At 28.4% G+C, this 461,373-nt stretch carries 419 protein-coding genes, 1 tRNA gene, 1 other RNA gene, 1 pseudogene, 5 riboswitches and 3 other annotated features (2 of these 430 cut by a window edge); of the genes and pseudogenes, 346 read left to right on the top strand and 76 right to left on the bottom strand.

What is annotated here, in order from left to right:
* The 5 genes from addA to ytvI form a co-directional block, all read left to right on the top strand.
* On the top strand, positions 1-270 hold the final stretch of the coding sequence (gene addA / locus TEGL_RS17195; RefSeq protein WP_018591710.1) for a helicase-exonuclease AddAB subunit AddA. 3,516 nt of this gene lie to the left of the window's left edge; only the last 270 of its 3,786 coding nucleotides appear in the window; its start codon lies off the left edge, out of view; its stop codon occupies positions 268-270.
* An 18-nt stretch (positions 271-288) separates the two neighbouring features.
* Positions 289-1,500 carry an exonuclease SbcCD subunit D gene (locus TEGL_RS17190; protein ID WP_018591709.1) on the top strand — a complete coding sequence of 404 codons (1,212 nt, stop codon included), beginning with the start codon at positions 289-291 and terminating at the stop codon, positions 1,498-1,500.
* A complete protein-coding gene (locus TEGL_RS17185; protein WP_018591708.1) occupies positions 1,487-5,017 on the top strand; it encodes an SbcC/MukB-like Walker B domain-containing protein in 3,531 nt (1,176 codons plus the stop codon). The genes TEGL_RS17190 and TEGL_RS17185 overlap by 14 nt, the downstream gene beginning before the upstream one ends.
* A 495-nt stretch (positions 5,018-5,512) precedes the next feature.
* On the top strand, positions 5,513-6,766 hold the full coding sequence (locus tag TEGL_RS17180) for an HlyC/CorC family transporter (RefSeq protein WP_033316525.1): 1,254 nt from the start codon (positions 5,513-5,515) through the stop codon (positions 6,764-6,766).
* A gap of 106 nt (positions 6,767-6,872) precedes the next feature.
* Complete coding sequence (gene ytvI / locus TEGL_RS17175; RefSeq protein WP_018591706.1) at positions 6,873-7,940, top strand: sporulation integral membrane protein YtvI; 1,068 nt, start codon at positions 6,873-6,875, stop codon at positions 7,938-7,940.
* Between the two features lie 45 nt (positions 7,941-7,985).
* Here the strand turns inward: ytvI and yfcE are convergent, their stop codons facing one another.
* Both yfcE and TEGL_RS17165 read right to left on the bottom strand, forming a co-directional pair.
* Positions 7,986-8,588 (bottom strand): phosphodiesterase, encoded by a 603-nt coding sequence (gene yfcE / locus TEGL_RS17170; RefSeq protein ID WP_018591705.1) that lies wholly within the window; start codon positions 8,586-8,588, stop codon positions 7,986-7,988.
* Between the two features lie 18 nt (positions 8,589-8,606).
* The gene (locus TEGL_RS17165) at positions 8,607-9,407 is read right to left on the bottom strand and encodes an NAD(+)/NADH kinase (protein ID WP_018591704.1); all 801 of its coding nucleotides are present in this window, start codon (positions 9,405-9,407) and stop codon (positions 8,607-8,609) included.
* A gap of 231 nt (positions 9,408-9,638) precedes the next feature.
* Between TEGL_RS17165 and TEGL_RS17160 the strand changes: the two genes are divergently transcribed.
* The 9 genes from TEGL_RS17160 (at position 9,639) to TEGL_RS17120 (ending at position 18,325) form a co-directional block, all read left to right on the top strand.
* The gene (locus TEGL_RS17160) at positions 9,639-10,136 is read left to right on the top strand and encodes a YbaK/EbsC family protein (RefSeq protein WP_018591703.1); all 498 of its coding nucleotides are present in this window, start codon (positions 9,639-9,641) and stop codon (positions 10,134-10,136) included.
* A 114-nt stretch (positions 10,137-10,250) separates the two neighbouring features.
* Entirely contained in the window at positions 10,251-11,156 is a 906-nt protein-coding gene (locus TEGL_RS17155) for an RluA family pseudouridine synthase (protein WP_018591702.1), read from the top strand.
* A gap of 23 nt (positions 11,157-11,179) precedes the next feature.
* Positions 11,180-12,193 carry a nucleoid-associated protein gene (locus TEGL_RS17150; RefSeq protein WP_018591701.1) on the top strand — a complete coding sequence of 338 codons (1,014 nt, stop codon included), beginning with the start codon at positions 11,180-11,182 and terminating at the stop codon, positions 12,191-12,193.
* Positions 12,194-12,262: 69 nt separating this feature from the next.
* Positions 12,263-12,438, top strand: a riboswitch (cobalamin riboswitch).
* A 122-nt stretch (positions 12,439-12,560) separates the two neighbouring features.
* Positions 12,561-13,469, top strand: coding sequence for an ABC transporter substrate-binding protein (locus TEGL_RS17145; protein ID WP_018591700.1), 909 nt, complete (start codon positions 12,561-12,563; stop codon positions 13,467-13,469).
* A complete protein-coding gene (locus TEGL_RS17140) occupies positions 13,453-14,475 on the top strand; it encodes a FecCD family ABC transporter permease (RefSeq protein ID WP_018591699.1) in 1,023 nt (340 codons plus the stop codon). Before TEGL_RS17145 ends, TEGL_RS17140 begins: the two co-directional genes overlap by 17 nt.
* 6 nt (positions 14,476-14,481) lie before the next feature.
* The gene (locus tag TEGL_RS17135) at positions 14,482-15,237 is read left to right on the top strand and encodes an ABC transporter ATP-binding protein (RefSeq protein WP_018591698.1); all 756 of its coding nucleotides are present in this window, start codon (positions 14,482-14,484) and stop codon (positions 15,235-15,237) included.
* 78 nt (positions 15,238-15,315) lie between these two features.
* A riboswitch (cobalamin riboswitch) is annotated at positions 15,316-15,496 on the top strand.
* A 146-nt stretch (positions 15,497-15,642) separates the two neighbouring features.
* A complete protein-coding gene (locus tag TEGL_RS17130; RefSeq protein WP_018591697.1) occupies positions 15,643-16,551 on the top strand; it encodes an ABC transporter substrate-binding protein in 909 nt (302 codons plus the stop codon).
* The gene (locus tag TEGL_RS17125; RefSeq protein ID WP_026255155.1) at positions 16,541-17,563 is read left to right on the top strand and encodes a FecCD family ABC transporter permease; all 1,023 of its coding nucleotides are present in this window, start codon (positions 16,541-16,543) and stop codon (positions 17,561-17,563) included. The genes TEGL_RS17130 and TEGL_RS17125 overlap by 11 nt, the downstream gene beginning before the upstream one ends.
* A 6-nt stretch (positions 17,564-17,569) precedes the next feature.
* Entirely contained in the window at positions 17,570-18,325 is a 756-nt protein-coding gene (locus TEGL_RS17120) for an ABC transporter ATP-binding protein (RefSeq protein WP_018591695.1), read from the top strand.
* 42 nt (positions 18,326-18,367) lie between these two features.
* Here TEGL_RS17120 and acpP read toward each other — a convergent pair whose 3' ends face one another.
* Positions 18,368-18,592 carry an acyl carrier protein gene (gene acpP, locus TEGL_RS17115; protein ID WP_018591694.1) on the bottom strand — a complete coding sequence of 75 codons (225 nt, stop codon included), beginning with the start codon at positions 18,590-18,592 and terminating at the stop codon, positions 18,368-18,370.
* 142 nt (positions 18,593-18,734) lie between these two features.
* On the opposite strand from acpP, the gene TEGL_RS17110 reads away from it, so the two are divergent.
* The 7 genes from TEGL_RS17110 to TEGL_RS17080 all read left to right on the top strand — a co-directional run bounded on the left by TEGL_RS17110 (position 18,735) and on the right by TEGL_RS17080 (position 24,715).
* Positions 18,735-19,178: a hypothetical protein gene (locus tag TEGL_RS17110; RefSeq protein ID WP_018591693.1), complete on the top strand. Its 444-nt coding sequence runs from the start codon at positions 18,735-18,737 to the stop codon at positions 19,176-19,178.
* Between the two features lie 34 nt (positions 19,179-19,212).
* Positions 19,213-19,419: a hypothetical protein gene (locus TEGL_RS17105; RefSeq protein WP_018591692.1), complete on the top strand. Its 207-nt coding sequence runs from the start codon at positions 19,213-19,215 to the stop codon at positions 19,417-19,419.
* Between the two features lie 592 nt (positions 19,420-20,011).
* The gene (locus tag TEGL_RS17100; protein WP_338460364.1) at positions 20,012-20,728 is read left to right on the top strand and encodes a GDSL-type esterase/lipase family protein; all 717 of its coding nucleotides are present in this window, start codon (positions 20,012-20,014) and stop codon (positions 20,726-20,728) included.
* Positions 20,729-20,742: 14 nt separating this feature from the next.
* Complete coding sequence (locus TEGL_RS17095) at positions 20,743-21,216, top strand: DUF4358 domain-containing protein (protein ID WP_018591690.1); 474 nt, start codon at positions 20,743-20,745, stop codon at positions 21,214-21,216.
* Positions 21,217-21,238: 22 nt separating this feature from the next.
* Positions 21,239-22,645: an MBOAT family O-acyltransferase gene (locus TEGL_RS17090; protein WP_018591689.1), complete on the top strand. Its 1,407-nt coding sequence runs from the start codon at positions 21,239-21,241 to the stop codon at positions 22,643-22,645.
* 19 nt (positions 22,646-22,664) lie between these two features.
* Positions 22,665-23,828, top strand: a complete 1,164-nt coding sequence (locus tag TEGL_RS17085; protein WP_018591688.1) for a DHHW family protein — start codon at positions 22,665-22,667, stop codon at positions 23,826-23,828.
* Between the two features lie 170 nt (positions 23,829-23,998).
* Positions 23,999-24,715, top strand: a complete 717-nt coding sequence (locus tag TEGL_RS17080) for a hypothetical protein (RefSeq protein WP_018591687.1) — start codon at positions 23,999-24,001, stop codon at positions 24,713-24,715.
* Between the two features lie 73 nt (positions 24,716-24,788).
* Here the strand turns inward: TEGL_RS17080 and TEGL_RS17075 are convergent, their stop codons facing one another.
* Positions 24,789-25,676 (bottom strand): NAD-dependent epimerase/dehydratase family protein, encoded by an 888-nt coding sequence (locus TEGL_RS17075; RefSeq protein WP_018591686.1) that lies wholly within the window; start codon positions 25,674-25,676, stop codon positions 24,789-24,791.
* A 215-nt stretch (positions 25,677-25,891) separates the two neighbouring features.
* Here TEGL_RS17075 and rfbF point away from each other — a divergent pair, with 215 nt between their 5' ends.
* The 9 genes from rfbF (at position 25,892) to TEGL_RS17030 (ending at position 37,428) form a co-directional block, all read left to right on the top strand.
* Entirely contained in the window at positions 25,892-26,662 is a 771-nt protein-coding gene (gene rfbF / locus TEGL_RS17070) for a glucose-1-phosphate cytidylyltransferase (RefSeq protein WP_018591685.1), read from the top strand.
* Positions 26,663-26,692: 30 nt separating this feature from the next.
* The gene (gene rfbG / locus TEGL_RS17065) at positions 26,693-27,793 is read left to right on the top strand and encodes a CDP-glucose 4,6-dehydratase (protein WP_018591684.1); all 1,101 of its coding nucleotides are present in this window, start codon (positions 26,693-26,695) and stop codon (positions 27,791-27,793) included.
* 213 nt (positions 27,794-28,006) lie between these two features.
* Positions 28,007-30,571, top strand: a complete 2,565-nt coding sequence (locus tag TEGL_RS17060; RefSeq protein ID WP_018591683.1) for a glycosyltransferase — start codon at positions 28,007-28,009, stop codon at positions 30,569-30,571.
* A gap of 74 nt (positions 30,572-30,645) precedes the next feature.
* Positions 30,646-31,758, top strand: a complete 1,113-nt coding sequence (gene wecB / locus TEGL_RS17055) for a non-hydrolyzing UDP-N-acetylglucosamine 2-epimerase (RefSeq protein ID WP_018591682.1) — start codon at positions 30,646-30,648, stop codon at positions 31,756-31,758.
* A gap of 119 nt (positions 31,759-31,877) precedes the next feature.
* Positions 31,878-33,512: a CgeB family protein gene (locus TEGL_RS17050; protein ID WP_026255154.1), complete on the top strand. Its 1,635-nt coding sequence runs from the start codon at positions 31,878-31,880 to the stop codon at positions 33,510-33,512.
* A gap of 9 nt (positions 33,513-33,521) precedes the next feature.
* On the top strand, positions 33,522-34,460 hold the full coding sequence (locus TEGL_RS17045) for a glycosyltransferase family 2 protein (protein WP_018591680.1): 939 nt from the start codon (positions 33,522-33,524) through the stop codon (positions 34,458-34,460).
* A 6-nt stretch (positions 34,461-34,466) separates the two neighbouring features.
* Positions 34,467-36,107, top strand: coding sequence for a heparinase II/III domain-containing protein (locus TEGL_RS17040; RefSeq protein ID WP_018591679.1), 1,641 nt, complete (start codon positions 34,467-34,469; stop codon positions 36,105-36,107).
* Positions 36,108-36,236: 129 nt separating this feature from the next.
* Positions 36,237-36,776 (top strand): hypothetical protein, encoded by a 540-nt coding sequence (locus TEGL_RS17035; protein WP_018591678.1) that lies wholly within the window; start codon positions 36,237-36,239, stop codon positions 36,774-36,776.
* A gap of 25 nt (positions 36,777-36,801) precedes the next feature.
* Positions 36,802-37,428, top strand: a complete 627-nt coding sequence (locus TEGL_RS17030) for a hypothetical protein (RefSeq protein WP_018591677.1) — start codon at positions 36,802-36,804, stop codon at positions 37,426-37,428.
* 68 nt (positions 37,429-37,496) lie between these two features.
* Here the strand turns inward: TEGL_RS17030 and TEGL_RS17025 are convergent, their stop codons facing one another.
* Positions 37,497-39,509, bottom strand: a complete 2,013-nt coding sequence (locus TEGL_RS17025) for a CgeB family protein (protein ID WP_018591676.1) — start codon at positions 39,507-39,509, stop codon at positions 37,497-37,499.
* Positions 39,510-39,632: 123 nt separating this feature from the next.
* On the opposite strand from TEGL_RS17025, the gene TEGL_RS17020 reads away from it, so the two are divergent.
* The 3 genes from TEGL_RS17020 to TEGL_RS17010 all read left to right on the top strand — a co-directional run bounded on the left by TEGL_RS17020 (position 39,633) and on the right by TEGL_RS17010 (position 41,832).
* Complete coding sequence (locus TEGL_RS17020; RefSeq protein ID WP_018591675.1) at positions 39,633-40,166, top strand: hypothetical protein; 534 nt, start codon at positions 39,633-39,635, stop codon at positions 40,164-40,166.
* 14 nt (positions 40,167-40,180) lie between these two features.
* Positions 40,181-41,437: a nucleotide sugar dehydrogenase gene (locus TEGL_RS17015; RefSeq protein WP_018591674.1), complete on the top strand. Its 1,257-nt coding sequence runs from the start codon at positions 40,181-40,183 to the stop codon at positions 41,435-41,437.
* Positions 41,438-41,619: 182 nt separating this feature from the next.
* The gene (locus TEGL_RS17010) at positions 41,620-41,832 is read left to right on the top strand and encodes a hypothetical protein (protein ID WP_018591673.1); all 213 of its coding nucleotides are present in this window, start codon (positions 41,620-41,622) and stop codon (positions 41,830-41,832) included.
* A 55-nt stretch (positions 41,833-41,887) separates the two neighbouring features.
* On the opposite strand, the gene TEGL_RS17005 is transcribed toward TEGL_RS17010, so the two are convergent.
* On the bottom strand, positions 41,888-42,277 hold the full coding sequence (locus tag TEGL_RS17005; protein ID WP_018591672.1) for a rhodanese-like domain-containing protein: 390 nt from the start codon (positions 42,275-42,277) through the stop codon (positions 41,888-41,890).
* 235 nt (positions 42,278-42,512) lie between these two features.
* Here TEGL_RS17005 and TEGL_RS17000 point away from each other — a divergent pair, with 235 nt between their 5' ends.
* The 6 genes from TEGL_RS17000 (at position 42,513) to TEGL_RS16975 (ending at position 47,393) form a co-directional block, all read left to right on the top strand.
* Positions 42,513-42,743 carry a hypothetical protein gene (locus tag TEGL_RS17000; protein ID WP_018591671.1) on the top strand — a complete coding sequence of 77 codons (231 nt, stop codon included), beginning with the start codon at positions 42,513-42,515 and terminating at the stop codon, positions 42,741-42,743.
* 229 nt (positions 42,744-42,972) lie between these two features.
* A complete protein-coding gene (locus TEGL_RS16995; protein WP_018591670.1) occupies positions 42,973-43,149 on the top strand; it encodes a hypothetical protein in 177 nt (58 codons plus the stop codon).
* 41 nt (positions 43,150-43,190) lie between these two features.
* A complete protein-coding gene (locus tag TEGL_RS16990) occupies positions 43,191-43,385 on the top strand; it encodes a hypothetical protein (RefSeq protein ID WP_018591669.1) in 195 nt (64 codons plus the stop codon).
* A gap of 217 nt (positions 43,386-43,602) precedes the next feature.
* Positions 43,603-44,802 (top strand): methionine gamma-lyase, encoded by a 1,200-nt coding sequence (gene megL, locus TEGL_RS16985; RefSeq protein WP_018591668.1) that lies wholly within the window; start codon positions 43,603-43,605, stop codon positions 44,800-44,802.
* A 227-nt stretch (positions 44,803-45,029) separates the two neighbouring features.
* Entirely contained in the window at positions 45,030-46,274 is a 1,245-nt protein-coding gene (locus tag TEGL_RS16980) for an NAD(P)-dependent oxidoreductase (protein ID WP_018591667.1), read from the top strand.
* Between the two features lie 360 nt (positions 46,275-46,634).
* A complete protein-coding gene (locus TEGL_RS16975) occupies positions 46,635-47,393 on the top strand; it encodes an SH3 domain-containing protein (protein ID WP_018591666.1) in 759 nt (252 codons plus the stop codon).
* A 53-nt stretch (positions 47,394-47,446) separates the two neighbouring features.
* Here TEGL_RS16975 and TEGL_RS16970 read toward each other — a convergent pair whose 3' ends face one another.
* Genes TEGL_RS16970 through TEGL_RS16955 form a run of 4 tightly spaced genes read right to left on the bottom strand, consistent with a single transcriptional unit; the run spans position 47,447 to position 48,675 of the window.
* Positions 47,447-47,737 (bottom strand): hypothetical protein, encoded by a 291-nt coding sequence (locus tag TEGL_RS16970; RefSeq protein WP_018591665.1) that lies wholly within the window; start codon positions 47,735-47,737, stop codon positions 47,447-47,449.
* Positions 47,738-47,750: 13 nt separating this feature from the next.
* Complete coding sequence (locus tag TEGL_RS16965; RefSeq protein ID WP_018591664.1) at positions 47,751-48,056, bottom strand: hypothetical protein; 306 nt, start codon at positions 48,054-48,056, stop codon at positions 47,751-47,753.
* A gap of 54 nt (positions 48,057-48,110) precedes the next feature.
* Positions 48,111-48,317, bottom strand: a complete 207-nt coding sequence (locus TEGL_RS16960) for a hypothetical protein (RefSeq protein ID WP_018591663.1) — start codon at positions 48,315-48,317, stop codon at positions 48,111-48,113.
* 43 nt (positions 48,318-48,360) lie between these two features.
* On the bottom strand, positions 48,361-48,675 hold the full coding sequence (locus TEGL_RS16955; RefSeq protein ID WP_018591662.1) for a hypothetical protein: 315 nt from the start codon (positions 48,673-48,675) through the stop codon (positions 48,361-48,363).
* Between the two features lie 255 nt (positions 48,676-48,930).
* Here TEGL_RS16955 and TEGL_RS16950 point away from each other — a divergent pair, with 255 nt between their 5' ends.
* From TEGL_RS16950 to TEGL_RS16935, 4 genes are all read left to right on the top strand, one after another.
* Positions 48,931-49,599 (top strand): response regulator transcription factor, encoded by a 669-nt coding sequence (locus TEGL_RS16950; RefSeq protein ID WP_018591661.1) that lies wholly within the window; start codon positions 48,931-48,933, stop codon positions 49,597-49,599.
* Positions 49,596-50,624 (top strand): sensor histidine kinase, encoded by a 1,029-nt coding sequence (locus tag TEGL_RS16945; protein ID WP_018591660.1) that lies wholly within the window; start codon positions 49,596-49,598, stop codon positions 50,622-50,624. Before TEGL_RS16950 ends, TEGL_RS16945 begins: the two co-directional genes overlap by 4 nt.
* Before the next feature lie 112 nt (positions 50,625-50,736).
* On the top strand, positions 50,737-51,504 hold the full coding sequence (locus TEGL_RS16940) for an ABC transporter ATP-binding protein (protein ID WP_018591659.1): 768 nt from the start codon (positions 50,737-50,739) through the stop codon (positions 51,502-51,504).
* Positions 51,494-53,584 carry an FtsX-like permease family protein gene (locus TEGL_RS16935; RefSeq protein WP_018591658.1) on the top strand — a complete coding sequence of 697 codons (2,091 nt, stop codon included), beginning with the start codon at positions 51,494-51,496 and terminating at the stop codon, positions 53,582-53,584. The genes TEGL_RS16940 and TEGL_RS16935 overlap by 11 nt, the downstream gene beginning before the upstream one ends.
* Positions 53,585-53,686: 102 nt before the next feature.
* Here TEGL_RS16935 and TEGL_RS16930 read toward each other — a convergent pair whose 3' ends face one another.
* From TEGL_RS16930 to TEGL_RS16910, 5 genes are read right to left on the bottom strand one after another with little or no spacing between them, the layout of a single operon-like run.
* The gene (locus TEGL_RS16930) at positions 53,687-54,427 is read right to left on the bottom strand and encodes a TatD family hydrolase (RefSeq protein WP_018591657.1); all 741 of its coding nucleotides are present in this window, start codon (positions 54,425-54,427) and stop codon (positions 53,687-53,689) included.
* Positions 54,428-55,147 carry an ABC transporter ATP-binding protein gene (locus TEGL_RS16925; RefSeq protein ID WP_033316548.1) on the bottom strand — a complete coding sequence of 240 codons (720 nt, stop codon included), beginning with the start codon at positions 55,145-55,147 and terminating at the stop codon, positions 54,428-54,430.
* On the bottom strand, positions 55,128-56,138 hold the full coding sequence (locus TEGL_RS16920) for an ABC transporter substrate-binding protein (RefSeq protein WP_018591655.1): 1,011 nt from the start codon (positions 56,136-56,138) through the stop codon (positions 55,128-55,130). The genes TEGL_RS16925 and TEGL_RS16920 overlap by 20 nt, the downstream gene beginning before the upstream one ends.
* Position 56,139: 1 nt before the next feature.
* The gene (locus TEGL_RS16915; RefSeq protein WP_018591654.1) at positions 56,140-56,916 is read right to left on the bottom strand and encodes an ABC transporter permease; all 777 of its coding nucleotides are present in this window, start codon (positions 56,914-56,916) and stop codon (positions 56,140-56,142) included.
* Entirely contained in the window at positions 56,888-57,178 is a 291-nt protein-coding gene (locus TEGL_RS16910) for an MTH1187 family thiamine-binding protein (RefSeq protein ID WP_018591653.1), read from the bottom strand. Before TEGL_RS16910 ends, TEGL_RS16915 begins: the two co-directional genes overlap by 29 nt.
* Positions 57,179-57,283: 105 nt before the next feature.
* Positions 57,284-57,380, bottom strand: a riboswitch (TPP riboswitch).
* Positions 57,381-57,515: 135 nt separating this feature from the next.
* Between TEGL_RS16910 and ggt the strand changes: the two genes are divergently transcribed.
* The 13 genes from ggt (at position 57,516) to TEGL_RS16845 (ending at position 79,755) form a co-directional block, all read left to right on the top strand.
* Positions 57,516-59,129 carry a gamma-glutamyltransferase gene (gene ggt / locus TEGL_RS16905; protein ID WP_018591652.1) on the top strand — a complete coding sequence of 538 codons (1,614 nt, stop codon included), beginning with the start codon at positions 57,516-57,518 and terminating at the stop codon, positions 59,127-59,129.
* 148 nt (positions 59,130-59,277) lie between these two features.
* Positions 59,278-61,269 (top strand): sigma-54 interaction domain-containing protein, encoded by a 1,992-nt coding sequence (locus TEGL_RS16900; protein WP_018591651.1) that lies wholly within the window; start codon positions 59,278-59,280, stop codon positions 61,267-61,269.
* Between the two features lie 264 nt (positions 61,270-61,533).
* A complete protein-coding gene (gene nhaC / locus TEGL_RS16895; protein WP_018591650.1) occupies positions 61,534-62,967 on the top strand; it encodes a Na+/H+ antiporter NhaC in 1,434 nt (477 codons plus the stop codon).
* An 18-nt stretch (positions 62,968-62,985) separates the two neighbouring features.
* Complete coding sequence (gene iadA, locus TEGL_RS16890) at positions 62,986-64,134, top strand: beta-aspartyl-peptidase (RefSeq protein WP_018591649.1); 1,149 nt, start codon at positions 62,986-62,988, stop codon at positions 64,132-64,134.
* 117 nt (positions 64,135-64,251) lie between these two features.
* A complete protein-coding gene (locus TEGL_RS16885; protein ID WP_018591648.1) occupies positions 64,252-64,554 on the top strand; it encodes a hypothetical protein in 303 nt (100 codons plus the stop codon).
* A gap of 211 nt (positions 64,555-64,765) precedes the next feature.
* A complete protein-coding gene (locus TEGL_RS16880; protein WP_018591647.1) occupies positions 64,766-65,344 on the top strand; it encodes a beta-class carbonic anhydrase in 579 nt (192 codons plus the stop codon).
* A gap of 118 nt (positions 65,345-65,462) precedes the next feature.
* A complete protein-coding gene (locus tag TEGL_RS16875; RefSeq protein ID WP_018591646.1) occupies positions 65,463-66,842 on the top strand; it encodes a glycosyltransferase in 1,380 nt (459 codons plus the stop codon).
* A gap of 786 nt (positions 66,843-67,628) precedes the next feature.
* A complete protein-coding gene (locus TEGL_RS16870) occupies positions 67,629-68,264 on the top strand; it encodes a J domain-containing protein (RefSeq protein ID WP_154650659.1) in 636 nt (211 codons plus the stop codon).
* Positions 68,252-68,467, top strand: a complete 216-nt coding sequence (locus tag TEGL_RS16865) for an HI0074 family nucleotidyltransferase substrate-binding subunit (RefSeq protein ID WP_018591644.1) — start codon at positions 68,252-68,254, stop codon at positions 68,465-68,467. Before TEGL_RS16870 ends, TEGL_RS16865 begins: the two co-directional genes overlap by 13 nt.
* A 456-nt stretch (positions 68,468-68,923) precedes the next feature.
* Positions 68,924-71,314 carry a DNA phosphorothioation-dependent restriction protein DptF gene (gene dptF, locus TEGL_RS16860; RefSeq protein ID WP_018591643.1) on the top strand — a complete coding sequence of 797 codons (2,391 nt, stop codon included), beginning with the start codon at positions 68,924-68,926 and terminating at the stop codon, positions 71,312-71,314.
* Between the two features lie 2 nt (positions 71,315-71,316).
* A complete protein-coding gene (dptG, locus tag TEGL_RS16855; RefSeq protein ID WP_018591642.1) occupies positions 71,317-72,711 on the top strand; it encodes a DNA phosphorothioation-dependent restriction protein DptG in 1,395 nt (464 codons plus the stop codon).
* Positions 72,692-77,842: a DNA phosphorothioation-dependent restriction protein DptH gene (gene dptH, locus TEGL_RS16850; protein ID WP_018591641.1), complete on the top strand. Its 5,151-nt coding sequence runs from the start codon at positions 72,692-72,694 to the stop codon at positions 77,840-77,842. Before dptG ends, dptH begins: the two co-directional genes overlap by 20 nt.
* 98 nt (positions 77,843-77,940) lie before the next feature.
* Complete coding sequence (locus TEGL_RS16845; RefSeq protein WP_018591640.1) at positions 77,941-79,755, top strand: DUF262 domain-containing protein; 1,815 nt, start codon at positions 77,941-77,943, stop codon at positions 79,753-79,755.
* A 39-nt stretch (positions 79,756-79,794) separates the two neighbouring features.
* On the opposite strand, the gene TEGL_RS16840 is transcribed toward TEGL_RS16845, so the two are convergent.
* From TEGL_RS16840 to dndC, 3 genes are read right to left on the bottom strand one after another with little or no spacing between them, the layout of a single operon-like run.
* Positions 79,795-80,178 carry a DndE family protein gene (locus tag TEGL_RS16840; RefSeq protein WP_018591639.1) on the bottom strand — a complete coding sequence of 128 codons (384 nt, stop codon included), beginning with the start codon at positions 80,176-80,178 and terminating at the stop codon, positions 79,795-79,797.
* Positions 80,179-80,180: 2 nt separating this feature from the next.
* Complete coding sequence (gene dndD, locus TEGL_RS16835; protein ID WP_018591638.1) at positions 80,181-82,340, bottom strand: DNA sulfur modification protein DndD; 2,160 nt, start codon at positions 82,338-82,340, stop codon at positions 80,181-80,183.
* Positions 82,330-83,793: a DNA phosphorothioation system sulfurtransferase DndC gene (dndC, locus tag TEGL_RS16830; protein WP_018591637.1), complete on the bottom strand. Its 1,464-nt coding sequence runs from the start codon at positions 83,791-83,793 to the stop codon at positions 82,330-82,332. The genes dndD and dndC overlap by 11 nt, the downstream gene beginning before the upstream one ends.
* A gap of 383 nt (positions 83,794-84,176) precedes the next feature.
* On the opposite strand from dndC, the gene TEGL_RS16825 reads away from it, so the two are divergent.
* The 3 genes from TEGL_RS16825 (at position 84,177) to TEGL_RS16815 (ending at position 88,540) form a co-directional block, all read left to right on the top strand.
* Positions 84,177-84,443, top strand: coding sequence for an LPD28 domain-containing protein (locus tag TEGL_RS16825; protein ID WP_018591636.1), 267 nt, complete (start codon positions 84,177-84,179; stop codon positions 84,441-84,443).
* A gap of 214 nt (positions 84,444-84,657) precedes the next feature.
* Positions 84,658-85,257 carry a GNAT family N-acetyltransferase gene (locus TEGL_RS16820; RefSeq protein ID WP_018591635.1) on the top strand — a complete coding sequence of 200 codons (600 nt, stop codon included), beginning with the start codon at positions 84,658-84,660 and terminating at the stop codon, positions 85,255-85,257.
* 472 nt (positions 85,258-85,729) lie between these two features.
* The gene (locus TEGL_RS16815; protein ID WP_018591634.1) at positions 85,730-88,540 is read left to right on the top strand and encodes a DEAD/DEAH box helicase; all 2,811 of its coding nucleotides are present in this window, start codon (positions 85,730-85,732) and stop codon (positions 88,538-88,540) included.
* Positions 88,541-88,568: 28 nt separating this feature from the next.
* On the opposite strand, the gene TEGL_RS16810 is transcribed toward TEGL_RS16815, so the two are convergent.
* Complete coding sequence (locus TEGL_RS16810; RefSeq protein ID WP_018591633.1) at positions 88,569-88,961, bottom strand: (deoxy)nucleoside triphosphate pyrophosphohydrolase; 393 nt, start codon at positions 88,959-88,961, stop codon at positions 88,569-88,571.
* Between the two features lie 169 nt (positions 88,962-89,130).
* Here TEGL_RS16810 and TEGL_RS16805 point away from each other — a divergent pair, with 169 nt between their 5' ends.
* The 26 genes from TEGL_RS16805 (at position 89,131) to mmsB (ending at position 119,726) form a co-directional block, all read left to right on the top strand.
* Positions 89,131-93,174 (top strand): hemoblobin-interacting domain-containing protein, encoded by a 4,044-nt coding sequence (locus TEGL_RS16805; protein ID WP_018591632.1) that lies wholly within the window; start codon positions 89,131-89,133, stop codon positions 93,172-93,174.
* A gap of 63 nt (positions 93,175-93,237) precedes the next feature.
* Positions 93,238-94,275: an FAD:protein FMN transferase gene (locus TEGL_RS16800; RefSeq protein WP_018591631.1), complete on the top strand. Its 1,038-nt coding sequence runs from the start codon at positions 93,238-93,240 to the stop codon at positions 94,273-94,275.
* 371 nt (positions 94,276-94,646) lie between these two features.
* The gene (locus tag TEGL_RS16795) at positions 94,647-95,315 is read left to right on the top strand and encodes a hypothetical protein (protein WP_018591630.1); all 669 of its coding nucleotides are present in this window, start codon (positions 94,647-94,649) and stop codon (positions 95,313-95,315) included.
* Between the two features lie 53 nt (positions 95,316-95,368).
* Positions 95,369-95,671, top strand: a complete 303-nt coding sequence (locus TEGL_RS16790; protein ID WP_018591629.1) for a hypothetical protein — start codon at positions 95,369-95,371, stop codon at positions 95,669-95,671.
* A 70-nt stretch (positions 95,672-95,741) separates the two neighbouring features.
* Positions 95,742-98,438 (top strand): M20/M25/M40 family metallo-hydrolase, encoded by a 2,697-nt coding sequence (locus tag TEGL_RS16785; RefSeq protein WP_018591628.1) that lies wholly within the window; start codon positions 95,742-95,744, stop codon positions 98,436-98,438.
* A gap of 155 nt (positions 98,439-98,593) precedes the next feature.
* Positions 98,594-99,790 (top strand): cytochrome c biogenesis protein/redoxin, encoded by a 1,197-nt coding sequence (locus TEGL_RS16780; protein WP_018591627.1) that lies wholly within the window; start codon positions 98,594-98,596, stop codon positions 99,788-99,790.
* 220 nt (positions 99,791-100,010) lie between these two features.
* Positions 100,011-100,763, top strand: a complete 753-nt coding sequence (locus TEGL_RS16775; protein WP_018591626.1) for a GntR family transcriptional regulator — start codon at positions 100,011-100,013, stop codon at positions 100,761-100,763.
* 24 nt (positions 100,764-100,787) lie between these two features.
* A complete protein-coding gene (locus TEGL_RS16770; RefSeq protein ID WP_018591625.1) occupies positions 100,788-101,201 on the top strand; it encodes a PTS sugar transporter subunit IIA in 414 nt (137 codons plus the stop codon).
* Entirely contained in the window at positions 101,202-101,948 is a 747-nt protein-coding gene (locus tag TEGL_RS16765; protein ID WP_018591624.1) for a BtpA/SgcQ family protein, read from the top strand.
* Positions 101,948-102,418 carry a PTS sugar transporter subunit IIB gene (locus TEGL_RS16760; protein WP_018591623.1) on the top strand — a complete coding sequence of 157 codons (471 nt, stop codon included), beginning with the start codon at positions 101,948-101,950 and terminating at the stop codon, positions 102,416-102,418. Before TEGL_RS16765 ends, TEGL_RS16760 begins: the two co-directional genes overlap by 1 nt.
* Positions 102,419-102,441: 23 nt before the next feature.
* Positions 102,442-103,203: a PTS mannose/fructose/sorbose/N-acetylgalactosamine transporter subunit IIC gene (locus TEGL_RS16755; RefSeq protein ID WP_018591622.1), complete on the top strand. Its 762-nt coding sequence runs from the start codon at positions 102,442-102,444 to the stop codon at positions 103,201-103,203.
* Positions 103,187-104,029 (top strand): PTS system mannose/fructose/sorbose family transporter subunit IID, encoded by an 843-nt coding sequence (locus TEGL_RS16750; RefSeq protein ID WP_018591621.1) that lies wholly within the window; start codon positions 103,187-103,189, stop codon positions 104,027-104,029. The genes TEGL_RS16755 and TEGL_RS16750 overlap by 17 nt, the downstream gene beginning before the upstream one ends.
* A 175-nt stretch (positions 104,030-104,204) precedes the next feature.
* Positions 104,205-104,642 (top strand): PaaI family thioesterase, encoded by a 438-nt coding sequence (locus TEGL_RS16745; RefSeq protein WP_018591620.1) that lies wholly within the window; start codon positions 104,205-104,207, stop codon positions 104,640-104,642.
* 183 nt (positions 104,643-104,825) lie between these two features.
* Complete coding sequence (locus TEGL_RS16740; protein ID WP_020573096.1) at positions 104,826-106,184, top strand: protein kinase domain-containing protein; 1,359 nt, start codon at positions 104,826-104,828, stop codon at positions 106,182-106,184.
* 54 nt (positions 106,185-106,238) lie between these two features.
* Positions 106,239-106,610 (top strand): HIT family protein, encoded by a 372-nt coding sequence (locus TEGL_RS16735; protein WP_018591619.1) that lies wholly within the window; start codon positions 106,239-106,241, stop codon positions 106,608-106,610.
* Positions 106,611-107,061: 451 nt separating this feature from the next.
* Positions 107,062-107,931 (top strand): polysaccharide deacetylase family protein, encoded by an 870-nt coding sequence (locus TEGL_RS16730; protein ID WP_018591618.1) that lies wholly within the window; start codon positions 107,062-107,064, stop codon positions 107,929-107,931.
* A gap of 348 nt (positions 107,932-108,279) precedes the next feature.
* Positions 108,280-108,786 carry an RNA polymerase sigma factor gene (locus TEGL_RS16725; protein WP_018591617.1) on the top strand — a complete coding sequence of 169 codons (507 nt, stop codon included), beginning with the start codon at positions 108,280-108,282 and terminating at the stop codon, positions 108,784-108,786.
* 5 nt (positions 108,787-108,791) lie between these two features.
* Positions 108,792-109,649, top strand: coding sequence for an anti-sigma-V factor rsiV (locus TEGL_RS16720; protein ID WP_018591616.1), 858 nt, complete (start codon positions 108,792-108,794; stop codon positions 109,647-109,649).
* Between the two features lie 288 nt (positions 109,650-109,937).
* Positions 109,938-110,819 carry a polysaccharide deacetylase family protein gene (locus TEGL_RS16715; protein ID WP_018591615.1) on the top strand — a complete coding sequence of 294 codons (882 nt, stop codon included), beginning with the start codon at positions 109,938-109,940 and terminating at the stop codon, positions 110,817-110,819.
* Positions 110,820-111,023: 204 nt separating this feature from the next.
* Positions 111,024-111,896, top strand: coding sequence for a C39 family peptidase (locus TEGL_RS16710; RefSeq protein ID WP_018591614.1), 873 nt, complete (start codon positions 111,024-111,026; stop codon positions 111,894-111,896).
* 153 nt (positions 111,897-112,049) lie between these two features.
* Complete coding sequence (locus tag TEGL_RS16705) at positions 112,050-112,994, top strand: L-lactate dehydrogenase (RefSeq protein WP_018591613.1); 945 nt, start codon at positions 112,050-112,052, stop codon at positions 112,992-112,994.
* A gap of 73 nt (positions 112,995-113,067) precedes the next feature.
* Positions 113,068-114,378, top strand: a complete 1,311-nt coding sequence (locus TEGL_RS16700; RefSeq protein ID WP_018591612.1) for an SH3 domain-containing protein — start codon at positions 113,068-113,070, stop codon at positions 114,376-114,378.
* A gap of 286 nt (positions 114,379-114,664) precedes the next feature.
* Positions 114,665-115,717, top strand: a complete 1,053-nt coding sequence (locus TEGL_RS16695; protein ID WP_018591611.1) for an aldose epimerase family protein — start codon at positions 114,665-114,667, stop codon at positions 115,715-115,717.
* Between the two features lie 111 nt (positions 115,718-115,828).
* Positions 115,829-116,914, top strand: coding sequence for a multiple monosaccharide ABC transporter substrate-binding protein (gene chvE, locus TEGL_RS16690; RefSeq protein WP_018591610.1), 1,086 nt, complete (start codon positions 115,829-115,831; stop codon positions 116,912-116,914).
* Positions 116,915-116,998: 84 nt separating this feature from the next.
* On the top strand, positions 116,999-118,537 hold the full coding sequence (mmsA, locus tag TEGL_RS16685) for a multiple monosaccharide ABC transporter ATP-binding protein (protein ID WP_018591609.1): 1,539 nt from the start codon (positions 116,999-117,001) through the stop codon (positions 118,535-118,537).
* A 4-nt stretch (positions 118,538-118,541) separates the two neighbouring features.
* Entirely contained in the window at positions 118,542-119,726 is a 1,185-nt protein-coding gene (gene mmsB, locus TEGL_RS16680; RefSeq protein WP_018591608.1) for a multiple monosaccharide ABC transporter permease, read from the top strand.
* Between the two features lie 10 nt (positions 119,727-119,736).
* Here mmsB and TEGL_RS16675 read toward each other — a convergent pair whose 3' ends face one another.
* Entirely contained in the window at positions 119,737-120,894 is a 1,158-nt protein-coding gene (locus TEGL_RS16675; RefSeq protein WP_018591607.1) for an ROK family transcriptional regulator, read from the bottom strand.
* 184 nt (positions 120,895-121,078) lie between these two features.
* Between TEGL_RS16675 and xylA the strand changes: the two genes are divergently transcribed.
* The 9 genes from xylA (at position 121,079) to TEGL_RS16630 (ending at position 131,312) form a co-directional block, all read left to right on the top strand.
* Complete coding sequence (gene xylA, locus TEGL_RS16670; RefSeq protein ID WP_018591606.1) at positions 121,079-122,419, top strand: xylose isomerase; 1,341 nt, start codon at positions 121,079-121,081, stop codon at positions 122,417-122,419.
* A 156-nt stretch (positions 122,420-122,575) separates the two neighbouring features.
* Positions 122,576-124,045 (top strand): xylulokinase, encoded by a 1,470-nt coding sequence (gene xylB, locus TEGL_RS16665; protein ID WP_018591605.1) that lies wholly within the window; start codon positions 122,576-122,578, stop codon positions 124,043-124,045.
* Positions 124,046-124,237: 192 nt separating this feature from the next.
* The gene (locus tag TEGL_RS16660; RefSeq protein ID WP_018591604.1) at positions 124,238-125,788 is read left to right on the top strand and encodes a nitrite/sulfite reductase; all 1,551 of its coding nucleotides are present in this window, start codon (positions 124,238-124,240) and stop codon (positions 125,786-125,788) included.
* 185 nt (positions 125,789-125,973) lie between these two features.
* Entirely contained in the window at positions 125,974-126,360 is a 387-nt protein-coding gene (locus TEGL_RS16655; RefSeq protein ID WP_018591603.1) for a MerR family transcriptional regulator, read from the top strand.
* A 137-nt stretch (positions 126,361-126,497) separates the two neighbouring features.
* Complete coding sequence (locus tag TEGL_RS16650; RefSeq protein WP_018591602.1) at positions 126,498-127,625, top strand: aldo/keto reductase; 1,128 nt, start codon at positions 126,498-126,500, stop codon at positions 127,623-127,625.
* Between the two features lie 67 nt (positions 127,626-127,692).
* Positions 127,693-129,015: a nickel pincer cofactor biosynthesis protein LarC gene (larC, locus tag TEGL_RS16645; RefSeq protein ID WP_018591601.1), complete on the top strand. Its 1,323-nt coding sequence runs from the start codon at positions 127,693-127,695 to the stop codon at positions 129,013-129,015.
* Between the two features lie 510 nt (positions 129,016-129,525).
* Positions 129,526-130,047 carry a hypothetical protein gene (locus tag TEGL_RS16640; RefSeq protein WP_018591600.1) on the top strand — a complete coding sequence of 174 codons (522 nt, stop codon included), beginning with the start codon at positions 129,526-129,528 and terminating at the stop codon, positions 130,045-130,047.
* A 178-nt stretch (positions 130,048-130,225) separates the two neighbouring features.
* Positions 130,226-130,546, top strand: a complete 321-nt coding sequence (locus TEGL_RS16635) for a PadR family transcriptional regulator (protein WP_018591599.1) — start codon at positions 130,226-130,228, stop codon at positions 130,544-130,546.
* 13 nt (positions 130,547-130,559) lie between these two features.
* Positions 130,560-131,312, top strand: a complete 753-nt coding sequence (locus TEGL_RS16630) for a hypothetical protein (RefSeq protein WP_018591598.1) — start codon at positions 130,560-130,562, stop codon at positions 131,310-131,312.
* A gap of 50 nt (positions 131,313-131,362) precedes the next feature.
* Here the strand turns inward: TEGL_RS16630 and TEGL_RS16625 are convergent, their stop codons facing one another.
* A complete protein-coding gene (locus TEGL_RS16625) occupies positions 131,363-133,282 on the bottom strand; it encodes an FUSC family protein (protein ID WP_018591597.1) in 1,920 nt (639 codons plus the stop codon).
* Between the two features lie 245 nt (positions 133,283-133,527).
* On the opposite strand from TEGL_RS16625, the gene TEGL_RS16620 reads away from it, so the two are divergent.
* The 7 genes from TEGL_RS16620 (at position 133,528) to TEGL_RS16590 (ending at position 142,308) form a co-directional block, all read left to right on the top strand.
* Positions 133,528-134,544 (top strand): LacI family DNA-binding transcriptional regulator, encoded by a 1,017-nt coding sequence (locus tag TEGL_RS16620; protein ID WP_018591596.1) that lies wholly within the window; start codon positions 133,528-133,530, stop codon positions 134,542-134,544.
* A 289-nt stretch (positions 134,545-134,833) separates the two neighbouring features.
* Positions 134,834-136,417: a histidine ammonia-lyase gene (gene hutH, locus TEGL_RS16615; RefSeq protein ID WP_018591595.1), complete on the top strand. Its 1,584-nt coding sequence runs from the start codon at positions 134,834-134,836 to the stop codon at positions 136,415-136,417.
* Positions 136,418-136,494: 77 nt separating this feature from the next.
* Positions 136,495-138,537: a urocanate hydratase gene (locus TEGL_RS16610; protein WP_018591594.1), complete on the top strand. Its 2,043-nt coding sequence runs from the start codon at positions 136,495-136,497 to the stop codon at positions 138,535-138,537.
* Positions 138,538-138,688: 151 nt separating this feature from the next.
* Positions 138,689-139,564, top strand: a complete 876-nt coding sequence (gene ftcD / locus TEGL_RS16605; RefSeq protein ID WP_018591593.1) for a glutamate formimidoyltransferase — start codon at positions 138,689-138,691, stop codon at positions 139,562-139,564.
* 24 nt (positions 139,565-139,588) lie between these two features.
* Positions 139,589-140,854, top strand: coding sequence for an imidazolonepropionase (hutI, locus tag TEGL_RS16600; RefSeq protein WP_018591592.1), 1,266 nt, complete (start codon positions 139,589-139,591; stop codon positions 140,852-140,854).
* Positions 140,855-140,900: 46 nt separating this feature from the next.
* Positions 140,901-141,542 carry a cyclodeaminase/cyclohydrolase family protein gene (locus TEGL_RS16595; RefSeq protein WP_018591591.1) on the top strand — a complete coding sequence of 214 codons (642 nt, stop codon included), beginning with the start codon at positions 140,901-140,903 and terminating at the stop codon, positions 141,540-141,542.
* A gap of 151 nt (positions 141,543-141,693) precedes the next feature.
* Entirely contained in the window at positions 141,694-142,308 is a 615-nt protein-coding gene (locus TEGL_RS16590) for a hypothetical protein (protein WP_018591590.1), read from the top strand.
* 52 nt (positions 142,309-142,360) lie between these two features.
* Here TEGL_RS16590 and TEGL_RS16585 read toward each other — a convergent pair whose 3' ends face one another.
* The 3 genes from TEGL_RS16585 to TEGL_RS16575 form a co-directional block, all read right to left on the bottom strand.
* Positions 142,361-142,765, bottom strand: a complete 405-nt coding sequence (locus TEGL_RS16585; RefSeq protein WP_018591589.1) for a hypothetical protein — start codon at positions 142,763-142,765, stop codon at positions 142,361-142,363.
* A 234-nt stretch (positions 142,766-142,999) separates the two neighbouring features.
* Entirely contained in the window at positions 143,000-143,539 is a 540-nt protein-coding gene (locus tag TEGL_RS16580) for a biotin transporter BioY (protein ID WP_018591588.1), read from the bottom strand.
* 124 nt (positions 143,540-143,663) lie between these two features.
* Positions 143,664-144,455: a zinc dependent phospholipase C family protein gene (locus TEGL_RS16575; RefSeq protein WP_018591587.1), complete on the bottom strand. Its 792-nt coding sequence runs from the start codon at positions 144,453-144,455 to the stop codon at positions 143,664-143,666.
* 263 nt (positions 144,456-144,718) lie between these two features.
* On the opposite strand from TEGL_RS16575, the gene TEGL_RS16570 reads away from it, so the two are divergent.
* Together TEGL_RS16570 and ssrS are read left to right on the top strand one after the other, a co-directional pair.
* Entirely contained in the window at positions 144,719-145,636 is a 918-nt protein-coding gene (locus tag TEGL_RS16570) for a hypothetical protein (RefSeq protein WP_018591586.1), read from the top strand.
* A 151-nt stretch (positions 145,637-145,787) separates the two neighbouring features.
* Positions 145,788-145,972: non-coding RNA, 6S RNA (gene ssrS, locus TEGL_RS16565), on the top strand.
* Between the two features lie 54 nt (positions 145,973-146,026).
* On the opposite strand, the gene TEGL_RS16560 is transcribed toward ssrS, so the two are convergent.
* Positions 146,027-147,043: a hypothetical protein gene (locus TEGL_RS16560; RefSeq protein ID WP_018591585.1), complete on the bottom strand. Its 1,017-nt coding sequence runs from the start codon at positions 147,041-147,043 to the stop codon at positions 146,027-146,029.
* A 176-nt stretch (positions 147,044-147,219) separates the two neighbouring features.
* On the opposite strand from TEGL_RS16560, the gene TEGL_RS16555 reads away from it, so the two are divergent.
* Complete coding sequence (locus tag TEGL_RS16555; RefSeq protein WP_018591584.1) at positions 147,220-148,428, top strand: hypothetical protein; 1,209 nt, start codon at positions 147,220-147,222, stop codon at positions 148,426-148,428.
* 141 nt (positions 148,429-148,569) lie between these two features.
* Here TEGL_RS16555 and TEGL_RS16550 read toward each other — a convergent pair whose 3' ends face one another.
* The 3 genes from TEGL_RS16550 to TEGL_RS16540 are packed head-to-tail and all read right to left on the bottom strand — an operon-like array spanning position 148,570 to position 151,401.
* Positions 148,570-149,217 carry a hypothetical protein gene (locus tag TEGL_RS16550; RefSeq protein WP_018591583.1) on the bottom strand — a complete coding sequence of 216 codons (648 nt, stop codon included), beginning with the start codon at positions 149,215-149,217 and terminating at the stop codon, positions 148,570-148,572.
* Positions 149,218-149,234: 17 nt separating this feature from the next.
* Positions 149,235-150,554: a polysaccharide biosynthesis protein gene (locus TEGL_RS16545; RefSeq protein WP_018591582.1), complete on the bottom strand. Its 1,320-nt coding sequence runs from the start codon at positions 150,552-150,554 to the stop codon at positions 149,235-149,237.
* Between the two features lie 52 nt (positions 150,555-150,606).
* Positions 150,607-151,401 carry a histidinol-phosphatase HisJ family protein gene (locus TEGL_RS16540; RefSeq protein ID WP_018591581.1) on the bottom strand — a complete coding sequence of 265 codons (795 nt, stop codon included), beginning with the start codon at positions 151,399-151,401 and terminating at the stop codon, positions 150,607-150,609.
* A gap of 102 nt (positions 151,402-151,503) precedes the next feature.
* Here TEGL_RS16540 and TEGL_RS16535 point away from each other — a divergent pair, with 102 nt between their 5' ends.
* The 11 genes from TEGL_RS16535 to TEGL_RS16485 all read left to right on the top strand — a co-directional run bounded on the left by TEGL_RS16535 (position 151,504) and on the right by TEGL_RS16485 (position 162,592).
* Positions 151,504-152,925, top strand: coding sequence for a PLP-dependent aminotransferase family protein (locus TEGL_RS16535; protein WP_018591580.1), 1,422 nt, complete (start codon positions 151,504-151,506; stop codon positions 152,923-152,925).
* A gap of 25 nt (positions 152,926-152,950) precedes the next feature.
* Positions 152,951-153,163, top strand: a complete 213-nt coding sequence (locus TEGL_RS16530; RefSeq protein ID WP_018591579.1) for a DUF896 domain-containing protein — start codon at positions 152,951-152,953, stop codon at positions 153,161-153,163.
* Positions 153,164-153,195: 32 nt separating this feature from the next.
* Positions 153,196-154,590, top strand: a complete 1,395-nt coding sequence (locus TEGL_RS16525) for an aminopeptidase (protein WP_018591578.1) — start codon at positions 153,196-153,198, stop codon at positions 154,588-154,590.
* 361 nt (positions 154,591-154,951) lie between these two features.
* A complete protein-coding gene (locus tag TEGL_RS16520) occupies positions 154,952-155,686 on the top strand; it encodes a hypothetical protein (RefSeq protein WP_018591577.1) in 735 nt (244 codons plus the stop codon).
* A gap of 77 nt (positions 155,687-155,763) precedes the next feature.
* Positions 155,764-156,573 carry a metallophosphoesterase gene (locus TEGL_RS16515; RefSeq protein ID WP_018591576.1) on the top strand — a complete coding sequence of 270 codons (810 nt, stop codon included), beginning with the start codon at positions 155,764-155,766 and terminating at the stop codon, positions 156,571-156,573.
* Positions 156,574-156,745: 172 nt separating this feature from the next.
* Positions 156,746-157,567 carry an alpha/beta hydrolase gene (locus TEGL_RS16510; RefSeq protein ID WP_018591575.1) on the top strand — a complete coding sequence of 274 codons (822 nt, stop codon included), beginning with the start codon at positions 156,746-156,748 and terminating at the stop codon, positions 157,565-157,567.
* A 189-nt stretch (positions 157,568-157,756) separates the two neighbouring features.
* Positions 157,757-158,632: a pyridoxal 5'-phosphate synthase lyase subunit PdxS gene (gene pdxS, locus TEGL_RS16505; RefSeq protein WP_018591574.1), complete on the top strand. Its 876-nt coding sequence runs from the start codon at positions 157,757-157,759 to the stop codon at positions 158,630-158,632.
* Between the two features lies 1 nt (position 158,633).
* Positions 158,634-159,209, top strand: coding sequence for a pyridoxal 5'-phosphate synthase glutaminase subunit PdxT (gene pdxT / locus TEGL_RS16500; protein WP_018591573.1), 576 nt, complete (start codon positions 158,634-158,636; stop codon positions 159,207-159,209).
* Positions 159,210-159,418: 209 nt separating this feature from the next.
* The gene (locus TEGL_RS16495) at positions 159,419-161,440 is read left to right on the top strand and encodes a methyl-accepting chemotaxis protein (protein WP_018591572.1); all 2,022 of its coding nucleotides are present in this window, start codon (positions 159,419-159,421) and stop codon (positions 161,438-161,440) included.
* A 140-nt stretch (positions 161,441-161,580) separates the two neighbouring features.
* Positions 161,581-161,838: a phage holin family protein gene (locus TEGL_RS16490; protein WP_018591571.1), complete on the top strand. Its 258-nt coding sequence runs from the start codon at positions 161,581-161,583 to the stop codon at positions 161,836-161,838.
* Between the two features lie 25 nt (positions 161,839-161,863).
* Complete coding sequence (locus TEGL_RS16485; RefSeq protein ID WP_154650658.1) at positions 161,864-162,592, top strand: DUF1848 family protein; 729 nt, start codon at positions 161,864-161,866, stop codon at positions 162,590-162,592.
* 48 nt (positions 162,593-162,640) lie between these two features.
* Here TEGL_RS16485 and TEGL_RS16480 read toward each other — a convergent pair.
* A tRNA-Leu gene (locus TEGL_RS16480) sits at positions 162,641-162,726 on the bottom strand.
* A gap of 272 nt (positions 162,727-162,998) precedes the next feature.
* Here TEGL_RS16480 and polA point away from each other — a divergent pair.
* The 7 genes from polA to TEGL_RS16445 all read left to right on the top strand — a co-directional run bounded on the left by polA (position 162,999) and on the right by TEGL_RS16445 (position 170,632).
* A complete protein-coding gene (gene polA, locus TEGL_RS16475; RefSeq protein ID WP_018591569.1) occupies positions 162,999-165,653 on the top strand; it encodes a DNA polymerase I in 2,655 nt (884 codons plus the stop codon).
* 8 nt (positions 165,654-165,661) lie between these two features.
* Complete coding sequence (coaE, locus tag TEGL_RS16470; protein WP_018591568.1) at positions 165,662-166,264, top strand: dephospho-CoA kinase; 603 nt, start codon at positions 165,662-165,664, stop codon at positions 166,262-166,264.
* A complete protein-coding gene (locus TEGL_RS16465; RefSeq protein WP_018591567.1) occupies positions 166,257-166,814 on the top strand; it encodes a lytic transglycosylase domain-containing protein in 558 nt (185 codons plus the stop codon). The genes coaE and TEGL_RS16465 overlap by 8 nt, the downstream gene beginning before the upstream one ends.
* Entirely contained in the window at positions 166,814-168,493 is a 1,680-nt protein-coding gene (locus TEGL_RS16460; protein ID WP_018591566.1) for an ABC transporter substrate-binding protein, read from the top strand. Before TEGL_RS16465 ends, TEGL_RS16460 begins: the two co-directional genes overlap by 1 nt.
* Positions 168,494-168,519: 26 nt before the next feature.
* A complete protein-coding gene (locus TEGL_RS16455) occupies positions 168,520-168,732 on the top strand; it encodes a heavy-metal-associated domain-containing protein (RefSeq protein WP_018591565.1) in 213 nt (70 codons plus the stop codon).
* 165 nt (positions 168,733-168,897) lie between these two features.
* Positions 168,898-169,926: a branched-chain amino acid aminotransferase gene (locus tag TEGL_RS16450; RefSeq protein ID WP_018591564.1), complete on the top strand. Its 1,029-nt coding sequence runs from the start codon at positions 168,898-168,900 to the stop codon at positions 169,924-169,926.
* Between the two features lie 298 nt (positions 169,927-170,224).
* A complete protein-coding gene (locus TEGL_RS16445) occupies positions 170,225-170,632 on the top strand; it encodes a bacteriohemerythrin (protein WP_018591563.1) in 408 nt (135 codons plus the stop codon).
* 137 nt (positions 170,633-170,769) lie between these two features.
* Here the strand turns inward: TEGL_RS16445 and alr are convergent, their stop codons facing one another.
* Positions 170,770-171,924, bottom strand: coding sequence for an alanine racemase (gene alr, locus TEGL_RS16440; protein ID WP_018591562.1), 1,155 nt, complete (start codon positions 171,922-171,924; stop codon positions 170,770-170,772).
* 211 nt (positions 171,925-172,135) lie between these two features.
* On the opposite strand from alr, the gene TEGL_RS16435 reads away from it, so the two are divergent.
* From TEGL_RS16435 to mgsA, 27 genes are all read left to right on the top strand, one after another.
* Complete coding sequence (locus TEGL_RS16435; protein ID WP_018591561.1) at positions 172,136-172,690, top strand: helix-turn-helix domain-containing protein; 555 nt, start codon at positions 172,136-172,138, stop codon at positions 172,688-172,690.
* A gap of 160 nt (positions 172,691-172,850) precedes the next feature.
* Positions 172,851-173,567: a LytR/AlgR family response regulator transcription factor gene (locus TEGL_RS16430; RefSeq protein WP_018591560.1), complete on the top strand. Its 717-nt coding sequence runs from the start codon at positions 172,851-172,853 to the stop codon at positions 173,565-173,567.
* Positions 173,567-174,877: an ATP-binding protein gene (locus tag TEGL_RS16425; protein WP_018591559.1), complete on the top strand. Its 1,311-nt coding sequence runs from the start codon at positions 173,567-173,569 to the stop codon at positions 174,875-174,877. Before TEGL_RS16430 ends, TEGL_RS16425 begins: the two co-directional genes overlap by 1 nt.
* A gap of 19 nt (positions 174,878-174,896) precedes the next feature.
* On the top strand, positions 174,897-175,616 hold the full coding sequence (locus tag TEGL_RS16420) for a YhfC family intramembrane metalloprotease (protein ID WP_018591558.1): 720 nt from the start codon (positions 174,897-174,899) through the stop codon (positions 175,614-175,616).
* 1 nt (position 175,617) lies between these two features.
* Positions 175,618-176,010 carry a DUF3887 domain-containing protein gene (locus TEGL_RS16415; RefSeq protein WP_018591557.1) on the top strand — a complete coding sequence of 131 codons (393 nt, stop codon included), beginning with the start codon at positions 175,618-175,620 and terminating at the stop codon, positions 176,008-176,010.
* Between the two features lie 319 nt (positions 176,011-176,329).
* On the top strand, positions 176,330-176,938 hold the full coding sequence (locus TEGL_RS16410) for a hypothetical protein (RefSeq protein ID WP_018591556.1): 609 nt from the start codon (positions 176,330-176,332) through the stop codon (positions 176,936-176,938).
* Between the two features lie 74 nt (positions 176,939-177,012).
* Positions 177,013-177,765: an endonuclease/exonuclease/phosphatase family protein gene (locus TEGL_RS16405; RefSeq protein WP_330360107.1), complete on the top strand. Its 753-nt coding sequence runs from the start codon at positions 177,013-177,015 to the stop codon at positions 177,763-177,765.
* A gap of 89 nt (positions 177,766-177,854) precedes the next feature.
* The gene (locus TEGL_RS16400) at positions 177,855-178,226 is read left to right on the top strand and encodes a VOC family protein (protein ID WP_018591554.1); all 372 of its coding nucleotides are present in this window, start codon (positions 177,855-177,857) and stop codon (positions 178,224-178,226) included.
* Between the two features lie 26 nt (positions 178,227-178,252).
* Entirely contained in the window at positions 178,253-179,587 is a 1,335-nt protein-coding gene (locus TEGL_RS16395) for an SH3 domain-containing protein (protein WP_018591553.1), read from the top strand.
* A 138-nt stretch (positions 179,588-179,725) separates the two neighbouring features.
* Positions 179,726-180,640, top strand: coding sequence for a hypothetical protein (locus TEGL_RS16390; RefSeq protein WP_018591552.1), 915 nt, complete (start codon positions 179,726-179,728; stop codon positions 180,638-180,640).
* Between the two features lie 238 nt (positions 180,641-180,878).
* Positions 180,879-182,219, top strand: a complete 1,341-nt coding sequence (gene rsxC, locus TEGL_RS16385) for an electron transport complex subunit RsxC (protein WP_018591551.1) — start codon at positions 180,879-180,881, stop codon at positions 182,217-182,219.
* An 18-nt stretch (positions 182,220-182,237) separates the two neighbouring features.
* On the top strand, positions 182,238-183,224 hold the full coding sequence (locus tag TEGL_RS16380; RefSeq protein WP_018591550.1) for an RnfABCDGE type electron transport complex subunit D: 987 nt from the start codon (positions 182,238-182,240) through the stop codon (positions 183,222-183,224).
* Complete coding sequence (locus TEGL_RS16375) at positions 183,217-183,783, top strand: RnfABCDGE type electron transport complex subunit G (protein ID WP_018591549.1); 567 nt, start codon at positions 183,217-183,219, stop codon at positions 183,781-183,783. Before TEGL_RS16380 ends, TEGL_RS16375 begins: the two co-directional genes overlap by 8 nt.
* Before the next feature lie 17 nt (positions 183,784-183,800).
* On the top strand, positions 183,801-184,394 hold the full coding sequence (rsxE, locus tag TEGL_RS16370) for an electron transport complex subunit RsxE (RefSeq protein ID WP_018591548.1): 594 nt from the start codon (positions 183,801-183,803) through the stop codon (positions 184,392-184,394).
* 16 nt (positions 184,395-184,410) lie between these two features.
* Entirely contained in the window at positions 184,411-184,989 is a 579-nt protein-coding gene (rsxA, locus tag TEGL_RS16365) for an electron transport complex subunit RsxA (RefSeq protein WP_018591547.1), read from the top strand.
* 16 nt (positions 184,990-185,005) lie between these two features.
* Positions 185,006-186,004, top strand: coding sequence for an RnfABCDGE type electron transport complex subunit B (locus TEGL_RS16360; RefSeq protein WP_018591546.1), 999 nt, complete (start codon positions 185,006-185,008; stop codon positions 186,002-186,004).
* 242 nt (positions 186,005-186,246) lie between these two features.
* Positions 186,247-186,831 carry a Maf family protein gene (locus TEGL_RS16355; RefSeq protein ID WP_018591545.1) on the top strand — a complete coding sequence of 195 codons (585 nt, stop codon included), beginning with the start codon at positions 186,247-186,249 and terminating at the stop codon, positions 186,829-186,831.
* Positions 186,832-186,860: 29 nt separating this feature from the next.
* Positions 186,861-187,532, top strand: a complete 672-nt coding sequence (radC, locus tag TEGL_RS16350) for a RadC family protein (protein ID WP_018591544.1) — start codon at positions 186,861-186,863, stop codon at positions 187,530-187,532.
* Positions 187,533-187,561: 29 nt separating this feature from the next.
* Positions 187,562-188,629 carry a rod shape-determining protein gene (locus TEGL_RS16345; protein ID WP_026255142.1) on the top strand — a complete coding sequence of 356 codons (1,068 nt, stop codon included), beginning with the start codon at positions 187,562-187,564 and terminating at the stop codon, positions 188,627-188,629.
* An 8-nt stretch (positions 188,630-188,637) separates the two neighbouring features.
* A complete protein-coding gene (gene mreC / locus TEGL_RS16340) occupies positions 188,638-189,534 on the top strand; it encodes a rod shape-determining protein MreC (RefSeq protein ID WP_242827316.1) in 897 nt (298 codons plus the stop codon).
* Positions 189,535-189,548: 14 nt separating this feature from the next.
* Positions 189,549-190,037, top strand: coding sequence for a rod shape-determining protein MreD (mreD, locus tag TEGL_RS16335; RefSeq protein WP_018591541.1), 489 nt, complete (start codon positions 189,549-189,551; stop codon positions 190,035-190,037).
* 11 nt (positions 190,038-190,048) lie between these two features.
* Positions 190,049-193,093, top strand: coding sequence for a penicillin-binding transpeptidase domain-containing protein (locus TEGL_RS16330; protein WP_018591540.1), 3,045 nt, complete (start codon positions 190,049-190,051; stop codon positions 193,091-193,093).
* Between the two features lie 61 nt (positions 193,094-193,154).
* Positions 193,155-193,862 (top strand): septum site-determining protein MinC, encoded by a 708-nt coding sequence (locus TEGL_RS16325; protein WP_018591539.1) that lies wholly within the window; start codon positions 193,155-193,157, stop codon positions 193,860-193,862.
* Between the two features lie 4 nt (positions 193,863-193,866).
* Positions 193,867-194,664 (top strand): septum site-determining protein MinD, encoded by a 798-nt coding sequence (gene minD, locus TEGL_RS16320; protein WP_018591538.1) that lies wholly within the window; start codon positions 193,867-193,869, stop codon positions 194,662-194,664.
* Between the two features lie 15 nt (positions 194,665-194,679).
* Positions 194,680-194,964, top strand: coding sequence for a cell division topological specificity factor MinE (gene minE, locus TEGL_RS16315; RefSeq protein WP_018591537.1), 285 nt, complete (start codon positions 194,680-194,682; stop codon positions 194,962-194,964).
* A gap of 96 nt (positions 194,965-195,060) precedes the next feature.
* On the top strand, positions 195,061-196,179 hold the full coding sequence (rodA, locus tag TEGL_RS16310; protein WP_018591536.1) for a rod shape-determining protein RodA: 1,119 nt from the start codon (positions 195,061-195,063) through the stop codon (positions 196,177-196,179).
* A gap of 30 nt (positions 196,180-196,209) precedes the next feature.
* Positions 196,210-196,623: a methylglyoxal synthase gene (gene mgsA / locus TEGL_RS16305; protein WP_026255140.1), complete on the top strand. Its 414-nt coding sequence runs from the start codon at positions 196,210-196,212 to the stop codon at positions 196,621-196,623.
* Between the two features lie 60 nt (positions 196,624-196,683).
* Here the strand turns inward: mgsA and TEGL_RS16300 are convergent, their stop codons facing one another.
* Positions 196,684-197,877 (bottom strand): FprA family A-type flavoprotein, encoded by a 1,194-nt coding sequence (locus TEGL_RS16300; protein ID WP_018591534.1) that lies wholly within the window; start codon positions 197,875-197,877, stop codon positions 196,684-196,686.
* Positions 197,878-198,250: 373 nt separating this feature from the next.
* On the opposite strand from TEGL_RS16300, the gene TEGL_RS16295 reads away from it, so the two are divergent.
* The 12 genes from TEGL_RS16295 (at position 198,251) to TEGL_RS16240 (ending at position 208,476) form a co-directional block, all read left to right on the top strand.
* A complete protein-coding gene (locus tag TEGL_RS16295) occupies positions 198,251-200,095 on the top strand; it encodes a TIGR03960 family B12-binding radical SAM protein (RefSeq protein ID WP_018591533.1) in 1,845 nt (614 codons plus the stop codon).
* Between the two features lie 2 nt (positions 200,096-200,097).
* Positions 200,098-200,796 (top strand): TIGR03936 family radical SAM-associated protein, encoded by a 699-nt coding sequence (locus TEGL_RS16290; RefSeq protein ID WP_026255139.1) that lies wholly within the window; start codon positions 200,098-200,100, stop codon positions 200,794-200,796.
* An 11-nt stretch (positions 200,797-200,807) separates the two neighbouring features.
* Positions 200,808-202,211, top strand: coding sequence for an Rne/Rng family ribonuclease (locus TEGL_RS16285; protein WP_018591531.1), 1,404 nt, complete (start codon positions 200,808-200,810; stop codon positions 202,209-202,211).
* A 118-nt stretch (positions 202,212-202,329) separates the two neighbouring features.
* Positions 202,330-202,644: a 50S ribosomal protein L21 gene (rplU, locus tag TEGL_RS16280; protein ID WP_018591530.1), complete on the top strand. Its 315-nt coding sequence runs from the start codon at positions 202,330-202,332 to the stop codon at positions 202,642-202,644.
* Between the two features lie 15 nt (positions 202,645-202,659).
* A complete protein-coding gene (locus tag TEGL_RS16275; RefSeq protein ID WP_018591529.1) occupies positions 202,660-202,980 on the top strand; it encodes a ribosomal-processing cysteine protease Prp in 321 nt (106 codons plus the stop codon).
* Positions 202,981-202,993: 13 nt separating this feature from the next.
* Entirely contained in the window at positions 202,994-203,284 is a 291-nt protein-coding gene (rpmA, locus tag TEGL_RS16270) for a 50S ribosomal protein L27 (protein WP_018591528.1), read from the top strand.
* 88 nt (positions 203,285-203,372) lie between these two features.
* Positions 203,373-204,650: a GTPase ObgE gene (gene obgE / locus TEGL_RS16265; RefSeq protein WP_018591527.1), complete on the top strand. Its 1,278-nt coding sequence runs from the start codon at positions 203,373-203,375 to the stop codon at positions 204,648-204,650.
* Positions 204,651-204,675: 25 nt separating this feature from the next.
* Positions 204,676-205,047, top strand: a complete 372-nt coding sequence (locus TEGL_RS16260; RefSeq protein ID WP_018591526.1) for a YhbY family RNA-binding protein — start codon at positions 204,676-204,678, stop codon at positions 205,045-205,047.
* A 307-nt stretch (positions 205,048-205,354) separates the two neighbouring features.
* Positions 205,355-206,419, top strand: coding sequence for an ABC transporter substrate-binding protein (locus TEGL_RS16255; protein ID WP_018591525.1), 1,065 nt, complete (start codon positions 205,355-205,357; stop codon positions 206,417-206,419).
* Between the two features lie 161 nt (positions 206,420-206,580).
* Entirely contained in the window at positions 206,581-207,063 is a 483-nt protein-coding gene (locus TEGL_RS16250) for a DUF2975 domain-containing protein (protein ID WP_018591524.1), read from the top strand.
* 9 nt (positions 207,064-207,072) lie between these two features.
* Positions 207,073-207,288, top strand: a complete 216-nt coding sequence (locus TEGL_RS16245) for a helix-turn-helix domain-containing protein (protein WP_018591523.1) — start codon at positions 207,073-207,075, stop codon at positions 207,286-207,288.
* Positions 207,289-207,303: 15 nt separating this feature from the next.
* Positions 207,304-208,476, top strand: coding sequence for a S41 family peptidase (locus TEGL_RS16240; protein ID WP_018591522.1), 1,173 nt, complete (start codon positions 207,304-207,306; stop codon positions 208,474-208,476).
* A gap of 30 nt (positions 208,477-208,506) precedes the next feature.
* On the opposite strand, the gene TEGL_RS16235 is transcribed toward TEGL_RS16240, so the two are convergent.
* Both TEGL_RS16235 and recX read right to left on the bottom strand, forming a co-directional pair.
* Positions 208,507-209,427 carry a ribonuclease Z gene (locus TEGL_RS16235; protein WP_018591521.1) on the bottom strand — a complete coding sequence of 307 codons (921 nt, stop codon included), beginning with the start codon at positions 209,425-209,427 and terminating at the stop codon, positions 208,507-208,509.
* Between the two features lie 236 nt (positions 209,428-209,663).
* Positions 209,664-210,305, bottom strand: a complete 642-nt coding sequence (recX, locus tag TEGL_RS16230) for a recombination regulator RecX (RefSeq protein WP_018591520.1) — start codon at positions 210,303-210,305, stop codon at positions 209,664-209,666.
* A 236-nt stretch (positions 210,306-210,541) separates the two neighbouring features.
* Here recX and nadD point away from each other — a divergent pair, with 236 nt between their 5' ends.
* The 8 genes from nadD (at position 210,542) to argH (ending at position 219,360) form a co-directional block, all read left to right on the top strand.
* The gene (gene nadD, locus TEGL_RS16225; protein WP_018591519.1) at positions 210,542-211,231 is read left to right on the top strand and encodes a nicotinate-nucleotide adenylyltransferase; all 690 of its coding nucleotides are present in this window, start codon (positions 210,542-210,544) and stop codon (positions 211,229-211,231) included.
* Positions 211,232-211,816, top strand: a complete 585-nt coding sequence (gene yqeK, locus TEGL_RS16220; protein WP_018591518.1) for a bis(5'-nucleosyl)-tetraphosphatase (symmetrical) YqeK — start codon at positions 211,232-211,234, stop codon at positions 211,814-211,816.
* Positions 211,817-211,966: 150 nt separating this feature from the next.
* Entirely contained in the window at positions 211,967-212,317 is a 351-nt protein-coding gene (rsfS, locus tag TEGL_RS16215) for a ribosome silencing factor (RefSeq protein WP_026255137.1), read from the top strand.
* A 36-nt stretch (positions 212,318-212,353) separates the two neighbouring features.
* Positions 212,354-212,543 (top strand) — a binding site (T-box leader).
* Between the two features lie 114 nt (positions 212,544-212,657).
* Positions 212,658-215,078: a leucine--tRNA ligase gene (gene leuS, locus TEGL_RS16210; RefSeq protein ID WP_018591516.1), complete on the top strand. Its 2,421-nt coding sequence runs from the start codon at positions 212,658-212,660 to the stop codon at positions 215,076-215,078.
* A 179-nt stretch (positions 215,079-215,257) separates the two neighbouring features.
* The gene (locus tag TEGL_RS16205; RefSeq protein ID WP_018591515.1) at positions 215,258-215,641 is read left to right on the top strand and encodes a RidA family protein; all 384 of its coding nucleotides are present in this window, start codon (positions 215,258-215,260) and stop codon (positions 215,639-215,641) included.
* Positions 215,642-215,749: 108 nt separating this feature from the next.
* Positions 215,750-217,015, top strand: a complete 1,266-nt coding sequence (locus tag TEGL_RS16200) for a cation:proton antiporter (RefSeq protein ID WP_018591514.1) — start codon at positions 215,750-215,752, stop codon at positions 217,013-217,015.
* Positions 217,016-217,131: 116 nt separating this feature from the next.
* Positions 217,132-217,971 carry a Cof-type HAD-IIB family hydrolase gene (locus TEGL_RS16195; RefSeq protein WP_018591513.1) on the top strand — a complete coding sequence of 280 codons (840 nt, stop codon included), beginning with the start codon at positions 217,132-217,134 and terminating at the stop codon, positions 217,969-217,971.
* 72 nt (positions 217,972-218,043) lie between these two features.
* Positions 218,044-219,360, top strand: coding sequence for an argininosuccinate lyase (argH, locus tag TEGL_RS16190; protein WP_018591512.1), 1,317 nt, complete (start codon positions 218,044-218,046; stop codon positions 219,358-219,360).
* Positions 219,361-219,389: 29 nt separating this feature from the next.
* Here argH and TEGL_RS16185 read toward each other — a convergent pair whose 3' ends face one another.
* Positions 219,390-220,691 carry a D-alanyl-D-alanine carboxypeptidase family protein gene (locus tag TEGL_RS16185; RefSeq protein WP_018591511.1) on the bottom strand — a complete coding sequence of 434 codons (1,302 nt, stop codon included), beginning with the start codon at positions 220,689-220,691 and terminating at the stop codon, positions 219,390-219,392.
* 79 nt (positions 220,692-220,770) lie between these two features.
* On the opposite strand from TEGL_RS16185, the gene TEGL_RS16180 reads away from it, so the two are divergent.
* The gene (locus tag TEGL_RS16180) at positions 220,771-221,400 is read left to right on the top strand and encodes a helix-hairpin-helix domain-containing protein (protein WP_018591510.1); all 630 of its coding nucleotides are present in this window, start codon (positions 220,771-220,773) and stop codon (positions 221,398-221,400) included.
* 71 nt (positions 221,401-221,471) lie between these two features.
* On the opposite strand, the gene TEGL_RS16175 is transcribed toward TEGL_RS16180, so the two are convergent.
* Positions 221,472-222,521 carry an FAD:protein FMN transferase gene (locus TEGL_RS16175; protein WP_018591509.1) on the bottom strand — a complete coding sequence of 350 codons (1,050 nt, stop codon included), beginning with the start codon at positions 222,519-222,521 and terminating at the stop codon, positions 221,472-221,474.
* A 96-nt stretch (positions 222,522-222,617) separates the two neighbouring features.
* On the opposite strand from TEGL_RS16175, the gene TEGL_RS16170 reads away from it, so the two are divergent.
* From TEGL_RS16170 to TEGL_RS16110, 13 genes are all read left to right on the top strand, one after another.
* A complete protein-coding gene (locus TEGL_RS16170; RefSeq protein WP_018591508.1) occupies positions 222,618-222,995 on the top strand; it encodes a NusG domain II-containing protein in 378 nt (125 codons plus the stop codon).
* Between the two features lie 15 nt (positions 222,996-223,010).
* Positions 223,011-223,685, top strand: a complete 675-nt coding sequence (locus TEGL_RS16165) for a uracil-DNA glycosylase (RefSeq protein WP_018591507.1) — start codon at positions 223,011-223,013, stop codon at positions 223,683-223,685.
* Positions 223,686-223,753: 68 nt separating this feature from the next.
* Entirely contained in the window at positions 223,754-224,068 is a 315-nt protein-coding gene (locus tag TEGL_RS16160) for a rhodanese-like domain-containing protein (protein WP_018591506.1), read from the top strand.
* 193 nt (positions 224,069-224,261) lie between these two features.
* Positions 224,262-225,074 (top strand): 3D domain-containing protein, encoded by an 813-nt coding sequence (locus TEGL_RS16155; RefSeq protein WP_018591505.1) that lies wholly within the window; start codon positions 224,262-224,264, stop codon positions 225,072-225,074.
* A 546-nt stretch (positions 225,075-225,620) separates the two neighbouring features.
* Positions 225,621-227,099 (top strand): aminotransferase class I/II-fold pyridoxal phosphate-dependent enzyme, encoded by a 1,479-nt coding sequence (locus TEGL_RS16150; protein WP_018591504.1) that lies wholly within the window; start codon positions 225,621-225,623, stop codon positions 227,097-227,099.
* A 19-nt stretch (positions 227,100-227,118) separates the two neighbouring features.
* Positions 227,119-227,532, top strand: coding sequence for an adenosylmethionine decarboxylase (gene speD, locus TEGL_RS16145; RefSeq protein WP_018591503.1), 414 nt, complete (start codon positions 227,119-227,121; stop codon positions 227,530-227,532).
* Between the two features lie 151 nt (positions 227,533-227,683).
* Positions 227,684-228,535, top strand: a complete 852-nt coding sequence (speE, locus tag TEGL_RS16140; RefSeq protein ID WP_018591502.1) for a polyamine aminopropyltransferase — start codon at positions 227,684-227,686, stop codon at positions 228,533-228,535.
* Positions 228,525-229,439, top strand: a complete 915-nt coding sequence (speB, locus tag TEGL_RS16135; RefSeq protein ID WP_018591501.1) for an agmatinase — start codon at positions 228,525-228,527, stop codon at positions 229,437-229,439. Before speE ends, speB begins: the two co-directional genes overlap by 11 nt.
* A 13-nt stretch (positions 229,440-229,452) precedes the next feature.
* Complete coding sequence (gene metK / locus TEGL_RS16130; RefSeq protein ID WP_018591500.1) at positions 229,453-230,646, top strand: methionine adenosyltransferase; 1,194 nt, start codon at positions 229,453-229,455, stop codon at positions 230,644-230,646.
* A 210-nt stretch (positions 230,647-230,856) separates the two neighbouring features.
* Complete coding sequence (locus TEGL_RS16125; RefSeq protein WP_018591499.1) at positions 230,857-231,561, top strand: tRNA threonylcarbamoyladenosine dehydratase; 705 nt, start codon at positions 230,857-230,859, stop codon at positions 231,559-231,561.
* Between the two features lie 214 nt (positions 231,562-231,775).
* Positions 231,776-232,489 carry a response regulator transcription factor gene (locus tag TEGL_RS16120; RefSeq protein ID WP_018591498.1) on the top strand — a complete coding sequence of 238 codons (714 nt, stop codon included), beginning with the start codon at positions 231,776-231,778 and terminating at the stop codon, positions 232,487-232,489.
* Positions 232,449-233,492, top strand: coding sequence for a hypothetical protein (locus tag TEGL_RS16115; RefSeq protein ID WP_018591497.1), 1,044 nt, complete (start codon positions 232,449-232,451; stop codon positions 233,490-233,492). Before TEGL_RS16120 ends, TEGL_RS16115 begins: the two co-directional genes overlap by 41 nt.
* Positions 233,493-234,884, top strand: a complete 1,392-nt coding sequence (locus tag TEGL_RS16110; RefSeq protein ID WP_018591496.1) for a sensor histidine kinase — start codon at positions 233,493-233,495, stop codon at positions 234,882-234,884.
* A gap of 44 nt (positions 234,885-234,928) precedes the next feature.
* On the opposite strand, the gene TEGL_RS16105 is transcribed toward TEGL_RS16110, so the two are convergent.
* Positions 234,929-235,741, bottom strand: a complete 813-nt coding sequence (locus TEGL_RS16105) for a ComEC/Rec2 family competence protein (RefSeq protein WP_018591495.1) — start codon at positions 235,739-235,741, stop codon at positions 234,929-234,931.
* Between the two features lie 329 nt (positions 235,742-236,070).
* Here TEGL_RS16105 and TEGL_RS16100 point away from each other — a divergent pair, with 329 nt between their 5' ends.
* The 5 genes and pseudogenes from TEGL_RS16100 to holA all read left to right on the top strand — a co-directional run bounded on the left by TEGL_RS16100 (position 236,071) and on the right by holA (position 241,954).
* Positions 236,071-236,976: a DUF2156 domain-containing protein gene (locus TEGL_RS16100; RefSeq protein ID WP_018591494.1), complete on the top strand. Its 906-nt coding sequence runs from the start codon at positions 236,071-236,073 to the stop codon at positions 236,974-236,976.
* Between the two features lie 5 nt (positions 236,977-236,981).
* The gene (locus TEGL_RS16095; protein WP_018591493.1) at positions 236,982-238,139 is read left to right on the top strand and encodes a GNAT family N-acetyltransferase; all 1,158 of its coding nucleotides are present in this window, start codon (positions 236,982-236,984) and stop codon (positions 238,137-238,139) included.
* 244 nt (positions 238,140-238,383) lie between these two features.
* A pseudogene (locus TEGL_RS16090) lies at positions 238,384-239,513 on the top strand (PLP-dependent aminotransferase family protein).
* A gap of 163 nt (positions 239,514-239,676) precedes the next feature.
* Complete coding sequence (locus tag TEGL_RS16085) at positions 239,677-240,942, top strand: ComEC/Rec2 family competence protein (protein WP_018591490.1); 1,266 nt, start codon at positions 239,677-239,679, stop codon at positions 240,940-240,942.
* On the top strand, positions 240,911-241,954 hold the full coding sequence (gene holA / locus TEGL_RS16080; RefSeq protein ID WP_018591489.1) for a DNA polymerase III subunit delta: 1,044 nt from the start codon (positions 240,911-240,913) through the stop codon (positions 241,952-241,954). The genes TEGL_RS16085 and holA overlap by 32 nt, the downstream gene beginning before the upstream one ends.
* A 126-nt stretch (positions 241,955-242,080) precedes the next feature.
* On the opposite strand, the gene rpsT is transcribed toward holA, so the two are convergent.
* Complete coding sequence (gene rpsT / locus TEGL_RS16075) at positions 242,081-242,347, bottom strand: 30S ribosomal protein S20 (RefSeq protein WP_018591488.1); 267 nt, start codon at positions 242,345-242,347, stop codon at positions 242,081-242,083.
* Positions 242,348-242,620: 273 nt separating this feature from the next.
* On the opposite strand from rpsT, the gene gpr reads away from it, so the two are divergent.
* The 41 genes from gpr to ppdK all read left to right on the top strand — a co-directional run bounded on the left by gpr (position 242,621) and on the right by ppdK (position 285,921).
* Entirely contained in the window at positions 242,621-243,574 is a 954-nt protein-coding gene (gene gpr / locus TEGL_RS16070) for a GPR endopeptidase (RefSeq protein WP_018591487.1), read from the top strand.
* A 15-nt stretch (positions 243,575-243,589) separates the two neighbouring features.
* Positions 243,590-244,561: a stage II sporulation protein P gene (spoIIP, locus tag TEGL_RS16065; protein ID WP_018591486.1), complete on the top strand. Its 972-nt coding sequence runs from the start codon at positions 243,590-243,592 to the stop codon at positions 244,559-244,561.
* Between the two features lie 14 nt (positions 244,562-244,575).
* Positions 244,576-244,770: a hypothetical protein gene (locus TEGL_RS16060; RefSeq protein ID WP_018591485.1), complete on the top strand. Its 195-nt coding sequence runs from the start codon at positions 244,576-244,578 to the stop codon at positions 244,768-244,770.
* 183 nt (positions 244,771-244,953) lie between these two features.
* Positions 244,954-246,756, top strand: coding sequence for a translation elongation factor 4 (gene lepA / locus TEGL_RS16055; RefSeq protein WP_018591484.1), 1,803 nt, complete (start codon positions 244,954-244,956; stop codon positions 246,754-246,756).
* A gap of 746 nt (positions 246,757-247,502) precedes the next feature.
* Positions 247,503-248,777 carry a poly-gamma-glutamate synthase PgsB gene (gene pgsB, locus TEGL_RS16050; protein ID WP_018591483.1) on the top strand — a complete coding sequence of 425 codons (1,275 nt, stop codon included), beginning with the start codon at positions 247,503-247,505 and terminating at the stop codon, positions 248,775-248,777.
* A gap of 38 nt (positions 248,778-248,815) precedes the next feature.
* Positions 248,816-249,244, top strand: coding sequence for a poly-gamma-glutamate biosynthesis protein PgsC (gene pgsC, locus TEGL_RS16045; RefSeq protein WP_278244912.1), 429 nt, complete (start codon positions 248,816-248,818; stop codon positions 249,242-249,244).
* Positions 249,245-249,254: 10 nt separating this feature from the next.
* Positions 249,255-250,514 (top strand): CapA family protein, encoded by a 1,260-nt coding sequence (locus tag TEGL_RS16040; RefSeq protein WP_018591481.1) that lies wholly within the window; start codon positions 249,255-249,257, stop codon positions 250,512-250,514.
* A 122-nt stretch (positions 250,515-250,636) separates the two neighbouring features.
* Entirely contained in the window at positions 250,637-252,262 is a 1,626-nt protein-coding gene (locus tag TEGL_RS16035; protein WP_018591480.1) for a gamma-glutamyltransferase, read from the top strand.
* A gap of 146 nt (positions 252,263-252,408) precedes the next feature.
* Entirely contained in the window at positions 252,409-253,533 is a 1,125-nt protein-coding gene (gene hemW / locus TEGL_RS16030; RefSeq protein ID WP_018591479.1) for a radical SAM family heme chaperone HemW, read from the top strand.
* A 115-nt stretch (positions 253,534-253,648) separates the two neighbouring features.
* On the top strand, positions 253,649-254,680 hold the full coding sequence (hrcA, locus tag TEGL_RS16025; RefSeq protein ID WP_018591478.1) for a heat-inducible transcriptional repressor HrcA: 1,032 nt from the start codon (positions 253,649-253,651) through the stop codon (positions 254,678-254,680).
* 17 nt (positions 254,681-254,697) lie between these two features.
* Positions 254,698-255,297 carry a nucleotide exchange factor GrpE gene (gene grpE, locus TEGL_RS16020; RefSeq protein WP_018591477.1) on the top strand — a complete coding sequence of 200 codons (600 nt, stop codon included), beginning with the start codon at positions 254,698-254,700 and terminating at the stop codon, positions 255,295-255,297.
* 57 nt (positions 255,298-255,354) lie between these two features.
* Positions 255,355-257,184, top strand: a complete 1,830-nt coding sequence (gene dnaK, locus TEGL_RS16015) for a molecular chaperone DnaK (protein ID WP_018591476.1) — start codon at positions 255,355-255,357, stop codon at positions 257,182-257,184.
* Between the two features lie 132 nt (positions 257,185-257,316).
* Entirely contained in the window at positions 257,317-258,477 is a 1,161-nt protein-coding gene (gene dnaJ / locus TEGL_RS16010; protein WP_018591475.1) for a molecular chaperone DnaJ, read from the top strand.
* A 179-nt stretch (positions 258,478-258,656) separates the two neighbouring features.
* Positions 258,657-258,928 (top strand) — a binding site (T-box leader).
* Between the two features lie 139 nt (positions 258,929-259,067).
* Complete coding sequence (gene trpE, locus TEGL_RS16005) at positions 259,068-260,510, top strand: anthranilate synthase component I (RefSeq protein ID WP_033316532.1); 1,443 nt, start codon at positions 259,068-259,070, stop codon at positions 260,508-260,510.
* A 12-nt stretch (positions 260,511-260,522) separates the two neighbouring features.
* A complete protein-coding gene (locus tag TEGL_RS16000; RefSeq protein ID WP_018591473.1) occupies positions 260,523-261,122 on the top strand; it encodes an anthranilate synthase component II in 600 nt (199 codons plus the stop codon).
* Complete coding sequence (gene trpD, locus TEGL_RS15995; protein WP_018591472.1) at positions 261,115-262,146, top strand: anthranilate phosphoribosyltransferase; 1,032 nt, start codon at positions 261,115-261,117, stop codon at positions 262,144-262,146. The genes TEGL_RS16000 and trpD overlap by 8 nt, the downstream gene beginning before the upstream one ends.
* The gene (gene trpC / locus TEGL_RS15990) at positions 262,133-262,921 is read left to right on the top strand and encodes an indole-3-glycerol phosphate synthase TrpC (RefSeq protein ID WP_018591471.1); all 789 of its coding nucleotides are present in this window, start codon (positions 262,133-262,135) and stop codon (positions 262,919-262,921) included. The genes trpD and trpC overlap by 14 nt, the downstream gene beginning before the upstream one ends.
* A complete protein-coding gene (locus tag TEGL_RS15985) occupies positions 262,914-263,513 on the top strand; it encodes a phosphoribosylanthranilate isomerase (RefSeq protein ID WP_018591470.1) in 600 nt (199 codons plus the stop codon). Before trpC ends, TEGL_RS15985 begins: the two co-directional genes overlap by 8 nt.
* Complete coding sequence (gene trpB, locus TEGL_RS15980; protein WP_018591469.1) at positions 263,506-264,690, top strand: tryptophan synthase subunit beta; 1,185 nt, start codon at positions 263,506-263,508, stop codon at positions 264,688-264,690. The genes TEGL_RS15985 and trpB overlap by 8 nt, the downstream gene beginning before the upstream one ends.
* Positions 264,683-265,453, top strand: a complete 771-nt coding sequence (trpA, locus tag TEGL_RS15975; RefSeq protein WP_018591468.1) for a tryptophan synthase subunit alpha — start codon at positions 264,683-264,685, stop codon at positions 265,451-265,453. Before trpB ends, trpA begins: the two co-directional genes overlap by 8 nt.
* A gap of 224 nt (positions 265,454-265,677) precedes the next feature.
* Positions 265,678-266,619, top strand: coding sequence for a 50S ribosomal protein L11 methyltransferase (gene prmA / locus TEGL_RS15970; protein WP_018591467.1), 942 nt, complete (start codon positions 265,678-265,680; stop codon positions 266,617-266,619).
* An 8-nt stretch (positions 266,620-266,627) separates the two neighbouring features.
* The gene (locus tag TEGL_RS15965) at positions 266,628-267,380 is read left to right on the top strand and encodes a 16S rRNA (uracil(1498)-N(3))-methyltransferase (RefSeq protein ID WP_018591466.1); all 753 of its coding nucleotides are present in this window, start codon (positions 266,628-266,630) and stop codon (positions 267,378-267,380) included.
* A complete protein-coding gene (mtaB, locus tag TEGL_RS15960) occupies positions 267,380-268,687 on the top strand; it encodes a tRNA (N(6)-L-threonylcarbamoyladenosine(37)-C(2))-methylthiotransferase MtaB (protein ID WP_018591465.1) in 1,308 nt (435 codons plus the stop codon). Before TEGL_RS15965 ends, mtaB begins: the two co-directional genes overlap by 1 nt.
* A 45-nt stretch (positions 268,688-268,732) precedes the next feature.
* Positions 268,733-269,083: a histidine triad nucleotide-binding protein gene (locus TEGL_RS15955; RefSeq protein WP_018591464.1), complete on the top strand. Its 351-nt coding sequence runs from the start codon at positions 268,733-268,735 to the stop codon at positions 269,081-269,083.
* 159 nt (positions 269,084-269,242) lie between these two features.
* Positions 269,243-269,422 carry a 30S ribosomal protein S21 gene (rpsU, locus tag TEGL_RS15950; RefSeq protein ID WP_002844447.1) on the top strand — a complete coding sequence of 60 codons (180 nt, stop codon included), beginning with the start codon at positions 269,243-269,245 and terminating at the stop codon, positions 269,420-269,422.
* A gap of 26 nt (positions 269,423-269,448) precedes the next feature.
* Positions 269,449-269,892, top strand: coding sequence for a GatB/YqeY domain-containing protein (locus tag TEGL_RS15945; protein WP_018591463.1), 444 nt, complete (start codon positions 269,449-269,451; stop codon positions 269,890-269,892).
* A 129-nt stretch (positions 269,893-270,021) separates the two neighbouring features.
* The gene (locus TEGL_RS15940; RefSeq protein WP_018591462.1) at positions 270,022-270,519 is read left to right on the top strand and encodes a TspO/MBR family protein; all 498 of its coding nucleotides are present in this window, start codon (positions 270,022-270,024) and stop codon (positions 270,517-270,519) included.
* Between the two features lie 117 nt (positions 270,520-270,636).
* Positions 270,637-270,870 carry a YabP/YqfC family sporulation protein gene (locus tag TEGL_RS15935; protein ID WP_018591461.1) on the top strand — a complete coding sequence of 78 codons (234 nt, stop codon included), beginning with the start codon at positions 270,637-270,639 and terminating at the stop codon, positions 270,868-270,870.
* Between the two features lie 12 nt (positions 270,871-270,882).
* On the top strand, positions 270,883-272,172 hold the full coding sequence (locus tag TEGL_RS15930) for a sporulation protein YqfD (RefSeq protein ID WP_018591460.1): 1,290 nt from the start codon (positions 270,883-270,885) through the stop codon (positions 272,170-272,172).
* Between the two features lie 34 nt (positions 272,173-272,206).
* Positions 272,207-273,220, top strand: a complete 1,014-nt coding sequence (locus TEGL_RS15925; RefSeq protein ID WP_018591459.1) for a PhoH family protein — start codon at positions 272,207-272,209, stop codon at positions 273,218-273,220.
* Between the two features lie 22 nt (positions 273,221-273,242).
* Positions 273,243-273,704, top strand: a complete 462-nt coding sequence (gene ybeY / locus TEGL_RS15920) for an rRNA maturation RNase YbeY (protein WP_018591458.1) — start codon at positions 273,243-273,245, stop codon at positions 273,702-273,704.
* A 5-nt stretch (positions 273,705-273,709) separates the two neighbouring features.
* Positions 273,710-274,432, top strand: coding sequence for a diacylglycerol kinase (locus TEGL_RS15915; protein ID WP_018591457.1), 723 nt, complete (start codon positions 273,710-273,712; stop codon positions 274,430-274,432).
* Positions 274,433-274,560: 128 nt separating this feature from the next.
* Positions 274,561-275,451 carry a GTPase Era gene (gene era / locus TEGL_RS15910; RefSeq protein ID WP_018591456.1) on the top strand — a complete coding sequence of 297 codons (891 nt, stop codon included), beginning with the start codon at positions 274,561-274,563 and terminating at the stop codon, positions 275,449-275,451.
* A gap of 11 nt (positions 275,452-275,462) precedes the next feature.
* Positions 275,463-276,836: a magnesium transporter gene (gene mgtE, locus TEGL_RS15905; RefSeq protein ID WP_018591455.1), complete on the top strand. Its 1,374-nt coding sequence runs from the start codon at positions 275,463-275,465 to the stop codon at positions 276,834-276,836.
* Between the two features lie 199 nt (positions 276,837-277,035).
* Entirely contained in the window at positions 277,036-277,797 is a 762-nt protein-coding gene (gene recO, locus TEGL_RS15900) for a DNA repair protein RecO (protein ID WP_018591453.1), read from the top strand.
* A complete protein-coding gene (locus tag TEGL_RS15895; protein ID WP_018591452.1) occupies positions 277,798-278,400 on the top strand; it encodes a DUF4342 domain-containing protein in 603 nt (200 codons plus the stop codon). It abuts the gene before it with no gap.
* A gap of 142 nt (positions 278,401-278,542) precedes the next feature.
* Positions 278,543-279,421, top strand: coding sequence for a glycine--tRNA ligase subunit alpha (glyQ, locus tag TEGL_RS15890; RefSeq protein ID WP_018591451.1), 879 nt, complete (start codon positions 278,543-278,545; stop codon positions 279,419-279,421).
* Entirely contained in the window at positions 279,421-281,487 is a 2,067-nt protein-coding gene (gene glyS, locus TEGL_RS15885) for a glycine--tRNA ligase subunit beta (protein ID WP_018591450.1), read from the top strand. Before glyQ ends, glyS begins: the two co-directional genes overlap by 1 nt.
* Positions 281,488-281,761: 274 nt before the next feature.
* Positions 281,762-282,391, top strand: coding sequence for a helix-turn-helix transcriptional regulator (locus TEGL_RS15880; RefSeq protein ID WP_018591449.1), 630 nt, complete (start codon positions 281,762-281,764; stop codon positions 282,389-282,391).
* 10 nt (positions 282,392-282,401) lie between these two features.
* Positions 282,402-283,241, top strand: coding sequence for a pyruvate, water dikinase regulatory protein (locus TEGL_RS15875; protein WP_018591448.1), 840 nt, complete (start codon positions 282,402-282,404; stop codon positions 283,239-283,241).
* 49 nt (positions 283,242-283,290) lie between these two features.
* On the top strand, positions 283,291-285,921 hold the full coding sequence (gene ppdK, locus TEGL_RS15870; RefSeq protein ID WP_018591447.1) for a pyruvate, phosphate dikinase: 2,631 nt from the start codon (positions 283,291-283,293) through the stop codon (positions 285,919-285,921).
* Positions 285,922-285,985: 64 nt separating this feature from the next.
* Here the strand turns inward: ppdK and TEGL_RS15865 are convergent, their stop codons facing one another.
* The 6 genes from TEGL_RS15865 to TEGL_RS15840 all read right to left on the bottom strand — a co-directional run bounded on the left by TEGL_RS15865 (position 285,986) and on the right by TEGL_RS15840 (position 295,483).
* Complete coding sequence (locus TEGL_RS15865) at positions 285,986-286,681, bottom strand: response regulator (protein WP_018591446.1); 696 nt, start codon at positions 286,679-286,681, stop codon at positions 285,986-285,988.
* Complete coding sequence (locus TEGL_RS15860; protein ID WP_018591445.1) at positions 286,674-289,370, bottom strand: sensor histidine kinase; 2,697 nt, start codon at positions 289,368-289,370, stop codon at positions 286,674-286,676. Before TEGL_RS15860 ends, TEGL_RS15865 begins: the two co-directional genes overlap by 8 nt.
* 218 nt (positions 289,371-289,588) lie before the next feature.
* Positions 289,589-290,185 (bottom strand): potassium-transporting ATPase subunit KdpC, encoded by a 597-nt coding sequence (gene kdpC / locus TEGL_RS15855; protein ID WP_018591444.1) that lies wholly within the window; start codon positions 290,183-290,185, stop codon positions 289,589-289,591.
* Between the two features lie 20 nt (positions 290,186-290,205).
* Positions 290,206-292,236, bottom strand: coding sequence for a potassium-transporting ATPase subunit KdpB (kdpB, locus tag TEGL_RS15850; RefSeq protein WP_051082152.1), 2,031 nt, complete (start codon positions 292,234-292,236; stop codon positions 290,206-290,208).
* Positions 292,237-292,288: 52 nt separating this feature from the next.
* Positions 292,289-294,106, bottom strand: coding sequence for a potassium-transporting ATPase subunit KdpA (kdpA, locus tag TEGL_RS15845; protein ID WP_018591442.1), 1,818 nt, complete (start codon positions 294,104-294,106; stop codon positions 292,289-292,291).
* A 297-nt stretch (positions 294,107-294,403) separates the two neighbouring features.
* The gene (locus TEGL_RS15840) at positions 294,404-295,483 is read right to left on the bottom strand and encodes a M24 family metallopeptidase (RefSeq protein WP_018591440.1); all 1,080 of its coding nucleotides are present in this window, start codon (positions 295,481-295,483) and stop codon (positions 294,404-294,406) included.
* A 408-nt stretch (positions 295,484-295,891) separates the two neighbouring features.
* On the opposite strand from TEGL_RS15840, the gene TEGL_RS15835 reads away from it, so the two are divergent.
* The 3 genes from TEGL_RS15835 to pepT all read left to right on the top strand — a co-directional run bounded on the left by TEGL_RS15835 (position 295,892) and on the right by pepT (position 300,586).
* Complete coding sequence (locus TEGL_RS15835; protein ID WP_018591439.1) at positions 295,892-297,685, top strand: aminopeptidase P family protein; 1,794 nt, start codon at positions 295,892-295,894, stop codon at positions 297,683-297,685.
* Positions 297,686-297,879: 194 nt separating this feature from the next.
* Positions 297,880-299,259 carry a peptide MFS transporter gene (locus TEGL_RS15830; protein ID WP_018591438.1) on the top strand — a complete coding sequence of 460 codons (1,380 nt, stop codon included), beginning with the start codon at positions 297,880-297,882 and terminating at the stop codon, positions 299,257-299,259.
* A gap of 109 nt (positions 299,260-299,368) precedes the next feature.
* A complete protein-coding gene (pepT, locus tag TEGL_RS15825) occupies positions 299,369-300,586 on the top strand; it encodes a peptidase T (protein ID WP_018591437.1) in 1,218 nt (405 codons plus the stop codon).
* A gap of 64 nt (positions 300,587-300,650) precedes the next feature.
* Here the strand turns inward: pepT and TEGL_RS15820 are convergent, their stop codons facing one another.
* Positions 300,651-302,840, bottom strand: coding sequence for a type IA DNA topoisomerase (locus TEGL_RS15820; RefSeq protein WP_018591436.1), 2,190 nt, complete (start codon positions 302,838-302,840; stop codon positions 300,651-300,653).
* 164 nt (positions 302,841-303,004) lie between these two features.
* Here TEGL_RS15820 and TEGL_RS15815 point away from each other — a divergent pair, with 164 nt between their 5' ends.
* The 10 genes from TEGL_RS15815 (at position 303,005) to TEGL_RS15770 (ending at position 313,288) form a co-directional block, all read left to right on the top strand.
* On the top strand, positions 303,005-303,439 hold the full coding sequence (locus TEGL_RS15815) for a dUTP diphosphatase (RefSeq protein WP_018591435.1): 435 nt from the start codon (positions 303,005-303,007) through the stop codon (positions 303,437-303,439).
* A gap of 248 nt (positions 303,440-303,687) precedes the next feature.
* Positions 303,688-304,965 (top strand): SH3 domain-containing protein, encoded by a 1,278-nt coding sequence (locus TEGL_RS15810; RefSeq protein ID WP_018591434.1) that lies wholly within the window; start codon positions 303,688-303,690, stop codon positions 304,963-304,965.
* Positions 304,966-305,133: 168 nt separating this feature from the next.
* Complete coding sequence (locus tag TEGL_RS15805) at positions 305,134-305,955, top strand: C40 family peptidase (RefSeq protein ID WP_018591433.1); 822 nt, start codon at positions 305,134-305,136, stop codon at positions 305,953-305,955.
* Positions 305,956-306,097: 142 nt separating this feature from the next.
* Positions 306,098-307,852, top strand: a complete 1,755-nt coding sequence (locus tag TEGL_RS15800) for an Eco57I restriction-modification methylase domain-containing protein (protein WP_018591432.1) — start codon at positions 306,098-306,100, stop codon at positions 307,850-307,852.
* A gap of 58 nt (positions 307,853-307,910) precedes the next feature.
* On the top strand, positions 307,911-308,255 hold the full coding sequence (locus TEGL_RS15795; RefSeq protein ID WP_018591431.1) for a hypothetical protein: 345 nt from the start codon (positions 307,911-307,913) through the stop codon (positions 308,253-308,255).
* A 1-nt stretch (position 308,256) separates the two neighbouring features.
* A complete protein-coding gene (locus tag TEGL_RS15790; protein WP_018591430.1) occupies positions 308,257-309,507 on the top strand; it encodes a patatin-like phospholipase family protein in 1,251 nt (416 codons plus the stop codon).
* 45 nt (positions 309,508-309,552) lie between these two features.
* Entirely contained in the window at positions 309,553-309,813 is a 261-nt protein-coding gene (locus TEGL_RS15785) for an HPr family phosphocarrier protein (RefSeq protein ID WP_018591429.1), read from the top strand.
* A gap of 68 nt (positions 309,814-309,881) precedes the next feature.
* Positions 309,882-311,591 carry a phosphoenolpyruvate--protein phosphotransferase gene (gene ptsP / locus TEGL_RS15780; protein ID WP_018591428.1) on the top strand — a complete coding sequence of 570 codons (1,710 nt, stop codon included), beginning with the start codon at positions 309,882-309,884 and terminating at the stop codon, positions 311,589-311,591.
* A 79-nt stretch (positions 311,592-311,670) separates the two neighbouring features.
* Complete coding sequence (locus TEGL_RS15775) at positions 311,671-312,537, top strand: aldose 1-epimerase family protein (RefSeq protein WP_018591427.1); 867 nt, start codon at positions 311,671-311,673, stop codon at positions 312,535-312,537.
* A gap of 73 nt (positions 312,538-312,610) precedes the next feature.
* Entirely contained in the window at positions 312,611-313,288 is a 678-nt protein-coding gene (locus TEGL_RS15770) for an NAD(P)/FAD-dependent oxidoreductase (protein WP_018591426.1), read from the top strand.
* Positions 313,289-313,340: 52 nt separating this feature from the next.
* Here TEGL_RS15770 and srtB read toward each other — a convergent pair whose 3' ends face one another.
* Entirely contained in the window at positions 313,341-314,036 is a 696-nt protein-coding gene (gene srtB, locus TEGL_RS15765) for a class B sortase (RefSeq protein ID WP_018591425.1), read from the bottom strand.
* A gap of 153 nt (positions 314,037-314,189) precedes the next feature.
* On the opposite strand from srtB, the gene TEGL_RS15760 reads away from it, so the two are divergent.
* The 4 genes from TEGL_RS15760 to TEGL_RS15745 all read left to right on the top strand — a co-directional run bounded on the left by TEGL_RS15760 (position 314,190) and on the right by TEGL_RS15745 (position 316,962).
* Positions 314,190-314,858, top strand: a complete 669-nt coding sequence (locus TEGL_RS15760; RefSeq protein WP_018591424.1) for a CPBP family intramembrane glutamic endopeptidase — start codon at positions 314,190-314,192, stop codon at positions 314,856-314,858.
* A gap of 86 nt (positions 314,859-314,944) precedes the next feature.
* On the top strand, positions 314,945-315,583 hold the full coding sequence (locus tag TEGL_RS15755; RefSeq protein ID WP_018591423.1) for a tetratricopeptide repeat protein: 639 nt from the start codon (positions 314,945-314,947) through the stop codon (positions 315,581-315,583).
* A 91-nt stretch (positions 315,584-315,674) separates the two neighbouring features.
* Entirely contained in the window at positions 315,675-316,319 is a 645-nt protein-coding gene (locus TEGL_RS15750; RefSeq protein ID WP_018591422.1) for an HAD family hydrolase, read from the top strand.
* Positions 316,320-316,365: 46 nt separating this feature from the next.
* The gene (locus TEGL_RS15745) at positions 316,366-316,962 is read left to right on the top strand and encodes an AAA family ATPase (protein WP_018591421.1); all 597 of its coding nucleotides are present in this window, start codon (positions 316,366-316,368) and stop codon (positions 316,960-316,962) included.
* Between the two features lie 83 nt (positions 316,963-317,045).
* Here TEGL_RS15745 and TEGL_RS15740 read toward each other — a convergent pair whose 3' ends face one another.
* Positions 317,046-317,684: an HAD family hydrolase gene (locus TEGL_RS15740; protein WP_018591420.1), complete on the bottom strand. Its 639-nt coding sequence runs from the start codon at positions 317,682-317,684 to the stop codon at positions 317,046-317,048.
* Between the two features lie 212 nt (positions 317,685-317,896).
* Between TEGL_RS15740 and TEGL_RS15735 the strand changes: the two genes are divergently transcribed.
* The 8 genes from TEGL_RS15735 to TEGL_RS15700 all read left to right on the top strand — a co-directional run bounded on the left by TEGL_RS15735 (position 317,897) and on the right by TEGL_RS15700 (position 325,913).
* On the top strand, positions 317,897-319,981 hold the full coding sequence (locus tag TEGL_RS15735) for a BglG family transcription antiterminator (RefSeq protein ID WP_018591419.1): 2,085 nt from the start codon (positions 317,897-317,899) through the stop codon (positions 319,979-319,981).
* A 13-nt stretch (positions 319,982-319,994) separates the two neighbouring features.
* A complete protein-coding gene (locus tag TEGL_RS15730) occupies positions 319,995-320,459 on the top strand; it encodes a PTS sugar transporter subunit IIA (RefSeq protein ID WP_018591418.1) in 465 nt (154 codons plus the stop codon).
* 2 nt (positions 320,460-320,461) lie between these two features.
* Positions 320,462-320,743, top strand: coding sequence for a PTS galactitol transporter subunit IIB (gene gatB, locus TEGL_RS15725; protein WP_018591417.1), 282 nt, complete (start codon positions 320,462-320,464; stop codon positions 320,741-320,743).
* 35 nt (positions 320,744-320,778) lie between these two features.
* A complete protein-coding gene (locus TEGL_RS15720; protein ID WP_018591416.1) occupies positions 320,779-322,140 on the top strand; it encodes a PTS galactitol transporter subunit IIC in 1,362 nt (453 codons plus the stop codon).
* A 115-nt stretch (positions 322,141-322,255) separates the two neighbouring features.
* Positions 322,256-323,104: a class II fructose-1,6-bisphosphate aldolase gene (fba, locus tag TEGL_RS15715; RefSeq protein ID WP_018591415.1), complete on the top strand. Its 849-nt coding sequence runs from the start codon at positions 322,256-322,258 to the stop codon at positions 323,102-323,104.
* Between the two features lie 18 nt (positions 323,105-323,122).
* On the top strand, positions 323,123-324,175 hold the full coding sequence (locus TEGL_RS15710; RefSeq protein ID WP_018591414.1) for a galactitol-1-phosphate 5-dehydrogenase: 1,053 nt from the start codon (positions 323,123-323,125) through the stop codon (positions 324,173-324,175).
* Positions 324,176-324,188: 13 nt separating this feature from the next.
* On the top strand, positions 324,189-325,121 hold the full coding sequence (gene pfkB, locus TEGL_RS15705; RefSeq protein WP_018591413.1) for a 1-phosphofructokinase: 933 nt from the start codon (positions 324,189-324,191) through the stop codon (positions 325,119-325,121).
* Between the two features lie 156 nt (positions 325,122-325,277).
* The gene (locus TEGL_RS15700) at positions 325,278-325,913 is read left to right on the top strand and encodes a hypothetical protein (RefSeq protein ID WP_018591412.1); all 636 of its coding nucleotides are present in this window, start codon (positions 325,278-325,280) and stop codon (positions 325,911-325,913) included.
* Between the two features lie 49 nt (positions 325,914-325,962).
* On the opposite strand, the gene TEGL_RS15695 is transcribed toward TEGL_RS15700, so the two are convergent.
* Positions 325,963-326,913, bottom strand: coding sequence for a sulfite exporter TauE/SafE family protein (locus TEGL_RS15695; RefSeq protein ID WP_018591411.1), 951 nt, complete (start codon positions 326,911-326,913; stop codon positions 325,963-325,965).
* A gap of 156 nt (positions 326,914-327,069) precedes the next feature.
* Between TEGL_RS15695 and TEGL_RS15690 the strand changes: the two genes are divergently transcribed.
* The 3 genes from TEGL_RS15690 (at position 327,070) to TEGL_RS15680 (ending at position 331,411) form a co-directional block, all read left to right on the top strand.
* On the top strand, positions 327,070-327,738 hold the full coding sequence (locus TEGL_RS15690) for a response regulator transcription factor (RefSeq protein ID WP_018591410.1): 669 nt from the start codon (positions 327,070-327,072) through the stop codon (positions 327,736-327,738).
* Positions 327,728-328,831: a sensor histidine kinase gene (locus tag TEGL_RS15685; protein WP_018591409.1), complete on the top strand. Its 1,104-nt coding sequence runs from the start codon at positions 327,728-327,730 to the stop codon at positions 328,829-328,831. The genes TEGL_RS15690 and TEGL_RS15685 overlap by 11 nt, the downstream gene beginning before the upstream one ends.
* Positions 328,832-328,927: 96 nt before the next feature.
* A complete protein-coding gene (locus TEGL_RS15680; RefSeq protein WP_018591408.1) occupies positions 328,928-331,411 on the top strand; it encodes a heavy metal translocating P-type ATPase in 2,484 nt (827 codons plus the stop codon).
* Between the two features lie 42 nt (positions 331,412-331,453).
* Here the strand turns inward: TEGL_RS15680 and TEGL_RS15675 are convergent, their stop codons facing one another.
* Entirely contained in the window at positions 331,454-331,789 is a 336-nt protein-coding gene (locus TEGL_RS15675; RefSeq protein WP_018591407.1) for a hypothetical protein, read from the bottom strand.
* Positions 331,790-331,931: 142 nt separating this feature from the next.
* Between TEGL_RS15675 and TEGL_RS15670 the strand changes: the two genes are divergently transcribed.
* The 3 genes from TEGL_RS15670 to TEGL_RS15660 all read left to right on the top strand — a co-directional run bounded on the left by TEGL_RS15670 (position 331,932) and on the right by TEGL_RS15660 (position 333,422).
* Positions 331,932-332,339: a VOC family protein gene (locus TEGL_RS15670; protein ID WP_018591406.1), complete on the top strand. Its 408-nt coding sequence runs from the start codon at positions 331,932-331,934 to the stop codon at positions 332,337-332,339.
* A gap of 87 nt (positions 332,340-332,426) precedes the next feature.
* Positions 332,427-332,987 carry a hypothetical protein gene (locus TEGL_RS15665; protein ID WP_018591405.1) on the top strand — a complete coding sequence of 187 codons (561 nt, stop codon included), beginning with the start codon at positions 332,427-332,429 and terminating at the stop codon, positions 332,985-332,987.
* Positions 332,988-333,008: 21 nt separating this feature from the next.
* Positions 333,009-333,422 carry a MarR family transcriptional regulator gene (locus TEGL_RS15660; protein ID WP_018591404.1) on the top strand — a complete coding sequence of 138 codons (414 nt, stop codon included), beginning with the start codon at positions 333,009-333,011 and terminating at the stop codon, positions 333,420-333,422.
* A 75-nt stretch (positions 333,423-333,497) separates the two neighbouring features.
* Here the strand turns inward: TEGL_RS15660 and TEGL_RS15655 are convergent, their stop codons facing one another.
* From TEGL_RS15655 to TEGL_RS15635, 5 genes are all read right to left on the bottom strand, one after another.
* A complete protein-coding gene (locus TEGL_RS15655) occupies positions 333,498-333,815 on the bottom strand; it encodes a DUF1540 domain-containing protein (RefSeq protein ID WP_018591403.1) in 318 nt (105 codons plus the stop codon).
* A 10-nt stretch (positions 333,816-333,825) separates the two neighbouring features.
* Positions 333,826-334,371: an NADH peroxidase gene (locus tag TEGL_RS15650; protein ID WP_018591402.1), complete on the bottom strand. Its 546-nt coding sequence runs from the start codon at positions 334,369-334,371 to the stop codon at positions 333,826-333,828.
* Positions 334,372-334,571: 200 nt separating this feature from the next.
* Complete coding sequence (locus TEGL_RS15645) at positions 334,572-335,123, bottom strand: helix-turn-helix domain-containing protein (protein ID WP_018591401.1); 552 nt, start codon at positions 335,121-335,123, stop codon at positions 334,572-334,574.
* A gap of 133 nt (positions 335,124-335,256) precedes the next feature.
* Positions 335,257-335,571, bottom strand: coding sequence for a hypothetical protein (locus TEGL_RS15640; protein ID WP_018591400.1), 315 nt, complete (start codon positions 335,569-335,571; stop codon positions 335,257-335,259).
* A gap of 159 nt (positions 335,572-335,730) precedes the next feature.
* Positions 335,731-336,090 carry a hypothetical protein gene (locus tag TEGL_RS15635; protein ID WP_018591399.1) on the bottom strand — a complete coding sequence of 120 codons (360 nt, stop codon included), beginning with the start codon at positions 336,088-336,090 and terminating at the stop codon, positions 335,731-335,733.
* A 354-nt stretch (positions 336,091-336,444) separates the two neighbouring features.
* Here TEGL_RS15635 and TEGL_RS15630 point away from each other — a divergent pair, with 354 nt between their 5' ends.
* The 30 genes from TEGL_RS15630 to TEGL_RS15485 all read left to right on the top strand — a co-directional run bounded on the left by TEGL_RS15630 (position 336,445) and on the right by TEGL_RS15485 (position 364,822).
* Positions 336,445-337,344, top strand: coding sequence for a phosphate ABC transporter substrate-binding protein (locus TEGL_RS15630; protein ID WP_018591398.1), 900 nt, complete (start codon positions 336,445-336,447; stop codon positions 337,342-337,344).
* Positions 337,345-337,452: 108 nt separating this feature from the next.
* The gene (gene pstC / locus TEGL_RS15625; RefSeq protein WP_018591397.1) at positions 337,453-338,319 is read left to right on the top strand and encodes a phosphate ABC transporter permease subunit PstC; all 867 of its coding nucleotides are present in this window, start codon (positions 337,453-337,455) and stop codon (positions 338,317-338,319) included.
* 3 nt (positions 338,320-338,322) lie between these two features.
* A complete protein-coding gene (locus TEGL_RS15620) occupies positions 338,323-339,168 on the top strand; it encodes a PstA family ABC transporter permease (RefSeq protein WP_018591396.1) in 846 nt (281 codons plus the stop codon).
* Entirely contained in the window at positions 339,150-339,899 is a 750-nt protein-coding gene (locus tag TEGL_RS15615) for a phosphate ABC transporter ATP-binding protein (RefSeq protein WP_018591395.1), read from the top strand. The genes TEGL_RS15620 and TEGL_RS15615 overlap by 19 nt, the downstream gene beginning before the upstream one ends.
* Before the next feature lie 24 nt (positions 339,900-339,923).
* A complete protein-coding gene (locus tag TEGL_RS15610) occupies positions 339,924-340,394 on the top strand; it encodes an HAD family hydrolase (RefSeq protein ID WP_018591394.1) in 471 nt (156 codons plus the stop codon).
* Positions 340,395-340,471: 77 nt separating this feature from the next.
* Positions 340,472-340,660, top strand: a complete 189-nt coding sequence (locus tag TEGL_RS15605; RefSeq protein WP_018591393.1) for a hypothetical protein — start codon at positions 340,472-340,474, stop codon at positions 340,658-340,660.
* Between the two features lie 52 nt (positions 340,661-340,712).
* Positions 340,713-341,690: an SPFH domain-containing protein gene (locus TEGL_RS15600; RefSeq protein WP_018591392.1), complete on the top strand. Its 978-nt coding sequence runs from the start codon at positions 340,713-340,715 to the stop codon at positions 341,688-341,690.
* A gap of 145 nt (positions 341,691-341,835) precedes the next feature.
* Positions 341,836-342,303: a DUF1648 domain-containing protein gene (locus tag TEGL_RS15595; RefSeq protein ID WP_018591391.1), complete on the top strand. Its 468-nt coding sequence runs from the start codon at positions 341,836-341,838 to the stop codon at positions 342,301-342,303.
* A 587-nt stretch (positions 342,304-342,890) separates the two neighbouring features.
* Positions 342,891-344,255: an MATE family efflux transporter gene (locus TEGL_RS15590; protein ID WP_018591389.1), complete on the top strand. Its 1,365-nt coding sequence runs from the start codon at positions 342,891-342,893 to the stop codon at positions 344,253-344,255.
* 94 nt (positions 344,256-344,349) lie between these two features.
* Positions 344,350-345,342, top strand: a complete 993-nt coding sequence (locus TEGL_RS15585) for a hypothetical protein (protein WP_018591388.1) — start codon at positions 344,350-344,352, stop codon at positions 345,340-345,342.
* A 123-nt stretch (positions 345,343-345,465) separates the two neighbouring features.
* Positions 345,466-345,594, top strand: a complete 129-nt coding sequence (locus TEGL_RS15580; RefSeq protein ID WP_018591387.1) for a hypothetical protein — start codon at positions 345,466-345,468, stop codon at positions 345,592-345,594.
* A 220-nt stretch (positions 345,595-345,814) separates the two neighbouring features.
* A complete protein-coding gene (locus TEGL_RS15575) occupies positions 345,815-347,911 on the top strand; it encodes a DEAD/DEAH box helicase (RefSeq protein ID WP_018591386.1) in 2,097 nt (698 codons plus the stop codon).
* A gap of 321 nt (positions 347,912-348,232) precedes the next feature.
* The gene (locus TEGL_RS15570) at positions 348,233-348,847 is read left to right on the top strand and encodes a DUF4397 domain-containing protein (RefSeq protein WP_018591385.1); all 615 of its coding nucleotides are present in this window, start codon (positions 348,233-348,235) and stop codon (positions 348,845-348,847) included.
* Positions 348,848-348,993: 146 nt separating this feature from the next.
* Positions 348,994-349,869: a DegV family protein gene (locus tag TEGL_RS15565; RefSeq protein ID WP_018591384.1), complete on the top strand. Its 876-nt coding sequence runs from the start codon at positions 348,994-348,996 to the stop codon at positions 349,867-349,869.
* A gap of 125 nt (positions 349,870-349,994) precedes the next feature.
* On the top strand, positions 349,995-350,525 hold the full coding sequence (locus tag TEGL_RS15560) for a hypothetical protein (RefSeq protein WP_018591383.1): 531 nt from the start codon (positions 349,995-349,997) through the stop codon (positions 350,523-350,525).
* 176 nt (positions 350,526-350,701) lie between these two features.
* The gene (locus tag TEGL_RS15555; RefSeq protein WP_018591382.1) at positions 350,702-351,457 is read left to right on the top strand and encodes an acyl-[acyl-carrier-protein] thioesterase; all 756 of its coding nucleotides are present in this window, start codon (positions 350,702-350,704) and stop codon (positions 351,455-351,457) included.
* Between the two features lie 11 nt (positions 351,458-351,468).
* Positions 351,469-351,906 carry a MarR family winged helix-turn-helix transcriptional regulator gene (locus TEGL_RS15550; protein ID WP_018591381.1) on the top strand — a complete coding sequence of 146 codons (438 nt, stop codon included), beginning with the start codon at positions 351,469-351,471 and terminating at the stop codon, positions 351,904-351,906.
* 22 nt (positions 351,907-351,928) lie between these two features.
* Positions 351,929-352,774 carry a DegV family protein gene (locus TEGL_RS15545; protein ID WP_018591380.1) on the top strand — a complete coding sequence of 282 codons (846 nt, stop codon included), beginning with the start codon at positions 351,929-351,931 and terminating at the stop codon, positions 352,772-352,774.
* Positions 352,775-352,876: 102 nt separating this feature from the next.
* Positions 352,877-353,392, top strand: coding sequence for a hypothetical protein (locus TEGL_RS15540; protein ID WP_018591379.1), 516 nt, complete (start codon positions 352,877-352,879; stop codon positions 353,390-353,392).
* A gap of 123 nt (positions 353,393-353,515) precedes the next feature.
* Positions 353,516-354,307, top strand: coding sequence for a DUF3298 and DUF4163 domain-containing protein (locus TEGL_RS15535; protein WP_018591378.1), 792 nt, complete (start codon positions 353,516-353,518; stop codon positions 354,305-354,307).
* Between the two features lie 80 nt (positions 354,308-354,387).
* Entirely contained in the window at positions 354,388-354,753 is a 366-nt protein-coding gene (locus TEGL_RS15530; protein WP_018591377.1) for a BlaI/MecI/CopY family transcriptional regulator, read from the top strand.
* Positions 354,754-354,767: 14 nt separating this feature from the next.
* Positions 354,768-356,936: a M56 family metallopeptidase gene (locus tag TEGL_RS15525; RefSeq protein WP_018591376.1), complete on the top strand. Its 2,169-nt coding sequence runs from the start codon at positions 354,768-354,770 to the stop codon at positions 356,934-356,936.
* 31 nt (positions 356,937-356,967) lie between these two features.
* A complete protein-coding gene (locus TEGL_RS15520) occupies positions 356,968-357,345 on the top strand; it encodes a hypothetical protein (RefSeq protein ID WP_018591375.1) in 378 nt (125 codons plus the stop codon).
* Positions 357,346-357,367: 22 nt separating this feature from the next.
* Positions 357,368-357,859: a hypothetical protein gene (locus TEGL_RS15515; protein ID WP_018591374.1), complete on the top strand. Its 492-nt coding sequence runs from the start codon at positions 357,368-357,370 to the stop codon at positions 357,857-357,859.
* Between the two features lie 314 nt (positions 357,860-358,173).
* The gene (locus TEGL_RS15510) at positions 358,174-360,591 is read left to right on the top strand and encodes an FtsX-like permease family protein (protein WP_018591373.1); all 2,418 of its coding nucleotides are present in this window, start codon (positions 358,174-358,176) and stop codon (positions 360,589-360,591) included.
* A gap of 2 nt (positions 360,592-360,593) precedes the next feature.
* Positions 360,594-361,316: an ABC transporter ATP-binding protein gene (locus TEGL_RS15505; RefSeq protein WP_018591372.1), complete on the top strand. Its 723-nt coding sequence runs from the start codon at positions 360,594-360,596 to the stop codon at positions 361,314-361,316.
* A gap of 188 nt (positions 361,317-361,504) precedes the next feature.
* On the top strand, positions 361,505-361,831 hold the full coding sequence (locus tag TEGL_RS15500) for a PadR family transcriptional regulator (protein WP_018591371.1): 327 nt from the start codon (positions 361,505-361,507) through the stop codon (positions 361,829-361,831).
* Positions 361,832-361,850: 19 nt separating this feature from the next.
* Entirely contained in the window at positions 361,851-362,396 is a 546-nt protein-coding gene (locus TEGL_RS15495) for a DUF2812 domain-containing protein (RefSeq protein WP_018591370.1), read from the top strand.
* Positions 362,397-362,678: 282 nt separating this feature from the next.
* The gene (locus TEGL_RS15490) at positions 362,679-363,635 is read left to right on the top strand and encodes a carbohydrate kinase family protein (protein ID WP_018591369.1); all 957 of its coding nucleotides are present in this window, start codon (positions 362,679-362,681) and stop codon (positions 363,633-363,635) included.
* A gap of 146 nt (positions 363,636-363,781) precedes the next feature.
* Positions 363,782-364,822, top strand: coding sequence for an HD domain-containing phosphohydrolase (locus tag TEGL_RS15485; RefSeq protein WP_018591368.1), 1,041 nt, complete (start codon positions 363,782-363,784; stop codon positions 364,820-364,822).
* Between the two features lie 53 nt (positions 364,823-364,875).
* Here the strand turns inward: TEGL_RS15485 and TEGL_RS19840 are convergent, their stop codons facing one another.
* Positions 364,876-365,568 carry a DUF1648 domain-containing protein gene (locus TEGL_RS19840; RefSeq protein ID WP_416389621.1) on the bottom strand — a complete coding sequence of 231 codons (693 nt, stop codon included), beginning with the start codon at positions 365,566-365,568 and terminating at the stop codon, positions 364,876-364,878.
* Between the two features lie 201 nt (positions 365,569-365,769).
* Between TEGL_RS19840 and TEGL_RS15480 the strand changes: the two genes are divergently transcribed.
* The 3 genes from TEGL_RS15480 to TEGL_RS15470 all read left to right on the top strand — a co-directional run bounded on the left by TEGL_RS15480 (position 365,770) and on the right by TEGL_RS15470 (position 368,122).
* Positions 365,770-366,612 (top strand): alpha/beta hydrolase family protein, encoded by an 843-nt coding sequence (locus TEGL_RS15480; protein WP_018591366.1) that lies wholly within the window; start codon positions 365,770-365,772, stop codon positions 366,610-366,612.
* A gap of 21 nt (positions 366,613-366,633) precedes the next feature.
* A complete protein-coding gene (locus tag TEGL_RS15475) occupies positions 366,634-367,545 on the top strand; it encodes a DMT family transporter (protein WP_018591365.1) in 912 nt (303 codons plus the stop codon).
* Positions 367,546-367,612: 67 nt separating this feature from the next.
* Positions 367,613-368,122 carry a hypothetical protein gene (locus TEGL_RS15470; protein WP_018591364.1) on the top strand — a complete coding sequence of 170 codons (510 nt, stop codon included), beginning with the start codon at positions 367,613-367,615 and terminating at the stop codon, positions 368,120-368,122.
* Between the two features lie 36 nt (positions 368,123-368,158).
* Here the strand turns inward: TEGL_RS15470 and TEGL_RS15465 are convergent, their stop codons facing one another.
* From TEGL_RS15465 to TEGL_RS15445, 5 genes are all read right to left on the bottom strand, one after another.
* Positions 368,159-368,803, bottom strand: coding sequence for an HD domain-containing protein (locus tag TEGL_RS15465; protein ID WP_018591363.1), 645 nt, complete (start codon positions 368,801-368,803; stop codon positions 368,159-368,161).
* 168 nt (positions 368,804-368,971) lie between these two features.
* Positions 368,972-371,509, bottom strand: a complete 2,538-nt coding sequence (locus TEGL_RS15460; RefSeq protein ID WP_027626964.1) for a hypothetical protein — start codon at positions 371,507-371,509, stop codon at positions 368,972-368,974.
* 20 nt (positions 371,510-371,529) lie between these two features.
* Positions 371,530-373,623: an efflux RND transporter permease subunit gene (locus TEGL_RS15455; protein ID WP_018589980.1), complete on the bottom strand. Its 2,094-nt coding sequence runs from the start codon at positions 373,621-373,623 to the stop codon at positions 371,530-371,532.
* A 148-nt stretch (positions 373,624-373,771) separates the two neighbouring features.
* Complete coding sequence (locus tag TEGL_RS15450) at positions 373,772-374,446, bottom strand: TetR/AcrR family transcriptional regulator (RefSeq protein ID WP_018589979.1); 675 nt, start codon at positions 374,444-374,446, stop codon at positions 373,772-373,774.
* Positions 374,447-374,603: 157 nt separating this feature from the next.
* Positions 374,604-375,113 carry a ferritin gene (locus TEGL_RS15445; RefSeq protein ID WP_018589978.1) on the bottom strand — a complete coding sequence of 170 codons (510 nt, stop codon included), beginning with the start codon at positions 375,111-375,113 and terminating at the stop codon, positions 374,604-374,606.
* A gap of 201 nt (positions 375,114-375,314) precedes the next feature.
* Here TEGL_RS15445 and TEGL_RS15440 point away from each other — a divergent pair, with 201 nt between their 5' ends.
* The 13 genes from TEGL_RS15440 (at position 375,315) to TEGL_RS15380 (ending at position 393,138) form a co-directional block, all read left to right on the top strand.
* Positions 375,315-375,977, top strand: a complete 663-nt coding sequence (locus TEGL_RS15440; RefSeq protein WP_018589977.1) for a B3/B4 domain-containing protein — start codon at positions 375,315-375,317, stop codon at positions 375,975-375,977.
* Between the two features lie 68 nt (positions 375,978-376,045).
* Entirely contained in the window at positions 376,046-376,690 is a 645-nt protein-coding gene (locus TEGL_RS15435; protein ID WP_161618791.1) for a pentapeptide repeat-containing protein, read from the top strand.
* Between the two features lie 106 nt (positions 376,691-376,796).
* Entirely contained in the window at positions 376,797-377,207 is a 411-nt protein-coding gene (locus TEGL_RS15430) for a YkvA family protein (protein ID WP_018589975.1), read from the top strand.
* 338 nt (positions 377,208-377,545) lie between these two features.
* Complete coding sequence (locus TEGL_RS15425) at positions 377,546-378,328, top strand: Cof-type HAD-IIB family hydrolase (RefSeq protein ID WP_018589974.1); 783 nt, start codon at positions 377,546-377,548, stop codon at positions 378,326-378,328.
* Positions 378,329-378,558: 230 nt separating this feature from the next.
* Positions 378,559-379,170 (top strand): response regulator transcription factor, encoded by a 612-nt coding sequence (locus TEGL_RS15420; RefSeq protein ID WP_018589973.1) that lies wholly within the window; start codon positions 378,559-378,561, stop codon positions 379,168-379,170.
* A 168-nt stretch (positions 379,171-379,338) separates the two neighbouring features.
* The gene (locus TEGL_RS15415; protein WP_018589972.1) at positions 379,339-383,820 is read left to right on the top strand and encodes an Ig-like domain-containing protein; all 4,482 of its coding nucleotides are present in this window, start codon (positions 379,339-379,341) and stop codon (positions 383,818-383,820) included.
* 182 nt (positions 383,821-384,002) lie between these two features.
* Complete coding sequence (locus TEGL_RS15410; RefSeq protein ID WP_018589971.1) at positions 384,003-385,814, top strand: DUF4430 domain-containing protein; 1,812 nt, start codon at positions 384,003-384,005, stop codon at positions 385,812-385,814.
* A 253-nt stretch (positions 385,815-386,067) separates the two neighbouring features.
* A complete protein-coding gene (locus TEGL_RS15405) occupies positions 386,068-387,822 on the top strand; it encodes a hypothetical protein (RefSeq protein ID WP_018589970.1) in 1,755 nt (584 codons plus the stop codon).
* On the top strand, positions 387,823-388,464 hold the full coding sequence (locus TEGL_RS15400) for a cohesin domain-containing protein (RefSeq protein ID WP_018589969.1): 642 nt from the start codon (positions 387,823-387,825) through the stop codon (positions 388,462-388,464).
* Positions 388,465-388,485: 21 nt separating this feature from the next.
* Entirely contained in the window at positions 388,486-389,718 is a 1,233-nt protein-coding gene (locus TEGL_RS15395; protein ID WP_018589968.1) for a DUF4430 domain-containing protein, read from the top strand.
* Entirely contained in the window at positions 389,715-390,605 is an 891-nt protein-coding gene (locus TEGL_RS15390; protein ID WP_018589967.1) for an energy-coupling factor transporter transmembrane component T, read from the top strand. The genes TEGL_RS15395 and TEGL_RS15390 overlap by 4 nt, the downstream gene beginning before the upstream one ends.
* A complete protein-coding gene (locus TEGL_RS15385; protein ID WP_018589966.1) occupies positions 390,578-392,278 on the top strand; it encodes an ABC transporter ATP-binding protein in 1,701 nt (566 codons plus the stop codon). Before TEGL_RS15390 ends, TEGL_RS15385 begins: the two co-directional genes overlap by 28 nt.
* On the top strand, positions 392,236-393,138 hold the full coding sequence (locus tag TEGL_RS15380; protein ID WP_018589965.1) for an ECF transporter S component: 903 nt from the start codon (positions 392,236-392,238) through the stop codon (positions 393,136-393,138). Before TEGL_RS15385 ends, TEGL_RS15380 begins: the two co-directional genes overlap by 43 nt.
* A gap of 80 nt (positions 393,139-393,218) precedes the next feature.
* On the opposite strand, the gene TEGL_RS15375 is transcribed toward TEGL_RS15380, so the two are convergent.
* On the bottom strand, positions 393,219-394,154 hold the full coding sequence (locus TEGL_RS15375; protein WP_018589964.1) for a substrate-binding domain-containing protein: 936 nt from the start codon (positions 394,152-394,154) through the stop codon (positions 393,219-393,221).
* Positions 394,155-394,321: 167 nt separating this feature from the next.
* Between TEGL_RS15375 and modA the strand changes: the two genes are divergently transcribed.
* The 4 genes from modA (at position 394,322) to TEGL_RS15355 (ending at position 399,052) form a co-directional block, all read left to right on the top strand.
* On the top strand, positions 394,322-395,131 hold the full coding sequence (gene modA / locus TEGL_RS15370; protein WP_018589963.1) for a molybdate ABC transporter substrate-binding protein: 810 nt from the start codon (positions 394,322-394,324) through the stop codon (positions 395,129-395,131).
* 23 nt (positions 395,132-395,154) lie between these two features.
* Positions 395,155-395,835 carry a molybdate ABC transporter permease subunit gene (gene modB / locus TEGL_RS15365; protein WP_018589962.1) on the top strand — a complete coding sequence of 227 codons (681 nt, stop codon included), beginning with the start codon at positions 395,155-395,157 and terminating at the stop codon, positions 395,833-395,835.
* A gap of 3 nt (positions 395,836-395,838) precedes the next feature.
* On the top strand, positions 395,839-396,897 hold the full coding sequence (locus TEGL_RS15360) for a sulfate/molybdate ABC transporter ATP-binding protein (protein ID WP_026255042.1): 1,059 nt from the start codon (positions 395,839-395,841) through the stop codon (positions 396,895-396,897).
* A 250-nt stretch (positions 396,898-397,147) separates the two neighbouring features.
* Complete coding sequence (locus TEGL_RS15355; protein WP_018589960.1) at positions 397,148-399,052, top strand: endonuclease MutS2; 1,905 nt, start codon at positions 397,148-397,150, stop codon at positions 399,050-399,052.
* A 43-nt stretch (positions 399,053-399,095) separates the two neighbouring features.
* Here TEGL_RS15355 and TEGL_RS15350 read toward each other — a convergent pair whose 3' ends face one another.
* On the bottom strand, positions 399,096-399,614 hold the full coding sequence (locus tag TEGL_RS15350) for a fascin domain-containing protein (protein ID WP_018589959.1): 519 nt from the start codon (positions 399,612-399,614) through the stop codon (positions 399,096-399,098).
* 255 nt (positions 399,615-399,869) lie between these two features.
* Between TEGL_RS15350 and TEGL_RS15345 the strand changes: the two genes are divergently transcribed.
* Both TEGL_RS15345 and TEGL_RS15340 read left to right on the top strand, forming a co-directional pair.
* Positions 399,870-400,028, top strand: coding sequence for a zinc-ribbon domain-containing protein (locus tag TEGL_RS15345; protein ID WP_018589958.1), 159 nt, complete (start codon positions 399,870-399,872; stop codon positions 400,026-400,028).
* A gap of 249 nt (positions 400,029-400,277) precedes the next feature.
* Positions 400,278-401,540, top strand: coding sequence for a cation:proton antiporter (locus tag TEGL_RS15340; RefSeq protein WP_026255040.1), 1,263 nt, complete (start codon positions 400,278-400,280; stop codon positions 401,538-401,540).
* A 47-nt stretch (positions 401,541-401,587) separates the two neighbouring features.
* On the opposite strand, the gene ilvN is transcribed toward TEGL_RS15340, so the two are convergent.
* On the bottom strand, positions 401,588-401,812 hold the full coding sequence (gene ilvN, locus TEGL_RS15335) for an acetolactate synthase small subunit (protein WP_026255039.1): 225 nt from the start codon (positions 401,810-401,812) through the stop codon (positions 401,588-401,590).
* Positions 401,813-402,510: 698 nt separating this feature from the next.
* On the opposite strand from ilvN, the gene TEGL_RS15330 reads away from it, so the two are divergent.
* Positions 402,511-403,317 (top strand): hypothetical protein, encoded by an 807-nt coding sequence (locus TEGL_RS15330; protein WP_018589956.1) that lies wholly within the window; start codon positions 402,511-402,513, stop codon positions 403,315-403,317.
* 37 nt (positions 403,318-403,354) lie between these two features.
* Here the strand turns inward: TEGL_RS15330 and rbsB are convergent, their stop codons facing one another.
* Genes rbsB through rbsK form a run of 5 tightly spaced genes read right to left on the bottom strand, consistent with a single transcriptional unit; the run spans position 403,355 to position 408,033 of the window.
* Positions 403,355-404,257, bottom strand: coding sequence for a ribose ABC transporter substrate-binding protein RbsB (rbsB, locus tag TEGL_RS15325; RefSeq protein WP_018589955.1), 903 nt, complete (start codon positions 404,255-404,257; stop codon positions 403,355-403,357).
* A 12-nt stretch (positions 404,258-404,269) separates the two neighbouring features.
* Positions 404,270-405,238, bottom strand: a complete 969-nt coding sequence (gene rbsC / locus TEGL_RS15320; protein ID WP_018589954.1) for a ribose ABC transporter permease — start codon at positions 405,236-405,238, stop codon at positions 404,270-404,272.
* A complete protein-coding gene (gene rbsA / locus TEGL_RS15315) occupies positions 405,210-406,733 on the bottom strand; it encodes a ribose ABC transporter ATP-binding protein RbsA (RefSeq protein WP_018589953.1) in 1,524 nt (507 codons plus the stop codon). The genes rbsC and rbsA overlap by 29 nt, the downstream gene beginning before the upstream one ends.
* Positions 406,733-407,122, bottom strand: a complete 390-nt coding sequence (rbsD, locus tag TEGL_RS15310; RefSeq protein WP_018589952.1) for a D-ribose pyranase — start codon at positions 407,120-407,122, stop codon at positions 406,733-406,735. Before rbsD ends, rbsA begins: the two co-directional genes overlap by 1 nt.
* Before the next feature lie 2 nt (positions 407,123-407,124).
* Entirely contained in the window at positions 407,125-408,033 is a 909-nt protein-coding gene (gene rbsK / locus TEGL_RS15305; protein ID WP_018589951.1) for a ribokinase, read from the bottom strand.
* Positions 408,034-408,269: 236 nt separating this feature from the next.
* Here rbsK and TEGL_RS15300 point away from each other — a divergent pair, with 236 nt between their 5' ends.
* Positions 408,270-408,950, top strand: a complete 681-nt coding sequence (locus tag TEGL_RS15300; protein ID WP_018589950.1) for an LPXTG cell wall anchor domain-containing protein — start codon at positions 408,270-408,272, stop codon at positions 408,948-408,950.
* 51 nt (positions 408,951-409,001) lie between these two features.
* Here TEGL_RS15300 and TEGL_RS15295 read toward each other — a convergent pair whose 3' ends face one another.
* Positions 409,002-410,546, bottom strand: a complete 1,545-nt coding sequence (locus TEGL_RS15295; protein ID WP_018589949.1) for a leucine-rich repeat domain-containing protein — start codon at positions 410,544-410,546, stop codon at positions 409,002-409,004.
* A gap of 139 nt (positions 410,547-410,685) precedes the next feature.
* Here TEGL_RS15295 and TEGL_RS15290 point away from each other — a divergent pair, with 139 nt between their 5' ends.
* Positions 410,686-411,267: a hypothetical protein gene (locus TEGL_RS15290; protein WP_018589948.1), complete on the top strand. Its 582-nt coding sequence runs from the start codon at positions 410,686-410,688 to the stop codon at positions 411,265-411,267.
* Positions 411,268-411,631: 364 nt separating this feature from the next.
* On the top strand, positions 411,632-412,903 hold the full coding sequence (locus TEGL_RS15285) for a dicarboxylate/amino acid:cation symporter (protein ID WP_018589947.1): 1,272 nt from the start codon (positions 411,632-411,634) through the stop codon (positions 412,901-412,903).
* A 100-nt stretch (positions 412,904-413,003) separates the two neighbouring features.
* Here TEGL_RS15285 and TEGL_RS15280 read toward each other — a convergent pair whose 3' ends face one another.
* Positions 413,004-413,264 carry a hypothetical protein gene (locus tag TEGL_RS15280; protein WP_018589946.1) on the bottom strand — a complete coding sequence of 87 codons (261 nt, stop codon included), beginning with the start codon at positions 413,262-413,264 and terminating at the stop codon, positions 413,004-413,006.
* Positions 413,265-413,285: 21 nt separating this feature from the next.
* Positions 413,286-414,548: a Y-family DNA polymerase gene (locus TEGL_RS15275; protein WP_416389616.1), complete on the bottom strand. Its 1,263-nt coding sequence runs from the start codon at positions 414,546-414,548 to the stop codon at positions 413,286-413,288.
* Between the two features lie 372 nt (positions 414,549-414,920).
* Here TEGL_RS15275 and TEGL_RS15270 point away from each other — a divergent pair, with 372 nt between their 5' ends.
* Together TEGL_RS15270 and TEGL_RS15265 are read left to right on the top strand one after the other, a co-directional pair.
* Positions 414,921-415,430: a TVP38/TMEM64 family protein gene (locus TEGL_RS15270; protein ID WP_018589944.1), complete on the top strand. Its 510-nt coding sequence runs from the start codon at positions 414,921-414,923 to the stop codon at positions 415,428-415,430.
* A gap of 32 nt (positions 415,431-415,462) precedes the next feature.
* On the top strand, positions 415,463-415,981 hold the full coding sequence (locus TEGL_RS15265; protein WP_018589943.1) for a GNAT family N-acetyltransferase: 519 nt from the start codon (positions 415,463-415,465) through the stop codon (positions 415,979-415,981).
* 116 nt (positions 415,982-416,097) lie between these two features.
* Positions 416,098-416,183: riboswitch (cyclic di-GMP riboswitch) on the top strand.
* A gap of 291 nt (positions 416,184-416,474) precedes the next feature.
* Here the strand turns inward: TEGL_RS15265 and TEGL_RS15260 are convergent.
* On the bottom strand, positions 416,475-417,101 hold the full coding sequence (locus TEGL_RS15260) for a peptidylprolyl isomerase (RefSeq protein ID WP_018589942.1): 627 nt from the start codon (positions 417,099-417,101) through the stop codon (positions 416,475-416,477).
* Between the two features lie 550 nt (positions 417,102-417,651).
* Between TEGL_RS15260 and TEGL_RS15255 the strand changes: the two genes are divergently transcribed.
* A complete protein-coding gene (locus tag TEGL_RS15255; protein ID WP_018589941.1) occupies positions 417,652-419,004 on the top strand; it encodes an MATE family efflux transporter in 1,353 nt (450 codons plus the stop codon).
* A 29-nt stretch (positions 419,005-419,033) separates the two neighbouring features.
* Here the strand turns inward: TEGL_RS15255 and TEGL_RS15250 are convergent, their stop codons facing one another.
* Positions 419,034-420,812 (bottom strand): GH25 family lysozyme, encoded by a 1,779-nt coding sequence (locus tag TEGL_RS15250; protein ID WP_018589940.1) that lies wholly within the window; start codon positions 420,810-420,812, stop codon positions 419,034-419,036.
* A gap of 181 nt (positions 420,813-420,993) precedes the next feature.
* On the opposite strand from TEGL_RS15250, the gene ade reads away from it, so the two are divergent.
* The 12 genes from ade (at position 420,994) to TEGL_RS15190 (ending at position 433,909) form a co-directional block, all read left to right on the top strand.
* Entirely contained in the window at positions 420,994-422,733 is a 1,740-nt protein-coding gene (gene ade, locus TEGL_RS15245; RefSeq protein ID WP_018589939.1) for an adenine deaminase, read from the top strand.
* A gap of 298 nt (positions 422,734-423,031) precedes the next feature.
* Positions 423,032-424,348 (top strand): amidohydrolase, encoded by a 1,317-nt coding sequence (locus TEGL_RS15240; protein WP_018589938.1) that lies wholly within the window; start codon positions 423,032-423,034, stop codon positions 424,346-424,348.
* Positions 424,349-424,351: 3 nt separating this feature from the next.
* The gene (locus tag TEGL_RS15235; RefSeq protein WP_018589937.1) at positions 424,352-425,464 is read left to right on the top strand and encodes a BMP family ABC transporter substrate-binding protein; all 1,113 of its coding nucleotides are present in this window, start codon (positions 424,352-424,354) and stop codon (positions 425,462-425,464) included.
* 76 nt (positions 425,465-425,540) lie between these two features.
* A complete protein-coding gene (locus TEGL_RS15230; protein WP_018589936.1) occupies positions 425,541-427,094 on the top strand; it encodes an ABC transporter ATP-binding protein in 1,554 nt (517 codons plus the stop codon).
* Positions 427,087-428,175, top strand: coding sequence for an ABC transporter permease (locus TEGL_RS15225; protein ID WP_018589935.1), 1,089 nt, complete (start codon positions 427,087-427,089; stop codon positions 428,173-428,175). The genes TEGL_RS15230 and TEGL_RS15225 overlap by 8 nt, the downstream gene beginning before the upstream one ends.
* Entirely contained in the window at positions 428,175-429,092 is a 918-nt protein-coding gene (locus TEGL_RS15220; protein ID WP_018589934.1) for an ABC transporter permease, read from the top strand. The genes TEGL_RS15225 and TEGL_RS15220 overlap by 1 nt, the downstream gene beginning before the upstream one ends.
* Before the next feature lie 107 nt (positions 429,093-429,199).
* Complete coding sequence (locus TEGL_RS15215; RefSeq protein WP_018589933.1) at positions 429,200-429,595, top strand: VOC family protein; 396 nt, start codon at positions 429,200-429,202, stop codon at positions 429,593-429,595.
* Between the two features lie 320 nt (positions 429,596-429,915).
* The gene (locus TEGL_RS15210) at positions 429,916-430,701 is read left to right on the top strand and encodes an amino acid ABC transporter substrate-binding protein (protein ID WP_018589932.1); all 786 of its coding nucleotides are present in this window, start codon (positions 429,916-429,918) and stop codon (positions 430,699-430,701) included.
* 40 nt (positions 430,702-430,741) lie between these two features.
* A complete protein-coding gene (locus tag TEGL_RS15205) occupies positions 430,742-431,353 on the top strand; it encodes an amino acid ABC transporter permease (RefSeq protein ID WP_018589931.1) in 612 nt (203 codons plus the stop codon).
* A gap of 18 nt (positions 431,354-431,371) precedes the next feature.
* On the top strand, positions 431,372-432,004 hold the full coding sequence (locus TEGL_RS15200) for an amino acid ABC transporter ATP-binding protein (RefSeq protein ID WP_018589930.1): 633 nt from the start codon (positions 431,372-431,374) through the stop codon (positions 432,002-432,004).
* A gap of 94 nt (positions 432,005-432,098) precedes the next feature.
* Positions 432,099-432,204, top strand: a riboswitch (SAM riboswitch).
* 123 nt (positions 432,205-432,327) lie between these two features.
* On the top strand, positions 432,328-433,134 hold the full coding sequence (locus TEGL_RS15195) for a MetQ/NlpA family ABC transporter substrate-binding protein (RefSeq protein WP_018589928.1): 807 nt from the start codon (positions 432,328-432,330) through the stop codon (positions 433,132-433,134).
* Between the two features lie 151 nt (positions 433,135-433,285).
* Positions 433,286-433,909, top strand: coding sequence for a PH domain-containing protein (locus TEGL_RS15190; RefSeq protein WP_018589927.1), 624 nt, complete (start codon positions 433,286-433,288; stop codon positions 433,907-433,909).
* Between the two features lie 83 nt (positions 433,910-433,992).
* On the opposite strand, the gene TEGL_RS15185 is transcribed toward TEGL_RS15190, so the two are convergent.
* Together TEGL_RS15185 and yidA are read right to left on the bottom strand one after the other, a co-directional pair.
* Positions 433,993-435,789 (bottom strand): sensor domain-containing diguanylate cyclase/phosphohydrolase, encoded by a 1,797-nt coding sequence (locus TEGL_RS15185; RefSeq protein ID WP_018589926.1) that lies wholly within the window; start codon positions 435,787-435,789, stop codon positions 433,993-433,995.
* A 132-nt stretch (positions 435,790-435,921) separates the two neighbouring features.
* Positions 435,922-436,740 carry a sugar-phosphatase gene (yidA, locus tag TEGL_RS15180; RefSeq protein ID WP_018589925.1) on the bottom strand — a complete coding sequence of 273 codons (819 nt, stop codon included), beginning with the start codon at positions 436,738-436,740 and terminating at the stop codon, positions 435,922-435,924.
* Between the two features lie 448 nt (positions 436,741-437,188).
* Here yidA and adhE (TEGL_RS15175) point away from each other — a divergent pair, with 448 nt between their 5' ends.
* The 9 genes from adhE (TEGL_RS15175) to TEGL_RS15135 all read left to right on the top strand — a co-directional run bounded on the left by adhE (TEGL_RS15175) (position 437,189) and on the right by TEGL_RS15135 (position 452,260).
* On the top strand, positions 437,189-439,834 hold the full coding sequence (adhE, locus tag TEGL_RS15175; protein WP_018589924.1) for a bifunctional acetaldehyde-CoA/alcohol dehydrogenase: 2,646 nt from the start codon (positions 437,189-437,191) through the stop codon (positions 439,832-439,834).
* Between the two features lie 278 nt (positions 439,835-440,112).
* Positions 440,113-441,762, top strand: coding sequence for a potassium/proton antiporter (locus TEGL_RS15170; protein ID WP_018589923.1), 1,650 nt, complete (start codon positions 440,113-440,115; stop codon positions 441,760-441,762).
* Positions 441,763-441,820: 58 nt separating this feature from the next.
* On the top strand, positions 441,821-442,450 hold the full coding sequence (locus TEGL_RS15165) for an HD domain-containing protein (RefSeq protein ID WP_051149958.1): 630 nt from the start codon (positions 441,821-441,823) through the stop codon (positions 442,448-442,450).
* Positions 442,451-442,749: 299 nt separating this feature from the next.
* Positions 442,750-444,006: a serine hydroxymethyltransferase gene (glyA, locus tag TEGL_RS15160; RefSeq protein WP_018589921.1), complete on the top strand. Its 1,257-nt coding sequence runs from the start codon at positions 442,750-442,752 to the stop codon at positions 444,004-444,006.
* A 289-nt stretch (positions 444,007-444,295) separates the two neighbouring features.
* Positions 444,296-444,841 carry a helix-turn-helix domain-containing protein gene (locus TEGL_RS15155; RefSeq protein WP_018589920.1) on the top strand — a complete coding sequence of 182 codons (546 nt, stop codon included), beginning with the start codon at positions 444,296-444,298 and terminating at the stop codon, positions 444,839-444,841.
* A gap of 228 nt (positions 444,842-445,069) precedes the next feature.
* Positions 445,070-447,682: a bifunctional acetaldehyde-CoA/alcohol dehydrogenase gene (gene adhE / locus TEGL_RS15150; RefSeq protein WP_018589919.1), complete on the top strand. Its 2,613-nt coding sequence runs from the start codon at positions 445,070-445,072 to the stop codon at positions 447,680-447,682.
* Positions 447,683-447,785: 103 nt separating this feature from the next.
* Positions 447,786-448,034: a binding site (T-box leader), on the top strand.
* Positions 448,035-448,100: 66 nt separating this feature from the next.
* The gene (gene asnA, locus TEGL_RS15145; protein WP_018589918.1) at positions 448,101-449,105 is read left to right on the top strand and encodes an aspartate--ammonia ligase; all 1,005 of its coding nucleotides are present in this window, start codon (positions 448,101-448,103) and stop codon (positions 449,103-449,105) included.
* A gap of 311 nt (positions 449,106-449,416) precedes the next feature.
* The gene (locus TEGL_RS15140) at positions 449,417-450,538 is read left to right on the top strand and encodes a GGDEF domain-containing protein (protein WP_018589917.1); all 1,122 of its coding nucleotides are present in this window, start codon (positions 449,417-449,419) and stop codon (positions 450,536-450,538) included.
* Positions 450,539-450,571: 33 nt separating this feature from the next.
* A complete protein-coding gene (locus TEGL_RS15135) occupies positions 450,572-452,260 on the top strand; it encodes an ABC transporter ATP-binding protein (protein ID WP_018589916.1) in 1,689 nt (562 codons plus the stop codon).
* Between the two features lie 54 nt (positions 452,261-452,314).
* On the opposite strand, the gene TEGL_RS15130 is transcribed toward TEGL_RS15135, so the two are convergent.
* Positions 452,315-452,773, bottom strand: coding sequence for a hypothetical protein (locus TEGL_RS15130; RefSeq protein ID WP_018589915.1), 459 nt, complete (start codon positions 452,771-452,773; stop codon positions 452,315-452,317).
* Positions 452,774-452,970: 197 nt separating this feature from the next.
* On the opposite strand from TEGL_RS15130, the gene TEGL_RS15125 reads away from it, so the two are divergent.
* On the top strand, positions 452,971-455,304 hold the full coding sequence (locus TEGL_RS15125; protein WP_018589914.1) for an ATP-dependent DNA helicase: 2,334 nt from the start codon (positions 452,971-452,973) through the stop codon (positions 455,302-455,304).
* Between the two features lie 51 nt (positions 455,305-455,355).
* Here TEGL_RS15125 and TEGL_RS15120 read toward each other — a convergent pair whose 3' ends face one another.
* Positions 455,356-455,826: a hypothetical protein gene (locus tag TEGL_RS15120; RefSeq protein ID WP_018589913.1), complete on the bottom strand. Its 471-nt coding sequence runs from the start codon at positions 455,824-455,826 to the stop codon at positions 455,356-455,358.
* Between the two features lie 245 nt (positions 455,827-456,071).
* Between TEGL_RS15120 and TEGL_RS15115 the strand changes: the two genes are divergently transcribed.
* The 5 genes from TEGL_RS15115 to nikB form a co-directional block, all read left to right on the top strand.
* A complete protein-coding gene (locus TEGL_RS15115; protein ID WP_018589912.1) occupies positions 456,072-456,965 on the top strand; it encodes an SPL family radical SAM protein in 894 nt (297 codons plus the stop codon).
* Positions 456,966-457,028: 63 nt separating this feature from the next.
* Positions 457,029-457,307, top strand: a complete 279-nt coding sequence (locus TEGL_RS15110) for a hypothetical protein (protein ID WP_018589911.1) — start codon at positions 457,029-457,031, stop codon at positions 457,305-457,307.
* Between the two features lie 328 nt (positions 457,308-457,635).
* Complete coding sequence (sstT, locus tag TEGL_RS15105; protein ID WP_018589910.1) at positions 457,636-458,862, top strand: serine/threonine transporter SstT; 1,227 nt, start codon at positions 457,636-457,638, stop codon at positions 458,860-458,862.
* A 354-nt stretch (positions 458,863-459,216) separates the two neighbouring features.
* Positions 459,217-460,806 (top strand): nickel ABC transporter substrate-binding protein, encoded by a 1,590-nt coding sequence (nikA, locus tag TEGL_RS15100; RefSeq protein WP_018589909.1) that lies wholly within the window; start codon positions 459,217-459,219, stop codon positions 460,804-460,806.
* Positions 460,807-460,910: 104 nt separating this feature from the next.
* Positions 460,911-461,373, top strand: the 5' end (the start) of a protein-coding gene (gene nikB, locus TEGL_RS15095; protein WP_018589908.1) for a nickel ABC transporter permease. 470 nt of this gene lie beyond the right edge of the window; the window shows 463 of its 933 coding nt (coding positions 1-463); its start codon is at positions 460,911-460,913; its stop codon lies beyond the right edge, outside the window.

Here is a 461,373-nt window from a genome sequence, read left to right as displayed (position 1 = left end):
AATGAAGATATTCAAAATAATAGGGCAACCTATGAAGAGGAGAGTCTAATGCTTAGAGGTATAATTGACTTATACTTTGAGGAAGAAGATGAAATAGTAATATTAGACTATAAAACAGACTATATAGATGAAGATAACAAACAAGATGTAATAAATAGATATGAAAAACAGTTAGACTTATATGCAGAGGCTTTAAATAAGCTTACGGGTAAAAAAGTTAAAGAAAAGTATTTATATCTATTTAATATAGATGAAGAAATTAAATTATAAAAAATTAAAGGAGGAGCCATGAAATTTATTCATACATCAGATTGGCATATAGGTAAAAATTTGGAAGGCCATTCAAGATTAGAGGAACAAGAAAAGTTCTGCAACGATTTTATAAAAATTGTTGAAGAAAACAACATAGATATGGTTATTATTGCTGGAGATGTGTATGATACTTCAAATCCTCCAGCCGGGGCAGAAACCTTATTTTATAAAACAGTTAGTAGATTAGCTGATGATGGAAATAGATGTGTACTAATTATAGCAGGTAATCATGATAATCCAGAAAGATTATCTGCTGTATCACCTCTTGCAAAAGAGCAAGGAATTATAATTTTAGGATATCCATTAAGCAGTGCAACTGAGGAAAAATATAAAGGTTATGAAATAGTGAAAGCCAGTGAGGGATGTTTAAAATTAAACATTAAGGGAGAGAAAGTAACTGTAATTACATTGCCTTATCCAAGTGAGAAAAGATTAAATGATGCAATGAAAGATGTGGAGAGTGAAGAAGAACTACAAAGAACATACTCTAACAAAATAGGTGATATCTTCAGAAATTTAGAAGAAAACTTTGAAGAAGATAGCATAAACATAGCTGTATCTCATTTATTTGTATGTGGAGGTGATCCATCTGACTCAGAAAGACAAATACAACTAGGAGGAAGTCTTGTAGTTGATAAGCGTGATTTACCACAAAAATCTCAATATACTGCTTTAGGACATTTACATAAGCCACAAAAAGCATCTGAAAGATTAAATGTATATTATTCAGGATCACCACTACAATATAGCGTAAAAGAGAGAATTTATGCTAAAGGAGCAAATATAGTAGAAATACATGCAAATGAAGAACCTTCAATAGAAACTATATACTTTAATAATTATAAGCCTATTGAGGTTTTCAAATGTGATGGCATAGAAGAAGCTTTAAAAGTATGCGAAGAAAATAAAGACAGAGACATATGGTCTTACTTTGAAATAAAAACAGATGAAGTTATAAGTCAAGAACATATAAAGAAAATGAAATCTTATTTAAGAGATATTATTGAGATAAAACCAATTATTACCTCTGAATATGAGGCGGAAGAAATCGACTTAAAGGAAAAATCTATGGCCCAATTATTTAGCGATTTTTACAAATTCAAAGAAAAATGTGAGCCAAGGGGAGAGCTTATGGACTTATTCTTAAACATAGTAAGCGAAGAGGGTGAAGACGATGAGACCAATTAAATTAGAACTAACGGGGTTAAATAGTTATACTGATAAGCAAACCATAGATTTTGAAAAGCTAACATCAAGAGGATTGTTTGGTATTTTTGGTAATACGGGAAGTGGTAAATCTACTATATTAGATGCCATAACTATAGCTTTGTATGGAGATATTTCTAGAGATACTACTGATTATATAAATTCTAGCTGTGAAAAAGCAATTGTAAATTATGAATTTGAGATAGGAAGTAAAAATAACAGAAAAAGATATTTTGTTGAAAGAACTATAAAAAATACACCAGCAGGAGGTACTAAAACTTCCAGGGTGCTTTTAGGAGAAATAAAAGACAACGAAGATATAAACGTACTTGCTGACAAGGTTGGAGAAGTAAAAAGTAAAATTCAAGATATTATAGGATTAACTTCTGATGATTTTACAAGATCTGTAGTTTTACCTCAAGGTAAGTTTAGTGAGTTTTTAAAACTACAAGATAGAGATAGAAGAAAAATGCTTGAAAGAATATTTAATCTTGAAAAATATGGTGAAAAGCTTTCAACTAAGGTTAAGATAAGAAGAAATACGTCAAAAGAAGATTTAACCAGTTTAAATGGTAAACTTAGTCAACATGAAGGGATTACAGAAGAATTATACGAGGAAATTAAAGAAGAACTTTTACAAGCTAAGAATCTAGAAAAAATTAAAAATGAAGACTTATTAAAAGCTGAAAAAGAATTTGAAGAAAATAAAATAATATTCGAAGATCAAAAATCTTTACAAAAACATATAGATAGAAAATTACAAATAGATTTAAAAGAAAAAGAAATTAATATAAAAAGAGAAGCAATTGAAAGAAGTGAAAGAGGAGAAACTATTATTCCTCATATAAATGACATAAAAATATTAGAAAAAGATATATATGAAAACTCTAATGAAGTTGAAAAATTAGAAGGAATTATAATTAATATTAAAAAAGAAATAGATTTATTATCCATTCGATATGAAGAAGCAAAGAAAGCTAAAAATGAAAAGATACCTTTATTAATTGAAGAAAAAAGTAAACTTCAAAGAGGAATAGATTTAGAAGAGAAAATAGAAGTTTTAAATAATGATATTAAAGAGTTAAAAAAAGAAATTGATATAGATAATAAGGAAAAAGAAGGTTTAGAAAAACTAATAATTGATTTACAAAATCAAGTTGATAATAAATATAAAAAAATTCAATACAATAATAAAAATATTGAATCTTTAAGTATAAGTACAGAGTTAAAAGAAAATATATTTGAAGCTTATAATAAAGAAGAAGATTTAAAAAAATTAAGTGTGGAAAAAGAAGAAAATAATAAATTATTAAAAGATGTAAGTAAAAGAATAGAAGATTTGAAGTTTAAAAATATTGATGTGGAAAAGAATAAATCATCAGTAAATGAAAAACTAAAAAAACTTTTAGATCATCAGGAAACTTTAAATAGAAATTGTCCTGGAGATAACAAGATAGTATCAAGTGAAAAAGAATATCTACATAATTTAAAATCAAGATTGGAAAATACAAAGGATTATGAAAAACAAATTAATTCTATTAAAGATGATTTAAACAAGAATGAAAAAAGTAAATTTGAAAATCAAAGATATTTAAATGAATGTAGTGAAAAATTACAAAGAATAAATAAAACTATAGAAGATTTAAAAGAGGAACAAGAAAGCCTAATATATAAAAATATGGCAGCTTATTTAAGAGAAGAATTAAAAGAAAACGAACCTTGTCCTGTTTGTGGATCTACTCATCATGAAAAAATTTATGTTAACGCCAATTTAGAAGAAGCCAAACTAATTGAAGAGAAAATTAAAAAATTAGAAGAGGAGTACAATAAAGAAAAACAAAATTATGATGAACTAGCTTTGAAGAATACAGAAATTAATTCATTTGAAAGTATAAAAAGAAAAACTTTAAGCGAGTTATCAGTGAAATTAGGAGACTATAATTCTTCTTCATTGGAAAAAGAAATAGAAATAAAACAAAAGGAACTAAAAATACTAGAAGAAAAAGTATTATCTTGGGAAGAAGATAAAAACAAGACAGTTGAAGAAACATACAAGATAAAAGATTTAAAATATGATGTGGAAAAAGAAGAAGTTAAAATAAAGGAAAATTTAAATTTAGATAGGAAATTAAGTACTGAATTAAAAGAAAAAATGGATAACTTAAATAAAAAGTATGATAATCTTAATTTAGAATACTTAGGATTAAAATCTAAAGTTAAATTTAATGATTTAGGATCTAAGGTAAAAGAAATTGGAGAAAATGAAAAGAAAATTGAAAAGTTAAATAAGGAAATGTCGATTCTAAATAAAGAAAAAGAAACTTTAGATAAGGAACTTAAGGAAAAAGACAGCTTATTTAATGAGATCGACAAGAAACTTTCTAATTTGATTCAACTTAGAGATACTAAATATAAAGAATTAAAAAACAAAGAAGAAGAGTTGAACAAAATAGCTAAGGGTGTTTCACCAGCAAAACTATTAGAATCTACTATAAAAAATATTGATAGAATAGCAAATAATGAAAAGGAACTACATGAAGAGTTAGTTAATAAGAAACATGATTTTGATGAAAATACAAAATTAAAAAGTAGTAAAGATGGTATTTTATCTCAGGCTAAAAAACACTTAGAAAGTAAAAATCAAACATTAACAACATTATTAATAGACAATAAATTTGACTGCGTTAATTCTGTGGAAAAATCTATTTTACCAAGAGAAGAAAAAGATAAATACAAAGGTGAAATAGAATATTTTGATGAAGAGACTAAATACTTAATAGTAAAAATATCTGATTTAAATAAAAAATTAAAAGGAAGAAATATAAAAGCTGAAGACTTTGAAAATCTTCATATCTCAATTAATTCATTAAAAAATGAGATAGCTAATTTAAGAAAAAATATTGGTTCAAAGGAAAATGAGCTTAAAAATATTGAAAAATCTTTATTATCAATAAAAGAATTAACTAAAGAAGTTAAAAAAGTTGAACATGAATTATCTTTATTAGATGAAATAAATAAATTAATAATGGGAAATAAGTTTGTAGAATATGTTGCAACGAATCAACTTAAATATATTGCATTAGAAGCATCAAAAAGATTAGGTTCTATAACTAGAGGTAGATATGCACTAGAAATAGATGAAAATCTAAACTTTATAATGAGAGATAATATGAATGGTGGACAAAGAAGAAGTGTTGATTCACTATCAGGAGGAGAGACATTCTTAACATCATTGTCTTTAGCGCTTGCATTATCATCTCAAATACAATTAAAAGGAAGTAGTCCTTTGGAGTTCTTCTTCTTAGACGAAGGTTTTGGATCTTTAGATGTAGAATTACTAGATGTAGTTATGGAGTCCTTAGAAAATCTTCATAATGATCAACTAAGTATAGGTATAATTTCACATGTGGAGGAGCTAAAAAATAGAGTACCAGTAAAACTATTGGTTAGTCCATGTGATGTAGGCAAAGGATCTAGAGTGAAAATAGAATATAGTTAGATTAAAGCCGGCCTTAAAGGGTCGGTTTTTTCATATTAAAAAAAGGAGGCACCTACTGGGGGAATAGTAGATGCCTTAAAAAATATATACTTATTAGGGGGAGAGATATATAATTTCCGCTCTCATATATAATTCTTTCCGTTTTTTAGAATTTTATACATTTTTTTACGAAGCTCAGAAATAAATATCAACAAAGGAGTAACAACAAAATATTATTGTTGTAAGAAAGACTCTGTATTAGCCTTTCTTAATTTTAATATATGTAAATATTCATAAAATGACACAAAATGATAAAAAAAACTTTTTTTTTCAGGATAATTTTTTAAAAGTATTTTTCTTATTGATTTATTTATTATAAGTTTAAATTAATAAGGGACAAAATGGATATAATATTTACAATGGCGCTTTAATAAAATTAATTAATTTAAAATGATGTTAAATTATGCTATAATACTTAATAATATAAAATATATATATGTAGGAGAGTGGTAAAGGTTGGATAGCTCGACCGGTAGTTTGGTTCAAATAGTTTTATTAGTAATTTTATTAATAGGGTCAGGATTTTTCTCTGCATCTGAGACAGCATTAATGTCGCTTAGCAGAATAAAAATAAGACATATGGAAGAAGATGGAGTTAGAGGAGCAAAATTAGTAGGTTCTTTAATAGAGAATTCTAATAGATTGCTTACATCCATATTAATAGGAAATAACATAGTTAATATAGCAGCAACATCTATATCTACTTCATTATTTATAAGTATATGGGGAACACAAGGTGTGGCAGCAGCAACAGCATTGATGACTGTATTAGTATTAGTTTTTGGAGAAATAACACCCAAAACTATATCGGCTAGTACTCCTGAAAAAGTAGCATTAATGGTTGCAAAACCAATTAAATTTTTTATGATAATATTAAAGCCAGTAGTAGCAGTATTTAATGTTATTACAAAAATAATATTTAAACTTCTTGGCGTAGATGATCATGGTGTAAGACCATTTATTACAGAAGAAGAGTTAAAAACCATGGTGAATGTAAGTCATGAAGAAGGTTTATTAGAAATGGAAGAAAGAGAAATAATCAATAATGTTTTTGAATTTGGTGATATGCAAGCAAAAGAAGCTATGGTTCAAAGACTAGACATTGTAGCTATTGATGCAGAAGATAGTTATGAAGAAATAATTGAATTATTTAAAACAGAAAAGTTAAGTAGAATGCCTGTATATGAAGAGACAATTGACGATATTATAGGTATATTAAATATAAAAGATGTAATATTCTTAAATGATGAAGAAATAGCTAATTTTGATATAAAACAATATATTAGAGATCCTTTCTTTACTTATGAATTTAAGAAAATTACGCAACTTCTTGAAGAAATGAAAAAAGACAAAAGTCAAATGGCCATTGTAGTAGATGAATATGGCGGTACAGCAGGTTTAATAACAATAGAAGATTTAGTAGAAGTTATAGTCGGAGACATAGAAGATGAATTTGACGAGGAAGAAGATGAAATAGAAGTAATTAGTTCTAATGAGTTCCTTGTTGAAGGAAGTACTAAAATTAGCGACGTAAATGAAGTTTTAAATATTAACTTAGAATCTGATGAATTTGACTCTATAGGAGGATATATTATAGGATATATCAAACACATACCAGAAGAAAATGAACTTATAGAAGTAGATAGAGTTAAATTTAATATAGAGTCAGTAGACAAAAACAGAATAAAGAAAATCAGAATAATGTTATAGCAAATAAAGCACTGTTTTAAACAGTGTTTTATTTGTATTTTAAAATAAGACGAGTTTTGTATATAAAGATTATATTGAGCATATAATCAAGATAGAGAAGGGAATGATGTGTGTGTCTGTACTAAATAGATCCTTTTTATATAAGTTAAAAAATAATGTAATATTTTTTGTTATATATTTACTACTATTTTTATTAGTTGTAAAAACTTTTGGATATATAGCTCCGTTCTTTATAGCAGGTTTGTTAGCGGTTATTATAAACCCTATATCTGAAAAGTTAAAAAGAAAATTTAAAGTAAATAAAGGAATATCAACTTTGTTTTTAAGTTTATTAGGTGTTGGATTAGTTATATTCTTAGCTTCATTTTTACTAGTCAAAGGAAGCCAACAGTTAGTTTCATTTTTAAATAACATAGATAGCAATAGCTATTCATATTTGGGAACAATGATAAATGATTGGGTAAGCAACCTAGATAAATATGTGAACTATTTTCAGGGAATATCTAACAACAGTATAGACATTCAAAGTTTAGTAGCAAACTATGGGAAGAACCTTGCGGATATAGCTAAGACAATGTTAGCCAAGATAATAGATTTAGCAACATCTCTTCCCACAGTAGTACTTATAATAATAACATTATTTATGTCTACATATTTTATAGCTAAAGATTTTGATAAAATAGAGAATTCTTTTTTAAATATTTTTACAGATGACACAAAAGTAAAAGTACGTAGGGTAAAAAATGAAATAATGTCTTCAATAAAAGGGTACATAAAAGCATATACAATTTTAATGAGTATTACATTTTTAGTTATATGGATAAGTTTCTCAATATTTAAGATTCCTTATGGATTACCTTTGGCCATAATAGGCGCTTTACTAGATTTAATACCTTTCTTAGGTATAATTGTAATATTTGTTCCAGTTATAATTTATTACTTTGTTATAGAAAACTATTTTATTTCTATAGGAATAGCAATAGTATTTATAGGATTATCAATACTTAGACAAATATTAGAGCCAAAGTTAGTATCTGTAAATGTTGGAATAAGTCCATTGCTTACAATAATAGCAATATTTGTGGGTATACAAGTAGCAGGAATATTAGGAATAATATTCTTCTTAGGGTTATTAGTTATGCATGATATATTAGAAAAAGTAGATATACTATAAGAAAAGGCTAACTGAAAAGTTAGCCTTTTTTATTAATTATAATTTTTATTTGCAATCACATCCGTCTTCGCAATCACAATTATCAATTTCAATTATTTCTTTTGTATTTATATCTATTAGATTAATTTCTAATTCAAATTCATCTTCAATATTGTCATCATTTAATATTTCTATTGTTGCTACAGAATGTGTACCATCTTTTGGTATAGCAGTACTACCAGGATTTAGAATTATAATATCTCTATCTACAGATAATTCTTTTACGTGAGTATGACCTTGAATAAGTATATCTACACCTAATTCTCTAGCTTTATTTATTATATCTTCTCTTGATGATTGATATCCATGATCCATAAGTACACTAATATTGTCTATTTTTTTATGTACAAAAGGAGATTCAATTGGATGATTTATAACCATTTGATCTACATCAGCATCACAGTTACCTCTAACTATTGTAATATTATCTAGTTTATTTACTATTTCTATTACAGCTTTCGGGTTATATCCTTCAGGAAGATCATTTCTAGGACCGTGGTATAATACATCACCAAGATGAAGTAATATGTCACAGTCTGACAATGTATCCAATGCTTTTTCTAAATAAGGTAAACTTCCATGAGTGTCACTAAGTACTCCAATTTTCATATTCTTTCCTCCTATAATTTATAAGAATTTCTCACACACCCTACTCCAGAACTCATAATTTGATGTTCTAAGGAGCTTGATTTTTCTATCTGATATGGAAAGACTTATATTATCTATTTCATTAAAATTATACTCTAAACCATCTACCACGACTAGGGTAGAATTTTCAAACTCACATTCCGGAGATACATTAACAACGGAATCATGTGAACATATAATGCTTGATGTGAAACATCTATAGGCATTTGTGTTTATTGGTGATATGGGTGCAACTTGAATAACGTTTAAACTTGTGTCAACAATGCTACCACCTACGGCATAATTATAAGCAGTAGAACCAGCAGATGTTGATATTATTAAACCATCTCCACTAAAGTTTTGTACACGCTTATTGTTTATATCTAATTTTAGATGAATAGTTCTAGATTTATCCCCCTTAACAACAGCTTCATTTATGCCAAAAATATTAAAACAGCCATGGCTAGTGGAAACTTTAGTTTGAAGAAGAGGCAACTCTTGAGTTACATAATCTTCTTGCAAATAAGATTGAATAAAAGCATCTATATCCTTTGGAGTTATATCTGGAAAAAAACCTAAATGGCCAGTATTAATTCCTACTAAAGGTATGCTTGGAATATTATAATCTCGAATAGTTTGTAAAAAGCAGCCATCTCCACCTATAGATATTATTAATTCTGCTTTAGGATTATATTCATAGTCAACGTCAAATCCAACTTTAATTAATTTTTTATGTAAGATATCTCTAGTATCAAGAGATTTTTGTACTTTATTAGAATTTATTGTTATGATTCTCCCCATTGTTCCACCTCATTTATAAGTTGTATTATATCAAATATATGTAAATTTAGGAAATATTCTTTGTTATATAAAAACATGTTGTAATGTAAATATTTATACAAAAATAGATAAAAACCTCTATTTATTTTAATAATTTCAAAAATAGGGAATTTTCTTCTTTAAATAACTTTATATGATATACTTATTTTGGGAATAATTATAAGGAAATGCTGTAAATGGAGGTGTAAAATTATGTCGGTAGAAAAAGTTAGAGAATTTTTAAAAGAGTATAATAAAGATAATGATATTATGGAGCATGAGTTATCTTCAGCAACAGTTGAATTGGCAGCAGAGGCAGTGGGAGTTATTCCTGCTAGAATTGCAAAGACACTTTCCTTCAAAAATAAAGAAGGTGACAATGCCATATTAATTGTAACAGCTGGTGATGCTAAAATTGACAATAAGAAATTTAAAAGTGAATTTGGACATAAAGCTAAAATGTTGACACCAGAGGAAGTATTAGAATACATAGGCCATGGTATAGGCGGTGTATGTCCGTTTGCCATTAAAAATGATCAAGTAAAAGTATACTTAGATCTTTCCATGAAGAGGTTTGATACAATTTTCCCAGCAGCAGGAAGTAGCAATTCATCTATAGAATTAACTTGTGATGAGCTAGAAAGATTTTCTCATTCAGAGAAGTGGATAGATGTTTGCAAAGGATATGAAGAAATGGAAGAAGTGAAATAAATTTTATTAAATATTTAAAATCACACAAATTATGGTGTGATTTTTTTCTTTTACTTATATAAATATATGAAATTATGGTAAGATAAATAATATTAAATAAAAGTAGGTGAATACATGTTTAGAAAAGAAGATCAAAAATATAATGTTATTTCATACATAAATGAAGATGAAAATTTAACTTTAAAAGAAGTATTGTTGGATAAGCTAAACTTTTCAGTAAGATCATTATCAAAAATGAAAAGATATAAAACTGTAAAAGTAAATAATAAATATGTTAGGCCAGCAGATAAAATAAACAAAGGTGATTTAATTGAAGTCAAAATTGATGAAGATATGGCAGATTTTAAGCCACAAGATTTAAAGTTACCTATTTTATATGATGATTTTGATATAATAATGTTAAATAAACCACCATTTATGGTAGTTCATCCAACAAAGAGTCACTTCGAAAATACTATTGCCAATGGTGTGACACATTATGTTTTGGGAAAAAATGAAAATGTAAAAATAAGATTTGTAAATAGACTTGATATGAACACATCAGGCTTAGTTATTGTGGCGAAAAATCCTTATGCTCAATTTGTTTTATCCTCAGATATGAAAGAAGATAAAGTTGAGAAAATGTATATAGCTGTAGTAAAAGGTGTGGTTAAAGAAGATTTTGGTACTATAAATGAGCCAATATATAGACCTACTGATGATAGTATAAAGAGGATTGTTCATGAAGATGGACAGCCATCAGTAACACATTTTGAAGTATTACAAAGATTAAATGATGCTACAGTTTTAAAACTAAAACTAGAAACAGGAAGAACACATCAAATACGAGTTCACCTAAATCACATAGGTCATGGAATAATAGGTGATGAGTTATATGGGCATGTGGATGAAAAATTAATTAATAGACAAGCTTTACATGCTTTCAGTTTAAAGTTAAAGCAACCAAGAACTAGAGAAGATTTAGAGTTTAAGGCACCACTTCCAAAAGATATGGAAGAATTAATAGAAAAATTAAAATAAAAAATTCATGGAGGTTATTAGATATGGTTATACATAAGTATATTATTCATGTTCTTGATAGAAATAGTGAAAGCCCAATATTAAACGATTTTGAAGGAAAAAACAATATAGAGGTAGATAAGTTTTTCGAAAAAATAATTAATAGAGCAATAAAAGATGACGATTTAAGAAAGGCAGTATTTAAGGATTATAATGATAATATAATAAAAAATTGTTGTGAGCAAATAATCTACGATGATGACACTTTCGTCCATAATTCAAAAGAAATAGCTTCTTATTTATTTGATATAATGAAAAAATATGAAGATATAGACTCATGTGACTTGGCAATGTGTTTATATAGTGTGAAAGATGAAAAATATGTGGGAATAGTAAAATTAGATTATAAGAAACTATACACTCACTCTATAGAATTATTAGATGAAAAATTCAACATACAAATAATAAGTAATGAAATAGGGATTCCAGATACAGGAAGACAAAAACAATGTGCATTAGTTGGAATTAATGGAATAAATGATGAATTCCACTTAAGATTATTAGACAAAGATTCAGAAAAAGAAGAAGATCCAGAAAAAAAATCTAGATTTATAACTGAATTTTTAAATGCGGAGAAAGTTACAGATGATAAGTTTAATACAAAAACTTTTAAAACTACTGCAGACAACTGGATAACAAATGCCATGGGTAATAATATTAAAAAAGCAGAAGATGTTAGAAGTTTATTAAACTACACTTTAAAGGAAAAAGAAGAAGTAGATATAGAACAATTTGTGGAAAAATCAATAGATGATGACAATTTAAAAGAAAGTTTCAAAGAGTTAATGGTTGACAGGGGAATTGAAACTAATTTTAATATAGACAAAAAATGGGTTGAGAAAAAACTTAAAAAAAGAAGCATAAAAACAGACAATGGATTTGATATAAAAGGAAATCTTGTGGATTTTGAAGATCCTATGAAATATAGTGTTAGACAAAATGAAGATGGCACAGTTGATATAATAATAAAAAATGTAAGTTTCTATGAAGAAAAATAATTAAAATATTAATATTAGTTTTTAAACTTATAAAAACTAACTTTGAATATGCTACAATATATTCAGAAACAATTTTATATAAATTTAGGTTCTTAAAGATTAATAGGGAAAGAGGTGAAATTCCTCTACAGCCCCCGTTACTGTAATGTGGACGAAACTCAAAATACCACTGTGATTAAAACCATGGGAAGGTGAGGAGTAGGTTGATACTAAGTCAGGAAACCTGCCTAAATTAAAAAGTAAATTTCTTCGGGGTGAAGGAAGTATCTTAAAAGACATGTGATGATGTCAAAATATAGATATAGGAGCCTAGCCTTATGGTTAGGCTTTTTTTTAATTCTAAACTTATATGTATGGGGGAAAACTTATGAAGAAAAAATTATTACCATTGTTATTATGCTTAATAATGCTTTTTGCAGTAGCATGTAGTAACAATAAAGAGAAGACTGTGACAGACAGAGAAGGAAATGAAGTTAATATACCGACGAATATTGAAAAAATTGTATCTACAGCACCTTCCAATACAGAAATATTAGCAGGCTTAGGTGTGGGAGATAAAATTGTGTGCATGGACACATATTCAGAAGGTATAGAAGGTGTAAATAAAGATGCAAAGAAAATGGATTTTACTTCGCCAGATGCAGAGGCAATAATTGAATTAGATCCAGATATTGTTATAGCTTCAGGTTATAATAAAGCAGGGTCTTCAGATGATCCATTCAAATCCCTTAGTGATGTGGGAATACCTGTAGTTTACATACCTAGCAGTGATAGTATAGATGGAATTTACAAAGATATAGAGTTTATTTCTTCTATAGTTGATAAAAAAGATAAAGGTGAAGAAATAGTTTCTAATATGAAAGGTGAAATAGAAGAAATAGCTAAGGTTGGAAAAACTATAAAAGATAAAAAGAAAGTATATGTTGAAATAGGTCCAGCACCTAGTTTATATAGTATTGGAAACTCAACATTTTTAAATGAAATGATTGAACTTATAGGAGCAGAAAATATATTTAAAGATCAAAAATCATGGATATCGCCTAGTGAAGAGTCTGTAATAGATGCCAATCCAGATGTAATTTTAACTACAGTTAATTATGTGAAAAATCCAGAAAAAGAAATAAAATCTCGTGATGGATGGGAAAATATTAAGGCTATAAAAAATAATGAAGTTTATTATATAGATGCTGATTCATCTTCTCGCCCAACTCAAAATATAATAAAAGCTTTAAAGGAAATGGCTAAAGCCGTATACCCAGATGAATATAACAAATAGAAAAAAAATAGCCGTAAGTATAATTTCATTACTTGCAATTATTTGGTTAGGAACATCTATAGGAAGCTCAGATATAAGTATATTTGATACACTGTCCATAATAGGTAATAAAATGTTAAATTTACCTTTATCAGAAAATGTTACACCAAAACATATTTCTATAATATGGAACCTTAGATTACCAAGAGTATTATTAGCATTTTTAGTTGGAGGTTGTTTAGCAACTAGTGGAGCAGTAGTTCAATCTATACTAAAAAATGAATTGGCATCACCATATACCTTAGGTGTATCTTCAGGAGCTTCTTTGGGAGCTGGACTTATAATAGTTACAGGAATATCAATACCATTAATAGGTGGATTTACATTACCATTTATAGGATTTATTTTTGGATTAATTACTATGTTTTCTGTGATTGTATTTTCAACAAAAATAGATAAGACTATGTCAAATAATACAGTGGTTCTTGTAGGTATGGTTTTATCTTTATTTGTAAATGCATTATTAACTACTTTGACGGCGTTTTTTAGTAATGATTTAAAAAGTATAGCTCTTTGGCAAATGGGTAGTTTTGCAATGAGAGGATGGACTTACGTTGGATTAATATTGCCATTTTTCTTAGTTGGAATGTTAGGTGTATTTAAGTATACAAAAGAGATGGATATTCTTACATTTGGAGAAGAACAAGCCAAGGCCGTAGGTGTGGACACATATAAGGTGAAGAGAAAATTATTTGTTTACTGTGCAATATTAACAGGTGGGTCTGTAGCACTTAGTGGAACGATTGGATTTGTAGATTTAATTGCTCCTCATGTAGTAAGAAAGGCTTTTGGTTCAAATCATAAATATGTTATACCCATGTCATTTTTATTTGGAGGAGGTCTAATGGTAATAGCAGACTTAATATCCAGAACATTGTTTGCGCCAATAGAACTTCCGGTGGGAGCAGTTACAGCTTTAATAGGCGCACCATTTTTTGCCTATGTATATTTTAAAAAAGGAAGTTGATATTAAATGTTAGAAGTTAAAAATCTTTATTGTGGTTATGATGGAAAAGATATAATTAAGAATATCAGTTTTAATGTAAAAAATGGAGAAAACCTATGTATAGTTGGTCCTAATGGTTGTGGCAAAAGTACATTATTAAAATCTATAGCTAATATTATTGATTATAAAGGAAGTATAAAAATAGATAATAAAGAATCATTTATGCTTAGTAGAGTGGAATTAGCAAAAAAGGTTGGGCTTATGAGCCAAATATCTCAATTATACTTTCCCTATACTGTTTATGATACTGTATCCCTGGGAAGATACGCATATTCAAAGGGAGCTTTTTCAAAACTTTCTTATGAAGATAAACAAATAATTGTAGATAGTATGAATAAAGTAGGCGTATACGATCTTAAAGATAAGATGATTACAGAATTATCAGGAGGACAATTACAAAGAGTATTTTTAGCCAGAGTATTTGCACAAGATCCAGATATAATTTTACTAGATGAACCAACAAATCATCTTGATTTTAAAAATCAAATAGATCTTTTGGAAAACCTTAATGAATGGGTAAAAAATAACAATAAAATTGTAATAGGTGTTCTGCATGATTTAAATCTAGTACAATATTTTGCAGACAAAGTTCTTATGATTAAAGATGGGGAAGAAGTTTCTTACGGAACTCCAGAAAATGTTTTAAAAGATAAATTGCTAAATGATATTTATGGAATGGATATAAAGAATTTTATGGTGAATATTTTGCAAAAATGGGCTTAACTTAAAAAAATAAAACTATATAAAATAAAAAAAATTGAATAAATTACAGGATATGTTATAATTATAAAATGAAAAATTGAATACATGAGATTTTAAGGTTCTATTTGCAATAGATTAAAAGGGAAAGAGGTGTGATTCCTCTACAGCCCCCGTTACTGTAATGTAGACGAAACTCATTAAGCCACTGTGGTATAACCATGGGAAGGTGAGGAGTAGAATGAAGCTAAGTCAGGAGACCTGCCTAAAATCATAAAGTAGTTTCTTCGGGGTGAAGAAAATATTACATTATGAAACATTATGTTTTGATTTTTAATATAACAAAGCATTTATGTTTAAAATCTATGTATATATTTGCCTAACCTTTTGGTTAGGCTTTTTTTATGACAATTTATAGGAGGAAAAGACATGAAGAAAAAATTATTAGCAATTATAACAAGTTTTGTATTAATGCTTGCTGTAGGATGTAACAGCAACAAAGAGATAACTGTAACTGACAGAGAAGGACGTGAAGTTAAAGTACCAACTAAATTGGAAAAAATAATAACAACAGCACCATCTAATACAGAAGTTTTAGTAGGCCTTGGTATAGCAGACAAATTAGTTGCAGTAGATAAGTATTCGGAAGGAATAGAAGGATTGAATAAAGATATTCCTAAAATGGATATGAATAAACCAGATGCGGAAGCAATAATAGCGCTAGAGCCAGATATAATAATAGCATCAGGATATAACAAAATAGGTTCTGCAGAAGATCCATACAAAGCAATAGTGGAGGCTGGTATACCAGTAGTTTATATACCAAGTAGTGATAGTATAGAAGGAATATACAAAGATATAGAGTTTATAGCATCCTTAGTAAATGAAGAGAAAAAAGGTGAAGAGATAATCACTGATATGAAAGCAAAAATATCTAAGTATGAAGAGTTAGGTAAAACTATTAAAGATAAAAAGAAAGTATACTTTGAAATAGGTCCAGCACCGAATCTATTTACTTTTGGTCACAGTACATTTTTAAATGAGATGATTGAAGTAATAGGAGCAGAAAATGTGTTTAAAAATGAGAAAAGTTGGTTTGCTCCAACAGAAGAAGCAATATTAGATGCTAACCCAGATGTAATATTAACAAACGTTAATTATGTAAAAAATCCAACAAAAGAAATATCATCACGCAATGGATGGGAAAATATAAAAGCAATTAAAAATGGAGATGTTTACTATATAGATTCAAACTCATCCGCTCGTGGAAACCAAAATATAATAAAAGCTTTAGATGAAATGGCTAAGGCTATATATCCAGATGTATATGGAAAATAAAAATAGAAAGAAAATATTATTAAGTGTATTAATTGCATTTTTTATTATAAGTATGGGAGCTTCCAATGGAAGTTCCCATATTAGCATTTTAGATACTATATCAATTATATTAAATAAAATTTTTAATTTACCACTTAATGAAAGCATAACATCTCCACAAATATCTATAGTTTGGAAAATAAGATTACCAAGGGTATTATTAGCATTTATAGTTGGAGGATGTCTAGCTGTAAGTGGTGCTGTAATTCAGTCCGTATTAAAAAATGAGCTGGCATCGCCATATACATTAGGTGTATCTTCAGGAGCGTCTCTTGGTGCAGGATTAGTAATAGTTTCAGGTATATCAATACCATTTGTACAAGGATTTACTCTACCTTTAGTAGGATTTATTTCGGGCTTAGCTACTGTATTTATAGTTATAACTTTTGCATCTAAAATAGATAAAACAATGTCAAATAATACAATTATTTTAGCAGGAATGGTATTTTCTTTATTTGTAAATGCTTTGTTAACCACATTGATAGCATTTTTTACTGAGGATTTAGAAAGTATTACGCTATGGCAGATGGGTAGTTTTGCCATGAAGGGCTGGTCATATGTTGTTCTTATTACACCTTTCTTTATTATAGGAATGTTAGGAGTTCTTAGATTTACAAAGGAAATGGATATACTTACTTTTGGGGAAGAACAAGCTAAATTAGTTGGAGTTGATACACAAAAAGTGAAAACAAAGTTATTTGTGTATTGTGCTATTTTGACTGGTGGTTCAGTAGCCTTAAGTGGAATCATAGGATTTGTTGATTTAATTGCACCTCATATTGTAAGAAAAATATTTGGTTCAAATCATAAATATGTGGTTCCTATGTCATTTCTATTCGGTGGATGTTTAATGGTTGTAACGGACTTAATAGCCAGAACTGTATTTTCACCAATGGAATTACCTGTTGGGGCAGTAACAGCTTTAATAGGAGCACCATTCTTTGCTCATATATATTTTAAAAAAGCTAGGTGATATTAAATGTTAGAAGTAGAAAATCTATATACAGGATATGATAAAAAAGAAATAATTAAAAATATTAATTTTAAAGTAAAAAGAGGCGAAAATCTTTGTATTGTGGGACCAAATGGATGTGGTAAGACTACACTTCTAAAATCCATCGCCAATATTATTGAATACAAGGGTAATGTAAAAATAGATGGGAAAGAAGTAAGTGAGATTAGCAGATTGGAGTTGGCTAAAAAGATAGGTCTGATGAGTCAAATAACTCAACTATATTTTCCTTATACTGTTTATGATACTGTATCACTAGGAAGATACGCATACTCAAAAGGGGCATTTGCAAGATTATCTTCCAAAGATAGTGAAATAATAGTTGATAGTATGAAAAAAGTTGGCATATATGAATTAAAAGATAAAATGATTAATGAATTATCAGGCGGACAACTTCAAAGAGTTTTTTTAGCAAGAGTATTTGCTCAAAATCCAGATGTAATTTTACTTGATGAGCCCACTAATCACTTAGATTTTAAGCATCAGATAGAATTACTAGATAATTTAAATGATTGGTTAAAAAATAATAATAAAATAGTTGTTGGTGTATTACATGATCTAAATTTGGTTCAGTATTTTGCTGATAAAGTGCTTATACTTAAAGATGGAAAAGAAGTTGATTATGGACTACCTGAAGAAGTATTTAATGGATCTACGTTAAATAAAGTTTATGGAATAGATATAAAATATTTCATGAAAAATATTTTACAAAAATGGGCTTAGACATACATAAAAGGGATGTTCAATGAACATCCCTTTTATGTATTAATGATTTTCTATATATCCTACTATATCACCTATAGTTTTGAAGTTCTCAGCGTCTTCGTCTGGTATTTCTATATCAAACTCTTCTTCTAAAGCCATTATAACTTCAACAGCATCTAAAGAATCAGCATCTAGATCTTCTTTAAGAGATGTTTCCATAGATAATCCATCCTTACCATCTAAACCTAGTTGTTCAACTATTATATCTCTAATTTTTTCAAACATTGTAACCTCCAACATAATTTAAAATTTAATTGTAGTTTAATATAATATGGTCAATTTTTCAATATATAATCAAAAAAAGTCCTAAAGTTTTAAAATAATGAATATAAATTTAATATAGATAATAACTTTAGGAGGAAGAGTAATGAAAAACATAGGATTATTATTATCGTCAATTACAGCTTTTTTTATAATACTTGGTTGTCTATTTTATAACTCATTGCTTATAGATATGAATAAAATAAAAGATTATGTTACTGAGAGCAATGTTATTTTGCAAGAGGTGATGGAAAATCAGGGTAAAGTTGATAATAAAAAAGGGGAATATATATCTAGATTAATGAAGATAAAAAAGGGAATGGAAAATTCACATACTTCTTTTTTATTTGACAAATATAAAGTAATCAAAACTTCAGCGATAGAATTACTAATAGATGTGATAAGTGAATATAATGAAGAAGATAAAGAAGAATGCTTAAAATTAGTATTTAAAGCAAATAATGAAAGCCAAGATGAGCTAAATACGCTTATGAATAAAAACTTTATTGAAGTAACTTATTTGTGCTTGAAAACATATATTAGTATATAGTAAGATAACCGTTTGACTTTAAGGGGGGAGTGACATGGCGAAGTTAGAGGATACTTTATCAAGATTTTTTGGCGGGGACGATTGCGGATTTAATGGAGGACTATTGATAGTAATAGCTATTGTATTTTTACTTTTAGCTACGAACATATTTGATGATATATTTGACGATGACAGTATATGGATCTGGATAATTTTAATAATATTGCTATTATTTAATTTTGATGATAATTGTTGTTGTTAGTTAAAAGAAAAAAATAAACCCCTTTTAGATATAACTAAATTCATATCTAAAAGGGGTTATTTTTTTATTGCAAGGAATTATAAATCATTTTATTTGTGGATAATTCATGTAGTTTATATTAATAAAAGTTTTAAAAAAAATGAAATTTTAAATATCAAATTTGTAATAAAAAGTATGTTGAATGAGCATATTCTTTGCTTTATACTAAAGGTGACTACAGAGTCATATATGAAAATATAAACCGTGATAAGAATGTATTTAATATTAATTATTAAATACAAAATATATGACTTATAAAAAAAGAATAACATTAGTTTTATTTATAAATAGGTTTAGACTAAAGAATTATAAAGATAATACTTTAGATTAAGACGCTTAAGGAAAAATATTTCACATCTAATTATATATTTTGCCTTTGTAGAAAAAAGTATTATTTTGTATATTTTACCTATTAATAATTGTTTTTTAAATATTATTATAATGTTATAATAATATTTAATAAGAAAACTAAGTTAACAGCGAGGGGGGAGTTATTATTAAAAAGAGAGTATGGGCAATTTCAACAATATCACTAGTAGCCGTAATAGGGTTAGTGAATCTTAGTGACAGTATGGATGTCCTTAATAAGCAGAAAAAGATAGAACAGGCACAAGTTGACAAAGGAATTGAAATAGTAAAAGAATTAGAAAAAAAAGATGTATTACAATCAGAAAAAAAAATTAACCTTGTACAATCTAGTTTGCAAGGAGTTAACATAAATCAAGAAAATAGTAATGAAAAAGTTAATCTTATAGATAAATTTTCAAACTCAGTTATACTGGGAGATTCGAGAGCAGAATCCATATTATATTATGGAATTTTAAACAATTCACTAGTAGTTGCTTATAAAGGAAGGAATCTTATAAGTGCACAAAAAGAAGGAGATATAAATAAAGCTATTAATTTGGCTCCAACAAACATCTTCTTAACTTATGGATTAAATGATGTACAGGTATATGGCAATTCTTCTGATTTTATAAATGAATATAAAAAAGTAATAAAAGATATTCAAATTAAATTACCAAATACAAAAATTTATGTAAACTCAATATTTGAAGTTAATAATAAAGCAATGAGCAAATCTCCCGAATTAAAAAATGTCTCAGCATTTAATGCGGCTATCATGAACATGTGTAATGAGCTAGGAGTTACTTACATAGATGGTTCATCAATAGTGGATGAAAGTTCATATGAGATTGATGGAATACATTTCAAGCCTGGATTTAATAAAAAATGGGTTGAGTTGTTAGTACAAAGGGCTAATTTGTAAGGGAGGAGACAGATATGAAGATTAATTTAAAAAAGAAGTTGCTAATGGCAACTCTATTAATAACCACTGTAATTGCAGTTGGTTGCGGAGTTAATGATGATAAAAGTGTGGATCAAATAGAAAGCCAAATGCAACAAGAAGTAAAGTTTGACAAAATGAAAAAAGGAGATAGCAAATCTCTAAAACGTTTTTATAAATTAAATGCCAATGACTACGATGGTGTAGCTTTATATACACCAGAGTCAACAATGGATGTAAGTGAAGTATTAATAGTGAAGGTAAAAGACAAATCTCAAATTGAATCCTTAGAAGATAGTATTGAGTCAAGGGTTAAATATCAACTACAAAGTTTTTCTGGATATGGTCCAGAGCAAAGTGCTTTAGTTGATAATTATGAATTAAAATCAAAGGGAAACTTTGTGTTTTTTGCTATCTCTGAAAATGCACAGCAAATAAAAGAAGCATTTTTAAATAGTATTAAGCAGTAGCATTTCAGAGGAGGCGATTAAAATGGTATTCAGTAGTATAGTTTTTTTATTCACATTTTTACCAATTTCACTTTTAATTTATTATATTTCACCAAGAAAATTTAAAAATGCAGTATTATTGCTAACAAGTTTAGTATTTTATGCATGGGGGGAACCTGTGTACATATTCCTTATGATAGGAACGATTATATTTGATTACATTATGGCACTTAAAATAAATAAGTATAAAAGAAATAGAAATAAAGCAAAGCAATTTTTTATATTTACACTCTTAGTGAATGTGGGGATTTTAGTATTCTTTAAATATGTAGGATTTATAATAGGAAATTTTAATAGTATTTTCTCAATTAATATTCCTTTTAATGAATTGGCTTTACCAGTGGGAATATCATTCTACACATTCCAAGTATTATCTTATATTGTAGATGTGTATTTAGGAAAAGTTAATGTGCAAAGAAGCCTCATTTCTTTTGGGGCTTATGTTACTATGTTCCCACAACTAGTGGCAGGACCTATAGTTCAATATGAAACTATAGAAGAGCAATTAAATTATAGAGAAGAATCTCTTGAAAAGTTTGGAGAAGGTGTGGAACGTTTTATTCAAGGCTTAGGAAAGAAAGTACTGCTTGCTAATAATATAGGGATTATATGGACAACAATAAGTGCCATGAATCTTGGCAGTATGTCAGTATTAACAGCTTGGATAGGAATAATAGCTTATACATTACAAATATACTTTGACTTTAGTGGTTATTCAGATATGGCCATAGGTTTAGGTAAGATGTTTGGGTTTGATTTTATAGAAAACTTTAACTTCCCATATATTTCGACAAGTGTAACTGAATTTTGGAGAAGATGGCATATATCTTTAGGCTCTTGGTTTAGAGAATATATTTATATACCTTTAGGGGGGAATAGAGTTAGTTTTGGAACACAAATAAGAAATATATTTGCCGTATGGTTTTTAACAGGACTTTGGCATGGAGCAAGTTGGAACTTTATAGTATGGGGATTATATTACGGTGTAATTCTTTTATTAGAAAAAATGGTATTTGAAAATATATTAAAAAAAGTACCAATATTTATAAAACATATTTATACCATGTTATTAGTTATGATAGGATGGGTATTCTTTGCCAGTCCAAACTTATCTTATGCTATGGAATATTTAAAAGCAATGTTTGGGCTTGGAAATCATGTGCTTATGGATAGTGCAGGAATTTACTATTTATATACAAACGCAATAATGTTTGTGATTTTAGCAATATGCTCTACACCTATTATAAAAAATATTTTAGATAGAATAATTGTAAAATCAAAGTCAGTATATATTAATGCGTCTTTAATAACATATATGGTAATTCTATTTTTAGCTACGGCTTATTTAGTAAATGAAACTTATAATCCGTTCCTATACTTTAGATTCTAGGAAAGGACGTGATTAAAACATGAACAGAAAAGATAAAAATAAACAAAGACAATATTATAAAACTTCAGCATTATTATTTGTACTTTTTCTAGTATTATTTGTTGGGGCTAATGTAATAACAAAAGATAAAACTTTTTCAAAAACAGAAAATAGAATGTTGGCAGGAAAGCCAAAGTTTTCAGTTGATAAATTATTAGAAGGAAGATTTACTTCTAAGTTTGAAGATTATGTGGTGGACCAATTTATAGGAAGAGACTTCTTTACAAATGTAAAGATAAACATGGATAAATTAGTAGGCAAAAAAGAATCCAATGGAGTTTTCCTAGGAGAAGATGGGTACTTAGTAGAGAACTTTACTAAGCCTAATGAGAAAGCAGTGAAAGAGAATCTACAAGCTATAAATAATTTTTCTACTAGATACAAAAATATAAAACAATATATGTTAATCTCTCCAACGGCAGTAAGCATTTTGAAGGACAAGCTTCCTATGGATGCACCAGTGATAGATCAAGAAGCTTATTTACAGTCTTACAAAGATAAGTTGCCACAAAGCGTGTCATTTGTAGATAACTATAAAACTATGCATGACCATAGAAATGAATATATTTACTATAAAACAGATCATCACTGGACATCTTTAGGAGCATTTTATTCATACAAAGAATTAGAAAAAGCCATGAACCTTAAAGAAATGCCAGATGACTATTATACACAACAAATGGTTTCTAATAACTTCTATGGAGCATTATCATCAAAGAGTGGATATCATGTGAAAGAAGGAGATAAGGTAAATGTTTATTTACCTACAAAAGGAGATTCGCAGAATGTGGTAGTAGATTATGCTGAAGAACAAGAAAGAACAGCTACACTTTATAGTAGTGAAGCACTGGAGCAAAAAGATAAATATGAAGTTTTCCTTAAAGGAAATCATCCTTTAGTAAAAATAAAAACAGATACTACTAATAATAAGACTTTATTAATATTTAAAGATTCTTATGCTAATAGCTTTATACCATTTTTAGTTAAAGACTTTAGTAAAATAATAATAGTTGACCCAAGATACTACTACGAAGATATAGATAGTTTGATGCAACAAGAAAATGTAAATGAAGTACTTTATTTATACAATGCCAATACATTCTTCAATGATACATCACTATCACCAGTGTTAAATAATGAATAATATAAATCCCTTGAGATTAATTTATCTCAGGGGATTTTTAGTACTGAGAAGAGTAGAACTTATATAGTAACCATAAGAAGATGTTGGAATATTATATAGAGATACAAATGGCAAGTAATATAATTATTATTGTATAAAAATAGAAAGAAGTTATTAAGGAGAAGGTTATTATGAATAAAAAAGTAATAGTTCAAATACTTTTAAATACAAGGTTCGACATAAATTCTCAGTGGGGTAAAATATCTCTTACAAAAGAGTGGATAGATTATAGAATTGATATTTTTATGAAATACACAGCTAAAAGCCTTATCAATCAAAGTAATCAAGATTTTATTACCATAGTTAGATACTGGGATTCAAGTGAAGATTTAGTTTTAGATGCACTTTCAAAGTACAAACCCCTTCCAAATAATATTTTATTTAAAAAAGATAGTGAAGCAGATGAAATTATCAATGATTATATAAAAGATAGTGACATTTTTTATATTGTGCGTATAGATTCTGATGATATGTACGCCCCTGATTTTATGGGGAAGTTAAATGAAATGAATTATTATGATGGATTGCAATGCATTATTTGTCAAGATGGATATGTATATGATGTTTTGAATGATAGATTAGCAATGTGGCATTATTTTTCTCCTCCATTTTATACTTTTGTTTACAAAACTTTAGACTATTTAAGTGGAGAAAGATATGTTTTAGAAGGTGGCCATTGTGGTGCCATAAAGTTAAATCATGAAATATTATCAGGATTAAATTTTGTTTTTCTAGTTCATGAAAAAAATATTTCATCTAGGTTTGATAATAGACCTGATAAGAAAATAATAGAAAGTGAAGAAAAGGAAATTATTTTAAAAGAGTTAATGATTCCAAGAAGGAAATAATTTTATATACTAGATTTAGACCTATAAAAATACTATGGATTTATCTAAACTAGATCCATAGTATTTTATTTAATTATTTATAAATCTTTTTTACACCTTCTTGCAAAGTAACTTTGCTATTCCAACCTGGTAGGGGTGTGTAATCACTCCAAGGAATAAAATTTTCTCTAAATCTATAATGTTTATATCCCCATTTAATATTTAAACTAACTTTATTTTCCTCTTCAAAAATAGAAACTAACTCTCTTAAGGTTACAACCTGTTTGCTAGAAACGCCGTAACACTGATTATTTTCAAAAAAATTTTTAGTGAAAAGCTCAAAGGCATATATATATGCATCAACTACGTCATCAATATATACTAAATCTATTTTTTGATATCCTAAAGTCATTTCTAAGGGGAGATTATTTATGGCAGCGTGATTTATTACACTTAACAATCTCTTTCCAAAATCCTTTTTACCATAAACATTAAATAAGGTTAAAGTAATTGATTGAAATTTATATGCTTCTACATAGTATTTTAAAATATCTTCAAATGCTTTTTTTGTGGCAGCATATAAACAAGATGGGTTATATTTCTCATTGCTATAATGTTGCAAACAAGTTCCTGTATTTATTATTTTTTTCATGCCAGATACTTTCATAGCTTCTAGTATCTGAGTTGAAAACTTAATATTACTATCTATTAATGAATTTATATCATTAGGTTTATGTTCAATAATAGTTAAACCAGCAATATGAAATACTCCATCAGCTTTTGTTTGAATAAAAAAATTTATCATATTATCCAAGTTGTCATCAAAATAAAAAATTTCAATTTTATCCATAATATCATTTAATAATTGCATGTTGCTATTTTCCCTGCATATAATAGCAACTTTATGATTTCTATTTAATAACTCTTTGCAAAGATGGCTACCAATAAATCCTGTTGCACCTGTAACTATAAATTTAGACATAAAAAATACTCCCTTCTTCTTAGGATAAATGTTTTACTTCTTATTCATAGTATTATCTCAGTTAAAAATATATGACATGATAAAAATTTGTAGATAAATATATAAAATTAGGACTTTTAGTAACATTTTTTATTTCAAAAAATAAGTTATATTAGAAGAATAAAATAGAAATATTGTATTTTGTTGTTCAGTACCTAAAATTAGGAGTGAAGTATATGAAAGTTGTAATTTTAGCAGGTGGATTTGGTACTAGATTAGGAGAAGAAACATCTACTATTCCTAAACCTTTGGTAACTATAGGTGAAATGCCTATCTTATGGCATATAATGAAAATTTATTCTTATTATGGATTTAATGATTTTATAATTTGCTTGGGATATAAAGGAAATAAAATAAAAGAATTTTTTTCAAATTTATATATGTATGAATCAGATATAACATTTGATTATATTAGTGGAGTTGAAACTATAATTCATGGAAAATCAAAAAATCCATGGAAGGTAACTTTGGTAGATACAGGAATTAATAGTATGACAGGTGGTCGATTAAAAAGAATAGCAGGCTTAATAGGCGAAGATGACTTTATGTTTACCTATGGTGATGGATTGTCAGATATAAATATAAGTGAATTAATAAAATCCCATAAAGAAAGCAATAAAATAGCAACTCTTACAGCTGTTAAACCAGTTAATAGATTTGGATCGTTAGTATTACATGAAAATGCTATAAAAGAATTTAGGGAAAAAGTCACAGAAGAAGATGAATGGATTAATGGCGGATTTTTTGTGACAAATTATAAAATATTTGATTATATACACAGTGATGATTGTATTTTAGAGCAAGAACCACTTAAAAACTTAGCAAAAGAAAATCAATTAAATGCATATAAACACAATGGATTTTGGCAATGTATGGATATATTGAAAGAAAAAAATTATTTAAATGATTTATGGAATTCCAACAAGGCACCATGGAAGATTTGGTAAATTTAATATAAATTAAAAGTAGGTGATTCTATGAAAAGTGAATTCTGGAGTAATAAAACAGTCCTAGTTACTGGTCATACAGGATTTAAAGGTTCTTGGCTTTGTATATATTTATTGGAGCTAGGTGCAAATGTTATTGGTTATTCTTTAGAACCAAAACATGAAAAGGACAACTATGTATTGTGTAACTTAAAAAATAAAATAACTGATATAAAAGGTGATATTAGAGATATTGATAAATTAGAAGGTGTATTTAAAAAATATAGTCCAGATGTGGTTTTTCATTTAGCTGCTCAGCCCTTAGTTATAGATTCATATTTAAAGCCCTTTGACACATATAGCACAAATGTGATGGGTACATTAAATGTTTTACAATGTATAAAAAATATTAATAAAAAAGCAGTTGGGATAATGATTACTACAGATAAGTGTTATGAAAATAAAGAACAAATTTGGGGATATAGAGAAGATGATACCTTAGGAGGGTATGATATGTATAGCTCATCGAAGGCGTGTTGTGAGCTACTTATAAATTCATTTAGAAATTCTTTTTTTAATGAAGATGACTATTATATGCATGAGAAAGAAATAAGTTCAGTGAGAGCAGGTAATGTAATAGGAGGAGGGGATTGGTCAGAAAATAGAATTGTACCAGACTGTATAAAAGCCTATGAAGACCATATTCAGGTTATAATAAGAAATCCCAAAAGTATTCGACCTTGGCAGCATGTAATTGAGCCTTTGGATGGATATATATTATTGGCTGAAAAGATGTATGAAAATCCTCTTGATTACTCTGGAGCATACAACTTTGGGCCAGAAATAAATGAAATAATTACTGTTGATAAAATAACTAATAAAATTTCAAATCTTCTAAGTAAAGAAAATTTATTAAGTATAAATTCAAAGCAATCATTTCATGAAGGTGGAAGATTATTCTTAGATATTTCAAAAGCAAAGTTCCAATTAGGTTGGAGTCCAGTTTTAAGCTTAGACGAAATGTTAGATTTTACAATATCTTGGTATTTAAATTATAAAAGCCAAGATGTATATAATATTTGCAAAAATCAAATTGAAGAATATGTAAGACGAAAAAGTTTTAAGTATAAGAAGGAAAGAATTAATAAATAAGGCGTAAGTTGATTGTGATAAGAGAATTATATAACTTTATATAATTCTCTTATTTTATTACTAATTAATACTTTTGAACATATATAACACAAAATTTTTATAATATGACAAAATATCTTCAAATGTAACAGATTTATATTTTTTACATAATATTTAATAGATAATAATGTAGCCTATTATCTACTAAATCATCTTGAGAGAGGAGAATATTAGATGACATATGATAATCAACAATCTTTTAAAGATTATAAAGACAAAAATTATAATAAAGAATTAAATAATAAATTAATGAAATTAATTAAAGATATACCGACCAGTAATGGCAGCAGATATTTCGAAAAGATAGATAAAAATATTGCAATTATTACAGATGAATTTATGTATAACTATTACAAGGACTCTGTAAATTTAATTTACGTTAACTACTTTAAATATAAAGAAATAATTGAAAATAATAATATAGATATGTTTATGTTTGTAACTTGTTGGTCAGGCATAGAAGATAATGATTGGCGAGGTGGAAAAGCCAATGGAGTTTTAAAAGAAGAAAGAGTATATGAGGTGATTGAATTATGTAAGTTAAAAGGAATTCCTACTATATTTCAAAGTATAGAAGATCCAAGTAACTATGACGTATTTATAAATATTGCGAAAAAATGTGATTATATATTTACAACAGATAGTAATAAAATGAATGATTATAAAAATGACTGCAATAATAAAAATGTTTATTTAACTAAATTTGGAATTAATCCTCTACTTCATAATCCTATAGGTATGAAAAATAAAGAGAGGCTAAATGAAATACTTTTTGCAGGAAGTTGGATGAAGAGATATCCTCATAGAGGTGAGGATATGAAGAAAATATTTGATGGAGTATTATCTTCAGGTAAAAAATTAGATATTATAGATAGGAATTTTCATCTAAATAAAGAGAATTATTTTTATCCCCAAAAATATATTCCATATACATCACCAGCTGTTAATCATGAAGATTTGCAAAAAATACACAAATTATATGATTGGATTATAAATTTAAACAGTATAAAATATAGCCCAACCATGTGTGCTATGAGATGCTATGAAGCCCAAGGTCTTGGAAACTGTATATTGTCCAACTATAGTATTGCAGTTAATGACAACAATCCTAATATATTTATAATTCACAATGAGTCAGAAGTTGAACATATTTTAAATGGATTTAGTGAAGAAGAAATTTACAAGCATCAAGTATATGGTATAAGAAATGTGATGTCAGATCAATGTGTATTTGACAGAATATCATTTATTGTACAAACAGTTGATCCAAGTTTACGTGGAAATACAAAAAAGAAAGTTTTAGTAGTATCAAACAAAATAACATCTAATATAGTTAGTATGTTTGATAATCAAGTATTTGAGGAAAAATATTTGGTAGAAGAAGAAGAGGCAAAAAAACTATATAATCAATATGATTTTATTACATTTTTCAAAGAAGATTACTATTATGAAGAGTATTATTTGCAGGATATGATTAATGGTTTTAAATATACGGATAGTGATTATGTAACTAAGGATAGTTATTATAGCAACAAAGATATAGTAGCTGGAATAGAGCACAATTACGTTAGCAAAATGAAGGATAAGTATAAATCGATTTTTGATGCAAAAGCTTTTTCTTTTGATTTTTTACTTTCATTAAATAAAGGTATAACATTAGAAAATGGATATTCCATAGACCATTTTGAGTTAAATATGGAAAATTATGAAATCAAAACTTTAAAGGTAAAGAAATTATATAAGAATATAAAAAATTTATTTGACGGTGAAATAAAAACTAACAAAAAATATAAATTTTCAGTTATTGTAGCTGTATACAATAATGGAAAGCATTTACTAAATAAATGTTTTAATAGTTTAAGAAGAAGTAGTATGTTTAATGAAATGGAAATAATTTTAGTTGATGATGGATCTAATGATAAAGATACTTTTGCAATAGTAGAACGTTTAAATAGAGAATATGAAAATGTAAAAGTATATAAATTTCCTCAAGGTGGCAGTGGAAGTCCTTCTAGACCTAGAAATATGGGAGTCATAATGGCAAGTACAGACTTTGTTACTTTTTTAGATCCAGACAATGAAGCTGTAAATGATGGATATGCAAAATTATATAAGGAAATAAATGATTCTGACTATGATATGTTGGTAGGGAATGTACTAAAGGCTTCTGATGCAGAGAACATTATGAACTATTGTGAAGCAAAAACAATTGAAAATACAAAAGAACATGTTATAGATAGTAAATTTGCTGTTATCAGCATTCAAGGAACTTTAATTCGAAAAAGTCTTATTGTAAATAATAATTTAAAAATGGTAGATGGAGCCATCGGAGAAGATACTCTTTATTTTATTGAATTAATGTTAAATTCTAAAAAAGTAAAAGTAATAGACGAAATGATTCATATTTATTATGCGGCATTATCCACATCTGAAACTAACAATATAAATGAAAATTTCTTTAGAAAATCTCTTTTATTGGAAAGAGAAATGTCAAATAAGCTGGAGACATATGGTTTAAAAGATATATATATGGATATAAAATTTGATTATTTCTATAGATACTGGTATATGAAGAAATTACAAATAGCAGATAAAAATCAAGTAAAAGAAATTACAAATATTATGCTAGAGATTATTGATTTATATGATTATTCTAAGGTCAAAGATCAATATATTAAAAACTTTTTAGAATACGCTAGAAGTAAAAAATATGAAGAAATAGAAAGAATTTATTTTTAGTTATATTATAGAAGAAAATATATTGCTATAATATCCTATTATTAAAAATGAGTAAAAATAAAGAGGGGATTGATATGAAGAAAATAAAAGTTTTAACTATTTTTGGAACAAGACCAGAAGCAATAAAAATGGCTCCACTATTAAAAGAACTTATGAAAAATCAGCATATAGAAAGTATTGTATGCGTTACAGCTCAACACAGACAAATGTTAGATCAAGTCTTAGAGGCTTTTCAAATAACCCCACAATACGATTTGAATGTAATGAAGGAAAATCAGACATTAGTAGATATAACTAGCAAAGCTTTAGTTGAAATAGATAAGATAATTAAAGAAGTAAAGCCAGATTTAGTTTTAGTTCATGGAGATACAACAACGACTATGAGTGGGAGCTTGGCAGCTTTTTATAATCAAGTAAAATTAGGTCATGTGGAAGCTGGCCTTAGAACAAATAATAAATACTCTCCTTTTCCAGAAGAAATTAATAGAAAAATAACTGGGGTTTTGGCAGATATGCACTTTGCTCCAACACCTATGTCAAAGGACAATTTAATGAGAGAAGGGATAGATGAAAATAAAATATTTGTAACAGGAAATACTGCAATAGATGCATTGAAAACTACTATTTTGCCAAACTACAGTAATGATTTACTAAGAAAAATAGGTGATGACAAGATTATATTGCTAACAGCTCATAGACGTGAAAACATAGGTGAAAATATGGAAAATATGTTTAATTCTATAAAAAGAATAGTGAATGAATTTGAAGATGTGCAAGTTATTTATCCTGTTCACTTAAATCCAAAAGTAATAGAAATCGCAAAGAGAATATTAGATGGGAATAATAGAATTCACTTAATAGAACCATTGGAAGTGATTGATTTTCATAATTTTATTAACGAATCTTATTTAATTTTAACAGACAGCGGAGGAATACAGGAAGAAGCTCCACATCTAGGAAAACCAGTACTTGTGATTAGAGATACTACAGAAAGACCAGAGGGAATAATGGCTGGAACTTTGAAGCTGACAGGAGTAAAAGAAGAAAGTATTTATAATAGTATAAAAGAGCTTTTGCTAAATGAAGACTTATATAATGCTATGTCAAAGGCATCAAATCCTTATGGAGATGGAAATGCAAGTAAATATATTGTAGATTTTATTTTAAAAAACTTTAATATTTATTAATCCTTTAGCTGAACTATTTACAAAAGAATATCATATCTTAATAAGAAAATAATTTGTTATATTTTTGGATTAATTAAAGAAAGGAGTTTAATGTTGCGTTAAGGCACATTAATATGAATATGGATGAGAATAAAACAACAATATATGATAAAAAAGGTTATAAAACAATGAAAGATATTAAAATAGCATGTATATTTGATGTTTTCACTTATGCATGCTTTAAAGATATATGTAATTTTATAAAAATAAGACCAGACAATTGGAAAGAAATTTTTGAAAAAGAAAATCCAGATTTTTTTATGATAGAATCTGTGTGGAAAGGCAATGATGGTACATGGATGAGTGGAAGAAATTTGGTAAGAAATGAAGATCTAAAAGAAGTGATACTTTGGTGTAATAATAACAATATACCAACGGTGTTTTGGAACAAAGAAGATCCTGCCAACTTTAATGAATTCATACATGTGGCAAAACTATTTGACTATATATTTACTTCTGATGAAAATACTGTTAATGAGTATAAAAAATATGTAAATCACGATAATATATATCCCCTAATGTTTGCAGCAAATCCAATTATACACAATCCCATAAAAATAATAGATAAGAGAATAGAGAAATGTTGCTTTGCAGGAACATTTTACAGAGATGAATATAAAGAAAGGGGAGAAAGAATAAAGCTTTTATTAGATGCATCCTTAAAATCATGGGGAGTGGATATTTATGATAGAACTTTAAATCTTGGTATTGATAAATATGCATTTCCAGATGATTATAAGCAATATGTGAAAGGAACATTAACTCAAGATGAAATCCAACTAGCCAATAAGGGATACAAAGTAATGCTAAATGTAAATATTGTTGATGATTCACCTACAATGTTTGCGAGAAGGGTATTTGAAGGTTTGGCTTCTTATACACCTGTTGTAAGTACTAAATCCATAGGAGTTAAAGAAGTATTTGAAGGACTAGTAGTAGCTAGTGATGATGAAAAAGAGCTTTATGAAGAAATGGTTAAATTGAATGAAAAAGAATACTATGAGAAAAAAGCACTTCAAGGAATGAGATTAGTATTAAATAATCACACATCTACAAATAGAATGGTTTATATTTTAAAAAAATTAAATATTAAGTATTACGATACTATTCCTGATGTGGCTCTAATATGTGAAGTATATAATAAAGAAGGATATATTAAAGCAAAATCAATATTTGAAAGACAAATTTATAGAGATAAAAAACTTTTTATTATAATTAAAGATGAAAATATAAATATTGAAATAGATAAAGATAAGGAAAATATTTATATAATTAATAAAAACATATTGGATAATAAAGATGAATTTATAAAACTTTTAAATTGTGATTATATTTCTGTAATAAATTTAAATAATTATTATGGGGCTTACTATATAAATGATTTAATTAATGCCACATTATATAGTGATGCAGAGATTATTGGTAAGAAATCTTTTTATAGCCATTGCAAATATAAACTGCTAAACAAAGATAGTATAAGTATTCAAAACGAGAACGAAGATTTTCAGTATGTGAGTTCCTTAGATTTAGACAAGTCAATTTTTAAAACGAGCATTTTAAAAGACAAAAATATAAATAGCATAGAAGAGATTATAAATAGCGATAAAATTGATTTATTTAGATTTGGATGCAGATATTTATCCATAGACAAATTTAACTTTATAGAAAATGGAAGTGAGGTAGATGAGAAAATAAGAAGAAAAATAGATATTTAGGTGATTGAGATGAAAAAATATCAAATATCTGTTATTGTACCAATTTATAATAATGGACAGTATTTAAAAGACAGATGTATGAAAAGTCTTATGAAAAGCAGTATATTTAATGATATGGAAATATTATTTATAGATGATGGATCAACAGATGATGAAACCATAAAAATTATAAAGGAATTAGAAATAGAACATGACAATGTTAAGACTTATTATTTTCCAAGAGGAGGTAGTGGCAATGCATCTAGACCTAGAAATAAGGGGGCTGAACTTGCCACTTGTGATTATATAACATACCTGGATCCAGATAATGAAGCTGTAAATGATGGATATTACAAATTATACAAACAATTGGAGAATTGTGATTTTGATATTATATTAGGAAACTATGAGTTTGTGGAAGGTTCTAGTAAAAAGATATCAAATTACTATAATATTTGTGAATATTATAATTTTGATTGTAGAGAAATAACAAATACAAAAGATCTTATTATAAAAAATAATTTTAGTGTGAATAGTATTCAAGCTATGTTAGTTAAAAAATCTATAATACTAAATAATAATGTGACTATGGAAGGAATAGGTGAAGACACTGTATTTTTCTATGAAGTCATGTTGTTATCACGTAAAGTAAAGGTAATAAATGAAGTTATACATTTATATTACAAAGATAGAGACGGCTCATTAACAAATAGTATTAATAATGAATACTTTGATGGTCATTTCATGTCTCAAAAAAGAAAGAAAAAAATATTTGAAAATTTTGGGATTTTGGAATCTTATTTAAATACAAAGCAAGAATATCATTTTAAGCACTATTTATATAATAAGATGCTTCAGGCAAATGAAAAAAAATATGGGGAGAAAATATTATATGAGATATATGATATTTACGAAGGAAGATGGAATGTAAAAGACAAAGATTTAAGAAGATTTTTTGAGAGAAGGTAGAGTATAATGATTTTTAAAAAGTTTGATGAAAATTCCATAGTAAGACTGGCACCATTGAATAATAATAGCGTAGATATAGCAAATAAGGCGCTTAAGAATGAAATATTTTTACTAAGTGGGTTACAATCTATTAATTTTGATAAGGGCATAGATTGGGATTATAAGCATGAAATTAACCTGGATACCTATTCTTTGTATTTGCATACATTGGATAGTGTAGGCTACTTATCCAGTGCTTATGAAATTACTAAGGATAAAAAATATATTGAAAAAGCAAATAGTATTATGGCATCTTGGATTGATTATGTAAAAAATGAAAAAATAAATAAAATGGTTTGGTACGATCATACAACAGCTTTTAGATCACAAAATATTTTACATTTTTATTTAATTGCAAAAGATATTATTTTTTTAGATAGTGAAGTTTATGAAAATCTAATTATGAAACACATAAATTACCTATATGATGATAAGAACTATAAATCATATAATCATGGAATGATGTTGGACAAAGCACTTCTTTCTTGTGCATCTGTAATAGAAGGCAAATCAGCAGAAATGTTACAATCAAAGGCTTTAAATAGGTTAAAAGATAACTTTTATAATAATTTTTCATATAAAGGAGTACATTTGGAAAACTCCATGTTTTATCATTCTTTTGTTAAAGGCATGTATGAAGAAATTGAAAAATTCTTAAATACAATAGGATTATCTCTAGGAAGTAATATATTAATAAAATTAAAAAAAGCAAATAATTACTTTAATTATGCAGTCAAGCCAAATGGGGAGCTACCAGCCATAGGAGATAATGGAAAGATGGAAATAGGAAATAAGGATAAATTTTATGAAGACTTTTTTGATTATGAAGCAGGCATAGCTTATCTTCAATATGAAAATAAAGAAAATCCTATAAATTCGACTTGGCTATCCTTTATATGTGGCTATTCTTCAACAATCCATAAACATTACGATGATCTATCATTTACGTTATATTATGGAGGAAAAGATATATTTGTGGACTCTGGCCATTTTGGGTATGGAGATACTAAAGAGCGAAGATATCTTACAAGTCAGAAGGCTCACAATACATTTTTGATAGAAAATGAAAGTTATGCATTAGTAGAAAAAGAAGATAGCTTTAAAAAAATAAAGATAACAGATTTTGTAACAAATAAATACTACTCTATGGTGAAGGGAAAAAATACTTCATATAATGATACAAAGTTATATCGAACATTAATCTTATTTAAACCAAATATCATATTTATTTATGATAAGGGTGTAAGTAAATCAGAAAAAGAATATACTCAATTATATAATGTGGCACCTAAAAACAATGTAACACAACTTGATAGTAGAACATGCATAATCAATGATAATGTTGAAATTATACAAATAAATAATGAATTCACTTCCAAATACTATAGTTCAAATAAAGAAGAGCCAGTAGCTGTTATATGCGAAAAATCAGAAACCTTAACAAATACATGTCAAATCACCTTTAAGAAAAAATCTCAAAATATAAATATACTAACTTTGATTTCCCTAGATAATAGTAAAAAAAATATTGAAAATTTAAAGTTTGATGAGAAAAATGAAATATTATATTTAATCATAAATGAAATAAATTACAGCATAGCTCTATAATTTCTAATTATATTAAAATCCTTATTTAGTAAAAAAAGTGTCAAATAATAGCGTAATTTCATAGTATATAAAAGAGATAAGGATCTTACAAAAGATTTGTCTCATTATAAGAGTATTGGAGGAAAGAAAATGGCAGATATAAAATGTACTGATAATTTAATATTAAATTTTTCAGCATCTTATGTAGTACCAGCAACATTTGATTTAGTTGATGCTACAAAGTTTTCTATAGCAGTATCTACTGATGGATTAATAGTTTATAAAGATATTGTAGACTATCCAGTTTCGGAAATAGTAGGACCATGTCAAACTAAAGTAAATAATGTAAATGTAAAACTTGGACAGGTTAAAGTCTCTGGTGTTTTAGTTTATAGAGTAGCTGGGCACGGTATTAAATCAGATCCATTAATAATACCCGTAGAATTACAGGATAAAGTGAATATTGGTGGAAATATATGGTCCAGTGCTGATGGATTTGTGGAAGTAAGAGATGGAGAAAACGATTATATGACAGTAGCATTTGTTTTACCTGATGAAGATATAGATCCGGGGCTATTAACTGTTACCTTAAAATCATTAAAACTAGGCTCAACTTATGAGGAAGAACAATCTAAAAATAAAGTTGTTACTTTATTAGGAGAGTTTAAATTAGCTTATGGGCTAGTTTAATTCTAAATAGAAAGGACTAGCTGATATGTTTGAACTATTTAAAAATTTATTTTCAAATAAAATGGGCCAAGAAGATTCAAGTTTAGAAACTACAGAGGTAAATGAATTAGAGGTAGATGAAGGCACTAAAGTGCCAAAGTATATTTTAAAGGAGGATGCTAAAATAATGAGTATACCATGTGATTACCAAAATGTTTTACCACAATCATTATTAAAGATAGATAAAACTCTTATAACTAATCCTGACAATGTTGCAGTATATATAAACTTAGGTCATTTAGATTCAATTGATACAATTGAAGAAGGTGTTATAGATTATCCTGAAGTTCAAAATCCATGTGGTGAAGGTACTATAACTGGGCAAGCATACCTAGAAAAAGTTATATTAGTTGGAGGTGTTAACTACTCTGTTTTATTATTTGATACAGTAACTAAGACAAAAATATATGCTGGAGAAATTCAATATAAGACAGCATATTCACTTCTAACAGTATTACCACTAGGTGTGGAACCAAAAATTGATACATCATTAGTTAAACCAGTATTTTTTACTAAATTAACTAGATTACAAGATTTAGAAGGCGTAGATTATTATTTATATACAGTTGATGGAACAGTTGAATTAGATTATGAGGGTGTAATAACACCATAATATTATAATAATTTAATAATATTAAAAAAATAAATTTATAAGCTATGTCTTTTTGAGACATAGCTTATTTATATAGAGATAAAATCTATATATTTACTTCTATTATTTCTATCGTCTACTATGTTTCTTATAAAATTATACTCATCATCAGAATAAATAACTAAATCACTACTACAAACATAATCACAAGAAAAGTTATCATTATACAAGGTCAAATATAATAAATAATCTTTATGACAGAATAAAGTATCCTTATAAACCTTTTTTACATAAGAATCTTTATAAGAGCAAATAGCTATTTCAAAATGATTATAATCTATTTCATATACTTGGCACTTTCCAATAATAGAGGCATTAGTATAAGATAGAATATTTACATAATCACGAAGATAGTTTGGACCGTAGTAGTTTTTTGAGTAGAATAAAGCATAGTGAGAAACATTATGTTCTAAACTATGAATATAATTGATAATATGACAAATATCTTTTTCTTCAGAATAAAAATTATAGTATAAATTATTTATATCTAACAAATCTATGCAAGAGTTTATATTTATATTTCTATTGATTATAAGGTAAGTATAAGTAGGAGTATATTCTTGATTTAAAATTATCTCTGCTATATTTTCTATATGTGAAATGTCTTCTATTATACAGATTAATCCAATGTTTGTAGGTATAGGTTTGTTATAGTTTATATTTAAAATATTAAAAATTTCCATAAATCTATTTTTATAAGTATGATTTTCAAGTATATATCTTTGAGATTTTTTACTTTGTTTTTCATAAAGACTTGGATTGCTAAGGATTTTGTCCAGATAGTCCATAGTATTATCTTTATTTTTTGAAATAAGAACATAATCGCTGAAATTATCGCTAATACATTTTGAATAAGAAGTTAAAAGTAAAGTCTTACAAGCTAAAATTTCATAGACTCTACGAGATACCATATAGGAGCTATTTTGCACTGAGTTTACATTTAAGAAAACATTGTAATTTTTATAAGCTTCCACCATATATTTGTAATCAAGCTTTCCTACAATATTATTTAAATACTCCTGTGGCCAATATTTTTCTATAAATTCTAACATTTCCCTTTGATGAAAATTTCTATCATAAATATGAAGACCATATTTTAGGGCAGGTTTAACGATATATTCAAAATCATTGAATCGATCCTTGTGTATATCGTTATACCATCCACCAGCAAATGCAATTTCACCAAGTTTGTATTTATTTTTATTAATTGAGTTATGAATTTTAGGTTGTGCCGCAAAGGATAAAGGATATATATTATTGTGATTGCAAGCTTCTATTTGATAGGGAATTATATTTTCATCTGATACAAAGATATAGTCAAAAACAGAACTGGATTTTTCAAAGTAAGAAAAGTTGACTAGCCCTTCCTTATTAAAAAATACAGTAGGTATACTATTATCTTTACAGTAATTTATCAGGCTATACAAAGTTTCATCCAAATTTTCTTCACATGCTACTTTTTTTATCCACGTTTTACAAATGCCATACCAAGCAGACTCGACTAATAATAAATCTGGATGAAAATCTTTTATTTGTTTCTCCCAAGTCATGGATTTTAGTTGAAGAAGATTGCAATCATAAGAAAAACAGTCGTAAGAAAATTCATCTAAGATGCAAGCTATTTTTACATTAAAAGTGGGAATAATAACAGTTTTATCATATAAATCAGAATCAATTTTATCCATAAATTCTTTTACCATATTAGAGACTTCATAAGTATTTTCATTAAATAAAATAGGTTCTTCCAAAACTTTCAAGGTGAAAATAGTATCTTCTTTTAAATTAATATCTATTTCAACTTTATCTATATTTTTGTTTCTAAATTTATAAGATTTATTTATATTTAATAAGACTTCTTCACACTCATCGTTTTCTTTGAAAAGTTTTATATTAATTGAGGATAAATTTTTTTCGCTCATACCATTAAACAGAATAGTGTATTCTTTGAAGAGACTTATATTTTCTATTTTGTGATGGGCAATAAAATTTCCATTTTTATTTGTGTAGGTAAAAATATTTTTATTAACAGTTTTAAACTTCATAATACACCTCTCTTATAAATATGCTAAATATTGACAAAATATAGTAACTAATACCAAAAACCTTCATATTATACTAATAGGGATTGAGATACCCTCTAAACCTAATTAAAAGGAGGATTATTAATGAATTGCGTTGATAATGTAACGTTGCCTTTTAGTGCAACTATAAATGTACCTGAAGGTTTTTTATATAATGACGAAAATCAACTTTCTGTAGCAGTATCTACTGATGATTTAAATATATATGTAGTAGAAGAGTCATTTATTACAAATGATATAGTAAATCCATGTACAGGACAAACTGTTAAAGGAATAAAAGTTTATATAAATGAAATAAGAATGAGTGGAACATTGATATTTAGAATGGCGCTGAATGCTTTAGTTAGTAGTTATAACTTTATGTTAGGAAGCCAAACTAATGTAAATAATGATGGGTGGTCATCAACAGATGGTCGTGTACAGATTAAAGTAGCAGATGAAGGTGTGATGAAAGATTATATAATTCTTGGATATGAAGATGCACAAAATCAAGATTCTATTCCAACTAAAGAAGACATTTCAGTTGTTCTTGAAAGTTACAATGTAATTGAACATACTATAGGAGATCAAACTGTACTAGAGTTAGCAGGAGAATTTTCATTTAAAGTAGCTGCATAAAGGGGGTAATATATATGACTAGAGATATATGCATTATAGGACTTGGATATATAGGACTTCCAACAGCAACAATGTTTTCTTTATATGGTCATAATGTGGTAGGAGTGGATATAAACCAAGAGGTAGTGGATAGGCTAAATGATGGTAAGATAATTATTAAAGAGCCTAACCTGGAGAGTCTGGTAAACTATGTAGTCGATCAAGGCAAATTGGTGGGAAGTATTACTCCAAGAGAGGCAGATGTGTTTATAATAGCAGTGCCAACACCAATAAAAGAAGATAAAAGTGCGGATATGAGGTATGTTATTTCTGCAGTTAAATCTATTGTAAAATATTTAAGAAAAGGTAATATAGTAGTTTTAGAATCAACATCTCCCGTGGGTACTACAGAAGAAGTTGTGAAACCTATAATAGAAGAAAGTGGGCTTCAAGTAGGTAGTGATATATTACTTGGATACTCGCCAGAGAGAGTAATACCAGGAAAAATAATTTATGAATTGGAAAAAAACGATAGGATCATAGGTGGAATAAATGAAGAGTCTGCAAAAGAAATTGAAAAAATATATAAAACTATTGTGGATGGAAATATATATTTAACTGATTGTAAAACTGCAGAAATTTGTAAGTTAATGGAGAATACCTATAGAGACGTAAATATAGCCCTATCAAATGAATTATTATTAATTTGTGATAATTTAGGTATAAATGTATGGAAAGTAATAGAATATAGCAATAAACATCCTAGGGTAAATTTACACATGCCAGGTCCTGGAGTGGGAGGACATTGTTTAGCTGTAGACCCATGGTTTATTGTTGAGAAGGAGCCAAATGTTTCTAAAATAATAAAATCTTCAAGACAATTAAATGATTTCATGCCAACTTATGTGTATGAGTCAGTTGAAAATATTTTAAAGGAAAATAAAGACAAAATTGTGACTATTCTAGGAATAACATATAAGGCTAATATTGATGATATTAGAGAAAGTCCTATATTAAAATTAATAGATTTATTGATTCAAAATAATTATACAGTTAAAGTATTTGATCCTTTTGTTAAAGAGTTTTATTTAAATAATAATGATATTGTTTCAGCTTGTCACAATAGCGATTTATTAATTCTGGGTGTAAATCATGATTATTTCAAAGATCTTCCTTTGAATACAATAAAAAAAGAAATGAGAGGAAATATAATACTTGATACTAGAAATTATTTAAATAAAGAAGAAATAGAGAAAAATGGCTTCGTATATAAGCTTTTAGGATGTAAATAAAATAAAAAGACTACTTCTTAAAGAAGTAGCCTTTTTTTGTTTATATATTATTAAAAACTAAAATACATTAATTTTGCAAAATTAATATTTTGGCGAAAAACTGTAACAAAATAGCCAATAAAATCATATTTTAAAGTAAATAAGCAAGAAGCTTATTAAATATCAAAAAAGGAGAAGATATTATGTCAGAAAATACAAATCTTTCTAGATTCTTTGGTGGTTTTGATTGTGGATGTTTTGGAGGATGGTTACTACCAATAATAGTTATATTTTTAATATTTATGGTGGGAGACGATTTACTAGAGTTCATATTCTGTGAAGACTCAGCAATAATATGGATTATATTAATAGTAATGTTACTATTCTTCCTACAAGAAGATGACTGCTGTTGCTAATTAAGCAAAAAGCTATGAAGAGGAAATTTATATTTCCAATTCATAGCTTTAATTTTTAGATAAAACACTCATTTGATTTAATGGAAGCTACTCCACCATCTAGAACTTTTGCATCTATACCAAGATACTTTGCGTATGCCCATAGAGTAGGGCTTCTAAGCCTTCCTTTTGAACAGGCAATAACAATTTTTGATTTTCTGTTATTAGATATATTTAATAAATCTAATTTTATTTTTTTTATATTTTTTAACAAACCATAGATTATTACTATTTCCGCAATAATTAAATATTTGTGAATAAAATCATATTGGATTCTATTAATAATGGGCACGTTGTATTGTAATTTTTTATCAGAATTATATTGATCTTCAGTCCTTACATCTATTGTAATTTCATCAGTAATATCTTTGTATTTAATTAGATATTTTTTAAAAAATATTCTCATAAATTTATCTAATGTTAGTATCTTAATCCCTCCAAGCTAAAGTTTGTTTTAAGTATTTTATCACATATATGATTTGTTTCATATGCAAATTTAAAGAGAATTTTAACTTTTTAAGATTATAGGGAACACTTTTATTTTTAAATCATATTATATAATAGAAGAGTTTTGCCAATTATCAACTGAAGTACTTACATAAGCTAGGTAATCTCTTTTATGGTAAAGGGAGGTAATTACAATGAATAGTAGTTTGACTAGAATGTTTGAGAGTTTGGGAGGAACAGGCTGGTGGATAATAGTCCTATTCTTTTTATTTTTAGCTTTTCAAGAATGCTGGGCTGAGATCTGTATAACAGACTGGATCCCATTCTTAATTTTGCTACTAATTGTTTGCTCTTGTGGTATTGGTGATAATGATTGTGGTTGTGGCTGTATGGAAAATAATTTGGACTATAATTGCAATTGCTAATTAAAGAGTAAAAGTAATACCTAGTTTAAGGTGGCTGCTGCATAGATATAATAAGGATCTTTTGCAGTAGTCCATCATAAATTAAAAGTGTTAATAAAAAGATAAAAATTTTTATTAAGTCAAAGATAAAAAATATTATCACAAATAATTAAATTTGCATATTATATGTTAAGAGCGAGAGCTCGAGAAATATAATAAAAATATATATATCAACAGGAGGTATACAACAATGTTAGACAGATTATTTGGAGATGAAGGATTCTTTGGAGCAGGAGCTTGGTGGATAATAGTATTATTCTTCTTATTCTTAGCATTTGGTGAAAGCTGGGTAGACATAGATATAATGGCTTGGATACCATTCTTAATCATACTATTAATACTTTGCAGCTGTGGGGACTGCTTCTAGACTAATCACTAATAAATCATAATAAGTAGGGGGACAAAATAATGTTAGATAGACTATTTGGTGGCTGTGGATGCGGCGAAGGAATGTTTGGAGGATGGTGGATAATAGTACTATTCTTCTTATTCTTAGCATTTGGTGAAAGCTGGGTAGACATAGATATCTGTGCTTGGATACCATTCTTAATATTATTATTAATAACAGTTAGCTGTGGCGGCTTACTAGGCGATGAATGCTAATTTAATCCAATTCACAATTAAACTTAAGAGATAAATAAGCAAGGATTAGCGTTAGCTTATATTTATATAAGCTAGCGCTAATTTTTTGTGAATAAAATAGCATAATTATTAAGATTCAGTTGTACGAAAATGTATAAAGAAATATAATTAAGATAAGTACATAATAATTAATCTTATCATAATAAAATTTTAGTGATTAAATTAGGGGGTACTTCTTATGAACAATGATTCATTAAAAAAAATGGGCTTTGCAACTAAGGCAATTCACGCAGGAACTACAGAAAACACACCAGGAACATTGGCAACTCCAATCTATCAAACATCAACATTTTATTTTGACTCTGCCGAGCAGGGTGGTAAGAGATTTGCAGGAGAAGAAGGCGGATATATCTATTCTAGACTAGGAAATCCAACAACAAAAGTATTAGAAGATAAGATAGCAATGCTAGAAGGTGGTCAGGCAGCAGCTGCCATGTCTTCAGGAATGGGAGCCATATCTTCAGCTTTATGGACTCTTTTGAAAGCAGGAGATCATGTGGTAGCATCAAACACTTTATACGGATGCACTTTTGCACTACTTAATCATGGATTAACAAGATATGGTGTAGAAGTTGATTTTGTTGATGTTACAGATCCGGAAAATGTTAGAAAAGCAATGAAGAAAAACACAAAGGTAGTTTATCTAGAAACTCCAGCAAATCCAACTATGCTAATTACAGATGTAGAGGCAGTAAGTAAGATTGCTCATGAAGTAGAGGGATGCCAGGTTATGGTAGACAACACTTTCTGTTCACCTTATTTACAAAGACCACTTGAACTTGGAGCGGACATAGTGGTTCACTCTGCAACAAAATATATAAATGGACATGGTGATGTTATAGCAGGTATAGTTGTTGGTAGAGAAGACTATATAACTCAAGTTAAAATGTTTGGTATAAAAGATATGACAGGAAGTGTGTTAAGTCCCAACGATGCTTTTTTAATGATAAGAGGAATGAAAACACTTCAAATAAGAATGGATAGACATTGTTCCAATGCTATGGAAGTTGCAAAATTCTTAGAATCACACCCTGCAGTAGAAAAAGTTTACTATCCAGGACTTGAAAGTTTTGAAGGTCATGAATTAGCTAAAAAGCAAATGAGTCAGTTCGGAGGAATAATGGCATTTGAAGTAAAAGGTGGAGTAGAAGCTGGTAAGAAATTAATGAACAGTCTTCATCTTTGTATATTGGCAGTAAGTTTGGGAGATGCAGAGACTCTAGTGGAACATGCAGCATCTATGACACATTCGCCATATTCTAAGGAAGAAAGAGAAGCAGCAGGAATAAGTGATGGTTTAGTTAGGATTTCTGTTGGTTTGGAAGATGTAAAAGACATTATAGATGATTTAAAACAAGGTCTAGATCAACTGTTATAAGTTTATTGGATTTTGACTAATATTTAAAAGAAGAAAGCTACCCAGAGGTAATTTTGGGTAGCTTTTACTATTGTACATAAGCGTTTTAGTTAAAATAATATGGGTATTTTAATATATATGTGAAAAAGAGGGTATTTATTATTTTTATTTTTTGCAAAATAGGAATAATACAAGTAAAATAAATAGGTAGAAGTTTTACATACACAAAATTCATCAGGAGGATGGTTATGAGAAAAATAGACATAAATGAACTGCAAGAGGAAGTAAGCAGATGTTTACATTGCAAAAAGCCAAGATGTAAGGCAAATTGTCCTGTAGAAACGCCAATTCCAGAAATAATAGAGCTTTATAAAACTGGAAAAATGGAAGAAGCTGGACGAATATTATTTGAGAATAATCCTTTATCAGCAGTGTGTGGAGTTATATGCCCTCATGAAGATCAATGTTTAGGAAATTGTATTAAAGGAATAAAGGATAAGCCAGTGAAGTTTCATGAGCTAGAAACTCATATATCTAGTGAATATTTAAAAAATGCAAAATTTACACAACACAAAAAACTAGAAGATAGAATAGCAATAGTAGGTTCAGGACCTGCAGGAATTACTTTAGCATTTAACTTAGCTAAAAGAGGATACAAAATTACTATATTTGAGAAAAATGAAGCCATAGGTGGAGTACTTAGATATGGAATACCTGATTTTAGATTATCAAGAGAAGTATTAGACAATATAGAAAAAAGACTTTTAGACTTAAATGTGAAAATTAGATACAATGCCTTAGTTGGTCCAGTTTTAACTATAGACAAATTGTTAGAAGATGGATATAAGGCAATATTTATAGGTACTGGAGTATGGAATCCAAAACCACTTAGAATAAAAGGTGAAAGCCTAGGTGATGTTCACTATGCTATTAACTACCTAAAATCTCCAAAGTCATTTAGATTAGGTGACAAAGTTATAATTATAGGAGCTGGAAATGTGGCAATGGATGCAGCAAGAACTGCAAAGTACTATGGCGCAAAAGAGGTCACTGTTGTTTATAGAAAAGATTTTGAACATATGACAGCTACAAATGCAGAAATAGAAGATGCAAAAGAAGAAGGAGTTAAATTTGAATTATTCAAATCTCCTGTGGAAATAGTAGACGAAGGTGTTGTATTTGTTGATACAAAGTTTGTTGAGGAAGATGGAAAAACTAAAATGGTCAATGTGGAAAATTCAGAAAAGCTAATGGAAGCTGATTCTGTAATAATTGCTGTTAGCCAAAGTCCAAAAAACAATATTGTTTCAAACACAGAAAATCTAGAAACAAATAGACATGGTTTACTTGTTATAGATGATATTGGACACACAACAAAAGAAGGTGTTTTTGCATCTGGAGATGTGGTTACAGGAGCAAGAACAGTAGTGGAAGCTGTGGCTCATGGTAAAAAAGTTGCTGATTCTATTGATGAATACTGTAGACAAAAATAATTAAATATATAGATAAAATAGCTAGATTGAAATATGAAATATTTCGGTCTAGCTATTTATAATTTTGATACAAAAAATGCAAATTATATACTAATTAAAAGGTTACAAAACGGTAAAAATGATTTTTTTTTTGTAAAAAAACATTATCTAGTGAATACCTTGAAAACACTGGTGTTTAACTGTGGGAAATAAGGACGTTTATTCAATGATGTTACTTGTTTGTAAATTTTTTACTGGAAAACTCTTTAAAAAGTTACAGAAATGTAATATAATACATATATAAAGTTACAGAGAAAACAGAGACGAAAATAATTTTTAATGTGAAATAGAGTCCTGAAAATTAATATAGGGGGAAGATGTATGTTTAAGAAAACTTTAAAAGCGACAGCACTTTTATCGTCATTAGCGATAATGGTAGGTATGGCTAAGCCTATAAATGTTGATGCAGCGACTACTTATGTAATGTCAACAGGAAGTGTAAATGTTAGAACTGGAGCATCAACTAAATATAAATCAATAGATAAACTTAAAAAAGGTAAAGTAGTAAAAGTATTATCGTCAAAAAGCGGATGGTACAAAGTACAATTATCTGGCAACAAAACTGGATGGTCTAGCAAAAAATACTTAACAACTACAAATGCTACAGTAAAATCTACTGTAAACGTGAGAAGTGGAGCGTCAAAAAAGCACAAAGTTGTAGATAAACTTAGCAAGGGAGAAAAGGTAAAAGTATTATCTTCTTCAGGTGATTGGCATAGAGTACAATTTGATGGAAATGAAACTGGATGGTCTCACGAGGACTATATAAATAAAACGAGTTCATCAAATTCGTCAGGATCATCAATGAATGTTGCAAGAAAACTTACTGTTAAATCTTATGCATATACAGGAGGAGGATACACAGCAACAGGAACAAAAGCAAAGTATGGAACATTAGCTGTAGATCCAAAGGTAATTCCTTATGGAACTAAAGTTTACATAAAAGAATTAGATAAAGTTTTCACTGCTGAAGATTGTGGTGGTGGAATAAAAGGAAATAAAGTAGATATATATATGAACACAGAATCTGCTTGCAGAAACTGGGGAGTTAGAACAATAACATTACAAATATTAAAATAGATAAAAAGAGTAAGGTATGTAGCCTTACTCTTTTTACGTGAATTTCATAAAAATCATGCTTCCTCATTGTAGACTATATTTATAACATAGTCCCAACATGTATTTTTCAAAGCAAATATAAATTGACCATTTCTATCAGTAAATGTGAAAGATAGTGGAATTGTTTCATTAGTTTTTGAATCAATGTAGGATAAAACAGCAGTGGCACCATCTACAGGCCTATGATTACTAAATAAAACAGTACCTATAACTACGGATCCCATCTGTCTTTTTAACACAGACACTTTGCTAACTAACTCGCCTTGATTAATTTTTACATCCATAGTATCTTTAAAAGTTCCCATATACAATTCTCCATTAAATCAGATTATTTGGGGCGTAAACAATTATTCTATATTTTTTATTCTTTTTTAAGACTAGAGAAAATCCAAAATATCCTTCCTCATTTGTATAGACAATACTTTTATCTATGATTTGATCTTCTTGGCTACTATACTCCTGCAAAACAACGGCACATCCCTTAATAACTTTACCTTCCTTATTTGAAACAGTACCAATTATTACTGAATTTATCTCTTTTTCTAAAACAAACATTTTACTTATTAAGACGTTATTTTTAATTTCATTTTTTTTTATTGTGCAAGTTATTACTTTATAACTCATAGCAACTCCTATTGCCATGGGTTAGGCTATAAAAGCCTAATCCATGATTTTTAATTATTCTATTTCATTATTTGAGGAGTCTGTGGTAAGTGAAGTTGGATTATTTTCTGTATCATAATCAATTTGAATATTAAAAGAAATCTCGCCTTTATTATCAATATTATTTAAAGAAAATGAATTTTTACTTTTTTCACCATTTATACTTAATTCCTTTATACCAACTTTAGTATATTCTTTTCCATCAATTATTTTTGTTTCCATAGACCTAAGCTACCTCCATGTTATTAATCTTAACTAGAAGTTATTAAGACAATGTGTTTGGAGTATAAACATCTAGTTTATAAGTTGTTCCAGAAGCTGTGCTGAATGCATAAGGAATACCAAATTTACCGTTTGTATCAGTATAAGCAATGGCAACATTTTTAGAAGCAGCTGGAGTAGTAGTTATTTCTACTAGCACCACAGCTGCACCTGCAATAGCAACACTACCATCTACAACAGCACCACTAGCTAAAGAATAAGTTTCATCAGCTAATGTTGGAGTGGATGCAATAATCACACCAGCACTTCCTGTTGCAGGAGCTGTAACAGATATTTCAGCCATTTTATAAATAGCCATAAGATCACCCTTTTTAATATAAATTAATAGATTTATCAATCTACTAATTTATATTATTAATTAAGGCTACTAAAAGTTACATAAAAAGACAGAAATAAAAAATATATTTTCATATTCTATACAAGATGAGATAGAATTAAGATGTAAATTAAGAGAAAATTAAATACAGTTATTAATAGTATTATAGGGTACTTTATTTTTAACAAAATAAGAAGTAATATATTAGTATAAAAATTTAAAGGGGGGATATTAAATATGTTTAATATAATGATAATAGACGACAATGAACAATTACAAAATGAACTGGGGAACATGTTATTTAATAATGGTTATTTAGTAACAAAGATAAAAGAATTTAATAATATATCTTCCCAAGTGGAAAATAATAATCCAGATTTAATATTATTAGATATAAACTTGCCAAATGAAGATGGATTTAAAATTTGTACAGAAATAAGAAGCTTTTCAAAGGTGCCAATCATATTTATTACAAGTAGAGATACAAATGTGGATGAACTTATGGGAATTACTCTAGGTGGAGATGACTTTATAATAAAGCCATATAACACTCAAATACTTTTAGCTAGAATATCTTCATTATTAAAAAGAGCTTATCCTAATGATAAATCCATGGATATTATTGAATATAAGGGGTTAAAACTTAACATATTATCAAGTACTTTAGAACATGATGGAAAGACTGTTGAACTTACTAAAAATGAATTGAAGATTTTGCACTATTTACTTAATAACAAAGGAAAGATAGTATCTAGAGTGGATATTATGGAATATTTATGGGATAGTTCTTTATTTGTAAATGATAATACTTTGACTGTTAATATAACAAGAATAAGAAATAAGATAGAAGAAATTGGTCTAAGTGATTTTATAAAAACTAAAAGAGGCCAGGGATATATAATATGAGTTTAAAAGAATACTTAAAAAGTAAAATTAGTGTAATATTCATAAATCTTATCTCATTAATAACACTTGTAGTTTTCTTATTTAGTATTGGAAATACTTTTGAAAGTATAAAGGTTATTGTGATTTCATGGATTATAGTACTTATATTGTTTTTTACTTTTGAATATAAAGAGAGAAATGTTTATTTTAATGAAGTTCTAAAATCAACAGAAAATCTAGATAAGAAATATTTAATTAGTGAGATTATAGATATACCTCCATATGTGGATGCTGTTCCCTATTATTATTTATTAAAAAAATCTAGCAAGTCTATGAGGGAAGAAATTAATAAAATACAAAAACAACGTAAAGATTATAAAGAATACATAGAGCAGTGGATACATGAAGTTAAAACGCCCATATCATCCATTAAATTAATAGAAGAAAACAACAAAACCTCTACCTCTAGGGCTGTACTACAACAGTTAGAAAATATAGATGCTTATGTTGAGCAAGCTTTGTTTTATGCAAGAAGTGAAGATGTGGAAAAAGATTACCTTATTAAAGAAATATCTTTAGAGGAATGTGTAAATAGGGTTATTATAAAAAATAAGCAACTATTGATATTAAATAGTATAGATATTGAAACTAAAGATATAAATAAGAATATTTATTGTGACAGTAAATGGTTAGAGTTTATAATAAATCAAATCCTAGTTAACTCTGCAAAATACAGAAAAAATGAATCGCCAATTATAAAAATATACGCAGAGGATATTAAAAATGGAACCCAACTAATTATAGAAGATAATGGTATAGGAATACCAGATGATGAAATAAATCGTGTATTTGAAAAAGGATTTACAGGTAATAAAGGACGAGTAAATAGTAAATCAACAGGAATTGGATTATATTTATGTAAGAAACTATGTGATAAGCTGGGACTATTAATATGCATAAATTCTGAAGAAAATAAATATACAAAAGTTATTATTACCTTTCCAAAGGGAAGCTTTTGTAAATTTGAAAAAAAGGATCTTATTTAAGTTCCTTTTTTTATGCCATAGAGCATTAGGTGACAACATCGTAACGTTAAAGTAACATTACATCGAATCAACTAATAACAAAATAAGGTAAGATAAAGGGGAGGTGATATTGATGAGTGAAATACTAAAAATAGAAAACATAGAAAAATATTATGGTAATAAAGGAAATATAGTTAAGGCAATAGATGATATAAGCTTTAACGTGGAAAGGGGAGAATTTATAGGGGTTATGGGACCATCTGGTTCCGGAAAGACAACATTGTTAAATACCATTGCTACTATAGATGAAGTTAGCTCTGGTCATATTTATTTAGATAAGCAAGATCTAACAGAAATAACTCCAAAGAATATAGCAAAGTTTAGAAGAGAAAATTTAGGATTTATTTTTCAAGATTTTAACTTATTAGATACTTTAACTATACATGAGAATATTGCACTGGCCCTTACAATTAATAGGACTAAAAAAACAGAGATAGATGAAAAAGTTCTAAATGTGGCAAAAGAGTTGGGTATTGAAGATTTACTTTCAAAATATCCTTATGAAGTGTCTGGTGGGCAAAAACAAAGAACTGCTTGTGCAAGAGCATTAATAACAAATCCAAAGATTATTTTAGCTGATGAGCCAACAGGTGCACTAGATTCCAGGTCGGCACAAATGCTTATAGAGATGATTTCGAACATGAATAAAGAATTAGGAGCTACAATATTAATGGTAACTCATGATTCATTTACAGCAAGCTATTGTGATAGGATTTTATTTATTAATGATGGAAAGATTTTTACTGAGCTAATAAAAGGTAAAAATACTCGTAAGCAATTTTTCAATCAAATATTAGATGTGGTTGCATTGTTAGGTGGTGACGTTAGGGATGTACGTTAAATTAGCACTGGAAAATGCAAAGAAATCAATTAAAGACTACTTAATATATTTTATAACTATAACCATATGTGTAAGTTTATTTTATGCTTTTATGTCTTTATCAAGTTCAAGCTATGAACTTATAACAGAGAAGTCCTATAAATTTGAGGTTTTAAAAGCAATATTAAAATATTCAACTTATGTAATAACAGGAGTATTAATAATTCTAGTTGGTTATGTAAATAAATATATGATGAAAAGAAGACAAAGAGAATTTGCTACATATATATTACTTGGCAGTGAACAAAAAAGTGTGGCTTTAATGTTTTTTATTGAAACATTAATAGTTGGTGTAATGGCTATAATGTGTGGAATATGTATAGGGACTCTGTTTTCACAAGTAGTAACTGCCATAGTTTTAACTACAGCAAAACAAGAAGTAGTATTTAACTTTAGGCTGTATATGGATACTGTTGTTATAACTTTTATATTTTTCATATCCATGTTTTGTATAATTGGAGTTTATAATATTAGAGTTTTAAAAAAATTAAAGCTGATTAATATGATGAATGTGGAGAAGAAAACAGAGTTTCAATTTAAAAGAAGTGGTAAGTTTTATGCAATAGTTTTTGGATTGTCAGTAATTTTATATAGTGTGGGAGGATACTGTACTTATAAACTTATTAACAATAATGGCTACTCAGCTGTGGATTATAGAAATGGATTTATTTTTCAAGTGATATCCTTAGCAAGTTTTATAGTAGCTACATACTTACTGTTTTACTCTATAGCATATATCATAATTTTTATAAAAGAGAGATGTATTAATTTTAAATACGAAAATACAAATCTTTTTTTAATAGGAGCAATAGTATCAAAAATAAAAACAGCGCCAATATTAATGGCTACCATTTGTATAACATTTCTAGGAGCAGCCATTAGTTTTATGTTAACTCTTGTAATGAGTCAATGGAGTTTAGGTTATTTGGATTATAGAGTACCTTTTGATATAGATGTGAGAAATGAGTATAGCTATAGATTTGGTGAAAACACAAGTTTAGAGGATATTAAGGACATACCTAAAATAAATTATGAGGAAGTTATAAAATATTTAAACGACAATGATTATGGTGTTGAAGAGTACTGTCAGGTGGAAAAATACTTTTTGAATAAAGAAGATTTTTATATAAGAGATGTAGACAATATACCTATAGTTGTAGTGAAATTAAGTGATTTTAATAAACTAAGAAGTATGTTAGGTTATAAGGAAATTAAGCTAAGAGATAATGAATTTACTACTCAGTGGCAAAAAATCATAAAGGAAGATGATATAAAAAAATCCATAAAAGAAAATTCAATTATAAATATAGATGGAAAAAATTTAAATATCAGTGACACTGGATATTATACTGAATCTATTGGAGAGGGAATTTATAATATTTACTCAGATCACATTATAGTATTGCCAGACAAGTTATGTGAAAATCTAACTCTTGCAAGTACTAATTTATTAGTTAATACAAAGAAGGAAGTAGATTTTGAGAAAATCATAGAGTTTAAAGGTAAATATATATACGATTGGTTTAAAAGTAATAATGAGAATTTAACTAAAAAATATAATAATAAAAATGGAGATATAAGTGAATATTTAATTGAAACTAGAGTGAGAGCTTTTGAAACTAATAATATATTAAATTCAACTTTAGCCATGAGGATTTTAGGAATATATTTAGGCACAGTTTTACTTATGATTAGTTTAACAGTCCTTGCTCTTCAGCAACTTTCTGACTCTATAGAACATAGAAGTAGGTTCAATGTACTTAAAAAGTTGGGAGTGGAAGAGGATGATATTAATAAAATAATTTTAAAACAAATATCCATATATTTTGTAATTCCCATATTTATAGCTTTAATTGGTTTTGTAATATTTATATCTAATTATTATATTTTAAATTCGGAAATAATTAATTCTTATATAGGTGATAAAGCCTTTGTAATTAACATTGTAATAGCCATGATTTTAATGATATTCATATATGTGTGCTATTTTGCAGGTACTTATTACACTTTTAAAAGAAATATAAAGTCTAAAGAATATTAAAATATATAATTCTAAGACAATAAACAAATACAAATATTAAAAAAGTATGCAAGTTGATAGTTTTAATCAACTTACATACTTTATTTTTATATAAACATTAATCTACTTAAATATAATATTGTAATTGTGTTCAATATGATGTTTTAATTCATCCATAGAGATATCTTTTGTATTACATATGCCATCGTATACATTGATAATCTCACTAGGCATACCATAAACTCCAGTAACCCATTCCAAAGCAGTAGGACCATCTGTTTCTGCTAGAATAAGATCAACAGGGACTAGCCTGGCAATTTCTTGGCTTTTTTGTGAAGTATTTATATCTACGCTTAAAGTGAAATAAGATTTAGCATCTATAAATTTATTTAAGGTAGATAAATCTCCGCTATACCAGTGAATTATGGATTTTTCCAACATATTTTCTTCATGTAAAATATTATAAATTAATTCTTCTGCACCTTTAGTATGGATGTTTAAGAATTTATCATAAGTTTTAGATTTTTTTACAAAATGTTTAAAAACTTCAACCTGAGGCTCATAAGTTGACTTATCCTCCACCCAGTGAAAATCCAGACCGACTTCACCTATGATTTTGCTACTTTTTATGTAGTTATCATAGATATCTAGGTTGGTGACTACATTAGTAACTTTCCAAGGATGTATACCAAAAGTAGGTATAATATTGGAACAAACTTTAGAAAAGCCAAGATTTTTCTTATAGCTTTTTTCATCCATAGCACAGGAGATTACTTTTATATTGTTTTTATTTATATCATCATAAACCTTTTGCAATTCATGGTCTTTGTAGAAATCTATATGACTGTGAAAATCTATATACATTTATAAATAACCTAAGATTTCTTTCTTAAGTTTAGCTATGTTTTCTAGATTATCTTTACTGTAGATACGTTTGTCTACAAAAACTTCTTTATTAACTACAGCAGGTTTATTTGATAAAATATAAATTCTGTCTGACAAAATTATTGCCTCGTCAATATCGTGAGTAATAAGCAATATGGTAGACTTAATTTCCTTCTTTATGTCCAGTAGCCAATTTTGCATGGAAGCTCTTGTAATGGAATCTAATGCTCCAAAAGGTTCATCTAAAAGCATAATATCGCTGGAATTAACAAAGGTTCTCATAAAGTTCACCCTTTGCCTCATACCACCAGAAAGTTCATGAGGATATTTATTTTCGTAACCTTCTAAACCAAAAGTGGAGAAGTAAGGTTTAACTGTTTCTTGACTTTTTTTCTTTTTTTCACCTTTTAAGATTAAGGGAAGAGAAACATTATCCATTATGTTTTTGTAAGGGAGTAGAAGATCTTTTTGGTACATATAGCTGAAACGACCATTAATATCTACTTCACCAGAATCACTAGTTGTTAAGTTGGAAAGTATGTTGAAAATAGTACTTTTACCACAACCACTAGGACCTATAATGGAAACAATCTCTTCATCATAAACATGTAAATCAATATCTTTTAAAATAAGCTTATCTTTGTATTTTTTTGATAAATTACTAATAATAATTTTTTTATTAGTTTGGTAAGAATTCATTTGTATATGCATCACTTGCTTTCATATCCTTGTTTATTAATTTATATTCTTTCATGAAATCAGTGTAATTATTCCAAACACTATCTTTCATTTCGCCCCATTTAGAAGCGTCATCTATATATTTATCAGCTAAATACTTTTGACTTTCAATAGCTAAGTCTTCGTTTATTTCAGGAGCATGTTTTAATAATATTTTTGCACTTTCTTCAGGATTTTTAACACAATCTTGGTATCCTTTGCTTGTTGCAGCTAAAAACTTCTTAGCAAGGTCTGGATTTTCATTTATTATTTTTTCACTAGTTATTAAAAGAGGAGTATAGTAGTCTAATCTTTTGTCTAAATCCTTAGTAGCTACAAAGTTTATATCTTCCCCACGAAGCTTTGCCTCTACACCTGTCCAACCTTCGAAAATATTAGCTATATCTATGTCACCTTTAGTAGCTGTGAAGAAATCATCTTTTCCTATATCTACTATTTTGATTTTGCTAAAATCAGCACCGTTGTTAGTCATAATTGCATTTAAAGTAGCTTTTTCTGATTCTGATCCCCATCCACCGTAAGTTTTGTTTTCAAAATCTTTTACAGTTTTAATTTTTTTGTTTGCTGGAGATGCAAACCCAGAAGTATTGTGTTGAATAATTGTAGCTATAGATTTTATTGGAAGTGGGTCTTCACTAGTTTTTGCATAAGTAACATCTTCTTGATAACTTACACCAAAATCAGCTTTTCCTGTGGCAACTATAGTAGTAGCAGTACCATCAGATGGTTGAATTATTTCCACATCTAAACCTTGTTCTTTGTAATATCCTTTATCTAAAGCAACATATAATCCTGTATGGTTAGTATTTGGAGTCCAGTCAAGAACTACAGTAACCTTTTGTAAATCTGAGTTTCCTTCTTTTTTTTCAGTACTTTTCTTTGAGCAACCTGTCACTAAACCTATAGTAAGTAGTGCAGCTGTCATTAATGATATGCTTTTTTTAAACTTCATTTTATTCTCCTTTGTACTTGTGTTTTAATATTATTTTCTTCAAAATATTTATACCCATTACAAATATTAAACTAAAGATTATTACTAAAATTGTAGATGCAAATACTTTGTCCAAAGCATATGCACTTTTTGCTCTTACCATATAAACACCAAGCCCTACACTTCCACCAAGCCACTCAGCAACTGTTGCAGCAACAAAGGCATAAGTAGCTGAAATTTTTAAGCCTGTAAATAAGCTTTCCAAAGACATGGGAAGTTTTAAATGAATAAATGTATTTAGTTTGCTGGCATCCATAGTTTTGAATAAATTTATATAGTCTTTATCTATATTTTCCATACCATCCACAAAATTTATTAATATGGGGAAGAAACAAGTAGTCATTACCATGATTATTTTTGGTAATGAATCAAATCCAAACCATATTATAAGTAGTGGAGCTATGGTTATTGTTGGTATCATTTGAGATACTAGCATTATAGGATAGAAACATTTCTTTATAAATGGAACAAAGTCCATAATTGTACCTATTGCTAATGCCAATAATATGGAATAAATAAATCCTAAAACAGATTCATTTAAAGTAACTAAAGCATGCATTTGCAAGTTTGCAAAATCTGTGCTAAAAACTTTTATTATTTTGCTTGGTGCAGGCATAATATATTGAGGTATATCATTACTTACCACAATAAACTGCCATAATAATAAAATACTTACAAACGTTATAAGTGGATAAATATAATTTTTAATCTTATCTGTGATTTCTAAGTTTGTTCTCAATTGTTAGGCCTCCAGCTTTCTCGTCAACCCTAGCAACTGTGATGACTCTTTCACATCCTAGTTGAAAGGGTATTTTGTGCATTACTTTTATTAAATCAAAAACTTCATCAAATTCCCCTTCAAATGTTGTACTCATGGCACCGATTTCATACTTAAGACCACTTTCCTTTACTTTTTCGATGCAAGCATCTACTACTTTGTACATTTCCTCCTCACCTGTATAAGGTCTAAGAGGCATTACTGCCACGTCTGCTATAACCATTATTATTCCTCCTTTTTATAATTACATATATAAATACATAAAAAAATGCTATACCCGTAGGCATAGCATATATAATCAAATTTAATCCCTGATACTCTTTATGAGAAATAAAGTATATAGCTTTCCTACGCTGGTATTATCCAGATCAGGTACAAGGGTCGGCAAAACCTCTCAGCCAATAAAGGCACCCCTAGCAAATATTTACTTTTAACTTCATTATAGTTTATTTAAAAAGATTGTCAACAGTCAATTTAAGGATAAAACCATATAGTTCATTGTTATATAATATACAATATATATATGTAGTAAATTAATATTATAACTGGGGGGGAAAAATATGAATTTAACTTCAATTAATAATAAATATAATTCCATAAGAAATATAGTTTATGGAAAAAATGGAGCAGTGGCAACATCAACGCCAATTGCAGCTCAGGCTGGTTTGGAAATTTTGAAAAAGGGTGGCAATGCAGTAGATGCAGCCATAGCTACGGCAGCTTGTCTTACTGTTGTTGAGCCTACAGGATGTGGAATTGGTGGGGATGCTTATGCATTAGTATGGATAGAAGAAGAAAAGAAGCTTTATGGATTAAATTCCAGCGGATTTGCACCGGAGAAAATGAAGTTGGAAGAATATGAGGGGATGGAATCTATGCCTAAGTATGGATTTGGTGCTGTGACAGTTCCTGGAATACCTGCTGCATGGGGAGAACTTAATGAAAAATACGGAAAGTTAAGTTTATTAGAATGTTTGAAAAGTGCCATAGAATATGCTAGAAATGGCTATGCTGTGGGACAAACTGTATCAAATTTATGGCAGAAAGTTTATGATGAATACGAAGAAAACTTACAGGGGGAAGAGTATAAGTACTGGTTTGAAACTTTTGGTAAATTAGGAAGAGCTCCTAAGGCTGGAGAAATTTTCAGGTGTGAAGACATGGCAGAAACTCTTGAGGAAATAGGAAGAAGCAACGGTGAAAGTTTCTATAGAGGAAGTTTGGCAGATGAAATAGATGAGTTCTCTAGAAAGTACAATGGATTTATTAGAAAAAGTGATCTGGAGAAATTTTATCCTCAGTGGATGGAGCCAATTAGCACAGAGTACAAAGGATATGAGGTTTTTGAAATACCACCAAATGGTCATGGAATAACAGTGCTTATGGCTTTAAATATATTAAAGGGGCTTAATTTGCATAGTGATAAAGAACATGTAGATAATTACCATAAAATTATAGAAAGTTTAAAACTTGCCTTTGCTGATAGCAAAACTTATGTAACAGATATAAAAGAAATGGAAGTAAAGGTTGAAGAATTACTAAATGAAGATTATGCAAAGAAAAGAAGAAGCTTAATAGGAGATAAGGCTATTGAACCTATATGTGGAGATCCTTATTCACCAGGAACAGTATATTTGTGTAGCGGTGACAAAGATGGAAATATGGTGTCATACATACAAAGCAATTACACAGAATTTGGATCAGGATTAGTAGTTCCAAGTACAGGAATAGCCCTTCATAATAGGGGAAACAACTTTAGTTTAGATAAAAATCATGTTAATGTGGTAAAACCATTTAAAAAGCCATACCACACAATTATACCAGGATTTTTATGCAAGGATAATGAAGCTGTAGGGGCATTTGGTGTAATGGGTGCATTTATGCAACCTCAAGGACAGTTGCAAGTTCTTACTAATTTGATTGATTTTAATATGAATCCTCAAGAAGCATTAGATGCGCCTCGTTGGCAATGGATTAAAAACAAAGACATTGAAGTTGAAAGTGATATGAATGAAGCAATTGTACAAGGACTTATGGAAAAAGGTCATCATATTAAAGTTATGGAAGACTTCACAAATATGGGTAAGGGACAGATTATATTAAAAAATATTGAAGCTGGGTCTTATGTTTGCGCCACAGAAAAAAGATGTGATGGTCATGTGGCTATTTGGTAATTGTTTTGTGCTAAATTGTAAATAGAGTTACCTTATGATTTGGGTAGCTCTTTTTTATTACTAGGAATTTCATATTTGTCATAAAATCTAAAAATGTTATACTTAAACATATATAATAGGAAGTTACCATATAAATTTGGGGGACATTATGAAAAAAATTTATATAATATCAATGAGTGAGTATACTGGATTTAGTATAAAGCAGCAGTTAGAAATAATATTTGAAAAAGAATTTTATATAGAATGTTTAAATTTAAATAACTATAAAGAAAAATACTTAGATTGTGATTTATTGATTTTTTCTGGTGAAGAAGTAAAAGATATTTGTGATCATATACTTAATGACAATATAAATTATATAGTTTCAAAAAGAGTAATAAAGCATGATTATATTGATGAAATTTTAAGTATTCCTAGAGGGACAGATGTACTTTTAGTAAATGATGCAAAGAGTTCTTGTGAAGAAGTTATTAGACAGTTAAAGAGTCAGGGACTTAATCATATAAATTATCACCAATATTACCCAGGAATTAAGTCTTATAAAAATTTAGAAATTGCAATAACACCTGGTGAAGCTCATTTAGTACCTGACGAAGTCTCTAATATCATAGATATAAAATCAAGACATCTAGATGTATCCACATTAATTGAAATATTAATAAGATTAAACTGCATGGACAAATATGGAAGCATGGTGTCATCTTATTTTTATAGAGATATGATAAATGTATCAACAAAATATATAAAAAAATCTCAAGAATCAACTAGGTTAAAAGATTTATTAACTAATTTACTAGATAATCAAAAGAACGGAATTATTTATACTAATATAAAAAACAAAGTTGTTGTTTTAAATGAAGAAGCCTTAAGATTATTAGGTGTTAAGAAAAATCACGTGTTATCTAAGGATATTTATGAAACTTTTCCATCATTAAAAGAAGATATTATTAATATAAACAACAAGGAAATTTTAGTTTCAAAAGAAAAAATAGAAGATAATAACATATACACAGGTAATATGATTATTCTTAATGAAGTTAAACATATTCATAAAATTGATGAGGAAGTAAGAAGAAGAGAAAAAATAAGAGAAAATCAAGCAAAGTATACTTTTGAAGATATGGTAGGTAATTGTAGCTCCATAGTGAAAAATATTAAACTGGCTAAAAAAGTAGCAAAAACAAACTCAACTGTATTAATCCAAGGGGAAACAGGTACAGGAAAAGAGGTACTAGCACAAGCTATACACAATGAATCTGAAAGATGTGACTATCCTTTTATTGCCATAAATTTTGCTGCAATACCAGAAAATCTAATAGAAAGTGAACTTTTTGGATATGAAGATGGAGCCTTTACTGGAGCTAGAAAAGGTGGAAAAGAAGGTTTATTTAAAAAGGCACACAAAGGAACCATATTTTTAGATGAAATAGGAGACGCATCTTTATATTTACAGTCTAGGTTGCTTAGAGTACTTCAAGAAAGGGAGATAACTCCTGTTGGTAGTACGGAAACTATTCCAATAGACATTAGAGTTATAGCAGCAACAAATAAAGAGCTGTTGCACGAAGTGAAACTTAAAAATTTTAGAGAAGACTTATACTATAGATTAAATGTTATGCCAATGTATTCTATACCTTTGAGAGAGAGAAGAACAGATATAAAATTATTACTACAATATTATTTGTTTAAAATTACTAATGAGGAAAATTTAGAAGAATTTTTTACAAAAGAAGCTATTGAAATATTAATTAAATATAATTGGCCTGGAAATATAAGAGAGCTTGTTAATGTGGTAGAGTATGTATCCACTATAAAGGAAAATAAAATAAAAATAGATAGCACATATTTGCCTAAGTATATTATTGAAAATTGTGATTCTAGTGATTTACTTGCTGAAATAAAAGAAGAAGAATTATTAAATGAAAAAGAAAAGTGGGTATTGGAAAAAATCCATAAGTATGAAGGAATTGGTAGAAGAACATTATCTTTATTGTCGAAAGAAGAAGGTATTTATTTAGGTGAAGGAAAAATCAGAACTATAATGACTAAACTAAAAAATCAAGAATATATAGAAATTAATAAAGGATTAAAAGGTACAAAAATATTAAAAAAGGGATTGGAAATTGTAGAAAAGGGATAATAAAAAGAATAAAAGGGATAAAAAGGGATGGTTGCTTTCAAAACTATCCCTTTTTCTTTTTAATATTATAATAAGACATATTTAATATTAAAGTAATAAACATAATATAACCTTAAATAAAAATTCAGAAAATTCTACACACCTTATGTTTTAAAGTAGAAAGAAGGTTTTCTAGGAATGAAAAACTTGGCACGATAATTGCTAACCTTATATAATAGTGAATTTAATTAAATTTTAAATATTTATGGAGAAGGTGAATTAATTATGAAAGAGATGCAAAAGAAAAAACCAACTTTGGCTCAAGCATTGACACCAATAATTTTTATGGTGGTGGCATTAGCATTAGGTTATGGGGTTTTTAAAATAAAGGCAGAACCTATAATAATATGTTCAGCATTTATTGCAGGAATAATAGCCCTTAAATTGGGATACAAATGGGACGATATGCAAAAGGCAATAGTTGAAAAAATAGCAAGTGCACTTCCAGCCACATTGATTTTATGGAGTGTGGGTCTATTAATAGGAGCATTAATGTTCTCTGGAGCAGTTCCAATGATAATATATTACGGAGTTCAAATGATAAATCCTAAGTTTATATTAGTTACAGCATTTTTATCATCAGCAATACTTGCAATAGTAACAGGTACATCTTGGGGTGCAGCTGGTACTATAGGAGTGGCAATGATGGGAATTGCAGGAGGACTGGGAATATCTTTATCAGCAACAGCAGGAGCTGTAGTTTCAGGAGCCTTCTTTGGAGATAAATTATCACCACTTTCAGATACAACAAACTTAGCGCCTATGGCTGCAGGAAGTGAGTTATACGAACATATAAAACACATGCTTTACACAACTGTTCCAGCTGCATTATTAGCAATGATTGTATATTTATTTGTTGGGTTTAGCGCATCAGGTGATTTAGTAAGACCTGAATCAGTTCAATTAATGATGGATCAGTTAGACACAATGTTTAACTTTAACATAGTATTACTTTTACCATTTGTATTAGTAATTTTAGGCTCAGTAAAAAAATGGCCAACAATACCTACAATGTTAGGAACAAGTTTATTAACAATAGTTTTAGGAGCAGCAGTGCAAGGATTTAATATAGTAGATGGTTTTACATCTTTAATATCAGGATTTGATATAACAATGACTGGATTTACAGGTACTGCTACAGAAGAAGTTATTAAACTTATAAACAGAGGTGGAGTTGCATCAGTAACAAGCACTACAGTTCTTATATTCTGTGCTATGGGATTTGCAGGAATAGTGAGCGTTTCTGGAATGTTAGATGTGGTTTTAGATTTATTAATGTCAAAAGTAAAATCAACAGCAGGAATAATAATATCTACAATAGTATCATGTTTTACAGTTGCCTTTGTAACAGGTAGTTCATATTTATCAATACTTGTGCCAGGGGAGTTATTTAAAGATGTTTATCCTAAGAAAAATCTACATCCTAAAAACCTATCTAGAACACTAGAAGATTCAGGAACAGTTTTAGTTCCGCTAATACCATGGTCAGCAGCAGGGGCATATATGACTGCAACCCTGGGAGTAGATACACTACAATACTTACCATGGGCAATACTTAACTACTCAGGAATAGTATTTGCAATTATATTTGCTATTACAGGATTTGGTATAGCTAAATTAGACAAAAATGAAACTAAAGACGATAAGAATGTTGTTTAAATAAGGAGTATAAAATTTATGATATTAATAAAAAATGTGGAATTATATTCACCAGAGTATAAGGGAAAAAAAGACGTTTTTGTAAGTGGTGGAAAAATCTCTTTAATAGAAGATAATATAAATTTTGAAAATGAAAAAATAAAAATAATAGATGGTAGTGGAAAAAAACTTACACCAGGTTTTATAGATCAACATGTTCATATAACTGGTGGAGGTGGTGAAGGTAGTTTTAAAACTAGAGCACCAGAAATAACTTTAAGCAAACTAACTAGTGGTGGAATAACAACAGTAGTAGGGCTTTTGGGAACAGATGGAACTACTAGAAGTGTTGAAAACTTAGTATCAAAAGCAAAGGCATTAAAGGAAGAAGGAATAACAGTTTTTGCTCACACAGGTTCTTATGAATACCCCTCTGTAACAATTACAGGTTCTGTAAAAAAAGATATATGTTTTATAGATGAAATAATAGGAGTAAAATTAGCTCTATCAGACCATAGAGCACCAAATGTAAGTAACTTGGAGTTACAAAGAGTAGCTTCTGATGCTAGAGTTGCAGGGATGTTAAGTGGAAAAGCAGGCATAGTAGTACTTCATATGGGAGATGGAAAAAAAGGTCTTCAACAAGTGAGAGAAATTTTAGAAGAAACGGAAATTCCAATGAAAACCATAAGACCTACTCATGTAAACAGAAGAGAAGAATTGTTAGAAGAAGCTTTTGATTATGCAAAAGCAGGAGGAAAAATTGATTTAACTTGTGGAATAAAAGACCACTTTACTCCAGGAAAATGCATAAAAATGGCATTGGATAAAAATGTACCAAGGGAAAACATAACAATAAGTTCTGATGGATATGGAAGTTGGTCAAGATATGATGAAGCAGGAAATCTTGTAAAGATGGGAGTTTCTAGTGTTTCTAGCTTACACAAAGAGTTTAAATCTATGGTTAACGAGTTAAAATTCAATATAGAAGATGCCCTAACTTATGTCACTTCTAATGTGGCAAAGGGGCTTGAAGTTTATCCTAGAAAAGGATGTGTTGAAGAAGGATCTGATGCAGACTTATTATTATTAGATGAAAACTTAGATATAGATACTGTTGTTGCGGGTGGAAAGCTTATGATAGAGAATAAGGAAATCTTAGTTTATGGATCATATGAGCAAATATAACTTTGAAAAAGAGAATCTTTTGATTCTCTTTTTTATTAAAAATAATTATTTACTTAATTTCTTCTTATGATAAAATATATTAGTTAAAACTGAAAAATTAATTATAGGAGAGAGAACATGAGATCAAGATTTGAAGGCGGACTTCTAGGCCTTATAGGAGTTAATATATTAGCATGGGCTGTAACATTCTTTACACTTGGAATAGCTACACCTTGGGCTATGTGCATAAAGTACAGATGGGAAGCTAAACACACAGTGATTGAAGGAAGAAGACTTAAATTCATAGGTAGTGGAGGAAGTTTATTTTTACATTATATAAAATGGTTAATACTTACTATTATTACTTTAGGAATATATGGATTCTGGCTTTATATAAAAATGTTACAATGGAAAACAGAAAATACTGTTTTTGAAGATTAATATGTATGATGTAAGGGTATTACAATTTGTAATGCCTTTTTATATTACAAGGAAATTATATTATTTGTTTAATTGTAGAAAAACAGCAGAATATAAGCTATAATATTACGAAAATTATATAATTATGAATGTAAATCTTGTCCTTTAAAAAGAGCTCCAGAGTTAACAATAAAAAGCATAGGCAAGATGTATTCCATAGGAGGATAATATTATGATAACAAGTCGTGGAAAGTTAGATGAAATATTGAAATACAATGAAAAATTTGTGGAAAACAAAGAATATAAACAATATGAAACTTCAAGTAGACCTGATAAAAAGGTTGTAATACTATCATGTATGGACACTAGATTGACAGATTTGTTACCAAAGTCCATGAATCTTAGAAATGGAGATGCAAAAATAGTGAAAAATGCTGGAGCAGCAATAATGCATCCATTTGGAAGTATTATGAGAAGTATAGTAGTAGCTATATACGAATTTGATGTGGAAGAGGTATTGGTAGTAGGCCACCATGGATGTGGTATGTGTAATTTAGACACAGATGATTTATTAAATAAAGTATTAGATAGAGGTATACCTAGTGAAACTATAGACACACTTTCAAATGCAGGAATAAATGTGAAGGGATGGTTGCATGGATTTGAATCAGTGGAACAGTCTATAGAAGATAGTGTAAGTCTTATTAAAAATCATCCTTTAGTGCCAGACGACATTATTATACATGGATTAGTAATTTCTCCTGAAACAGGTAAAATAGATGTGGTAGTAGATGGTTACGACAATATCTAAAATCAATATAAAGGCTCAGAAGTGTCTTTTTTACTGGTAAAAGATACATTATAAATACTAAAAATTATATGTTATTATTGTATAGTTAATTTAGACATAAGGGGGAAATTAATATAACATGGAAAATAATATTAAGCTCTCGGAAATAGTTAAAGAAGATGAAAAAAAAGACGAAGAGTCAACTAAAACAAGATTATATATACCTATTAAATATAAATTTATTATAAGTTTAGTCATAAGTATATTATGGGTAATTTTTTCCTACTATGTATCTAGACAATGGATTTTGGACTTATCTGAGGTAACTTCCTCAGTTTTTTTAGCAGTATTTATTATAGCAGGAATAGCCTATATACCAGGATTTATGAATGCATTTTTAGTATCAAGCTTACTCTTAGATAAACAGCCTAAGTTTAAGGTAACTTATCCTGAAGATGAAGTAACTATTTTGGTAGCTGCCTACAATGAAGAGACTGGAATTTTTAACACATTGAAATATATAAAAAATCAAGAATACAAGGGTAAAATTCATACCATAGTAATAAACAATAATTCCAATGATAACACATGTGCTGAAGTGGAAAGAGCAAAGAAAGAGATGAACATGGATGTTTTATTGTTGCATGAAAATACTCCAGGAAAGTTCAACGCTCTAAATCATGGATTAAAATATGTAAAAACTAAGTATGTAATTACACTTGATGCAGATACTCTTATTCATAATAAGGCAGTAAACTACTTGATTTCTAGAGCTAATTCAGCACCAAATGATGTTTGCGCCGTTGCAGGTTCCATGTTAGTAAGAAATAGTAGAGAAAATTTGCTAGCAAAAATACAAGAATGGGACTATTTTTTAAGTATTGCATCTATTAAGAGAATGCAAGGATTGTACCAAGGGACACTAGTTGCCCAAGGTGCATTTTCATTATACAAAACATCTGTAGTACAAAATGTAGATGGTTGGTCTGATGCAATAGGAGAAGATATTGTTTTAACTTGGAAAATATTAAAACAAGGTTATAGGGTTTATTTTGAACCTCATGCAGTGGCATTTACAGACGTTCCGACAAAACTATCTCACTTTGCCAAGCAACGTTCTCGTTGGGCAAGGGGTATGATAGAAGGGTTGAGAGAAGTAAAACCATGGCAACAACCTTCTATATATTATAAGTTTTTGACAGGCATAGATTTGTTTATACCATATATGGATCTTAGCTATACATTCTTCTGGATACCAGGGGTAATATTAGCAGTGTTCTACCAAAAATATTATATAGTAGGACCGATGATGTTATTGGTATTTCCTTTAACATTGGTTAGTTTTTATATTTTATATTATTACCAAGCTCACGTTGTATTTAAAAACTTAAATCTTAAAGTAAGAAAAAATACTCTAGGATTCTTTATATTTATACTTTTCTACCAAATAGTAATGTCACCTGTTTCTTTATATGGTTATGTTCAGGAATTAATAGGTGCAAAAAGAGTATGGAAGTAGAATAAAGTTTAGGATATTTTTAAGGTCGTCACATTTTTATGATGGCCTTTTTTAGTTGAAAAGTGATAAAAAAAATGTGGAAAAATAATGGAGAAAAAAATATTAATAAATCATAAAAATTTAAAATACTATATTAATAATGTAAATTTTTTATTTATGCTTAAAAAATATAAATGAGCTAACTCATGGAAAAAATTCTATTTATGTTTTTGTAACATGATGAAACGCTATGTAACATTTTTGAAACACCATGTAACCCTATGTAATAAATATGAAGCAAAAATGTAACGCTAGATATAGATATAGATATAGAGTAAGAGTAAGAGTAAGATATAGAATTAGATACAGACACAGATTTTAGCTAAAAAAGATTCTCCAGGCGAGTATGTGATTAATTTTAAAAAATTATGAAAAATTAATAGACTTTTTGAAAAAGTTGATTATAATTAACTTAAAAATAAAATTTGAATTTTGGATAATTATTCCAAAATGCCGTTGATACATGGAAAAGGCTAAATAGTTATTTTTCCAACTTGAGGAGCACCGAATATGTTGCCCCAAAGAAATTAAAATAAACCCAAAGGATGTGATGAATTGTATTGTGTTGTTCAAGAACTTGAGAGAAAAGCTTCCAGCAAAGGGAAGAGCAAGGGATTAGTAGTGAATGCTTGTAAAATCAATAACCAGGAATTTTACTCCTACACTCATTCCCAGGAAAAATTTCAACGATCAGTGAAAACAGCATACAAAGTCACATTGCACAGCAGCTACAGGGAAAACAACAAGGTGAAAAAGAGACAATATAGCATTTGCACCATTGGGTATTACGATTTCGTAGATTATGGGTACTACGATTTTGTGGTGGATAAAATAAATAATTTATCCCAAGAATTAAACATGACAGGTGAGGAAATTTATAGCTTGGTATGTTGCAAATTAAACCCTCTGCAAGAAAAAATAAACCAGGAATACAAAGATACTGAGGAGTATAAGTGTTCTATGGAGGTGGAGGAAATTTTGCGAAAATACAGAAAAGCTAAGACAGAGTTTGAAGATAAATACGGAGCAGGAAATTTTGATTATTGCTACGACGTATTTCTAAATTTGAGAAATGCAGAAAACCTAAAGAAAATAAAGCAGATCTATGCAAAACAAGATTACTTTACAGGTAGTTACCAAAGAAAAAATTATAGTAACTACAAAGACAATTCTAAGAAAAGTAGCTACCAAGAAAAATGTGGTAGTAACTACAAAGACAGCTCAATGAATAATTCCGATTACGGTGAAGATGATAAGAAAATATTGAAAAAAATGTATAAGACTTTGGCTAGAAATTTTCATCCTGATAAAAACCATAATAGTGATGAAAGTGTGAGAGCTATGCAGATAATCAATGATTTGAAGGAGCTATGGCAATTATAAGGGGTTTTAGACCAAGAAGTACTATAAGATGTGCATTTAAACATAAATTAATAAGTGATGGAGATATATGGATAGAAATGATGTTACATAGAAACAGAACATCTCACATGTATGATGAAACTACAGCTCTTAATATTGTGAAATTAGTAAAAGAAAAATACGTATTTGAGTTTAAAAAATTAAAAGATTTCCTTGAAAGCTAGAACTTTGGGGAGATGTATTGATATATATAAAATCATATATTTTTTTTAAGGCCGTTACATTTTTGTTACGGCCATTTTTTTATGTGAGTAGAGGAGTATATTTCCTTTAAAATATCGACATTAAATGACAAATAATATATGAAACTTATGATATATTATTTATTGAAAATAAGGGGTACACGAATTTGTGTAAGCCTTTAAATGCGAAATATAAATATTTATAGGAGTGTATTAAGCTTTGTGTATAAATTATTAGAGTACTTAGAAGTATATGGAAATTTTCTATTTTCTAAAATATATTTTATTTCGTGTAAATGGATCTCAAACAAATAATTACAATTTATAATATTATTATAGGATGAAAATTAGTCTATATAGAATAAACATATAAATAATTTATGTTTACTTAACATTTTAGATAGAGAACAGATTAATTTATGGGGGGAACAAAAGAGAGTGAATAGTAACATGTACGAGTTATTAAATAAAAATTATAGTGAATTGTATAATCTTTGTAATGAGATAAATGATTCCATATTTACGTCACCACACAGTGTGATTGTAAAAGCTAGGATATTTGCTGAACAAATAAGTAAAGACATAGCAAAATTAGAGAATATGCCAAAACTAGATAATTTAAGTTTGGCAGATAGATTAACAAACTTAAGATATAATGAAATACTTGATAAAGAAATTAATGATTATTTTTATGAAATTAGAAAAATTGGTAATAAAGCAGCGCATGAAGATGTTGAAGACGAATTACTATTAGCTTTGCAAGTGCATAGAAATGTTTACAAAATAACAGGTTGGTTTATAGAAACATATGTAGATTATACTTTTAAAACACCTATTTATAAAAGTCCAAAACCATCACATAATGTAAATTTAAATGAAAAAGAAAATAATACTATAATGTCTAAGTTTATTGAAAAAATAGGTAAATTAGAAAATATATTAAATATTAATAACAAAGGTATTAAAGTTGAACACATGACAGAAAAAGTTGATTGTGAAAATGATGCAGATGCACCGAATCAAGAAGAAAAAAATAACGATGATAAAGAAAGAGAAAGTAATAATTTAGAAAAAGTATCAGAAAGTATATGTTTGATTCAGGAACTAAGTAAGTTAAAAGAGTCTTCAAAAGAAGCAGTTGAAGGATTAAATGTATTTACAGATTTTAAAATGTATATGCATGTTGATAGAAATGTTCAAAGAGAATTAGAAGATATAATTTTAGAAGCGCATAAACAGGATAATTCACAGTTAATTTTAGTATGTGGTAGTGTTGGAGATGGTAAGTCTCACATTATTTCATATTTTAAAAATAAATATCCAGAAATAATAGCTAAATTTACATTGCATAATGATGCTACAGAAAGTTTAGAACCAGATAAAACATCAATGGATACTCTAAACGATTTACTAGAAAACTTTACGGATAAAAAAATAGAAATTAGTAATGAAAAATTAATATTAGCAATAAATTTAGGAACGTTAAATAACTTTATTGACTCAAAATATGGGGAAAGATTCACAAAGCTAAAAGCATTTGTAAATGAAAATAAGATATTAGAGAAAAGTATTGTGGATAATAAATTTGATGCAGATAGAAATATACAATTTATTAACTTTAGTGATTACAGCTTGTATACGTTAAAAGATGAAAGGATAGAGTCAGAATATATTAAATCATTAATAAAAAAAATTACAGATAAATCAGAAATGAATGATTTCTATAAATCATATCAAAAAAACTGTATTAGATGTGAAAATAATCAGAAATGTCCCATAAAAGCTAATTATGAGTTAATGGCTGAACATAAAACTCAAGAGGCAATAGTAGATTTATTAGTTCAATGTATTATAAAAAATAAAATAATCATATCTACAAGGGCATTATTAAACTTTATATATGATTTATTAATAAATAGAACACATATAGATGTACATGACCCAATGTTTAAGGATAAAATAGGTAGGCTTAAAGATTTAGAATATATAAACTCATTAACACCAAATATGATTTTTGAACAGAATGAGTTATCATTTATATTTAAATCATTAAGTACACTAGATCCTCTTAACGTTAGAAATAGAGAAGTAGATGACTTTATTATTAAATTCAATAACTCAACAAATATAATGGAGTTTTTTAAAGAGTATATAGATTATCCAAAGGGATATTTAGATAATTTAAATAAAGATAAAATGGAAGAGAAAATAAATAGAAATACAAAAAAAGAAGTGTTAAAACTATTTATTAGAAGTTATTACTTATGTGGAAAAGGAGAATTATTCGATCTTAGAGATGAAGTATATAATAACTTTATTGAATATTTATATCACTGGAATAAAGGAGATAAACCTAGGTTAAAGGATCTATATTCAGAAGTAAAAGATGGAGTATTAAAATGGAACGGAGAAGCTGATAAAAACTTTATCAACATATTTATAGGAAAGAGCCAGATTAAATATAAGACAAGTGAATATTTAGAATTAAAGGCTGATACGGGTAATCTGCCATCTAATAATGAAAGTAAATTAGAAAAATTCTTAACAACAATTGAAATAAAATATAAAAGTGATAAGGCGAATGTAAGTTATGGAATAGATATAGATTTTCCGTTATATGAGTTGCTGATAAGAGTTGGTAATGGTTATAGACCTAACAAAAAAGATAAAAACCAATTTATAAAATTCATTGAATTTATGAATAAGATTGAATCATCAGGATCTCAAAACAAAGAATTAATATTTACAGAAAAAAATAGAGATAACAATAAAAAGTTCAAATTAGAATATGATGATGAATTTGAAATATATAGATTTATGGAGATTTAGCTATGGGAGAAATAAATAATTTTAATATAGATTTAAATGGAATCAAAGAAACCTTTAAGATTTCAGAAGATAAAAAAGGTTTAACTCATAAGCAAGGTAACAGATATAAATTACTACCATATGTAGCAAATGAAAAGACTCTAGTTAATGAGTTTGCAGGAGTAGTAGGTGCATTTTCAAGAATTATATCTAACAAGGAATTAAAAGGCAAATTTGAAGTAGAACTTTTCATTGAAGAGGTTGCTGATCAAATTGGTGAATATGAAGGAGATATGAGTAGAGAATCGTTTAAAAGCATAGTTAGAACTATGTTTATTGATAATGGAAATTTAATTGATTTTGATATAAAAACTATTAATTACTTGTCATCAACCTCAGCAGACCAAAAGATAGCATTATTTTTATACTCGGTATTATTTTGTGATGATTTAAAAGAAGATGTAAGTCTACATTATGATAGAGATGTTGACAATATACTTTACAATATAGTATTAAAAGCATTACCAGAACTAAAGGATAAGAACATACCTATAGGAGAATATAAATGTTACTTACCTTTTGTACGAGATCAATTTATAAAGGATTTTAAATTTTTAATATCCAAGGAAGAATTATATAAAGATTCATTAAAACGACTATTAGAATACTACTATGTTTTTTATGTATCACAGCTTGTTATGAAACTTGATGCATTTGAAAAGGCAGACTTAAGTAAGCCAGATCCTCTATATTATACATTAGACTGGGAACGTACGTCTAAAACTAGAACAGCTTACCAATTTGGTTGGGAGAAGATAAAAAATGATTTGAATTCTTTATTTTCTCATGCAGTTACATTAGAAATGTTAAATCATAATGATACTGATGAACAATTAAATTATATGGATTTGGCTAAGATTTTTAATGAAGAAGATGGATTAGAAATAGCTAAACAGATAAGTTCTGTTATTGAATTATATAAAAATCAAATTGATGACGTAAAGTGGAATGAATTTAAAATTAAAGATAGAGAGTATGATGTAGAAGGTTTTAATTCGGTATATGAATTATTTGATACGATAAGATATCAGTTTGAAAACTCTAATACAAGGTATAGAGCTAATGAAGCTTATAGGAACTGGTTTATGAGATTTGTTCAAAAGAATTTTGCTAAAAGAAGAGGTCAATTAGGATATAACTTAAATATCACGGAAGACGATATAATTTTAATGACTAAAATATGTATAAATGATAATGAAAAATTAAAGTTAAATAAATTATTTGAGGAATTTGAACTAAGAGGTCTATTCTTTGATAGGGATTCAAAGATGAAAATAGTTCAATTGTACGAAAAATTAAATTTACTAGAAAAAAAATCGGATAGTGGGGATGCTCAATATGTCAAATCAGTTTTATAGTTATTTATCTGAAAGGATAATAGAATTTTTTCAACAAAATCCTTTAACTCCTGGTTCAAAGTATAATATTCAGTTTGAGACAGAAGATCAAGTTAGGAATTTGTATGAGAAGCTAAAAGATAATATTTTATATAGAGAATATGAATATAAGGATTTAAATGGAGAGGTAAAATATAAATCTTATCAATTAGATTTTAATGGAATAGGATTAATAATATCTTCTACAATGGATAATGTTCAACCAGATTTTCTTACTAGGTTAAGAAATATGGTTGGCCTAGAAGATGGATATGAAAATAAGGCAATATTATTTATTCATAATACAACACTAGACAGTATTATAGGAGGAACAGAATCCTTTGCAAAAGGTGGTATGCCTTTTCATATAGATTCTATTCAAAAAGATATAAAGAAAAAATTAACAGGAGATTCATTTAGTGAGGTAGATAAGTCAGTAATTGAATCTGACTTAGAGAGAAAAAAGAATGCCTTATTTGGAGACAATAATTCAGTATTTGAGTATGAAGATGTACTTGATATTTTAAATAAAGGATATATTCCAAGGGAACAGTATAAAGACTTTGGTTTATTTTATGATGAGAAGTTAAATGAATTAACAGGAAAAGAATTAAAAAAGAGATTAAAAGACAATGCATTATATTTTACTAGAGTTGATGAAATACACAACTATGGTAATCCAGAGACACAATTAGAAAAGTATTTTGATGATAATGGAATATCTAAATTAAAAAATAAAGACTGGATGGAAGTAGAGTATAAAATAGTTGAAAAATCTGTTGAAAATAAGAAAAATACAAAGCCTCTCGAATATCTTTCAGGTTCAGAAGAATGGGATAAGGAAGAAGGACCATCTAAGGCAAAATCAAGAGTAAGAAATATAATTGTATTTAATGAAAGTGGAAAAGAAGAAATTGATTTAGAGTTTTCATTTGATGATTACTTAAAAAACGAATTTATTCAAAAACCAGAAGGAGAAGTTTCTGTAAAGGCATCAGGGTATAAATTAAAAGTTACAATTAAGGATGTAGAAGGAAAATCTAATTTTTACAAAGTTGTATATAAAGCAGATAACTTGAAATTTGAGTTTAAGATTGCAATGTTTAGATGCAGTCCTAAATATTTTGAATCTATAAAATCTAAGTACTCCTTAGTAATTAAGAAAAAAGAAAAGTATATTTCAATTAATACGAATGATTCAGAAATTGTATTTAATGAGTTCAACCAAGGAAACACTATTTATGAAATAGATTCAAATAATGATGTAATAAATATATCTAATGACGAAAAATTAACTGTTAAAATAAGCGATAAGTTTGAATATATAAATGATAATGATTTAGTTAGATTTGACCTAAGAATAGGTAATGAGTTAGTACCGCTAGGTATGGTTGGTACTAATGAAAAGAGCGTATCAATTGAAGGCTTTAAGGTCTGGAAGTTAAAAAGAGAAAAAAGTTGTGACTTTAGAATAGCCGGAGATAACAAATTACAACACGGAACGAAAGAATATTTTGCAAGAGATGAATTTAGAAAAACTTTAGCCATTGAAAAGCAACTTTTAGAATTAGAAGGCTTATGTTTTATTGAAGACAAGGAAGGCATACAAAGTATAGATTTAGAAATTAACTCCAGTGTAGAAAATGCTTATAGAAAGATAATAGATTATTATAATTTATCTAGAAAACTTCCTAGTTTAGCTTATTTAAATTCTGATTTGAAAAATTTATATAGTAATTTTTTAAAAGAATATATTGATGCATTGAACAAGATTGAAGAGGGATCTTATCTTACAAAATCAGAAAAGAACTTATTTAGATTAGGAACTATAAAAAGAGAAATAGAAGATAGAGAACTTATATTTACTTCTCTTCATCCATTGAATATAGCTTATCAACTTCATTTAAATGATTGTATAGATACAGAGGAAATGACAGATGATGTACTTAAAAAATTTACATCAACTTATCTTCTCCCATATATAATTGATGAAGATGAGAGACTATTTATACCAATGGAACAAATGCATTCTCCAGAATGGAAGTACTACGTAGATGAAAATTTACCAAGATATAAAAGTTCTAGGGATTTTGTTTCAAAATTAGTAAATGAGAAAATAGAAGAGTTTGTAGGGCATTTTAAATATATGTTTGATATGGGCAACAATGCTCCCATAAAAATTAATTTAATAAATACAGGTGATAGTAAAGAAATATTGCAAGGTATATTTAAGTACTATGTGAAGCAATTAAAAAACAGTCAAAGTAATGAAATATTGCCGATTGATTTATTTATATATTCAGATAGAAATATAACAAATGCATTTGAAGAAGTAGCATTTAATGAAAATATAGAGTCATTAAAAGAAATATATAACCTAGATCTAAGTGTAGACAGTATGTCAGAAGAAGATGTACTAAACTTATACAGAGAAAAGGTACATTTTTATTCTAAGAATATTGAAGATGGTGTTGAATATGCACATATAACGTTCTTTGAGATGAATGATAACGCTAAGAAAATTACATCAAATATGGATGATATACCATCTGGAGTTATATTAAATGGAAATATATCTGGGGTACCTTCAGTGTTTTTAGGAGATTCGTATAGGACCGGATTTGGAACTAAGTTTACAAATACACAAAGCAAATTAATGAATATGGCAATAAGACTAAATGCATTAAATGCAGCATCTTCAGGAGAACCATTTAATAGTAACCAATGCAAAGCTATATCTATACAGAATAATGGCAAAAGTATATTAGAAAATATTTATGATGCAAGTCACTGGATAACTTTTATAGACCCTAAAGTTGATTTAAACTTCTTTAAAAATGATCCAGATGCAAAGGATCTCTTAATAATTCACTACAGTGATCAATATACAACAGCTGGTGGATATGACGCAATAACAGTTACTAGAAAGTCCGGTCCATATCAAAGGGTTATTGAAGAATTTTTAAGTAAGAATGGTGTAGAAAATGCTAATGAATATTCACCAGCAGTTATAAATATGTTTAATGCTGTCAATGGAGATTGGTTACTGAGACTTTTATCAAGTAAATCACATTTTCCTAAAGAAAAAATTAGTATATTGTCAGCTATCAAGCTAGGTCTTGCTCAATTTAAAAATGAGAATATCATTTGGGTACCTATATCTCTTGAAGAAATATTAAGGGTATCTGGTGGAGCAGGATTAAAGCAAAGTGAAGGATTTTTCTCAGCTAAAAACTTAGGTTTTGAAGGTGGAGTCACTAGTGATGATATCTTATTTGTTGGTATAGAAAATAATAGCGATAGGGTATTTGTTCACTATTATCCAGTGGAAGTGAAGATCGGTATAAATGATAATTCTTATATACAAAAAGGTATGGAACAAGCTAAAGCTACTAAGAGTATCTTTGAAAAAACACTATTACCTGATGAAAATGGAGATATAAGTAACACTCAAAAGGTATATAGAAACTTTTTAATGCAACTAGTTATAGCCAGTGCAGAAAAATTATGCTTATATAATGTTTGTAATGATCAAAACTGGAGTGAAATAACTAGTACAGATTTAAGAAGAAAGTTACTTAATGAAGAGTATGAGATAACTACATCCCTAGAAGAAGTACTAGGAAAAGCGGCTGTTATATCTTTTAAAAAGGGCATGGGATATAGTCATATAGGAGTAGAAGATGGAGTTATGATTGTAGAAATGTCTGAAGATGATGGTGTAAACTTTATAACTAAGAGTGTAAGCGAAATAGCTGAGAATTTAGACAAAGTTAAATTTGAAGGTACGAATGGTCAGGACCTAGATAATATTCCTAAAACAGTATATGATCATGGTACAGGAGAAATAGGTGGGGCAGTAGAGTTAGCTGTGCCAAATGATCCTCCAACAGAAGTTATAGATGATGGGCATGTAGTAGAAGGTGGAAGTGAAGGATATGGAAATACAAATCCAGATGCTTCATCAAGAAGTATGGATATTTTATTTGGTATTAATCAGAAAAATAATAAAAAAGTTTACTGGGAACCAAACGATACTAATAAAGTGCTTCATACAAATACAGGTATAATAGGTACTATGGGAACTGGAAAAACTCAGTTTACAAAATCATTAGTTACTCAGTTATATAGAGAATCAAAAAATAATGTAGATGGACATAAATTAGGAATATTAATCTTTGACTATAAAGGCGATTACAATAAATCAAAAGAAGATTTTATTGAAGCAACAGGTGCCAATGTATATGAATTATATCATTTACCATTCAATCCATTATCAGTAATAACAGCTAAAAACTCTAAGCCTATGTTACCACTTCATACAGCAAATAGCTTAAAGGTAACTTTAGCAAAAGCATTTGGTTTAGGTATTAAGCAAGAAACTTTACTTAGAGATTTAATAATGGATGCTTATGAAAGTAAAGGTATAATAAAGAATAAACCTGATACTTGGGATAAACCAGCACCAACATTGAAAGATGTATATGATTTATATGTTAATAGAGAGGATTTAAAAGAAGATAGTTTATATGCAGCATTTAGTAATTTAATAGACTTTGAAATTTTTGAGCCAGATGGAAATGAAACTAAAAGTTTATTTGATTTAGTAGACGGTGTAACAGTTATTGATTTATCAGGATATGATCCAGATATACAAAACTTAGTAGTAGCAATTACACTAGATTTATTCTATTCACAAATGCAAGCTCATGGACATTCTAGAATAGATGGTAATATGAGACAATTAAATAAAATGATTTTAGTTGATGAAGCTGATAACTTCTTAAGTAAAGACTTTGAGACACTGAAGAAAATACTTAAAGAAGGTAGAGAGTTTGGCGTAGGTACAATACTTTCAACTCAGTTACTAAGTCATTTCTCTACAGGTGAAAATAAATACTCGGACTATGTTTTAACTTGGATAGTTCATAATGTGGCAGAGATTAGCTTGAAGGATGCTAAATATATATTCAATTTACAAGAAAAGTCAGAACAAGAGCATATTTGTAATAAGATTAAAGGTTTAAATAAACATTATAGCTTAGTTAAGATGGGGGATAGTGATAGAGCTATATTTATGAAAGATAAGGCATTTTGGGAGTTAATAAAATAGTAAATTAAAAATTACTATTATTTATGTTACAAATATTTACAATAATGAATAATAATGGAATAATATAGTAAAAAGGTATAATTGGGAGGATAAATTTATTGAGTTTTTTATTTGAAAATTGGAATGTAGGTTCATTATTGACCAATAACAAGAGAATATTAAAAATACCTAGATATCAAAGAGATTATTCGTGGGAAAAAAAAGAAGTATCAGAGTTTATAAATGATATTTTAAAAGGATTAAAAATTGTTGATAGCAAAGTTAAAACAAGTGATTATTTTTTTGGAACAGCATTATTAGCAGGAAATAATGAAGAACAAGGCGGAGAACTTGAAGTTATTGATGGTCAACAAAGAATAACAACAATGACAATATTATTATCAGCTTTAGCTAAAACATTTTATGAAATACCAGAAAAAAAATTGGGAGATAAAGTATGGGAATATGTTATGGCAGAGGATGATGATGGAGATATATATAATATATTGTCTACAGATACAAAAGGTGACTTTTTTGAATATCTAATCCAAATGAAAGGTAAGTGTAAAAAAAATCCCGTAGATGAGGAGCAAGAAAGAATATTATTGGCATATGATGAATTTAGATCTATATTATCTGAAGAAAATCTTAAAAAAAGATTAGAAAAGATACATAAGAGTGAAAGTTTTAGAGATATAGAATATGTTGAGTTATTAAAAGGAATAAGGCATCAATTGATAGGAAGTAAAATAATATGTATTATTGTAACTGACAGAAAAGATTCAAATACAATATTCGAAATATTAAACGGAAGAGGCAAGAAATTAGATTCTATAGACATAATTAAAAATACAATCTTTAAAGAGTTGAATACTGTGAATCCTACAGATCATGCGTATAATGTATGGTGTAATATAAAAGATAATTTACTTCATGAAGATAGTGCTGTTGAATTTCCAGTATTTTTTAATCATTATTGGAAATCAAAATATAAGAATAGTAGTGAAAATGAAATTTATTCTGATTTTATAAATCTAGTTAATAAGTCTGGATACAAAGACTTTATAGAAGATATGGAGTATATGTCTAAAATTTATATGAAACTATTGTTTCCGGCTAGACAACATTATGGTAATAAACAACAGTATGATTATATAGTAGAACACTTAGAGTACTTTAATAATACATTAGACGTTTCTCAAGTAAGGATAGCATTACTATCATTATTTAGCTGTAGATTTACATATAAATATATTGAAGTTCATAAAAAATCTATGTTTGTAGAAAACGAAAAAGGCATATTAAGTGGAAAGAAATTTAAAGAGATATTAACTTATTTACATCAATTTCATTTTGTATATATAGGATTATGTGGAAAAAGAGGTTCTGCGCTTACAAATAAATTTACTAATTTTTCGAAGTGTTTATTTAATTCAAAGACGAAAGATGAAGTAAATAAAGCGATAGATAATCTAAAACAAGAATTGGATAGTATATACCCATCTTATTCAGAATTTGAAGAGGCTTTCATAAAATTAGAGTTTAGGGAAAAGAGTGTTAAAAGGAAAACAAACAAAGTTAAAAAAAATAATATGCTTTCAAAGTATGTTTTATATAATATTGAAAAATATTACTCAGATGAGGATGTACAAAAGAGAAATGGATCTGTAGAACATATATTACCTGAGAATAAAGAAGATGAAAATACCTTTAACATAGGGAATTTAATTCTACTTGAAAATTATATAAATTCAAAAATAGGTGATGATGAATTTAGCAAAAAAATAGATGCATATGATGAATCTGATTATAAGTTTATAAATAAATTTATAGAAGAATACAAATCTGTTAAAGAATTCAATAAAAATAAAATAGAAGAAAGAGCTAAAAAATTAGCAAAAGTATTTTACGAAGATGTATTAAAAAGAAAATAATTAAAAGCCTCTACTTAAAATATTTAAGTAGAGGCTTTTTTATATACTAATATCATTTTGTATTATCTGATTAATAAAATGTTCCATGTTACTAGAATAATTATATCGATTCTTCAACATAACAGCACCACGATCAATATGAAGTTTAGCATGAGTAGGGAAGTACTCATCGTCAGTAAGATGCTTGCCGGCATGTTGTTCTATCAGAGTTTTAAATAATAAATCATATTGAGCTGTAATAGTTTGTCTATTAAGTTCAAGGCCATTATTATCAAGACTCTTATAATTTTCAATTGGTTCATTATTAGTTAGAGACATTGAAATAGCTAGCTTAGATAAAGCAAATGGTTTTAAGTTCATTCGACTACCTAACTCTTCAAATATCTCTTTTGTTTCTAATGAAGTTTTAAGTCTAAATCCCATAATTACACCTCAAAAAAGTATCCTTTACTTTGTATTGTTTTTCTATTTTTATCATCATATTCGATTAGATATTCACCGTTTAATTTTGGTTTGATTTCTCTATACGACTTCTCATCAATTTCTGTATTTGTAGATAGTATAATAACTTGATTACTAATACTAGATAAATATTCACTAGTAATATTATTTCTATGAGTTTCATCTATCCTAGCATAAGGAGTATCTATAATAAATGGTATTTCTATATCGGATGACTTAATTAAAGCCCAATATAGACAAAGTATATAGATTTGTTTTTCTCCACTAGAGAATCCGTTAATATCAATTTTTGTTCTCAAATCTAGGAATGAAGATTGAGTATTATTTTTTATAGCAGATGATAGATCAGTTTTATTTTCAACATTATATATTTCAAATAAATCTTGGAAGAATAGCTTACCTAATTTTTTCTCCATTTCATCATAGCCTATGTTACTAATTAAATTTTCTATTTCTAAAGAAGAGTACATTTTATTTATATATAACGAAACATTAAATTTACTATCTACATTAATAAAGTCAATGAAATTATCTTTTTGTATAATTTTTTTGAATATAGTCATAAAATTATTTTGAATTTCTTTAATCTTATTATCTGTTAAAGTTGATACAATATCATCTAACATAAGAATAAGATTATCAGACATATCAATAATTTTATTAGCTTGAAGAAGTTCAGTATACTTAGCTTTAGACTTATCTCTTTCAGTATTCATAGCATCAATTTTATTAGTTAAAAGTTCAAATTTACTATTTAGTATATTTTTGTTTTCACTTAATTTAGCTATTTGAGTAGTTAAATCTGATAGAGAATCTAAATATACATTTAAGGAGTTGTCCTCTAAGCTAGCATTTAGTTTTTGCCTTATTTCTGCTAACTCATTAGCAATATTCCTAAGTTCATCAAATAAATCTAGAGTACTTTTGTTATCTGTAGATAAAATTGTTTTTATCAGACTAGATAAAGTGCTATTTTCCTCACTGGATAAATTATATATAGTTTCTAAATGGTCACCATATCCATCAGGCTTAATATCTTCTACTAAAGAATCAGAAACAGTTACAGCAACTGAATCTAATACAGAATCATCAATTTTTCCTAAAAGAATATTTTTTATATATTTCATATTAAGTTTATCTTTTAAATGATTATATAGTAAACTTTCATTTTCTGTTTTTAATTGTTTTTCAAGATTTAGTAGGTTATTTTTAACAATTAAAAAAGGAAGCATTTCATTACAGAAATCTTTTATATTCTGATTAATAAAACTTCTTCTTGATTCAAGTTGAACAATTCGAGCATTAAAAGAGTCTCTTTCTTCAGCTAAAAGTCCACCTTTTTTTCTGAAATCATTGTTTAATTTAACTTGGTCTTGTTGTAAATCTTCTAATTCATTTGAAAGATTTTGAAGATCGTTACTTAGTATTTCTTCCTCAGTACATAATTGACGAAGTTTATCTTCTAAGTTTAGATAATTTTCTTTTGCTATTTCAATTTCGTCACTAGAGTTTTTGCTACTTCTGTTATTTGAGATGATTGTATTCTTTAATACTTCAAAAGTATCAAAATTACATAGAGATAACAGAGATTCTTTTAAATGAACATTAGAGTTTTTACCTATGAAAAACTCAGATAAATGTTCACCATCAAAGAAGAAAAATTCAAATATCTTAGGTGATATTATTGACGTAATATAATTTTCAAAGTAATTTAACTCTTCTTCATCTAAAGGAGAAGTAGAGTGGTTTTTATAAACATAGAATTTCTCATTCAATTTTTTATCTTCATAAGTCCATTCTCTTGATAATGTATAAGTATTTTTTTCTGTATTCTCAGTTAATTCAATATCTATAGATACAAATGCATCAACACTATCATTTTTTAATGAATTATTATTTATATTTGATTTAATTTTAGAAATATATGAAGAATTAAATCCTTGATATTTATATGCAATAGGTCCATAAATACACACCTTAATAGCTTCAAATATTGTTGATTTACCTGCGCCGTTTTTACCACCAACAAGAATAATATTTTTATCATTAGTAGTAGTAAAATCAAATACAGTTTCTTCTTCATAAGATCTAAAGTTTTTTAATACAAGTTTATTAATCTTCATAATTTAGCTCCTTGCTACTTTCTGCTTCGATCTTTTCTACTATATCTTGATGTAGCCATTGTTGATTTAATATTTTATTAACTGAGTTCTTTAATTTAGTATTGTTGCTAAAATGTTTAAATTTATTAGAGTCAATTAATAATTTACTAAATAAGTCAGTATCTACTTTATACTCACTGCATTTTTGATTTACTATATCAAGAGTAGAAGGATCAAACATAGGCTTTTTATATTCTGACCATGGAAGTTCTTTTCCTATTACTTCTTTGTAAATTTTTAAAAGAGTAGCAGATGTTAAGTCTTCTTCATCATCCCATATATCATTTATTGCTTTAAGTTCATCTAATGTTATTAACTCAAGTTCAGGATAAAACTTTTGCATTTCAATTTGAGTTTCTAATAATTTTATTAAAATCTTTTGTCTTGCTTCAAAAGTAAAAGGTCCCATCATTATCCTTCCATCTCTTTTTATAACAGCACCATTTCTTTTATGCATTTTTCTATTTTCAGGAATATCTCTGTTTTCTAATATCCATTTTCTGAACTCAACAAGTGGTTTTAGTTCATCATGTCCAGATTCTATAAATCCGTTTAAAGATTTGTCTTCTTTAACTACAGTACAAATCCAACATCCAAATCTACTATTACCACAACTACTTTTTGCAGTTGACTCATCAGCTATAAATGGACATTCTCCAGAATCACCAGTACCTTTAAGGTATAAGTTAAATAACTCCATAGTATCTGTTCCCCAACAAGTAGCTGGATGGTCAAATATATCATCAGGAGTAGGAACTGTATTTTCGTTAGAGTTAACTAAAACGTCCCAAACATCAGCAGTAGTAAAATCAACTATAGGTGTATAAACATATGCTAATTTGTTTTTACTTCTTAATGTTTTATGAGGTGTTAAAAGATAACCATCGATTTCTCTTTTTTCTATTCTCGCTTTTCTTGCAATACTTTCATCTTTACGTACACCAAGTATTACAACAACGTCTTCTTTTTCTAATTGTTTTTTTATAAAGTCATTAGAAGGCTTAATTTTAAGTCTTTCTGTACACCATCTATATTGTATAGATTTTGGCGTTGGGTATCCTTTACCGATTATATTAGACCAGTAAGTATTAGTTGATTCAGGTTGAACAACTGTAGCCTCAACTGGTAAATCTAATTCCTTAGCACTTTCATTTATTTTTTTTATATTATAATTTAAAAAGTTTAGGATAACTGGATTTTCTATTAATGTATCTGACGATACGATATAAACTGGTTTAATTCTTTTTTCTTTAGGAAGTCTCATTAACATCCTAAATGTTAACTCTGTGCAAACTGTACTATCTTTTCCACCACTATAACCTATAATCCAAGGTCTATTATCATTAAGATATACGGCTTGCATTTCGTCGTATATACTTTCTATTGAATTTTCATCTAAAAAATTAGCAGCCATATATTCAAATCCTTTCTGTTTTTTTAGAAAATAATCCTTTTTTATAAAAATGGATCACTTATCATTATAGCACATTTTTTGACTTATATCATGATTAGATGACTTTATTTATGTGGAATTATTATGATAATATTATCTATGAAGAACATATTTAAGAATAATGTATTTGGAGTATTAAAGATAGAATGATAGAGTAGATTGAATTTTATGCGATATTAAGTGATTTTATAAATTTAGAATGAAATAGAGTATCTTTAAAATTTGATAATACTATGATTTATAGGGATGCTTGTAAAATTAAAAAATTATAAGATTTAGTATATAAAGACACAGAAAGAAATGAGGTATATAATTTATATATTAGCATTTAAGGAGAATTTAATATGCAACCAGTAAATTTTAAAGACATAGAATTTGAACCCATTACCATATGTGGAATAGAAGGACCATTTACTAGTCTAAGAGTTGACAAATATACAATATCAGAAGGGTACAATAAATACTCCATAAGACACAGTGACGAAGGAGACCAATGGTTTTGCACACTAGAAAAATTCGTGTTGGCAAATCATTGTGGTGATTTTATAACAAAAGAAGATATACATATCAACCACTGTATTTATATAGAAGAGAATTACAGTTTTAAATAACATCATAATAATTTTCAAATAAGTTCACATGTGATATAGTGGTTGATAAGAGGCTTCAAAGTGCAACATACAAGAGTGTATCAAAAAAATATCACTCTGAAATCATATTTTACAATACAAATAACAAGAAAAAATGTATTTTACCATACAATTGAAATCAAAAATAACAAAAACACAATAAGGAGTTGGAACTATTTTATATACAGAAAAGGATTTGAGCATATCCAGAAGAGGAATCTCAAAAATACTAGCAAAAGAATTTTATGATGACACACTATACACTTACATACTGCAAAACAACAAAACAAGATTAAAAGCACTGGGAAAATTTTTTTATTGCTACACAAATATGTACCCAACAGGAACCATAGTATCACCATCAAAAGATGCCCAGGCCATAGGATACATATTTTACAATAAGCACAATATAAAAAAATCAACCCAACTATATAACTTAATAAAATATTCAACAAAGCTTATATCAATGATGAAGCATATATCAATAAAAGAATTTATAAGATTTGGAAAAGCCATATACAACAATTCATCAGCATGGATAGACGAATTTGTAAAAGGTGAATTTATACACATAGACCTAATAGTTGTGGATGAAAAATACAGAAATAAAGGATTAGCTAAGGAAATAATAAAAAGTGTTTTTGAAGAGGCAGACAAAGAAAATATAGTGGTCACACTGGAAACACAAAATCTTACCAATGTTCATATATATAAACATTTTGGTTTTGAAGTAGTAAAGAAGCAACAATATGAAAAGTTAACACAATATTGTATGATAAGAAAACCTAATAATTAGAGAATCAACTGCAATGATGTACTTTAGAATCATATATTAGATTAAATAATACGGCAATATTAATAGAGCGAATATCTAAAAGTGTAAAGAAAAAAAGATGGCAACGCCATCTTTTAATAACATAATTCATACTCGGGGAAAGTAGAATATTATGTAAATTATAATTCTTATGATAAAACAAAGTTACTTTTTCTAAGGGTTAAAAAACAAAAAGTCAGAAGGTATAAGCCTTCTGACTTTTTTATATTTTCATAATATAGTTATCATTTATAATTAAATAGTAAAACATTTCCATATAATTGTAAAGCGTTTTTTAAAAAATAAAATCTAGCTTATAAACTGTTATCTGAGTATTTACTATATAAGAAATAAATGAAATAATTACTAATGAAAATCCATAGGACTAAGGTCTATGGATTATTTTTTTATGATATAATTCAAGCATATACTTACAAAAATCAGGGGGAAATTAATGCAACAAACAAATGAGCTAATAATAAATTCAAAACACAACAACTTGCTAAACGAACTGAAGAAAAGCTTAAAAGAATGTAAATCATTTTATTTCTCTGTAGCATTTATAAACTACAGTGGTTTACAACTTTTATTAGATACATTAAAAGAAGTAGAAGAAAAAAAGGTAAAAGGAAAAATAATAACTACAACTTATTTGAACTTTACAGAACCAAAAGCATTGGAAAGAATGCAAGAATTCGAAAATATAGATATGAAAATATTCATAGCAGACAATAAAGTAGGTTTTCATACAAAGGTATATATTTTTGAAAACGAAAATGACTACAAAATAATAATAGGATCATCAAATCTAACTCAAAGCGCATTAAAAAGCAATGTGGAGTGGAATGTAAAAGTTCTTTCCAAAGAAGGAGCTCCATTTATTGAACATGTACTGAAAGAGTACAACAATCTATGGGATATGAGTTCTGAGTTAAATGATGAAGTTCTACAAAGATATATGTTGTTTTTAAATGAAATCAAAAGGACAGAAGTAAGAAGACAAATGGTTTTTGAAAATTTAAAACCTATAAGTCCTAATAAAATGCAAAAAAGAGCCATGGAAAACTTAGAAAGACTTAGAGCTCATGGAGAAAATAAGGCTTTGGTTATTGCAGCTACTGGAACGGGAAAAACTTATATGTCAGCCTTTGATGTAATGCAATATAAGCCTAAGACTATGCTATTTATAGTTCATAGAGAAGAAATTTTAAAGAAAGCTAAAGACACTTTTGAGAAATTATTTAAGAATAGAAATATAAAAACTGGTCTGTTTACAGGTAATGCAAAGGATAGAGAAGCTAATTATTTATTTGCTACTATTCAAACTATGAACAGGTATTATGAGGAATTTGATAAAAATTATTTTGATTATATTATAATTGATGAGGCTCATCATGGTGCCAGTGATTCTTATTTAAATGTGTTAGGTCATTTTGAACCAAAATTTACTTTAGGAATGACTGCCACACCGGAAAGATGTGACAGCCTTAGCGTATTTGAGTTATTTGACAACAATGTGGCTCTAGAAGTTAGGCTACATGAGGCTTTGGATGAAGACTTGGTTATACCATTCCATTATTTCGGCGTTACGGATATAGAAGGAGTGGATTTGGAAGATGTTAATTTAGATGATAAATCACAGTTGGCACAGCGTCTAATGATAAATAGAAGAGTTGATTTTATTATAGAAAAAATGAATTTCTACGGCCATGATGGAAACTTTAGAAAGCTGTTAGGTTTCTGTGTAAATATAGAACATGCTAAATATATGGCTGAAGAATTTAATAAAAGAGGAATTAACAGTGTGGCTCTAAGTGGTGAGGATACTGTTGCTAAAAGAGATGAATATATAAAAAGATTAGAAAGTGATAAAGATGATTTACAAGTTATTTTTACAGTGGATATTTTCAATGAAGGAGTTGATATACCTTCTGTAAATACTGTTTTAATGTTAAGACCTACTAATTCACCTATTATTTTTATTCAACAACTGGGTAGAGGTCTTAGAAAAAGTGGCAGCAAAGAGTTTTTAACAGTGCTTGACTTTATAGGAAATCACAACAAAACTTTTTTAATAGCCATAGCGTTAAATGGAGCTAGATATTATGACAAGGATAGTTTAAAGGTGGCTGTGGCTACTGATTTTGCTGATGTGCCAGGATGTACTCATATTCAAATAGATCAAATATCAAAAGATAGAATTTTGGAGCAAATTGATAAAGAAAACTTTAGAGATTTGAAATATTTAAGAGAAGAATATAATCAGTTTAAGATTTTATGTGGTGGAAAAATTCCATATATGTTACTTGATTATGTAAAATATGACGGTGCGCCAGATCCTGTCAAGTTTATTGATAAAGAAGGAACTTATTTAGGATTTGTGGCAAAAACAGAGAAGGATGATGAATTAAAAGAATTATTATTAAATGAGGATTTCGAAAAAATCTTAAAAGAACTTAACACAAGTTTACCTTTAAAAAGAATAAATGAATTTGTCATATTAAAATATTTGTTAAATCACAACAGTATTTCTCTGGAAATAGCTAAAAATGAGATTTTAAAATATATAAATAATATGGATGAGGATAGTGTAAAACATGCTTTTGAATGTTTAAATCATCAGTACTGGGATTCTGTAATGATTAGGCAAAAAATGAAGTTAATAGAGTATAAAGAAGATACTTTATATAGAACTGACAGATTTGAAGCTATAATAAACAAGAAAGAATACAAAAAATATATGGAAGATGCTATTAATTACGGTATTTTCAGATATGAAAAAGAATTCCAAGAAGAGTACTATGGTGTGCCATTCTTAAAGTTATATGAGCAGTATAAAATGGTGGATTTAGCTTTATTGTCTAATTACAGAAAGATACACTCTTCATTTAGAGGAAGTGGACTTTTATCAAATGGTAAGGAATATTTCTTGTTTATAGATCTTCACAAAGAAGAAGGAATAGAAGAGAGAATCAACTATAAGGACAAGTTTTTAAGTGAAAACTACTTCCAATGGCAAAGTCCAAACGCAACTAAGCAAGATTCAGACAGAGGAAAGAACATAATTTTCAACAAAGATAGAAATGTAAATTTACATTTATTTGTGAGAAAATACAAAGAAATAGATAAAAAGGCTCAACCTTATATTTATATTGGAAAAGGTGACACAGTAGAGTATGAAGGAGAAAAGCCTATTACAGTAAAATTAAAACTTCAAAATGAAGTTCCTACAAAAATTTATAGAGAGTTTGTTGAAAAGATTTAGATAGAAAAAATAGAGGGCATTTTGTCCTCTATTTTTTTATAAGATTTTCCACAATAGGCACATCAGCAGGAGCCCACACTAAGGAATTTAGATTTTCTTTTTTTAGATAAACCAGCTTAGAATGTTCTCTAGCAACAGGAGTGCCTTCCACTAATTTACACTTAATCCCTATAAGATTTACTATAACTTTTTCATATTCATGAGTATTCTCGTCAAACTCATCAACAGCTTTTACTGTACAGCTTAACTCTTCTTGGATTTCTCTTTCTATAGCTTCAAATAAAGATTCTCCTTCTTCAACTTTTCCACCAGGAAACTCCCATTGGTTGGGAAGAGTCATTTCTGGAGATCTAAGTGCACATAATATTTCCTTATTTTCGTTTTCTATTATGGCAGCAACCACTTTAATTGTCTTTTTCAAAATATCACCTCATACAATAAGATACCATAAATAAGATAAATTTAAAATGTACTAAAAAGCATGAAGAACAAAAATAATTGAAAATAATTATCATTTTCATTGACAAGGAAAATAACTAGACTTAGAATATATGTTGTAAGGAATATTATGGTAAAGGAGAGAGCTAAATATGCATAAAAAAGTAAGAAGCTTGGTACTAGCTTCATTAATCACAGTTAGTTCAACAGGCCAAGTGTTAGCATTATCAAATAGGGAAGTTAGCACAGATACTAGTTCTAAACAAATTAATAAGGTTGTTGTAAAGGATAATGAAAATGATAACAAACTTATTGATGAAGAAAATACAAAAATAGTTAATGTGGAGGGCACAAGCTATACTGTAGTAGATTTAAAACAAGGAAACTTAAGTAATACAGAATTTAAACTTAATGATCAAAAAATAACACCAACACCAGTTACAGATGATGGAAGTATAGTTAAATTTGAAGTTAATCCAACTGAAATTGCTAAGGTTGATGTAATCCAAGGTGATGTTACGGATAGCATAATACTAAATAGTAAGGGCAAAAAATTTACAAAAGTAATAAATAATGAAGCTCCAGATAAAGTACTTGTATCAGGTCCTTTAGATATTTTTGAATATCACCAAACTAATTACGATAAAAATGGAAATGTAAGAACTTTACCATCAAAAACTACATTTAATGTGGTTAATGAAGGTCAGCCAGAAATAGATAAAACTATACCTGCTTTGACTTCTAAAAGAACAAAGCTGGGAGAAGATATTGTAATTAATGTAGATACTGATTTTACTGAATATAAAAATTGGCAAAAAAATATTTATAGTGTGGAAAAAGTATATGAAGGAACAAATACTTCGGCAAAATTACAGTATTCAATAGAAAATGGAAAAGTAATAATAGATGGAAACTCAAGTGCGATTGAGGGTAGAAATGCAATTCATAAAATAAAAATAAAATCTAAAGGATTTAATGATGCCTACGTAAATATTGAAACAATAAAAAAGGCTGGCAAATTACAATTATCTGGTGATTTTAATTTTTGGGCAAATAACGATTTGTTATTTGAACTAGTTGGCTTTAATTATGGAGCAACAAACCCTATATATAAAGTTTTATTAGATGGAAAGGTATTACATGGCGATTGTGTAGATTATCATGTTGTATCCAATCTTGTTAGATTAGAAAATAAAGCTTTATCAAAATTAACAAAAGGAAAGCATACTATAACAATCAAGGCTCATGGATATGAAGATTATACTAGAAACTTTTACTTAGAAGAAGCTCCAAAAGGCAGTAGTAATCCAACTTTAGGTACTAAAGAAGCAAAGTCAGAAAATAGTTCTACAGTAGAATCAAAAGTTACTAATAAATTAGCTGCTAAGTCTAAGCCTACATTTGATGTACTATCAAGTGCAAGTGGTGGAGGCGGAGGCGGATCCACTAGTGAGGGCGGAGCTACAGGATATATTAGAGCAAATTTAGTTTATGATTTTGATTTATTGGCAAATGCCTTTATTTTAAGAAATATAGGAATGTCAACAAAGTACTCTACATCAGTATTGTCTTATTGGAATGCAATGACAAAAGATGCCATATTGACAAAGGGATCTCAAAAGGTGGTAGATTATCAAAACTATAAAAATGCATTAAATGAAGCTTATGAAAGTGATTATTTTACATTTAAAGATTACTATAATAAGTTGGCGGAAAGTGACTATGTAAATAAACCATACTCTGTTAAACATATATTAGAAGATGGTTTGCTCGGAGATGTTAAAAGCTATTCAGAAGAAAATTTAAAAGTAGCACCAAATTTAAAAGTAATCAAATCAGATGGAAATATAATATTATCATATGAAAATAATGAGGAATACACTAAAAATATAGAAAATATAAGAGTAGGAATGACTATCTTAAATAAATCATCCTATGACATATTAGACGGCAAAATAACAATCAAAGATACAAGTAAATTTGCAAAAGGAAGCAATGAAATATCTGTATTAGCCAATGGATACAAAACAAATAAAACAAGTATAGATTTATCACAAGGTGTAGAAACTCTAGTACCTAAAAAAGATGCAGATAACAATATAACAATAGAACTAAAGAATGATTATAAAAATGCTATAAAGGGATTAACTATAAACGGAAAATCCTCATTCAATAATACTCAACTAGGTGGAGACAATGGTGATTATTACTTTATAGACAATACATTAGTATTAAAAAATAAACTATTTAAAGGTAAGGAAGATAAACAACAGACTTTAGCCATAAAAGCTAATGGTTATGAAGATTCTATAACTATATTTACACCAAGTGAATTAAAAACTGTAGATGCAAAGAAGATGGAGATACCATCTTTTGTGAAACTAAACAATAAGAACTCTTATAAACCAAATGAAAGAGTAATTATAGATGTGGAACAAGCTATGAACTCCAACTATAAAAAAGCTATAACTAGTGTATTAGTAGATAATAAGGAAGTTGATTATAAAACGTGTTCAGACGAGTTTTATAGTATAGAACTTTCTGGAGAAAACTTTAGAAAGGCTAAATCTTATAACATAGTTATAAAAGCTAATAATTACAAAGATTATGAAGTAAAACTAGAAGTTAAAGGAGACAATACATCAGTACCTGATATAGAAGTGGAAAAAGATCTTTGGGGAGATTATGCTTTTACAGCAAAAGATGCAGAGTATATTTTTAATATAACGAATGTGTTGGTAAATGATAAAGAATTAGAAGAAGCTAGCAGCTCATTTGCAAGTGAAGGTTTTTATAAAAATGGAAATAAGATAACAATATTATCAACATTAGATGGAGGTAGTAAGGTAGTATTTAAATCTAATGGATATGAAGATTACACTTATAATACTCCATTACTATCAGTAGAAAAAATAAATGTGTCAAAGGACTCAGATGGATATCACAAATTTTCTAATTCTCAGTATAATTGGACAGATAATGTTCAAGTTTATCTAAATGGAAAACTACTTAAAAAAGATGAAGGTTATAAATCAAGTTATGGAGTAGTTACTATTTTACAAAATTTAAAAGAAGGCGATAAATTAAGTATCAAATCTAAGGGCTATGAAGAATATAATTATTCAGTAGAATCATTTGAGAATAAAGTAAAAGCTGAATATAACTCATATAGCCATAGATATTCATTTAATTCAGCTGATGATAATTGGAAAAATAAAATTACATCAGTAAAAATAAATGGGAATGAAATAGAAAAAAGCACAGATCTTTCACCGACAAAAGGATATAAATTAAACTACTCAGGAGGAATAGACATATATGAATCTTTAGAAAATGGTGATAAATTAGAAATAAAAGCAGATGGGTACAAAGACTATATTTATGAAAATACTAAAATAACAGCCAAAGATGTAGAAATAAAAGTTGATGACAAATTCAATGCAATGAATGGAATAAGTGCAATTGATAGTGATGGAAGTGATATAACTGACAAAATTAAAGTAGTAGAAAATACAGTAGATACAACAAAAGCAGGAGAATACAAGGTTGTATATAATGTTAAAGGAGTCTTAGGAGGAAGTGTATTAAAAACAATAAAAGTAACAGTAAAAAACAATGAGAAACCAGTAATAAAAGTTTCTACACCAACTGCTAAAGTAGATGTTGCATCCTATAATAGCAACAAAATTACTTGGAATAAAGTATCAAAAGCAAGTGGCTACCAAGTGTACAGATCAACAAGTAAAGATGGAAAATATGCTTCAATAAAGACAATAAAAAGTGGCAGTACTGTAAGTTACACAGATGCAAAATTAACAACAGGAAAAACATATTACTATAAAGTAAGAGCATATAAGACAGTGAATGGAAGTAAAACTTATAGTAGTTACTCAAAAATAGTTTCTGCAAAACCAAAACTTATTACACCTTCTGCAACTTTGAGTTCTAAAAATAAAAAAGTATATGTGAAATGGAATAAAGTATCAGGAGCAAGCGGATACCAGGTATATAGAGCCACAAGTAAGAATGGGAAATATAGCCTTGCAAAAGCTGTAAATAGTAGTACTACATCTTATACAAATACTAGTGTAAGTAAAAATAAAGGATATTACTATAAGGTAAGAGCCTATAAGAAGGTAGACGGAAAGAAGGTTTACAGTTTATATAGTAGTATTAAATATATAAAAGTAAGATAAATTTGTAAAAATGGCTGTCACATAAAATAATTGTGGCAGCCATTTATATTATAGGGAGAAATTATGAAAAAAATATATTTACTATTAATTATTGTTATATCAACAAGTTTAAATTTAGGATGTGAAAAAGATAAAGAATATAGTGATTATAATATGGACATGTACGCTATGGGTTCATACATAAATGTTACTATATACTCTCAAACTACAGTAGATAATCAAATATTTGATAGTATTAAAAATACTATAGTAAATATAGATAATAATATATCTATAAATAATGAGGAAATAATAAGTGAAATAGATAAAATTAATAAAAATGCAGGAAAAAAATACGTTAGTGTAAGTAAGGATACCTTTGAACTAATTGAAGAGTCCATAAAATATGCAAAGGAGACTAATAGACATAATGATATAAGCATTGGAGCAGTGGTGAAACTTTGGAATATAGGATTTGAAAACGCATCTGTTCCAAATGACAAAGACATAGATGGGGCTTTAAAGTTATGCAATATTGATGATATTGAGCTTGATTATAAAAGTAATTCTGTAAAATTGAGAAAACAAGGTATGATAATAGATTTAGGATCCATAGCAAAGGGATATGTGGGAGAAAAAGTGAAGTCTATAATCTTAGATGCAGGTTATGAAAAAGCATTATTAAATATAGGTGGAAATATAGTTTGTGTGGGTACCAAATCAGATAACCTACCTTATAAAGTTGCCATAAGAGATGGGAATAAAGGTAACAATGATTATCTAGGAATACTAGAAGTAGAAAATAAATCAGTAGTTTCATCGGGAATATATGAAAGAAATTTTAAGCAAAATGGAAAGCTATATCATCATATACTTGATACTAATACAGGATACCCAGTAAAAAATGAATTATTAGGTGTAAGTGTAATTAGTGAGAACTCTACTTACTGTGATGCATTATCCACAGCATTGCTTTCTATGGGGGCAAAAGAAGGAATGAAATTCGTGGAAAGTAGAGATAATGTGGAAGCAATATTTATAACTAAAGATAATAAGATTTATTTAAGTAAAGGTATAAGAGATAAATTCAAATTAACATCACAAGATTATAAATTAATGTAGATATACGTTTTAAAATTAGATAGAGAACAGAATAAATTGTTAAAAGATAAGAGTCATCCATTTTGGTTTGGCTCTTATTTTTTTCCAATATGAATGCAAAGGTAACTACTTTAACTAACGAATATCCTTAAAAATAATTAATCAACATTTATGTAGAAATGACGGGATGTAATATATTTTATTCATTAATCTTTTATAATGTTAAAATTAACTATTTATAATTAAATTAAAAAAGTAAGAAAACTTATTGATTTCTGAATATTCATACAATACAATATTAACTAAGAGTTTAATACATATTATATTCTATTTTTAAAATATAAAAAAAATATGTATTAAAAAATATAAGAGGGTATAAGGGGGAATTTAAAATGGCAATGTCAAAATTAGCAACAGGATTACTAGTGACAGCTTTAGCAGGAAGCATAGTTATAGGGGTAAAAAAGTTTGATGGACAAGCAGTAGAAGATGTTAAATCTAATGTATCAGCGATGGAGACCACTTATAAGGACAACGAAAGTAAATTATTACAAAAATATAATGATTTATACAATAAGGCTAAAGAAGAAATATCAAATCTTGAAAAGAAGAAAACTGAACTAGAAGAACAAAAGTCAGCTTTAGAATCTGAAAAAGCTGAATTAAAAGCAGAAATAGAAAAGCTAGAAAATACAACTATTGGGCAAATGAAGAAAGAAAATGAAGCATTAAAAGCAGAAATAGCTGAGCTAAAGGAAGCGTTAGCGGATGCAGAGTCAGAAATTGCCTGGCTAGATGCTGAATTAGTAAAATATGATGAAATGTTAGAAATAAAACATGAGCAGTTGACACAATTAAAAGGAGAAATATCAAACTTAAAAGGTCAATTGGCTGATAGTAATAAAAAATTAAGTGATACAGAAGCAGCTTTAGAAGAAGCTAATGGGGAAGTTATAAAAGCTAATGATGAAGTAGGAAAATTAAAAAAATATACAGAACAAAGACTTGAAGAAATCCCAGATGAATTAGTTGATGTAGATAGTTTACCAACTTTAGATTAATTAATATTACAGACTTAGTATCAAATCTATAAAGATAATAAGGGGGATTATTGATGATAAAAGAAAAAATCATAGCTGGTTTAGTAGCGGGAACTATATCTATGGGAGGCGTATTTTACACTTATGAGACTTTTAGGTTTGATAATATAAGTGATATTTATAACAATTTGGATACTATTATAGAAAAATATGAGGATTTAAAAGAAAATAGAGATGGATTATTAAGTAAATATAATGAGTTATACAATGATTCAAACAGTAAAATAAAAGATTTAGAAAAATCTTTAGGTGAGAAAGAAAAATATATAAAAGAATTAGAAGCAGAGCTTAATAGCAAAGTTGAAAGTAATAATTAAAGGCAAATATGCTGGATAAGTGTTTTTATTTTTTTATATATTTAAAAAATATATAAAAGGGGGAATTATATTGTTTAAATTAAGCAATAAAATATTATCTACATCTATGGCATTGATGTTGATTGCTGCATCCTCGGGTATATCTAATGCACAAATAGACAAAAAGAATGTGAGTGGGGTTATATGTTCTGAGCAAAATCAGTTTTTAAATTCCATTGATGGAAGTAGGGCTTTTAACCACATAAGATACTTGGCAGACACTATAGGGCCAAGGATTGTAGGTACAAACGAGGAGTACCAAGCTGCACAATATATCAAAAAACAATTTGATAAATTAGGTTATGATTCAGAAATTCAAGAATTTAGTTATGCTTCAGGAAAAGGGGCTTCTTCTTTAAAATTAGGACAAGAAGTTATAAATTCATCAGCATTTACAGGTTCTAAAGCTACGGATGGGGAGATAAGTAGTGAAATAGTATATTGTAATCTAGGAAGTGAAGAAGATTTTGCAAAGGTAGATGTTAAAGGGAAAATAGCATTTGTTGAAAGAGGAACTGTATCTTTCGTAGATAAAGTTACAAATGCAGCAAATGCAGGAGCTGTTGCACTAGTAATGTACAATAATACTAGTGGGATTTCTACAGGATCAGTAGGAGATGTATCTGTACCAGCAGTAGGAATAGAAAGACAAGCTGGTTTATCTCTATTTGAAAAATTAAATAAAGGCGAATCAGTAAAGCTATCTTTAGAAGTAGGTAAATCACCATCTACAACTTCTTGGAATGTAGTTGCTAAACAAGGAGCAAGAGGAAATGATAGTGAAAATACTGATGAAATAGTATATATAAGTGCTCACCTTGATAGTGTAGCAAAAGCTCCTGGTGCAAATGATAATGCTTCAGGTGTGGCAGCAATGATTGAAATTGCAAATGCTATAAAAGATTTAGATACAGATAGAGAAATAAGATTTATAGCTTGTGGAGCAGAAGAAGTTGGCCTAAAAGGTTCTGCAGCTTATGTAAAAACTTTAAGTAAGGACGAATTAGATAGAAGCATAGGAAACTTTAACTTAGACATGGTTGCTACTAATTACGAGGCATGCTCAGAGTTAGCAGTATATACAAATAAAGGTGTTAAAAATGTAGTTACAGACGCAGTTAAAGAAGCAGGAAAAAGATTAGAAAGCAATAGTACAAACTTTACAAGCTATGATGGAAACCATGAAGTTAAAAAAGATGGAAATTTAGTTTCAATGGGATCTTCAGATCACGTATCCTTTGATAATGTGGGTATACCATCAGCATTATTTATAAACGGTGATCCAGAAAAGCTACATGACCCAAGATCTGCTTTAGAGCCATATTATCATAAACCAACTGATCATACAGAGCATGCTAGCCAAGAAAGACTAGAAAGAACTATAAAATTAATAGGTTCAGCTATATATGAAACTGTTGATACATATCATGAGAATTTAATAAGCATAGATAATATGATGAAAGATCTAGAAGTATTAGCTGGTAAGGATAATGCTAGAGTTACTGGTTTTGAAGGGGAACATGATGCAGCAAATTATATAGCAAGTCAATATAAAGCTATGGGACTTAAAACTAGAAAACAAATAATAAATGGTATAGATGGATTTATGTCTGAAGGTTCAACTGTAAAAGTTGGAAATAAAGAACTAAGTTCAAAAACACTTACATATTCTAATGCAACAAATGGTGTACTTGAAGGTGATTTAGTTTATTGTGGTTTAGGAAAACCAGAGGAAATAAATAACGTAAAAGGTAAAATTGCTCTTATTAAAAGAGGAGATATATCTTTCGCTGAAAAAGTAGATAATGCAACAGCAAAAGGGGCATCTGGTGTTATTATTTACAATAATGCTAGTGGAGATTTAAATGGAACTTTAGGTGAATATAGTTCAAAGAGAATTCCATCAACTTCACTGACTTTATCAGATGGAGATGCATTAGTATCTAAATTAGCAAATGGAGAAAAGATAGAAGTTTCTATGGAAGTAAAAACATCAGTAGAAACTGACAGTTATTCTTACAACGTAATTGCTTCTTTACCAGCAGCTAAAAATTCAAGAACTGCACAAACAATAGTAATAGGAGCTCATATGGATAGTGTACAAACTCCTGGTGCAAATGATAATGGTTCAGGAACAGTTTCAATAATAGAAGCTGCAAGAATATTATCTAGACCAGAAATAGCTAGCCAATTAAAATACAATATAGAATTTGTTAACTTTGGTGCAGAAGAAATAGGTCTTATAGGATCAAAAGAATATGTTAAGAGTTTACAAGATTCAGGAAGAGTAAATAAAGTAAAATCTATGATCAATTTAGATATGGTTGGTGTTGGTAATAATATGGTAATGTGGAACTCTAATAAAAACTCAAACCATGAAGTTACTGATTTAACTAAGAAAATGGCTAGTCAACTAGGTTATTTAAATATGTCTACGACTAAAGATTTACATAGTACATCTAGTGATCATGCACCATTTGAATCAGTAGGTATACCATCTACATTTATAGGATATACATTAGATGAAAATGGTACACTTGATCAATATTATCACACAAAAGGTGATAAGATAGAGACTATAAATCCTAAGTGGTTATATAATTCTGTAGATGTAGTAATAAACTCTGTAATTGAAATGCAGTCTCAACCTGATAGAGTAGGTGCAAAGGCATTAATAGCTAATTATAATGTAGATAAAGTAGAAAAAGAAAATTTAATATCAAAATAATAATTTATTTCTAGTTTAGATATTAATCCCCTCAATATTATGTTATAAGTCATCATATTGAGGGGATTTAAATTTATAAGTTAACATATAAAAAGATGGGTATAAATTAAAAATGAATAAAAAGTTGAATAAATTTAGCAACAGAGGAGAAGCTTATGGAAAAAATAAACTTTATTGTAGTATTTATAGAAGGTTTAGTGTCATTTTTATCACCTTGTGTACTACCAATACTGCCCATTTACTTAAGTATGTTATCTAATAGCAGCATAGAAAACTTAAACCAAGGAAGATTTACGAAAAGTTCATTATTTAGAAATACTTTATTATTTACATTGGGTATTTCAACGACTTTCTTTATTTTAGGCTCTTCAGTAAATGCTCTAAGCTCATTTTTCAATGATTACAAATATATGGTCATGATGATAGGTGGAATTATCACAATAATCATGGGGCTATTCTACATGGATAGCATAAAATCTAATTTTTTAAATAGAGAAAAAAGATTTGAGTTTAAATCTAAAGAGATGAATATATGGACATCATTCTTGCTAGGTTTCACATTTAGCTTTGGGTGGACTCCATGTATAGGACCAATCCTTGCTTCTGTACTTATAATGTCAAGTAATGCAGATAGTACAGTCATATCTTATTTATTGATAATTGTGTATACTCTAGGATTTATTTTGCCATTCTTACTAGTTGCATTATTCTACAACAAATTAGTAAAAAGCATAGATAAGCTTAAAATGCATATGGACAAAATAAAGAAAATTGGAGGCATAATTATTGTAATATCTGGTATGGTCATGTTCTCTAATGGGATCAAAGCTAAAAGAGAAGCAGAGTGGATAAAAAGCCAAAATAAAACTGAAATTAGCCAAAGTAGTGAATCTGAAACAGGTACAAATTCAGATCAAGAACAAAAAATTGAAGCCTTAGATTTTACTTTATATGATCAATATGGAAAAGAACATAAATTAAGTGACTATAGAGGTAAGACGGTATTTTTAAACTTCTGGGCAACTTGGTGTCCACCATGTAGAGGAGAAATGCCTCATATAGAAGATTTATATAAGGAATATGGGCAAAATAGCAAGGATGTAATTATACTAGGGGTTGCTTCACCTAATGTTGGAAAAGAAGGAGACAAACAATATATAGAAGACTTCCTAAAAGAAAATAAGTATACTTTTCCTGTAGTATTTGATGATGGAGGCATGCTAAGTTACCAATATGGATTTACTTCTCTACCATCAACACTTATAATTGACGAAAATGGATATGTTACAAAATACGTGCCAGGTGCTATGAATAAGAGTACTATGAAAAGTTTAATAGAAAGTGACAATTAATTATAATTTAAATATTAATAAGGAGTGTTTCAAGGTGACTAAAAAATCATCTAAAGGAGCACTCCTTTTACTTTGTTTAAATTTGTTTCCAATATATTTTTATTGTATTAAAAATATTATTTATATAATAAAAACATTAAGTTGACACCGTTTTCAACTTGTTATAACATGTAATAAGAAAGTTGTTATATAATGTTATAAAAATAAGGAGGTGTTGCTAGTGAATGAAGAAAAGCAAAAACATGAAAATGACTTAGAAGTTAATTCATTTATTCCTTTATACCAGCAGCTTTATGACAACATAAGAAAGCAAATTACAGCAGGTATATACAAACCAGGGGACAAGCTTCCATCAGAAGGTGACTTATGTAAGGAGTTTAATGTAAGTCGTATAACTGTAAGAAATGCTCTTAAGCAACTTGTGGAAGAAGAAATTTTATGCAAAAAGCGTGGTAAAGGAACGTATGTAACAATTCCGGCGAGAGTAGAGGCTTTGTGCGCAGGTAATAGTTTCACAAATTCTTGTCATCGTTTAGATGCCAAACCGAGTACAAAAATTATTTTAACTTCAATAGAAAAAGCTAAAAAAGCTGTGTGTGAAGCTTTAAATATAGAGCAAGATGATAAAGTAATCTGTATAAAAAGGCTTAGATTAATAGATGATATGCCAGCTATATTTGAAATAGATTATTTCAGAATGGAGTATATGTTTTTATTAAAAGAAGATTTGGAAGATGTGTCATTAATGGAAACTATATCAAAAAATATTAGTACTCAGCCTAAGCGTGTGGAAGATGTTTTTGAAGTAAAGTACTCAAATAAGGAATACTCAGATCATCTAAAATGTGCTACAAATATGCCTTTATTAAAAGTACGTCAGTTAGTATATGCAGAAAATGATGAAGTACTTTATTATAATGAGCAATACATTAGAAGTGATAAATATAAATATGCAGTTTCATCAAATATATAATTTTACAACGAGAGGGGAACAGTAATGAGGAAAATTTTATTAGCATCTCATGGAGATTTTTCAAAAGGTCTATTAGATTCAGCAAAAATGATAGTAGGTGACTTAGCAAATTGCGTCACTTCATATAGTTTATATCCTGGAGAAAGCGCTGCAGAATATGTAAAAAGTATTGAAGATACAGTTGCAAATGACAAAGAAACAGAATATGTGATTTTATCGGACTTATATGGTGCAAGTGTTTGTACTGCAATGTTAAAATTAACAATTTACCCAAATGTTAAGCTTTTCTCTGGGATGAACTTAAACATGTTATTAGAACTACTTACAAGATTCTCAGACTCACTAAATGACGAAGATGTAAAACAATTAGTGGAAGAATCAAAAGCTGGAGTAACACATGTGACAATTGAGATTAATGAAGAAGAAGAGGTGTTTTAAATGGGAGAGACAAAGGGGATTTTATCAGTTTTCAAGAATAAGAAGCCAATTATAGCTATGGTTCATTTAAAAGGAGATACTCCAGAAGAAATATTTGAAAGAGCTAAGAAAGAGATTCACATATTTGAGGAAAACGGTGTAGATGGAATAATGTTAGAAAATTACTACGGTAATTACTATGACTTAGAAAGAATTTTAGAGTATGTATCAATATCAAATTTATCAATACCTTATGGAGTTAACTGTTTAAATGTTGATGCCATGGGATTTGAATTAGCAAATAGATATAATGCAAGTTATATACAAGTGGATTCAGTAGTAGGACATGTTAAACCAAGAGATGAAGCTACTTTAGAAGAATTTTTTAAATTATATAGAAGAAACTGCAAAGCTTACTTAATAGGTGGAGTACGTTTCAAATACCAACCTGTATTATCGGAAAAAACAGTAGAAGAAGATTTACAAATAGGTATGACTAGATGTGATGCTATTGCTGTTACAGAAAATGCTACTGGAGAAGAAACTTCTATGGAAAAAATAGAATTATTCAAAAAAAACTTAGGAGATTTTCCATTAGTAATTGCTGCTGGAGTTACTCTAGAAAATGCGAAAAAACAGCTTGAAATAGGTGATATTGCAATAGTAGGAAGTTACTTTAAAGACACTTTTAAAGATACTGGAGATGTAAGTGAAGATCATGTTAAAACATTTATGAATGAAATTAAAAAGATGAGGGAGGAACTATAATGATTAAATTAGTAAGAGTTGACCACAGACTTATACACGGACAAGTAGCATTTACTTGGACAAAATTTTTAAGTACAGATTGTATCTTAATAGCAAGTGATGGATTATTAAAAGATGATTTAAGAATGGCAGGGCTTAGAATGGCTAAGCCATCAAATGTTAAGTTAGTAATGAAAAGTATAGAAGATTCAGCAAAAGCTCTTAATTCAGGAGTTACAGACAAATATAATTTATTAATACTTTGTGAATCAGTGGAAGATGTTTATCGTCTAGCTAAAAAAGTTCCAACTATAACAGCAATAAACCTAGGAGGAACAAAATCAGGAGATGACAGAAAAAACATATCTAAAGCTGTGAATATATCACAAGATGATGTGAAAATGATAAAAGAGTTATCAGAAGAAGGAAGAAGTATATTTGTACAATTAGTTCCAGATGATGACAGTACAGATGTAATGAAATTAATATAAATACTTATTAGGGGGAGATAAATATGCAAATAACACAAGTTGTTTTAATTACTCTTATTGCTTTCTTTGCATACATGCATAGTTACGTAGGTTCTACTATGCACAATAGACCAATAGTTGTGGCACCACTTGTTGGTTTAGCATTAGGCGATTTGCATACAGGTATAGTAATAGGATCTACGTTAGAGCTAGTATTTATGGGGGCATTCCCAGTTGGAGCAAGTAACCCGCCAGATTTTGTTTCTGGTTCAATTATAGCAACAGCATTTGTAATATTAACTGGACAAGATGTATCTGCAGCAGTAGTACTTGCAGTACCAATAGCAACATTAGTACTTTTAATTGATAACTTCCTTATGACTGTAGTTCTTACATGGGGATCTCATATTGCAGACCGTTATGCTGAAGAAGGAAATATCGAAGGCGTAGAACGTATGCAAATAATATTTGGTATAGGTAATAAAATTATTTTAGCTTTAATAGTAGGCTTTGGTTTCTCCTTAGGTGTTCCAGCAATAGAAAAAATACTTTCTTATATTCCTGAGTTTGTTATACATGGAATGGATGTTGCAGCAGGAGTAATACCAGCTATAGGTTTTGCCATGTTAGCTAGAATGATGTTAAACAAAAAAACTGTAGCCTTTCTTTTATTAGGATTTATAATGGTAGCATACTTAAAAATTACTGTAACAGGGGTTGCTTTATTCGGATTAGCAATAGCTTTAATATATGTAAACTACAATTCAGGAAATAAGGAGGTAATAGTAGATGACAATGAATTCTAAAAAGCCCGAAACAATTTCACCAGAAAGTCAAATAACTAGAAAAGACTTTTGGAAATGTTTTAGAAGATCTTTAACAATGGACTCATCATGGAACTATGAGCGTATGCAAAACTTAGCATATGCATATACAATGGCACCAATCATCCGTAGACTATACAAAGGTGACAAGGAAAAAACATCTAAAGCATTAAAAAGACATCTTGAATTTATGTCAATTACTCCCCATCTAAGTACTTTATTAGTAGGTATTTCTGGAGCTATGGAAGAAGAAAATGAAAAAAATGAAAACTTTGATGAAAATGGTATAAATGCAGTTAAATCAAGTTTAATGGGACCTGTTTCGGGAATAGGAGATTCATTCTTCTGGGGAACTTTAAAACTTATAGCTGCAGGTGTGGGTATAGCCTTAGCATCACAAGGTAACATAATGGGACCAATATTATTCCTATTAATTATAAATATACCTCACTTCATAATACGTTATATTTGTTTAGATAAAGGATTTAAATATGGAACACAGTTCTTTAAAGATGTAAGTGGTTCAAGCATAGTTTCTCAAGTAATGGAAGCTACATCAATGCTAGGACTTATGGTTATTGGAGGTATGACAGCATCCAATGTTATGCTAGAACTTAGTATAAATGTTGGTAGTGGAGAATGGGCAGAGCCAATTCAAACATATTTAGATCAAATTATGCCATGTATGCTTCCAGCCATAATATTCGGAGTTATGTACTGGTTACTTGGTAAAAAAGTAAAAACTACAACAATACTTATATCAGCAATGTTAATTTGTATAGCATTAGCTGGTTTTGGAATTGTATAAAAATAACATTATCATTATTACAAAAAACAGCTATAAATATAGCTGTTTTTTTATTGAAAAGTAAACTGCAAATAAGAATTTCTATTTATATTTTTTCATAATAGAGATATTATAATATTATGGTAAAAATTTTATAAAAACTATTGAAAATAGCAAATTAAGGGGGCAAAATAAATTGGAAAAACTAGATATTATAGATGAAGTAAATTACAAAAAAATGATGGAACATAGAAATAGTTTAGCTGGTTTTGCAAAAGAAATAGGTATAAAAATAACATCAATCTCAAAAGGTTATGCAAAGGGAGAAATTGATATAAATAAAAGTCATTTAAATCCTGGAAAATCTGTTCATGGAGGATGTATTTTCACTTTGGCAGATACTGTAGGGGGAACAGCTGCATGGACTAGAGGTAACTACGTAGTAACTACTTCAAGTAATATTACTTATTTAAATCCTGCCATAGAATCCGAGAAGTTAATAGCTATTGCCAAGGAAATCAAATTTGGCAAGAAGATCTTAGTTTATGAGGTAGATATATGGGATGATAGTGAAAGACTAATTGCCAAGGTTACTAATTCTTATTACAACATAGAAAAGAAACTAGATTTATAGTACAAATAAGTATTAATTATTAATGTAAAGAGTGTATTAAAAAATAATACACTCTTTTATTACTCCAAAAAGTGACAATAATATAAAAAAATTAAACACAAATATAGATAATTATTTACAAATTTTGTATAATTAACTTAATTATTATTAGGGAAAAGGAAATATATTATGGAGGAATAATGCATGGAAGATTTCAGGAATAAATACACCGATATCCAGCTAGTAGAAAAAGACGAATTGGCTGAAGTATATGTGGCCATAAATAATGAAACACAGCAAAAAGTACGTATAAAAGTTCTAAGAAAAGAAAGTAATCATAAAAGATACATCAATGATATAACAGAGAAAATAAATATGTTAAAAGATTTAAAACATGAAAATCTAATAGGAATAAATGATATATCTAGTTTTGTAGAAAATAATTATATTTATTACTATGTAGAAACGGAGTATTTCAAAAGCAGAAGCTTATGGAATAAAGTAGTATTTAGCAAACTGACTTATAGAGAAAGCCTAAATATAGTTAAGCAAATAGCAGAAGGATTAAAAGAGTTTCATCATAAATCATTAAGTCATGATAATCTAGATACAGAAAATATATTTATAAATTCAGAAGGTATTGTAAAAATTGATGTGTTATCATATTTAGAGCAAAAATACGATGAATCAGGAAAACTGATTGATGAAGATGATTTTGAGGCTGGAAAAGAAGAAGATATTTATTCTATAGGTATTATTTTATACACGTTAATAACTAGGGATCTTGATTTTAGTTCAAGAAAATTAAAGAAGAAAATTAAAGATGAAGAAATATTTAGTATTATATATAGTGCAACGACAAATAAAGCAAATTATATGTATGAAAATTTAAATGAGTTTATAGTAGATGTAAGTTCTTGCATAGAAAGCCTACCAGTAGATGTTGAAAAAACATTAGATGAAAGTGGTTCAGATGTAGAAGAAGAGAATGTAGAAGAGTACGATTCTAAATTAAATAAAAGAAGATTAATTAAGAAAGTATGCGCTTGTGCAGCTGTGTTTTTAGTTCTAGTAATAGGTGTAAAAGGCATAGAGTTACTTAACAAGGACAAAAAAGAAAGTAATAAAAGTAAACCAACTACAGAAGTAGTAAAAGAGGAACCAGTTAAAGAAGAACCTGTAGAACCAGAAGAAAATACAGAAGTTGAAGCGGCTGATGCAACAGATACTCAATCTAATAATGTAGATACATACCAAAATGACTATTATTCAAATAAAAATACTAACAATAGCAATAATATAAATAACAACAATAATCATAATAATAACAATACTGGAAACAATAATAGCGGAAACAATAGTAGTAATGGTAATAATACCGTAGTACCGCCATCACAAGACAACGATAAAGAACCTTCTAATCCAGGAGACGATAACTCAAATAATGGAGGAGAAGAAACACCAACACCTAATCCTAATCCAGATGAAGGTAATGGTGGGGATAATGGTGGGGATAATGGTGGTAATGTACCAGATTCAGAAATAAATAGTGGAATAGAATAAATTGATAAAATATTTATTGGAAAAATTAAATAGAAAAAGTAAGGAGGAAGTAAATTGAGTTGTATATTTTGTGAAATAAAAGATTATGTACTGGAAAATGACCTTGCTTATGCTATTTTTGATAAATTTCCAGCAACACCAGGTCATATGTTAGTAATACCAAAGCGTCATGTTGCAAACTTCTTTGATATAACCAAAGAAGAAAGAGAGGCAATATTTGATTTAGTAGATAAAGGCAAAGAATTACTAGATGAAAAATACAGTCCCAATGGATATAATGTGGGAGTCAATGTAAATGAAGCGGGTGGGCAAACAGTATTTCATGTTCATATACATTTAATGCCTAGATTCAATGGAGACGTAATTGACCCAACAGGTGGAGTAAGAGGAGCAATACCTAAATACATGAAATATAGTAAACAATAAACCATTGTACAATATAGATAAATATGGATCTCAAAAAGCTTATTAATAAATTTTAAAGTTACTGACAAATAAACTTGGGATATAAAAAACATATATACCTGTAAATGATTTACAAAGATTAATATAAGAGTAAGTTAAGTTTATGAAAAGAAATTTAATATATCTATAGTTAAAGAGCATTAATAGATAATGCTCTTTTTACTATATATTTACAAAACGAGGAACAAGTTAACATAATTAAAGAAATATTTGTCCAAATATCCTAAGATGGAAAATAAATAATTAAAAAATGTAATTATATTTGATGAAGATAAAGTCAATTTATATTAAAAAAATACAAAATGATATAAAATAATACATTTTACAACTAAGAAACAATTTAAATATAAAAGCGAAACTTCCAACTATTAATATTAAAGTATAAGAAAATTAATAATAGTGGAGGTTTAGTGTGAGAAGAAGAATAAGTTACAAGAAGTTAGCTATGATTTTAGGAATAAGTGGAGTATTATTGATTGGTGCAGGGTTATCTTTCTCAAAAGTAATGGGATATAATAGTAAAAAAGAGAATAACGTAGTACGCAATAATGAAGAAAAAGTAGAAATAGAGTCCAAATATCCAAATACTAGTAAATCTGGCCAAAAGTATGTTTATGATGCAAAAAAAATAGAAGAAAGAATTAAAACATATAATTATTCTAATAATGGTGAAAAAATGGTGTTTTTAACTTTCGATGATGGACCATCAGTAACTAATACGCCAAAGATACTTGATATACTAGACAAAAATAACGTAAAAGGAACGTTTTTTGTACTTGGATCCACTCTAGAAAATGGAGGGCAAAATGCTAAAGCAATATTAAAAAGAACATTTGACAGTGGTCATTCAATAGGAAATCATTCCTACAGTCACGATATGAATAAATTATATCCAGGAAGAAACTTGGATTTGAATTCATTTAAAGAAGATTTTGCCAAGAATGATAAACTATTAAAATCTATACTGGGGGATAAATTTTCAACTAAAGTTTTAAGATGTCCTGGTGGATATATGTCATGGAAGGGTATGGACAAATTAGATGGATATCTAAAAGAAAATAATATGGTATCAATAGACTGGAATGCCCTTAATAAAGATGCAGAGGGTGGAAGAAAAAATGCGGATCAATTAGCTAAAATTGCTATTGAAACATCAAAAAATAAAGAAGTTGTAATTTTACTAATGCATGATACTTATTCAAAAGAAGAAACTGTTAAAGCTTTACCAGATATAATAAAACATTTCAAGGATAATGGATATGAATTCAAGACATTAGGATAAAATTTAATTTATTATAAATTTAAAATATAGATAGAGATCTAGAACATGTAAAATCAAGTATGTAAGTTGGCAAAATTGTCATCTTACATATTTTTATTGTTTATAGAGTGCTACTAAGAAAAGGCGTGTTAATTTTGACATGTCCTAATTGTTATGGAGATTTTTATTATGAACATGACAAAAATAAATAAGAGTGGCCATAGCTGTTAAAGGCTATATTTAGGGATTTTTTATATAATTAAGAAAATATAGATATAGTAATAGAAAAAAAAATATAATAAAGTATATATATTATAAAACTTTTTAAATTATATAAAACGTCTAATATATGAGAGGTGAACAAATGAAATGAAATTACTAAGCTTAGTAGAAAGAAAAAAAGAAAAACAAGTAAGGAAATATATAGTTGATAATAAAGAATCTTTATATAGGTTTGCTCACAGCTATGTAAAAAATGAAGATGATGCACTGGATATAGTGCATGATGCTGTCTGTAAATCATTGGTTAATATAAACACTCTCAAAAACATAGATAGCATTAAACCTTGGATTTATCAAATAGTATCAAATTGTGCAATAGATTATATTAGAAAAAATAAAAAATATGTAGCAATAAGTGATGATCTACAAGACGAAAATGCAATAGGGTATGATACATACGAAGATATAGACTTACAAGAAGCTTTGGAGAGATTACCTGAAAAGTATAGGATTGTGATTGTGCTAAGATATTTTGAAGATATGAAAATAGGAGATATAGCTCAGATACTAAATGAAAATGAAAACACTGTAAAAACTAGACTTTATAACGGATTATCAAAATTGAAAATAGATCTCATTGAGGAAGAGGAGTGAAGGTTTTGAAAAAAGATAAAAAGATAGAAGATTTGAAGCAAAACTATAACAATATAGAAATACCAGATAGGTTGAATGATGTAGTAAATGATGCTTTAAATAGAAGTAGAAATAGAAACAAGAAAAGTAGAATGGCTCTGTGGTCTACCGTTGTTGCATCAATATGTATAATAATAGTTACTGTTAATTTAAGTCCAGCTTTTGCAAGTACTCTTGAAGGTATACCTGTAATAGGAAATATAATAAAAATTATAAACTTTAAGAATTATAAAGTGAATAAAAATGGATACGATGTATCCATTGATGTACCCAAAATAGAAGGATTAAAAGATAAGGAATTAGAATATAAGTTAAACAAAGAATTTGAATCTGATGGCAAAAAACTATATGATGAGTATTTAAAAGAAGTAAAAGACTTAGAGAAGTTAGGTGTAGAAGGCAGAAAATATGGCAAGTCTTGGTATGAAGTAATAAATGAAAATGATGATGTTTTATCATTAGTAATTTATAATTACTATGCACAAGGGTCATCTAACACAACTAGAAAATTTTACAATATAGATAAGAAAAATCAGACAGTCTTAACATTGGAAGGTATGTTCAAAGGAAGCGACTATGTCAATGTTATAAGTAAGAATATTATAAGTCAGATGAGAGAAAGACATCAAAAGAATCCAGAAGATGTATATTGGATTGATGGAGAAATAGAATATTTTACAAAAATAAAGAAAGATCAAGGCTTTTATATAAATGATAAAAATGAAATAGTTATATGTTTTGATAAATACGAAGTTGCTCCTGGAGCCTCTGGTTTAGTAGAATTTACTATACCTAAAGAGATTACTAAGAAACTTATGAAGTAAATAAAGTATGAAAATTTAAAAAAGTCAAACATTTAAAAGGGTAGAAATACCCTTTTTTTTGTGAACACATTTATTAAGAAAACTTAATAAATTGTGGATAACTCCTACACTTGGCATTTTAAAAAGTTTTAGAAAAAAATAAAATTTTTTATATCAGATTTGTAACAAAAAACCTATTGAATAGTAACACCCAAGGGGTTTATACTTAATATGTCGACAAATTGTTACGTAAAAACATGAAAAGCGATAAAATATGGCTTAGATTAATAGAGGTAGGAGTTGAGAGTTATGAGGAATAGAAGACTAAATAAGAAAAAGGCGTTGGTAGTCTTAGTAGCAGGATTAGCTGTATTTGGGGTGTTAAATAGAACATTGGCATATGTGGATAATCAAAGACAAATCAAAGCAGAACAAGCAAGAATAGCAGAAGAAAAAAGAAAAGAAGAAGAAGAAAAGAAAAAGTATGTAGTTGGGGTTAGCAATGAAGGTAAAAAATATTCTTATGATGCAAAGAAAGTAGCAGAAAAATTAAGTAAGTATGATTATACTAACGATGGTAAAAAAATAGTATTTTTAACTTTTGATGATGGTACATCTAAAACTAATACACCAAAAGTATTAGATACTTTAAAGAAAGAAGATGTAAAAGCAACATTTTTCTTAACTGGACAAAACATAGAAAATGGTGGACAAGTGGCAAAAGATCTTGTGAAGAGAGAATTTGATGAAGGTCATGCTATAGGAAACCATTCATATACTCATGATGTTAAAAAGTTATACCCAGGTAGAACTTTAGATATGAAAGCATTTAAAGAAGACTTTGATAAAAATGATAAGTTATTACAAGATATATTAGGTAAGTACTTCTCAACAAGAGTAATAAGATGCCCAGGTGGATATATGTCTTGGAAGGGTATGGAACCTTTAGATAAGTATTTAGACGAAAATAACATGGTATCCATTGACTGGACATCTTTAAATGCAGATGCTGAAGGAAAAAGAAAAAATGCTCAAGAGTTACTTGACTATGCTATTAAAACTTCAAAGGGAAAAGAAATGGTAGTTCTATTAATGCATGATACTTATGGAAAAGAAGAAACAGCTAAAGCTTTACCAGATTTAATAAAATACTTTAAAGATAATGGATACGAGTTCAGAACTTTATCATAAAAATATATTTGAAGGATCCTGTAGATAGATTTATTAAAATCTACCTACAGGATTTTTTACTGTATGTAACAATTACATAGTAAAGTAGATGTTAACTAATATATATGAAAAATTTAAAAAAGTTTACAACTTTGAAACAAGTATTATATTTTTTTGAAAGAAACAAATTGTAGAATATTGTAAAAAAGAAAAGGTAAGATTATTATGAGGGCCAAAATACATAAGAAAAAACCAGTATTTTTAATTCTATTATCCATAGTGTTTTTAATAGCATTATCAAAAATAGCTGGAAGAACAATAAAAGCGTATAGCGACGATTATGATCAGGTTTCTATAAATAAAAATATGGAAGCAATATCTGAAAAAGTAAAACAATCTGATGATGATGTTTTAAAACTAATATTAAAAAATAATAAAGATAACCCAACAGCTTATAAAATCTTAGACAATGTACAATCATATCCGAGAGAGCTTTTAGAACTAGCATCGAAAAAAGAAGAAGCTTTAAATTTTGTTGCAGGGTATACTGACTACAGGGGCTACAGTAAAATAAATGATTCTGTTGAAAAAGATTATAAAAAAGGTGAAATACCATTATTTATTCAATGGGACAAAAGATGGGGCTATGAAAAATATGGTTCAGATTTTATTGCTATTAATGGATGTGGACCAACATCTATAGCAATGGTAGCTGTAGGACTTACTGGAAATACAAACATCAACCCTAAAGTAGTGGCTGATTATAGCAATGACAATGGATATTTAGTAGAAGGGGTAGGGACGAATTGGGATTTGATGACACTGGGTGCTCGAAACTTTGGAATAGCAGGTAGAGAAATATCTTTAACTGAAGAATCAATATTACAAACTTTAAGAAAAGGACAACCAATAATAGTTAGTATGGGACCTGGAGCATTTACAACAGCAGGACACTATATAGTATTAACAGGAGTGGACAACAATAATAAAATAATAGTAAATGATCCAGATAGTAAATTGAAAAGTAAAAAAACTTGGGATATAAATATATTTTTAAAAGAAGCTAAAAATTTATGGGCATTTAAACCTTTACAATAAAATATACTTGTTTTTTTATGGAAGATAAACTTAATAAAATATTTAATGACCAAAAATAAAAACAAAAACCATACTGTATACAATTGTGCTACTATTAACTTAAATATTTTATATATTGTAAAAATTTACATTCTATAAAGGGGGACAATATAAATGGAAATAAAATTAAGAAAAGTTGGTATAATTGGTGTTGGTCATGTTGGAGCTCATGTAGCTTTCTCTCTAGTAACTCAAGGACTAGTAGATGAACTTGTTTTAGTAGATATTAATAAACAAAAAGCTATTAGTGAAAAACATGATTTACTAGATGCTACAACATATCTACCACATAGAATAAATGTAATTGCAGGAGAATATGAAGATTTAGCAGACTGTGACATAATAGTAAATAGTGTGGGAAAAATTTCAGAGTCTAGAGATAGATTGGATGAACTTCAACAAAGTGTGGATATAGTTAACTCATATATTAATAAAGTGATGAATGCTGGATTTAATGGTATAATAATAAACATTACAAATCCTTGCGATATAATAGCTTATCATATACAAAAGGTTACAGGCCTTCCTCACAATCAAGTTTTTGGTACAGGAACAGGTCTTGATAGCTCTAGATTTAAAAATGTGATGGCTCAGTGCACAGGGATAGATCATAAGTCTATTATAGGATATTCTTTGGGGGAACATGGTGACTCTCAAATGATTCCTTGGTCTGTCGTAAATTTAGGTGGAAAACCTCTAGGTGAATTGGAAAAAGAAAGACCAGAAACTTTCGGAAATTTAGATAAAAAAGATATAACATATAGAACAATAAAAGGTGGATGGTTTACTTATGAAGGGAAAAAATGCACAGAGTTTGGTATAGCATCCACAGCAGCTAGATTTATAAAAGGCATTTACCATGATGAAAAGTTTGTAACAACAGCATCAACATTACTAGAAGGTGAATACGGTGAAGAAGGATTGTACATAAGTATTCCAGTAGTTATAGGAAAAAATGGAGTGGAAGATAAATACGAACTTAATTTAACAGAAGAAGAGTTAAAAGAGTTCAAACATTCTTGTAATGTAGTAAAGGAAAATATGTCTAAAATAAAATAAATAAAAAAATTGCATCACTTAAGCCACTGCGTGAGCGCTACACTCTATGTAGGCAGTGATATGGAGGATGAAAATGATAAATAAAAAATGTAAAAAGTACATGGTTACTTTTTTAACAGGGACTATAATAAGTAGTTTTTTGTGTGGAACAATAATTGATGCAAAGGAAATAAGCAACACAAAAACATCAGTACAAAAAGCGACTGTAAAAGTAATTGATAGGGGAGAAGCAACCATAGATGGAGTTAGTGTAAGGAGTAAAAATTCAGCCAGTGGAAAATATTTGGGAAGTCTTTATACTGGTGACAAGGTGGAAATAGTAGAGAAAACTAATAATGGCTGGTACAAAATAAAATATAAAAAATCGTATGCTTATGTGGGTAAAAGTTTTATAAAACTTAGTAAAACAAAAACTGTAGATAATGTATTAAATACAGGAACAGTTTATAATGCTACAAAATTAACAGTAAGAGAAAGTTGCTCAACAAGTTCAAAAGTCCTAGGTTATTTACCAAAAGGTACAAAGGTGGATATTGTAAGAGCCACTTCAACAAATTGGTACAAAATAAAATATAAAAACTCTTATGCTTATGTAAAAGGAAGTTACATAAAACTTACTCCAAGTATTAAAGTTACCAGTAGAGGAACTATTAGTGCAACATCTGTAAATGTGAGAAAAAGTGCTTCCACATCATCGACTAAATTGGGAACTTTAAACAAAGGATCTAGAGTTCAAATAATAAAAAAACAATCAAATGGATGGTACAAAATTAGATATAAAGATTCAGATGCTTATGTTAGTAGCAACTATGTAAAGTTAAGTAATTCTAACTCATCCAATAGAAAGAATCTAAATGACTTTTTATTTGTTGGAGATTCTTTTACTGCAAGAATGGAAAAGACTATAAAGAGTAAAAATGAAATGGTTTATGTTCATGCTCAAGGGGGAAGTAGACCATCTTATTGGTTAGACAAAGTAGATGAAATGCCTGACAAAAATAGTATTGACAGCGTATCTTTGTTAATAGGAGTAAATGGAGTGACTGTTTCTACAAATATTATAGACACAAAGGCTCTTATAAATCAACTTGTTGCAAAATATCCAGACAAAACTATATATGTACAAAAAGTATTTCCTGTGGGGAAAAACTTTACAGAAAATAGTCCAACAAGTCACAACAAAGCTATTAATGAGTATAATAAACAACTAAAAGATTTTTGCTCAACAAAATCAAATGTTAAGCTAATAAACGCTACAAAAGATTTTGTTGATAGTAAAGGATACCTTACAAGCACTTCTGATGGATTGCATATAGATAGTTCTAAAGAAGTAAAATTCTATAATAATATTTTTAGTGCTATAAAAGGTGCAGAGAAAAATTAAATAAGAAATTAAAAGAGATGCTTTCATAGAAATTATGATTAAAGTATCTCTTTTTCATTATGATGAAATTTCAAAAAAATTATTACTATGCAAATAAGATAATCACTTGTTTTTACAAAATTCATCAAAAAAATTATTACAATATTTTAAGGAAATATTTGACAAAATATCAGAATGTTTTTACAATGTAAATATAAAGACTTAGTTTAGTCAGTAAACTAAATAATAAGAATATGAAATATTTTATAATAAGATGTAGAAAATAACTATTTTAAAGGAGAATGATATGAATATAGAAAAAATGCACTTTGGCTCAGCTAATGTCGGAGATAGTGTTTTCACATTTAAATTGAAAAATAGTAACAGTATGGAAGTTGTAGTTACTAATTATGGAGCTACATTAATAAGCCTTACTATTCCAAAGAACAATGAAAAAATAGATGTGGTTCTTGGATACGATGATTTAAAAAATTATATTTCAAATCCGAAATTCTTTGGTTCAACTATTGGGCCTAACTGCAATCGTATAAATAATGCATGCTTTATTTTAAATGATATAGAGTACAATTTAGAAGAAAATGATAACAATAATAATTTACATAGTGGCGGAAAAGGATTTCATAAGGTTGTATGGAACTACCGTGTGAATGAAGAAGAAAATTATGTTGAGTTTACTTATTTTAACCTGGATAAAACTCAAGGATTTCCAGGAAATTTAACAGTAAAAGTCAGATACACTTTAACAGAAGATAATGAATTGAAATTATCTTATGAAGTAATAAGTGACAAAGATACTGTTGTAAATTTAACTAATCACAGTTATTTTAATTTGTCAGGACATAAGAGTAAAGACGCAACTAATCAGCAACTATGGATAAATTCGAAATACTTTACACCAGTAAAAGATAGTAAAGCCATACCAACAGGTGAAATTAAATCGGTAAAAGGAACACCAATGGATTTCACCATTCCTAAAAAAATAAATTCTCAAATTAATGAAAATTATGACCAGCTAATATTTTGTGGTGGTTATGACCATAACTTTGTAATAGATAAGAAAGAAGAAGGAATAGAAAAAATAGCAAAACTTTATGATGAAAACTCAAATATTGCTATGGAAGTATATTCAGATAGTGAAGGTTTGCAGTTTTATGCAGGAAATTTTATTTCTGGAGGACCTACAGGAAAAGACAATACAGTATATGAAGACAGATGTGGCATTTGTTTAGAAACTCAATATTTCCCAGATTCAATCAACAATAAAAATTTTAAATCTCCTATTTTAAAAGCAGGAGATAAGTATAATAGTACCACTATTTACAAATTTATTAACAAATAAATAAGTATAAAATAGGTTGTTTTAATAAGGAAAAGATATTTTAAATTAGTTATTAGTGAGATAAAATAGCCTATTATTATAAAATATTAAAAATTTAGGGGGAAAGCACTGATGAAAAAAATTTTTGGGAAAATATTAGCATTATCAATGAGTGTGATGCTAGTATTATCACTAACTGCATGTTCTAGTTCAGAATCAGGAGACAAAAAAGAAGGTGGAAAAATAGGTGTTGCTATGCCTACAAAAGATTTACAACGTTGGAACCAAGACGGTGAAAACATGAAGAAAGAATTAGAAGAAGCTGGATACGAGGTAGACTTACAATATGCAAATAATGACATAGCTACTCAAGTTTCTCAAATTGAAAATATGATAACTGGTGGATGTAAACTTTTAGTTATAGCATCTATAGACGGTGGTTCTTTAAGTACAGTTTTACAAGAAGCTAAAAATGAAGAAATACCTGTTATAGCATATGACCGTTTAATAATGGATTCAGATGCAGTATCTTATTATGCTACATTTGATAACCACAAAGTTGGCCAAATACAAGGTCAATATATAGTTGATACTTTAAAATTAGATAAAGAAAAAGGACCTTTTAACTTAGAGTTATTTACTGGTTCTTCTGATGATAACAACTGCCACTTCTTCTTTGGTGGAGCTATGGATGTATTACAAAAATACATAGATGACGGAAAATTAGTTGTTCAATCTAAACAAACAAAATTTGAAGAAGTTGCTACTCCAAACTGGTCAACTGAAGAAGCTCAAAAGAGAATGGATAACATATTAACAGCTAACTACACAGGAGATAAAAAAGTAGATGTTGTATTATCTTCTAATGACTCTGTTGCAAATGGTATAACAAATGCCTTAAAAGCTGCTGGATATACAAAAGATAATTTCCCTGTATTAACAGGACAAGACTGTGACATAACTTCTGTTAAAAATATATTAAATGGAACTCAATCAATGTCAGTATTCAAAGATACTCGTAAATTAGCAACTCAAGTTGTTAAAATGGTTGGACAAATAATGTCAGGTGAAAAAGTAGATGTAAATGATGAAAAATCTTATGACAATGGAAAAGGTGTAATACCAACTTACTTATGTGAGCCAGTATTCGCAGATAAAGAAAACTACAAAGAATTATTAATAGATTCAGGATACTACACTGAAGATAAATTAAAATAGTAACTTTATAAATTAGTTTATAAAATCAAATAGGGTAAATATAATTTCTTATATTTACCCTTGTAAGTTAAAGGGGAGAGGTAATTGGCTGAAATAATATTAGAAATGAGGAATATTACCAAGGAATTTCCTGGAGTTAAAGCTTTAGATAATGTAAACCTTCAAGTTGAGGAAGGAGAAATTCATGCTTTAGTTGGAGAAAATGGAGCTGGTAAATCTACTCTAATGAATGTACTAAGTGGTGTGTATCCTTATGGTAGTTATGATGGAGATATAGTTTACAAAGGTGAAGTTTGTAATTTTAAAGAAATAAAAGATAGTGAGAAAAAAGGTATAGTAATCATACATCAAGAGCTAGCATTAGTACCTTATATGAGTATAGGAGAAAACATATTTTTAGGGAATGAACAAGGTAAAAAAATGGCAATAGATTGGAATAAAACTTATTCCGATGCAGAAGGATTACTAGAAGTTGTAGGACTTCAAGAGTCTTCACAAACTTTAATAAAAGATATAGGTGTAGGAAAGCAACAGTTAGTTGAAATAGCAAAGGCTTTATCAAAGCGTGTTAAACTTCTTATATTAGATGAGCCAACAGCATCATTAAACGAACAAGAATCGCAAAAACTACTAGATTTATTATTGGAATTCAAGAAAAAAGGAATGACTTCCATAATAATCTCACATAAATTGAATGAAATATCTTATGTTGCCGACAAAATAACAATTATTCGTGATGGATCTACTATAGAGACTTTAGATAAAAAAGTAGATGATTTTAGTGAAGAAAGAATAATTAAAGGAATGGTTGGTAGAGATTTAACTAATAGATTCCCAGCAAGAGAAAATATTGAAATTGGAGATGTTTGCTTTGAGGTGAAAAACTGGAACGTATATCATGAACAATTCTCGGGGCGTAAAGTTGTCGATAATGTATCTATAAATGTTCGTAAAGGTGAAGTTGTAGGAATATCAGGGCTTATGGGAGCTGGTAGAACAGAACTTGCCATGAGTGTTTTTGGAAAAAGTTATGGTACAAATATTAGTGGACAAATTTTTATTAATGGAAAAGAAGTTAAATTAAATACTGTAAAAGATGCTATTTACAACAAGTTAGCATATGTATCAGAAGATAGAAAAGGAAATGGACTAATTTTATCAAATCCAATTAGGGTTAATACAACTATGGCAAGAATGGATAAGATAAGTAAAAATAACGTTATAAATAAAGATGAAGAAGTTAAAGTAGCTGAAGAATATAAAGAAAAGTTAAAAACAAAGTGTCCTTCTATAGAACAAAACGTAGGTAATCTTAGTGGAGGAAACCAACAAAAAGTACTATTAAGTAAGTGGATGTTTGCAGAGCCAGATGTTCTAATACTTGATGAGCCAACTCGTGGTATAGACGTTGGAGCAAAATACGAGATTTACTGTATAATCAATGATTTGGTTGCAGCAGGAAAATCAGTAATTATGATTTCGTCTGAATTACCAGAGGTACTAGGAATGAGTGACCGTATTTACGTTATGAATGAAGGTAAAATTGTAGGAGAGCTTAACAAAGAAGAAGCAGATCAAGAACTTATAATGTCATGTATTTTGAAATCAAGTCAAGGAGCGTAGAGTTATGGAAAAAGCAAAAGAATTTAATAGTATGGACAAATTGAAAGTTTTTATGAAAAAAAATACCATGCTGATAGCTTTGGTTATAGTTGCGTTGTTTTTCCAAGTTAAAACTGGGGGAACACTTCTAGCACCAAGAAACGTGACAAACTTAATATCTCAAAATGGTTATGTTGTTATACTTGCTGTTGGGATGTTAATGTGTATATTAACAGGTGGTAACATAGACTTATCTGTTGGTTCTATAGTAGCCTTAGTTGGAGCATTGGCAGGAACATTAATAGTAACTAAAGGTATGAATGTATATTTAGCTATTGCTATATGTTTAGCCGTGGGAATATTGATAGGTATATGGCAAGGGTTTTGGATTGCATATGTTAGAATACCAGCATTCATAGTAACATTATCAGGAATGTTGCTTTGGAGAGGTGTAGCCTTAATGATATTAGGTGGATTAACTATTTCACCATTCCCAGAAAATTACTTAAACCTATTTAATAGTTATATACCAGATCCTTTTGGTGGTCAAATTAATATTATGTGTATGATAGTAGCTGTAGTAGTTTGTGCTATTTTAGTATGTACTGAACTTGTAAGTAGAAAAAATAGAATTAAAAAAGGATACTATACAGGAGGTATGGCACAACTTCTAACTAAATTAGTAGTAATTTGTGCATTAATATTATTTGCAGGATACAAGTTAGCAAATCATAAAGGTATACCAACTATATTAGTATTATTAGCAGCAGTAGTACTTATTTACTCATACTACACATCAAGAACTGTTAATGGTAGATACTTATATGCAGTTGGTGGAAATGAAAAAGCTGCAAAATTAAGTGGTATAGATACAAATAAGGTATTATTTAAATCTTATGTAAATATGGCATTTTTAAGTGCAGTAGCTGCTTTAATGTGTGTTGCTCGTTTCAACTCTTCTGCACCTACGGCAGGTATGAACTATGAATTAGATGCAATAGGAGCTTGTTTTATAGGTGGAGCATCAGCTTATGGTGGAACAGGGACAGTTGGAGGAGCAGTAATAGGTGCCATATTTATGGGCGTATTAAATAATGGTATGTCAATCATGGGTATAGATGCCAACATGCAAAAAGCAGTAAAAGGTTTAGTTTTACTTGCAGCAGTAGCATTTGATGTTATATCTAAGAAAAGAAAAGAATCTAAGTAAGCAAATATGATTAATCATATTTGCTGCCTAGAACTAAGTTATCAATTTTAAGGAAGTTTTTACTAACAATGTAAACACCGCCTAATAAAATTGAATTATTTTGAAGTGTTGTTGGAACTATATTTATATATTTAGACATTCGGCTGTTCATACTGTTTTTTATCTTTTCTATTATGTTAGGAAGATAAGTAGTTATGGCACTGTTTATGATAATAATATGAGGGTTGAAAGTAGTTAAAATATTATTTACGGCTATAGACATATAATCAATGAAAGATTTTATAACTTGGTTAGCTTCTATATCTCCATATAAATAATCTGAAATTAGAACATCAATATCTTTTATCTCCAAACCCTTTAATTGAGAGTATTGTCGAAGAAGTGATGTTTCAGATACATATTGTTCTAAACAACCATTATTACCACAGGGACATGGTTTTCCGTTTGGAACTACAATAGAGTGACCAAATTCACCAGCAAAGCCATTATAACCTGTATAAAGCTTATTATTTATAATTAGACCAAGGCCAACACCCGTATGTATACTTATATTTACTATGTTGGAATAATCATTGAAGAAAGTTTTTTCACCTATAACAGATAGGTTAGCCTCGTTTTCTATATATACAGGAATATTAAAAGTTTTGTTTAGATCAGAAGCTATATCAAGTTCAGTTAAATTGTAATAAGGTGTAAAAATAACTTCATTATTAAATGTAATACCATGAATACCAATGGTGATTCCTACAACACCATATTCTGAGTCAGGAACCAAAGTTATAATATGCTTTATTATGGCTTTAAGTTTTTCTAAAAGTGTTGCAGAATCTAAATTGTTTTTATAGCGAGAAGAGTATATTTTCTCACCTTTTAAATCTGAAAGGTATACAGCAATATATTCTGCGTTTAAATCTATAGAAATGGCATAAGCACATTTTTGGTTGAAGCATAAAAGTATAGGCTTACGACCTACGTGGGTATCTTTACTTCCAATTTCAACTACTAAAGAATGATCAATTAAATCTTGTACAATTGCAGAAATAGTGGCCTTAGTCAGATTCAGCTTCTTAGAAAGATCTGCGCGAGATATGGGACCATAATTTAAAATAGACTCAAGTATAAGATTGTTATTAATATTTCTAATTAATTCTTGACTTGCAGCAGGCATGTTAATCTCCTTTTACTAAATATAATGTTTAATATTATTTTAGCACATAAAGAAGATATATAGGATAAATTAGGAAATAGTAAATAAAGTAGAATAAAGGTTTAAATATCTTATAAATAAGTATTATATTTTAAAAATATAATTTAATTAGTTCAATCAATAAACAAATGGAGGAATGTTAATTATGAGTACAATGGTGGAAACAAAAACATATTTCAAAGGAATTGAAAAAGTAAATTATGAAGGGGCAACAAGTAAAAATCCTTTAGCTTTCAAATACTATAATCCAGATGAAGTAGTAATGGGTAAAACAATGAAAGAACATTGTAGATTTGCTATGAGTTATTGGCACACATTAACATATATGGGAAATGACCCATTCGGTGGAGCAACTATGCACAGACCTTGGGATCAAAGAGAAGATGCTATGGAAATAGCAAAAGAAAGAGTACATGCATCATTTGAATTTATGGAAAAAATGCAAATACCATTTTTCTGCTTCCACGACGTGGACGTAGCTCCAAGAGGAAAAACTTTAGCAGAAACTAATGCCAACCTTGATGAAGTAGTTGGAGTAATAAAAGAAGAAATGAAAAGAACTGGAATCAAGTGTTTATGGGGAACTACAAACGCATTTGGTGATGATAAATTTGTTCATGGTGCTGGAACTTCTTGTAATGCAACAGTATTTGCTTATGCAGCAGCTCAAATAAAAAAAGCTATGGATGTAACTAAGGAATTAGGTGGAGTTAACTATGTATTTTGGGGTGGAAGAGAAGGATATGAAACACTTCTAAACACTGACACAGGATTAGAGCTTGATAACTTAGCAAGACTTTTACAAATGGCAGTAGATTATAAAAAAGAAATAGGATTTGAAGGACAATTATTAATAGAGCCAAAGCCAAAAGAGCCAACTAAACATCAATATGATTTCGATACTGCAACAGTATTAGCATTTTTAAGAAAATATAATTTACAAGATGATTTTAAATTAAATATAGAAGCTAATCATGCTACGCTTGCAGGTCACACTTTCCAACATGAATTAAACCAATGTAGAATAAATGGAGTATTAGGAAGTGTCGACGCTAACCAAGGAGACCTAATGTTAGGATGGGATACAGACCAATTCCCTACAAACGTATATGATACTACTTTAGCTATGTATGAAATATTATTAGCTGGCGGATTTGATAAAGGTGGATTAAACTTTGATTCAAAAGTTCGTAGAGCTTCTTTTGAGGAATCTGATTTATTCTATTCTTATATAGCAGGTATGGATGCTTTTGCTAGAGGGCTAAAAGTTGCAGCTAGACTAATAGAAGATAGAGTATTTGAAGATTTTAAAGAAAGAAGATATGCTTCTTATAAAGAAGGTTTAGGAAAAGATATAATAGATGGAAAGGTTGGATTTAAAGAATTAGAAGTCTATGCTCTAGAAAATGGAGTAACTCCAAATGTTTCAGGAAGACAAGAATTATTAGAAAGTATATTAAATCAATACATAATGGAAACTAAATAGTAAAGTATTTTAAAGGTTGTAATAAATATGGCTTCTGCTTTCTTTACTACAACCTTTTTCATATATGAAATATTACAAGTTTTAAAATTAGCTAAAATTAAGTAATATAAATTTAGAAGGTAAAACTTTAGAAAATAATATGCAGGGGGAATGCTTATGTATTATATAGGTATAGATTTGGGAACTTCAGCAGTAAAATTACTTTTAATGGATGGTAGTGGGAGAATATGCAACATTGTATCAAAAGAATATCCACTATATTTCCCTAATCCAGGATGGTCTGAGCAAAATCCAGAAGATTGGTATGCACAAACTATGATTGGTTTAAAAGAATTAATAAAAGATATAGACAAAGGCCAAGTAGGCTCAATCAGCTTTGGTGGGCAAATGCATGGACTTGTTATTTTAGATGAAAATGATGATGTAATAAGACCAGCTCTTCTTTGGAACGATGGAAGAACAAAAGAAGAATGTGATTATTTAAATGAAGTAATAGGAAAAGAAACTTTATCAAAATATACAGCAAACATATCTTTCACAGGATTTACTGCACCTAAAATATTATGGGTTAAAAACAAAGAGCCGAAAAATTTTGAAAAAATTAAAAAGATAATGTTACCTAAGGATTACATAGCTTATAAATTATGTGGTGTTCACTGCACAGATGTGTCAGATGCTTCAGGAATGTTAATATTTGATGTAAAAAATAGATGTTGGTCAAAAGAAATGATAGACATTTGTGGAATAAAAGAAGAGCAGTTAGCAAAAGTCTACGAAAGTTATGAAATTGTGGGTAATGTAACTGATGAAATAGCTAAAGAGTTAGAAATACCAAGTACAGTAAAAATTGTGGCAGGAGCTGGAGACAATGCAGCAGCAGCCATAGGTACAGGTACAGTTGGAGATGGCAGATGTAATATATCTCTTGGAACATCAGGAACTATATTTATTTCTTCTAAAAATTTTGGGGTAGATTCAAATAATGCTCTACATTCTTTTGATCATGCTGATGGAAATTACCATTTAATGGGATGTATGTTAAGTGCAGCATCTTGTAACAAATGGTGGAGTGAAGAAATTTTAAATACAAAGGATTATGCTAAAGAACAAGAAAATATCAATAAACTTGGAGAAAATAATGTTTACTTCTTACCATACTTAATGGGTGAAAGATCTCCACACAATAACCCAAATGCAAGAGGAACATTTATAGGAATGAGCATGGATACTTCTAGAAGTGATATGACTCAAGCAGTTCTTGAAGGTGTAGCCTTTGCTCTTAGAGATTCATTAGAAGTTGCAAAATCATTAGGTATAAATATAGAAAGAACAAAAATTTGTGGTGGTGGAGCGAAAAGTCATCTTTGGAAGAAAATTATTTCAAACGTACTTAATTTAAAAGTTGATATGATAGAAAGTGAAGAAGGTCCAGCTTTAGGTGGTGCCATACTTGCAGCTGTAGCTTGTAATGAATTTGAAAGTATTGAAGATGCAGTTAATAAATTAGTAAAAGTAACAGAGACTATAGAGCCAGAAAAAGAATTAGTAGAAAAATATGAAAAAAGATATAATGAGTTTAAGAAAATATATCCAACAGTTAAAAACTTATATGATGAACTAATATAAAAAGTAAGGATGATAATTTTTAATTATCATCCTTACTTTTTGAGTTTTGCATAAAATTAATTATAGGTAAAACTTATAACAATCATTAGAATTTCCAATGTATAAATGACTTTTTTAATGTCTAAATATATCGAATACTATGGTATAATTTACTAATTGAAATGAATTGGACTATGAGAGGGAGAGCGTACGATGAATAATTTAAAAGAAAAGTTATTAGCTGAAATAGCTGATTTTAGATCAATAGGTCACAGATTTGAAAGAAAAGAAATATCTGCCTTAGAATTTAAGGGTACTTCAGGTGGAATGGGTGTATATGCACATCGTGGTGGAGAAGAGTTTATGATAAGGCTTAGAATACCATCTGGAATTTTAAATGTTGAGCAACTAAAATTAATTTATAAATTTGCCAATGAGAGAAATTTAGATAGTGTACATACTACTACACGTCAAGCTGTGCAATTACATGGGCTAAGTATAGACGAAGTTTGCGACATAATGGAAGAAGCACTTCAACACAACATATACACAAGAGGTGGAGGAGGAAACTTTCCAAGAAATGTATCTATTTCACCTCTAAGTGGTGTGGATAAAGAAGAAGCTTTTGATGTGACTGAATATGCTAAAGCAGTAAATGAGCATTTTATGAAAAAAATAACTACTTACAAGTTACCTAGAAAGTTAAAAGTATCTTTTTCAAGTAGTGAAAGTGATAGAGGTAATGCTCAAATAGCTGATTTAGGGTTTATAGCTACAAAAAAAGATGACAAAGAATTTTTTAAAGTTTACTTAACAGGAGGACTTGGAAAAAATCCTCTTAAATCAGTTGAATTTGGAGAGTTAATAGAACCTAAGGAAGTTTTATATCATGTAGAAGCTATGACTAATTTATTTATTGCACAAGGGGATTACTCAAATAAAAATAAAGCTCGTACTAGATATATACAAGCAAGAATGGGTGAAGAAGTATTAATAGAGTGTTATAAAAAACATTTAGCTGATGTTATGAAAAAAGAAGATTTAGATTTAATTGTAAATAAAAAAGAATACAATAAAAAAGGTATAACAACAGATTTAGTTCATTCTAGATTAATAGAACAAAAACAAAAAGGATTATATACAGTTTATTTCCATCCAATTGGAGGAATTTTAAAATTAGATACTCTAAAATCTATAATCGAAAATATAGAAAATGTAGAAGATGTTGAAATAAGACTATCAATGAGTGAAGGTATATATATAAGAAACTTAAATGGAAACGAAGCAAAAGAATTAATAGAGACTACTCAAAACTTAGGTGGGGAAACTCTATTAGCTCAAAGTACAGCATGTATAGGTGTACCAACATGCCAAATAGGTATTGCTCATAGTCAATATTTACTAAATGAAATATTAGAATATTTTAAATCAAAAGGTTTAGAAAAAGATATATTACCGTCAGTTCGTATTTCTGGTTGTAATAATTCATGTGGAACACATCAAATAGGAGCTCTTGGTTTTGCTGGTAAGAAAAAAAGGGTCAATGATGTTTCAAAAGAAGCATTTGAACTTCATATGGATGGAAGACATGGAAAAGATGGAGCAGTTTTAGGTAAAAAAGTTGGAGATATAATAAGAGAAGATATTCCTAAGTTTTTATATGATTTAGCTATGGAGATAGATAATTCAAAAACAACATATGAAAAATTTATAAAAAATAATAGAGAAGATTTAGATAAAATAATAAATAAATATTTAGCATAGTATTGAGAGAGTGTAAAGTAATTTACACTCTTTTTTAATATAAAACCCTTGACTTGGAGTCCACTCCAAGAGTTATTATAAAATTAAAATAGTGAAAGTTTATAAAGTAATAAAATAAATAATTAAAGTTACGAAAAGAAATTTACAAAATATGTAAATTATAATAAGATGAAAGGAATACGCTTATGACAATTACAGAAGTAAGTAAAAAATATGGATTATCAGCGGATACACTAAGATATTACGAAAGAGTGGGGTTAATACCAACAGTAAATCGAAATAAAAGCGGTGTAAGAGATTATACCCAGGAAGATTGCAACTGGGTTGAGTTTATAAAATGTATGAGGGGGGCAGGACTTCCCATAGAAGTTTTAATAGACTATGTTACGATGTTTCAGCAAGGAGATTCAACTGTTGATGAGAGAAAAGCATTACTAATAGACCAACGTAAGGCTTTATCTGAAAAAATAGAAGAAATGAACAAAACCTTAGAGCGTTTAGATTATAAAATTGATTTATATGAAAAAGGTTTAATAATGAGTGAAAAAGAATTAAGAGAAAAAAATCAATAATTTAAAGAGCCTAGCTACTAGATATCTAGGTTCTTTACCATGTTTATTTTTTAAATGTATATTTTGAATTGTATAGTACTTGAATGAATACTATTTATAATACGAATAATAAAAAATAAGCAATTGGGGGTAGTATAATGGAAACTAAAAAATTAGGATTTGGTCTTATGCGTTTGCCACTTATTGATAAGGATGACCAGGGAAGTATTGATATGGTCAAATTTACTTTTATGATAGATGAATATATGAAAAATGGATTTACTTATTTTGATACAGCATATCCTTATCATAATGGAAATAGTGAAATAGCATTTAGAGAAGCAGTAGTAAGAAGATATCCAAGGAATGCTTATACTATTACAGATAAATTACCAATGTTTATGATAAATGAAAAGTCTCAGATTCCTAAAATATTTAATGAGCAGTTGATAAAATGTGGAGTAGAATATTTTGATTATTACTGGTTACATGGAATAGGAGACCAAACATATTTATTATCAGAAGAAATAGGTGCTTTTGAATTTATAAAAGAAAAAAAATCAGAAGGAAAAATTAAACACATTGGTTTTTCTTTTCATGATAGCGCTGAGGTTCTTGATAAAATACTTACGAATCATCCAGAAATGGAATATGTACAACTACAAATTAACTATATAGATTGGGAAGATGATATTGTTCAATCAAGAAAATGTTATGAAGTGGCTAAGAAACACAATAAGCCTGTAATTGTTATGGAACCAATTAAAGGTGGCTCTTTAGCAAATATTTCACCAGATGCAGAGAAGCTATTTAAAGAAGAGAATAGTCAACTTTCCACAGCATCCTGGGCAATAAGATATGCAGCATCCCTTGATAATGTAATGGTTGTATTAAGTGGAATGAGTAATAAAGAACAACTTCAAGATAATATAAGTTATATGAAAGAATTTCAACAATTGAATGAAAGAGAAGAAAAAATTATTGAAAAGGCAGGAGCTATAATAAAGTCAAGTATAGCAATTCCTTGTACATCATGTCATTACTGTACAGAAAATTGTCCTAAGAATGTTGCAATTCCAGAATGTTTTTCAATCTATAATAATCTTAAAAGATTTGGATCATTACAACTTAACTTTTCATTGGTGTGCTATGAAAACTTAAAAGATAAGCATAGAGATGTATCAGAGTGTATAGAATGCAAACAATGTGAAAATATTTGTCCACAACATCTTCCAATAACAACATATTTAAAAGAAATTGCCCATGAACTAGAATTTAATGAATAAAAAAGTGGAAAAAAATCTAAAAAAATTATAAAATGACAATATAGATTAACAAACTAGGGGGAAGACAATGATTAATAAATTATATTTAGAATGCTACAGTGGAATTAGTGGAGATATGACGGTTGCAGCCTTATTGGATTTGGGGGCTAGTGAAGAAGTTTTAAATAAAGCTTTAGAAAGTTTACCAATTGATGGTTTTAAAACAGAAATAAGTAGAGTAATAAAAAGTGGATTAGATGTTTGTGATTTTAATGTGATTTTAGATCATAAACATGAAAATCATGACCATGATATGAACTACCTTTATGGTGAAGATGACCACAGTCATGATGATCATCATGGACATCACCATGATCATGACCACGACCATCATCACGCTCATAATCATGAGGAAACACATTCTCATGAGCATAATAATCATCATGAACATCGTGGATTGTCAGATGTAATCTCTATTATTGAAAAAGCTGATATTACAAGTAATGCAAAACAAATTGCAGTGAAAATTTTTAATATATTAGGAGAAGCAGAAGCAGCAGCTCATGGAGTTAGTATAGATGAAGTACATTTTCATGAGGTTGGAGCAGTAGATTCTATAGTAGATATAATAGCTGTAGCAGTTTGTTTAGATAATTTAGAAATAGAAGAAGTAGTTGTACCAGTCCTATACGAAGGATGTGGATTTATTCGTTGTCAACATGGAGTAATACCAGTTCCAGTACCAGCAGTTTCTAAAATTGTAGCAAATAATAATCTAAAACTTCGTCTTACAAATATAGAAGCAGAATTAGTAACACCTACAGGTGCAGCTATTGTGGCAGCTATCAAAACTGAAGATAAGCTTCCAGAGGAATTTTCTATTAAAAAAATAGGTTTAGGAGCAGGTAAAAGAACATACGAGAGAGCAAGCATATTAAGAGCCATGCTTATAGAAGATGAAAGTGAATACAAAGATTTTATTGTAAAGTTAGAAAGTAATATAGATGATTGTTCAGGAGAAGCTTTAGGATATGTAATGGAGCGTTTATACAAAGCAGGAGCTAGAGATGTTCACTATATGCCAGTATTTATGAAAAAAAATCGCCCGGCTTATCAATTAAATGTTATTTGTAAGGAAGAAGATGTAGCTAAATTAGAAGATATTATCTTTGAAGAAACTACAACTATTGGAATTAGGAAACAAAAAATGGAAAGATGTATTTTAAAAAGAAAAATTAAAAAAGTTCAAACTTCATTAGGAGAAGTAGCAGTAAAAGTTTGTCATCTATCTACAGGAAAAAGAATTTATCCAGAATATGACAGTGTAATAGAACTATGCAAAAAACACAATAAGCCTTACCAAGATGTATACCAAATTATAGTAAAAGAATGTAGCGATGAATTAAATTAATATTTGATGAATAAAAAAGACTTTGAAACATATTAAAAGATGTTTTCAGAGTCTTTTTTATATATGAAAATACAAATTAGATCAATATATAATAGGGTATAATAATTTTTGTATTAACAGTAATAATATTGAGAAAAAATAAGTTATGAAACTATAAATTAAGAATAAGGAGATATATTTATAATGAAAGAATATTATTGCCCACATTGTAAAAGCAAACTAGAAGTTTTAGATGGGTGAGGAAGTATAAGCTATTATTGCCAGGAGTGCAATATGATGATATCTAGGAAAAAGATTTTAACAAAAGAAGAGATTTGTGAGGAAAAAAATAAGTGATATAAAATAACTTATATAAATAAAGGTATTTATAATCATTTATAGAATAATATGTCTAAAGAACTTATTTGAGCATTATGGTTAGCTGAATCAGCAACAAAATTACTTCTTTGGCTATATAAATTGTAGCTGTCTCAAGTTAAGTTAATTTTCTATAGATGGAGGAAAATAATAGTGGAAATTAAAATAAAGTATTTAAATAAAGAACTAGATTTTACTTCAAAAAAAGAATATATAAATGAAAATATATTGATACCCTACGGAGAATTAGCAGCAGAAGAGGCATTTACTCCAATATCTATGTCAGATTCCTCAATGCTTATGGATTTGGAGAGTGAAATGTGCTTAAAAATATTAAACACTTGGGAAGTTAATAAATACAATTTAGATGCCAAGCAGATTTTAAATGAAAATATTTTATTAGACCAAGAAAAATTTATCTACAAAATGCTTCTTGGAAAAATATTAAGATTAATACCTGGAGGAGTTACCATTATATCCATAGGCATAAATAATTCTATTGCAAGGAGGTTTACACAAGCTTTAGGATATGCAGTATCAGAACTATGTTCATCTTATATTAATTTAGCAATAAATGAAAAATATGTTGAGATAGTAGATGTTTTTACAAAAGAAGCAGTAGAAGATTTAATGGAAAGTTACTTAATAGAATATAATAAAACTGTATTAAATTAGAAAAGCATAAAGTGGAAGATAAAATAATTATCTTCTGCTTTTTTTAGTATTAAGAGAAAAAATAATAAAATTATTACAACTATATTGCAAAACAAGATAGAGTGGAGTATATTATAATTATAGTAGGTTGTAATACAAGTTACATAACTACCTTGCATTACAATATAGGAGGTATGAAATGAATTCAACGCAAATGTTAAAGGGCATTTTAGAAGGATGTTTGCTGGCTGTTATATCAGAGGAAGAAGTATATGGATATGAAATGACCCAAAAATTAGATTTATATGGGTTCGATATGGTTAGTGAAGGGAGTATATACCCCTTATTAATAAGAATGAAAAAAGAAGGGTTAGTTACAACAACTACTAAATCATCAGAAAGTGGGCCAAAGAGAAAGTATTATTCTTTAACAGATAAAGGTAGGGAACAGTTAGGGGATTTTATGGAAATATGGAAAGACATATCCACTAGTGTAAATAAATTGTTGGAAGGGAAGTAAGGAGGAGTAGATTATGAGCAAAAACTATAATTATACAATATCTAAAGAGGGGGAAGAGTTCATATTAAACCTAAATATGTATTTAATAAGTACGGGAAAAAGTGAAAATGAAATTAAGGAGTTTATAGCTGAAGCAGAAGAGCATTTAATGCTTGGAGAGCAAGAAGGGAAAAGGGTAGAAGATATTTTTGGGAATTCACCTGAAGAATATGCAAAATCTGTGGCTGAGGAACTATCTTTTAGTAAAAAAGAATTAATAGAAACAGCCTTAATGCTTATTCTAGGTTTTGGAACGTGGATATTTTTAAGTGGAATAAAAAATGGTATAGTTACCATGTCAATTATGGAAGCAATATTAACTCCATTAGACTATATAGTTATGACTGTTTTACTAGTGGTTCTAGCTAGAAAATTTGCATTTAAAGATAAAAAGTTTACTATAGGTATATTTGTTTTGTTTTTTATGAATATAGTAACTATTGTTATTATACAACTTATAGGAAGAAATATGGAACAATCTATAGTTATTGATAAATCAGTAGTGAGTATAATAATTGGCGTGTTATTTGTATTATCTTTTATTGTATCAAAAAAAATAGATGTATGGTATTTAATGATGCCATTTTTAATGTATATTCCCTCTATAATAGAAAGTTTTACAAATATTAGCTTTGGAAAGAATCTTTTAGTTGCTATTATTCCGTATTTACTATGTATTGGTTTATGTATATTTGAATCAAGAAGAATAACAAAGTCAAATAATTAAGTATTAGAAAATAAAAAATCTTAAGCTGTTTATAGCTTAAGATTTTTTTATTATATTGATTTATCTAATTGGTTTAAATGGATTAATTCTCTTAATATGACAATAATACTACTTAATATTATTTTAGTGTTAATATCTTTTACGCTATTTATTCCTTGTTCAATATGAGTAATTTTTGTATCAATATCTTCATTAAAGTAATAGATTAGGCCATTTAAATCATTTAAGATTTCTTTTTGGTTTTGGAAATTTATATTGCCTCTTAATATTAACATATAAAGTTCATAAATACTTGTAGTCAGAAACCTTCTTCCACTAATTATTTGACTATAATGTGGTGAATTTGTTATTTTTTCATTGGCTCTTGCTTTTGCATCTATTAAAGAAGTTAAAACTATTAAATTTTTCATAGTTGTAGGTTGTTTATTTCCCTCTATTAAATTTTGTACTTCTTTAAGCATACATATAATAGTTTCATGATACATATTTTTAAGTTGTATCATAGAGTCTTTTACTTTGTAAGGGAAAATATATTTGTTAGCTAATAGGGCAATTACTGTACCAACTAAAACAAATAAAATTCTATTTATTGTAAGTACTTCCACACTTCCAACTAAAGCTGCTGAACCTATGGCAGAAATTGTAACAAATATAGTAGCATATTTATATTCAGAAGCATATCCGTTTAGATATCCAGCTGTGAGTACTATTAACATTCTTGTTGTTGGATCTTTGAAAATACTAAATAATGCAAATATGACAACAGCACCTATTAATGTGGCAAATAATCTATCTTTAGTTTTAGATTTTGACACTTCATATAAAGGGCTTATTAAGGAAAATAAAGTAAATAAAATCCATCTACCTTCAGATAAGTTAAAATACTGCATAATAAATGAACCAATACTTATACAAATGGCAACTCTTATAGCATAGCAAAATCTTATAGATTTTCTATCTGTAAGGAATGATTTTATTTTGCTATCTGAGAAAAGTTCAGATATTTCATGGGATCTATTTACAAAGTTATACTGTTTTTTATCTAGCAATTCTAATGACTTTATAGTATCAGACAATAAAATCATACTATCTAGCAATTGTAGATTTAGTAAGTCATTTGTATCTTTTTCTTCACAAATTTTTAATAGTTTCTCCATGTAAATGGGAACATTATTTTCATTAATATTATCATCAGAATTACTAAGAAGTATTTTGACTTCTTTTATTAAAAATTCTAAGGTATTTAATATATCTTCATCTATGATGCTTAAATCAGTATCATGAATCATAGTATGTATATTTTCCAATGCAACGGATAAATTTAATTTTAATCGTCCTTCTTCTGTCAAATAATAGTTATGTTCCCTTTTGTCATAAACCATAGTCCTAAAAGCATCTATAGAATGATTTACTTTTTCTATACCATCGTCAACTAAATCATATTGTTCTTTATATTCAATTTTATTTACTATAGATTCACATACACTTTCTAATAATTTGTTTCCTGATTTTGATAATTTATTATTATTGACTAAAATTTGTGCAAGCACAATAACTAAAGCTCCAGAAATTAAGGCAATAATTCTAATAAGAAATCCTTTGCTATCTACAGGATTTGATAATAAAAAAATATATTGCAATGTAAATGGTATATATAGTGGATTTCTCAAATTGTAGCAAAAATTATAACTAATTATAAATAGTGTAAAAAAGTTAACTAAAATTCCTAAATACATGTTGGAAATTACTAAATAAGAGCTAAGACCAATTAATAAGTTTATAAGTATAAGTTTAATAGCACTTCGTCCAGGAGACAATGTTAAATCTCGTTCTAAAAACATTAGTGTGGCCGTTATGGTAGAAACACCAATTAAAGTATTTTCTTCACCAAATATTAGTTTAAAAAAAACTACAAAAATAACTACAAAAATAAAGGTAGATGTCTTTGAAATTATTAATTTTTTGTTCATATTGTTCTCCTCCTAGTAGTATTTTTTATATTTTTCGTCTTATTATACTTTTTAATTAATGAGATTTTAAATATTAATAAATTAAATGTAAATAATAAGTATAAGTTGATAATTATAACAAAAAGCTTTTTAGCATTTTGGCATAGAAATAAATTATAATATGTATTTATAAAATAGGCAAGTTATGTTAAAATGAAGAGATTAGACAAAGAAATCGTACTGATAGTAATAATAGGAGGCACGAAATGAAAAACAACGTAACGATAAAAGATGTTGCGAAACTGGCTGGTGTATCCATATCAACAGTTTCAAGAGTTATAAATGATTCAAAACCAGTAACGGATGAAGTTAAACAAAGGGTTTTAGAAGTAATTAAAGAAACAGGTTATGTACCTAATCCTCTTGCTAGAAGTTTAGTTACTAAAAAGAGTAAATTAATAGGGGTCATAGTTCCGGAAGTATCAGACTCTTTTGTTAATGAAATATTGAACGGAATAGAAGCAGTTGCTAAGATGTATGACTACGATATACTCTTAGTTAATACTTATTCAGATAAAGAACAAGAACTAGATAGTATAAGACTACTAAAAACTAAACAAGTTGAAGGTATAGTTATGCTATCTTGGATATTAGACGAAGATCATGTAAACTTTATGAAAGAAAGTCGTATTCCTGCGGTGTACATAAGTAAAACAGCAAGAGATTATGACATTTATACTGTAAGTACAAGTAACGAAAAAGCTACTTACGACATGACTAAGTATCTGATTGAAAATAATCACAAAGATATAGCATTAATCATGACTAGTAAAGAAGATACTATATTAGAAATTGAAAGAAGAACAGGTTATGAAGCGGCTCTAAGAGATAATAATATATCAGTTAGAGATGAACTAATCAAGTATGGAAATACTGATTATGAGGGTGGATATAACTCAATGAAAGAGCTTATAGATGAAAAAATAATACCATCAGCAGTTTTTGTTACAGGTGATGAAGCAGCTGTTGGAGCAATAAATGCAATATTTGATTCAGGTTACAGTGTTCCGGAAGATATTTCTGTGGCTGGATTTAATGATACAAAACTTGCAAAAATATATAGACCAAAATTGACAACAGTTTATCAACCATTATTCGATATGGGTGCAGTTTCAATAAGAGCTTTAATTAAAATAATAAATGGTGAACCTGTGGAAGAAAAGAAAATAGAATTACCATATCAAATTATGGAAAGAGAATCTGTTACAAAAAATAGAAATTAAATATTAGAACCCAAGGGTGTATCTTTTGATACACCCTTTTATATGTAAATTTCAGCTTTTAACTATATATTTGACAAAATAAAATGTGAACTTTTTATAGAAAATTACCTAAATGATAGAAGTGTATTTTCTTATATATTTTAATTTATATTTTAAATAAAAACATTATGGTAATATGTGGGAGGATACTTCTCGGAATATGTAGAATATTTAGAATAAATATTTTTTAACAATTTTTAGCATGTAGTATAAACAATAAAATTTAATTATAGGTTTTGGGGAGGTTTATATGAAAAAAATAATAATCGATGGTAATAGTCTTACATTAGATGATTTAGTAAATGTTGCTAGATATAATTTTCCTGTAGAGGTAAGTAAAGAGGCCCTAGAAAAAGTGAAAATTTCTAGACAAATAGTTGATGACATAGTAGATACAGGTCAAATATCTTATGGAATAACTACTGGATTTGGTAAGTTTTCTGACGTGGCAATATCAAAAAATGAGTGCAGACAATTACAAACTAATCTTATAATGTCTCATTCATGTGGTGTGGGAAATCCCTTAAGTGAAGAAATTGTAAGAGCTATGATGCTACTTAGAGCAAATGCTTTATCTAAGGGATACTCGGGAGCAAGATGTGAAACTTTAGAAGTGTTAACTTCTATGCTAAATAAAGGAGTTCATCCAATAGTTCCAGAAAAAGGATCCCTTGGTTCATCAGGAGATTTGGCCCCGCTATCTCATATGGTACTTACTATGTTAGGCCTTGGTGAAGCGATTTATGAAGGTAAAAGAATGGAATCTAAAGATGCCATGGAAAAATCAGGAATCAAACCTCTTGAATACTTAGGTGCAAAAGAAGGTTTAGCATTAATAAACGGGACTCAATGTATGACTGCAGTTGGTGCAATAACTATTTATGATGCACTAAATTTAATGAAAACTGCTGATATATCTCTATGCTTAACAATGGAAGCATTAAATGGTATAACTTGCGCCATGGATGAAAGAGTTAATTTAGTTAGACCTCACAAAGGACAATTCAATACTGCAAAAAATGTGTTAACAATGGTGGAAGGCAGCGAAATGGTTACTAAGCAAGGGCAACTTAGAACTCAAGATGCATATTCTCTAAGATGTTCACCACAAATCCATGGAGCTAGCAAAGATGCCTTAGAATATGTAAAAAATAAATTAGAAATAGAAATGAATTCAGTTACAGACAATCCAATAATATTCCCAGGAGAAGATCAAAAAATAATTTCTGGAGGTAACTTTCATGGACAACCAATGGCCTTAAGCTTTGATTTTCTTGGAATTGCTTTAGCAGAAATGGCAAATATAGCAGAAAGAAGATTAGAAAAAATGGTAAATCCAGCTTTAAGTTATGGTTTACCAGCATTTTTAGTTAATCATGGAGGTTTAAACTCTGGATTTATGATAGTTCAGTATTCTGCTGCATCACTTGTTTCAGAAAATAAAGTTTTAGCTCATCCAGCAAGTGTGGACTCTATTCCTTCTTCTGCAAATCAAGAAGATCATGTTTCTATGGGAACAATAGCAGCTAGAAAAGCTAGAGATATTATGGATAATGTGAGAAAAGTTATTGCCATGGAAATACTAACAAGTGTTCAAGCAATAGACTTAAGAGGTAAGAAAAAATTAGGAGCAGGTACAGAAGCAGCTTACAATATTGTGAGAGAGCATACTCCATTTATAGATAAAGATAGAATAATGTATAAAGATATAAATATTTGTGAAGACCTTATTAAAGACAATTTACTAGTTGAAGCTGTTGAAGAAGCTTTAGAACAAGAAATATTGTTATTTGAAGATATAGAACCAAAGGGACAGCTATCAGGAAATTTATAACTCATAATAAGATATAGTAATTATAAATTACTTATAATTAAAAAATAAATTTTTTAAAGGTTAAAGGGGAAATCAAAATGGAAAAAGCTTTGAATTTTAATAATGAAGATATTAAAAATGCTATGATGATTAAACTAACAGATATACCAAAGGAAATACCTACATTTGAAAAGGGCATAAGAAGAGCCCCAAGAAGAGAAGCAAAACTAAGTAATGCTGATATAAAATTAGCTTTGAAAAATGCTTTAAGATATATACCAGAGGATTATCATGAAGATTTAGCACCAGAGTTTTTAGATGAACTAATGACTTATGGAAGAATTTATGGTTATAGATTTAGACCAGAAGGTAAGCTTTATGGAAAGCCAATAGATGAATATGAAGGAAAATGCACAGATGGAAAAGCTTTTCAGGTTATGATAGATAATAACTTAGATTTTGATGTAGCACTTTATCCTTATGAACTTGTAACTTATGGAGAAACAGGTCAAGTATTTCAAAACTGGATGCAATACCAACTTGTCAAAAAATACTTAGAAGTTTTAACGCAAGATCAAACTTTAGTTATACAATCTGGTCATCCTGTGGGACTTTTTAAATCTAAACCAGACGCACCTAGAGTTATACTTACAAACTCACTTATGATAGGGATGTTTGATAATTTAGATGACTGGAAAAGAGCAACTGCTATAGGTGTGGCAAACTATGGTCAAATGACAGCAGGTGGATGGATGTATATAGGTCCACAAGGTATAGTTCATGGGACTTACTCAACTATATTAAATGCAGGAAGATTAAAACTTGGAATACCTCAAGATGAAGATCTAAGTGGAAGATTGTTTGTTACTTCAGGCCTTGGAGGTATGAGTGGTGCTCAAGGTAAAGCTGTAGAAATAGCAGGCGGTGTTGGAATAGTTGCAGAAGTTGATATATCTAGGATAAAAACTAGGTTTGACCAAGGATGGGTAAGTGAAGTAAGCAATTGTCCAGAAGATACTTTTAAACTTGCTAAAGAAAAAATGAATGCAAAAGAACCTTGTGCCATAGCTTTTCATGGTAATATAGTTGATTTGCTTGAATATGCAGTAGATAAAAATATTCATATAGATTTATTATCAGACCAAACTTCTTGTCATGCAGTTTATGATGGAGGTTACTGTCCAGTTGGAATTACTTTTGAAGAAAGAACAGAATTACTAGCTCACGATCCACAAAAATTTGCTCATTTAGTAGACGAAACTTTAAGAAAACACTTTGAACTAATTAAGACTTTACATGATAGAGGAGTTTACTTCTTTGATTACGGCAATAGTTTTATGAAGGCAGTTTATGATGCTGGATGTAAAGAAATTTCTAAAAATGGTGTAGATGAAAAAGATGGATTTATATTCCCATCTTATGTTGAAGATATTTTAGGTCCTCAACTATTTGACTTTGGATATGGTCCATTTAGATGGGTTTGTTTAAGTGGCAAGCATGAAGATTTAGTTAAAACTGATGGAGCAGCTATGAGCTGTATAGATCCAGACAGAAGATATCAAGATAGAGATAACTGGATATGGATAAGAGATGCGGTTAAAAACAATCTTGTTGTGGGAACACAAGCAAGAATATTATATCAAGATGCTATGGGAAGAACTAACATAGCTCTTAAATTTAACGATATGGTAAGACGTGGAGAAATAGGACCAGTTATGATGGGTAGAGATCATCATGACGTATCAGGAACAGATTCTCCATTTAGAGAAACTTCTAATATAAAAGATGGAAGTAATATAATGGCTGATATGGCTACTCATTGTTTTGCAGGAAACTGCGCTAGAGGAATGAGTTTAGTAGCTCTTCACAATGGTGGAGGAGTAGGAATAGGTAAATCTATAAATGGTGGTTTTGGGATGGTTCTTGATGGATCTCAGCGAGTTGATGATATACTAAGAACTTCTATGCCTTGGGATGTTATGAGTGGAGTTGCTAGACGTGCTTGGGCTAGAAATGAAAATTCTATAACTACAGTTATGGAATACAACAAAATGTGTGAAGGAAAAGATCATTTAACGCTTCCATTTATAGCAGATGATGAAATGATTGAGGATTTAGTTGGAGATAAAATATTTGAATAAAAATTTTATCCACTGAGGATATAAATCTTACTTAAAACTAATTAGGTTTATAAGGCAAAGTCTATGCAGTTTATTACTAGAAGTATAGACTTTGTTTATAAATATATAAAATATTAACTAAAATAATTATGGTAAATAGGGGGAAAAAAATATGGCAATAGTACAATGCGTACCAAATTTTAGTGAAGGTGTAGACTTAGATAAAATAGAAAAGATAGTAAGCCCGCTAAGAGGTGTTCCAGGGGTTAAACTATTAAACTATGAAGCAGACAAAGACTATAATAGAGTAGTAGTTACTGTAATAGGTGAGCCACAAGCTGTAAAAAAAGCAGTTTTTGAAGCAATAGGTGTGGCATCAGAAGTTATAGATATGAACCATCACAAAGGACAACACTCTAGATTTGGAGCTTGTGATGTTTGTCCATTTATTCCTATAAAAGGAATGACTATGGAAGATGCAGTTGCTCTTTCAAAAGAATTAGGGGAAATGGTAGGGAAATCTTACAATATACCAGTATTTCTTTATGAAGCTTCTGCAACAAAACCTGAAAGAGAAAATTTAGCTGTTGTTAGAAAAGGAGAGTATGAAGGTTTAGATGAAAAATTAAAAAATCCAGATTGGGAGCCAGATTTTGGACCTACAAAAAAACATCCAACTGCTGGTGCCATAGCAATAGGAGCTAGAAAGCCTCTTATAGCATATAATATAAACCTAGACACGCCTAATATAGAAATAGCAAGTAAGATTGCAAAAACTATAAGACACTCTAGTGGTGGATATAGATATATCAAAGCAGGACCAGTAGAAGTACCTGAAAGAAATATAACTCAAGTTACTATGAACTTAACTGATTATAGCAAAACTGCCATATATAGAGCTTTTGAAGCAGTAAAAATGGAAGCTAGAAGATATGGTGTAAATGTTACAGGAAGTGAAATAGTAGGACTTTGCCCAATGGAAGCCTTAATAGATACAGCAGCTTATTATTTAGGTCTGGAAAACTTCTCTTTAGACAAAGTACTATAATCTAGTTAAATGGAGTAGATTAAAATGAAAATGGATTTAATTATAAAAAATATAGGAAAGTTAGTTACTATGGAAGGCTCATTCCTGCCTAAAACAGGAAAGGAAATGAATGAGCTAACAGTATTGGAAAATGCTTATATTGCAGTAGTTGAAGGTAAAATTTTTAAGGTTGGAACTGGTGAAGATTATAAAGAGTTAGTAGGAGAAAATACTGTAATAGATGATGCAAGTGGAATGCTTGTAACTCCTGGTCTTATTGACTCTCACACTCATTTAGTTCACGGAGGTTCTAGAGAAAATGAATTTTCAAAAAAATTAAATGGTGTACCTTATATTCAGATTTTACAAGAAGGTGGAGGCATTCTAAGCACAGTAAATTCTACAAAGAAAGCTACCTTTGATGAATTATATAAAAAAGCGAAAAAAAGTTTAGATAGAATGTTAGAGTTTGGTGTAACTACCGTGGAAGAAAAGAGTGGATATGGTCTAGAACTTGAAACTGAAGTTAAGCAACTTCAAGTGGCTCATAAATTAGACGAGGATCACCCTGTAGATTTAGTACACACATTTTTAGGAGCACATGCAGTGCCAGTGGAATATAAGTCAAACAGTGAAGCATATATTAAACTATTGGTGGAAGAAATTATGCCGAAAGTTAAAGAACTGGGTCTAGCTGAATTTTGTGATGTATTTTGCGAAGAAGGTGTATTTTCAGTGGAAGAAAGTGATTACATACTCAGCAAAGCAAAGGAAATGGGTTATAAATTAAAAATTCATGCGGATGAAATTGTTCCTATAGGTGGAGCAGAACTTGCTGCTAAGCTTGGTTGCATATCAGCAGATCATTTAATGGCTGCCAGCGAGCAAGGTCTAAAAGACATGGCTGGGAAAGGTATTATAGCAAATATTCTTCCAGGAACATCATTTAATTTAAACAAACCATCTGCAAATGGTAGAAAGATGATTGACTTAAATGTACCAATAAGCTTATCAAGTGATTATAATCCAGGAAGTTGTCCAAGTGAAAACTTACAATTTGTAATGCAACTTGGTTGCTTAAACTTAAAAATGACACCAAATGAAGTATTAACAGCAGTAACAATAAATGCAGCTCACTGTGTAGATAGGGCAACAGAAATAGGTTCTATTGAAGTAGGTAAAAAAGCTGATATTGCAGTATTTGATGCACCAAATGTGGAATATTTAATGTATCATTTTGGAATAAACCATATAGATAGGGTTTATAAAGAAGGTAAACTTGTGGTTAAAAGCAAGCATGTAGTTTATTAAAACATTTCCAAAAGCATGAACATGGAAATTTTTTAGGGGGATGTATATGAAATTAATAGATATGACAGTTACAAACTTTACAAATGAAGTAGATTCAAATTCACCAGCACCAGGTGGTGGTTCAGTGGCTGCTCTTGCTTCTGATATAGGTATTGGTCTTTCTAGAATGATGGCTCACCTAAGCTTTGGGAAAAAGAAATACGAAGCTTTAGACCATGCTGTGAAGGAAGAATTTGAAGTTAGGTTTGATAAACTGGGAAAAATAAGAGAAGAAATGAGTAAACTTGTGGACGAAGATACTAAGTCTTTCAATGAATTTATGAAAGCTTTAAAAATGCCAAAGGATACTTTTAAACAAATAACAGAAAGACAACAGGCTATGGCAGATGCAACATTATACTCTATAAAAGTTCCATATAAGACGGCCGCATTGTCATTAGATGCAATGAAGGAGTTAGAGTTCTTAGTAGATAATGGAAACCAAAATGCCATTACTGACATTGGTGTGGGAACATTGATGCTTTGTACAGGGCTTGAGGGTGCCATACTCAATGTTAAAGTTAATCTTATGGGCTTGGAAAATAAAGAACTTGCAAAAAAATATGCTGATAATTGCGCAGAAATGTTAAATCAAGGAAAAGAAATGAGAGATAAAATATTAGATAAGATACACAGTTCAATAGAATAATATAGAAAACCCATCCTTCAATTTAGGGATGGGTTTTTATATTACCCTACTTCAAGTTACAACTATGTAACTTGGTATAATTTTAATATTATGTATATAATTGTATTTAAATAGTAATAAGCTTTAGGGATATAAGAGGGGGAAATCACATTTGACTAAAGATGTAAGTTTTAAATTAAATAAAAATACGGATAAAGGTTATGATTTAACTGTTAGAGCAGAGTTAAGTGAATTAAAAGGAAGTTCAAGAGTTATGTTTATGTATAAGGATAAAAGATCAAAAAATTGGCAGGAGCTAGAGTTAAAAAAAGACAGTGAATTATCTTATGTTGGAAACTTTGTATTTTCATATGATAATGACTATAAATATAAAATCTTAATTAAGGGAGACAAAACGGAAAGTAGTGATGTGGAAGATTTAGATAAACATTTATTTATGCCTGAACTACCTAATGTGAGTTGGGGTTACAATGATGATGGTATATACTTTAACGCTTATCCTTATACTGAAGATGAGTCTCATGAAAATAAAATAAAAAGTATAGAGATAATACTTAATGATAATAAGGAAAAAGCTTATAAATGTGAATATAATAAAGAGCCTATGTATGATGAAAATAATGAATTTATTGATGAAAGTAACTATTACGAAGCTAATATACCAAAAGAAGCTTATAGTGATAAATTAGATTCTATTAAAATGAAAGTTACTTATGAAAGTGGAATAATTAATATGGAAGATGTAACTAATAAACGAAGTGAATAGCATAAAAAATCCAACAATATAAAATTGTTGGATTTTTTTATTTGTTGACTAATTAATTTTCAGATGAGCTATCTCTACTAGATGACTTTTTAACCCTTTTAACTTTTTTAACCTTTTTCTTAGTAGTTGGAGTACTTTCTTCAATTTGAGTATTATTATTTTTATTAATAGACTTAGTCTTTTTAGTATTTTTCTTAACTTTTTCTTGTACTTCTGCATTTGTTATTTTATTCATTATAGTATCAAGCTTTTCTTGTTGCTCGGGATCTAAGAAATTTTTGAATTTAGAGACTACTTCATCTTTACCTTTTAAGTTTTTACCGATTTTTACAAGCTCATCAATAAGTTCATCTTCTGACTTTCCTTTATAGCCTTCAGCTATTTTTTCAACTTTGTTTTTATCAATATTTTTTTCTTTAGCAAACTTTTCAAGAGTCTTTGGATCTACTTTTTTCATAGCAAACTCCTTTCCATATTACTTTTTATTTAGATTTTCAGATTATATGTTCAAATATTGTATATTTAACCTAGTGCTAATTAACCTATTATTTAATATATGCAAAAGTGTTTTAATAGTGTTACTCTTCTAAAATAAATCTTTAATATAAGTATATTAATAAACAAATAAAAAAAGACTGTAAGTGGATACAGTCTTTTATAAATATATAAATTTTAATTAAATTAATTATTATTAAAATGTGGCAGTAAATGATACTCTTTTTGAAACAGATAAGCCTATAATGTAAGCTAATATTAACTTTATTAAATCTACAAAAGCGAAAGGAGCTACACAGTATAGTATACTTTGGTAAATTGTATTTCCAGTAATTGCAGCAAACATTAAAGTTCCTGTTATATACACACTAATTAATCCTATTATTAAAGATAAGAAGATTATTATAGGAGATGAAGATTTATCTTTGCCAAAGCCTACTATATAAACCATTAAAGGAAGTCCTAATAAGTATCCTCCTGTTGGTCCAAATAAAACACCAGTTCCTGCTGAAAATTGAGCGAATACGGGTAGGCCTATTCCGCCTAATAATAAATAAATTAAAACAGAAATAGCACCTAATTTCGGTCCTAGAATTAATCCTGTTACAGCTACAGCAAAAATTAACATAGTAAGTGGAACAGTTGTAAAAGGTAATGGTATTGAAATTTGAGCTAAAATTGCTATTATAGCAGCAAAAAGAGCACAGAGTATAAGTTCTTTAGTTGAAAGTTTCATAATAGTCCTCCTGAATAATTATTGTTTAGGTTAACCTATAAAAATAAATGGTTAACTTAATTATATAGAAAAATAATAAAAAATCAAGAAAATTTATATATAAGATGTAAAAATTTATTCATGTTTATTCAAAATTTCTATTTAACCTTTCAGGAAAGGGAGAATTATCTTTAATAGATAAATAAAAATCTTCTAGCATACAAACAGCCTTGCTAACAGAGTGATCATATAAATATTCAATGTTCACACATATATTTTTGCATTTAGGATTTTCATTTAAATTAAAAAATATGCCATGCAATTTATTATAAAGGGCTACAATTTTAAGCCCAGAAAAAATAATAAATCTACTTAACTTATTTGATGTATTAAAAATAGAATTATAAAATTTCATTGAGTTAAGGGCCCTTGTTATTTTATAAGTAGAAGTATTAAAAAATGGTGATATAATTTCTGCTAAAGTGCTATCCGTATGAATATGAGTAGTTAAGTCTATATCAAAAGGATTTTTACCTTCCTTATATATTAATAATTTATCAAATTCAGATTCAATTTCAGTATGAGATAATTTCTCTTCTTTAGTCATCTTATTTATATAAGGGTGACATTCACTGTCTAACATGAAATGGCATAAAAATCCGAATGTATAAGCTAAGGATTTTTCTCGTTCTTTAGATTTTTCTATTATACTTCTTGATTTTTCAAAAAATACATTTGCTTTTTCGTAGTGAACATCATGCCCTAATTTATTTGTGGGATTGCGGTAGAGTATTGGTTTGTAGTAAAAGAAAATATCTGGACCATGAAGGCCTATAAAAAATAGTTCTATATTTTTAAAAATAATCTTCGAAATCTCATCATCTACTTGATCTAAAACTTTTTTTCCAAAAGTATAATGCGCATAAGTTCCAGGCATAGCTACTACCTCCAAATGAAATATTATGTATAAGACTTAGTATATCAACTTTCGAAGAAAAAAATTACTTTCTATAATATATATAGAATTTTTCTCATAGTATTAATATATAGAAGTAATTTGTAAATAAGGTAGTTGGATTAATTAAGATAAATAAATCCTTATAAAAAATATATATGCATTAGTATATTAAAAATGTAACACATATGATTTGGGATTCATATTTTATTAAGAAGGGGTAGTAATATTAAGGGGTGACTTGTGTGAACAATTTACTGTTAATACTTGCAATGATGGTATTAAGTAATGGTAATGTATCATTATTTGATAATAAAAATAAATCAAATAAGCCTGCAGAGGAGTCGACAAAAGTGGATGTTATTGAGCCAAATGTTAAAAATAATCAAAGTAAAAGAAGTGGTCCAACAGTTAGAAAAGTTAAAAAAATTAAAAAGAAAACACGAAGCAAAGATCCTACTAGAGAAAGAAAGAATGATCCTATTAAAAATATTTTAAAATTTGATATTACGGACGTTAACAAAGGTATTAATTTAATGGATCTAAGTGAAGAAGATTTAGATAGAGGAATGGAAATAATAACAAGAACTAAGAAGTATATGAATAAAGAGGAAAGAAATATACTGATAAAGCTGGAAAGTGTTCTTGATTTAGTGAAAGGGATAAAAAAATTAAATGACATTAATATATTGAGCGAAGGAGACGAAAGTGAATTTTTCAGAAGTATGGATGAAGAAGATAAGAAAAATATGATGATTAAAGAGATAATAGAAGTTTTCCCTGAAAAGAAAAAACAATCTGTTGAAAAAGCTCTTGAAATGAAAAAAATGATAGATTTATTTGCAGAGTTATTTTTACCAGATGGAGAAGAAGGTGGAGGATTTAGTCTAAGTTCTCTAGCAGATATTAATAATTTAGGAAGTATTAGCAATTTGAAATTATTAGGAAGTTTATTGAGAAGTTTAGATGATGATGAAGAGGAAGAAGAAAAAGAATATGACTATGTAGAAGTCGACGAAGATGACTTAGAAGACGTAGAAGAGGAAAATTTAGCAGATGATTATGACGAATATTTGGAAGAAAACAAAGCTATGACTAATAATAAAAAACATAGCAAAAGTAAATCTAAAAAAAGTAGAAACAGAAGAAAAAAACAAATGTGATGAAATACACTATTTTAGATAACATTTGAATACTTACATAAGTCAAATTACAAGATATTGTAAAAATATCTTAAATTTAAAAACTTTTACAGAATAAACTACTTTAATTATTTCGACTTTTGTATTATAATAAATATAAATAAAAAAGAAAAAACTCCTGAGACATACGAGAGGTAACCTTTAAATTCAACCGACATGCACTATACGGGAGATCGGGTCTTGCAATAGTAAGAGGCCATTATATTTATATAAAGGAATTTAAACTTGCGAGCAGGTCACCCACCTGGGAGATTCTCGGGTCTGAATTTATGGGACCAACGGTGCCTTGGGAATAAAAAAATGTTGCTATTTTAGCAACATTTTTATTTTGCAAATTTTTAATTTTAGATACTAAATTCCCAAAATACCCACATCATTAAGCGTTGAAAAAACATGACTCACATTATATTTCAAATCTTTTTCATAATTAGAATAAAATGCAGCTCTAATAAAATCATCTTCTGTAGAAAATTCATCTATAGTAGAGTGAGACCAGGTTTTACCTAAGTTATCGGAGCTAGAAGTAAATAACTTGTTAAAGTTTACCCAAGATACAAAAAGAGTGTTATCTGTTTTAACTAAGGAAGGATACATACAAGTGGAAGGTTCACTTAAATATGAAGAGGTATCAATATTAAACTTATTTTCATTAAGGTATCCACTTATGTATTTTACAACATAGCCATTTTTTATATATTCACAAAAACATATATGATAAAAATTCATACTGTCTCTAATAATGTCTAAATAGATTTTATTTTTACCAGAGCTTGTAATTTGTATAGGGTCACTCCAACAAAAAGTACCTAAGTTAAATCTTGATGCAAAGACCTCTTCACAACCATTTACTAATTTGAGATAAAATATAGTTGGCACGGATTCATTCCATAGAACAGTAAAACTATCTAATACTAAGTGGTTAATAAAATCAATCTTATTTTCTATCCAATAATCATTGTTTTTATAGTGATGGAAAAGAGCGCATGTGTTAGTCGAACTATTATTAAATACATAATAAAAAATATGAGCGTTATTATGTATATATTTTACATAAGGAAAGGCTAATCCAAATTTTTTGAAATTATAAGTTATAGATTCTTTTTGGGTAAAAATTTTAGAGTTATTTTTACATTCTAATATTTGTAGAGATTTATCACAGTAAATACAGTAAACATTATCATCTTTATCAATGGAAAAGGAATATTTGGTGAAATTTATATCAATATCACCTATTAATTTATTTCTATGAACTAAATTATTGTCGGTATCATAATAGTTGTAGTAAAGTCCGTCATCATTAAGGGATATATAAAACATATCCTTAGTGCTTCTTCTAATTATAGCATGGCATTCATTTATAAAGCTCATTTTTAACCTCCTAAAAATATACATATTATAATATATTTACAAAAAAAATTTATATTCTACTTTTTTTTATGTACATGTATAGTTATGTAACACTTATTCATCAAAAAGCATATTATTTATTAGGCTTACAAAGCCAAGACATTTTTATCAATATCAATAAGGGAGGATAATAAAAAATGCAAGATTTAAAAAAGAATAAAAGAAAAATGAACAATAAACAAATGTCTACAATGAGTAATCGTCCTGAGAAAGAAGAGATAGAATCAGTAGTAGCAGTAGAAGTAGATGAATTGGACAGAGGATGTAAGTGTAACAATGATATGGAATCACATAAAAATAAATGCAATGATAAGCATGATAAGCATGAGTGTGAATGTCATTGTGAATGTAAAAAACATGAAGAATGTAAAGAATGTGAAGTTGTATCTGAAGAATGTTCAGTAAATCCATGTAGAGAAGAATGCTGTAATGGAATAAGACCAACTTTTTCAACAAGAAACGCGTCTCCAGTAGCTATAGAAACAAATAGAATATTTGACTCAATACAATTTAGAGCATTTACAGATGCTACGGGACCAAATGGACAAACTTTATTCTTTGATTTTGAAGTTATAGAAGTAAGGGGTAATGTACCATCTAGAGGATTAGCAAAAGTTATAGTTGACGAGGTTTGTGTGAATTTTGAAGAGCTTGAGATATGTCCTGGAGATATAACTGTAGATGATTTTATAGTAACTCCAGTTGAAAATAATTCACCTTGTGATACAGTATTTGAATCAATAGTATGTCCAAGAAGAAATGCTAATTGTTGTGCACAAAATAAAGGACAGAATGTATTATTTAGAGAAAGAGGATTAGCTGTAAGAGTAGAGGACTTAGTTCTAGAAATAAGAGGACATTGTGGATGTACTAAAATAGTTGCTCTTGCATTCCCAGCAGTAAAAAGAGGTAATGGACAATTGTGTAGAGTAGATTGTGTTGAATTTAAATTTAACACACTAGCTTCTAATATATGCTGTCCATCTAGTGGTAGATCAATAACATTAAGACAAGATTATTTAACTAAGTTAACAGTTGATTGTATATCTAACGCATTTATTTCTGCAGAAGATTGCTTTGACTGTGACTGTGATAGAGATCATGACAGACATCATGACTGTGATTGTGACTGTGACTGTGACTGTGATCGCAGACATGATTGTGATTTCGACTTCGATTGTTTCGAGTTTACAATACCAAGTGGAATAGACTTAATACTATGTGTTGAAGAAACAGTTAGTGCTTTACTAGGAGATCAACTAGTAGTTCTAGCTGAAACAAACTTTAGCCCAAGAGTGGTAGATACTTTTGCAAATGTTTGTAAATTTCCAGGTTGTGGTGAATAATTTAGAGAATTAAAATATATAACAAATGATTAGAGAAAGGATTAACCAAACATCTTTATTCTACTAACAAAGAGGACTATCATATAATGATAGTCCTCTTTTAATTGTAAGTAAATTGCAGTTCATTTGATTTTTAGCATATTAACTTTTATAAAGGATACTATAGCAATACTCAAATAGATCATCTTTAATAGTCGAGGTAGATTTAAAGTTAGAAAAGGATGAGACGCTTCTAGGTAAGTTATGAGTTGGCATCCATTTGTTATTAGCATAATTAAAAACTAAAGTTTTAGTGTTAACTTCAGATCTATTATTATTTTCTACAGTATCATAGGTAAAAATCATATTGCTCATATCATCAATATCTAATTTATAAATATATTCATCATTTTTAACAATGTTATTAATATGGTATTTATGAAGATTATAATTGCTCGGACTAAAATTATAATGATATAGCCTATAGCAACTACCTTTTATGGTAGATTCCTCCACCAAAAACACATTTAAATTATTTTTAATAATAAAAAGTCTCATATTTTTTAAGTTATTTGTATTATTACAGACTTTACAAAGGTATCTTCTCCTTATCTTACCATCTTTGTACATAAAGTGAATTAGCCTACCTTTTGTATCAATGGAGCAAATATGAATAAGATTATTATCATCAAAATTTGCACAATATAAAATAATGTTATTTGCAATTTTATCTATTTTTTCATTAATGTTTTTTATAAATAAGGAGTTATTTTCTTCATAAACATAAAATGGTTTTATATTATTAATCAAAGTTTCACCTACTTTCCTTACATTTTTTTCAATGCTTTTATTAAAACTATACTGTGAAGAAGCGTTGTAAAGATAGATGTGGCAGTTATAGCATAAATATAGGCATACATATTTAGACTAGGTATAGGCAATAAGTAATAAATAGCAATAACTTGAATAATCATACCAATAATGGTATTTACGCTAGATATAACCTCTTTTCTTATAGAATGAAGTATTCCTGATAAAGTTTGATTTAAGCTAAGAAAAAGAGGAGCTAGAAACATAGTTTTTAGATAAATTCCAGCGGTTTTATTGTTAAAAACTATTAAACATAATTGTTCTCCGAAAAAATAAAAAAATAAAGAAGATACAATACCTACACCTATAGTTAAAACAACAGCATAGTATATTTTTATTTTTACATTTTTAATTTTATTCAAAGCAACCTCTTGAGAGATGCTTGGAATTAAATTTACAACAAGAGCGGAGCCTATGGTAAAAGGAAGATATACAAAAGGCATTACCATACCACAAACAATACCATAAAGTCCTATGGACTGTGTATATGATATTCCAGACAAAACTAATCTAGAAGGTACTATCATAGAGCTTACTGATTGTAAAACAACAGAAGACATTCTATTGCATGTAATAGGTAGAGCCATTTTTAAAGTTTCCATAGAAGAATAATAAAAATCTCTAAGTCTTATAGTAAATTTATTATATAAGGATGATTCTTTATAAAGACAGATACTCATATAAATCACATTAGTTGCCTCACCAATGGAAATACCAAGAAGTGTTACATAACAAATCATAGCCTTATCATTTATGTACATTGCTAATAAAAACACAAATAAAATTCTTGTAACTTGTTCAATAACCTGACCTATAGCAGGAACTATAACTTTTTTTATTCCATAAAAATATCCTCTCAACACGTTTGAAATAGTAATTATAACTATGGCTGGACATATGGAAAGAATGAATAAATTTAAATTTTCATCCTGCAAAAGTCTAAAAGATAAATATGTACTATTAAAAGATACTAATAATGAAATTAACAAAGATATAAAAAATGCCACATATAAAGTAGATATAAAAAATATATTTGCATCTTTTTTATCTTTCAAAGCACTTTCCTTTGCAACCAAGCAAGAAAGGGCAGTGGGAATACCTGTGGTGGTCAGAGCAATACAAATCATTAAGAAGTTGAAGACCATATGATATATTCCAAGGCCCACATCTCCCATAACCCGTGATAGAAATATTTTATATAAAAAGCCTAATATTCTTACTATTAGGTTTGATATGAATAATATTATCGTTGATAAAACCAAATTAGGAATTCTCAAAAAAATCACCTCCACATATTAAAAATGTATTCTTGTGGAGGTGAAAAAATAATTATAATTTTATAAAATTTGGTTTTAAATTATCAAAGGTAGAAATATATTTGAATCCTAAATCTTTTAAATAAGAGTATACATAATCAAATTTACAAGAAATAAAAGCTGGGGAATGAGCATCAGAACCTGTAGTAATAATTTCTCCACCCAATTCTTTGTAAAGAGATATTATGCTTCTTGAAGGTGTCAAATCAGGTAGGTTATATCTAAAACAAGAAGTATTTATTTCTATACCTTTACCATTATAAATGGCTTCTTTTAATATGGACTCTATAATGTCCATATATAAGCTATCTCCAAGAAGATTTTCATAATCTCCATACCTTTTGACTAAATCTAAATGACCTAAAACACTATAGCTATTAAAACTTTTAACTATTTTATATAATGTTTTGTAATAGACTTCGTAGGCCTCATGTTGATTTTTATCTTTAAAATATTCGTCATAGTATAAATCATTTTTATTTATGGCATGTTGAGAACATAATATAAAGTCAAATTTATGGTTTTTCATATCCTCATTATATCTTTCTGCAAGGTGAGGTTGTAATCCTAATTCAATTCCCTTTTTTATTTTTATTTTGCTTTCGTATTTTTTTTGCATTGATTCTAATTTATGTAAATATTTTTCGTAATTCACAACAAATTTATCTGTTTGATTTACATCATAGTCCATATGATCTGTAAAACATATTTCCTCTAAACCTAAGTTAATAGAAGTTTCAATCATTTTTTCTATGGGAGTTTTACTATCTGGAGAGAAGTTACAATGCATGTGATAGTCGTAGAACATTATTATTTCCCCTTTCATAAAAAATTTGGTATTATATATATTAATGATAGCAAATACATATTTAAACATCAATAAATCTAAAAATAAGTAAGTGGTGATTAAATGGATAAATACAAATTAGAATTAGATGATAATAATAGTAAATATATTCAAATTTATAATCATATAAAAGAGATGATTGTTGGGGCAAAAATAAATGAACATGAAAAACTGCCACCAATTAGAAAGTTAGCAGATTTTATAAGTGTTAATAATGCTACTATTGTTAAGGTGTACGAATTGCTGGAAAAAGAAGGCTATGTATATAAAATAATAGGCAGCGGAACTTTTGTTTCCTCTATGAAGGCAAATAAAGAAGTAAACTTGGAAAATTATAAGGATATGATACACTTTGATAGTGGTAATCCATCGAAAGATGTATTTCCTTTAGATAATTTTAAATCAGCCATAAACATGGCATTGGAAAATGACGGAGCATCTATTTTTGAGTATGATGAAGGAAAAGGTTCTGAAGAGCTAAGAGAAGAATTAAGTACATATTTAAAAAAGAAAAGAATAAATACTAATAAAGATAACATACAGATAATTTCAGGTGCTCAACAAGGTATAGATATAGTTTGTAAAGGTCTTATAAATTATTCAGATGTTGTATTTGTTGAAGAGCCAACTTACAATGGTGCTTTAGAAGTATTCAAAAGTAGAGGCGCAAAAATAATTACTATTCCTATGTTAGACGATGGTATAGATATAGGTATATTAAAGCTTAAATTAGAAAAAATAAAACCTAAATTAATATATGTTATGCCTAATTTTCAAAATCCAAGTGGAATATCATATAGTGAATATAAGAAAAAGAAGCTTATAGAACTGAGTGAAGAATATGATTTTTATATTTTAGAAGATGACTTTATAAGTGACTTTATTTTTGATAGTAAAGATAATAGACCACTTAAAAGTTACGATATGAAAAATAGGGTTATTTATATTAAATCTTTTTCAAAAATACTTATGCCAGGTCTTAGAATTGGTATAGTTGATATACCAAGAGAACTGCAAAAGAAAATACTTTGGGCAAAATATTCTTCAGATATATCTACACCAGGACTTATACAAAAGTCTATGTACTATTATATGAAGTATTTCAATTGGGAAGAATATTTAAAAAGTATAGATAAAGTTTATACTAAAAAATATAGAAAAACAAAATCTTTATTAGAAGAAAAATTAGGAGATAAGCTAAAAATATGCAAATCTCAAGGTGGACTAAATTTCTTTATTGAATTGCCAAGAGGATATTCATCTCAAGTTTTCTACAACTTTATGTTAGAAAAAGGAGTTTGTATTACACCAGGAACTTATTTTTTTGATAATATAATGGATGACAGGTTTTTTAGAATTAACATAGCCAATGAGACAATTGAAGATATAGAAAAGGGAATAACTATAATAGAAAATAATTTAGAAGAATTTATTACATCTTATAAAAATGGAGAAACTATAAGAAGTAATAAAATATTTTATTAATAAGTAAAAATACTAGGAGGAAAAAATGTTTGATCAAAAGAAATTAGACAGAATAAATTTTTTAGCTAAAAAAAATAAAGAAGAAGGATTAACAAAAGAAGAGTTAGCAGAAAGAGAAGTATTAAGAAAAGAATACTTAGAAAATTTTAGATCGCACTTTAAATCTAGACTTGAAAATGTGAAAGTTGTACATAGTCAAGAAGAGTACGATGAATTGATAAAGAAAAATCAAAACTAGCTTTGATAAAATATATAAATAAGGAGTTCAATATGGATTTAAAATATGAATTTGCAAATGGTTGGAAAGTTATAAAAGAAATGAATAATATGGAAAATGTTATGTCATACTCAAAAGAATATATTGATTTCTTAAACAAAGGTAAAACAGAAAGACTTTGCGCTAGAGAAATTATTAGACTAGCATTATCACAAGGCTTTATATCTATAGAAGAAGTAATTAAAAAAGGAAAAATAGAATCTGGAGATAAAATTTTTGCTGAAAATAAAGATAAAGGTGTAGCTTTATTTGTAATTGGTGAAAAAGATATAGAAGAAGGTATGAAGATAATTGCTTCTCATATAGATTCACCAAGACTAGACTTAAAACAAAATCCATTATATGAAGATGATAATATGGCATACTTCAAAACTCATTATTATGGAGGAATTAAAAAATATCAATGGGTATCTATGCCTCTTGCACTATATGGAGTAGCAATTTTACAAGATGGTACTAAGGTTGATATATCTATAGGTGACGATGAAGAAGATCCAGTATTTTGCATAAATGACTTATTGCCTCACTTATCAGCAGAACAAAATCAAAAGAAAGTAAGTGAAGCTATTGGTGGAGAAGATTTAAACGTACTAATAGGAAGCATTCCTTTTGATGAAGAAGAAAATGCAACTGTAAAATATAATATGTTAAAGTTATTAAACGAAAAATATGGAATTACTGAGGAAGATTTTTTGAGTGCTGAAATAGAAGTAGTTCCAGCAGGAAAAGCTAAGGATTTAGGAATAGATAAATCAATGGTTATTTCTTATGGTCAAGATGACAGAGTATGTGCCTTTGCAGGTGTAAAAGCAATATTTGAAACTGAAAAACCAGAATATACAGCAGTTACATTATGTGTTGATAAAGAAGAAACAGGTTCTTATGGTAATACAGGAATGCACTCAAAATTCTTTGAAAATACTGTGGCAGAGTTAATAAACTTACAAGGAAATTATTCTGACTTAAAAATAAAAAGAGCTCTGTCAAGATCGAGAATATTATCTGGAGATGTTAATGCAGCTTATGATCCAAACTTTTCTTCAGCATATGAAAAGTCTAACTCAGCTCACATGGGTAAAGGTGTTGCTATAATGAAATACTCTGGCTCAAGAGGAAAGAGTGGTACAAGTGATGCTAATGCAGAGTTTGTTTGTGAAGTAAGAAGAATATTTAACAAAGAAAATGTAGTATGGCAAACAGGAGAGCTTGGAAAAGTTGACCAAGGAGGCGGAGGTACTGTAGCTTATATATTAGCTAATTACGGTGCTGAAGTTTTAGATTGTGGTGTAGGATTACTTAGTATGCATGCACCTTATGAAGTTGCTTCAAAAGCAGATATATTTGAAATGTATAGAGGTTATAAGGCTTTCTTAAATATAAATCTATAAAATTTGGATCCTTCTATTTTATATAAAATAGAAGGATTTTTTTATTAAAATTAAAAAAATTTAACTTTTTGATAAGTAGGCTTAAATCATAGTAAATAAAACAAATACAGCTTCATATGATAATAGGTAAAACTTATAGTAACTATATGAGTTGTTGATTATTAAGGAAATTTTTGTTATATTAATAATAAGAAAAATACAGGGACATAATTTGTATTACAAAAAAATTACAGAATGATATTTGTTATGATTTCCCGTTAATTATAGGTTATAATTTAAAAAATAAGAAAAAATGATAAAAATCATCTATGCGAGACAAAATAAAAGATTTACCTATACTTGGTACAAGGAGGATTAATTTATGAACCTTAAAAGATCATTATCTGCATTGATTATTTTAACCATGCTTTTTACGGGATGCTCCAATTATCAAGTCCAAAATGAAGGCATAACTTTGCCAGATGAAGCAACTAAACAAAAAACTATGACTAAAGTTCAAAATGATGTAAATGAAATAAAAAACAAAGATTACAATTATGTCTTAAGTAATTTGGGAGAGCCTAATACTACTGCATATTGGATAGATAAAAATAAAATAGACAGTTTAGATACACTAGATGATTTAGAAAATTTAGAAGATATAAATTTAGTTTATTTGAAAAATGTATCAGATGAGAATGCTAATAGTACTTCTCTATACCTGCATTTAAAAAATAAAATAGTAAAAAATGCACAAATAGTGGATTATTCTAATTCTAGATCTAATATAGCTAAAAATATTAACAAATCTAAAATACTTATAGATTGTTATGACAATGGAGATATAATTAGAATGTCAGATTTAGACATGAAAAAATTAGATGATTGTATTGGTGATGATTCTAGTGAAATGCCAACAATAGTAGGGAATAAACAACCATCTTATGATGCACACTTATATGACAAAGTAGAAAAATCCATAAATGTTTATAATTTGGATAATGAAAATAAGTTACTAGGAATATTCACAAAAGATAATAAAATATCAGAGATTAAAATTCTTGATAATAAAAAAGAAGTTATAAATGAGATAAAAAATATAATGCTAGATAATTAATGATAAAAAGTTATAGATTTTAATGAAATCTATAACTTTTTTATAATAAGAAAAATTGTAGGTGAAAATAATAAAAAATGAGTAAATTAGAAATAGCTAATTACATTATAGAAAATAAAAAAATACCACAAGAGTTTAATGATTATGTTATTGTTCAAATTAGTGACTTGCATAATAAGTCCTTTGGTAAAAATAATATTAATTTAATTAATATTATTAAGCAAATTAACCCTCAAGTAATACTTATTACAGGAGATATAATAGATGGAGAAAATAAAAATTTCCAAGTATCATTAGACTTATTAAAAAATTTAAGTACTAAATATAAGGTTTATCATATTACGGGTAATCACGAACAAAAGGCTTTAGTAAAAAGATATAAAAATTTGTATAAGGAGTATTTTAAAAAGCTACGTGACTTAAGTGCTGTTCATTTAGATAATGAAAAAATTCAAATAAAAAAAGGCGAAAGTTTTATAAATATTTATGGATTAACAATACCTTTCAAATGTTATAAATACTTGCTTGATAAGGATAAAAGTACAAATTTAGATGAGGACTTTATACAAAGAAGTTTGCCACTTATAAATAAAAATGAGTACAATATTTTATTAGCTCATACACCTTTTCACTTTGATGATTATGAAAAATGGGGTGCGGATCTTATTTTGTCTGGTCATGTACATGGAGGGATAATTAGGATTCCTATTGTAGGAGGTTTATTATCGCCAAACAGGCAATTTTTCCCTAAATATGATCTGGGTAAATATGATAAAAATGATTCAACTATGATAGTTACTAAAGGATTAGGTGGATCTAAAATACTTGTTAGAATTAACTGTAAGCCGGAAGTTGTTAAGATAACGCTAAAATATAAATATTACTAGGCTGAATGCACTTGTACTAGTATAAAATATATGAAAATACTGTATACTTAGAAAACTTAATATTAAACTATAGTTATAAAAAATGAGTTTTGATATACTGAACTTGAGGATATATTATCATAATAGATTGTACAAAAGATTATTCTTAATTTACTAAAAATGGGGGTAAAGCATGGAACAAGCGAAAGCTTTAAATGAAAGTATGATGTTTAGAAATAAGGATAATATAGAACTTTTTGTAAAGAAAGACTTAGTTGAAGAGGGAAGGGCTGTAATAGTAATAGTACATGGATTGGCAGAACATTTAGGAAGATATGATTATGTAGTATCAAAATTTAATAATTGGGGATATAGTGTTTATAGATTTGATAATCAAGGCCATGGAAAATCAGAAGGTAAAAGAACCTATATAGATAGTTATAAAAATTTTTCACAAGATGTTAATGAAATTGTAAAAATGGCTAAAGATGAAAATGATGATAAGAAAGTTTTTGTATTAGGACATAGTATGGGTGGAATGATAAGCACAGTATATGGTATAGATTACAAAGATACAGTTAATGGAATAATTTTATCTGCAGGTGTTACTATCGATAAAGCGAAGTTATTGGAAAGTAATAAAGATGTGGATGACAGTGCTGAAATAGTCAACGCTTTAGGGGATTTAATTTGTACTGATAAGAGAGTTGTAGATGAGTATGAACAGGATCCTTTAGTGTGTCATGTAACAGTAGGAAAAATATACAAAGAATGTTATAAAGCAGTTAAATATATATATGAAAATATGGATAAATTTGAATATCCTGTACTTTTATTACATGGAGAAGACGATAAAATAGTTTCTCAAGAAGATTCAAAAATTCTTTATGAACATATATCTTCATTGGATAAGAGTTTAAAAATATATCCAGGTCTTTATCATGAAATTATGAATGAATTTGATAAAGATAAAGTACTAGAAGATATACATTTTTGGTTGGAAGATAGAATATAAATTTTATATTATAAGGTATAAGTTAAGGCTAGAAGATGTATTTAAATTAATGCATTTTCTAGTTTTTTTATTGATAAATGTATCAGTACAATTTGTGCGAAATTATAAAAATCTAAACTTTTATTGTGATACAATTAAAATTGTACTACTATTTCATTATAAAGGAAAAATAATAAGGGGGTACAATTAATGAGCAGAGAAGTATTAAATAAAAATTTAGCACAAATGTTAAAAGGTGGAGTAATAATGGATGTAACTAATCCAGAAGAGGCAATAATAGCACAAAATGCAGGAGCTTGTGCAGTTATGGCACTTGAGAGAGTTCCAGCTGACATAAGAAAAGAAGGCGGAGTGGCAAGAATGTCAGATCCTAAAATGATAAAAGAAATTCAAGAAGCTGTAAGTATACCAGTTATGGCAAAAGTAAGAATAGGACATTTTGTAGAAGCACAAATACTTGAAGATTTAGAAATAGATTTTATAGATGAAAGTGAAGTTTTAACACCGGCAGACAATGTTTATCATATAGAAAAAACTAAATTTGAAGTTCCATTTGTTTGTGGAGCAAGAAACTTAGGGGAAGCTCTTAGAAGAATTGGTGAAGGTGCATCAATGATAAGAACAAAAGGTGAAGCAGGAACTGGAGATGTAGTTGAAGCAGTTAAACATATGAGAACAGTAACTTCTCAAATTAGAAAAATAGTATCTATGGGTGAAGAAGAGTTAATGAATGCAGCTAAAGAAATGGGAGCACCATATGATTTAGTTAAATATGTTCATGAAAATAATAAACTTCCAGTAGTAAACTTTGCAGCAGGAGGAATTGCAACTCCAGCAGATGCAGCATTAATGATGCAATTAGGTTGTGATGGTGTATTTGTAGGATCAGGAATATTTAAATCAGACAATCCAGAGAAGAGAGCAGAAGCCATAGTAAAAGCTGTTACAAATTATAATAATCCTAAAGTTTTAGCACAAATATCAGAAGATTTAGGTGGAGCCATGAGTGGGGTGGCAGTGAACACTTTAGAAGATAAAGAATTATTAGCAGCTAGGGGTTGGTAATATGAAAATTGGAGTACTTGCCATGCAAGGTGCTTATGAAGAGCATATGAGCATATTAAAAAGTTTGAATGTTGATACTGTAGAAATTAGGAATAAAGAAGATTTAGAAAATATTGATGGCCTAATTATTCCTGGTGGAGAGAGCACGACCATGGGAAAATTAATTAGAAATTTAGATATATATAATGATTTAAAATCAAAAATAGAAAGTGGTTTGCCTGTGTGGGGAACATGTGCAGGTATGATTTTACTTGCTAAAAGCATTTATAAAGATGATACAAAACATCTGGCTACTATGGATATTGAAGTTAGAAGAAATGCTTATGGAAGACAACTTGGAAGTTTTAATAGGAAGTCTGCTATAAAAGGAGTTGGTGATGATATTCAGATGGTGTTTGTAAGAGCACCTTATATAGAATCTATTGGAGATAAGGTAGAGGTATTATCAGTAGTAGATAAGAATATAGTTGCTGCAAAAGAAGACAATATGCTCGTAACTTCCTTTCATCCAGAGTTAACTGAGGATAACAGAATGCATAAATATTTTGTATGTATGGTAAAAAATAATACTAAATAAATACAAAAAATCACTTATTTTTAAAAATAAGTGATTTTTTGTATTTAAATAAAATATTATATTGTAAAATGTTAAAGTTTTTACAAATTCAACCGTATAACTTCTTTGGAGATAATATGAAATATTTGGAATTTATTTAAAGTGCAAGTCAATGTTATATTACAAATAATTAATTAAAGCAGGTAAAACCGAGGAGGGGGAACAGGCAAATGAAAAGTATAAGGACAAAAATTTTAATAATGATTGGTGGAGTAGCAATTTTAGCAATGATTATCTCTGGTGGAATTTCAATAAAAAATACACTTAATATGGTCGATGATTCTCAAGAAACTATTTCAACTTTAACTACAGATAAATTAGCAGTTGAGATTAATGAATATTTCACAAAATATAAAACTATGGCAACTCAGATGGCAGGGAATACGTCTGTAAGGCAAGTATTAACTGAAGCTACTAGAGAGAATTATAAAGATAAGTCTTCATTTAAAGATACATACAAGTATTTAGGATTTGTGGCAGAAAATGATGAACAGATATCAACAGCATACGTTTGTTCAGCTAAGGATACATTAGCATTTGATGGTACAAATTGGGTTTCAGATAAAGATTATGATTTAAAATCAAAAAAATACTGGTTTTCAAATCAAGAAGATATAAAAAATGGATATATAATAACTGATCCATTTGAAGATGTTATTTCTGGAAATATGATAGTATCATTTTCAGCACCAGTATACAGTTTAGATGGAAAAGAAATAGTTGGGGTAGCGGCTTTAGATATACAACTTGATACTTTAAGTAATAAAATAGCATCTAACGAAACAGAATTTGGAAAAGACGCGTATACAATGCTTGTATCTAGATCAGGACAAGTACTAGCAAGTAATGATAGTGAAAAGTTGCTTAAAAATGTTAGTGAAATAGGATTTGACGATACTATGGTAAAAGAAGTAGAAAATCCTAGTAAAAAAGTTATAAAATATACTGATAATGGGCAAACACGTTACGGAATTGTAAATGCAGTAAGAGATGCTGGTCTAAAAACTATATTTAGTATAAGTGAAGATAGATATAATGCATTAGTAAAAAAAGAAAAGAAAGATATGATGCTTGTTTATGGATTAGCTATTTTAATACTTTTAATAGTAATATATTTTGTTACAAGAAGTATAGTATCGCCAATTCAAAAGCTTATGGAAGTTACTGAAGATTTAGCAGAGGGTAATTTAGATGCAGAAATTGATATTGATAATAATGATGAAATAGGAAAATTAGCTCAATCAATGAAAAAACTAGTAGAAAGATTAAATGAGTATATTGTCTATATAGACGAAATATCAGAGTCATTAAATAGATTCTCAGCTGGAGATTTAAATATAGATTTAAAACAATCTTATGATGGAGAGTTTGAGAAAATTAAAGATTCATTAATACAACTTTCTGATATATTTAAACACACTATAGGTCAAATAGTAGAAGCATCAGAAAATGTGGCACTAGGTTCAAGAGAAATAGCCACTGCATCACAAGTTCTTGCAGATGGAGCTCTATATCAAGCAAATACAACAGAGGAGCTTACATCTACAGTAAATGATTTATCTGATAGAGTATCAAAAAATGCAGAAAATGCATTAGGTGCTGCTGAGCAAATTAAGTCTGTTGGAGAACTTTCAAATTTAAGCAATGATCAAATGCAAAAAATGATGGAGGCAATAACTGAAATAAATAGTAAATCATCAGAAATAGGCAAAGTAATAAAAGTTATTGAAGATATTGCATTCCAAACTAATATATTAGCTTTAAATGCAGCAGTGGAAGCGTCTAGAGCCGGAGAAGCAGGTAAAGGATTTGCTGTTGTAGCTGATGAAGTAAGAAATCTAGCAACAAAATCAGCAGATGCAGCAAAAGAAACTACTCATTTAATTGAAGAGTCTATTAAGGCTGTAGAAAATGGAAATAAAATAGCTAATAAAACAGGGGAAATGCTTGTAGAGGTATTACAAGGTGTATCTGAATCAGTAAAATTAATAGATGAGATATCTGATGAATCTTCTGAGCAAGCTACAGCTCTAAAACAAACGCTAGAAGGTATTGAAGAAATAAGTAATGTTGTTCAAACAAATGTGTCAACATCTGAAGAAAGTTCAGCAGCAAGTAATGATTTATCTAAGCAAGCAGAAGATCTTAGAGCAGTTGCATCTCAATTTAAAATTGAAGATGAGACAAACTAGCATAAATATAAAGTAAATTATTTTTAGTTAAGTTTTAAATAAATAGAAATTTAAAAGGCTAAAGGAGATTAATTCCTTTAGTCTTTTTTAGTTCTTATAATAGTAATATATTATAAGGAAAAATTTAAGGAGGTAATACTATGGACTTAGGATTTTTAAATGATTATTTAGTTTTAGTAATTGTTGGTATATGTCTGTGTTTAGGTTATATAATAAAAAGTAGCTTAAACTTTATACCAAATAAGTACATACCGTTAATAATGGCAGTAACAGGTTGTATATTGAATATATGGATAAACAAGAGTGTAACTGCAGATGTAATATTAGGTGGTATGTTTTCAGGACTCGCAAGTACAGGAGTTCATCAAGCATTTGTAAATTTAATTCAAAACAAATAGATTATGAAGTGTAAGTAGGGGTAAGATAGAAATAAAAGAATTTGGGCAATTTTGGTTTGTTACAATAACTCCTTATGATAAGGACATAGAACCTAATGTACCAAACAAAGAAATAGTAATAAAAAGTTTTAGGCAATTGTCATCAACCATACGTTCAGAGAAAACTGTATGGAGATACGATCCTATTTTTATTTCAGAGAAATATAATTTGAATAGCCATATTGAAAACTTTGAAAAAATAGCAGCTAGTCTTTCTGGATATACTGGGGAATGTATTATTAGTTTTGTAGATTTATATGAAAAAACAAAGCGTAATTTTAATGGGGTTAGAGAAGTATCAAAAGAAGAACGGGAGATTATAGGAAGGGAATTTGTGGATATTGGCAATAAAAATAATATAAAGATAAAAACTTGTGCAGAAGGATATGAATTAGCGAAATTTGGTGTGAACTGTAGTGGTTGTATGACACAACCTGTATTAGAGAGGGCAATACATAGTAATTTGAAAGTACCTAAGAAGAAGGGAAGTAGAGAAAGTTGTGACTGCTTGCTTGGAAACGATATAGGTATGTACAATACTTGTTATCATGGATGTTTGTATTGTTATGCTAATTATAGTAAAGATATTGTGAGGGATAACTTTAGAAAGCATGATAAAAACTCACCGTTTTTGATTGGAAATTCTATGGAAGGTGATATTGTTAAAGAGGCTATTCAACATAGTTATATTGATAATCAAATTTCATTTTTTTAATAAAAAAAGTAGTTACTAAAGAAAAATTCTTAGTAACTACTTTTTAATTGGTGCCGGATGTGGGACTCGAACCCACACGGTATTGCTACCAACGGATTTTGAGTCCGTCGCGTCTGCCATTCCACCAATCCGGCGTATTATTACTAAATTATAACAAAGACTTAAATTAAAATCAAGTCTAAAGAAATATTTAATTATAATAAAAATGTTTTAAGATACTTAAAAAAGTAAAGTATATATAAGAATGCATATGAAATATATAAAATTAATAATTATGAAGATAAGGTGATTTTCTTATTAAACACCTTAATATAATTTGATTATTGTGGTATTATTAAATAATAATATATGGGTATATAATAAGGTATATAAATATATAATATTGAAAAATATAGGAGTGATAAACTTGGACAAAAGATTAATAATTATAGATGGAAACTCGATAATAAATAGAGCATTTTATGCATTACCGGATATGACTAGCAGCGAAGGATTACATACTAATGCCATATATGGTTTTACTAGAATGTTATTTAAAATAATAGATGATTATAAACCAACTCACATAAGTGTTGCTTTTGATATGAAAGCGCCAACATTTAGACATAAGGAATTTGCTGACTACAAAGCAGGAAGAAAGAAAATGCCAGATGAACTTGGTCAACAATTAGAGCCACTAAAAGAATTATTAGATACATTCAACATTCACAGAATGGAAATGGCAGGATATGAGGCTGATGATTTAATTGGTACAGTTTCAAAAATGGGAGAAGATAACGACTTTAAGGTATACATAGTTACAGGAGATAAAGATGCTATACAACTTGCATCAAACAAAACAACTACATTAATAACTAAAAAAGGTGTTGGAGAAGTTGAAGAATACAACTATGATTCAGTTATAGAAAGATATGAGATGACTCCTACACAATTTATAGATTTAAAAGGATTAATGGGAGATAAATCAGACAATATACCAGGGGTTCCAGGAATAGGAGAAAAAACAGGTATAAAACTTATAAAAGAATTTTCTTCTGTGGAGAATTTAATAGAAAACACTGAACAACTAAAAGGTAGTGTTAAGAAAAAAATAGAAGAAAACAAAGAGCAAGCTGTATTTAGTAAAAAACTTGCTACAATTATAAGAGATGTACCTATTGAAGTAAGTTTAGAGGAATTATCTTTTGGAGAATATGATAAAAATGCTGTAATAGAAGAGTTCAAAAAATTTGGATTTAATACATTAATAAAGCAAGTTCTATCTATGGACGGTGGCAGTGAAGAATCTGCTGTAGAAGAAAAAATAGAGCTAAATATTAACCATTTAGATAATGTTGAAGAATTTAAAAATGAGCTTGAAAAAACAAATAAGTTATTTATAAAAACTGTAAAAAAATTGGGTAACATATTAGATAAGAATATATTATATGTATTTGTAAGTTCAAATGGAAATGATATTTATTACTTAAATGGTGAAGAATTGGAATTAATAAAAGATATAATTTCCAATGAAGAAATTAAGAAAATAGGTTACAATTTAAAAGATGATTATTTAGCTTTCAAACCATATAATATGGAAATGAATAATATTTTCTTTGATATAGCAATAGGAGAATATTTAATAGATTCAAAATCATCTACTTCTTATGAATGCAGTGATATAGCAATGAAATATTTAACTAAAAAAATAAAATCTGAAGAAGAAATCTTAGGAAAAGGTGCTAAAGCTAAGAAATTCCAAGACTTAGATATGGAAGAACTGAGTATATATTTTGGAGAAGTGATAAATATAGTTTATAATGTATATCCAATTATGGAGAAAACATTTAAAGATATGGAAATGGAATACTTATTCTACGATGTTGAAATGTCATTGGTAGAAGTATTAGGATCTATGGAGTATTATGGTATTGAAGTTGACAAAAATCAATTAAGAGAACTTGGAGATAAGTTTAAAAACATAATTGTAAACTTAGAAGAAGAAATATTCTCACTTGCTGGGGAAAAATTCAATATAAATTCACCAAAACAATTGGGAGTCATATTATTTGAAAAGCTAGAATTACCAGTAATTAAGAAAACAAAAACAGGATACTCTACAAATGCAGATGTATTAGAAAAACTTAGAGATAAACATGAGATAATAGACAAAATTACTGAATATAGACAAATAGTTAAGCTAAATTCAACATATGTGGAAGGATTAAGTAATATAATCAATCCAATAAGTGGTAGAATTCATTCTTCATTTAATCAAACAATAACAACTACAGGAAGAATATCTTCTACGGAGCCAAATCTACAAAATATACCTGTTAAAACAGAAATGGGTAGAGAAATAAGGAAAGTATTTATTGCTGATGAAAATTCAAAACTTGTAGATGCAGATTACTCTCAGGTAGAACTTAGAGTACTAGCTCATATGAGTGGTGACGAGCATATGATAGAAGCATTCCAAAATCATATAGATATTCACTCAAAAACAGCATCACAAATATTTAACATAGATGTAAATGAAGTTAACTCTACACAAAGAAGTGAAGCAAAAGCTATAAACTTTGGTATAGTTTATGGTAAAACAGATTTTGGTTTATCACAAGATTTAAATATACCTGTGGCAAAAGCCAAGGCTTATATAGAAAGTTATTTTGCAAATTACTCTAGCATAAAAGATTTTATGGACAAAGTTATTGAACAAGCAAAAGAAAAAGGCTATGTGCTAACTGAGTTTAATAGAAGAAGATACATACCAGAAATAAATTCAAGTAATTTTATGGTGAGAAAACAAGGTGAAAGATTTGCTATGAATGCTCCTATCCAAGGAAGTGCAGCTGATATAATAAAAATAGCTATGGTAAATGTATATAATAGATTAAAAGACGAGCAACTTAAATCAAAACTAATATTACAAGTACACGATGAACTTATAGTTGAGGCAGTAGAAGAAGAAATAGATAAAGTTAGTAAAATAGTAAAAGAAGAAATGGAATCAGCAGTTAATTTACAAGTACATTTAGATGTGGATTTAAATGTTGGTGATTCTTGGTATGAAACTAAGTAGGTGAAAATATGCTTATTTTAGGATTAACTGGGAATATTGGATGTGGAAAAAGTAGTTTGTCTACAATATTTATTGAGGAAAATATAGATATAGTTGATGCAGATATTATTGCACGACAAATTTATGATGATGAAAAATTACTTAAGAAAGTATATGAGACTTTCGGAGATCATATAAAAAATCATGATGGTTCTTTAAATAGAAAGGCTTTAGGAAGAATAGTTTTTAATGATAATGAAAAGCTAATTCAACTTAACAAATTAACTCATCCACTGATAAGGCAAAATGTAAGTAATCAAATTGATGAGTATAAAAATCAAAATAAAAAAATAGTAATACTAGATGCAGCCCTACTTGTTGAGTCAGATTATTTAAATTTTGTTGATAAATTACTGGTAGTTACTTGTAATGAAGATATACAAATTGAAAGAATAAAAAATAGAGATAATTGTTCTACTGAGGAGGCACTTAGTAGAATTAAATCTCAAATGAGTCAAGAAAATAAGGCGAAATATGCAGATTATATAATAGATAATTCAGGTACAATTGACGAGTTGAAGAAAAAGGCTTTTATATTTTTGAAGTATATAAAGGAGAATTGGAGTGAATAAGAAGAGTATTATAATCTTATCTGTTATTATAATCTTAGGCGGAGCAATTTATTTAGAAGGGGGTAGAATAAAAACTTTAATCTACCCTAAAAAGTATTCTGTGTATGTGGAAAAATATGCAAAAGAATATAATCTAGATGAAAATTTAGTTTATAGTATTATAAAAGCAGAAAGTAAATTTAATGAAGAAGCACTATCACGTAGAGGTGCAAAAGGTTTGATGCAAATTGCGGATATTACAAGAGATTGGGCAATAGAACAATTAGAGTTAAATGATGATATAGATGTATATGATCCAGAAACTAACATAAGAATAGGCTGTTGGTATCTTAACACTTTATACAAAGAATTTGGCAAAACTGACTTAGTAGTTGCAGCATATAATGGTGGTTCTGGTAATGTAAGAAAATGGCTGTCAGACGAAGAGTTTAGTAAGGACGGAGAAAACTTACACACAATACCTTTTTCTGAAACTGATAAATACGTAATTAAAGTAAAGAAAAATTATGAGCAATATAATATGTTATACAGCAAGGAAGGAAGGAACTAATGAAGAAAAAATTAATAAAACTTCTAGCCATAGTTTTAACCATAGTTCTGGGAACTGTAGGATGTGCTAAAGAAAAAGAAAATAAAAAAAATAATGATGAGATAAATGAGCTGAACATTCAAGAATCTAACTACATTCATTTGACAATGTTGTTTCCAACTACTATAAATCCAATACTAAACAAAGATAAATCAGTAGGATATATAATGAATTTAATTTATGATGGTTTATTTGAAATTGATGAAAATTACAATGTGGAGCAAATGTTAGTTGAAAAATATACAAAGTCTTCAGATGGAAAAAGTATAAATATTAAATTAAATTCTGATGCTGCTTGGCACGATAATAAGGAAGTAACTTCTAGTGATGTTAGCTTTACAGTTGACTTAATCAAGAAAACTAAGGATAGTCCTTATTCAGACTTAGTAAAAAATATTCAATCAATACATATAAGTGACAGCAAGAATTTTACTATTAATTTGAAAGAAAATGATCCTTTTGCAATAGACAAATTAACGTTCCCTATTGTTTCAAAGGAAAGATTAGGTAATTTAAAAACTGATGAGATAAGCCAGTATAAATACAACCTTTTAGGAAATGGACCTTATAAAATCAAAAAATATGTGGACAGAAAATATATTATACTTGAAAGAAATGAAAAATATTTCAACAATTTACCAGAAAACAGAAAAGAAATATTTGTAAAATTAGTTCCAGATAAAGAATCACAAACAGAGATGGTGCTTGCATTAGATAGTGATATTGCAAGTATAGATTTATCAGAATTAAGCAAGTTTGAGAAAAAGAAAGAGTTTAATGTCACTGATTATGAAGGTAGAGATTACGAAATGGTTATATTTAATTATAATAATGAATTTCTAAAAAATGTTAGTTTTAGGAAAGCCATAATATCTGCCATAGATAGAGAACAACTTTTAAAAGAAGCTTATATAGGTAATGCAAGTTTATCATATTTCCCTCTTAATACAAGTAGTAAATATTACAATAAAAATATTAATAACCTAGCATTTAATAAAGAAAAGGCAATAGAATATTTAACTGAGGGACTTAAATCAGCGAATGAATCTCTAGAATCACAAAAACAAGCTGAGTCAAGTAAACAAAATTCGCAAAACTTACAAGGTATAATAGAAGATAATTCTACAGGTGCTTCACCTAACTCGGAGCTTTCAAAAAAAGAAATGAAAGAAGTACTGAATAAAGTAGAATTAAACATAGTAGTATCTGATAGTAATGGTGAAAGAATAAAGGTAGCAAATATTATAAGACAAAATTTAGCCTCAATAGGAATAAAGAGTGTAGTAAAAGAATTAAAAGAAAAAGATTTAACTAAAGCTATTGATTCTAAAAACTACGATTTAGCAGTAGTTGGTTACTCTTTATCAAGTATTCCAGATGCTAGAGGTATATTGGAATCATGCAATATAAAAGATAAGGAACTATCAACATATATTAAATCTTTAGGAAATTCTAAATCAGAGGATGAAACTAAAAAAATATATGACCAAATTCAAAAGTATGTGGCTGAAAAAGCTTCATTTATATCTTTAGGAATATTAGACAATTTTATAGTATCTAATAAGAGGCTTGAAGGAACTATTCATCCTAACGATTTTGATATTTATAAGGGAATTTCGAATTTACAAATGAGTAAATAAACTAATTTAACAGGAGGAATAACTACATGAAAAGAAAGTTATCTATTGAAGGAATGAGATGTAGCCATTGTGTGGCAAATTTAAAAGATGTTCTAACAGAAGATATTGCGGGGGTAGAGGTCATAGAAGTTAATTTAGATGGAAAGTATGCTGTTGTAGATATGGATGATACTGTAGATATTGAAAAAGTTAAAGAATTAATAGAAGATTTAGGTTTTAACTTAATAAGTGTAGAATAAATTAAAAATTAGATAAATTGATATAAATAAAATGATTTATATCTGATGAAAAGGAATATTTATATAAATATTCCTTTTTCTATTTTGAAAAATCTATAAATTGTATTAAAAAGCTAGGTGTATTATAATATAAAGGACTTTAAAAATAGATTTAGGAGGGGTAACATGGAAAATATAAATCTAGATTGGAAAAACTTAGGGTTTGATTATAGACAAACTGCTAAAAGATATGTATCTAATTATGATCATGGAACTTGGGATGAAGGAATTTTAACAGAAGATTCAAATGTTGTAATTAATGAATGTGCAGGGGTTTTACAATATGCACAAACTTGTTTTGAAGGCTTAAAAGCTTACAGAACAGAAGATGGAAAGGTAGTTATATTTAGACCGGACCTTAACGCTGAACGTTTGGCAGATTCAGCAAGAAGACTTCATATGCCAATAATATCGCAGGAAAAGTTCTTAGACGCTATAGAGCAAGTTGTGTTGGCTAATATTGATTTTGTACCACCATTTGGAAGTGGGGGGACATTATATATAAGACCATATATATTTGGAAGTGGATCAGTTATAGGGGTGAAACCAGATACAAAGTTCCAATTCAGAGTATTCACAACGCCTGTTGGACCATATTTTAAGGGCGGAGTTAAGCCACTTAGTATATGTGTAAGTGATTATGATAGAGCAGCACCACATGGTACAGGTCATGTAAAAGCAGGACTTAATTATGCTATGAGTTTACATGCACTTCAAGTTGCCCATGAAAATGGATTTGATGAAAATATGTATCTAGATGCAGCAACAAGAACAAAAGTTGAGGAAACAGGTGGAGCAAATTTTATATTTGTAACAAAGGATAAAAAGATAGTTACACCAAAATCTGATACTATACTACCATCAATAACACGTCGTTCTTTAATGCATGTAGCAAAAGAATACCTTGGACTAGAAGTTGAAGAAAGAGAAGTACATGTAGAAGAATTAAAAGATTTTACAGAATGTGCTTTATGCGGAACTGCAGCAGTATTATCACCAGTTGGTAAAGTAACTTATAAGGATGAAGTAATATGCTTCTCAAATGGAACAACTGAAATGGGTCCAATTTGTAAAAAGTTATATGACACATTAACAGGAATACAAATGGGTAAAATAGAATCCCCAGAAGGTTGGATAAAAGTAATAGCTGATTAATTTATGATATAAAAAGTTTAAATTAAAACAAATTATTATGGAAACTATTTTGAATGTATTTGTCTTTAGACAAAATTCAAAATAGTTTTTTATTTTATAATTTATTATTAAAAATATAATTACTTAATTAATATATAATAAGCATATTAGAATTATAGTTTTTGCTGAGAAAATTATTGAAAGTTGTAATTATAATATAAAAAATATGGACTTTGTGACGTATAATTAACTTAGAATAATAAAATGCTACTATTCTAGTAACATTTCACAAAACAACTGTAGATTGAGAGGGAGAAAAATGGCGTATAATTGGTCAAATGATTTACTAACAGGGAATATGCAAATTGATACAGAGCACAAGGAATTAATAAAAGCAATTAATGATTTGTTAGAGGCTTGTAGCAAGGGTAAAGGTAGAGCTGAATTAGAAAAAACAGTAAAATTTTTATCTTCTTATACAAAAACACATTTTGCTCATGAAGAGGCTTTACAAGTGAAATATAACTACCCTGATTACAATAATCACAAGAAATATCATAAACACTTTGTAGAACAGGTTGAAAATATACATAAAAAACTTTTAGCAGAGGGTTCAAACATTGTCTTGGTGGGAGAAATCAATAGTAAGGTTGGTAATTGGATAATTAATCACATAAAAAGAGAGGATGTCAAAGTAGCTCAGCATATAAAAAGTAAATCAAAATAATTCAGATAAAAATATATAGTGCAAATAAATAATTTTTAGATGATAAATATTAATAAAAGAAAATGCCTAGAGAATTTCTCTAGGTATTTTCTTTACAATATTAGCTTGTCAAAATGTAGCAAGTGAATTTTTAGACATTAATCATTTGATAGGGTGTAACTTACTGTATATTTATCATCGTTGCTTAAATAAATTCTATTTACTCTTCTATTTATATTACATAGAACTTCGTGGTCTATAGTATCTACATTTTGTGAAATATTACCGATTTTTATACCATCAATATTTCCAATTAAAGTAACTACATCTTCCGTATTTACATCAAGATCATTTGGTATTTCTAACATAGTTTGATCCATACATATTCTACCAACAATATTAACTAATCTACCATTTACAAATGCCTTTGGATTTTTTTGAGTTCTAGGGAAGCCATCAGCGTAACCAATAGGTATAGTAGCTATTTTAGTGTCTTTATCGACTGTATAAGTACCTCCATAACTAACACTAGTTCCTTTTTCTATAGTTTTAACATTGCTTATTTTAGTTTTTAGCTCAAGGCAAGTTTTTAAATCTATTTCTCTACTAACATCATCTGAAGGATAACATCCGTATAGAGAAACGCCTAATCTAACCATATTAAAATCACAATCCCTTAAGTCTAGTATGGCAGCACTATTAGAAACGTGTTTTATAGGAACATTTAAATTATCAGATTCTAATGCCTTTATAACCTCATTATATTTTGAAATTTGATGGAAAGTAGCATCTTTATTAACTTCATCAGCTTTTGCAAAGTGAGTATAAATACCTTCAACAATTATATTTTCAAAATTGAATATTCTTTTTATATCATTAATAGAATTATCATTTACTAAGAAACCTATTCTACTCATACCTGTATCTAATTTAATATGAACATAAGCTTTTTTATTGCTTGTTTTAGCCAAACTATTAATATTTTCGGCCATTTCAAGTGAATACACTGTAATTCTTATATTATTATCTATAGCATGTTGTGATTTACAACTATCAATATAACCCATACATAAAATAGGAGTTTTTATATTATTTTGAGAAAGCTCTAAACCTTCTTCTAATCTAGCGACAGAAAAAAAATCCACATTTTCCTTTTCTAAGAACTTAGCAACCTCTACGGCACCATGTCCGTAAGCGTTTGCCTTTATTACACAACAAAGTTTAGTTTCATCTTTTAATGCGTTTTTTACACTGTTTACATTGTATCTTATATTTTCTAAATTTATTTCTGCCCATGTGCTTGAATTTATCATAATTAATAGACCTTTCTGTTTGATTAAATTTGATTTTTATTACAAATGTTTAATTTTATTTAAAATATACTATACAAAAAACGAAAAGTCAATTGTATTTAATAAAAGTTGAAAATATTAAATGTAATTTAATAAAATTGCATATTATATCTATAATTGATATAATTATTCAATAAATCTTTTTATAATAAATAAAAATGAGGTAAAATCAATGAATGATGTAGAAATTTCAAAAAAAATTTGTGAATATAGAAAAAGAAAAGGGTTAACTATAAAGGAGTTAGCAAATCTTACAGGTGTAACTTCTTCTTTACTTAGTCAAATAGAAAAAGGAACTGCAAACCCATCATTAAACACGATTAAGCAGATTTCCAATGCCTTAAACATTCCTTTATTTAATTTTTTTATTAATGATAGGCATACAGAAAATTTAGTAGTAAGGAAAAATAAAAGGAAAAAAATGGTATTCGAAGATGATGAGAATTTGGCTTATGAGTTGCTTACACCTAATTTACAAGGAGATATAGAATTTGTTCTTATGACAATACCAGCAAATGAATCTTCATCAAATGAACAATTTAGTCATAAAGGAGAGGAAGTTGCCTATGTAATAAATGGGAAAGTAAACCTTTATATGATGAATACAGTTATAGAGTTGAATTCTGGAGATAGTGTTAAGATTCCTACTCTTACTCAACACAAATGGGAAAACATGAGTAATGAAGAATGTCGGGTGATATTTGCAGTTACACCGCCATCTTTTTAATAGGAAGTAAATATAATCCCTTGGTTTTTATAGCCAAGGGATTTTTAATTTATGATTTAACTGTAACTTATGTATAAAAAACTATACCTTAAGCAGACTTATTGATATTATATTTCTTAAGCAGATATAATAAAAATAAGCAAGGGGAGAGAGATTATTAATGATTAAAATAGCTATTTGTGACGATGATTTAATCATCCTTAATCATACAAAAGAAATAATAGAAAATTATAAGATAAAAGATTTGAAAATACACTTGTATAAAAGTGGAGAAGAATTGCTAGAAAGTGAAGAGAAATTTGACATTATATTTTTAGACATAGATATGGAGGGAATAAATGGAATAGAAACAGCTAAAGAAATTAGGACTTACGATAAAAAAGTAAAAATAATTTATGTGACAAATTATACAGACTACACGTCTTCTGCTTTTAGTGTTCATGCATTTGGTTATTTAATAAAACCGATTAAAGAAAAAGATCTTCAGGAACAACTTGATGAAGCTTTATCCTACATGAAAGAAGATGAAGAATATTTAATGGACTTTATGACAGAAGATGGGTTAGTAAGAATAGATGTAAAGAAAATATATTATTTTGAATATGTATCTAGAAAAATACTTATGAGAACAAGTGAAAAGACTTATATTATAAAAGATAAAATTTCAGCTATAAGTGATAAAATGAAAAATTTTGGTTTCGAAATGCCCCATAAAAGCTTTGTAGTAAATTTGTATAATGTGAAATCTATCAAGGGTTATGACATTTATATGATGGATGAAAGTGTAATACCTTTATCTCAAAAAAAATCAAGTGAGTTTAGAAATACTCTCAATATTTATCTTAGTAATCATATTGAGAAACAGATAAGGGGGTAGTGGAAATTAATAGTTATATTGATCTAATTGCATATTTAATATTGCCAATCATAGGAAGTGTATTTATTGTTTATGCTTGCTTTGATTTTATGAAAAAAGTAGATAGAAATATATATATAAAAAAGATAAGTTATATACTTGCATTTATACTATTTAATATTGCCTTATCATTTAGTGCTTTATCAGGAAATATTTTAGTAAATATGATTACATTTTTAAGTGGAATATTGCTAATAGGACATTTTTTATATAATGATTCAAAACTTTATTTATTATATTATTGTATATTTGCTCTTTGTTTTTTATTTGTAGATTTACTGGTTAGTTTCTTTATATCTTTTGTAATATCTTATGGTGGATTTTATTTTTCAAGTTTAGCTTACTTGCAAATAATAGTAATATTTTTAATTAGAATTATAGAATATGTTTACATAAAACTTTTCACAAATTTCATAAATAGACGTGAAGCTAAAGTTATAAGCAAAATTCAAAGTTTTACTTTTTTAGTTATTCCATTATTTAGTGTAATTTATATAATGACTCTAGTTTACTTATTACAACTATATGCTGGATTTGTAGAAAGTGTTTTGCTAGTTGTAAGCATAATTTTAATACTGATTTTAAATATATATGTAACTCATATTTTTGATACTGTATCAAAGAATAATACTTTGCAAAATGAAGTTAAATTGTATTATCAACAAAGTGAGTTACAACACAAGTATTATGATAATTTGGAAAGTAAATATAAAGAATCTCGAAAATTAATTCACGATGTAAGAAATCACTTACAATCCATAGAAAGATTGTATGAAAATAAGGAAGAAGACTTGGCTAAGAAATATACAAAGGATATTCATTTAATGTTAAACGAATTAAATCAAAAGTATTATACAAGTAATAGAATATTAAATATTATTTTAAACGATAAATATCAAATCATAAAAAATACTAACATAGATTTTGATTGCAAAATAGGAGAGATAGATCTTGATTTTATAAGAGAAATTGATATTACAACAATATTTGCAAACCTTTTGGATAATTCTATAGAAGCAGCAAAAAAAGTGGAAAATAATAGCTATATAAAATTTCATGTGAATAAATTTAATGATTTTATAGTTATAAATATAGTAAATTCCATGAAAGAAAAACCAACTATGAAAAATAAAAAAATTAAAAGTACAAAAATTAACCATGATGGCTTAGGCTTAGAAAATATAAGAAAGACTTTAGAAAAATATGAAGGTAGCTTAGTTATTGATTTTAATGAGCATGAATTTAAAGTTAATATTGTAATTCCAAATTAATAATTAGGAAGTGAATAAAGTGATTGAAATAGGAACTAAAATAGGTTTAGTAATAAGTTTTGTAATTTCATTTGTGACTCCAATATTAATGCTTATTTACTACATGGTTCGCAAAAAACAAAAATTAAAACCTTTTATAGTAGGTGTTTTAGTATTTTTTATATCTCAAATTATGTTAAGACTTCCCTTATTATCTTATGTGTTTCCAAATCAAATTTGGTACATGAGGCTAAGTTTAAATCCTTATTTGTATAGTATATTTTTAGGATTAACTGCAGGTATTTTTGAAGAAGTAGGGCGATATATAGGGTTTAAATATTTCATGAAAAATAATCAAAAATATGATGATGGACTTAGCTTTGGTTTTGGGCATTGGGCTATAGAGGCATTGCTTATAGTAGGAATAAACGCAATTATTCTTTCATTTAGTCATAATTTACTTGAAGCTTCAGGTTTGAGTATAACAAATGCTTTTATGATGGGAATGGAAAGGTTATTTGTACTAAGTGTACATGTAGGCCTTTCAATAATTGTATTATATTCAGTAAGACTAAATAAAATTTCTTACTTATTTATTGCTATTATACTTCATGGAATAATAGATGCAGGAATAGGTATTTTACCGCAAATATTTAATATGGGAACTATAGGTATTGAAATATATCTACTAATTTGGGGATTAGGATTTTTATATTTAATATATAAATTAAAATTGAAGTTTACTAAAATGGAGGAGTAAAATGAAAAAATTAAGATTATTTTTAATGATAACTTTAGGATGTGTAGTGTTAGGGGGATGTTCTTCGAACGAATTAAGTGATGATTTTAATGAAGAACAGTTAAAGACAACTACAGAAAAAGTTATTCAAATGTTATGCAATGAGGAATATGATAAAATAAAAGAAATGTCAGGAAAAGAATTTATAGATGCAGGAGTAACAGAAAAAATAAAGGAAGTTTGGGGGCCTATGGCTAAAGGTTTGGGGAAATTTGATTCTTTTGATAAAGAAGCGGTAGTAGGAAATGGAGACCAAGCTACAGTCGTAATTATATCTAAATTTGAAAATGGGAATGTTAAATTTACTATAAGCTACAATAAAGATATGAAGCTTACAGGATTTTATATTAAATAAATTATAAAAGTAAGAAAGTGCCTTATACAGTTAAAACTTATTTAACTATATAAGGTACTTTTTTATGTAAAAAAGGGCTTCTATTTATGGGGGAAAATAGAAGCCTAAATGGGGGAGATTGAGTATGTTTGATTTTATAGTACTAGTTTCACCAAAACAAAATAGTTTATACATAAATTTAAAACAATTTAATAATTTTCAATAAAAATCATATAATGAAATAAACCATAGATAGAAAATATTTAGCCAATTCACCAATTTAAAATTACTTGAATATAATAAGTAAGTATAAAATTGGTGATAATAAGGGGGAGGTATCATGGAATCTAGATATTATAAAGATGATTTGAAAGATATGATACTTGATATGGCCCACAAAGAATTAGAAAATTATGTATCTCAAAAAGGCGCACAAAAATACTTTGAGGGAAATATAGATAAAGTCATAAACGATTATATAAAAAAAGTAAGTAAAGACTCAAATATTCAAAGAACCTATTTAAAGGTATTAAAACATGGTGCATATCAAGAAAATATGATTTCAGTAGCAAAAATTATTAGAAATCAAGAGATATTTAAGTCAAAAGGAGAGTTAATAAGATTTGCTAACTACTTGGGGGTAAGTGTAAATAAAAAAAATTCTTACAACCAAATATTAAAAAAGGTTTCAAAGCATATTTATGGCAATAGAGGGTCATACTCTAAAAAATATGTTTTTTATAAAAGAAATAGTCAAGAATATGTGTTAGAACCTGAAAAAATAAAAAAAGATCTAATAGAAAGTTATAAATCAAAAACTAGAGAAGATATGAAATCAATAGCAAAACTTCTAAATATAAAAATAGTAGAAGAAGATTCTGCAGAAGACATAAGAAAAAAAGTCATTAATTATATAATAAAAGAGAAAGTTGCAAAGAAAGGTCATTAAAATTAAAGACGCTATTGGCGTCTTTAATTTTTGGTTAATAATATAAGAAATTGTGTAAAAGGAGTTGATGAAATATTAAATTTAAAAAACTTTTTTTATTAATCTTAATTATAATTTCTAGTGTAATATCAAGTAATGTTAATACAAATGAAGGTGGTTTAAATACAAATTTAAAAATTGTAAGTTATAACATACATAGTGGTGTAGATAAAGATATGTTCCCAACTCTTTTTGATATTATAGATTTTTTGAAAAATTGTGATGCAGATATAATTTGCTTACAAGAAGTAAATGAATCTGCAAAGGTAGGATTTCAAGTGAGTAGTCTAAAAGAAGAATTAGGAATGAACTCTCACTTTGGTGCAAATGTAGTAAATCTAAACTCGAATTATGGATTGGTTACTTATTCAAAATATAGAATAATTAGACAAAACCATGTATATTTAAGTAGTTCTAAGGAACAAAGGGGTATGTTACATACAGTTATTGATGTTAAGGGAAAGAATGTAAATATAATTAATATTCACTTGGGAACAAATAAAGAAGAACAAGCAAAACAATTAAAAGAGTTACAAACCTTCGTTGATGGACTTGGCAATGAACCTTATATTATTGCAGGAGACTTTAATGCAGCAGATATAAATCTGGATAGTAATTGTATAGATGTGGCAAAAGAATTAGATAAATCAAATACTCTGACTTTTTCTTTAGGTATAGAAAGAATAGATTATATCTTTGTGTCACAAGATATTGTACCGATAAATTATCGTGTCATTATAAAAAAATTGTCAGACCATTATCCAATTATTGCAAAATTAAGAATATAATAATAAAATATTGTAGTAATGTACAAAAAAATGTAATAATATTTAATTATACAAACATAGGTTATTGTAATACATGAGGAGGAAATAATATGAAATTTACATTTTGCCATAATAATTTTAACGTAATAAATTTAGAAAAAAGCTTAGAATTTTATAAAAAAGCATTAGGTTTAAAGGAAACTAGACGTATAAATTCAGAAGACGGAAGTTTTGTTTTAGTATACTTAGGTGATGGAGTAACATCTCATAATCTAGAATTAACTTGGTTAAGAGATTGGGACAGACCCTACAATTTAGGAGATAATGAATTTCACTTAGCACTAGAAGTAGAGGACTTTGACAAAGCTTACGAATTGCATAAAGAAATGGACTGCATATGTTTTGAAAATAAAGCTATGGGAATATACTTCATAGCTGATCCAGATAATTACTGGATAGAAATATTACCAAAGAAAAAATAGAATGATAAAATTTGGGGGAGATAACTGTGAATACAAAAGTAATTACAGCTATAGGAGTTGGAACGCTAGCATTATCTTTAGGTCACTCTAGTATTAGTGCACAGGAAAAAGGAACAGTTACAGTTAGTGCGTTAAATGTAAGAAGTGGACCAGGAACAGATACTAGCATAAAAGGTTGCTTATACAAAGGTGATGTTGTAGCAATATTAGAAAAAAGTGATGGTTGGTTAAAAGTTCAGTTACCTAATAAGGGCACTGGATGGGTCAGTGATAAATATATTCAAATAGAAAGTGCTAGTCTAAATGCAAAAATTAAATGCAAGGTTAGATTAAATGTAAGAAGTGGACCAGGAAAATCATATGAAATTAAAACTACTGTAAAAAATGGAACGATACATAAAATAACTGACAAATCAAATGGTTGGTGCAAAATACAATTATCTAATGGAGCTAGTGGCTGGGTACATGGATCTTATGTTGATGAGACAAGGGGTAACATTTCTAATGATTCAAGTAATGATTCGAACAAGCCTGAAGAAACTCCAGAAACAGAAGTTAATTTAAATGGAAAAGTTACTAGTAGTGTTAATTTAAATGTAAGAAGTGGACCGGGAACAAACTACTCTGTTAAAACTTATTTAAAACCTGGTCAAGTGGTATTTTTATTAAGTGAATCCAATGGATGGTATAAAGTAAAATTATCAAATGATACCATAGGATGGGCTTCATCTTCATATATATCTAAAAGTGATACTTATGGAAAATCAACAGATAGCTTGAATGTAAGAGGTGGACCAGGAACTAGCTACTCTGTTAAAACAGCTCTAAGAAAAGGTGAAGTAGTAACCATAACTAACAGCTCTAACTCTTGGTACCAAATAAAAACTAGTTCTAATATTACTGGATGGGTAAGTTCCAAATATATAAATATTACAACAGAATCGCCAGGTAATAATATACCAGGTGATAATACATCAAGTGAATCTAAAAATGAAGCAGTAGTGAATCTTGCTATGGCTCAATTAGGTAAGCCTTATGTATGGGGTGGAAATGGTCCCAATTCATTTGATTGTTCAGGATTTACAAGTTATGTATATCTAAATGCAAGAGGAATATCTTTACCTAGGATTTCCTATGAACAAGCAAAAGTGGGAACCTCTGTAGGCACAAATAATTTGAAAAAGGGAGATTTATTACACTTTGCTACAGTTACACCTGGAAGAACTTCACATGTGGGTATTTATATTGGAAACAATCAATTTATTCATGCCAGTGGATCTGAAACAAGACCAGATAAGGTGAAAATAGACTCATTATCTGGATATTATGGAAAAGTATTGCTAGGAGCAAGAAGATTTTAATAACATTAAAAGCTATGAATTTAGAAGATGTCTAAATTCATAGCTTTTTTTATAATAACTATTTATAATGAAATTCATATCATAAATTGGACATCTTCTAAATATATATTAGTAAAACCATTTAGGAGGGGACGACTTATGAGCAAAAGAAAATTTTACAGAAATTTCAATAAGAGAAAAAAATTTAATGGAACGAGAGTTGTAACGGTTACCTTATGTTTATGTATTGTTGGAACTTATGCATACATAAATTTGAAGGATAAGGATTTTGTGGACAAGTTAGGAAAGGTAAATGTAGTAAGTGCAATAAAGAATGCATCAATATGGGATGGACTTAAAAACATATTTGATAAAAGTAGTGTTATAACTTCATCCACAATTGAGTCTCAGTTAAATGAAGTAGAAAAAGAGGATAAAGATGAAGCGCAAGAAAATTCAAAGGTAGCAAGTGTAAATGAGATGGTAGTTTATACAATACAGGTAGCATCTTTAGAAGATAAAAATGATTTGAAGAAAATAGAGGAAGTTATGAATCAATATAAAATTCCATCATCAAGCATGACAATAGATAAGTCTGAAAAGCTTCAAGTGTATTCTTCTTTTGAGGAAAGTAAGGTGAGAAACAACTTAGAAAAGACAAGAACATACTTTTCTGACTCTTTTTTAACAAAAATAGAAGTACCAATGCTATCTTTAGAGTATACAGATAGCTATTCTTATATGAAAGATATAGCAACTGGTTTAAATGACTTGATTGAAAATTATCAAAAAGAAGGTAAATATTGGGATGGAAACAAAAATGATTTAGCCACTTACAATGAAATCTTAACAAATCGAAAGACAATACTGGAAAATTTGAAAAAAAATACACAAAAAATTAATTATTCAAAAATGGATAAATTTAAAAATAATTTGAATTCTTACATAGATGACACACAAAATAACATTTTGACTTCATCAAAAAATGCAAATGAAAATAAAGGTTATGTGAGCCAAGGTTTGTTATTATCTTCAATACAACAGTATTACTTATTTGTACAATCAATGAAATAGTTAACGTAAAAAAAGGTTGTTATATCAACCTTTTTTTACGTAATAAAAATGAAACATGCCAAAATGGAATGATTTATAAATTCTTAATTTTTTAAATTGATATATTAATAACGGTTTAAAATGATTATCCTAATTAGTAAATTGGGATATTTTTTTAACAATTATTAACTTTTAAAAATTTTATAGTATACTATAGTTAATAGCATAAAAGTTAAAAACAGTTTGGGGAGGTAGTAAAATGAAGCTCTTAACATTTAAAGGAGGAATACATCCTTCATATAATAAAGAGTATACAAATCAAATAGCTTTAAAAAAAGCAGAGGCTCCAAAAGTAGTCTATATACCTCTACAACAACACATAGGTGCGCCAGCAAAACCTATAGTTGAAGTAGGAGAAGAGGTAAAAAAAGGACAAAAAATTGGTGAACCTCAAGGATTTGTATCAACTTATATACATTCATCTGTTTCAGGAAAAGTTATTAGTATAGAAGAACATGAAATTCCAGGAGGAAAAGGACTTTGTGTTGCAATCGAAAATGACTTTAAAGAAGAATTAGATGAAAGTATAAGACCAAAAGGTGAGCTAGAAACATTGGACTCAAAGGATATAATAAAATATGTCCAAGAAGCAGGTATAGTTGGAATGGGTGGAGCAACATTCCCAACTCATGTTAAACTTTCACCACCACCAGATGCAAATATTGATGTTGTTATTTTAAATGGGGCAGAATGTGAACCATATCTTACAGCTGACCATAGACTTATGGTAGAAAATCCTGAAGACGTAGTCTTTGGTATTAGAGTGATAATGAAAGCTCTAAACGTTAAAAAAGGATATATAGGTATTGAAGTTAACAAGCCAGACGCTATAGAAGCTATAACAAATGTTGCTAAAGGATTTAACGATGTGGAAGTAGTTGGCCTAGAAGTTAAATATCCGCAAGGAGCAGAAAAACAATTAATATATGCTTGTACAGGAAGAGAAGTTCCATCGGGAGCATTACCAGCAGCTGCAGGAGCTGTTGTTGACAACGTTGGAACAGCTGCTCAAATAGCAAAAACTATTAAAACTGGATTACCTTTAATAGAAAGAATTACAACAGTAACAGGAAGTTGCATAAAAGAACCTGCCAACTTAATAACAAAAGTAGGTACAGTAGTTTCTGAAATAATTGATCAATGTGGCGGATTTAAAGAAGATGTAAAAGTAGGTAAGTTTATAATGGGTGGACCTATGATGGGTATGACTCAATATACAACAAATGTAGTTACTAACAAAGGTTCTTCTGGAATTCTATGTATATCTGCAGAAGAAGCGAAGATAGATGAACCAAGTAACTGTTTAAGATGTGGTAGATGTACGGATGTATGTCCAGCATTTTTACAACCTTTATATATAAGTGCGAATTCTTTAAAGGGTGACTTTGAAAGAGCAGCAGAACATAGAGCTCTTGATTGTATAGAATGTGGATCTTGCTCATTTATATGCCCAGCAAGAAGACCGTTAGTAGAATCAATAAGAAATGCTAAAAGACAAATTCAAGCTATGAGAAGAAAACAACAAGCGGCTAACAAATAGTAGTTAGGGGGAAAAAATATGGAAAACAAGTTTATTGTATCATCATCACCTCATATTAGAAGCAATGAAGATACGTCTTATATAATGAAACAAGTAGTACTTGCCCTTGTACCAGCAGCACTTGCTGCAGTGTATTTTTTTAGAGCTAGTGCTTTATTCGTAATGTTCTTTTGTATACTGGGTACAGTTGGCTCAGAATTTTTATATCAAAAGATAACTAAACAAAAAAGTACTGTGGGAGATTTCTCTGCAGTAGTAACAGGATTATTACTTGCATTTAATGTTCCAGCATCACTTCCGTGGTGGATGTGTATATTTGGTGGTGTATTTGCAATTATAGTTGTGAAAATGGTATTTGGCGGACTTGGGAATAACTTTGTTAACCCGGCTCTTGCAGGTAGAGCTTTCTTACTAGCATCATTTCCAGTAGCAATGACTGCTTGGACTAAAACTGGTGTGAACTGGGTAAGTACAGGAAGCTTAGATGCAGTATCAACTGCTACACCACTTAGTTTCTTAAAAGCTGGTGCAGCTGGACTACAACCATTAAAAGAAAGTGGAGTATCACTTTTAGATATGGCTTTAGGTAATATAGGAGGAAGTATAGGTGAAACATGTGCAATACTAATACTTCTAGGTGGAGCTTATTTAATTTATAAGGGAATTATTTCTTATATAATGCCAGCATGTTATTTAGGAACAATATTTATATTAAGCTTCTTGTTAGGTGGATTTAGTTTTGAATTTGCAATGTTCCAAATATTAGCAGGTGGTGTTATGTTAGGTGCCTTCTTTATGTTAACTGACTATACAACGTCGCCTATGACGAAAAAAGGACAAATTATTTATGCTGTTTTAGCTGGTATTATTGCAACAGTAATAAGATTGTATGGTGGTTATCCAGAAGGATGTTCATACTCAATATTATTAGCAAACGTTGCTACACCACTAATAGATAAATATGTTAATAACAGAGTATTTGGGGAGGTGGCTAAGAGTGAATAATATATTAAAATTAGGATTAAACTTATTTATAATATGTGCCATAGCTGCCGGTTTATTAGCAGGAACAAATCAAATAACTGAGCCAATAATAGCTCAAAGAAATGAACAAGCTAATAACGAAGCAAGACAAACTGTATTACCAGGAGTAAGTGACTTTAAAGTTTTAGATAAATCAAAATATAAAAGTGATGGTAGTGTAGAAATTGTAGAAGTTTATGAAGGTCTAAATGGATCTGACGTGGCAGGTTATACTATAAAAGCTCTTCCAGGTGGTTATGGTGGAAGCATAGAAATTATGGTAGGTATAAAATCTGATGGTACTATATCAGGTATTAATATAGGTAATATGACTGAAACACCAGGACTTGGTGCTAAGGCAAAAGAGGAAGCTTTTTATGGTCAATATGCAGGAAAACCAGCAACAGAACTTAGTGTTATAAAAAGTGGAACTCCAGGAGAGACAGAAATACAAGCAATATCAGGAGCTACTATTACATCTACAGCTGTAACAACAGGAGTTAATGCAGCAGTAGAAGTATATGAGAGCATTAGTAAATAGGATAGGGGGACAATAATATGAGTCTAGGAAAAATATTTAAAAATGGTATTATAGACGAGAACCCAACCTTTGTTCAAGTTATAGGTATGTGTCCAACTCTAGCTGTAACAAGTTCTGCCATAAATGGTATGGGTATGGGTCTTTCAACTGCTATAGTTTTGGCGTGTTCAAATATAGCGATATCACTACTTAGAAAAGTAATACCAGATAAAATAAGAATACCAGCATTTGTAGTTGTAATAGCAACATTCGTTACAATAGTACAAATGGTTTTAAAAGCATTTGTGCCTTCGTTGGATAAGGCACTTGGATTATATATTCCATTAATAGTTGTTAACTGTTTAATACTTGCTCGTGCAGAAGCATATGCATCAAAAAATGGACCAGTAGAATCAGCAGTTGACGGAATGGCAATGGGTCTTGGGTTTACTTTAGGTCTTACAATCTTAGGAGCAGTTAGAGAAATCTTAGGAGCAGGAACAATATTTGGCTTTGCTATATTAGGAGCTTCTTATGAGCCAGCTTTATTATTTATACTACCTCCAGGTGCATTCTTAACTTTAGGATTCTTAATGGCACTATTTAATAAAGTAGTAAAGAAAAAAGCGTAATTGAGGGGGAAGTCATATGAATTATATATTATTATTTCTAAGTATTGTACTTGTTAATAATGTTATAACATCACAATTCTTAGGTATATGTCCATTTTTAGGTGTTTCTAAAAAAGTTGATACAGCTGCAGGGATGGGGGTAGCAGTTACTTTCGTTCTAGCTTTAGCATCTGTAATAACTTTCTTTATACAAAAATTGTTAAATTTAACAGGTACTTCAGGGTATTTACAAACTATAGCGTTTATACTAGTAATAGCATCAATAGTTCAATTTGTTGAAATGTTTATAAAAAAATCAAGTCCTTCATTATATCAAGCATTAGGTGTGTATTTACCACTTATAACAACAAACTGTGCTGTGCTAGGTATAGCATTAGTTAACGTACAAAACAACTACAATATAGTTGAAACGTTAATAAATGGTGCAGGTGCAGGTGTTGGTTTTACACTTGCAATAGTATTGTTTGCAGGAATAAGAGAAAGACTAGAATTAGCAGATATACCAGAATCATTCCAGGGATATCCTATAGCGTTGATATCAGCAGCGTTAATGTCAATAGCTTTCTTAGGATTTACAGGATTAATAAAACTATAAAACAGGGGGTGATTTTGTGAGCATAATTAAAGCAATTATAATTTTAGGTGGATTAGGATTAATTTTCGGAGCTATATTAGCTTATGCATCTAAAAAATTCGCAGTTGAAGTAGATGAAAAAGAAGAAAAAATACTTGAAGTACTTCCAGGAGCAAACTGTGGTGGTTGTGGATTCCCAGGATGTGGAGGATTAGCCGCTGCAATAGCTAAGGGAGATGCACCAGTTAATGGATGTCCAGTTGGTGGAGCAGCAGTTGCTGCCAAAGTTGGAGAAATAATGGGTGTAGAAGCAGGAAGTTCAGAAAGAATGGTAGCAGTAGTAAAATGTAGTGGTACTTGTGACAAAGCAAAAGATAAATATGAACACCAAGGATTAAAAGATTGTAGAGCGGCAGCAGCTTTAATAGGTGGTTCGAAAGCTTGTAGTGCAGGATGTTTAGGATTTGGAACTTGTGTCTCTGTATGTAAATTTGATGCTATTAAAATAGAAAATGGCGTAGCAGTAGTAGATGAAGAAAAATGTGTAAATTGTGGTAAATGTAAAGAAGCATGTCCAAAGGCTTTAATAGTAGAAAAACCAGCTAGTAAAGAAGTGTTTGTAAAATGTAATAGCCACGAGTTTGGTAAAGCAGTAAAAATAAAGTGTTCAGCTGGATGTATTGGATGTGGAGCTTGTGCTAAAGTTTGCCCAGTTGAAGCTATAACTATAGATAATAAGCTTGCAGTAATAGACCAAGAAAAATGTATAGGATGTAAAGTCTGTGTGGCAAAATGTCCTACAAAAGTTATATCAGGAGATATAAGTGACAGAAGAAAAGTTACTATAGAAGAAGAAAAATGTATAGGATGTACTGCTTGTGCAAGAGCATGTAAATTTGGTGCAATAGAAGGTGAAAAGAAACAACCACACAAAATTGACCAAGATAAATGTAAAGGGTGCCATTTATGTTTACCAAAATGTAAAAAGGGCGCTATGAGTTTAGTTGATGAAGAAATTAAAGCAACTAACCAATAAAACATGTTATAAAATAGATGTTAAAATATTTTAAATATGGTTAAAATAAAGGTATGGAAAGAATCCATACCTTTATTTTTTTTGTTAAAAATCAAACTATATAAGCTTTCTAATTGTTTAGAAGAAAAAATTATAAATATAACAATTATGTAATCAAAAGACTCGACATTAACATTGAAATTTTTACAATATAATGATAAACTTAATTAGTACAAAATAATAGTACAAGGTGAGGTGAGAGAATGGATATAATCTTAGCATCGAAATCACCTAGAAGAAGAGAAATCTTAGAAAATACTAAGGTGAGATTTTCCGTAAAAGAAAGTCAAGTTGATGAAGTTATCAAAGCTGATGAATCACCAAAAGAAACAGTGATGAGACTTGCATATGAAAAAGCACTAGATGTGGCAAATAACAATAAAGAATCACTAGTAATTGGTGCAGATACAATCGTTGTTATAAATGATCGAATTTTAGGAAAACCTAAAAACGAAGAAGACGCATATAACATGGTTAAGTTATTGTCAGGGAAAACTCATTGTGTAATTACTGGTTTCGCTTTGATCAATTTAAGTTTAAACAAAAAAGTTATTGATTGTGAGGTTAGTCAAGTAACTTTTAAAGAATTATCCGAAGAATGTATAAAAGATTATTTGAACACAAAAGAGTCTTTAGATAAAGCTGGAGCTTACGGAATACAAGGGTATGGAGGACTATTAGTTAATAATATTCAAGGCGACTACTTTAATATAGTAGGGCTTCCAATATCAAAAATAAGTGACTGCTTAAAGGATCACTTTAAAATAAATCTTTTTTACGGAGGTTGATTCAACTGAAAAAGTCTTCTAATTCATTAATGACAATTAGAGATATGACATTAGAAGAAAGACCAAGAGAAAAAATGATTCTAAATGGTGCAAATAGTTTATCTGATGCAGAATTATTAGCCATACTTATAAGAACTGGGACTAAAGAATCAAATGCAATTCAACTAGGCCAAGCTATTATAGACAAAGCTGATAATATCAGATATTTACAAGACTTAACTTTTGAAGAGCTAAAAAGCATTAATGGTATAGGACAAACTAAAGCACTTCAAATTAAGGCAGCCTTAGAATTAGCTAGTAGGATAGCATCATATAAGCCTGCAAAATATAAAGTCAAAAACCCTTGGGACATATATAAATACTATATGGAGAGTTTAAGATATCAATATAAAGAAATTTTTAAGGTAGTTCTTTTAAATACTAAAAATGAAATAATAACTGATGTGGACATTTCTGTGGGAACTCTAAATTCATCCCTTGTTCATCCTAGAGAAGTTTTTAGAGAGGCAATAAGAAGAAGTAGTAATAAGATTATTCTACTACATAACCATCCATCTGGAAACTGTGAGCCTTCAAAAGAAGATAAAAACGTAACAAGTAGGCTAAGAGATTGTGGTGAAATTATGGGCATAGAAGTTATAGATCATATCATAATAGGGGACGGAGTTTATTTCAGTTTTAAAGAGAATATGTTGATTTAATAAGAATAAAGTAAGGAAGGTGTATGAAAATGGCAAAGGAAAAGAAGGAAAAAAAAGGTTATAAATCTTTATTTGGATTTGGAAAAATGACTAAGGATATGGGTATCGATTTAGGTACTGCAAATACATTAGTTTATATAAAAGGACAAGGAATAGTAGTAAGAGAACCATCTGTTGTTGCTATAAGAGATGATAGCAAACAAGTTTTAGCAGTTGGTGAAGAAGCAAAAAGAATGATAGGTAGAACACCAGGAAACATAGTAGCTATAAGACCAATGAAAGATGGAGTTATAGCTGATTTTGATGTTACTCAGTCAATGTTAAGTTACTTTATACAAAAAGCTGCAGCTAAAAAAGGAGTAGTATCTCCAAGAATAGCAATATGTGTACCTTTTGGTGTAACAGAAGTTGAAAAAAGAGCAATAGAAGAAGCAGCAAGACAAGCTGGAGCAAAAGATGCATTCTTAATAGAAGAACCAATGGCAGCTGCAATAGGAGCTGGCCTTAGAATAGAAGAACCAGAAGGAAACATGGTAGTAGATATCGGTGGTGGTACTTCTGAAATAGCTATAATATCACTTGGTGGTATAGTTACAGCTAAATCAATAAGACTTGGTGGAGACGAATTAGACGAAGCTATAGTTAGTTATGTAAAGAAAGAATATAGCTTAATGATAGGTGAGAGAACTGCTGAAAATGTAAAAATCACAATAGGTTCAGCATACAAAGAAGGCGAAGAAGTTGAAATGGAAATAAGAGGTAGAGACTTAATAACAGGTCTTCCAAAAACTATGCAAATATCTTCATCAGAAGTAAGAGATGCATTAAGAGAACCTGTTAATTCTATAGTAGATGGAATAAAATCTACACTAGAAAAAACTCCACCAGAATTAGCTTCAGACATTATGGAAAATGGAATAATGTTGACTGGAGGAGGAGCTTTACTTAAAGGGCTTGATAAATTAGTTAAAGAAGAAACTGGAATGCCAGTTAAAATAGCAGAAAATCCACTAGACTGTGTTGCTATAGGTACAGGTAAATCAGTAGAAGATGCAGAAATATTTGAAAAAGTACTAATGATGAACAATAAAAAGTAATGAAGTAGGTGCTGACCTTGAAGTTTGAAAAGAATAATAAAAACAAGAAAAAGGTTAATTTTAAAGTGATAGCAACAGGCGTAGTTGCTATCACTTTAATTGGAATTGTAGCCATGTCTATTGGAAGAACTAGTGGGAGTAATCCTACAGGCTCAAATGTGGGAATGACTCCAATATCTACTATAGGAAGTACAATTAATAGTGGATTTACCTTTGTGAAAAGTGGATTTGAAAACATAATAAATTTTCAAAAGAATGCAAAAAAGGCTAAAAGCTTAGAAGAGGAAAATAACAAATTACAACAAGAAGTAATTGATTTACAGAACAAATTAGATGATGTTCAATCTTTACAAAGTTTAAAAACTGCATTAAATTTTGTAGATGAAAAATATGTTGCTAAAACTTTATCTGCTAAGGTAGTTAGCAAAAATGACGGTAATTGGTATTCAAGCTTTGTTGTATCTGCTGGTAGTAAAGACGGCGTGAAAAAAGACAGTTTAGTTATGAATGGTAAGGGCTTAGTAGGTATAGTATATGAAGTATCTGAAAATTATTGTAAGGTTATTTCATTATTAGATACAAAATCATCAGTAAGTTTTAAGTTAGCAAAGAACTCTGAATTTAAGGGTATTATTACGTATGGTGAAAGTGTAGACGAAAAAACAGATTATAGAGACAATGGGTTACTACAAGGATATATGTTTGATTCTAATTATGATGTACTACCAGGTGACGTAGTTACAACATCAGGCCTTTCACTATTTCCAGAGGGAATTGTAATAGGTAAAGTAGAAAAAGTAATTGAGAATAAAAATAACTCATTAAAATATGTAATAATAAAACCGAATGTTGATTTCAAAAATATAGACGATGTAGTAGTCGTTGAGCCAAGAAATATAAACTAGAGGGGGTATCTAAAATGAAAAAAGTTTACCTTTCTCTTTTGGGAATAGCTATACTAATATTAGAAAATAGTATAACAAATTATATAAGTATATTCGGTGTAACCATAGATTTTCTTTTGATTTTCCTAACAATTATATCTTTATATCTAGATGAGCTTGAGAGTGGTATCATAGGAGCCATATTAGGTTTATTGAAGGATATAACTGTTGGTGGAATATTTGGGTTAAATGGTTTAGTTTACTTTTTAATATGTTATATAATTAGTTATTCAAGAAAAAAAATATACAAAGAAAGTAAAGTTACTATATTTACACTAATTTTAGCAACAACTATATTTAGTTCAGTACTTAATATATTAGCATCTATTGTTGTGTATAATAGTTTTACTTTTACAAGATTGATAATAAGAGGTATAGTAATATTACCAATTTTAAATAGTATAATAGCCTTAATCTTATATAAGGCTTTTGATAAGTCAATATTAAAACTTAAAGAAGATTAGTTGGTGGTTTAATGGATGAAAAGAAAATTAATGAAAGATGTAGGATAATAAAAAATGTATTTCTTTTTGCCTTTGCAGCTATAATAATCAAAATTTTATATATGAATATAATTAAATATGATTATTATACAGATTTAGCCGATAATAAAACATATAAAGAAATTACTGTAAAAGCGGCTAGGGGGGAAATAAGAGATAGGTATGGAAGAATATTAGCAGGAAATGAGAATCAGTTTACTGTTCAAGTATCAATAAATGAATTAACAAAAAATGATACAAAAGAAGATAAGTCAGAAGGAAATAATATTTCTTTAAAACTTATTAATTTATTAGAAAAAAATAAAGAGAAGTATACAGATGAGTTTCCAATAATAATAGAAAATGGGAAATATTATTATACTTATGATGAAAATATAAAACAATATAAGGAACAAAATAATATTCCGCAAGACTTAAATGCTAAGGAAACATTTTATTACTTAGTAGATCAATTAATAGCAGATGGAAAGTTAACAGAAGAAAATAGAAATTTAAAACCATCGGATCTGCAGAAGAAAGTAAATGAAGCAGGATATTATCCTCCAATACTTGTGTCAAAATGGACATTTACAGATGATAGGGAAAAGAATGACTGGCTTGAAGGATATAAAGTAGATAAATGGATGAAAGAAAAGAAAATAAATTCTAGTAAACCTGATGCAGATGTAGCATTTAAAGCAATAAGGGATTACTACCTAATAGATTCAAGTTTGAGTGATTCAGAAGCTAGAAAAATACTTATAGTTAGAGATCTTATAAAATCTCAGGGTTATACAAAATATAAACCAGTAACAATAGCAAAAAATATAAGTGAAAATACAATAGCAACAATTGAGGAGAGGGCCCTTGAGCTTCCTGGTATATCTGTGTCTAATGAACCAGTCAGAACGTATCCTAATGGAAAATTAGCATCCCATGTTCTTGGATATTTAGGAAAAATACCTTCAACTCAAGAAAAACAATATCTAGACAATAAAGAAGAAAAGTATTCTAAAGATGACATAGTAGGTCTTGCTGGAGTAGAAAAAACTCAAGAAAGCAAATTACATGGAACGGATGGATATAAAAAAGTTAAAGTTGATGCTGTTGGAAATATAACAGAAAATTTAGAGGTAACTGAACCTGTTTCAGGAGATGCAGTATACCTTACTCTTGATAAAGATTTACAAGAAGTAACAGAAAAAGCTTTAGAAAAGACGCTTAAAGTATTACGTGATGGTGGAGTCTATGAAAGTGATTATGGAAATGTAAGTGTTGCAGGAGGGAATCCAAATGCAAAATCAGGTGCTGTTATAGTTACAGATGTAAACACTGGAGAAGTTTTAGCTTCAGCATCCTATCCATCTTATGATCCAAACTTATTTGTATCTGGAATATCATCAAAGGATTATAATGATTTACAGCCTAAAAACACAAATGACTTGCTTGCACCAGCACCGCTGTTAAACTTAGTTACTCAAGGTGTATTCCAACCTGGTTCAACATTTAAAATGATTACAGGTATGGCTGCATTAGAAAATGGCTTAAACCCAGAATATACCATAAATGACCCGGGGGTTATTTGGATGGGTTCTGGCAAATCAAAAAAATCTTATGGTGATGCCATATGGAATAAAAGTAGAGCTAATCATGGGATTGTAAATCTTTACAAAGCTATACAAGAATCTTGTAATATTTACTTCTACACTATAGGTACAGGAGAAAATAGAATTGGTGGAGCAGACCCTAATGCAAAAATAGGTCCAGAACAAGTAATGGAATATGCTAAACTATTTGGTTTAGATGACTATACTGGATTATATAAAGACTTGGGCAGTGAAAGCAAAGGTACAGTACCTAGTGAAGAAGCTAAAATTGAATCTACAAAATCTATGTTAAAAACATATTTAAATAAAGTTATGAAAAATAGTTTTACTGACATAACTAAGGATAAAAATCCTGAAGAGTTTGCTGCAAGAATTCAGCAAATAGCAAACTGGTGTGAAGAAAAAACTACACCAGAAAAGGCTGAAGTGCTAAAAAGATTAGAAGAACTTAAAGTAAAAGAAGATGATAGAGAACCTTTAGCTGATCAAATAGTATATACGTATTTAAGATTCTCTAGATGGACTGTATCAGATGCATTTAACTTAGCTATTGGCCAAGGGGAAAATGCTTATACACCAGCACAAGTAGTTAGATATATTTCTGCTATAGCAAATGGAGGAACTTTAAATCAACTTTATCTTGTTCAAAAGTCTATATCACCTGATTATAGTAAAGTAGATATAAAAGAACCTGAATCTGAAAAAATAGACTTTAAAGATGATAATAACTTAAAAGACTTAATTATAGGTATGAAAAGAGTTGTTACTGAAGGTACTGCTAATAAAGTATTAGGAGACCTTGGTGTACCGATAGCAGCTAAGACTGGTACGGCACAAAAAAGTACAAAAATACCAACAGACAATGAGTATGAATATTTAATGAGTCATTTATCATCATACAATGTAAACAAAGATGAAGTGTTAAAGGTATATCATAAATTAAGAGCAGAAAGAGAAGAAGAATTAACTAAGGCTAGAATTGATGAAATTAAAGAACAGTTATCAAGTAAAGATATAGATGATGAAACTAAGGAAGCACTAGAAAAAGAGTTAAAAGAAGGTGTTTCTGAAAAATTACCTGAAGATAACGATAGAATAAATGCAGCTTATTTAAGAAGAGCAATAAAAGAGCTTAATCACAAATTAACAGATGAACAAATTGATGCATTTAAAGAAACATATGGAGATTTTGGTTGGGCAGTATCTTATGCTCCAGCAGATGATCCAGAAATAGCAATATGTGTTGTAATACCGCAAGGTAACTCAGGGACTTATGCAACATTGCCTATGAAGGATATTATAGGACACTACATGGGTCTAAGAGGTAAATCTTCTAATGATACTAATAATACAACAGACAGTAAAGACAAAGAAGACAACAATAATTCAGAAGAAGATAGCATAAATTTTTCGACACAATTGAAAAAATAAAAGGTGATTAAGATATTTATGAAGAATATATAAATAAACTAATATCACTCTGGAGGTTGTTATGTCTTTTAGTGAATATTCCACAGAAGAGCTTATAGAGTTTAAAGGAAATAAAAAAGGGCTTATTATTAATATTAAAAAAGTAGCACCCTTTGAACATGTAGAAAAAAGTATAATAGATAGATTAGAAGAAAATGTTGGATTTTTTAATGGGGCAAAAATTTATCAAATTAATTGTGACTATCTAAATGATATTCATATGATGATGATTAAAGAATCTATTACATCTAAATTTGATATAGAGTTTGTAGAAGAAGAAAAAGAAACTTATATTAACACTTTCGAAACAAAGTATGTGGATGCTATGAGATCTGGGGAAAATGTAGTCTTTGATGGAGACGTTGTAGTAATGAGTGATATGAACCCTGGTTCACAAGTTAGTTCCACTAGAAATGTTGTTATTATGGGAAATATGAATTCTGGAGCTAAAGTAGTTGCTAATGGGAATATTGTAGTAATGGGTGAAGTGCGAGGATTTGTTCATGCAGGGGCCAAAGGAAATAATTCGGCTTATGTTATAGCAAATAATTTAAATCCTAAAATACTGCAAATAGCAGATAATATTGCAGAGGCACCAGAGGATGATTATGAAGAGTCCAAGGATGATAAAAAAATTATTCCTGAGATAGCCTTTGTGAGTAAAGACAGGATTGTTATTGAAAGCTTTTTACCTAAAACTTTAAAAAACAAGGAAATATATAGGGGGTAGTATAATGAGCGAAGTCATAGTTATAACTTCAGGCAAAGGTGGAGTTGGAAAAACAACAACAGTAGCTAATCTAGGTACAGCACTTAGTTTAGAAAATAAAAGAACTGTTGTGGTAGATGCAGATATAGGACTTAGAAATTTAGATGTGGTTATGGGTTTAGAAAACAGAATAGTATATGATATAGTAGATATAGTTGAGGGAACGTGCAAGTTAAAACAAGCATTGATAAAAGATAAAAGATTTGAAAATCTATACTTATTACCAGCAGCACAAACAAGAGATAAAAATGCAGTATCTGTTGAACAAATGTCTGAGCTTTGTGAAAAACTAAAAGAAAGTTTTGATTATATAATAATAGATTGTCCTGCGGGAATAGAACAAGGATTTAAAAATGCCATAGCAGGAGCAAATAGAGCTATTGTTGTTACAAATCCTGAAGTTTCTGCTGTTAGGGATGCAGACAGAATAATTGGGTTATTAGAAGCTAATGAAATTAGTGAAATTAGATTGATAATTAATAGGATAAGACAAGATATGGTTAAACGTGGGGATATGATGGACAAGCAAGATATAGTTGAAATATTAGCTATAGACTTAATTGGTATAGTCCCTGACGATGAAAGTATAATTATATCAACAAATAAAGGGGAACCAGCAATACTTGATACTAAATCAAATGCAGGTAAAGCATATAGAAACATTGCCCAAAGAATATTAGGTAATAATGTTCCTATTATGGAAATGGAGCAAGAAACTAACTTCTTTGGAAAAATCAAAAAAATGTTTGGCGTAGCTAAATAGAATAGGGGGATGTTCATGTTTGATCTTTTTAAGGCTTTTTCAAGCGAAAATAAGACTAGCAAAAATGTAGCAAAAGAAAGGTTAAAATTAGTTCTTGTACATGACAGGGTAGATTGTTCTCCACAACTTTTAAATATGATTAAAGATGATATATTAAAAGTTATATCTAACTACGCTGATATAGAAGAAGATGGTTTAGAGATAAAAATGTCTAAAACTAGAAGTGATAATGGAGACAGAGCAGTATCTGCCTTAGTTGCAAATATACCACTTAAGAATTTAAAAGACAAGAAAATATAAATTAGTCTTAATAAAAGGGGGATATACATAAGGTATATTCCCTATTTAGTTCATGACATTTTAATATAGGTTTTGTACCAGAAAGACGGTGACAAATTGGTTAAATATAAAAATAGTTTAAAGTTATTGAAACAGTTAGATTGGAAGTTAATAGCTACACTTTTAGCAATCTTTACTTTTGGTATTGTTATCTTAAGTAGTGCTACTCATGCAAATCAAACTGGGGATTATTCTAGGCTAATAAAACAAACTGTAGCTTTTGTTTTAGGTTTAGGAGCTATTATGTTCATATTGCTTTTTGATTACAACTTTTTAGGCCAATATTACAAAGAGTTGTATGTTGCAAGTGTTGTGTTATTAGCAATTGTTCTAATTCCTGGAATAGGAGCTATTAGAGGAGGGGCTAGATCAACTCTATCATTTGGTCCACTTGATTTGCAGACAGCAGAAGTTGTTAAGTTTACATTTATATTAAGTTATGCAAAAATTGTAGAGCTTAAAAAAGGAAAAATGAATAATGTAAAAGATGTTGTAAGATTATTAATGTATGCAGCACCTATAATAGGTCTATTAATTGCACAACCAGACTTAGGTACAGCTATAGTATTTTGTTGTATAATTGCAGGAATAATATTTACAGCTGGAATTGATTACAAAATATTAAAAAAAGCAATAATAGTTGGAGTTGTAGCTTTGCCTATTGTATACCTATGTATAGATCCATACCAACAAGCTAGAATAACAGGGTTCTTGCATCCAGAAGACACAAGCATACAAGGAAACTATCAGGTTATGCAGTCAAATATAGCTATAGGATCAGGTGGATTTACTGGAAAGGGTCTTTTTAAAGGAACACAAAACCAAGAAGACTTTCTACCTATACAAGATAGTGATTTTATATTCGCTGTTGTAGGAGAAGAATTAGGTGTAATAGGAATGGTAGTTTTAATATGCTTATATGCCTATTTTTTATATAGAATGCTAAGGATTTCAGCTGAATCTAAAGATGAATACGGGGCGTTGATAGCAGTTGGAGTAACTTCCATGTTCGCCTATCAAATTATCCAAAATATAGGGATGACCGTATCATTGATACCAGTAACGGGAGTAACACTTCCATTTATAAGTTATGGTGGTAGTTCTGTTTTAACATCTATGGCAAGTTTAGGCTTAATATTAAATGTTTGTATGAGAAGAAAGAAAATAAACTTCTAAAGAAAGTAGGGGTACAAGGGAAATATGAAAATGAATATAGCATTGGTAGCACATGATGAGATGAAAAATACTATGGTGGGCTTTTGTATTGCCTATGAGAACATATTAAAAAAATATGGCATTTATGCAACAGGAACTACTGGTAAAAGAATTATGGATGAAACAGACTTAAAAATAAATAGATTAGCATCTGGACCTCTTGGTGGAGATCAGCAAATTGGTTCGCTAATTGTAAATCAAGATATTGATTTAGTTATATTTTTAAGAGATCCACTAACTTCTCAGGCTCATGAACCAGATATACAAGCATTGATTAGACTTTGTGATGTATATTATGTGCCTGTGGCAACGAACTTAGCTAGTGCAGAGATTTTTATTAAAGCATTGGATAGGGGAGAGTTCTCTTTTAGAGAAGTAAGAAAAACTACAAGTCAAAGAGTTTAAAATAAAGGTTAAAAGGTTAATGTGAAGAATTGATTTTCAACACATTAACCTTTTTAATTTTTATTTAATGTAATTAGCAAACTCTACACCGTAATCTAAACATTCTTTGAATGTATCATCACATGGGAAGAATTTCTTTTTAAGAGCTGGTTGAGGAACTTTAAATGACATAGATTTGAATATATTCTCAGCCATAGAGATACCTTCACCGCTCCATCCATAAGAACCAAATACACCTGCAATAGTTCCTTTGTTAGCCATTGGATCTATTGCTGAGAATAAATCCCACATAGGTTTAACCATTGTTCTATTAATTGTTGGAGAACCAACTAAAACTACCTTTGCATTTAATACAGCAGTATGCATTTCTTCTAAAGATAATTTTTCTAAGTCAAATAACTTAACCTTAACACCTTGAGATAGAGCACCTTCTTGTATTTTTTTAGCCATTTCAAAAGTATTAGCATAAGCTGATAAATAGAATATAGCCATTTCACCTTGATTAGTTTCTTCTAAAGCTTCTTTTGACCATTCTACATATCTAGTAACTTGTTCCATTGGTTTTTCGGAAAGAATAGGACCGTGAGAAGTTAATATTGTATCAAAGTCTAATCCTAATTCAACAACTTTGTCTACAGCATCTAAAACATATTTTGCATAAGGTCTAACTATGCAATCATAATATAATTTTGCTGAATCTAAATATCCTTCACCGTGTATAGCTTTTGCATCATATTCAGAATAATGACATCCAAAAGCATCACAAGTTAATAAAATTTTGTCTTCAGGAACATAAGTAAACATTGTATCTGCCCAATGTAAGAAAGGAGCTTGAATAAATTCAAGATTTCTTTTACCTATGTTTAATTTATCACCAGTTTTAACAGTAGTACAATTAAATGGTCTATTAACTTGGTCACTTAAGTATAATTTAGCTGCATTAGTACATACAACTTCTATGTTTGGATTTATATCCAATATATACTTTAAACAACCAGAATGATCTGGCTCAGTGTGGTGAACAACCACACAATCAATATCTTTAATATCTACTACTTCTTGTAAATTACTTAAAAATTCATCTTTAAAACAATCTTTTACAGTGTCAAATAAAACAACTTTTTCATCTTTTATTAAGTAAGAATTATAAGTTGTTCCATATTTTGTTTCCATTATAATATCAAATATTTCTAAATCCTTATCTACTACGCCAGTGTAAAATATATCTGGCTTAATTTCAAAAACATTGCTCATTGCAAACCTCCTAAATATAAAAAATCATAGCACAAATTGTATATACCCAATCTGATTCAAAATTAAACTAAAAACATGATTAAGATTATTATTTTAGTTATTTGTTATTTTTACTCAAGAAATAAGAAAAAACTAAAACAGTATAAATAATCCTACTAAATAAATTATATTATTATAAGGAACATTTTACAAATTAATATTTATATAGATAAAGTTGTTGTAAAATAAGTATAATGAATAATAATAACGCGATAATATAAGTAATGAGTTAATATTTGGATTTTAAAGTAAAAATTTTTGATACCGAATATTTTATAGTGTATAATAAAATTTATGTTAATTACAATTAGTTTATCGGAGGTTTCAATATTAGATGGATAAAGCAGAATTTAGAAAAATTTTAAAAAAAGTAGAAAAACCAGCTAGATATTTAGGAAATGAAATAAATTCAATACACAAAGATACTAGCAAAGAAGGTTTAATAAGATATGCACAGTGTTTCCCAGACTTATATGAAGTAGGAATGAGTCATTTAGGGAGTCAAATCTTATATAGAGTATTAAATAGCGATGAAAATGTTTATTGTGAAAGAGTTTACTCTCCAGCAGTAGATATGGAAGAAATATTAAGAGAAAAGAATATACCTCTATTTGCAATAGAATCAAGAGAACCTATAACAAATTTTGACTTTGTTACATTTACCCTTCAATATGAACTTTCTTATACAAATATATTAAACATATTAGACTTAGCTAATATAGAGATACTTGCAAAAGATAGAAAGTTAGATGATCCATTTATAATGGTTGGAGGACCTTGTGCTTATAACTCAGAGCCTTTAGCAGACTTTGTGGATATAGTAATACTTGGAGAAGGTGAAGAAGTTAACTTAGAAGTACTAAATGAGTACAAAGAGTGGAAAAAAAACAAAACAACTAGAGAAGATTTCTTAATGAGAGCATCTAAAATAGAAGGTGTTTACATACCGAGTTTCTATGATGTTACATATAATGAAGACAAAACAGTAAAAGAAACAGTACCAAATAGAGAAGGAATACCTACTAATCCAAGAAAAAGAATAATAAAAAACATGGATGAAGTTCCATATCCAGAAGCTTTAATAGTTCCATATATAGAAACTGTTCACGAAAGAGTAGTTTTAGAGCTATTTAGAGGATGTACAAGAGGATGTAGATTCTGTCAAGCGGGTATGATTTATAGACCAATAAGAGAAAAAAGTATAGATACGCTAAAAACATCTTTAGACAAACTAATAAAAAGTACAGGATATGATGAAATATCTTTATCTTCACTTTCAACTAGTGATTATTCTAAACTAAGTGAACTTACAGATGTTTTAATAGACGAATACGCAAGTAAAAACATAGGGATATCACTACCATCACTTAGACTAGATAACTTTACAATGGAAATTGCGGAAAAAATACAACAAGTCAGAAAATCAGGACTTACATTTGCACCAGAAGCAGGAACTCAAAGAATGAGAGACGTTATAAATAAAGGTGTAAGTGAAGATGATTTAAAAAATGCTACTACAAAAGCTTTTGAAATGGGATGGCATAGTGTAAAACTTTACTTCATGATAGGCCTTCCAACAGAGAGATACGAAGATTTAGATGGAATAAAAGATTTAGCATACAATGTAATAGATACTTATAGAGAAGTACACGGCGGAAAATTATCTAGAAAGTTTGGAGTAACAGTAAGTACATCAACATTTGTACCAAAACCATTTACTCCATTCCAATGGCATCCACAAGATACAGGAGATGTAGTTAGAGAAAAACAACAATACTTAGTTAAAGCTCTAAAAAATAGAGATATAAGATATAACTATCATGATTCAAAAACTAGCTTAATGGAAGCTGTTGTATCTAGAGGAGATAGAAGAATAGGTAAAGTCATTTACGATGCATTTAAAGCTGGAGCTAAATTTGATGGATGGTCAGAATACTTTAACTTAGATATATGGACTGAGGCTATGGAAAAAAACGGTCTAGATATAAGCTGGTACGCTCATAGAGAAAGAAGTTACGATGAAGTATTTGCATGGGACCACATAGATGTAGGTGTATCTAAAAAATTCTTGATGAGAGAAAATGACAAATCAAAAGACGATGCAGTAACACCAGACTGTAGACATAAATGTAATGGTTGTGGAATAAATATAACGGACTTAGGAAGGGGGCTATGTTAATTATGAGTAAGTTAATTAGAGCTAAATACAAAAAAGAAGATGATATGATATTTATATCTCATCTTGACTTACAAAGACTTTTACAAAGAGCATTTAGAAGAGCAGAAATAAACTTATCTTATTCTCAAGGATTTAACCCTCATCCAAAAATGAGTTATGCTAATGCTCTAGCACTAGGAACAGAAAGTCAAGGAGAGTATGTAGATATAGAAATAGAAGATGATATATCTGTTGGAGACTTTTTACAAAGAATAAATGAAGAATTACCAATAGGTGTGGAGTTTATAAAAGCAGAAGAAATAACTCCACAAACTCCAGCTCTAGCACAAGAAATAGTTTATGGAGAATATTTATTTAATATAGATTTAGAAACTCCTTTAAGCAAAGAGCTTGTAAAAACTAGAGTACTTGAGTTTATAACAAGTAAATCAATAATGATAAGTAAGAAAAATAAAAAAGGTAAAATAGTGGAAGTTGATATAAGACCAATGATTAAAACTTTTGACTTAGTTGCGTTAGATGATAGTAGAGCTACTTTTGAAGCTATTATAGCTACAGGATCTAAAGCTAACTTAAATACTAATATATTTGTACCAATCTTACTTGAAATATTAGGTATAAAAATGGATCCAAAAGAAGTTGAAATAATAAGAAGAGACCTTTATAAGATAGTAGATGGAGAATTAGTAACTCCATTATAGTGAGGATAATAATGAAAAAAATAATAATTGAAACTTTAGTATCATCAGAGAAAACTGCCATAGTTGAAGATGATAAACTTGTAGAATTATTAATTGATGAAAATGAAAATAATAAATTAGTATCTAACATATATAGAGGAATAGTCAAAAATGTAAAAGCAGGCCTAGAGGCTTGCTTTGTAGATATAGGCATGGAAAAGCTAGCATACCTTCCTCTTAAGAAGGATTCAGACATAAAATCTGGAATGGATATTATGGTTCAAATTAATAAAGATGCAGTAGGTACAAAAGGTCCTAAATTAAACTTAGAAGTAAGTTTATCAGGTCGTTACCTAGTTTATATACCAAGCAATGATAGAATAACCATATCTAATAGATTGCAAGATGAACAAGAGAGATTTAGACTTAAAAAAATTATAAAAAAACTTGTTGGAAAAGACTGTGGAATTATAATTAGGACAGAAGCTAATGGATGTAGTGAAGAAGAATTAGAAAAAGATTTTTCTGACTTAAAGGAAAAGTATGATTTAATTTGCAAAGAATTCAAGTTAGGCATAGGGCCTAAGCTTTTATATAAAGATCTAGATGCATCTACAAAATACATAAAAGACAATGTAAATGACTACACTAGCGAAATAGTTGTAAATGATAATAATAAATATGAAGAAATAAAAAGTATTTTAAAAAGTATTAATAAAGATTATTTAAACAAACTAAAGATAATTGATAATGTAGATATTTTTGATTTATATAAAGTTCAAAGTCAAGTAGACAAAGCTCTGAATAAAAAAGTATGGCTAAAAAGCGGTGGTTATCTAATTATAGAAAAAACAGAAGCTTTAACTGTTATAGATGTTAATACAGGAAAATTCACTGGAAATTCCAACAGAGAAGATACAGTATATAAGACTAATGAAGAAGCATGTATAGAAATTGCAAGGCAGTTAAAACTTAGAGATATAGGCGGAATAATCATAGTTGATTTTATAGATATGATTAAAAAGAAAAATAAGGAAAATTTACTAAAAATCTTAAATCATGAGATGCAAAAAGATAAAAGAAAATCTGAAGTATTAGGACTTACAAGACTAGGACTAGTAGAAGTTGCGAGAAGAAGAGAAAAAAAATCAATAAATGAATATTATTTAGAAGAATGTAGTACATGTAATGGAGATTCATCAACGAAATCAATAAACTATATTATGGATGATTTGGAAAAAGAAATAAATAGAATAAAACATCACACATGCTATAATCATATTATTGTTGAATTTAACACCATAGCACTTAGTAAAATTAAAGTTAATTACATGGGCCTAATTAATAAAATAAGTAAAAAATATGAAATGAACATTTTGTTAGAAGAAAATAAAGATATATCCTATGAAAAATATAAAATTATTTTTGTAAGCTAGTTGACATTTTGTTCAATAAGTAGTATTATTTATAACTGTAATGCCGCACAGAAAAGGTTCAAACTTTCCTTTGGAAATACCTTGATGGCGAGTTCTTAGACCGAGGAGGTGTATATTAATGTACGCTATAGTTAAAACAGGTGGAAAGCAATACAAAGTTGCTGAAGGTGATGTATTATTCGTTGAAAAGTTAGAAGCTAACGCTGGTGAAGAAGTAACTTTAAACGAAGTATTAGCTTGTACTAATGCAGAAGGAGAACTAGTTGTTGGAGCTCCAGTTGTAGAAGGTGCTTCTGTTACTGCTAAAGTAGTAGAGCAAGGAAAAGCTAAGAAAATAGTAGTTTACAAGTATAAAGCTAAAAAAGACTACAGAAGAAAACAAGGTCATCGTCAACCATACACTAAGATAGTTGTTGAAAAAATAAACGCTTAGTAATAGGTTAACAAAATGATAAAGATAAAATATCATTATACAGACGAATTTAGACGTAAAGGTTTTACAATAAAAGGACATGCTGATTTTGCTCCAATAGGACAAGACATTGTTTGTTCAGCTGTGACTTCTAATGCCATTGGTGTTATCAATTCATTAGATACATTAGCAAAAGTAAAATTCGACTCTGTAATAGGCCAAGAAGGTTTTATTGAATGTCTAGTTCACGAAGAAAGTTTAAATGAAAAAACTGATTTATTACTAGAACATTTTGAGTTAACAATGAAATCAATCCAAAAGGATTATCGAAACAATATAAAAATCTTAAAAAAGTAGGGGGTGACTCCAAATGTTAAACATGAACTTACAATTATTAGCATCTAAAAAAGGGGTAGGATCATCTAAAAACGGTAGAGATTCTATAGCTAAAAGATTAGGTGTAAAAAGATATGACGGACAAATAGTTACTGCTGGTAGTATAATAGTAAGACAAAGAGGTACTAAAATACATCCAGGAACTAATGTAGGTAAAGGTGGAGATGACACTTTATTCGCATTAATAGACGGTACTGTTAAATTCGAAAGAAAAGACAAAAAAAGAAAAAAAGTAAGTATATATCCAGTACAAGTTGCTGAATAATAAAGGGAGAGGAGTGTATTTACACTCCTTTTCTTTTTAAATAATGAGAATTTGAATAAAATGCAAATTCCAATAGGAGGTGCCACTTTTGTTTATAGATAAGGCAAGGATATTTGTCAAAGCTGGAAATGGTGGAAACGGTGCAGTATCATTTAGAAGAGAAAAATATGTTCCTGCAGGTGGACCAGATGGTGGAGACGGAGGAAGAGGCGCTAGTGTTATATTTGAAGTTGATAACGACTTAAGAACACTAATGGACTTTAAATACCAAAGAAAATACGTAGCCATTCCAGGTGGAGATGGAAGTAAAAAAAGACAAGCTGGTAAAAATGGTGAAGATTTAGTGCTAAAGGTACCGGCAGGAACAATAGTCAGAGATGAAGCTACAAATAAAATAATAGCTGACTTAAAAAAAGAAGGAGATAAAGCTGTTGTTGCAAGAGGTGGTAGAGGCGGAAAAGGAAACCATAATTTTGCAAACGCAGTAAGACAAGCTCCAAACTTTGCAAAATCAGGAACTGATGGTGAAGAAAAATGGGTTATATTAGAGCTTAAAATGATAGCTGATGTAGGACTATTAGGATTTCCTAACGTAGGTAAATCTACATTCTTATCAGTTGTCACTGCAGCTAAACCAAAGATAGCAAATTATCACTTCACAACTTTAACACCAAATCTTGGTGTGGTACAAACAAAATTTGGCGATAGTTTTGTTTTAGCTGACATACCAGGACTTATAGAAGGTGCAGCTGAAGGAATTGGTCTTGGCCATGACTTCTTAAGACACGTTGAAAGAACTAAAGTATTAATACATATAGTTGATATTTCAGGACTAGAAGGTAGAAATGCTTTAGAAGACTTTGATAGTATAAACGGTGAACTTAAATTATACAATGAAAAACTAGCTACAAGACCTCAAGTTGTAGTAGCTAATAAAATAGATATACTTGAAGATGAATCAGTTTATGAAGAGTTTAAGACAACTTTAGAAGAAAGAGGATACAAAGTATTCAAAATGTCTGCAGCAACAAGAGAAGGTATAGATGATGTAATAACTTATGTTTCTCAAGTGTTGAAAGATGCTGAAGAAATAGAACTTGTATCTGAAGAAGAACTATATGTTCCTGAATTAGATTCTGAAGAAGAAGAAGCTTTACAAGTAGAAATAGAAAATGGAGTATATGTTGTTACAGGTAAGGCACTTAGAAGAATTATGTACTCTGTTAACTTTGAAGATATGGAATCTATTCAATTCTTCCAAAAATCTATGGAAAGTCAAGGTGTATTTGACAAACTTAGAGAAATGGGTATTGAAGATGGAGATACAGTTAAGATATACGAAATAGAATTTGAATTCTATGACTAAAATTTAATACAAAAGAGGTGACAATATGTTAAACGGAAGACAAAGAGCGTATTTAAGATCTTTAGCAAATACTCTTAAGCCTATAACTCAAATAGGAAAAGACGGTGTAACTGAAGGTTTCTTAGAACAATTAGATATAATGCTAGATTCGAAAGAATTAGTTAAAGTAACTATATTAGAAACTGCTGGTATAGATACAAAAGAAGCGGCTAATGCTATATGCAAAGCATTAAGAGCGGAGTTTGTTCAAGCTATAGGTTTTAAATTTACATTATACAGAAAAAATGTAGAAGAACCCAAAATATTATTCCCAGGTCAAAAAGCTTCAGTTAAAAAAGTAGCAGAAGAAGGTATGACTAAAAAAGGAAAACCAACTAAAAGATCTCAAAGAAGATAATGATATATAATTTATAATAAATAAATGTCAGAATCATATAAAAAGAAGCTATTATTAAGTGACTAAATTAGTCATTTATGATGGCTTTTTTTATTTCTAATTGTTTGACTTGAGAAAAGTAAATATTAATTATTTTATTTAAATATAATTAATAGAAGATTCATTATAATGCTTAAATTTTAATTTTTATATAAAGTATGTTATACTGTAAAATGATATTTAGAATATAATTCTAATAAGTTATATTTAATTTGGTATTATAACTCATAAATAAATTTAAAAATAAAATATGAAAGGAAATTAAAATATGAAAAAAATAGCTAAAATATTAACCTTAATAATATGTTTAACAACAGTAAGCATATTTTTTACGGGTTGTAACAAAAAGGATAAGTATCCTGAAGAAATAAACTTTTTTAACTATGGTGAAAACATAGATGATGAAACAGTAAAAGAATTTGAGAAAAAATATGATATAAGAGTTAATATTGAAACTTTTGATGATATGGAAGCTATGTATTCAAAGGTTAAAAGTGGAGCGGGAAAATACGATGTTATTTTAGTGTCAGATGCTTTAATGCCAAGAATGATAGACCAAAAGCTTATACAGGAAATAAATAAAGATAATATAACTAATATCTCTCAGATGGACAAAGAATACTTAGACTTAGAAATAGATCCAGGTAATAAATACTCAGTACCTTATATGTTCGGAACAGTAGGACTTATTTATAATAAAGATGTAGTGAAAGAAGAAGTAAAAAGTTGGGACATATTATGGAATGAAAAATATAAAGACAAAATATTTATGTTTGATACATATAGAGACACAATAGGTGTAGCATTAAAGAAATTAGGGTATTCTTTAAATTCAACTAATCCAAAGGAAATAGAAGAAGCAAAAGAATTACTATTAGAACAAAGAAAATTGGTTAAACCCTTATATGGTGTAGATAATGGAACGACAATGATCCCAGCAGGAGAGACAGATATAAACATGATATGGTCTGGAGAAGGATTAAACTTACAAGATGAGTATCCTAATCTGGTTTATGTAGTGCCTGAAGAAGGTGCAAACTTCTGGATTGATAGTTTATGTATACCTAAAAATGCTAAAAATGTAAAAGGTGCTGAAAAGTTTATAAACTTTGTAAGTGATAAGAAAAGTGCCCTTAGAATAGCTGATGAAATAGGATATACAACTCCTAATAAAGAAGCAAGAGAAGAACAACCAGAAAATGTAAAAAACAATCCAAATGCATATATGCCGATAGAAATAATGAATAGATGCGAAATTTACAAAGATTTCCCGCTAGATGTTAAAAAAATGTATGATAAAGCATGGATTGCAATAAAATCAGATGAACAATAAAAATAGAGGTAGATTAGTCTACCTCTATTTTTGTGCAATCAAAAGTTTGATATATTAATCTTTTATGATAAAAATATATTAAAATACAATATTAATTTATTGAAAAACGATATTATAACTGCTATCATAATATTATAAAAACAAAAGGGGGAGTGTGTATTATGTTAAAAAATACAACAAAAACAAAAAGTATATTAAGTTCTTCATTAATAATGTTATTCTTCGCATTGGGTTTAATATTGATAATGGCGGTATTTATGGGAATTCCATTTATTTTTAATAATAGTAAGGACACAGGTACATTAGTATTTTATATTGGAGTATTTATTATTGGATTAACTTATCTAACAATGATTGCTTTTTTATTGGATATAGTAAGTACTTCAAGAGTAAATATATTTGTAAAATCAAATGTAAAAAAATTTAAAAATATAGGGTCTTTATTACTTGTAAATTTAATATTAGACTATATTCTTACAATAATAAATGGAGTTAGTGGTCTTAGATTTTTGGACTTAGCTCCAGGCGTTTTTATAACACCAGGTATGGCTATATATTTTATAGCAGGTCTTTTATGTTTTGTAATTGCAGATGCTTTTGATCAAGCGATTACAATAAAAGAGGAAAATGAATATACTGTATAGGAGATTATTATGACTATTATAGTTAACTTAGACGTGATGATGGCAAAAAGGAAGATGTCTCTGAAAGATTTAGCAGAAAAAATAGATATTACTAATGCCAATTTATCTATACTGAAAAATAACAGAGCTAAGGCTGTTAGGTTTACAACTCTAAACGAGATATGTAAGGTTTTAGATTGTCAGCCAGGGGATATACTTGAGTATATAGAAGATGAGGAAGTATAATTAGGGGGAAAATCTATGAAGTGGAGGATATTAATAATATCTATATTAATATGTTTGACTACAGTTGGATGTTCTAATACTAGTACTTTGACTTTAGAAGAAAAAGTAGCTGATTTTGAACAATTATACAATGAAGTCAAAGAGGGGTATCCATATTTAGAAGTTAATAAAAGACTATATAAAGATGATTGGCTAGCAAATAAAGAGGATTTTAGAAGGAGAATTAAAAAAACATCATCAGATGAGGATTTTGCAAATGAATTAAATTCCATAATGAGAAAGTTGCATAATGGGCATACAGAAGTGATTACTGATGCTTGGTACTTTAATATGTTGAAAGATGTTTATGAACCTCTAGGATGGTATGATTTTTTTAATGATAAAGATTTAAACCACTTATATAATGATAAGGAAAAAAGTAATGCGTATGGAATGGGAAGTGGTAAAAATATAGAGCTAAAAGATTTAGTTAAAGATAAAGTGGGATATATGTATATACCTCAAATGAACTCGGCAAGTGGAAGTATTGACGATGATATGAAAAAAATTAGTTCATATATAAAGGAAATAAAAGATTATCAATCTCTTATCATTGATATAAGAGGAAATATGGGAGGTAATGATCAATATTGGATAGACTTAGTATCTAATATTTCTGATAAGAATTATAAATGTAGGGGATATCGCTTGGTTAGAAATTCTTCAAAGGTTATAAAAAACTATACAAAAGCGAGGAATGCAAAGCTTAATGATATTGATGAATTACCTCTGCTAAGTAATGCACCAAAAGAAGCTACTAGTATGTTTACACATTTTGAATATAATGAAGAGGTTGTGGAAGGAAAATCAAAAGCACCTTTTAAAGGGAGAATATATTTACTAGTAGATGATGATGTATTTTCTGGAGCAGAATCATTTGCTATATTTTGTAAAGAACAGAAATTTGCTACTATAATAGGATCCCAAACAGGTGGAGATGGATATGTATATGATCCTGTACTTTTTAAGCTAAATAATAGTGGTCTTATTGTTAGAATGTCATCCACAATGTATTTAACAGAAAGTGGTATATGTGATGAAGAAAAAAAAGTTACACCAGATGTAGTGGTGAATAATACTATAAGGTATGGTATACGTAAAATAGATCCTTGTATAAACAAGGTATTAGAATTAGAAAATATTCAATAAAAATAGTGCTCATTATATTGAGCACTATTTTTAATCTTCGTAATTTAAAGATAAGGACAATCTATCTTCTCCAACTATAGTATTTGGGAAAATCCTTGTGGCATTTTCTAAGTACTCATTGGGATTTTCTAAAGATGGACTAAAATGTGTTAAAAGTAGTTGTTTAACTTTGCCTAATGCTGCTAGGTTAGCAGCTTCTGTAAAAGTCATGTGTTTGTTTTTTACAGCTTTAGAAATATCCATATCATCTCCATACATGGCTTCGCAAACAAATAAATCACTATTTTTAATGAAGTCAGGGATAGTAAGTAAGAATCTCGTATCAGTAATAAAACTAATTTTAATACCTTTTCTATCATCTCCCAAAACCATATCAGAAGTATACATTTTTCTATCATAAAAAACAGAATCAGATTTTTGTAGCCTGTTCCACAGATGTTGGGGAACATTATTTAATTTTGCCTTTTTTGCATTAAACTTAGGAGCTCTTTTAAAATATAAGCTATAACCCAAACATTCAGTGGAGTGATCTAGCTCTAGTGTAGAAATTTCTAAATCTTTAAAAGTAGGATGATCTTCTAAAGTGAAGCTTTTATCTGGATTTTCTATTATTATCAATTTATAAGGCAAATATTCCACAAGTACTTTTATAGCTTTCATAGTTTCTATAATTCCTTTAGGTCCAACAATAGTTAAGTCTTCTGTTTTACCGCTATTGCCCATAGTAGACAAAAGACCAATAAGACCTATTATATGGTCACCATGGAGATGAGTTATTAAAATCAAATCTACATCTTTAAAACCACAATTTTTCATTCTCATAGATACTTGAGTACCTTCGCCGCAGTCTATTAAAATTTTTTTCCCTTTATAATTAATAAATAAAGAGGAAAGATTTCTATTAGGCATAGGTACATTACCACCACATCCTAGCAAAACTAAATCTATCATATGAACTCTCCTTATGTATAATTTATTTTAAAATAATAATCACTAATTATAATTATAGTCTTAACAAAATATCTTATAAAATATATTTTATTTAAAAAAGAGATTATTAAAATAATCTCTTTTTTATCTATCTTCCTTGTATAATTGTTTAATATTGTAAATTGATAATAGTACACAAAGTATGGCTATAACAGTTTTCATATTACCTCCTAAAGTATAATGTATATACTTATATCTTAATAATCGTCATTGTAATCATTTTTAAAAATCTTATTTAATACGCTTTTAATTATATCATAATTAAAGCCTTTATAAGCAAGGTGATTTGCAACTTTAGCATAAGCTTTTTTAGGGTCTTCATTTTTCACTCGTGTATATCTTTTTTCAGCTAAATAAAGAGCATTTTTAAACTCTGCATCTATATCAATTTCAGAAATAGCTTCATCAATGGCTGATTTTTCAATTCCTTTATTATAAAGATTTTGTTTTATTTTATTTTTACCATATTTATTTAGATTAACATTTGTAGTTACAATTTTAGAAGCTAATTCGTTATCGTTGATAAAATTGTATTTTTTTAAAAAATCAAGAACTTCATCTATAACGTCTTCTTCAAAATCATTTTCCAATTTTTCTCTAATTTTTTTCTCAGACTGACTAGCCTTTGATAGAATATTTAAAGCTTTATTTTTGCCTTTTAAAAACATTTCATCTTTTAAAATTTGTCTAAGATGATCTTCTTCTATGTTGTCACCTTTTTTTAAATTGAAAGTAAATACTAGCTCTTTATAAATAGCCATGAAAAATTTTTCATCAACATAAATATTTACTCTGTCTTGGTTTTTCTTTTGAACCTCAATTTTTGTTATTACAGACATATTTTGTCTCCTTTGAATTAAATTTATTGCTTAAAGTTAAATAAATGTTAAAAATCACTTGTTATATAATTGAAATTATTATATATATTAATAGTGAACAAATTTTTGCAATTAAAGTATAAATATAGATAATTTAGTTAATAAAAATATATATTTATGATTATATACTAAAAAAAGGGTTTTTATATAATAAACTTAATTGTTATAGAAAAAAGGGAGTAAAAAGGAGAATAATAATGAGGATTGAAGATATAGTTATTGAATCTATATTGAAAAATAATGAGAAGATGGCAAAATTTAGGGACAGTGCTCATAATTTAAGAATAGGAATATTAGGAGGAACATTTGACCCTATACATTATGCTCATCTAGCAACGGTGGAGTTTATAAGAGGCAAATATAATTTAGATAAAGTTATTTTCATACCTTCTGGTAATCCTCCTCATAAATTTTGGAATATAACTGATAAAAAAGATCGTTATGAAATGGTAGTACTTGCTACTGTAAAAAATGAAAATTTTGTAGTTTCTGATATGGAAATTAATAAAGTTGGAAAGACTTATACTATAGATACTTTGAGGGAGTTAAAAAAGACTTATCCAACTTGTGAATTATTTTTTATTACAGGAGCAGATGCCATATGTGATATAGAAGCATGGAAAGATGTTGCTGAAAATTTCAAATTAGCCACATTTGTAGCAGCAACAAGGCCGGGTATAAGTCTGCTTAGGGCTCAAGACTATATAGAAAAATTAGAAAATAAATATAATGCAAAAATTATAAATGTATATGTACCTTCCTTAGATATATCATCCACATATATTAGAGACCAACTGAATTTAGGGAAGTCAGTTAGGTACTTAATACCTGAAAATGTGGAATCATATATAAAGGAAAAGGGTTTATACAATTTTGGAGTTGAGTAAATGGATATAAAACAAATAGAAAAAACACTAAAAGAGATGTTACCTGAGAGAAGATTAAAACATTCTTTAAATGTATCAAAATGTGCATTAAAGCTAAGTGAAATATATAAGTGTGACAAAGAAAAAGCCGAAATTGCTGGACTTGTTCATGATTGTGCTAAATATTTTACAGATGAACAAATTGAAGATTGTATAGAAAGGTTTAATATAGAACTAGATCCTTTGGAAGTAAACAATATAGCCCTATCTCATAGTGTTATAGGTTCTTATGTAGCAGTAGATATATTTAATATTAAGGATGAAGAAATTATAAATGCAATAAAATATCATACTACAGGAAAGGAAAACATGTCTCTTTTAGAAAAAATAATATATATGGCTGACTTAATAGAAGAGGGAAGGAACTTTCCAAGAGTAGAAGAATTAAGAGAACTAACTTATAGTGGGAGATTAGAAGAAGCATTAATTTTATCTTTCAATAATACTATAAAATTTGTGATAGATAATAATCAGTTAATACACCCAAGAACTGTAAAAGCTAGAAATTATATATTAGAAGAATTGATTATAGGTACTTTTAACTAGAATGATTATTTTTCAAGCAAATAGTATTGTAAGATTGTATAATAATAGGCGCAAATTTTTAAATTTGTATATATAATAGTAATAATACAAATATTTATGATATAATAACTAGGTAGCTTTAAAATTGAAAGGAGACGGAATATGACTAACATGACTGTTGAACAAATGACAAAGATTGTTTACGATGCAATTGATGATAAATTAGGTCAAGATATATCAATAATAAATATAGGGAAAGTATCTTCTCTATGTGATTATTTTGTTATAGCAACTGCTGGTTCTACAAGACAAGTTAAAGCAATAGCAGATAATGTACAAGATGCTTTAACAGAGCACGGAATAGAACCAAGATCAAAAGAAGGATATGAAACTCAAAATTGGATATTACTTGATTATGGTGATGTAATGGTTCACGTATTTGATGAAGAAAATAGAGGATTCTATAACTTAGAAAAACTATGGAAAGATGCTCCATACGTGGATGTTGACACTTTAGCATAAAGATGTTAATATTATAGAAAAATAAAGATTGAAATCAAATAAGTTAGAGTAGTAGGAAAGTTTGTTTATTTCAGAGAGTTGATATTTGGTGTGAATCAGCATAAACTATTTTTGAACTTGCTAACATAAAATTATTTGGCCGTAGTTGGCATAAAGACTATCTAAGAGAGTTTACTTTTGTAAACTAATTAGGGTGGTACCGCGAAAATATATCCTCGTCCCTAAACGTAAAGTTTAGGACGGGGATTTTTTTAATATTATTAAGAAATTTTAGAATTTCTTAACTTGGATAAAATAATACTTATGGAAATTATTACAGAAAATACTTAGGAGGTAAATCATGAGCGTTTACAATTTTAAAAAGATTGAAGACAAATGGCAAAAAACATGGACAGAAAATAATCAATATAAAACTGACACAACGGATTCTTCAAAGCCAAGTTATTATGCTTTAGAGATGTTCCCTTATCCATCAGGAAACATACATATGGGACATGTTAGAAACTACTCTATAGGTGACGTAGTTGCTAGATTTAAGAAAATGGAAGGGTACAATGTACTTCATCCAATGGGATGGGATTCATTTGGTTTACCAGCTGAAAATGCGGCTATAAAACATGGAATACATCCACATAAATGGACTATGGAAAACATAGAGGACATGAAAGGTCAATTAAAATTATTAGGATTAAGTTATGATTGGGAAAGAGAAGTAGCCACTTCTACTCCAGAATATTATAGATTTACACAAGAAATATTCTTAAAATTCTTAGAAGCAGGTCTTGCTTATAAGAAAAAATCTTTCGTTAACTGGTGTCCATCTTGTGAGACGGTTCTTGCTAACGAACAAGTTGTTGGAGGGCTTTGCGACAGATGTGATAGCGTAGTTGTTAAAAAAGACTTAGAACAATGGTATTTTAAAACTACTGCATTTGCTGAGGAATTATTAAATGACTTAGATACTTTAGATGGATGGCCAGAAAAAGTTAAAACAATGCAAAGAAACTGGATTGGAAAATCTAATGGTGCTGAATTGGTATTTGATATAGACGGAACTGACAAATCTATGACAGTTTACACTACTAGACCAGATACAACATATGGTGTTACTTTTATGGTTTTAGCTCCAGAGAGTGAATTAGTTAAGGAATTAGTTGAAGGTACAGAGTATGAATCTGACGTTAATTCTTTCATAGCAAAAATGCATACTAAAACAGAAATAGAAAGAACTGCTTCTGATGTAGAAAAAGAAGGTATGTTTATCGGTAAATATGTTATAAATCCAGTAAACAACAAGAAAATACCAGTTTGGATAGCAAACTATGTATTAGCTGACTATGGTACTGGAGCTATAATGGCAGTTCCGGCTCATGATGATAGAGATAGAGATTTCGCTGAGAAATTTAATTTAGATATAATACCTGTTATAGATGAAGACAATAAAATGATAAACTCAGAAGAGTTCAATGGAATGGACGCTTCAGATGCATTTGAAGGTATAGTTGAAAAACTTGCTAAAGATAATAGAGGAGAGAAAACTACTAACTACAGACTTAGAGACTGGTTATTATCTAGACAAAGATACTGGGGATGCCCAATACCTGTTGTTTACTGTGATGACTGTGGAATAGTACCAGTAGACAAAAAAGATTTACCAGTATTACTTCCTACAGATGTTGAATTCACAGGAAAAGGAGAATCTCCGCTTACTACTTCTCAAGCATTCAAAACAACTCCTTGTCCACACTGTGGAAAAGAAGCGAGAAGAGAAGTTGATACTATGGATACATTTGTTGATTCATCTTGGTACTTCTTAAGATATATAGATCCTAAAAACACTGAAGAACCATTCAGTAAAGAATTAGCAAATAAATGGATGCCAGTAGATCAATATATAGGTGGAGTAGAGCATGCTATAATGCACTTGCTTTACGCTAGATTCTTCGTTAAGGCATTCAAATCAATGGGAATGTTAGATTTCGATGAACCATTCAAAAACTTATTAACTCAAGGTATGGTTTTAATGGATGGAAGTAAAATGAGTAAGTCGAAAGGTAATACTGTATCACCTATAGAAATAATAAACAAATACGGTGCAGATACTGCTAGATTATTCGTATTATTCGCAGCTCCACCAGAAAGAGACTTAGACTGGTCAGAACAAGGTGTTGAAGGATGTTTTAGATTCTTAAACAGAGTTTACAGATTAGTTGATGAATTAGCTGAAGTAGCTAAATCAAATGCTGAAGTAAAAGCTTTAACTAAAGAAGATAAAGCAATGAGGCTTGTAATACACTCAACACTTAAGAAAGTTACTGCTGATTTAAGTGAAAAATTCGGATTTAATACAGCTATAGCAGCATTAATGGAATTAATAAACGAAATGTATAAATATAAAGAATTAGATACTAGAAATGATGGAATAATAAGAGAAGGTATCGAAACAATAGTAAATATACTTGCACCGTTTACTCCTCACTTAGGTGAAGAATTATGGACTATGATAGGTAAAGAAGGTAGCGTATTTGATATAAGTTGGCCTAAATTCGATGAAAAAGCTTTAGTTCAAGATGAAGTAGAAGTAATAGTTCAAGTTAATGGTAAATTAAGAGATAAAATATCTATGGATGCTAATATAGCTAGAGAAGACATGGAAAAAGTAGCTTTAGAAAGTGAAAAGGTTAAAGCTGCAATAGAAGGAAAAAATGTGGTAAAAGTTATTGCTGTTCCTAAAAAATTAGTAAATATAGTTGTTAAATAGAATCTGCTTTAAATATATAAAGTGAAAATAAAAAAAGGGTCTAAAAATAAATATTTGGACCTTTTTTTGTTTATTAAATAAAAAGAATTATAAAAACCATATGTACAATTCTTTTTATGAGTAGTATAATAGAGAGGAAAATGTTTTTAATCAATATATTTTTTTAGGAGGTAAAAAACATGAAACATCAAGTTATACATACTAATAATGCACCAGCTGCAATAGGACCATATTCTCAAGCTGTTAAAGCTGGAAACTTATTATTCATATCAGGACAAGTTCCTTTTGTTCCAGAAACAATGGAAATAGTTGAAGGAGATGTAAAAGCACAAACTGCTCAATCATTAAAAAATCTTCAAGCTATATTAAAAGAAGCAGGAGCTGATTTCTCACATGTAGTTAAAACTACAGTATTCATAAAAGATATGAATGAGTTCGCTCAAATAAACGAAGTTTATGCTGAATATTTCGGAGAAAATAAACCAGCTAGAGCTTGTGTTGAAGTTGCTAGATTACCAAAAGACGTTAAAGTTGAAATAGAAATAATAGCAGTAGTTGAATAGTAAAATTTATAACATAAATTTAACACAAATGACCATCACAGATGGTCATTTTTTATTTATAATTAATATTATGGTATAAAATAACACTTATGAAAAGGAGATGGGGACATGGAAACATCCATTCATGCAATAGCATGTAACAAGTTATTAATTCTATTTGCAACTATAGCTATTACAGGAATAATATGCAGCAAAGGAAGTGAATTAATAAATATACCGGATGTAGTATTGTTTTTGATTGTTGGTATCTTTTTAGGACCATCTGTTCTAAAAATTATTGATATTACTCAGTTTCAACTGGAAAACCAATTAATATTAACATTTGGATCAGCATTTATTTTGTATTTGGGGGGAAAAGAGGTTAGTTTAAAAGTCCTGAAAGATGTAAAAATTAGTGTATTTCTTTTATCTACACTTGGCGTTGTTATAACATCATTTTTAATGGCAAAAATTATAGGATTGAATTTTCAAATTAGCTTTATGACCTGTCTTTTAGCAGGTTCAATAATAGCATCTACAGATCCAGCAACAATTGTGCCAATATTTAACCAAGTAAAAATTGATAAAAAAGTAAAACAAACAGTAATTAGCGAATCTGCATTAAATGATGCTACTGGAGCTATATTAACAGTGGCAGTTTTATCCATAATTATGGGAGGTCATTTTTCTGTAGAGGAAAATATATATAATCTTTGTATTATGATTATAGTGGGAATAATAGTAGGTTTGATAACAGGGCTGGTTTTATTATTCTTAGTCAATGATAGTCCACAGGGTATATTTAAAGACTATACTCCTATAATATCCATATTATCTGTAATAATAGCATATGAGCTTTCTACTTATTTAGGTGGTAGTGGATATATGTCATGTTTTATAGTTGGTTTGGTAACAGGAAATAAACAGAACTTTAAATTATGGCTTAGCCAAAAACACTATGATGCAGATTGTAGTGTGGCAGAAACCTTAGGTACAATTTGTAGAATGTGTATATTTATAATATTAGGTAGTCAAGTTCAACTAGATATATTATTTAAATATTTCGTACCTTCGTTAATATCTGTTTTAGGTTTAATATTTATAGTAAGACCTTTATGTATACTAGCATGTACTTTGGTAGATAGAAAGGCAAAATGGAATAAAAATCAACTTATATTTATGATGTGGGTAAGGGAAACAGGAGTTATACCAGCAGCTCTTTGTGGTATAATAACATCTATGAAGGTTCCTGGAAGTGAAATAATATCATCTATAGTATTTATGACAATATTAATAACACTTATATTGCAAGGAAGCACAACTAAGCTTGTAGCTAAAAAGCTTGGTTTACTAGAAATGGAAGATGAAGAATGTAAAGACGCAACAGGAAATTAAGAATATTAGATATAGCATAAATTATTTATATTTATGCTATATTTTTTTATTTTAAGGGTATTTATTTATATGATAAAATATAAAGTGACTAAATAATAAAAAGAGGTAGAGTGAGTATGAAAAATTATAAATTGATAGTGACAGATATGGACGGAACTGTCTTAGGTGAAGACCATAAAATTACAGATGAAAATAAGATTGCATTAAAAGAAGCAGAAAAAATGGGGATTAAAGTGGTCTTTGCTACAGGTAGATTTCATGATTCAGCTAAAGAACATGTGACTTTTTTAGATAATACAATGCCAATAATATCTTCTAATGGATCTATAATTAAGCATCCAATAACAAATGAAGTTTTATATTCTAATTTTATAGATAAAGATATATGTTTGAAAATAATGGATATTATAGATGAATATAATCTTAGATATCAAGTTTATACAGATGAAAAAATACTTCAAAAGTATGAAACTGAAGAAGAAAAGAAATTTATGAAAGAATTTATTCAAAAAAACTTCTCTGATAAGGCTGAAATAATATTTAAAAAAGACTTAAGAGAAGATGTTAAAAATAGCAATGTTTTAAAGTTTAATGTTATGGAAATGGAAAAGCAAGATTTGTTAGATAAAGTTAGAGCTGATTTAAAATTTGTAAATAATATAGAGGTTACATCTTCATGGAAAGGAAACTTAGAAATTATGAGTGAAGGCAGTCATAAAGGAAATGCTGTGGAGTATCTATCAAATATATTAAAAATAGATAGAGAACAAATTATGGCTTTTGGAGACAATTATAATGACTTATCTATGATTGAATTTGCAGGAACAGGTGTGGCAATGGGAAATGCAGAAGAAGATGTGAAAAAAATTGCTAATCATATAACAGATAAAAATGGAAATAGTGGGGTAGCTAAGGCTATTAATAATTTGATTTTACAAAAATTTGCTACTGCTTAATCAACAATTATGCTACTATTATAAGAAATGTAGATTAATAGGACAAATTATGCGCTAAAGGGGGCAATTTAGATGAAGCTTTGGGGAGGACGTTTTAGAAGTGATGAAAATAAGTTAATGGAGGAATTTAATAAATCCTTTTGTTTTGACTCGCTTTTATATAAAAAGGATATTGAGGGAAGTTTAGCTCACGTTCATATGCAAGTAAAAGTTAATCTGTTAAGTGAAGAAGAAGGAAAAATAATAATTGCAGGTTTAAAATCTATAGAGAAAGACATAGAAGAAGGTAAATTATCTCTTAGTGGAAATTATGAAGATATTCATAGTTTTGTTGAAATAAATTTAATTGAACGAGTTGGAGATGTGGGGAAAAAGCTTCATACAGGAAGAAGTAGAAATGATCAGGTTGCTATAGACATGAGATTATTTGCAAAGGAAAAATGTAAAGAGATTATTTCACATGTAGATAAATTAAAAAATACACTTAAAGAAGTAGCAGACAATAATCCGGTTATTATGCCTGGATATACTCATTTACAAAGAGCTCAAGTAGTTACTTTTAAACATCACCTTATGGCTTATTATAGTATGTTAGATAGAGATAGTAAAAGGCTAAATAATGCTTTGGAAATTTTAGATGAATCACCTTTAGGATGTGGAGCATTGGCTGGTACTACCCATAATATTGATAGAAATATTACCAGTGACATATTGGGTTTTAAAAAGCCAGTAGAGAATTTTATGGATGGAGTAAGTGATAGAGATTATTTATTGGAACTTATGAGTGATTTTTCTATAATAATGATGCATCTAAGTAGACTTAGTGAAGAGCTAATACTTTGGAGTTCTCAAGAATTTAGATTTATTGAGTTAGATGACTTGTATTCAACTGGTAGTTCTATAATGCCCCAAAAGAAAAATCCTGATGGTGCAGAACTGATAAGAGGAAAAACAGGAAGAGTATATGGGAACTTGATTTCTCTATTAACAGTGATGAAAGGATTGCCTCTAGCGTACAATAAAGACATGCAAGAAGACAAAGAAGGCTTTTTTGATAGTGTAAATACTATTTCTATGTGCCTTCAAATAATGGAGAGAATGATAGCTACATTGAGAATTAGAAAAGATAATATGAAAAAAGCTGTTAAAGGTGGTTTTTTAAATGCTACAGAAGTGGCAGATTATTTAGTAAATAAAAATGTGCCTTTTCGAGATGCTCATGGTATAGTGGGTGGAATTGTAATTTATTGTGAAGATAATAATAAATCTATAGAAGATTTATCTTTAGATGAGTTACAGAGTTTCTCTAAAGTTTTTGATGGATATATATATGATTTTATTGATTATGAAAATATATTGGATAAAGGTATAAAGAAAAATTTAAAATAAAAAATAAGATGGATTATCCATCTTATTTTTTATTTTCTTTTAAATTTAATTGATTTTCTTCTTCTTATTGCTCTTCTTTTCTTTATTATTCTAGAAATTATAAATATAATAAATAAAGAAATTAAAGCGAAAGCAAGTTTAATAGAATATTTTACAGTAGTATTTTCTGTAATAAATCCAAATAAACTATTTAAATCATTTTTTGCTACTAAATTTATGGTTTTTTCTAAAGTTTTACCGTTGTATACATCAAGAGTACCTACTTTATCACCTTTTTTAATAGGCAAATCATAATCTAAATTGACTTTTGCACTATAATTTTCAGATGCTTTACTTCCCTTTTCTAAAACAATTTTATAGTTGAACTCAGGTTCGTAAAGTAATTCCTTTTCTTCGGTAAATAGAACCCTTTTACTCTTAGTATAATCCGCCTTGTTAATTATTGTCTGAGTGTAGTAATTATTAAAGGCATAATCTATAAGAGTTCTAGAATCTGCATAAACATCAGTACCAGCATCTTTAAAGACTGCTGATATGACTCTCATGTCATTTTTTACGGCGCTTGATAATAAGCATCTACCGGCATCATCAGTATACCCTGTTTTTATCCCGTCTACTATATCATATTTTATATCTACAGACTTTCCGTTGTATTTAATTTTTTCCGTTGAAGTTAAAAACTTATTTGTATTAAAGAAAGTTCTTGTTATAAAACGTCTACTAGTAGGGGTATCGCACTTTTCAAAGGTTAATGATTTTGTGCGAACTATTTCCCTAATAAGGTCATTACTCATAGCTTCTCTTGCCATTAAAGCCATATCGTAAGCAGTTGTATAATGTTCTTTGTCAGGTAATCCATGTGGATTATTAAAATGAGTATTTTTTGCCCCTATTGCCATTGCCTCTTTGTTCATTAAGTCAGCAAAAGCTTCTTTGGATCCAGATACATATTCAGCCAATACTTCTGCAGCATCATTTGAAGAATGTACAAGTAATCCTTGTAATAATTCTCTAACAGTGAATATTTCCCCTTTTTGTAAGTACATACTCGAACCATCTACAGAAAGATCTTTATCAATCTCAATGGAGTGGTCTAAATCTTTTACATTTTTTATAACTAAATAAGCAGTCCATATCTTTGTTGTTGATGCTGGATATATTTTTTTATTTCCGTTCTTCTCATAAAGTACTGTACCTGTTTCGTAGTCTAATACTACGGAGTTAGGTGAAGAAATAGATACATCTTTGCTATCAGCAAATACAGAAATTGGACCTGAAAAAGTTGTTATAGAAAGAAGAAATGCTAGCAAAAAAGATAAAAACTTTTTCATAGGTAACCTCCCAATTTTAGTCTCGTCTTTTAGTATACCATATTTTTGTTAATAATTAAATTAAGGAGGGATAAAAATAGTGAATAAAAAGAAAATAATTGTTTTTATATTTATAATATTAATGTGTCCAATTGGATTGGTTATTAAAGACAAGCTTCAATCAAAAGAAAATGTATATGTTCTGACTGAAGATGAGAATCCACCTGAAAAAACTACTGAGGAAAAAGAAATAAAAAAGGAAGAAAACATTACAAATAAAAAAATAACTGTATATGTTAGTGGTGCAGTAAGCAAGCCAGGAATAGTAACTTTGAATGAGGGAGATAGACTTGCAACAGCAGTAGAAAAGGTTGGAGGAACGACTAAAAAAGCTGATTTAGACGGTGTAAATATGGCTATTAGAGTACAAGATGAAATGCATTATATAATTCCTAAAATGGGAGAAGTAGTTAAAGATAATAATTATCAGGCTATAAAGGAGGGTAATATTAATCAGGATGAATCGTCAAAAGCATCTCAAATAAATATAAATATAGCTACAATAGAAGAGCTAGATACCTTGCCAGGGGTGGGAGAGGCTACAGCAAATAAAATAGTAAATCACAGAAGCGAAAAGGGTGATTTTAAATCTGTTGAAGAGATTAAAAATGTTAATGGTATAGGAGACAAAAAGTTTGAAGACATGAAGGATTTAATATGTGTAAAATGACATTATAACTTTTTAGTAAATAAAAAATTCTTCCTAGGAATCTTAAACTTAGGAAGAATTTTTAAAAAGAATTATTTATCGATTATAGTGAAACTACTATCAGTTAAGTTAAACTTATCCTTTAAATTACTGCTTAAATATATTTTTTTATCTTTTGTAATAAAAATAGCATCAACACCGTCTAAGCTTTCAACTAATTTTAGACCATCTTTAACGCCTAAACCGAATGTTGTAGTTGAGAGTGCATCACAAATAATTGATTTGTCAGAAACAATAGTAACACTACTTAAATTATTATCAAAAGGATATCCTGTATGAGGATCTAGCATATGATGATAAATTTTATTATTTTTTTCAAAATATCTCTCATAAATTCCAGAAGTAACAACAGATTTATTAGAAACTTTAATATTTCCTATGGAATTGCCACGAGGTTTGGTTGGGTCTTGGACTCCTATGGAAAAAGGTTGATTATTTTCTTTATTGCCAAGAACATATATATTACCACCTAAGTTGATTAAAGCACTCTCTAATTTTTCCTCTTTTAAATGTTCATATATTTTATCTGCGGCATAACCCTTAGCAATACCGCCTAAATCTATTTTCATATTTTTCTTTGCTAATTTTACAGAATGACTATCGTCATCTAAAAGTATGTCTTTGTAGTTAACTAAAGTTATATTATCCTTAATTTCTTTTTCGCTAGGTATTCTCGCATTTTCTGTACCTATTCCCCATAAGTTAATAATAGGACCTATACTAATGTCAAATGTATCGTTAGACATACTAGAGAATTTTATGGATTCTTTAATAACATAGTAAGTATCCTCAGATACTTTAACATAGTTTTTTCCGGCATTGTCATTTATTTTAGATATTTCGCTAGAAGCTATTTGGCAACTCATTTTATTATCTATATCTTTTAATATTGCTTCACATTCCTTTAATATCTTATCCCCACTTTTTTTTGTAATATCGTACAAAGTTATTTCGTTTATAGTTCCTAAATTATAGTATGTATTTGAATACTTATCTTCCTTTTTATTCTTAATTATTATAAAAAGGGAAAATGCTATAACTACAACTAAAATTAAAATTGATGGGAGTTTTTTCTTATTCATAATGATTCCTCCAATTTTTTATGTTATATTTAATTTAATATTTATAATTATATCATAAATATTTACAAATAATATTTATGTTTAGGAGGTAGAAGGTTGAAAAAGAAAGACTTTATATTAATAATTGCAATTTTAATAGTTATAGCCGCTACTTTTGGGATTAACTACTTTGTAAATACTAAAAATGGAGACAATATAGAAATATATGTGGATAATAAGTTATATAAAACTTATAGTATTGATGATGAAGAAGAAATCAAAATAGAAAGTGAAGAAGGATATAACATAATTAAAATTCATGATCATGGAGTTGAAATTTCAGATGCATCTTGTCCAGATAAAGTATGTGTTCACACTGGGTTTATTACGAAACCAAGTGAAAGTATAGTATGTTTACCAAATAAGGTTCATATAAAAATAACAACTCAGAACAAAGATAATGATAAAAATGAAGAAGATGTTATAGCGAATTAAGAATTGGAGGATAAAATGGTTAACTTAGGAAATGATTGGGACGATTTACTAAAAGAAGAGTTTAAAAAAGATTACTACGTGAAATTGAGAGAGTTTTTAATTGAAGAATATAAAAGTAAGATTATATATCCAAATATGTACAATATATTCGAAGCATTAAAACATACATCTTATAAGGATACTAAGGTATTAATTTTAGGACAGGATCCATACCATGGAGAAAATCAGGCTCATGGATTGGCTTTTTCTGTACAACCAGGAGTTAAGACTCCACCATCTCTATTAAATATGTACAAAGAATTGAAGGATGATTTGGGATGTTTTATACCTAACAATGGTTATTTAATTCCTTGGTCAGATCAAGGTGTTTTATTATTAAACACAGCTCTTACAGTTAGAGCTGGGGAGGCAAATTCTCATCAAAATAAAGGTTGGGAAATATTCACTGATGAAATAATAAAGAAATTGAATGAAAGAGAAGAGCCTGTAATTTTTGTGTTATGGGGAGGAAATGCTAGAAAGAAAAAAGTTTTTATCGACAGTAATAGACACTGTATTTTAGAAGCTCCTCATCCAAGTCCATTATCTGCCCATAGAGGATTCTTTGGTTGTAGACATTTTTCTAAAATAAATGACATACTTATAAGGCTAGGAAAGGGTCCTATCAATTGGCAAATACCAAATATATAAAATAATATGTTTTTTTGTAACACCTTATCTCAAAAAGTAATATCTTATATTGAGGTAAGGTGTTAATTATGAAGGTTAATATATTAAATAGTAAAAAAATTAGTGAAATGGTAAAAAATAATGAGTTTAAATTAATAATTGATTTAAGAGAAGAAGAACTTTACTTAACAGGACATTTACCAGAGTCAGTTAATATTCCTACAGGTGAAATAAACAGCAACCTAGAATATATTAGAAGTATTACAAATGAAGGTATATTGCTATATTGTGCTAATGGAAATCAAAGTATAACAGTGGGAAAAGTTCTTTTACTAGATGGATTTAGTAATGTGTATAGTCTTGCTAATGGAATAAAAAATTACAAATATAAATTATATAAATAATTTTAAACAAAAGGTAACATTTTTGTTAATTGTTGAACCTTGGTGAAAGAGTGCTTAAATAGTTGAAAAAACTAGATAGGCACTTTTTGCATTTTTTGTCAAGTTGACAGGCGATTAAAAATAGTTTACAATTTAGTTACAAAATGACTTTGGAAAATGATTTAAAGTTAAATAAAACTTAGGAGGAGATAGTTTGAGTTATCTAAATAGAAAAGTAAAATCTATTATGTTATCGGGACTATTATCTATGGGGATTGTAACAGCAAATTATGTTGCCTTTAATAAAGAGGTTGTTTTAGTAGTTGATGGACAAGAAATTGAAGTGAATTCATTTCAACCAAATGTACAAGGTGTACTAGAAGAAAATGAAATAGATTATGACAAAAACGATATAATTAGCCAAGATTTGGATACTTCTTTGAAAAATGGAATGAAAATAGAAGTTAAGCAGGTTGAAAAAAAGACTATTACTGAAACAGAAGATATACCTTATGATACAGTTATAAAAAAAGATAAATCTTTATTAAAAGGTAAAACAGAGGTATCGCAAAAAGGGAAAAAAGGTACGAAAGAGCTTATATTTGAGGCTATATACCAAAATGGTAAATTAGTAAGTAAAACCTTAGTAGAAAAAAATACAATAGAAAAATCTAAGGATAAGATAATTAAAAAGGGTACAAAAGAAAAGAAAGAAGCTAAAAGTACTAGCAAAAATGCAAGTAGTGCGAAAAGCAGTTTAGGGAAGAAAGTAACAGTGTCAGCAACAGCTTACAGTGGACATACTATAACAGCTACGGGTACAGTTCCTAAATGGGGAACTATAGCAGTAGATCCGACTGTTATACCATATGGAACAAAGGTATATATACCTCAATTTGATAAGTATTTTATAGCTGAAGACTGTGGTGGAGGAATCAAAGGTAATAAAATCGATATATTTATGAATAGTGAATCTCAGTGTAATAACTGGGGTAAAAGAACAATAGATATATATATTGTTCAATAGATAAAAGCCTTAAGGTGGACAACCATCTTAAGGTTTTTTTATGTCCTTATAGATTATAAGATATTTAGCTTTTACATATATTATAATCTTGTATTATAATCTTGACTATTTTAAGCTAAGTAAAGGTGCATTCTTAATAACATGAATTATTTCAATGACACCTGGTTTAAAGAAAGGAAATTTTTTATATTTTTGTTTCTAAAATTAAAAATTAAAAGTTTAGTAATAGTATATTTTATAATTAAAAATATTAAATAATGAATTTCTAATTATATAACTCAAATTAAATAATTAAAAGGTTTTTAGAAGGGAATTGTAAAAATGAATGTTTACTTATACTAAAGTTTAAATAAAATAATATAAACATAACTTGAATGTTATTGATGAAATGCTGAAAAATAGAGGCTTTGAATATGAAAAAAGTTCTTGCAATTTAGTAAAAATATTTATATAATTTGATTCGTAAGTTTAATAAAACTAAATTAGAAAATTAGAAATAATAATCAATTAGTCAATGGAATCTGTATTGGAAGGAGGGGTGGAAATATGATTATTGAAAAGAATAGTGTTAGATTAAGTGAAGATAATATACCCTTATTACGAGGATTGAAGGATTATTCTAATAGGCATATAGCATGCTTTGATGTACCTGGTCATGTTAAAAACAAAGGTGTGGAAATATTAAATGATTTTTTTGGAGACGATGTAATGAAAATGGATATAAATTCGTCTCCGTATATGGATAATCTATCTAAACCAAGTGGAATTATAAAAAAATCACAAGAGTTATTAGCACAAGCCTATGAGTGTGATAAGGCTTTTTTTGTAACAAACGGAACTACACAAGGGATTCAAACTATGATTTTAAGTGCAATAAATCCTAACGACAAAATACTTTTACCTAGGAATATACATAAGTCGGTTATTAATGCATTAATACTTAGTGGAGGGAAACCTATATATATTCAACCTGAATTTGATGAAGAATTAGGTATAAGTTTAAATGTAAGTTATTCAAGTGTTAAAAATGAATTGGAAAAGAATAATGATATAAAAGCTATATTTTTATTAAACCCAACATATTATGGAGCTTGTTGTGAATTAGAAAAAATAATCAGCTTATGCAAAAGCCATTCAGTATTAGTATTAGTAGATGAAGCTCATGGAGCACATTTTCCATTTCATGATGATCTACCACCTTCAGCAATGAAGTTAAAAGCAGATATGGCAGCAGTTAGTATGCATAAAACCGGAGGTGCATTAACTCAAGCTTCTGTCTTATTAGTGAATGAAGAAAATATCAATGGAGAGAAAGTTAGTCAAACTTTAAACATGTTACAATCTACATCTGCATCCTATTTATTAATGTCAAGTATTGATGGGGCTAGATATAATTTAGTTAATAAGGGTAGATTGCAATTATCTAAAGCTTTGAATATTTCTCAATATGCTAAATATAAACTTAATAAAATACCAGGAATAAAGGTTATTAGTCACAAAAGTTGTAACAGAGAAGGAATGTATCTTCTTGATGAAACAAAACTTTGTATAAACGTTAAAAATTTAAATATAACTGGGTTTAAAGTATATGATATCTTATATCAAGAATTTGATATACAGGTGGAATTAGGAGATTTGTATAACATTTTAGCTCTCATATCCTTAGGAACTACCAAGGGAGATGTGGATAGACTTATAAATGCCTTAGATATAATTTCTAAGATGCGCAAAAAAGAGATTATATCAAAGAGTGCTTCTATGAAACAAATAAATCCTATTGTGAAAATAAATCCACGAGATGCTTATTATAGTCAAAAGGAAAGTTTGAATCTTGAAAATTCCATAAGTAGAATTTGTGGAGAGAATATTATGGCATATCCACCAGGTATTCCTATAATATCACCTGGAGAAATAATAACTAGAGAAATTATAGACTATATAAAAGTTCTTAAAAGTAGTAATGCGCACTTAACAGATATGATAGATAAAGAACTAAATACAATTTTGGTAATAAAAGAAAAATAGAACAAAGGAAGTGAATAATATGAAATTTGAAACATTAGGTCGTCATATATTAGTGGAATATTATAACTGCAATGAGGAGATGTTATCAAATCCAAAACTTATAGAAGAGTATATGAACAACTCCGCATTAAATGCAAAAGCAACAATAGTTGATTCAGTTTTTCATCATTTTAATCCGTGGGGTGTGTCAGGTGCAGTAATAATAGCTGAGTCACACTTAACAATACATACATGGCCAGAGTATGGATATGCAGCGGCGGATTTCTTTACATGTGGAGATATTGATCCATGGAAAAGCTTTGAATTATTAGAAGAATTATTAGAAGCTGAAAGAAGTGAATCAACAGAAATACCAAGAGGTCTAACAAGTAAAATACAAAAATTTGCAAAAAAAGATTTAGGCAAAATTAGTCATAAGCCAGAAGCTATATAAGCAAATTAATACCTAAATATAAAATAAAAATCTAAAATAAAAATATAAAATAAAAATCGAAATAATATTTTAACATAAAAATAAAAATTATACAAATACAGAGATATAGATAAAATATATAGTTATAAAATAACAAAATGGAGGCGGAATTATGGAATTTTGGTATACAGAAGAGTGGACAGAAAATGTACGTTTTTCTATAAAGGTTGATAAACAACTTTTTAGTGAACAATCAGATTTTCAAAGAGTAGATGTTTTTGAAAGTGAAGAATATGGGAAATTCTTAACATTAGATGGTTTGATGATGGTAACTTACAAAGATGAGTTTATTTATCATGATATGATAGTTCATACACCAATGGCAACTAATATGAATATTAAAAACGTATTAGTTATAGGTGGTGGAGATGGAGGAACAGTAAGAGAGCTTACTAGATATCCTCAAATTGAAAATATAGATATGGTTGAAATAGACAAAATGGTTGTAGATGCATCAAGGAAATTTATAGATATTTGTGCATGTAAATTAGATGATAAGAGAGTTAATTTATATTACGAAGATGGTGTTGCTTTTGTAAAAAATTCTAAAGATAAAACTTATGATTTAATAATAGTTGACTCAACTGATCCAATAGGGCCAGGAGAAGGATTATTCTCTGTTGATTTCTATAATGATTGCTACAGAGTATTATCTGATGACGGTATTCTTGTAAATCAAAATGAAAGCCCATATTTTGACTTTAATGCAAAAGAAATGAAAAGAGCTTATGAAAAAATAAATAATTTATTCCCAATAGCTAAAGTATATCAAGCACATATTCCAACATATCCATCTGGACACTGGTTATTTGGGTTTGCATCAAAAAAATATGACCCAATAAAAGATCAAAATAGAGAAAAATGGGAATCTTTAGAATTAAAAACTAAGTATTATAATAGTGATATTCATGTGGGAGCTTTTATGCTACCTCAATATGTAAAGGATATGCTAAATGAAAAATAATAGATTTTATAATATAGGTCAGTTTATGGAAATGGAATGTGATTATGAAGAGTCAGATGTAGTAGTGTTTGGCGCTGGATCTGATGGGACTACCTCTAATAGGCCGGGAACTAGATTTGCAAGTAGTGCCATGAGAGGGGAATTTTATGGACTTGAAACATATAGTCCACTATTGGGGTTAGATTTACAAGACTTTAATATATGTGATATAGGTGATTTAGAGTTAAGTATAGGAGACACTGATAAAGTGTTGGATGAAATTTATGAAGGAGCTAAAGAAATACTTAATGATAATAAGTTTCCATTTATGATAGGAGGAGAACATTTAGTTACTCTTCCTGCGTTTCAAGCAATTAGTGAAAAATATGAGGATGTATATGTACTTCATTTTGATGCGCATACAGATTTACGAGAAGAGTACAATAATAATAAAAACTCTCATGCAACAGTGATGAAAAGAATTTGGGACATAACTGGCGATGGAAAAATATTTCAATTTGGAATAAGATCAGGTACAAGAGAAGAATTTGATTTTGCTTTAAGGGAAAAACATACGTATATGGAAACTCATACTATAGATACTTTTTGGAAAATAGTATCAACATTAGGTGGGAAAAATGTTTATTTAACAATAGATTTGGATGTATTAGATCCATCTATATTCCCGGGAACAGGTACACCAGAACCTGGAGGAATAACATATAGAATGTTTGAACAAATATTTAAAATACTAAAAAATTCAAATATAAATTTAGTGGGCTGCGACATGGTAGAACTTAGTCCTGATTATGATAGAAGTAACGTATCTACTATTGTAGCATGCAAAATATTAAGAGAGCTATCATTAGTTGCTTCAGATAACATAATAAAAAATCGTGAAAAAAATAAAAAAATAAACTTATAGTAAGGAGAAAAAAATGACTAGACATTTATTTACATCAGAATCAGTTACAGAGGGACATCCAGATAAAATATGTGATCAAATATCAGATGCCATATTGGATGAACTATTAAAACAAGACCCACTATCAAGGGTTGCTTGTGAAACTACTGTTACGACAGGCCTTGTATTGGTAGCGGGAGAAATAAGCACAAACGCATATGTTGATATACCTAAAGTTGTAAGAGAAACAATAAAAGAAATAGGATATGATAGAGCAAAATATGGATTTGATTGTGATACTTGTGGTGTGTTAACAGCTATAGATGAACAATCATCAGATATTGCCATGGGAGTAGATGAATCTTTAGAAAATAGAATAGGTGAACAAGGCGAAGATGAAATTGAAGCTATAGGAGCAGGGGATCAAGGTATAATGTTTGGTTTTGCATGTAATGAAACAGAAGAATTAATGCCATTACCTATATCTTTAGCTCATAAATTATCAAGAAAATTAACAGAAGTTAGAAAAAATAAAATATTAGATTTTTTAAGACCTGATGGTAAAACTCAGGTAACTGTAGAATACGAAGGAAATACTCCTCTTAGAGTTCACACTATACTTATATCTACTCAACATAGTGAAGATGTGGAAAATGAAACAATAAGAGAAAATTTAATTGAAAAAGTAATAAAAGAAGTAATACCATCTAATTTATTAGATGAAGAAACTAAAATATATATAAATCCAACGGGAAGGTTTGTTATAGGTGGACCACAAGGTGATACAGGTCTTACAGGAAGAAAAATAATAATAGATACTTATGGTGGATACTCAAGACATGGTGGTGGAGCATTCTCAGGAAAAGATGCAACTAAAGTTGATAGATCAGCTGCATATGCAGCAAGATATGTGGCTAAAAATATAGTTGCAGCAGGACTTGCTGATAAATGTGAAATAGAACTAGCTTATGCTATAGGTGTAGCAAGACCACTATCTATATTTGTTGATACTTTTGGAACTGGTAAAGTTAGCAATGAAGTTTTAGTCAAACTTATAAATAAGCATTTTGATTTAAGACCAGGTGCAATAATTAGAGATTTAGAACTTAGAAAACCTATATTTAAAAACACAGCAGCATATGGACATTTTGGAAGAACTGACCTAGATGTTGCTTGGGAAAGAACTGATAAAGCAGAAACACTTAGATTGGAAGCTTTAAAGAAATAATTAAAAAGGAGCGAATTAGCTATTTTATAGATGATTCGTTCTTTTTGTTTGTATAAATATGATTTCATACAAAGTATAAAAGTAAGGTATAATAAACTATAATTAAGAGATATTTATGTCAGATTAAAAATTAATTACACAGATTGTCTTTTAATATTCTAAAAGATAATTTATAATAATATTTATTTAAAAATCAAGGAGAATGTACATATGAAAGATTTTACCATGAGAACAAGCCTTATTGTTGGAGATGAGGGGATAGATAAGTTAGAAAAATCAAATGTTATAGTATTTGGAGTTGGAGGCGTGGGAAGTTTTGCTACAGAAGCTTTAGTTCGTGCTGGGGTTGGAAATATAACTATAGTAGATTTTGATGATGTGGACATAACAAATATAAATAGACAATTGCCAGCTCTACATTCGACAGTAGGAAAATTAAAAGTAGATGTGATGAAAGAAAGATTACTAGATATTAATCCAGATTTAAATATAAGAGCTGTAGCTAAAAAATATAATAAAGAAACTACAGATGAAATACTAATAGAAAATTATGATTATGTAGTGGATGCAATAGACATGGTTACATCTAAAATTTTATTGGTTGAAGAATGTAATAAAAAAGGATTAAAGCTAGTATCTTCTATGGGAATGGGAAATAAGTTAGATCCAACAAAAATAGTAGTTACAGATATACACAAAACTCACACTTGTCCTCTTGCTAAAGTAATGAGAAAAGAATTAAAAGATAGAAGAATTAAAAAACTTAAGGTAGTTTACTCTGAAGAACAACCGCAAGAACTAAAGAAAAAAATAATGAATGGAAGAAAGGTTACTCCAGGGAGTACTTCATTTGTACCATCCGTAGGAGGACTAACAATTGCTTCAGTTGTTGTAAATGATTTAATTAATAAATAATATATTAAAAGTCCTTTTGAGGGCTTTTTTTAATGTATAATATTTTTTATGGGTAAATTTTAAGTAATGGATTTATCCGAAGTAGTAACGAGGTTATATCATTGACGTAATGAACAAAGTGAATTTTAGAAACTTGTAAGAAATACATAAGTATTTTTTTAGAATTGTAGATTATTATAAATTTATAAGAATTTGAAAATAAATAGGGGGTAATATGTACAAGAATAGTGTATTAATAGTAGATGATGAAAAAGAAATACCGGATGCTATTGAAAGATATTTAAAGCCTGAAAATATAAAAGTATTAAAGGCTTATGATGGAAAAGAAGCTTTGAAGATTATAGATGGTGAAGAAATACACTTAGTAATAATGGATATAATGATGCCTAATATGGATGGCATTGAAGCAACTATGAAAATAAGAGAAGAAAAAAATATTCCAATAATAATGCTAACTGCAAAATCTGAATACAGTGATAAAATTCTAGGTTTAAATATAGGTGCAGATGATTATATTACAAAACCATTTTATCCATTGGAATTAATAGCTAGAGTGAAATCTCAGCTTAGAAGATATATTAATTTAGGTAACTTTAAGAATGAAAATAAAAGTAAATCTATAAATATAGGCGGGGTAAAATTAGATTTGGAAAGCAAGTGTCTAATTGTAGATGGAGAGGAAAAGAAAATAACTTTTTTAGAGTATAAAATTTTAGAGGTGCTTATGAGTAATCCTGGAAGAGTATTTTCGACAGAAGAAATTTATGAGAGAGCTTGGGGAGAAAGGTGTGTAAGTACAGATACTGTAATGGTTCATATTAGAAGGATTAGAGAGAAAATAGAGATAAATCCTAAAGAACCAAGATATTTAAAGGTGGTGTGGGGAATTGGATATAAGTTCGAAAAAATTTCAAACTACAGCAAATAAATTTAAAAAATTTTCCCTTGCAATTAATATATTGATGATTTTAATATCCATATTATTAATTATATTTTTAGAAAGCAAAAAAGATGCAGTACTGATTATTGCCTTAATAATATTTGTGAAAATAAGTTTAAAATATTTATTTGATAATATAAAAATAGTACTATTTTTACAACATATAAGGGAAATATCAAGTACGAGTTATTGTATTTCTCAAATATTAGAAAAAACTGATGAAAAATCAGAAATAAGTATTATTCTAGGAAAAAAATATAAAAAAGTTTTAAATGAAATGCATAAAGTTGAAAAATATACTTATGAAACAACTATAAAAGGAAAGCAAAGTGAAAATTTGGCTAATACAGTAGTTGAAGATGTAGGTAAAAATCTTATTAAACCAGTAGAAAATATAGATAAGGGAATAAAAAGCTTAAAAGAAGGTATTAGTTATGAAACACTTGATTATATAGAAAAAGAAGCTTATGAAATGAAGGATACTATAAATGAATTATTTGAACTATCAAAAGCAGTTACAAAAACACTAGAAATAGATATTCAAAAAATTGACATAGTATCTTTAACAAAACAAGCATTAGTTGAATATGAAGGGAAATTAGAAAATAAAAATATAGAAATAAAAAAACATATTCCAAATGAAAAAGTATTTATAGACGCTGACGGAGATAAATTATGGAGGGTTTTTGAAATACTACTTGAAAATATATTAAATCATGGGAAAGAGAAAACAAGAGCTTATATAGAAATTAAAGAAGAGAAAGAAAAAGTTGAACTATCTTTGATTAATATTTCGAGAGATGAGTTAAATATGGATACAAAAAATTTCTACAAATTGATAAATAAAAATAAAAACTTAGGAGTTCCTATAGCTATAAGTTTAATTGAAGTGCAAGATGGAATATTTGATATATATATAGATGGAGATATGTTTAAGGTTAATTTGATGTTTAATAAGAGTAAGAATGGTTTTGGAAGGGGTGAGATATAAATGGTAGAAAAGTATATTTATTCTCACAATGAAGATTTGAAATATTTAAATGAAGAAGAGTTAAGATATAGAGGTAAATTAATTAATCCTTTACTTTTGGAAAAAGCGACTTGGTATTTGTTACTATTGATTTACTGTATATGGATAAGGAAAAATTTAGATTTATCCTTTGGAATTGGACTTGAAAGTTTTCTTGGTGGACTTGTTCCTAATAGTCTAGGATATTGTTCATTAATATTGATATATATAATAATAGGATTTACAGGGATTAAACTAATAGTAAAAACAGTTCAACTATATGCTTTAGCAGCTAACAGCAATGAAGAAGTGGAAATGCTAATAAAGAAGAAAATATTTAAAAAATGGTGTATGTATGTTTTAAACACCATATTTTCAATAAGTCTAATAAATTATGTTTCCTCAAATTTACACATGTGGTTTAACATACTTATAATAACTATTATTATAAAAATAGTTATAAAATCATTTGGACTTTTGATTAGTAAATTTAGAATAGCTATGATAAGTGGAGCTTTGGAAGATGTTATAGAAGAAGTTGAAAATGGAGATTTTAATAAGATTGAAGATTCAATGATAGAGCTTATAGGAGATGGTGATGGTATCGAGTTTATTTGGGGAGTAGGTTTTAAACATATTATTATGGAGCTTAAAACTTTATTTGAAAAAATTGAAGAGATAACAAAAGAAGAAAAAGAGCTTTATCAAAATAAGAATTATTTAATAACTAATCTATCTCATGATTTAAAAACTCCCTTAACTTCTATTATTAATTCTATTTATATATTAAAACATGAAAAATTAAGTGAAGAAGAAGCAAAAGAGCAAATTGAGATACTAGAAAAAAAATTAGAAAGACTAAATATTTTAATGGAAAATTTGAATGAAACGGTAGAGGCAGAATATGAAGGATTAGTTGTAAATAAAAAAGAAATAAAAATAAATAAGATCATAAAAAATGAAATATGTCTTTATAAGGGTAAATTTGAAAATTCCAATTTGGATATAAAACTAAATTTTCCAAAAGAAGATGTTACTCTATATTTAGATGAAGAAAAAATTATAAGAATTATTGATAATATACTTAGTAATATACATAAGTACTCTTTAGAGGATACAAGAGTATATATTGATATAATTAAAAATGAAGAAAGTGTTGAAATGAGATTCAAAAATATTAGTAAATATGATATAGATGTTAATGTTGATACAATTGGGAAAAGATTTGTTCAAGGAGATAAATCAAGAAATATAGAAGGCCATGGTTTGGGATTGAGCATAATAAAAAGTCTATCAAATATTCAAGGAGGTAAGGTAGAACTTGATATTCAAGGAGATTTGTTTAAACTTGCTTTAAAATTTTCTATTATATAAAATAAAGAAGCTACATTTTAAAATTTAGCTTCTTTATTTTATGATTACTTATAATTTTTACTAGTAAAAATCTTGTATCCATCGCTATAAAATATTAAGTCGCCATTAACGTCAGTACGGATAGTTTTTGCACCGTATTTTTCCAAAGTATCTAAAGTTGATTTATGTGGATGACCATATTGGTTTTTGTAACCACAAGATATTGCTGCAATGGAAGGACTGACCTCTTTTACAAAGCTATCAATAGAAGAAGAACTACTTCCATGGTGAGCAACTTTTAAAAAATCAACATCTCCAAGTTCAAATGAATTAGTCATCTCAATCTCGTTTGTTTCTTCGCAGTCTCCTGTAAATAAAAAGTCCATGTTTTTATATTCTAAATTAAATACAATGGAATTTTGATTGTTATTATCCTGTATATAAGAAGGACTAAGTACATTTAGAAATGTAGTACTGTTTATTTTTACGGAGTCACCTTTACTTAAATGATTGATTTTAAGTTTTTTATTTTTGCAAGCATTTACAAGATCATAATAATGGGATGAATCATCTTTTTGGTTTGGTGTATAAACTTTCTTTACGTCAAAATTATTAATAATTTCGTCTAAACTACCAATGTGATCCTTATCTAAGTGAGTAGCTATAATTATGTCTAAATTATTTACTTTATTCAATTTTAAATAAGTTTTTATAATTTTATAAGTATTGTCATCTCCGCCATCAACTAATATATTTTGATTTTGAGGAGTTTTTATTAAAATACAATCTCCTTGTCCTACATCTATAATATGTACAGATAAAAAATCTTTATATCTGTCGCAACCACAACATAAAGTAAGAAGTAAAGCTATAATCATACATTTAATTTTTTTATCAAAAATAAACCCTCCCAATAATTAGTCTTCATATTTTATTCACAATTATTAATTAAAATAAGACTTATTATACATCTACAATATTAAAAACAAAAAAATTAAAATTTTTTGTTTACTTTGGATAAAAGTGCTATTATATACAATGAATAAAATAAAAAACTTATTTGAATTCAAATAAAAATGTTTATATATGCATTGTTAGGGTATTATATATATTAAATTCAATTTTGAGCGAAAATATTTAATAATAAAATACAAATGTAAAATTACTATTTAACATAGAATTTATAGCAATAAATTAGGAGGAAGTTATGATTTTTAAAGATATAAATATGGAATCTAGAGAAATGCTTAATCCATATTTCGATTTAGTAGATTATGAAGCGTGTGAATATTGTTTTAATACATTATATATGTGGCAACATTTATATAAAACTGGTTATTATATAGGAGATGGATTTGCTGTAATAGTTGCAGAATATGAAGGAAATACATTTTCCATATTACCATTAGCTAAAAAAGAAGATATGCCAAGAGTTATACAATTTGTTGTTGATTACTTTGAAAAAGAACAAAAGAAAATCTATTTTAGAGGTATAACACAAGAAGTAGTAGATTTCTTAAAAGAAAATTACCCAGGAAAATTCAATTATATTGAAGAAAGAGATTTATTCGATTATGTTTATGATGGGGAAAGCATGAGAGAACTAAAAGGTAGAAAGAACGTAAAGAAAAGAAATCATATAAATTACTTCAAAAAAGAATATGAAGGAAGATACGAATATAGATTACTTGATGAAAAAGATTTTGATGCTTGTTTAGAACTAGTGCAAGAGTGGACTAGCAACAAAGAAGAAAATAATGCTGTAGATGAAGAGATGGAAGAAGAGCTTATTGGAATTAAGAAACTATTTGAAAACTACAGTATTTTAAAAGATAAACTTAAAATAGCTGGAATATTTATAGACGGGAAATTAGAAGCTTTTACAATGGGAGAGTATATTAACCCTAATATGGCTTTAATTCATATAGAAAAAGCTAATCCAGTCATAAGAGGATTATATCCATTTATAAATCAACAATTTTTAGTTAATGAATTTAGTGATGTAGAGTTTGTAAATAGAGAAGAAGATTTAGGGATAGAAGGACTTAGAAAGGCAAAACTTTCTTATCACCCAGTTAGATTTGTAGAAAAATATACTGTTAGAGAGGTATAAGATTTATGAAAATTAGGTTTGCTAGGGAATGTGATCAGAATAATATAATGAAAATTTGGAACTATTGTTTTAATGATGGCCCTAAATTTACAGATTATTATTTTAATAATAAATATAAAAATTATAACACAATAGTAGTTGAGGAAGAGGCGAATATAGTCTCTTCTCTTCAATTAAATCAATATAAGATAAGATTGAATGATAAAGAATATGAAACGTCTTATGTTGTAGGAGTATCTACCTTGCCAGAAGCTAGGGGGAGAGGCTACATGAAGCATATTATGGATTTTACTTTAAATGAGTTGTATAAAAAAGAACAGCTTATATCAATATTGATGCCAATAGATTATAGGTTGTATAGAAAATATGGATATGAGCATTGTTATGATCAAATAGAGTATGAAATTAATATAGAAGATTTAGGTGGATTTAAATCTTCTGGTATTTTAATAAAGGCTACTTCGGATCACATTAATGAAATGATAAATATAGAAAGATCTTTCTTAGAAAATTTAAATGGAAAAGTAATAAGGGATAAAGATTACTATAAAAATTTATTCAAAGAAATAGAAAGTGAAGATGGACATATTTATATTCATAGAAATGAGGAAAGTGATGGATATATAATATACTTTATAAATGGGAACAATATTTTTGTTAGAGAATTATATTATAAAAACATGAATGCTCTTAAGGGAATGTTGAGATTCATATACAACCACAATACTCAATGCAAAAAAGTAAATATAACATCACCTTTAGGTGATAAGATAAAATTTGCTTTATCAAATCCTAGAACTGTTACTATGAAATTAAAACCTTTTATGATGGGAAGAGTTATTAATTTTAAGAAATATTTAGAAAGTTTATATATAGAAGGTAACGATAAATCAAGTATAATTATTTCTATTAAAGATAATTATATAAAGGAAAATAATAAAATATTTAAAATTACCTTAGAAAATAATAAGTTGGTTGTGGAAGATGGTGACTTTGATTACGACGTAGAGTTTAATATAAACACTATATCTCAACTAGCATTTTCTTATATCAATTCAAAAGAAGCTTATTTATTAAATGACTTGGAAGAAAATAAAGAGGTTATAAAATTTTTGGATTTAATTTTTGTTAAAAAACAAAATTACATAAATGAATATGTATAAAAAGACAGCAAAGGCTGTCTTTTTATATGCTTAAATTTAATTGGTTGAAAAGATAGCATACAAGATGTTGTGTTATAAAGTTATATTTTGTATACAAAATATGAAACAATAGTTGAAAAAAATAATAAAAAAGGCTATCATTATAAATATTTAGAAAATTATGAAAATAAAGAGAGGGAGAAGAGATATGGCAGTTAAATATGCTAAAAGAATGGATTTATTTAAAAAATCAGAACTAGGATAAATATTAAAACTAATTGAAAAACCAGAAATAATATCCTTTGCAGGAGGGTTACCAGCATCTGAATTATTTCCTGTAGAAGAAATGAAAAAAGTTGCCGTTAAAGTTTTAGATGAAAATGGAGAAGAAGCTTTACAATATTCAGGGTCTCAAGGATATCTACCTCTTAGAGATCATATAGCAAATAGAATGAATTCTAAAAGTATGACTGATGTGAATGCAAAAGATATACTTGTGACTAGTGGATCACAGCAGGCTTTGAATTATGCAGGAAACATATTTTTAGATGAAGGAGATATAGTATTATGTGAAAGTCCATCTTATTTAGGAGCTTTGAATGCTTTTAAGAATTATCAACCTAAAGTTATGGAAGTACCTACAGACAAGGAAGGAATAATCGTAGAAGAATTAGAAAAAATATTGCAAAATAATGATAGAGTAAAATTTATATATGTAATACCAGACTTTCAAAATCCAACGGGGATAACTTGGTCACTTGAAAGACGAAAAAAATTTATGGAAGTTATAAATAAACATGAAATACCTGTAATAGAGGATAACCCTTATGGAGAGTTAAGATATGAAGGAGAATTTTTACCAGCACTTAAGTCTTTGGATACAAAGGCACTTGTAATATACTTGGGAACTTTTTCGAAAATATTCTGTCCGGGATATCGTTTAGGGTGGGTTTGTGCACCAAAAGAAATATTGAAAAAGTTTATAACATGTAAAGAAAACTCTGATTTACAAACATCTACCATAGGTCAAAGAGAACTTAGTAAATACATAGATGAACATGTGGAAAAAGTAAAAGCTACATACAAAAACGCAGGGATTTAATGCTTAGTTGTATGAAAGAAGAATTTCCTAAGGGGGTAAGCTTTACTAATCCAAGTGGAGGATTATTTACATGGGTTAAATTACCAGAGAAATTGAATGCACAAGAGATTATGAAAAAATGTGTAGAAAATAATATTGCTTATGTTCCAGGAGGATTTTTCTTTCCTAGTGGAAATAAAGAGAATTACTTTAGACTAAATTATTCTAGTTGCAAAGAAGACAAAATAATTGAAGGAATAAAAAGATTAGGAAAAGTTTTAAATGAAGAAGTAAGTGAAACTGTTGAAGTTTAGAAAAGAAGCATATCTTCAAAGAAGAAGATATGTTTCTTTTTTAATTGCTTGATTTAAACAATATATTGAATTAATCAAATTTTTATCTAAGAGAGCAGTCTAATATGTTTGAAATAATTTAAGATGATGATAATAAAAATAAATAAAAAAATATGGAGGAAAGATGAGAAGGCCAATATTAATATTATTTATATTTTTATTGTTCATATCTGTTATTTATACAAATAACAAATCCTTAGATGAAATTGAAGATAAAGAAAATATAACTATAGAAGGTGTGGTAAAAGATAAAGTTGAAAAGGATAAATATGATCAATATAAAATAGAAAAATACTTAGTAAATGATTACAGTAAAAAACTAGACATAAAAATAGGCAAAATAGTTGAAATAAATGGAATCATTAAAAGTTTAGATAAAATGAACTTTGATGATTTTAATTATGGTAGACATGTAAAAGGTATGGGATTTAAAGGTGTTATAACTGCTAAGTATTATAAAATACAAGGATATAGCAAATTCTATACTTTTGTAGGTAATACAAAAACTTATTTGAGAGATACATTCAAATATTTATATAAAGATAAATCTGATTTTATTAATTCTTTAATATTAGGTCAAAAGGAATACTTGAGTAAAGAAGAAAAAGACATGTTTTCAAAAACGGGGACTAGTCATGCAATAGCTATATCGGGGCTTCATACAGGCATACTATGCACTATGATTGCAGTAATTATAAAAGGAATTAATAAATTTTATAAACTTATAATTTTAACTATTGTAATGATTTTATACAGTATAATGATTGGATTTTCACCATCTATAAGTAGAGCAATAGTTTTTGTTGTAATTATGTATATGGCCATATTCTTGGATGAAAAGAGGGATGGGATATGCACACTATCTTTGATAGGTGTATTTTTGATTGTAAATAATCCTTATATAATTTATAATACATCTTTTCAATTATCTTTTTTAGCGACTTTATCTATTATATATTTTTATAAAATAATAAATAGATACTTAAAAATAAGTATTATATCCATAAGTTTAAGTGCCAATATATTAACTTTGCCAATTGTATATTATGTGTTCGGAGGAATATCGGTTCTATTTCTTATTGGAAACATGATTGTTGTTCCTGTGATTGGTATAATAATGAATTTAAGTATAATTAGTGTAATTTTATTTAGATTTAGTATTTTAATATCAAAAATTTTAGCATATTTAAGCAAAAGTATTATTATTATGGTATATTATTTATTAGACAAACTCGCGGGGAATAAATTAGCATATATTGAAATTAACAATCCTAAATTATTTTATGTAACTTTTTATTACATTTTAATTTTTTCGTATATGATATATAGAGAGTTAAAAATTATGAAGGAGCAAGAAAATGGATTACAAGGATATTATAAGGAATATTAAAAATAAAAATTTTGACAATATATATCTTTTATATGGTAGAGAATATTACTTAATTGATAATGCCATAAAAAGCTTTAAAGAAAGCCTTAATGAGTCTATGATTGATTTCAATTTAGATATAATAGATGGTAAAGAGGTTTTTTTAGATCAATTGCTAAGTTCTATAGAAACTCTGCCTTTTATGGATGATAAAAAAATCACCATAGTAAAAGATTTTGAACTCTTAAAAGGAAAAAGAAAGAATCTTTCCGAAGGTGATGAAAAATACTTTATAGATTATTTAGATAATATATCAGAAAGTACAGTTTTAGTATTTGTCGTGTACGGAGAAGTGGACAAAAGAAAGAAGATAGCAAAAAAAATACAAGAAAAAGGTGTTGTATTTAACTGTGATAAAATTTCTGATATGGATTTATTTAAATGGACAAAAAGAAAATTTGAAAGTTTTGGAGCTATAATAGAAAATGAACAAGTTATGTACTTTATTGAATCTCAAGGATATAGAGATAAAAATAGTGAAAAGACTCTCTCGGATCTGGAAAATGAAATAATTAAAATTAGCTCTTTTGTAGGTAAAGGAAATAAAGTAAATAATGAGATTATAGATAGACTATCTCAAAAGAAAATAGAAAATGATATTTTTAAACTTATAGATTATATGGGAGAAAAGAATTCTTCATCTGCTATAAAAATATTAAATGATATGATTAGTGAAGGGGAATCCGTTCTTGGAATATTTGCTATGATAAGTAGACAGTTTAAAATTGTTCTTCAGGTTAGAAATCTACAAATAGAAGGTACTTCTGTAAATGATATTTGTGAAAAATTAAGTTTGAGACAATTTGTTGTTAATAAAGCATTAAAACAAAGTCGTAATTTTTCGGATAATATAATAATAGATATGTTAAACTTTATATTAGAAAATGATTTTAAAATTAAAAATGGATTAATAAAAGATACTTTGGCCATAGAAATACTAGTTAGTAAATACTGCCAAAGAAATATTAGTTAAAAGTCTTAGTTAAAATGCTAAGACTTTTTTACTTGTGGTGAAGATTTAGCAAGATGATATTAAATGAGTACAATAAAAAACCCTTGATAAAATCAAGGGTTTAAATTTATAAAAATTAAACTGTTATTATGCGTTCATTGCGTTTAATTTTTGAGCTAATTTAGCAACTTTTCTAGCTGCAGCGTTTTTGTGTATAGTTCCTTTAGATGCTACTTGGTATATTCTCTTTTGAGCATATTGGAATCTAGCTGTAGCTTCTTCAACGTTACCTGCAGTAACAGCTTCATCGAATCTTCTTATAGCAGTTTTTAACTGAGATTTTCTAGCTTTGTTTAAAGCAGTTTTCTTATCGATAACTTTTATTCTCTTTTTAGCTGATTTTATGTTTGCCACGAAAAACACCTCCTCGTAAATATAATTATTCTCATCGTCAACATATTAGATTTTAACAGAAATAAATATAAAAATCAAGAGTTAATATTTATTAGTTAAATATAATTTATTAACTGTTTTTTTAGTGCATGACTTACTTTATCACATATAAAAATATTTCACAATAATAGATTTATTTATTCATAAAAGTAATAAAAAATGATAAATAATGTTTAAAATGTTAGTACATGTCAATAATCAATAATATCATTTTATTGAATACTGGAGGAAACTATGATAAAAATTAGAACTGACCTAGCTCTAGAAGCAAGGGAGATAATAGAAGAAAGCAGTAATAGTAGTGAAATACCAGGAGTTAAAACAATAAATAAACAACTTGATGACTGTGTAGTTACAAAAGTCGAAGTATTAAATGAGCAAGGTTCTCAAATAATGAATAAAGGAATTGGAACATACGTAACATTAGAAAGTAAATTGATGAAATATGATGACGATGAATCAAGAGAACAAATAATAAGTTATTTAGCTAACGAACTTAAAGATATTTTTGGTTCAGAGGAACACAAGAAAACTTTAGTAATTGGACTTGGTAACTGGAACATAACATCTGATGCACTAGGGCCAAAATCAGTATCAAAAACCCTCGTAACACGTCATATATTTAAAAACTATAATAAGGACTATGATGATGATTTCGCTGAGGTCGCTGCACTTAGCCCAGGGGTTATGGGTATTACTGGGATAGAAACTAGCGAAACTGTTAAAGCAATAGTAGATATTATTAAACCAGATAGAGTAGTTGCCATAGATGCACTTGCCTCAAGAAAAATGGACAGAGTAAATTCTACTATACAAATATCTACAGCAGGAATATCTCCAGGTGGAGGAGTAGGTAATAAAAGGAAGGCTCTAAATAAAGAATACTTGGGAGTAGATGTTATAGCTATAGGTGTGCCAACAGTAGTTGATGCGGCTACTTTAACTAGTGATGTACTAGACATGGCAGTCAATAATTTAATGGAACAATCTGATGAAGGGGAAGTATTTTATAAAATGCTTCAAAAATTACAGGAAGAAGAAAAATATCAACTAATTAAAGACTCTCTAGATCCTTATGATAAAAACTTGATTGTTACTCCTAAGGATATAGATGAAACTATAGAAAATCTATCAATAATAATTAGTGAAGGATTAAATAGATCTCTTCATCCGGGGAGAACTTCGTAACAAGGAGGAATTTTAATGATTAAAAATAAAATAAAAGCTATAAAAATTGGATTTTTAATAGTTTGTATTTTGCCTACTATTTCTCAAGCATTAGATAAAGAAGATATATTAAAATATTTGGTGAAGTCATCTTATCCTGAAGTAAAAGTGATAGACAAAGAAGATAAGGATAATAAAGATTCTGATGATAATTCAAAATCTATAGATAATATAAAAAGTAATACAAATAGTAAAGATGACAAAGAATATGTTAATGTTTATGTTGGTGAGGAAAATAAGCCAGAATCAAAAGAAGAAAAGAAATCAAAAGAAACTAGCAATGTTATTGATTCAAGTTACACTAATGATATAAGAGTAACAAAGGACAAGCCCCAAATGCTTATATATCATACTCACAGTAGTGAAACTTATTCTGATTCACCCAAAAACAATTATCACTCAACAGATATAGAACATTCAGTTATGTCTGTAGGAAGTGTTTTATCTACAGAATTATCAGAAAAGGGCTGGGGTGTAGTTCATACTACTAAGTATAATGACCTATCTTATAATGATGCTTATGCAACTAGTGCTAAGACAATGAAGTCCATACTATCTAAGTATAATTCTATTAAAGTAAGCATAGATTTACATAGAGATGGACAAAGTGTAAGTAGTGCACAAGCTAAAAAGACGGTGCACGATAAATATACAACTAAAATAAATGGAGAAACTGTTGCAAAGTTTTTTTTAGTAGTTGGTCAGAGAAACCAAAATGTGGGTGAATTAAAAAGACAAGCAGAAGAAATTACTGCTTTAGCGGAAAAGAAATATCCAGGATTAGTTTGTCCAGTAGTTACAAAACAATATGGTAGATTTAATCAATATATGGCAGACAATGGATTGTTAATAGAAATAGGCAATAATGCAACAAGTACAAAAGAAGCGCAGGCTACATGTAAATATTTGGCAGAAATACTTAATGAGTATTATTCTGATATAAAATAATTAGGGTATAAACTATGAGTCGTTTAGAAAAATCTAAAAAAGAAAAGTGTTCTAAAAAAAAATATAAAATAATTTGTAGAGTTGTATTTATGTTTATGATGCTAGTAATTACTACGACTAGCATATTACTAGTAGATTATAGAATTAATGAAGTATTAGATAATGATAGTAAAAACAATATTATAAAGTATATAATTGATATATTTTAAACCATAATATTTAATTTGTATATAATATTAAAGAATAGAAATTTCAAAAATAAACCAAAATAATAGGAAAAATAAGACTTAAAAAATAAGTCTTATTTTTTTGTTATATACTACTTATTTACATAAAAGCAGATATATTATAAAATAAAGTCTATGATAACAACTTATTAAGGAGGAATAACGGTGGACAAACAAAATAGAACTAGAAATTTCAGTATAATTGCTCATATAGATCATGGAAAGTCTACCTTAGCTGATAGATTAATACAGTACACAGGTTTAGTAAGTGATAGAGAAATGAAAAGCCAGTTATTAGATAACATGGATTTAGAAAGAGAAAGAGGAATCACTATCAAACTGCAAAATGTAAGGTTAATATATAAGGCTAAGGACGGAAATGAATATTATTTAAATCTTATAGATACTCCAGGTCACGTGGACTTTAACTATGAAGTATCAAGAAGTTTAGCAGCATGTGAGGGCGCATTACTTGTAGTAGATGCTGCTCAAGGTGTGGAAGCGCAAACTTTAGCTAATGTGTATTTAGCTCTAGACCAAGATTTAGAAATATTACCAGTAATAAATAAAATAGACCTACCAAGTGCTAGACCAGACGAGGTTAAAGAAGAAATTGAAGATATAATAGGCCTTGATGCAAGTGAGGCACCATTAATATCAGCAAAAAGTGGTTTAAATATACAAGATGTATTAGAAGATATAGTTGCAAACGTACCAGCTCCTACTGGAGATAGAAACAAACCATTAAAAGCTTTAATATTTGATTCATACTATGATGCTTACAAGGGTGTTGTAGCCTATGTTAGAGTATTTGAAGGTGAAGTTAAAAAAGGTATGACCATAGAAATGATGAATACTAAGAAGAAATTCGAAGTAACGGAAGTTGGAGTCATGGCTCCAGGTGCAACAGAATTAGATAGTTTATCTGCTGGTGATGTTGGATATATTGCAGCAAGTATAAAAGATATAAGAAGTTGTCACGTAGGTGATACTATTACTGATGCTAACAACAAAACACAAGAACCTTTAGAAGGATATAAAAAAGCAACTCCAATGGTCTATTGCGGTATTTATCCAGGTGAAGGTGAAAAATACGAAAATGTAAGAGATTGCTTAGAAAAACTACAAGTTAATGATGCAGCTCTTGAGTTTGAACCGGAAACTTCTGCAGCTTTAGGATTTGGTTTTAGATGTGGATTCTTAGGATTATTACATCTTGAAATAATACAAGAGAGATTAGAGAGAGAATTTAATCTAAATTTAGTTACAACAGCTCCTTCAGTTATATATAGAGTTACTAAAAATGATGGAGAAATTGTTATGGTACAAAATCCTGCAAACCTACCAGAGGTTTCAGAAATAAGAATGATAGAAGAGCCAATAGTAAAAGCTGATATAATAGCACCAAAAGATTTTGTTGGTATAGTTATGGAGCTATGTCAAGAAAGACGTGGAACCATGCTACACATGGAATATATAGATGAGAAAAGAGTTATGCTTCATTATGACTTACCTCTAAATGAAGTTGTATATGATTTCTTTGATGCACTAAAATCTAGAACTAGAGGTTATGGATCTTTAGATTATGAAATGAAGGGATATGTTCCTTCTCAACTTGTAAAATTAGATATATTAATAAATAAAGAACAAGTAGATGCACTTAGCTTTATCGTTCATGAAAGTAAAGCATACTCTAGGGGTAAAGCAATGTGTGAAAAACTTAAAAATGAAATACCAAGACATCAATTTGCTGTTCCAATACAAGCAGCTGTTGGAAATAAAATAGTAGCTAGAGAAACAATAAGTGCTCTTAGAAAAGACGTACTTGCTAAATGTTACGGTGGAGATATATCTCGTAAGAAGAAACTTCTTGAAAAACAAAAAGAAGGTAAGAAGCGTATGAGACAAATTGGTAGCGTAGAAGTACCACAAAAGGCATTTATGTCAGTTCTTAAGTTAGATGAATAATAGAGAAAATTATTTAACAATAAAGTAACCTTATAAAGGTTGCATTAAATTTAGAAAGTATTACTATTTTTAATATAAGATATGTAATTTATTGAGAGTAAGTTGTAATTTAAGAAAATTATAACATATTGAAGATATTCTTTGTGTTATGAAGTAATTTATTATATAATGGGTACTTGATAGTAAACATTATATAATAAATTATTGCTTTAAATGTAGTATAAAAATGAAAACTTTCATAATATACTAATGATTTTAGCAAAATTTTTAATGATACATCTTAATTTTTTTTGCGTTTTATTGTAAAATATTGTAACATATTGTGGAAAAAATGTTCTATTGACCTAAAAGAATCATATATAGTAATATAGTGGAGATAGATAATAGATGTATATTTAAAAATGAAGATTCGTTAAATTGTGAGTTGAGAATGAAAGCTTACTAGATGAGCTAAATAATAAAATATTGTAATTTTATTATTTAAAAACGAGAAGAGGAGATGAGTCGCCCAATATAAAAGAAAGGAAGGTATTTTTCCTACTTTTATAAAAAGAAAGAATATAAAATTTAAAAATGTTAAATTTATTTGCTAGAGTGTACTATAGTAATGTGAAGACTAGGCAATATTAAGCTGTTGAGGAACTTAGAAGGTAATAGTGGAACTACTGAGTTGTTTTTATGGGGCTAATAAAGATATTTCAAAAATATGATAAAAAATCAAAGTTACAGTAGTTATGGAGGAGAGTATGTTTGATAAGATAACATTAGTGCAATTGTTAGTGATTGTAGCTTATATGGCAATATTACTTTACTTAGGAATTAAGGAAAAGAAAAAAAATGAAGAAAATTTAAAGGAAATACCCCTTAGAATTAATGTAAATGGTATACGTGGGAAGTCGACTGCTACTAGATTAATAACAGGTGTTTTGAGTAATGCAGATTATAAAGTTGTGGGTAAAACTACAGGGACTTCTCCAAGAATGATATATTGGAACAAAAAGGATGAAGACGTTATTAAACGTAATCTTTTAGGAGCGAATATTAAAGAACAAATTCAAGTTATAGATAAAGCGAGAGAAGTTGGTGCAGAAGCTTTGGTATGTGAATGTATGGCAGTAAGACCTGAATATCAATCAGTGTACCAAAATGATATTTTCAAATCAAATATTACAGTTATAGTTAATGTTTTAGAAGATCATTTAGATGTTATGGGACCAACAACAGATGAAATAGCATTAGCATTTTCTTCAACTATACCATACAATGGTTATTTAGTAGTTGACAATGGACCTTATGTAAAATATTTTGAAGAAGTTTGTAAACAAAGAAAAACAAAACTTGTTGTTGCAGATAATTCAAAAATACCAGAAGGACTTGTTAAACAATTTAAATATACAATATTTGAAGATAATATATCTTTAGCATTAGCTGTGGCAGAGATACTAGATATAGATGCAGAAACAGCCTTTGAAGGGATGTTAAATGCAAATCCAGACCCAGGAGCAGCTACTATTAGCCCTATAGAAAGTGGGAATCATATTAGTAATTTTGTAAATGGTTTTGCAGCTAATGAACCAGAATCAACACTTGCAATATGGGATAGAATAAAGGACACTATACCTAATACAGAAAATCCAATAGTTCTTTTTAATGGAAGAGAAGATAGAATAGATAGAACTAATCAGTTTGTTGATGACTGTTTTCCTTATTTAAAAAATACCACTTTAATAGGTATAGGAGAAGGAATAGAGTGCATACAAAATGCGATTGATGACGGAAGGCTAAGTAATATAAAAGAATATATAGATTTATCAGATTATGAAGTCGATGAAGTAATTGATGAATTACATGGCATGATGCATAATAGGGTTATTTATGGTATCGGAAATATACATGGACAAGCTGAAATATTATTACAAAAGATGTGTAATATATACATTCATACAGATGAGCATGAGGAAGTAAATAACAATATAAGTATCAGAGCGTATATAAAGAAATATAGAAGTAGTAATTTTTAGGAGGAGACAAGACACAGATGTTTATTACAGATTTTTATATGGCATTAATAATAGGAGTAGCAAGTACTTTGCTATTCACTGAAAAGACAGGAATTACGCCAGGGGGGTTAATAGCAGCCAGTTATTTGGCTTTAGTATTTGATTCACCTATAACATTAGCATTAATATTTTTAGTTTCGTTTATAACATATTGGCTTGTTAACTTTGTATTACCTAAGTTCGTAATCCTATATGGGAAAAGAAAATTTACAGCTACATTAATTATAGCAATAGTGTTAAAGTTAGTATTTGAATTCGCATATCCATTAACACCATTCCCTACTTTTGAATTTAGAGGGATAGGAGTAATAGTACCGGCATTATTGGCAAACTCTTACTCTAAACAGGGAATAAAACTTACAGTAATATCTACACTTTTAATGACTGGATTTGTATTTGCATTAATGCAAATTTTATATTTAGTGTAAGGAGAAGTTTATGAAAAATAAATTAACATTTAAAGATCGATTACAGATAAAAATTAAAAATCAACCTAAAATTACAAGCAAAAAAACATTAGTAATAATATTTTTACTTGCAAGTATAGTTTTTGGATCAACTTTTGTATATGCAAATAGTAATAATGAAAAACTTAAACTTAATTATTCAGATAATAAGTTAGCTCAACTTACTTTTGTTGGAGATATGATGCTAGGAAGATCAGTTAAGATTAAAAGTGAGTTAGATAATTATGAAAGTGTGTTTAAAGATGTATCATATTTATGGGAAGATTCACAATATGTTTCAGGAAATGTAGAAAGTGCTTTACTTGATAATCCGGATGATTTCAAAAAAAGTGACAAAGAAATTCATTTATATGCAGAAACAAAAGTTTCAAAACTTTTAAAAAATAGTGGATTCACAATGGCTAACTTAGCTAATAATCACTTAGGTGATTTTGGTAGAGATGGAGTAATAAGTACTATCGATGCTGTTAAATCTGCAGGATTAAAATATGTTGGTGCTGGAAAGAATAGAGATGATGCTGCGACTTATGATATTCAAGAAGTTAATGGTATAAAAGTTGCAACTTTAGGTATAAGTGATATAGTACCAAAAGACTTCAGTGCGAGTAGAACAGAAGCAGGTATATTATCGACTATGTACCCTGGTTATAATAAACTAGTGTATGAAGCATCTCAAAAAGCTGATTTAGTTGTAGTTAATCTACACTGGGGTGTTGAGTATGGTGTCGGTCAGAGTGAAGAACAAGAGAAAATTGCTAAGTCTTTAATTGACGCTGGAGCAGATGTAATTATAGGATCACATCCTCACGTATTACAACCTATACAAACATATAAGGACGGAATTATATTCTATAGTATGGGTAACTTTGTCTTTGATCAAGGTTGGACTAGAACAAAAGATAGTATGGTACTAAACTACTATATTAATGAAAAAGGTGAGGGTACTTTTGAAGTAGTTCCAGTAAGGATAGTAAATGGGTATCCTGTGCCAACTACGAATAAGTTTTATCAAAAAAGAATATTTGCAACTCTAGCTAAGGACTTGGATAAATCTAAGTTTGAAGTGACAGGAGACACATTAACATTGAAAAATATTATTAAAACAGATATTACTAAAAAGGAAAATGTTGAACAAACACAAGATGGTACTTTGCAACAAACACAACCAAATAATTTGCAACAAACACAACCAAATAGTTTAGAACAAACGCAACAAAATACTTTACAATAAGCTCAATAAGAACTACTATATATATACCATTTAAACATAAATATATTACAGATATTAATAATATCAATTATAAGTAAATTTAAGTTAACGGGGAAAAAATCATATGAAAAAGGAAGTTATGTATGAGTAAGAAGTATAGTAAAAATAAAAAAATGAAAACTAAAAAGAAAAGAATAAAAAGTTTGAAAATATTAGCTGTATTTATATTAATAATATCTATAGTTGGTGGTTTCTATATTAAAAAGAATTTATTAAACAATAATAGTTTATCTAAAATTAACTCTAAATATTCTTATAGTATAAGTACATCTAATGAATTGGCTACACAAGTAGGAGAAGAAATTCTTGCCAAAGGTGGTAATGCAGTAGACGCTGCGGTTGCAGTTGCTTATGCTTTAGGAGTTGTAGAACCATATGGATCTGGAATTGGTGGAGGTGGAGGTATGCTTATATACAATCCATCTTCTGATGAATATAAATTCTATGATTATAAAGATGTAGCACCTTTATCTCAGAGTACTAAAAAAAGCAATATTGGAGTACCAGGATTTGTGGCTGGTATGGAAAAGGTATCTCAAGATTATGGAAGTATGGAATTTAAAGACTTAATTCAGCCATCAATAGATTTAGCAAAAAATGGTTTTAAAGTTGATGAAGAGTTAGAGAAAGTTATAAATGTATATTCAGCAACACTTATGAATAATAGTGCATATGTAAATAATGGACAGTTAATAAAAAAAGGTGAGAACTTAGTTCAAAAAGACTTAGCAGAAACATTAGAATACATTAAGTCAAATGGTGCTAAAGGTTTTTATGAAGATGTTATAGCTACTAATGTATCTAAAAAATCAGCCTTAACTGTTGATGATATGAAAAGTTATAAAGTAGATGTTGTAGAACCTGTTTCTGGAGAGTTTAATGGATACCATGTAGTTTCTGCACCAGCACCTTTCTCTGGGGCAACATTAATTCAAACTATGGAAATAATTGAACAACTTGCTAAAGATAAAGATTTAGATTTAAAGGATGCTAATGATTATTTAGATACTCTTAATACAGCCACTGACTTATCAACATATGAAAGAGTGAAAAAAATTGGTGACCCTGATTTTGTAAACATTGACTATAAAACAATGACTTCAGAAAGTAATATAAAATCGCTGATTAATATGGGGAATGTAAAATATCAAGATGATGAAGAATCTGAAAGTACTACACATTTTTCAATTGTAGATAAGAATGGTATGGTAGTTTCATCTACAAATACACTAGGTCATTTCTTTGGTTCAGAAACGCTAGTGGACGGATTCTATCTAAATGGAACAATGAGTAACTTTAGTAAGGGTGGTATTAATAAATATGCACCAGGTAAAAAACCTAGAACATTTACATCTCCTACTATAGTTAAGAAAGGTGATAACTTTACATTAGCTATTGGGACTCCTGGAGGAAATAGAATAGTTAAAGTTTTAGTTCCTGTTTTAGTCGACAAATTATACTTTGAAAAAGACTTACAAGAATCAATAAATAAAAATAGAGTTACTTTCTATTCAAAAGGAACAATATTAGCAGAAGATAATGAAAACAGGGAATCTATCATAGATATTAGTACTACTAAATATCCTGTAATTAAATCTACAGATAACTTATATTTCGGAGCTGTTCAAGCTGCAGGAATAGAAAATGGTAAATATATAGGAGCTTCTGATATACGAAGACCAGGAAAAGTATCTATAAGTAATAAATAAATTTAAATGTATATATCCTATATGATAGACTTTAAAATCTGTCATGTAGGATATTTTTGTGCACACAAATAACAAAATATAAAATAATCAAAGATATGAGTGGGTAATAATATAGTAGCTAGAAAAATTATATAAGGAGAAAACATATGTTAGGTTTATACATACACATTCCTTTTTGTATATCAAAGTGTAAATATTGTGATTTTAATTCATATAAATTAAACTTGGATGAAAAAAGAAAATATTTAAGTGCTTTACAAAAAGAAATGAAATTTTATAAAGAAGAAGTAAGAGAAATAGATACAATATTTATTGGAGGAGGAACACCTAGTATATTAAATCAAGGTGAAATTAAGTTTTTGTTTGATAATGTAAAAAATAATTTTAGTATAAAAAATAATGCAGAAATAACCATGGAATGTAATCCTGGTACACTAACTTTAAATAAATTAAAAACAATGAAAGAATGTGGTGTAACTAGATTAAGTATTGGTTTACAAGCAGTGCAAAATAACCACTTAGAATATATAGGAAGAATACATACATATGAAGAATTTGAAGAAAATTACTATCAAGCTAAAGAAGTTGGCTTTGAAAATATAAATATTGATCTTATGTACGCTCTTCCGAATCAAAGCAAAAAGGATTGGATAGAATCCCTAGAAAAAATTGTAAAATTGAATCCTACTCATATTTCTGCATATTCTTTAATTCTAGAAGAAGGTACAGAATTATTTAAAATGTATGAAAGAAAAGAATTTAAGTTGTTAGATGAAGATACAGATATTGAAATGTATGAATATACGATAAATTATTTGAAATCACATGGGTATAATCAATATGAAATATCCAATTATTCAAAAAAAGGATTTGAATGTAAGCACAATATTTTATATTGGAAGTGTCAAAATTACATTGGATTAGGTGCCTCAGCATCGGGTTTTTTAAATGAAACAAGATATAATAATTTGTGTGAGCTAAATAAATATGAAAATACAATAAATGCTGGTAAAAAACCCATAGAGTGGGAAGAAAAATTAAGTATTAAAGATAAAATAGAGGAAAGTATATTTTTAGGTTTAAGAATGAATGAAGGCATAAAATTTAAAGATTTTTATAAAAAATATAATATTCATTTTGAAGAAGTATATGAAAAAGAAATTAATAAGTTGAAAAAAATGAAATTAATTAAAATTAGCGATGAAGGTATGATATTGACTCAAAAAGGTAGAGAAATATCTAACAGTGTTTTTGTTGAATTTATAAAATAAGAAAACAAATTATTTAAAACCTATTGACAATGAAAAATTAACGTGGTATATAATATATATAATCTTTTTAGCACTCAAATTTAGTGAGTGCTAACAGCGAAGGAGGTATTTGAAAATGGAATTGAATGAAAGAAAAATGAATATCCTCAAAGCAATAGTTAAAGATTATATAGAAACAGCTGAAGCTGTAGGGTCTAGAACAATATCAAAAAAATATAACCTTGGTGTTAGTGCAGCAACTATTAGAAATGAAATGGCCGACTTAGAAGAACTAGGATACTTAGTTCAACCTTATACATCTGCAGGAAGAGTTCCAACAGAAAAGGGCTATAAGCTATACGTAAATTCTCTTATGAACACTATAGAACTTAGTGATAGTGATAAAGAGATAATTGAAAGATGTGTAGATGGTAATATGAATCATATTCAAGACCTAATACATGAAACATCAAAAATGTTATCTCAACTTACTAATTATACTACAGTTGCAATGACAAAACATTTGGCTACTTTAAGTGAAATTAAACATATTCAATTGGTCAGAATGCATGAAAGTGAAATTTTATTAATAGTAGTTACAGAAAAAGGCGATATAAAAAAATCCAGCTTAAGTGCTAAAATTGATTTAGATCAAGCTAAGTTGAATTTGATTTCTGATAACTTAACTAGAAAGCTTTCTGGCAAAACTATAACAGAAATAGATGATAGATTAATAGCATATATAAAATATGAAATTGGAGAATATTCATCTATAATAGACCAATTAGTTAATCTGTTAAATACAAATCCTACTGAAGAAGAGCTTTCAATGACTTTAAATGGAGCCACTAATATTTTTAATTATCCAGAATTTAATGATGTATTAAAGGCTAGGTCCTTTTTAGATATGTTAGGGACAAAAGAAACAATTGCAAAAATTGTTAAGTCAAAGGGTATATTAAAAGATAATGCTACAATTATTATTGGTAGTGATAATGATTGTGAACAAGCTCAAGAATGTAGCGTTGTAACAGCCACCTATAAAGTAGATAATGATTTGATTGGGCGTATAAGTTTTATAGGACCAACAAGAATGGATTATTCTAGAATATATTCTATAATAAATTATATGAATATATTATTAAATAATAAATCAAATAAATTTTAAGCTGAGGGGTGTAAATCTTGGAAAATAACATGAATCAGGATGAAAAAATACAAGAAAATTGCACTTCTAATGAAGAGGAAGTAGCGCAAACATCTGAAGAAAATGTAGAAGCAGAAACTACGTGTGAAGAGAATGTAACAGATATAAACTCTAAGTTAGAAGAAAAAAAAATAAATGACAAAATAGAAGAACTTGAAAAACAAGTAGAAGAAAAAGAAGACAAATATAAAAGACTTCAAGCTGAATATTCTAATTATATGAGAAGAACTCAAGAAGAAAAGCAAACTATAGGTATATTTGCCAATGAAAAAATAATTACAGAATTAATACCTGTTATTGATAGCATGGAAAGAGCTATGGATGCTTGTGCAGATAAAGAAGATGACATGTACAAAGGTATTGAACTTGTACATAAACAGTTAATAGACTGTTTACAAAAATTTGAGGTTGAAGAAATTAATGCATTAAATGAAGATTTTGACCCAAATTTACATTTAGCTGTAATGCAAGAAAGTGTAGAAGGAGTAGAACCAAACAAAGTTGTGATGGTACTACAAAAAGGTTATAAGTTAAATACAAAAATAATAAGACCTACAATGGTTAAAGTTTCTTGTTAATTAAAATAACAAATTATTAAAATTTAAATAGATGAAGAATTAAGGAGGAAATGAATTATGTCAAAAGTAATAGGAATAGATTTAGGAACAACAAACTCATGTGTTGCTGTTTTAGAAAATGGAGAACCACAAATAATAGCAAATAGCGAAGGTATGAGAACTACTCCATCTGTAGTTGCTTTTACAAAAGATGGAGAAAGAATAGTAGGAGAACCTGCAAAAAGACAAGCAGTGACAAATGCTGATAATACAGTAATATCTATAAAAACTCATATGGGTACAGATTACAAGGTTAATATAGAAGGAAAATCATATACACCACAAGAAATATCAGCTATAACACTTCAAAAATTAAAAGCTGATGCTGAAAGTTACTTAGGTCAACCAGTTAAAGAAGCTGTTATAACAGTTCCAGCTTACTTTACAGATGCTCAAAGACAAGCAACTAAAGATGCAGGTAGAATAGCAGGATTAGAAGTTAAGAGAATAATAAACGAACCAACTGCAGCAGCTCTTGCATACGGTATGGATAAATTAGATCAAGATAAGAAAATATTAGTATTCGATTTAGGTGGAGGTACTTTCGACGTATCTATACTTGAAATAGGTGATGGTACTTTCGAAGTTTTAGCTACTGCTGGTAACAACAGATTAGGTGGAGATGACTTTGATAAAGTTATAATAGATTACTTAGCTGAGGAATTTAAAAAAGCTGAAGGTGTTGACTTAAGACAAGACAATATGGCTCTTCAAAGATTAAAAGAAGCTGCTGAAAAAGCTAAAAAAGAATTATCTTCAACAATGACAACAAACATAAACTTACCATTCATAACAGCTACTGCAAGTGGACCAAAGCATATGAATATAGATTTATCAAGAGCTAAATTTGATGAATTAACTCATGATTTAGTAGAAAGAACTATGGAACCAACTAAGAGAGCTTTATCTGATGCTGGACTTTCTGTATCAGAAATAGACGATGTATTATTAGTAGGTGGATCTACAAGAATACCAGCTGTTCAAGATGCTGTTAAGAAATTCATAGGAAAAGAACCTCACAAAGGTATAAACCCAGATGAATGTGTTGCTGCTGGTGCTGCTATACAAGCTGGTGTATTAACTGGTGAAGTTAATGACTTATTATTATTAGACGTAACTCCATTATCTCTAGGAATAGAAACTATGGGTAACGTAATGACTAAGATAATAGAAAGAAATACTACTATACCAACTAAAAAATCACAAGTATTCTCAACTGCTTCAGATAACCAAACTGCTGTTGATATACATGTTCTTCAAGGTGAAAGAAGTATGTCTTTCGACAATACTACTTTAGGTAGATTCCAATTATCTGAAATACCACCAGCACCAAGAGGAATACCTCAAATAGAAGTTACTTTCGATATAGATGCTAACGGTATAGTTCACGTTACAGCTAAAGATTTAGGAACTGGAAAAGAACAAAAAGTTACTATAACTTCAGGAACTAATTTAAGTGAAGATGAAATAGAAAGAAAAGTTAAAGAAGCTGAAATGAATGCTGAAGCTGATAAAGCTAAAAAAGATAGAATAGAAGCTCTTAACCAAGCTGATTCAACTATATATCAAACAGAAAAAACTTTAAACGAACTTGGTGATAAAGTAAATGCTGATGATAAATCTGCAATAGAAGCTGCTATTGCTTCATTAAAAGAAGTAAAAGATAAAGAAGCTTCTACAGCTGAAGAAATAAAAGCAGCAATAGATGAAGTAATGAATAAATTCCACAAAGTTTCTGAGCAAATGTATCAACAAGCTCAAGCTGAACAAGCAGCTCAAGGTGGAGAACAAACACAAGAAAATCAATCAAATGATGATGTAGTAGATGCAGACTTTAAAGAAGTATAAGATTTAATTGCAAAAACATACAGATTGTGTATAATAAATTAAGGATATTAATCTGTTTAAAACAATTAATAATAGCTTGTAGTTTAATATTCTACAAGCTATTGTTTTGTAATATAAAGGTGGTGACAAAACTTGAGTACTAAAAGAGACTACTATGATGTCTTAGGCGTGGGCAAAAGTGCGGATGCAACGGAGATAAAGAAGGCTTATAGAAAATTAGCAATGAAATATCATCCAGATAAAAACCCAGGTGACAAAGAAGCGGAAGAAAAATTTAAAGAGATAAATGAAGCTTATGAAGTATTATCAGATGAAACTAAGAGGAAAAATTATGATCAATTTGGTCATGAAGGTGTAAATGGCCAAGGATTTGGTGGTGACGGAGGTTTCGGCGGTCAAGGATTTGGTGGATTTGATGATATATTTGGAGATATATTTGGCGATATGTTTGGCGGAGGCTTCGGTGGTGGAAGACAAAGAAGAAGAGGGCCTGAACGTGGAGCTGATATAAGACAAAGAATAAATATATCTTTCGAGGATGCTGCTTTTGGTAAAAAAGTTCAAGTTAAAATTAATAGAAGTGAAGAATGCGATGAATGTCATGGAAGTGGCGCAAAACCAGGAACTTCAAAGAAAACTTGTCCTACTTGTAATGGTAGCGGTCAAGTACAATCAGTTCAAAGAACTCCTTTCGGTAATATAGCAAGCACGAGAACATGTTCTACATGTAACGGTGAAGGAGAAGTTATCGATTCTCCATGTAGTAAATGCCATGGAAAAGGAAGTATAAGAAAAACTAAGACTATAGAAGTTGATGTGCCAGCAGGTATAGATGAAGGCCAAATGATTAAACTTTCTGGTCAAGGTGAACTTGGAACTAGAGGCGGACCAAGAGGAGATTTATACATTGAAGTAAGTGTAAATGCTCATCAATTATTCACAAGAGAAGGATATGATGTTTATTTAGAAATGCCTATAACATTTGCACAAGCTACTCTTGGAGATGAAATACAAGTTCCAACATTAGATGGAAAAGTACAATACCAAGTTCCAGAGGGCACTCAAACAGGAACAGTATTTAGATTAAAAGGTAAAGGTATACCAAAATTAAGATCTAATGTTAGAGGAGATCAATATGTTAAAGTAACGGTTGAGATACCTAGAAAACTTAATGATAAACAAAAAGAACTAGTAAGACAATTTGCTAAAGAGTGTGGCGAAGAGGTGCATGAAAGGCAAAAAAGCTTAGGAGATAAAATTGATAGTTGGCTTAGAGGTTTTAAGAAAAAATAATTAAAATAGTAAAAGTAAAAATTTTCATTAATTTTATGTGTTAATGTTGATTTTTACTTTTTTTATTTATGATTTTATTATTATAAGACAATATCCATAGATACTCGAAGATATAAAAAAATAAAAAAAGATTGACAAATAGAAATTTAATGAATACAATTTATAAAAAATGATATTTGAATAAACCGTTGAAGCGGAGATAAAAATAATCGTGCACTTTACAGAGAATTCGGGTAGCTGAGAGCCGAATAGAACGCAGTTTATTAAATGGACCGCCGAGGGTACAGTGAAAGGTAGTGTTGCTACTGAGTATTCTGTAACGTGTTGGCATACGTTAGTTGCCGGGAATATGTTAGTATTCTGCTAAGAGGTGATTTTTATGCACTGTTGTGCTTATTTATATCACGAAACAAGGTGGTACCACGGGTATGTATATAAACTCGTCCTTGACAAAATTTTTGTCGAGGGCGAGTTTTTTGATGTTTAAAACCAATAATACCTTGTCACATGCAGATGACTAGTAAAGATAATTGATTTAGCATATTATGCTAAGCAAAAATAAGGGGGGGATTGTAGTGTATAGGCCTAACATGGAGGAAGCTAAAAAAATTGCTAGGGAGAGTGACTATAAGCGAATACCAATTAGTTTTGAAAAGGAGCTTAAAGATAATGACCCTATAGATGTATTGAAAGTATTAAAAAATGTAAGTAAATATTGTTATATGTTTGAGAGTAATAAAAATGATAGAAAAAGTGGTAGGTTTACTTTTTTAGGGTTTGACCCCGTACTAAGGCTAGTTTGCAATAATAATGACATTAACGTGACTTCAGGTACGGAAATATCAATTAAAACAGAAAAGCCAGGTAATTATATTCAAAAGCTGATTGATGAGAACAGAAGCATTAGGTTTGATTATCTACCACCATTTACAGGTGGTTTAATGGGATATTTTTCTTATGACTATATTAAATATAGTGAGCCAACTTTAAATCTATATAACTATGATGAGGAGGATTTTAAAGACGTTGATTTGATGTTATTTGATAAGGTAATTGCCTTTGATCACTCATTTAATAAAATCATACTAATAGCTAATGCTAAAACTAATGAAATTGAAACTGAATACAATAATGCAATTATGGAGTTAGAAAAAATATCAAGTTTAATTGATAATGGGAAACAACAGGTGATAGAAAAAGCAACATTAAAATCAGAAATAAAACCACTATTTGAAAAAGATGAATACTGTCACATGGTGAATAAAGCTAAGGAACATATACGAGAAGGCGATATATTTCAAGTGGTGCTGTCAAATAGATTTGAAGCAAAAATTCAAGGTAGCTTACTAGATGTATATATGAAATTAAGAACAACGAATCCATCACCATATATGTTTTATATTTACAGTAATGATCTAGAAATTATAGGAGCGTCGCCGGAGACACTTGTAAGGTTGGAAGATAAAGTACTGTACACCTATCCATTGGCAGGAACGAGAAGAAGAGGGAAAAATGAGTATGAGGATAAAATGTTAGAGCTAGATTTATTAAGTGATGCAAAGGAATTAGCTGAACACAACATGCTTGTGGATTTGGCTAGAAATGATTTGGGTAAAATAAGCGAATTTGGAAGTGTAGTAGTCGATCAATATATGAATATTGAAAAATTTTCCCATGTAATGCATATTGGCTCAACTGTAACCTCAAAAATAAAATCAGATAAAGTTGCTGTTGATACAGTAGATGCAATACTACCAGCTGGTACGCTATCTGGAGCACCTAAGATAAGAGCCTGTGAAATAATATGTGAGTTAGAAAATAATAAAAGAGGTATATATGGTGGTGCTATTGGATACTTAGACTTCAATGGAAATGTAGATACTTGTATAGCTATACGTTTAGCTTATAAAAAGGAGGATAAAGTATTTGTTAACTCAGGTGCAGGAATTGTGGCTGATAGCCAACCAGATAAAGAATATGAAGAATGTATTAATAAGTCCAAAGCGTTAATAAATGCAATTCAAAATATATAGAGGGGTGGAAAAATGATTTTATTGATAGATAATTACGATAGTTTTTCTTATAATTTGTATCAGTTAATAGGAAGTGTAATTCAAGATAATAAATCAGTAAAACAAGATATAAAGTTAATTAGAAACGATGAATTAACTATAAATGAAATAGAAAAATTAAATCCAGATGCTATAGTAATCTCACCAGGTCCAGGCAAACCATCAGAAGCAGGAATATGTATAAAATTAGTTAGACACTTTTATAATAAAAAACCTTTATTAGGAATATGTTTGGGTCACCAAGCAATATTTGAGGCTTTTGAAGGGGTTGTATCTTATGCAGACAAACTAATGCATGGAAAGCAATCAATAATTAATTTAGATAATAAAAGAATCCTATTTAAAGGATTAAATCAGAAAATCAGTGTAGGAAGATATCATTCATTAGTTGGATTGGCATCCAAACTACCAAGAGAATTAGTCATAACAGCATCTACAGAGAATGGAGAAATAATGGCAATAGAACATAAAAATTATCCAGTATATGGTCTTCAATTTCATCCAGAATCCATTTTAACACCAAAAGGTAGAAAAATAATAGAAAACTTTATAGAGGTGATTAATTATGATTAAGGAAGCTATTTACAAACTATCAAATAAAGAAAATCTTTCTAGAAAAATGACAGAAATAGTTATGGATGAAATTATGAGTGGTAATGCTACTCCAGTACAGATAAGTTCTTTTCTTACAGCGATGAGTTTAAAAGGAGAAACTATAGATGAGATTACTGCATCAGCATGTATAATGAGAAAACATTGTACAAAATTAGTTTATAAAGGAGATTTGATGGAAATTGTGGGTACAGGAGGAGACAAATCAAATTCATTTAATATATCAACAATCTCATCCATAGTAGTATCTGCAGCAGGTGTGCCTGTAGCTAAGCATGGAAATAGAGCGGCTACTAGTAAATGTGGATCTGCAGATGTATTAGAAGCACTTGGAGTTAATATAAACATTCCTGTAGAACAAAGTGTAGAAATTTTAAAAAACATAAAAATATGTTTTCTGTTTGCACAAAATTACCACAATGCTATGAAGCTTGTAGCCCCTATAAGGAAAGAGTTAGAAATTAGAACGGTATTTAATATATTAGGACCTTTATCAAATCCAGCCAGTGCTAATATGCAACTTATGGGTGTGTATGATGAAAGTTTGGTAGAACCTTTGGCCAAGGTTTTAAGCAATTTAGAAGTTAAAAGGGCCATGGTAGTATTTGGATTAGATGGACTAGATGAAATTTCTTTAAGTTCTCCAACAAAGGTGTGTGAAGTAAATGATGGAAAATTAAATTCCTATACAATTACACCAGAAGGATTGGGAATGAATAGATGTAATAAAAAAGACCTAGTAGGTTGTACACCCGAAGACAATGCAAAGATAGCGATACAGATATTGAATGGAGAAAAGGGACCTAAAAGAGATGCCGTAGTTTTGAATTCAGCAGCAGCCCTATATGTTGCAGGCAAGGCAGAAAATTTACAAGAGGGTATATCACAGGCAGAGAGGATTATAGATACTAAAAAAGCAAAAAATCAGCTAGATACTTTTATTATGCTATCTAATAATTTGGGTGAAGAATATGATATTAGATAAAATAGTTGCAGATACAAAAAAAAGAGTAGAGATAAAAAAGAGCATTAAGCCAATTGAAAAAATCAAAAAACAAGTTGAAAATTTTGAAATAACCTATGATTTTCCTTTTGAGAAATCTTTAAAAAGTAGAGGGATGTCATTTATATGTGAAGTAAAAAAAGCATCTCCATCTAAGGGAATAATAGTTGAAGAATTTAATTATTTAAATATCGCGAAGGAATACGATGAAATAGGAGCTAGCGCCATATCGGTATTAACGGAACCTCGGTACTTTTTAGGATGTGATAAGCATTTAGAAGAAATAGCTAAGAGTGTTGATATACCAGCTATAAGAAAAGATTTTATAGTAGATACTTATCAAATCTATGAATCAAAAATACTAGGGTCATCAGCTATATTACTAATTTCTTCTTTAATGAATGATGAAAGTCTTAGAGAAAATATTAAAAGAGCAGAAGAATTAGGTATGTCGGTTTTAGTAGAATCACATACTGAGAAAGAAATTGAAATGGCATTGCTGGCAGATGCAAAGATTATAGGAGTAAATAATAGAAATCTAAAAAATTTTCAAGTGGACATTAATAATAGTATAAAATTGAGAGAATTGGTTCCAAAGGACAAAATATTTGTAGCTGAAAGTGGAATAAAAACACCTGAAGATATTAAACTACTATATAAAAAAAATGTGAATGCAGTATTAATAGGAGAAACTTTTATGAGAAGTAATAATAAGAAGGAAGACTTGTTATTACTAAGAGGTGGCTGTGATGACTAAAATTAAAATTTGCGGATTATTTAGAATGAAAGATATAGAATATGTAAATGAAGCAAAGCCAGATTATATAGGATTTGTATTTGCAAATAGCAAACGTCAAGTAACATTACATCAAGCTATGGAATATAGAAAATATTTAAATAAAGAAATAGAAGTAGTAGGTGTATTTGTAAATGAAGATATAGATTATATAGTAAATCTTTTGGAAAATAAGGCAATTGATATAGTTCAACTACATGGTGGAGAAAGTGAAGAATATGTTAATAAATTGAAATCTAAAATATTTTGTCCAATAATAAAAGCGGTTCAAGTTAAGTCAACACAAGATATTATAAAATCTAGACACACAGTAGCTGATTACTTGTTATTAGATCAAGGAAAAGGAGGAACAGGAAAAAGCTTTGATTGGAGCTTAATTCCAAAGTTAGAAAAAAGATTTTTTTTAGCAGGAGGTGTTGATAAAACCAATTTAAATAAAGCATTACGAGAAGTAAATCCTTATGCAGTAGATATTAGTAGCGGAGTAGAAAGTAATGGGGAGAAAGATAGAGAAAAAATTTTGAAAATAGTAAGGGAGATAAGAAATGTCTAAAGGAAGATTTGGAATTCACGGAGGTCAATATATACCAGAAATATTAATGAATGAGATTATTCAATTGGAAAAGAGCTATGAATATTATTCAAAAGATCCGGAGTTTTTGGAAGAATTATCAGAACTATTAAACAAATATGCAGGGCGACCATCAATGTTATACTTTGCTAAAAATATGACGGAAGACTTAGGAGGAGCTAAGATCTATTTAAAAAGAGAAGATTTAAATCACACTGGATCTCATAAAATTAATAATGTATTAGGTCAGGTGCTTTTAGCTAAAAAAATGGGCAAAACTAGAGTGATAGCTGAGACTGGAGCTGGTCAACATGGTGTAGCTACAGCAACAGCAGCAGCTTTATTAAATATGAAATGTGAAATATTTATGGGGAAGGAAGATACACAAAGGCAAGCATTAAATGTATATAGAATGAAGCTTTTAGGAGCAAAAGTAAATCAAGTAATAAGTGGAACAATGACATTAAAAGATGCAGTAAATGAGACTATGAGGGAATGGGCAAGTCGTGTAAGTGATACACACTATGTGCTGGGTTCTGTAATGGGTCCTCATCCATTTCCTACTATAGTAAGAGACTTTCAAAGTGTAATAAGTAAAGAGGCAAGGAAACAAATTTTACAAAAAGAGAATAAGCTACCTTCAGCTGTTGTAGCTTGTGTTGGCGGTGGAAGTAATTCAATGGGGATGTTTTATAACTTTATAAATGATAAAGATGTAAAATTAATTGGGTGTGAAGCAGCTGGACTTGGAATAAATACTGACAAAAATGCAGCTACTATTTCAAAAGGTTCATTAGGAGTATTTCATGGTATGAAATCATATTTTTGTCAAGATGAGGATGGGCAGATTGCACCTGTGTACTCAATTTCAGCAGGATTAGATTATCCTGGGATTGGGCCTGAGCATGCACATTTACATGACACAAAAAGGGCAGTATATTTGCCAGTAACAGATGAAGAAGCTGTGGAAGCATTTCAATATCTAGCAAAAATAGAGGGAATAATATGTGCAATTGAGAGCGCACATGCAATAGCTTATGTAAAGGAAATAGCACCTAAAATGAGTAAGGATGAGATTGTGATTGTTTGTCTTTCTGGACGTGGAGATAAAGACGTAGCACAAATTGCAAGATATAAGGGGGAAGAAATATATGAGTAAAATAAAAAATGCATTTAGCAATGGAAAAGCATTTATTGGATTTATAACAGCAGGAGACCCTAGTTTAGATAAAACAAAAGAGTATATAAGAGAAATGATAAGGGGAGGAGCTGATTTAATTGAAATAGGCATACCTTTTTCAGACCCTATAGCAGAGGGAATAGTTATACAAGGTGCTAATATTAGAGCTTTATCATCTGGAACCACAATAGAAAAAATATTTAAAATGGTAGAAGAAATAAGAAAAGAAATTTCTGTACCGTTAGTGTTTTTAACTTATTTAAATCCAGTTTATAATTATGGATATGATAAATTTTTTAATAAATGCAATGAAATAGGAGTGGATGGTATTATAATACCTGACTTGCCGTTTGAGGAAAAAGGTGAAATTAATAAAATAGCTTTAAAAAATAATGTGGATATAATTTCTCTAATTTCACCAACATCTAAAGAACGTATATATTCTATTGCAAAAGAATCTAGGGGATTTGTTTATATAGTATCTTCTATGGGTGTAACCGGTGTAAGAAATAATATAAAAACCGATATATCTAATACGGTAGATATGGTAAGAAAAGTTACATCTACACCTTGTGCAGTTGGATTTGGAATCAATACTCCAAAACAATGTAGAGAAATTTCTAAACAAGCTGATGGTGTAATAGTTGGAAGTGCAATAGTCAAAATTATTGAAAATTATGGCGCAAATGCAGGAGAACATGTATATAAATATGTGAAAGAAATGAAAGAGGTTTTAGTTTAGAATAAAAATATATAAATATTAAAATATTCTAATATTATTTATTAGAATATTTTTGCTGTATTTAATATCTTCTATTAAATTGAGTTGTACTTAGACATGATGTTCTGTATTTTATGTATACTTTATGAAAAAATAGATTAAAGAATTATATAAAAGATAATAATAATTATGATATAATAAAGTTTATGAAAAAATGAGATAAAATTTTGAAAGAAGGTTTACATATGAATTGGATTGAAGTAACTATAAAAACAACTACGGAAGCAGTAGAGGCCATAACTAACATATTAGAAAATGAAAGAACAGGTGGCGTAATAATAGAAGATCCTAAGGATTTCATATTCCAAAAGAAAAATGAATATGATTGGGATTATGTAGAAGAAGAAGTATTCAAAAAAAGCGGACAAGATGGAGTACTTATAAAAACATATATTTCAGAAGAAAGAAATGTGATGGAAGTTATTGAAAACATAAAACAAAAGGTTTTAGGTTTAAAAGATTACGGTATAGATATAGGTGAAGGAAGTGTGTCTTTAGGACAAGTAAAAGAAGAAGACTGGGCTAATGAATGGAAAAAATATTATAAGCCTACTAAAGTTGGTCAAAAGATAGTAGTAAAACCTACTTGGGAAGACTATGAAAATCAAGAAGGTAATTTAGTAATAGAATTAGATCCAGGCATGGCATTTGGAACAGGAACTCATGAAACAACTTCTATGTGTATAAGAGAATTAGAAAAATACGTAGATGGTACTAAAAGAGTATTTGATATAGGATGTGGTAGTGGAATACTAGCTATAGCAGCTGCTAAGCTTGGAGCAAAAGAAGTTGTTGCAGGAGATTTAGATGAAGTAGCAGTGAAAGTGTCTAAAGAAAACTGTGAACTAAATAATGTATCAGACAAAGTTGTTGTAAAACATGGTAGCTTATTTGAGGTTGTAGAAGGAAAAGCAGATGTAATTGTTGCTAATATAATAGCAGATATAATAAAAATATTGGCTAATGATATAAGTAAATTCCTAAGTAAAGATGGAGTATTTATATCATCAGGAATAATTCATGCTAAAATAGATGAAGTTGTAGAAGCTTTAGAAAAAAATGGATTTGAGATAGTTGAGATAGTAAAACTTGGCGAGTGGTCAGCTATAGTATCAAAACTTAAGTAGGTGAAATTATGGATAGATTTTTCACGCCTAAAAATAACATTAATTTAGAACAAAATACTTGTATTATTGAAGGTGAAGATGTTAAGCATATTTCCAGAGTTCTTCGATGTAAAGAAAGTGATAAATTAGAAGTTTGTGATATGGACAATAATGAGTATGTTTGTGAAATAAAAGAAATAAATAAACACAGTATATTGTTAGACATAATTGAAAAAGCAAATATAAAACGTGAATCTGATTTAAAAGTTAAGTTATATCAAGGTATGCCTAAAGGAACTAAAATGGAATTAATACTTCAAAAATTAACAGAAATAGGTGTAGATGAAATAGTTTTAGTACAAACCAAAAGAAGTGTAACGAAAATAGACAATAAAAAAGAAGATAAAAAGATTGAAAGATGGGAAAGAATCATTTACGAAGCAGCTAAACAAAGTAAAAGAGGTAAAATACCAAAACTTACAGGAGTTTTAACTTTTAAAGAAGCCTTAGAAGATATGAAAAACAATGATTTAAATCTTTGCCCTTATGAAAATGAAAGAACAATTTCTATAAAAGAAGGCTTAAAAGATTCTAGTGCAAATACAATTGGGATTTTTGTTGGACCAGAAGGTGGATTTGAAGAAGAAGAAATTGAAAAAATTCAAAATATAGATGGAAAAGTAGTTTCTCTAGGACCTAGAATACTTAGAACAGAAACTGCATCTGTAGTTGCTTCTTCCATAGTTTTATATGAGCTAAGTGACTTAGGAGGAAATATATAATGAAAAAAGTAGCTTTTTATACTTTAGGTTGTAAAGTAAATCAATATGAAACAGAAGCTATGCTTGAAATGTTCAAAGAAGACGGATATGAGCAAGTTGGTAGCGAAGATTATGCAGATGTTTATGTTATAAACACATGTACGGTAACACATATGAGTGATAGAAAATCACGTCAATATATAAGAAGGATGAAAAAGAAAAATCCAAATGCTATAATAGCTGTTGTTGGATGTTATTCTCAAGTTTCTCCAGAAGAAATACTTGAAATACAAGAAGTAAACCTTGTAATGGGAACCAATGAGAGAAGAACGATAGTTGATGAAATAAAAAAACTAGAAGTTGTAGAAGGAGATAAAAAAGCTTCTACAGTTGATGACATAATGAAAGTTAGAGCTTTCGAAGATATAGAAATAAGCCAGTCAAATGGTAGAACTAGAGCGTTTATGAAAATACAGGATGGGTGTGATAGATTCTGTACTTACTGTATAATACCTTACGCAAGAGGTGGAAAAGTAAGGAGTAGAGATATTAAAAGCATAGCAAATGAAGCGAAAACTTTAGCTGAAAATGGGTACGAAGAAGTGGTACTTACAGGTATACATGTAGCTTCTTATGGAAAAGATTTAAAAGAAGAAGTGGGCCTTTTAGATGTAATTAAGAAAATAAATGAAATAGGTGGAATAAAAAGAATAAGAACAAGTTCTGTTGAGCCTATATTATTTACAGATGAATTTGTAAATGAAGTATCAAAAATGGAAAAAGTAATGCCTCATTATCATTTATCACTACAAAGCGGATGTGATAAGACACTAGAAAGAATGAACAGAAGATATACAACTGAGGAATATAAAGAAATAGTTGATAAATTAAGAAGAGAAATCCCTAATGTAACAATAACTACTGATGTAATAGTTGGGTTCCCTGGTGAAACAGAAGAAGAGTTTGAACAAACTTACAATTTCTTAAAAGATATTAAGTTATCACAAATGCATATATTCAAGTATTCACCAAGAAAAGGAACTAGAGCGGCAGATATGAAAGATCAAGTTTCTCCACAAATAAAACATGAAAGAAGTGAAAAACTTCTACAGTTAAATAAAGAAAACTTTGAAAAATTTGCATCAAAAATGGTAGGTAAAGAATTTGAAGTATTATTTGAACAAAAAACTGAAGAAAACAAATATGAAGGATTAACTCCTAACTATTTAAAAACTTTTGTAAATTATAATGAAGATATTTGTGGAAAAATACTGAAAGTTAAAATTATAGAAGTAAAAGATGAATATGTAGAAGGAATTTTAGTATAACATGTAGAATTTTAGGGTTATAATCAATAGTGAGGAGGTGGAAAAATGGATTGTTTATTTTGTAAAATAATAGATGGAGATATACCTTGTGACAAAGTATATGAAGATGATAAAGTGCTAGCTTTTAATGACATAAATCCTGTTGCACCATATCATATATTAGTTGTTCCAAAAAAACATTATGATAGTATAATAGATATTTCAGATAAAGAAATTGAAATTGTTGCACACATTCACTCTGTTATAAATAAAATAGCTATAGATAAAGGTTTTAGTGATGCTGGATTTAGAATAATTAATAACTGTGGAAGTGACGGAGGACAAGAAGTAAAACACCTTCACTATCATATATTAGCAGGTAAAAAATTACCTAATTATGAAGCAGAGAAAAAATAATTTTTTCTTAAATAAATTAAAATTATAAATAATTAAATACTTGATAAAAGTTTAATTTTAGTTTATAATAAACAAAGTGTGAGGTTGTAATGCAGTGATGCAGATATAATCAGATTACAGTCCCAGCATAATTCGCGCAATCGGAGGGAGGGAAAAAGAATGTCAGAAGTAAGAGTAAGAGAAAATGAATCATTGGACAGTGCTTTAAGAAGATTTAAACGTCAATGTGCAATGTCTGGCATAATGTCAGAAGTTAGAAAAAGAGAGCACTATGATAAGCCAAGTGTTAAACGTAAGAAAAAAGCTGAAGCAGCTAGAAGAAAAAACGCTAAAAGATAGTAAATAGAAGTAAAGAGGTGAGGGGAATGTCCCTTAAACAAAAGTTACAAGAAGATCTAAAATCTTCTATGAAAAATAAAGATGCTATCAAGAAGTCTGTTATAACTCTTATTAGAGCTTCTATTAAACAATACGAAGTTGATAATAGAGTTGAATTAGGAGATGATGAGATAGTAGATCTTATTGCAAAGCAATTAAAGCAGACTAGAGATTCTCGTGAAGAGTTTTTAAAAGCTGGGAGAGAAGATTTAGTGAGCAAGGCAGAAGCAGAAATAGAAGTTTTAAAAGAGTACCTACCTCAACAATTAAGCGAAGAAGAATTAAATAAAATTGTAATTTCTACTATATCTGAAGTAGGAGCTACTTCTATGAAAGATATGAAAAAAATTATGACATCAATAATGCCTAAAGTAAAAGGCAGAGCTGATGGAAAACTAATAAATGAGTTAGTAAAGAAAAATTTACAATAGATAAAAACCTAGAGAGAAATCTCTAGGTTTTTTTGTGTTGTAATTAATAAATAATCATAATCACTTCTTTTTGTTCATATTTATTTAATAGAAATACATAAGAATAATAAGTGAAAGAGAGGTAAGAAGTTGATTATATCAGTTAAAGAAGTTAAAAAGTATATCTGCTGTGTGTTAATACCATTGCTTGTTGGATATTTAAGTAGTATTTTAGCCCAAGCTATAAGTGGAGTAGATACAATAACATATTATCATGAACTTATTAAACCGGGATTTTCACCCCCAGGTATAGTATTTCCTGTTGTTTGGACGGTATTATACATATTAATGGGAACATCCTCTTACATAATATTATCACAAAATAAGAATGAAACAAAAATAAAAGATGCTATGTTTTACTATTGGGCTCAATTAGGACTAAATTTTTTGTGGTCTATTTTGTTTTTTGGATTTCAACTTAGACTAACGGCTTTAGTAGATTTAATACTACTTTTGGGTTTCGTATTAATAATGATTTATAAGTTTTATAAGATTAAGCCGATTGCAGCCTATTTAAACATACCGTATATTCTGTGGATGATTTATGCTCTAGTTCTTAATTATTTCATATGGTTTATAAATAAGTAGAGAAATGAAATAAAAAATGCTGAGAGTATTCTCAGTTTTTTTTATATGAAGATATAAAAATTATGAAATTTTAAGGAGGTACATTAATAGAATATACAAGAGGAGGGGATTTTCATTATGGATATATCACCAGATTTGAAAGTAACACAACCAACAGTTACTTTAGTAAGCAATACATTTATTAAGATAGAGAACTATTTATCAATTATAACTTATGACACTAATTTAATTAAAATAAAGACTAAGGCTAAAACAATAAAAATAACTGGGGATAAACTTTTATTAAAGTATATAGAAACAGAAGAAATTGGAATAAAAGGACTTATATACTCCCTAGAGTATGTTGATTAGGAGGAGATCGTGGTGATAAGTTTCATAAGAGGATATTATACAATTGTTGTAGAGGGACTTGATACAGAAAGCTTTTTAAATTACCTTATAAGAAATAAAATATATGTTTACAATGTAAATAGGATAGAAAAAACTAAAATTCAATTTAATATTGATAGAGATAATTTTAAAAGGTTAAAAAAAATTCATAGAAGCAATAAGTTTAATATTAAGGTTAAAAAACAGACAGGCATTCCTTTTATTGCTAAAAGAATATATACTTACAGGGGAATGGTTATCTGTGCAATAATTTCTTTAATCATATTAATGTCTACATCGCAGTTTGTTACAGATGTATATGTTACAGCTCCAGAGGGGATAGATAAAGCAGCTCTAAAAAAGGAACTTTACATACAAGGAGTTAAACCGGGCGTGTACAAAAAGAGCATAGATAGAAAAGTTGTAAGAGACAGTATAATGGGTAAATTTAATCAAATTGCGTATGTATCAATAAACGTTAAAGGAACTAATATTTTTGTAAATATAACTAAAAAAGATGAAAGTCAAAATTCCAAGGAAAACTCTAATTATTGTAATATTATAGCAACAAAAGATGGTATAATAGAAAAAGTAGTACCTAGAAGTGGTGAAGCACTTGTTGAAGAAGGTGACATAGTAAAAAAAGGAGATGTATTAGTTAATGGAGCTAATACGACAGCTTTACCAGAAGTTTGGGCAACGACTTTTTATGAAGCAAAAAAAACTTCAAATTACATAGATATTAAAAATCAAAGAACTGATAATAAGAAAAAAGTTTATACCATAAGTTTCTATGATAAAAAATATAAAATATTGAGAAACATAAAATATAAGGATTATGAAATTGAAAATAAAACACACGAGCTTAAAATAGGAGATTATACATTTCCTGTAAAAATAATAATAAGCACTTTTTATGAGGTAAAAAAAGTTGAAGATAAAATAGATGTTGAAAAAATAAAAGAAGAATTATCTACAGCAGTACTAAAAGAGTTAGATTATACAATTCCAGTATCAGCAAGAATAGTAGATTCGAAGGATAAATATAATGTTAATAAAAGTATGGTAGAATATGTAGTAACAGTAACTACAAGTGAAGATATAGCACAGCTTGATATATTAAGTAAAAGTGAAGCAGAAGCTATAATTAAGTCTAATTTAGAAAAGAAAAAGAAAGAAGAAGGGGAACAAAAGAGTTCTAATCCAGAAAATAGACCTATTAACGATATAAGAAATGAATTTAAAGAAGAAGATATAAAAACTAATGATAAAAAAGAAAATTAATAAACCATACATCACTTAAGGAGGAATATTTCAATTGATTATACAAAAAAAATTTATAGTATCAGAAGAGAAGTTTGAAAGAGAACTGTTTGGGAATTTTGATGAAAATATAAAATTAATAGAAAATACTCTAAACATAGATGTGATACTAAGAGAAGGTAATATAGTGCTAATGGGTGAAGAAAAAAATGTAGACTTAGCACTTAGATTAATGAATGAACTTTATGATTCAGTATCTAAAGGAAAGTCTTTAGATAAACAAAGTATTACCTACTCGTTAGGATTATTATTAGAAGGAAGCGAAAAAAAGATAAAAGAGTTAGAAGGTATAATAGTTTTAACTAAAAAAGGAAATCCTGTACAACCTAAAACTTTAGGTCAAAAAGAATATGTGGACTTGATTAGAAATAATGATATAACTTTTGGGATTGGTCCAGCAGGAACAGGAAAAACTTATTTAGCCGTGGCTATGGCAGTAAGAGCTTTTAAAAATGATGAAGTAAGCAGAATAATCCTTACTAGACCGGCTGTTGAAGCAGGAGAAAGTTTAGGATTTTTACCTGGTGATATGAAGGACAAAGTAGATCCTTATTTAAGACCTTTATACGATGCTTTATTTGATATGCTAGGACCTGATAGATTTAATAAGTATTTAGAACGAGGAACAATAGAAGTTGCTCCACTGGCTTTCATGAGAGGTAGAACTTTAGATAATGCATTTATTATACTAGATGAAGCTCAAAATACTACACCAGAACAAATGAAGATGTTTTTAACAAGACTTGGATTTGGATCAAAAGCTGTAGTAACTGGAGATATAACTCAAACGGATCTTCCAAACAATAAAAAAAGTGGTTTAGTTCAGGCTACAAAAATACTTTCAAATGTAAGTGGTATAGGAAGTATTGCTCTAAGTGAAAAGGATGTTGTAAGACATGAGCTAGTTCAAAGAATAATTAGAGCTTATGAAAAGTTCGAGACAAAAGAAGAATTTAATTTAAATAAAAAACAAGAGATAAAAGGAAAAGATAAAAGTACAAAAAAATAAGACGATAATAGAAGGTGGAAACATGGAATTAATAATAGACAATAGACAAGATAAATTAGAAGTGAAAGAAGAGTTAATAGAAAAAATAAAAGATATTATATCTGAGTGTTTAGATTATGAAGGTTATGATGATGACTATGAAGTAAGTTTATCATTTGTTGACAATAAAGAAATACATCAATTAAATAGAGAATTTAGAGGAGTAAATAGACCTACAGATGTATTATCATTTCCTCTTTTAGTAGATGAAGAATTTGATGTTGATTTTGGAGAAGAATCTTTAGGAGATATAGTAATTTCTTTAGAAAGAGCTTTTGAACAAAGTAGAGAATATAACCATAGTTTTGAAAGAGAAGTGTGCTTTTTAGTATGTCATAGCATGTTCCATTTATTAGGATACGATCATGACACAGAAGAAAATACAAAAGAAATGAGAGAAAAGGAAGAACATATCTTAAATAAGCTTGGTATAACAAGGGAGTAATTTTTATGAAAGATAAAAAAACTCGCCCTAGTATTATAGAAGCATTTAATGCAGCTATTCAGGGTATATTATATACATTTAAATATGAGCGAAATATGAAAATACATTACTTTATAGCAGTAGCAGTATTAATTGTAAGTTTGCGTTTTGATTTAAGCAAATTGGAGATGATGATATTAATATTATCTATTTCTCTAGTTATAATAGCTGAAATGTTTAATACTGCTATAGAAAATACAGTAGATTTGGTTACAGATAAGTATCATAAGCTAGCTAAAATAGCAAAAGATGTGGCAGCAGGAGGAGTATTGATATCAGCGTTAAATGCAGTAGCTGTTGGCTATCTCATATTTTATGATAAATTTGCAGATTTATCAAAATCATTAATATTTACCATAAGAAAATCAGACCCTCATGTTACATTAATATGTATTGTATTGGTATTAATATCTGTAGTAGTAGTAAAAGCATTAACATCAACAGGTACACCACTAAAAGGTGGAATGCCAAGTGGTCACTCAGCTCTTGCCTTTGCCGTAGCTACATCAATTGCAATGTTAATTGAAAGACCTTTAGTATCAGCTTTAGCTTATATTATGGCACTACTAGTAGCACAAAGTAGAATAGAAGGTAAGATACATACATTTTGGGAGGCAGTTGCAGGAGCATTATTAGGTATTTTAGTGGCTATGTTAGTTTTCCAATTAAAAATAATTAACTTTTACTAAAATGTGTTATAATATTAGATGTTTATTTAATTTTTATAAAAAATATTAGTGAAATGAATAGATATATAAACCTAGGAAAAAATGAACAATAATATAAACAATCAAAAGAAAAGTTAGGAGAATCATAAATGTTTAAGTCAGGCTTTGTAAGTATAGTAGGTAGACCAAATGTTGGTAAATCTACATTAATGAATAATGTAATAGGTGAAAAAATCGCCATAATGAGTGATAAACCTCAGACAACAAGAAATACAATACAGGCAGTTTACACAAATGAAGATTGCCAAATAGTATTTTTAGATACACCAGGAATTCATAAGCCTAAAACTAAATTAGGTGAGTTTATGGTAAGTCAAGCAACAGATGCATTTAAAAATGTAGATGTGGTTTTATTTGTTGTTGATGAATCGAAAAAAATAGGACCAGGGGATAAAAAAATCATGGAAGATTTAAGAAATATAAAAACTCCTGTAGTCTTAGTAATAAATAAAATGGATTTAATAGAAGAAGCTGATTTATTTAACTTAATGAAGTTATATAATGAAGAAGGAATATTTAAAGAAATAGTGCCAGTATCAGCATTAAAAGGTAGAAATGTAAAAGAATTACTAAAAGTAATAGAAGGTTACCTTGAAGAAGGACCAAAGTATTTCCCGGACTATATGATAACTGATCAACCAGAAAGAGTTTTAGTTTCTGAACTAATTAGGGAAAAAGTATTACACTTTGTTCATGATGAAGTTCCTCACGGTGTTGCAGTAGAAATAGAAAGAATGAAGTTTAGAGAAGATAAAAACATCATAGACATTTCTGCGGTTATCTGTTGCGAAAGAAGTTCACATAAAGGTATAATTATAGGAAAGAATGGTAGAAAACTAAAAGGAATAGGAAAGTCCTCAAGAGAAGACATGGAATTGCTTTTAGGAGCTAAAGTTAATCTTCAATTATGGGTAAAAGTAAAAGAAAATTGGAGAAACTCTCAAAATTACATAAGTAATTTTGGTTACAATGATAAATAAAGGTGGATTATATGGATAAGAAACAAGAAGATTCCAGGGATTTGTTAAGGGATGTTATATCCTTACTTGAAAATAATAAATTATTAGATCTAATAGAATTACTAGAAGAATATCATATTATGGATATTTTCGATGTAATGGAAAATTTAGATGAAGATATGCAAATAAAATTATTTGAAGTATTGCCAATAGATATGTCGGCTTCTATTCTAGAAGAAAGTGGTCCAGATTTCTTTAAATCAATATTGTCTAATATAGACCAAGAACATGGTAGGAATATTTTAGAACAAATGTCATTAGATGATTTAACAGATATTTTGAGCGAAATAGAAGAAGAAGAAAGACATAAAATAATGAATCTTTTAAGTAAAGAGGATGCTGATGATGTTAAAGAATTATTAGTATACGATGAAGATTCAGCTGGTGGTATAATGACTCCTGGTTATATTGAAATAAATAAAAATATGACGGCAAAAGAAGCTATAGACCATATGAGAGAAAATGCTTTAGATGCAGAGACGATATATTATATTTACGTAGTAGATAACGATGAAAAATTAGTTGGTGTTTTATCTCTTAGAGAGTTGATAACAGCAAGAGATTCAGTTATTGTAGAAGATTTAATGAGTGAAAATATTATTTCAATAGATGTAGATGAAGATAGAGAAGAAGCAGTTAGATTAGTGTCAAAATATGATTTAATTGCCATACCAGTAATAGATAAACAAGGAGTATTAAAGGGAATAATAACAGTAGATGATATTATAGATGTTATGGAAGAAGAGGCAAGCGAAGACTTATATAAACTGGCTGGTTCTTCAGAACATGAAAGAGATGTAGCAGAAGACCAAAATGCCACACCGCTTCAACAAGTAGCATCTTCTGTTAGAGCTAGAATGCCATGGTTAATAATAATACTAATAATGGGATTATTATCAACAATACTTTTAACAAAGTTAGATTTTGTTGGATCAGATTCAACCTATGTAAATATACTTTTATTTTTGCCTGTTATATTATGTTTAGGTGGAAGTATAGGTATGCAATCATCATCTATAACAATAATGACCTTATCAAACAGAGATATGACATCTTTAAATAATACACTAAAAGAAATTTTAGTAGGTATAATAACAGGTGTATTATGTGGACTGATAGGAGGAGCTGGAACATATATTATAATTAGCAATGAAAATATTGCTTTACTTGTAGGAATAGCAATAATGATAAATATGATATTTGGAGCGACTATTGGAGCATTTGTACCTGCTTTATTAAAGAAATTAGATATAGATACTTCTATAGTATCTGCACCTCTAGTTTCTGTAATACTTGATTTTATAGGAATTTGTATATTTTTCTTAATAATAACTGTATTCCTGTAATGTAAAAAATTGTTTTTAAAAGATATGAATTATTTCCTCTGTTCTTACGAAAAATATTATAAATAATGTAAGAAGGGGGTAATAATATGCACAATATATGTTGGCAATTTTTTAAAAAAAGTGGAAGTATAGAAGCTTACTTGTATATTAATAATCAAAAAGCCTTACTTAAAAAGAAAGAATAAAAGGGAGATAAGTAATGGTAATATTAAACACCCAGGGTATAGTGCTTAAATCAGTCACATATAAAGAGAATGATTTAATTTTAACTATATATACTAGAAAACTGGGAAAGATAGCTGCAATAGCTAGAGGAGCAAAGAAAAGTAAAAGTTCTTTATTGTCCTCTTCGCAAATATTTGCATATTCTAACTTTACATTAAAAAAAGAAGGAAATATGTATAGAGTAACCCAAAGTGAAATTATAAAAAGTTTTTATAACTTATCTTATAATTTTGAGGCTTTTTCTTATGCAACTCATATACTAAAATTATTAGACAATTTTGTTATTGATAATCAATCTAATAACAGATTATTTATATCGCTTGCTCAAACTCTTTACTTATTTTGTGAAGAAAATATAGACATGGAATATGTGAGCTTATGCTTTGAACTTAAATTTTTAGATTATGTAGGATTTAAACCTATTGTTAATAAATGTGTAAGTTGTAATAACAATAATTTTAAAAATCCTGTATTTAATATATATGAAGGTGGAATATTATGTGAAAGGTGTAGTGATAATTTTAAACATAACTTAAGGATGAATATAACTACAGCAAATCTAATGGATTATATATTAAAAAATGATATACTTTTATGTTCTAAAGCTAAGGTATCTAAATATCTAATAAATGAGCTAAATAAGATTTTAAAAATTTACATGAACGAATATTTAGGAAGTATAAACGAAAAATCATTAAATGTTTTAAAAAGTCTAAATAAAAAGGGAGTGGAATAAATGAGTAAAATAACTATAGAAGCCATTGATCAGGTGATGGAAAGAGTACCAGGAGTAACTTATGCTCAAGTAAAAGAGGCTCTTGAAAAATGTGATGGAGATGTAGTTGACGCTATAATTTTACTACAAGATAATTCTACAGGTTCACAAGAAAATAAAGATAAAAAATCATTTGAAGATGTATTTGGAAAAGACTCAGAAAAAATAAAAGAAGAAGTTACAGAACTTCTAAGAAAAAGCAATGTTATACGTATAGTTATTGAAAAAAATGGAAAAATAATAATGAATATACCTATTACTGTAGGAGTTGTTGGAGTAGTGTTTGCTCCAATATTATCTTTAATAGGTCTATCAGCATCAGTACTTGCAAAATATAGAATAAAAATTGAAAATGAAGATGAAGGCACAACAGTTGATTTAGGCGAATTTAGCGAAGAAAAATTAAATATTATTAAAGATATGGTAAGTTCAGCTGCTAAAGATGTAAAACAAGCTGTTGATAAGAAAAATAAAAATACAGAAGATAAAAATGAATGTGATAATGACGAAGTTATAATTGATCTTAATAAAAACGACTACAGAGAAAAAAAGGATGAAGAATAACAAATAATGTGCTAGTTTATTGACAAATTTTTTATGTTTTGTTATTCTTACAAATATAAACGAAGTATTAAAAGGCCTTTCGTGGATACGGAAGGCCTTATTGCTATAAATAGTTAAGAAATTAAATTTAGGAGGTATTAATATGAATTTTCAAGATATGATACTAGCACTTCAAAGTTACTGGTCTAAGCAAGGATGTATCATGATGCAGCCTTACGACGTGGAAAAAGGTGCAGGAACAATGAATCCAAACACCATCTTAAGATCATTAGGTCCAGAACCATGGAGTGTTTGTTATGTAGAGCCGTCAAGAAGACCTGCAGATGGTAGATATGGAGAAAATCCTAATAGATTATATCAACATCATCAATTCCAAGTTATTCTAAAGCCATCTCCAGAAAACATACAAGAACTATACTTAAAAAGCTTAGAAGCTATAGGTATTAATCCATTAGAACATGATATAAGATTTGTTGAAGATAACTGGGAATCAACTACTGTTGGTGCTTGGGGACTTGGGTGGGAAGTTTGGCTAGATGGTATGGAAGTTACTCAATTTACATATTTCCAACAAGTTGGAGGAATAGAGTGTGAGTTAGAAACTGGAGAAATAACATACGGTCTAGAAAGACTTGCTATGTATATACAAGACGTTGACAGTGTTTATGATTTAAAATGGAACGATACTATAACTTATGGTGACGTGTTTAAAAAAGCTGAATTTGAAAATAGTACATATTCATTTGATGAGTGTGATGCAGATATGTTATTTAACTTATTTGATATATATGAAAAAGAAGCGTTAAGAATAATAGAAAGAGGACTTGTAGTGCCAGCATATGACTATGTGTTAAAATGTTCTCATACTTTTAATACATTAGATGCTAGGGGAGCTATAGGTGTTAGTCAAAGAGCATCATTTATAGGTAGAGTTAGAAATATGGCAAAAGCTGTAGCAGAACTTTATGTTAAGCAAAGAGAAGAAATGGGATATCCACTATTAAAGGAAGGTGACAAATAATGAATAATTACCTTTTATTAGAGATTGGGGTAGAAGAATTACCATCAAGATTTGGACAAACTACATTAGATCAAATAGAAAATAATTTAAGTAAATTACTTAAAGAAGAAAGAGTAAGTTTTAATAAAATAGAAAAGTATGCAACACCAAGAAGATTAACTTTTGTTATAGTTGACTTAGCTGAGAAAGCAACTGACTTAGAAGAAGAAGTCAAAGGGCCTGCTAGAAAAATAGCCGTAGATGATGAAGGAAACTTTACAAAACCGGCTCTTGGATTTATGAAAAGTAAAGGTTTAGACCCAGAAAATGTATACTTTAAGAAAGTAGGAAATGCTGAGTACTTATTTGGTACAATTAAACAAGAAGGAAAAGATACTAAAGAAGTATTAAAAAATATAATTCCTGAAGCTATTAAAAATGTAACTTTCCCTAAAGCAATGCGTTGGGGTGGTAAAAACATGAGATTTGCTAGACCAATAAGATGGATGGTTACATTATTAAATAATGAAGTACTAGATGTAAACTTAGAAGGTATAAAATCTTCTAACCTTACTAAAGGTCATAGATTCTTAGGAGAAAAAGAATTTGAAGTAAACTCAATAGAAGATTATTTTGAAAAATTAAAAAAGAACTTTGTAATATTAGACCAACATAAAAGAAAAGAAATGATAAAAGAACAAGCTATAGAAGTAGCAAACTCTTTAGGTGGAGAAGTTGAATTAGATGATGATTTACTAGAAGAAATAACATTTTTAGTAGAATATCCAACAGCTTTTTATGGTGAGTTTGACGAAGAGTATGTTAAGTTACCAAAAGAAGTTGTAACGACACCGATGAAAGAACATCAAAGATACTTCCCAGTATTAAAAGAAGGGAAATTATTACCAAACTTTATAGCTGTTAGAAATGGTGATTCTAATAGAATAGATTTAGTTAAAGCTGGTAACGAGAAAGTACTTAGAGCTAGACTTGCGGATGCTTTATTCTTCTATAATGAGGATACTAAAAAGTCTTTAGAAAGCTTTGTTGACAAATTACATACAGTAGTATTTCAAGCTAAGCTTGGTACAGTTTACGATAAAACGTTAAGAATAGAAAAGTTATCTAAAGTTATACTTGATGAATTAAATATGACTGAGAGCGCCAAAAATACTGCAAGAGCAGCTAAACTCTGTAAAGCTGACCTTGTAACTAATATGGTATTCGAGTTTACGGAACTTCAAGGTATAATGGGGAAAGATTATGCAAAAGTAAGTGGGGAGAATGAAGAAGTATGCCAAGGTATATTTGAACATTATCTACCAAGATTTGCTGGAGATATATTACCAGAAACTAATGCAGGTATAGCTTTATCTATAGCTGATAAGCTAGATTCCATAGCAGGATTCTTTGCTATAGGAATTAAACCATCAGGATCTCAAGACCCTTATGCTCTAAGACGTCAAGCTTTAGGAATACTTTCTATATTATTAGATAAAAAATTATCTGTTAACTTAAATAATTTAGTAAATGCAGCACTAGATAACTACTCTAGTTTAGAATTTAACAAAGAGGAAGTAGCTTCTCAAATAGTTGAATTTTTTGTTGAAAGAGTTAAAAACTTATTTAAAGATTTAGGAGTAAGATACGATGTTATAGATGCCGTATTAAATAACAACTTAAATGATATATCAGATATACATACGAGAGCTCTTGAATTAAATAGATGGCTTCAAAAAGATGAACTAGTTGAAATGTTAACTGCTTTCAACAGAGTTTCTACTTTAGCAGAGAAGGCAACTACGGATATAGTTAAAGAAGAATTATTAAAAGAAGATGCAGAAATTAAATTATATAATGGTTTTAAGGAAATAAAATCAAATGTTGAGAATTTATTAGCAGACAAAAAATATGATGAAGCTTTAGATGCTTTCGCTACACTAAGACCATTAGTTGATAATTTATTCGATAATGTAATGATAATGGATAAAGATGAAGCAATAAAAGAAAATAGACTTGGATTATTAAAACAAATTTACAGCACAATGCTTACTATTTGTGATTTATCTAAGATAGTTTATAAATAAACAATTATATAAAAATACTGGCCTTCCTTTTGAATCCAAAATAAAGGAAGGCATTTTTTGCTTAGGTTATTTAGTGTAACATAAATACTATGTATAAATTGATATAGTGTGTATTAATATCAATGCTACAGTAAAAACTAAGTATATACATGATGAAAATAATTAAAAAATATATCATAAATAATGAAAAAATCTATTTACACAATAGTATATATGGATATATAATATACTATATAAGGTGTAACGGAGAAAAAGTATAGCATATTGAAAGAAGGTGATTGTCATTCAACTAAATCAAAGACAACAAAAGATAATAGAAATAGTAAAAGAAAGTGAACCAATAACAAGTGAGCAAATTGCTTCTATGTTAAATGTTACTCGTGCTACGTTAAGATCAGATTTAGCTATCTTAACAATGACAGGAATATTAGATGCTAGACCAAAAGTAGGTTACTTTTATTCGGGAATAAATAAGCTTAACTTATTAGGAAACGACATGAAAAATAAAAAGGTTGAGGATATCATGAGTATTCCTGTAATAGCAAAAAAAGATGATAGTTTATATGAAGTAATAGTAAATATGTTCTTATCAGATGTGGGAAGTATTTTTATCATAGATGATGATGAAAGCTTATGCGGTATAGTATCGAGAAAAGATTTATTAAAGGCAACTATAGGTGGTGCAGATATGAATAAAATGCCTATAGGAATGATAATGACTAGAACTCCTAATATCATTACAGTAGAAAAAGAAGACAGTGTTATCTTAGTAGCTAAAAAGATAATAGAGCATGAAATAGATTCTATTCCAGTAGTTGAAAATATGGATGATAAAATTAAGGTAATAGGAAAAATATCAAAAACAAACATTACAAAATTATTCTTAGAGATTGTAGACAATTAAGGAGGAGAATATGGAGAGTTTTATATTATATGCAATATCCGATTCAATAGGGGAGACTGCACAACAAGTGGCTAAGGCAGCTATATCGCAGTTTGATATAAAAGAAGAAACTTATGATATAAGAAGATTTCCTTATGTGTCTAACAAGGAAGTTCTTCTTGAAATATTAGAAAGCGCTAAAAGTGAAAATGCTATAGTTGTCTATACTTTAGTAAGTGAAAATTTGGGCGATATTGTTGAAAGTTTCTGTTCAAAAGAAAATTTACATTGTGTAGACTTAATGTCTCAAATATTAAATATACTAACAGAAAAAATAGGAGCATCTCCAAAGAGAGAGCCTGGTATAATCCGAAGAATGAATGAAGAATACTTCAGAAGAATAGAGGCCATAGAATTTGCTGTTAAGTATGATGATGGTAAAGACCCAAGAGGAGTATTAAAGGCAGATTTAGTATTAGTGGGAATATCAAGAACTTCAAAAACTCCACTTAGTATGTACCTAGCAAACAGAAATATAAAAGTAGCAAATATTCCTTTAGTACCTGAAATACCAATACCAAAAGAAATATATGAAATAAATCCTAAAAAAATAATAGGACTTACTAACACACCAGAAAAACTTAATGAGATAAGACAAGCAAGACTTAAAGCCCTTGGATTATCAAGTAGCGCAAATTACGCTAAATTAGATAGAATTTTGGAAGAGTTAGACTACTCTGAAGAAGTAATGAAGAAGTTATCTTGTCCAGTTATTAATGTTGCTAATAAAGCGATAGAAGAAACAGCTGGATTAATTATAGATATTATGAAAGAAAATGGTTTAAAGAAAAAAATACACACAGCTAATTAAAATCTTTTTAAGATTTGCATAAATAAATATTTCAAAGGGGATTCGTGATATGAGTGTTAAATACGTTTATAGCTTTAATGAAGGAAGTAAAGAAATGAAATCATTATTAGGAGGGAAAGGAGCTAACTTAGCAGAAATGACTAAAATAGGACTTCCTGTGCCTCCTGGGTTTACTATAACAACTGAGTCATGTATCGATTATTATGAAAACAACAAAACAATAAAACAAGAAATTATAAACCAAATTGAAGAAAAGTTATGTTCTTTAGAAAAAGATTTAGGCAAACAATTAGGAAGTGAAGAAAATCCACTTCTTGTATCTGTTCGCTCAGGTGCAGTTATATCAATGCCAGGTATGATGGATACTATATTAAATCTTGGATTAAATGATAATACAGTTAAAGCATTGGCAAAAGCAACTGATAATGACAGATTTGCATATGATAGTTATAGAAGATTTATACAAATGTTCTCTGATGTTGCCATGGAGGTTCCAAAATACAAATTTGAAAATGTTCTAGATAAATATAAAGAGGAGAATAATTTTAAATTTGACACAGACTTAACATGTGATCACTTAAAATCAATAGTAGAAGAATACAAGGCAATATATAGAAAAGAAGTTGGAGAAGATTTTCCACAAGAACCTAAAAAACAATTAATGTTAGCAGTAGAAGCTGTATTTAGATCTTGGAATAACCCAAGAGCTATAGTATACCGTAGATTAAATGATATTCCAAATGATTTAGGAACTGCAGTTAATATACAATCAATGGTATTTGGTAATATGGGAGACACTTCTGGTACAGGTGTTGCCTTTACAAGAGACCCTGGTACAGGAGAAAATAAGTTATTAGGAGAATACTTAATAAATGCACAAGGTGAAGATGTTGTTGCAGGTATAAGAACTCCAGAGCCTATAGCTACACTTGAAAAAGTAATGCCAGAAATTTATAAACAATTTATAGATACTGTTAAAACATTAGAAAATCATTATAAAGATATGCAAGACGTTGAGTTTACTATAGAAAAAGGTAGATTATTCTTCTTACAAACTAGAAATGGTAAAAGAACAGCTGCATCTGCTATAAATGTGGCAGTAGATTTAGTTGAAGAAGGTTTAATAAGTAAAGAAGAAGCTATAATGAGAGTAGAGCCTAAGCAATTAGATCAATTATTACATCCAAAGTTTGAAGACAAAGCACTAAAAGAAGCTACAGTTTTAGCTAAAGGTCTACCAGCATCACCAGGAGCTGGAAGTGGTAAAATCTATTTTACTGCTGAAGAGGCTGTTGAAGCTTCAAAAAACGGAGAAAAGGTAATACTTGTTAGACAAGAAACATCTCCAGAAGATATAGAAGGAATGGTTTGTTCTCACGGGATACTTACTGCAAGAGGTGGTATGACTTCTCATGCAGCAGTTGTTGCTAGAGGTATGGGGAAATGTTGTGTCGCTGGTTGTGGAGAAATAAAAGTTGATGAAATAGCTAAAGAAGTAAGAAAAGACAACTTAGTTCTAAGAGAAGGAGATTTTATATCTATAGATGGTTCTACAGGTATTGTTTACTTAGGAGAAGTAGCAAAAACAAAAGTATCTATGACAGGTAATTTTGAAAAGTTAATGAACTGGGTTGATGAAGTTAGAGATATGAAGGTTAGAACTAATGCAGATAACCCAAGAGATTCAAAAGCTGCTGTTGATTTTGGGGCAGAAGGTATAGGACTTTGCAGAACTGAGCATATGTTCTTTGATGAAGATAGAATACCTGCTGTTAGAAAAATGATATTATCAAATACTGTTGAAGATAGAGTTAAAGCTTTAGATAAGTTATTACCTATGCAAAAACAAGATTTTGTTGATATATACAAGGTTATGGGCGATAGACCAGTTAATATAAGATTATTAGATCCACCACTACATGAATTCTTACCACATGACGATGAAACAATTGAAGAATTAGCTAAGGATATGAATATTCAAGCTAGTGAAATCAAAAAAAGAATAGTGGACTTAGCAGAATTTAACCCTATGCTTGGTCATAGAGGATGCAGACTTGCAGTTACTTATCCAGAGATAGCTGTAATGCAAACTAAAGCTATAATAAATGCTGCTATAGAAGTTAATAAAGAAGGTTTAAATGTTGAACCAGAAATAATGATACCACTAGTTGGTGCTTTAAATGAATTTAAAGTAGTTAAAAATATTATAGTTGAAACAGCAAATGCAATTATAGAAGAAAGCAACGTAGACTTAAAATATACTGTAGGTACAATGATAGAGATACCTAGAGCTTGTTTAATAGCTGATGAAATAGCAAGAGAAGCTGATTTCTTCTCATTTGGAACAAATGATTTAACACAAATGACATTTGGATATTCTAGAGATGATGCTGGAAAATTCTTAGGTCAATATGTGGATGAAGAAATCTTAGAAAAAGACCCGTTCCAAGTGTTAGATCAAAATGGTGTTGGTAAGTTAGTAAAAATGGCAACAACATTAGCAAGAGAAGAAAAAGGTGATAATATTAAACTTGGAATATGTGGAGAGCATGGAGGAGATCCTACATCAGTAGAATTCTGTTATGAGACAGGACTTAACTATGTATCTTGTTCACCATATAGAGTTCCGATAGCTAGACTTGCAGCTGCACAAGCAACTATTAAGAAAAAATCAAAATAGACACATAAATAAACAATTAAATATAATAGAAAAAGGTCAAAGTCTAAGTACTTTGACCTTCTTATTATATTTTTATCATTCTGTAACCAACACCAACATGAGTTTGGATATACTGAGGATGAGAAGTATCAGTTTCGATTTTTTTTCTAAGTGTAGCCATATAAACTCTTAAAGAAGAAACATAACTATCCCAAGAACTTCCCCAAATTTCCTTTGTCATATAAGTATGAGTTAAAACTTTGCCAATATTTCTAGAAAGCAAACAAAGTAATTTGTATTCAATAGGAGTTAAATGTAATTCTTCATTATTTTTATAAACACATCCGCTAGCGTAGTCAATTTTTAAATCACCATTATTAAAAATCGAACTTTCTATAGAAGTAGACTGCATGTTATTTAATCTACGCAAAGTAACTCTTAGTCTTGCAAGAAGTTCATCGACAGAAAATGGTTTAGTTATAAAGTCATCAGCGCCTGCATCTAAAGCATCTATTTTATCTTTATCTTCACTTCTTGAGCTTATTACAATAATAGGTACATTAGACCAAGAACGAATTTTTTTTATAATGTCAATACCATCTATATCAGGAAGTCCTAAGTCAAGAAAAATAACATCAGGGTTATTAGAGGTTGCATCTAATATGGCAGACTCACCGTTTGAAGCAGTATGATAATTGTAATTATGCGTTTCTAAAGTAGTTGATATTAAATTCTTAACTGCTTTATCATCTTCTATTATTAAAATTAATGGTTTATTCATGTAAGTTTACCTCCTCTAATGGTAATGTAAATGAGAATACTGTTCCGTGAGGCTTATTATCTTTTACATCTATCTCTCCTCCGTGAGCTAAAATAATAGATCTACAAAGAGCTAATCCTAAACCTAAACTACGCTTACTATCAACAATCTGATTATTAACAGTGTAGAACATATCAAAGATTTTTTCTTTATCTTTATCAGACAGTCCATTACCATCATCACTAATTTCTACTAAAACCATATCTTTATTTTTTTGTGTATGAATATTAATATGGGTGTTTTCGGGTGTATATTTAAGTGCATTATCTACTATATTTATAATTACTTGTATTATTAATTTGGCATCCATTTTTGCAAAAATTATATCATGTGAGCTAGTAACCTCAACAAAGTGATTTATGCTTTTTCTTTTAATATGTCTAAGAGCCTCATTTATTACTTCTTCCATAAGTTCAGGTTTCATATTTAAAATCATAGTATTATCCTCAATTTTTGTGGCAGCAAGTAAATTTTCCACTAAATTAATTAGCCATAAAGAGTCTTCATGAATATCAGAATAAAGTTGAACTCTTTTTTCTTTAGAAATAATTTCTTCGTCTTTTAATAGCATCTCCGAGTTGCCAAAAATACTAGTTAGAGGAGTTCGTAAATCATGAGAAATAGAACGTAGTAAATTAGCTCTTAACTGCTCATTTTTTGCAAGAGTAGCAGCATCTTCTCTTTGCTTACTTATAAAATTATTTTCTAAAGCAATAGCACATTCACCTAATATGGATAACATAATATTATTTTCAAAAGAGTCTAAAGGATCATTTTCTAAAGCAATACCTACTACACCATAAACTCTTTTGCCAACTCTTATTGCTAGATACAAACATTTAGAATTTCCTAGTGTGTTTGTAGTTGCACCTGCATGTTTATTATTTTTAAACACCCATTGAGCTACAGCTTTTTCGTTAGATGTAATAAATTTAGATGTATCACAAGCGTACTCTGCAGGTGAAAAGATAATAGGATCTAATAACTGATTATCTTCTGAATTATAAAATATAATATTTTTATTTAATAATTTTGCTAATTGTATTGCCGTAACTTTTATAATTCCTTCTTTTTTACTCTCTTGCTGCAAAAGCTGATTAGTTTCAAGTAAAATCTTAGTACGATATGCCATATAAGCAGATTGATTAGCTTGACGTTTTATCTTAGAAGCAAGGGAACCTGTCAAAAATGCTGATATAAACATAATAACAAAGGTTACTGGATAACCAGCATCATAAGAGTTAAAAGTAAACCTTGGATCAGTAAAGAAAAAATTAAATACAAGGACACTTATAAATGCAGATATAATACTTTGTAATGTATTTTCTGTAATTATTGCTGTAATTAAAACACCTAAAATATATACAGTTATAATATTAGACTCACTGAAACCAAGAGAGAAAAATACAAAACTTATAATAGTTGCCAAAATTAAAACACACAAAGATATAAATAAATCTTTTAATGTTATTTTCGATTTAATATTAATCTTTGTATTTGAAGAATAATTAAATGATGCTGAATCAGGAATAATGTAAATATCTAAGTTGGGAGCATAAGAAGTAAGTCTTTCTGTTAAGGGTGATTTTCCAAAAAAGTATTTTCTTCTACTACTACTTCTACCAAGTATTACCTTAGAAATACCTGCAAGTCTTGCAAATTCAGCAATTTGGAAAGCTATATCATCTCCAGTTACTGTTTCTATTTTAGCTCCTAATTGTTCTGCTAAATGAATATTATTTCTTAAACGAGCTTTATCTTCTTCGCTCATATTGTCTAAATCAGATGTTTCAACGAATAATCCAATAAATTCTCCCCTAAAAGCAGAAGCCATTCTAGCAGCACTTCTAATAATTTTACTATTAGTAGGAGAAGAAGATAGACAAACTAATATTTTCTCATCTGTAAAATAACTAGCAGTGTCATTTTGCTTTACTTTTTCTGAAATTTTATTAACTCTATCGGCGCTTCTTCTTAATGCTATTTCTCTTAAAGCAGTTAAATTTTCAATACTAAAAAAGTTAACTAATGCATTTCTAGCTTGTATTGCCGCATATATTTTGCCTTCATTTAATCTTTCAATAAGTTCCTCTGGTTCTATATCTACAAGTTCTACTTGATCTGCATTATCGAAGATATAGTCAGGTATTCTTTCACGAACTGTAATCTTTGTTATAGAAGATACAATATCATTTAAGCTTTCTATGTGTTGAACATTAACAGTAGTATAAACGTCAAATCCTAAATTTAGGAGCTCGTTTATATCCTGATATCTTTTTAAATGGCGACAACCAGTAGCGTTTGTATGAGCTAATTCATCTACTAATATAACTTGTGGATTTCTTTTTATGGTTAAATCAATATTGAACTCATTCAAACTAATATCTTTATATTTTACATTGAGTGTTGGAATGACCTCTAGGCCTTTTAAAAGTTCTTTTGTTTCAGGTCTTGCATGAGGTTCAATATATCCAACTACTACATCTATGCCAGATTCTTTTGCTTTATGGGCAGCTTTTAACATGGAATAAGTTTTACCAACACCAGCAGCATATCCAAAAAAGATTTTAAGATGGCCTCTTCCTTTGGATCTTTCTTCATAGTTTATTTTTTTTAATATTTTATCTGGATTAACTTTTCTATCTATCATAATAAGTACCTCAAAATGTAATTATGCTATAATCTTAACAGAATATTTGTTATTAATGTATTATAGTTTTATATAATTGTATTAAAATTATATAAAGATTTCTATTAAAATAATGTTAAACTTTAATTTATTAAATTTACATAAGTAATAGATGGATATTTTAAAGTATAAAAAGCAAAGCAATTTTATTTAAAAGCTTTGCTTTTTATTATTTTGATTTATGAAAGTAAGCCATCTATCATTAAATTCACCTTTAGGACGTTTACTGTAGTTTCACCAAGTATTCCTAAAAAAGGTTTATTAGTACATCTATTGATGATATTGTTAACTTCTGACTCAGTCATATTATTGTTATCAGCAATCCTTTTAACTTGATATTTAGCAGCAGCTAAAGATATATCAGGATCTAGACCACTACCAGAGCATGTTACTAAATCAACAGGGATTGTTTTATCTTTATTATATTCATGAGAAGATTTTATTTTATTAATTCTTTCTTTTATAAGTTTTTCATATTCATCACTAGCAGGGCTTAAATTAGATGGATTAGAGTATAATACTTTATTACCATTTTCATCAGTAAATGTTTTTGTATCCGTATTCATTATACGTCCCCACATATGTTTTTTATCTGTGTATTGTTGAGCAATCAATTCTGAACCATATTTTTTTCCATCAACTTCAATAATACTACCGTTAGCTTTAGATGGGAAGAATATTTGAGCAATACCTGTTATAGCACCTGTATATATAACCCCACAAAGTAGGGTAAAAATTATAAAGGATGATAATCCTTTAGAAATAATAGATTTCATTTTAATACCTCCTTACCACATTAAACAAGACCAACAGAAGTTAATAACACATCTATTATTTTTATAAATATAAATGGAGTTATTATACCACCAAGGCCATATACCAATAAGTTTCTAGAAAGTAATTTGCCAGCAGATACCTCACGATATTTAACACCTTTTAATGCCAATGGAATCAAAGCAACAATTATCAAAGCATTGTATATTATTGCAGATAAAACAGCACTTTGTGGACTGTGAAGATTCATAACATTCAAGGCAGAAAGTTGAGGATATAAGCCTAGAAATAGGGCAGGTATTATGGCAAAATATTTTGCAAGGTCATTTGCTATAGAAAAAGTAGTTAGACTACCTCTTGTCATCAAAAGTTGTTTACCAATACGAACTATATCTATAAGTTTTGTTGGTGAGGAGTCTAAGTCAACCATATTACCAGCTTCTTTCGCAGCTTGTGTACCAGAGTTCATAGCAACAGCAACATCAGCCTGAGCAAGGGCTGGAGCATCATTTGTTCCATCACCAGTCATAGCAACTAAATGACCTTTTCTTTGGTATTCTCTGATTAATTCTAATTTTCCTTCTGGTGTAGCCTCCGCAAGAAAATCATCAACTCCAGCTTCGGCAGATATGGCAGCTGCAGTAAGAGGGTTATCTCCAGTTATCATTATAGTTTTAATACCCATTTTTCTTAAATCAGCAAACTTTTCTTTTACGCCTTTTTTTATGATATCTTTTAGGTGTATTACTCCAAGTATTTTATGATTTTTAACAACTATTAATGGAGTACCACCTTGGTTAGATATTTTTCTTACAACTTCATCACATTCATTACTATATATGCCACTAAATTGAGAGACATAGTCTTTTATTGCATCTACAGCACCTTTACGAATTTCGTCTCCATTATAATCAACACCACTCATACGTGTTTTAGCAGAGAATGAAATAAAATTAATATTTTTATCGTTAAGATTTCGTCCTCTTATATTAAATTGTTCTTTAGCAAGAATTACTATACTTCTACCTTCTGGAGTTTCGTCAGCTAAAGATGATAATTGTGCAGCATCAGCTAAATCTTTAGGAGAAGTACCATCTACAGGAATAAATTCACTGGCTTGACGATTACCAAGTGTTATAGTCCCTGTTTTATCAAGCATTAATGTATCCACATCTCCAGCTGCCTCTATGGCACGACCACTCATTGCAAGTACATTTGCGGAGTTTAATCTGCTCATACCGGCTATACCGATGGAAGAAAGTAGAGCACCTATTGTTGTAGGAGCTAAACAAACAAGTAAAGCTACTAATGTAGTTATAGATGTTGGATTAGCTATTCCTGCTTGATTTGCGGCAAAATCAGAGTAGGTATAAAGTGACATAGTAACTAAAATAAATATTATTGAAAGAGCTACAAGAAATATTTCAAGAGCTATTTCATTTGGTGTTTTTTTTCTTGATGCACCCTCAACCATAGCAATCATTTTATCAAGGAAACTTTCTCCTGCTTCGTTAGAGACTTTTATTATTATCCAGTCGGAAATTACTGTAGTTCCTCCTGTGACGGCACTTCTATCTCCGCCAGCTTCACGTATAACTGGTGCAGATTCACCAGTTATAGCACTTTCATCTACAGAAGCAGCACCTTCAATTACTTCACCATCAGCAGGCACTTGTTGATTAGCCTTAACAATCACTATATCGCCTTTTTTTAAAGTAGTAGATGGAACTATAGTTATATTATCTTTTTCAATTAAAGATGGAATTTTATATGCATTTACATTATGTTTACTAGCCCTTAAAGTATCTGCTTGAGCTTTACCTCTACCTTCAGCTATGGATTCTGCAAAATTTGCAAATATTACTGTAAACCAAAGAATTATTGCTATAGACAATGTGTACCCAGGTGAAGCATCTTTAATACTAAACAATGACGCTATCCAAAGCAAACTCGTTAATATAGCAGATATATAAACCAATGACATTACAGGATTTTCCTTCTGTGTTTTTGGATTTAACTTTATAAATGAATCTTTTATAGCTCTTTTAATCATATTTTTATCTGAAAGAGCAGTTCTTGTATTATTATTCAATTAAGATCACCTCCTATAAGATTGAACTGAAATACTCAGCAATTGGTCCTAGTGATAATGCTGGGAAAAAGCTAAGTGCACCAATTAATAAAACAATCATAATTAATAAAAATACAAACATGGCATTTGTAGTAGATAATGTGCCCGCTGTAGTAGCAATTTTTTTCTTTTGAACTAAGCTACCAGCAATCGCCATAATGCCTATCATTGGAATAAACCTAGCAAACAACATGCACAATCCTAAAGTAAGATTTAAAAATACTGTATTTGCACCAAAACCAGCAAAAGCAGATCCATTATTTCCACCCGCTGATGAATAGGCATAAAGTATCTCAGAAAAACCATGAGTACCAGCATTGTTTAGACTATCTGTAATACCAGGCCAAACTGTTGCAATACCACTACCAATTAATATAGCAAGAGGAGTAGCCAGGCAAACAAGAACTGACCATTTCATTTCATAAGGTTCAATTTTTTTACCTAAAAATTCAGGTGTTCTACCAACCATAAGTCCTGCAATAAATACAGTTAGTATGGCGAAAGCTAACATTCCATACAATCCACATCCAACACCACCGAAGATTACTTCACCAAGTTGCATTAATAGCATGGTTACCATTCCACCAATAGGAGTGTAACTATCGTGCATAGAGTTTACAGAACCATTTGAAGCTGCTGTAGTAAATGTAGCCCATGTAGATGAAGCAGCTATACCAAAACGGGATTCTTTACCTTCCATGTTCCCCCCAGATTGTTCTATAGCAGTCATATCAACAACACCATTTTGTGAAAGTTGAGGAGTAGCATTTTGTTCGCATACAGCTATTACTCCAAGAGCTATTACAAGTACTATAAACATGGCCATAAAAATTGCAATACCTTGTTTTTTATTTTTTACATTTCTACCAAATGTAAAGCATAAGGCTGCAGGTATTAGTAAAATTGAAATCATTTCTAGTAAATTAGAAATGATTGTTGGATTTTCTAAAGGGTGAGCTGAGTTAACTCCATAGAAACCACCACCATTAGTACCAGTTTGTTTTATTGCTATTTGGCTAGCAGCAGGGCCAAGAGGAATAATTTCCGTATCTACAATTTCTGCATTATTAATTACTTTTCCATTAACAGAGACTGTGTTAGTTTTTGAGTCAATTTTTGCATTTTCAATAATATTTCCATCATTGTCAATAGCAATAGGTTCAACTAGTTGAACAGTTTCAGCAGACTTAAAATTTTGAACAACGCCTTGAGATAAAAGGCCAACAGAAATAACTATATTTAAAGGTATTAAAATATAAAGTATTATTCTAGTCATATCACCCCAATAGCTACCAAGTCCTTTTGAATTAACCTTTATAAACCCACGAATTAAAGCAAATAATACAGCTATGCCTGTTGCAGCTGAAACAAAGTTTTGAACTGTAAGGCCAAGGGCTTGGGTTAAATAACTTAAAGTAGATTCACCGCTATATGCTTGCCAGTTCGTATTTGTTATGAAACTTATAGCTGTATTTAAAGATAAATCCCATGGTACACCAGGTAGCTTTTGGGGATTACCAATTAAATGACCTTGAAATAACTGAAGAAGAAATAAAAATATTAAACCTATTCCATTAAACACTAAAACAGAACAAATATATTTTTTCCAATTCATTTCTTCATCACTTTTAACTTTCATTACTTTATAAATAAATTTTTCACATGGATATAAAAGCTTAGATAAAAATACTTTTTCTCCATTCATTACTTTACCTATATATGAACCAAATGGTATGGCAAGCACTATAAGGATTACTAAATAAATTAAATACTGCAAAATTGTGTATGTCATTGTTTATCTCCTCCCATAAGAATTACAAAATAGTAAATTAATAAAATTATTGCAACTAGACCAATTGTCCAAATTAGTATTTGCATTTCTTATACCTCCTTTTTTTTATAATTCAATTATAAAAATTGAGGTTTTAAAAAGGTATTAAGACTTACAGTAGGAGTATTAAAATAGTATTAAGATTTATAAGAGATGAAATATTTTTGAAAAGTATAATATTGTAATTGATTAAAAATTTGCATAAAAAAACCGGAGCCATAAGAACTCCGATTTTTTTATGAATAATTAAAGTAATATTTATTTTATAACAATTAAATCCTTAGTTACGTTGTTTAACACTTCGCAACCATCTTCAGTTATTAATACTAAGTCTTCTATTCTAACTCCAACTTCTCCTGGTAAGTAAACACCTGGCTCAACTGAGAATATCATACCTGGTTTTAATATAGCTTCATTTACAGAAGATACATCACCGAACTCATGGCACTCCATTCCTATAGAATGTCCAGTTCTATGAGTAAAGTATTCTCCGTAACCTTTTTCAGTTATGTAGTCACGACAAGCGTTATCTACATCACAGAATCTATTTCCTGGTTTACAAGCAGCTATACCTCTTAAGTTAGCTTCTTTTACTACTTCATATACTTCTTTTCCTTTTTCAGAAACTTCACCTAAAAATACTGTTCTAGTCATGTCAGAGCAGTATCCATCTTTTACACAACCTAAGTCAAGGACAACTGAATCTCCTAATTTACCTTTAGAGTTGTCTGATTCATGGTGAGGATCAGCAGCATTAGCACCATATCCTATAATTGGATCAAAAGAGTGACCTGAAGCTCCACCTTCAAGATACATTTCTAAAATTTTGTCTGCCATTTCTAATTCAGTGTAACCTTCTTTAACAAGAGGCATTAATCTTTCCATAACGCTGTCATTTAATTTTGAAGCTTCTCTCATTAATTCTTGTTCTTTTTCATCTTTAATTTGACGAATGTCATCTATTATGAATGATCCATCAATAAATTTAGTAGCATTTAATTTGCTCATTAAAGGTAATAAGAACTTAGCTGGCCAAACTTTATCTATACCAACTATAGTGTTTTCTCTCATGCAGTTTGCTAACATTCCTACATAATCATCAATATCATCAAAGTAAACTATTTCAGCTCCTTCAATTGGAGTAGACTGTGGGAATAATTTACCTATGAAAAATTTATGATTGCCTTCAACATCAAGATAAAGAGCAAGCATTCTTTCGCCACAATTTAACATACGGCCTGTTAAATAACATATAGAAGCTGGATCAGCTACTATTAATTGAGGAACATCGTTTTCCTTCATTGATGTAATAATTCTTTGTAATTTCATTTGATCCATTAATAAATCCCCCTATTGTAAAGTACAAATTAATTAATCTAAAAATTCATTATTTAAATTAACTAAGTTTATTGTAGTATTCATGTCTAATAAAGTCAATATTAGTCATTCAAAACTTAAAAAAATAAAAAAGTAAAGCAAATTAAGTTAATTTAATTATTAAAAAATTAACAATATTATTGTAGGATGTAGTTATTGGAAGTGTTGTGATGGATAAATATAAATTTATATAAAAAAATAATAATATGTAGTGTAATTATTCTAAGATTATATTATAATTACAGATGACAAGACATGTTAAATGCAAATATATGTTTCAAATGAAATAATTATATTCAAATGTATATGACTTGTAGACATCTTAATAGCAAATGTTTTACAAAATATTATATTTAGGGGTGGATAGTTATGGATATAGTAAGTAGAGTATCTGCACTTAGAAAAATAATGGAAGATAGAAATATTGATGCTTACATTATTCCTTCTGCAGACAATCATCAAAGTGAATATGTTGGGGAACATTTTAAATCTAGAAAATTTATTTCAGGTTTTAAAGGTTCAGCGGGAACTGTAGTAGTAACTAAAGATAAGGCTGGATTATGGACTGATGGAAGATATTTTATTCAAGCGGAAAAAGAGTTAGCAGGAAGTGGTATAGATTTATTCAAAATGGGAGAAGAAGGAGTACCAACTGTTAATGAGTTTGTTATAGAGAATATAGAGACAGGTGGAAAATTAGGTTTTGATGGAAGACTAATAGCAGCTGGAGATGGGTTAGAGCTTAAAGTGGAATTAGAAAAGAAAAACGTTATCATTAAATATGATGAAGATCTAATTGATTCTATTTGGGAAGATAGACCTGCTTTATCAGAGGAAAAGGCTTTTGCGTTAGATGTGAAATATGCGGGAGAAAGCTTCCAATCAAAAATAGATAGAATAAGAAATGTAATGAAAGAAAATGGTGCAACAACTCATGTAGTAACAACTCTAGATGAGGTAGCATGGATATTTAATATAAGAGGAAATGATGTAAGTTATACGCCAGTAGTACTTGCTTATGCAGTTATAACTCTTGATAAAGCTTATTTATTTATTAATGAAAATAAGCTTGAGGATACTGTTAAGTCAGAGTTTAATGAATCTAATATAGAAATAAGACCATATAATGATGTTTATGATTTCATAAAAGGATTAGAAGAAAAAGAAGTTATAATGCTAGATCCAGAAAGAGTAAACTATTCTTTATATAATAATATTTCAGAAAATATTAAAAAAGTAGAAATAGAAAATCCTGCAGTTTTAATGAAGGCAATGAAAAATGAAACTGAATTGAAAAATATAGAAAATGCATATATAAAAGATGGTATAGCATGTACTAAATTTATGTACTGGTTAAAAACTAATGTAGGTAAAATTGAAATTAGTGAACTTAGTGCATCAGAAAAATTATTACAACTTAGAAAAGAACAAGATGGATTTGTTGACTTAAGTTTTGAAACTATAGCAGGTTATAAAGAACATGCTGCTATGATGCATTATGCAGCAACTGAAGAAAGCGATTACAAAATAAAAGCAGAGCATATGTTCTTAGTAGATTCTGGAGGTCATTATTTAGAAGGAACTACAGATGTAACAAGAACATACATATTGGGAGAAATATCTGAGGAATTGAAAACACATTATACTGCAGTAGCAAGGGGTATGATAAACTTATCTCAGGCTAAGTTCTTACACGGATGCAGAGGATATAACTTGGATATACTTGCAAGAGGCCCAATGTGGGATATGGGAATTGACTATAAATGCGGAACAGGACATGGTGTAGGATATATGCTAAGCGTACATGAAGGACCAGCTGGATTTAGATGGTATATTGTACCTGCAAAACATGAAACAACTCCTTTTGAAGAAGGAATGGTTATAACAAATGAGCCAGGAATTTACATGGAAGGTTCTCATGGAATTCGTATAGAAAATCAACTAGTTGTTAAAAAGCTAGAGAAAAATATAAATGGACAATTTATGGCATTTGATGCAATAACTATGTGTCCAATAGATTTGGATGGAATTAATCCAAGCTTAATGACTGAAAGAGAAAAATCATATTTAAATGATTATCATAAAAATGTATATGAAAAAATCAGTCCTTATTTAACTGAAGAAGAAAGAAACTGGTTAAAAAAATATACAAGAGCAATCTAATATTGAAAATTAAAAACATAATATTAAAAAAGTTTGAAATAAGCTTAATGAGTTTGAGTCTATCAAAGATATCTATTAAGATATCTTTGATAGTTATCATAAAACTGTGTACAGACAATCAGACATATTTATTAACAGCTTAGGAAATGACTGATATGAAAAATACACAAAAAATACATTATATGGGGGACAACATGGAAAACACAGTTAAATCAAAAAAAAGACCTTTAGCTTTCTATTTATGCTCAGGTGCTTTTTCATTTGAAAGATCAGCATACTATGGAAGTAAAGGAATATTGTTATTATTTATTGCAGCAAGTGTTGCAACAGGCGGACTAGGACTTACATCAGATCAGGCAGCTTTAGCAGTAGCTAACTTAGTTGCATTTACTTATCTGGCACCAATATTTGGTGGTATGGTTTGTGATAGATGGGTAGGAGCTAGATATGCAATACCGGTAGGAATGTTAATAATGGGTGCAGGTTATTTTATAGGGGCTAATGCTACAGATATATCAGGAATTAATATAATGATAGCTTTAGTTGCTTTAGGTACAGGCTTATTTAAAGGTAATTTATCTGCATTAACAGGTACTTTATTTGAAGATCAAGATCAACTTGACTCAGCTTTCTCAACACAATATAGTTTCATAAATATAGGTAGTTTCTTTGGAACAACTTTCTTTGGATTTGCTTATATGTATTTATTTAATAAAGGTGATGTCTTAGGATTTACAGCATGCTTTAAATTCTCGGCAGCCATAATGGTAGTTGGAGCAATAATATTTGTTTTAGGGTGGAAGCTATTGGGAGAACATGGTAAAAAGCCATTCTTAGCTGGTCAAGAAAAAGATAATAGTAATAAAGATGATAGTAAAGCACCATTGACTGTAATAGAAAAGAAAAGAGTAATGGCTATAGTTTTAGTTTCTACTTTTTCAGTAATATTCTGGTTATTCTGGTATCTTACTTACCTAGCAGTTTATGATTATGGTGGAGCATTTGTTGATATGTCAATTGGTAACTTTGAGGTTCCATTATTATGGTTTGACTCAGAAAATGCATTCTTATGTATTGCTCTTGGGCCAGTTTTAGGTTCTTTATGGTACAAACTATCTCAAAGACCACAAGGAGACTTATCTTTATTTAAGAAAACAGGTATAGGATTAGCTTTCTTAGGAGTTGCATTCTTAATGTTAGTTGGAGCTGAATTTACAAGAGGAATAGGAGCTCCAGATACAGCAAAAGCTTCTATAATATGGATAATAGCATTTGGATTCTTCTTAAGTTTAGGGGAGATGTGCTTCTCTCCACTTGGAAACTCATTTGTAAGTAAATATGCTCCAAAAAAATACTTAGCAGTATTAATGGGAGTTTGGACTTTTGCTACATTTATAGCTGGTAAAACTCACGGAGCAATATATAACTTTACAAAGCAATTTGATATGATAACAGTTTATACTGCAATACCAGTAATATTATTTGTTTGTGCAGTAGCATTATTTGCACTAGATAAAAACTTAAGCAAATTAGTTGCTGATGATAGTGAAAATGGCGAAAATATAGTAGCTTAATTATCATACAGTATCAAAATAAAAATATTACAACTGGGTTCTGAGCTGTTACAGAACCCAGTTTTTTATTAAATTAAAATAAATTTTTAAATAGAAGGAGATTGAAACTATGAGAGCTTATGAAAGAATGTTGAATTACGTAAAAGTATGGACTACTAGTGATAGTAGTAGCGAAACGGTACCTTCTACTTCGCGTCAATTTGATTTAGCTAAATTATTAGTAGAAGAAATGAAAGAACTAGGAATAGAAGATGCTCATGTAGATGATAAATGTTATGTTTATGGAACTTTACCTGCTACAAAAGGATATGAAGACAAATCTAAATTAGGATTTATAGCCCACTTAGATACTTCAGAAGATATAAGTGGACAAAATATAAATCCACAAATCGTAGATAATTATGATGGAGAAGATATAGTTCTAGGAGATAGTGGAAGAGTTATAAAAGTTTCTGATTTCCCACATTTAAAAAACTTTAAAGGAAGAACTTTAATAACTACAGATGGAACTACTTTACTTGGTGCAGATGATAAAGCAGGTATAGCAGAGATAATGACTGCAATAGAAATAATACAAAAAGAAAATATACCTCATGGAAAGATAAGTATAGGATTTAATCCAGATGAAGAAATAGGTACAGGAGCTCATAATTTTGACGTTGAGAAATTTGGAGCTGATTTTGCATATACTTTAGATGGATGGTTAGAAGGGCAAATAGAATATGAAAACTTCAATGCATCTTCAGCTACATTTGAAATAAAAGGTACAAATGTTCATCCAGGTAGTGCAAAAGATATAATGGTAAATTCGCAATTATTAGCGATGGAAATAAACTCAATGTTGCCAAATGAAACTCCAGCAACGACTGAAGGATATGAAGGATTTTATCACTTAATGGAAACTACAGGTTCAGTTGAATATTCTAAATTAGTTTACATAGTTAGAGATCATGATGCAGATAAATTTGCTGCAAGGAATGAATTTTTACAAAACATAGAAAAAACTATGAATGAAAAATATGGTGAAGGTGTGGTAACTCTTACTATAAAACAACAATACAGAAATATGAAAGAAAAAATAGAACCATGTATGCATTTAATAGATAATGCTAAAAAAGCTATAAAAGCAGTAGGTTTAGAGCCAATGGTAGATGCTATACGTGGAGGAACTGACGGAGCTCAATTAAGCTTCAAAGGGTTACCTTGTCCAAACATAGGAACTGGTGGAGCGGCTTATCATGGAGCTTGCGAACATATAAGTGTTGAAGGTATGGATAAAGTTGTTGATATAGCTATTGAATTAGTTAAAATATATGCTGAAATGTAATTATTTTTACATATTTAATTAAGAAAAGGAGGAATAAATATTAAAATTTATTTCTCCTTTTTTATTATGAATCTTTTTTTATTAACCAACCATAATATCCATTATGATTTTTTTCATATTTTAGTATGGCATCAAATTTATTCCCATCCTTACCAGTCATAGATTTCACCTTGGTCTCACCTTTTTTAAGTAAGCTTTTAACCATAGTTTTTGTTGGCTTCTTTTTAAATAATTGTAGGTATTTATCATCTTTGAATATACCGTATTTACAATTATTATAATTTGTACAAAAGAATCCTTTTTCGCTTTCCATAACATCTCCATCACAAACTGGACACTTCCCTAGAGAAGTATTTTCACTGGACTTAGATGTCTTATTAGCAGCCTTTGTTGATTTCTTAGATGATGAAGTTTTTTTATTACTAACAAACTTTTTAGTTTTTGAATTATAAGTGAAACTTTCTGTAGAAATCTTTTTTGGTCTATCGTATTTAATAAGATTAACGCTATTCCAAATAAAGCTCATTATATTGTTTAAATATTCTTTTCTAGTAAACTGACCCTTTTGAATATCACTTAAGCTTTTTTCTAGTTTACCAGTATAATCTACGTCAAATAATTCTTTAACAGGGAATATTTCTACTAGATTTTGACCTAAGTCAGTTATAAAATAAGATTTTCCTTTTTTACTTACGTATCCAACTTGACCAATTTTTTTTAGCACATCAGCACGAGTAGCAGAAGTTCCTATGGAATAACCAGATAACACAGCAGTGTCTTCTTCAGATACATTTTTACCACAGTTTTTCATGGCCTTAAGCAAAGTATCCTCAGTATATGGTTTAGGAGGAGTAGTTTGTTTGCTTATAGGTTTTACTTCAATAACATCTACAACTTCATTTTTATTCATCATAGGAAGTAAGTCGTCTTTCTCTTCCTTATTGTATACTTCTAAATAACCTTTAACTTTTAACACCTTTCCTTTAGTAAGGAAGATATTTTTATCCACATCAGTTTTAATTTCTGTATTTTCATATTCTGCAGGTGGCATAAAGTTAGCAATAAATCTATGTTTGATAGCATTGTAAACAATAGCTTCATCAGGTGTTAGATTTGTAGGAATTATGTAAGTCGGTGTGATGGCACTATGGCTATCAACTTTTGAAGAGTCAAAGACTCTTTTTGTTTTTGTAAATTTAATTTTAGCTTCATAAGGTAGACCTTTTTTTAATTTTTCTAAAGTCTGAGCAGTCTTATCCACTAAACTCTCTTCAAGATAAATAGAATCTGTTCTTGGATAAGTAATATATCCACCTTTTCCTTTACCTTCATATAAAGACTGACAAACGCTAAGAACTTTATCTGATGTAAAGTGACTATACTTAGAAGTTATAAAACCTTGAAGTGAAGTCAGAGAAAATAATTTAGGAGCATATTCTTTAGAAGTGGTAACTTTTTTATCTGTTATAATACCTTCTTTAGAAATAATACTATCTATTATTGCCTTAGCTTCTTCAGGTGTATCAAATTTACTATTTTTATTTTTAACTAACTTACCTTTATATTCACCATTTTCACATCTAAAACTTCCTTCTATTTCATAATAAGTTTTTGGAATAAAGTTTCTAATTTCCATGTCTCTATCGTAAACTAGTTTTACCGTAGGAAGTATAACACGTCCTATATTTAGTAATTTACCATTTCCATATTTAAGAGTGGCTATGGAAGTAAAGTTTATACCTATTAGCCAGTCTGTGATTAGTCTTGTATAACCAGCAGCTTGTAGATTTCTCATTTCTTCATCGTCCTTAAGATTTTGAAGACCTTTTGTGATATCTTGAGGAGTCCACTCATTAACTAATATTCTTTTTACAGGCTTCTTATTTTTTGCCATAAGAAAAATTAAAAAAGATATTAGCTCACCTTCTCTATCATTATCTGTTGCATTTATTATATATTCAACATCATTTCTATTTAACAAGGTTTTAATTACATTAAATTGATCTTTTTTAGAAGCTTCAACTTTAAATTTAAATCTATCTTGAGGGATAAATGGAAAATTATCCATCTTCCATGATCCAGAATACTTATCTTTATCATAATCTTTCATATCATATAGAGATACTAAATGTCCAACTGCATAAGTGACAATATATTCATTTCCTTCAAAATATCCATTGTGCCTAGTTTTTGCACCTAAAAAGGATGCAATAGTCTTAGCAACAGATGGTTTTTCTGCTAAAATAAGTTTCATTTCATACCTCCTTTTGAACATTACAATATTACCATATATATTGGAACTACTCAAGTATTTGGAAATTAAATTCTTATACTCTTACATAATATTGTATATTGTAGTAAAATATAAAAGTGTTTTAAATAAGATGAAAAATAACAAGTTTAAAAGGAGATAACAGCATGAAAAATATAAAAATTCAATATCTTAATGATGAAATAAAAAGATTAGAATACATAGATGGAAAGTCTGACTGGATAGATTTAAGAGCTGCTGAAAAAGTCGAATTAAAAGCAGGAGAGTTTAAATTAATTCATTTAGGAGTAGCTATGGAGTTGCCTAAAGGTTATGAAGCTCATATAGTGCCAAGAAGTAGTACTTTTAAAAACTTTGGAATAATTCAAACTAATCATTGTGGAATCGTAGATAACACATATTGTGGCTCTAATGATTGGTGGTTTATGCCAGCATTTGCTCTTAGAGATACAGTAATAGAAATAAACGATAGAATATGCCAATTTAGAATACAAGAAAATCAACCAAAGATAGTTTTTGATGAAGTTGAAAAGCTTCAGGCAGAAGATAGAGGCGGAATTGGAAGTACGGGTAAGCAATAATATATTTATATAATAATAGGTTAACTAAATTATAGTTAGCCTATTATTATATCCAAAAATTAGTTAATTACTCATGTAAATAATGTAAAAACATTTAAACTTATGGACAAAACCTTACGTTTTTGTAATAATACTAATTATAATATTTAAAATTATTAAGAAAGTTATCTTTAAAAATTGACAATATAGAAATAGCACTGTGAGAGGAGTTGAGTAAATTATAACTAGATAAAGGTTATAATATATTTATGAGTATTGAAAAAAAATACGTTTTAACAGGATTAGTAGCATCATCAATTATGTTACATACAGGAATGACTACAGCATTTGCAGATACTGAGAATAGAGTTATAACAGCAGATGCAGTAAACTTTAGAAGTGGGCCATCAACAAGTTATTCATCAATTGGAAAGTTTAATAAAGGTGATAAAGTAGAATATTTAGGTGAAAGCGGTTCCTGGATAAAAGTTAAGTATTCTAATAAAATAGGATATGTTTATGGGGAATACGTTGGAGAATATTCGTCGAGTACAACAAAATACGTAAATACTACATCACTGAACTTTAGAAGTGGACCATCAACAAGTTACTCAGTAATAGGAAAATTATCAAGTGGTACTAAGGTAGAAGTAATATCAACATCAAATGGATGGTCAAAAATAAAATATGATGGTAAGACAGGATATGTATCAAGTAAATACTTAAGTAGTAGTACTCCTGAATCAAGCAATACAACAACAAAATATGTAAATACCTCGACATTAAATGTTAGAAGTGGACCATCAAAAAGTTACTCAGTAATAGGAACATTATCAAGTGGAACTAAGATAGGAGTAATATCAACATCAAATGGATGGTCAAAAATAAAATATGATGGTAAAACAGGATATGTATCAAGTCAGTATTTGAGTAGTAGTGCTCCTGAATCAAGTAATACAACAACAAAATATGTAAATACTTCAACATTAAATGTTAGAAGTGGACCATCAACAAGTTATTCAGTAATAGGAACATTATCAAGTGGAACTAAGATAGGAGTAATATCAGCATCAAATGGATGGTCAAAAATAAAATATAATAATAAAACAGGATATGTATCAAGTGAATATTTAAGTAGCAATGCTCCTAATGATTCTAATTCAACATCTTCATCAGCAAGTAAAGTTATATCAGTAGCTAAAACTTTACTTGGAAAGCCTTATGTATGGGGAGCTCAAGGACCTAGTAGCTTTGACTGTTCAGGGTTTACTTACTATGTATTTAAAAATGCATCAAATATAAGTTTACCAAGAGTTTCAAAGGATCAAAGCAAATATGGAACTTATGTAAGTAAAAGTAATTTAAAAGCTGGAGACTTAATATTTTTTGATACAAGTGGATCAAATAATGGTAATGTTAGCCATGTTGGAATATATTTAGGAAATAATGAATTTATACATGCGTCATCAAGTAAAGGAAAAGTTGTAATTTCTCAAATGAGTTCTTATTATAACGGAGCATTTGTAAATGCTAGGAGAGTATTATAAATTAAAAAACACCTCTATTTTTAGAGGTGTTTTTTAATTAATTTTTTATTATATTTAAACAAACACAAATTATTATAAGTATGCATATATTTACAATAATAGAGTTTTTTCTATTAAAATTATTAATAGGAGTTGATAATCTTATAATATTAAATTATAAGATAAAACATGAGTCTAAGTATAAATAATAAAATGAAAATAGTTAATGTGGAGAATTTGAATTTTAGAAAAGGTCCTTCAACTAATTATGAAATAATACAATCCCTTCATAAAAATACTCAGGTGGAAGTAGTGCCACAGTCAGATGGATGGACTTTAGTTAGATGTAAAGGTGTTCTTGGATTTGTATCGAGCAAGTATTTAAGTGACAAAACAGTACAAGTAGTAGAAAAGGTTAAAAAGTATGTAAATGTAAGTGTATTAAATTTTAGAAGTGGGTCTTCAACAAAATCTTCTATTATAGGAACAATATTCAAGGGAAGTGAAGTAGAAGTAATATCAACATCAGAAGGATGGTCAAAAATAAAATATAATGCAAAAGAAGGATATGTGGCAAGTAGTTATTTAAGTAATAAAATATCAGATATTAATGAAATAATAATTTCAGTAAATTCAGAGAAGATAGTTGAATATGCTAAAACTTTACTTGGTAAAAAGTATGTTTGGGCAGATGAAGGTCATAATACTTTTGATTGTTCTGGATTCACTTGGTATGTATACAAAAACGTAGCAAAAATATCTTTACCGCGTTCATCAAAAGAGCAGGGAGTATATGGAACATATATTAACAAAAAAGATTTACAACCTGGGGACTTAGTATTTTTTGATACTGTAGGAGCTATGGATAATGTTATTTCTCATGCAGGAATTTATTTGGGAAATAATCAATTTATACATGCATCTTCTAGTCAGGGGAAAGTAGTAATTTCGCAATTAGATAGCGATTATTATTCAAAAGTTTTCGTTAATGGAAGAAGAGTATTGAGATAATTAAAGCCGCCTCTTTAAAGAGGCGGTTTTAAAAATTATTAAGGCTTTATAATTTGCATATTTATACAAAAAACAAATATGCTATAATTTCAACATAGGGGATAAAGATTGTAAGGGGGGAAGACAAATAGATAACTATGAAATGGCAAAGTCATATGAAGAAAGTTTGTCTTTATATGACAAAAAAGTTAAGGGTATTTATTATACACCCAAAATAATTGTTAACTATATATTACAAGAAGTATTTAAAAACCATAATATAATTAAAAATCCAGAGCCTAAGATTTTAGATTTATCTTGTGGATGTGGGAACTTTTTAATAGAAGCATATAATATGATATATAAATTAATAAAAAATAACATAGATGAAATAAATGAAGCGTACGGTGGAAACTATATCAATAATGTAAGCGACCATATTATAAATAAATGTATTTATGGAGTAGATATAGATAAAGATGCCATAAATATTTTAAAAGAAACATTAAATAAAAAGAAATCATATAATTACAATGAAGAAAATCAATCAACAATAAACAACATAAATTGTGGAGATGCTCTAAAAAAGAATTATAATATGAAATTTGATTACATTATAGGAAATCCACCATATATTGGACATAAGATGCTAGATAAGGAATATAAAAAATTTTTATTAAGTGAATATAAAGATGTTTATAAAGATAAAGCTGATATATATTTTTGTTTTTATAAAAAGGCTTTAGATCTAATAAGTGATGAAGGTAAAATAGGGCTTATTACACCGAGATACTTTTTAGAAAGCCCATCTGGTAAACTTCTTAGAGACTATCTTATGAGTAATTGTGACATAAAAAAGATTATAGATTTAAAAAATGTTAATATATTTAAAAACTTAGGAATAGCACCTCTTATAGCAATTTTGGAGAAAAAAACCAATTATAATATATTAGCTACATACAAAATAAGAGATAATACAAATGTTGAAAATATAAAAGACTTAAAAATATTATTAAATAGTGAAAAATGTGAAAAAATAAGTATTAATCAAGTGGATTTAAGGAATAATTGGATAATACTTAATTATGAAGATAAAATACTTTATGATAAAATAGTTCAAAAAAGCAAATATAATTTAGAAGATATTTGTATAAGTTTTCAAGGTATAATTACTGGTTGTGATAAAGCCTTTATATTAAATATTGAAGATGAAAGAATAGAACATATTGACAAAAAGCTTTTAAAGTCATGGATAAAAAATAGAAATGTAAATCAATATATAATAGAACAAAGTAATCAAAAATTAATTTATTCAAATGATATTGATGAAATTCAAAGCTATTCTTATGTAGAAGAAAATTGTTTTAAACCTTATAAGGAAAAATTGGAAGGCAGAAGGGAATGTATTAAGAAAGTTAGAAAATGGTATGAGCTTCAATGGGGAAGAGAAAAAAGTTTGTTTGAAAGAAAAAAAATTATGTATCCATACAAAAGTTCTAATAACAAGTTTGCCATAGATGATAATGATAATTTTAGTAGTGCAGACGTATACTCATTTTATATTAAAGAAGAATATGAAAACATATTTTCCTATGAGTATATAGTGGGAATATTAAACAGTGAGGCATATGATAGATATTTTAAAATGATAGGAAAAGGTATGGGAAATAAAATATATGATTATTATCCAAATAAAGTAATGAAATTAAAAATATTTAAAGATGAAAATTATAGTGAAATAGAGGCTCTTAGTAAAAAAATAATTTCAATAAAAAAAGAAGTTGAATCGATTAAAAATAATAAAAAGTTGCAAGATAAAAAAAATGCCATTAATAAGGAAATTAATTACCTTGAAAATGAAAGCCATTTCCTGCAAAATAAAGTTAACGAATTAATTAATAAATCACTTAACTTATAGCAAGTTTACTCTAAACAATTCATATAATAAAATAATGAATTATTTGGAGGTGAGATAAGTGATAGATATAAATATAAATGAAGAAGAAAAGAAAGTTTATATTGATGTAAGTGGCTTTATAAGTAAAAGAGAAGCAAATAATTTTTTAAATACTTATAAGCAAACTATGAAAAATAAAAAATCATCATCGTATAAACTAGTAGTTTCTCCATCTTTTTTCGAATGCGAAAATGAGGATGATATAAGAACAGTATGTATGGCTTTTTTAAAAACGGGATATAAAAAAATTTATCTTGTTGATGAAGAAAATTATATAATGAACAACTTATCACTAAAACCGATTGAAAAGAAATTATTTTTAAAGTCAGTAAAAGTTGTAAACACTAAAGGGGCTATAAAATAACATGGAAAAAATATGGAGAATGTATTATATTATATATATTCTCCATGAAAAGTTAGGTGATAAAATGAAAAAAGGTCTTGTATTAGAAGGTGGGGGAACAAAAGGCGCTTATCAAATAGGTGCATATAGAGCCTTAACAGATTTAGGAATGCAATTTACTGGTATAGCAGGAACTTCCATAGGAGCATTAAACGGAGCGCTTATTGTTCAGGGAGATTTCGATGCCATGGAAGATATTTGGGTAAATTATGATTATAAAAGTTTTATGAATATAGATGAAGACACATATGAAAGATATAAAAACCTTGAAATGAGGGTAAAGAGCTTACACGATGTGGTTGAACTAATGAATAAAGCTAGAAAAAATCAAGGAATAGATATAAGCCCACTTAGAAAATTACTAGAAGAAAAAATTGATGAAGAGAAAATTAGAAAATCTAAAATTGATTTTGGTATAACTACAGCATATTGGGATGGAAAGATATTTCCAAAACTTCTATATACAGAGGATATACCAGAAGGAAGGTTGATAGATTATTTAATAGCTAGCTCATCATTACCAATATTTCAATTGGACAAGCTAGATGACAAACTTTATCTAGATGGAATGTTTTCAGACAATATACCAATTAATATGTTGGCACAAAAAGGATATGATGATATAGTAGTAATTAGATTAGTGGATGACTTTCTTGGTAAAATGATAATAAACCGATATCAAGATTTGAATTTAAAAGTTATAGTGCCGTCTCAATGTTTGGGAGGTTCTCTTAATAAAGATAAGGATCATATTGAGTCGAATATAAAGCTTGGATATCTAGATACTATGAAAGCTTATAAAAGATATGATGGTGTTAATTATTTCTTCAATCTTGACTGTAAATATAATGAGGATTATTGTTTTAATAAAATATGTAATTTGAGTAAAGACACTATAAATGATTTATGCTATTTATTAAATATAAAAAAAGATATAAATCGTAGAACACTAATGGAAAATGTTATACCTAAAATTATAGAAGTTTTAAATATTGACAAAAACTCTTCTTACAAAGATATTTTTTACAGTATATATGAAAGAAAGCTTGAGGAAAATAATATAAATAGGGTTGAACTTTATGATTTTAATAAAGTCATCCAAATTTGTAATAAACAAATGAATGGCGACAAGCTACTTGTCAATCACTCAACTAGTAAATTAGCGAAAATAATCACTAATTTGATTATTTATGATTTTAATAAACAAAAATAAGCTAATTATTTAATTAAATTTTTTAATTTGCCTGGAGGTTGTAAAATGGAAAAGGTAGTAGTAATCAAAAATGAAACAGGTTTACATGCAAGACCAGCTGGTATGTTTGTAAAAAAAGCATCAGAATTTACTTCAACAGTTGAAGTAAAATGCAAAGGTAAAGTAGTAAACGCTAAATCAATAATGGGAATAATGAGTTTAGGCCTTGGAAAAGGTGAAGAAGTAACTATATGTGCAGCTGGTGCAGATGAAGAAGCAGCAGTTAATGCATTAGTTGAATTAGTAGAGTCTGGATTTGGTGAATAATCCAATTAAAACCTGGGTATAAACTACCCAGGTTTTAATGTAATAATATCTTTAGGAGGAAAAGCAACATGTTAAAGGGTATAGGAGCATCTCCAGGTATTGTTTTGGGGAAAGCGTTAGTAGTTGAAGATACGCAGTTAGTAATAGAAAGAAAATCAATAACTGATTGTGAATCAGAAGTAGCGAAATTAAGAACTGCTGTTGAAGTTTCAAAAGAGGAATTAACAAAAGTAAAGGAAAAGGCTTTAGCAGAACTTGGTGAGCACGAAGCTGAAATATTTGAAGCACATTTATTAGTGTTAGAAGATCCAGAATTAGTTGAATCTGCTGTTAGTAAAATAAATGATGAAAAAGTTAATGCAGACTTTGCATTAAATGAAATAAAAGAAATGTTCGTAGGTATGTTTGAATCTATGGACAATGAATATATGAGAGAAAGAGCAGCTGATATAAAAGACGTAACAAATAGAGTTCTTAGACACATATTAGGTGTAAAAGTTGTAGACTTAGCGGACTTAGCTGAAGAAGTAGTATTAGTTGCTCATGATTTAACACCATCTGATACAGCAACAATGGATAAGAAAAAAGTTTTAGGATTCTTAACAGATATAGGTGGAAGAACTTCTCATACTGCTATAATGTCTAGAACTTTAGAAATAGCTGCTATAGTTGGTTTAAGCGATGCTACTAAAGAAATAAAAGATGGTGATTTTGTAGCATTTAATGGAGATACTGGTGAAGTAATAATAAATCCAGATGAAGAAACTATAGCTGAATATACAAAATTAAAAGCTGATTTTGAAGAATACAAAAAAGCATTAGAATTATTAAAAGGTAAGGCTTCAATAACTACTGATGGAAGACATGTGGAACTTGCAGGTAACATAGGTACTCCAGGTGACGTAGAAGGTCTTATAAAAAATGATGCTGAAGGTGTAGGACTTTATAGAACAGAATTCTTATATATGGACAGAAGTGATTTCCCAAGTGAAGAAGAGCAATACAATGCGTACAAAGCAGTGCTTGAAGGAATGGACGGAAAGCCAATAGTTATAAGAACATTAGATATAGGTGGAGATAAGAAATTAGACTACCTTCCAATGGACGAAGAAATGAATCCATTCTTAGGATATAGAGCCATTAGACTTTGCCTAGATAGAAAAGAAATATTTGTAACTCAACTTAGAGCTTTATATAGAGCAAGTGTACATGGAAAATTAAGAATAATGTTCCCAATGATATCATCATTAGAAGAATTATTACAAGCTAAAGAAGTTTGTGAAGCAGTTAAATCACAGTTAAAAGCTGAGCAAATAGCTTATTCTGAAGAAGTAGAAGTTGGTATGATGATAGAAGTTCCATCTGCCGCAGTAATATCAGATGTACTTGCTAAGCATGTTGATTTCTTCTCAATAGGAACTAATGACTTAATACAATATACTTGTGCAGTTGATAGAATGAACCAAAAAATAAGTTACTTATACAACCAATTTAATCCGGCTGTACTTAGACTTATAAAAATGGTTATAGATAATGCACACAAAGAAGGTAAATGGGCTGGAATGTGTGGAGAGTCTGCAGGAGACCAATTAATGATACCAATATTACTTGGATTTGGATTAGATGAATTTTCAATGAGTCCAATATCAATATTGCCTGCTAGAAAATTAATAAATTCAGTAAGCTTTGAAGATATGAAAAAATTCTCAGAGGAAGTATTATCTCTTGGAACTTCAGAAGAAATAAAAGCTTATGTAGAAAAAACTTTTAGTAAATAATTAACTTAAATAATAGAAAAAAGCTATCTTGTATAAGATAGCTTTTTACATATTAAAAAATTATAAATTTGGAGGATATATGCAGATTTTAGAAAATAATAATTTAATAATAGAGACTAAAAGTAGTGGAGCAGAATTAACAAGAATATATTCTAAGAAATATAAGAAAGAAATTTTATGGAATGGAGATAAAAAATATTGGAGGAGACAGTCTCCTGTATTATTTCCTATTGTGGGAAAATTAAAAGAAGATAAAACTTTAATAGAAGGTGAAATATATAATATAAATCAACATGGATTTGCTAGAGATATGGATTTTGATTTAATAAATAAGGATGAAAATACTATAACCTACAAGTTAACATCTAATGAAAAAACAATAAAAATATACCCATATAATTTTAATCTCTTCATCTCATATACAATAGTAGAAGAAAAAGTTAAGATTACTTGGAATGTACAAAATATTGATTTACAAGATATATACTTTTCCATAGGAGCTCATCCAGCATTTAGTATTTCATCACCAGAAAACTTATGGGAGTACTATATTGAATTTAAGTGTAGAAAAAATGTGCAAAAAATTAATTTAGAAGGCCCTTATTATAGTGAAATAGATGAAGTGAACTCTCCATCTACACTGAAACTAAACCCTGGCGTATTTAAAAATGATGCAATCATTTATACTAATATAGATGAGATTTCACTAAAGTCTACAAAAGAAGAATGCTATATTAATGTAAACTTTAAAGACTTTCCATTAGTAGGAATATGGACGCCATATTATAAAGATAGCAATAGTACAGCACCATTTATTTCAATAGAACCTTGGTATGGATTGGCAGATAGTGTTGATTGTAACGAAATATATAAAAATAAAAAATATATTAATAAATTAAATGCTGGTGAGAGCTTTGAAGTAAGTTATTATATTGAAGTTAAGTAAAAAGTAGATAAAATAAATGGTATTGTTGTATACTAAAAATATTAAATAACTTAGACAAAGGAGATACATGTAAATGAGTGTATATGGAAATTTACAAAAGATAAAAAATGGAAAACGAACTTATGCCATAACACCACATATTCCAGGTGGATTTATTCTTCCAGATAATTTAATAAAAATAGGAGAAGTAGCTAAAAAATATAAGGGCGTTTTAAAAATAACTTCTGGTCAAAGAATTTTAATTACAAATTTAAAACAAGAGGACTTACCGGCAATATGGGAAGAACTAGGAATGGAACCAGCTGTAAAAGTACAAAATTCACTTAAAAATGTGGAAATGTGTCCATCAAACTATTGTAAGCGTTCCAAATATCCGACTATTGGGATAGGCATGAAAATTAGCAGGAAATTTCATGGCATGGAACTTCCATGCAGAACTAAAATAGGTGTGGCAGGATGTAAAAATGCATGTACAAGTGTATACTCTAAAGATATAGGAGTAATTGTTGACTTAGATAGTACTTTTTATATTACTGTTGGTGGTAGTGCAGGGTATTATCCAAGAAGCGCAGACATACTTATTAAAGGGTTGTCAGAAAAGGATGCTTTTAATTTAGTAAAAACTATACTTTTTTATTATAAAGACACAGCAAAACCAGGTGAAAAACTAGGAGATTTTATAGATAGGATAAGTTTAGATACTTTTAGAGAAGAAGTTCTTAATATAGTTAATTTAGAACTTAAATTATAATACTATTATACTAAAGAGTTATAGCATTTTCTATAACTCTTTAATTATATATTTATCTTTTTACAGCAAAAATAGCTATTCTAGCATTGTCGTACTCATAACTACATGTTGACAAAGTTAATATTTGATCTTTTGAAGTAGCAATATTCCTGTTATACATAGATTTACCTAAGATTTTATTTATAAAGTTATTAAAATCTTGTTTATTATTAAATTTCACATTATTATATCCAAAATTAGCATCATAAACGCCTATGGCAAATATTTCATAGGTATATGTAGTATGTGGTGTTTTAAGAGTTATAATTTTATTATTTTTAAAAAAATCTTCATCTTTAAATTTTTCCATCTGACCAAACATAGTAGAATTTCTCATATGGTGGCCATAAATAACAGAGTTAGAATCTGTTTCAAGATTATTTCTATAGTCTAGAAATATAGATCCTGCAGGTAAGTAATTTTTATTAAAATCATGGTTTAGATAAAAATCATTGTCACTTCCTTGAACAACAGGATAATCAATATTTGTACCCTCCACACTAATCCAAAGTTCATAATCTGAATTTATGGATGATAAATTCTTTGCAGCTTCATTCATATCTTTCGAATTTTCTTTTGTATTTCTAAGTTGAGAATAAACGTCATCAGCTTTTTTATAATCTTTTAAGGTAGTATAAATCTTATAACCAGATATACAAATTACTACTATACATATGAATGTTAATACATTAAGAAATAATTTTTTCATTAAATCTATCCCCCTTTAATATATAATTTTATACATTATTTTACTAAAAATAAACACAATTTAATTAAAACAGAAGAATATATGTAATTATTATTTAAAACAATAATAAACTTAAAGTGAGTGATTATTTATATTAATACAAAGGAGTATAAAATGAATAATAGTAGTGAATTAAACAATAATGAAAATTCTTACACAATGATAAAAATTGTAGCTTTACTAATTGGATTACAGATAAGTAGAATAGCACTAAAGCAAAGTGCATTTTTATTTTTATCTTATAGCAAATTTAATGATGTATTAATATCTATGATTGTAATGTTTTTACTTACGTTATTTGTAATATATAAATCAAAAAAAGAAAAAATTTCTCTAGATATTTTTTCTTATATGAAAAATAAAGAATCAAAAATTTATTACTTTATTGTAACTGGAGCTGTATTAGGTTTAATTTTTACATCTCCTTCTTTTTTGACAAAAACATCAATAGAAAGTATTTTACCATTACTTTATACTACCATAATGACACCTATATATGAAGAACTTCTATTTAGATCTTACATATGGAATGTTTTGAAACAAGAAAATGAGGATGAAGTAAGAGTCTATTTTTTAACTACAGTTCTATTTTCTATCTATCATATTGGTTATATAGATACAATTATTATGACAAGTGGATTTAATCATATGACATTAATGATTCTAATTAAATGTTCACTAATGTTAAGTTATGGATTCTTTATAGGATTTTTTAGATATAGAATAAAAAACTCATACTCTTGTATATTGGTTCATAGTTTTATAAATATATTTAATAGATAAAAATATTTGTAATTTATGGATTGTAATTAGTAATTAAGTACTATAATTAAAATAAGAAAATTAGTTGCTATGCAGGGGAGGTCAAGATGAAAAATATTTTTAGAGAGCTTAATGTAAAAGAAGATTTTTCTGAAGAGGAAGTCAAGGAATCTTATTTCAATTTGATGAAAAAATATTATGATGAATTAAGTATAGATGATTCAGTTTTGTTCCTTGCACAAAAAAGAATAGATAGAGTAGACGAAGCCTTTGAAATGATTTCATCCATAAAGGATTTTGATTATTTAGAAGATAAGTATGATGTTTTATATACTATGTGCGAAGAATATAAAAAGAAAAAAAATTACAAAAAAGCTTTATTAATATCAAATGAGCTTATTGATTTTATACCAATATTTCCAGATAGTTACTTATTGAAAGCGGATATACTAGCAGAAATAAATGAACATGAGGAAGCAATCAAATATTTTGAAATTGCTGAAGATATGGAAGCGGAGATTAAAGAAGATCAATATATACAATATCTTAAATCACAAAGTCAGATAGAAGCTAAAAAGTATGAAGATGCAATTAAGACTTTAAAGAAAATCACAAAATTATATGGAGATAATCCATTTTTCTTTTTTGATATTGCATGTTGCTATGAAGAATTAGGAGATGAAAAAATGTATAAATATTATTGTGCTAAGAGGGATAACTATTGGAAAGAGCATGAAAATGATTAAGGGGGGTGTGAGCCCTCTTTAATTATGTGAAGAAATAACTTTGTATTTATGATATTATTAATAATAAATGACAAATTTAGGGGGGACAAATATGAAATATAAATTATGCTTATTTGATTTTGATTACACTTTAGCAGATACAACAAAGCCCATAGTAGAATGTTTTAGGCATACTTTTGAAACAATGAATATAGATGGCTTTGATAGAGAAAAAGCTATTAAAACTATAGGTATGACATTGGATAATGCCTTTCCAGAACTAACAGGAATAAAGGATGAAGAAAAGGTTCAAGAACTTGTATCAATTTATAGAGTTAAATCAGATGAGATTACAATTCAAAATACTGTTTTATTTGAGGATACTGTTGAAACACTACAAACCCTTAAGAAAAATGGAATAAAGGTGGGGATAGTATCTAGTAGAATGGGAGCTAGAATAGATAAAATATTAGAACACTTAGATTGTAGAAAATACGTTGATTATATAATAGGTTATGAAAATGTGACAACTCATAAACCAAATCCAGAAGGATTAATGAAAGCATTAGAATACTTTAACTGTAAAAAAGAAGATGTATTATATGTTGGAGATAGTTATATAGATGCTAAGGCAGCAGAAAATGGACAAATAGATTTTGTTGGAGTTACTACTGGAACTACATCACAAAACGACTTTAAAGAATATAATAATATTAAGATAGTAAATAATTTATCATCTATACTAGATGTTATATAGAAGATATTATTTATTACTTTAACATTTATTTAAATGGGGGAGACTTATGAAAGATAAATTTGTAATTACTATTGGTAGAGAATATGGTAGTGGTGGTGGAGAAATAGGAAGAAGATTAGCAGCGTATTTTAATATACCATGCTATGATAAAGAATTACTAACTATTGTTGCAAAAGAAAGTGGATACTGTAAGGAATATTTTGAGAAGTACGATGAAAAACCATTAAAAGTGTTGAGTTACTTTGGATATGACTATGGTTCAAATAATTTACCTATTAACCACCAATTATTTTTAAAACAATTTAATTTGATACAAAAACTTGCTAGTGAAAAATCTTGCATATTTGTAGGAAGAGCATCAAATTATGCATTAAAAGATTTTGATAATGTATTTAATATATTTATTCATGGAGAATTTGAATTTAGAAGAAGAAGAGCTATAATTGAACATAATGTAAAGGAAGAAATAAGTGCTTCTGTTGTTAAAAAAATAGATAAAGAAAGAGCATCTTATTATAAATACTATACAGACTCTTACTGGGGAGATGCAAAGAACTATCATTTATGTTTAGATACTAGTTTTATAGGTATAGATGAGGCAACAAGAATGATAATAAACTTTGTAGAAAAAAGATATAAATAATAAATTAATATACAAAGAATTAATTAAAAAAGCTGGACATATAACAAATATGTCCAGCTTTTTAGCTACTGATAATTTATAATTTAAACATTTATAGAGTCTAATATATTAGTTTTGCATAATTCTTTTGGCGTTGAAAAATGAATACCACACATAGATTTACATTTTTCATGAGCTCCCCATAATGCTAAACCAAAATCCATTTGTGCATTTCTAGCACACTCTATATCATAATAAGTGTCACCTATAAATAATGCGTCTTTAGCTGAAATTTTTGATTGTTGAATAATTTTTAAAAGTGGATCTGCACTTGGTTTTGGATGTTCAACTTCATCTATACAAACTACATAATCAAAATAATGGTTAATATTGAAATGCTTAACTGTTGTATCATATTCAAATCTAGTTTTAGAAGTGGCAATGGCAAGAATAACATTATTTTTTCTTAAGTATTCTAAAGTATCTTTAATTTCATCGAACAATTTTATATCTTCTTTGTAATCATCAATGTACTTAACCCACTTACTATAACTAAATCCATTATCTCTAATACCGAAATTTGAAAAGACTTCATCTCCAGGCATACCAATAGCAAATTCTAACTCTTCTAAGTTTACTTTAATATCATGATGTTCTTTTAAACATTTTTGTAGTCCTTTTAATACAGCAGATTCCGTATCTAATAATGTGCCATCAATATCAAAAATTATTAATTTATACATAGATTACTCCTTTTAAACAGTATTTTGGCAATTTTAATCTTAATAAAAATTATACATTACTTTACAATAGAATGTATAGTATAAATCTTTTCAAGCTTTTTTGAAGGGATTTATACTGTTATATTTTTTTGCAATAAACAGTGAAAGACATTTGACTGTTTTATATTTAATAATGCTGATAGAATTTAATCATAGCAATTGGGGGGAGAAAAATGAAGAAGAGAACAAAAGAAATACTATTGGAAATTATAGATAGAAATGACATAACAATATCATCTTTGGCAGAAAACTTTAGTGTATCCCAAAGGACGATAAGAAATGATTTAAATGATATTAATGATTTTCTTAAAGAAAATAATATTTCACTTTTATCTTTATGTAGTAATGGTAAGATTGAAAAAAAAGATGACATTAAAGATGCATATGAATTAATTTCTGATAGAGATTTTTATACATATAAGTTATCAAAGGAAGAAAGAAAAATAATGATTGCTATTATACTTATAGAGTCTTCAGAATATATTACACTTTCGAAAATTGCAGATACCCTTTATGTAAGTAGAGCAACCATAATAAATGACTTAGGAAGGGTTAAGGAATATTTAAAGTCTGGTAATCTAACTGTCATATCTCATGCCAATAAAGGTTTAAGACTTGATGGATTGGAAAGTGATAAAAGAAGCTTTTTATTAAATATTATTTTATCAGATCAAGATAATAAAAACTTAATCTCATCTATAAATAGTGAAAACCTATTGTTAAAAAGTGATATGGATAAAATACATAGGATTATTAATGAGCAGGAACATGCACATGAAAAATATCTTACTGACTCATCTTACTTAAAATTAAAGTCTTATTTGACTATAGCCATATTAAGGCTTAAAAAAGGTGAATTAATAGAAAAGCAAAATATTACTTGCAAAACAAAGCTTCTGATGTCCCAAGATATATTCAAATATATTTCTCAATATTGCAATATTATGACAACAGTAGATGAGGAAATGTTTTTAAGTAGAGTATTAAATGGACTTAGATATTTAAAAAAGGACAATGAAAATGAAAGTATGGTGAAAATTCAGCTTTTAACAAGACAATTTATAGAAGGCGTATCACATGAGTTAAAAATGAACTTAAATGATGATTATGATTTTTATCAAAATTTATCTAATCATTTAGAATCCATATTTAGAGCAAAAAATAATAATTTACAACCTAATGAATTTATAGATGCGGTGGTAATAAAAAATCCTAATGTCATTATGGCAGCTAGAAAACATATAGATATTATTGAAAAATATGCACAAAGAAAAATATGCGATATAGAGCTTGCTTATATAACGATTCATATTTGTGCAGCTATAGAAAGAAAGAAAAATCAAGAAATAGCTTTCCACATTATTTTAGTATGTAACGGAGGTATAGGAACCTCACAGTTGCTTTTAGCTAAGTTAAAGACGCATTATAACTTCCAAATAGTTGACATAGTATCATCTCATGATGAAAAAAACATAAATAATAGAAATGCTGACTTAGTAATATCAACTGTGCCATTAGAAAATATAAAAAGTGATTATGTGATAGTATCTCCACTTTTTACAGATGAAGATTACATAAGATTAGGAAGTAAAATTGATGAAATTAGAAATGCTAGAAACATTCCACCAAGAATTGAGAAAAAAGAAGTAACTGCAAAGGGGCTTTTGAATAAATTAAAATCAGTTTTTATGGAATTTGAAGATAAAATACCCGTAGAATTAACTGAAAAAGTTACAGATGCAATATTAGATTATTTTGATGATGGAAGCCATGAAGAATTGGATTATACAAAACCATACCTTCATCATCTATTGCCAAGTTCTAATATTAAATTAGATGTGGAGTGTGATAATTGGAGAGATGCAATTAAAATTTCAGCAAAAAAATTGCTAGATGATGGTTATATAGAAGAACGATACATAGATAGCATGATTGCAAATATAGAAGAAAATGGCCCTTATGTAGTAATATCAGAAGGATTTGCCATGCCTCATGAAGGTATAGACTCTGGAACAAAAAAAGTTGGAATGAACTTAATTAGGTTAAAAAATCCTATAATGTTTGGTGATGGCGAAGAAGGAGAAGAAGAAGTGAAGTTTGTTTGTTGCTTAAGCGCAATAGACCATAATACACACTTAAAAGCCTTTTTCAATTTAGTAAACATGTTAGGTCAAGATAAATTTAAAGAAGCAATGGAAAATGCTAAAACTGAATATGAATTATCTGAAATTATAAGAAGATATGAATATAGCATCTAGGGAGGTGAGAAGGTTGGTTTGGGAACAACTAAAAGAAAATTTAATATTTCCAAAGCTAGAGGTTAAGGATAGCTCAGAAATAATGGAAGAAATGGGAAGTAGATTTATAAAAGAAGGTTTATGTAAGGAAAGTTACATAAATGCTCTTATAAGCCGTGAATTAGAATTCCCAACAGGAATAGATGTTGATGGATTTGGAATAGCAATACCTCACACAGATGTGTCACATGTTAATGAGGCAGGAATTGGTATAGCTACATTAAAAGAACCTGTTAAATTTATACAAATGGGAACTGATGATGAAGAAGTATATACAAAAGTTGTAGTAATGTTAGCTGTTGATGATCCTCAAAAACATTTATCAACATTACAGAATATATTAGGAATTTTACAAGATAAAAATGTTTTATTCCAATTATCAAGTGCAAAAGATAAAGAAGATGTAATAGAAATAATAAAAAACAAGGAGAATGAATAATTATGAAAAAGAAAGTTATAGTAGCATGTGGTGGAGCTGTTGCAACATCAACAATAGCAGCAAATAAAATAGTGGAATTAGGAAAGAAAAATGGAATAGATATAGAAATAGCACAAGTTAGAATATCTGAAATAGAATCAAACTTAAGTGGTGCAAGTTTAATAGTTACAACATCTAAAGTAAAAAGAGATTATGGTATACCTTTAATAACAGGAATGCCTTTCATATCAGGAGTTGGGGTAGAAAAAACTGAGAAAGCAATTTTAGAAGTACTACAAAGCTAAAAATTATATTTATATAAAACTAAGGAGGAATTACTATGGGAATATTTGGTGATATAATCAACTATATCATAGGTCTTGGGGCATCAGTTATGCTTCCACTTGTAATTGCAGTTTTAAGTATATGTGTTGGAGTTAAAGTTGGTAAGGCAGTTAGATCAGGTTTAATGATCGGTGTTGGATTTGTTGGTCTTGGACTTATAGTAGATATGATGAATGCTCAACTTGGACCTGCTGCGCAAGCAATGTCTGAAAACTTTGGTCTTTCAATGAGCGTAGTTGATATAGGATGGCCTGGAGCATCACCTATGACTTGGGCATCTAACATAGCAACAGTAGCAATACCAATAGCAATAGCAGTAAATATAATAATGTTAGCCTTAAAATGGACAAAGACTGTAAATATAGATATATGGAATATATGGCATATGACTTTTACAGGAGCAATAGCATATGTGGCAACAGGTAACTTCTGGATAGGTATATTGGGAGTAATAGTTCATGCAGCTATAGCATACAAATTGGGCGATATTTGGGCGCCATTAATGACGGATTATTTTGAACTAGATGGGCTTACAGTACCACATGGTACATCTGCATACTTAGCACCCGTAGCTTGTGTAATAGATTGTGTAATAGAAAAAATTCCAGGAATAAGAGATATAGATATAACAGCAGATTCTTTACAAGAAAAGGTTGGAGTTCTTGGAGAACCAATAGTAATAGGTGGTATACTAGGAGCTTTAGTAGGATTTTTAGCTGGTTATGATTTTTCAGCTTCATTACAATTAGGTGTAAAGATGTCAGCAGTAATGGTATTAATGCCTAAAGTTGTAAAATGTATAATGGAAGGATTAATGCCCATATCAGAAAGGGCAAAAGAAATATTATCTAAGAAATATGATAACTCTGAATTCTATATAGGATTAGACCCAGCAATATTATTAGGCGATCCACAAGTTGTAACAGCAGGACTCATATTCATACCTCTTACTATATTAATAGCTGTTATTGTTCCTGGAAACGTTATCTTACCCTTTGGTGATTTAGCAACTATAGGATTCTTTATAGCAATTGCAGTAGCAGTACATAAGGGAAATATATTTAGAACTATAATTTCAGGTTCATTTATAATGTATTTCACAATATGGATAGCAAACCAAACTATACCTTGGGTAACAAAATTAGCAGAAACTACAAATTCTATGAATGGTGCATCTCAATTAGCGGCACTAGACCAAGGTGGAGCACCAATAACTTATGTGTTTACAGAAATATTTACTAGAGATAATATACCAGGAATGTTAATAATAGGTGGTATATACGCATTATGTTTAGTATTTGCGGTTAGAACATCTAAAGAACGTGCAAGAGCATTAAAAGAAGAAAATATAGCTTAAGCTTATGAAATATATAATTACTAAGTGATAACTAATATTTTAGTTATTGCTTAGTATAACATATATTTTTTTTTATACCTTTTAAGTTTAATTACAATAAATAGGAGGAAGTATAATGCCATTAGTTACAACAAAAGAAATATTAAAAAAAGCACAAGAAGGGAAATATGCTGTAGGTGCATTTAATGTGGAAAACATGGAAATGGTTATGGCTGTAATAGAAGCTGCAGAAGAATTAAACTCTCCTGTAATTATGCAAACTACACCATCAACTGTTAAATATGCAGGTATCGATTATTACTTATCTAATGTAAATTCGGCAGCAAAAAAGTCTAGGGTTCCAGTAGCACTGCATTTAGACCATGGAAGTAGTTTTGATTTAGCGATGCAGGCGCTTAGAGGCGGATATACATCCATAATGATTGATGGATCTCATAATATTTTTGAAGAAAATATAAAAATAACAAAGAGAGTTGTGGATGCATGTAAGCCCTCATCTATTCCTGTAGAAGCTGAACTGGGAAAAGTAGGCGGAAAAGAAGATGATTTAGATGGTGGATGTGGAGGATACACAGATCCTAAAGAAGCAAAAGAATTTGTACAAAGAACAAATGTAGATTCTCTTGCAGTAGCTATAGGAACAGCTCATGGAGTTTATGATGGAATACCAAAGTTAGATTTAGATAGATTAAGCGAAATAAGAGAACTTGTAGATGTTCCTTTGGTTTTACATGGAGCTTCTGGATTATCACAAGAAGCTATAAAAGAAAGTATAAATAGAGGCATATGCAAAGTAAATTTTGCCACAGAATTAAGAATTGCTTATACAGATGGGGTAAAAAAGACATTGAAAGAAAATCCAGAAACAATAGATCCAAAGAAATATGGAAAAGTTGCAATGGAAAATGTTAAAGATTTAGTAAAAAATAGAATTAACATGTGTGGTTCAATAGATAAAGCATAAGAAAGAAGGTATATGGCTATGATGAAAGCGGGAGTAGTTCATGGTAGAGAAGATATAAGATTTGAAGATATAGATAAACCTATTCCAAAGAAAAATCAGGTTTTAATAAAAGTAAAATATACAGGAATTTGTGGATCAGATGTACCGAGGGTGAATTCAGATGCGTGCCACTTTTACCCTAATGTGTTGGGACACGAATTCTCTGGTATAATAGAAGAAATTGGTGAAGAAGTTACTTCTCTAAAAATTGGAGATAGGGTAGCAGGGGTTCCTTTAGTTCCTTGTATGAAGTGTGAAGATTGTCAAAGTGGAAATCATGCTCTTTGTAAACACTATAGTTTTATAGGTTCTAGGGAATTTGGAAGTTTTGCAGAATATGTAGTTGTTCCAGAGATAAATGCAGTAAAATTTGAGGATGAAGTTACATTTGAGCAAGGAGCATTTTTTGAGCCAGCTACAGTTGCACTACATGGGTTAGAAAGAGTACCTTATGAAGGTGGAAAAACGGTTGCAATTTTAGGTGGAGGTACTATAGGTTTATTTACAATGCAATGGGCTAAAATATTTGGAGCTAAGAAAGTTGTAGTATTTGATATAAATAATGAAAGATTAGAACTTGCTAAAGTTTTGGGTGCAGATGAGGGAATAAATACTTTAGAAGAAAATTTTATGAAAAATGCATTACAATTGACAAATAATAGAGGGTTTGATTATGTTTATGAAACAGCAGGAAATACAATAACAATGAAAATGGCTTTTCAATTAGCAGCTAATAAAGCTAATGTATGTTTTATAGGAACTCCTACTAAAGAAATTACTTTTTCAGTGAAAGAATGGGAGCAAATGAATAGAAAAGAATTTAATTTAACAGGGTCTTGGATGTCTTATAGTGCTCCATTTCCAGGAAAAGAGTGGGAATTAACTGCTCATTATTTTAAAACTGGAGAATTAAAATTTGATGAATCGTTAATTTATAAAAAGATTCCTTTAAGAGAAATACCAAGCGCCTTTAAAATGTACAAAGATAATAAGGTAAAAGGAAAAATATTAATAGATAGTGAAGAAGTATAAGGGAGAGAATTAAATGATTATAACTGTAACTTTAAATGTATCTGTTGATAAAGCATACAAAATAAAAGGATGTGTGGAATCGGGCAAGGTTATTAGAGTATTAGAATGCAACAATACTGCTGGGGGAAAAGGATTAAATGTATCCAGAGTGATTTCTCTTTGTAAAGAAGAAGTATTAGCTACTGGATTTGTAGGTGGACATTGTGGAGCATTAATTGAAGAATTATTGAAAAAAGATAATATAAAAAATCATTTTACACATGTGAAAAGTGAAACTAGAAATTGTATAAACATATTAGATGAGAATAACATATCTACAGAGTTTTTAGAAAAAGGATGTTTTATTAGTGAAGATGAAATAAATAAATTTATATGTGACTTTGATGAAATAATAGATAGTAGTAATATTGTTACGATCTCTGGAAGTGTGCCTCAAGGTGTACCTACTGATATTTATGCGACTTTAATAAAAATGATAAAAGATAAAAATAAAAAAGTCATTTTAGATGCATCAGGCAATTTGTTAAAAGAGGGCATAAAAGCTTTGCCAACCATGATAAAACCTAATAGCGAAGAAATGGAAAACTTATTAGGGATTAGTATAAATAATAGAGAAGAGGTAATTAATAGTGCTGTAAAACTTTATGAAAGCGGAATAGAGATAGTTGTTGTTTCTCTTGGAAAGGATGGAGCATTATTAGTTTGTCGAGATGGTGTTTATCATGGAAAACCTCCTAAAATAAATGTTGTCAACACTGTAGGTTGTGGAGATTCTATGGTTGCTGCATTTGCTGTTGCAATGGAAAGAGGATATTCAAACATAGATAGCTTAAAATATGCTGTATCAATTTCTGCTGCTAATGCAATGACTTTTTCAACAGGAAATTTTAATTTCAAAGATGCAGATAATATATTAGAAAATATAATAATTAAAAAAATTTATTAAAAAGATATAGATAGGTCTAATTACAAAACCTATCTATATCTTTTTTTATAAATAAAAATATATCTAATAATGTCACTAAAGGTACATATAAAGAATAAAATATTGTAGAAGTATATTAAATAAGATAGTAATTAAAATATGGGAGGAGATAATAAAATGACGATGAAAGATAACTCAAAAAATAATAGCTGTGAGGAGTGTAAAAAATGTGAAAAAACTTGTCCTTATGGCTGTGAAAAAATATGCATATGTAATAAACTATCTTATAACAATAATAATTGTTGTTATTTGCAACCAAAGGATATATGTATAGTACAAGTTAATGACCCAAAACTATTACAAATAATAACTGATAATCAAAATTTATATCTTACAGCTTCACCTCTTGAAATAAATACATCATCTTATAAAATTGAATCAAGTGTTATTCAAAGACCTAATGATACTTTAACAATAAATGAATTAGGTATTTATTCTATATATGTTTCTTTAAAATATAGTTTTAAGTTTAATGAAAATGCAAAAGAAGGAAATATATTTAGAGTAGATTTTAAGATAGAAGGAAATAATGAAGAATTGTTTTCAATAGACAATACAATAATTGTGCCAAAGATTGATGATGAAGAGAGTGAAGAAATAATAAATACAATTCAAGGTACTAAACTACAGATTGTGGAAGAAAACTTACCTTATAAAATTAATATTTCTTTAAAGGAGTTTGGATTTGACTTAACAGTTTTGAATCAAATAATAATTTCAGATTTGATTTTAATTATTGAAAAAATAATTTAGATAAGCAAATAAACCGATAAAATTTTATTAAATTTTATCGGTTTATTTTTTATATGAAATGTAGCCTAGGGTTCATCATAAGAATACCCAGTATAATAATTAAAACACCTGCATATTTGTATATTTTTTCATTGAAGGATGTACACATTCTAGATGAAACATAAGCAAATGATAACATAATAGGAAGTGTTCCTAATGAAAAGACAAACATAGACGAAGCACCCATTACAAAGCTACCGCTAGATAGAGCATATAATTGCATAGTCTGTAGGGGACCACAAGGCAAAAATCCACTTAAATAGCCAACTATAAATGGATTCTTATGATTATTTACACAAGTGTTTTTTTTGAAAAATATGGGGATTTTAATGTTATTTAATACTTTAATTCCAATCATATGAAGTCCAGAAATTATCATAAAAACACCGGCGATTATCTTTATAAAGTTTTGAATTTGAATAGTGGTAGAAAAAATTGAACCAAGAGCACCAACAACCCCCCCAACAATAGTATAAGAGATTACACGTCCACTATTATAAAGTAAAGCAACTTTAAAAGATGATTTTTTATCCTTAATATTTTCGTCTTTATTTATGGTTTGTGTAAGTAAAATACCTCCACACATTCCAACACAATGAAATGATGTAAAAAAACCAAGTACAAATAACATGATAAAAGAAGTTTCAACTCTTGTGAAAGAAGTATTTGATCCTGTTAAAGGATTATTTCCCAGGAAAAACATAGATATTATAACAATACTTAAAGTTAAAACTTTTATTAACATATTATTACTTGAGGAAAAGCCAGAATTTTTAATAGCTAATTTGATTTTATCATCATTGCACAATTCATTTTCATAAGTGACTATGACCATAGAATTATTATGATCAGCCTCTACATTTACAATACCTTGTAGTTTATTAATTTCTTCCTCAACTGCCACTTCACAAGAGTGACATTTCATTCCATATACATGAAGGAATTTAGTAATTTTACTCATAATTTTACCTCAATTTTAAAATAAGTTTATATTATGTATATTATATTCTAAAATTATGAAAAAATAATGAAGAATAGTAATACTTAAGCTAAAAATTCATAAAAAATATACAATTCTATGATATTGTAAAATTATAAGGAAATTTTAGGAGGAGTTATGTTTAATATATTATTAGTTGATGATGAAAAAAAAATAACAGAAGTTGTAAAAGCTTATCTAGATAAAGAAGGATATAATACTTTGGTAGCATATGATGGTAATGAAGCATTGAGATTATTTAATAATAATGAATTTGATTTAGTAATTTTAGATAGAATGTTACCGGATATAAGTGGTGAAGAAATTTGTGAGAAAATAAGAGAAACATCCTTAGTGCATATAATAATGTTAACGGCAAAAACTGAAGATGAAGATAAAATAGATGGATTTAACTTGGGATGTGATGACTATGTTTGTAAGCCATTTAATGTGAAAGAATTAGTTTTAAGGGCAAAGGCAGCACTTAGAAAAATAAAAAAAGAAGAAATTATAAAAATTAATGATGAAATAGAAATTAATACATTATCTCATGAAGTCAAAATAAGAGATAATGATGTAAGTTTGACAAATACAGAATATAAGTTATTGTTGCTATTTGTAAATAATCAAAAGAAAATTTTTACAAGAGAAGAATTATTAGAGTTAGTAACAGATGATTATTATGAAAAATTTGATAGAATCATAGATGCTCATATTAAAAACTTAAGACAAAAAATAGAAGAAGACACTAAAAAACCAAGAATAATACAAACAGTTTATGGAGTGGGGTATAAATTTGGAATTTAACAAAAAAAAACTAAACATTAATAAGAAGTTAATATTTTATTTAGCTATGGTAATGATAGGAATCATTCTAATAATGGCTGTAAGTATTAACTTATCAGTGGAAAAGAAAATTATATATTATTCTTCAAATATGGTGGAATTATCTAAACAATCTTTAATTAAAAATAGAGAATTATTTTTACAAGATATTACTAACTTAATCATAGGAATATCTTTGCTTATGATTATAGTTTCAATATCAATTTCTATTTTTTTATCTCAAAAAATTTCAAAGCCTATAATTGTTGTGTCAAAAATGACAGACTTTATAAAAAGGGGAGGATATGATCAAACATTAGAATATGAAAGTTCTATTGTGGAAATAGACGATTTAATAAATTCTATTAATGAGTTATCAAAAGAATTATATAAAATGGAGAATATGAGAAAAAAGTTAACATCAGATATTTCTCATGAACTTAGAACTCCTTTAACAAGTATACAAACACATTTAGAGGCAATGATTGATGGAATATGGGAACCATCACAAGAAAGATTAAACAGTGTAAATGAAGAGGTAATTAGGCTTAATCACTTAGTAAATCAATTGAAAAATCTTACTAAATATGATAGTGAAAAAAATAAATTGGAGATAAGTGAAGTTGATTTAAAACAATTAATTAAAAACATTATATATAATAATCAAAGTTTTGCATTTGAGAAAAATATAAAAATAGAGTATGATTTGGAAGAACTTACAGCAAGAGTAGATAAAGAAAAAATAACTCAAGTTATAGTTAATTTAATATCCAATGCTGTAAGATATACAAATTGTAATTGTAAAATACAAGGTAAAATTATTATTAAATTATATAAAGCAGATGATTTTATTAAAATAATTGTAAAAGATAATGGTATAGGGATACCAGAGGAAAGTTTAGATTATATATTTGAAAGATTTTATAGGGTAGATAAATCTAGATGTAGAAATACTGGAGGAACTGGAATAGGACTTACCATATGTAAATCTATAATTGATTTACATAAAGGAAAAATAGAAGTTAGAAGTAAAGTAGATGAAGGAAGTGAATTTATAATTACTCTTCCTGCTTAAAAATTTTTATCTTCATAAAATATTCATAAAGTTAATATAGTATGTTATTGTAGCAAGATAATGATACTAAAAATGACTTATGAAAGGAGAAAAATCATGGATACTAAAATAAATGTTGATGATATAAAAATAAGTGGAATGACATGTGCATCTTGTGCAAAGGCTGTGGAAAGAGCAGTTAAAAAATTAGACTCAAGCGTTGAAGCTAGTGTTAATATGGCAACAGAAAAATTGAGTATATCTTATGATAAAGAGAAAGTAAAAAATGAAGATATAGAAAATGCTATAGAGAAAGTAGGTTTTACAGTAGTAAAAGAAGAAAAAGACAAAGAAGTAATAGTACCAATAGGTGGAATGACATGTGCATCTTGTGTAAAAGCTGTGGAAAGAGCAGTAAAAAAAATAGATGGGGTAAAAAATGTTCAAGTTAATTTAGCAACAGAAAAAGCAACAATAAGTTATATACCAAGTAAAGTAAAATTATATGAAATAAAAGATATTATAGAAAAAGCTGGATTTAAAGTTTTGGAGATGGAAAAGAAAGTATCAGTTGATGATGATAAATTAAGAAAAGAAAAAGAAATGAAAACTTTGTTTAATAAATTTGTAATATCAGCTATATTTGCAGTTCCATTATTTTATATAGCAATGGGACACATGATACCAGCACCAATTGGGCCCTTACCACTACCTAAAATAATAGACCCTAGTACAAATCCATTAAACTTTGCACTTACTCAATTATTTTTAACTATACCAATAGTTATAGCAGGAAATAAGTTTTTCTCAAAAGGAGTTAAATCCATGATAGCTAAAGCACCGACTATGGATTCGTTAATAACTATAGGTTCAAGTGCAGCTCTTATATATAGTTTATATTCAATATATTTAGTATATAGTGGTGACAAAATGGCCGTACATCATATGTATTTTGAAAGTGCAGGTGTAATAATTACTCTTGTATTACTTGGAAAATATTTTGAAACTCGTGCTAAAGGAAAAACAGGTGAAGCCATTAAAAAGTTAATGGGGCTAAGCCCTAAAACGGCTACAATAATTAAAAATGATAAAGAAATAGAAATACCAATAGAAGAGGTTGAAGTTGGAGACATTATAGTAGTTAAACCAGGTTCTAAGATACCTGTAGACGGTACTGTTGTAGAAGGACATACTTCTGTAGATGAATCAATGTTAACAGGTGAAAGTATACCAGTAGAAAAAAATATTGGTAGTTCAGTAGTAGGCGCTAGTATAAATAAAAACGGAACTATAAGATTTAAAGCTGAAAAAGTAGGTAGTGATACAGCAATATCTCAAATAATTAAATTAGTAGAAGATGCTCAAGGTTCAAAAGCACCCATAGCAAAATTAGCTGATATAATTGCAGGTTATTTTGTCCCAGTAGTTGTAGTTATAGCTATAATTGCAGGACTTGCTTGGTTTATAGCAGGTAAAGGAGCAATATTCTCATTAACAGTATTTATAGCAGTTTTAGTTATAGCTTGTCCATGCGCCCTAGGTCTTGCAACACCTACAGCTATAATGGTTGGAACAGGTAAAGGAGCAGAAAATGGTATTTTAATTAAAGGTGGGCAAGCTTTAGAAACTACTCACAAAATTAATACTATAGTATTTGATAAAACAGGTACAGTTACAGAAGGTAAACCAGTAGTTACAAATATAATAACTCATGGAAATATTACAGAAGAAGAATTATTAAAAGTAGCTGCAAGTGCAGAAAAATCTTCAGAACACCCTTTAGGAGAAGCTATAGTTAGAGATTGTGAAGAAAAAAATCTTCAATTTTACAAACTGGATAAATTTATGGCAATACCAGGTCATGGAATAGAAGTTGTTATAAACGGAAGAGACATTTTACTTGGAAATAAAAAGTTAATGATAAATAAAAATATAGACCTTGAAGATTTAGAAGAAAAGTCTGACAAACTTGCAAGTGAAGGAAAAACACCTATGTACATTGCAATTAATAATAAAATAGGTGGGATAATAGCTGTTGCCGACGTAGTTAAAGAAAACAGCGCAAAAGCTATTAAAAAACTTCATGATATGGGAATAGAAGTGGCTATGATTACTGGAGATAATAAAAAAACAGCTCAGGCAATTGCCTCTCAAGTTGGAATAGATAGAGTTTTGGCAGAAGTTTTACCACAGGATAAATCTAGTGAAGTTAAAAAACTTCAAGAAGAAGGTAAATTTGTTGCCATGGTTGGTGATGGAATAAATGATGCACCAGCTTTAGCCCAGGCAGATATTGGAATAGCCATAGGAAGTGGTACAGACGTGGCTATGGAATCGGCAGATATTGTTTTAATGAGAAGTGATTTGTTAGATGTACCAACTGCCATAAGACTTAGTAAAAGTACAATGACTAATATAAAAGAGAACTTATTCTGGGCATTTGGATATAATGTAATAGGCATACCGGTGGCAGCAGGAGTTTTATATTTATTTGGAGGTCCACTTTTAAGCCCAGTAATAGCAGCTCTTGCAATGGCATTTAGTTCAACATCAGTTTTATTAAATGCGTTAAGATTAAAAAGATTTAAAGTAGAAAAATAAATGATAAAGGCTAATCTAAAAAATAGGTTAGCCTTTTATGCTTTAATAAAGGGGAGGAATGAATCTAGTGTTTGTAATAAATGAAAATAAAGAAATTCGTTTTACAGTGCTACCCCATTTATAATCATAAGCATTAGAAATGTCTTTTTGAATATCTCTTATTATCCAATCCAAGCCAAAATCATTATCATAACTGGCAACAACGTAGAAATGATTTTGTTTATCATTGTTTTCATATAGTTGCAATCCTAGATAGTATTCATCATATTTAGTTAATAAGTAATTATTTAGATTACAAGAAAATTCTTTATAAGGTTTTTCAAGTCCTAAATCAACAATAATTTCATTAACATTATATAAAATATCAACATAATCCAATGCGTTAACCTCCAATACATGATTATTAAATATTTGTATTACATTTTATGGCAAGGGATGATATTGGTTACTATATTTTTTATAATCGTGTAAAATAAATATATAATATTTCAAAATATATTAAATGAAAGAGGAGAAGATTATGAGCATAAAGATGATACATCATATTTGTATTCAAACAGAAAACTACAAAGAGTCATTAAACTTTTATAAAAATATTTTAGGTTTTAAAGTAATAAATGAAACAAAGAATTTTCATGGAAGAGATTATAACACATGGCTAAAATTACAAAATTTTATGATAGAATTACAAACACCTAAAAGTAATGATAGTTTCAACAAATGGAGTAATTTAAATGCAGGACCAGTGCATATGGGATTTATAGTAGAAAATGTTGAAGAAGAATATGATAGAATAAAAAATTTAGGATATGCAGATTTTAAAGTTAAAAATGGAAAAGTAGTGTATAAAGTAGAAGGTGAAAGCTTATTTAAAATAAAAGCTCCAGAGGGAACAGAAATAGAAATAAGAGATACAGATATAAAATAGAAATTAATAATTTAAACGTTTAATACTTGACTATGTCAAATAATATAGATATACTTGATAGTATCAAATATTAAAGGGAGTGATTTTATGAATAAACTAGATGTATTTATAAAAGAATTATGTGGAGTATTTAGTAATGAAAATCAAATAAATGAAGAAATTAAATTAGGGCAACAAAAACATCCTAAGGCAAAACATATTAATGGAATTTGTAATAACAAAATAATCAATTTACCAAATGATTTTAAGGGCTATTTTGTTATAGAAGAAAGCTATTATGAGCAAGGTAACCATAAGAATATTCTCCCTCATTTATTTTTATTTACATTAAATGAAAATAATAACATAGTTTTAACTTCATATGATATTCCAAATGGTATTACTAAAGCAGATTTTAGAAATGATAATAAAAATTTAATTATGGATTATAAAGAACTTAAAATTTCATTGAAATTTAATCCTATGATATATACAGAAAATAATGGATCTTATGAAGGTAAAAGCATAAGTAATTTTACTGAAGAAATGGAATTTACTTTACAAGAAAAAATTGAAAATAATAAAATGTATGTGAGTGAAGTATTTAGAAAAAATGGGAACATAACTTTTGGTTTCATTGATCCTATAATTTATGAAAAAATAAATTAAAATAAGAAAAGAGGAATGTATTTGACGTATAGAATACTAGGGAAATACTTATCAGATTTAAATAGAGATTTTATTAAACATTCAGAATCAAAATTATGTGAATATGGATTAACTTTTAATATGTGGCGCTGTATGATGATAATAGAAAATAATAAAAGTTGCAATTTAAAAGATATAGCACTGTCGCTGAATGTGGATAATGCTATTATTACTAGAAATATAAAAAAGCTAGAATACTTGAATTATGTGGTAAAAATTAAGAGATTAAATGACAATAGATTTTTTGACCTATGTCTTACAGATGAGGGTATATCAATTCTTAAATTAATTAATGAATATCAAGAAAAATGGTATGAAAAAGTAATAAAAAATTTTAATAAAGAAGAATCAAATACTTTAATCAATTTACTAAATAAGCTTTGTAGTAATATTTAAATTTTAAGTAATATAATAAAAAGTAGATAGTGTTTATACTATCTACTTTTTATTTATATAATTTTACAAAATAATTTATGCATGTTTAAATGTAGAACAATTTGTTTCAGTATAAATATTAACGTTTGATCCATCTACATTAATAGCTTCAGCAGTGCAAGCTAGGTTTCTATTGTATACACAAGTTTGAACTGTACAAACTAAGGCATCACATTCACCACAAGAATTTGTATTATTAGTTAAAGTAGAGTAATCTCTTTCATCAAGGAAGTTTCCACAACATGTATTACATGAATCTTTTGCTTTACCACCCTTAATATTAACTATATTTGAATAACAAACACTAGATTTATTATGAGAACAATTAGTTACATTGCAATTAATTTTCGCCATTTCAAACCTCCTATTTAGAAAAATATCTATCTAATAAACCTTTAAAAGCTCTACCATGTCGAGCTTCGTCTTTACACATTTCATGAACAGTGTCATGAATAGCATCTAGATTAGCCTTTTTAGCAGCCGTAGCTAATTCTTTCTTGCCTGAACAAGCACCAAACTCAGCTTCAACTCGAGCAGATAGATTTTGTTTAGTGCTAGGGTAAACAACTTCGCCTAAAATTTCAGCAAATTTAGAAGCATGCTCAGCCTCTTCCCAAGCTATTCTTTTATAAGCTTCTGCAACTTCAGGATAGCCTTCTCTATCAGCTTGTCTACTCATAGCAATGTACATTCCAACCTCTGTACATTCACCCATGAAATTAGCTCTTAAACCCTCAATTATTTCAGGGTCTATATCTTTTGCAATACCTATTCTATGCTCGTCTGCCCATACCATTTCTTCTTTTGCTTCTATGAACTTGTCTGCTCCAACTTTACAAATTGGGCAAATTTCAGGAGGAGCATCTCCTTCATGTATATATCCACAAACAGTACAAATAAATTTTTTCATTCATTACACTCCTTTGTTTATTTATGTAACAATTTTATTATTTTCATAAATGAACAAAGATATGCATTTGAAAAATTGAAAATATATATAAATAATTCTGACATTAAATAATTGATAATAATTTAAATATAATTATAAAATAATAGTTTAATTTTTAAGATATAAAAAGGAGTAACAGTTTAAATTGTTACTCCAAAATATTATTTGTAAATTTCTATATTATAAAAAACTGTTTTTTTATTACCATAATTTTTATAAGAGTGATTTAAGCTACCATCAAACTTTAATGAATGATCTTTTTCTAATATAAAAGTTTTGTCTTCAATAGTAAGTTCTAAGGAACCCTCTGTAACCATGACTATTTCTTCCAATACATTTTTGTGCGTTGCAGATATATGTTTACAGTCTTCATCTAATTCTATAATAAATACATCCATTCCACTTTTGGAATCAAAGGGGAATATAGGAAATAGCCTCATATGAGTATTTTCTTCTTGAACTACTTCAACATCTTCTTTTTTTACAAGAACTAATTCGCCAGAGTTATCGTCTAAAAGAGAAGTAAAGTTAACTTTAAGGCCAGAAGAAATCTTCCATAAAGTAGAGATAGTAGGACTAGATTCACCTCTTTCAATTTGACCTAACATGGGTTTACTAACACCAGTTAATTTAGAAGTTTCATCTAAGCTTAGTCCTAAATCATTTCGTATTTTTCTTAAATTTTGTCCAACTTTTGGGATTTGTGTCATCATAAATTCATCTCCATAACTTATTATGGCTATTTGTATTTCATAACTTCAACATCATAGCTCCTAACCACTTCTTTTAACTTTTTTATAGTTTTATCCTTTGGAATTTCATATTTATAAATATAATCATCTAAACCTAAGTTTTTATATTTATATATGCAAACATATGATAAGGAGGAAGTTCTATTCTAAGTGATTTAATATTTTTCTTTACAAACTGAGATGTGGAAGTAATATTTTCAATATCATCATTAAATCCTGGAATAACAGGAATTCTTATAACCATACTTTTGTTTATTTTAGCCATTTTTATTATATTTTCAAGGATTAATTCATTGCCAAAACTTGTGTATTCTTTATGATTATTGCTATCCATATTTTTTATATCAACAAAGATATGATCTAGCTTTTGAAAAATATCTTCGTATTTTTTTAAGTTAAAACTCTGCAAGTTTCTATGGCAGTATAATTCCTTTACTATAAAAATGATAAACTAACTTCCTCAAAAATTCAAGTTGATAAGTAGGTTCACATCCAGAAAATGTTATTGCATAATTTGAATTTAAAAAGAAAATCAAGTCTTTTTCAATAGTAGTCATTTTATCACCAATTAAAACTCACAGTGAGTATTTCTAGCTATAATTGTATCTTGTATTTCCCTTGAAAAGTTAACAAATTGAGTAGAATATCCAGCAACTCTAACCAATAAATACAAAATTTCATTTGATACTCTAGGTGTAGAAACTAAATTATGATTTAATATTAAGTTAAGTAGCGTATCGCCAGAGTGTAAACCAGGATTCATTTTGGCAGCTGACTTAATTGCAGCAAGAGGAGTATCTGTGCCAGTTCCAGCATAAGGAGAAACACCTTCTTTAAGGGGGGCACCAGCTTTTCTACCATCTGGAGTAGTTCCGATTACTCTACCTGTTGGAATGCAATTTGATATTTCTAAAGTTATTGGGTTCACGTAGTCATTACCATTTCCGTATTTAAGAACAGTTTCAGTTAATTTTTTTAGATCATCATGATCTTTCCCGTTGTCATTTAGTGCTTTTTATATTCTTTTACTTATATTCATAATATAGATATCCTCAATCTTGCTTGTATGTTATTTTATATATTTGTCATAATATAGTATTCTGAGTTTAGAATATCCACATAAATATTAGGGAAAAGAAAAAATGTATTTATAGATAAAAACTATAAAAATATGAAAAGTATTGAATATTTCAATACACAAAAGATTTTTATTACAAATATTTCCATAAAACTTGTGATAAAATGAATTTGGAGAAACTTAACGAAATAGGGGGGATTAGAAATGAAAAAGAAATTTTGGGCTATATTTATGTCTATGGCTATTATGCTATCATTAGTTGCTTGTAGTAGTGGTGGAGAAGATAAAAGTAAGTCAAAGGATAAATCACAAATAATGTTTATAGGTTCATCAACTTTAGCTCCAGTTATGTCAAAAATATCATTAGAGTTTATTGAGTCTTATGGAACTTGGAACAAGGTAAATAAAGACTTTTCAGAAGATAATATAGAAATATATGTATCAGCAGGTGGTTCAGGTCAAGGTGTACAAGCTGTAATTGATAAAACAGCAAACTTTGGTATGGTTGCAAGAAAAGTAAAAGACGAAGAAAAAGAAAAAATAGAAAATGAAAAAGAATATCAAGTAGGTATAGACGCATTAACAATAGCTGTTAATCCTAAAAATCCTATATTAAAAGTAAAAGATAATTTAACATCAGAAGAGATAGCAAAAATATTCTCTGGAGAGTATAAAACTTGGAAAGATGTAGATTCATCTTTACCAGATAAAGAAATAGTTGTGGTAACTAGAGATATCGGTGGAGGAGCTCATGAGGTATTCCAAAAAGCTATAATGGGGGATACAGAAGTAAAATCTGATGCTATACAAGCCGCTTCTATGGGTGCTTTAGTATCTAAAGTAATAGAAAATGAATATGCTATAGGATATGCTTCATATGGTGTGGCAAATCAAAACGAAGGTAAAATATCTAAATTAAAAGTTGACGGTGCAGAAGCTAATGCAAAAAATATATTAAGTGGTGATTACAAAATACAAAGACCTTTATTAATATTAGGTAGTGGAGAGCCAACTGCAGAACAACAAGCATTTATAGACTATGTTTTAGGGACAGAAGGACAAGCTATTGTAGAAGAATTAGGATTTATCCCAATGAATAAATAAAAAATATAAATATTTTCTAAAAAGAGCTTATTATTTTGTATTTAAGCTCTTTTTTAGTTAAAATTTATTACAATTAAATTAACAATAAATAATTAAGAAGGTGATTTATTGAAGTATATAAAAGACAGTTTTATTAAATATATTTTGTTTTTAACGGTGATTTTGTTTTTATTAATAGTAATATCTTTATTTACATGTGTAATAATAGAAAGCATTCCTTTTTTTAAAGAAATAGGTATTAATGGATTTATTATTTCGGGAGGATGGAATCCTTTAAAATCAGAAGCAAGCTATTCTTTGTTGCCTATGATTTTAGCAACACTATATGTTTCATTTTTAGCCGTATGTATAGCTCTTCCAATAGGACTAGGATGTGCTATTTTCTTGAGTTTTTATAGCAAAAAAAGTATTTCAAAGACTATATTAGCATGTATAGATTTATTGGCAGGTATTCCATCTGTCATATTTGGTTTTATTGGTCTAGTAATAATAGTAAAATCTTTTGAAATATTTTTTAATATGACATCAGGAGAATGTGTATTAGCAGCAGGAATATTGTTAGCTATTATGTTATTACCATATATAATATCAAATTGTAGCGAATCCATAGATGAAGCTAAAAATAAATTTGAAATAGAGTCTTTATCTTTGGGAGTATCTAAAGAATATACTATAAAAAAAGTTATACTTCCATCAATAAAAAACAGCATTTATTCAGCTATAATGATGTCATTTGGGAGAGCTATGGGAGAAACTATGGCTGTAATGATGGTAATGGGGAATTCTCCAATAATGCCTAGATTATTCTCTAGAGGAGAGACTATACCTTCATTGATAGCATTAGAAATGGGAACAGTTCAGTATGGTAGTTTACATGCATCTGCCTTATATGGAGCTAATGTGGTTTTAATATTTTTACTTATAATAATTTTTGCTTTAGCAAAATATTTAAAAATTAAGAGCAGAATGGAGTAAATTATGAAAAAAAGAGATTATCTATTGAAGTTATGGATATTTATATCTGGGATACTAGTTATAAGTATTACTTTGGGTATTTTTATCTATATATTATATAAAGGATTTAATGTAATATCTTTGGAATTTATTTTTGATAATCCAAAAGGATCGCCTCTTGGAACAGAGGGCGGAATTTTTCCTGCAATTGTTGGAAGTTTACTTATGGGATTATTATCAGGAACAATGGGAGGTTTTTTAGGAATTTCAATTTCTATATATTTAATATTTTACTGTGCTTCTATTAAATTTAAAAATATAATATTGTCATTTCTTTATGGATTGTCAGGCGTACCATCTATTGTATTGGGACTAGTTGGTTATACAATTTTAATATGTAGGTTTGGAATGGAAAGAGGATTATTATGCGCTTCAATAACACTTTCTGTTATGATAATACCTTTCATATCAATAAGAATAATAAAGCTATTAATGGATAGTGGAGAAGAAATAATGAAGGCTTCATTATGCCTTGGAATATCTAAGTCATATACTTTATTTAGAATTATTCTTCCTAATATTGTGATAAATATATTAACATGTATAACCTTAGGAATGGCTTATGCTATGGGAGCAACAGCACCTATAATGTATACAGGAGCAGTTATATATTCTGGGTTGCCAAGTGAAATTAATTTACCTGTAATGGCCCTTCCATATCATTTATATATATTAGTAAATGAAGGGTTATCTTTGGAAAATGCTTATGGAACAGCTTTTGTATTAATGGGATTGTTACTTATAATAAATGGTTTATGTAGATTAATAGGAATATGGAGAGAAGGTGCATCATGGAAAAAAATGTTTTAAGTGTTGAAAATTTAAGTGTTATTTTTGATAAAAAAAGAATATTAAATAATATTAATTTTAGTATAAAAGAAAAAGAAATAACAGTTATTCTTGGGCAGTCAGGATGTGGAAAGTCCACATTATTAAAATCTTTTAATCGAATTATTGAAGAAGAAGGAGGGAAAATAGAAGGAAATATTATTATTGATGGAATAAATTTTAATGATATAACTTTGCAAAGTTTAAGAACCAAAATAGGATTAGTTTTTCAAAATCCTACTATTTTTCCTTTTTCTATAGAAAAAAATCTTACATATGCTTTAAAATATCACACTAATTATGATAACAAAGAAATAGAGAAAAGAAAAATAGAATTACTTAAACAAACTAAGTTGTATGATGAAGTAAAAGATAACCTTCATATGTTTGCGGGAAAATTATCAGGTGGTCAAAAACAGCGTTTATCAATTGCAAGATGTTTAAGTGTGAAGCCTAAAATATTATTATTAGATGAGCCATGTTCTGCTTTAGATGTGAAAAATACCATGTTTATTGAAGAAGTGTTAAAGGAATTAAAGGATAAATATACGATAGTAATAGTTACACATAATCTAGCTCAAGCCAAAAGAATAGGTGATAATATTATTTTTATGGATAATGGAGAAATTATTGAAATAGGCAAGTCAAAAGAGTTTTTTAATTCTCCAAAAGAAACTTTGAGTAAGGAATATATTCAATATATGGGAACGTAAAATATAAAATTGTGGGGGAATGTGATGATTAAAATTGATATACCAGGAAGAGAAAGCTTAGAATTGGAAAATCTAGTTTTTGATTTTAATGGAACCATAGCTGTAGATGGAAGAATTTTAGAAAATATTAAAAATCAACTAAGTGAATTGTTAAAAATAATAAATATATATGTTATTACAGCAGACACATATGGAGTAGCAAAAGAAGAATGTGAAAAAGTAAATTTAAAAGTAATAACAGTGCCAACAGGATGTGTAGGAAAGCATAAAGGTGATTTAGTAAAAAAGTTAGGCAGAGATGTTACTGGAGCAATTGGAAATGGTTTTAATGATATAGATATGTTCAAAGAAGCTAAACTTTCTGTTGCGGTTATTGAAGGAGAAGGTACATGCAGTAAGCTAATTATAAATAGTGATATAGTAACAAGGAGTATAGAAGAAGCATTAAATTTATTTTTAGTTCCAAATCATATTAAAGCAGATTTGCGATGGTAAGTAATATAGTATAATATATAATTAATGATATCCTGCAATATATTTTTGAGTCACTTTTTATTTAGGGGGCAATATGATTGAGATTAAGGAAAAAGAAATCTTCTAGCAATAATTTTATTTTATTTCTATATGTTATATTTACAATTTTATTTGTAGTTGTATGGATATATGAATTATTTATATCAAAACAGTATGCCACAGGTATAGTATTAACCTTTTGGCAAATTGCTTTTACAATAGCATATTTGTTTTTTGTAAAAGAATAATGAAAATAAAAAATATTGCAGGATATGGTGTTATTTTAAGGAGGGGTAAATTATGATAGAAGAAAGAATCAAATTTAATGAAAAAGAACTTAAACCTATGAGTGGTTGGTTAGGTTTACTTATTGGCTTAATTTTAATATTGATTTTTCCAGTGGCAATTTATTTTGCTATGATTAAAGATATAGTATTTCCAACAATACTAGGAATTATATGTTTTATAGTGGGTATTTTTATGCTTTGTGGATTAAAGATATTAAATCCTAATGAGGCAATAGTGCTAGTGTTATTTGGTAATTATTATGGAACAATTTCAAAAGAAGGTTTTTATTTTGTAAACCCATTTTGTAGTGCTATCAATCCAACATATGAATCACCAGCACTTAGAATGACTAAGGGAAAAGAAGATGAAAATAAGTCTGAAACTCTAATAACATCTGCAACGAAAAAAGTATCTCTTAAAACCCTAACATTAAATAATGGGATACAAAAAGTAAATGATGAAATGGGAAATCCAATAATGATAGGAGTCGTAGTAATCTGGAAAGTTATAAATCCTACAAAAGCAGTATTTAATGTTGATAACTACAAAACATACTTATCAATTCAATGTGATACAGCACTTAGAAATGTGGCAAGACTTTATCCTTATGATGTTAATGATGCATCAGAGGAAAAAACACTTAGAGGATCTTCTCAAGAAGTTGCAGATAAATTAAAAGAAGAATTACAGTCGAGAGTTCATGTGGCAGGTCTTGAAGTTTGTGAAGTTAGAATAACTCATTTAGCTTATGCTCCGGAAATAGCAGCTGCAATGCTTCAACGTCAACAAGCTGAGGCAATTATTGCTGCACGTAAAAAAATTGTCGAAGGTGCTGTTGGTATGGTAGAAATGGCTCTTAATTCTTTAAATGAAAATGAAATTGTAAAGCTAGACGATGAGAAAAAAGCAGCAATGGTAAGTAATTTATTAGTAGTACTTTGTGGAAACAAAGATGCTCAACCTGTTGTAAATAGCGGAAATATTAATTAATATGTATAGCTAGATAGTAATAAGACTATTTAGCTTTTTGTGTTTTATAAATCATAAAAATATTTTAATAAAACACCTTTTTAAAACTTATAATATAATGTAAAATTATACTTATATGTTAAATAAGATTGAGGGGGATGAAAATATGAAGATGGCTTTCACACAAAAGCAAAGAATGATTGAAGGACTTACAATATTTACATTAATAGCAATATCAATTTATGTGGCAGTCATGTGGGGAAAAATACCACAAGAGGTAGCAACATCTTTTGGAATTACTGGTAAAGTAGGTGGTATGGGCTCAAAAACAAGTATCTTATGGAAACTAGCTATATCTTATGGAATATATATAGTGTTTACTATGATATACTTAAATCCATCTTTATGGGGAATAGGTAATATAAAAGATAAAAAGAAGCAAGAGCAAGCATTTCTATTAGCAGGAGATTTATTTGTATTTTTAAAATTAATTCTTGTGAGTATAATGGCATATATAATTTTTTGTATTATAAATAAAGTTGATTTAGGTTTTGTATTTATTCCAATGTCAGCATTTTTGCCATTAGCAATAGGGTTTAATACTTCCGCAAAGATAAAAGCCTTAAGAAGTTAGAAATGTTATTATTTTTATTGGCCTTTATAAAGTCTAGTGCTAGTATTTAATTAGAAAAATATAATACATAATAAAAATATATATTAATTGAAATTAAAGCCATGAAGGTTACTTCTTAACAAGGATAACTTCATGGCTTTCTAATTTATAAAAGGAGGGCTATCACTGTATGCATCTTCAAATCCAGATGGAGAAATACAATGGGTACTACAGTATCTGGTGTGGTAGGTTCAGCAATAACACTAGGTTTATGTGGGCTAATATCCTTTAGGTTTAGTAAGGCTAAGAAAAAAGAAACCAATGAATAAAAGGAAGATTTAGGTTGACTTTATTAATTAAATATATTAGAATAGTTTTTGTTAAAAGAGCCATTACAATTGGCGAATTATATTTAATTTATAATCGCAATGCAAGATAATTTAATGGTTCAAAAAATAAAATATAAACAACAAGCCAAATAAGTATACTTAGCATGCTTATTTGGCTTTTTTAATTTTCAACTTTGCGACTTAAGCAACGGACTAAGCCGTTGGCGACATGAGCGAAGCAAATTTTTTATTGTTAATAAAAAAATGGGAGGGGTTGTAATGGAAAAATTAAATTTATTAAAAGATGATGAGAAAAAAGTTTTTTACCACTATCTAATACCATCAATATGTTCTACACTTGTAACAGCAATTTACATATTGGCAGATACTCTTATAATAGGTCAAGGTGTCGGAGCAGAAGGTATTTCTGCACTAAATATTTTCCTACCTTTTTTTGCCGTATACAACGGTATAGGTCTTATGTTTGGACTTGGAGGTGGAATATTAATATCAATGGAAGATGGGATGGGAAATAAAGAGGAATCAAATAAATACTTTATTTCTAGCTTGGTAGCAGTATTAATAATAGGACTAATATTTACAATATTTACAAACATATTTTTAGAAAAGATCTCTTACTTCCTTGGAGCAAATGAAAACAGTATTGACTTAGTTTTACAATATGGAAGATGCATAACAATATTTACACCAATATTTATAGCAACTAATTTTTTATCACCTATAATTCGTAATAAAAAAGCTCCAAAATTGGCTATGATGTCAGTGCTTGTAGGAGCAGGATTAAATATAGTATTAGATTATATTTTTGTATTCCCTATGGACATGGGAATGATGGGGGCAGCTTTAGCAACAGTTATAGGAAGTTTAACAACAGTTACAGTTCTTTTGACTCACTTTATTTCGAAGAAAAATAGAATAAAACTATCTTTAAAAGAAGCGTCAGTAAAAAGAATAAAAAGGATAATCGGTTGTGGCGGATCTAGTTTCTTAATGGAAGTTGCTGCTGGATTTGTAATATTTATATTTAACATTCAAATTTTAAAATATATAGGGGATATGGGAATAGTAATTTATGGAATTATATCAAATTGTGTAATAGTTGGAACTGCATTATTTAATGGTGTTGCTCAGGCTAGTCAACCTATAATAGCAACTAACTATGGTGCTAATGAAAGTAAGCGTGTAAAAACAGTTTTAAAATATGCTATGTTTACTACTATTTCAATAGGATGTTTATTATATCTAGTAGTATTTATGTTTACAGAAGAAGTAATATATGCTTTTGTAAAAGCTAATGTAGATATTGTTTCTATGGGAGTACCAGCAGTGAGATTTTATTTAAGCGCTTTCTGTATTATGAATATTAATATATTGCTTTGTAATTATTTCCAATCTGTTGGAAAAGAAAAACCATCTATATTTATATCAGTTATAAGAGGGTTTTTATTAAACATCATTCTTGTATTAAGTTTACCAATGGCATTTGGGGGATCTAGTCTATGGTTTGTTGTACCTATCACAGAAGCTATAACTTTATTTGGAATAATAATATACACAAGAAAATTAAAGAGCAGTGATTTGAATAATGAAGCTAAATTTAATAATATTGCAGTAGCTAAATAAAAAAGAAGGTAAAATACCTTCTTTTTTGTAATTATTCTTTTCTATTATTGGAATAATAAGTATTATTTACAATTTTAGTAAAGGAGAAAAATAATTGAGAAAATATAGTAATGATGAAATAAGCTCAAAAATAATATATTTATTAAAAGAAAAATTAGATAAAGATTACGCCAAGGGCTTAACAAGAAGGGATGCTCATCCAAAATGTTTAGGACTTCTAAAAGGATATTTTATTGTAGATAAAAATTTACCTTTGCAGTACAGAGAAGGTATCTTTAACAGAGATTATTATAAAGCTTTTATAAGATTATCTAGTTCAAGTCCTAAAATAAGAAGTGATAAATATAGAGATATTAGAGGATTTTCAATAAAATTATTAAATGTTTATGGAGATAAATGTGTAAAGGATGAAAAATTTACTCAAGATTTTCTATTAGTTAGTATGAAAACGATGCCCATAGGAACGCTAAAATTATTTTATGATGCTATATATTATACTACAAAATCTACACCAATAATTTTTATGGGAAAATTAATAAAAGATAAAAATATCAAAGTAATTACAAATATTATAAAAAATATGAAACATGATACGAGTCCTTTAGATATTAGATATTACAGTACTACCCCATATATGTTTGGTAATAAAATAGTAAAATATAGTATAGTCCCAAGATCAATGTACAAGAGCAAACTTCCTAAGAAACTTGGGAAAAACTATCTTACAGAAAATATGCAAAGACATCTATATAAGGAAGAAGCCGTGTTTGATTTTATGGTACAATTTTATATAAATGATATACATACACCAATAAATGATGCCTCAATAGAGTGGGAAGAGGATAAAACTCCTTTTATTAAATTGGGAGAAATAAGGATTCCAAGGCAAAGGTTTACAACTAAGAAAAGATTTGATTTGGCAGAAAAAATGTCTTTTTCACCAGGTCATAGTCTTCCTTCTCATAAACCTATAGGAGATATCAATGAAGGAAGAATAAAAATTTATAAGGAGATGTCAAAATATAGACATTATAGAAATAAGGAAGAATTATATGAAGCAAATGATGAAGATTTTGATAATATATGAAAATTGATGACACCTAAAATATGTAGGTGTCATTTTTTTATTCTAGCATTCATAGTATATAGTAGAGTTAAACTGAATAATTAAAAATATTTTTGCAATAAGCTAAAAAGGAGGTGTCAAAAGATGAAAAACATATTAGATTTTTGTATGAGGGACATTTCTTTTGCTAGTTGTGGTGAAGCGTTGATATGGATAGGAACAGGGGCTTTAATTATTGCTGGAGTATTAGCATTAATAAAAAAACCAAAGTAAATAAAAAATAATTTAATAACTACTTGAATGACTTATAATAATATGAGTATAATTTAAGTTGAAGTGTGTGAAAATGGAAATATAAAAATTAAAATTAAAATTTAATAAAATTTGAAATATCATGGGGATTATCTCATGATATTTTATTTTTAAAATAGAAACTGTTTTAAATGAAAGTGAATTAAAAAACTATGATAAATTTTAAGGAAAAGGTGGAAAAATGGAAGTAGATAAACTTAGTGAAGTATTAAGACTATACACAGATAAGTTAAAATATAATAGAGGATTTGCATCATATAAGAGAAATTATGTAAGCAATGACTATGTAAATACAAGAGGGAATGAAGCAACGTTTTATGCTACAGTATTTGATGAACATCATAGACGAAGTTATACATCTATGATAAGTATAAATACTAAAAATAGGACAGTTTCCAATCTTAGTTGTGACTGTCAAAATGTATTCAACAATAAAGAAACTCAAGTATGTTCTCATATGATAGCTTCAGTTCTTGAAGGAATAAAAAAATTAAGAGATAAAACTAAAGAAGAATTTTCAGAAGGAGACATAATATTAAACCCTACTGTAATATTTGACCTAAGTCAATCTAGAGGTGGAAATTTAGGTGCTAGTTTACATATTGATAAAATAGATGAAAATGAATATGCCAATATATACAATTCATATAAAGATAAATATAAGTACCACCTTATGCCAGATGGTAGCTATATTGACTTAAAGAACAATGATTTAGAAAAAATATTTCAAATTATAGATGTATTGGGTGTTTGTGGTGATTTTCAAAAAATAAAGATACCAGAGAATAAAGTAGTATTTCTAGAAAAGTTGCTAGAAGATGAAAGTGATAATTTAATAAGTGGTAGAAAATACGTAGATAATGTAATAAAAAAATATAATAAATTAAATAAAAATATAAAAATACCCGAAAATTTAAAGGCAAACCTTAGAGATTATCAAGTGGATGGATTTGAATTTTTTAATACTTTATCAAATTATAACTTTGGTGGAATACTGGCAGATGAAATGGGCCTTGGTAAAACTGTACAAACTTTAGCTTTTTTACTTTCGCAAAAAAATAAAAAATCAATAGTTATAACTCCAACTTCTTTAATATTTAACTGGGAAAATGAATTTGAAAAATTTACACCAGATATTAAACTAGGGATAGCTTATGGAAATAAAGCTCAAAGAGAAAAAGTATTAGAGAATTATAAGGATTATGATGTTATACTAACTAGTTATGGTACCTATAAAAATGACATGGAAAAATATAAAAACATAACATTTGATTACTGTATAATTGATGAGGCGCAAAATATTAAAAATCCGTATTCTATAATTACTAAGTCAATTAAAGAATTAAATTCTAATGTGAAATTTGCTTTAACAGGAACACCTATAGAAAATAACCTTATGGAACTTTGGTCAATTTTTGATTTTGTTATGCCAGGATATTTATATAGTAAAAAGAAATTTGAAACTATATTTGTTAATAATGAAGAAAATCACTGTCAGCTAAAAAATTTAATAAAACCATTTATGCTTAGGAGAACTAAAAAAGAAGTTATTAATGAATTACCAGATAAAATAGAACATAAATTTTATGTTGAGTTGGATAAGGAACATAAAAGAGCGTATAAAAGTTTTGTAAATTTAATAAAAAGAAGAATTTTAGAAAACAATGAAGATAATATGACTGTTTTTTCCTATTTGACAAAGTTAAGACAACTAAGTATTGCTCCAGAAATAATTGTTAAAAACTATAAAGGTAAAAATTCAAAGTTAGAAATTTTAACTAATATTATAAAGGAAGAAAGTGCTAGAAAAATATTAGTATTTTCTCAGTTTACAAAAGTTCTTCAAATTATAGAAAAAAGATTGGAAGAAGAAAATATTTCCTACTCTTATTTAGATGGAAAAACAGATGCAAGAGATAGACTAAAATTAGTAGAAGAATTTAACAATAGTAATACCAAGGGGGTATTTCTAATATCATTGAAAGCAGGAGGAACAGGACTTAATTTAACTAGTGCATCTATAGTAGTTCATTTTGATCCTTGGTTTAATCCGGCAAGTGAAAACCAAGCTAGCGATAGGGCACATAGAATTGGACAAAAAAATGTGGTAGATGTTATTAAATTAATTTCTAAAAATACAGTAGAAGAAAAAGTAATAGCTATGCAAGATTATAAAAAAGACCTTATTGAAGATATAATAAATTCTAATTTAAAAAATAGTTCATCTTTGAAAAAATTAACCAGAGAAGAAATAATTGATTTATTTGAAAATATGTAAACAAGAAAAAAGATGGTGAAAACCATCTTTAAACATTATAATTCATACTCGGGGAAAGTAAGAATACAATTTAAGTTAATTAATTACTATATCTAAGGGTTAAAAATATTTAAAGACAAAAAAAGCCAGAAGGTTAAAGCCTTCTGACTTATTTATATCTTCAAAATATAATTATTAATTATCTTATTGTTAATATTATAATATATCAATTTACATATTTTGTCAAATGGATTTTGATTTGTATCAAAAAAAAATATCTAACATAGAATTATTAATAAAAGGTTATTTATTATTGTTTTATATAAGGGGGATGATAATTTTATGTTTATTAGAAATGATATGGATATATCTTATGTGAGAGTGTTTCATGCTTCTCCAAATGGACCTTCAGTAGATGTTTATATTAATGGAGGACTTGCTTTTAAAAATTTACAATTCAAAGACTTCTCTGAATATGTTCAACTACCAATGGGAGAATACAAAATAGAAGTATTTCCAGCTGGACAAAAAGAAACGCCTGTACTTACGCAAAACATCAGACTACCAGAAAAAGAAGTAATAACCATAGCTGCAGTAGGAAATTTCGAAGATCTTCAATTAATACCATATATAGAAGGTAATGCAGATGATTTACTTGAAAATGAAAGCAGAGTAAGAATTATACACTTATCACCTGATGCACCAAATATAGACGTATTAATAGATGAGAATTTAGCATTTAAAGATATCGGATTTATGGATGCAACAGATTATGATCAACTACCTTCTGGTTCGTATAATTTAACGGTAAATCTTGCTGATACAAAAGATACTGTGTTAACCTTGAATACGGAGCTAAAAAGTAAAAAGGTATATACTGTTTATATAGTTGGTAATCCACCAAATCTATTAGGAATACAGTCCTTGGATGGAAGTACATTTGTAAGATTCAAATAGTTAATATGATTATTTATAAAAAAGTAGAGGTGTGAGCCTCTATTTTTTTATAAGTATAATAATTGAAAATTGAATGAAAGACTACTATAATTACAATATAATTAGAAATCATACATACTTTATTTATGAAAAAGGGGGAAAAATATATGACACAGTATGAAATATTTACGGATGCTACTAGTGATTTACCGTTAGAAGTAATAGATTCTCTTGGAATTAAAATTATTCCCATGGATTTTGAAATGAATGGAAAAGTATATTCTCATTATCCTGATGAAAGAGAGTTAGACAGTAAATTATTTTACAAGATGTCACAAGAAGGATTAATGTCAACAACAACTCAAATTACACCAGTAAGATTTATAAAATATTTTACTCCTACATTAAAAGAAGGAAAAGACATTCTTTATATTTGTTTTTCATCAGGCTTAAGTGGAACTTATGGGTCATCACAAATAGCTATATCAAACTTAAAAGAAGATTATCCTGATAGAAAGATAATGTCTGTTGATTCTTTATGTGCATCTTCAGGAGAAGGACTTCTAGTTTATTTAGCAGCTAAAGAAAAGTTAAAGGGCAAATCTATTGAAGAATTATATAATTGGGTTGAAGAAAATAAATTAAATATATGTCACTGGTATAAGGTAGATGACTTATTTCATCTAAAAAGAGGTGGAAGGATTAGTTCTGTGGCTGCTACATTTGGAACAGCTTTAAATATAAAACCCTTATTGAATATGGATAATGAAGGCAAGCTTCAACTAGTAGAAAAAATAAGAGGAACTAAAACTTGTGAGCATCATATGATTAATAAATTAAAAGATAATTATTTACATGGTAAATATGATACTATAATTATTTCTCATGCTGATTGCGAGCATGAGGCAATTTTATTAGAACAAATGTTAAAAAAAGAGTGCGAAGTTGGCGAAATTATACATTCAAAGATAGGACCTGTAATAGGAGCTCATAGTGGAAAAGGTACACTGTTGATTAATTTTTATGGAAAACAAAGAGAATAATTAATATTATAGAATTGTTAAAATAATGGATATTATGATAACAATTCTTTTTTTATCACAAAATAACCATTCATGTAATATTATGAAGATAGGGGAAGATTTAAACCTTTGAGGTGGTGATATCTATGAAATTTTGTAGATTACAAGCTTTAATTGAAGAGTTATTAATGGATTGGGATAAATTAAATTTAGCAGCAAAACTCTTAGTTTATCTTGGATTTTTTTTAGTACTATCTACAATATTTATAGCTATTTGTGATGCAAAGGATATAGATTTATATAACAGAATTGAAGTTATATTTAGGACTTCTCTTGCTTCAGTATTTGGATTTATACTAAGTTCTAATACGAAAAGAAAAGAAGATAAAAATAAAAATAGTTATGTGGAAAAAATGACTATTAGTATAGATAAAGAAAAGGCTATTACTGAAGAATGTAAGGTGAAAAAAGAAACAATTAAGTACTATTATGGTGATGGAAATTCTGTACAAATTGTTGTAGCATTATTAATAACATTAATCGCCGCATTGGTAATATTAAGTATTTATGCTTTTGATATTACTAAAGATGTAGTAATAATAGCACAATTTAGAGATTTAATGTGTACTTCTATAGGTTTTTTACTTGGTGAAGCAAAAATAAAATCTAAGAGTTAATAATAGATAATTATGAAGCTATAGTAAAGATTTAAGTTCTTTACTATGGCTTTTTATTGAAATAACTCTGACAATCATTGACATATCAACTAATTATGATTAAAATAATTGACATATCAACTAATTATATAAAAGATAAATAAAATTATTTATATAACAGGAAGAAGGTATAAGATATGGAAAAAGTATTTACTAAAGAATATGAAGTTACATATAGGGATACAGATGCAAGGGGAGAATGTTTTTTAACTTCTTACATGAATTTTATGGCAGATTGTGGTTTAAGCCAAGATGAAAAGCATGGCTTTGTTATAGCAGATATGGTAAAGGAAAATCATACATGGATGCTGGTAGATTATGAGATAACAATTTACAAATATGTTAAATATAAGGAAAAGCTTATGGCAACAACTTATGTTGAAGGTATGAATAAGTTCTATGCAGTTAGACATTTTAAAATATATGATGAAAGTAATAATTTAATTATTAAAGGAAAGACCTTGGTAATATTAGTTGATTCCGAAAAAAGAAGACCGTTGTCCATACCAGACGAACATTATATGGCGTATGGTGTTAAGGAAAAGAACTCTATCATAGGAAGAAATAAATTGAAACTTTCAAAATGCCAAAATATTGATTATAAAAAAGAATTTAATGTTAGGTATTCTGATATAGATTTAAATTTACATGTTGGAAATGTTACATATTTAGGATGGATATTAGAAACTATACCTTTTGATGTTATGACTAATTATAAAATTTATTCAGTTAAAATTAAATACAAAAAAGAATTAACTTATGGAGACAAAGTAAGTGTACAGACTGAGATAAAACATAATGATGATAAAGTTAGTGCCTATCATGAAATAATCAATGATAGTGAAGAAGTAGTAGCTCTTTTAGAAACTCACTGGTATAAAATAAGTAATTAAGGATATTAAATATGAACAAAAGAAATAAAGAAATGAGAAAATGTATCTCAGTTTTATATAGACAATTTCAGACTTATATAAATAATAATGCTAAAGACTTAGGAATAGGTGCATCAGAATATATTTTTTTAATGGAAATGTATGAAAATAATAATATGAGTCAAGAAGAACTTTCAAGAACTTTAATAGTTGATAAGGCAGCTACAGCAAGAGCTATTAAATCATTAGAAGAAAAAGAATATATTTTTAGAATAAAAGATGAAAATGACAAAAGAACAAACAGAATAAAATTGACAAAAAAGGGTATACAAGTACAGGAAAGATTAATGAATTTGCTTGAACAGTGGAATAGTTATATAACAAAGGATATAGATTCTGAAACATTAAATATAGTATATAAGACTATAAAACAGATGTCTATTAAAGCAATAGAGAGAAATAAGATATAATAAAGACAGGAGAATAGGCACAATGAGTGATTTTAAAATAATATGTGATAGTTTAGCTGATATTCCAGAAAATTTAGTTAAACAATATGATATAGAAGTAATTCCTTTAACAATAATAATCAACGATATTGAATATAAAGATGGTCAAAATCTTACAAATGAAGAATTTTATAAGCTTATAAAAGAATGTAATGAAATACCTAAAACATCTCAAGCTACTTATATTCAATTTGCAGAGATATTTAAAAAATATTTAGATCAAGGAAAAAAGATATTATATATTAGTGGTTCATCTAAGGTTACTGGTACATATCAATCAGCTATGATTACAAAAAATGATTTACAAGGAGAAATACATATATTTGATAGCTTAAACTTATCTTATGGTTGTGGGGCCCAAGTTGTTACAGCTTGTGAAATGAATGAAGAAGGTAAATCAATAGAAGATATAATAAAAAAGCTAGAAGAAATAAGGGATAATATATTGGTATTATTTGCAGTTGATAACTTAGATTATCTAAAAAAGGGAGGAAGGTTATCAGCATCAAAGGCTGTAATAGGAAGTATGCTGAGTATAAAACCAATACTACAAATGCAAGATGGATTTATAGTTAATATAGACCAAGCTAGAGGTCATAAAAAAGTTATATCAAAATTGATAAGTATAACAAAAGAGCATTTTAAAAATGATACTGAAGAAAAGAGAATAGGCATTGCTCATGGAGATAATGAAGTTGAATTTGAAAAATTAAAAGAGGCAATTAATAGTGAATTAAATTTTACTAAAATGACAGAAACTAAAATAGGTCCAAGTATAGGATCTCATACTGGAGCAGGAACAATAGGACTTTGTATGTGGAATAAATAATAAAAATGCACCTTAATCGAATGATTTAGGTGCATTTTTATGCATATATTTAATTTTATTAAATAGTATTCACTAAGAAGAGGTGATAAGGGAGGGAGACTTTTGGGTGGCAGAATACAAGCTTTAAAATCTGAATTAAAACATGATTGGGATGAACTTAATTTAGCTGCTAAATCATTAGTTATTATTGGAGCTATGCAACTTGGGATAATTATTTATTTTTCAGTAATAGATGTAGTGTCATTGCAAATATCAAAAAATATTGAAGTTATATTTAGGTCTTCATTGGCATCTATTTTTGGTTTTATACTAAGTTCTAATACAAAGAATAATAATAAAAAAAATATGCATAAGAAGTCTTTAACAAGAAAGGAAGATAATGAACATAAGTATGAATATAAAGAAGTCTGTGAAAGAATAAGAGATTATGACTATGGAAATGGAAACTCTGTTCAAATATTTATAGCACTTATCACTACATTAGTATCAGCAGTTGTGATACTAGTTATATATAAAAATAATATTCCTACAGATACTGCTATACTATCTCAATTTAGGGATTTTATGTGTACATCTATAGGTTTTTTACTTGGTGAATCAAAAATAAGGTCTGATTAATAGAGATGAAAATAAGTTTATTTATGAGAAAAATGTGAATTTTAAATCTTACTAAATTCACATTTTTTTTTTTATTATTTGCAAATAATAAATTTATATAAAAATATAAGGAGATGTATTAATATGACTAATTTAAAAAGAATATCATTTTTAGTTTTAATTATTATGTTTTTTAGTACAAGTATTTCAGCAGGGCAGGAGTATTTCCCGTTAATTTCTAGAAAGGATAGAGATGAAATAAACTATTTATATAATATACAACTAAAAAAAATTGAAGAAGAAAGTGAGTTTTTTGAGGCACATTTAGATTATCCTTATTTTCAAATAAAAGAAAAATATGAGGATAAGAAGAAAGAAAACATAAAATCAATAAACAAAATTAATAACGCTATATATAACTATATAGTTAGTTTTAAAGATAATATAAAAAAACAATCTGAAGAGTATAAAAAAGAATATGAAATTAGTAATAAAGAGTCATCTTTACCTAAGTTTATATACGAAGCTTATAGCCAATATGATATGACTTACAATAAAAATAACCTGGTTAGCATACCAATTTTAACTTATGAGTTTACAGGTGGAGCACATGGAATGTCTGTACTAAAATCTTTTAATTATAATTTAAAAAGCGGAGAAGAGCTAAAGCTAAAAAATATTTTTAAAGATAATGTAAACTATAAAAGTATTATAAATACTTATATAAAAAAAGAAATTAAAAAAAATAAGGATTTATATTTTACAGGTAAAGAAGGATTTAAAGGTATAGATGAAAATCAAGGATTTTATTTAGAAAATGATAAATTAGTAATTTATTTTCAATTGTATGAAATAGCACCTTACTACGTAGGTATTCCAAAATTTAAAATTCCCATTAATGAAATAGAAGGAAAACTTAACGATTTGTATTTTTAAAAAAAGGTTGACATTCTTGGATTACACTTGTAAGATTTAATTAAAGATTACAAGTGTAAGTTTTAAAAGGAGGTTAATCAATGAAACAGAATATTTCTGAATCTGAGCTAGAAGTAATGAAAGTATTATGGAAATATAAAGAGGCAACAAGTGCTGAAATTATAGAAAATTTAAAAGATAAAAGTGAGTGGAAACCAAAAACTATACAAACTCTTATAACAAGGCTTGTATCAAAGGATTTTGTAAATGTGGATAAGAGCAATAAAAAATCTTATATTTACAGTGCTAGCATAAGCGAGGAAGAGTATAAAAATTATGCAAGCAAGTCTTTCTTAGAAAAACTTTATAGTGGATCAATAAATAAAATGGTTCTTAGTTTTGTAAAAGACAAGAAGTTATCTAAAGCAGAAATTGAAGAGTTAAAAGATATATTAAGGGATGAATAGAAAAGAGGTAGAGTATGTGCAATATATGGGGGTACATATTAAACGCTACTATTTATGGTAGTATAACGGGAGTAGTAATATTACTAATAAAAAACTTACTGAAAAATAGAATTAATAAAAAATATGCTTATTTATTATGGATGATATTAATTATTAAGCTAGCATTTCCATTTGGGCCAGAAAGTAGTTTAAGTTTATTTAATAAAATACCTGTAAAAATAAACAGTCAAGTTGATAGAAATACTGTTAACATGCCTAATATTAGTGAAGGCATAAATTATACTGTTGGTGAAAATTATGAAAGTGGTTCAAGTGAAAATTTGGCTCATGAAAATGTTACTAATAGTTCAAGTTCTTCAACTATTAATGTGGAAAGTGAAAAAAGTATTTTTAAAAGTATAATACCAATTATTTGGATAAGTGGTTTAATTCTAACTTTAACTACTTACATTATAATTTATTTGCATTTTATAAAAAATATTAGAAAAAAAGAAAATTATAAATGTGATTATTTAGAAAATATTTTGAAAGAATGTAAGGAAAAATTACATATAAAAAGAAAAATTAATCTTGTAGTTGATGATATGATAAATTCACCGTCTTTAGTTGGAGCATTTAAAACTAGAATTATTATACCAAGCAATTTAGTTGATTTGAGTATAGAAGAATTACAACATATATTTTTACATGAATTATGCCACTTCAAAAGTAAAGATACTTATGTTGATAATATATTGGTTGTTTTGCAGTGTATTCATTGGTTTAACCCTTTAGTTTGGTATTTATTTAAACATGTGAGAAATGATATGGAGATGGCTTGTGATGAAAGGGTCTTATCAGTTTTAAATGAAAAAGAGCATAATAAGTACGGTCTTACTATGCTTACTGTATTAGAAAAAGTTAATAGAAACAAAAGATTAATTATAGGTTTAAATATGACAGATGATAAAAAAACTATAAAAAAGAGAGTTGAGTTAATTAAAAACTCAAAATATTTTACAAGGAGAAAAAGGATATTTGCTGTAACAGGAATAACTTGTTTATTTGTTTTATGTGGAGTTCTTCTTACTAATGGCAAGGTTATAAATAAAGAGGATAATACTGTGCTATTAGCTACAGAAAAAGCTGACTTACAGGATTTAAATCAAGCGATATCAAAAGCTATAGTAGATAATTATATAAAAGACTGGAATGGTGTAGATTTCAGTGGAGAATTAAATGTGGAAAGTCATGTAATATTAGGAAAGAAGGAGAATGATGATTCCGTTGAAGTTTATGTTATGGCAACTTATGGGCATTATAGCTTTGAAAACGACATATTTAGTATGACAAGTGCAAGTTATAATATACCGATAAGAATAAAATTTTCTAAGGTAAAAGAAGGCCAATTTTTAACAACAAAAGCCGGATATTATTATTTAGAAAGTGAAGAGGCAAATGATGGGGAAGATTACAAAGATTCTGTACTTAAAATGTTTCCTAAAAAAGAAGCGCATGAAGCCTTAAATGGTAATTACACAGATAAATTATTAAATGATGTTAACAATCAAGCACAATCCTATGTAAAAAGTATAGGAAGAGAATGTAAAGTAACAACTGAATATGTTGAAAAAGAATACATAGATGAGCTAGCCATGGCAAATAGAGCTGATATGGAAGGATTATGGAATTATCCAGAGTGGATAGGTACTAAAGAAGAGTTGGTAGATAAAAAAAGATATATTTATGAAACTCAGTATGATAAGTCTTCAAAAATTCTAACTTTTATTAAATATAATGAAGATAAAGAAGAATTGGAGCGTATGCAATATAAAATCAGTGGAAAGAGACTCGAAAAAATAGATGGTGAAAATCTTCAACTATATTCTGGTGATATGGTTCCAGTATTTATAGATAATGAAGATTTTAAGATTACAGTAAAAAATATATCTATAATTAACAATAATGCGGAGTATGGGTTATATATAGAAAACAAGAGTAATAAGACAATGGAAATAAGTTTAGATAAAATTCATATAGGAGATTTAGCTAAGATAGTTGAATTTAAAACTAAATTAAAAGCTAAAGAAAATAAATATTCTAATTTGAAAATAAAGGATATATCTAAATTAGAATATTTGAATGATAAAATATATGGAGAATTTCTAGCTAATTCTAAAGAATATTATTTTATATTTAAATAGATTAATTACAAGACAAATGGGGGAAATACATATGGATATGGAAAATAAAAATCAACTTAGTACTATGTCTAAGGCAGTTTTAATAGTATATGCTTTATACTCATATATTTTTGGAAACTTTGTAATTCTTAATGTGAATGATGAAACTTTAGCAGGAAGTGTTACATTTGGTTTTAATAATACTTTTATAGGTTTAATTATTTCAGCCTCAATATCATTTTTATTGTTATACTTTTGTTTTAAAGGCAAAAAACTGGCGATTACTCTTATATTTGTAGGATCTGCATTAAATGTGATTTTTGCTTTAATGATGATAGAAACTAGCAATTTCTCTCTTTACAATGTGATAGTAATAATAGATATAGTTATTTCTGCATTAGTTGTTTATTTACTAAGACCAATATCATAAAATTGAGAGGAAGAACTGGTTAATGAGAAATAAAAAAACTAAAAAGTTTTTAATTATAGTATTTATAATAATATGTACTTTTTTAGCTTTTAAATTAAAAAGTAAAGATATAAAATTAAGTAATAACACAAAAAAGCTTGAAATAAATCTAAAAAGTAATTTGAATAAAGAGAATAGTGTATGTAAAGACTTGTTTGATTTTGACTATGACAAAGTTTATGTGTTTCAACCATATCTATCTAAACGTGAAATGGAAAAGGAAATAGGATTTAAATATAATAAACTTAGAGAAACAGTGAACGAAGGTATGATGAATATTCTATTTGTAAAAGATAATGCTCCAATAGTTTATTTATATGGATATCCAACTGATTTAGGATATTATATAGATATACCTATAGGTGAATACACTAAGTTGAATTTAGATAAAGTAAAATACAAAATAAAAGAAATAGATGATGATAATTCTTCTGGAGAGGAACAAATTTATAAAGAATATACAATTAATATATAAATTATGATGATTTATATAAATATGCATAAATAAAAATTAAAATAAACATATAGATAAAAAGTGGAATATCTAATGAAAAAAGAGTGTGGATGAATTTATATAAGAATAAATATATCTATGCTCTTTTTTTATTGAAATATAAAGACTTTTATAAATTTAAATTTTATTATAAAAAAAATGTTTTAATAAACTATCTAACTTTACTTTTAACATATTATTCCATATTATTGAATTAGACAGCATTAAATTAGTAAATATATAAAGCTAAATAATTTAACAAAAATATTAAAATTTATTAAAAAGGGTAGGAAATTATGAAGAAAAAAATTTTGTTTAATGTGTTAATTTTTTGTGGCATTTTTTTATGGGTAATTCCATCCATGATATTTTATGAAGTGGATAAAAGGGTAGTATTATTTTATTTTGGATTTCACTTAATAGTATCTTTTTTATATTTAATACATTTTATCTATGTATATAAAGATAAAAAAAATGTAACATATGAGAATGTATTAATATATTTATCTATAGTGGGAGAGATAATAGTTCATGTCGCTACGTATGCATTTTTATTTATTTTGGGTCAACAAAATAGTGTAGAAATAATACCTATAGTATTGTTTATTAGATTAATAATTGCTTTAGGTATTCTTGTTTTTCGTCAATTGAGTTACGAAGATGCAGATATAGACAAAAAAATAAAGGAACAAAAAAGATTAAATAAAGAGTCTAATAATAAAAAAATAAAGAAGAAAAAGAATAATAAATGGATTTATAAAATTTTATTACAGGATTTTAAAGCCAATATTAAAAATTATATAGTTTTCATAATAAGTGCAGTATTGACAGTCACATATATTTATGGTTTTCTAGGAAACCTTTTTATTGTACATGATATGCAGCAAACTAGTATTGCATATATTACTGAAGGAATTACATCAGTTGTAATAAATGCATTATTTATTATTTCAATTGTAACAATATTAATTCAATTTTATTCACTTAAAAACTATATACAAAACAGAATGTATGATTTTAAAACCCTATTGATATTAGGTATGAAAAAACAAGAAATATATAAATGTATGAGATATTTATTAATTGTAAGTTTATTAATTTCTTATGTAATAGGTGCTGTTTTAGGTAATGGAATGATCTTTGTTTTTAGAAAAGTATATGAATTTTATTTGGAAAATCCTAATATACCAAGTGTAGATTTAATTCTTGTTACAGAGTTATCATTTATAGGATGTGTAGTAATTTTAGGATTTATTATGGCAATAGTTCAAGATTTAGCTATTGAGGGTAGTATTACTAATATTTCATCTTCAGATATGGAAGAAAAACTTCCAAAATATAAAAAGGTAATACTTATATTGCCAGTATTACTTATAATATTATTTGAATTTTATTCAAATCCTCATTGGGCTGAATCAAAATATATAATTTATCCTTGGATAATAATATTTGTAATGTTAGTTTATTATGGAGCAGGTTATATTCTTAATAAAATAAAAAATAAAAAATATTATTTGAAAAATATTTTACCTCTAAATCTTGCACTTTATAAATCTAGAACCTATTTAAAAAATTCTTTAACATTATATACATTACTTTTTGTAATGTTTTTCACAAGTATTTTTCAAATAGCTACTTTATTTCCTTTAGAAACTAAAGAACTTTATCCTTATGATTATGTATGTTTAGGATATGAAAAAGATAAAAATGATTTAGAAAATATTAGTAATAAATTTAATGTAAATAGTGATCTTTATCCTGTAGTAAGAGTTACTGTACCAGGAGGAGAAGATGGAGGATATGGAGATTTATTTAAAACAATACCTATAGGTCACCATCTTGGTATTTCTCAAAGCACCTACGAAAAGATAAGTGGAAAAAAATTAAATTTAAAAGATAAAGAAATTTATATTTTATATCAAGAAGATAAATCAAATAAAGCTCATCCGCTAGATTTTTATGCTATAAGATCTAAGCCATTAATTAAAATAGGTGAGGCGGAACTATATAATCCAGGATTAAGAAAGATTATATTTAGCAATGATTATAAGGTAGTTGGTGAAAAAAGAGAAATACTATTTGGAAGATTTACAAATGTAATGTATGAAAATATAGTGATTTTCTCCGATGATTATTTTAATAATAAACATAATACTAGTGATGGCATCAAGTATTTAATGACAGTTAATAGTAATGCAAGTAATGATAAATCATTAGAAAGTTATATGAGTAATTATGGAAAAACTCATAAAGAAAAAAGTGATCTTGATAGCAATGTGAAGCATCTTTATAACTCCAAAGATTTAAATGATGGTTTTCAAGGGGAAAAAATATTTAAATTAATTATTAATATATCAATACTATTAACATTTGTAATTGCAAGTATAATAATTATTTTTGTACATGCTTTTGGTAATATATCTTATTATAAAAATCGTTATCAATTGCTTAGTTATTTAGGAGAAAAGAAAAAGAAGTCCAACTCTATAATAATAAGAGAAATAACATCATTTGCTTTTTTACCATGTATATTAGCAATAGTAACTTCTTTAATATTTGTTATAATCACAGTTTATATGCGTGGATTTACTTATTCAGAAATAATATCAAGTGGGAAAATTTATATAAGTATTATGTTAGTTTTTCTAGTTATATATAGTATATCAACTTTTATTATATCTCATTTTTTAATTAGAAATATTGGAGGGAAATAGCTATGGAAATTATGAAAGTAGTTGACTTAAAAAAATCTTTTGGAAGTGTTGATGTATTAAGAGGATTAAACTTCCAAATAGAAGAAGGCGAAAGAATTGCAATTATGGGAAACTCTGGATGTGGGAAAACCACATTATTAAAAATATTAGGTCTTATAGATTCTTCTACATGTGGAGAGGTTTATTATAAAGGTAAGGAAAGTAAAAACTTATGTAGTGATGAAATTTCAGAAATTAGATTAAATGACATAGGATTTGTATTTCAAGAATTTCGATTATTAGATAGTTTAACTGTTCAAGAAAATATCATGCTTCCTATGATAATAAATAAAGAGGAAGAAGAAATTATGTTTGAGAAATGTAATTATTATGCTAAAAAAGTTGGTATAGAACATCTATTAAGTAAAAAGCCATCTAATATTTCAGGTGGTGAAAAGCAAAGGACAGCAATTTGTAGAGCTTTAATAAATGATCCAAGTATTATTTATGCGGATGAGCCTACAGGAAACTTAGACTCAAAAACAGGTAAAACTATAATAGATATTTTGATAAATACAAATGTTGAGCTTAAAAAAACTCTAATAATGGTAACACATGATCCAGTTATAGCTAGCTATTGTAATAGGGTAATATGGTTAAAAGATGGACTGATAGCTCATGAAATTAGAGGAAATAATAAAGATAAGTTATATGGTGAGATTATTGAAAAGATGAAAGAATTATAAAGTAAAAACATATTTTAATTGATTAGACTAGAGAAAACTCTCTAGTCTTTTATATTGCAGATAAATGGTAAAATAATATTCGGAATATGTTGACCTACGACATATATCGTGGTACGATATAAATAAGCTAAATATATCGTATGACGATATATCGTTATGCAACACAATAAAGGAAGGGATGATGATGGATGACAAAGAAGTATGAACCTTTAACAGAAAGCTATTACTATATTTTGCTTTGTTTATATAAAGGACCTAATCATGGTTATGGAATAATGCAAGATGCTATGAAATTTTCAAATAATAGGGTGAAAATAGGGTCGGGAACAATGTATACTGCAGTAAGTAAAATGATAAAAAAAGGATGGATAAGAGATAGTATAACAGTAGATGACAGTGATGATAGAAGAAGAACATATGAAATAACAAAAGAGGGAATTGATATATTATATGGTGAAATAAAAAGGCTTAAAGAGCTACTGAATAGTGCAAAATTGATAGAAGACAATATATAAAAAGAGGGGGATAATAAAAATGGAAAAAGAATTAAAAAAATCATATAGAGTATATACTGCTTGGAATTATGAAAAAGAGGAAAATTTTATAAATGAGAATAGTAATGATGGATGGCAACTTGTAAAGGGTGGGTGTTTCCATAGTGTATATGAAAAAGATGATTCAAATAAATATGTATATAAAATAGACTATAATCCAGAAACTATGAAAAAATCCATAGAGAAAAAAAGATATATAGAAATGTTTGAAGATTTAGGATGGGAATACATTAATTCAACTTACAATGGTTGGAATTACTTTAGAAAAGAATACAATGAAAATAGTGACATTAGTGAATATGAAATATACACAGATCATACTTCTTACAAAGAAATGTTAGGTAGATGGTGTAAATTAGGTAAGGTGGTATTTGTAGTAGAGCTTATATTTGCTTTGATATATACATTTATTTCAATAAAATATATGGATATAATTATCGGTATTGAAGCAATATTGTTCTGGGGGATTTTTCTATGGATAAAAAAAGGTCTTGATATAATGAATGAAAAAATGGAAGATAAATAAAAATTTTATTTGAGGATGATAAATATGAATAATAATAAAAAATGCATTTGTATTGGATTGATTTTTAGTGGTATTTCATTTTTAATAAGTCAGCGTAATATATTTTATATGTAATAATTATGGCAATATTTTCGTGACTAATAAGTTATTATATGTGTGGAAAAATAAATTTATATAAGATGTAAAAAAAATACATTGTGAAAATGTTGAAATTTGTAGAAATTTACGTTAAAAATATGTTAAAATATAAAAATAATTTCTTAGAAAGGTTACGATTATATTATGAAAAATACAAATTCCTATGCATTAGTATTCGGAGTATCAGTTTTTGATATTTGTGGATTTACGGATAATAATTATAGATGCAATGACTCTAACCCAGGTCAGGTGAAGACTTCTTTTGGAGGTGTTTGCAGAAACATAGCTGAATGTATGTCTAGAGTAGGAGTTAATACTAAGTTTATATCAATCTTAGGTGATGATGAAACTGGAAATAGAATGATAGAACATTCAAAGCTTATGAATTACGATATGAGTGATTCTTTAATTATAGAAGGTGGCCATACACCAACATATATGGCAATACTTAACCACCAAGGAGAGATGGTATCAGCAGTAGTAGATATGAAAATAATAGATAAATTTACTACTGAATTTATCGACTCTAAGGCAGAAACAATAAGAAATTCTGAATATATGATATTAGATTCAGATAGACCGGACATAGTAGAATATATACTTAAAAATTTTAGTGGAGAAACCAAATTCATATTAGATCCTGTATCTGCGGCAAAAGCAGAAGGTGTAAAACATTTAATAAAATATTTCCACACTATAAAGCCAAACAGATATGAAGCTGAAATAATGTGCGGATTTAAAATCAAAAATGATGAAGATGTAAAAAAAGCTGGAAAATACTTTATTGATTTAGGAATAAAAAATGTATTTATTACATTAGATGAAGACGGAATATACTATAACAATGGAGTAGAAGAAGGTAAACTAAAAGCTAATGATGTTAAAGTTGTAAATGTGACAGGAGCCGGAGATTCTTTTGTTGCAGGAATAGCTCATGGGTATATGGAAAATATTTCATTAATAGATACACTTAAGTTTGCTATTTCCATGTCAACTATAACTATATCAACAGAAGAAACTATTCATACTGATATGTGCTATGATTTAGTTAAAAAATATGTTGATAATATACAATGGACTCATGTAAAATATAATAAATAATCCTTAAAATTATAATCCTTCCATAATAATGGTTGGATTTTTTTATTAAGTTTTTATATAGTTATAGTATATAAAAATAAAGATACAAATGTAAAGTATTGTAAATATTATAGGGTGATTGTGTTTAAATATTTGGAGGAGGGCAAATGAAACATAAGCATGTATTAGTCGTAGATGGAAATGTAACAAATTTAAAACTTGCAGAAAAAATATTAAAGCCATATTATAAGGTAAGTTTACTCCTATCTGGATCTCAAACATTAAAATTTATATCTAAGAATAAGCCAGATTTGATATTATTAGATATAAATAAGCCAGATATGGATGGATACGAAACTCTAAGAAAAATAAAGGAAAATCCAGAATTAGACAGCATACCAGTTATTTTTTTAACTACTTTGCCTTATAGTGAAGAAGAGTTAAGAGGATTAGAATTAGGGGTAGTAGACGTTATTATAAAGCCATTTATTCCTCAGATAACCATAAATAGGGTGAAGTTACACTTAGAAATTAGTGAATATAAAAATGATTTAGAAAACAAGGTTTATGAAAAAACAGAAATGATAGAGCATTTACAGGATGTAATGATGTTATCTTTGGCAGAACTTGTGGAATGTAGAGATGAGAACACGGGGGGACATGTAAAGCGCACAGCAGAATATGTTAAAATTTTGACAGAAGAAATTGTTGAATCAGGGCTATATAATGATATTTTAACATCTGAATACATAATAGATATAGTAAGGTCAGCACCACTTCATGATGTAGGGAAGATAGGTATTAATGATGCTACACTATTAAAAGTAGGAGCATTAGATGATGAAGAATTTGAATATATGAAAAACCATGCAGAGTTAGGTGGGCAAACGTTACAAAAAATGATAGATGAAACTAGCGGAGAAAGTTTTTTATATATAGCAAAAGATATGGCTCACTATCATCATGAAAGATGGGATGGGAGCGGTTATCCATGTGGATTAAAAGGAGAAGAAATACCTATAAGTGCTAGAATAATGGCAGTAGCTGATGTTTATGATGCATTAACAACAAAAAGACCTTATAAAGAAGCTCTTGAACATGAAGTTGCTCTTAAAATAATAATTGATGGGAAAGGAAAATCATTTGATCCTAATATAATAGATATATTTGAGAAAATTCATTATAAATTTGAATTAGTAAATTTGTAAGAGAAAATAGTTAAAAAGACTGTAGATATTATAATTATCTACAGTCTTTTTAATTAATGAGAATGATGAATTCTTTTTCTACGAGTATTATCTTTCAACTCACCTTTAATATATTTCTCATGAAGATATTTCATATATATAATGGGAGATATTAAAAAAATACATAACATTAAGACTACAATAGGTAAAAGGTAATAGTTACTGCTAAACAAAAGTATAGGAAAGAACATGATGCTACCAGTAAACCAAAGTATTCCGCAAAATCTATGAGTTTTATGCCAAATAATATGACTTTCTAAGGTATATTTATTTCTTATAGAAAAGCTAGAGATTCTACTACAATTAGGAATATAGTTACCATAAAAGCCAAATAGAAAACAAATAGAACAAGCAAAAAAATTGTAAAAGTTAAAATTGTCTAAACAAGTCTCATAGTTTAAAGAAATATATATATTTGTATATACTAAAATATTTAATATTATCAAAAAATAATAGTTATTCCATCTTGTTATTTTATCTTCGGGTTCATAATTAAAATTTAAATAAAAGAACTTAGGTTTAAAAACAACAAACAATAAGAAAATTATTATTGGAACAATAAATAATTCATTTTTACTTCCCCATCTATCTATAGTTCCATTCATCCAATAATGAATAGGAATTTTGCTAGGGATTAAGGGATATATATATAGTGTTATTAACAAAGGAAGTGTACCAAATATATTATAAAAAGCCTTAACAATCATGTTAATTTTTTTTACTTTCCTCATTATAATCGTCCTCTTTAATTAAAAATTTAGATTACTCTATATAATATTATATAGTTAAAAGGCTAATAGATGTGACTAAAATAAAATTTTTTGCAAAAATTTAGAATATTAAACTAATTATATTTTTCATTAGTTATAATTTATATAATAAGTTTTGTTGTTAAGTGAGAGAGTGAAATGAATAGTAAAATGATTTTTATAGACCCAGATGTAGAATTGGGAGATGAATATTTTCCTGATTTGTATGATATTAAAATAAATAGCCATGGAGAAGATTTAATTGGAACCATACTAACTCCAAGCAAAAAGGGTCCTAATCCAACTGTAATTTTATTGCATGGTTTTCCAGGATATGAAGATAATCATGACTTGTCACATAGCCTTAGAAGATGTGGTTTAAATGTACTTACATTTCATTACAGAGGGTGCTGGGGAGTAAAAGGAAAATTTTCATTTTCAAATTGTATTGAAGATGTAAATAAAGTAATTGATTTTGTAAATAATGAAGACAATATAAAAACTTATGACATAGATAAAAATAATATTTTTCTTGTTGGCCATAGTATGGGTGGATTTCTCACTTTAATTAATTGTATAGATGAAAGAATAAAAGCATCTGTTTCGATTAGTCCATATGACTTTGGATTAAAAGGATGTGTAATGGAGGAAGATGAAGAAGAATTAATAGATGGGATAAATATGTTTTCTACAGCCATTTTACCATTAAATGATACAGATACAATGGCATTAATTAGAGAAACTATGATAAATGGAAAATATTTGAAATTGTCAAATAAAGCAGAGAAATTATCAAAAGAAAATATTTTAATAATTGCAGCTAAGGGAGATGTTGTAGGACCTAATAAACTTCATCACATACCTTTAATGAAAGAAATTTACAAATATAATAAAAGTAATGTAAAAGAAATTTTTATGAATACGGATCATTCTTACAGTAATAAAAGGATATTATTATCTAAAGTTGTGGCAGAGTATATTGAAAGTATATATAAAGATTAATAAGTGTGAGGTAGATAGTATATGAAAAAATATAAGTTAGGACTTATTATTTCCATGTTAATTTGGGGGAGTATTGGCATATTTGTTAGGTATATTAATTTCACATCCAGTCAAATAGCTTTGGTAAGGGCTATTGTAGGAAGTATTTTCTTGATAATTTTTAGTATGATATCAAAGGAAAAATTATCAAAGGAAAAAATAAAATCAAATTTTTTAGTATTAATATGTTGTGGAGTATGTTTAGGTTTTAACTGGATTTTTTTATTTCAAGCATATTATTACACAACTATTTCTACAGCAACAATTTGTTATTACTTAGCACCAATAGTAGTCATGTTTTTATCACCCTTATTATTAAAAGAAAAATTAAACTCAGTAAGAGTATGCTGTATAGTTGCAGCTATGATAGGAATGTTATGTATTGTGGGAATTGATAAAAGTAGCATTGGCGAAAATAATATGGTTGGAATATTATATGGTTTAAGTGCCGCATGCTTTTATACAGGTGTGGTAATATTAAACAAATTTTTAAAGGATATTTCAGGTAGAGATAGTGCTACAGTACAGTTATCAGTAGCAGCCATATTTCTGTTACCTTATGTGATTTTCACAGAAAAAATAAGTTTAGCAGGTGTTTCTGGTCAGTCAATAATTCTATTATTAGTAGTAGGTGTAGTTCATACAGGAATAGCATATTTATTATATTTTACTGTTATTCAAAAAATAGAAAGTCAGACTGTGGCTATTTACTCCTATGTGGACCCTATTTCTGCAATAATTATGTCATCTATAATTTTAAATGAAAGTATGAGTTTATTGCAAATTATTGGAGGAATATTAATATTAGGATCTACATTTATTAGTGAGGTGTATAACAATAAAATGAAATCCCAAGAACTTTTATTGGAGTCGGCTACTACTGAGGAAGAATAATTGACACATTTTTTTCTTCATGATAAGATAAGACAAAATATTTAATACATATTTTGGAGGTTAATAAGTGAAGAAAGTATTTGGTATTATACTAATTAGTTTATGCACAATAATTATTATGACTGGATGTAATAAAAAAGTATCTAGTGAAAGTGCTGAAACACATAAAAATGAAGATTCTCAAGAAATAATTAAAATAATGGAAAATGTATATGTTGATTATATAAATGATATTTATTTAGACAGTAGTAAATATGTGGGTAAAACAATAGAACTAGAAGGTATGTTTACAAAATTAAAAAATAAAGACAATAAAAATCATTTATATGTCTATAGATTAACTGATACAGTAGAACATAACCATGATGATGACTCTGGATATGAAGATGAAGAGCATAAAGAGGTTGAAACTATGTGTGGATTAGAATTTGATTATGATGGAGATTTACCAAAAGAAAATGATTGGATAAAAGTTGTAGGTAAGTTAGAAGAGCAAGATGGAAATTTAGTTATTGAGGCAGACTCTGTAAGGTTAATGGAAAATAGAGGAATGGAAAAGGTAAAACCATTTTATTAAAAAAAGTCCTATATTATTTATAGGACTTTTTATTGATTATTTTTCTTTATTAAAATTCCATTCATAATAAAACTCATCTAAATAAATTTCCATAAATCTATGTCTTTCTTCAGCAATTTGTTTAGCAGTATCTGTGTTTATTAAATCTTTAAGTTTAAGTAATTTCTCATAGAAATGATTTATTGTGTGGTTATCAAGATTTTTTACTTCATCTAGGTTTTGAAAATTTTTAGGTTTAATATGGGGATCATACATTAATCTATTTTTACTACCACCATATGTAAAAGCTCTTGCTATTCCTATGGCACCCAGAGCATCTAATCTATCAGCATCTTGAACAATTTTTCCTTCTAAATTGTTTTGATGAGAATTCACTACACCGCCTTTATAGGACATGGTGGTAATTATATTCATTATTTTATAAATAGATTCTTCATCAACATGAAGGGATTTTAAAAAGCTTTCTGTTGTTTTATTATTATTGCTAAATTTCCAATCGTCAATATCGTGAAGTAGAGAAGTCATTTTAATAATGAATTCATCTCCGCCTTCTTTTTCACAAATATAAGTAGCCAAATTATAAACTCTTTTTATATGGAACCAATCATGTCCAGAGCCTTCTTTATATAATTTATCTTTTACAAATGATTTAGTTTCTTTCAATATTATGTCTTTATTCATTTAACCATCCCTCAATTTTAGTTTTATGTAAAGCATAGATTTATTATAATATAAATTATACTTTTACATACATTTTTTCACAAACAAGAGAAAAGTATGTAATTAAAAAGGGAGCAAGGTTGTAATCATTTTCCTTTGCTCCCTCATAAAGAGGTAAAATGGTAATATCTATTTATTAAACTTGCTCTTTATCCAGTCAATAAAATTGCTACTAGAACCTTCATTATTATCTACTTTTTTTGAATCATCACTTTTAGTATTAGAAGCCTCTTTCTTATCAGAATCTTCAGCTTTTACTTTCATTACAAATTTTACACTACCATCCATGCTATCACTTATACCAGTGAAGTTATCATATCCTTTAGCAGCATCTAGTAGTTTATCTTTAACTTCCATGGCTCCATCTAAAGAACTTATTAAAGAATCTCCTTCTTCAGCAAGTTTATTTAAACCTTCATTTTGAAGTTTTTTAGCTCCTGAATATAATTGGTCAGTACCACTAGATAATGTTCCTATTCCAGCTAAAATTTTATCAGAATTTCTAGAAAGTTCAGAGGAACCATTCTTTAATGTACCCACTCCATCAGCCAATGCTTTTCCACTAGATTCTAATAGAGAAGTACCGTTAGCTAAAGTCTTGCTACCATAGTAAGCATCAGAAGCACCTTTAGCAAGCTTGGAAGAACCAAAAGAAAGCATAGAAGAACCAGATGTTAAATCCTTGCTACCATAGTAAGCATCAGAAGCACCTTTAGCAAGCATAGAAGAACCATCAGCAAGCTTAGAAGCACCAAATGTTAAACTTGCACTACCAGAGTAAGCATCAGAAGCACCTTTAGCAAGTTTAGAAGAACCACTTGCCAAGCTTGAACTACCATCACTTAGGGTTTTTAGTCCGCTAGAAACAGAGCTAGAACCTTTGCTTACTTCTCCTAAACCAGTTTTTAAATCAGATAATCCACTATTAAGATCACCCAAACCAGAAGAAAGTTTTTTAGCACCAGCCACTGCAGAATCAATGCCTTTTGCTAAAGATTTTAGACCGCTTTCTTGTTTATCAGCTAAATCATCTAATCCCTTGGCAATACTATTTAAGCCATCAGCAGCACTGCTAATACTTGAAGATTGTTTACTAAGTGAATCACTAATTTCTTGTACATTAGCTAATGTTTTTTTGTCACCATTTTCAGATGCCCTAGCAGCTATAGATGAAAGGTTGGATTGAATTTTGCTACTGCTTCCAGCATTTAATTTAGAGGCAATGTCTTCTATTTTAGAAGCAAGAGATCTAATGACATTTGTAGAAGATATTAAATCATTTACTCCACTAGAACCATTACTTAATCCTTCTTCTAAATTGTCAGCACCATCTTGTAGTTGTTTAGCACCTTTTTTTAATTCACTAGCACCGCTATAAGAAGAATTAATACCTTTATCTAAAGCAGAATAATTACTATTTAATTTAGAAGCTCCATCACTAACTTGTTTAGCACCGCTACTTAAATCTTTAGAAGAAGAACTTAAAGTACTAAGGCCACTAGATAGAGAAGAAGCACCATCGTTAACTTGTTTAGCACCACTATTTAAATCTTTAGAAGAAGAACTTAAAGTACTAAGTCCGCTAGACAAACTAGAAGCGCCAGAACTAACTTTATTTGCACCATCACTTAAGTCTTTAGAAGAAGAGCTTAAAGTATTAAGACCGCTAGATAAACTTTGAGCTCCATTATTTAACTCAGGTAATTTACTTACAAGTTGAGAAGAACCATTATTAAGTGTACTTATACCATTGTCTAATGTTTTAACTCCACTATTAAATTTTTTATAATTAGTATCTAAAGTATTTGCACCATTACTAACTTGTTTAGCGCCATCTACTAAACTTTTACCACCTTCTTGTAATTTATCTAAAGAATTTTTTAAATCACCAAAGCTAGTATCATCATCTATATCTTCTAGATATTTTGATACGTCACTTGTAGCAGCAACCATTATATTTGGAGTTTCAAAAGAAGTGGTATTCCCTTCAATAACAACTTCATCTTTTAGATCAAGATAACTAGAGAATTTACTATCTAAATCAAGCGATTCTTTGAAACCTGGTATAGATACAAATGTAATAGCGCAATTACTTCCTTCGTCTAATAAGGTTCCAGTGCTTGTTTTTATATCTTTAAAATTATCTCTATTCAAAACAATTTCTGAAGCAGTTATAAAAGGAACATAAATCGTTCTGTTTTTTCCATTTATAGTTACTTGGCGGCTTTCATTATTTTTTAAGGATAAAGTAATTTTAAATTGACCACTTTTACCTTGGATATCTTTAGGATTTACTTCTTTGCCGTTTAATTCATATTTAATATTTACATTAAGAGGTAAATTTTTACTAGTTTCACCTTGATAATATAAATCATCACCTTTAACATCCCAAGTTACTTTATCACCACTAATTTCAGGTTTTTCATCACCTTTAACGTTCTTTATATTGCTTAAAGAACTTACATCATGGATAGTTCCAAGAGAAGATGAGCTATTAATCCAAGTTGATACTATATTTTTATTAACATTACCATTTTCATCTAAGATTGAGTATACAGTTTCGTCCTTACTTACATTGTTATCAGCAAATACACAAGACGAATTACCAAGCATCAGCACTATAGTTGCAAGAGCAACAGATTTATTTTTTATTTCTTTATTATTCATTTTAATAAACCCCCTATTAATTAATTAGTTTCTTCACATAATTCTTTTTTAGTTATAAAATTTTTACTAGTTTTAACAACGATTCCTTCAAATAATAATAGTATTGCAGGAAGTATAAAAATAATTATAAACATACTAACTATGGCACCTCTTGCCATTAGAGTACAAAGAGCACTAATCATATCAAGTTTTGAAATTAACCCTACACCAACAGTAGCACCAAAGAATGATAGAGCACTAGTTATAATAGAAGGACAGCTGCTTTTTATTGAACGTTCCATAGCCTCAAATTTTTCATATCCTTCATTTCTTTCTTCTTTAAACCTAGATGTAAGAAGAATAGCGTAGTCAATAGTAGCTCCTAGTTGTATAGTTCCAAGAACAATAGAGGCTATAAATGGTTCTACGGTTCCTGTATAATAAGGAAGACCTAAATTAAGGAATATAGCACATTGTATAGTAGCAACTAGTATCACTGGAAGAGAAGCGGATTTAAATAATATAGTAATAATAATGAATATGGCAACAATAGAGGCAAAGTTTACTTTTTTAAAATCTGAATCTGCTATTTTTATTAAATCTAAAGTAAGTGGTGCTTCACCGCCTACAAGTCCTTCTTTGTCATACTTGTGAACTATTTTATTTATATCTTCAATTTGAGCATTACACTCATCTGTGGCTGCTTTATATTTTGAATTGACCAATATCTGTTCATAACCATTAGATTTTACTTCACTTAAAATATCGTCAGGTAAGAAATCTTGGTCAACTCTTGGACCTATATATTTTTCAAGGCCAATAACTGAAGTAATACCTTCTAGATTTTCAATTTCTTTAATCATTTTGCTTAAATCATTTGGAGCAACAGTATCTTTTACCAATATAAAATTAGTACTTTCCATATTGTAATCAGTTTTCATTTTATTTGTAGCAATAATTGAAGGAAAATTGCTTGGCAAACTTTCATCTAAATTGTAGTAAACCTTAGCATTTTTATATCCAAAATAAGATGGAATAAATATGATTACAAATAATATAGCTAATTTCTTATAATTTTTAACTATAATTTTGGATACTTTATTAAACTTTGGCATTACAGTTCTGTGTTTATATTTTTCAACTTGTTTATCAAATACAAGTAAGAAAGAAGGCAAAACAGTAATGGTACAAAGAACACCTATGAAAACACCTTTTGCCATTACTAAACCAATATCTCTTCCTATACCTAGATCCATAACGCATAAAGCTAAGAATCCTGCAAAAGTAGTAACTGACCCGCCAATAACAGATACAAAGGTATTCTTAATTGCATGTGCCATAGCATCCTTTTTATTATTTGGGATTTTAAGTTTTTCCTCTTCATATCTATGGAATAAGAATATAGAATAATCCATAGTAACACCTAGTTGTAGAACGGCTGCTAATGCCTTTGTTATATAAGATATTTCTCCGAAGATAATGTTTGAACCAAAGTTATAGATTACAGCCATGGCAATACTTGTTAAAAAGATTACTGGTATAACTGTCGATTCTAAAGAAAGACCTAAAATAATTAAAATTAAAAGACCACCTATTAGTATATACAAAGGCACTTCTTTATCTGCTAAATCCTTAGTATCCTTAAGAATTCCACACATTCCACTTAAAAAAGCTTGTTTTCCTGCAATGTTTCTTATGGAAGATACTGCATTTTGAGTTTTTATGTCTCCAGTGCCCTTTTCCATTTTTATTATCATCATTGTGGATTTATCACCGTTGTATAGAAAATCAGTCATATCCTTTGGTAAAATCTCTTTAGGTACTGATAAATCCATAAAATCATCTACCCATAGTACATCAGCTACACCATCAACTTTAGCAATTTTGTCCTTAACTTTAGAAACGTCTTTATCATCCATGTTTTCTACAATCAACATGGATAGAGTACCACAGCCAAAATCATCTTTTAAGATTTTTTCAGCTTTTGTAGTAGAAATATTGTTTGGCAAATAACTTAAGATATCATAGTTAATATTTGTGTTAAAATAACCAAATGCAGATGGAATCAATAAGATTACTGCCAATAGTAAGATTAACTTACTGTGATTTGCAATTTTTTCTGCAATTCTTCCCATATTTACCCCTCCAAAATATTAGCACTTTTAGGCGTGCCCAAATTATAACAAAATTATAGGGCGTGCCCAATGCTATGTCAACTGATTTTTGTTAAAAATTTCTAATTTAATGGAAATAAAAAAGATGAACAGCTTTACATTGTTCATCTTAAAATTCAAAATAGTGGAATTTTGAAATTATGTCGTGATAATCAAATTTTTTTGCTTCTATAATTGCTTTATCAACGATTTCATTCACCTGTTTATGATCTACAATATTAAGCAATAGTAAACGAGTAGAGGTAATACTTCTTACAATTGAATCTATATCGAAGTCCTTTTCACCGTGATAATATCTTTTTAATAATTCACATTCTCCTGCATACCCAATAGTAACACTAAAACATATATCCTTTTCTTTTATATCGTAATTCATATCTTCAGCTTTTTTCTTGCACAAATCTATTAAGATATTTTGAGCAGCTCTTCTTACAATTTCTATATTGGAACCTTGTAGATAAATTCTAAATAATTTTTCATTTAAAACTAAAGTATAGGTATAAACACATTGTATTGTAGCGTAGCTTAACAGTACTTCTGTTTTATCATCACTGCTTTCTATAACATCATCATAAATTTTATTTAGGATTTGTTTAAAGATATGAATTAAAATATCTTCCTTTTTTCTGAAGTAATAATATAAATGACCTCTCCCTATTCCACATTCTTCAGCAATTTGTCTAATAGTTGTTTTATCATAGCCTTGATTTAAAAATAACTCTGTAGATATTTTTAATATATTTTTCTCCATATCACTTATGGTTTGCATTTTTAATCCATTCATATCAATACTCCCTTTTAATTGAATTTATTTAACATTATTATAATACTATATTCGAATTTGGAAAGTTTTTTTTATTTAAATAAAATATTAATTAATATTTAAAAAGGTAAAAAAATAAGTTACCTAAAATGATTGTCATTATAGGTAACTTTATAAATTAATTTGTAGCAGGTGCCACGTAAGTTCTATTTGCTAATTCATCATCAAGCATATAAAGAGCAGCCGGATTATTTTCGCATCTTTTAACTTTTTTTAGTAAAGAGTTAAAGTTATTTTCTTCTTCTACTTGTTCATCAATAAACCATTTTAAGAAACTCATAGTAGCATGTTCTCTTTCTTCAGTAGCTATATCAGTAATAGCATAAATCCTACTTGTTACCATTCTTTCATGTTCTAAACCAGTTTTAAATACATCTACCATGTTGTCGTACTCTTTTTTTGGTTGTTCTACTTCTCCAAGGATTACTTTACCACCTTTTTGGAATACATAGTCATATAACTTCATAGCATGATCTAATTCTTCTTTTGCTTGAACTCTAAAAAAATTAGCAAATCCACTTAAGTCACAAGACTCGCAAAAAGCAGACATTGCTAAATAAGTATATGAAGAATAGAATTCAAAAGTTATTTGATCATTTAAACTTTTTTCTAGCTTTTCACTTAACATACTTACACCTCTTAACATAATATTTTAACTATTATCATTTTAACATAGCTTATGGAATATTTTGGCCATAAAAATAATTTATATTAAGAAAATAATATTATTGAGAAGAAAAAATATGGATATAAACAAAAATTTGGTTAAAAATGATAAGTATGCTTTTTTATAGTATAATTATATCTAAATAGAAAAGGGGTTGAAAAAATGAAAATAATAATTGATGATAAAATTAATGAAAAGTGTAATAATGTAGCAATCGGTTCTATTGAAGCTTATGTTAGTGTAACAGAGAAAAATGAAAAATTATGGAATATAATTGATGAAAAAGCAAAGGAAATAGAAAATAATGTGCCAGTTAAAAGAATTAATACAATAAAAAATATTGCAGACTCTAGAGTTGCCTATAAAGCCTTTGGGAAGGATCCATCTAGATATAGGTTATCTTCTGAAGCACTATACAGAAGAATAGCTAGGGGTCTTGGTTTATATAAAGTTAATAATGTGGTAGATATAAATAATTTAATCTCTTTAAACTCTGCATACTCTGTGGGAACTTATGATTTAGATAAGATAAGTGGAGATATACATTTTACAATTGCTGAGGAAGGTGAAACTTATGTAGGCATAGGTAAGGGAGAATTGAATATTGCTAATTTACCAGTATTTTATGATAATAAAGGAAAGTTTGGTAGCACAACTTCGGATTCTGTAAGAGCTATGATAACTACAGATGCTAAGCATATTCTAATGAATATAATTTCATTTAATGGTGATGAAGACCTATATAAATATATGGATGAGGCTTGTGAATATTTAGAAAAATATGCTGATGGAAAAATTTTATGTAAAGAAATAAATAAATGGTAATATAATTAAATAAAAATAATTATTTTTTCAAAGTATATGGAGAAATTTTAAGAATGGAGATGAGTAGATTGAAAAAAATTCAAAAGCCTAAGATAAATGTTAATTTAGAAGTAATAAGTACTGCAGATCAATTATTGGAATTAATAGAGGAAGATGAAAAAATCTGTGATAAATTGATTGAAAATATTGATATTCCAACTATGGATGAGTCTAGATTATCTTTTGATAGTTGCGTTTTTAAAAATGTAAACTTTGACAATTGTACATTTAGATACATAGACCTATTAGATGTTATATTTGATAAATGTGATCTATCTAATATTGATTTTTCAGAAGGAAGTATATTTAGGACAGAATTTGTAAATTGCAAGATGGTAGGGGTCAAAATTGAAGATGCGCATTTAAAAGATTGCTTATTTAAAAATATTTTAGGCGATTATAGTAGTTTTGCTTTTAGCAAATTAAACAAGGTAAGCTTAGAAGGCTCATCTTTCGCTTCAAGCGTATTTATGGAAGTAAAAAATAAATGTTTAAACTTTGATGATTGTGATTTTAAAAAGACAGTTTTTACAAGAACATATTTAGAAGATGTAAATTTGTCTAATTGTGAGATTGATGGAATTGAAATTGGAATACCAGAATTATACAAGGCTAAAGTAAATGCTAGCCAAGGATTAGAATTAGTGAGATTAATAGGATTAATTGTAGAATAAACTATACTAATACATAAAAAATTATTCTTGAATATAGTCGATTTTTGTTTTAATATATTGTATAAACAATTATGTGGAAATATATTATTCTTAAGGAGAATGTATGATGAACAAGACTATGAATACTGGCAACAGGTTTTTAGATAGTTTTAAGAGAATATTAGTGAGATTTAAAGAAGCGGGATTTGGCATAGGATTTATAAAAAATTTACCTAAAGTTGCAGACTATTTTAGTGATAGAAATGTATCTTTTTTAGGAAAGGCTAAAGTATTTTTTTCTTTTGTAGCTACACTAATATACTTTGTGTTTTCTATAGATATCATTCCAGAGGCCTTGTTTGGTCCATTAGGATTTTTTGATGATGCCTTTATGGTAATATGGGCAATAGGTATAATTTATGAGGAACTGTCTAAATACAAAGGTCCTCAAGATCCATATGAAAGAAGCGGTAAAAAAGTATATAAAGATCCAAATGTAATAGATGATGCTAGTTATAGTATTAAAGATGAAGAATAAAGCCAGTTTTATACTGGCTTTTTTATTGTAATTTGCGAATACTTTTACTTGAGTAATGGAGTTAGTTAAAACTGTATGCTATACAAAGTAGTGATATGAATGAAGTGAAATTTTTACGTATATTGGATAAAATACATACTATTATTATATTCATTATTTTGTTTCGCTACCAAAATACAAAATTTTAGGAATTCATAAATTTTATTATTTGAAAAATATTAATACCTAAATAATTAGATATAAAAAATAATTGTATAATAGAAAAGATGCAATTGAAAAAAATATAACTTAAAGCTATATTTATATGTAAAGAAAAAGACATTAGGGAGGATGATAAAATGAAAAATAGGAAGATTTTATTTTTCGATATTGATGAAACTTTGCTTTCTCACAAAACTTTTACCATACCAGAAAGTACAAAAAATGCACTTAAAAAAGCAAAGGAAAAAGGTCATTTAATTTTTATAAATACAGGAAGAACAAAATCGTTAATAGGTGATGATATAAAGGAATTAGGCTTTGATGGATATGTTTGTGGATGTGGTACTTATATAGAAGTTAACAATGAAGTACTTTATGTTAATAGAGTTAATAAAGAGAAGTATAACGTTATATTGAACTCATTAAAAAAGTATGAGCTAAATGCTGTACTAGAAGGTGAAGAAGCTATATATGTTGATGAAAATGCAGAAGATGATTTTTTATTATCTAATTTAAGGAAACAAAATTACCCAGTAAAGCCCTATGATTTAGAAAATATGACATTTAATAAGATGTTTATTAGATATGATGATAACAAATATATAGATGATTTTTGTGAAGATATAAAAGAAATATTTGATTACATAGATCATGGAAAAGGAACAAGAGAGTTAATACCAAAAGGACATTCAAAAGGAAGTGGTATAGATTTTTTAATTAATCATTTTAATATAGATAAAGAAAATACATTTGCTTTTGGAGACAGTAATAATGATATACCTATGCTAGAAAGTGCCTCAAATAGTATAGTTATGGGCAATGGAAATCCAGATTTGTTTAAAAAAGCTACATTTGTTACAAAACATATAGATGAAGATGGAATAGAACATGCTATGAAATATTTTAAAATTATTGATTAAATATAATGTTACTTATTTTAAACAGATGTTTTTAGATTAATAAAGTACTACTACTTTAATTGACAGTATTTAAATTAGATGATAGACTTCTTTATAAATACAAAGAATTAAATGATAAAGGTAATTTATTAGGGTTAAGGTTATGATTTTTTCAAGATTGAGGGAATAAATTTAAAACTAAAATGTCAGTTTGCTTGATTTTTTGTTTTTTTAGTAAGGGGTGTAACAAAATGAATGTTTTGGTTATTTCAGAATCAGATATTATTATTGGGGTAGTAGAAGATATACTAAATAATAGCGAAGACGAAATTGAAGTTATTTCTGTGAAAAAGTTAGAACTTATTTGCAATATGCAATACGATAATATTGAAATGATAATAATAGATATAAGGAATGACTATTTGGAATTATTAAGTTTTATAGAATCTATAAAGTCTATCAATGATCAAATAAAAGTTATTGTGTTGGATATTAGAAAAAGAGGGGCTATTTTTAAGAGAGCTTTAAAAAATGGTGTAGAAGGTTATGTTGCAGACATACCTGATAAAAATGATTTTTCTTCTATTGTACATAATGTAATTAAAGGTAAAAAGTACTATGATTTAGACTTACTTGAAAAGTTGTTTGAGCATGAAGAAAAACATAGTAGAAATAAGCTAACTAAAAGAGAAGATGAAGTTTTACAATTAATTGGAGATGGATGTAATAATAAAGAAATTGGAAATAAATTATATATTACAGAATGTACAGTTAAAAAGCATGTCAGTAATATTTTTGTAAAATTAAATCTTCGAAATAGAAAAGAAGCAATTTCTTATGTAAAGTTACAAAGTAAAGAATAAAAAGATTTATACGGTATTACTTCGAGTAGTACTACCATGCTAATACAAAAAGACTAGACTATGTTTTAGTCTTTTTTTTTATATAATTTTATATAGAACAAAATATAGCAATTTTAATAACATTTTGTAAATATTTCACTGATAAAATTTAAAAGGGGGATGAGTTTTATGAAAAAACTCAAGGGAAAATTTTTATCCCTATTGATGTCTTTAGTACTTGTATTTAATGTGTTGTGTCCAGTATTTGCAAGCGCTGAGAATCAAACCAATCAAAAATTAGGCTATATTGAGGGAAAAACTCCTCAACGGTATATAACTCTAAGTATAGAAAAATTTACACTTGGACTAGGTTATATACAAGAGCCTATTATAGTTCCTTATTATGAAGGCGATAATGGAGCTAAAGTTGTAGATAGAGTTCTTGGGTCAGAAAACTATCAAGCAACAGGAGATATTGAAAATACTTTTTATATTTCTGGTGTAAAAGACAATGACTATAGAATAGAAAACATACCAACATATATTTTAGAGAAACTATCAAATGATCCTACTTCAAGAAAAAAAGATGGATGGTTATGTGCATTTGATTATACTCAAATGTCTGGCTGGATGTATACGATAGGCAATGAATTTCCAAATACAGGTGTATCTGGATATAATCCGAAAAATGGAGATGTAATGAGATGGCAATACACTGTATATGGATATGGTGAAGATTTAGGTTCATCTTGGGGTTCAATTAAAACAGCTAATAAAGATAAATTAACAACAGCAGTTGCAAAAATAAATAGTGGAGATAATAAACTATCATTACTAAGAAATGTAAAAGTAAGGAAAGCCTATGATAAAGCTAATAATGTATTGACAAATATGGAAAGTACGCAATATGAAGTAGATAATGCATTGAAATCATTGGAAAGTACACTTAAACAATTGGGTGTAAATGATAATATAAACAAACCATCTCCATCAGTTGATGAAGCAATAAGCTCAACTGGAAAATTTATGATAAATACAGTTCCAGAACCGGCTTTTGGTACAGGTGCAGGAGAATGGACAGTTCTTTCTCTTGCAAGAGGAAATATCAGTGTTCCAGAAAATTATTATGGAAACTATTACAAAAGAATAGAAGAAAAAGTAAAGAGTGTAGATGGAGTATTAGATAAGAGGAAATACACAGAGTATTCAAGATTAATATTAGGATTATCTTCCATAGGTAAGGATGCAAGAGACGTAGCTGGCTATAATATGGTTGCTCCCTTGGCAGATTACCAACAAGTTGTATGGCAAGGAATTAATGGGCCTATTTTTGCGCTTATAGCTTTAGACACTAGAGACTATGAAATACCAACAGTGCAAGAAGGTAAAGAACAAGCTACAAGAGATAAATATATTGATTATATACTAAGCAAAGAAATAAAGACTGGTACTACTGAAGCAGGAGGATGGGCATTATCGGGAACTACACCAGACCCAGATATAACAGCGATGGCATTACAAGCGCTGGCACCATATAAAGATAACGAAAAAGTGTCTCCTTTTATAGAAAGAGCATTAACGAAGCTTTCTAATATACAAAAAGAAAATGGTGGTTATGCAAGCTGGGGAACTGTAAATAGCGAAAGTATAGCTCAAGTTATAGTTGCCTTGTGTGAGCTAGGCATAGATCCAACATCAGATGCAAGATTCATAAAAGATAAAAATTGGCTATTAACAGCAATTATGGAATATTACTGCGACGGTGGAGGGTTTAAACACACATTAAGCGGTTCAGTAAATGGCATGGCTACAGATCAAGCAATGTATGCACTTGTGGCTTATCAAAGATTTTTACAAGGGAAAAATAGTCTTTATGATATGACAGATGTAATTTCTATGTCACTAAGTGATATAACTTTGCAAAAAAATGAAAGTAAAAAACTAGAATTAAAGATAAATGGAGGATTTAAACCTAAAGATATATACTGGTCTACAGATGATGATAAAATAGCAACAGTTTCCCAAGATGGAACTATAGAAGGTATGGGAGTAGGTACTACTAAAATACATGCCTACGTAAATGGGCAAACTATATCTTGTAATGTAAACGTTGAATCAAAACTTACCGGGGTAAAAATTAATAAAACTGAATTATCTTTAGATTTAGATAAAACATTTACATTAATTGCCACGCCTGACCCAGCAGATGCTATGGGAGATGTTATTGTAATATGGAAATCAGAGGACGAATCAATTGCAAAGGTTGATAAAAATGGATTGGTAACAGCAGCTGGAGCAGGAACGACAAATATAGTAGCGCAAATAGGAGAACATACTGTTAAATGCAGTGTTACAGTAAATATACCTATAACAAAAGTTACTATAAATCCAAGTACAGCTAAAATATCTGTAAATAAAACTATAAAACTTTCTGCAATTACAGAACCAGACAATTCAACAATAGATAAAACAGTCACTTGGACAACTTCTAGTAGTTCAATAGCAACAGTAGACAAAAATGGTGTAGTAACTGGTAAAAAAGCTGGAACTACAAATATATATGGTAAAGTAGGTGGAAAATCTGCTTACTGTAAAGTAACTGTTATAAGTGAAGACGAAGAAACGGCAATCTCTGTTATAGAAAAAATCAATAAAATAAGAGACGTTACTTTAGATAATAAAGAAGAAATTGAAGAAATAAGAAATGCATATAATTCTTTAACAGATACGCAAAAGGAATATGTTACTAATTTAGATAAATTACTTAAAGCTGAAGAAACAATAAGTAACTTAGAAATAGAAAAAGTAAAAACTATTATTTCAAAAATTCCAGATGAAATAAGTTTGAATGATGAAGCTACAATAAATGAAGCAAGAAAGGCATATGATTTATTAAGAAAAGAGCAACAAGAACAATTAAATACTGATTTGACAAACAATATAAGTAAAATAAAAAATGCAGAAAATACAATTATTAGTATAAAAGCAGTAAATAAAGTATTTGTAGAGAATGTTGTAAAAGCTATTAATAGTATTGATTTAAGTAATGGTTATAGTGATAAAAATAAAACAGACATATTATCAGCAAAATCAATGTATGACTCATTAAGTGAAGATCAAAAATTACTAATAGATAACTCAGTGGTGTCAAAGTTAAATAAATATTTAGAAGAAATTAAAGAACTGGAAATAAAGAACTTTGTAAACTTGGTTGAAAAAATTCAAAGACCGGCATTAGAGGAAGACATGGAAAATGTAGTGATTGCAATAAACGCACATGGAAATATGGATAATAGTGTGAAAAATAATAATAAGGTGAAAACTGCAAAAGCTACGTTGGATAAAATAGTACTAGAAATAGGAAAAGACAATGTAAATAAAGAAAATGCTTCAATGCTTGCAAAGAAATTTTTAGATTTACATCTACCTTTAAAATCAGATAGAAGTACTGTTGAAAAAGCTAAGATGTTAATAAATAGATATGAGTCACTAAATTCTCAATCTAAAAAATACTTTAATGTAAATAGTTTAGCAAAAGAATCTTATAACAAAGTAATAACAAATTTAGAATTAATAAAAAAAGCGGATGAATTTGACAATAAAGTAAAAAATGCTTCTTTAATAGTTACCAATAAAAAACAATTGGAAGAAGGAAAGTTACTTTTAAGTGATTTTAATAAGTTTAGTAAAGATGTACAAGATTATATATTAACGGTAGATAAAATAAATAATTTAAAAGACTTAGTGTCAAAAGGTGAATCAGATTTAAAAGTAGCTACTAAGATAGATAAATTAATAAGTAAAATACCATCAAAAATAACAGAAAATGATTATAAGCAGATAAGAGAAGTAAAATCGGCCTATGATAAATTAAGTAAAGAACAAAAAAATTATGTGGAAAGAATAGACAAGTTAAATAGTGCAGTAAATCAACTAAAAGTTGAGTTTGATAATAACATGACTGTAAATAATATTAAATACAATGCAACTAAAATTACAGGTAAAGGACAAGGCGGTGCTAAAGTCCAAGCCTATGTTGGAAATAAACTAATAGGATCTTCAAAAGTTCTAGTTGATGGAACTTATTCTATAAAAATATCTGGTCAATCAGGAGGAACAAAAATTACTGTAAAAATGACTAAGGATGGGTATATATCACAAAAACTATCAAAAACAGTATTAAAGCAAATAAAAACTTTTACAGTAAATAGAATAAAACCAAAGGACAAATTAGTAAAAGGTAAAGGTATGCCAGGAGCTGTAGTTAGAGTATATTTAAATAATAAAGAAGCAGGAAAAACAACAGTAGATAAAAATGGAAAATACTCTGTTAAAATACCTACTCAAAAACTATATGTTAAAATAAATGTTAAAATTTCAAAAGCAGGATATTATACAGATGGAAAAACTACAACAGTTTTAAATGTATTCTCTAAATCACTTACTGCAAATTCCATTAAATCATCATCAACAAAAATTAGCGGCAAAGGTCAACCTGGAGCAACGATTAGAGTTTATGTAAATGAAAAACAAATAGGTAAATCAGCTAAGGTTAGTAAAAATGGCACTTACTCAATAAGCATACCAAAACAAAAGAAAAATACTAAAATCACTATAAAAATGAGCAAAACAGCTACAGCGAGTGTAGAGAAAGATATAGTTGTAAAATAATTAAAAGTCATCAATTAATTTTACTTAATGTAAAATTTACCTTTTTAAATAAATAGTAGTAAGGGTAAGTAGTACTACCAAAGTAACTTTAGTGTAATCTTATTGTTAATTTATTGATAAGGAATTTGTCAATAACTATAATAAAATGAGTAATTAGAAAACTTTTATTAAGGGGTGATTTCATGGAGAGATTAAAATCTAAAATAGGTAGAATATTATCAGTATTAATGGCATTTATTTTAACTTTTGTTATGTGTTTTTCTATGCCACAAAATGCTGAAGCATCTTCTACTCCAAAAGGATACGTTACAGTTAGTATGGAGAAATTCACTTTAGGACTTGGTTATATTATAGAACCAGTAAGAGTTCCAATATATGAGGGGGACACAGGTGCAAAGATTATAACTAGGCTAATCGATGAAAATTTGGGAAAAGGTAGTTATAAACATACTGGAAGCATAGGGGATCAATCAGGTGTAGTTGGGCAATCGTTTTACCTAGCAAGTGTAAGAGACAGAGATAAAAGAGAAGCTAAAATACCAAAATATATTTTAGATGTGTGTGATGAGCCTTATGGAAGAGATGAAAAAGATTGGTTAGGTGAGTTTGATTACACATTTATGTCAGGATGGATGTATGCTGTAAATAATTGGTTTCCTAACTATGGATCAGGACAATACAAATTAAAAGATGGAGATGTAATGAGATGGCAATATACTGTTTGGGGGTATGGAGCTGATTTAGGATCAACATTTATGTCTGGTGATAGTGGTACAGATGCATTAGTAAAAGCAGCTAATAAAGATGACTTAACTACAGCTGTTGCTAAAATAAATAGCTCAGATGAAAAGAAATATATTTTAGAAGATAAAGATGTAAAATTAGCTTATAATAATGCGTACAAAGTATTACAAAACATGGAATCTAAACAAGATAAAGTAGATGCTACTTTGGATAATTTAAATAAAGCCTTGGGTAATGTTGAACTTCCTAAAATGCTATCTGTTAGTACAATATCAAATCAAGAATATACAGGGAAAGAGATAAAACCATCGGTAACAGTAAAAGATGGAAGTAAAACATTAAAATCGGGGACAGATTATACATTATCATATAGTGATAATAAAAATATAGGAACGGCCACAGTAAGAGTAACAGGTATAGGCAATTATAAAGGTTATGTAGGAAAAACTACATTTAAAATTGTAAAGAAAAAAGAATTTATAATATCTTCAATATCAAATAAAGAATATACAGGAAAAGAAATAAAACCATCAGTAACAGTAAAAGATGGAAGCAAAACATTAAAATCAGGAACAGACTATGTATTATCCTATAGTAATAATAAAAAAGTAGGAACAGCTAAAGTAAAAGTAACAGGTAAAAATAATTATAAAAAATTTGGAAAAGAAATAACATTTAAAATTTTACCAAGGAAAGTAAAAAACACAAAAGCTTCTGCAACAACTTCATTAGTTAAACTTACTTGGGACAAAGTACCAGAAGCCAGTGGATACAGAATTTACAGATATAATTCTAAAACTAAATCTTATGACCATATATCTACTGTAAGCAAAAATAGCACTACTTCATATACAAATTCAAAAAGAAGCTCTGCAACAAGTTATTCTTATAAAGTAAGGGCATATACAACAGATAGTGGAATGACTTATTATGGCAATTTTAGTGATGTAAAAAAAATAACTACAAAACCATCAACGCCAAGTATTAAATTAAGCGCAGGAAGTAAAAAAATTAAAGTATCTTGGAATAAGATAACAAATGCAAGTGGGTATGAAGTTTATAGAGCAACTAGTAAATCTGGGAAATATTCGAAAATAAATACAATAACTAAGGGGTCTACATTATCATATACAAATAGTAAACTTACTAAAAAGAAAACTTATTATTACAAAGTTAGAGCATATAAAACTATTGATGGAAATAAAGTTTATAGTTCATTTAGTAGTGTAAAATATACAAAAGTAAAATAGATAAAACAAATAAAAATAGAGTAATAGCTTACTGAAAAATTTAAAATAAAACAATATTTTTAAGTTAGGATAATAGGATATTTATCCTAACTTTTTTTATAAAAATGTATTTATAAGTAGTATGTAAGGTAGTACGACTGTAGTAACTTAAGTATACTCTTTACTTTATTTTATTGTACATAAATAAAATAAAATTTACCATTTAAATAGGTTGAAATAATGATTCTGAAATTTTTATAAAGGGGGAAAGATTTTGTTTAGGAATAGAATATTAAAAAAAATAATATGCATATTGACCTTTGTAGTAATGATAACTACTTGTTTAAGTGGATCTTATGCATTATCGCTAAAAACTCCCAATCCAAGTGTTAAGGAGGCTATAAATAATACAGGTATATTGATCCATAAAAATACACCTGATCCAAACGTAGGAACATTTAGTGGTGAATGGTCCATACTATGTTTAGCGAGAGGTGGAATTAAAATACCACAGTCTTATTATGATAAATATTACTCGAATGTAGTTAAAACGCTAAAAGAATGTGATGGTGTTTTACATAATATGAAATACACAGAGTACTCTAGAGTTATTCTAGGTCTAACATCAATAGGAAAAGACCCTAGAAATGTTGGGGGATATAACTTGCTTGAAAAATTAGCAGACTTTAATAAAGTAATAAAACAAGGTATAAATGGACCTATTTTTGCTCTTATAGCTTTTGATACTAATAATTATGAGATACCAATAGTTGATGGTGTAAAAGTTCAAACTAGTAGAGAAAAATTGATTGATTATATTTTAAGTAAAGAAATTGATGGAGGTGGATGGGCGCTTAGTGGAAAAGTTCCAGACCCAGACATTACAGCAATGGCACTACAATCATTAGCACCATATAAAAATGAAGAAAAAGTTAAGCCGTATATTAATAGGGCTATTAAAGTATTATCAAAATTACAAAATGATAAGGGTGGATACTCTAGTTGGGGAACTACAAATAGTGAAAGTGTTGATCAAGTTATAGTGGCACTATGTGCACTTGGAATAGACCCAGGAAAAGATGAAAGATTTATTAAAGGAGATTGCTGGTTAATATCTAACTTAATGAGATTCTATGTTAAAGGTGGCGGGTTTAAACATGTGGAAAATATGGAAATCGATGCAATGGCCACAGATCAAGGAATGTATGCATTAGTCGCATATCAAAGGTTTTTGGAGGGTAAAAACAGACTTTATGATATGACAGATGCAAAAGAAACATTATCTACTGGAGAAAATCCTGATTTAGTTAAACCAAATGATGATAAAGACAATAACAAAGATGATAATAATCAAAACTCCTCTGGAGGAACAATAAACCAGGATAACAACTCAGTTAGCAATGGAAATAGTAATTCATTATCAAGTAATAATTCAAATAGTTCAGGCAGTTCAAATACTTCAGGTAATACAAGAAATTCCTCTAAAAACAATAAAGATGCGACTATAAATTTAAAAATTATTTATGAAGGTGAAAAAGATGGTTTAATTCCTGAAAATAAAAAATGTATAGTTGTAGAATTCCCCAAAAGAGATGATCAAGTAGGAGTAATGTATGATGAAGAAAGCAACTTGTATTATAGTGAAGAATTATCAAAACTAAGTAAATCACCTACATATATAGGTCTTATTAGCAAAGATAGTAAAAAAGAAGATTTAATAAATATGAAAAAATATAAGTTCATGAAAGAAAAAGGGGAAGAAGTAACATTTGGAGATTTAAATAATGACAAAATAGTTAATGGACAAGATTTATTGAATTTACAATCAGTTCTAAATGGAAAGATGAAAATTTCCAAGGATAAAGAAATTATTGCTGCAAATGTGACAATAGATTCTAAAATTGATAATGGAGACATTGATAGCATAATAAACAAGTTTGTAAGTAATGAAGATTATAAAGTCTTTAGTATATACAAAGATGAGAATAAAGAAGACAAAGAGTCTGATAAAGTAAGTGAGGAATCTTAAATGTTAAATGATTTGAATAAAAAACAAAAATATACCATATTAATTTTGCTTTCTATTTTAGTAATTGTAATAGGAATTGCTTACATTGTTGTTATAAATTCACAAGAAAAAAATACTAAAAATGATATAGATAATAATAGTGAAATAAAAAAAGAAGTATCAATATCATTAAATGGAGATAGCCTTTTATCTATTAATGATAAAGATACTTTTAAATTAAAGTTAAAGATGTCACAGATTCCTTCTAATATATATTCAAGTGCAAGTTTTTCTATTTCTTTTGATAAAAATAAAGTTGAATTTATTGATATAGAAAAAGGTGATATATTAACTTACTCATCTAATTCACCAACCTGGGAATATGATGCAAAAGCAAGTAATAAAAGGGGTCAAGTTAATATTATGTATTTGGATTCTACAGGAGGAAAAGAATCATTCACTAGTAAATCAATAGTGGAAGAAAAAAATAATATTTTAATACTAGAATTTAAATTAAAAGAGGATGTGGAAAGTGGAGAAAATATAAGTTTTAATATAAAAGATGCAGTTTTTGCAACTGTTAATGGGGACAAAGATAATTCAAGCTTATCAACAAAAAATAAAAACATTAAATTTGAAGATTGTAATATAAAAGTAGAGTAATTTGTGAGGGGGATGAGAAAAATGAAGCAGATAAAAAAAATAATAATATCATTGTTTTTGATTATGGTTTTTGCTCTTACAGGATGTAATGTAGTTAGTGGTGGTGAAGGAAGTGGCGCTTCTGGAGATAATAGCAAAATACCGGACAATGGAATAGTTACTGCAGAAACATTTGAAAAAATAAAAGATAGTGGAGAGATGGCTTTACTTGAAGGTAATAATAAAGATTTTTCTTATGAATGGATGTTTCTAGCTAGTGATATTAAAGAGCCTAAAGATATAAACTTAAAAGTTAATTCAGTAAGTGAAAATATAGATTCAGTAAAAGAAAAATCTAAATCAGATATAGTTTATGGATTTTCTTTTGAAGAAACTTCAAGCTTAGAAAGTAATACAGCTTTATCAATTATATTTAATAGTAAATTAAAATGTAGTGCAGCGGATATATATAAGTTAAACTCAGATAAGTTAGAAAAAGTAACTACAGCTACTGTAGATTTTTCATCAGATAAAACAACTATTAACTTTAGTGTACAAGATCGAGAAGGAGCATTTTATATTGTAGGAAGTGATCCAAAACAAGCAGCAATAGATGCAGATACTGATGGAAGTGGTTCAGATAGTTCAAATGGTGGAAGTAGTAATGATAGTAAGGGTGACAAAGCAAAACAAAGTTTAGAATATAAAAAGCAAATGGGAATTAATGTAGAAGAGGGAACTCCAGGAGAAGATGGAAAGGATAAATATCTAACAGATCCAACTCCAGCTGGAAAACCTAAACCATTTGAATGGAATGAAGGTGGAAATAAAGTTGACAAAAGTAAAGTGGCAGGATATGTAACTTTGTCAATAGATTGTAAGACTTTATTAAAACCAGCCAATAGAAAGGTTGCAATAGAAAATGGAAAAGGAGATATGATTCCATCAGATGGAATTATATATAAAACTAAAAAAGTTAAGTTTTACAAAAACGAAACAGTGTTCGATGTTTTATTAAGAGAAGTAAAAGCTAATAAGATTCATATGGAATTCTCTATGACTCCAATTTATAACAGTAATTATATAGAAGGTATTCATAACTTATATGAGTTTGATGGAGGAGAATTAAGTGGATGGATGTATCAAGTTAATGGATGGTACCCTAATTACGGATGTAGTAGATATAAATTAAGAGATGGTGACAAGATAAAATGGAGATATACTTGTGATTTAGGACAAGATGTTGGATGTGACTGGATGGCAAATAAAAAATGATAAATTCTTTTAAATCTTATCATCCAATTGTAAATTTGTATTACTTTACAGTAGTAATACTATTTAGCATGTTTTTTATGCATCCTGTTTTTTTAGGAATATCTTTTATTACATCGTTTATTTACTCTATTTGTTTGAATGGAGGAAAAGCTGTAAAGTTTAATATAGTATATATGATACCATTTTTAGTATTTTGTGCAGTAATAAATCCAGCTTTTAGTCATGCAGGAGTAACTATTCTTGGATACTTTAGTACAGGAAACCCATTAACACTAGAATCTATTGTTTATGGGATAGCAGCAGCAACTATGTTTATATCAATGATTCTTTGGTTTTCTTGCTATAATGCAGTAGTATGTTCAGATAAATTTATATATCTATTTGGACGAATAATACCAGGATTATCACTTATTATATCTATGGTATTAAGATTTGTACCAAAATATAAGGCCCAAATTAAAGTGATATCTAATTCACAAAAATGTATAGGAAGAGATGTTAGTAACGGAAATATAATAACTAAGGCTCTTAATGGAATGAAAATTTTATCCATAATGATGACTTGGGCATTGGAAAATGGGATAGAAACAGCTGATTCAATGAAATCAAGGGGATATGGTCTTAAAGGAAGAACTAGTTTTTCAAATTATAGATTTGATGATAGGGATAAAATTGTAATAACTATAATGATCTTTTTCACAATAATAATTTTAATAGGTCATTCTAAGGGAGAAAATACTATGATTTATTTTCCTGCCATAAAAATGGTCCCTATTACAATATTTAGTATAATTGATTATACTGCATATTTCCTTTTATGTATTATCCCAGTGATTCTTGATATTAAGGAGGAAATAAAATGGAGACATTTAGAATTGAACAATTAGCTTTTTCTTATCCTAATATGGAAAAACTAGCTTTAAAAAATATAAATTTAACTATTGAATCTGGCGAATTTGTAGTTATTTGTGGGAAGTCAGGCTGTGGGAAAAGTACATTAATAAGACATTTAAAAACAGTACTTACACCTTATGGAAAAAGAGAAGGTGATATATATTTTCAAGGTAGATTACTTGATTTAGTTGATGATAGAACTCAGTCATCACAGATAGGGTATGTATTGCAAAGTCCTGAAAATCAAATAGTAACAGATAAAGTATGGCATGAATTAGCGTTTGGACTTGAAAGTTTAGGTTATGACAACAATACTATTCGACTTAGAGTAGCTGAAATGGCCAATTTCTTTGGTATACAAACTTGGTTTAGAAAAAATGTAACCGAGTTATCAGGTGGACAGAAGCAATTATTAAATTTGGCTTCAATTATGGCAATGCAACCATCTGTATTAATTTTGGATGAACCAACTAGTCAACTAGATCCTATAACAGCTAGTGATTTTTTAAAGACCATAAAAAAAATTAATGAAGAATTGGGAATTACAATAGTAATTGTAGAACATGATTTAGAAGAAGTTTTTAATATGGCTGATAGAATAATACTTATGGATGAAGGAGAAGTAATTATTGATGATAATCCAAAGAATGTGGGTAAAAAGGTAAAGAAATTAATTCCGGATATGTTTGAGGCAATGCCATCTCCTATAAAAATAGCTTCTTCTCTAAATATAAATGAAACACCAATTACTGTAAAAGAGGGACGATATTTTATTAATGAATTATTTGTAAATGAAGAAGTGGCATATACAAGAGTAGAAGATGATAAAGAAAATAATAATATATACTTAGATAAAGCAGCAATAAAAATGAAGGATGTTTGGTTTAAATATGAGAAAAATGGCAATGACATTGTAAAAGATTTAAACTTTGAAGTTAAAGAAGGTGAGTTTTTCTGTATAGTAGGAGGAAATGGTACTGGAAAAAGTACAACAGTTTCATTAATATGTGGGATAAACAAACCTTATAGAGGTAAAGTAGAACTCTTTGACAAAAATATAAAAGAATATAAAAATAAAGAGCTATTTAATAATAATATAGCTATTCTTCCTCAAGATCCTCAATCTTTATTTGTGAAAAATACAGTAGAAAAAGATTTATATGAAATGTTTCCGAAGCTGGGAATTAGCAAAAAGGAAAAAATAGGTAAAATAGCAAAAATATCTGAATTAGTTGAAATAGAAGATTTATTAAATCACCATCCATATGACTTAAGCGGTGGAGAGCAGCAGAGAGTAGCTTTGGCAAAAGTATTGCTTTTAGAGCCTAAACTATTAATACTTGATGAGCCGACAAAGGGCTTAGATGCTCATTTTAAAGTTAAATTTGCTAAAATAATAAATAAATTAATAGAAAATAAAGTAACAGTAGTTATGGTGTCTCATGATATAGAATTTTGTGCAAGTTATGCTCATAGATGTGCTCTTTTCTTTGATGGAAGTATTGTAACTAGTAATACACCAAATAAGTTTTTCTCGGGAAATAGTTTCTACACAACTGTAGCAAATAGAATGAGTAGGCAGGTATTTGAAAATGCTGTAACATGTGAGGATGTGATAACTTTATGCAATGGGAACAAGGAAGCAATGCTACAAACATTAGCTTAGTAGATAATCTATGTGAGAATATTAATTTTATAGAAGAAAAAAAGAAGAAAATATATATAAAAGAAGAAAAAAAAGAGAAAAGAAAAAAAAGAAGTAGACGTTATTATTTTGCTAGAAATAGAGTTTCAAAAAGGACTTTAGCAAAAGATTATAAATTAAGTAAAAGAACTTTTGTAGCCCTATTTATAATATTACTTGCTATACCATTTACTATATATTTAGCTGTTTTTCATGGAAATCAAAGAGAAAATTATTATGCAACCAGTCTTGTTATAGTTGTAGAAACTATGATACCATTTTTTATGGTATTTGAAGATAGGGATCCGCAGGCCAGGGAACTTGTTGTAATATCAGTGTTAGCAGCTATAGCAGTAGCTGGAAGAGGTGCCTTTTTCATGCTTCCTCAGTTTAAACCCGTTGCAGCTATAGTAATAATAGCAGGTGTTTGTTTTGGAGGAGAAGCTGGTTTTTTAGTAGGTGCTGTATCTGGGATTGTTTCTAATTTCTTTTTTGGACAAGGTCCTTGGACTCCATGGCAGATGTTTGGTTTTGGTATAATAGGATTTATAGCAGGAGTATTATTTAAAAAAGGAATGTTGAAAAAGAAAAAACTATCTTTATGTTTATATGGAGGTATTTCCACTTTTTTAATATATGGCTTTTTATTAGATACTGCATCTATATTTATGTTTTCAGAAAAAAACATAACAAAAGCAGGAGCTATATCAGTATATATAAGTGGTATACCATTTAATATGGTTCATGCCATATCAACAATATTTTTCCTGTTCATACTTAGTAAACCTATGATAGAAAAACTTGATAGAATAAAGGTAAAATACGGGTTAATTGAACCATAAAAATAATGCTCCTTTAGGGGGAGCATTATTTTTTAGCTTAAAGTAAGATTAGTTACTCATCTATGTTCTTATTTTAAATTTTATGTTTGCCCAACTATTTTACCAGTATCTTTTAAATCATATCCTCCAAGCCCTTCAAGTTCATCTTTGAATTCTTTAGAAGATAGAATATTAATAATAGATTTATAAATAGGATTGTCTAAATCGGATTTTTTTATTACTAAGTCATAACGTTCTTTTTGAAGAGGAATAAATTCAATATTATCCACTTGTTTAGAAACTTTTTCATTACCAATTCCCACATCAGCTCCACCTCTAGCAACATAACTAGCTACGCTAAGATGAGATGTTTCTTCATTTTCATATCCATTTATATTATTAGATATATTAAATGAATGTAGTTTACCATCAAGTAAAACTCTAACTCCAGAGCCTTTTTCTCTATTAATCATAGTAATGTCACTTCTACTTAAATCATTCCAATCTCTTATATTTTTAGGATTACCTTTTTTAACATAAAATCCTTGTGTTCTATAAGCAATATTAATTAAAATACAAGGTACACCTGGTAATAATTTTTTTACAAAATTAGTATTATATGTATTTGTTTCACTATCCCAAAGATGACAAGAAGATATGGAAACTTTATTATTGTACATATCGTACAATCCATTATAGCTACCTATATTAGAACGATATGTTCTTATATTTTTTATTTTAACTTCTATCATTCTACATAATATATCTAAAATAATATCTTGACCAGAAATTATAATTTCTCCACTTTTTATAGAAGAAGGTTTCATATTAATAGTAGGTTCAAATGATAACATGGAATTACTTGTAAATGTATTTTTTTGGCTATTTATATAATTTTCCACATCACTTTTATCTATTCTTATTTTTCTACCAATCTTATAAGAGGGAAGCTCTCCTCTCTTTATCATTTCATAGACTGTATTTTTTGTAATGTTTAACATTTGAGCAACTTCCATTGCATTTAATGATGAATTCATAACAAACACCTCCCTAGAAATATTGTAACATAAAATATTTTTTTTACTAAATATTCTAAAAAATGTATAAACTTGTTGATATAAAAGTATCAAATATATACAATATAAATTATAAAACATGACATAATGTTACGAAACATAATAAAACACAATATAGGGGGATGTTTATGAAAGTATTAAAAAAATTAGGAATAATAGGTCTAGTTTTAGGTTTAACATTAGGAGTAATTGGATGTTCTAGCAAGAGTGAAGACAAAAGCAAGGAAGATGATACAACAAGTAAAGAGACAGTAACTTTAAATATATCTGCAGCAGCGTCTCTACAAGAGGCCATGACTGAATTAGAAACAAAATTTAAAGAAGTAGAGCCAGATGTAAAACTAGAAGTTAATTTAGGATCTTCTGGAACCTTACAACAACAAATAGAACAAGGCGCTGCTTGTGATGTGTTTATATCAGCAGGTGAAAAACAAATGAAAGCATTAGAAGAGAAGGATTTATTACTAGATGGAACAAATAAAACCTTATTAACGAATGATTTGGTATTAGTTTCGGCTAAAGGAAAAACAGTTAAAGATTTAGATAGCATAGTGTCTGATGGTGTAAAACATATAGCTATAGGAGATCCAGAATCAGTTCCAGCTGGTAAATATGCTAAAGAAGTTTTAGATAATACAAAGCTATATAATAAGGTAGAAAACAAGCTTGTTCTAGCTAAAGATGTAAAAGAAGTTTTATCTTGGGTACAACAAGGAAATGCTGATGTTGGATTTGTTTATTTGAGTGATACTGTAGGTGCTGATAAAGTAGAAATTGTTTTAACTACAGACAAAGACACTCATTCACCTATAAATTATCCAGTTGCTGTAATGAAAGAAAGTAAAAAACAAGACAAAGCTAAATCATTTGAGAATTTCTTATTAAGTGATGATGGACAAACTATTCTTGAAAAATACGGATTTAAAAAAGCTAATTAGATTATAGAACTGGAGGAAGTATAATGAATGCAGGATTAACACCACTTTGGATATCAATAAGGACATCTTTATTAGCAACATTCATAACATTTTTTATAGGCATAGGAAGTGCTTATTTAGTAGCCAATTATCAAGGAAAATGGAAAGGTTTAATTGATAGTTTATTTACTTTACCCCTTGTACTTCCTCCAACAGTATTAGGTTTCTTTTTGCTTCTTTTGTTTGGCAAAAATGGACCTGTGGGAAAATTACTGGAACTTATGGATAAAAGTATAATTTTTACCTGGAGTGCTACTGTTATTGCAGCAACAGTTGTTGCTTTTCCAATGATGTATAGAAGTGCAAGATCAGCTTTTGAGCAAATTGATATTAATTTAATTTCAGCAGCTAAGACATTAGGCCTTAGTAATTGGAATATTTTTTATAAAATTGCAATACCACTTGCTTGGCCAGGAATAATAGGCGGACTAGTATTATCATTTGCAAGGGCACTAGGGGAATTTGGAGCTACACTTATGATTGCAGGAAATATTCCAGGGAAAACTCAAACAATGCCTTTAGCCATATTCTTTGAAGTTCAAGCTATGGACTATAAAGGAGCCCTGTTTTGGGTAATGACTATTGTAGCTATTTCAGTAGTAATGATACTTATATTAAATAAATGGTCTGACAAGCAACAAGAAATTGTAGGGAAGAGGGGATAGATGATGTCATTAATAGTAGATATAGAAAAAGACTTTGGTTCCTTTTCTCTAAAAGTTAATATAGAACAAGAAAATGGTGTTTTAGGCTTTTTAGGAGAGTCAGGTTGTGGAAAAAGTATGACCTTGAAATGTATATCAGGTATTGTTAAGCCAGATAAAGGAAAGATAATTTTAAATGGAAGAGTATTTTTTGATTCAGAAAAAAATATAAATATTCCTCCACAAGAACGTAAAGTAGGTTATTTATTTCAAAATTATGCATTGTTCCCTCATATGACAGTAAAAGAAAATATTGAAATAGGATTAGCAAATCTTAATAAAGAGGAAAAAAGTAAAATAGTAAAAGAATATCTTCATAAAATGAAGCTAGAAGGATTTGAAAAAAGGTATCCTTACCAGTTATCAGGTGGACAAAAACAAAGAATAGCATTTGCAAGGGCTTTGGCTTGCAATCCAGATATACTTATTTTAGATGAACCATTTTCTGCATTGGATTATCATTTGAAAAGTAATATGGAAAATGAATTAATAGATATGATTAATGATTTTAAAGGTCATATTGTATATGTTACTCATGATATAAGTGAATCTTATCGTATATGTGATGATATAGTTGTATTTAACAAAGGCTTAGCTATAAATAAAAGATCTAAAAAAGATTTATTTAAACATCCGATTTCAATGACAGAAGCAATTATCACAGGTTGTAAAAATATTTCTGAAATAGATATAATTGATGAAAAAAGGGTATTTGCCAAGGAATGGGGAATAGAATGTAAATTATCTCATGATGTAATAGACAAAGCAAAATATATTGGCATCAGAGCACATCATATGAGAATAGTTCAAAATAACCTTCAATTTAGTAGAGAGAATTTGTTTGAACTTTCCATAGTAAAAGTTTTTGAAAGTTCGTTTACATATATAGTCTATGTACAGAATTTAGAAAATGAAAACTATAATGCAATACAATTAGAAATTAATAAAAATATAGAGCCATTAAAAGCTGGAGATAAAGTTTTTGTAAAGTTTGATGAAAATTGCTTATTTGATTTTTGTTAAAATTAAGACTTATTAATGCAGAGTGAATAGAAAAGTGTAGATTTTGTATATAGTTCAAAATCTACACTTTTTTTTATTTTTATGATAATATAATATTGTAAATAAAAATTAAAAGGAGAGTTGTTTTTGAAAAATAATAAGAGCATTGTGGGAAAACTTCTTTATAAATAAGGGGTAACCACAAAATACTATCCTTATTTATAAAGAAGTCTTTTAATATAAGATTGATATATAAATAAAGGAGATTAAGATGAATTTAGATACATTTGAAAAATTACAATTAAATGAAATTAAGGAATTAGTAAAAGTATACTGCGTAAGTTCACTTGGAAGAAGTCTTATAGATAAATTAGAACCTAGTGGAAATTATTATGTTGTAAAAAAGAAGCTAGAGGAAAATAAAGAAGCAAGAAAAGTATTGGAAAGTAGTAATCATGTACCATTAGAAGGATTGTTTAATATATACCCTGTAATAGATAAAGTAGAGAAGGGAATGATTTTAGATGTTTCAGAACTTATTTCTTGTGAAGATTTCTTAAGAGGATGCAGAAAGATAAAATTATTTATGTTGGATAAGGAATTTTATTCACCTACATTAAGTTCTTATGCATTAAATATAACAGAATGCGAAAGCATAGAAGAAGAAATTAAATTTTCAATTAAAAATAATAAAATTTCGAGTGAAGCTAGTAAAGAATTGAAGAAAATTAGACGAAGCATAGATATATGCGAAGGTAGAATAAAGGAAAAGTTAAATAAATTTTTAACATCTTCTACTAATAAAAAGTATATACAAGAATTTATTATAAGTAAAAGAGATGATAGATTTGTAGTACCTATTAAATCATCTTTTAAAAATGAAGTTGATGGAGCAGTTTTAGATACTTCTTCAAAGGGCTCAACAGTGTTTATAGAGCCAGCATCCATAAGCAAATATTCTTTAGAGTTAATTACATTAAAAAGTGAAGAATCTATAGAAGAATATAAGATTTTATCATATCTTACAGAATTGATTTATAACAAAATTAGAGAGATTAAGTTGAATATGGAAATAGTATCTCATTATGATATGGTATTTGCTAAGGCTAAATTTAGTCAAAATAATAAATGCATTACACCAAAGATAAATAATCATGGATATACTAAGATTATTAAAGGAAGGCATCCTCTCCTAAAAGGCAATGTAGTGCCTTTGGATTTTGAAATAGGTGATAAATATAGAAGTTTAATTATAACAGGACCTAATGCAGGTGGAAAAACTATCACTTTGAAAACTGTAGGTATTTTAACCTTAATGACACAATGTGGTTTCGATATACCGACTATGGAAAATACTGAAATTAGTGTGTTTGAAAAAGTTTTTGTTGATATAGGAGACAATCAAAGTATTGAAAATGCACTTAGTACTTTTTCTGCCCATATAAAAAATATAGCGGAGGTTATGAGAGAGGCTAATAAAAATACTTTGATACTATTTGATGAAATAGGTTCTGGAACCGATCCAAATGAAGGAGCAAGTTTAGCTATTGCACTTCTTGAAGAGTTTTATCAAATGGGATGTATCATGGTAGCATCAACTCATTATGAAGAAATTAAACATTTTGCTAATAAGCATCCTCATTTTGAAAATGCAGGAATGATGTTTAATAAGGAAACATTAGAGCCATTGTACAAGCTTGTTATTGGTAAGTCAGAAGATAGCAATGCACTATTTATTTCTAAAAAAATGGGAATAAAAGATAAAGTTTTACAAAAGGCAAAAATTTATATGGACAATAAAAATTATGATTTCACTTTAGTAAAAGAAAATAAAATCTTAAATAAAGTTGTTGAAAAGGAAAATTTAGTTTTGATAGAATTTCCAAATTTTGAAATGGGAGATAAGGTAGAACTATTAGATTTTAATGATTTTGGTATAGTGTATAAGCCAATTGACAAGTTTAACAACGTGGAAGTTTTATATAAAGATGAATTTATAAAGATGAATGCTAGAAGGCTAAAATTACAACTCAAAGCTAAAGACTTATATCCTGAAGATTATGATTTAAATAGTTTGTTTATAAGCTTTGAAAAAAGAAAGCTAGATAGGGATATAGAAAGAGGATCTAAAAAAGCTTTAAAGAAAATTAAAAAGGAAATAAAAAGCAATAGATAAATAAAGAAAAAGGGAAGTGTGACCTATTACACTTCCCTTTTATTTAATTAGCATTTTTAAATTTAAACTTTATTTTAGGTCCAGTATATTCTGATTTAGCAATTAACATATTATCCCTTTGTTTTACATTAACGTACTTTCCTTGCGGTGCCATTAAACTAAATTCCATATAGCCAGTTCGTAAAATATTAAAAATAGTAGCATTATTTTTATTAACATCAGCAACTAATGCACCATTATAATCGATTCTTACAAACTGTCCCCCAACAATTCTAAGTTTCACCTGATAGTTATTAATAGGAATTATTTTGAAAGTTTCACCTTGTTGAGTAATAGTAGCAACGGCATATAAAACGTCATTATATCCTACTATTATAAATGCATTTGAAAACAGTGATTTCATTTTCACCTTAGAAATATCTAGGCCTGGAGATATGGCTGATCCAGGATCTGTTTCAGTCGAAAATGGTAAAATAGGTGGACTAGGTCTTGGGCTTATTAAAGGTGGTGATATAGGAACTGGCCCTATTTGTATAATTGGCTCTTGATGATCTATACTCATATTTTGCCCCCTTATATTAAACTACTTATTATATTTTATGATGACAAGTAAGTTAAGGTTACTTTGAGTATTTAAACAGTAATAATATTACTTTTATTAGGAAAATAAAAACACTTTAAAATATATGAAATACTTGTATTTATTGAGATAATATGTTATTCTTAGAATAAGAATAAATAAAGATTAATTTAGATAATAATTTTTTCCTATAAAGACAAATTATTGCTATATAGTCTTTATAGGAGGATTAATATAATGGATAAAAAAATAATATGTAAAGATTGTAAAGCTGAATTCTTATTCACAGAAGGAGAACAACAATTCTATAAAGAAAAAGGATTTGATAACGAACCAGTTAGATGTCCAGAATGTAGACAATCTAGAAAACAACAAAATAACAAAGGCAGAAGATAATTCTGTTAAAGATAAGCTATAAGAGTAAATCTTATAGCTTTTTTAATTTGAAAAAAAGAAAAATATATTAATAATTAAGTGAAATTCTGTGAAAATTAAATCAATCATAAAATTTCCAGAAAACTCAAAAAATGTTAATAAAATTTTATATTTTGACAACGTTCACTAGCATTGACTTATGATAATTAGGGGTATATAATGGATAATTATTGGATTAAAAACAAAATTGATAGAGTGGAGATGAATAGTATGGAAGGAAGCATAGAAGCAATTGCTACCAATAATTTATTGTTAATATTTTCGATGATAATAATTACTGGTATTGCTCTGGGAAGAGTAAGTGAAATATTAAAAATTCCAGATGTAATACTATATTTAATATCAGGTATAATAATAGGACCAGCCTTTTTAAATATTTTAAGTATCGGGGCTTTTCCAGTAGAAAATAATTTAATACTTACTTTTGGATCAGCATTTATATTATATGAAGGTGGTAAGGAAATTAATTTAAAAGTACTAAATAAGGTAAAAGTAAGTGTAGGAATGTTATCAACAGTAGGTGTTGTAATATCTGCAGTTGTAGTAGGTGTTGTGGCAGCAAAGATATTTAATTTACCTATTATGACAGCTTTTCTTTTAGGTGCGGTTATAGCTTCAACAGACCCAGCAGCTCTTATACCTGTATTTAAACAAGTTAGAATAAAGGATAAGATAAAACAAACAGTTGTAAGTGAGTCTGCTTTTAATGATGCAGTGGGCGCTATATTATCTTCTGCATTATTGGGTATAGTTATGAGTGGTCAGTTCTCAGCAATAGATAGTATTAAGGAATTACTTATTTCAGCAGCAGTAGGAATAGGTGTAGGAATATTAGTAGGATATTTATTAATAATATTAGTTTCAGATAAAAGAGTAGGAGTATTTCATTCTTATGCTCCAATTATGTCGATGTTAACAGTTACTCTTGCTTATGAGTTAGCTACAATGTTCCATGGCAGTGGATATATGGCAGTATTTATGGCAGGGTTGATTTCAGGAAATAAAAAAATGTTCGGAATTTGGTTAGAAGAAGCGGATTATCAACCAACAGTACATTTCACAGAAAGTATAGCTACAATATGTCGTATGTCGATATTTGTTTTACTGGGGACTCAAGTAAATATATCAGCATTAGCTCAATATTGGTTACCATCATTAATAACAGTATTAGTTTTAATGTTTGTAGGAAGACCTTTAGTGGTGTTAGTATCTACTATATTTGATAGAAAAGCACAGTGGACATTTAAAGATAAATTATTTATGATGTGGGTTAGAGAAACTGGGGTTATACCAGCTGCAGTATCAGGAATAATAGTGGCTATGAAAGTACCAGGTTATGAAATAATATCTTCGGTAGTATTTATGACTATACTTGTAACTTTAATAGTACAAGCAAGTACTACTAAACTAGTTGCGAAAAAATTAGGCGTACTAGAAGAAACAAAAGATAACGTATCTGAAGTAGTTGCTTAATATAAATCCCCTTATAATATGATATTTATATCGTATTATAAGGGGATTTATTTGTTTGAAAATAATATTATTATTTCTATAAATCTATTTAATTGTTTTTTTATTTGCTCAAATGTAGCATCATCGCATAGTACACTTATGGTCATACGAGACATAGTGATATCTTCTGTTGGTCCTACAGTTAAAGAATTTAGATTATACAATTTAGTTGAAAATAGGTCTGCAATTTTGGCAAAAACTCTAGGGAATTTTCCACATAAAGAGCAACTCATTTTTTTTATAATAATATTTATCCTTTCTAGCTTTCATTAATTATCATATCTTTAAGAAATTTTCCGCTTTGAACCTATGTATAACTACACTTCCTATATAAAGAGGATGAGAAGCATGATAAATATCATCACCTAAATTTTTTAATAAATTGCTAGGCAAATTCCACGAGTTATACCTACAATATCAACTTCCTGAAACATATCGTTTACTATGACACAAGTTGGAACTTGACCAGTAAAACAAACTAATGGAACATTATCATAATGGGCATTTTACAATACCAGTAACTAAACAAACACCAACTTTTCCAGTATAGCGAGCATATCCTTTAGCAGCATGAATCAATTCAATATCATCTTGGTTGTAAATAGCATAAAAAATATTGATATCATATCCACTAGAATATCCGAAAATTTTATGAATATGTTCTTATTTTAAAACTTTAATTTATTAATTCGGTATCCTTTATGTTCATTAATATTCCTCATCATTACATCATGTATAATATTTAAAAAAATATGAAAATTTAGTTAGTAAAATTCTATCAATTTATATTTATTAATGCTAATGATAAAATTTAAAAATTATAAAAAGAATAAATTCAATGATATATAAAAAAAAATATATGTGGCCTATAAAATATATTTTTAGTGTACAATTGTTTATAAACAGTTGCCGAAGTGTGTAGGGGGTATAGATGAAAAAGATAGTAGTGTTAATTGTTTTTGCAGTAGTGATATTTTTTAATTATGATAAAATAGATGAAATTTTTTTTCAAATGAATTTATCACAAAATCAGTTGAATTATGACGAAGCATATTTTTTTGATTTAAATGGTGATGGGGAACGTGAAAAAATAAAGTTAGAGTCATATAAAGATGAAAAAGATGGTTTTATTGTGAACTTATATATAAATAATAAATTAAAAGAAAAATTTAAAGATAAAAATAATATAAGTGTACATATTTATGATTTCAACAAGATTGACAATAAGAAAGAAATATATGTGATTTTAGGTAATAAAATCGAAAACAGCAAAATAAGTATATTTACATATCGTGATGAAAATAAAAGTTATAATTCTACAATGAATGGAAGAGTTATAAATAATGATGATAAAAATGGAACAATGAAAATTACTTATGGAACTACAGATGATTCAATTAATTTTAATCATTATAGTAAAGTTATTGGTGGTGAATCAATTTGTATAAATTATATTTATAAAAGAAAACTTGATTGCGATTTTACTGATATAGATAAAAAAGAAGCTGAAGTTGTAGGTATTAGTAAAGAAAATAAATATGTGGTAAAAGATGAAACCATAGTATATGAAACAAATGTTGGTAATGTAAAGGCATATAATCTTTCAAGAGGTGATAAAATTAATTTAGTATCACTTTATAATTATAATAATAATCAATGTATAAAAGTGGTAAATGAAGCAGGAAGATATGGATGGATAAAATTAGAAGATAAGCAAATTTTTGAACTTGAAAAATAATAAAAGGTCAACATATATTTTATATGTTGACCTTTTATTATTTTTTCTTTATTAATTTTAATTTTACAGGAGCAAAGCTTTCAACCTTCTTACCAGATAAAAATCTGTGTGATAAGTTTACAGCAGTCTCTCCAATTAATTTGGGTTGTTGAGCTATGGTTGCAGCCATATCACCTTTCTGAACAGATATTACAGCATCATCTGTAGCATCAAATCCAACAACTAAAACATCCTTCATATTGGCATCTTGTAAAGCTTTTAAAGCACCAAGAGCCATTTCATCATTTTGAGCAAATACAGCATCAATATTACCCTTTGATTGAATTATGTTTTCCATTACAGAAAGGCTTTTAGTTCTATCGAAATCAGCACTTTGTTTAGTTATTATTTGTAAATTACTGTTTTTTACTTCATTGTCAAATCCGTCCCCTCTATCACGAGTTGCAGAAGAGCCGGCAATACCTTCAAGTTCAACTATGTTTCCATTATTGTCTAATTTTTCAATTAAATACTTGGCAGCCATTTTTCCACCTTCCACATTGTCAGAGGCAACGTGAGAGACAACTTTTCCACCATTAGAAACTCTATCTACTGTAATTACAGGTAGATCTAAGTTATTTGCTACCATAACTGAGGCTATAGCAGAATCTGAATCAACAGGATTTAATAAAACTACATCTACGTTTTTAACAGATATATCTTCCATGTTAGAAACTTCTTTGGCAGGATCATTTTGAGAGTCTAGTACAACTACATCGTATCCTAATTTTTTTGCTTCACTTTCTATACCAGATTTTAAATCTACGAAGAAAGGATTGTTTAAAGTAGATACTATAAGGCCTATTTTCTTAGTATTATCAAGACTTTTTTGACTACATCCAACTAGTAATGAAGTACATAAAATTAATGATATTATTATGGTAGTTATTTTTTTTAACATCTTTACTACCTCCTAGTTACCTTTTCTGTCTAAAAGTACAGCTACTAATATAACAGCACCTTTAACCATCATTTGATAATATGATGATACGTCTAATATGTTTAAGGCATTACTTAAAACACCGATTATTAATGCGCCAATTATTGTTCCAGTTATTTTACCTTTACCACCAGTAAGAGAAGTTCCTCCAAGAACTACAGCTGCTATGGCATCAAGTTCATATCCATTACCTGCAGTAGGTTGAGCAGAAAATAATCTAGAAGTTATTATTATACCTGCAATAGAAGCAAGTATACCACTTATAGTGTAGACTGCTATTTTTATTTTGTCTGTATTTAAACCAGAAAGTCTTGTTGCTTCTTCGTTTGAACCTAAAGCATAAGTGTATCTACCCATTTTAGTATTTTTAAGTACATAAGCACATATTGCAAATGTTGCTATCATAATGAAAGCAGGGGTAGGTATACCAAGGATTTTACCTCCACCAATTTGACCAAAGCTTAAAGCTAAATTACCACTTCCAAGAGTGATTGGCTTACCATCTGTATAAACTAAAGTTAAACCTCTAAGAACAGTCATTGTAGCAAGAGTGGCTATGAATGGTTGTAATTTACCTTTAGTTATTATAAAACCATTTAAAAATCCTACTGAAGCACCTATTACTAAAGTAGCTAAAACTGCCATAAATATATTATTGCCTGAAACTAATAGAGAGGCACAAACGGCACCACTTATGGCAAGGATAGAACCTACTGATAAGTCAATTCCACCAGTTAATATAACAAAAGTCATACCTGCTGCGATTATTCCATTTACTGAAGTTTGTCTTAATATATTAAATATATTTTTTGTACTTAAGAATGATGGACTAAGTATTGAAACTACTATGATTAGAGAAAGTAGTCCTACTAAGCTTTTATATTTTATTAATGTTTCTTTTAAATCAAATTTATTATGCTGTTGCTTCACTTGAGATGACATCCCTGTGATCCTCCTTAATTTCTACTGCACATTTCAATATTTTTTCTTGCGTAGCATCTTTTATATCAAATTCTCCTGTTATTTCACCATTACTTAAAACTAGAATTCTATCAGATAGACCTAGAATTTCTGGCATTTCAGAAGAAATTATAATTATTGCTTTTCCCTGTGATTTAAATTCATTTATTAAATCGTAAATTTCTTTTTTTGCACCAACATCAACTCCACGGGTTGGTTCATCTAAGATTAACACATCAGGATGTGTCATAAGAGCCTTTGCTATAGCAACTTTTTGTTGGTTACCACCAGATAAGTTCTTAATTAATTGGTCCATGTTAGGAGTTTTAATTCTTATTCTATCTATGTAACTATTAACTCTTTCTTTTTCTTTACTTTTATCAACTACAAAAGATTTTGAAATTCTTTCAAGAGAAGATAAAGTCATATTTTCTTTTATTGATAAACCTAAAATAAGTCCATCACCTTTTCTATCTTCACTTACATAAGCAATTCTATTTTTTACACCATCCTGAGATGATTTAAGATTTAGCACTTTTCCTTTTTTTATAAGACGACCTTTTTCTAAAGGAAGGTGGCCGTATATAGTTTTAGCAAGTTCACTTCTACCAGCACCCATAAGTCCTGATATGCCAAGTATTTCTCCAGCTTTAACTTCAAAATAAATATTTTTTACAAATTTATTAGATACATTTTCTAATTTTAAAATTGTTTCGCCTTTTTCAACTTGTAAATGAGGGAATTGATCAGTTAGCTTTCTACCAACCATCATTTCTATCATTTTATCTTCATCAAGGTTACATATTTCTTCTTGACCAACAAATTTACCGTCTCTAAGAACGGTTATGTAATCACAAAGTTCAAAGATTTCTTTTAATCTATGAGATATATAAACGATAGCTTTATTATCAGATTTTAATTCATTTATAACTTTGAATAAAGAATCAGTTTCGTTATCTGTTAAAGCATCCGTTGGCTCATCCATTATTATTATTTTTGCATCTAGAGAAAGGGCTTTAGCAATTTCTATCATTTGCTTTTCACCTATACTTAAGTTTTCAACAAGCTCTCTAGAGTCTTTATTTATATTTAATCTTTTTAATAAAACTTGGCTATCAGCATGTAGTTTATTAAAATCGATTCTAAATCCTTTTTTAGGCTCTCTTCCTAAAAAGATATTTTCACCTATGCTTAAGTCATTAACTAAGTTTAATTCTTGGTGTATTATGGCGATACCTTTATCAGTGGCATCTTTTGGCCCTTTTATATCTTCTTTTTTACCTTTATAGAAGATTTCACCGCCGTCTTTTTTATATACACCACTTAGTATTTTCATAAGTGTTGATTTCCCAGCCCCATTTTCACCCATAAGAGCCATAACCCTACCTTCGTAAAGTTCAATATTAACTCCATCAAGGGCTTTAACACCAGGGAATTCTTTAACTATATTTGTCATTTTTAAAATTGGTGTTTTCATTAAAATACTACTCCTGATTTTAAAATTATGTTAGCGTAAGGACTACATTCACCAGTTCTTACTACTGCCTTGCTGTCTTCTGTTAAAACTTTAAATTCTTCATGGCTTACTTCTTGTAAGTTAGAAACTCTTTTCTTTATTGCTTCATAAACTTCTGGATTTTTTTCTTTTATCTCAGAAGCTATTATTGCTTCTTCAACACATAATTCCCCAAGTATTACATCTAAAGTTTGAATAAAAGTAGGAATATCATGAGTTAAAGCTAAATCTATTCTTTTAGTTTCAGATGGAATTGGTAAACCACAATCTCCAATTGTTAAAGAATCAGTATGCCCCATTTGGCTTATCACATAAGATAATTCACTATTTATCATTTTTGTTTTTTTCATAATTACCTCCCAAAGTTTTCAACATCTTTTAATGTTGGTAGGGAGCTTTGAGCTCCTTTTTTTATAACAGATAAAGCACCTACTTTAGAAGCAAAATCCATGGCTTCTTCCATAGTTTTGTTGTTTGATAGGGCAACTGCCAAAGCTCCTGTGAAAGAATCTCCAGCAGCAGTAGTATCAACTGCTTTAACTTTGTAAGCAGGTTTGAAAAATGATTTTTCTTCATTTATATATAAGCTACCTTTAGATCCAAGGGTAATTATTAATTCTTTTACACCTTTTTCTACTATTTTGTTAGCTGCTTTGTTTATATCATCTTCATTTTCTATTTTTATTTCAGCGATAATTTCCAATTCAGTTTCATTAGGAGTTAATAAATCCACATTTTTTATTATTTCATCATCTAGTTTCACTGCAGGAGCAGGATTAAGTATTGTGTATTTATTTAAATCTTTTGCAACTTGTAGAGCATACTTCACAGTTTCTAAAGGAGTTTCTAACTGGATAACTACTATATCACTGTTTTTTATGCAATCTATATTTTTATCGATATCATCTTTAGTTAATTGAAAATTTGCTCCTGGGGCTACAACTATAGCGTTTTGAGCATTTTTATCTACAGTTATAAATGCCACACCAGTAGAACAATTAGCTATATGAACATGATTTGTATTAACATTATCATTATTTAGGGCTTCTATTAATGTTTTACCAAAACTGTCATTACCAACTTTGCCTATCATAGAAACATTTCCTTCTAATCTAGCCATTGCAACGGCTTGGTTTGCGCCTTTACCTCCTGGTATTTCTTTAAAATTGCCTCCTAAAAGAGTTTGTCCAGGCTTTGGCATTGTGTCAACATTAACAACTAAATCCATATTTAAGCTGCCTATAACGCATATATTTTTCATGTTTTACCTCCAAAGTTATATTGTATACATCTTATGTATAAAAAATATTTTACTTCATATAGAGTAACATATTGAAAAAAATAGTGCAACATAATTCGATTGTATTTGACATATATAAATCTTATTTAACAATAAGTTAAATAAGATTTATATATGATAGAAAAAAGATTAACTAGTCATTTATTACCATAGGAGATATAATATTATATGAAATATTTAATTAAAGGCGGGTAAAAATGAAAAAATTATTAGCAGTATTATTAGTATGTTTTAGTATCTTATTGGTAGGATGTGTAAATACAGACCTAACATTGGATATAGATAAAAAAGGGAATATGACTATGGCTATGAAATTATTAATTAATAATTATATGGCTGAAAATATGACAGAAGAGGATTTACAAAAAGTAAAAGAAGAGTATAAGGCAGATTCTATTGAAAAAATAAATGAAGCTAATCAGTCAGGGTATTTGCTGAAAAAAGATTTAGGTAATATAAAAGACTTAATGGCAAGTGGAAATAAAGATATAAAAGATAATAAATTTATAAATATATCGGAAGAGAAAAGTTTAATTTATAATACTTATGATGTTACTTTAAACATTAAAGAAGCTCTTCTTGGAGAAATGACAGAAGAAGATTTGTCAATGCTTAGCTTTATAGGAAATTCGGCTAGTATGAATTTACATATGACAACACCATTCAAACTATCAGAATCTAATGCAACAAGTACAATTGAAGAGAAGGATGGAAGAACGACTTATAGCTGGGACTATACTTTGAACACGCTGGATAGCATTCATGTTAAGTTTAATGTTCCAAACTTTTCTAATATTATAATGATAATTGGAGGAATAACAGTTATAGTTATTGGTGGATTTGTTTTTGTAAGAAAAAGAAAAAATAAAGAAATTTAATAAAAAAGCCAGTACAAGTGCTGGCTTTTTTATTAAAAAATTTATGTTTACTTATTCGATTATTTTAACTTTTACATAAACAGTCCCAGAAAAGATATCATGTATACCAGCAAAATCAAAGCTAAGGTCACACGGGATACAATCTAAATTCCAAGTTATAGAGTTCTGTTCATTATTATATATTCCTCCTTGGTAAGGAGTTATATTTTTAATAATACTTCCATCAATATCTCTTACAAAATCTAAAGATAAATTAAAAATATTGTTTTGTGGAGCTGTACTTTTTTCAATTGTAATTTTTTGATTATTAGCATAAACATAAGATATATTCTTATAAAAAGAAGATAAAGGTGATAAATCTTTTAAATTATTATTACTAAGGTCCAAATAAGTTAGATTAGTTAAAGCGCATAGAGGATTTATATCAGAAATCTTATTATTTAGAAGACTTAAAATCTTTAAGTTTTCAGCATATTGCAATCCTTCTAAAGAGTTAATATGGTTAGCAAATTCATCTAAAACGGTTAAATTTTTTATATCATTAAAAGTAAGAATGCATTTATCGTTTTTACCTAGAACAATATTTATAAGTGATTTTAATCTATCATCTGGAATATTTACTTCGTTTTTTAGGTCCTTAGAAGATACATAATTAACAGATGAAGGAATATGCTGTAAATCAGTAATATAAGTATTATCTAAGATTAATGTATATAAATTATTTGCATGTTCTAAACCTTTTAAAGATTTGATATTTTTATTGCTTAAATCTAAATATCGAAGTTTTAGCATATCTTTTAAAGTTATAATATTATTTTTTTTATCTAAAGTATCCATTATTTCTTTTTGTAAATTTTTGTCTTCTATAATAACAGTTTGATCCACGTCAATTAAATCTACTGTAACAATACCAGAAAAATAGCCATCATCACTTTCAAATGTAAAACTAGGACTTTCAAAAGAAACTAATGATGTATCCCAAATTATCTCTTTACTATCGATATTATATTCACCTAAGTGAGTAGGAGATATGTTTTTTGGCGTTTGCCCATTAATGTCTTTTAAAAAACTAATATCTAATGTATAGAAATCAGATGATTCTATAACATCCTTGATTTCTATATCTTGATTTATGGCACGTAATTCTTTAAGATTTTCTAAAGTAGATAATGAAGATAAGTCAGAAACTCTATTTTCATTAATTTTAATAAATCTAAGATTTTTTCCACTAGAAATAGGTGAAATATCCTTAATCTCATTACCGTTAAGTAGTAAAGACGTCAAATTAGTCATATTAGACAAATCTGGCACAACTGTAATCAAATTGTTATTTAAAAATAAGGTATTTAAATTTTGTAAGTTAATAAGTTGTTCCATACTAGTTAATAAATTATTTTCAATAAGCAACTCTGTCATATTGATTGCATACTGAAGACCTTCTATACTACAGATATATTTGCCTAGGGAGGATATATCTGAATATATATAACCTTTTACACTTTCCAAGTCTGATTTAGTTATTTCCGTGTTTTCTTCCCTAGAAAAGTATTGGTTTATGACAGTCTTTAAATTTATGTCCGGCACTAGGTTAGTCATTTTACGCACCTCCTTTTTTATTTATATGATTGAAGATATTGATTTGTTAATATGTATTAATGTAGTTAGTAATAATTTATATGAAATTATAATATACTTAAATGATATTTATTAAAAATGAATAAATGGAGGTGATTAAATGTATGAAAGTAGTGTATTACAACAACTAATAAAGTTAGTTAACAATGCTAAAAAATTAAAAATTGAGTACGGAGTTACAGGTCAGGAAGTAAAGCGAGACAATAATGATATAATTACCTTCTCTTCTAATACAACTATGGAAGTAAATTATAGTGAGAAAAAAGGCTCAATAGTAACTGTTAGAGGTGATTTTTCTGGAACATATACAACAAAAGAAGTTTTTGAAGATGGTAGTGAAAAAATAATAAAAAAAGATAGCAATACTAATTCAGAAACATCGTATATAGTAGGATACAGTGAAGAAGATTACGATAAGCTTTTTAATCCAGGAGGAAAATTACATCCTCTGCAAGTTGAAGAGTTAATTCCTGTAGATAGTCAAATGAATAATAAAAATTGTCAAGTATGTTCTCCTTCTGAGGTAATAACAGACTCCATACAAGGACATATAAAATCAACCTATGCCATTTATCAAAAAGATGAAAATTATTACGATATTACTATGATTATGAGCCAATTGGATAAAGAATTAGAGGTACCACTTATGCAGTACTGTAATACGAAAATATATAGAATATAATATGATTAAATTTATATTTAACAGAATACACCTAATGATATATATCTTAGGTGTATTTTATTTAAAAAATATAAAAGATCTTATAATTATATAACTGTGTATATTAAAAAAGAACATTAGTGTATTGAAATGCATTTAAAGTTCGCCAAACCTTGAAAATTAATGAATTTTTTAACAAATACATTAATAATCACCTGTGAAATTAAATAAGGGTAAAAAAAATAAAGGCTTAACTTGAAATACTTTAAAAAATAAATAAAAATAATACAAAAACAGATATAAACTTAAAAAAATAAACAAAAATATAGGAAATGATGTATAATAAAATAGTAACGACGAAAAAAGAAATAAGGGAGATTTAACAATGAAGAAAAAAGTAACATTAACAAGCAAAATTTTATTAGGATTATTTTTAGGTTTTATATTTGGATTAATATTGAAATCATTACCAGGAAGTTATATTAAGGATACAGTAATTATAGGTGGATTATTTAAGGTACTAGGCACTGGATTTACATCTGCAATTAAAATGATGGTTGTTCCATTAGTATTTGTTTCATTAGTATGTGGAGCATCATCTATGGGAGATGTTAAACAATTAGGAAGAATAGGAACTAAAACTATGGCATTTTACTTATCAACTACTGCTGTAGCAATAATTATAGCTTTATTTTTAGGGAGTGTATTAAAACCAGGTACAGGCCTGGATATGAGTTCTGTAGTTACTGGAGAGGTAGCGATAGGAGAGTCAAAATCACTTGTAGATATTATACTTGGTATAATACCATCAAATCCAATTGCATCCTTTGTAAATGGTGATATGCTACAAATAATATTTTTCGCATTGCTTACGGGAGTAGCAATGAGCATGGTAGGGGAAAAAGCAGAGCCAGTAAGAAAAGTGTTTGAAAGTGCCAATGATATATGTATGAAAATGGTTGGAATAATAATGATGGCAGCTCCAATAGGTGTATTTGCCCTAGTTGCAGAAACTTTCTCAACTGTAGGTAAAGATGCTATATTAGTTTTAATTAAATACTTAGCAGTTGTACTACTAGGCTTAGCTATTCATGTTACTGTTGTTTATGGTGGATTATTTAAGATATTTACAAGACAAAAAATCAAACCATTTTTAAAGAAGTTTACTAAAGTTGCAGCTATTACTTTCTCAACGTCATCAAGTAATGCTTCAGTTCCAGCTAGTATGGAAATATTAGAAAACTTAGGCGTAGGAAAGACAACAAGATCATTCACAATACCTATGGGAGCAACTATAAATATGGACGGGACTGCCATAATGCAAGGTGTGGCGGCTTTGTTTATAGCTCAAATATATGGTATAAATTTAGAAATGAATCAAATGATGACAATAGTTTTAACAGCTACATTAGCGTCAATAGGTACTGCTGGAGTTCCAGGTGTTGGAATGATAATGCTATCTATGGTTCTTACTTCTGTTAACTTACCGTTAGAAGGAATTGGATTAATCATGGGAGTAGAAAGAATAGTAGATATGTTTAGAACGACAGTTAATGTTATGGGGGATAATGTGTGTACACTAATTGTTGCAAATAGCGAAAAAGACTTTGATGTAGATAAATACTGTAGTGAAGGAAAAGAAGGAATAGCAGCGTAAGTTCAGGTTGAATAATTTTCTTTATTGTTATAAATTAATATAGCTAAATAATAAAAATAACATCTACAAAATTAAATTTTGTAGATGTTATTTTTATTATTTAAATTTTGTATAAATACCATTTGCAAGTTCTTCTTTCAAATTTTAGTTCAAAAGGTTTTATAATATTGTTTATACAAGATTGGCATTTATAAACTATAAATGAATCACCAGCAAATTTGCAATCTACAAAATCTATAACCTTATCTATTTTTATAACTTTAGTAGAATCTTTATCTTCAAATTTAAATTTAATAGGTTGTATTTTACCATTCTTATCAAATACAGTGATTATATCTATTTCTTTAGATACAAGCTTCATTTAATCATCACCTTCCAATTATTATATTAAGTTATTCATCATGGGATAGTCATCTTCGTTTATTCCACCACATAGTGGTGGGATGGGGGCATCTATAAACTGAGCTGTTGATATTGAATATTTGCCGTATTTATTTCTAATGTTATCAATAGCTTTGTCTAAGTTTTTCTTTTTTTCATTGTTTCCTTCTTCAAGTAAAGATAGTTGAACCTCATTATTATTAAACAGCCCTGTCACATGTACGCCTATTTGGCGGATAGGCTCTTCTTCCCATAGTTCATCAAAGAGTTTTATAGCCTCTTTTTTTATGTCTTGAGTGCTATCAGTAGAGTAACTTAGTTTTTTCTGTTTTCTTCTAGAAAAGAAAGAATCAGTTTTATAATGGATAGATACTACGTTGAAACAACTATTATTTTTTCTAAGTCTCATACCAATTGTTTCACAAAGAGAAGAAATAACCATAGAAGCTTCATTTTTAGTGGTAATATCAAAATGAGTAGTTGTACTATTGCCCATACCTTTCATACCTATATAATTACTTTTTCTAACTTCTGAATTTTCAATGCCATTGGCATATCTCCAAATTTGCTCGCCATATGAGTTGAGTTTATATTTTAAAACATTGACATCAAAATTTGCTAAGTCACCTATAGTTTTTATACCATAGCTATTAAGTTTTTTTAGAGTTTTTCTTCCTACTCCAAATAGTTCCCCCACATCTAAAGGCCACATTTTTTCCTCTATTTCATCAGGAAAAAGAGTATGTACTTTATTTGGCTTATTAAAGTCGGATGCTATTTTTGATAATAATTTGTTACTTGATATGCCTATGTTAACTGAAAAACCTAGTTCTTTTTCAATTCTATCTTTTATTTCATAAGCTAAATCTAGGGGATTTTTATATAAATTTTCCATGCCTGTAAAATCCAAAAAACATTCATCACAGCTAAATCTTTGTATATTAGGCGTATATTCATTAAGAAGTTCTACCATGAAATCAGAACATCTTTTAAATAAATCATAACGGGGAGGAACTACAATTAGATTTTTACACTTAATTCTAGCAGAAAATAAAGTTTCACCTGTTTGAATTTCATAATTCTTAGCAGGACCACTTTTGGCTAATACAATGCCATGACGTGTTTCTTCGTTACCACCTATTACACTAGGAATATTACGGATGTCTAATTTATATCCTTTATCTAGTAAATAAGCAGCTGTCCAAGATAAATAGGCACTGTTTACATCGATATGGAAAATAAGTCTCTTACTCAAAAAAACCACCTTTCCTTTTATAGAACTAATGTTTAATATGATTTAATTATATTCGAACTATTGTTCTGTGTAAATATGAAATTTATAACAAAAATAGAATTAAAGATTTTGAGAAAAGAAGTCTATAGAAGTAAGAATGTATTGAGTCTATTTGGTTAATATAAGTACAGTTGAAAATATAAAAAATTTTAAGTAAGGAGGGAAATTATTATAAAAAAGTTAGATAAGAAGCAGAAGATACTATTAGTTGGAGGAATAATATTTTTATTAATTATTGCTGCTCTAGGATTTACATTAGGAAAAAAAATAGTTTCCCTTGCAAAAAAACCAAAGGAATTTAGATCATGGATAAGTAGTACTGGAATATGGGGAAAATTTATTATGATAGGAATTTCGGCTTTTCAAATTATTGTGGCAATCATACCAGGAGAACCTTTTGAGATTGCAGCAGGATATGCATTTGGATGGCTTTGGGGTGCAGTTCTATGTTTGATTGGAACCTTACTAGGACAAACAGTAGTATTTTTGTTTGCAAAAAAATTTGGAATGGATTTTGTGGAAATTTTCGTATCAACAGAAAAAATTAAAGAAATGAATTTTTTAAAAAACAATAAAAAATTATATATGACTACTTTTTTTATATTTTTAATTCCAGGAACACCTAAAGATGTTATTTCATATGTGGCAGGAATTACACCTATTAAACTTGTACCATTTTTATTGGTTTCAGGAGTGGCGAGGATACCATCTGTTGTTTCTTCAACTATTGGAGGGTGTTGTCTTGGGTTAAAGAATTACACTATGGCAGCCGCTGTATTTATAGTAACCTTTATTACAAGTGGAATACTATTTTTTATTTACAAAAAGTATGAAAAAAAGAAAAGTATATAATAAATGTAAATAAAAAATATGGAGGTGAATCTATGGAATTCAGAAAGTCAAAAAAATCAGATATAAAGGAAATTATAAATATTATTGAAGAAGCTCAAAACTATTTTAAAGAAAATAATATTGATCAATGGCAAGACGGATATCCAAATGAAGAAAGTATAATTAATGATATTGAAAATGGCGAATCATATGTCTTATTGAAAGATAATAAAATAATTGCAACAGCTTATTTATCTTTCGCTGGAGAACAGGATTATAACATTATATATGATGGAAAGTGGATTAGTAATGAAGATTATGCTGTTGTACATAGAGTTGCAGTTTCTAGCAATATAAAAGGTAATAGAGTAGCTGGTGAATTATTTAAACATATAGAGAAAATTTGCTTAGAAAATAATATAAATAATATTAGAATTGATACTCACAGACATAATAAATCAATGCAAAAATTCTTAAGTAAAAATAAATTTGAGTATTGTGGTGTAATTTATTTAAAAGATAAGTCTGAAAGAATAGCTTTTGAAAAGATATTAAGACAAAAAACTATCTAAAGTATGGATTTAATCATATATGAAAGTTGATTTAAAATAAAAATAAAATAAAACAAAAAAATATAAATAAACGCTAGCATATATGATGTAAAGTGTATATAATTTATAGTGTAATAGCTAAATATTGGCAAATCTAGAGAAATCTAGAGACGCAAAGCTATAGGGGCTAAGGTTAATCACACTATGCCAGCCAGTTGCCGAAGAATAAAAAGTTCTTTGTTATCATAAACGTAAGCTATTTTTATAAAGGTTTATGATATTAGAATGGAATGGCAACTACCCTTGATATGGTAGTTTTTTTATTTTAGGCTTGGTAGTAAAACCCCGTATTTAAACAACCCCATGTTTAAATACACCAAACCCTATATTTAAGTATTGTATAATCCCCATTATACAAATATTTAAATATAACATACCCCATAATTAAAGAAAGACGGTAATTTCACCCCTGAAATTCCGTCTTCTTTTTGTTTAAATTTAAACAAAGTAAATATTATATTTTTTCAGGGTTATCGTATTTTATACCCTTAGTATCAACTTTTATAGATTCTATAATTATATCTTTTTCAGGCTTGTCATTATTTCCTGTTTTTGTATTTTCAATTTCATGTACTATATCAATACCCTTTACAACTTTACCAAAGGCAGCATATTGTCCATCTAAGTGAGGAGAATCTTTAGTCATAATAAAAAATTGACTACCTCCACTATTTTTATTTTGGCTTCTTGCCATAGATAAAACACCTTCTGTATGTTTTAAATCATTTTTAAATTTATTTTTAGTAAATTCACCTTTAATACTATATCCAGGACCACCTGAACCATTACCATTAGGATCTCCACCTTGTATCATGAAGTCTTTTATTACTCTATGGAAAGTAAGGCCATCATAAAAACCACTATTAGCTAATGAGATAAAGTTATTTACTGTATTTGGAGCTATATGAGGATAAAGTTCAGCTTCGATAGTTCCATAGTTTTTGATAACTATAGTTGCTATAGGAAGTTCTTTTGGAGGAGTTCTAACTTCATCATTTATTTCTCCTTGAGAACATCCTACAAGAGCTATTGCTCCTGCTAAAAAGCTTGCTAGAATTCCTTTTTTTCTTTTCTCAGTCATAAATTACCACCTTTTATTTTTTATTATAATTATTTATTATATCATAAATAGAAATCAATAGTTTTAAATGAGTCAAAAAGTGATATTTTATACATAGCTACAAATCTAATACATAGAATTGAATGAATAATAGAAAATAATGAGGGAAAATTAATATTAGAGAAGTATTAAAAACTTCTGATTTATTAGCTCAGTCGGTGGAGCACCTGACTTTTAATCGGATTGTCCCGAGTTCAAGCCTGAGATGGTCCACCAGAAAAAGGTGTATTAATTTTAGTACATCTTTTTTATTTTAAACTGAAAATGATTTCATAAAAAAGCTTAAGATATACTTATTGACCTACAATTTCTTATCTGATATCATTTATAAGATTGAAAAAAATAATGCAGACATTACTAAAGTAATGCTTGCTTTTTTATTTAAGAAGAAATTATAGATTGTTTAATTTATAAATAATTATTAGTTTCGAATATATTATGATGTAACAATAGATGCATAGAATCTCTTGTAACAGTATAGAAAACAAATAAAGATAGGAGAAGTAAATAGATGACTAACGATATGACTCAGGGAAGTCCTTTGAAAATTTTCATATTTTTTTCCATACCTTTATTAATTGGAAATGTGTTTCAACAATTGTATAGCATGGTTGATACAATTATAGTTGGAAGATTTGTAGGAGTAGATGCACTGGCAGCAGTTGGTTCTACTGGATCTATGTTCTTTTTGGTAAATGGTATGATACTAGGTCTAACTAGTGGATTTGGAGTATTGGTTTCTCAAAAATTCGGTGCAAAAGATGAAGTAGGTGTAAAAAAAGCTGTAGCAAGTAATATTACATTAACATTAATTTCAACTCTTTTAATGACAGTAATAGCTTTAATAGTAAAAAATCCTCTTCTTAGAATTATGAATACACCAGAAAATATTTTTGATAATGCAAATAATTATATAACAATAATTTTTGCAGGATTAATAACTCAGGCTCTTTATAATATGGCTGCAGGAATACTTAGAGCTTTAGGGGATAGTAAAACGCCACTGTACTTTTTAATGATTTCATCTATTCTTAATGTTATTTTAGATTTGGTATTTATAATTAATTTTAAAATGGGTGTATCAGGAGCAGCTCATGCTACTAACATTGCACAAGGATTTTCAGCAGTGTTATGCTTAATTTATAGCTATAAAAAGTTCAAAGTATTAAGACTTAAAAAAGAAGATTTTAAAGTTGAGTCGCACTATTATACAAAGCATTTAAAAATTGGTATACCTATGGGGTTACAATTTTCAGTAACAGCTGTCGGAATCATAATAGTTCAAAGCGCTATAAATGTATTTGGATCAACAGTAATAGCATCATATACAGCATCATCAAAGGTGCTTCAACTTGTTATGCAACCATCAATTTCATTTGGGGTGACAATAGCAACTTATGCAGGACAAAACTTAGGTGCTGGTAGGTTTGATAGAATTAAAAATGGTATGAAGATAATGAATAAAGTATCAATAGTTACTAGCTTAATAGCAGGTGTTGTTCTTATATTCCTTGGGAGATATTTTGTAACTTTATTTATGGAAAATCCAACACCTGAAATATTTAGCTATGCTCAACAAGTATTTAATTACTCTGCAGTATTCTTTATACCACTAGGATTTATATTTGTATATAGAAATGTACTTCAAGGTATGGGAGAATCTTTTGTACCTATGATGGCAGGCGTTTATGAGCTAGTGGCAAGAAGTATAGTGGCATTTACACTGCCAAAGTTTATAGGATTCACAGGTATTTGTTTATCAGATCCTGTAGCTTGGATAGCAGCTGCTGTACCACTTATGATAACTTATTATAGAAAAATGAAAAAAATAGAAAATAAAAATAAAGAAGGTACTGCTGAATAAGCAATACCTTCTTTATTTTTATGATTTAATTATTTAGCAGAAATGGATTTTATAGAACTATAAGAGCTATAAACTTTCTTGCTATTTACTATTTTGTATGCTCTTACTTTATAGTAATAAGTTTTATTTTTAGTTAGATTTTTACTAGTATAACTTAAGTTGCTTGTAGTTATCTTTGAATACTTTCCTTTTTTACTAGTTGATCTATAAAGCTCATAGCCTTTAGCTCCAGAAATTTTTTTCCAAGAAACTTTTATACTTTTACTTTTTGGAGTTGATAATTTTACTGAAGGTGTAGATAAATTTGTTTCTCCGTTTGCTATGTTTGAATAGTAGCCATAGTATTTTTCTTTCTTTGAAGTTTTAAATGATTTTATTTTATAATAATATTTCTTATTACTAGATAAACTTGAGTCAGTATAACTTAAAGTAGAATTTTTAGTAATATCTTTTATTTTAGTGTAGGTACCATTTTTACTAGTAGATCTATAAATTCTATATCCATCTGCATTTGAAACTTTTGACCAACTTAATTTTATACTTGAAGAAGTAGTGTTTGAAATTTTAGTGTTGGTTACAGTTTTAGGAACAATTTTAAAGGTGATTTTTTTTGTTCCTGTGTAATTACCCTTACATTTTATAGTGGCAGTTGCAGTTCCTATAGATGTATTATCTCCAAATGATGCAGTATAATCTTTGTTTTTTACTAAGGCTTTATTATTGTACTTTATGCTTATATTGGGTGATATTTTACTGCCTGTATATTTTTGATTTGAAATAGAATCTATAGTAGTTTTTGAAATGTTTATAGGATTACTTTTATAGTAGTAGTTTAAGTCTACATTACCACTTATACCATCGACTTTTCCGCTTTGACTATATTGCCACATGATATATTTACCCCAATAATTGCATTTATCACTATATTGAGCTATCCAAAAATCGTAAGAATTTCTTAGATTATCACTAAGATAAAATTTTGATACGGTTTTGTTTGTATATATACCACATTTGTATCCATTTGATTTTAATTTAGACAAAAATGTTTCACAAATATTAGATACTGAACTAAGACTAAGATTAACTTTATTATCTTGTGCGGATTTTATAGTATATTCTTCATAGTCAAAGAAAACAGGAAAAGATAATTCATTTTTGTAAGGTGAAATTACTTCCATGCATTTTTGAGCTTCATCTTTTACACTATTAACTGTATAAGCATTGGAAAACCAATAAATACCAACTTCTATTCCGGCATTTAAAGCACCTTCTATATTTGATTTAAACTTAATGTCTTTTTTAGTCCCGCTTCCAGCACGAATAATAGCAAATTTAACACCAGAATTTTTTACTTTTTTCCAGTCAATATCTCCTTGATGATAACTTACATCTATTCCTTTTATGGCAGTACTATTACTAGGTTGATAAGGCTTGTCTTCATTTGATAACTTAACATAATTATGATCAGCAGAAACGTATCCATAACCATTAGAGTAAGATATTTTATACCATGGGTCTGTTACAACATTAGTATAAGATTTACTATCTTTGTCATAGATTTTAGTGATTTTTGCAACACTGTCTATTATGTTTACTGATTTTCCGTGATCTATAGTTCCTATTATTTTGGAAGATGTGGAAGGCTTGGATCTAACATTTAATTTGTCAGGTGCAGATGTAACATGAACATATCCTTTAGCAAGTATAGAATTCTCTGCGGCAAAAGTATAACTTGAATTTTGAAAGCTAAAAAAACAAATTATACTAGCTAGAAAAATAGCTGAAAATTTTTTTATTAAATTCCTCATAAATTTATCCCCTTGTTATAAAATTACATAGTTTTGTAAATATGTATAAATATATTATATATGAATAAATACTTAAGAGAAATAATTGTATTAAAAAAAATATTTTAATAAAAAAACTTGACTATGAAGATAAATGTGATATTATAGGATTTAAAAAATATTTGATAGTTGGGAGAGTATTATGTACATTAGTGAATTAATAGACAGATCAATGAAAAATAAAAATCCAGATTTAGTATTAAGAAATGCAAATATAGTTAATGTATTTACACATGAAATTGTAACTGGAGATGTGGCAGTACATGATGGGATAATAGTAGGAATTGGAGAATATACAGGAGACACTAATATAGACTTAAAAGGGAAATATATAGCACCGGGCCTTATAGATTCCCACGTTCATATTGAGTCATCTATGCTATCACCAGGTGAGTTTTCAAAAGTTATAGTACCAAGAGGAACTACAACAATAATAACAGATCCCCACGAAATAGCTAATGTTTGTGGTCTTGATGGAATAGAATATATATTAAATTCAAGTGAAGAATTACCTTTAAATACATATGTGATGTTACCATCATGTGTGCCAGCAACTAATTTTGAAAATTCAGGAGCAGTTCTTAAAGCTAATGATTTGGAAAAATATATAAATCATCCAAGAGTTTTAGGTTTAGGTGAGATGATGAATTATCCTGGGGTAATATATAAAGATAAAGATGTAATGGACAAGCTAAATTTAGCTTACAAAAACAAAAAAAGAGTAGATGGCCATGCTCCTCGTATAAAAGGAGAAGGCTTAAATGCATATGTTTTAAGCGGAGTAAATACAGATCATGAATGTACAACAAAAGAAGAAATGCTGGAAAAATTAAGACTAGGCATGTATGTTATGATAAGGGAAGGTTCAGCAACTAAAGACCTTAAAAACCTTATAAATGGTGTTAATCAATATAACTATCAAAGAATTTTATTATGTACGGATGACAAACACCCAGAAGATTTATTAAAAGAAGGTCATATAGACTATAATGTTAAATTAGCAATAAAAAATGGAATAGACCCTATAATAGCAATACAAATGGCAACTATAAATCCAGCTAACTGTTATAATTTAAAAGATATTGGGGCTATAGCTCCAGGATATAAGGCGGATATAATAGTATTTGATGACTTAGAAAACTTTAATATAGAAGAAGTTTATAAGGATGGCAAATTAGTGGGGAAAGAAAAAATGCCTTTATTTACAACTAAGGAAAATGACTTTTCAAAAGTATTAAAAACTGTTCATATTTCTAAAATTGATAAAGAAGACATACAAATATATTTTGAAAAGGAAAGAGGAGAAGAAGTAGTAAATATTATTTCATTAAAGCCTCATAGCTTGATAACTGAAAAATCAAAGGCTAAGGTTAATATTGTTCATAATAAGTTTGAATATGATAATGAAAAAGATATATTAAAGTTAGCAGTAATAGAAAGACATAAAAATACAGGAAATATAGGTATAGGATTAGTAGAAAACTTTAAATTGAAAAATGGAGCCATAGCAACAACAATATCACATGATTCACACAATATTATAGTTGTGGGTGATAATGATGAAGATATAGTAAATGCTGTGAACACAGTTATAAGTATGGATGGAGGAATAGCAATTTCATCTTTTAATAAGATTTTAGGAACCTTGTCTTTAAATATAGGTGGATTAATGAGTAATAAAAGTATAGAGTATGTGGACTGTAAATTTAGTAAATTAGTAGATGTAGCTTATAATTCGTTAAAGGTTAGCAAAGATATAGATCCATTCTTGACTTTGGCATTTTTAGCGCTACCAGTAATACCTAATATAAAACTTACAGATAAAGGATTATTTGATGTGGAAAATTTTGAGTTTATGAATATAAGCTGCAAAATGAATTAATATAAAATAAACACGAACGAATAAAAAAATAAAAAAATAAAATTCGAGTAAAAAATGAAAAAATAAGGAATCTGACTAATTATCAGGTTCTTTTTTGTTGGATTTTATAAGTGTTAGTTTATTGAATGTTCGAAAGATAACCTTTGCAATGGTGGGAAGTGTAAAAAATAAGAAAATAATAAGAAAATAATAGAAAAAACACGAATTATATTGAAAATCAATTGAAACATGATATAATGAAAACATAAAACGAACTAAACGAAAATGAAAAAAATAATAGTTCGTGTTGAGGTGTGTTATGGATAAAATAATTTGGAATGTAATAAATTCAATAAAAAATGAAATGATTAATTTAGGTGAAGACATATTTAAAAATCCTGAACTTGGTTTTAAAGAGTTCGAAACTAATAAATTAATTTGCAAAGCATTTGATAAGTATAATATTGATTATAAAAATGATATAGCTATAACAGGAATCAAATCTACGTTAGATTCTGGTAAAGAAGGCCCTCATATATGCCTTTTATGTGAAATAGATTCTGTTCCTAGTACAGATCATAAGTATTTAGGTAAAAAAGATAAATGTGCTCACTCATGTGGTCATTATGCTCAAATAGGTATAATACTAGGTACATTTATTGCGATAAAAGAATCTAAAATTTTAAATGAATTAGGTGGGAAAATTTCATTTATAGCAACACCTGCAGAAGAATACTGTGATTTCAATTATCGTGAAAATTTAATTGAAGATAATAAAATATCTTATATGTCAGGTAAGCAAGAGATGGTAAGGCTAAATACATTTAATGATATTGATTTAATAATATCATGCCACTCTATGCCGCCTAATGATAAATATTATACAGAGATAAATTCTAGTCTAAATGGATTTTTAGGTAAAAAAATTACTTTTAAAGGAGTTGCATCTCATGCAGGTCTTAATCCATGGGATGGAGTAAATGCACTAAATGCAGCAAATGTAGCATTAAATGCAATAGCTTATTTAAGAGAAACGTTTAAAGAAGAGGATACAGTAAGGGTTCATTATGTAATAAGTGAAGGTGGAGCAAGTGTTAATAGTGTTCCAGAGAAAGTAGTATTAGATATGTACATAAGAGCAAAGACTTTAGATGCAATAATGGATGTGGATACTAAAGTAAATAGAGCAATAAAAGGTGGAGCATTGGCACTTGGAGCTCAAGTTAAGATTTCAAATACAGGAGGATATTTACCTCTTACACAAGATGAGAATCTTACAGAAGTATTAAAGCACAATATGTTAAAGTTTATAGGTGAAGATAAAATTCTTAAAGATTGCCACTCTTTTGCCAGCGGAGATATAGGAGATTTATCTTATATAATGCCAACGGTTCAAATAGGAGTTTCAGGATTTGCTGGAAGAATTCATGGTAACGATTTTAGAACAAAAGATAAATATTTAGCCTATGAATTACCAATGAAATACCTTACATCATCAGTTATAGATTTGTTAAAAGATGAGGGTAAAAAAACAAAAGAAATATTATCGAAGTTCGAGCAGAAGCTTAACTTTGATCAATATATAGAATTATTAAATGATACAAACAATACACAAGTTTATAACTGGGAGGATTAGTAAATGTTTAAGAAAAAAATATTATCAACGCTATTAGCAATAGGATTAAGTGCTACTTTTTTAGTAGGATGTGGTGCAGGAGGAGAAGATACAGCTTCTGATTCTGATAAAGTAAGCGTTAAGTTATTAGTAACAGGTGCCTTAGGAGATAAAGGGATAAATGATTCAGCTAATGCTGGAGCGGAAAAGATAGAAAAACAATTTGGTGATAAGGTTGATGTTGAAGTTGTAGAAATGGGATTTGATCAAACTAAGTTTGAGCCAGCTTTAATAGATGCATCAGAATCAGATGCTGATGTTATAATAACTGGTGGTTGGGATATGAAAGAGCATGTTGAAAATACTGCAGAACTTTATCCAAAGAAGAAATTCTTAGTATATGATACAGATGTAAATTATGATGAATATAATTTAGAAAATGTATATTCAATGACATATAAGCAAAATGAAGCAGGATTCTTAGCTGGTACTTTAGCAGCTTTAGTTACTACAAGCGATATGGAACTTGCTAATAAAGAAAAAGTTGTAGGGTTTGTGGGAGCTAGAGATACATCAGCAGTTATAAATGACTTCTTAGTAGGGTATATAGAAGGAGCTAAGTTTGTAGATAAGGATATGAAGATTGAAGTGGCTTATGTAGGTTCTTTTACGGATACAGCAAAAGCTAAAGAATTAACATTAGCGCAATATTCAAACGGAGCGGATGTAGTATTTACAGCTGCTGGGCCAGCTTCAGCAGGATCAGTAGAAGCAGCTAGAGATTCTAAAAAATATGTTATAGGTGTAGATAGTGACCAAGCTTTAGCTTATGAAGGAAAAGAAGAACAAAAATATATAATATCATCAGCATTAAAAAGAGTAGACAACTCATTAGTTTTAACTATGGAATCTTTCTTAGATAATGCATTAGAATTTAATAGCCATAGTGTTTTAGGAGCTAAAGAAGGAGTTGTAGAATTAGCTGAAAATGATATATATAATTCTACTATAAGTGAAGAAATAAGAAATAAAGTCGCTGAAATATCTAAAGAATTAAAAGATGGTAAAATAGAGGTTAAATCTGCAATAGGTATGAAAGAATCTAAATTAAAAGAAATAATAAATTCAGCTAAATAAAATCTATTAACTAAAAATAAGGGTGTATCAAAAATGTTACTCCCTTATTAAATATTAGAGATCAGGAGTGTGTTAAATGACAAAAGAAATATTAAAAGTAAGCAATTTAACAAAAGTATATCCTGGAGGTATAGTTGCAAACTACAATGTAAGTATTGCTATAAATGAAGGCGAAATTCATGCACTTATAGGTGAAAATGGTGCAGGAAAATCAACTTTAATGAAAATGTTATTTGGAATGATGCCGCAAACTAGTGGTGATATATATGTAAATGGAGAAATCGTAAATTTTTCTTCATCTAAACAAGCCTTAGAAAAAGGTATAGGTATGGTGCATCAGCATTTTATGTTGGTGCCTTCTTTAAGTGTGGCAGAAAACTTAATTTTAGGTCATGAAACTTCGAAATCAGGATTTATAAATATAGAAGAAGCCATAAAACAGACAGAAGAAATTTCAACGAAATATAATTTAAAAGTTGATGCAAGAGCTAAGGTAAAAGACATTTCAATAGCAATGAAACAAAAACTAGAAATATTAAAAGCATTATATAGAGGTGCAAAAATATTAATTCTAGATGAACCAACTGCAGTACTTACACCACAAGAGATAGAAGAGTTATTTAAACAATTAAAATTACTAAAAAAAGAAGGATACACAATAATATTTATATCTCATAAACTTCATGAAATAAAAGAACTTTGTGATAGATTAACAGTTTTAAGAGATGGTAGAACCATGGGAACTTACTCAGTTAGTGAGCTTTCTGAACAAGAAATATCTAAATTAATGGTAGGTCGTGATGTTGATTTAAATATTGAAAAAACAGAGGGTAAATTTAAAAATACAGTTTTGAAAATTGATAATTTAACAGTTAAAAATCAATTTAAGAATGTGGTAGTAGATAATATGAGCTTTACAGTAAGAGAAGGACAAATATTAGGAGTTGCAGGTATAGAAGGAAACGGACAATCAGAACTTGTAAATGCCATAATAGGAACTATTGATATAGTAAGTGGGAAAATATCGTTAAAAGATAAAGATATTACAAAAGAATCTATATTAAAAAGACAAGAAATGGGAATATCTCATGTATCTGAAGATAGATTATATTTTGGTAGTGCTCCAAATCTTTCAATAGAAGATAATGCTATATCTAAAATATATGCATCAAAAGAATTAAGCAAAAAGGGATTACTAGATTTAAGGAAAGTAAGAGAATTTACAACTAATTTAGTAAAGGAATTTATAGTTAAACATGATAACACAAAACAACCTATAAAAGATTTATCTGGAGGAAATATACAAAAAGTTATAGTAGGACGTGAATTTTTATATGATTCAGATCTTTTAATAGTTAACCAACCAACTCGTGGAATTGACGTTGGAGCCATAGAATTTATAAGACATAAAATATTAGATATGAGAGAAGCTAAAAAAGCTATACTTCTTGTATCATCAGATTTAGGAGAAGTTTTATCTTTAAGTGATAGCATAATTGTTATGCACGAAGGTAAAATAGTAGGTTACATAGAGGATGCTAAAAATGTAACTGAAGAAGAATTAGGTCTTTACATGCTAGGAGTTAAGCATGATAGTGAGGAAGTAATCGGAGGTGCCTATTATGCATAAAGACAAAAAGTTTAATATACTTAAATATTTCGATTTATTAAGATTATTTGCTGCTATATGTATAGCACTTATTATAACAAGTGGAATAATATTTTTAGTTAGTGAAAATCCAGCTAAAGCATTATCTACTTTACTTTTAGGACCAGTAAGTTCAAAAAGATATCTATTCAACGTACTTGAAATGATGGTACCTTTAATGTTTACAGGTTTATCATTAAGTTTAGTTTTTAAATCAGGAAACTTCTCAATGATAACAGATGCATCTTTCTATATGGGAGCTGTTATAGCATCATTTGTAGCTATAATGATACCACTACCAGCTGGAGTTCATCCTATGGTTGCCATAGTTATAGCAGGTTTCATAGGTGGAATTATAGGAAGTATACCGGCATTTTGCAAAGTTAAATACAAAGCAAATGAGCTTGTTACTTCATTAATGCTTAATTATGTATTTTTCTACGCAGGGCTTTATATAATAAATAAATTTTTAGCAGATAGACAGGCTTCAAACTTTGCTTCACTTAAGTTTTTAAGTAGCGCTCAACTTTCTACTATTGTCAGTGGGACAAGACTTCACAGTGGATTTATAATAGCTATTGTAGTTTGTATATTATTATATATTTTCCTAACTCGTACTAAATGGGGCTATGAAATAAGAATAGTAGGTTCCAACCCGGAGTTTGCAAGATACTCAGGAATAAATACTAAAAGATGTATACTTTATACTTCATTTATATCAGGATTTATTGCAGCAATAGGTGGAGCAATAGAAAAATTAGGCATGTATAGACGTTTTCAATGGGCTCAAGCTCCAACATATGCATGGGATGGAGTTATAATATCTATACTTTCATCTAATAACCCAATATTCATACCAGTTGCAGCATTTTTCTTATCGTATGTGCGTGTTGGTGCAGATATAATGTCAAGACAAACAGATGTGCAAAATGAAATAGTTGCTCTGATACAAGGTGTAATAATTCTTTTAGTTACAGCTGAAAGATTCTTATACTTTATAAAACAAAGAAAAGAAAGCCAATTAGCTTTGGCAAATAATGAAAGCAAAGGGGGAGACAAGTAATGGAAGCTCTATTTGACATCTTATTAAAAGATGGTTTCTGGTTTGCTGTTATAAGATCTACAACTCCTATACTTTTAACAACTTTAGGAGCTATGATAGCAGCTCGTGCAGGAGCTAGAAATATAGCCTTAGAAGGTACAATGTTAACGGCGTCATTTGTTGGAGTTGCAGCAAGTCACTTTACACAAAGTGCCTTTGTAGGTTTAGTATTTGCAGTGATTTCAGGAATAATAATGAGTAATATAATTGCTTATTTTGCTCTTAAATTAAAATCAAATATAATAATATCCGGTATATCATTAAACTTAATGGCATCAGGTATGACTGTATTTGGTTTATATTTATTAACAGGAGATAAGGGAGCATCAACCTCTTTAAATTCTTTAGTTTTACCTAATATAAATATACCTATAATAGAAAATATACCGATAGTAGGTAATATATTATCAGGTCACAACATATTAACTTATTTGGCATTAATATTAGTATTACTTGTTTGGATAATGTTCAAATATACAAAATTAGGTCTTAGGATCAAGGCTGTTGGAGAAAGTCCAGAAGCTGCAGAATCTGTAGGTATTAGTGTTAATAGAGTTAAATATATAGCTTTAACAATGAGTGGTGCTTTAGCAGCTCTTGGTGGAGCATTCTTATCTATGGGATATGTAACATTATTCTCAGCAGGCATGACATCAGGAAGAGGATATATTGCATTAGCTACTCAAGCTATGGCAGGATCAAATCCAGTTGTGGGACTTTTAACTTCAAGTTTATTTGGATTTACAGAAAGTATGAGTAACTATTTACAGGGAGGAAAACTTCCAATAGAGTTTGTTCAAATGTTGCCATATCTTGCTATAGTAGTAATTTATGTTATTTATTGTGCCAATAAAACAAAAAAAGAAAATAGTATATAGGAACTTATATAAATAAAAATCTATTATGTTAATTTAAATTTATTTTATTAATGTAATAGATTTTTAAATGTATTGTTAATAAAGAAATATATTTGAGGAGATGCAAAATGATAAATAAAATAGCTAAAGTAACAATATATGTAAATAATCAAGATGAAGCTAAGAAATTCTGGACTGAAAAATTAAACTTTGTAACAAAGATAGATGAAACAGAAAGACCTTTAAGATGGATAGAAGTTGCACCTAAAGAAAGTGAATGGGTAACTATAGTTTTATATGATAAAAACCTTATGAAAACTAAATATCCAAATTCTAATACAGACTACAAAACAGTTATATTAAGCACAGAAGATTTGGATAATGCGTATAAAGAAATGAAAGCTAAAGGTGTTGAAGTTACCCAAATAGTAACAATGCCTTATGCTAAATTATTTACATTTAAAGATCAAGATAATAACGAATATTTACTACGTGAAGATAAATTTAAAATAAAAAATATTTGACAATTCCAAATATTAATATTACTATTAATTACAAATAAAAAAATTAATTTAGACAAATATTAAGAATAGGAGAAATGGTGTTATGAAAAATTCAACAATTATAATAAAATTAAATATACAACTTCATCATCACCATCATAGAACCAAGGGATTGTAAATTATGAAATTTAATTCATAGATACAAGCCCTTTTAGTGCTATTAAAAAGGCTTATATCTATGGTGGAATATATATTATAAATATTAACCACATAGGTATTAGCCTATGTGGTTTTTTTATTGCAATAATAAATAAAAATTAAATTATTAGGAGGAGAAAAAAATGAAAAAGGTATTAAAAAAATTAACAATGGGATTATCAGTTTTAGTAATTATGATAGGGGTAGTAGGGTGTAATAAAAAAGATGTAGGTTCAAATGATAATGAAATAGTAGTAGGATATGATAATACATATTTTCCTATGGGATATTTAGATGACAATGGAAACACAGTGGGTTTTGATGTGGATTTAGCCACAGAAACTTTCAAGATACTAAATATGAATGTGAAATTTCAAAACATAGACTGGTCGATGAAAGAAACTGAATTAAATTCAGGAAATATAGATGCCATATGGAATGGATACTCATTGACCGAAGAGAGAAAAGAAAAAGTTGCTTATACAGATGCATATATGAAAAATAGTCAGCTTATAGTAACTCTAAAAGATTCACCAATTAAAAAGAAAGAGGATTTAAAAGGTAAAATAATAGGAACTCAACAAGGATCTGCGGGTCAAGAAGCTTTAGAAAAAGATACAAAAGTATTAAAAAGCTTAGATGGCTCACCAGTATTATATGATACTTTTGATAAAGTTTTTAGGGATTTGGAAGCAGGACGAATAAATGCAATAGTTGGAGATGAAACTTTAGTTAAATATTATATAAGTAAAAAAGGTGAAGAAAAATATAAGATATTAGATGATAATTTTGGAACAGAAGATTATGTTGTTGCATTTAGAAAAGATGATACTGAGCTTAGAAACAAGGTAAATAAGACAATAAAAAAAATAAAAGAAGATAAAACTTTTGATGAAATTTATAAAAAATGGTTTGGCAAAGCTGATTAAGATATAAAAATTAAGGAAAAAACAAGGAGGAAATTATATAATGCTAGAAGGATTAAAAATTACATTATCAGTGTTTTTTATAACATTGATAATATCAGTACCACTTGGAATTATGATAGCTTTTATAAGATTATCTAAAAATAAAATGATAAGCCAAATGGCAAATATATATATATTAATTATGAGAGGAACACCTTTATTATTACAACTTGTATTTGTATTTTTCGGTCTTCCTTTAATGGGAATAATATTTGACAGATTTGATGCAGTAATCGTAGCATTTTCATTAAACTATGCAGCTTATTTTGCTGAAATATTTAGAGGTGGAATTCAATCTATAGACAAAGGTCAATATGAAGGTGCTTTTGTACTAGGATTTAGTAAATTTGAAATGTACAGAAAAATAATTTTTCCACAAGTCATAAAAAGAGTGTTACCTGCCATGTCAAATGAAGTAATAACTTTAATTAAAGACACTGCTATAGTTTATGCAATAGGGTTAAATGATATATTGAGAATCGCTCAAATAGCACAAAATCAACAGGCAAGTATAGTTCCCTTAATAGAAGCTGGGGCAGTGTATTTAGTTTTAGTTGGAATTTTGACAATTATGTTTAAAAAATTTGAAAACAAGTATGCGTATTATAGATAAAAAGATGGGAGAAAAATTATGTTACAAGTGAAAAATTTAACTAAATCCTTTGGAAATAATAAAGTACTAGATAATATAAATTTTGAAGTAAACAGTGGGGAAGTATGCGTACTTTTAGGAAAATCAGGTGTAGGTAAAACTACGATTCTTAGATGCATAAATGGTCTTGAAGATTTTGATGATGGAGAAATAATATTAGATAATTGTGTAATGAAAGATAAAAATCATATATTAAAAAATAGAAATAAAACAGGAATGGTATTTCAAAATTTTAATTTATTTCCACATATGTCTGTTTTAGAAAATATAATATCAGCTCCAGTAAATGTATTGAAAAAATCTAAAGAAAATGCAATAAAAGAAGCAAAAGAAATTTTGAAAATGGTAGATTTAGAAGAAAAAATAAATGCTTATCCTTATGAATTATCTGGAGGACAATGTCAAAGGGTTGCCATAGCAAGAGCTTGTGCATTAACGCCAAAAATTCTTTGTTTTGACGAACCAACATCAGCACTAGATGTGGATTCAATAGAGAAAGTTTCTCAAATAATAAGAAATTTAAAGTCAAAAGGCATGGCAATTTTGATAATAACTCATGATATAGGATTTGCTAACAAGATAAAAGATAAAATAATAAAAATAGGAAGCTAATATGAAAAATAAATAAAAGTATAAAAATTAAATTATATAATTTACTTTAAAAAAGAATGGTGTTACTATAATTATCAAATTAAAAAATAAATATCTCTTATCTAGAGTGGTGGAGGGACTGGCCCTATGAAACCCGGCAACCAGTATATTTTTATATACATGGTGCTAAATCCTGCAGTATATTTACTGAAAGATAAGTATAAATTCGCTATTAAAACTTGAGTTTATACTCAAGTTTTTTTATTTTATATGGATGGAATTTCAAGTAATGGAGGAGCTACAGAGATTTTTATTTTACTACAAATTTAAGGGGGAACATTATTATGAAATTAAAAAAATTATTAAACTTAGCACTAAGTGCAGTATTATGTGCATCGTTAGTTGGATGCTCAAATTCATCGCCTGAATCTAAAGAGGATAAAATAATTAAAGTGGGAGCTACATTAGTTCCTGGTGGAGAATTATTAGAAGAGTTAAAACCACTTATAGAAGAAAAAGGATATAAGTTAGAGGTTGTAATATTTAATGATTATGTATTACCTAATGAATCATTAAATAATGGAGAAATTGATGCAAATTTATTTCAACATAAGCCTTATTTAGATGAGGCAGTAAAAAGTAAGGGATATAAAATAATGGCAGGATCTAAACTATATGTTTGTCCAGGAGTATTATATTCCAAGAAAATAAATTCTATTGAGGAATTTAAAAGTGGAGACAAGATTGCCATAAGTGATAATGCTGCCTCAGCATCAAAGTCTTTAAGATATTTGGAGAGTGAAGGATTAATAACTCTAATAGAAGGTGATATAGTTGGTGTTAATGATATTACTAAAAATCCAAAAAATTTAGAATTTGTTCAATTAGATGTGGCCCAAATACCTCCATCATTAGAAGATGTTACAGCTGGATTTGTGGATACAACTTATGCTATACCTGCAGGACTTAGTGCAAAGGAAGATGGAATTTATACAGCACCCATAAATGATGAATATGCTAATTTGCTTGTATATAGAGTAGAAGACAAAAATAGTGAAACAATAAAAGTGCTAGAAGAAGTTCTTACATCTGATAAATGCAGAGAACTTATAGAATCTAAATATAATGGAATTGTAATACCTGTATTTTAAAGTAAACATAGTTGTCTAAATGAAACATATAAAATAATACATTTCGATGAAATTTGTCCTATAATTAATGTTAAAATTATCATGATTGAATAGAAATATTAACATGATATAATATAAATGTATTAAAAAATTAAATAACTTGGAGGACAATATGGCAGGCAATATATTTGGAAAAATGGCAGCAGATACATTAGGTTTATCTGATATAGGTAAGATAATAGATCCAAAGGACTTTAACAAAGTTGATGGAGATGATTATATAATGAATGAAGATGGGGAGAAAATCTACTTTGTTATAAAATCAAAATCAGATGAGTATGTATTTACAAATAGAGGATTAATACATGTTGATGGTGCATCTGCTGTAAGTAAGAAAAGAGTAGTAAAAAGACATGAGTTTCGTAGTGAAAATGTTCATTCGGTAACACTAGAAACAGCAGGAACAGTAGATTTAGATGTTGAAATAAAATTTAGTTTTGCAGACAATTATTTTAGTATAGATGTTGATAAAAAACAAATAGAACAATTAAAAGATTTATATAAAGCTTTATTTGAAATTGGGAAAATACAACATAAAAATAAACAGTCTTATGAATATGGAATGAAAAGCTTAGACATGGCAAATGATGCTATAAGTAGATCTCGTATGGAGGGTAATACTGCTAATATGATAGAGGAAATTACTAAATTTAATTTTAGCTGGATGAGCGATATAAGAGAAAATTATAATAACAAAGATTTTGGATATGTTTTTGAAAAATATATAAATAATTAACAAAGCTAAAGAATTAGAAGTAATCTGAAAATACTATAGAATACAACTTAAAAAGTTATAAAATTAAAAATGATATAGGGGAATTATTCCTCTATATCATTAATATATTCTATGAAATAATATACTAAAGTAGGATCAAATTGTGTTCCAGCGCACCTTTGGAGCTCTTTTATAGCTTCATTTTTACTTTTTGTATTTTTATAAGGTCTATTATTAGTCATCACATCAAAAGAATCAGCAATATTAATTATTCTAGATACCAAGGGGATTTCATCTCCTTTAAGTCCAAGAGGATAGCCCTTGCCATCCCACCTTTCATGATGTGTAAGAACGCATTTTGCAACAGTATATAGTTCACTAGATGCATTTATAATGCGATACCCCTTTTCTGTATGGGTTTTCATTATTTCGAATTCTTCACTAGTAAGGGAACCTGGTTTTAATAATATATCTTCGGAAATGCCTATTTTACCAATATCATGTAATCTAGCTACGAGAATTAATTCATCTAATTCTGAAATTTTAAAGTTTAACTTTTGTCCCAAAGCTAAGGCATATTTAGTTACTCTTTTGGCATGTTCATTAGTTTCTAAGTTTTTTTCTTCTAGACTTTTTAGTAAAGAATCCATAATAGATCTTTTAATACTTTTATTATCCAATAATTTATGGCGATAAACCTTTTCTTCAGCCTTGTTTATGCAATCATAAATATTATCATCAATCTCATATTTAACTACAGTTCCCAAAGAAATACTAAGTTGCATATATTTATAATTATATTTTTTACAATCATTTAAAATTTTTTTTATTAATTTATCACATTTTAACTCATCAGCATTAGGAATAAGAATGATAAATTCATCTCCACCCCATCTAAAAACATATTCGCTTTCGCTGCAAGAGGACCTTAAAACATTAGAGATACTTCTTAGCAAATTATCACCTTCTAAATGACCAAGGGTATCATTAATTAATTTTAATCCATTAACATCGCCCATTATTATACCTAGAGGATGATATTTTGTTTTATTAAGTTTTTTTATTTTTTCCTCAAAACTATTTCTGTTATAAAGATCAGTAAGTGCATCTATTTCACTTAAATATCTTAACTTCTCTTCTAATGTTTTATGTTGAGTTATATCCCTTGATATTCCCACTATACCACGGATATTCCCAGATTCGTCAATTATGGGTGTTTTTATGCTTTCCTCAGTTATAATATGACCGTCAGGGTGCCTATAACAATTTTCAAAACTAATTGGTTTTTTAGTTTTTAAAATTTTTTTGTCTTGCTTATAGAAGTTCATGGCTCTATGTTTGTTATGCATTAAATCTAAGTCAGTTTTTTTTAATAGACTATCATCATCCAATAAATTACAATTGTGAAAATTTTTAAAGTTATTTAAAAAGGCCTTATTGTAACCTAAATATTTGGAATTTTCATCTTTGTAAAAAATTGCCTCAGGAAGTGTATCTATAATAGTTCTTAAAATATTCTTTTGATGTATTAATTCTAATTGTTTTTGCTTTTTTTCATTTATATCAATAACTATGCCTGCAATACCTTGTGTTTCTTGTTTTATGTCAAGAATAGGAAATATATAAGTTCTAAAGTATAAACCTTTAATAAGTACTTCAGAAATAGTGACTTTTTTTGTTATTAATGTATTTTTAAGTTGTTCATTATAAGTATCAGACTTTTCTTTAGATAATACATCAACAGTTTTTTTTCCAATGACATCACATGCTTTTACGTTATATAAATTTTCATAATGATCATTTATAAAAATTATTTTTGTGTCAATGTCTTGTATCCATACAGGATAAGGTATATTTTCTAAAAATAATTTATATATGTCTGTAGAATTATTATTCTCCATTATATAAGCTCCTTTTGAATGTATTTTGGCAAATTATAACAATGAATATTTTACAATTATTTTATAATTATGTCTACAACTACTATATAAAAAGGAACTACTAAAACTTATATATAGTAGTTCCTGCTAAAGTTATCTTTCTTCTAGTATGAATTTATTTATAACATGAGCAACTCCATCTTCATCATTAGAAAGAGTAATATAATCTGCTAAGTCTTTTATTTCTCTTGTAGAATTTCCCATGGCAACTCCAAGTCCTGCATATTCTATCATATGTTTATCATTTTCTGCATCTCCAACACAGATGATTTCACCTTTTTTTATACCAAGCTCTTGGGCAAGAAGTGAAATACCATTACCTTTATTGGCATTTGGATTTAAGAATTCTAAAAATGAAGGAGTGCTTCTTACTATAGTATATTTTTCGTAGTATTCTTTAGGAATTTTTTTTATACATTCATCTAATATTTCTGGATGATCTACCATCATAAATTTAGACATGGCAATATCTTTTGGAACTTCATCTAATGTAGCCACATTTAAATGAACTCCAGTAAGATGGCATTCAAATACTGTATAATCACTGATATCTTTATTAAAAGTATAAATAGTTTTAGTATCATAAAAATGACTTCTAGACCCAACTTTAAGGCTTAGATTGTATAAATCTACTAAGTCTTCATATTTTAATGTTAAGTGAGATACAGGATTTTTAGTAAATGTATCTTGAACTAAAGCCCCATTGAAAGTAGCAGCATAATCTCCCTCTTCTTTAAGACTTAATTCATCTATGAATTTTTCAACACCTTTTAATGGTCTGCCAGTACATAAAACTACTTTAACACCTTTTTCTTTTGCTTTTTTTATAGACCTCTTTACACCTTCTGTAAGTTGGTGTGAACTATTGATTAAAGTTCCATCAATATCTAATGCAATTAATTTGTAATTCATAAATCCTCCTGTTGCATGTTAAAAATGTAAATTATCTTTAAATAACTACATTAATAAACTTACATATTAATAGTTTTTGATAATATTAATTATTGAAATTTATTAGTAGTAATTTTCAAGAACAATATATAGTTTAAAAGTTTTTATAACTAAATTCAATAAAAATTCATTGGAATAAAATTAATTGTTAAAAAATAAACTATATAAAATATTAATATTAGCATATAATTTATTTTTAGTAATTAAAAACATACAATTTTAAAATTAGAATATAAGTGGGTTTGGATAGTGTTATATATATTGATTTAATTTTATATATTAATTTGATAAAAATTTAACAAATATATTGACAGGTAAAATAAGATAATTTATTATAAATAGTATGAAGAAGTTGTTAAAAATATAACAAAGTTTATTAACATTATAATTATATAGGGGGAGTCTCGAAATGAGTAAAGAAACAAAAAAAGTTAAAGTTGTAAATCAAGAAGTAAATGTTGAAAGCATGATTAATGAATTAGTGGAAAAGGCAACTATAGCTAAAGAGGCTATGTTAAAGTTAGATCAAGAATCAGTAGATAAGATAGTAGCAGCTATGGCAAAAGCCGGACTTGATAAGCATATAGAACTTGCTCAATTTGCAGTAAACGAAACAGGAAGAGGAATATTTGAAGATAAGGTAACAAAAAATATTTTTGCTACAGAATATATATATAACAGTATAAAATACAAAAAAACAGTTGGGGTAATAGAAGAAAACGATGAAGAAGGATATATGATGGTGGCTGAACCAATAGGTGTAGTAGCTGGGGTAACTCCTGTTACAAATCCAACTTCAACAACAATGTTTAAAACTTTAATATCTATGAAAGGGAGAAATCCAATAATATTTAGTTTTCATCCGTCAGCTCAAAAATGTTCTGCTGAAGCAGCTAGAATATTAAGAGATGCAGCTATAGAAGCCGGAGCTCCAGAAAATTGTGTGCAATGGATAGAGATACCATCATTAGAAGCATCAAGTGCATTAATGAAGCATAATGGAGTATCATTAATACTTGCAACAGGTGGACCGGGAATGGTTAAGTCTGCTTATTCTGCAGGAAAACCAGCACTTGGAGTTGGAGCAGGAAATGTACCTTGTTTCATAGAAAAATCTGCGGATATAAAACAAGCAGTAAATGATTTAATATTATCTAAATCATTTGATAACGGAATGATATGTGCTTCTGAGCAAGCAGTTATAATAGAAGAATGTATATACGATGAAGTAGTAGCTTTACTTAAGCATTACAACTGTCACTTCGTATATGGAAAAGAAAAAGAATTATTAGAAAAAACAGTTATAAATCCAGAAACTAAAACATTAAATCCAAATATAGTTGGACAAAGTCCATACACAATAGCTAAGATGGCAGGATTTGAAGTTCCAAAAGATGCTAAAATATTAGTTGCTGAAATAGAAGGTGTTGGAATGGATTATCCATTATCAAAAGAAAAATTATCTCCAGTTTTAGCTTGTATAAAGGTAAAAAATGCTGAAGAAGGAGTGCAAAAATGTGTTGAAATGACAGAATTTGGTGGACTTGGACATTCAGCGGTTATTCACTCAAATAACGATGATGTAATATTAGAATTCTCAAATAGAGTAAGAACGGGAAGGCTTTTAGTAAATGCACCATCTACTCATGGAGCAATAGGAGATATATACAACGTAAATACTCCATCATTAACTTTAGGATGCGGATCAATGGGTAATAACTCAACCACAGATAACGTATCTGCTGTAAACTTAATAAATGTTAAGAAAGTTACTAAAAGGAGAGTTAATATGCAATGGTTCAAAGTTCCTCAAAGAATATATCATGAAGTAGGTTCAATACAATACTTAGAGAAACTACCAAATGTTGAAAGAGTAATGATTGTAACTGATAGAATGATGGTTCAACTTGGATATGTTGATAAATTAGAATATCAATTAAGAAAAAGAAGAAATCCAGTAATGATAGAGGTATTTGCTGATGTAGAACCAGATCCATCAGTAGATACAGTACTAAATGGTGCTGAAGCAATGAGAAAGTTCCAGCCAGACACAGTAATAGCTTTAGGTGGGGGGTCTGCAATGGATGCAGCTAAAGGTATGTGGTTATTCTACGAAAATCCAGAAGCAGACTTTGAAGATTTAAGACTTAAATTTGCAGATATAACAAAAAGAGTTTATAAGTTCCCTAAATTAGGAAGAAAAGCTAAAATGGTAGCTATACCAACTACTTCAGGAACAGGTTCAGAAGTAACTTCATTTGCAGTTATAACTGACAAAGTAAATAATGTTAAATACCCATTAGCTGATTATGAGTTAACTCCAGATGTAGCTATAATAGACCCACAATTTGTAATGTCTGTACCAGCTGCTGTTACTGCAGATACAGGACTTGACGTGTTAACACATGCAATAGAAGCATATGTATCTATAATGGCAACTGATTATACAGATGCTCTTGCAATGAAAGCTATACAAATGGTATTTGAATATTTACCGTTATCATACAAAGGTGGACATACTGCTGAAGGTAGAGAAGCTAGAGAAAAAATGCACAACGCATCTTGTATGGCAGGGATGGCATTTGCCAATGCTTTCTTAGGTGTAAACCACTCATTAGCTCATAAGTTAGGATCTGAGTTCCATATACCACATGGTAGAGCTAATGCAATATTATTACCACACGTAATAGAGTACAATGCACAAATGCCAACTAAATTTGCTGCATTCCCTAAATATAAATCTTTCGTAGCAGATAAGAAGTATGCTGAAATAGCAAAAGTTCTTGGATTAAAAGCTAATACAACTGAAGAAGGTGTTAAGAGTTTAGTTGAGGCTATTAGAGATTTAATGAAGAAACTAAATATACCAATGTCTATAGAAGAATGTGGCATAGTAAGAGAAACTTACTTTGCTGCAATTGAAAAATTAGCTTTAGATGCATTTGACGATCAATGTACTCCAGCTAACCCAAGATTACCATTGGTAACTGAATTACATGAGATATATAAGAATATATATCCAGCCCAAAAAGTATTAAAAGAATCTAAAAAATAAGAAAAAATATTAGTATAAAAATGGTTTAATTAGTGATTCTTTAAAAATATAACCTTAAAATTAATATTTTGTGCAATACAAGAGACCTTCTATAAAAAATAGAAGGTTTTTGTATGTAAAATTACAAAAATTGACAATAAAAGATATTTAAGGTTAAAATTAAGTTAAAACTCAGTTAAAAATAAGTTAAAATTAAATTGACAAACTATTAACTTATAATTTTTATATTATAATTGTGTATAATAATATAAAAAAATTATATATAAAGGAGTGGTAGGATGATAAAATTGATGGTTATAAGCGCTCTTGTAATATTAACTTGCGTTACATCCAGTAAAGTATTATATAAATTTGGGGTACCCATACTTTTAATATTTATAATACTGGGCATGGTCTTTGGAGCAGATGGCATATTCGGAATTGACTATAATAATTTTGAATTAACAAAAGATATTTGTACCTTAGCCCTTATATTTATAATGTTTTTTGGTGGGTTTGGTACAAACTGGAAGATGGCAAAACCTATTGCTATTCCATCCATATTAATGTCAACCATAGGAGTAGTTATAACAGCAGGTCTTACAGGCGCATTTTGCTATGGCGTATTAAAAACTACATGGTTAGAAAGCCTTCTTATAGGTTCTATAGTAGCATCTACAGATGCAGCTTCAGTGTTCTCTATACTTCGTTCACAAAAATTAAATCTAAAAGGTTCAATTGCATCTATATTAGAAATTGAAAGTGGAAGTAATGATCCTTTTGCGTATATGTTAACTATAATTATACTTTCATTAATGTCTAATAAAGGATATTCAAGTATAGTACCAATGCTATTTAGTCAGATTGTAGTAGGGATTATATTAGCTATTGTCTTATCCAAATTAACTATATATTTATTGAGGCATATAAACTTTGAAATAGATGGGTTTTATCCCATATTTGTAACAGCTATTGCAGTGTTATCTTATGGATTAAGCGAGTTATTTGGTGGAAATGGTTATTTAAGTGCATATATAGCAGGAATAATAATTGGGAATAGTAAAATTCCTCACAAAAAAAGTATATTTGAATTTTTTGATAGCATATCATGGCTTATGCAAATAATATTATTTTTCTTATTAGGATTATTATCTTACCCATCTCAAATGTCTAATATAATGGTGCAAGGCATTGCAATATCTATATTTATGATATTTATAGCAAGACCTATAGCTACATTTAGTATTCTAAGTTGGTTCAAAATACCTTTCAAACAGCAGATATTTATATCTTGGGTAGGTCTTAGAGGAGCTGCATCCATAGCTTTTGCCATATTTGCAATAACTTATGGAGTTCCCATTAATAGTGATATATTTCACATTATATTCTTTATAGCATTATTCTCTGTTGGAGTACAAGGTACTCTTATACCTAAAGTTGCATTAAAATTAGATCTAATAGATGATGAATCTTCAGTTTTTAAAACATTTAATGACTATAAAGAAGATAAAAGCACAAAGCTAATAGAAATATCAATCACTGAAGATAGTAATTTGGCAAATAAAACTATTATGGATAGTAATATACCAGAGGATATTCTTATAGTGATGATAAAACGAGAAGGAGATGTATTTGTTCCAAATGGTTCTACAAAAGTAATTCCTGGAGATATATTAGTTGTAACAGGAAATAACTTTGATAAATTGAGAATGTATCAAGAAGGAAAGAGTACAAAACTCATGGAAGTATGTGTGGGAGTTACAGGTAATTTTGTAAATAAAACAATTTCAGAGGCAGATATACCAGATGAAATTCTTGTAGCTATGATAAAGAGAAAAGGAGAAATAATTATTCCGAATGGTTCAACACAAATACTTCCTAATGATATATTAGTAATAACAGGAACTGATGTTAGTGATATAGATAAATTAGATATTGTTAATTATTAAGTGTAAATTAATAAGTCTGAAAATTAAAATTAATGAATAAATGAGGAAATTTTAAACTATGACAAAAAATATAAATATAAGAAAAGAACTTGAAGAAGTGTTGTTAACAGATGAAAAACCATCTAGATATTTTATGGGTTTAAAAGATGGTAATAATTTGGATATGGAATTTCCTGAAGTAGGTGATTTGATAGGCGTAATTCAATCTCCTATACATCATCCAGAAGGTGATGTATTTAATCATACTATGATGGTAATAGATGAGGCTTCAAAGTTAAAAAATAAAGCTAAAAATCCAATTGGATTTATGTATTCAGCCTTATGTCATGATTTTGGAAAAGTGATTACAACTACAACTAAAGAAGATGGAAAAATAATTTCTTATAATCATGAAAGAGCCGGATTAAAATTGGTTAGGAAATTTTTAAATAGAACAATTAGAAAAGAAGAGAATGAAATTAGAGATTATGTACTAAACATGGTAGAACTTCACATGCAACCAAATCAATTGGCAAATCAAAATAGCAGGTTGAAAAGTACTCGAAAGTTATTTAATAAGTCAGTTTGTCCACAAGATTTGATACTATTGGCAAAGGCAGACGCCCTTGGAAGATCATTAAATGAAGATTACTCACTTAAGGAAACTTATCTAAAAAATGCATTAAAGGATTTTCAGAAACTAGAATAATTATAATGTTAAAAAAGAAAAAAATTACAAATTAATATAAATATATATTAAAAGTCTGTTCTATGAAAAATATAACAGACTTTTTTGTTTACAAAAATTGTAAAATAAAAAATACGTCTAAAAGTGTTTAATTAAATTTAAAATATTAAAATATAATTGACAAAATTGGAATAAGAAACTACTATTTAATTAATATAATTTAATTAATTAAAAATAATTGAACGTAGATACATATACTTAGAATAAAAATAGTTTAATAGTTTTTCAGATATTAATAATATTTTAAGGGGGAAATAATTATGTTAAAAACAACAAAAATAACTGACCCACAATTATATTCAATAGTACAAAAAGAATTAGAAAGACAAAAATACAATATAGAAATGATAGCATCTGAAAGTTCTGCGCCAACAGAAATATTGGAGCTTATGGGAAGTGTATTTGTAAATAAAACAGAAGAAGGCCTTCCAGGTAAAAGATATCAAGCGGGATCACAATACGCTGATGAAGTGGAAAATTTATGTATTGAAAGAGCAAAAGAAGCCTTTGGTTGTGAATATGTAAATGTTCAAGCTTATTCAGGAGCAACTGCCAACTATACCGTATTTAATGCTGTACTTGATCCAGGAGACAAAATACTTGCCATGAGGTTAGATCACGGTGGACATTTAACTCATGGATCCCCAGCAAATTTTGTAAGTAAAATATTTAACTATGAGCACTATGGTGTAGATTTAGAGAGAGAAACAATAAATTATGATGAGGTTGAAGAGAAGGCCTTAGCATTTAAACCTAAAATGATAATAGCTGGGGCTAGCGCTTATCCAAGACTTATAGATTATAAAAGAATGAGGGAAATTGCTGATGAAGTTGGAGCATATTTAATGGTAGACATGGCTCATATATCAGGACTTATAGGTGCTGGGGTAATTCCTTCACCTATACCTTATGCAGATTTCTGTACATCTTCTTGTTCAAAAACAATTTGTGGTCCTAGAGGGGGATTTGTAATGTGTAAAGAAAAGTATGCAAAAGCATTAAATAGATCCACTTTCCCAGGAACACTTGGTTCTATACAAATAAATGGTATTGCAGCGAAAGCAAATATGTTTAAGAGAGTAAGAGAGCCAGAGTTTATTGCTGTAATGGAAAGAGTTTTAGATAATGCTAAATATTTAGCAAAAGAATTGGAAGCAAGGGGATTTAGAATAGTAAGTGGCGGAACTGATAACCATACAGTACTTGTTGATTTAAGAGGTAAAAAAATAACTGGAAAACAGTTTGATCAAGCCCTTGAATCTATAGGTATAACAGTAAATAAAAATACTATTCCAAATGATCCAGAAAGTCCATTTGTTACAAGTGGTGTACGTATAGGACTTACAGCGGTATCGGAACGTGGGTTTGGTCATGCTGAAATCGCTGAAATCGCTGAGATAATGGAAAAAGTTGCGAATAATATAGATAATGAAGAGATTTTGAAAGAATGTAAAGTTCAAGCAAGAAACTTAATTTCAAAATTCCCTCTATATCCAGAAAGGTATTTTGAAGATTAAAAAGAGCCTCTCACAGTAATAGGTATATTTTTTAAATAGACCTTTTGCTTAAATTATTAATATATAACATAAAAATGGTGGGCGTAAGATACATGCTCACCATTTTTTATATTTAAAGTGATAGTGATACTAATAAAATAAAAATATTGTATAAAAATAAGTATGTGTTAAATTTAATTTATTAAAATGAATTGTATTTAATGATAAAGCGGAGGATTAAGAGATTATGGTATAATAAAAAGAAAACAAAGTTTATAGATTATCATATAAATTTTTAAGGAGATTATAAATGAGTGATTTAAATATAGGGGAAAAAATAGCACAATACAGAAAAAGTAAAGGTTTAAGTATAAGAGAGTTAGCAAAAATGGCAGAAGTTACACCATCATTACTAAGTCAGATAGAAAGAGGCTTGGCAAATCCATCGGTTAACTCTCTAAAGTCCATAGCAAATGCATTGAATGCACCATTATTTACATTTTTTACTTCTGAGGTAATAAAAGAAGATTTAATTGTAAGAGGAAATAATAGAAAAAAAGTAATACTTCCTGGAGCTGACAATGTTATATATGAGATGCTAGCACCTGGTGTAAGCCATAATTTAGAATTTGCTATTATGGATTTATCGCCCAAATCATCATCATGTACTGACTATATTCATCACAATGGATATGAAATTGCCTATGTATTAGAAGGCGAAGTTACCTTACATTTAGATGATGAAAAATTTGAATTAAAGAAAGAGGACAGTGTAAAGATTCCTGTTGGAATGAAACATAGATGGGAAAATAATAGTGATTTAGAATCAAAAATTATATTTGCTGTTTTATTATAAAAATAGATAGCTTTTATGAATTAAAAGGCCTGATTATCATTGATATTGATATCAGGCCTTAATATTTATTTAAATTATTTTATAGATTATTAATAAAACATATGCATTGATTTTTAATTACAAATTAGTTTTGAAAGATGTGGAATTAAATATAAGGTATAAATATATAAATAATCATCAAAAATATAACAAATTTAAAAATAATTATATTTGGTGAGGATTAGCATAATGAATAAAGACATAAAAAATACTAAAAATCTAAAAGAAGAAAAAAATGTAGAAAATATGATTGATGAATTAGTCAAAAGAGCTAATATGGCAATGGAAGAAATGTTAAATTTGGACCAAGAGAAAATAGATAAAATAGTTCAAGCTATGGCAAAAGCAGGACTTGATAAGCATATTGAATTGGCTAAAATGGCTGTGGATGAAACTAAAATGGGAATTTTTGAAGATAAAGTAACAAAAAATATTTTTGCAACGGAATATATCTATAACAGTATAAAATATAAAAAGACTGTTGGAATTATAGAAGAAAACGAGGAAGAAGGATATATGATGGTAGCAGAACCTATAGGAGTAGTTGCAGGGGTAACGCCTGTTACTAATCCTACATCAACAACTATGTTCAAAGCCTTAATATCCATAAAATCAAGAAATCCAATAATATTTAGTTTTCACCCATCTGCACAAAAATGCTCATCTGAAGCAGCTAGAATATTAAGAAATGCAGCCATAAGAGAAGGGGCACCAAAAGACTGTATACAATGGATAGAGAAGCCGTCATTAGAGGCATCTAATGAACTTATGAAACATAAGGGTACATCAATAATTTTAGCAACTGGTGGACCTGGAATGGTTAAATCAGCATATTCTTCTGGTAAGCCAGCTCTAGGAGTTGGAGCAGGAAACGTTCCTTGTTTTATTGAAAAATCTGCAGATATTAATCAAGCAGTTAATGATTTAATAATGTCTAAGTCCTTTGATAATGGTGTGATATGTGCTTCTGAGCAGGCTGTAATAATAGAAGATGAAATATATAAAGATGTTGTTTCTTTAATGAAAAATAATAAATGCTATTTTGTAAATAATAAAGAAAAACAATTGCTAGAAAATACCGTTATAAACAGTGAAACTAAATCATTAAATCCTAAAATAGTAGGTCAAAGTGCTTATATAATAGCACAGATGTCAGGATTTGTAGTGCCAAAAGACACTAAAATATTGGTTGCAGAAATTAGTGGAGTAGGAGAGAATTATCCTTTATCAAAAGAAAAGCTTAGTCCAGTATTGGCTTGTATAAAGGTAAAAAATGCAGATGAAGGTATAGAAATGTGTGTTAAAATGACTTTATTTGGAGGTCTTGGACACTCTGCATGTATACATTCAAATGATGATAATATAATTTTGAAGTTTAGTAATAAAGTAAAAACAGGAAGGCTTTTAATAAATACACCATCAAGCCAAGGAGCAATAGGTGGTATATATAATTCAAATATACCATCATTAACTTTAGGTTGTGGTTCTATGGGTAATAACTCTACTACAGATAATATATCTGCACTTAATTTAATCAATCTTAAAAGAGTGGCAAAGAGATCTACAAATATGCAGTGGTTCAAAGTTCCAGATCGAATTTATCATGAAATGGGGTCTATTCAATATTTGGAGAAATTACCAAATGCAGAAAGAATCATCATAATTACGGATATAACTATGGAAAATATGGGATACGTAAAGAAAATAGAATATCGATTAAGAAAAAGAAAAAATCCAGTTATGATAGAAAAGTTTACAGAGGTTGAAGTAGATCCATCGGTAGAGACTGTATTAAATGGAGCTGAGGAAATGGTTAAATTTAAACCAGATACAATTATAGCATTAGGTGGAGGCTCAGTAATAGATGCAGCAAAAGGAATGTGGTTATTCTATGAAAATCCACAAGTGAATTTCGAAGATTTAAAACTTAAATTTATGGATATAAGAAAAAGAGTTTATAAGTTCCCTAAATTAGGGAAAAAAGCACAATTAGTGGCAATACCGACCACATCAGGAACAGGATCAGAAGTTACTTCTTTTGCAGTTATAACAGACAAAGAAAATAATATAAAATATCCTTTAGCTGACTATGAATTAACACCAGATGTGGCAATAGTGGATCCTCAATTTGTTATGAGTTTACCAAAATCAGTTATTGCAGATACAGGATTAGATGTACTAACTCATGCAATAGAAGCATATGTTTCTGTAATGGCGACAGATTACACAGATGCACTGGCTTTAAAAGCTATAGAAATGGTATTCAAATATTTACCAATATCATATAAAAGTGAAGATTTAGCTGAATATAAAGAAGCTAGAGAAAAAATGCACAATGCTTCTTGCATTGCTGGAATGGCATTTGCGAATGCTTTTTTAGGTATAAATCATTCTTTAGCTCATAAACTTGGAGCACAGTTTCATATACCTCATGGAAAAGCAAATGCAATTTTATTACCTTATGTAATAGAATATAATTCACAAATACCAAGTAAGCTCACGGCATTTCCTAAATACAAATCTTTTGTAGCCAATAAAAAATATTGGGAAATTTCAAAAACACTTGGATTAAAAGCAGATAGTGTTGAAGAGGGTGTTGAAAATTTAATTGAAGAAATAAGAAGATTAATGAGAGTGTTAAATGAACCAATGATTATTAAAGAGTGCGGCATAGAAAAAGATGAGTATTTTTCTGTTATAGAAAAATTATCTTTAGAAGCCTTTGATGATCAATGTACTTCTGCTAATCCAAGATCGCCATTAGTTAGTGAATTAAAAGAACTATATAATAAAATATATTAAAAATAAGAATAATTTTTTTATAATGAGATATAATATTTTTAAAAAAATTTATTGACAAATAATATTTATTCGTATAATATTACTATTAATTAGTTAAAAAAGAATAAAAGCAATGAAGGGAAGAGTAATTATAATACAGAGTTAAAGCGAGCTGGTTATGGTGTGAGTCCAGTACAAAGTATATAATGAAGAACCTCCCAGAGCCACTAACCGAAATCTAATAGAGAGTAGACTTAGTCGGAACCAAGCCGTTACCTACTTGGCAATGTATTATTTAGTACGTTGAATGAGTTGAACTTTTATTAAAGTTAAATTAGGTGGTACCGCGGAAGTCTAGCCTTTCGTCCTATTTATTATAGGACGAAAGGCTTTTTTTATTGGAAAAATCACAATAATAAATCAAAAGGAGTGAAGTAATATGTGTTTAGTAATACCAGAAAGATATGAAACAAGTTTAGGGGTTATAGAAACTCAACAGGCAATAAAGGATTTAAAGGATTTTTTTGAAAATAGATTAGGAGAAATGTTAAAATTGACAAGAGTATCTTCTCCATTATTTGTTCTACCAGAAACAGGTACAAACGATAACTTAAATGGTGTGGAAAAACCAGTGAGCTTTCAAGTTCCTTATTTAAGAAAAGATGCAGAGATAGTCCATTCTTTAGCTAAATGGAAGAGAATGGCTCTTAAAAAATACGGGTTCCCTGTAGGTAGAGGTTTATATACTGATATGAACGCTATTAGAAAAGATGAAGAATTAGATAACTTACATTCTTTATATGTTGACCAATGGGATTGGGAACTTATAATAAATAAAGAAGATAGAACTATGGAAACATTAAAAAAAGTTGTAAGAGATTTATATAAGGTTTTTAAGGAAACTGAAGAACATGTTCATGGTATATATCCTGAAGTAGAATGTATATTACCGGAGGAAATAACTTTCATAACTTCACAGGAGCTACTAGATATGTATCCTGATTTAAGTGCAAAAGAAAGAGAAAATGCCATTGTAAAAGATAAAAAAGCAGTTTTTTTAATGCAAATAGGAAAAGTATTAAGTAGCGGAGAGAAGCACGATGGAAGAAGTCCTGACTATGATGACTGGGATTTAAATGGAGATATATTATTCTATAATCCAGTATTAGATAATGCTATAGAACTTTCTTCGATGGGAATTAGAGTAGATGAAGAAGCATTAGAAAGACAATTAAAAGCAGCTAAATGCGAAGACAGAAAAGAATTAGATTACCACAAAGATTTGTTAGAGGGTAAGTTACCATATACAATAGGTGGAGGTATAGGTCAATCTAGAATATGTATGTTCTTCTTAAATAAAGCTCATATAGGTGAAGTACAAGTAGGAATATGGCCTCAAGATATGATTGAAGAATGTGGTCAAGCAGGAATAACTTTATTATAATTTATAAATTTTTAGTAAAAATATTACTAAATTTTAATAAAAACTCATATTATTAAACAAAAGTTACATTAACATTAAAATTTGAAAATATGATAAAATAAGTTCACAATGTGTAGTTTTGACAACATAAGGTAGGTTGTCAAAACTACTTTTTTGTATGTAAACTACATATTTTAATTTGAAATAAAGTATTCAACTATACTCAAAATTATTTTTTATAAATTTTGTAATACATTTTTCTATACATTTGTATATAATTTAGATAAGAAAGTAATATGAAAGTAGTAATTTCTTACTACTGAGGGGGAAAAATGTATAAAGGAATTTTACCAATTATAGATTTAGATATAATTGTGGTTATTTTTTTGATAGTTATGTTGCATAAATATAAGACAAAATTTAAAATGTATGAAAAAATAAACAAAACTTATGTTTATATAATAATTACCACTATAATAATTATAATTTTAGAGATATTAGATAAAATTTTATTATTACATCATAATACTATTCTTGTTCCTATTACAAAAATAATTAATATTATAGGATTTGGATTATCTCCAATGGTATCGTTTTTGTGGATGATATATTTATTGCAATACTTTAACATGGAGCTAAAATCAAAACTTATAATAATACCACTAATAATAAATTTTTTAATCAGTTTATTGAGCTATAAATATGGATTCATATTTGAAGTTAATAATTTAAACGTATATAATAGAGGTACTTTTTTTCTTGCACCTATTCTTATAACATATTTTTACTTTATGACAAGCTTAATAATTATATTTAAAAATAAAGAAAAAATAGAAGATAAAGAATATATAAATTTGATTATGTTTGAAGCTATACCTTTTTTTTCAGCAATAATTCAAATACTTTTAAATAATTTAGTACTTATTTGGGGATCTGTAGGAATATCTTTAGTAATACACTATATATATCTTCAAGAAAAACTTTTAAGATATGATAACTTAACAGGTGTATGGAATAGGATGACTAGCGAATTATATATATATAATAACTTTATAAATAAAAATAAGCCATTCTCACTTGTTTATGTGGATGTTAATGACTTTAAACTTGTTAATGATACCTATGGTCACAATGAAGGAGATAAAGCATTAATAAATATTGCTAATTTTCTAAAATATTACTTTAAAGGTATAGGTAAAGTAGGTAGAATGGGTGGAGATGAATTTATTATAATTATGTACAAAGAAAATGAAATTCAAATAAATAGTATGATTAGAGATGTAAATATTCAACTATGTAAATATAATATTAAATTAAATAAACCATACAACTTAACTATAAGCACTGGATATAAAAAATTTTATAATGATTATTCACAAATTGCTGATTATATTAAAGATATTGATAAGTTAATGTATATAAACAAACAAAAAATAAAGAAAAAGTTACATTAGTCAACTGCTAGAAATACAGAGGGGAGAATATGTATGAAGGAATGCATTAAAAAAAATAAAATATTATTGTTTATTACAATAATATTTAGTGTTATATCATCTATAACCATGGTAGGTGTATCATTATTACTACAATCGACCATAGACAAAGTAATGAATGGGGATATGGAAGGATTTAAAAAAATCTTAATTTTTACTTTAGTATACTGTGTAATTATGGGATTATTATATTTTATTTATGATATCCTTAGCAAAATGTTTATTAGGAATGTAACGAGGGAACTTAGAAGTAAAATCTTTTCGGGTATAATAAATCACAACTATAAAGATTTTAATTCTAAAAATACGGCAGACTACATATCAGCACTGACTAATGATATTAAATTAGTAGAAGAAAACTATATTACCTCTTTATTATTAGTTTTACAGTTTTCAGTGGCGTTTATAGCAACGATAGGTATTTTGTTATACTTAAGTCCCTTAGTAACAGGTTGTTTATTTGTAAGTATGTTATTAATCTTTATAGTGCCAAGTATTTTTGGGAAAAAACTAGAAAGTAAACAGATGAATCTTTCTAATAAGCTTACATCATTTACTACTGTAATTAAAGATATGCTTAGTGGGTATGATGTTATAAAATCTTATAATTTAAAGAAAGATGCGTTTAAAGAGTTTGAAGGAGAAAATATAGAGTTAGCTAAGACTAAGTTTGAAGCAGATAAATTACTGGTAATAAACGAAACTTTATCTCAATTACTTGGTATGGGAACTCAATTTGTTGCCGTATTTTTATCAGCATACCTAGTTTTAAAGGGGAATATTACCATGGGAACATTAATAGCAATTGTTCAATTGTCAGGAAGTTTTATTCAACCTGTTATTATGATAATGAGCTATACTCCAAAGATTACGTCTATGGCTTCTGTAATAAAAAGGTTAGATGATATATCTAATTATAAAGATAGTAGCTTTATAGGAAGTGAAAATCCTTCCTTCGAAAGCTCTATAGAAATAAGTAATGTGAATTTTGCATATGAAGATAATAAAAATATTCTTGAAAATGTAGACTTAAAAATAAAGAAAAATAAAAAATATGCTATTGTAGGGCCTAGTGGCTGTGGAAAGTCAACTTTAGCAAAGTTAATTCTTGGATATTATGCAGATTATAGTGGAGAAATCAAGTATGATAATAAGGAAATTAGGAATGTAAACATAGAAAAAATTAATAAAATGATTTCTATTATTCATCAAAATGTATATATGTTTGATAAAAATATAAAAGATAATATTTGTTTATATGAGAAATTTTCATATGATAATATAAACAATATATTAGAATTAAGTGGTGCAGATAAATTTATTAATGAATTAGAAGAGGGATTAGATTATTTTGTAGGTGAGAATGGAAATAACTTATCTGGAGGACAAAGACAAAGAATTGCCATAGCAAGAGCTTTAATTCAACAAACGCCGATCCTTATATTAGATGAAGGCACTTCAGCAATAGATATGCAAACTGGATATGATATTGAAAATAAGTTATTAAATTTAGATAATCTTACGTTAATAACGATTACACATAAAATGAGCCAGGAATTATTGAGTTTATATGACGAGATAATTTTCATGGAAGATGGTAAAGTAATTGAGCAAGGTAACTTTAATGATTTAATAAAAAAAGAAGAAAAGTTCTATGATTTTTATAAGTTAGAAACAGCATAATTAATTGTAAATAAAAAGTGATGAATTAAAAAATAATTCATCACTTTTTTGTTTTTAATATAATTCATTTACTGCTTTTAAAGTTTTTGTTGGGCAACAAGTTTCATATATAATGCTTCCATCTTCTCCAATGTAAGAATTGTAAATTGTTAAATTTCTAATCAACTCGCTGTAATGATATGCAAGTAAACCTACATTGTTAGGTGTTGATAGTCGTACTACCTTCGTTTCATCAAAATTAAATCTATTTTGTTTTAATATACTTCTTGTAATGTTTACATCGCTTGAAGACTGAACATCATCTTCACCAACTATAAACACAAATTTTAGCTGTCTGTTATTTTCTGACATATAATACGCAGAGATATTTAAGTTATTTTCTCCAAGAGTGTTTAACAAGGCAGATAGGTATTCTTCGCTAGTATAAACAGTAAATTGAACTACAATAGAAGCGCTAGAATTATTAGCATTTGAAGAATTAACTTTATTTATTAAATTTTTATCTTTATTCATAATTCACTGTCCTCCCTTGTAATAATATTAAGACATATTTCTTTAATGCCTATATCCTATAATATGACATAATAGTCTTGAGTGTTACATAAATTTACATTTATTAATAAATTTGTGCTAGTTTTAAATTTATAGTACATTTGTATATAATAAGATAAAACATAGATATTTATAAAAATAGGAATAAGGAAGTTATTATGAAAAAGATAAAAATATCAGTGAGAAACTTAGTTGAGTTTATTTTGAAGAAGGGAAGTATAGACAATAGATTTGTAGGAAATATAAAGGCAATTGAAGGAATTAGAGGACATCAAAAAGTACAGAAATCCTATGGAGATGAATATACCTCAGAAGTATCTATAAAACATGCATTTGCTTTTGATGAAGTAGAAATAGAAGTTGAAGGAAGAATAGACGGACTCTTAATTGAAAATAGTAAAGTTATAATTGATGAAATAAAAACTACTACAAAAGATTTACTATTAATAGGTGAAGATAGTAACCCACTTCATTGGGCTCAGGTAAAATGCTATGGATATATGTATTGTATTCAAAATGATATAGATAATATAGATTTACAAGTAACTTATTATAATATAGAAAATAAATCTACAAGAATATTAAGAAAAAAATTCCAGATAAGTGAGTTGGAAGAGTTTTTCTTTAAGTTAATTTATGAATATAAACTATGGGCAAATATGGAGAAACAATGGATGGAAACAAGAAATGAATCCATTAAAAATTTAAAGTTTCCATTTGAAAAATACAGACCAGGACAACGAGAATTTGCAGTGCGAGTTTATAAAAGTATAGTAGGTAGCAGGAAGTGTTTTGCCATGGCACCAACAGGTACTGGAAAAACTATATCGACACTTTTTCCAGCTATAAAAGCAATGGGAGAAGAGAAAACTTCAAAAATTTTTTATCTTACAGCAAAAACAATAACGCGAGAAGTAGTGAATGATACTATAAACTTGATGAAAAAGCAAAATTTAAATTTGCGAAGTGTAGCGATAACTGCAAAAGAAAAAATATGTAAGATGGAAGAAGCTAATTGTAATCCAGATTATTGTCCTTACGATAATGGATACTATGACAAAATAAACAATGCCCTTAAGCAGATTTTAAGTAAATATAATGATTTTAGTAGAAAAAATATTGATGAAATAAGTGAAGTTTATAAATTGTGCCCCTTTGAATTATGTCTTGATTTAACTATGTTTAGTGATGTAATTGTTTGTGATTATAATTATATATTTGACCCTAGAGTTTATTTAAAAAGATATTTTGATGTGAAAAAAACAGATTTTACATTTCTTGTAGACGAGGCACATAATTTATTAGACAGAAGTAGAAATATGTACTCTGCTGAAATAAATCAAAATATTTTTATAAAAATGAAGAAAATAATAGGCAAAAAAGATAAAAAAATATTAAATGCAATAAAAGAAATAGAAAAATATTTTATAGATATATGGAATGTATTAAATTTAATAAAAGAAAAATACGTTATTAAAGAAGAATTGCCTAAATCCCTTATAGAACTATTTAATATATTAACGAAATTTATGGATGAATATTTATCAAGAAGTAATGAAGAAAACTCTGAACTACTAGATTTATATTTTGAAGTTAATAAGTTTTTATCTATTTCAACTTTTTATAATAATAGTTATAGAACTATATATAGTGATGAATTGATTGGTATTAATGTGAAATTATTTTGTGCAGATCCTTCAGATTTAATTATTGAAAAAATGAATAAATCTAAATCTACAACTATTTTCTCTGCAACTTTAACACCTTTAAATTACTATAAGGAGCTTTACGGCAGTGAAGAGGGAGACTTTGTAATAAATTTAAAAAGTCCTTTTGACATAAAAAATAGGCTGATAATAATAGGAGATGATATTTCCACTAAATATAATAAAAGGGAAGATACAGTAGCAGATTTAATAGAATATATTAAAGTTTGCGTGGAAAGCAAAATTGGAAATTATATGGTATTCTTTCCATCCTATAAATATATGGAATTGACCTATGAAAAAATTAAAGATAAATATGAAGAACTGAATGTAATAATACAAGAAAATAATATGAGTGAGGAAGAAAAAGAAGAGTTCTTAGATTTATTCAATAATAATAAAGAAACTCATGTGGGATTTTGTGTCCTAGGAGGTCATTTCTCAGAAGGTATAGATTTAACGGAAGATAAGCTTATAGGAGTTATTGTTGTTGGGGTTGGAATGCCACAAATAAATATTGAAAGAGATATAATAAAGGAACAGTTAAATGAAAATAATAAAGGGTTTGATTATGCTTATGTTTATCCAGGAATGACAAAAGTACTTCAAGCTGTGGGCAGATGTATCAGAACTGATAAGGATAGAGGAGTAATTTTACTTCTAGATAACAGATATTCAAACTATAGATATAGAAGCCTTTTTCCACAAGAATGGAGTCCTTATGTGAGGATAAAAAAGCCTAATGATATTAAGGGTTTATGTAAAGTATTTTGGTATGATGAGTAAAGTAATATAAGAAAAACACTACAGCTTAGTAATGTTTTTCTTATATAAAAATTAAAATTGTAGTTTATTTAATATACCATTAGTGATATTTTTTTTATTTTCACTAAAGTAAACAATCAATCCAGTATAGAACTTATTAGACATATTTAACATATCTTTCATTTCTATTAAATTACCTAAAAATTCCTCTTTATCCATAGTGCCGATAATATACCCTATAAAACACTCTAAGTAAGAAGTTGCTTTTTCTTGCCAGTTAGCTTCTTTTGCTAAGGTAGATTGGACAAAAGGTGTTATACACATATATGTAGCCAATTCTCCAAGATCTCTTTCATCATAGTTAATAAGATTCTCTTTTGATTTTATTTTAAAATCGTCGGCTAAAAAAACACCATTTAACAAATCAGATGTAACATTAACTATATAAGTTAGTATTTCATCATCAGTACTTTTTGTTAAAGAATGTAATATAATATTATCTGAATCAAAATCTTTATAATGAATTAAATTTTTTAATTTCATTTCATACCTCCAAGCTATTATAGTAATAATTATATAATGATTACTATATTTTGAGTATAAATATTATTTGTAATTTTTATTCAGTTGTAAAAAATTATTTATGATATAGATATAATAAAGGAATCTAATTATAAGATATATCCAATATCTATATTAATAAATTTATATAATATATGTTAAGTGACTATATTTATGATATAATCCATAAATATAATATTCTGTAAAAAAGAAAGGATTGAAGTTTAATGGAATTTATACCAACAAAAACAATTATATCATCTTATAATGAGAATCCATATTGGTTCGGAATTAATTACAATATGAATATGTATAAAGGTTGCTGTCATGGTTGTATTTATTGTGATTCTAGGAGTAACTGTTATAAAATTGTAGATTTTGACAGAGTAAGAATAAAGGAAAATTCAATAGAAACAATAAGAAAAGAACTTCAATCTAAAAGAAAAAAAGGTGTAGTTGGAACGGGAGCAATGAGCGATCCTTATAATCCATTTGAAAAAAAATATGAACTAACTAGAAAAGCTTTAAAAATAATTGATGAATACAGGTTTGGAATAGGAATTGCTACAAAGAGTAATTTAGTAACTAGAGATATAGATATACTGAAAAGAATACAAAGTCATTCTCCAGTTATAGTTAAAATGACAATCACAACCTTTGATAATGAATTGTGCAAAAAAATTGAAAGAAAAGTTTGTACATCAGAGGAACGATTTAAGGCTATAAAAGAGTTAAGTGATAATAACATATATACGGGTGTATTGCTTATGCCATTATTACCTTTCATTAATGATAATGAAGATAATATAAAAAATATTATAAAAAAAGTACATGAATGTGGTGGAAAATTTATTTTTACATATGGTATGGGGGTAACACTTAGAAATAATCAAAGAGAATACTACTTTCAACAATTGAGAAAAATATTTCCAAAAGAAAACTTAGAAAACATATATATGAATACATTTGGAAACATATATGAAAATAATTCACTAAATGCAACTTATTTATGGAAAATTTTTAAATCAGAATGTGAAAAATATAATATTTTATATAAAATGGAAGACATTATAGAAGGCTACAAACGTAATTATGAAAGAAATCAGATAACTTGGTTTTAATTATTGTTATATATATTTTTTTATGATATATTACAGATATAAATTTAGAAGGGACTAAAAATTATGACAGACATAAAACTTAATATAAGTGAAGAAGAACTTGCTGAAATAGAAGAGATTAAAGAGTTAGCACAAGGGTGCACAAATTATTTATTAGAGTCTATAATAAATACAGAAACAGGAGAGCGAATTGAATTAGAAGAAAATGATAAAAAAGCTATTTTTAAGTTAGTCTTAAATAAAACAATGGAGTTTATAGAAGAATGCTCTTTTCCAAGTAATGAAGAAGATTTCGCACAGTATGTTGAAACCGTGCTTATATACATGCAAGAAAAACTATAGGTAAAAAGGGAGTGGTTTAAACCATTCCTTTTTTTGTTTTATGTAAATTTAAAATAGAATGGGATAATGTTTTCCTAAAGTTTTCATATAAAAAATGACAAATTAATTTTAAAAAATATTATTTAAAATACGAAATCAACTAGTTGTAAAACTGTTATATCAAAGATTTGATAGATTATAAATTAATAATGTGTTCTTAAATGAAATTTAAAATGACAATACAATTATAAAATTATGAAAACTTTTTCATGGAAAATAAGCTTTTTTCTTGAAAACGTTGTCGAATAATGGTATTATAAATTCAAGAAAAAAACTTGGGGGAGAAAAAATGAAAAAACTAATCAACAAATGGAATAACATTAGCTTAGTAAAAAGAATCATTATTGGTTTAATAGTTGGAATAACGTTTGCCTTGACTATACCAACTCAACTAGCACCGATTGCAATTTTAGGATCATTATTCGTAGGAGCTTTAAAAGCTGTAGCTCCAATATTAGTATTTTTCTTAGTTATAGCGGCAATATGTCAGCATAAAGAAGGACAAAAAACAAATATAAAATCTATAATAACTTTATATCTTGTTGGTACATTAATAGCTGGTATAGTAGCTGTTGTGGGAAGTTTCTTATTCCCGGTAACGTTAACACTTACTGCAGGAGCTGAAGGAGTAACACCTCCAGGTGGTGTAGGTGAGGTACTAAAAGCTTTATTAATGAATGTAGTAGACAATCCGGTAAATGCAATAGCAAATGCTAACTATATAGGGGTGTTAACTTGGGCTGTTGTTCTTGGACTTGCACTTAAAAATTCATCAGATTCAACTAAGCAAGTAATTGTAAACGTATCTGATGCCATATCTCAAGCTGTTAGATGGGTAATTAATTTAGCACCATTTGGTATAATGGGATTAGTATTTGATACAATAGCAACATCAGGAATAGAATCATTATTTAGCTATGGACAATTAATAGGTGTGCTATTAGGATGTATGGCATTTGTTGCTTTAGTAGTTAATCCATTTATAACTTTCTTAGCTATAAGAAAAAATCCATATCCATTAGTATTAAGATGTTTAAGAGAATCTGGACTTACAGCATTTTTCACAAGAAGTTCTGCTGCAAATATACCAGTAAACATGAAACTTTGTAAAGATTTAGGATTAGATAGTGATACTTATTCAGTATCAATACCTTTGGGGGCGACTATAAACATGGGTGGAGCTGCAATAACAATATCAGTTCTTGCTTTAGCGGCTGCTCATACTTTAGGAATAAAAGTTGATATAGGAACAGCAATAATATTATCAGTGTTATCGGCAGTATCTGCTTGCGGGGCATCAGGAGTGGCTGGAGGATCATTACTTCTAGTACCACTTGCTTGTTCATTATTTGGAATACCAAATGAAATAGCAATGCAAGTAGTTGGTGTTGGATTTATAGTTGGGGTTATACAAGACTCTGCTGAAACAGCACTAAACTCTTCAACAGATGTTCTTTACACTGCAGTGGCAGAGTTTGGTAAGAGAAGAAAAGAATCTATAAAAAAAGCTGCTTAATGATTTTAACCTTAGATTAATAGAAATAATATAGAATATATTAAAGCCATATTGATATTTAGATCAATATGGCTTTATTTTTAGAATAATAGTATTATTTTATGTCCTGACTGTAATTGAATAAAATTTTGTATAAATTAAAATAAAATATGCATTATAAATATATAAAAAACAAGTCGAAATATGAAGATAAAAATAAATTGATAAAATATTGAAAATATTAAAAATATACAATACAATTATATTATAATTTGAAATGATAAATTTACCACGAAGGTATATTTCTGTATAAATACAGAAAAGCCTTCGTGTTTTTTTATTATTATAATTAACTAAAAATAGGGGGAGACAATTGTGGAAAAAGGAATTATTAAGAAGTTAAGTGTAGTATTAATGGCCTTACTCATATCGGGGTCAATTCTTGGTTGCAGTTCTACTAAAGAAGAAAGTAAAAGTGATACTTTAGTAATTGCAACAGCAAATGATATTGGGGATCTGAATGCTCATGGGTATTGCCCTATGTATGGTCAAAATTTTTTATATGATGGACTTACTACATTTGAAGATGGAGAAGTTAAACCTTCACTGGCGACTAAGTGGGATATATCAGAAGATGGAAAAGAATATACATTTTATTTAAGAAAAGATGTTAAATTTACTGATGGTTCGAAGTTAAATGCAGATATTGTAAAAAAGAACTTTGATGCAGTTTTAAAAAATAAAGAAGAACATGCTTTTTTAGAGTCCATTAATTTAATGGATTCAGTAGAAGTTATAGATGATAGTACAGTAAAGATTAAATACAAAGAAGCTTACTATCCTGTTTTACAAGAATTAGCATTATCTAGACCTGTAAGAATTATGGCTAAAGCATCTTTCCCTGAGGATGGAGATACATCTAAAGGTATAAAAGAGCCTATAGGAACAGGTATGTGGAAACTTAAAGAGTATAAGGCTGGAGAATATTCAATACTTGAGAGAAATGAAGATTATTGGGGAGAAAAGCCTAAGTGTGAAGAAATAAAAATGGTTGTTACTCCAGATGGAGATACTTCTGTAAATGCCTTAAAAGCAGGAGAAGTTGATATGATATTTGATGTGGAAAGTAGATTATCACCAGACGCTTTTAATGAGTTAAAAAATAGTGGATTTGGAACACATGTATCAGAACCCTTAAGTACAGTATCTTTAATAATTAATGCTACTAATGGTCCAACAGCTGATTTAAAAGTAAGAAAAGCATTACAACATGGTGTTGACAAGGAAGTTATTTCTGAGAATGTATTTTATGGATTACAAAAACCAGCAGATACTTTATTTAATGAAAATGTTCCTTACTGTGACCTAAACTTACCTAAGTACGAGTATGATCTTAAAAATGCTGGAAAACTTCTAGATGAAGCAGGGTGGAAGCTAGAAGAAGGAAAAGATTATAGAACTAAAGATGGTAAAGAGTTAGAAATAGGATTTTATTATGATGGTGACAATGTAATTTACAAATCTTTGGGAGAAGTACTTCAAAGTGAATATAAAAAGATAGGTATTAAAATAAATTTAGAAGCACAAGAAAGACAAGCTTTAATAGATAGAACTAAAAAAGGCAATTTTGGTATAACGATAACAGAGACATGGGGAGATCCATATGACCCTCATACTTTAGTGGCATCTATGAAAAATAAAGGATATGCAGATTATCAAGCACAAAAAGGTTTACCAATGAAAAAAGATATAGACGAAAAAATAAGTAAGGTTATAGTTGAAAATGATGAAACTAAGAGACAAGAATTATACAAAGATATTCTTACAACACTACATGATCAAGCAGCATATTTACCTATATCAAACACAACAAGACTAGTGGCTTGTGATAAGAATTTAACTGGTATTAAATTTAATACTCTTTATTACATACCTGTTGAAGATGTTACTAGAGAAAGTAAATAAATTATTATTTGAGATTTAAATTTATACTAAAGATGAACTTAAGTTCTAGTGACTTTACAAATTAGGACTTAAGTTTATTCTACTTATGAGAAAGAGGGTTTGTAATGAAGAAATATGTTATTAAAAGATTAATTACACTTATACCTGTTTTGATAGGTGTATCTATAATAGCTTTTCTTTTAGTAAGAATTATGCCTGGAGATGCAGCAACAGCATATTTAAATGCAGTAAATATTCCAGTAACAGATAAAAATTTAGAAATAGCTATGGTTAATCTTGGTTTGGATAAACCTATTATGTCACAATATTTTAACTGGTTAGGAAATGTTTTGAAATTTGATTTTGGATCTTCATATATAAGTAAAGAATTAGTTTCTGTTGAATTATTGTCTGGATTGAAATACACTATATCATTAGCTTTTGCTTCATTATTATGGCTGTTTACAATCAGTGTTCCTTTAGGTATATACTCAGCAACACATGCAGGAGGAAAAGTAGATAATATAGGAAGAGTTTTTTCTTTTGTAGGATCTTCTATGCCATCTTTTTGGCTTGGATTTTTATTGG

The organism is Terrisporobacter glycolicus ATCC 14880 = DSM 1288, assembly GCF_036812735.1.
GTDB classification, from domain to species: domain Bacteria; phylum Bacillota; class Clostridia; order Peptostreptococcales; family Peptostreptococcaceae; genus Terrisporobacter; species Terrisporobacter glycolicus.
Note: the sequence above shows the minus strand (reverse complement) of the source record. Positions and strands in the feature narration are given on the sequence as shown.

What these genes read in the sequence shown, in the direction of transcription:
- TEGL_RS17190 (WP_018591709.1), top strand. Translation starts at nt 289, where the DNA reads ATGAAATTTATTCATACATCAGATTGGCATATAGGTAAAAATTTGGAA.
- TEGL_RS17185 (WP_018591708.1), top strand. Translation starts at nt 1,487, where the DNA reads ATGAGACCAATTAAATTAGAACTAACGGGGTTAAATAGTTATACTGAT.
- ytvI (WP_018591706.1), top strand. Translation starts at nt 6,873, where the DNA reads ATGTGTGTGTCTGTACTAAATAGATCCTTTTTATATAAGTTAAAAAAT.
- yfcE (WP_018591705.1), bottom strand. Translation starts at nt 8,588, where the DNA reads ATGAAAATTGGAGTACTTAGTGACACTCATGGAAGTTTACCTTATTTA.
- TEGL_RS17165 (WP_018591704.1), bottom strand. Translation starts at nt 9,407, where the DNA reads ATGGGGAGAATCATAACAATAAATTCTAATAAAGTACAAAAATCTCTT.
- TEGL_RS17160 (WP_018591703.1), top strand. Translation starts at nt 9,639, where the DNA reads ATGTCGGTAGAAAAAGTTAGAGAATTTTTAAAAGAGTATAATAAAGAT.
- TEGL_RS17155 (WP_018591702.1), top strand. Translation starts at nt 10,251, where the DNA reads ATGTTTAGAAAAGAAGATCAAAAATATAATGTTATTTCATACATAAAT.
- TEGL_RS17150 (WP_018591701.1), top strand. Translation starts at nt 11,180, where the DNA reads ATGGTTATACATAAGTATATTATTCATGTTCTTGATAGAAATAGTGAA.
- TEGL_RS17145 (WP_018591700.1), top strand. Translation starts at nt 12,561, where the DNA reads ATGAAGAAAAAATTATTACCATTGTTATTATGCTTAATAATGCTTTTT.
- TEGL_RS17140 (WP_018591699.1), top strand. Translation starts at nt 13,453, where the DNA reads ATGAATATAACAAATAGAAAAAAAATAGCCGTAAGTATAATTTCATTA.
- TEGL_RS17135 (WP_018591698.1), top strand. Translation starts at nt 14,482, where the DNA reads ATGTTAGAAGTTAAAAATCTTTATTGTGGTTATGATGGAAAAGATATA.
- TEGL_RS17130 (WP_018591697.1), top strand. Translation starts at nt 15,643, where the DNA reads ATGAAGAAAAAATTATTAGCAATTATAACAAGTTTTGTATTAATGCTT.
- TEGL_RS17125 (WP_026255155.1), top strand. Translation starts at nt 16,541, where the DNA reads ATGGAAAATAAAAATAGAAAGAAAATATTATTAAGTGTATTAATTGCA.
- TEGL_RS17120 (WP_018591695.1), top strand. Translation starts at nt 17,570, where the DNA reads ATGTTAGAAGTAGAAAATCTATATACAGGATATGATAAAAAAGAAATA.
- acpP (WP_018591694.1), bottom strand. Translation starts at nt 18,592, where the DNA reads ATGTTTGAAAAAATTAGAGATATAATAGTTGAACAACTAGGTTTAGAT.
- TEGL_RS17110 (WP_018591693.1), top strand. Translation starts at nt 18,735, where the DNA reads ATGAAAAACATAGGATTATTATTATCGTCAATTACAGCTTTTTTTATA.
- TEGL_RS17105 (WP_018591692.1), top strand. Translation starts at nt 19,213, where the DNA reads ATGGCGAAGTTAGAGGATACTTTATCAAGATTTTTTGGCGGGGACGAT.
- TEGL_RS17095 (WP_018591690.1), top strand. Translation starts at nt 20,743, where the DNA reads ATGAAGATTAATTTAAAAAAGAAGTTGCTAATGGCAACTCTATTAATA.
- TEGL_RS17090 (WP_018591689.1), top strand. Translation starts at nt 21,239, where the DNA reads ATGGTATTCAGTAGTATAGTTTTTTTATTCACATTTTTACCAATTTCA.
- TEGL_RS17085 (WP_018591688.1), top strand. Translation starts at nt 22,665, where the DNA reads ATGAACAGAAAAGATAAAAATAAACAAAGACAATATTATAAAACTTCA.
- TEGL_RS17080 (WP_018591687.1), top strand. Translation starts at nt 23,999, where the DNA reads ATGAATAAAAAAGTAATAGTTCAAATACTTTTAAATACAAGGTTCGAC.
- TEGL_RS17075 (WP_018591686.1), bottom strand. Translation starts at nt 25,676, where the DNA reads ATGTCTAAATTTATAGTTACAGGTGCAACAGGATTTATTGGTAGCCAT.
- rfbF (WP_018591685.1), top strand. Translation starts at nt 25,892, where the DNA reads ATGAAAGTTGTAATTTTAGCAGGTGGATTTGGTACTAGATTAGGAGAA.
- rfbG (WP_018591684.1), top strand. Translation starts at nt 26,693, where the DNA reads ATGAAAAGTGAATTCTGGAGTAATAAAACAGTCCTAGTTACTGGTCAT.
- TEGL_RS17060 (WP_018591683.1), top strand. Translation starts at nt 28,007, where the DNA reads ATGACATATGATAATCAACAATCTTTTAAAGATTATAAAGACAAAAAT.
- wecB (WP_018591682.1), top strand. Translation starts at nt 30,646, where the DNA reads ATGAAGAAAATAAAAGTTTTAACTATTTTTGGAACAAGACCAGAAGCA.
- TEGL_RS17050 (WP_026255154.1), top strand. Translation starts at nt 31,878, where the DNA reads ATGGATGAGAATAAAACAACAATATATGATAAAAAAGGTTATAAAACA.
- TEGL_RS17045 (WP_018591680.1), top strand. Translation starts at nt 33,522, where the DNA reads ATGAAAAAATATCAAATATCTGTTATTGTACCAATTTATAATAATGGA.
- TEGL_RS17040 (WP_018591679.1), top strand. Translation starts at nt 34,467, where the DNA reads ATGATTTTTAAAAAGTTTGATGAAAATTCCATAGTAAGACTGGCACCA.
- TEGL_RS17035 (WP_018591678.1), top strand. Translation starts at nt 36,237, where the DNA reads ATGGCAGATATAAAATGTACTGATAATTTAATATTAAATTTTTCAGCA.
- TEGL_RS17030 (WP_018591677.1), top strand. Translation starts at nt 36,802, where the DNA reads ATGTTTGAACTATTTAAAAATTTATTTTCAAATAAAATGGGCCAAGAA.
- TEGL_RS17025 (WP_018591676.1), bottom strand. Translation starts at nt 39,509, where the DNA reads ATGAAGTTTAAAACTGTTAATAAAAATATTTTTACCTACACAAATAAA.
- TEGL_RS17020 (WP_018591675.1), top strand. Translation starts at nt 39,633, where the DNA reads ATGAATTGCGTTGATAATGTAACGTTGCCTTTTAGTGCAACTATAAAT.
- TEGL_RS17015 (WP_018591674.1), top strand. Translation starts at nt 40,181, where the DNA reads ATGACTAGAGATATATGCATTATAGGACTTGGATATATAGGACTTCCA.
- TEGL_RS17010 (WP_018591673.1), top strand. Translation starts at nt 41,620, where the DNA reads ATGTCAGAAAATACAAATCTTTCTAGATTCTTTGGTGGTTTTGATTGT.
- TEGL_RS17005 (WP_018591672.1), bottom strand. Translation starts at nt 42,277, where the DNA reads ATGAGAATATTTTTTAAAAAATATCTAATTAAATACAAAGATATTACT.
- TEGL_RS17000 (WP_018591671.1), top strand. Translation starts at nt 42,513, where the DNA reads ATGAATAGTAGTTTGACTAGAATGTTTGAGAGTTTGGGAGGAACAGGC.
- TEGL_RS16995 (WP_018591670.1), top strand. Translation starts at nt 42,973, where the DNA reads ATGTTAGACAGATTATTTGGAGATGAAGGATTCTTTGGAGCAGGAGCT.
- TEGL_RS16990 (WP_018591669.1), top strand. Translation starts at nt 43,191, where the DNA reads ATGTTAGATAGACTATTTGGTGGCTGTGGATGCGGCGAAGGAATGTTT.
- megL (WP_018591668.1), top strand. Translation starts at nt 43,603, where the DNA reads ATGAACAATGATTCATTAAAAAAAATGGGCTTTGCAACTAAGGCAATT.
- TEGL_RS16980 (WP_018591667.1), top strand. Translation starts at nt 45,030, where the DNA reads ATGAGAAAAATAGACATAAATGAACTGCAAGAGGAAGTAAGCAGATGT.
- TEGL_RS16975 (WP_018591666.1), top strand. Translation starts at nt 46,635, where the DNA reads ATGTTTAAGAAAACTTTAAAAGCGACAGCACTTTTATCGTCATTAGCG.
- TEGL_RS16970 (WP_018591665.1), bottom strand. Translation starts at nt 47,737, where the DNA reads ATGGGAACTTTTAAAGATACTATGGATGTAAAAATTAATCAAGGCGAG.
- TEGL_RS16965 (WP_018591664.1), bottom strand. Translation starts at nt 48,056, where the DNA reads ATGAGTTATAAAGTAATAACTTGCACAATAAAAAAAAATGAAATTAAA.
- TEGL_RS16960 (WP_018591663.1), bottom strand. Translation starts at nt 48,317, where the DNA reads ATGGAAACAAAAATAATTGATGGAAAAGAATATACTAAAGTTGGTATA.
- TEGL_RS16955 (WP_018591662.1), bottom strand. Translation starts at nt 48,675, where the DNA reads ATGGCTATTTATAAAATGGCTGAAATATCTGTTACAGCTCCTGCAACA.
- TEGL_RS16950 (WP_018591661.1), top strand. Translation starts at nt 48,931, where the DNA reads ATGTTTAATATAATGATAATAGACGACAATGAACAATTACAAAATGAA.
- TEGL_RS16945 (WP_018591660.1), top strand. Translation starts at nt 49,596, where the DNA reads ATGAGTTTAAAAGAATACTTAAAAAGTAAAATTAGTGTAATATTCATA.
- TEGL_RS16940 (WP_018591659.1), top strand. Translation starts at nt 50,737, where the DNA reads ATGAGTGAAATACTAAAAATAGAAAACATAGAAAAATATTATGGTAAT.
- TEGL_RS16935 (WP_018591658.1), top strand. Translation starts at nt 51,494, where the DNA reads ATGTACGTTAAATTAGCACTGGAAAATGCAAAGAAATCAATTAAAGAC.
- TEGL_RS16930 (WP_018591657.1), bottom strand. Translation starts at nt 54,427, where the DNA reads ATGTATATAGATTTTCACAGTCATATAGATTTCTACAAAGACCATGAA.
- TEGL_RS16925 (WP_033316548.1), bottom strand. Translation starts at nt 55,147, where the DNA reads ATGAATTCTTACCAAACTAATAAAAAAATTATTATTAGTAATTTATCA.
- TEGL_RS16920 (WP_018591655.1), bottom strand. Translation starts at nt 56,138, where the DNA reads ATGAAGTTTAAAAAAAGCATATCATTAATGACAGCTGCACTACTTACT.
- TEGL_RS16910 (WP_018591653.1), bottom strand. Translation starts at nt 57,178, where the DNA reads ATGGTTATAGCAGACGTGGCAGTAATGCCTCTTAGACCTTATACAGGT.
- ggt (WP_018591652.1), top strand. Translation starts at nt 57,516, where the DNA reads ATGAATTTAACTTCAATTAATAATAAATATAATTCCATAAGAAATATA.
- TEGL_RS16900 (WP_018591651.1), top strand. Translation starts at nt 59,278, where the DNA reads ATGAAAAAAATTTATATAATATCAATGAGTGAGTATACTGGATTTAGT.
- nhaC (WP_018591650.1), top strand. Translation starts at nt 61,534, where the DNA reads ATGAAAGAGATGCAAAAGAAAAAACCAACTTTGGCTCAAGCATTGACA.
- iadA (WP_018591649.1), top strand. Translation starts at nt 62,986, where the DNA reads ATGATATTAATAAAAAATGTGGAATTATATTCACCAGAGTATAAGGGA.
- TEGL_RS16885 (WP_018591648.1), top strand. Translation starts at nt 64,252, where the DNA reads ATGAGATCAAGATTTGAAGGCGGACTTCTAGGCCTTATAGGAGTTAAT.
- TEGL_RS16880 (WP_018591647.1), top strand. Translation starts at nt 64,766, where the DNA reads ATGATAACAAGTCGTGGAAAGTTAGATGAAATATTGAAATACAATGAA.
- TEGL_RS16875 (WP_018591646.1), top strand. Translation starts at nt 65,463, where the DNA reads ATGGAAAATAATATTAAGCTCTCGGAAATAGTTAAAGAAGATGAAAAA.
- TEGL_RS16865 (WP_018591644.1), top strand. Translation starts at nt 68,252, where the DNA reads ATGGCAATTATAAGGGGTTTTAGACCAAGAAGTACTATAAGATGTGCA.
- dptG (WP_018591642.1), top strand. Translation starts at nt 71,317, where the DNA reads ATGGGAGAAATAAATAATTTTAATATAGATTTAAATGGAATCAAAGAA.
- dptH (WP_018591641.1), top strand. Translation starts at nt 72,692, where the DNA reads ATGTCAAATCAGTTTTATAGTTATTTATCTGAAAGGATAATAGAATTT.
- TEGL_RS16840 (WP_018591639.1), bottom strand. Translation starts at nt 80,178, where the DNA reads ATGGGATTTAGACTTAAAACTTCATTAGAAACAAAAGAGATATTTGAA.
- dndD (WP_018591638.1), bottom strand. Translation starts at nt 82,340, where the DNA reads ATGAAGATTAATAAACTTGTATTAAAAAACTTTAGATCTTATGAAGAA.
- dndC (WP_018591637.1), bottom strand. Translation starts at nt 83,793, where the DNA reads ATGGCTGCTAATTTTTTAGATGAAAATTCAATAGAAAGTATATACGAC.
- TEGL_RS16825 (WP_018591636.1), top strand. Translation starts at nt 84,177, where the DNA reads ATGCAACCAGTAAATTTTAAAGACATAGAATTTGAACCCATTACCATA.
- TEGL_RS16815 (WP_018591634.1), top strand. Translation starts at nt 85,730, where the DNA reads ATGCAACAAACAAATGAGCTAATAATAAATTCAAAACACAACAACTTG.
- TEGL_RS16805 (WP_018591632.1), top strand. Translation starts at nt 89,131, where the DNA reads ATGCATAAAAAAGTAAGAAGCTTGGTACTAGCTTCATTAATCACAGTT.
- TEGL_RS16800 (WP_018591631.1), top strand. Translation starts at nt 93,238, where the DNA reads ATGAAAAAAATATATTTACTATTAATTATTGTTATATCAACAAGTTTA.
- TEGL_RS16795 (WP_018591630.1), top strand. Translation starts at nt 94,647, where the DNA reads ATGGCAATGTCAAAATTAGCAACAGGATTACTAGTGACAGCTTTAGCA.
- TEGL_RS16790 (WP_018591629.1), top strand. Translation starts at nt 95,369, where the DNA reads ATGATAAAAGAAAAAATCATAGCTGGTTTAGTAGCGGGAACTATATCT.
- TEGL_RS16780 (WP_018591627.1), top strand. Translation starts at nt 98,594, where the DNA reads ATGGAAAAAATAAACTTTATTGTAGTATTTATAGAAGGTTTAGTGTCA.
- TEGL_RS16770 (WP_018591625.1), top strand. Translation starts at nt 100,788, where the DNA reads ATGAGGAAAATTTTATTAGCATCTCATGGAGATTTTTCAAAAGGTCTA.
- TEGL_RS16765 (WP_018591624.1), top strand. Translation starts at nt 101,202, where the DNA reads ATGGGAGAGACAAAGGGGATTTTATCAGTTTTCAAGAATAAGAAGCCA.
- TEGL_RS16760 (WP_018591623.1), top strand. Translation starts at nt 101,948, where the DNA reads ATGATTAAATTAGTAAGAGTTGACCACAGACTTATACACGGACAAGTA.
- TEGL_RS16755 (WP_018591622.1), top strand. Translation starts at nt 102,442, where the DNA reads ATGCAAATAACACAAGTTGTTTTAATTACTCTTATTGCTTTCTTTGCA.
- TEGL_RS16750 (WP_018591621.1), top strand. Translation starts at nt 103,187, where the DNA reads ATGACAATGAATTCTAAAAAGCCCGAAACAATTTCACCAGAAAGTCAA.
- TEGL_RS16740 (WP_020573096.1), top strand. Translation starts at nt 104,826, where the DNA reads ATGGAAGATTTCAGGAATAAATACACCGATATCCAGCTAGTAGAAAAA.
- TEGL_RS16725 (WP_018591617.1), top strand. Translation starts at nt 108,280, where the DNA reads ATGAAATTACTAAGCTTAGTAGAAAGAAAAAAAGAAAAACAAGTAAGG.
- TEGL_RS16715 (WP_018591615.1), top strand. Translation starts at nt 109,938, where the DNA reads ATGAGGAATAGAAGACTAAATAAGAAAAAGGCGTTGGTAGTCTTAGTA.
- TEGL_RS16710 (WP_018591614.1), top strand. Translation starts at nt 111,024, where the DNA reads ATGAGGGCCAAAATACATAAGAAAAAACCAGTATTTTTAATTCTATTA.
- TEGL_RS16705 (WP_018591613.1), top strand. Translation starts at nt 112,050, where the DNA reads ATGGAAATAAAATTAAGAAAAGTTGGTATAATTGGTGTTGGTCATGTT.
- TEGL_RS16700 (WP_018591612.1), top strand. Translation starts at nt 113,068, where the DNA reads ATGATAAATAAAAAATGTAAAAAGTACATGGTTACTTTTTTAACAGGG.
- TEGL_RS16695 (WP_018591611.1), top strand. Translation starts at nt 114,665, where the DNA reads ATGAATATAGAAAAAATGCACTTTGGCTCAGCTAATGTCGGAGATAGT.
- chvE (WP_018591610.1), top strand. Translation starts at nt 115,829, where the DNA reads ATGAAAAAAATTTTTGGGAAAATATTAGCATTATCAATGAGTGTGATG.
- mmsB (WP_018591608.1), top strand. Translation starts at nt 118,542, where the DNA reads ATGGAAAAAGCAAAAGAATTTAATAGTATGGACAAATTGAAAGTTTTT.
- TEGL_RS16675 (WP_018591607.1), bottom strand. Translation starts at nt 120,894, where the DNA reads ATGCCTGCTGCAAGTCAAGAATTAATTAGAAATATTAATAACAATCTT.
- xylA (WP_018591606.1), top strand. Translation starts at nt 121,079, where the DNA reads ATGAGTACAATGGTGGAAACAAAAACATATTTCAAAGGAATTGAAAAA.
- xylB (WP_018591605.1), top strand. Translation starts at nt 122,576, where the DNA reads ATGTATTATATAGGTATAGATTTGGGAACTTCAGCAGTAAAATTACTT.
- TEGL_RS16660 (WP_018591604.1), top strand. Translation starts at nt 124,238, where the DNA reads ATGAATAATTTAAAAGAAAAGTTATTAGCTGAAATAGCTGATTTTAGA.
- TEGL_RS16655 (WP_018591603.1), top strand. Translation starts at nt 125,974, where the DNA reads ATGACAATTACAGAAGTAAGTAAAAAATATGGATTATCAGCGGATACA.
- TEGL_RS16650 (WP_018591602.1), top strand. Translation starts at nt 126,498, where the DNA reads ATGGAAACTAAAAAATTAGGATTTGGTCTTATGCGTTTGCCACTTATT.
- larC (WP_018591601.1), top strand. Translation starts at nt 127,693, where the DNA reads ATGATTAATAAATTATATTTAGAATGCTACAGTGGAATTAGTGGAGAT.
- TEGL_RS16635 (WP_018591599.1), top strand. Translation starts at nt 130,226, where the DNA reads ATGAATTCAACGCAAATGTTAAAGGGCATTTTAGAAGGATGTTTGCTG.
- TEGL_RS16630 (WP_018591598.1), top strand. Translation starts at nt 130,560, where the DNA reads ATGAGCAAAAACTATAATTATACAATATCTAAAGAGGGGGAAGAGTTC.
- TEGL_RS16625 (WP_018591597.1), bottom strand. Translation starts at nt 133,282, where the DNA reads ATGAACAAAAAATTAATAATTTCAAAGACATCTACCTTTATTTTTGTA.
- TEGL_RS16620 (WP_018591596.1), top strand. Translation starts at nt 133,528, where the DNA reads ATGAAAAACAACGTAACGATAAAAGATGTTGCGAAACTGGCTGGTGTA.
- hutH (WP_018591595.1), top strand. Translation starts at nt 134,834, where the DNA reads ATGAAAAAAATAATAATCGATGGTAATAGTCTTACATTAGATGATTTA.
- TEGL_RS16610 (WP_018591594.1), top strand. Translation starts at nt 136,495, where the DNA reads ATGGAAAAAGCTTTGAATTTTAATAATGAAGATATTAAAAATGCTATG.
- ftcD (WP_018591593.1), top strand. Translation starts at nt 138,689, where the DNA reads ATGGCAATAGTACAATGCGTACCAAATTTTAGTGAAGGTGTAGACTTA.
- hutI (WP_018591592.1), top strand. Translation starts at nt 139,589, where the DNA reads ATGAAAATGGATTTAATTATAAAAAATATAGGAAAGTTAGTTACTATG.
- TEGL_RS16595 (WP_018591591.1), top strand. Translation starts at nt 140,901, where the DNA reads ATGAAATTAATAGATATGACAGTTACAAACTTTACAAATGAAGTAGAT.
- TEGL_RS16585 (WP_018591589.1), bottom strand. Translation starts at nt 142,765, where the DNA reads ATGAAAAAAGTAGATCCAAAGACTCTTGAAAAGTTTGCTAAAGAAAAA.
- TEGL_RS16580 (WP_018591588.1), bottom strand. Translation starts at nt 143,539, where the DNA reads ATGAAACTTTCAACTAAAGAACTTATACTCTGTGCTCTTTTTGCTGCT.
- TEGL_RS16575 (WP_018591587.1), bottom strand. Translation starts at nt 144,455, where the DNA reads ATGCCTGGAACTTATGCGCATTATACTTTTGGAAAAAAAGTTTTAGAT.
- TEGL_RS16560 (WP_018591585.1), bottom strand. Translation starts at nt 147,043, where the DNA reads ATGAGCTTTATAAATGAATGCCATGCTATAATTAGAAGAAGCACTAAG.
- TEGL_RS16555 (WP_018591584.1), top strand. Translation starts at nt 147,220, where the DNA reads ATGCAAGATTTAAAAAAGAATAAAAGAAAAATGAACAATAAACAAATG.
- TEGL_RS16540 (WP_018591581.1), bottom strand. Translation starts at nt 151,401, where the DNA reads ATGTTCTACGACTATCACATGCATTGTAACTTCTCTCCAGATAGTAAA.
- TEGL_RS16535 (WP_018591580.1), top strand. Translation starts at nt 151,504, where the DNA reads ATGGATAAATACAAATTAGAATTAGATGATAATAATAGTAAATATATT.
- TEGL_RS16530 (WP_018591579.1), top strand. Translation starts at nt 152,951, where the DNA reads ATGTTTGATCAAAAGAAATTAGACAGAATAAATTTTTTAGCTAAAAAA.
- TEGL_RS16525 (WP_018591578.1), top strand. Translation starts at nt 153,196, where the DNA reads ATGGATTTAAAATATGAATTTGCAAATGGTTGGAAAGTTATAAAAGAA.
- TEGL_RS16520 (WP_018591577.1), top strand. Translation starts at nt 154,952, where the DNA reads ATGAACCTTAAAAGATCATTATCTGCATTGATTATTTTAACCATGCTT.
- TEGL_RS16515 (WP_018591576.1), top strand. Translation starts at nt 155,764, where the DNA reads ATGAGTAAATTAGAAATAGCTAATTACATTATAGAAAATAAAAAAATA.
- TEGL_RS16510 (WP_018591575.1), top strand. Translation starts at nt 156,746, where the DNA reads ATGGAACAAGCGAAAGCTTTAAATGAAAGTATGATGTTTAGAAATAAG.
- pdxS (WP_018591574.1), top strand. Translation starts at nt 157,757, where the DNA reads ATGAGCAGAGAAGTATTAAATAAAAATTTAGCACAAATGTTAAAAGGT.
- pdxT (WP_018591573.1), top strand. Translation starts at nt 158,634, where the DNA reads ATGAAAATTGGAGTACTTGCCATGCAAGGTGCTTATGAAGAGCATATG.
- TEGL_RS16495 (WP_018591572.1), top strand. Translation starts at nt 159,419, where the DNA reads ATGAAAAGTATAAGGACAAAAATTTTAATAATGATTGGTGGAGTAGCA.
- TEGL_RS16490 (WP_018591571.1), top strand. Translation starts at nt 161,581, where the DNA reads ATGGACTTAGGATTTTTAAATGATTATTTAGTTTTAGTAATTGTTGGT.
- coaE (WP_018591568.1), top strand. Translation starts at nt 165,662, where the DNA reads ATGCTTATTTTAGGATTAACTGGGAATATTGGATGTGGAAAAAGTAGT.
- TEGL_RS16460 (WP_018591566.1), top strand. Translation starts at nt 166,814, where the DNA reads ATGAAGAAAAAATTAATAAAACTTCTAGCCATAGTTTTAACCATAGTT.
- TEGL_RS16455 (WP_018591565.1), top strand. Translation starts at nt 168,520, where the DNA reads ATGAAAAGAAAGTTATCTATTGAAGGAATGAGATGTAGCCATTGTGTG.
- TEGL_RS16450 (WP_018591564.1), top strand. Translation starts at nt 168,898, where the DNA reads ATGGAAAATATAAATCTAGATTGGAAAAACTTAGGGTTTGATTATAGA.
- TEGL_RS16445 (WP_018591563.1), top strand. Translation starts at nt 170,225, where the DNA reads ATGGCGTATAATTGGTCAAATGATTTACTAACAGGGAATATGCAAATT.
- alr (WP_018591562.1), bottom strand. Translation starts at nt 171,924, where the DNA reads ATGATAAATTCAAGCACATGGGCAGAAATAAATTTAGAAAATATAAGA.
- TEGL_RS16435 (WP_018591561.1), top strand. Translation starts at nt 172,136, where the DNA reads ATGAATGATGTAGAAATTTCAAAAAAAATTTGTGAATATAGAAAAAGA.
- TEGL_RS16430 (WP_018591560.1), top strand. Translation starts at nt 172,851, where the DNA reads ATGATTAAAATAGCTATTTGTGACGATGATTTAATCATCCTTAATCAT.
- TEGL_RS16415 (WP_018591557.1), top strand. Translation starts at nt 175,618, where the DNA reads ATGAAAAAATTAAGATTATTTTTAATGATAACTTTAGGATGTGTAGTG.
- TEGL_RS16410 (WP_018591556.1), top strand. Translation starts at nt 176,330, where the DNA reads ATGGAATCTAGATATTATAAAGATGATTTGAAAGATATGATACTTGAT.
- TEGL_RS16400 (WP_018591554.1), top strand. Translation starts at nt 177,855, where the DNA reads ATGAAATTTACATTTTGCCATAATAATTTTAACGTAATAAATTTAGAA.
- TEGL_RS16390 (WP_018591552.1), top strand. Translation starts at nt 179,726, where the DNA reads ATGAGCAAAAGAAAATTTTACAGAAATTTCAATAAGAGAAAAAAATTT.
- rsxC (WP_018591551.1), top strand. Translation starts at nt 180,879, where the DNA reads ATGAAGCTCTTAACATTTAAAGGAGGAATACATCCTTCATATAATAAA.
- TEGL_RS16380 (WP_018591550.1), top strand. Translation starts at nt 182,238, where the DNA reads ATGGAAAACAAGTTTATTGTATCATCATCACCTCATATTAGAAGCAAT.
- rsxE (WP_018591548.1), top strand. Translation starts at nt 183,801, where the DNA reads ATGAGTCTAGGAAAAATATTTAAAAATGGTATTATAGACGAGAACCCA.
- rsxA (WP_018591547.1), top strand. Translation starts at nt 184,411, where the DNA reads ATGAATTATATATTATTATTTCTAAGTATTGTACTTGTTAATAATGTT.
- TEGL_RS16355 (WP_018591545.1), top strand. Translation starts at nt 186,247, where the DNA reads ATGGATATAATCTTAGCATCGAAATCACCTAGAAGAAGAGAAATCTTA.
- radC (WP_018591544.1), top strand. Translation starts at nt 186,861, where the DNA reads ATGACAATTAGAGATATGACATTAGAAGAAAGACCAAGAGAAAAAATG.
- TEGL_RS16345 (WP_026255142.1), top strand. Translation starts at nt 187,562, where the DNA reads ATGGCAAAGGAAAAGAAGGAAAAAAAAGGTTATAAATCTTTATTTGGA.
- mreD (WP_018591541.1), top strand. Translation starts at nt 189,549, where the DNA reads ATGAAAAAAGTTTACCTTTCTCTTTTGGGAATAGCTATACTAATATTA.
- TEGL_RS16330 (WP_018591540.1), top strand. Translation starts at nt 190,049, where the DNA reads ATGGATGAAAAGAAAATTAATGAAAGATGTAGGATAATAAAAAATGTA.
- TEGL_RS16325 (WP_018591539.1), top strand. Translation starts at nt 193,155, where the DNA reads ATGTCTTTTAGTGAATATTCCACAGAAGAGCTTATAGAGTTTAAAGGA.
- minD (WP_018591538.1), top strand. Translation starts at nt 193,867, where the DNA reads ATGAGCGAAGTCATAGTTATAACTTCAGGCAAAGGTGGAGTTGGAAAA.
- minE (WP_018591537.1), top strand. Translation starts at nt 194,680, where the DNA reads ATGTTTGATCTTTTTAAGGCTTTTTCAAGCGAAAATAAGACTAGCAAA.
- mgsA (WP_026255140.1), top strand. Translation starts at nt 196,210, where the DNA reads ATGAATATAGCATTGGTAGCACATGATGAGATGAAAAATACTATGGTG.
- TEGL_RS16300 (WP_018591534.1), bottom strand. Translation starts at nt 197,877, where the DNA reads ATGAGCAATGTTTTTGAAATTAAGCCAGATATATTTTACACTGGCGTA.
- TEGL_RS16295 (WP_018591533.1), top strand. Translation starts at nt 198,251, where the DNA reads ATGGATAAAGCAGAATTTAGAAAAATTTTAAAAAAAGTAGAAAAACCA.
- TEGL_RS16290 (WP_026255139.1), top strand. Translation starts at nt 200,098, where the DNA reads ATGAGTAAGTTAATTAGAGCTAAATACAAAAAAGAAGATGATATGATA.
- TEGL_RS16285 (WP_018591531.1), top strand. Translation starts at nt 200,808, where the DNA reads ATGAAAAAAATAATAATTGAAACTTTAGTATCATCAGAGAAAACTGCC.
- rplU (WP_018591530.1), top strand. Translation starts at nt 202,330, where the DNA reads ATGTACGCTATAGTTAAAACAGGTGGAAAGCAATACAAAGTTGCTGAA.
- TEGL_RS16275 (WP_018591529.1), top strand. Translation starts at nt 202,660, where the DNA reads ATGATAAAGATAAAATATCATTATACAGACGAATTTAGACGTAAAGGT.
- rpmA (WP_018591528.1), top strand. Translation starts at nt 202,994, where the DNA reads ATGTTAAACATGAACTTACAATTATTAGCATCTAAAAAAGGGGTAGGA.
- TEGL_RS16260 (WP_018591526.1), top strand. Translation starts at nt 204,676, where the DNA reads ATGTTAAACGGAAGACAAAGAGCGTATTTAAGATCTTTAGCAAATACT.
- TEGL_RS16255 (WP_018591525.1), top strand. Translation starts at nt 205,355, where the DNA reads ATGAAAAAAATAGCTAAAATATTAACCTTAATAATATGTTTAACAACA.
- TEGL_RS16250 (WP_018591524.1), top strand. Translation starts at nt 206,581, where the DNA reads ATGTTAAAAAATACAACAAAAACAAAAAGTATATTAAGTTCTTCATTA.
- TEGL_RS16245 (WP_018591523.1), top strand. Translation starts at nt 207,073, where the DNA reads ATGACTATTATAGTTAACTTAGACGTGATGATGGCAAAAAGGAAGATG.
- TEGL_RS16240 (WP_018591522.1), top strand. Translation starts at nt 207,304, where the DNA reads ATGAAGTGGAGGATATTAATAATATCTATATTAATATGTTTGACTACA.
- TEGL_RS16235 (WP_018591521.1), bottom strand. Translation starts at nt 209,427, where the DNA reads ATGATAGATTTAGTTTTGCTAGGATGTGGTGGTAATGTACCTATGCCT.
- recX (WP_018591520.1), bottom strand. Translation starts at nt 210,305, where the DNA reads ATGTCTGTAATAACAAAAATTGAGGTTCAAAAGAAAAACCAAGACAGA.
- nadD (WP_018591519.1), top strand. Translation starts at nt 210,542, where the DNA reads ATGAGGATTGAAGATATAGTTATTGAATCTATATTGAAAAATAATGAG.
- yqeK (WP_018591518.1), top strand. Translation starts at nt 211,232, where the DNA reads ATGGATATAAAACAAATAGAAAAAACACTAAAAGAGATGTTACCTGAG.
- rsfS (WP_026255137.1), top strand. Translation starts at nt 211,967, where the DNA reads ATGACTGTTGAACAAATGACAAAGATTGTTTACGATGCAATTGATGAT.
- leuS (WP_018591516.1), top strand. Translation starts at nt 212,658, where the DNA reads ATGAGCGTTTACAATTTTAAAAAGATTGAAGACAAATGGCAAAAAACA.
- TEGL_RS16205 (WP_018591515.1), top strand. Translation starts at nt 215,258, where the DNA reads ATGAAACATCAAGTTATACATACTAATAATGCACCAGCTGCAATAGGA.
- TEGL_RS16200 (WP_018591514.1), top strand. Translation starts at nt 215,750, where the DNA reads ATGGAAACATCCATTCATGCAATAGCATGTAACAAGTTATTAATTCTA.
- TEGL_RS16195 (WP_018591513.1), top strand. Translation starts at nt 217,132, where the DNA reads ATGAAAAATTATAAATTGATAGTGACAGATATGGACGGAACTGTCTTA.
- argH (WP_018591512.1), top strand. Translation starts at nt 218,044, where the DNA reads ATGAAGCTTTGGGGAGGACGTTTTAGAAGTGATGAAAATAAGTTAATG.
- TEGL_RS16185 (WP_018591511.1), bottom strand. Translation starts at nt 220,691, where the DNA reads ATGAAAAAGTTTTTATCTTTTTTGCTAGCATTTCTTCTTTCTATAACA.
- TEGL_RS16175 (WP_018591509.1), bottom strand. Translation starts at nt 222,521, where the DNA reads ATGAATAAGAAAAAACTCCCATCAATTTTAATTTTAGTTGTAGTTATA.
- TEGL_RS16165 (WP_018591507.1), top strand. Translation starts at nt 223,011, where the DNA reads ATGGTTAACTTAGGAAATGATTGGGACGATTTACTAAAAGAAGAGTTT.
- TEGL_RS16160 (WP_018591506.1), top strand. Translation starts at nt 223,754, where the DNA reads ATGAAGGTTAATATATTAAATAGTAAAAAAATTAGTGAAATGGTAAAA.
- TEGL_RS16150 (WP_018591504.1), top strand. Translation starts at nt 225,621, where the DNA reads ATGATTATTGAAAAGAATAGTGTTAGATTAAGTGAAGATAATATACCC.
- speD (WP_018591503.1), top strand. Translation starts at nt 227,119, where the DNA reads ATGAAATTTGAAACATTAGGTCGTCATATATTAGTGGAATATTATAAC.
- speE (WP_018591502.1), top strand. Translation starts at nt 227,684, where the DNA reads ATGGAATTTTGGTATACAGAAGAGTGGACAGAAAATGTACGTTTTTCT.
- speB (WP_018591501.1), top strand. Translation starts at nt 228,525, where the DNA reads ATGAAAAATAATAGATTTTATAATATAGGTCAGTTTATGGAAATGGAA.
- metK (WP_018591500.1), top strand. Translation starts at nt 229,453, where the DNA reads ATGACTAGACATTTATTTACATCAGAATCAGTTACAGAGGGACATCCA.
- TEGL_RS16125 (WP_018591499.1), top strand. Translation starts at nt 230,857, where the DNA reads ATGAAAGATTTTACCATGAGAACAAGCCTTATTGTTGGAGATGAGGGG.
- TEGL_RS16120 (WP_018591498.1), top strand. Translation starts at nt 231,776, where the DNA reads ATGTACAAGAATAGTGTATTAATAGTAGATGATGAAAAAGAAATACCG.
- TEGL_RS16110 (WP_018591496.1), top strand. Translation starts at nt 233,493, where the DNA reads ATGGTAGAAAAGTATATTTATTCTCACAATGAAGATTTGAAATATTTA.
- TEGL_RS16105 (WP_018591495.1), bottom strand. Translation starts at nt 235,741, where the DNA reads ATGATTATAGCTTTACTTCTTACTTTATGTTGTGGTTGCGACAGATAT.
- TEGL_RS16100 (WP_018591494.1), top strand. Translation starts at nt 236,071, where the DNA reads ATGATTTTTAAAGATATAAATATGGAATCTAGAGAAATGCTTAATCCA.
- TEGL_RS16095 (WP_018591493.1), top strand. Translation starts at nt 236,982, where the DNA reads ATGAAAATTAGGTTTGCTAGGGAATGTGATCAGAATAATATAATGAAA.
- TEGL_RS16085 (WP_018591490.1), top strand. Translation starts at nt 239,677, where the DNA reads ATGAGAAGGCCAATATTAATATTATTTATATTTTTATTGTTCATATCT.
- holA (WP_018591489.1), top strand. Translation starts at nt 240,911, where the DNA reads ATGGATTACAAGGATATTATAAGGAATATTAAAAATAAAAATTTTGAC.
- gpr (WP_018591487.1), top strand. Translation starts at nt 242,621, where the DNA reads ATGATAAAAATTAGAACTGACCTAGCTCTAGAAGCAAGGGAGATAATA.
- spoIIP (WP_018591486.1), top strand. Translation starts at nt 243,590, where the DNA reads ATGATTAAAAATAAAATAAAAGCTATAAAAATTGGATTTTTAATAGTT.
- TEGL_RS16060 (WP_018591485.1), top strand. Translation starts at nt 244,576, where the DNA reads ATGAGTCGTTTAGAAAAATCTAAAAAAGAAAAGTGTTCTAAAAAAAAA.
- pgsB (WP_018591483.1), top strand. Translation starts at nt 247,503, where the DNA reads ATGTTTGATAAGATAACATTAGTGCAATTGTTAGTGATTGTAGCTTAT.
- pgsC (WP_278244912.1), top strand. Translation starts at nt 248,816, where the DNA reads ATGGCATTAATAATAGGAGTAGCAAGTACTTTGCTATTCACTGAAAAG.
- TEGL_RS16040 (WP_018591481.1), top strand. Translation starts at nt 249,255, where the DNA reads ATGAAAAATAAATTAACATTTAAAGATCGATTACAGATAAAAATTAAA.
- TEGL_RS16035 (WP_018591480.1), top strand. Translation starts at nt 250,637, where the DNA reads ATGAGTAAGAAGTATAGTAAAAATAAAAAAATGAAAACTAAAAAGAAA.
- hemW (WP_018591479.1), top strand. Translation starts at nt 252,409, where the DNA reads ATGTTAGGTTTATACATACACATTCCTTTTTGTATATCAAAGTGTAAA.
- hrcA (WP_018591478.1), top strand. Translation starts at nt 253,649, where the DNA reads ATGGAATTGAATGAAAGAAAAATGAATATCCTCAAAGCAATAGTTAAA.
- dnaK (WP_018591476.1), top strand. Translation starts at nt 255,355, where the DNA reads ATGTCAAAAGTAATAGGAATAGATTTAGGAACAACAAACTCATGTGTT.
- trpE (WP_033316532.1), top strand. Translation starts at nt 259,068, where the DNA reads ATGGAGGAAGCTAAAAAAATTGCTAGGGAGAGTGACTATAAGCGAATA.
- TEGL_RS16000 (WP_018591473.1), top strand. Translation starts at nt 260,523, where the DNA reads ATGATTTTATTGATAGATAATTACGATAGTTTTTCTTATAATTTGTAT.
- trpD (WP_018591472.1), top strand. Translation starts at nt 261,115, where the DNA reads ATGATTAAGGAAGCTATTTACAAACTATCAAATAAAGAAAATCTTTCT.
- trpC (WP_018591471.1), top strand. Translation starts at nt 262,133, where the DNA reads ATGATATTAGATAAAATAGTTGCAGATACAAAAAAAAGAGTAGAGATA.
- TEGL_RS15985 (WP_018591470.1), top strand. Translation starts at nt 262,914, where the DNA reads ATGACTAAAATTAAAATTTGCGGATTATTTAGAATGAAAGATATAGAA.
- trpB (WP_018591469.1), top strand. Translation starts at nt 263,506, where the DNA reads ATGTCTAAAGGAAGATTTGGAATTCACGGAGGTCAATATATACCAGAA.
- trpA (WP_018591468.1), top strand. Translation starts at nt 264,683, where the DNA reads ATGAGTAAAATAAAAAATGCATTTAGCAATGGAAAAGCATTTATTGGA.
- prmA (WP_018591467.1), top strand. Translation starts at nt 265,678, where the DNA reads ATGAATTGGATTGAAGTAACTATAAAAACAACTACGGAAGCAGTAGAG.
- TEGL_RS15965 (WP_018591466.1), top strand. Translation starts at nt 266,628, where the DNA reads ATGGATAGATTTTTCACGCCTAAAAATAACATTAATTTAGAACAAAAT.
- mtaB (WP_018591465.1), top strand. Translation starts at nt 267,380, where the DNA reads ATGAAAAAAGTAGCTTTTTATACTTTAGGTTGTAAAGTAAATCAATAT.
- TEGL_RS15955 (WP_018591464.1), top strand. Translation starts at nt 268,733, where the DNA reads ATGGATTGTTTATTTTGTAAAATAATAGATGGAGATATACCTTGTGAC.
- rpsU (WP_002844447.1), top strand. Translation starts at nt 269,243, where the DNA reads ATGTCAGAAGTAAGAGTAAGAGAAAATGAATCATTGGACAGTGCTTTA.
- TEGL_RS15945 (WP_018591463.1), top strand. Translation starts at nt 269,449, where the DNA reads ATGTCCCTTAAACAAAAGTTACAAGAAGATCTAAAATCTTCTATGAAA.
- TEGL_RS15935 (WP_018591461.1), top strand. Translation starts at nt 270,637, where the DNA reads ATGGATATATCACCAGATTTGAAAGTAACACAACCAACAGTTACTTTA.
- ybeY (WP_018591458.1), top strand. Translation starts at nt 273,243, where the DNA reads ATGGAATTAATAATAGACAATAGACAAGATAAATTAGAAGTGAAAGAA.
- TEGL_RS15915 (WP_018591457.1), top strand. Translation starts at nt 273,710, where the DNA reads ATGAAAGATAAAAAAACTCGCCCTAGTATTATAGAAGCATTTAATGCA.
- era (WP_018591456.1), top strand. Translation starts at nt 274,561, where the DNA reads ATGTTTAAGTCAGGCTTTGTAAGTATAGTAGGTAGACCAAATGTTGGT.
- mgtE (WP_018591455.1), top strand. Translation starts at nt 275,463, where the DNA reads ATGGATAAGAAACAAGAAGATTCCAGGGATTTGTTAAGGGATGTTATA.
- recO (WP_018591453.1), top strand. Translation starts at nt 277,036, where the DNA reads ATGGTAATATTAAACACCCAGGGTATAGTGCTTAAATCAGTCACATAT.
- TEGL_RS15895 (WP_018591452.1), top strand. Translation starts at nt 277,798, where the DNA reads ATGAGTAAAATAACTATAGAAGCCATTGATCAGGTGATGGAAAGAGTA.
- glyQ (WP_018591451.1), top strand. Translation starts at nt 278,543, where the DNA reads ATGAATTTTCAAGATATGATACTAGCACTTCAAAGTTACTGGTCTAAG.
- glyS (WP_018591450.1), top strand. Translation starts at nt 279,421, where the DNA reads ATGAATAATTACCTTTTATTAGAGATTGGGGTAGAAGAATTACCATCA.
- TEGL_RS15875 (WP_018591448.1), top strand. Translation starts at nt 282,402, where the DNA reads ATGGAGAGTTTTATATTATATGCAATATCCGATTCAATAGGGGAGACT.
- ppdK (WP_018591447.1), top strand. Translation starts at nt 283,291, where the DNA reads ATGAGTGTTAAATACGTTTATAGCTTTAATGAAGGAAGTAAAGAAATG.
- TEGL_RS15865 (WP_018591446.1), bottom strand. Translation starts at nt 286,681, where the DNA reads ATGAATAAACCATTAATTTTAATAATAGAAGATGATAAAGCAGTTAAG.
- TEGL_RS15860 (WP_018591445.1), bottom strand. Translation starts at nt 289,370, where the DNA reads ATGATAGATAGAAAAGTTAATCCAGATAAAATATTAAAAAAAATAAAC.
- kdpC (WP_018591444.1), bottom strand. Translation starts at nt 290,185, where the DNA reads ATGAAATCTATTATTTCTAAAGGATTATCATCCTTTATAATTTTTACC.
- kdpB (WP_051082152.1), bottom strand. Translation starts at nt 292,236, where the DNA reads ATGATTAAAAGAGCTATAAAAGATTCATTTATAAAGTTAAATCCAAAA.
- kdpA (WP_018591442.1), bottom strand. Translation starts at nt 294,106, where the DNA reads ATGACATACACAATTTTGCAGTATTTAATTTATTTAGTAATCCTTATA.
- TEGL_RS15840 (WP_018591440.1), bottom strand. Translation starts at nt 295,483, where the DNA reads ATGGATCAAATGAAATTACAAAGAATTATTACATCAATGAAGGAAAAC.
- TEGL_RS15835 (WP_018591439.1), top strand. Translation starts at nt 295,892, where the DNA reads ATGGATATAGTAAGTAGAGTATCTGCACTTAGAAAAATAATGGAAGAT.
- TEGL_RS15830 (WP_018591438.1), top strand. Translation starts at nt 297,880, where the DNA reads ATGGAAAACACAGTTAAATCAAAAAAAAGACCTTTAGCTTTCTATTTA.
- pepT (WP_018591437.1), top strand. Translation starts at nt 299,369, where the DNA reads ATGAGAGCTTATGAAAGAATGTTGAATTACGTAAAAGTATGGACTACT.
- TEGL_RS15820 (WP_018591436.1), bottom strand. Translation starts at nt 302,840, where the DNA reads ATGAAACTTATTTTAGCAGAAAAACCATCTGTTGCTAAGACTATTGCA.
- TEGL_RS15815 (WP_018591435.1), top strand. Translation starts at nt 303,005, where the DNA reads ATGAAAAATATAAAAATTCAATATCTTAATGATGAAATAAAAAGATTA.
- TEGL_RS15810 (WP_018591434.1), top strand. Translation starts at nt 303,688, where the DNA reads ATGAGTATTGAAAAAAAATACGTTTTAACAGGATTAGTAGCATCATCA.
- TEGL_RS15805 (WP_018591433.1), top strand. Translation starts at nt 305,134, where the DNA reads ATGAGTCTAAGTATAAATAATAAAATGAAAATAGTTAATGTGGAGAAT.
- TEGL_RS15800 (WP_018591432.1), top strand. Translation starts at nt 306,098, where the DNA reads ATGGCAAAGTCATATGAAGAAAGTTTGTCTTTATATGACAAAAAAGTT.
- TEGL_RS15790 (WP_018591430.1), top strand. Translation starts at nt 308,257, where the DNA reads ATGGAAAAAATATGGAGAATGTATTATATTATATATATTCTCCATGAA.
- TEGL_RS15785 (WP_018591429.1), top strand. Translation starts at nt 309,553, where the DNA reads ATGGAAAAGGTAGTAGTAATCAAAAATGAAACAGGTTTACATGCAAGA.
- ptsP (WP_018591428.1), top strand. Translation starts at nt 309,882, where the DNA reads ATGTTAAAGGGTATAGGAGCATCTCCAGGTATTGTTTTGGGGAAAGCG.
- TEGL_RS15775 (WP_018591427.1), top strand. Translation starts at nt 311,671, where the DNA reads ATGCAGATTTTAGAAAATAATAATTTAATAATAGAGACTAAAAGTAGT.
- TEGL_RS15770 (WP_018591426.1), top strand. Translation starts at nt 312,611, where the DNA reads ATGAGTGTATATGGAAATTTACAAAAGATAAAAAATGGAAAACGAACT.
- srtB (WP_018591425.1), bottom strand. Translation starts at nt 314,036, where the DNA reads ATGAAAAAATTATTTCTTAATGTATTAACATTCATATGTATAGTAGTA.
- TEGL_RS15760 (WP_018591424.1), top strand. Translation starts at nt 314,190, where the DNA reads ATGAATAATAGTAGTGAATTAAACAATAATGAAAATTCTTACACAATG.
- TEGL_RS15755 (WP_018591423.1), top strand. Translation starts at nt 314,945, where the DNA reads ATGAAAAATATTTTTAGAGAGCTTAATGTAAAAGAAGATTTTTCTGAA.
- TEGL_RS15750 (WP_018591422.1), top strand. Translation starts at nt 315,675, where the DNA reads ATGAAATATAAATTATGCTTATTTGATTTTGATTACACTTTAGCAGAT.
- TEGL_RS15745 (WP_018591421.1), top strand. Translation starts at nt 316,366, where the DNA reads ATGAAAGATAAATTTGTAATTACTATTGGTAGAGAATATGGTAGTGGT.
- TEGL_RS15740 (WP_018591420.1), bottom strand. Translation starts at nt 317,684, where the DNA reads ATGTATAAATTAATAATTTTTGATATTGATGGCACATTATTAGATACG.
- TEGL_RS15735 (WP_018591419.1), top strand. Translation starts at nt 317,897, where the DNA reads ATGAAGAAGAGAACAAAAGAAATACTATTGGAAATTATAGATAGAAAT.
- gatB (WP_018591417.1), top strand. Translation starts at nt 320,462, where the DNA reads ATGAAAAAGAAAGTTATAGTAGCATGTGGTGGAGCTGTTGCAACATCA.
- TEGL_RS15720 (WP_018591416.1), top strand. Translation starts at nt 320,779, where the DNA reads ATGGGAATATTTGGTGATATAATCAACTATATCATAGGTCTTGGGGCA.
- fba (WP_018591415.1), top strand. Translation starts at nt 322,256, where the DNA reads ATGCCATTAGTTACAACAAAAGAAATATTAAAAAAAGCACAAGAAGGG.
- TEGL_RS15710 (WP_018591414.1), top strand. Translation starts at nt 323,123, where the DNA reads ATGATGAAAGCGGGAGTAGTTCATGGTAGAGAAGATATAAGATTTGAA.
- pfkB (WP_018591413.1), top strand. Translation starts at nt 324,189, where the DNA reads ATGATTATAACTGTAACTTTAAATGTATCTGTTGATAAAGCATACAAA.
- TEGL_RS15700 (WP_018591412.1), top strand. Translation starts at nt 325,278, where the DNA reads ATGACGATGAAAGATAACTCAAAAAATAATAGCTGTGAGGAGTGTAAA.
- TEGL_RS15695 (WP_018591411.1), bottom strand. Translation starts at nt 326,913, where the DNA reads ATGAGTAAAATTACTAAATTCCTTCATGTATATGGAATGAAATGTCAC.
- TEGL_RS15690 (WP_018591410.1), top strand. Translation starts at nt 327,070, where the DNA reads ATGTTTAATATATTATTAGTTGATGATGAAAAAAAAATAACAGAAGTT.
- TEGL_RS15680 (WP_018591408.1), top strand. Translation starts at nt 328,928, where the DNA reads ATGGATACTAAAATAAATGTTGATGATATAAAAATAAGTGGAATGACA.
- TEGL_RS15670 (WP_018591406.1), top strand. Translation starts at nt 331,932, where the DNA reads ATGAGCATAAAGATGATACATCATATTTGTATTCAAACAGAAAACTAC.
- TEGL_RS15665 (WP_018591405.1), top strand. Translation starts at nt 332,427, where the DNA reads ATGAATAAACTAGATGTATTTATAAAAGAATTATGTGGAGTATTTAGT.
- TEGL_RS15655 (WP_018591403.1), bottom strand. Translation starts at nt 333,815, where the DNA reads ATGGCGAAAATTAATTGCAATGTAACTAATTGTTCTCATAATAAATCT.
- TEGL_RS15650 (WP_018591402.1), bottom strand. Translation starts at nt 334,371, where the DNA reads ATGAAAAAATTTATTTGTACTGTTTGTGGATATATACATGAAGGAGAT.
- TEGL_RS15645 (WP_018591401.1), bottom strand. Translation starts at nt 335,123, where the DNA reads ATGATGACACAAATCCCAAAAGTTGGACAAAATTTAAGAAAAATACGA.
- TEGL_RS15630 (WP_018591398.1), top strand. Translation starts at nt 336,445, where the DNA reads ATGAAAAAGAAATTTTGGGCTATATTTATGTCTATGGCTATTATGCTA.
- TEGL_RS15620 (WP_018591396.1), top strand. Translation starts at nt 338,323, where the DNA reads ATGAAAAAAAGAGATTATCTATTGAAGTTATGGATATTTATATCTGGG.
- TEGL_RS15615 (WP_018591395.1), top strand. Translation starts at nt 339,150, where the DNA reads ATGGAAAAAAATGTTTTAAGTGTTGAAAATTTAAGTGTTATTTTTGAT.
- TEGL_RS15610 (WP_018591394.1), top strand. Translation starts at nt 339,924, where the DNA reads ATGATTAAAATTGATATACCAGGAAGAGAAAGCTTAGAATTGGAAAAT.
- TEGL_RS15600 (WP_018591392.1), top strand. Translation starts at nt 340,713, where the DNA reads ATGATAGAAGAAAGAATCAAATTTAATGAAAAAGAACTTAAACCTATG.
- TEGL_RS15595 (WP_018591391.1), top strand. Translation starts at nt 341,836, where the DNA reads ATGAAGATGGCTTTCACACAAAAGCAAAGAATGATTGAAGGACTTACA.
- TEGL_RS15590 (WP_018591389.1), top strand. Translation starts at nt 342,891, where the DNA reads ATGGAAAAATTAAATTTATTAAAAGATGATGAGAAAAAAGTTTTTTAC.
- TEGL_RS15580 (WP_018591387.1), top strand. Translation starts at nt 345,466, where the DNA reads ATGAAAAACATATTAGATTTTTGTATGAGGGACATTTCTTTTGCTAGT.
- TEGL_RS15575 (WP_018591386.1), top strand. Translation starts at nt 345,815, where the DNA reads ATGGAAGTAGATAAACTTAGTGAAGTATTAAGACTATACACAGATAAG.
- TEGL_RS15570 (WP_018591385.1), top strand. Translation starts at nt 348,233, where the DNA reads ATGTTTATTAGAAATGATATGGATATATCTTATGTGAGAGTGTTTCAT.
- TEGL_RS15565 (WP_018591384.1), top strand. Translation starts at nt 348,994, where the DNA reads ATGACACAGTATGAAATATTTACGGATGCTACTAGTGATTTACCGTTA.
- TEGL_RS15560 (WP_018591383.1), top strand. Translation starts at nt 349,995, where the DNA reads ATGAAATTTTGTAGATTACAAGCTTTAATTGAAGAGTTATTAATGGAT.
- TEGL_RS15555 (WP_018591382.1), top strand. Translation starts at nt 350,702, where the DNA reads ATGGAAAAAGTATTTACTAAAGAATATGAAGTTACATATAGGGATACA.
- TEGL_RS15550 (WP_018591381.1), top strand. Translation starts at nt 351,469, where the DNA reads ATGAACAAAAGAAATAAAGAAATGAGAAAATGTATCTCAGTTTTATAT.
- TEGL_RS15545 (WP_018591380.1), top strand. Translation starts at nt 351,929, where the DNA reads ATGAGTGATTTTAAAATAATATGTGATAGTTTAGCTGATATTCCAGAA.
- TEGL_RS15535 (WP_018591378.1), top strand. Translation starts at nt 353,516, where the DNA reads ATGACTAATTTAAAAAGAATATCATTTTTAGTTTTAATTATTATGTTT.
- TEGL_RS15530 (WP_018591377.1), top strand. Translation starts at nt 354,388, where the DNA reads ATGAAACAGAATATTTCTGAATCTGAGCTAGAAGTAATGAAAGTATTA.
- TEGL_RS15525 (WP_018591376.1), top strand. Translation starts at nt 354,768, where the DNA reads ATGTGCAATATATGGGGGTACATATTAAACGCTACTATTTATGGTAGT.
- TEGL_RS15520 (WP_018591375.1), top strand. Translation starts at nt 356,968, where the DNA reads ATGGATATGGAAAATAAAAATCAACTTAGTACTATGTCTAAGGCAGTT.
- TEGL_RS15515 (WP_018591374.1), top strand. Translation starts at nt 357,368, where the DNA reads ATGAGAAATAAAAAAACTAAAAAGTTTTTAATTATAGTATTTATAATA.
- TEGL_RS15510 (WP_018591373.1), top strand. Translation starts at nt 358,174, where the DNA reads ATGAAGAAAAAAATTTTGTTTAATGTGTTAATTTTTTGTGGCATTTTT.
- TEGL_RS15505 (WP_018591372.1), top strand. Translation starts at nt 360,594, where the DNA reads ATGGAAATTATGAAAGTAGTTGACTTAAAAAAATCTTTTGGAAGTGTT.
- TEGL_RS15500 (WP_018591371.1), top strand. Translation starts at nt 361,505, where the DNA reads ATGACAAAGAAGTATGAACCTTTAACAGAAAGCTATTACTATATTTTG.
- TEGL_RS15495 (WP_018591370.1), top strand. Translation starts at nt 361,851, where the DNA reads ATGGAAAAAGAATTAAAAAAATCATATAGAGTATATACTGCTTGGAAT.
- TEGL_RS15490 (WP_018591369.1), top strand. Translation starts at nt 362,679, where the DNA reads ATGAAAAATACAAATTCCTATGCATTAGTATTCGGAGTATCAGTTTTT.
- TEGL_RS15485 (WP_018591368.1), top strand. Translation starts at nt 363,782, where the DNA reads ATGAAACATAAGCATGTATTAGTCGTAGATGGAAATGTAACAAATTTA.
- TEGL_RS19840 (WP_416389621.1), bottom strand. Translation starts at nt 365,568, where the DNA reads ATGATTGTTAAGGCTTTTTATAATATATTTGGTACACTTCCTTTGTTA.
- TEGL_RS15480 (WP_018591366.1), top strand. Translation starts at nt 365,770, where the DNA reads ATGAATAGTAAAATGATTTTTATAGACCCAGATGTAGAATTGGGAGAT.
- TEGL_RS15475 (WP_018591365.1), top strand. Translation starts at nt 366,634, where the DNA reads ATGAAAAAATATAAGTTAGGACTTATTATTTCCATGTTAATTTGGGGG.
- TEGL_RS15465 (WP_018591363.1), bottom strand. Translation starts at nt 368,803, where the DNA reads ATGAATAAAGACATAATATTGAAAGAAACTAAATCATTTGTAAAAGAT.
- TEGL_RS15460 (WP_027626964.1), bottom strand. Translation starts at nt 371,509, where the DNA reads ATGAATAATAAAGAAATAAAAAATAAATCTGTTGCTCTTGCAACTATA.
- TEGL_RS15455 (WP_018589980.1), bottom strand. Translation starts at nt 373,623, where the DNA reads ATGGGAAGAATTGCAGAAAAAATTGCAAATCACAGTAAGTTAATCTTA.
- TEGL_RS15450 (WP_018589979.1), bottom strand. Translation starts at nt 374,446, where the DNA reads ATGAATGGATTAAAAATGCAAACCATAAGTGATATGGAGAAAAATATA.
- TEGL_RS15445 (WP_018589978.1), bottom strand. Translation starts at nt 375,113, where the DNA reads ATGTTAAGTGAAAAGCTAGAAAAAAGTTTAAATGATCAAATAACTTTT.
- TEGL_RS15440 (WP_018589977.1), top strand. Translation starts at nt 375,315, where the DNA reads ATGAAAATAATAATTGATGATAAAATTAATGAAAAGTGTAATAATGTA.
- TEGL_RS15430 (WP_018589975.1), top strand. Translation starts at nt 376,797, where the DNA reads ATGAACAAGACTATGAATACTGGCAACAGGTTTTTAGATAGTTTTAAG.
- TEGL_RS15425 (WP_018589974.1), top strand. Translation starts at nt 377,546, where the DNA reads ATGAAAAATAGGAAGATTTTATTTTTCGATATTGATGAAACTTTGCTT.
- TEGL_RS15420 (WP_018589973.1), top strand. Translation starts at nt 378,559, where the DNA reads ATGAATGTTTTGGTTATTTCAGAATCAGATATTATTATTGGGGTAGTA.
- TEGL_RS15415 (WP_018589972.1), top strand. Translation starts at nt 379,339, where the DNA reads ATGAAAAAACTCAAGGGAAAATTTTTATCCCTATTGATGTCTTTAGTA.
- TEGL_RS15410 (WP_018589971.1), top strand. Translation starts at nt 384,003, where the DNA reads ATGGAGAGATTAAAATCTAAAATAGGTAGAATATTATCAGTATTAATG.
- TEGL_RS15400 (WP_018589969.1), top strand. Translation starts at nt 387,823, where the DNA reads ATGTTAAATGATTTGAATAAAAAACAAAAATATACCATATTAATTTTG.
- TEGL_RS15395 (WP_018589968.1), top strand. Translation starts at nt 388,486, where the DNA reads ATGAAGCAGATAAAAAAAATAATAATATCATTGTTTTTGATTATGGTT.
- TEGL_RS15390 (WP_018589967.1), top strand. Translation starts at nt 389,715, where the DNA reads ATGATAAATTCTTTTAAATCTTATCATCCAATTGTAAATTTGTATTAC.
- TEGL_RS15385 (WP_018589966.1), top strand. Translation starts at nt 390,578, where the DNA reads ATGGAGACATTTAGAATTGAACAATTAGCTTTTTCTTATCCTAATATG.
- TEGL_RS15380 (WP_018589965.1), top strand. Translation starts at nt 392,236, where the DNA reads ATGCAATGGGAACAAGGAAGCAATGCTACAAACATTAGCTTAGTAGAT.
- TEGL_RS15375 (WP_018589964.1), bottom strand. Translation starts at nt 394,154, where the DNA reads ATGAATTCATCATTAAATGCAATGGAAGTTGCTCAAATGTTAAACATT.
- modA (WP_018589963.1), top strand. Translation starts at nt 394,322, where the DNA reads ATGAAAGTATTAAAAAAATTAGGAATAATAGGTCTAGTTTTAGGTTTA.
- modB (WP_018589962.1), top strand. Translation starts at nt 395,155, where the DNA reads ATGAATGCAGGATTAACACCACTTTGGATATCAATAAGGACATCTTTA.
- TEGL_RS15360 (WP_026255042.1), top strand. Translation starts at nt 395,839, where the DNA reads ATGTCATTAATAGTAGATATAGAAAAAGACTTTGGTTCCTTTTCTCTA.
- TEGL_RS15355 (WP_018589960.1), top strand. Translation starts at nt 397,148, where the DNA reads ATGAATTTAGATACATTTGAAAAATTACAATTAAATGAAATTAAGGAA.
- TEGL_RS15350 (WP_018589959.1), bottom strand. Translation starts at nt 399,614, where the DNA reads ATGAGTATAGATCATCAAGAGCCAATTATACAAATAGGGCCAGTTCCT.
- TEGL_RS15345 (WP_018589958.1), top strand. Translation starts at nt 399,870, where the DNA reads ATGGATAAAAAAATAATATGTAAAGATTGTAAAGCTGAATTCTTATTC.
- TEGL_RS15340 (WP_026255040.1), top strand. Translation starts at nt 400,278, where the DNA reads ATGGAAGGAAGCATAGAAGCAATTGCTACCAATAATTTATTGTTAATA.
- ilvN (WP_026255039.1), bottom strand. Translation starts at nt 401,812, where the DNA reads ATGAGTTGCTCTTTATGTGGAAAATTCCCTAGAGTTTTTGCCAAAATT.
- TEGL_RS15330 (WP_018589956.1), top strand. Translation starts at nt 402,511, where the DNA reads ATGAAAAAGATAGTAGTGTTAATTGTTTTTGCAGTAGTGATATTTTTT.
- rbsB (WP_018589955.1), bottom strand. Translation starts at nt 404,257, where the DNA reads ATGTTAAAAAAAATAACTACCATAATAATATCATTAATTTTATGTACT.
- rbsC (WP_018589954.1), bottom strand. Translation starts at nt 405,238, where the DNA reads ATGTCATCTCAAGTGAAGCAACAGCATAATAAATTTGATTTAAAAGAA.
- rbsA (WP_018589953.1), bottom strand. Translation starts at nt 406,733, where the DNA reads ATGAAAACACCAATTTTAAAAATGACAAATATAGTTAAAGAATTCCCT.
- rbsD (WP_018589952.1), bottom strand. Translation starts at nt 407,122, where the DNA reads ATGAAAAAAACAAAAATGATAAATAGTGAATTATCTTATGTGATAAGC.
- rbsK (WP_018589951.1), bottom strand. Translation starts at nt 408,033, where the DNA reads ATGAAAAATATATGCGTTATAGGCAGCTTAAATATGGATTTAGTTGTT.
- TEGL_RS15300 (WP_018589950.1), top strand. Translation starts at nt 408,270, where the DNA reads ATGAAAAAATTATTAGCAGTATTATTAGTATGTTTTAGTATCTTATTG.
- TEGL_RS15295 (WP_018589949.1), bottom strand. Translation starts at nt 410,546, where the DNA reads ATGACTAACCTAGTGCCGGACATAAATTTAAAGACTGTCATAAACCAA.
- TEGL_RS15290 (WP_018589948.1), top strand. Translation starts at nt 410,686, where the DNA reads ATGTATGAAAGTAGTGTATTACAACAACTAATAAAGTTAGTTAACAAT.
- TEGL_RS15285 (WP_018589947.1), top strand. Translation starts at nt 411,632, where the DNA reads ATGAAGAAAAAAGTAACATTAACAAGCAAAATTTTATTAGGATTATTT.
- TEGL_RS15280 (WP_018589946.1), bottom strand. Translation starts at nt 413,264, where the DNA reads ATGAAGCTTGTATCTAAAGAAATAGATATAATCACTGTATTTGATAAG.
- TEGL_RS15270 (WP_018589944.1), top strand. Translation starts at nt 414,921, where the DNA reads ATGATAGGAATTTCGGCTTTTCAAATTATTGTGGCAATCATACCAGGA.
- TEGL_RS15265 (WP_018589943.1), top strand. Translation starts at nt 415,463, where the DNA reads ATGGAATTCAGAAAGTCAAAAAAATCAGATATAAAGGAAATTATAAAT.
- TEGL_RS15260 (WP_018589942.1), bottom strand. Translation starts at nt 417,101, where the DNA reads ATGACTGAGAAAAGAAAAAAAGGAATTCTAGCAAGCTTTTTAGCAGGA.
- TEGL_RS15255 (WP_018589941.1), top strand. Translation starts at nt 417,652, where the DNA reads ATGACTAACGATATGACTCAGGGAAGTCCTTTGAAAATTTTCATATTT.
- TEGL_RS15250 (WP_018589940.1), bottom strand. Translation starts at nt 420,812, where the DNA reads ATGAGGAATTTAATAAAAAAATTTTCAGCTATTTTTCTAGCTAGTATA.
- ade (WP_018589939.1), top strand. Translation starts at nt 420,994, where the DNA reads ATGTACATTAGTGAATTAATAGACAGATCAATGAAAAATAAAAATCCA.
- TEGL_RS15240 (WP_018589938.1), top strand. Translation starts at nt 423,032, where the DNA reads ATGGATAAAATAATTTGGAATGTAATAAATTCAATAAAAAATGAAATG.
- TEGL_RS15235 (WP_018589937.1), top strand. Translation starts at nt 424,352, where the DNA reads ATGTTTAAGAAAAAAATATTATCAACGCTATTAGCAATAGGATTAAGT.
- TEGL_RS15230 (WP_018589936.1), top strand. Translation starts at nt 425,541, where the DNA reads ATGACAAAAGAAATATTAAAAGTAAGCAATTTAACAAAAGTATATCCT.
- TEGL_RS15225 (WP_018589935.1), top strand. Translation starts at nt 427,087, where the DNA reads ATGCATAAAGACAAAAAGTTTAATATACTTAAATATTTCGATTTATTA.
- TEGL_RS15220 (WP_018589934.1), top strand. Translation starts at nt 428,175, where the DNA reads ATGGAAGCTCTATTTGACATCTTATTAAAAGATGGTTTCTGGTTTGCT.
- TEGL_RS15215 (WP_018589933.1), top strand. Translation starts at nt 429,200, where the DNA reads ATGATAAATAAAATAGCTAAAGTAACAATATATGTAAATAATCAAGAT.
- TEGL_RS15210 (WP_018589932.1), top strand. Translation starts at nt 429,916, where the DNA reads ATGAAAAAGGTATTAAAAAAATTAACAATGGGATTATCAGTTTTAGTA.
- TEGL_RS15205 (WP_018589931.1), top strand. Translation starts at nt 430,742, where the DNA reads ATGCTAGAAGGATTAAAAATTACATTATCAGTGTTTTTTATAACATTG.
- TEGL_RS15200 (WP_018589930.1), top strand. Translation starts at nt 431,372, where the DNA reads ATGTTACAAGTGAAAAATTTAACTAAATCCTTTGGAAATAATAAAGTA.
- TEGL_RS15195 (WP_018589928.1), top strand. Translation starts at nt 432,328, where the DNA reads ATGAAATTAAAAAAATTATTAAACTTAGCACTAAGTGCAGTATTATGT.
- TEGL_RS15190 (WP_018589927.1), top strand. Translation starts at nt 433,286, where the DNA reads ATGGCAGGCAATATATTTGGAAAAATGGCAGCAGATACATTAGGTTTA.
- TEGL_RS15185 (WP_018589926.1), bottom strand. Translation starts at nt 435,789, where the DNA reads ATGGAGAATAATAATTCTACAGACATATATAAATTATTTTTAGAAAAT.
- yidA (WP_018589925.1), bottom strand. Translation starts at nt 436,740, where the DNA reads ATGAATTACAAATTAATTGCATTAGATATTGATGGAACTTTAATCAAT.
- adhE (WP_018589924.1), top strand. Translation starts at nt 437,189, where the DNA reads ATGAGTAAAGAAACAAAAAAAGTTAAAGTTGTAAATCAAGAAGTAAAT.
- TEGL_RS15170 (WP_018589923.1), top strand. Translation starts at nt 440,113, where the DNA reads ATGATAAAATTGATGGTTATAAGCGCTCTTGTAATATTAACTTGCGTT.
- TEGL_RS15165 (WP_051149958.1), top strand. Translation starts at nt 441,821, where the DNA reads ATGACAAAAAATATAAATATAAGAAAAGAACTTGAAGAAGTGTTGTTA.
- glyA (WP_018589921.1), top strand. Translation starts at nt 442,750, where the DNA reads ATGTTAAAAACAACAAAAATAACTGACCCACAATTATATTCAATAGTA.
- TEGL_RS15155 (WP_018589920.1), top strand. Translation starts at nt 444,296, where the DNA reads ATGAGTGATTTAAATATAGGGGAAAAAATAGCACAATACAGAAAAAGT.
- adhE (WP_018589919.1), top strand. Translation starts at nt 445,070, where the DNA reads ATGAATAAAGACATAAAAAATACTAAAAATCTAAAAGAAGAAAAAAAT.
- asnA (WP_018589918.1), top strand. Translation starts at nt 448,101, where the DNA reads ATGTGTTTAGTAATACCAGAAAGATATGAAACAAGTTTAGGGGTTATA.
- TEGL_RS15140 (WP_018589917.1), top strand. Translation starts at nt 449,417, where the DNA reads ATGTATAAAGGAATTTTACCAATTATAGATTTAGATATAATTGTGGTT.
- TEGL_RS15135 (WP_018589916.1), top strand. Translation starts at nt 450,572, where the DNA reads ATGAAGGAATGCATTAAAAAAAATAAAATATTATTGTTTATTACAATA.
- TEGL_RS15130 (WP_018589915.1), bottom strand. Translation starts at nt 452,773, where the DNA reads ATGAATAAAGATAAAAATTTAATAAATAAAGTTAATTCTTCAAATGCT.
- TEGL_RS15125 (WP_018589914.1), top strand. Translation starts at nt 452,971, where the DNA reads ATGAAAAAGATAAAAATATCAGTGAGAAACTTAGTTGAGTTTATTTTG.
- TEGL_RS15120 (WP_018589913.1), bottom strand. Translation starts at nt 455,826, where the DNA reads ATGAAATTAAAAAATTTAATTCATTATAAAGATTTTGATTCAGATAAT.
- TEGL_RS15115 (WP_018589912.1), top strand. Translation starts at nt 456,072, where the DNA reads ATGGAATTTATACCAACAAAAACAATTATATCATCTTATAATGAGAAT.
- TEGL_RS15110 (WP_018589911.1), top strand. Translation starts at nt 457,029, where the DNA reads ATGACAGACATAAAACTTAATATAAGTGAAGAAGAACTTGCTGAAATA.
- sstT (WP_018589910.1), top strand. Translation starts at nt 457,636, where the DNA reads ATGAAAAAACTAATCAACAAATGGAATAACATTAGCTTAGTAAAAAGA.